We start from the raw sequence: 461,373 nt of genomic DNA on the forward strand, positions 1-461,373 counted from the left end.
GGTTTCATGCCATCGCCTATGTTGGGCAAGGCGCGGTCTAAAATGACGTACATCGAGTAGTCGAGATACGCTTTTTCGGTGTAATCGCGCAAGGACAAGCGTTCGACGTCGCCTTCCGCTACCTGAATATCCATGGGGTATTCATCCTTTCCTGACAAGCAAAGCCGCCCCAACGGGAGCGGCTAATCCTGCTACACATTGATACACAACGTGTTAGTAGTTGCTTATGTCATATTAATTGCTTTACTGAGGCCCCGAGAGTGGTTTCACTTCCGGGGAACGTTCATTATCGCGCTGAAAGTCATCAAGTAAGCTTTTCAAACGCTGTGCCTGAACAGACAGTTCATTGGCCGCCCCCGACGCCTGACTAACCAGCCCTGCATTCTGCTGGGTGACAGTGTCCATTTGCGAGACGGCACGGTTGATTTCATCAATACCGTTCGTTTGTTCGCCAGACGCTTGACTGATTTCTCCTATGCGCTGGGCAATTTCTTCAATCGCTACTACGATTTCCTGCATTGCCCCTTCTGCCTCACGGGCATAGCCACTTCCAGTTTCAATTTGCTTGGACGTGGTTTTAATCAGCTCGTTAATATTACGTGCCGACGTGGCACTTTTGGATGCCAGTTCGCGCACTTCGCTAGCCACAACGGCAAAACCTCGCCCGTGTTCACCAGCCCGCGCGGCTTCTACCGATGCATTCAGCGCTAAAATGTTAGTTTGAAATGCAATATTTTCAATGACACCGACAATCGAAGAGACCTCGCCCGAACTCTCATTAATCGCCTGCATGGACTGCGCCAAGCGAGATACTTGCTCACCTCCCTGCTTCACTTTAACCGTCGACTCGTTGACCCGCTGATTCGCCTCATTAGCGTTATCGGCGTTGCGCTTCACTGTCGCGGCCATCTCTTCCATCGTCGAAGAAGTTTCTTGTAGCGACGCGGCTTGCTGTTCGGTCCGACTAGAAAGCTCAGTGTTACCCGCCGCAATGTCTGTCGCTTCACTGGCAATCGCATCGGATACTTGGCTTACGTCACTGAATAGGTGACGCAACTTTTCAGCGTAACGATTTACCGCACTGCGCAACTCACCAATCTCATCGTTACGGTAAATGGTCAGTTCACGACTTGAGCCGCCTTGACCGAGTTGGTCAATCTGCTCGGTGGTACTGTGGATTTGACGCAGTAATACACGCCCACCCCACCAACCCAGCGCCAGCAGCAGTGCCAAAAGTGGAAGAATTACCACCATCAGATCGCGAGTCAATGTCCGCGCCAGTGCCGTCACTTCTTCTTGAGGGGTCATTAGCCCCAATGTCCAACCTGTATCTTGCATATCAAACAAACGCACCGAGGCGGGTTGATCCAGCACGCCTGCTGTTTCCACCTGGACGTTTTGACTGCCTGATTCGACAGCCTCAACCACAGGGGAAAGCCAGGGCATATCGCTGGTTAGATCAGCCAAACCTTGCATATCATCAGTTGCCAAATCAGCGCCCGGGAAGTGGATGACGTTGCCAGCTCTATCAAGCACGAAGGCATAACCACCTGTCGCATCGCCGTTTTCGGTTAAAAATTCAGCCACGCCGTCCAACTGCATATCGATGGTCGCTACCCCAGCAAATTCATCATCAAGATAATAAGGCACGCTGCAGGTCACCATGGCTACCCCGGTGGTCGCATCACGATACGCTGTTGACCAGACACATTGCCCCGGCTCGGCATCCCGCGCATCTTGATACCAGGCTTCCTCTTGGTAAGGGGCAATATCATCGGCGTTATAATCATCTAAGAACTCAATCTCGCCTTCGGCATTTCTCGCCCAAAAGAAGCTAAATCGCTCAACCCCCTCTTCAAATGCGTTAGGCTCCGGCCAAATACCGCCCCCTGCAATGGCCGTATTGCCGCTGTCATCCACGACCCGCGGGAAGGCTTGACGGAACAACGATTCCTCTCGGGGTAATGACTCTGCAAGTGATGCAAGACTTGCTGTATTACCTTCCACGCGTGCTAGCTGTGCATTCAGAGCGTTGACAATAGAGCCGCCCGTTCGGTCCACAAGAGACTGGCTTGCTTCGATGACTTGCGGTTGGCCGCGCCATGCCATAACGGCGTAAATGCTTGCTGCCATGAGTATCATGAGAGCAAACGCTGCCAGCGTTAACTGCCTCGAAATGGTATTGAACAAGGACATTCCCCTCTAGTGATTAAGTGGTGCTAACTGGCGCACTTTTTTGCGTACGCTCTCTACTCACTATCGGCAACATAATGCCCAACCTTAACCACTTGATACCTATGCCCGATTGACACAGCGCTTATACTTCGACGTCTGCGAGGTTGCCGTAATCTTCCAGCCACTTTTTGCGGTCGCCGGCGCGCTTTTTGGCCAGCAGCATATCCATCATTTCCAGCGTGCCGTCGCCTTCCTCCAGGGTAAGCTGCACCAGGCGGCGTGTTTCCACCGCCATAGTGGTTTCGCGCAGCTGAAGCGGGCTCATTTCGCCCAGACCTTTAAAGCGCTGCACGTTCGGCGTACCACGCTTTTGCGCCAGCTGCTTGAGGATGGCGGCTTTTTCGCTCTCATCCAGGGCGTAGTGGACCTCTTTGCCGAGATCGATACGGTAAAGCGGTGGCATGGCCACATAGACGTGCCCGGCATTCACGAGGCTTGGGAAATGTTTGACGAACAGCGCGCACAACAGCGTGGCGATGTGTAGACCGTCGGAGTCAGCGTCGGCGAGAATACAGATTTTGTGGTAGCGCAGTTTTTCCAAATCAGCGCTGCCAGGGTCGGCCCCTATCGCCACGGCGATGTCGTGGACCTCTTGGGAACCGTAGATATCATGGGAATCCACTTCCCAAGTGTTCAATATCTTTCCGCGCAGCGGCAAAATCGCTTGGCTCTCACGGTTGCGCGCCTGCTTTGCGCTGCCGCCGGCTGAGTCCCCTTCCACCAGGAACAACTCGCTCTGGGCCGGGTCTTGGCCTGAGCAGTCGGCCAGCTTGCCGGGTAGTGCCGGACCTGAGGTCACCTTCTTACGCACAACTTTCTTGGCTTTTTTCTGGCGGTGCTGAGCGGCACTAATCACGAGTTCGGCAAGGGCTTCGCCTTGTTCAACGTGGTGATTGAGCCACAGAGAAAAGGCGTCTTTAAGTACCCCTAATACAAAGCCCGCGATTGTTCGCGAAGAAAGGCGCTCTTTGGTTTGCCCGGCAAACTGCGGGTCGAGCATTTTTACCGAGAGCACAAAGGACGCCCGCTCCCACAAATCATCGGCGGTGAGTTTGATGCCACGCGGCAGTAGACTGCGGTATTCACAAAACTCACGCAGCGCGTCAAGTAAGCCAGAGCGAAACCCGTTAACGTGGGTGCCGCCTTGTGGGGTGGGGATCAAGTTAACATAGCTTTCCAATAGGGCATCGCCGCCTTCTGGCAACCATTGGATAGCCCAGTCGACACCGTTTTCATCATCGCTAAAGTGGCCTACGAAGGGTTCTGTCGGAACTACTTCATAGCCGTCGGTGGCCTCCGCCAGGTAGTCACGCAGACCATCCGCGTAGGCCCATTCGGTTTTGGTACCGTCAGGTTCCACCAGCGTGACGGCAAGCCCCGGGCACAGTACCGCTTTGGCGCGCAGCAGGTGTTTCAGTTTACCCACCGCCAGTTTAGGGCTGTCGAAGTAGCTTTCATCCGGCCAGAAACGCACCAGCGTGCCGCTGGCACGCTTGGCCGCTTTGCCAATTTCGTGCAGTTCTTCAACCTTTTCGCCGAACTCAAACGCCATGGCATGGCGCGCGCCGTTGCGAGTCACTTCAACATCCAGCCGACGTGACAGGGCATTGACCACCGACACGCCTACGCCGTGCAGTCCGCCGGAAAAACGGTAGCTGTCCGACGAGAACTTGCCGCCTGAGTGCAGTTTGGTAAAAATCAGCTCAGCGCCCGACACGCCATACTCGGGGTGCAGATCGATCGGCATGCCGCGCCCGTTATCCTGCACTTCAATCCCGCCGTCACTGTGCAGCACCACGCTGAGGGCGGTGGCATGCCCCGCCAGCGCCTCATCAACGCTATTATCGATGACTTCCTGAACAAGGTGATTGGGTCGCGAGGTGTCGGTATACATACCGGGACGCTTACGTACCGGCTCGAGCCCGGAGAGGACTTCGATGGAGCTCGCGCCGTACTGGGAGGCATCAAACTGGGTCATGTAACGTCGGTTCCTGAAGGGTCATGCAAGTATGAATGCGGGCAAAAGGATACAGGATAGCCGAAAAGCAAAATGCTGTATATCCAGCCATATTTATCGATAGCGAAGCACGAAAGGGCTTCCCCGCGGATAGGTCTACGAGGGGGCGCTGTAAACCCGTCCCTGGGCGCTACATTTGCCATCCATGGCAAATAACCCCCTCTACGACCTATCCCCGGCGCCCTTTCTACGTGCGACATATGCTCACGACACAATTGCCTGATTACTCCTGCTCAGCCGCCCAAAAGGCTTCAATCAATCCACGACTGGAAGCATCCATCCGCGACAGGTCGCCCTGATGGTCGATGATTTTCTGGGTATCGGTGGCAATCTGTTTGCCAAGCTCAACGCCCCACTGGTCAAACGGGTTGATATCCCACACCACTGCCTGAACAAACACCTTATGCTCATACAGCGCAATCAGCGACCCTAGCGTTGCAGGCGTCAGTTTGTCCAATAACACCGTAGTGGAAGGCTGATTGCCGCGATAGCGCTTATGCTCCGGGCGCGGACCATCGTCATCAATAGCGTCGTCACCAAGCATTAGCACCCGCGACTGAGCAAAACAGTTAGCCAGTGCCAAGCGATGCTGGGCTTTCAAATGGCGACGGGTATCCGGACTCTCCACTTCGTCGTAACGCTTGAGCGGAGCAATAAAGTCGCAAACCACCGGCTGGGTGCCCTGATGAAGCAGTTGATAAAAAGCATGCTGGGCGTTGGGGCCTAACTGCCCCCACAGTACCGGGCAGGTAGAATAGTTAACCGCTTGGCCTTGGCGGGTCACTGACTTTCCGTTGGACTCCATCTCCAACTGCTCAAGGTAGGCAGCGAAATACTCCAAACGGCCGTCGTAAGGCAAAATTGAGTGGGCACGAATATCCAAAAAGTTAACGTTCCAAATACCTGCCAGCCCGAGCAGCACCGGCAAGTTATCGGCCATGGGCGCCTCCTGGAAGTGACGATCCATGGCGTGGGCGCCGGCTAATAGCTCACGGAAATTTTCCATACCAACCACCAGCGCAATCGGCAAGCCAATCGTCCCCCACAGCGAGTAGCGCCCGCCGACCCATTCCCAGAACATCAGCTGGTGGTCGGGGGTGATGCCCCACTCACTCATCTTATCGGGGCTGGCGGAAACACCGATAAAATGCTGGCGAATAATCAACTCAGCACTAACCGGCGTGGCACTAGGCACCTCGCCATGCTTCGACAGCCGCCCTATTAACCAGTCACGAGCGGTATTGGCATTAGACAAGGTGTCAATCGTGGTAAACGACTTCGACGACAGCACGAACAGTGTGGTTTCCGGGTTAAAACGCGTCAGGTAATCGGCGAGCTGCGAACCATCCATGGTCGAGGCAAAATGAACCTCCACTGGATGAATATCGGCAGGACGGAAGTCAGCCAATGCATGGGTGACCATCAGCGGCCCCAAGTCCGATCCACCTACCCCCAGGTTCACCACATGGCGAATCGGTTTACCGGTGGCGCCGCGCCACTGACCCGCGTGCAAACGCTCTACCAAGCGTTCCATTTGGGTGAGGCTTTCATGCACCGACGCCGCCACATCTTCACCTTCTACGTCCAAGCTCGCCCCAGGCGGCAAGCGCAAGGCGGTGTGCAAGGCCGGTCGGTTTTCGCTGACGTTGACACGCTTGCCACTCAGCAGCGCGTCGATCGCCCCCGGCACCCCCGCTTCATCCGCCAGCGCCAGCAGGTGCTCTAGGGTATCGTCATCCCAGCGCTGCTTGGAAAGATCCAAGGTGAGGCCTGCAACCTGGCGGGTAAAATGTGTCCAGCGAGCTGGATCATTGCCAAACAGATTTTTCAAATGGACGTGCTCTAGCGCCTGCGCGTGCTGCTTCAGCATTTGCCATGCGGGTAGCGAATCGGGTGTTGTCCGTGATGATGCAGCCATTTGCCCTCTCCTGTGGCGTCGTTCCGTGCAGGGTCTGTTCTGTCTTACCAAGGTCGCGTAAACTACGCAGCCTCATTAATAATCCTGGCTTGACCATGAGTGATGCATCTTACCGTGACGCTATCTTTTCGACACCCCTGGACAAGGTGGCAAGGTTCTCCTTTGACGAAAAGGTCGTCGCGTGCTTCCCCGACATGATTCGCCGCTCGGTGCCTGGCTACGGGCAGATCCTCGGCATGCTGAGCCTGATCGCCCAGCGCCACCTGCGCCACGGTGCCCATGTCTACGACCTGGGCTGTTCGCTTGGCGCCTCGGGGCTGGCGCTTGCCGGTGCGCTGCCCGCCGATGCGTTTCGCTACACGGGTGTCGATCTTTCCCCCGCCATGGTGGCTCAGGCACGGCAAACGTTTGCCGACGAGTGTGCCGAATATGCCATGCAGGTGGAGGAAGCTGATATTCGCACGCTTGAGTATGCACCGTCGGGGATGATCATCCTCAACTTTACGCTGCAGTTTTTGCCGCCCGCCGACCGCGACGCGCTCTTGAAGAGACTATACGCTGCGCTCGAGCCGGGCGGCGTGCTGATTCTCTCTGAGAAAACCGTCGACGCCGACGAGCGCGACAACGCCTGGCGGGTCGAGCGCTACCATGACTTCAAGCGCGCCAATGGCTACAGTGATCTGGAAATCAGCCAAAAGCGTACCGCCCTTGAGAATGTACTGGTACCGGACACCCTTGAAGCCCTTCACGAACGCCTGAAACAAGCCGGTTTTCCGCGCTCGATGACGTGGTTCCAGTACCTCAACTTCGCCTCGCTGATCGCCTTCAAGCCATGAACATATGGGTTGCGCTGACCGCGGGGGCGCTTGCGCTCTACCTGGCCACCGTCTGGTGGCACTCGCGCAAGCCATTGCCGCCCGGCCTTAGCGTCGAAGGCGAGTGGCGCTCGCCTTTTGCGCCCCGTCTGCTGCTCGACGAGACCTTTATCGATACCCAAGGCCACCGCCAATGTCGGCAGCATATTTTCGATGAGATGATACGCCTGATCGGACAGGCCGAAAAACGCGTGGTGCTGGACATGTTCCAGTTCAACGACCCCGCCGACGACCGCCACGACTGCCATCGCCAGGTTTCGGTGGCCCTGCGCGACGCCCTGCTGACCCGCAAGCGCCAGCGCCCCGATATCGAGATGGTGGTGATTACCGACCCGATCAACACGCTCTACGGCGGGCGCGAACTGAGCCTCCACCAGCAGTTGGAAGCGGCCGGCATCCCTGTGGCGATCACCGACCTGACCATCGGGCGCGACCCCAACCCCAGTTGGACGGCGCTGTGGCGGCTGTGCTTGCGTTGGCTGCAATACTTACCTCGCGGCAGGTGGCTGCCCAACCCGCTCGGCCCCGGCAAGGTCGGCCTGCGCCATTACCTGACCCTGCTCAACCTCAACGCCAACCATCGTAAGACCCTGGTGGTCGATGAGGGGCAGCATTGGACCGCCGTGGTCAGCACCGCCAACGCGGATGACGGCAGCAGCGACTACCGGGACATAGCGCTGCGGGTCTCCGGGAGTGTCGCGCTCGATCTGCTCGCCTCTGAACTTGAGATCGCCGCCCGTAGCGGCGTCAATGTCGGCCGCGCCCCGTCGCCGGTCGCCCGCGCTCCCGTTAGCCCCCATACGCCGCGCCTACGGCTGCTCAGCGAAGGTGCCATCAAGCGCGCCCTGCTCTTGATCATCGACGATGCCCGTGCTGGTGAGAAGCTGGATATCGAGGTGCTGTATCTCTCCCACCGCGGCGTGATTGCCGCTCTGGCCAGGGCGGCAAGACGAGGCGTGGAGGTGCGCGTATTACTCGATCCCAACCACCACGCCTTTGGCGTCGCTGGCAGCGGCATCCCCAACCGGCAGGCGGCCAACGACCTGCTGGCAGCGGGCATCCAACTGCGCTGGAGCGACACCCACGGCGAACAGGCTCATAGCAAGCTGCTGCTGCGCCACGCCGGCGAACGCCCTGCCCACCTGCTGCTGGGCTCGGCCAACTACACCCGGCGCAGCCTCGACGATCTCAACTTCGAAGCCAATCTTGAGTGGGTCGCCGACAGCGATGACACAATCATCGAAGAGGCCCGTGCAGCTTTTGAGCGCCACTGGCACAATACCGACACCGAGCATTACAGTACCGGCCCAGAAGCCTACCTCGACGCCTCTCGTCGCCGCTACTGGCAGTATCGGCTGATGGAAGCCAGCGGCTGGTGCACTTTCTAAGACAGCGAGACACCCCATGCCCCCCCCCCACCGCGAGCTTTACCACGCCTTTATCGAACAAGGCCTGGACACTTGGCTAGCACGCCTGCCCGAGCAACTGGCACGCGGCCTCGACCGCAACCGCCACGGCGACCTGCCCGCCTGGGAAAAAGCCGTCGCCAAACTGCCCGCACTACCCACCGAGCGGCACGTAGATTTAAACAGCGACACTATCACTGTTGATATTGACCTTAGCGATAGCCAGCAGCGCCAATGCTTTAACCTGCTGAGAAAGCTCTCGCCTTGGCGCAAAGGCCCTTTTCAGTTGGGCGGTATTCATATCGACACCGAGTGGCGCTCCGACTGGAAGTGGCAAAGAGTGGCCCCCCATCTTGCACCCCTCGAGTACCGAAAAGTGCTTGATGTAGGCGGTGGCAGTGGCTACCACGCTTGGCGGATAGCCGGGGCAGGCGCTGCTTTCGTGCTGGTCATCGACCCTTCACCGCGTTTTTATTGGCAGTTTCAGGCGGTGCGCCATTTCGTGGGTGATGCGGATGGTGGCAGAACGCAGTTTTTACCGGTGGGCATCGAAGACGTGCCGGAGAACCTGGGCTTTTTTGATACGGCCTTTTCCATGGGCGTGCTCTACCACCGCCCCGCGCCGCTGGAACACCTTCAACAGCTAAAGGCCGCCTTGGCGCCCGGCGGCGAGCTGGTGCTGGAGACCCTGGTGGTGGAAGGCGATGAACAGACGGTGTTTATGCCCGGTGAACGCTACGCCGCCATGCCCAACGTTTACTTCCTGCCCTCCTCCAAGGCGCTATGCCACTGGCTTTCGCGCTGCGGCTTCACCAACGTGCGCGTCGTGGATGAAGCGGTCACGACACTTGACGAGCAGCGCTCCACCGAGTGGATGACCTACCAGTCGCTGGCGGATTTTCTGGATCCCGATGATCGCACCCGCACCATCGAAGGCTACCCTGCTCCGCGCCGGGCAGTGATTCTGGCGAATAAGCCGGGGTAACAAGACTTACCTTCGCAAAATCACCAGCCAACGCCCCAAGTTCATTACGCTGGCAAGCGACGCCGCTACGTAGGTAAACGCGCAGGCCGTAAGCACGTGCCGGGCGCCTTTCATATCGCCAGGGGGCACATACTCTTTTAGTAGCGGCAGGGCCCGATTGAAGCTAGCGTCAAACTCGACCGGCAGCGTCACCAGATGCACCATGGCGGCGGTGCCGAAGCTGATCACGGCCATGACGATCACCAGCGCCAGCCCGCCCGGCAGCCGGGTCAGTAGAAACAGGAATGGCGCCGCCATCATCAATATCGCGCCCAGCTTTTCGGCTTTTTGCGCAACCTTCACCAATCGGCTGCGCGCCAGTAGCGGCGCGTAGCCTTCAAAATGCTGAAGCGCGTGCCCTACTTCGTGGGCAGCCACCGTGACGGCCGTCAACGAGCGGCCGTCGTAGTTATCCGGAGAAAGACGCACACAGCGCGTTTCAGGGTCATAATGGTCACCGAACTCGGTGCGCTCAACGCTCGCTCCCTCTATGCCCAGTCGGCGCAGCAGGTGATCAGCAAGTTCGGCGCCGGTGCCGGGATAATCGTCGCGTCCACGGGTATGGCGTTTAAGGACCCATTTTGCCCAGAGGTTGGGTAATACAAAGATCGCCAGGGCAGCGATAATCAGCACAACGAACATGGCGGCTCCCGAGTCGTCGACGTATTGCCATCACCCATTAAACACTGATTTTGGCGGCACGTGTTGACCCGGCGAGATTAATTGGCAGATCGTTCGTTGACAGTTTCTAGATAGCTTGCAGCCACATCGCGCTTGACGGCATGAAGCCCGCGTGCCGAGATATATCCCTGTGCACGCGCATGCTCGGCAATCAGCACGCTGTCAGCGGCAAGCACTAGCTGGCAGTCGGTGTCGGCTAGTTGGTTGCGTAAATTCTGGATGGCTTGTTCCCGCTCTGGGTTGCGGCCGACCCGGCGAATATAAATGGCCTTAATACGCCCCGGGTAGTCACGGACGATATCGCTATATACCTCGGGGTCATGCTGACCACTATCGCCAATTAAGATGCATGGCAATTCATCAAACAGCGCCAGCATGCGATCAATAAGTAGGCGTTTGTGCGCCTCGGCGCGCCTCGGCCAGGGGTGGCGAAGCGAAACCCCCCATTCACGTAGGAACAGAATCGGCCCTACCGGGATACGATTGAGCTGAAAAAACGCTTCCAGCACTTCATAAATAGCCCAAGGGCCACGGGAGACGTACAAAATAGGTCGTTCAGCTTTTTCACTGCCGCCACGATGCAGCGCTTGATAAAGGGAGGCAACGCCCGGAAACGCCGTGCGCCGATGAGGCTTGCGCACGAACAGGCGATAGAGCATCTTGAGCTTTTCGGCCACCCCGGTGAACATCACGGTATCATCGATATCGCTGATCACCAGAAGATCCGCCTCAGGCGGCGGCACATAGATTTCCACCTGAGCATTAACGGTACTTTGCCCATCAGCCTGCACCTTGATGTCGGCGACATGCCAGGACACATCGATAGGGAGTGCATGGCTAATAGGCAAATGAACATCGAAGTAGCCATCTCGGTCGGTGGTCACACACAGCTGATTGCCACCTAACGAAAGCTCTACTTCTGCCCCGGCAAACCCGCGACGAAAAATTCGCCGAGCAACGTCGGCAGTATCACGCAGCATGCCGCGCCTGGGGATCGCGCGCCCCAATGCCGCTTGGCGGAAAACCCGCCCCATAACAAACACTTCATGCTGCGACCCATAGCCACGGTAGGGATGTACCATCATCCCGCCGCGGCCAAGATCGCGTTTCATGGGTTTGGCGATAACGTGGACAAGCCGCTTAACGAAGCTTGCCCACTGGCGAAGCCACGCCATTAAGCGTGCTGGCCTGAATGACGGCCCTCTTGTAACTCCTCCAGGAGTTTGGCGTTAAATGCATCCAGGTCTTTAGGGGTACGACTGGTGACTAGGCCACTATCGACCACCACCGGCTCATCTACCCAGTCAACGCCAGCATTGCGTAAATCCTGGGCGACACTGGCTACCGACGTCATGCGACGACCATCCACTACGCCCGCATTAATCAGAATCCAAGGCGCATGGCAAATAGCCGCTACCGGTTTCCCCGCCTGAAAGAAGGCTCGTACAAAATCGAGCGCATCATCATTGGTACGAAGCGTATCGGGATTGAACAGGCCACCCGGCAGCACCAGCGCGTGGTAATCGGATTCATTGACGTCAGCAAGGGCTTTATCCGCCTCATACGTGTCACCCCAGTCGGTTTCAGCCCAGGCACGAATGCCTTTGCCTTCTGGGGTAACCACATGAACATCGACGCCATTTTTCTGCAGCGCCGCACGGGGTACGCTTAACTCGGATTCCTCGAAGCCGTCGGCCGCTAATATGGCGACGCGTTTACCGTTTAGTGCTTGATTCATCATGCTCTCCATTTCGTGATGAGGTGACATTAACAACGCCTTACCAGTGTGGCACCTGCTGTATAATCGTCAAGCCGTCAACCTTGTATTTACTGAACTAGGCGTTGTACACCACGTCACCTATTTGACGGATATCGTAGCCACCCAATACCTTGGCACGCTCAGCAAACCGCGGCTGGCGGGTGAAGGCCAACAACGCCTGTACGCTCGGTTCAAAGTAGCTGCGGCGATGCATCATTACGTCGAACTGCTCATCGTAAAGCGGGATAAAGCCGAGCTGTTGGCGACGTGCGGCAGCTTCAACGCCCAACCCTACATCGGCCTCGCCTTGCAGCACGCTTAACGCCAAATCGTCCTCGTTTAAACTCGGGTGCGTGACCCAGCGAATCGCCGTTGTCGCAATCCCCGCTTGTGCCAATAGGTACGTTAAAAGCTGGGCAGCGCCAGCACCAGGCTGGCGATGCGCCACGCGCACTTCAGGACGTGCGAGGTCGGCCATGCCGGTAATCCCCAAAGGGTTGCCCTCAGCGATTAATAACCCTTGACGACGCACTGCCCAGCGCAGCACGACCAGGTCCCTCACGCCCCCCAATCCCAGTTGAATGGGCTGATTGTAGCGCCCGCTTGCGGGGTCAAGCAGATGTACTCCAGCGACCATGGCGCGACTTTCCAACAGGCGACGAACGCCGTCACCGCTGCCGTGAAACAAACTGGCCAAATCCGAGTGGCTTTCGCGGATCGCCCACTCCAGCAGTGGATCCTGGCTGCCTGCCACAACTGCGGGCAGCGGCTGACGTTGCGCCTGATCACCTTCCAGATGGTTGAGCACCCACAAATCCACCTGCTGGCGTGGGAATAGCAGTTTGCCCGTGACTCGGCTGCAGGGGATCTGCCCCTGGCGAACCAGATCATAGACCTTGCGCTCTTTGAGACGCAGGTAGGCAGCGACTTCGCTGGTGGTTAAATACATAGCAGTCGACGGCATCCGCCACTCCATTAGGTTTTATTGTGCATTTAACTGCATATATTTCAGCATCAGATGCATTTACGCACCATTAAGTACATGCTGCCAACATCTTACACAACAAACTTCTCTCACCAGGCTGACCACTGACGATGCCCAATAGTGACAATGCCTTTTTGACGGCGCTGCAGCTTATTTTGCAGATGGATAGTGACCTGTTCTCAATTGTGACGCTATCGCTGCAGGTCTCGCTCGCGGCCGTCGTACTGGCGGCGCTAACGGGTTTACCGCTGGGTGCCGCCCTGGCCCTGTGGCGCTTCCCTGGCCGCAATGGGGTGATCATTTCGCTCAATGCCCTGATGGGCTTGCCTCCCGTGGTGGCGGGGCTATGTGTTTATCTGTTGTTATCGCGCGCCGGGCCTTTGGGTGAAATGGGCTTACTGTTTACCCCCACCGCGATGGTGGTGGCCCAATGGGTGCTGGTGTTGCCCATCATCGCCTCATTGACTCGCCAGCAAGTAGAAGCCCTGCACGGCGAATACGCAGAGCAACTGCAATCACTGGGGTTATCCACGGCGAGAATGATGCCCACTCTGCTATGGGATGCGCGCGTGGGGCTGATCACCGTGATGCTCGCTGGCTTTGGGCGCGCCAGTGCTGAAGTGGGGGCCGTCATGATCGTCGGCGGCAACATCGACGGCGTAACGCGCGTGATGACCACCAGCATCGTGCTCGAAACCAGTAAAGGCAATCTACCCATGGCACTGGGGCTGGGGATTATTCTATTGGCATTGGTGACACTGATTAACGCGCTTGCCCACCTGATGGGCGAAACCGCCAAGAGGCGCTTAGGATGAACGCGCCCTTTCCTACACAAACCCCGATTGCCGACCTGCAGCTGGATAACGTCAGCTTCCAGCACCGAGGGCAACCCCTATTGGCCCCGACCTCGCTGACCCTTTCAGGCTGCCAACGTACGGTCATCATGGGGCCTAACGGGGCCGGCAAAAGCCTGCTGATGCGCCTGGCCCACGGGTTACTTGCGCCCACCAGCGGAAGCGTCCGCTGGCAAGGTGCGACGCCGATACAGGCCATGGTGTTCCAACGCCCTGTGCTACTGCGCCGCTCGGCGCTCGACAACCTGACCTACGTGCTGGGCATCCATAAAGTGCCCCGCGCCCAGCGCAAAGCGCGTGCCTTTCAAGCGCTCGCTACCTTTGGATTAACCGCGCTGGCTCACCGCCCGGCCCGCGTGCTGTCAGGCGGTGAACAGCAACGTCTGGCCCTGGCCCGCGCCTGGCTGCTTAACCCGGATGTGTTGTTCCTGGACGAAGCCACCTCGGCGCTGGACCCAGCCGCTATTAAAGCCGTCGAAGATGCCGTGTTGAAATTCCATGCTAGCGGCACCCGCATTGTCATGACCACTCATGATTTACATCAGGCTAAACGCTTGGCCGATGACGTGGTGTTTTTGCACAACGGGCAAATACGGGAGCACAGCCCGGCCGACACTTTTTTCTCTACGCCCCACTCGTCAGAAGGGCGCGCGTTTATTCAGGGTGAGCTGGTTTGGTAGCCCTGGTATTCCTCACCACAAGAAGGGATCGTGATATGAAAAAGACCACAGTAGTAACGAGCATAAGCCTGCTAAGCCTGGCTTGGAACGGCCTTGTGCTGGCCGATAGCGATTACATCACTCTGGCCTCCACCACTTCGACGGAAAACTCGGGGTTGTTTGATGCCATCATTCCCCAGTTTACCGACAAGACCGATATTGATGTGCGTGTCGTCGCAGTGGGCACCGGCCAGGCGTTTGAAACCGCCCGGCGCGGTGATGCCGATAGCCTGCTGGTACACGACACGGAGGGGGAAGAACAGTTTGTCGCCGATGGTTACGCCACCGAGCGACAAAACGTAATGTACAACGATTTCGTGATCGTCGGTCCCCAGGACGATCCCGCTGGCATTGAAGACAGCGACTCAATCGACGACGCCATGCAGCGTATCGCCGAAAGCGAATCACCGTTTGCCTCGCGCGGAGACGACAGTGGCACGCACCGCGCCGAGCAGCGTCTTTGGGAAAGCGCGTCTATTGAGCCAAGCGGCGAATGGTACCGCGAACTGGGCAGCGGCATGGGCCCAACGCTTAACACCGCCGCCGGAATGGGCGCGTATTCCTTTACCGACCGCGCCACCTGGGTCGCCTTTGAAAATCCTCAGGACTTAACGCTGCTTTATGAAGGCGACGAAGCGCTATTCAATCAGTACGGCAGCCTGCTGATGTCGGAAGACAAGCACCCACACTTAAAGCATGATCTCGCCGCCCAGTGGCATGAATGGCTCGTCTCTGAAGAGGGCCAGCAAGCCATCGCCGACTACACAGTCGATGGCCAACAGCTGTTTTTCCCCAACGCCCAATAACCTGCCGAGGCATAAACAGTGAAAAGCCCCAATGGCATGCGCCATTGGGGCTTTTATCTCACCATGGCCTTATCTTGGCCAGTTGATACCGCCTAGACACCTATAGCAACTGGCGAATATCCTTGGCTTCCCAGTGCGGAAAATGCTTACGTACCAGGGCGTTAAGGTCACGCTCAAACGCCGCCCAGTCTGTTTTCCCAGAACCGCCATCTGACGCATTGGCCACGCCACGGATCATCCCGGCGCCGACGGTGACGTTGGTCAGCCGATCAACAATAATAAAACTGCCGGTGCCAGGACTGCTGCGATAATCATCCACCGGAATCGCCGCCGTCAGCTCGACTTCGCAGCGCGCAATCGCATTCAGGCTCAGCGAGTCAGCGGCGTGCTTTTCAAGCGTATTTACATCTATCTGATAATCAATCGCGCTGACCTGCCCTGAGAGGTCCCGCGTAGCGAGCTTAAAGTCATATAGCTTGCCCGGCGCCAGCGCGTCCTCATGCATCCACACGATGTCTGCTGTAAAGGCGTTGGACAAAGGCAGCTCTTCCTTGGCGCTGACCAGCCAGTCCCCACGCGAGATGTCGATCTCATCCTCAAGCGTGACGGTAATCGCCTGGCCGGGGTACGCCGCACTTAAATCGCCGTCGAAGGTAACAATCCGTGCAACCCGCGAGGTTTTACCCGACGGCAACACTTTTACGTCCTGCCCAGGGCGCAACACGCCGGCTGCCAAGGTGCCGCAATAGCCACGAAAGTCCAGATTCGGCCGGTTCACATACTGTATCGGCAAGCGCAGATCATTGAGGTTCTGGTCATAGGTCACCTCGACACTTTCCAGCAGCTCAATCAGCGTTTTGCCTTCGTAACCCGCGGTGAAATACCAAGGCGTCTGCTCGCTGGGATTGACAACGTTATCGCCCTTTAACGCCGACATCGGCACAAAGCGAATATCTGGAGCGTTCAGATTGGTCGCAAAGGCACGGTACTCCTCGACAATTTCGTTAAAGCGCTGCTCGGAGAAGTCGACCAGGTCCATCTTATTGACCGCAATGACCAAGTGCTGGATACCCAGCAAATCGGCAATAAAGCTGTGACGGCGGGTTTGCGTCTGCACGCCATAGCGCGCATCAATCAAAATCACCGCCAAGCTTGCAGTAGACGCTCCGGTGGCCATGTTGCGGGTGTACTGCTCGTGCCCTGGCGTATCGGCAATAATGAACTTGCGCTTGTCGGTGGAGAAAAACCGGTAGGCAACATCAATGGTAATGCCCTGTTCGCGCTCCGACTGCAGGCCATCGACCAGCAGCGCAAGATCGACGGTATCGCCGGTCGTGCCGCTGGTTTTGGAGGCCTGGGTAATCGCCGCCAGCTGATCCTCAAAGATCATTTTGGAGTCATGAAGCATCCGGCCAATCAGCGTGGACTTGCCGTCGTCGACGCTGCCGCAGGTAATAAAGCGCAGCAGGTCCTTGTTTTCGTGTTCGTGAAGGTATTGCTCGATGTTATCGGCAATTAAATTGGATTGGTGAGCCATTAGAAGTACCCCTCACGCTTTTTCTTTTCCATCGAGCCGGCTTGGTCGTGGTCGATGGCGCGGCCGCTGCGTTCGCTGGTTTTGGTCAGCAGCATTTCCTGGATGACCTCGGGCAAGGTGGCGGCTTTGGATTCCACCGCGCCGGTAAGCGGGTAGCAGCCTAAGGTTCTGAAGCGCACCCACTTCTCTTCCGGTACTTCGCCCGGCTCCAGCGGCAGGCGGTCGTCGTCGACCATGATCTGCATGCCGTCACGCTCGACCACGGGGCGCGGGGCTGACAGGTACAAGGGCACAATGGGGATCGATTCCAGGTAGATGTACTGCCAGATATCCAGCTCGGTCCAGTTGGAGAGCGGGAACACGCGGATCGATTCGCCCTTGTTGACCTTGGCGTTGTAGATATTCCACAGCTCCGGGCGCTGTTTTTTCGGGTCCCAGCGGTGGTATTTATCGCGGAAGGAGTAGACACGCTCCTTGGCACGGGAGGCTTCTTCATCGCGCCGGGCACCGCCGAACGCCGCATCAAAGCCGTGCTTGTCCAGCGCTTGCTTGAGCGCCTGGGTTTTCATGATGTCGGTGTACTTGGCGCTGCCGTGGTCGAACGGATTGATGTTCGCCGTACGACCTTCTTCGTTGGTGTGAACGATAAGCTCCATGCCCGCATCGGCTGCCATGCGGTTGCGGAACTCGATCATCTCGCGGAATTTCCAGGTCGTATCGATGTGCATCAGCGGGAACGGCGGCGTACCGGGATAAAACGCCTTGCGCGCCAGATGCAGCATGACCGAAGAATCTTTACCGATGGAGTACATCATCACCGGGTTGGAAAACTCGGCGGCGACTTCGCGGATGATGTGGATCGATTCTGCTTCAAGCTCTTTTAAGTGCGTCATGCGCGCAGCGCTTGGCGCGCCTGGCATCTCAGTCCGCGATGCGGCTGAGAGAGTGGAAAACTGGGACATGGCCAACTACCTCACAAAAACAAACCCTGTGGCACTGCGTAAAAACGCTGAGCGCTAGAATGTGGGTAGGGTAACGTCTCGGCAATAATAACCCAAAAGAATTAATAACTATCTTTTTATGCCTTTCCCGCCTAACAGGTCAAAAAGCCGCCATAGCGGCTATACCGTGACGCGCTCAATCCAGGTATCCCACTGTTGATCCTTGAGATCAACGATGCGATAACCTGGGCGCGAAGCCTCATCAATCATGAAATGTTTGGCACCGGGCATGAATTGATCAGAAATCGCCGGGCAGCCATAAACCGCAACATCATGTTCACCCACCCTGTGATGCTGCGCATAGGCTTGGTGAGCATGGCCAAAAAGGATGACCTTGACCTGGGGATGCGCGCTGAGGATGTCCCAGAACGCATCACGGTCTTGTAAACCGATGGCATCCATCCAGGCGGCGCCGACATCAACTGGGGGATGATGCATTACTATTAAGGTAGGTCTTTCATCCCCCTTCAGCTTTGCGGATAGCGAGGCTAGCGCCTCTTGGCCCAACTCACCGTACGGCCCGCCCTCTACCTGGGTGTGGAGCAGCAGCATGCGCCAAGGCGGCAACGCCACTTCATCATGCAGCGGATGCGTTTCTAGCATAAGCGCAGGCTGGTCGTGATTGCCTGCCAGCCACACCCAAGGGCATGACAGTTGCGACATCGCTTCATAAGCCAGCGTATAAGATGCTGCCGTTTCGTCCTGGCTAATATCACCGCTGAACACCACCAGATCGGGCTGTTCCGTGATGACCGCTTGCAGCACGCGCTGTAAGTGTCGCCATGGAACACCGGCTCGGGAACGCGTTTGTTTATCCGCGTAAAGGTGAGCGTCGGTGATTTGTATCAGCCGCATCAGGGTAGCTCCGGCACATCAACGGTATGCCCATGGGCTAATGCATGGGCCAGCCATTCGCCGAGAAAGCGATTCAATTGAAGCTTTTCATCAGGCTGATGCATCCGGGCATTGGGGTAGCGGTAGCGCCCTTTGAAATGGCGCTCGCGTTGAAAGTCGGTGACTTCCGCCATGCGCACATCATGGTAAAGATGGACACGCATTCGCGGGCCTTCCCACAAGGTGTCCATCGGACTGCTCTGCGTCACTTCCACCATGGTGGTGTAGGGAGCGTGCTGCAAAATCGTCAGGTGTAAATCGCCGAAGTACTGGTCATCGCCGCGCAAGGCAATGTCGCGACGCTGGCCGCTTTCAAGCTCACCTACCAGGCGAACCAAACGCAAGTAGTTGGCGCTGCATTCGGCTTGTAGCGTCTTCAAATCGGTGACATAAGCCATTTTCGCCATGATCACTCCTTGTCAGTTTCGCCCTGCGGGGGGATTGGCTGGAAGGCGGCGCGTAGTGAAGCGCGCTGGCCTGCTAACCAATGCATTCCAATCAAGCACATGGCGTTGTCGAGTCTTCCCGTACCCAGGAGTTCCCAAGCGGTGGGAAAAGACACGACATGAACACGAATATCTTCGTGCTCTTCATCAAGGCCATGAATCCCGCCTAGCCCCTGCGTATTAACTAAGCCGCAAAACAACGTCACGCGTTCATTGCAGGCCCCTGGACTGGGGTAGTAAGTGTGTAATTTGGTGAGCTTTTCCACACGACAACCCGCCTCCTCAATGGCCTCGCGGCGAGCAACGTCTTCAAGTGACTCGTCCTGCTCCACAAGGCCCGCCACGAGTTCTAGCTTCCACGGGGTGTGCGGGTCATCGACGGCGCCTGCGCGAAACTGCTCTACCAGCACTAGGGCATCGTGCTCGGGGTCGTAAAGCAGCACGCCCACGGCATCAAAGCGATGATGGACTTCACGACGCATGACACCGCTCCACCCCCCTTCAAATAAGCGATGGCGAAGCTCAAGTGCTTCTAAACGAAAAAAACCTTGGTGCAAGGTTTCACGTTTGAGCAGTTCAACATCTTGGCGGCCTAGCGGCGTGTCGAGTAAAAGCGTGCTGGCGCTGGATGCCATTGGGCGCTCCCAGTGATAACAATCGTCCTATTATCAATGCTTGTCACTGGGAATGCCAATTTGGCGAAATTACGCTACAACTCGCCGAGCATCGCCTCGGCCTCACGGCGCAACGCTTCATCGGATTGCTGGCGATCTTCTCGGGCGCTGCCGTCCACAGCGCGCTGGGCATGTTCTCGGGCCGCCTGAGTATTGCCTTCTTCCTGCAAAAAAGCCGCGTAGTAATAGTTTACGTCGATTCCATCAGGGCGAATCTCCAGCGCGCGCTGGAACATGTCGTCCGCCGTGTCACTATCGCCAAAACCGATCAAGCCCCCGGGCACACGGTCGTATAGCGCGCCTAATGTCACATAGGCCGAACCGTTATTGCCTTGTGGGTCGATCTCTACGGCACGTTCAAGCGTATCACGGGCGTCCTTGGCAACGCCCAATGCTCCGAGGCCACCGCGCTCACGGGCATAAGCCGCCAATATGACACCTTTCCAAACCAAAACTTCGGCTTCGTCACGGTGTTGCTCGGCAAGCTGGTTGACTTCATCTACTAAGCCGTTCAGCGCTTCCTCGCGCTCGCTTTCAGGCATCTCGGTCACCGTGTGCTCCCAGCGATTTTTAAGCGAGTAAAGATCGCTTTCATAGGCCACAGCGTTAAACGATGCGAGCGCCAATGAACCACTGAGTGCGGTCAATGCGAAATAGCGAATCAGGTTTGAGTGCGCCATTATCTACTCCTTGGATTGTTGTTATCCGATAAATGCATGTGGGAAAGTAAGCCACCCAGACAATGTAACGAACGTTTGAATGAATCGCCAGTCGCAAATCATTTACACGACTTTTGGCCCAGCTATGGCAAATCACGTTAAAGTAGGTGTCGCCTCACCAAAAGGGAGTTGGCAATGAAAGGCCGCAATATGACCCGCTGGCGCGATCCGGCAAAAGACCCGCGCCAGGAACCCAAAAGCAACCTGATTACCGCTGAGGGCGCAGCACGTCTGCGGGGTATTCTAGATCACCTCTCGCGGGTAAAACGCCCGCAAATTTCGGCGAAAGTGGGCGAAGCGGCGGCCCAGGGTGACCGCAGTGAAAACGCGGATTACACCTACAATAAAAAGGAACTCAATCGCGTTATTGCCCGTATCAGTTACCTCACCAAACGCTTGGATGAACTCCAAGTGGTTGACCGTTTACCTGCCAACACCGATAAAATATTTTTCGGTGCCTTTGTCAGCCTGGAAGATGAAGACGGCGAAGTACTGTATATCCGCATTGTTGGCCACGATGAAACCGATACGCAAAAACGCTGGATCAGCATCGATGCACCCATGGCGAAAGCCCTGCTGGGCAAGGAAGTGGGCGATGATATAACGGTGCTCACGCCCAATGGCGAGACGTTCTACACCGTAACAACCATTGAGTACGCCCCTAAACGGTAATTAACGCCGCTGCGCGCGATACACTCTGAAGCGGCGATTATCCGCCAGGGTTTGAAATTGCTGAAAAGCGTTCTGGAGCAGATCGGGGTACGGTAAAAAGGCGTTGGCGACCATCAACAGCTGACCTCCCGAGGTCAAGTGGGCCGGTGCTTGGCTGATTAATCGCTGACTTGGCCCATAGCTGATATCACGCTCTTGATGAAACGGCGGATTACTGACGATGATGTCAAAGGACTCGTCTTGTAAGGCGTTATAGACATCGCTTTGCAATACGCGGCCTTCCAGGCCGTTAATGCTCAGTGTGCGCTTGGTCGATTCAACCGCAAACGCGCTGACATCAACGGCGGTTACCTGATGCCCCTGTTGCGCAAGCCATGCGCTGATAATCCCGTCGCCGCAGCCCATATCCAGCACGCGCTGCGGCGGTCGGGGAAGCTCGTTTTCTAAGCCCTCCAGCAGCAGTTGGGTACCCTCATCTACCTTGCCGTGCCCAAACACGCCGGGGTGGCTCACCAACGTGACGCCTAGCGCATCGAAGCGCTTCCACACATCTTCCGAGGCGGCAGCCTTTACCGTGCGGGTCGCAAACAACGAACAGCGTCGGGCATTATCCAGCTTGTCGCAGCACATCTCGCGTTCGGCGAGCACCTTGGGCACTCGCTTGATGCCGCCATTATGCTCACCGACAATGTCTACCGGCGTATCGGCGGGTAACACTTCGCATAACCACTGCAGCCACCAAATACCCAACTGATGGGCTTTAGGCCAGAACAGCACCACGTCGCCTGTCAAATGCGCGCCGCTCTCATCCGCAAAGGGGGTAAATGCCAGCTTATCGCGAGCGCGCCAAGCGTTGAGCACGGCTAAATCACCACTGATCACGCCATATGACTGCTCAATCAGCCAAGGATCTAGCGGCGGGCCCACCACCCAAAGCGGCGCATGACGCGCTGGCTGTCGTTCTAATAGTTGGCAGGCGGGTGATTGAGCACTCATGCGACAGACTCCGGTTTGCTGAGGGTATAAAGCAGGTAGCGACCCAGCCGCCAATGGGGGTCGTATTGGCAATACTGCTTTTCGAGCGCCAGCAGTTTGTCACGCTCGGCGTCACTGGTCGGCGGGTGTTGAAGATAATCCTGGAAGATACGAATCCCGGCTACGGACTCGATAGTCAGATGGTGACCCGCGCTCCACTGCACTACCTGGTCGTGGGTCACCGGCGAGATTGGCGTCAGGCGCTGGCGCTTGCCCTGCCCCTCCAACCGGTCGCTCAGCGCCTTGTCCACGTTGCCCTTCAGCGCGTTGGAAAAACGCAGCGCATCGCGATTGAAGACCATCAGGCTCAACTGCCCGCCCGGCGCCAAAAGCGCCGCCAATGACGCCAGCGCCGCGCGCGGATCACCCAGCCATTCCAGCACGGCATGGCAGGTGATCAGCGGCCAGGGGCCGGGGTGCTCATCGGCCAATTGCTGCAACGGCGTCTGCCCATAGGTGATCGCCTGCGAGGAAAGTTCGTCGCATGCCGCATGCCACTGCCGGGCATAGGCCAGCATGTCGGCGGATGGCTCGGTCATTGTGACGGCGTGCCCTCGCTTGGCAAACCACGCGGCCTGCTGGCCGAGCCCGCCGCCAACGTCGAGTACCGACTGCTGGTTCAGCTCCAGCATTTGCGGCAATAAATGGTCGAGCATGGCCAGGCGCAGCTCACCCCGCGGCGCCTGGTAGAGCGAGCGGGAAAACTTGTCCACCAGGCCATCGAAGTACCGATCCCCCGCTTCGCTTAATTCTTCAATTCGCTGCATGCCTGAAGCCAGTTGTGGTTTCAAAGTCGGCTAGTTTACCTTGCTTGGACGGTGCTTTCTGCCAAAACTAACATCCTGATGTGGGCAAACCTTTCATCTAGGACCTAAGTATATTTTTCTCCCTGCATGGAAAACTTGGCGTTTGAGGATGGCAGCACTTTGAGCTCGCAGAGGAACGATGTCTCAAGCGGCAACTATAAATTTCATGAATTACACCTACGTGTTGCTCTGCATCAATGCTTTAAAGCCCGCAACGTGTTTACTATCTGGCATCCTCTCACCTCGCTCATGTCGGAGAAACAATGGCTGCTCCCAACCGCATCAAGCAAACTGCCTGGCATGCCCTGGAGGTAGGTGAAGCGCTCAAGCAACTCGACAGCACAGCCGATGGCCTCAGCGTTCAGGCTTCCGAGCGCCGGCTAGCCACTCATGGGCCCAACCAGCTCGAACAAACGAAGGGTCGTCCCTGGTGGCAGCGGCTACTCGCGCAGTTCAATAACATCCTGATGCTGGTACTGATCGTGGCGTCCGTTGCCAGCTTGGGGCTGGGCCACGCCATTGATGCCGTCGTGATTTTTTGTGTGGTGCTGATCATTGCGCTGATCGGCTTCATACAGGAGGGCAAGGCCGAGAAGGCCCTGGATAGCATCCGCCGAATGCTCTCGCCCCAGGCCGCAGTGCTGCGCGACGGAAAGCGTCTGACCATTCCTGCCGAGGAACTCGTGCCGGGTGATGTTGTGCTGGTTGAGAGCGGTGATCGAGTCCCGGCCGACCTGCGCCTGTTGACGGCGCAGCGTTTTCGCACCGAGGAAGCTTCATTGACTGGCGAGTCCACGCCGGTAGATAAGCAGACCCAGGCGGTAGACGATGATGCCGACCTGGGCGACCGCACCTGTATGGCCTATGCCAGCACCATCGTCGTCCAGGGCAATGCACACGGACTGGTCGTCGAGACTGCGGCGCACACCCAGATCGGCCGGATATCGGAGATGCTGCGCGACGTCGAGCAGCTCAAGACACCGCTACTGCGCCAGATTGACCGCGCCGGCCAGATACTTGCCTTGTTTATTCTCGTTGCCGCCATTCTCACGGGCGCTTTCGGCTTGCTGGTGCATGGTCAACCATTAGGCAACATGTTCATGGCCGCCGTGGGGCTGGCGGTAGCGGCCATCCCCGAGGGCATGCCGGCTATCGTCACCATTGGGTTAGCCTTGGGCGTGCAGACCATGGCTCGCCGCAACGCAATTATCCGGCGCCTTCCGGCGGTAGAGACGCTGGGCTCCATTTCGACGATCTTCTCCGACAAGACCGGCACCCTGACCCGCAACGAGATGACCGCCGAGACAGTCTGGCTACCCGAGGGTGCGATACGCATTGAGGGCACCGGCTTTTCCCCGCAAGGTCGTTTCTATTGGATGCAAGAAGACAAGCCGGCGTCCCGATTCATTGACCTGGATAAAGCTCATGAACTGCGCCACTTCCTGAAGGTTGCCGTGCTTTGCAATGATGCCGAGCTCGCCGAGGATGAAGGTCGCTGGCGGATCCATGGCGACCCCACCGAAGGCGCCCTGGTCGTCGCCGCCGCCAAGGCAGGGCTTGAGGCCGGTACGCTGCGAAGCGACCACGCCAGGCATGATGCCATTCCTTTTGAATCCGAACGCCAGTACATGGCAACGCTCCACGAAGCGCACGGCGAACGCCTTTTGCTGGTTAAGGGTGCACCCGACCGCCTACTTGAGATGTGCCATCAGGTGCGCGATGGAAACCAGCATAGCGAACTGGACGTAGCGCTTTGGGAGGAGCGTATCCAAGCGCTATCCTCACGCGGCTTGCGCGTCTTGGCACTGGCGGAGAAGCAGATCCACGACGACCGTGACCTGGAGGATGAACATGCCGAAGAAGGACTGGTGCTGCTGGGCCTTGTGGGGCTGCTCGACCCACCTCGGGAAGAGGCCATCACATCGGTGAAAGAATGCCTTGCCGCTGGCATTCGTCCGGTGATGATCACCGGCGACCACGCCGCGACGGCACTGGCCATCGCCAGACAGCTGGGTTTTGCCCATACCGAGCGGGCTATAAGCGGACGTGAGATAGAGGCCATGTCGGATACCGAACTCGAGGCCATCATTCTCGACGTGGACGTCTTCGCGCGCGCCGCACCAGAGCACAAGCTGCGGCTGGTGAAGGCAATGCAGGCCCGCGGCGGCATCTGCGCCATGACGGGCGACGGGGTCAACGATGGGCCAGCCCTGAAGCGCGCCAACGTGGGCGTGGCAATGGGCATCCAGGGCACTGAGGCTGCCAAGGAGGCCGCCGAGATGGTGCTGGCCGACGACAACTTCGCGACCATCGTCGGGGCCATCCGTGAAGGTCGCAAGGTCTACGACAACATTCGCAAGACGATCACCTTTTTACTGCCAACCAACGGCGGCCAGGGGCTGGCGATCATGCTCGCCGTGCTGGCGGGCACTACCCTGCCGGTCACGCCACTACAGGCGCTTTGGGTCAACATGGTCGTCGCAGTGACGCTGGGCCTTGCGCTGGCCTTCGAAGGGGCCGAAAAAGATATTATGATTCGCCCGCCACGAGACCCCGACGCCTCACTGCTTGATCTGTTCCTTCTCTGGCGGGTGGTTTTTGTCTCTCTGTTACTGCTGCTCGGTGTATTTGGAATGTTCGGCTGGATACTCCTGCACGGCGGCAGTGAAATGCTGGCGCGCACCGGTGCGGTCAATATGCTGGTAATGGGGAGTGCTGCCTATCTGATCAACAGCCGCTACCTGCTGCGTAGCACCCTCAGCCTGGAGGGCCTCTTCGGCAGTCGTCCGGTATGGATTTCCATCGGTACGATTGTAGTGCTCCAGCTCGTCTGGACTTACCTGCCCTTTATGCAGGTCATCTTCGAAAGCGAGGGGCTCCATCTTAGTCATTGGGGCGTTATCCTGATCAGTAGCCTTGCCATTTACCTGATCGTGGAGCTGGAAAAATACGTGCTGCGCGCCCGCGGGTGTAAGTGAGAAAACTTGCAGGCATTGATAGCTGAAGCTTTTGAGCCAGAGCAAAACTTAAAAAGCTATCGACATGCCCGCAGTCCAGTTCTGGCGACATTCTTGAAGCACGTGAAATTCATTTGTCTTTTGATTTACAAAACCTAAAAAAGGTCGATCTAGCTCTGGAGTGGCATTCGTTTCCAGCAACCAACTGAAAAACATGAAGGTCTCTTTCGCGGCTTTTTCGGCCTGCTCGAGAAGCTGAGTCCCCATAAGCTCATCTACAACAAAAAAATGTTGTTTATTGATATTAAATAATGGAGAAGCCCCTGGATACGACGGCTCGGCAACACAGGCGGAAAGATCCATTCGAGTAGCCACTTCTTTCAACCATTCAAGACGGTGGACGCACTCTATACCTATCGCGCTCATCAACCTGTTCACAGGTGGATCAATAGAAAGGAACCTTAGCGCTAGGCAGCGGTAGCGATTTACTTCCATTTTTTCATGCGAATAAGCCAAAACAAGTTGTTCTTGTGGCAAAAAGTTAAGTGCTGTTAGCTTATCCATGACTTTTTAACCTCGCTATAAATTAAGGACAGAGCCTAGCAACGGCCTGGCGACATCCTAAAGCAGAGCTAATAGGCCATTCCATGACTCCCATCAATGTTTATTTTATAAATAATAAAATTTAAAGATGGCGACACTACTTAATATTTAAGGATTAGCTTTAAATAACTTATAGCACATAGATTTTAACTAAAAAATCTCACACTAAAGCATTACCCATGTAATCAATAAAACCCAAAAACTAATTACCCCACATCAAAACCACAAAAAATTCCTTAATGTTAAAAATTTGACCTACATCAAAACAAACAACCCTATAACCTGCCAAAGAAAAAAGGACAACTATAATATTTAAACTAGCACAGGAGTAGAAAACACAATGTCAACACTTACCAAAGCGCATGCCGACCCAAAAGCGATCAGTGACGATACCCTGATTGATTTCTGGTATCAGTCTTGGCTAGAAACCACTAACTCGGTGGTCAAGCTGCAACGCATTTGGCTGGAAACCTTCAACGAAGCATTTCGTCACGAGCTTGACCTTATTTCAACAGTGGCTCCCCTTCATAGCAGACTGACACAGTGCATGCTCGGTTTCGATGGCCCCCCAACACTAACCTCTATGGTGTCCTGCTATCACAAAATCTCTGGAGACATGACTGAAGCTACCTATAACCGAATACGCCAGGTGTCTGAGCTCAGCGACGATTTTAGAGAGCGCATTTGGTCTGAACTATGAGAGCAGCCGGGGGCTTATAGGCAACCATGCAAGACAGAAAAGCACGGCTGGAAGCCCTGAAGGCTGAACTTCTGGCCCGCGTACAGCGCTACGAAGATCATCGCCACCGTATCAACGGCGCTCTGGATAAGGGTCTTGATGAGCAGGCGATTGAAATCCACAACGATGAGGTGATCGCGCGACTGGAGGCTGAAGCCGAGGAGGAACTGGCCCAGATCAAACGCGCCCTGGCACGCATTGATGCTCGGGTAGGCGACTCTTGCGAAGAGTGTGGCAGGAAGATCGCTCCTAATCGTATTGAGGCTTTACCCCATACCACACGTTGTAGAAATTGCTCCGACGTGTAAAAGGAATTTTTTATGCCACAATTCCAAACAGGCGTCCTATAGCCGCTGTTAAGGCCATTGCGAGTGCCCCCCAGAACATCACACGCCATGCACCTTTTACTATCGGCGCCCCACCAACGCATGCAGCTATAGCACCCAAAAAAGCTAGAAAAAGTAACGAGAACAACGCCACCAATATAATCAATTGCTCGTGCGGCGCCCACCAAGCCACCAATAAAGGGAACAGAGCGCCGATGGTGAAGGTAGAGGCCGATGAAAGTGCGGCCTGAAGAGGTTTTGTTTTTCCGCTGCCAGCTAACCCAATGTCATCTCTAGCATGAGCGCCAAGCGCATCGTTTTTCATCAATTGCTGGGCAACCTGGCTTGCTAAATCCGGTGTAAGGCCACGGGCTTCGTAGATGGCGCCGAGCTCTGCTTGCTCGTCTTCGTAATCCTCATCCAATGATTTTCTCTCGATTTCAAGATCAGCATTTTCAGTGTCGGACTGTGAACTGACCGAAACATACTCCCCAGCCGCCATCGACATGGCACCGGCCACCAGCCCTGCAATGCCAGCTAACAATATATCGTTCTGCGTTGTATTGGCCGCCGCGACCCCAAGAATGAGGCTACTAGTTGAGACAATGCCATCATTCGCGCCCAATACGGCAGCTCGCAACCACCCCGTACGATGGGACCGATGGGGCTCTATATGTGTCATAGATTTAGTTTCCTCGCCGACGACCAAAGCACTTGCGGCCCAGTGAATGCTTTATCGCGTGAGCAGAACTAATCATCAACAAGACCTGCAGCCCGCAGCCGCTCCCTTAGGCGCTGGTTCTCCTCAATCAGATCCGTCGCCAGGGCGGCAAGTTCGGGAGCGGCTTCGAAGTCACGCTCTAACTGGCTCATCCGTCGAGCACGGGTCAGGTCTCGGCTTGTAAACCGCCAACTCGCCACATAGGGTGACCCATCGGCCAACAGACCGCTTTCAATGCGCTCGACGACCCAACCAGCTTCTACCGAGCAGGCTCGCGCTAAATCCTCGACGGTTAGAGTCGCCTCATCGATCAGTTCGCCGCTAACGATACGCTGCTGAGCCATCTTCTAGCCTCCCTTTCGTTGGCGTGGATCGAATGCCAGTTCTTGCGCCATGGTTTGGTACAGTTCTCGAGCCTTGTCGGTATCGGCTGGGGGTAGTACCACCTCGAGCTCCACATAAAGGTCGCCCGGCTCCAGCCCTGGAATACCACGCCCCCTCAGGCGCAATCGACGCCCCGTCTGTGACCCAGTTGGCACCTTGAGTTTAATCAACCCTGAAGGAGTCAGGGTTTCGATACTGGCGCCAAGCGCGGCCTCCCAAGGCGTAACCGACACCTTTTGGTATACATCTCTTCCCTCAACTCGATAACGCAAATCCGGTGTAAAGTGTATTTCCAAGTACAGGTCACCTGCCGAACCACCTCCAACTCCGGGACTGCCTTGCCCCGAGAGGCGAATATGCTGGCCCGCTTTAATACCCTTGGGTATCTGTACGTTAAGGGTGTGCTCTCGGGAGACAACGCGGCCTTGGGCATCCACCTGTGGCATTTGCAAGGTAATTGCCCGGTTGGCGCCGTAGAAAGCATCCTTCAGGTCGATGCTGATCTTGGCATGACGGTCCTCACCGCGCATCTGATAACTGCGTTTACCTCGGCCTGTACGGCCCCCTTGCCCAAACAGGTTGGCAAAAAAGTCGCTGAACTCACCTAAATCGGCCTCTTCGAAGCCGCGGCCTCTAAACTCAAAGCCCGAATCCCAGTCAGGAGGTGGCTGGAAGTCCTCCCCAGAATGGTATTGCTCGGCAAGTTGATCATAAGCGAAGCGTTTCTCTGGATCTGTCAACACCGCTTTTGCTTCATTAACCTCTTGCATGCGCTGTTCCGCTTCAGACTCTTTGCTGACATCAGGATGAAACTTACGCGCTAACTTGCGGTAGGCTTTCTTGATTTCCTCGGCCGTCGCGGCCTTTTCTACCCCAAGCACTTGGTAGTAATCCTTGAATTCCACTTATGAAAGCTCCTTCGGTGCTTGACAACCCACAATCGTCTTGACCGTTATGCCACCCCTAAAAGGAATCAGCTGTTTAATTCCAGCTTAGTCGATAATAGGAAGGAGGGGATGATAGGCAGAAGCTGTAGATGGATAAACTAAATGTCACCTACCTCTGCACTTTGCAGACATTAGCCAAATTAATGGACCGGTCGCCGACATGCTTACAACACCAACAGCTCCACTCATCGGGCATTGCCTTTCGTCTGGAAACCGACTAGCCTTGGGAACGTTCCCATTTTTATTATAGCGTACCGACATCTATGCCTTCGCCGCCTACCCGAGCCACCTTGATCGACGTTGCCAAGCTAGCGGGTACCTCCAAGTCCAGCGTTTCACGCTTCTTCGGCCCCGAACGCGACAAGCTTTCCCAATCGCTGCAGCAGCGCGTTGCCGAGGCGGCGGCGGCATTGGGCTACCATCCCAACCAGATGGCGCGAGGGCTCAAAGGCGGCGGCTCCCGCCTGCTGGGGATGATGGTGGCGGATATACGCAACCCTTTTTCGGTGGCCGTGATGCATGGCGTGGAGCTCGCATGCCGCGACTTCGGATACTCCTTGATGGTCTGCAATACCGATAACGACCCGGCACTTGAACAACACCACCTGGCGACGCTTGCGGCCTATCAGGTCGAAGGGCTGGTTATCAATGCCGCCGGGCAACCGGGACAGGCATTGCTGGAAAGCGGCGTCCCCGTGGTCCTGCTCGATCGTGACATCCACCATCTCGACGCCGAGGTGATCGGTCTCGACAATGCCCTCGCGATCGATATGGCCCTGGCGCACCTGGCGCAGCAGGGCTATCGCTCGATTCTGTATGTCAGCGAAACGCCCGAGCACACCAGCACTCGCCAGGCGCGGCTGGATCGCTTTCAGCAGCAGGCAGACGCCATGGGCTTCACCCGCCAGACGCTGATGCTCAGCCCCCGTGACATCGACACGCCCTGCACCGGCTTGGCCGCGTTCTTGGCACCGCATCCGCCCGGCCATTGTGCGGTGCTGTGCGCCAATGGCAATGCCACGCTCGCCATGGCGCGATGCTTCAAGCAGCTCGACGTCGCGATGGGCCCGGTGGGGTTAGTGGGCATTGACGAACTCGAATTGTGCGAGCTGATGACACCGGGTATTACCACGCTGGCCCAGCCCACCGACAGCATCGGCCGTGATGCCGTCGCCTGTCTGGTCAACCAGCTTGAGCGACGCGCAACGCCGCTGGCGTTTCACAGCCGTCATTCACCTCGGTTACTCGTCCGGGGCAGTACCGCTCCATGATCATTACCTATTTCACTAAATAGAGGCTACCTCCATGGAAAACAGGCGCTCTTCTTCCCCTCAGGTGCTTACTTTCGGCGAAGCAATGGCCATGTTCATTGCCGATGCCCCAGGTGACCTATCGGCGATCGAGCACTTCCATCGCCGACTGGCCGGTGCCGACAATAACGTGGCGATTGGACTGTCCCGCCTTGGGTTTCATGTAGGCTGGTTGAGTCGTGTCGGTACCGACAGCCTCGGCCGGTTTATCCAGCATGCCTTGAGCGCTGAAGGTATCGATGACCGTTACATCCATACCGATACGCAGCATCCAACAGGGCTGATGTTCAAGGAGCGCGCCGAGGAAGGCGCCGATCCTCGCGTGGAGTATTTCCGACGCGGCAGTGCCGCAAGTTACCTGTCCGTCGACGATGCCTCGACCATCGACTTCTCGTCGCTCACTCATCTACACGCCACCGGGATTACCCCCGCGCTCTCGGAAAGCGCCTGTAAGTTGACGCGCCATTTAATGCGCCAGGCCCGCGCCCAGGGTGCCAGCGTCTCCTTTGACCCCAACCTGCGCCCCTCACTTTGGCCGAGTGAAGACGCCATGCGCGACACCCTGAATGAGCTTGCAGGTCACGCCGACTGGGTGCTCCCCGGCCTTGCCGAAGGGCGCTTACTGACCCAGCAGGAGACCCCGGATGCCATCGCCGACGCTTACCTGGCGCGCGGCGCTAAGGCGGTGGTGATTAAATTGGGGCCAGAAGGCAGCTACTATCGGGGAATGCTCACCGGCAAACTGGAGAGTTTTACCGTGCCGGGTCAGCCGGTGGCCAGGGTGGTGGATACGGTCGGCGCCGGTGACGGCTTCGCCGTGGGGTTGATCAGCGCGCTACTCGACGGTCTGTCACCCCAGCAAGCACTCAACCGGGGCAACCTGGTGGGTGCCCAGGCCGTTCAAGTGGTCGGCGACATGGAAGGGCTGCCCAATCGCCAGCAACTCCAGGCGCTTGAAGCCGACCACCCCGATGCCTGACGCTTGGCGATACGTTAAAAGGCTTTTACCCAGGAGATAACCGTGAAGAAACGTTTGGTAGTTCAAGGACGACTCAGCGACGCCCAGCTCGACACACTCAACGACTTATTTAAGGTGGACGTACTGCCCAAACCCAACGCGCTGGATGCACCTGAAAATCGCGCGGTACTGGCAGGCACGCAGGGCATCATCGGTTCCGGCCTGGCGATTACCCCGGCGTTATTGGACGCAGCGCCCCAATTAGAAGTCATCGCGACTATCTCCGTAGGCTACGACAACATCCCCGTCGATGAACTTACCAAACGCGGCATTATGCTGTGCAATACGCCCGACGTGCTTACCGAAACCACCGCCGATACAGGCTTTACCCTGATCATGGCCACGGCCAGGCGCGCCGTTGAACTCGCCGAGTGGGTGAAAGCCGGGCAGTGGCAGTCAAGCATTGGCCCCGATCGGTTCGGTAGCGACGTACATGGCAAGACTCTGGGCATGGTGGGTTTCGGCCGGATCGGTCAGGCCGTCGCCCGGCGTGGGGCCCTGGGGTTTGGCATGCAGGTGCTCTATTCCAACGCCTCGCCCAAACCCGCGCTGGAAAAAGAACTGGGCGCCCAGCGCCGCGAACTCAACGAGCTGCTGGCCGAGGCCGATTTCGTGTGCGTTACGGTGCCCCTCACCGCCAACACCGAGCGTTTGATCGGCGCCCGGGAGTTCGCACAGATGAAGCCGTCGGGCATTTTCATCAATATCGCCCGGGGCAAAGTAGTCGATGAAAGCGCCCTGATACACGCGCTGGAAAACGGCGTCATCCACGCGGCAGGGCTCGACGTGTTCGAGCAGGAGCCATTGCCGGCATCGTCGCCGTTGCCGAAGATGCCCAATGTGGTCGCCCTGCCCCATATTGGCTCTGCCACCCATGAAACCCGGGACGCCATGGCCCAACGGGCAGTGGATAATATTCGCCTTGCACTGCAGGGCGAGCGCCCGATTAGCCTAGTTAACGAGGAAACCTATCAGTGAATTCTGCAATGAACACGGCCACCCCCCTCTGCCTGCTGTTCGATTGCGATGGCACCCTGGTGGATAGTGAAATACTGCTTGCCGAGGTAATGGGCGACATTCTGCCCGAATTCAACTTACCCTTCTCCGCCCAGCAATATATGGACGAGTTTCGAGGTGTACGTTTTCAGACTATCGTCGAAACCTTGGAAAACCGTTTTCAAGCGCTTGCTGAAGGTAAATTTACCCAACTTGAGGCAGGCATGCGGGCGCGCATGGAGGCTCGCATGCGTGCCGAGCTTTTAGCCATCCCCGGAATGCCTGCCGCCCTTGAGCAGCTAACGGGCCATCCTAAGGCCGTAGTATCTAACGGCCCTGAACGCAAAATACGCTGCGCATTGGAAAGCACCGATCTTGGCCACTATTTTGAAGACAGACTGTTCAGCGCCTATACCCTTAACGTATGGAAGCCAGACCCAGAACTTTATCGCAAGGCGGCTGCCGCCATGGGTTATTCCCCTCAACACTGTATCGTGGTCGATGATGCCGCCGTGGGTGTGGAAGCGGGGTTGGAAGCAGACATGCACGTTATTCATCTCAATCACTTCCCGAATGAAGAGAGCACGCCCGAAGGCGCCATTGGCATTCAGCATGCCAGCGAGTTACCCGCTGCTATTGCGCGCCTATCAGCTAAAGTGAGTGCTTAGCTTGTGGGTTGAAAATTCTCGGTATGACGATGATAAAGGGGCTATTCAATGAGGTTATTTTCCTTGCAAGGGCAAGTGGCCATGGTTACCGGTTGCAATAAAGGCTTGGGCCAAGGCATTGCCGTGGCGCTAGCCGAGGCGGGCGCTGACATTGTTGGCGTCAGCCGCTCACCCACCGATCAAACGCGCCAGAAAGTCGAAGCGTACGGGCAACGTTTTTACACTATCGAAGCAGAATTAGGTCATCACGCGCCAAGCGATATCGTTAACCAAGCCATCAACCAAGCCGGCAAACTGGATATTCTGGTTAACAATGCGGGGATGATTCGCCGGGCTCCGGCGATTGAGTTCTCTGAACAAGACTGGGACTCGGTGATAGACGTCAACTTAAAGGCGGCGTTTTTTCTGGCTCAGCAGGTTGCCAAGCACTTAATTGAGCGCAAAGCACCCGGTAAGATCGTCAATATTGCCTCCCTGCTTTCGTTTCAAGGCGGCATTCGCGTCCCCTCTTACACCGCGAGTAAAAGTGGCATCCTCGGGTTAACGCGACTACTGGCTAACGAATGGGCACCTTACGATATCAACGTCAATGCCATCGCGCCTGGATACATGGCGACGGATAACACCCAAGCACTGCGCGACGACCCCAACCGCCATGATGAAATACTCGGCCGCATTCCCGCCGGACGCTGGGGTACCCCCGAAGATCTGGCCGGTGCGGCCATCTATCTATGCTCCGACGCCGCCCGCTATGTGCATGGTCACACCCTGGCTGTGGACGGGGGTTGGCTCGCCCGTTAAAAGCCGGGCGTCAGCGCGCTTTTACGCTCAAGTCGGTCGCGACGCGCGCTCGGTCAACTGCCGCACCGCCAGCTCCACACCGCGCAGTTCCGCCAACCCCCGCAGGCGCCCGTAGAGTGGGTAACCCGGCGCCGTGTTGCGCTGTTGATCATCCAGCAGTTGGTGGCCGTGGTCCGGGCGCAGCGGCAAGCGCGCCCCGCCCTCTCGCTCGCGCCGCCGCTCTTCATCCACCAGAGCATGTATCACCTCCACCATATCCACATCACCGGCCAAGTGCGGTGCCTCGTGGAACGAGCGCGAATCCGCTTCACGCTGCGTGGCACGCAGATGGATAAAGTGAATATGCGGGGCAAAGTGGCGGGTCATGGCCACCAAATCATTGTCTTGTCGAACACCGTAAGAGCCGGTGCAAAGGGTCAAACCATTGGCGGGGCTGGGTATGCGATCGACAATCCACTGGGCATCCTCGCGCGTAGAGACCACTCGGGGCAGCCCTAGCAGCGATCGTGGCGGGTCATCAGGATGGATGGCCATACGAATGCCCACTTCTTCCGCTACCGGAATAACCACCTGGAGAAAGTAACCTAGGTTCTCCCGCAGCCGAGCGGCGTCAATATCAGCGTAACCTTCAAGGACCGCGCGAAACTGCTCAAGGGTGTAGTGCTCTTCGGCGCCCGGCAGCCCAGCGATCAGCGTGTTGACTAATTTGTCACGGCCAGCGCTATCTAACCCCTCAAGATAGCGGCTTGCTTGAGTTTGCTCCTCATCGCTGTACGCTTTCTCAGCGCCTGGTCGCTGAAGCAAGTAAAGATCAAAAGCCGCAAACGCGGTTTGATCAAAGCGCAGCGCCAAGGCACCATCGGGTAATTGATAGGTTAGATCCGTACGTGTCCAGTCCAGCACCGGCATAAAGTTGTAGCACACGGTATCGATACCACAGGCCGCCAGGTTGCGTAGCGTCTGGCAGTAGGTGGCGATCAGCGCATCGCGCTCAGGCAGGCCTTTTTTGATCGACTCATGTACCGGTACGCTCTCCACCACCGACCATGTCAGGCCAGCGGCTTCGATCATCTGCTGACGCTCACGGATCGCCTCAACCGACCAAACCTGATCATTGGGCACCTCGTGCAGTGCCGTCACGATACCGGTGGCGCCTGTTTGGCGAATTTCTTCCAGCCGAATCGCATCTTTAGGGCCAAACCAGCGCCAGGTATGCTCCATGGGGATCTCCTTTTATTAGGCTTTGTATGAAAACTGCCTACGCTCGACAATACGGCGTTAAAAATCGCCTCGAAATGCTCATTTACACCCCGTAAACTCCGCTTTCTCGTTGATTTTTGCCTTGTCTAGTCTTCGCTCGCCGACTTTTCGTATAAAGCCTAGTTGCGCTCAAGCGCTGCCAGCGCTTCACTTAGTCCACCTTGGATCAGCGTTTGATACGCGTTTAGTACGCACTGAGCAAACACTTTGTCTGCGGCTAGCTCGCTCGGCACCACATCGTCCATGGCTAAAAAGGCGGCGACCAACGTACTGGCATCGACGCCATGGGCGTGGTGTAAATCGGCAAAGCGCTTGGCTAGCGGGTCGTCAACGGTGTAGCGATTCCCGAGCAGATCTTCGCCCGCGGTGTAGCGAATCCAGGCCGCCATTCCCAACGCCACGCAGGGCGATGTCTCACCAGCGGCACTACGTTTCAGTGCTCCAGAAAGCCAGCGCTGCGGCAGCTTTTGGCTGCCATCCATAGCGATTTGCTGCAGGCGATGGCGCAGGCTGTCATTGGCAAAGCGCGCCAGCAGCGAGTCAGCGTAAGCGTCTAAATCAATCCCTTCCGGCATCTCAAGGGTAGGCGCCGCCTCTTCAAGCATATAGCGGCGTAGCAGCACGCGAAGCGCGACGTGATTGACCCCTTCATAGACCGTTTCAATACCCGCTAATGCACCCAAGTAAGCCAGTAAGGAGTGGCTGCCATTGAGCATGCGTAACTTCATGGTTTCAAACGGCGCTACATCGGCGACCATCTCAACGCCTTCGGTTTCCCAGTTCGGCCGCCCAGTTGGGAAATTGTCTTCCACCACCCACTGGGTGAACGCCTCGCATACCACAGCGTTTGAATCTGTAACCCCCAGCGCCGCTAAACGCTCAAAGTCCGTGTCGGTCATGGCGGGCACGATGCGATCCACCATGCTGCAGGGAAATGCCACCTCGGAGGCTATCCAGCTAGCCAGCGCGGCATCGCGCTGCTCAGCTAACTGCACCACCGCTTGGCGTGTTCGCTTACCGTTATCCGGCATATTGTCGCAAGAGAGCACCGTAAAGGGGGCAATGCCTGCTTCCCGCCGCCGAGCTAACGCTTCAACCAGCAGCCCTGGTGCGGTACGCGGCTGCTGGGGCGAGGCGATATCGCCGATGATCATCGGATCATCGTCTCTTAATTCACCGCTAGCCGGGTTTAAAAAGTAGCCCTTCTCGGTCACCGTTAAAGTAACGATACGGGTGTCCGCAGAGGCCATTCGCGCTAACAGCCTTTCCCGGTCACGCCCCCAATTACCGGCACCATCACGGCCAGAAAACAACGTCTCTTCGATCACGCCTATTTCGCGCAGTGTGACGCTGTCACTATCGGTGTACTCGGCGACATGATAGCGATGCCCAGCCGCGCTCAATCCGTCGACTAAACCAACGCTGGCACGCAGGTTAGCGCTGCAAACACCCCACCCAGTGTCACCACTACGCTGACGATAACGCTCTAAATAGACCGCTTGATGGGCACGGTGAAATGCGCCTAAGCCCAAATGAACAAAACCGATCTGACCGCTTTTGGGCTTCGCTTCAATACGCTGTGGAGCCATAGTTGTTTACTCTCCCATCAACAAGTTAGGCAACCAAAGCGAAATCGCGGGGACATAGGTCACCAACAACAGCACCGCCAAGTTGCATAGCAAAAAGGGCACGATGGCTCTTGCCACCGTCAACATAGGCAGTTTGCCAATACCCGCCACCACAAATAGGCACACCCCTACCGGCGGCGTTGTTAGCCCGATCATCAGGTTCAGCACCGCGATCACCGCAAAATGAACCGGATCGACACCCACGCCAGTGGCTACTCCCACCAAGGCAGGAAAAAGAATAATCAGCGCGGCGATGGTCTCCATAAAAGCGCCGACAAATAGCAGAATCAGGTTAAGAATAAGTAAAACGATCAGCGGGTTGTCGCTAATGGAGAGAATAAGCGCAGCGATCATCTGCGGAATCTGTTCGCTGGTAAGGATCCAGCCAAACAGGTTTGCCAACCCCACCATCAGCAGCAGTGCAGAGGAGGTCAATACAGTGTCTGACAAAATCGCCGGGAGCTTTTTCCACGACAGGCCTTTATACACATACATACCCACCACTAGTGCATAAAGCGAGGCGACAATAGACGCTTCTGTGGGAGTAAAAAACCCGCCAATAATGCCGTAGAGAATAATCACGGTCATCAGCAGCGCCCAGAAGGCCGTTTTCGCTTCGCGCAGCAGCTGCAGAAATGGTACCCGCTGCTCTTTGGGGTATCCGCGACGAACGGCCAGGATATACACCGTGGCCATCATGGCGAGTCCCATCAACAGGCCAGGAATCGCACCCGCCAGGAACATTCGACCAACCGAAATACCGCTTAGTGAACCTACGATAATCATCGGCACGCTGGGCGGAATAATCGGCCCAACGGTTGACGAGGCGGCGGTAACCGCAGCGGCAAAAGGTTTGTCATAACCCGAGCGCGCCATACCGGGGATCATCACCGAACCGATGCTGGCTGAGTCGGCCACCGCCGTGCCGGAGATACCGCCGAAAATCATTGAGCCCGCCACATTGGCCAAGCCAAGCCCGCCGCGAATATGACCTAATAATGCGTTGGAGAAACGCACGATATGTTCCGTGATATTGCCGACGTTCATCAAATTGCCGGCCAGCACAAAACCGGGAATACAGAGCAGCACAAAGGTGTCGATGCCCGCATACATCCGCTGCGGAACAATCGTCAATGAAATGCCTTCAAGCAGCAGATAAGAAAGCGAGGCTAACCCCAGCGCGAACGCAATAGGCATCCCCACCAAGAGCAGAATCAAGAAAACACTGAAGAGAATAATAACTTCCATGCTTACGACTCCTGAAGAGAGGCAGAGGAGCGACACATTGCGATAATTCCCTCAAGGCACCCTAGTACGCTGTACACCAGGAGTAGCGCAAAGGTGACTACCGTTGAGAAAAAGATATACAGCATGGGAACATGCAGCGTTGGCGAGGTCTGCATGGTGCCGTTTTGCGCATACTGCCAAGCGTAAGGCAGCACTAGATATGCAAACAGGCCAATCAGCGAACAAATTAGCACTTGAAAAGCCGCCTGCATGCGCGGCCCCAGCAGGTGGTGGAAAAGTTCAACGCTGATATGTCGGTTCTGGCGCAATACAACACCGACGGATAACGCCACCATATAAATAAACAGATAGCGCGAGAGTTCCTCAGTCCAAGCAATAGAAAACGGCAAAAATAGCCGCGAACAAATTTGCAGCAGTACCGTGACGGCAATCGCAACAAGTGCCACGACCGCCAAGGTTAGAAAACAATTATCCACCCAGCCAATCACGCGCCCAATGGGGCCTTTTAGCTTAGGCACCGCCGACATTGAATCCAGACTTTCCAACGCTTCCTGTTCAAGCGCTTTGTGATCCGAGTTCATAACCGTATCCTCATGGGCAAGCAGCCTTTGCCGTTCGAAAATGGGCCAGCAAGATGCCGGCCCATCGCCATTACCAGTTCACTACCAACGCATTACCGGCGAGCTTACAAATCCTGGATAGCGTCAAAGAGTTCACGCTGCTCGTCGGTTAAGGCCTCAAGGACAGCGGGGCGAGCTTTCTCTGCGAATGCATCGACGTCGACTTCCACAAACTCCATCCCACGCTCTTTAAGCGCTTCTTCAAGACGTTCTTGATCATCAATGAAAAGCTCAGCCTGATGATCCTGCATGGTTTGGGCAGCATCACGAACCACCTGCTGTAACTCATCAGGCATACTTTCTAACTGATTACGTCCGATCACCACATAGATCCAACTGCGCACATGGCCTGTCATGTTGACGTAGTCCTGCACCTCGTTGAAGCTGGCACTTTCGATCAGACTTAGCGGGTTTTCCTGGCTTTCTAAGGTATCTTGCTGCAGCGCAGTAAACACTTCGCTAAACGCCATAGGGGTTGGACGTGCACCCATCGCTTTCCAAGTATCAACAAATAGCGGCACGTTAGGCACGCGTAGACGCAGCCCATCGAGTTCGTCTGGGTCACGGATAGGCCGGTTGGAGGTCAGCTCACGGGGACCGCGCTCAAACCACGCCAATGGGACTAAGTTTGTCTGCTCAGTGATTTGCGCCTCAATTTCAGCGCCGATGTCACCGTTAACCGCCGCATGAAGGTGCTCGGAATCTCGAAAGGCGTAAGGTACCGCCATCATGGCGGCTTTCGGCGCCCAATTCTGTAAGCTTTCACCCGTGATGGTCATATCCGCCGTGCCCAATTGGATACTATTGATCACGTCCATCTCGTTACCGAGCTGCTCACTGGGGTAGAGGCGCACCTCGATCTGCCCATCGGAGTTCGCTTCGACTTCTTCTTTAAATTTCTCGGCGGCCTGGTGCCAAATGTTTTGCTCATTGGCTAAATGGCCGAAACGCAAAGTATAGTCTGCCGCCATCAGGGAGTGACTGCCTAATATGGCGGCCCCAAGAACGGCGCTGGTGATAAATTGTTTAATCATTTTCTCTCTCCTGCACACTGGTGTTGTAGATTGTTAATTACGCGTGGGTTGGCGTGGTTACCCTTAGGCACTGATTTGAATCAGTACCTTGCGGGCCTCTTCAGGTCGGTGATCAAGCATCTCGATGGCATTGGGCATGTCACCTAGCGGTAACCGATGGCTGACGAGCGCCAACGGATCCAACTGCCCACTTGCCATTAGCTCAAGCACCTCCGGAAACTTACGATTGTTCAGGCGCGAGCCAACCAAGGTCAGCTCTTTCTTGATCACCTCTAGCTGCACTAGCTCACTGGGCTGAACGCTAAAGCCCAGCAGACCAATGCGCCCTGCTGGCGACGCTAAACGCAGCATTTGCGGTAGCAGCGCGGGGACACAGGCCGCATCGGCAATTAGCGGCACGCCCTCACCCTGGGTTAAGGCAAGCACCTCTTTTTCCACATCTTGCTCGCGGCTATTAAGTACCTGCGTTGCCCCAAGCTGTTTTGCCGCGGCTAAACGCTCATTAATAACGTCAGTGACGATGATCTCTTCGACGCCCTTGGCCAGGGCCATCTGCAGGATCGTCAGGCCAATAACCCCGGCGCCTAAAATCATTAGCCGGTCACCAGGGTGCGGCTGCATACGATCAAGTACGTTGGCGGCAATGGTGTAAGGCTCTACTAAGGCAGCAGCATCTAGTCCGATATGATCAGGTAGGTGGTGCACATTAGCCGCGGGGACGGCAACAAACTCTTCAAAACCGCCATCGCGATGCACGCCGATCACTTCAAGCGAACTGCACACGTTGGGACGACCAATCCGGCAGGGGTAGCAATCGCCGCAGCTGATAACCGGGTCAATGCAGACGCGATCCCCAGCGGTTACGTCAAGCACCCCTTCCCCCACCGCTTCCACTACCCCGGCAAACTCGTGGCCGGTGATACGCGGAAAGCGCACAAAGGCGTTATCGCCATGGATAATGTGCATATCCGAACCGCAGATACCGGCAAATGCCACGCGCACCAGCACTTCACCAGTGGCCGCCTTGGGCGGTTCAACATCTGCCACCTGATAGTCGTGAGGTGCCTTCACCTGGAATGCTTTCATTGACGTAAATCTCCTTTCCTATGCCACGAATTCACCAATGCCCCTAGCTCACCAATGCCATAGCGTGCCGTCTTCCAACCGGTTAACCGGCAGGCTGGCGCGCTTATAGGGATATTGCTTGGCTAGCTGTTCGTCGATATCAACGCCGTGCCCCGGCGTTTCGCCAACGATGAAGTGGCCGTCTTCGAACCGGTAATCGTGAGGAAAGACCTCATCCGTAGCGCGGGTATGGGGCATATATTCCTGAATGCCAAAATTGGGCACCCAGGTATCAAAATGAATCGCCGACCCCAGGCAAACCGGCGAAAGATCCGTCGGCCCGTGGAATCCGGTACGCACGTGATAAAGCCCCGCCAAATCGGCAATTCGGCGCACATGGGTGATACCACCGGCGTGGGTCAGAGTGGCACGGATATAGTCGATCCACTGGTTTTCGATCAGCGCCTTGGCGTCATATAGGCTGTTAAAGACTTCGCCCACCGCCAAAGGTGTGGTGGTGTGTTGGCGGATGAGGCCAAACGCCTCCTGGTTCTCGGCAGGCACGCAGTCTTCGAGCCAAAACAGATGGTAGGACTCAACCTCTTTGCCTAAACGAGCGGCTTCAATGGGCGTCAAGCGGTGATGAACATCATGTAGCACGTGCAATTCATCGCCGAAGCGTTCTCGCACAGCGGCAAACAGTTTTGGCACATGGTTTAAGTATTTGCTGGTACTCCACACGTGCTCTGCGGGCAACTCGGCATCGGCGGGCTCATAAGGCTCGCCCTCTTTTTTGGCAACACCATAAATGCTGGCAATGCCTGGCACACCCGCCTGAACACGCACGGCTTTGTAGCCCTCATCCACATGTCGAGCGACTTCTTCCAGGCAGGCATCAATATCGCGCCCCGTTGCATGGCCATATACCATCACCCGGTCACGGCTCTTGCCACCTAACAGTTGGTAAAGCGGCATGCCCGCTAGTTTTGCTTTAATGTCCCAAAGCGCCATATCCACAGCGGCGATGGCAGTCATAGTGACAGGCCCACGACGCCAATAAGCGCCGCGGTAGAGGTAGTGCCATATATCTTCTATGCGCTGGGGGTCGCGCCCGATTAACGTCGGGATTACGTGCTCCTCCAGGTACGCCACCACGGCCATTTCACGCCCATTGAGCGTCGCATCACCAATGCCATATTCGCCCTGATCCGTCACAATTTTCAGCGTCACAAAATTGCGCCCCGGCGAGGTCACAATGGTATAGGCCCGCTCGATTTTCATTGGATCGCCTCCTGTAACAAGGTTTGGTTTTCTTGTACTTCGAACAAATCGGGGAAACGACGAACCAAATCGGGCATCGAGACCAAAATCTCGCGTAGATGAAGCGCCATCGCCTGCTCTGCGAGGGAGGCATCCCGCGCCTCAATAGCCGCAACGATATTGGCATGCTGCTCTACAAGCCGCTCCAGCGGGGTGCTATGGGGCACACTGAGGTAGCGCACCCGGTCAAGCTGAGCGCGGACTTCTTCAATGACTTTCCAGGCGGCGTGCTGCTTTACCCCTAGTGAAAGCGTTCGATGAAACGCTTCATCAAGGCGATAAAAACGGTCGTAATCATGGGGCTTTACACAGCGCCGCTGACGCTCCAATAAATCATGTAGCTCGGTCAGTATTGCTGGTTCAATCCCCTTTTCAGCCGCCAACTTGACTACCGCCACTTCGACCGCCTCACGTACAAAGCGAGCCTCAAGTACCGCCCGTTGAGAAATCCTCACCACATAGGTACCGCGCTGAGGCTTGACCTCCACCAGCCCTGCTTCGGAGAGTCTTATAAAAGCTTCTCGCACTGGCTGACGGCTAACCGAGAACGTGTCAGCAAGCTCTTTTTCAGATAATGCCTGGCCCGGTGCCAACACCATCTGAATGATCGATTGCCTTAGCACTTGGAATAACCGTTGGCGAACCGAGTCCGTGTCACGGGTTTCCTGCCATAGCGTTTGTAATGTCGTGTGCATAACACCTGAATCCGAATACTGGGGTCTGTGACGACTGGCGGCCACTTCTGATGTGACTAGTATGGTAGTATGGAGGAAATAGAGAAACCCCTTCGCGCTTATACTTTGGTCGCCCAGTGCCAGATGTTGTGGAGTTAGCTAAAGTGGGCTCAATAAATAATTTGAGTACCCCATGCTGGAATTTCATCAGGTATATAAAAGCTACTCGACACCTCAAGGGCCGCTACAGGTACTGGAAAATGTCTCACTTAACCTGACCGCCGGCCAAAGCTTGGCGCTAATGGGTGAGTCGGGGAGCGGAAAATCCACCCTGCTGCATCTTGCCGCAGGTTTGGACCTGCCCGACCAAGGCCACATCACACTCGCAGGTGAAAACGTTGCGTCTCTATCAGAGATGGAGCGCGCTCGCTTGCGCCGCGAGACGCTGGGCTTGGTGTTTCAGCAATTTCACTTAGTCCCCAGCCTATCGGTCATCGACAACTTGCGCTTACAGGCCCGCTTGGCCAAGCGCGACGATGCCGACTGGTCTGGCCACTTGATAGAGCGGCTAGGCCTTAAAGGGCTGGAAAAACGTTACCCAGAACAGCTCTCGGGCGGTCAACAGCAGCGCTTGGCAATTGGCCGCGCCCTGGCGCCGCGCCCCCCTCTGTTACTCGCCGACGAACCCACGGGCAACTTGGACGAGACGACCGCTAATGAGGTGCTTGAACTACTACTAAGCCTGATTCGAGAAACCCAGTGTGCGCTACTGGTCGTAACCCACAGTCCACAAGTCGCCGCCCCGCTTGACCGATGCCTGCGCCTGCGCCACGGCCAATTGATTAGCGCAATATGATGAGCAAAGGACTGCCCACGGTATTGGCAACCCTGCTTACCCACTATCGACGTCATCCGGGCCAGTTGGCGATGTTACTGCTCGGCCTGTGGGTCGCCAGCGCTTTGTGGAGCGGTATCCAAGCCATCAACGCCACGGCACGCGACAGCTACGCCCGCGCCGATGCGCTGTTTGACACTCAACTCGACCGGCTTGAGCGTCGCGATGGTGCGCCCCTTACCCGCGACGACTATCTTGCCCTTCGTCAGGCGGGCCTGTCGGTATCGCCCATGTTAGAAGGCGAATTGATCACCCAAGACGGCACAAGGCTGACGCTAATCGGCATTGATCCGCTGACCCTGCCAAGCGATAACCCGCTGGCCCAAACAGGCTCTTCTGCATCGCTAACCGATTTCCTAACGCCTCCTTGGCAAACCCGTATCGCCCCGGACGCCCTAACGGCAGTGGGGGTAGCACGTAAATACGCGACAGGCGCCACCCCAGCGCTGGCGGATGGCAAACCGCTCCCCCCACTGGTTTTAACTCCCAGCTTACCGCCCAACACGCTGATCATGGATATTGCTGCGGCGGCGCGATTACTCGAAAGCGGCACAGACATAACGCACCTCGTGGCCGCTCCAGGCGCGCTTGCTAAAGCTCCCCAGGGGTTAACACTCACCCGCGCCAGTAGCCTTGCGTCACCCGGCCAGCTTACCGAGAGCTTTCATCTCAACCTCACCGCGCTGGGGCTGCTCGCTTGGGTGGTTGGACTGTTTATTGTTCAAGCCGCACTGGGGCTTGCCTTGGAGCAGCGTCTCGGCATGCTGCGCACCCTGCGCGTGCTGGGGGTTTCAGGTCGCAGCCTGGTCCTGGCGCTCTGCTTAGAGCTGATCCTGCTTGGCCTGATCGGAGCACTTGCCGGCATTGCCAGCGGCGTATGGCTGGCACGTTTGTTACTCCCGGATGTCGCGGCAACCCTGGGTGCACTCTATGACGCAGGGGTCGGGCAATCGCTTAACTTACCCTGGCATTACTGGGTGGGCGGGCTTGCGGTTAGCCTTGCCGGGCTATTACTAGCGGGCAGCGGCGTGCTATGGCGTGCCGCACGCTTGAACGTATTGGAAATCGGCCAGATGCAGGCCTGGCGTAGCGGTTACCGGCGGCAATTAACACTAATGAGCATTAGCGGCGCACTCGCCGTGGGTCTGGCATTCGCATTTTACGGCTGGCTACATTTTCAGCGCCCTGGCGATGGCTTAGTGGCAGGCTTTGGGCTGATTGCCGCACTGCTGCTGGCCAGCGCTCTGTTGTTACCGCCCTTTTTAGCGCTGGCTCTTAAAGGACTGAGTCACCTTACTAAGCGCCGCCCACTGATTCACTGGGCACTTGCGGATATGCAACTTCAACTGCCCAGGCTGTCGCTGGCCATGATGGCACTACTCATAGCATTGGCGACCAACCTGGGGGTCAGCAGCATGGTGGGTGGTTTTCGGCTCACCTTTTTAGACTGGCTTGACCAGCGCTTGGTCGCGCCTCTGTATGTAAACGCCCCCGCCGAGCAATACGCTGACATTGACGCCTGGCTCGCGGATCGACCCGAAGTGACCGAGCGTTTGCTCACCCGGAGTAGTGACACCACCCTCATGTCGGCTAATACGCCCGAGGGAGAGCGTTCAATAGGCACCCCTATTGAGCTTTTCGGCATTACCCCTGGCGAATCACTCACGCCCCATTGGCCGCTGCTAGCGACGCAATCAGACCGCGCCTCTGCTTGGCAGGCCTTTACTGAAGGTGCGATATTTATCAATGAACAGCTTGCCATCGCCGAGAACCTAACGCCCGGAGATCGGCTAACCCTGAGCGCCCCAGGCGCCAATGAAACGCTAACGATTGCTGCGATCTACCCAGACTACGGCAATCCTAGCAGCCAAGTACTCATGGCCTCTCCCCAGCTTGCCGCAAGGTTTAATGCGCCGCCCAGTTCGATGGGGTTGGTATTGCGTGACGACGCCGATGAGGAGGCGCTGGGTAACGCCCTCCTTGAGCAGTTTAATCTGGGTAGCGATGCGCTCAGCAATCAACGCGAGGTCAAACGCATTGCCACCGAGATTTTTGAACGCACTTTTACCATTACCCGCGCCCTTAATATGTTGACCTTAGCGGTGGCGGCACTGGCGCTATTCGCCAGCCTGTTGGCCCAGGCACGCAACCGACGCCAACAGTTAGCGCCTCTCTGGGCACTGGGGGTGCCCCGGTCCCAGTTGGCCCAGTTGACCCTCGCGCAGTTGGGCGGAGCCGCGCTGGTCACTGGCCTGCTTGCCATTCCACTTGGCATTGCCATTACCTGGGGATTAGTTGCGATCATTAATGTTGCCGCGTTCGGCTGGCGGCTGCCGCTTTATCTGTTTCCCTGGGAAATGGCCGTTACCCTTGCCACTGCGATCGGCGTGGCGCTATTGGCAGCCACCCTACCCGCGCTAAGGTTCTGGCGAGCCTCGCCGCGAGCACTGCTGGCCGAAGAGGTACAGCAATGAACCGCCGACTGCTGCTAATGCTGATCACGTTGAGTCTAAGCGGCTGTGACAATGGTGATAACACTGCAAATAACGCAGGCTTCGCCGGTTTAGGAGAAGACGCCGATGGTTTTCAACACGCCCAACCTAACCAAGCGCTTAACGTTTCAGACGATTTCCCACAAGCACATGCCGCCCACCCGGATTACCGTATTGAATGGTGGTACCTCACTGCCAATTTGGAAGATGACACAGGTAAACCGTTAGGCCTGCAGTGGACGCTCTTCCGGCAGGCCCTCATGCCGCCCAGCGAACGCCCCGAACCCACGCCCTGGGCTGCTGACCAGCTCTGGATGGCCCACATGGCGATTTCCCAAGGCGAGCAGCACCAGGTGGCCGAACGCTTTGGGCGCAGTCACTCTCAAGCGGGCCTTTCTCAAACACACGATGCCCAAGCGGGCGTAACAGCTAGCCCGTTTCAGGCTTGGCTGGATGACTGGCAGCTCAAAGCGAGCGAAGAAGCCGACAACACAGCCTTCAACCACCTAACGCTCACCGCTTACAGCGGAGAAGGCGAGTCGCGATTTGGCTATACCCTGGAACTTACTGCCGAGGGACCGCTCGTGTTGCACGGTAACAAGGGGTTCAGCCAAAAAGCCGCCAACGGCCAAGGATCGATGTATTACAGCCAGCCCTTCTGGCAAATAGAAGGCGACGTCACCCTCAATGGTGAAACCAAAACGGTGAGTGGCCGCGGCTGGTTGGATCGCGAATGGAGCAGCCAACTCCTCGATGCCCGTCAATCCGGCTGGGACTGGTTCTCGATCCACCTTGATGACGGCCATAAGCTGATGGCGTTTCAGCTACGTGGCGGCGGTGACTCCGAAAAAGAGCCAGGCACTGACTATCGCTCTGGCACCTGGATTTCTCCCCAAGGCGACGCCACACCTTTGGCAACAGACGACCTTACGCTAACACCACTGGCAACCTCGGCAGTCGCTGGTCGTGACGTACCTACCCGCTGGCGCTTAGAAGTGCCGTCGGCAGGTCTTGATATGCATATCGAAGCGCCCCACGCCGACCGCTGGATGACCACCAGCGTGCCCTACTGGGAAGGCGAAGTAGTGGTCAACGACCACGCCAGCGGCGAACCGCTTGGCGAGGGGTATCTTGAGATGACGGGGTATTAAAAGAAAAGCCAACATAGCAGCGTATTTTGTATAGCTAATGACGCTTTTCGACAATTTTTTACCGCACACCGCGACACACTAGTACGTGGATAAACGACTTACTAGAGAGCGCGCCATGAATCGCAATGTCATTCTCACCTGTGCCGTTACTGGCGCGGGTGATACCACCGCCAAAAACCCCAACGTTCCCGTTTCGCCCAAGGCTATCGCAGCCTCCTGCATTGACGCTGCACGCGCAGGCGCCAGCATCGCGCATATCCACGTTCGCGACCCGGAAACCGGTGGCATCAGCCACTCGACCGACCATTTCCGCGAAGTGATGGAGCGCGTTCGCGAGGCGGATGTGGATATCGTGATGAACATCACCGCTGGCGGCGGCGGCGACTGGATTCCGGATGCCCAAGACCCGACTCGTGGCGGCCCTGGGACCGATATTCAAACGCCCGCCGAACGCCATGCGCCCGTGGGTGAGCTACTTCCCGAGCTGTGCACTCTGGACTGCGGCAGCCTCAATTTTGGCGATATGGTTTACGTCAACCCGGCTGACTGGCTGCGCGAGCACGCCCGCCTGGTGCAAGCTGCGGGGGTAAAGCCGGAGCTGGAGTGCTTTGACCTAGGTCACGTCTGGTTTGCCCGCCAGCTTCAGCAAGAAGGCTTGATCGACGGCGACCCGCTCTATCAGCTCTGTCTGGGTATCCCCTGGGGGGCCGAAGCCGACACCGAAACCATGCTGGCCATGCGCAACAAATTACCCGCTAATGCTAACTGGGCGGCCTTTGGCATTGGTCGCCATCAAATGCCCATGGTCGCCCAAGCAGTGCTACTGGGGGGACACGCTCGGGTCGGGCTGGAAGATAATCTGTTTTTAGAGAAAGGCGTATTGGCCAATAACGGCCAACTGGTAGAGAAAGCCTCGACGATTATTGAGAACCTCGGCGCCCACGTCATGACACCTGCTGAAACCCGCGCCCATCTCACGCTTCGCGACCCGTCAGGAGGTGACGCATGAGCCGCTTAGCCGTTATTGGCACCGGCGTGATCGGCAACGGCTGGATTGCCCGTGCCCTCGCCCAAGGCTGGGACGTCGTCGCGTTTGACCCAGCGTCTGAAGCGCCAGCGCGCACCCGCGCGTTTATCGACAACGCCTGGCCCTCGTTAACTCAGCTCGGCCTAGCGCCGGAGGCAAGCCCTGAGCGGCTAACGTTTGTGGCAACGATTGAAGAGGCCGTAAGCGACGCCGATCTGATTCAGGAAAACGTTCCCGAACGCCTGGCGCTCAAGCAGGAGATTCTGGCCGCCATTGACGCCGCTGCCGCACCGAAGATCATCATCGGCTCGTCAACTTCTGGCTTTAAACCTAGCGACCTGCAGCAGCAGTGCCAACAAGCGCCCGGGCGCGTGATCGTCGCTCACCCCTTCAACCCGGTATATTTACTGCCGCTGGTGGAGCTTGTGGGAGGCGAGGCCACCCAACCGGCGCAGATTGCCAGTGCGCAGTCGCTTTATCAGACGCTCGCCATGCGCCCGCTGGTGGTACGTCGTGAAATAGAGGGCCACATTGCCGACCGCTTGATGGAAGCGCTGTGGCGCGAAGCCCTGCATTTGGTCAACGATGGCGTGGCGACCACCGAAGAGATCGACGCCGCCGTAGTTTACGGCTGCGGGCTACGCTGGCCGCTAATGGGCACCTTCTTGACCTTCCACTTGGCCGGTGGCGAGCCTGGCATGCGCCATATGCTGGAGCAGTTTGGCCCCGCGTTAAAACTGCCCTGGACCAAGCTGGAAGCCCCAGAACTCACCGACGAGCTGATTGACAAGGTGGTGGAAGGCTGTGAGCACCAGGCGGCAGGCCGTTCAGTCGCTTCGCTGGATCGCCGCCGGGATGACTTTTTAGTCGAGCTGTTGGAAGTAGTGCAAAAGTACTGGCCCGAAGCCGAAGGCCTAAAAGGACGCATCTGATGATCATCTATAAAACCCATGTCGCAGCCGAATGGGTCGACTACAACGGCCATATGAACGACGCGGAGTACGCCCGCGTCTTTTCCCAGGCCTGTGAAGCGCTGATCGATCAAATCGGGCTGGATGAAGCAGGCCGCCAACACTACGGCTATACGATTTACACCTTGGAAACCCATCTTTGTTATCGCCGCGAAGCCCACCAAGGTCAGGCGCTTGATGTGGACCTAACGCTGCTCGATAGCGATACAAAACGCCTGCACGTGTTTTTCGCCATGCTTGATGATGAGGGCAATCTGCTGGCGTCCAGCGAGCAGATGCTGATGGGCATGAAGCAAGCATCAGGGCGGCCAAGTCCGTTTCCAACGAAAATTGCGAACCGCATCGAAGAACTGCCCAAAGCCAATAGTGAGGCGTGGCCCGAGTTGGCAGGCCGCACTATCGGCATCCGACGCTAGGCTATAAAAGATATACAAATGCCATGCACATAGACGCTTTTATTCAACGCTTTAGCGCAGGGCTCACCGTGATGGAGGAGCTCCCCTTGCCCCAGTCGAGGCGCGCCTATGACAAGCTTTGCCGCACGTTCGCCCCACCCGACCCAGACGGTATGCGGGTTGAAAATAGCGTTTTGGATGGTGTGGGCGTGCGCCGATTGATCCCCCAACAGCGAACACCAGGCTGCGTTCTGTTTATCCATGGCGGCGGCTTTACCATTGGCTCTGTAGAAAGCCATCACGGCCCTGCCGCCAGCTTGGTCCAGCGGCTTGAACGTGAAGTGGTCAGCGTGAGCTACCGGCTTGCGCCAGAAGTAGATTACCCCGCCATGCTGGCAGACTGCCAAGCGGTGCTAGAAGCGATTCAACCGATTGCGCTGGTGGGTGACAGCGCCGGTGGGCGGCTTGCGATAGATTTGGCGCATAGCCTCAACACAGCACCGCCATTGGGGTTAATCTATCCACCCGTTGGCGAGCTTTCGCCAGCCTGTCTGGGCGAGGACGCTGCACTTCTCTCACGAAATGACGTGTTAGGCATTTGCCAGCAGTTGCCTGCAATCATCGCTACCCAGCGGGATCACAGCCCTCCTTCCACGAGTATTGAAGTCCTCACGGTGGAGCACGACCCATTAACACGGCCTATAGAAGCCGCAGTGGCCCACTGGCAGGAGGCGGGTGCGTCGGTTGGCTATCGCTGCGCTCTGCAAATGGTCCACGGCACCCTACACGCTCATGCGCTGCTGCCTTCAATGCAAAACGCCTGGCAGGATTTCTGCCAGGCGCTTCGCAAACGTCTTGCCGACTAGACGTTAAGGGTTATGGATAGTCAGCCCGCACTTGCTCAATGGCGGACTCGCCTTCGCGGGTCTCGACGCCGTCTAGCCATTCGGCGACAGTGTCTAAGTTGTTGCCAATCCACTCACGCGCAACCTCATCCGCCGGGCGTTCTTCGTAGCTATACTCGTGCACCCAGTCGTTTTGATCGCCGATCGCCACTTCGTATTGAGAGAGGAAACGATGTAGCTGAGGGTCTTGCTCTGCTAGGCTAGTGGGCACAATCGTCCAAACGGTGCTTTCGATTTGCGCGACACCGGAATCGTCGGCATCCTCAAGATACGCTAAATCAAAGCTCACGTTCATCCAGTGGGGCTCCCAGCCGACAAACGTCACCCACTCTTCATCGGCCATTTTTTGCTCGGCCTGGGCGAGCATGGCGGATGTGGAGCTCTCGCGCAGATCCCAATCACCTAGCCCTGCACTGTCGTTATCTATCGCCTTGAGTATTGCTTCATTAATGCCGGTACCCGCCTCGATACCCTGAATTTCACCATCGAAACGGTCACGATGGGCATCCAGGTCGGCTACCGACGTAACCCCGGCGTCATAGACATACTGAGGCACTACCAATCCTGAATTGGCGCCTTGAATATTGGAAACCAGCTTTTCGACTTTATCATCGGCCACCAACGGCTCCACCATATCGGTTTGAACCGGGTACCAGCCGCCTAAATAGACATCAATGTCGTCACGGGTTAAACCTTCAAGAATGACGCTTACCGCCAACTCGCGCTGGCGTGTTTCATAGCCCATGGCCTCCATGAGTTGCGCCGCCACTTCCGACTTGACGGTAACGCCAGGCCACGGCGGCACCCCAAAACGCACCTCATCAAGCTCCGCCATGGCAGGAGCGGCGGCAAACGTAGAGAATAAGAAACCGGCTTTTAACGATAAAGACTTGGCAGTGGTAGACATAGGGCTAAAACCTCTTATTAATTAGGTATAGCCAGTATGCGCGCCTTGCTGCCAACTAGTAGCCATTAGCCGACACTTACTAGTCATTAAACGCCGCCCAGGCGTTAAGCGTCTTTTTCTTCTGTTGCGCAACGCACTTGCCGTGGTGAGAGGCCATAGTAGGCGCGAAACGCACGCGAAAAGCTGGACGATGAACTGAAACCACACGCCAACCCCACCGCCAGCACCGCCAAATCGGTTTCTGCCAACAGCCGCCGTGCGCGCTTAATGCGCAGCTGCAAATACCATTGACGCGGGGTGGCATTCAATTCTTGTTCGAAGAGACGCTGCAACTGCCGCACCGACACATCCACACGACGAGCCATCTCTTCAAGCGTCAGCGGCTCCTCAAGGTTCTGCTCCATCAGTGCCACTGCCTCCACAACACGGCGGTTGTGAGTGCCCAAGCGTTTCACCAATGCCATGCGCTGCTGGTCGCTGCGGGTTCTAATGCGGTCATGAATAAGCTGCTCAGACACATCGATAGCCAATTTCGCACCATGCCGCCGTGCAATCACTTCCAGCGCCATATCCATCGCCGCCGCTCCACCGGCGCAGGAGAAACGACGCTCGCCCAACTCGTACAACTCATCGGTGGTATCAATACCCGGAAAGCGCTCGCGAAAAGCGGGCAGACTTTCCCAGTGCAGCGCCACCCGCTCGTGCTTTAGCAGCCCGGTAGCGGCAAGCAAAAAAGCGCCGGTATCAATACCGCCCAAACAGCAGCCCGCCTTATCTAACTGATGAAGCCACGCCATTAACGGCCGAGTAAGATGCGCCTCGGGAGTGAAACCACTGCATACCGCCAGCGACGGCAAATGGTGGACCTCTCGAGTAGCCTGATCCGCCATCAGCGTCATGCCATTCGACGCGGTTACCGGCCCGCCGTCAGCACTAATCAATGTCCAATCAAACAGTGGGCGATTGGCAATACGATTCGCAATGCGCAGCGGTTCGACCGCGGCAAAGAAGGCCATCATCGAAAACTGCGGCAGCAGCAAAAAACCGACCATTTCAGGCAACGGGCCCTGATAACTTAGACGCATAAAAAATGCCCACGGTCATTATGTTGGTATCAAAAAGCGTCTATAGCCTAGCGCGTTACGCAGCCAACGTCAGCGAGACATAGTGAACGGAGATAGTGTCAGAGTGGCAAAATATGGGTTAATCACTAAAGGATAGGCAAATAGAATGACGTGGCGTCCCTGGCAGGAGTCGAACCTGCGACCTGCCGCTTAGGAGGCGGCTGCTCTATCCTACTGAGCTACAGGGACTTATGAGGAGCGGCAGTATAACGCTTAGGCCAACGTAGGCCAAGGCAATGCGCTATATCCAGCCGAGCAGCCGCAGCGCGAAAATACCGGCGGTAACCGTCACGCTTGCCATCAGGGTGGTAATGGCAATGATGTTCGCTGCTAACGAGAAATTGCCACCAATCGCCTTGACCATTACAAAGCTTGCGGCTGCTGTGGGGCTAGCAAAGAACAGGAATAGCAAGCCTAGTTCGCGGCCCGAAAAACCTGCAAACCAGGCAGCTCCGGTCGACAATACCGGAAGAATAACCATCTTCATTACGCTGGCACTTAACGCGACCTGCTGGCTTTCTCGCAGGCTTCTCACCGACAGGGTCGCCCCGATGCAAATCAGCGCCAGCGGCAACGTAAGAGAAGCAAAATAATCACCTGATGTCATTAACCAACGGGGCAACTGAACTGACCATGCGGTGAATGGCAAGGCGGCCAACACGGCGATGATCAACGGGTTGGTGCAAATTTTCCAGAGCAGGCTGCGCCAATCCGTTGCCTGACCGGGTTGATACATTGCCAGCACCACCACCGAGAGTACGTTATACGTCACAATGACAACGCCTAATAATAGACTTCCCGCCGAAAGACCATAGTTGCCATACATGCCCGCGGCCAAAGCCAGCCCCACCACGCCACAATTACCGCGAAAGGCTCCCTGAACGTACACACCGCGTTCTTCACGCGGGACCCGGAAGCTCGCCCAGCCCCAACTCAAGGCACATTGGCACAGGGTCGCCAACGCGAAGAACACCAAGAGCGGCACATCCAACGCCACAGCCAAGTCAGCTTTTATCAAGCTTAAAAAAATCAATGTCGGTAAGGTGGCTTTGAAGACTAAGGCAGAAGCGGTCGTCACGAATGCTCTGTCTATCCAGCCAAGCCGCTTTAAACCTAAACCTACAAATACCATGGCAAAAACAGGCAGGGTGACATCAAGCGTGCGGGCAAACAGCTCAAATAGACTCACGGTCAACAATCTCTTTTGCTGAATTCAAATATTAAGGCGCTGCATCTGCTTATACTCTACCGTACCGTTGACGGAGATTTATCGACTGGCTGGACAGCGATGGCAGCATAAGAGAAAGTGTTCCAAAACGCGCATATAACAGACAGGTTACCCATGGTATCACTCCTCGGAAGCCATAATGAAGCGCAGCGTTTGTTTACACTAAAACGCTACACCTTGGGTGATCGCTCTGCGGATCCTGAGCTTGACCGCATCACTCGCTTGGCCGCCACGCTTTGCCAGGCCCCTATGGCGTTAATTACCCTGGTCGACGAGCACCAAACATGGTGCAAAAGCAAGTATGGCAACGCCGTAAGCTTCACCCAACGTGAGCATTCATTCTGCACTCACACTCTCTCGTCAGCCTCGCTTCTCGAAGTTCCTGATACTCAACAAGACCGCCGTTTTCAGCGGCTCCCACTGGTCACTCAGCCCCCAGGCATCCGCTTCTATGCAGGAATGCCCTTAATAACTGAAAACGGCTACGCGATTGGTTCGCTCTGCGTGATGGACACGGTGCCACGCCAGTTAACCACCACCCAGAGCGAGCTCTTAACCCAGCTCGGTACTAGCGTCGTATTAAAGCTTGAGCACCACTTAACGTCTCGCGCCCAGCATGCCACCAGTAAAGCAGGTATCGGCGTTTGGGAGATGGACATTCCTAGCCGCGTCACACATTGGAATGACGTCATTAACCAGCTATATGGCATTGGCGAAGAAGACGATATTGATATATTCCAGCGCTTAAATGTCTACGTCGAGGAGGATAAAGCACGCTTAATTCAGGCGTTGAATGCAGCGGTTGAGCACAAGCGAGCATTTAATGACACCTTTCAGCTGATCACCCCGCAAGGACTTCAGCGCTGGGTTCGTATTACCGGCCATCCCATAATGGTCAACGGCAGCGTTGTTCAGTTAATCGGCACCATGATTGATGTGACGCCACGCAAACGCGTCGAAAGCCAGCTTTTAAAGCAGCAGGCGTTGGAGCGCGCGATTATGCGCGCCCAAGCAAGCTTTATTGATGAAAGAGAAAACACGTCTGCGCTCAATCATCTGCTAGACGATTTGCTGGCGCTGACTGATAGCGAATATGGCTTTATTGGCGAAGTTCTTAAAGATGAGCAACAAGCCCCTTACTTGGTTGCCCATGCCATTACCGACATAACCTGGGATGACGAATCGCGCCGTTTTTATGATCAAAATGCCCCCAATGGCATGATCTTCAGCAATCTGGACACGCTGTTTGGCCATGTGATGCGCCATGAGGAGGTAGTGATTGCCAACCAGCCTGACCAAGACCCGCGGCGGGGTGGGCTACCTCCCGGCCATCCTCAGCTAAAAGCTTTTTTAGGGGTGCCGATCCATTTGCACGGCCACTGTATCGCCATGATTGGCTTGGCGAACCGCCCCAATGACTACGACAGGGCTCTAGTAGATTTTCTAGCCCCGCTGTTGGGTAGTATCGGGCAACTGGTGAACAGTCTTCGCATCAACCGCCAGCAGCGAGACGACCAAACTGCCATTTCCCGTCTCTCGATGGTGGCCAAAAAAACCAGCAACGGCGTGGTCATTACCGATGCCCAAGGCCGTATTGAGTGGGTCAACGAAGGATTTACCCGCTTAAGTGGTTACACACTTGACGAAGCGCTGGGCAAAACACCTGGAGAGCTATTGCAGGGTCCGCAGACTAACCCAGCCACGATTGCGAGGATTACCAAAGCACTCCAGCAGAAACGCGGCTTTGAAGAGGAGGTGCTCAATTATCGCCGGGATGGGTCGCGCTACTGGGTGCATATCAGCTGTAATCCGCTGCCCGATAGCGATAACGGTAACGCAGGCTTTATTGCCATCCAGTCCGATATTAGCGACACCAAAGCCCACGAAGAAGCCCTGTATAAAGCCGCCAATATTGATGAGCTAACCGGGCTCGCCAACCAGCGTTTAGTGAAAGAACAACTGGCTCAATATACCGATGGGGCCACGCACGACAATGCCGTTAGCATTCATGTTTTAAATCTAGATGATTTTAAACGACTCAATGAGTTACTCGGTTATCAAGCGGGAAACGACGTGCTGGCAGGCATCGCCAGACGTTTGGAGGGGCTAACCGGCATCACGGGGTTCTGCGGGCGTTTAAGCGGCGATGAATTCGCTGTAGTGACGCAACCACCTATCACCGCGGCCAGCTTACAGCGCCGCATTCACGACACATTTTACTTAGCAGGCCAGGCTATCAAGATTACCACCTGCGTGGGCACGACTACCTACCCGCAGGACAACGTAGACACCGACACACTTATCCGACATGCGTACCAAGCCCTCTACCAAGCAAAAACCCTCGGGCCCGCACAGAATGCCATTTACAACCCGGATGAAGAACAATCCACGCGCAGCAAACAAAAGCAGCGCAATGCCATACGCTATGGCTTAAAGAATGGAGAGTTTGTGCTTTTTTATCAGCCACAGGTTAACCTTCAATCCCACTGTGTGATTGGGGTCGAAGCGCTAATCCGCTGGCAGCACCCAGAAAAGGGCCTACTCTCACCAGGCGCTTTTCTGCCGTTAGTCGAAGGCACTGATTTGGAATATGACGTCGGCGAGTGGGTCATCGAAACTGCGCTCAAGCAGCAAACGCTTTGGCAACAGCAATCCATTTACATGCCCATCAGCGTGAACATCAGCCCACGGCACTTATTGCACCCCGGCTTCTTGCCGCAGTTGCAGACTTTGCTTGCCGCCTACCCACACATTGAACCACGGCAGTTATCACTGGAAATTTTGGAGTCGGCCACGCTTGATGATATGCAGGCCGCATTGGCGGTGCTATCTGCCTGCAAGGCATTAGGGATTGACGTTGCCCTTGACGACTTTGGTACAGGCTATTCCTCGTTGGCCTATTTTCGCCATTTACCCGTGCAACTGATCAAAGTCGACCGCGACTTTGTCCGCGATATGCTAGACAGCCAGAATGACCGGGCGATAGTGGAAAGCATAGTGTTTCTAGCCAAAAAGTTTTCACGCCCGGTCCTGGCAGAAGGCGTCGAAACAATGGCGCATGCTAGCGCGCTGCTGGCATTAGGCTGCCACTTGGCCCAGGGCTATGGCATTGCCCGCCCCATGCCCGCGTTGGATATCCCCCAATGGTTGCAGCAGTGGAAGTTAACAAGTTGATATCATTCAAAAAGCTGGATAGCGCTTGGGCTATGCTCTTCATGTAGCCTGATCACCACGCCATTACGGCCTTTATCCTTGGCTGCGTAACTCCCGGCATCAGCGCGCGCCAACGCTTCATCAGTGCTTCCATCGTCTTCGTGAAAGGTGGTAACCCCAATACTCAGCGTTACGCTATATTCTTTACCTTCATGAACCACCGAAATTTCCCCCACTGACTGACACAAGGATTCGGCGATCTTTTGCGCTTGGTTCAGAGTACAGCTGGGCAGCAAAACACCAAATTCATCGCCGCCTTGGCGGGCAACATGATCACTACGGCGCACTTCCCAAGCGACCACTTGGGCGATACGCCGCAGCATTTCGTCACCCAGTGCATGCCCACCTTCATCGTTAATCGGTTTGAAATGATCAAGGTCAAACAATAATAGCGCCGAGGGCGTGCTGGTTTTTTGAAATTCGGCAAAAGCATCATCAAGCCGCCGCTCAAAACCACGCCGGTTAAGCAACCCGGTTAGCGGATCATGCTCAGCTTCCCAGCGCTGAATAGCCTCTTGCTCACGCCGCTCGGTAATATCTTTGACGACGCCTACCAAACCCAACGAATGGCCACCCTGGGAGAGCATCACCACCCGAGCATGTACATCCAGCCATAGCGTTTCATTATCGCTACGCACAAAACGAAACTGGCGGACAAAATCACTCCCGGTTTTGAGGCTATGTTTCCACATATCGATAGCTCCGCCCCGATCATCGTGATGAATTTGATGCAGCCAGGCGTTCGTCGGCGCATCCGACTGGATGCCGAGCATGTCGAGAAGCGACGGATTCATATAAGTAATATCGCCGTCAAAATTGGCGACAAACATTCCTTGCGGGGTAGCATTTAGCACAGAGTCGAGAAAAGCTTCACGCTCTTGGAGGTTAGCCATCAATACTTGGCGCTCGTCCTCCACGCGGTTGAAGGTATGCGCAACGCGCTGCAACTCTTGCAAATTAGTGCCTAGCTGCACTCGCTCGCGTTCACCGCGCCCCACTTGGCCAATCTGCTTGGCTAAATGTTTTAACGGCGACAACATACGGCGCAAAATTAACCAGAGCACCGGCAGCATCAGCAACGTCAGTGCGACTCCCAGCCACCATAGTCGCTTTAAAAAGCCGCCTAGCGGCTCTTGGGCTTGCTCACTGGGCAAATACAGGCCTACTACCCAATTCGCTGGCCAAACCTGCCCATAGGACTGAAAACCAAGCTGGCCGTTAAGCAACGCACCAACGGCCTCACCTTCCCAACCATCTAATGCCAAACCCAGCCAAGGATTAAAATCGCTGTCCGGCACCTCGGTCATAATCAGGTCGCGATTAGGGTGATAGAGTATTTTTCCAGAGGCCGTCGCCACCCCCGCGTAGCCTTGTTCGCCTAGCCTAACCCGCGAGAGCCGATCAAAAATCCCACCGGAATCCAGACTGACAACGCCGCCTACAAAGCCGTTGAAGTTCCCCTGCTGATCAATGCGCGGCACGCTAATCAATATCATTGGCATCCCGCTACCACGCCCCACAAACGGCTCACTAACGTAAGGCTTTTGCGAGCCGCGCAGTATTTTAAAATATTCAAGCTGGGCGGTGTCTAACCCTTCACGTCCTTCAACATTCGGCCAATCGGCGATCACCCGCCCTTCTGCATTGGCGACCACCACACCTTCGAACCAAGCCATTAGCGCTTCATTACGCTGTAACGTCGAATCTATCGCGTCGTCACTAGCATCTGCTTCAAGCTGGGTGTTTAGCCGGCTTAACGCATCAATGCGTGCGTCTACTTGCTCAGTGACCTCATCGGCAAGCAACGTCGACTCATAGCGCAAGTGCGCCATATTGGTGGCCTTCACCATGGCACTGCCTAGCTGCCACGCCATCCCCAGCACCAGCATCACGACCAGTAGCCAGGTAACGGCTAGCCCCATCAGCATCCGGTTCTGAAGCGAACCGATACAGGATTTGCGTTTTAACCAGCGAGCCAAACCCACCCACCCCGCTTACCTTGCCGAATATTCAACATTTCACCTTTAAGGTTTTTTTATCGTGTGTGCTTATAGTACCGTTGTATGAGCCTCCACCACAAAATAATTACCTACCGATAATCAACGACCGCTAATGATCAAGCCTCTTCTCATCAGGCACATGGGGCTCGAAATTGTTGCAAACCTCATGCCGATGTTCGCTAGGCGAACACTGTGCGGCACCCTATTATGCATCAGCCCTTCTTCTCACTCCCAGCAGGCATTACCTCACCTGTTCTTCTTAGACCCAAAGAGCAGCCCCCTGAAGATACGCTGAGGTGTAGAAAAGGAGTGCCGTGCTGAAAGCATTTATTCAAAAAAACGCAACTCACGATAAAATAACAATCAATTAACCTTAAAAAAGACTTTTTTATAAGTAAACTTACCAAATAAAAAATTAACAATATCTAATATTTAAAATACTTAAAAAATTATTAGCGTGCTAATACGTTGAATGAAATGGAGAAAGTTCCTCATCCTTTTGTCGTAATCTTATATTCACCCAATTGTAACTTCACTTTAAGCTCGCTATGTTAGCTCCAGATAGCAAACAGCGTTCGCCTCTTGGGCTAGTTGGCTATCTAACTAAACAACAACAAACCACAACGACAGCGCAGTCTCTCGATAGACTGCCTGATATAAATAAAAGGAAATGCAAGTGACTTTTACAAAGCGCTTTAAGCAAACCGCTCTCTTCTCGACTAGTGCATTAGCTCTTGCTGTTGCGTCGGCATCACACGGCTACGATATAGAAGTGGGTGACACTGACATTAGCATTTATGGCTATGCAAAACTGGACCTGATCTACGATGTAGATAGTGATCTTGGTGACAAAAGCGTTGGCTACGGCAATATTGCTCTTGATGGGGATAGCAGCAGCACCGGCCATACCGGCATACATGCGGCAGAAAGCCGTATCGGGTTTTCAACGGCCACCCCGATGGCAGGCAGTGACCTAAAGACCACCATCGAAGGTGATTTTTACGGCGGTGGCGCTGATAGCAATGCAGCGGAATTCCGTTTGCGCCAGGCATTTGGTGAGTGGAACGGTATTCTTGCAGGTCAAACCTGGACCAACTTTGCAAGCTTCATTCCTGGCACACCCACTATCGACTTTACCGGTCCTGGCGGACGCGGCATTCTAGATCGCCAAGCTCAATTACGCTACACCACTGGAGGGTTCTCTGTTGCGGTGGAAGACCCAGACAAGCTGGGCGGCAATGTAAATGCCAACATTAGTTCTGACACCATTACTGGCTTTGAACCAGACGGCACTCCAATCACAACCACTTCATCTTCAAGTGCGGCTAAAAACAAAGTACCTGACCTAACTGCCCGTTATGAAGGCGCTAGCGGCAACTTTAGTTATGCGGCCTCGGGCGTAATGCGCTACCTGGAGTACGATACAAACAATAACGCAGACGCAGATGCTTCCTGGAGCGATGATACCGCTACAGGTTGGGGCATCGCGCTGGCCGGTGCACTTGAGGTCACTGAGGACTTGACCGTTCGTGCAGGCGTTAGCCACGGCGATGGTATTGGCGGTTATGTTGATAGTAACCCCTACCAAGCTCCTGCTTACGTAGACTCTAACGGCAACCTAGAAACCGTTGAAGCAACAGGCGGCACAGTAGGCGCAAGCCTGAAAGCCGGCCCTGGCGCATTTAACCTCGTTTACAGCGTTGCTACAGCGGATCTGGATGATGCAGAAGTTGCCGACAGCACGAATGATACCTTCGAAAGTGTTTGGGCTAACTATATCTGGTCACCGGCATCTACTCAAAACATCGCTTACGGTGTTGAAGTCGGCCAGCACAGCCGCGAAACGGTAGGTGGGGACGACGGTGATGCTATTCGCGTACAGGGCATGGTGAAGTACAGCTTCTAAGCATTAACGGCGGCTTTACAAGTCGCCGCAGGCAGACCTTAACAGTACAAGCAAAAACTCTTCGATCCTTAAGCCCCAACCAAGGTTGGGGCTTTTTTAATGGGCAGTAACAGTGAAATAAGCGTTACCCAGGAATCTCAACACGCCATTGGCAGGTAGCAACTAGGCTTTGTCTGAAAAGTCGGCGAGCGAAGGCCAGACAAGGCAAAAATTGGCGAAAAGACGGAGTTTACGTGGTGTAAATGAGTACTTTGAGCCGATTTTTAACGCCGTATGGTCGAGCGCAGCCAGTTTTCAGACAGGGCCTAGACCCTTAAATAATATGTCGCCTATCTACCTATACATAGTATTAGCCTGACTCCAGGCGCTTACTGATTGCAAAGTTAACTACTCTGGCACTTGCGCGTGCTCTTTGCATGACAACTCCCTTCATTAAGCAGGCCCCTTCTGGACAATAACCTCCCTCATAGCTGACAAGCTTGGACTATCAACGTGTAAGCCACTGACTTGGCCTGACGCAAAGTAAATACCTCATCCTGGCGAGCAATGCACACCGCAGAGGAAACCGTATCAGGCGCAGTAGAAGCGGGCTTATAACGTCACTTACCACATCAGATTCAAAACTTGATGTTGCTAGCTGTCCTTTCCAAGCAATATTGATTCATTGCCAGCAATAAATTCGCGCTGCTGGTGCAACCCCGGCCCTAACAAACACAGAGCGACTTTCGCTAGGTTGTCGAAAATCGCGTACCGATTTCCTCACGAACCCTTTACTAGAACCGCTGTAATACCCATACAAAAAAGCCGGCCCCTAAGGGCCGGCTCTGTCGTCGTTTCCGACGTATCTAGCTAATCAACTGCTTAAGACGAAGCGTCTTAGAAGTCGTAACGTACACCGACGGTGTATTGAACATCGTCGTCAAGGCTACGGAAGTTTTCAGACAGAGAGTCATCGCTGCTGGTAGAGCTATCTTCCTGGTAAGCTTCGGCGAAGACATACATCGGCTCGCTGAAGCGATAGTTAGCGCCCAACACCCAACGGTTTTGATCGTCGACGCGATTATCGATCATTTCAACGTGGTAGTAGTCGCCGTAGATCTCGCCCATGCCGTAGTCATAAGTAGCACCAACACCAACTAGGTTGTCGATCTCGTAGGAAGGTTCAAGAACACCAGCATCAGTAGTAGTCTCGTCTACGATTTCATCCTGAGAAGCTGTGATATCACCAGCTTCTTGATAACTGATACGCGCGCTGAAGTTGTCGGTAAAGCCGTACTGAGCTACCACGCCCCATAGGTCTTCGGAGAACTGTTTAGCGCCTTCACCGTCGTAGCTAGCGGTGTCGTTTTCACCTTCCTGCTTGGCTTGGTTGTAAGCAGCACCCAGGTAGAGGTCTTCCCACTCGTAGCTAACACCAGCGTGCCAGGAGGTGGTAGAGCCAGTATCGTCTCCAGCAGAAACATTTTCGCTGTTACCAGACAGGTGCTTGACTGCAACCTTAGTCTGGAAGCCTTCCATTACCGGAGAAGAGTACTGGATAGAGTCGCCGTGGGCAGCAACGTTACCAAAGTCAATGTTGGTAGCGCCGTCGCTTTCTGGCACGTCCTGAATGACGGTAACGTTCTGGTACATGATGGAGTCGAAGTTACCGACCTGCACCGCACCCCAAGAATCGCTCTTAACACCGACGTAGGTGTTACGGATGGTGTCAAAGCCGCCGAAATCTACATCTCCAGAGTCATCGTCTTGGGCGTTTCCGTTACGGGCATCAGCCTTGCCACGGAATTCCATGCGGGCGAAAGTGCTCAGGTCGCTGGTGACTTCGTGGTTAGCGATAAAGCCAAAACGCGAACCCAGGTCAACGAATTCAGAGCCGTCGGACTTTGTACCCGCTTCACCTTCCGGGCCACCAGTCTGTACAGCGTAAGCCAGACGACCGTAGAGGTCGAGGCTGGTGCCGTCTTGGTCGTAAACGGTTGCGGCCTGGGCGCCAGAGGCGGCCATGGTACCAGCGATAGCAGTCGCTAAAAGTGTCTTTTTCATGGTGTAGGTTCCTTAACTAGCTTACTGTTTCGATCGTTTCTGTTCGACCTTAGGTCGACAGTCGGCTTCGTGGGTACGCTCTTTTTTCATTTACCAAGTATTTAAAACCCGGATAATGCGGCACATCCTCACAAAGACCTTGTTATATTCCAATGCTCGCAAGGCAAACTCTATACTGGGACTGTGAGGAACGCAATAGAAAAAAACACTGTTTTTTTATTATTCGCGTTTTTTTTGCGGAACAAAGCCATTCTGAGCAGGTCTTATCGGCTCTGAAATTTCTTCTGCAGGCCCAACAACTTATCTTCCAGGCTAAGTTGTTTTTGGGGCGCATCAGCGCCAGATGGCGTTTTTTCTGCTTTTTTCTGCGGGTTTGTCGGCGCTTTTTTTGTGGGTTTAGGCGTTTTGGCGTGAGGTTTAGCGCCCTTAGACGCTTGAGGACGCTCATTGGGAGACGCGGACGCCTGCTGGGCACGTTTTTCTGTTGCATGACGCGCAGCTTCCGAATCTACAACCCCCGCTTCATTGCCATCCAAATCAATACGCACTGCCCCCTCGCGCACTGATTTTATATAACGCGGCAAATTGACGTAGTTTGCCAAAGCGCGGCGGATTAGCTTGCCTGACCACGGCTCGCGTTCGGCGAGGTCTTGGTGTATGCCGACTTTTAGCGGCTGAGTATGCCCCTTAAAGAACGCTTTAGGATAGCGCTGATACCACTGCGCCAGAAGCGCGTGGGGCGTAGGCGGCTCGGGGCTGGATTCCTCGCTAGCGGACACATCAACTGGCGGCGAGGATGTTGGTACAGACTCCGCTTTGTTTTGTGTAACGCTTTCTGTCACGTCTTCTGGCACGTCCACTTCCGCGGCGTCGGATGTTGAGGCGTGAAACTGAGCTAACTGTTGTTTTAACTCAGCATTTTCTGCGCGCAGCCGGGTTAGCTCAGCCTGAGTGAGTGCCCAACGCTGCTCAAGGTCGTCTAATAACTGTCTGGGGCTTATTGACCCAGGGTTTACCGACTTAGTGCTAACCGACATCCAAGGCTTCTCCTTCGCGGGGCTTTATATACACACCTAAGCCTGTGGGGCTACGCGTTCGTAAGTCACAAATGCATATTGAGGTTGCTGTTCATTAGGCTGACCGGCCACGCGCTGCGTTTCACGCCATTCGCTTGGGTCTAACGAAGGAAAGTACGCATCACCTTGCACCTCAATGTCAACTTCCGTCACGTAAAGCCTCGACGCATAGGGCATGGCTTGGCGATAAATCTCACCGCCACCCATGACCATAATTTCTTCAGCCGCTTCAATCGTTGCCTGCTGGTCTGCCAGGGCAAGGGCGGCAGGAAGATCGTGGCAGACCCGAATACCCTCATGAGTAAACGCGTCTTGACGGCTAACCACAATATTTAACCGATTAGGCAACGGCTTGCCAATCGACGCAAAGGTTTTACGGCCCATTACCAGCGGCTTGGCCTGGGTCATACGTTTAAAGAACTTTAAATCCTCAGGCAAATACCAGGGTAGCTGCCCTTCTACCCCTATGACACGGTTTTTAGCCATTGCCACGATCATGGCCACGGGTACCAGCGGCTCAAACTGACTCATACCGCCACCTCGGCTTTGATGTGGGGGTGTGGCTGATAATCCGCTATTTCAATGTCATCAAACTGGAAGTCAAAGAGATCATTAACCTTGGGATTCAGGTTTAAACGCGGTGGCGCTTTGGGCGCACGTTCAAGCTGCTGCTCCGCCTGTGCCAGGTGGTTACTGTAAAGATGCGCATCGCCCAAGGTGTGCACAAACTCACCGGGCTTAAGCCCAGTGACCTGCGCCACCATACTCAATAACAAAGCGTAGCTTGCAATATTAAACGGCACACCCAGAAAAATGTCGGCACTGCGTTGGTAGAGCTGGCAAGAGAGCCGCCCGTTCGCTACGTAAAACTGAAACAGGCAGTGGCAAGGGGGAAGCTGCATATCATCTACCTGAGCCGGGTTCCAGGCTGACACCACCAAGCGCCGCGATTGAGGTGACCTGCGAATCTGCTCAAGCACATTGGCGATCTGGTCAACGCTACCGCCTTTGGGATCGGGCCAGCTACGCCATTGATAGCCATATACGGGCCCCAGATCACCGTTCTCGTCTGCCCACTCGTCCCAAATACGCACGCCATTATCTTTCAGGTAGGCGATATTGGTATCGCCTTTTAAGAACCACAAAAGCTCGTGAATAATCGAACGTAAATGCAGCTTCTTAGTGGTTAGCAACGGAAATCCGCGCGACAAATCGAAGCGCATTTGATGGCCGAACACCGAGCGAGTGCCCACCCCTGTGCGGTCATGGCGGTCAGTCCCCTGATCTAATACCAAGCGCATTAAATCCAAGTAGGGCTGTTCAAGCGCAGGTAAGGCGTTCGCATTGACGGAAGCGTTTGGCACGGGCGTAGTTACGGTCACAGCATTTCCAAATTAAAGGGGCAACATAGCGATGTATTCTAGGTGGCCAGACTCAAGCGAGCAATGGCTGCCCGCCTGAGCAGGGGCACTCAGATGAGTTTAGCGTCTACCGGCTGTTGACGAGACCAGGCCATCATTATAGCGCCCAGCGCGATCATGGGTAGCGTCAGCACCATTCCCATGGTGACCCAACCAAAGGCGATAAAACCGATGTGGGCGTCGGGCATGCGGAAAAACTCAACTAGGAAGCGGAACACGCCGTAGAAAAGCAAGAATAAACCTGAAACAAAGCCACGCGCTTTCGGTTTAGCCGATGCCCACCAAAGAATGCAGAACAGTACCAAGCCTTCTAATATGGCTTCGTAAAGGGCTGAGGGATGACGCGGTTCGGGGCCCATACCGGGAAACGGCATCCCCCAGGGCAGTGACGTAACTCGCCCGGGCAGTTCGTGGTTAATAAAATTACCGATACGGCCAGCGCCAAGTCCAATGGGTACCAGTGGGGCAATAAAGTCGGTTAACGTCAATATGGTTAATTGCTTACGCCTTGCAAAAAACCAGGCCGCGAGCAGCACCCCAATTAAGCCTCCATGGAAACTCATTCCTCCATCCCAGACTTTAAACACCCATAGCGGGTCGGCTGCCCATTGGCCCAAGCCATAAAATAGTGCGTAACCCAAACGTCCGCCGGCAACGACCCCTATGGCGCAGTAAAACAGCAAATCACCAATATCGTCTCGGCTTAGCCCAATCCGCGCTGCACGTCGACAGCCGAGCCACCAAGCGGCCACGAACCCCACCACGTACATAAGGCCATACCAATGGATTTGTAGCGGGCCAATGGCGATCGCAACAGGGTCGATTGTGGGATAATTAATCATCTACGCTCTCTACTTAATGGGTCTGTTGATGTGTCTGGATGAGTTAATACAATTAGCTCGACAAACGTTTAGCTCAATAAAAACTTCAGCCCCACGACAGTGAGCAGGGCCGCAAATGCCCAGCGCAACACGTGACTGGGCAGGCGATGCGCTAGGCGGACGCCCACACGGGCAAAAGGAATACTCGTCATAACGATGGTAATAAACGCTGGCCACATCACATAACCGGTGGCCCAAGAAGGCAACTGCGGATGTCCCCAGCCCATCCATATAAAAGTGGCGGCACCAAACAGCGCAATGGGTACGCCGCAGGCGGCTGATGTTGCCACTGCTTGGGTCAAGCTAGCCCCACAGCGCGACAGCCAGGGAACGGCAAGCGTGCCACCACCGATACCGAAGAGCGCCGACACCCCGCCAATCACACTCCCCGCCAGCACCATTGCATAGGCTGGGGTGTTGACAGCCTGATTAGGCGTAGGCGTAAACCCTAGCGCCATTTTGACGGCCATCGACAGCACAAACAGGCCAAACAACATACCCAGCAGCGACCCTGTCAACTGCCCGGCTACCAGCACCCCCATAATAGCGCCGGCCATTAACCCCGGCAGCAAGGCGACAAACCAAGGGAAGTGAATGCTCCCCCGCCGCCAATGCCCCAACGCCGAGGATATGCCTGTTACCACGATTGTGGCCAACGAGGTACCAATCGCGAGGTGCATCACCACGTCAGGCGAAAGCCCTTGGAAAGTAAACACCGCGACCAGGGCGGGTACGATGATCAACCCACCCCCGACGCCGAACAGGCCTGCCATCGTTCCCGCCACGGCACCAAGCAGCCAATACCCGAGTAACGTAACCGCCAATGCACTCATCGGGTAGGCGAAGCCCCATTGGCCTCTGGGAACCATGTGGTAATGATGCCCAGCAAGGTTTCCGGCTGATAAGGCTTGGTCAGTAGGTCGTCAAGGCCGGCGGACAAGCATTCTTGCTGCCCCATGTTGTCAGCATTAGCGGTTAGTGCGACAAGAACGCTCTTACGGCCTCCTTGAGCAGCTTCGACTTCGCGCCAACGGCGGGTGGTTTCCAGCCCATTGAGCGTCGGCATAAAAATATCCATAAAGACCAGGTCAAAAAAGCTTTGCTGCTGACGCTCGAGTGCCTGCTCTCCGCTGCTCACGCCCTCTACATATAAGCCGTGGTTTTCGAGCATCTGACGCGCCAGCATAAGGTTCACCGGACCATCATCGACGACCAGTACCCGCAACGATGATGCCACAGGTGCTTGGTCAGAAGACTCGGCAGGGACGTCACGGTGCTGCACCAAGTTCATTAGCAATGCACGAATATCGGCAATTCGCTCGCGCACCTCAAGCATATTGGCGCGACAATCTTCGCTAACCTGGGTATTTAATTGTTCGCTTAAACGGTCAAATAACGCATCGGTCTCACGCTGCAACAAGCCTAGATACTCCGACTTAAGACGCGACTCTTCTCGCGCGCGGTCACGCCCGGCGAGCAGATGCCTTACCTGTTGCTGTTGATGATGCAGGTCATCAAGCAACGTCTTGGCATCATCGGTTTCATTGGCGACCGCCTCAGCTGACGAAGGCGCGGCTATCGACGCAGCAAGGCTCGATAGCACACTATTAACGTCCGCAAGGCGCGCGATGGGGCGTTCGTCAGAGAGCTCATCCAGCGTAAGCGTTTGGCGAGGTGAGGTTATCGCCACCCGCTTAGTGAGTGTTTTGGTATGTTGCTCAAGCTCAACCAACTGCTGCATAAGGCGCTCTTCTTTATGCTTGGCACGCGACTTCACCAACATCAAAAACGCCGCTACATTCAAGCTGCTACCAATCAACAGCACCAGCATGAGCCACAGTGAAATGCTCCATGATGCGTAGCCGGGCGACACCCACCCGACCAACCAAACCACCAACGCGCAAAGCACCACTAAGGCGGCCTGCACCAGTAGCAATGGCCACAGCACTGGCCATATCAGGGTATTCCAGAAATGTTCCCGCTGGCTGTATTGCATAAAATAGCGCCTTCCTTTCTGGCCAAGCGACACAAGCTGATGCGTATTCCTGATTAACAACGCATTTGTTTCGCAACTTGGGTTAGTGTAGGAAATGACAGGCTACAAGTGTACGTCGACACGCCCGGAGTGTCATGCCCGCGCTATATCAACCCAACCGGACGATGAACCCCCATGTGTTTAATCGCTTTTCGATGGCAGCCACGCTCTGCCACTCCCTTGCAGCTAATTGGCAACCGCGATGAGTTCCATGCGAGACCCACTGCGACCCTAGCGCCCTGGCACGACAGGTCGTTAGTAGGAGGACGCGACCTGGAGGCGGGTGGAAGCTGGCTGGCGGCCAATCGCGAGGGCAGGATCGCAGCGCTTACCAATGTGCGCGACCCCGGGTTAATCCCGGCACCGGGGGCGCCCAGTCGCGGACATTTGGTAAGCCAGGCATTGGAATGCGACAACATAGCGGCGTGGCTAGGCAACCTTGCTGAGGGTGCAGCGGCACAGTACGCGGGCTTCAACTTGCTGGTCGCCACCCCTACCCAGCTTTGGTATTTGCATCGCGGCCGCGAGCAGCTTTCGCTAAACGAAGTCTCTCCTGGCGTTCACGGCTTGTCTAATGCTGTGCTTAACAGCCCGTGGCCGAAGCTGCTATCGGTCAGGGAGGCCCTTGAACAAGTTGACCCCAGGCACTTTCCGGGCAAGGCCCTAAACGCCTTCCAAGACCCTCGCACAGCGCCCATTTCAGCGCTACCGGACACCGGAGTAGGCGATGAGCTGGAACGCCAGCTATCGGCAGCGTTCATTGTGGGCGAGCGCTACGGCACCCGCGCCACCAGTTGGTTATCACTCACTGACAGTGGCGATGTGTCGATAACCGAGCAGCGCTTTGGGCCCTGGGGAGCTTTCGAAGGCGAGACGACACTGAGTGTCCAGTGCGAACAATAAATTAAGTGTCTAATCACGCGGCGGCAGCAAATGTGAAAGCTGCCAGTCGTCCATACGTTTATCCAGGTGCACGTGCACCTGGGCCGGCGTATCCAGCAGCATCACTTCAGACAGCAACTGCTGGGCATCCTTGAATGACACACGTCGAATCGCCGCACGCACTTTAGGCAGGCTGGGGGCATTCATTGACAGGCTGGTAAAGCCCATTGCCATCAGCAGAAGCGCTCCCGCCGGGTCGCCCGCCAACTCGCCGCACAACGAAATAGGCTTATTAAGCCGTCGCGCATCCTGGGAGAGCTCTTGCAACGCGCCTAGCAATGCGGGGTGAAGCGCGTCGTAAAGGCTTGAGACCCGTGGGTTATTGCGGTCTACCGCAAGAAGATACTGGGTCAGGTCATTACTGCCTACCGAGAAAAAATCCACCCGCTTGGCCAATGCATCCATTTGGTAGATAGTGGCCGGCACTTCAATCATTACCCCCACCTTGGGACGCTCTACATCGATGCCCTCCTCACCCAGCTCCAGGATGGCGCGGTCCAACAACCGCAGTGCTTCGTCCACCTCTTCCACATTGGTGATCATGGGGAAAAGCACGTAGAGGTTGTCGAGCTCTCTGGACGCTTTCAACATCGCCCGCAGCTGCACCATCAGGACTTCAGGATGGTCCAAGGTGACTCGCATACCCCGCCAGCCTAAAAACGGGTTGGCTTCTTCAATCGGGAAGTAAGGCAGATCTTTGTCACCGCCAATATCTAGCGTGCGCATGACCACCGGCAGCGGTGCAAAGCTTTCTAACTGATCGCGGTAAAGCCGCGTCTGTTCTTTCTCACCTGGGAAGCGCTCGGTAATCATAAACGGCACTTCGGTACGGTATAGCCCCACACCGCTGATACGGCTTTTGAGCAGTGCGGCGGCATCAACGGCTAGCCCGGTGTTCACCATCAATGGCATGTCGTGGCCATCAGGCGTCTCGCTGGGCAAGTCTTGCTCGTGCGCTAATAGTTCGGTAAGCGCTTCTTCTTCGGCAATCAGGCTTTCATAGCGGGCTTTCAGCTCCGGGGCCGGGCGCACAAACAACCGCCCCCGGTGGCCGTCTAGCACGACAGGCGCGCCTGAAAGCCTTGGCAGCGGTAAATCGACCATGCCAAGCACGGTGGGGATCCCCATGGCGCGGGCAACAATCGCCACGTGGGACGTACTGGAGCCCCGTACCGACACTAACCCTTTCAGCTTATCGCGGGGCACTTCACCCAGCATGGCAACGCTAATCTCATCACCCACTAGAATCGCGTTATCGGGATACGTTTCAGGAGTCGAGGGCGAGCCCTCTTGCAAGTGAGCCAACACACGGCGACCCAGGTCGCGAATATCCGCTGCCCGCTCGCGAAGATAGTTATCATCTACGCGCTCTAGGTATTGAACGTGGCGGCGCACTACGTCAGCCAAAGCGCCAGGCGCCCACTGCCCTTCACGGATACGCTTTACCACTTCCTCTGACAGCGCCGCTTCGCCGAGCATTTGCTGGTAAACATCGAACAGCGCCAGCTCTTGGGTAGAAATGCGGTTAACCAGCCGCTCAGCGGCGGCGCGAATTTCATCGCGGGTTTTGCCAATCGCTTCTTTAAGCCGCGCGATTTCATACTCTTGGTCGTTGGGAACAAGGTCGGGAACGCTGTTGAGGTCTGACGGCGGCGTAATCACCACTGCTTCACCCATCGCCATACCCGGCGACGCCGCCACCCCCTTGAACATGGTTTGCCCGCTGGGAAGCGCACGTCGGTTTAAGTTACCGGTCGCCAATGCATGTGCCAACACACCTGCCAACTGGGCCGCCATAGTGACCAAAAAGGCCTCATCTTCGTCATCGTATTGGCGCTGCTCGGCTTGCTGAACGACCAGCACACCCAGCATTTGACGCTGATGGATAATGGGCACACCCAGAAAACTCGAGTAACGCTCCTCTCCGGTGGCTTCAAAATAGCGGAATTGTGGATGGGATTGGGCATCTTCTAAATTAAGTGGCTCGCTGCGCTTAGCCACCAGGCCCACCAGCCCTTCGCCAACCGGAAGCACCACCTGGCCAACAGCTTGGGTGCGCAAGCCGATGGTTTCCATTAGCACAAGCGACTCAAGCTCTTTATCGTAAAGATAAAAAGAGCACACATCGGTTTGCATCGCTTTGCGAATGCGCCGCACCATGGTGGCTAATGCAGCATCCAGGTTTTTCGCGCCATTCACTTCTTGAATAACGCGTCGCAGCACCTCAAGCATGGACGTTTTACTTTTCACTGTTATTTGCCTCGCTGAGGAATTCCTTGGCAGTCAACCGCGGCCCTGTCCTAGGGCGGCGACTCACTCGTCAATTAGCGCCAGCCGTTGGACTCGGGGCGATAGCTCGCGGAGCGCACGGCGATACACTTCACGCTTAAACGGTACGACTTGGCCGAGAGGATACCAGTAACTTACCCAACGCCACCCATCGAACTCGGGCTTTGGCGTTGCCGTCATGCAGATACGGCTATCCTCGCAGCGAATTTGGAGTAAAAACCACTTCTGCTTTTGACCAATACAAACCGGCCGCGAATGTGTGCGAATCATGCGTCGTGGCAGACGATAGCGCAGCCAGCCCCGGGTGCAGGCGACAATGTCAACATCATTGGCCGTCAGACCAATTTCTTCGTGAAGTTCACGAAAAAGTGCTTGTTGCGGTGTCTCGCTTGCTTTGATGCCTCCCTGGGGAAACTGCCACGCATTTTGTCCTACACGACGCGCCCATAGCAGCTGCCCCTGGCGGTTGGCGATAATGATGCCAACATTGGGGCGAAAGCCGTCAGCGTCGATCACGGACATCACCTTATAAATTTTCAGTTACCGCCATTTTTCCACAAGGACAACAAGCGTATCAATACAATATAACGTCAACTTGCTAACGCACACGATATGCCGGTGTAAAAGCACTGTTGACTCTGCGATAATCCGCGGCTTTGCGTCTGACTACAAACGACCAACATTAACCATAAGGGGAGCGCCGTGAGTTTGGCCATTTTCGATTTGGATAATACCTTGCTATCCATCGATAGCGATCACGCCTGGGGTGAGTTCTTGCTTGAGCAGGGCGCGGTAGATCCGGTCGCGTACCGGGAAGCCAATGACCGTTTTATGGCCGATTACAATGCAGGCACCCTCGATATGGCCGATTTTTTAGCCGTCGCGCTTAAGCCGCTTGCCGACAATACGCCCGAGCAGCTTGCTGCTTGGCATCAACAGTTTATGGCCAGCAAAATCGAGCCACACATTTTGCCCAAAGCCGAGGAATTGCTGGCTCGCCACCGCACACGCGGCGATACGCTACTGATCATTACGGCTACTAACCGCTTTATTACCGGGCCGATTGCCAAGCGCTTGGGCGTTGATCATTTGATTGCCGTAGAACCCGAGCGTATTGACGGCCGCTACACCGGCCAGGTGCAAGGTATTCCCAGCTACCGCGAAGGCAAAGTGACGCGTTTGCAGCAGTGGCTTGAGGAACAGGATTTAACCATGGAGGGCGCTTGGTTCTATAGCGACTCTCACAATGACCTACCGCTGCTTGAAAAGGTCGACCATCCTGTCGCCGTCGACCCCGACGACACCCTGCGCAACGTCGCCGAACAGCGCCAATGGCGCATCATGAGTCTGCGGGACTGATAACCGCTTGAAGAGCGGCGCTTCGCGCCTAGAAGAAGGAAGAAGGAAGAAGGAAGAAGGAAGAAGGAAGCGTCAGGATAGGTGAAGATATCGACCAAGAAAAAACCCCACAGATCACAGTCTATGGGGTTTTCTTACCTCTAATCTCTGGCTTTTCTCCGCTTAGCCGAGCAGATGCTCGACGGCCGCACGCTCTTCACGCAGTTCTGTCTCGGTCGCCTTCATCTTTTCCCGGCTGAATTCGTCAATCTCAAAGCCTTGAACGATTTCATATTTGCCACCCTGGCAACGCACTGGGTAAGAGTAAATGATGCCTTCTTCGATGCCGTAGCTGCCGTCAGACGGAATTGCCATGCTGACGATGCCTTTGGAACCCAGCGCCCAGTCGTGCATGTGGTCGATAGCGGAAGAAGCCGCAGAAGCCGCAGAAGACGCGCCGCGTGCTTTGATGATCGCCGCGCCGCGCTGTTGCACGGTAGGAATAAAGTCGTTTTCGTACCAGTCACGCTCAACCAGATCAAACGCTGCTTTGCCGTCGACTTTGCACTGGGCCAGATCCGGGTACTGGGTGGCACTGTGGTTGCCCCAGATGATCATGTTTTCAACGTCCGTGACGTGCTTGCCGGTTTTCTGAGCCAGCTGGGTCAGCGCACGGTTGTGGTCCAGGCGCGTCATGGCGGTGAACTGGCCTGCGTCCAGATCCGGCGCATTGCAGGAAGCAATCAGCGCGTTGGTGTTGGCGGGGTTACCGACCACCAGCACTTTTACGTCACGGCTGGCGTGGTCGTTCAGCGCCTTACCTTGTACGGAGAAGATCGCTGCGTTAGCTTCCAGCAGGTCTTTACGCTCCATGCCGGGGCCACGCGGACGCGCACCTACCAGCAGAGCGAAGTCGGCGTCTTTGAACGCGACATTCGGATCGTCGGTGGCAACGATGTCTTGCACCAGCGGGAAGGCGCAGTCGTTAACTTCCATTACCACGCCGTTCAGCGCGTCCATCGCCTGGGGAATTTCCAACAGCTGAAGAATGACAGGCTGATCCGGCCCCAGCATGTCGCCAGCGGCGATGCGGAAAATTAAAGAGTAGCTGATCTGACCGGCGCCGCCGGTAATCGCAATACGTACTGGATCTTTCATCATTGCTCCTTGATTGGTTCGCCTAGGGATGGTTCTCGCCTGAGGAATAGCTCAACAAAACTCAAGACGCAAAGATGGTATGCCTCGCTGGGCAAAAACTCAATCAGACATGAGACTAGTATGCATTTAGGCATTTAATACACACTCATGCAGCGGCGTGCTACTCGCTGAACAGGCTGAGTTGCGCTATGGTGTCATCGGCTTGATAACCGCCTTTCTTGTATTGCTAAGGACATGGACGCTCCCATGCGAAGAATCCCGTTTTCTTATGCCTTAGCTAGCCTATTAGTGCTGGCGCTGGTGATATGGCTCGCCTTTGGTAATTTTCAGGGCTTCCAAAGCACGCCCCCGGACACTCCCGCTGACCGCGAGGAGGGCTCGCGTGTCGAGGTAGTGGAGCAATACAGCACCGCCTTTATTCCCGAGCAAATTATCCAGGGCCAACTGACGGCTCACCGCGAAGCCACCTTACGCGCCAACATAGCGGGCTTTGTCGATGAAAAGCCGGTGGATCAGGGAAGTCGCGTTAAGGCAGGCGATAGACTACTCGTGCTGGACAACGATGCCCTACCCGAGCAACTCCAACAGGCCCGGGACGAGCTAGCCGTGGCCGAAGCGGAGTATTCTGGCGCGCGCAACCTGCGCCAGCGTGAGCTCATTTCACAGCCGGAGCTATTGCGTTTGCAGAGCGCGCTTAGCGCCAACGCCGCTCAAGTCGCTCAGTTGCAGAATCAATTAGACGACAGCCGCCCCACCGCGCCTTTTGACGGTGTGCTCAACCGCGTAGAGGTGGAGCTAGGCGACCTGCTACAACCCGGCGAAGAATGGGGCCAACTGGTTGATGATCGGCGCTTGAAAGGTACCGCCTGGGTCTCTCAACAGCAGGTGGGCGATTTAAGCGAGGGCTTACCGGTCACGGCCCGGCTGCTGAACGGCGACTATTTAGAAGGCGAACTCACTTTCGTTAGCCACCGAGCCGATGAAGCCACGCGCAGTTTTTATATTGAAGCGACACTGGATAACCCGGCCGGCAAACGCCTTGCGGGAGGCAGTGCCGAGTTGACGATCACCCTACCGCCTCGCCAGGTGCATACCCTTTCCCCTGCACTGCTCAGCTTAAATAGCGAGGGCCAGTTGGCAGTCAAACACCTGGATGATAGCGACCAGGTGCAGCAGACCACGGTAGAGTTGGTCAGTGCCGATACTCAGCGCGCGCATGTGGCGGGCCTGCCCAATCCAATACGCCTGATTACGCTAGGCGCGGGCATGGTGGAGACAGGCGAAACGGTCACTCCGGTACCTTCCGAACAGGCCACCATTGCGCAACCGTCACCCGGTCAGGATAGCGTTCATGCGCCAGTTGATTAATGCGGCGCTAGCCCACACCCGCACGACAATACTGCTATTGGTGAGCCTGCTGCTGGCAGGCATCACTGCTTGGCAGATGATTCCTAAAGAAGCCAACCCCGACGTCACCATTCCAATGATTTACGTCTCGTTGTCGCTGGAGGGCGTTAGCCCCGAGGATGGTGAGCGGCTACTGATTCGCCCCATGGAGCAGGAGCTGCGTGGCATTGAAGGATTGCGCAAGTTCACCGCCCAATCCAGCGAAGGGCACGGCTCGATTACGCTCGAGTTCGACCCAGGCTTTGACCCAGACACCGCGCTCACCGACGTGCGCGACCGGGTGGATACCGCCCGCAGCGAACTGCCTGATGAGGCCGATGAGCCGCGAGTCATGGAGGTCAACGTTTCGGAGTTTCCAGTCTTGACCATCGGCCTCTACGGGCAGTTGGACACCCGCGAACGCATGACCATTGCCCGGCGCCTGCAAGAGGAGATCGAAGGCATTGCCGATGTGCTGGAAGTCGACATCGCCGGTGAGCGTGAAGATCTGCTGGAAATTGTCGTGGATCCGCTGGTGCTTGAGAGTTACGGCGTCGATTTTGACGCGCTGTTTAACCAGGTATCACGCAATAACCGCCTAGTGGCAGCCGGCAGTTTGGATACCGGCGCGGGGCGCCTGGCGTTGAAAGTCCCCGGCATTATTGCGTCGCTTGACGATGTCATGAATATGCCGGTCAAAGTCGAGGACGATCAAGTCGTCACCTTTGGCGATGTCGCTTGGATTAATCCCACCTACAAAGATCCCGAGGGCTTTGCCCGCATCGATGATCAACCCGCCGTGGTGCTTGAGGTTTCCAAACGCGCTGGGGCTAATATCATCGCCACCATTAATGCAGTGCGTGAGCGCTTGGCCGAAGCAGATGATTTGCTGCCTGAGCAGTTGCGCTTCACCACCATTCTGGATGAGTCGACCACCGTTGAGAATATGCTCTCTGAGCTGCTCAATAACGTGCTGACCGCCGTGGTGCTGGTACTGATTGTAGTGGTCGCCGCAATGGGCTGGCGAATGGCGCTATTGGTGGGTTTGACCATCCCCGGGGCGTTTTTAACCGGCATTCTGCTGGTATGGGCGTTTGGTTTTACGCTCAATATCGTGGTGCTGTTTGCGCTAATTTTGGTGGCGGGTATGTTGGTCGACGGCGCCATCGTGGTCAGCGAGCTTGCCGACCGCCATTTGCGGGATGGCCAAGCGCCCCATCAGGCGTGGCTAAACGCCGCCTCACGCATGAGTTGGCCGGTAATTGCCTCAACCGCCACCACACTTGCAGTATTTATTCCGCTACTGTTCTGGCCCGGTGTGGTCGGTCAGTTTATGAAGTACCTGCCCGCTACCGTTATTTTGTGCCTACTAGCGTCGCTGGCCATGGCGCTGGTGTTTTTACCCACCCTTGGCCGTTTGTTTACCCGCACTGCCGTTCCTGATGCAGATAACAACAATAAAGATGATGCGACGTCGTTCGGGCGCGGCTATCGCCACTTGCTGGCCAGGCTGCTCATGCACCCGGCCTGGGTCCTGCTGGTCACCGTGTTGTTGATGGCACTTTTATATACCGGCTATGCGCGCTTCAACCACGGCGTCGACTTCTTCCCTAACGTGGAACCCGACAGCGCCCAGGTACTGGTGCGCGCCCGAGGTGATTTCTCCGCCGCAGAAACCGATGCCATCGTGAAGCGGGTGGAAGCCAGATTATCCGGCATGAGCGAAGTCAGAGCGCTGTATGCGCGCTCCTTTGCGGTGCCCAACGAGCAGATGGGCAGCGACGTCATTGGCATGCTGCAGTTTCAATTTATCGACTGGCATGAGCGCCGCCCTGCCCAGGCTATTTTGGACGATATGGCCGAGCGCGCAGGGGACCTTCCCGGCATTACGTTGGAATTTCAGGAGCAGGAAATGGGCCCCGGCGGCGGCAAGCCTATTGTGCTAGAGGTCAGCGCCACCAATCCCGACGTCGCTGATGCGGGGGTTAACCAGCTAATACAATTAATGGATGAGTTGGGTGGCTTTGAAGACATACAGGATAACCGCAGTCTGCCGGGCGTAGAGTGGCAGGTAAACGTGGACCGTGAAGCCGCGGCGCATATGGGCACGGATGTGACGACGATTGGTAGCGCCGTCCAGCTGCTTACCACCGGCCTTCAGGTGGCGAGCTACCGGCCACCCGAAGTGAGCGACGAAGTGGATATTCGTGTACGTCTGCCACAAAACTGGCGCTCGCTGGATCAATTAGAGCGATTAACGATCAACACCCAGCGCGGCCAGGTGCCTATTTCACACTTTGTAACCCTGGAGCCAGCGCCTAAAGTCGGCACCCTCAACCGCATTGACGGCCGCCGCGCGATTACCGTTGATGCCGACCTTGCCCCTGACTACCTAGCCGATGAGCGCCTGAACGCCCTATTGGATGCTAGCAGCGACAGCTTGCCCGAGGGCTTGATGGTCAATGTCGCTGGCGAACAACAGGATCAGCAGGAATCAATGCAGTTCCTGGTCAGCGCGTTCTTGATTGCTATTGGCTTGATGGCGCTGATTCTGGTGACTCAGTTCAATAGCTTTTACCAGGCTGGGCTGGTGCTTTCGGCCATTGTCTTCTCTACCGCGGGCGTACTGATGGGCCTGCTGATTACCGGCCAGGCGTTTGGCATTGTGATGGTAGGCATGGGCGTGATTGCCCTAGCGGGTATCGTGGTCAACAACAATATCGTCTTGATCGATACCTATAACGAGCTGCGTGGCAACGGCTTATCGCCCAGTGAGGCCGCGTTGGAAGCGGGTTGTTTGCGGCTGCGCCCGGTACTGTTAACGGCGATCACCACGGTACTGGGATTAATGCCGATGGTGCTGGGCATCAATGTTGATTTGTTTACGCCTGCGTTGGGCTTTAATGCCCCCTCTGCCCAATGGTGGACGCAGATGTCTAGCGCTATCGCAGGTGGGCTCACCTTCGCCACCGTGCTAACGTTGTTGCTCACCCCCTGTATGCTGGTGATCGGCGGCAAACGGCGTTAAAAGCCAGAAGCCCGATACGTCGGGCGATCAGACTGTCTACAGAGGATAATCTTTAGCGAACTGATCTTGCCTAATCGCGCAATAAATTGCGCTCTAACAAAACCGGTGCTCGCACCCAGCTCAGTAAGAGCCCGATTTGTCGGGCGATAGCTGATTGGTTAGGCAGGCGCTTGGGAGGTTTCAGGGTTGTGCGCGGCATGCAGGCGGGCGATGAGCTGGTCTTCCAAGGCAAAACGCTCGGTTAACCCGCGAGCCAAGCGATCAATCCAGGCAGGTAAGCGGGCAACATTCTGCTCGCAACTGGAGGTAGAAGCAAAGTCGGTATCAAACTCAAGCACCATTTCCGTGGACATTTCCAGCCGCTCAAGTAGCTTGCCTGCAATGTTCAGGGCGCTTTCATCGTTAAAGGCGTGCGCTTCCTCGGCCAGTTGGGGGTATATTTCAAAATGCCCCGCGCTAATGTAATCCATTAGCGATTCACTGAAATGGTCAATACGTGATTTGTTGACGCTTTCAAGTTCCGCGTCACAGGCCTCTTTTAGCTCGATAAAACTTACCAGCAAATCGCGCCGTTGTTCCAACCAGCGATCAATAAGGGTGTGTACACCCCCCCAGCGCTCCTGGGCATTTTTACAATCTTCGAGCATGCGGCTCTCCTTGCTTGTCGCCACCGTTAACAACGCTAGACTCGCTTTTCCACTCTGCGCTGTCAATCCTCACCAGGATGGTTTCCTTAATCCTGTGATTAAGGCTATTAGCTGAATAGCATGGCACGCTGTCGGGCGAGCACGATCATACGCAGCGGTATGAGCAATAGCACAGCAAAACCAATCAATGTCCAAGCAGGCAACGATAGTCCCAGTAAGGTAAAGTCGATCTCGGCGCACTCTCCCGAGCCAGTCAGCACCATGGCGACCACATCCTGCATGGGCAAAATATCCATCATGTAATCAAGGCCGGGGCCACACGTAGGCACTTCATCAGCGGGCAGCGATTGAAGCCAAATATGGCGGCCCGCAATAAAGGCCCCCGTACCCGCCGACAGCAAGCCAAGAATGCCGTATATGACCTTACCCACTCGCCCTGGGTTATGCACTGCTGCGATGAGCAACACCACGCCTGTCGCGATCACCGCTACGCGCTGAAACACGCAAAGCGGACACGGCTCGAACCCGCCGATATGCTCAAGTCCGAGCGCGACCGCCATCATAAAGATACAAAAAACGACACCCAATAGCGCCGCTGGACGGATGGACGGTGTTTTCATCATTTCTTCTCCGCTCGCAGTGCCGATAGCGCGCGCGATTCTCGGGCATGAGCAAAGTAATCGCGTAAAAAATCATCGAAGCTTACTTGATCATCGGCTTCGATGTCGCGCTGTTGCTGGTGGGATGTATCAATCAACTGGGCTAGCAGCGCTTCTCGAGAACGCTGCATAGGCTTAGCTTTCAGTTCACTCGCTTGTGCTTGAGCAAGCTGTAACAAGGTATCGCTAAGCGAACCATTGCCCGCTTGTAGCTGCGCCAGTAGCCGCGCCGAGGGGGTCAGCGATGGATCATTTAGGCGCGGCGTTAACGCTTCTAATGCCGCCGCATGGGGAGTGCCCGTTTCTACTGCATCCAACAGCCGTGCGACTTCCGCCATTTCGGTAAAAATCTGTTCACCCCAGCCGCGCACTGAGGTCGATTCGCCGTCGCGAACTAGCGTCAATGCCGGGTCACGCCCACGCTCCACTACAAAACGACGGTTGTCGTCCAGACGATCACACTCTTCGTCTGATATCCATGGACTCTCACTTAGCAAACACCACATCAAGAAGGTATCGACAAAGCGCATTTGCGTTTCATCAATGCCTAGAGGGTCAAAGGGATTCAAATCCAGGCAGCGCACTTCGATGTATTCGACACCCCGAGCCTCAAGCGCCTGACTGGGCGTTTCGTTGTGCTTGGCCACCCGCTTGGGGCGAATATCGCTGTAGTACTCGTTCTCGATTTGCAGAATGTTGGCATTGAGCTGTTGCCACTCGCCATCCACATTCACCCCCAGCTTTTGATAATCCGGCCAGGGCGAGGAAATCGCGTGCCGCAGGGTATTCACATAGTTGGACAGCGAGTTGAAGCAAATTTTCAACTGCGACTGTACCTTGTTTTGATAACCCAGGTCCGACATGCGCAGCGTGGTGGCATAAGGGGCGTAGTAGGTGTCGTCGCTTAACGGCTTAAGCTTCTCGGGCACCTTGCCATCGGGCAGGAAGCTTTTATCTATTGCTGGCGAGGCGCCAAAAAGATACAGCAGCAGCCAGCTGTGGCGCCGGAAATGACGGATCATGCCGAAGTAGCGAGTGGAACGGTAATCGTTGAAAGGCACGTCCGGCGCTTGCTCCAATTCACGCAGCGCATGCCACATATCGTCCGGCAGGGAAACGTTGTAATGCACCCCGGCGATGGCTTGCATAATACGCCCATAGCGCACGTCTAACCCTTTGCGATAAACGTGCTTCATGGTGCCAACATTCGAGTCGCCGTAATCGGCGATGGGCACGCTGTCGTTGCCCGATAGCCGCGACGGCATACTCCCCGGCCAAATCCACTCGTCGGCTAGGTGCTGATAGGTAAAGCTATGCAGGTCCGATAAAAAGCACAATGCCTCGCCCGGGTCGGAGTACACCGGCGTGATGTACTCAAGCAACGCCTCGGAATAGTCGGTGGTAATGTGCGGATGGGTCAACTTTGAGCCCAACGCATAGGGATGCGGGGTTTGCGCAATGTGGCCATTTGCATCGACCCGCAGGCCTTCTTTTTCCAACCCGCGGCGCAGCCGGCCGAGACGGCCCTGCCGGGCGCTGGGTAGCAAGCGATCGACCGTAGCCGTTAGTGAAGGTGGCACAGTGAGTGGTTCAGGCAAGGTGAACACTCCTTGTCAATAAGGCCCGTGCACGCACGGGCCTTGGTGGAATCGGGTGGCATCGCCAGCGGCTACCCATCGAGAATAGACAGCAGGATATGGCGGCAGCCGTTCAACTTTCAAGATGCGCGACTATTTGTCCTGCTTGGCCTTAAGCAACGCCGCCCCCAGCGCACCCACTGCTGCGGGCGGTTCACTGGACTTGGCGGCCTGGCGTCTAGCGTTCTGCCCCTGGCGGCGCGATGGCTTGCGCGGTTCATTCTCGCCTGCCTGGGAAGCACCCTGTTGCTCACGCTCCGGCTCATCGTCCAAGCGCATGGAGAGCCCTACCCGCTTACGCGGAATATCCACGCTCATGACCTTGACGGTGACGATATCGCCGGCCTTGACCACGCTGCGTGGATCATCGATGAAACGATCGGAAAGCGCCGAAATGTGCACCAGGCCATCCTGATGAACGCCGATGTCCACAAAGGCGCCGAAGTGAGTAACATTGGTCACCGTGCCTTCAAGCACCATCGAAAGCTTAAGGTCTTGAAGCGTTTCGACCCCTTCACGAAACTCAGCGGCTTTGAACTCAGGGCGCGGGTCGCGGCCGGGCTTATCCAGCTCGTTAAGAATGTCGCTCACTGTAGGCACACCAAAGCGCTCATCGGCGAAGTCGCCGGGCTTTAGTGTTTTGAGCGTTGCGCTGTCGCCAATCAGCCCTTTGACATCGCGACCGCTTTGCTTGGCCATACGCTCGACCACCACATAGGCTTCGGGGTGGACGGCACTGGCGTCCAGCGGATTGTCGGCGTTGCTGATACGTAAGAAGCCAGCACACTGCTCAAAGGTTTTGGGCCCCAGGCGGCTGACTTCCAAAAGTTCTTTACGACTTTTGAAGGCACCTTGAAGGTTACGCTGAGCGACAACGTTCTCAGCAATGGCAGTACTTAGCCCGGCCACCCGGGACAGTAGCGCGCTTGACGCGGTGTTTAAATCCACCCCTACCCCGTTAACGCAATCCTCAATGACTGCCTCCAGGCTGCGCGATAGCTGCACCTGAGAGACATCATGCTGGTACTGACCCACGCCAATCGATTTGGGTTCGATTTTGACCAGCTCCGCCAACGGGTCCTGCAAACGGCGGGCAATCGACACCGCACCACGTACCGTGACGTCGAGGTCAGGCAGCTCTTTCGACGCGTATTCCGAGGCGGAGTAAACCGAGGCGCCTGCCTCGCTCACCATGACCTTGCTCAGGCGATAGTCGGGCGCAAGCGCTTTCAGTAGCTCCCCGGCCAGCTTGTCGGTTTCCCGGCTGGCGGTGCCATTCCCTACGGCAATCAACTGCACACCGTGCTGCTTCACAAGCTTGGCCAATACGCCGAGCGCGTCATCCCAACGGTTCTGCGGCGCATGGGGATAAATCGTCGCTTGGTCGATAAATTGTCCGGTGGCGTCGACCACGGCCACTTTACAGCCGGTACGCAGGCCGGGGTCGATGGCCAGCGTCACTTTTTGCCCTGCCGGTGCGGCCAGCAGCAAATCTTTTAGATTGGCAGCGAATACTTCAATCGCAGTGAGTTCGGCCTGTTCGCGCAGACGCCCGAGCAGCTCGGTCTCAAGCGCCGTGTAGAGCTTGACGCGCCACGTCCAGCGCACCACTTCGGCCAACCACTTATCCGCCGCGCGGCCTTGATCACTGATACCGAACTGCTTGGCTATGGTTACCTGAGCAGGGTGAACAGGGGCTTCCTCTTCACCGGGCAGGCGAATCGCCAGGCTCAAGACGCCTTCATTGCGACCACGGAACATGGCAAGTGCGCGGTGAGATGGCACCTTGGCAAGTTTTTCATCGTGCTCGAAATAATCGGAAAACTTAGCGCCCTCATGCTGTTTACCGTCCAGCACGCGGGCGCTTAATTCGCCTTCCTGCCACAGCCGCTCGCGAAGCTGGCCGATCAGGTCAGGGTCTTCGGCAAAGCGCTCCATCAAAATCTGCTTGGCGCCATCCAAGGCCGCTTTAGCATCGTCAATGGCGGGAATGTCGCCCTCTGCAGGGCGCAAATAATTGTCAGCCTCGCTTTCGGGATTAAGCGTGGGGTCGGCAAGCAGCGCATCGGCCAGCGGCTCTAGCCCCGCTTCGCGAGCAATTTGTGCTTTGGTGCGACGTTTTTTCTTGAACGGCAGGTACAAATCTTCCAGCCGCTGCTTGGTCTCCGCAGCGTCAATGCTTGCTTTCAGCGGACCATCCAGTTTGCCCTGCTCGTCAATGGCGGCAAGTACTGCGGCACGGCGCTCTTCCAGCTCCCGCAGGTAGCGCAGGCGCTCATCTAGCTGACGCAGTTGAATATCGTCCAGCGCGCCGGTGACTTCTTTACGGTAGCGGGCAATAAACGGCACGGTGGCGCCACCATCCAGCAGTTCCACCGTGGCTGACACTTGCTCGGGGCGAACGCTTAGCTCAGCAGCTAAACGGGCAATAATACGCTGATTGACATCCATAAATGACCAATAAACTCATGCAGCACTGTTAAGTGCCCACAAGGTACCATAATCCCATCACGGCTGGCATGGCTTGCTAGCGTCGCCAGCCTTGGTCATCCCAAAAAAACGGCCCTCTGGCCGTTTCTGCCTGAATCTTCCATTGTGCTAATACGTTCACCGCACTCAACCTCACCTATCGTTGACGGTTTTGAAGAGCATATTATTGAAGGGTTTAGATTGTGACGGCGGCAATAGCCGTCGGCGGTATTTAAGCAGGCACAAACCTTAACGCCACACCATTATTACACCAGCGAAGCCCGGTTGGCTCGGGGCCATCTTCAAACACGTGGCCTTGATGGCCACCACAACGGGCGCAGTGGTATTCAGTGCGCGGCCATACCAGCTTAAAATCGAGCTCGGAGAGTAAGTGTCCTTCCACATGCTCAAAAAAGCTCGGCCAGCCGGTACCTGAATCGAACTTCATCTCGCTGGTAAACAGTAATAAATCACAGCCGGCGCATCGATACTCTCCCTCACCCCACTCTTTGTCTAAAGGGCTTGAAAAGGCAGGCTCCGTGCCATGGTCACGGAGAACATCATAGGCCTCGTCGGACAGTCGTTCACGCCACTCGTCTTCACTGAGCTCAAGCGGTTCGATATCAGGGGCCGCCTCTAGGTCGAGTCTTGGAAAACCAAACGATATACCTGGGATGGCCCCTGCTAGCCCAGTGAATCCAGCAAGGCCAATAAAGTGACGACGTTTCATGAGGTAACTCCCATAACGGCCAGAAGACGGGCTAAAAAAAGGGGCAACGCCGTAGCGATACCCCTTCAGACACCTTAGTGGTGCTAACGTTCTAGACCTTACAGGCTGGTTCCATGATTAAGTCAACTGCGGCCCTGCCTGAATAATCGCTGGATTCACGCCTTCAAATTTCTTGAAGTTATCAACAAACTTGGTCACCAGCTCCTGCAAGTGGTGATCATAAGCAGCGCGGTCTTCCCACGTTTCACGCGGATCAAGCAGGCTTGAATCGACACCAGGTACTGCCACCGGCACCTCTAGGTTCAGCCCATCGATGAGCTTGGTTTGCACATCGCGCAGCACGCCGGACTGAATGGCGCTGATAATCGCGCGGGTCGTCGGGATAGAAAAGCGAGAACCGCCTTCACCAAAGGCACCGCCAGTCCAGCCAGTATTGACCAGATAGACCTGAGCGTCTTTTTTCTCGACGCGCTTGATCAGCAGGTCAGCATATTCACGCGCCGGACGCGGGAAGAACGGAGCACCGAAGCAGGTAGAGAATGTTGCCGCCAGCCCTTCCGAAGAGCCCATTTCAGTGGAGCCGACCTTTGCGGTATAGCCCGATAAGAAGTGGTAGGCGGCGGCTTCCTTTGAGAGCACCGAGACCGGCGGCAATACGCCGGACATATCACAGGTCAAGAAGACGATGGCGTTCGGCTCCCCGGCCAAATTTTCCGGCACGCGCTTTTCGACGTGCTCTAGCGGGTAAGCGGCGCGTGAGTTTTGCGTCAGGCTATCGTCGGCGTAATCCGGCTCGCGACGATCGTCCAGCACCACGTTTTCCAGTACGGTGCCAAACTTGATGGCATTCCAAATCACCGGCTCGTTCTTCTCGGACAGGTCGATACACTTGGCATAGCAACCACCTTCCATGTTGAACACAGTACCGTCGCCCCAGCCGTGCTCGTCGTCACCAATCAAGTAACGGGCCGGATCAGCAGAAAGCGTTGTTTTACCGGTACCGGAGAGACCGAAGAACAGGCAGGTTTCGCCGTCTTCGCCGACGTTGGCGGAGCAGTGCATGGGTAGTACGTCAGCGTCGGGCAAGAGGAAGTTCTGCACCGAGAACATGGCTTTTTTCATTTCACCGGCATAGCGCATACCAGCGATCAGCACTTTTTTCTCGGCGAAGTTAATAATCACACAACCGTCGGAGGGCGTGCCGTCGCGGCTGGGATCACAAACAAAATCGGCCGCGTTGAGAATCGTCCACTCGTCTTTAACAGCAGGATTAAACACCTGAGGACGCACAAACATAGTGCGTCCGAAGAGATTTTGCCATGCGGTTTCGGTGCTTACCCGCACCGGCAGGTAATGCACATCGTCGCTGCCCACGTGCAGCTCAGAAACAAAATGTTCACCCGCACCCAGATAATCTTCAACCCGTGACCACAGGGCCGAGAACTTACCCGCATCAAAAGGCCGGTTAACGCTCCCCCAATCAATGCTGTCACGCGTAGAGGGTTCATCAACGATAAAGCGATCTTTCGGTGAACGGCCGGTACGAACGCCCGTGTTCACTACCAGGGCACCGTTAGCAGACAGGCGGCCTTCGCCACGTGCCACGGCGCGCTCGATCAATTCGGCGCTGCTGAGGTTAACATGGGCTTGATGAGCAGCTTGAGTCGTGGTCATGTCGATTCCTGGGCCTTGCGGCCGATTTTCTCGTTTACCGGGCGTCACCGACGCCTTTCAAAAGTTCATCCCGGCACATGGCTGGGCGCTTAAGTCCGGCGCATTATGGCAAAAAGAAAGCCCCCGGAAAACGGGGGCTGAAAGCAAATATATTGTAGTTAAACTACAACATTGGCACCATATTTTGTGTTGCGCTGCAGTAAATTTTCAAACAGACGTTTGGCAAGATCGCCCAAGTCACTGGTATGGCTAGCGCCCATGAGGGGCGTTTTAAACACAAGCGTTAAGCGCCCCGACTACAAAATCAATGGATAGTCGGTGACGGCGCGTCAGGGTTATCCAATAAACTTTCAATTTCCGCCGCCGTGTAGTGATATTTCGTGTGGCAAAAGTGGCATTGGGTGTTGATTTCGCCTTGTTCGCGCACAATATCACGCAGTTCCGTGTCTCCCAGCGTCAGTAACCCATAGCTCATCCGCTCGCGGGAGCAGGTACAGCCAAAGCGTAGCGCTTTGGGCTCAAACACCCGAACGGTTTCCTCATGGTAGAGGCGATAAAGCACTTCGCGTTGTTCAAGGCCCAGCAGCTCTTCTGTCTTGATGGTGTCAGCAAGGTGTACACTGCGTTCCCAAGCATCTACATCCTGGTGTTGCGAGTCGTCAGGCAGACGTTGCAAGAGTAAGCCCCCTGCCCGCTCACCGTCTGCGGCAAGCCAAAGCCGCGTGGGCAACTGTTCGGACTGGCTAAAATAAGCCTCCAGACAGCCGCTCAGCGTATCGTGATCAAGCGCGACAATCCCCTGGTAGCGATTCCCCTCATTAGGATCGAGGGTAATCAAGATTTGGCCATCGCCGACCAATTCGCGAAAGCTGGCCTGCTCGCTGGGTAAATCGCTACTTTCGGCAATCCGGGCAACCGCCCGCAGCTCACCACCGGGATTGGATTCGGCCATCATCAGCGACAGTACACCCTGGCCGCGCACTTCCATGCTCATGGTGCCATCCAGCTTGACCGTATCGGTAAGCAGCGCCACAGCCGCCAATAATTCACCTAGCAGTCGGTTGACCGCTGGGGGATAGGCGTGGCGGTCCAGTACTTCATGATAGGCGTTGGACAGCGTTACGATTTCGCCGCGCACATTGGTATGGTCAAACAGAAAACGTTGGATTTGATCAGACATAAGAAAACCGTTGGGGAAAATAAAAAGGGATAGCCGAGCGGGAAGCTCACTCCCCCTGCTGGCGCTGAAAACGGTGTATATCGCGACGCTGCTTTTTGTCAGGCCGCTTAAGCGGGTGCTGCATGACTTCGTTGGTTAACCGGCGTGCTTCAGCCTCGCGGGCGCGGCGCTCAACGCTTTCCTGAGTTTCGGCGTAAAGCTTCCGGGCTTCGGGCGCGCCCTTCCGCTGGCCTGACAGGGCAGTAACTTCTACCTCAAGCACGTCCCAGCCTTGAGGCACTTTGATCAGTGCGCCCAGCTCGACGTTTTTGCTGGTTTTGGCGCGGGCGCCATCGTAGTGCACTTTGCCACCTTCAATAGCTTTTTTAGCCAGAGCGCGCGTCTTAAAAAACCGCGCAGCCCACAGCCATTTATCCAAGCGAACACTGTCGCTCATTATCGCTCTCCTTACTGCTCAGGTACGTGGCAGCAGTTGGGCAAACCGGTCCAGGGCGTCAAACTCCTCAAGCGCCTTCTCTGGCCGTTGGCTATCCGGCTGTTTGATGCCGAGCAAATACTGAATGCCAAAGGTGCGAGCACTGGCGAGAACATGAGGATTATCGTCAATAAATAACGTACGGGCTGGATCAAAAGGTTCAAGCGCTTGCAAAGCTGACCAAAACGCTTGCTCTTCCTTTGCCGCACCAACATCTTCTGATGAAATGATGGCATCCAGGTAGTTTTCCAACCCCGTCAGCGGAAGTTTCAGCGCCAGACTGGCGCGGTCGGCATTAGTTGCCAGCACCACACGGGGATGGGCCTGCTTCAGCCAGGTTAGAAAATCCAGCGCGTCGCCGCGCAGGCCGATCAAGTGCTGCACTTCGCGCTTGAGTGCGACAATATCGACGCCGAGCTCGCGGCTCCAATAAGCTAAGCTGTACCAGTTGAGTGTGCCTTGCTCACCGATGATGCGGGCACGCAAGGTCTCTTGAGATGCCTCATCTAACTGATGGAGCTCAGCGTAGCGACGCGGCAAATGCTCCAGCCAAAAATGGCTATCGAAGTGCAAATCCAACAAGGTACCGTCCATGTCTAATAATACGGTATCAATCTCACTCCACTCGATCATTACCGCTCCCATCGCGAATGCTATAAGCGTGCTATTGTAGCCTAACCCCCGTTTACCAGCCATGGAGGCAGCATGTCCCGCTACGATTCAACCAACGACCGCTCCGCATCGGGCTACCCTCAAAAACCCCGTATCCTGGCGCGCAACACCGTAGCGCAGAGCCGTTTGTTTCATGTCGAAGCACTCGACCTGCGTTTTTCCAACGGAGAAGAGCGTCAGTTCGAACGCTTGACCGGCGCGGACAGAGGCGCGGTGATGATTGTCGCCATGCCCGACCCGGAGCATGTGCTGCTAATTCGCGAATACGCGGCGGGGTTTGAAGATTATGTACTCACCCTGCCCAAGGGATTGGTGGACCCCGGCGAAGATATCATCACCGCCGCCAATCGAGAGTTAATGGAAGAATGCGGCGTTGGCGCGCATCACCTTGAGCCGCTAACGGAGCTCTCTCTGGCGCCCAATTATATGCGCCACCGTATGCAGGTGCTCATGGCAACCGACCTCTACCCCAAGCGCCTGCCAGGCGATGAACCCGAGCCCTTGATTGTCGAAACCCATGCGCTAGAAGAGCTACCCGCCTTGTTGCTGCGAGAAGATTTTCATGAGGCACGGGCGATCGCCGCGCTGTATATTGCCCGCGATAAATTACGCGAAGAGAAGCGCAATAACGCGACGGATTTGCTGTAACAGGGACGGCCAGCGGTCATCCCTATCTGTCAGCGTGGCGTTACAGATGATTTTTCAACGATATCCAACGCCGCTGGCGGTGGCTATCAAGCCCCGCCTCCAGCAATGCCATACTGCGTAGCGCATCGTCGATACCCACCGGGAGCGGTGCTCCATCGCGAATTGCACTGGCAATAGCCTGGTAATAAGCCAGGTAATCGCCAGGCTGGGTGGGGAGCTCACGGCGCACCAGTGGGGCGTCTTCCCCCTCGCCTTCCCGCAGTGTCAACACACCGTGCTGACTGTCTTCGCCCCACAGAGGCGTCGGCGACTCACCGGCTTTTAAACGATCTTCCTGAGGGTCTAAGCCATATTTAACGAAGCTGCCCTGGGTGCCATGAATCCGAAAACGCGGCGTCGGCTCAGCGACCAAGGTGCCGGCCGCAAGCGTAACGCGAAATCCGTCGTACTCGAGCAGGGCAAGAAAATCATCGTCTGCCTTAGCGCCCTCACGTAACGCGCCTAGCTCCAGCAAAATGGCATGGGGCATGCCAAACAGCTCGCAGGCCTGGTCCAGCAAATGCGGGCCCAGGTCGTACCAAATACCCCCGCCTGGTGTGGCTTTCTCGCGCCAGCGGTCGCGCACTTCCGGCCGAAAGCGATCAAAATGAGATTCGAACCCGGTCACGCGGCCCAATGTACCCGCCTCAAGCAGCGCTTTGATGGTTAAAAAATCGCTGTCCCAACGACGATTATGAAATACCGAGACCATCCGCTCTTTATCTGTCGCTAAGGCCTTTAGCTGTTTGGCTTCGGAAAGCGTCACGGTAAACGGCTTATCGACCACCACATGCTTGCCAGCGGATAGTGCCGCCTTGGCAAGTGGAAAGTGCGTATCGTTGGGCGTGGGTATCACGACCAGATCGATATCCTTGCGCTCGCACAGCGCAAGCGCCTTGCTTTCAACGTCAACCTCGGGCAAATCGGCATGTACTTTGGCCGCATCACTGGAGGACACGGCCACAAGATCCAGCCCTTGCGTGGCCCGAATAAGCGGCATATGAAACGTCTTGCTGGCAAAACCGTAACCCACCAAGCCCACATTAATAATTGCCTTCATTGCATTCCTTACTGGTCAATCCAAGCGGTTAACGATTGTGGCATGAGCCATGCGCGCAAACTAGATGCTGAAGCGATACCATCAAGGCATAAAATATCTTCATCTACTACCGAAGCGAGCCATGCTGTGAGTATCAATGCGCGTGAATTTTATCGTAATGGACCGTCTCACCGTGAACAGCGTGCCAGCAGTTTTGGGCTAATTCGACGGCAGTTTGATTTTCGCTCTATCGAGATTGGTCGCTGGGTGACAAGCGTCGAACGGGACCGTGCAGCGGAGCTATTTCACGATGCGCTGTGCGATTTAATGTTGATCCTTCAAGGGCCTGAAGCACTGATTTCGCTGCGCGGCTCGCTGGCATTGCAATATGGGTGCGGGGGCAGGCCGGGCGTGTCTGCACACTACGACCCTAACCAGCGCAGTTTTGCACTAGCTAAAAATGCCGGCCCCGGGAGTATCGCCCACGAATGGTTCCATGCCTTCGACCACTACATCACCAGTAAATGTTTTCGTGCGGCACCTAACCGTTCCTTTGCTTCTGTTGCCTGGCTGGCTGATGCTGCGCCTATATCTCACCCGCTTAACGATCGTTTGAGACAATGCTTTCAAGCCATTCTGTTGCAGCCGGAGGGCGACCAGCCAAGCGAACTGTTTAGGTACTCGGCCCAGGTGGATAAACAACTTGGCCAACTCTATTACAGTCAGCCTGAAGAGCTATGCGCGCGGGCGTTTGAGGCCTTTGTTCAAGACGCCACGGTTACTAACCACTTCTTGGTAAAAGGCACTAAAGCCTCGCCTGAAGCTGAGCGCGGACTTTACCCCCAAGGCGAACAACGCCAGCGGATTAACGACCTATTTGGCAAGTATTTTGCCGCGCTGGGCAAGGCACTGGAGAATGAAGGCCAAGCGAATACCCCAATGACTCACGCTTAAAGCCCCTGAGCGCCGCGGCGCAACCAATTATGCACGAAAGCCAGTTTATGGCGGGCATGCTGCGAAAGCACGAACGGGTACACATCCGCTAAGCCCATGGAGCGATTTATATGGTTAACGCCCACGGTGAGCGAGGCCGCAATATGGATCAGTTGGTCGGCATCTGGCTCTGAATAAGGGTCCCACCCAGGGCTGGGTATTTGCGGCGATGACAGACCAGTGGCGACAAAGCTGTCGGCAATATCGGTCAGATGCAGCAGATGGGCTGCCGTTTCCGCCCAGTCTTCATGGGGATGCGCGGATGCGTAACTTGTCAGGTAGTGCTGCTTCCATTCCGGCGGCGGGCCATTTTCGTAGTGGTAACGAAGCGCTGCCTGATAATCAATCCGCTCATCGCCGAACATGGCGCGGAAGGCATCCAGAAAATCTTCACGAAGGCTCAACCGCCACCACAGCATGTGGGCAATTTCATGGCGCATGTGGCCTATCATGGTGCGATACGGTTCTTCTAACGCCTCTCGACGCGTGGCAACCAACACCGGATCCACCTCCGCCACGCTAATCGTCACGATGCCTTCAGCATGCCCCATGGGGACCGGGGTAGGGCCTTCCGCCAGCAGATGAAATACGGGCCGTGCCCCAGGGTCCTCTGGCCGGAACCAATGCCAGCGACCGAGGTTATCTAGCGCCCAGCGCTTGGCCGCTTCAGTCTTCGCCCAGTTGGGGATAGCGTCAGGAATGGAAGGGTCAGGCGCCAGCGCCGTCATGGCACAGGAACGACAAAAAGCACCTTGTTCTGGCGCTATCCAGTTGCATCCAATTCTTTCCCTGTTAGCACAAAAGGGGGGCATTGGCACAAAAGCACGCGCCTGGGGATCGTAAGCGACGGGGGTGCCGTCTGCGGTATTGAGATTGTCGAACCAGAGATTACCCGTGCCGACCGGATTGGCAAAAACACGCATGAGGAGACACCTCCAAAAAAAACGTTAATAACCATCTTGCGCGCCCAGACCGCTCTCCCACAAGTGACAGCATATAAATAGCGACTTAGACACCTAAATGCCGCCAGTTGATACGCTGCTAAGCATCGTTAATGTGAAAACGTTTGCGATCGTAACACCTAGGCTGCAGTCAAACAGTTCATTCAAGCCGGGTCACTGGCTGGCGATCAGGATCGGCATACCACGGCAGGCTAAGGCGTGTGTTGCGCTCTAGTTCGGCAATCACCTGGGCACCCAGTAATAAAATAATGGCGCCAACTTCCAGGCTAAGTAGCACAATAACCAACGTCGCCAGGGAGCCATACACGGCGTTGACAAATGACAGATGGGTAAAATAGTAGACCAGCAGTAGCCGCACACCTTCCCATAGCAGTGCCGCCACGAACCCACCTACTACAGCCCGTCGCAACGCGATTTTCACCACCGGAAGCACTTTGTAGATGGCACTGAACAACAGAAATACCCCGACGAAACTGATCAGGTTAAGTACCGGTTCGGAAAACCGCGCCAGCGGCAGCTCCCGCTCAAAGATGGCCAGCACTAGTGAATTGAGTGAGCTGGCCAGAGTAACGACAAGTGTCAATGCCATTAGTCCCGCTCCCAACACCAACATAAAGGCGTAAGGCAGCATCACGGATACCCAGGCGCTGCGCCTAATATGCGGGGTCTCTGGCGCATGGAAGATAATCGCCAAGGCATCTTCGAGCATACGAAAGGCGAACGAGCTGAAGAGCAACATGACTGGAAAAACAAAGATACCGATCACATCGCGGGAATCCAGCAAGCCTCGGACAGCTTCAAGCAGCACTTCAGCATGCGCTGGCGTCAGGTGGCGCGCTTGTACGGCCAACACATTAAGCAAGTGCTGCTCATCCACTACTTGCGTCAACATAACGACTAGCAAAGCAAAGAGCGGCACGATGGAAAGCAAAATATTGTAGCCCACCCCGCCAGCCAGCAGAATGCCGCGGTTCTTGAGAAAGTTGCATAGCACTCGCCATGCAAAGTGGATCAGCCTGGGCAGCAGAAGGACGATGGCACTGAGGAATACGCGATATCGAACCATGGTTGGCCACTCTCCTTGTAAGCTCAGGCTATGATACGCCTATGACGCTGCCCATTTACAAGAATGACCGATAATTAACGGTTCGAGTGTTAGATGACAACCACGGCAAGGAAAAAAACCAGAACACCAAAAACAAAAAAGCCGCTGAAATCAGCGGCTTAATCTATATTCTTGGCGGAGGGGGAGGGATTCGAACCCTCGAAGCCTTTCGACTTACACACTTTCCAGGCGTGCTCCTTCGACCACTCGGACACCCCTCCGCGTTGTTTGCTCTTTTGAGACCGGCGTGGCCTTTCCCAGCAGAACGGCGCACATTCTATGGGCTAAGCTGCGAAATAGCAAGCCGTTTTCGGATCAGGCCCCAGGGAGGACCGCATAACTGCCAGTAGCATGCAGACACAGCGTGTCGCCGCAATACAGCTTTTGATCTAGCGCAATACGCCCCTTCCCACGCTCCCGTAGCGCTGCGTCGAGCAAGTCCGGCCCCTTGGGATCGCACGGCATGCATATCAAGCGGTAATCACCTGTCACCGGCGCATGAAAACGTTGACTGGCCTCTGCCACCACTACGTCGCGTGCCAGCCCGCGTTCACGCAGCCACAACGTTACCCAGCACCAGCCCTGCAGCGTGGTTTGCGCGGTTAGCGCACCGCCAAAGCCCGTGCCCTTGTCATTAAGGTTCGGCTCAAGCGCCAACTGCCAGGCAAGGGAATCGCTCTGACGAGCCATGTGAGTGATCCCCAGAGTACCAACCATGGGAATTGCCTCGCCCAACCATCGCTGAAAGGCCACCAGATCATCCGGGCCTTCGGGTAACGGTAAGCGCGGGTGCGGCACTCCGGCTTGACGGCTGGCTGCCATGGCTATCCCCAGCGTTCTACAAAATCAGTAACGTGATGCTGCGGTAGCGGCTTGTGTCGACCACCTGGCGTGCCGAGGTAGATAAAGGCAACCACTTCGTCGTCTTCCTCTAGGCTCAGTCCTTTACGCACCACTGGGTCAAAGGCGTACTTACCGCTGCGCCACATAGCACCCAGCCCGAGCGCGTGGGCGGCTAACAGAATGCCGTGGGCCGCACAGCCAGCAGAAATCACCTGCTCCATTTTGGGGACTTTGGCAATATCCGGCGTTACGCTGGCGATAACCGCAATCACCATGGGCGCACGCAGGGGTTTCTTACGCGCCGAATCAAGCGCCGCGTCATCGGCATGGGGGTCTTCTTGAAACTCGGCCTCGGCAAATAGCTCGCCCAAACGCTCGCGACCTTCACCACTAAACTCAATAAACCGCCAGGGACGCAGCTCTTTATGGTCGGGTGCGCGCAGCGCGGCCTGATAGATCGCGCTAAGCTGATCGGCGCTAGGGGCAGGCTCGGTCAACTTGCCCATGGAGCTACGTTCGTGCAGTAGCGTAAGTGCGTCCATGATGACTCCCATCTAATCAATGGTGTGAGCGCTAGGTTAGCGCAATCATTTACTGCCTTGCTAGGCGCTGCGGGCTAGGCGGCGCAAGCCCCGGGGTGGCCCGCCAAGGGCTGATATCCAACCCGCCGCGACGCACATAGCGCGCCAGCACCAACAGTTCACTGGGTTGGGCGTGGTGCATTAAGTCGGTAAAGATATGTTCGACACAATGCTCATGAAAATCCTGATGCTGACGGTAGCCGATCAAATAACGCAACAGCCCCTCGCGCTCCAGCTTAGGGCCTTTATAGCGAATCATCACGCTGCCCCAATCGGGCTGGCCCGTCACTGGACAGTTGGACTTTAATAGATGCGAGTAAAGCGTCTCTTCAACGACCTGCGCGCTAACCGCCAAATGCTCGGCACTGGGGGTGTAATCGTTGACGTCGATATCCAGCGCATCCAGACATTCCCCTGGCAAGCATTTAGGTGCCAGGGCCTCTGCGTCTACGTCGAAAAGCGTAACGCTAACGGGCGCACCTGCCGCACCCGCTAAATCTTGCGCTAACGTATTAATGACCTCATCTCGGTCGGCAAAGCGGGTTTGGTTGAAGCTGTTGAGGTAAAGCTTCCATGATTTTGACTCAATCAAGTTGGGTGAGTCGGCAGGTAAACGAAAGCGAGCCACCGCCACAATGGGTTTGCCGCGCCCATTCAACCAAGAGACCTCAAAAGCGTGCCATTCATCTTCACCGACAAACGGCAGGCTGCCCTCAACAATGCCTAGCGGGGCACGGTTCGCCGTGCGTGAAATGGGATAGAGAAGCCCAGGGTCGTAAGCGTCTGGATAAGCAGATTCACGTCCCAGCGGCGCGTGCGCAAGAGTATCGGGTCGATGCGACATGCTTTAACTCCGTATTCCTTTACCGCGCTCTAGCATACGCAACGCTATCGCGAAGAGGACCACAATAAAGCCCAACACAGCAGCCAGCGCCCAGCCAACGGGAATATCTGATACGCCTAAGAAACCATAACGGAAAACGTTCACCATGTATAAAATGGGGTTGAGCATCGACACGCCCTGCCAAAAATCCGGCAACATGGAAATCGAGTAAAACACCCCGCCCAGATAGGTAAGCGGCGTGAGAATAAAGGTGGGGACAATCGAAATATCGTCAAACTTGTCGGCCAACAGCGCGTTGATAAAACCACCGATGGAAAATAGCGCAGAGGTGAGCACCACCACCAGCACGGTAAGCAACGGATGCTCGACCGTCAGGCGGGTAAAAAACAGCGAAACCACGGTGACAATCAGCCCAACACCTAAACCGCGCGCCATACCCCCAAAAATAAAGCCGGATAAAATCACCCAGTTGGGCATGGGCGATACCATCAACTCCTCAATTGAACGCTGAAACTTGTTGGAGAAGAAGCTTGAGGCCACATTGGAGTAGCTATTGGTAATCACCGACATCATGATCAGGCCAGGGACAATAAAGTCCATGTAGGTGAAGCCGTCCATATCACCAATGCGCGAGCCAATCAGATTGCCGAAAATAATAAAATACATGGCCATGGTGATAGAGGGTGGCAACAACGTTTGTGGCCATATCCGCGTGAAACGCTTGATCTCTTTGAGCACCAGCGTCCACAAGGCGATAAGGGTTTGACTCGCATTCATACCCGCGCCTCCTTTGGTTGTTCGGCACGCTTATCGATCGCGTTTTGACTCCCCTCCACCATCGATACGAACATTTCCTCTAACCGGTTGGCGCGATTACGCATCGACACAACCTGCAAGCCCTGGTCGGTTAATGCACTGAACACATCGTTGAGTCGCTGACCGCGATGAACCACCAGCGACAACTGCGAGGCCTCCACCCGCTGGATATCGAACCCATCCACCACGGGGGCATCGCTGACAGGCGCCGCAAGATCCAGTAGAAAAGTTTCCCTACTCAGTTCGGCGAGCAACTCGCGCACGCTGGTATTACGGACAATTTCACCGTGGTTAATGATCGCAATATTGCGGCATAAACTCTCGGCTTCCTCCAGGTAATGCGTCGTGAGGATGATGGTGGTGCCTTCGTCGCGATTAATCCGCCGCATGTATTCCCACATGCTACGCCGCAGCTCGATATCAACTCCGGCGGTTGGCTCATCGAGAATCAGCAACTTGGGGCGATGCATCAAGGCACGCGCAATCATCAACCGCCGCTTCATGCCACCAGAAAGCATCCGCGCGCTGCCGTTGCGCTTATCCCATAACCCGAGATCAGTCAGTAGCTGCTCGGCGCGAGGCAAGGCCTCACGGCGCGTCATTCCATAATAGCCCGCTTGCGCCAGCACGATATCGAGGACTTTTTCAAACTGGTTAAAGTTAAACTCTTGAGGCACTACGCCCAACTGGTATTTAGCTTTAGCGAAGTCTTTATCGATATCGATGCCAAAGATCGACACCTTTCCCTGGGTTTTCTGCACCAGAGAACAGACCACACCCAACGTGGTGGATTTGCCTGCGCCGTTAGGGCCCAATAGCGCAAAAAAATCGCCCTGCTGGACGTCAAGATCAATACCTTTTAACGCTTGAAAGCCGTTGCCATACTGTTTGGTAAGGCCACGTATCGACAATGCCGGTTCGGCCATGAACATGTCCTGTCAGCAAAATGAGAAGGGTCGCTGCATGCGTAAGCACTAGATATTAGGGCGCAAACTTTTTTTTCAATCGGTTTTGCCGCATTAGGCAGGTACTGAAGAGACGAAAGGAAAGATGGGTGCGCTTGGAGCGGGAAAGGAGATTCGAACTCCCGACCCTCGCCTTGGCAAGGCGATGCTCTACCACTGAGCTATTCCCGCAACGCAAAAGAAAAGTACGAGATGGCGTCCCATAGGGGGTTCGAACCCCTGTTACCGCCGTGAAAGGGCGGTGTCCTGGACCACTAGACGAATGGGACACAGATAGAAGCGTTAGATTGTTTGGAGCGGGAAAGGAGATTCGAACTCCCGACCCTCGCCTTGGCAAGGCGATGCTCTACCACTGAGCTATTCCCGCTCGATAATACGCTTCACTTAACAAGATCTCGCTATCGGATTGGCGTCCCATAGGGGGTTCGAACCCCTGTTACCGCCGTGAAAGGGCGGTGTCCTGGACCACTAGACGAATGGGACACAGCTGGAGCGGGAAAGGAGATTCGACCGGGCTGGCGTTCCAGCTCACGACCCTCACCTACTTTTCCACACAATCCAATTGGAGCGGGAAAGGAGATTCGAACTCCCGACCCTCGCCTTGGCAAGGCGATGCTCTACCACTGAGCTATTCCCGCATTCCGATACCTTGACGATTGAGTTGGCGTCCCATAGGGGGTTCGAACCCCTGTTACCGCCGTGAAAGGGCGGTGTCCTAGACCACTAGACGAATGGGACGTCGCAATGCCTCGTCGAGGTGGCGCGTATGTTACTCAGCCCTTATTAAACTGTCAAGCAGTTCCCTCTCGGCCGCCCCTGCCTATTGAGCCATGCGCCAGCGTGGATATTACCCACTACAACCGCTTCACCGTAGTGCATTTAACGTCATATGACGCTCACTATTAGTGCGTAGTACACAACCACCTCAGATACCAACAACCGACAAACGCAGTAAAAATCTTTTATTTAAAATAAATCGATTTTATGGCATGCCGCTTGCTAACACCTTGTTGGGACACGATTGATTCATTGACCGCCACGAGGTGCCTTATGACCTTTACACGCCGCAAGTTTCTTACCACTGCCGCTGTATCTTCCACTGCTGGGTTGGTGCTCGGCGCCCCCAGCATTGCAAGAGCACAGTCGTCCGACACCTTTAACTGGCGTATGACCAATGCCTACGGGCCTGGGTCGCCATTTTATGTCGAAGGTCCAGGGAGCCCCACCGACGTTATTGACAAGATCAACACCATGTCGGGCGGACGCCTCAACATTCAACACTTTGCAGCGGGAGAGCTCATCCCCGCGCTTGAAGGGTTTGAAGCGGTGCAGAGCGGCACCATCGAAATGAACGCAGCCAACAGTTACTTCTGGTCGGGTACGACCTTTGCCGCCCAGTACTTCACCACCGTGCCCTTCGGCATGAGTTTTATGGGCCATATGGCATGGCTATACCACGGCGGAGGTTTGGAGCTGTGGCACGAGCTATACGAGCCGTATGGCATGGTGGCTTTCCCGTTGAACAACACCGGCGTGCAGATGACCGGCTGGTTCCGCGAACCCATTGAAGACATTGGCCAGCTTGACGGTCTGCGCATGCGCGTACCGGGCCTCGCTGGCAAGGTATACGCCTCCCTTGGAGTGGATGCCCGCGTACTCCCTGGCGGCGAGATATTCCCGGCGCTGGAACGCGGCGTGATTGATGCTGCAGAGTTCGTCGGCCCCTACCAAGACCGCCGCATGGGCCTTCAAGACGCCGCCAAATACTATTACACCACCGGCTGGCACGAACCCTCCACCACGGGTGAACTGCTGATTGCTAAAGATCAATGGGACAGCCTGCCCGAGGATCTGCAAATGATTGTTCGCTCGGCATGTATGGCGGCCTGCCTTGAGAGCCTGACATGGTCGGAGGCTGTCAACGGCGAAGCCCTGACCGACCTGGTCGACAACCATGGTGTGACTGCTAGCCAACTACCAGAACCGATTGTGGATGCACTCCGCGAAGCCACGCTGGATACCCTTGAAACCGAAGCCAATGACGACGCCGAAGTACGCAAGATTCACGATAGCTACATGGCGTTTAAAGCCAAACACGACCGCTGGGCTGGTGCCAGCGAACGCGCTTGGCTAAGCAATATCATCGGAGTGTGATATGCAAGCCGTAGAAAACCTAGTCAAAGGCATTGAGGCACTGGTCCGGCTATTTGGCCGGATCGCCGCCTGGACTTGCGTAGTATTAGTGGCGTTGGTATCCAGCGATGTAATACTTCGTTACCTGTTCGATATCGGGGCCGTTTGGCTGCAAGAGCTTCAGTGGCATCTGATATCGCCCATTGCCCTGTTTGGCATGGCGTACTTACTGCTCAACGACGAACAAGTCAGGGTAGATGTGTTTTACGAGCATTTTCCGGCGCTCGTAAAACGCGTCATCGAAGTAATTGGTGGCCTAGCGCTGCTTGTTATGGGCTTGTATATCGCTTGGCTAACGCTTCCCTGGGTCGCGCAATCGTTTGGCCGCGGTGAAGCCTCACCGAACCCTGGCGGCCTCCCCTGGCGCTGGCTGTTAAAAGCATTCATCCCGTTTGGTTTCACCCTGCTCGCACTGCAAGGGCTTGCTCATGCGCTGCGCAATGCGCTCGCGCTTCCCGCACAAGGTGACTGACCTATGTCTTTAAATGAATGGCTTGCGATCGGCATGATCGGAGCCTTTTTCGTTATGCTGCTGATTGGCATTCCAGTGGCGATTAGCATCGCGACGACCGCATTTGTGTTTGGCTTCATCGGCTTTGGGCCGGTGCTATTTAACCTTCTGCCGTCGCGCATCTATGGCGTGGTGACCAACTACACCTTTATGGCCATCCCTCTGTTCGTGTTTATGGGCGTTATGCTTGAGAAATCCAAGCTTGCCGAAGAGTTGATTGACGTCATCGGCCACGTATTTGGCAATCTCTCCGGCGGCATGGGCGTGGCGATTATCTTTGTCGGCGTACTGCTAGGGGCCGCCACCGGGATTGTGGGGGCCACCATTGTCACACTGGGCCTGCTCACGCTTCCCACCCTGTTGCGCCGTGGCTACCCGAAAACGTTGGCAACCGGAATGATTTGTGCCTCCGGCACCCTCGGGCAAATTATCCCCCCAAGCTTGGTGCTCATCTTATTAGCCGAAATTTTGGGTGAATCCGTTGGCACCATGTTCGCCGCCGCGATGCTGCCAGGGCTAACCCTGGCGGCAGTTTACATCATCGCGATTCTCGCCCTTGCGGCCTGGAAACCCCACTTAATGCCGCCCATCCCCGCAGAAGAACGCGCTCAACTAAGTAAAGCACAGTTGATGCGTAAGGTCGTGCGGGTGGTAGGGCCACCGGTAGGCTTGGTGGTTGCCGTTTTAGGATCGATCATCGGCGGCATTGCCGCACCGACCGAAGCTGCTGCCATGGGAGCGCTGGGTGCAATGGTATTTGTCGCAGGCTCCGGGCGACTGAGTTTTAACCTGCTCAACGAAGTCGCTAAAGCAACGCTTATTATCTCTGCGATGGTATTTTTCATCTTGATCAGCGCGCAGGTATTTGGTTTGGCGTTTCGTGGCCTGGGCGGCGAGCACTTAGTCGCCCGGATGTTCGAGTGGGTGCCCGGCGGCGAAATAGGCGCCCTGCTATTCATGCTGCTGTTGATGTTCATTCTGGGCTTCTTTCTCGAATGGATCGAGATTAGCTATATTGCCTTGCCGTTATTCTTACCTTTTTTTATTCAGCTAGGCGTCGACATGGTATGGCTGGGTATTTTGGTGGGGCTGGTGTTGCAGACCTCGTTTTTAACTCCACCCTTTGGTTGGTCACTGTTCTTCCTGAAAGGCGTCGCCCCCAAAGGCGTCACGACGCTGGATATCTATCTCGGCGTACTACCGTTTATCGCCTTGCAGTTTCTCGCCATTGCCCTGGTGATACTATTTCCCAGTATCGCCACGTGGCTACCTAATGCCATCGGCTGGTAATCGCCGGGCTCAACAGTAAAAGGATAAGATATGCTTCATACGCAACGTAGCTATGGCGGCAGCTGTGTCGCCCCTCACCATCTGGCCGCAAGTGCGGGGCGCGACGTCCTCAAGCAAGGCGGTAACGCCGTAGAAGCGATGGTAGCCGCTGCCGCCACCATCGCCGTGGTCTACCCGCATATGAACGCCCTGGGCGGCGATGGCTTCTGGTTAATCCATGAACCTGGCAAAGCACCGGTGGCCATTGATGCCTGCGGCCCGGCTGCGGGCTTGGCCAATGTAGACTTCTATGCGGGCGACGCTCACATTCCCGAGCGTGGACCTAAAGCGGCCCTCACCATGGGAGGTACGGTAAGCGGTTGGCAGGAGGCGTTATCGGTTGCCGCCGACTGGGGCCAAGCCCTGCCGTTGACGACGCTGCTGGCCGACGCCATTGGCCATGCACAAAATGGCGTAACGGTTTCAAAGAGCCAGGAAACCCTGACCGCCAAGCACCTCGAACGGTTATCGCCCAGCCCTGGCTTTAGCGAGTCGCTGCTAGTGAACGGCAGAGCCCCCCTTGAAGGCGAGCGGCTGCGCCAGCCGCGCCTAGCCGCGACGCTTGAACGTCTGGCCACGGCAGGTCTGGATGATTTTTATCGCGGGGAGCTTGCCGCCAGCATGGCGCGGGACCTGGAAGCGCTGGGCAGTCCATTGCGTTTGGATGATTTTCACGCGTATCGCGCCCAGCGGGTGACACCGCTTGAAGTGACTCTCGCCGACGCTACTCTGTATAACCTGCCAGCCCCCACCCAAGGGGTGGCATCATTGATGATTCTCGCCATTTACGAGCGCATCAAAGCCAAACAACCCAATGGCTTCGCCCACCTGCATGGCCTGATTGAAGCCACCAAGCGTGCCTTTATGCTGCGCGACCAGTACGTGACCGACCCGGACCGTACCCCCACTCCACTTCAGGCGTTACTCAGTGACGAGCGCATTGACGCTGAGGCCGCTCAGATTAATGCCTCACAGGCGCTGCCTTGGCCCTATGAAGCCGCAAAAGGCGACACCATCTGGATGGGCACGGTGGATAACGAGGGCCGGGCGGTTAGCTTTATCCAAAGCATTTATTGGGAATTTGGCAGCGGCGTGGTGTTGCCGGAAAGCGGTGTGCTGTGGCAAAACCGCGGCATAAGCTTCTCGCTCGACCCTGCGGCGTTACGCGGGCTCGCTCCAGGGCGCAAACCCTTCCATACGCTTAATCCGGCGCTTGCCCGGTTTAACGATGGGCGCACCATGGTCTATGGCACTATGGGTGGTGAGGGACAGCCGCAAACTCAAGCGGCGGTCTTCTCGCGCTACGCCTTCCATCAAATGCCATTGCAGCAAGCGATTACCGCACCACGTTGGCTTTTGGGCCGCACTTGGGGCGAATCGAGCATGAACCTAAAACTCGAAGATCGTTTTGATAATGCGCTAGTGACAGCGCTGAACAAGGCTGGCCACGACGTGGAAGTTCTCAACGAGTCCTTCAGTGACACGATGGGGCATGCCGGGGGCATCGTTCACCACCCTAACGGGCTGATTGAAAGCGCCCACGACCCCCGGAGTAACGGCGGTGCGGTTAGCGTTTGACGGTATGGCTGGCGATTTTGTCGAATATTGCGCATCCTGAACTCAGGTAGGCGACCACTGTCATTTACAGGTAGGGTATTAGCCAGCGAGACATAAGCGGGAGAGGAGACCCCCTATGGCGAAAATCGACAAATCCCCAGACCAATGGCGTGAACAACTTACGCCAGAGCAGTACCGCGTCACCCGCGAAAAAGGCACAGAGCGTCCGTTTACGGGCGATTATCAGGTCAGTGATACCCAAGGCATCTACCACTGTGTTTGCTGCCACGCACCGCTGTTTGAGAACGAGCACAAATTTGATGCCGGCTGCGGCTGGCCCAGTTTTGACCGTCCTCTCGGCACTCGCTGCATTGAGGAACACCAGGACACATCCCATGGGATGGCCCGCACCGAAGTGGTGTGCGCCCACTGCGACGCCCACCTGGGTCACGTCTTTCCTGACGGCCCACCCCAAAGCACCGGATTACGCTACTGTATCAACTCGGTATCGTTAGAGTTTCATCCCGACGAATAAAACCAAAAAAGCTTTGCGCCCGCCAGTTCAGGATGGCGGGCGCAGTTAACGCTTAAAACTCATCCCATTGGTCAGCACTGACGCTCTGCGCTTCGCGCTGTTTAGACGATGACGAATGGTTGGGCAGTGCCTTGGCTGTTTTATCTGTCGCTTGATTCATTCTGGACAAATGTTCACGGGCGGTTTTAATGCTTTCTTCCTGAGCCCCTTCCAAGCGGAACGCATCCACCACGTTGGCCAGCTCAAAGGCCTCAAGCGCTAGGTTATCCGCGGACGCGGCAATCGACTGCACCTTCGTGGCATTTTGCTGGGTGACATTATCCATTTCGGCAATTGCCGCGTTGATTTGCCCGATGCCACTACTTTGCTCGCTAGAGGCCGTACTGATCGACTCCATCAGCTCGCTCACGCGGTTGACCTGATGCATAACGGCGTCAATCGCTTTTTCCGCCTGCTCAACGGCGCTGCGGCCACCGGTGACCTCCTGGGTAGTACTATCGATCATGCGGCGAATTTCCTGGGCGGCTTCAGCGCTGCGTCCGGCAAGGTTGCGCACCTCGCTGGCCACCACCGCAAACCCGCGCCCGTGCTCACCGGCCCTTGCCGCCTCGACCGAGGCATTCAAAGCAAGAATATTGGTTTGGAACGCAATACCGTCGATTACGCTGATCATCTCGGTCATTTTTTCAGCACTTTGGGCAATCCGCTGCATACGCTCAACCAGCTGCTGCATCTGTTCGCCGGTTTGCTGAGTGCTGCGCGCATTTTGTACCGCCAATTCGCTCGCCTGACGGGCGTTATCGGTATTTTGCTGCACGGTCGACGTCATTTCTTCCATGCTCGAGGCGGTCTCTTGCAGTGACGATGCCTGCTGTTCGGTGCGCGATGCCAGTTCCTCATTTTCGGCGGCAATTTGCTGAACCGCAGGCGTTACCACCGATACACGGCTTTCAACGTCGCCAACAATACCTGATAGGCTAAAGCGCATCGTATCCAGTGAGTAAAGGAGTTCGCCCAGCTCATCGCCGGTTTGGCGGCGCTCCCGGGCAGCCAAGTTACCGGCGGCAATCTGAAAGGTAATATAACGCGCGCCCGCTAGACTGCGCATAACCGATTTCAAAATCAGCATGCTCAGGCCAATCATGACCAACGCACCCAACCCCATTAGCACCAGCTGGGCAACCACCATTTGCTGTCGACCTTGCTGCGCCTCAGACAACATATCTGCGGCCAGTGCGCGTTCACTTTGCACCAGTTGGCTGACCTGCTCACGCAAGGCCCGCGCGCTTGGCACGGCTACATCGTTTAACGCTTCAAAAGCGCCAAAGCCGTTGCCATCCACAAGCGCCGTGGTCGCTTGATCCACGCCGTTGCTCCAATTGTCCAACGCATTGCCAAAGGACTGTATCACCTCACTGCTTTGGTCTTCGTCAGCCCGGTACTCATCCCAACTAAGCCGGATGCTATCCAGCTCAGCCATCAAGGCCTCTGACATTTCGTCGGCTTCTACACTGCGTGGATTGCGTACGGCAGGCTCTAACTGTTCCATCACCTGTCCAACGGTTTGTTCAATACGTTGCAGGTTGGCGACGTCATCAAGCCCTGAACGGCTCAGGGTATCCAAGCGCTCGCCAGACACCATCAGCCCGTAAATGCCCAGCCCGCCTGCCAAACCAAGCAGCAATAATGCCGCCGCCACCATGCCGATTAACTTGGCACGCAGGCTAGTGACTCTAAAGCGCGAGAGCATTCCCGTGAGCCCCTTACGCCGCAGCGTACCGCGCACCAGCGTGTAGTGCCTGGATTTGCCCTTCTCACGCATCTCGGCGTAGATCTTTTCGGCCTTGGCCACTGCCTTGGGGCTGGCCTTTCGGCGTACTGAGGTGTAACCCACGATACGATCACCGTCGCGCAACGGTGCAAGGGTGGCATGTACCCAGTAATGGTCGCCGTTTTTACGGCGGTTCTTGACCAGGCCCTGCCAGGTGGTGCCTGACTTCAGGGTTTTCCATAAATCCGCAAAGGCCGCTTCCGGCATATCCGGGTGGCGAATAATATTATGCGGTGCGCCAATCAACTCATCGCGGGAGTAGCCGCTCACTTCAACAAAGGTGGGATTCGCGTAGGTGACGTTACCTTTCAAATCTGAGCGCGATATCAGCACGGTTTCTTCTGTTAACGGATATTCTTGCTGCGTGACGGGTTGGTTGTTGCGCATGGTGGTCCCTGGAAAGAATGTTTTTTTTAAAAAAGCTATTACGTTTATCGGCCATTCACGCAAAAACTAAATAGTGATTTACAAAGAAAAAAACGCTACCCGTAGGGATAGCGTTTTAAAGATTATTCAGGATTAAGCGTTAATGACTAGATGACCTACTTTAACGATAAGCATCGATACCAGTGCCATCAATTAAGCGAGTCAATTGTTATTAATTCACTTAATTAGCTATTTGAATACTACCTTGGCCACGTCGCGATAGCGGTTGGCAAAGTGCACTGTCATCCCCTCCTTCAGATAATCGGGCAGCTCTTCATAATCGCGCCGGTTGGCCTCGGGCAATATCACTTCAAAGATATCGCTGCGGCGGGCGGCAATCACTTTTTCGCGGATACCCCCGACGGGCAATACTTGCCCAGTTAAGGTCAGCTCTCCCGTCATGGCGAGAGGACGATCAATGGCCTGGTGCCTTGCAAGCGACATCAGCGCGGTGGTCATGGAAACCCCCGCCGAGGGGCCGTCTTTGGGCGTGGCGCCTTCCGGTACATGCAAGTGCACAAAAGCCGAGTCGAAAAAGTCGCTATCAGCTCCGTATTCCTGCAGGTGGCCAAGCGTATAGCTATAGGCAATATTGGCCGACTCCTGCATCACGTCACCCAGTTTGCCAGTGAGCTTAAAGCCACGGTCCAGCGAATGTACCTTGCCCGCTTCGATGGGCAAGGTAGCCCCGCCCATGGAGGTCCAGGCAAGCCCCGTGACCACGCCCTCACCTGTTAGGACTTTTTCTTTCCGGAAGATCGGCGCGCCTAAAAATTCTTCAAGGTTTTTTACCGACACCTTAACCGTCTCAATGCCTTCTTCAAGCAGCTTGACGGCAGCCTTGCGCACGATGCGATGCAACTGCTTTTCTAACTGACGCACACCCGCCTCACGGGCATAGCCTTCTATCACTTGCTTAAGCGCAGCGTCGGATAGCTGAATACGCTTTTTCGCCAGATTGTCGCGTTTTAGAAGCTTGGGCCACAGGTGATTCTTGGCGATCGCCAGCTTTTCTTCGGCAATGTAGCCCGACAGGCGAATTTGCTCCATACGATCAAGCAGCGGCCCGGGAATCGAATCCAAGGTGTTGGCCGTACACACAAATAACACCTTGGAGAGGTCCATACGGACGTCCAAATAGTGGTCGAGAAAGTCGACGTTTTGCTCTGGGTCCAACACCTCGAGCAGTGCTGATGCCGGGTCGCCCTGAAACGACTGGCCTAGCTTGTCGATTTCATCCAGCATGATCACCGGATTTTCAACTTCTACTTCCTTGAAAGCCTGAACCAATTTACCTGGCATGGCCCCCACATAGGTACGCCGATGCCCTTTGATCTCGGCCTCGTCACGCATACCGCCGACGGAGAAGCGATAAAACTGGCGCCCCAGCGCTTCAGCAATCGAGCGGCCAACGGATGTTTTACCTACCCCGGGCGGACCTACCAGCAGCACAATGGAGCCGCCCACATCGCCCTTGAACGAGCCTTCAGCGAGGAACTCAATAATCCGCTCTTTAACATCTTTCAGCCCGTCGTGGTCGCGGTCCAGCACTTGTCTTGCATGCCCCAGGTCCAACTGGTCCTGGCTGGTGACGCCCCAAGGGAGTGAGGTCAGCCAATCCAGGTAGTTGCGCGTCGTGCCGTATTCGGGCGACCCGGTTTCCAACACGCTGAGCTTATCCAACTCGTCGTCGATACGCGACTGGACGCGCTCGGGCACTACTAGCGACTCTAACCGTGCACGAAAGGTATCAACGTCGTTTTCGCGGTCGTCTTTTGAGATACCCAACTCGCGCTGAATGACTTTCAACTGCTCACGTAGGAAAAACTCGCGCTGACGTTCCTGCATTTGCGCGTTGACCTGCTCACTGATTTCACTTTGCAACTGAGCAACATCAATTTCTTTGCGCAACAGCGGCAGCACTTTTTGCATCCGCTCGGCGACGTCCAGCGTCGATAGCACGTCTTGAAGTTCTGGCCCTTTGGCGGAGGTAATAGCCGCCGCGAAATCAGTCAGCGGGCCTGGCTGGTGGGGGCTGAAGCGATTTAAGTAGTGTTTGAGCTCCTCTCCATACAGCGGGTTAATGGGCAACAATTCCTTAATCCCATTAATAATCGCCATGGCATAAGCGCGGGTCTCTTCGTTTTCCGCATCTACCGGCTCTTTAGGGTAGCTAACTTCAACGAGGTAAGGCGGAGTGGTCGAAAGCCAGCGCTTAATTTTAAACCGCTGAAGCCCCTGGGCAATAAACTGGATTTGCTGATCTTCGCCCTTCATCTTGTGGACTTTCACCGCCGTGCCAATTTCCGGAAAGCCCTCGCTATCCAATGAATCGACACCGTGCTCACCGACATAGGCAACCCCGACGGTATGGTGAGGCGTGTTGCCCACACGACGCATGGTTTCTTCCCAGCGCTCACGGTTGATCACCAGGGGTTGCACTTGAGCGGGAAAGAAAGGCCGATTATGGATCGGCAATAGGTAAATACGCTCGGGGAGCATGTCACTGGCGGGCACCAGCGAGTTTATGCGCTCGCCGTCTGATCGGAACTGATCGCCTTCGCTCTGCGAAGTCGAATCGTTATCGCCCTGAACGTTAAACTGGTCGTCTCGGTCAAATTCCTGGTCGCTCATGCACCCTCCAATCAGCACCTGCCGGTGGCGATTGCCGCTCGGCTTTGTGATGGAAATGCGGGCGCTTCAGGCAAACTTCAACCGTTTAATGATCAGGCCATAGCTCAGGCATGGGGCGACCATTAACTCGCCACTGGCCGCGAACCACATCGAACGCTAGCTCCCGAGTACCTAACGGTAGCCCAAGCCAGAGAGCCGCGACGGTCGGCGCATCGTGCCAGGTAAAATCACCGTCGATACGTTCACGCCAACGGGCTTGCTCCTCGGGCTCACCTAGCAGAGTGGCATCTAGCTCGTCTAGTCGGCGGTTATCAAAAAATAGCGCCCCATCGGCATCCAGACGAATACCCAACAGAGGACTCTCGACGGTCGCGGTGGAAACGTCTAAGCGCGGCGAGTCACTTAACAACTGACGCAAATCTGGCTGAAGACGCGTTAAGGTGCCTTCGGCCATAGGCAAGCGTGCATCACCCCAAGCGGCCTCCTGACGTAACTGGCGAATCGTCTCGCGTAAGGCATCCGCATTAATCCGCGAAAGCTCCATCACCATGTGGCCGTTCTGCAAAAGCGCCGTGTCTGGCGTTTCAGAGGGCACCCTCACCTCACCAATGCTGAGCTCGCCTTTTATGCGCAGTTCCTGCTCGTCGAGTATCATCCGACTGTTCACATCAAGCGGCGCCACGTGGACGTCAAAGGAAGGATAAGACAATGCCAGGTTGTCGATATGCAGATAGTCACGCTGGGTGAAGTGGTAGGCATCTTCAGTGTAGGTATAGCGACTCTCGAGCACCGAGGGGCCTAAGCGCAGCTCAGCCGGGCCGTCGGTAATAGTCAGTTGATCCATTGCCGCCCGCATTCGCCAGTCCCCATAAACACCCTCCAAACGCAGTCGGCCACCACGCACGCCTAGCTCTCTGCCATTTTGCTGAATGATAAAGGGTGCCAGCGCCAAGCGTAGATCACTGTGCCCGCTGAGCGTATGGTAGCTACCTTTCCAGCGAGGTACTGACGGCGCTGAGACCTCCCCAAGCGCCTGTTGCAAGACGGTGTCCAGGCGGGGTAACAGCGTGCCTTCGACATCCGTGCTTAAGATACCGTGGCGGGCGTTATAGTTAAGCTCCAAACGCCAGGGACGCCCAAGCAACGGAGAAAGAATCAGCCGTCCTTGCGAACTTAACCAGCCCTGCTCACTTTCAGTGCGAGTGACACGCCACTCGCCACGCGCGGCTAGGTCGTCCAGCGCCTGGCGCAGGCTTCTCTCGAACAACACGCTGGAAAGCAGTTGCGCGGCCATCCATAGCACGGCAATGACAGCCAACACGGGGACAATCAAACGTTCCTTGCGCATGGCGTCTCCCTTGAGCCAAACGCGCCGACAAGCGGCGTTTTTTTAACGATCAGTGCAACCAAAACCAAAGGTGCATAATGCTCCAAGCGTAAATCCCTGCCATCACATCGTCGATCATAATGCCAAACCCGCCGGCCACTCGCCGATCAGCCCAGCGGATGGGCCATGGTTTGAACACATCGAAAATGCGGAACACTACAAATCCCCATAAAGCAGATTCCCATGAAAACGGCACCGCTGCCATGGTAATCCAATAACCGACAAACTCATCCCAGACGATCCCAGAGTGGTCATGCACCCCCAAATCATGGGACGTTCTATCGCACAGCCAGACGCCAATCACAAAGGCAACAAACACAATACTTAGGTACCAGCCTAGCGATAAATCCGCCATTAACCAATAAAAGGGAATCGCGGCCAGCGTACCAAACGTACCTGGCGCCCAAGGCACGGCACCACTACCAAGCCCGAAGGCAAAAAAGTGCGTGGGCCGACGCCAAACGCTGGCAGGGGCATGGTTCATGGCGTCTCTCCCTTGAAATGCTGCCAGCCGTGGTAGCGCTGAAGGGGAAGTCCATGCACGCCTAGCGTGTCGCTACACTCGCCAATCACGTGGAGCGGAACACCTAGCGCGTCAAGCTGCTGCCGCGCTTGATCAACATTCCCGGCTGGTAACGTCACCAGTAGTTCATAGTCGTCGCCCCCGGTCAATGCGGCTTGGCGCGCAGCCTCTTGACCCAGGGCGTGTTTTAGCCCTTCAGCCAACGGCAGCGCATCCAGGGATAGTGAAGCTCCCACGCCAGACGCCTCGCGCAGGTGGCCCAAATCGGCCAACAGTCCATCCGAAATATCGATCGCCGAACTGGCTAACTCGCGCAGCGCTTCGCCGGCCGCTAAACGCGGCGTCGGCCATAAATAACGCGCCAGCAGTGGGTGCGCCCTATCACGCTCGCCCTTTTGCCACAGCGCTAAGCCGCCCGCACCACCGCCTAGCGCGCCTGTTACGGCAATCACGTCGCCAGGCTGAGCACCGCTACGCGTTAGTGCCTTGGTGTTAGGCACTTCCCCCATAACCGTCACAGCAATGGAAAGCGAGCCCGAGGTTACGTCACCACCCGCAAGTGTGGTTGCGTGTTGCTCAGCCAGTGCGGCAAAGCCACGCGCGTATCCTGCAAGCCAAGCATGGACGGCTTGATCATCGCCAAACTGTGCCTGATCTAGCGTCAAGGCCATGACACACCAACGCGAGGCGGCGCCCATTGCCGCCAAGTCACTCAGCGCCACGGCCAGCGCACGGTGGCCAATAGCATCGGCAGGCGCATCGCTTGGAAAGTGAACATCCGCCACCGAGGTATCCACGCTGACGACTAGCTGGTGCCCCGGCTGAGGCGTCAGCAGGGCAGCATCATCGCCTACACCCAACGCCACGCCATGTTGGCGGGCATTGTCACAAGGCAACGTAAAATAACGTCGGATTACATCAAATTCGGCAAGCACAAAGGCCCCTTAAACGCAGCGTCAGCACGAGCGCGAAATCACCCAGCCCATTGGGCCGGTTAGCGACGACGCGCGCTGACCTCGGCACTCCGCAAGCGAATAGCCAACTTGTCGAGAATACCGTTCACGTATTTATGGCCGTCGGTGGCACCAAACGATTTGGCCAGCTCAACACCTTCGTTAATAACGACGCGATAAGGCACTTCCATTCGCCGGGATAGCTCGTAGGCCCCTAGACGAAGGATAGCCAGTTCAACGGCATCCAGGTCTTGCAACCGGCGATCAAGCAGCGGCGATATTTCCCGGTCCAAATCCGCTTTAAAGCGAGCCGTATTGTGCAGCAGTTCATGAAACAGGGCCTGATCAGCGATTTCCATCACTTTGGACCAATTTTCATAATCTTCCAGGTCGTCATCTGGCACTTGGCTACGGAATTCCGCTTCAATGGCGCTGATTGACTTACCCGTCATATGCCACTGATATAGCCCTTGCACCGCCAGCTCGCGCGCCGCTTGTCGGCCCTGCTGGGCAGCCGAGGGCTTACGCTCACTCATGTGTATCCCCAGGCGCAATAGCGCGCAGCAACGAGACCATTTCCATCGCGGCCATGGCCGCTTCCGTACCTTTGTTACCGGCTTTGGTACCGGCACGTTCGATGGCTTGCTCGATTGTCTCAACGGTCAGCACGCCATTGGCAATCGGCGTATCGAACTCGAGTTGCAGCTGGTTGAGGGCAGTGTTACAGCCGCCCGCCACATACTCAAAATGCGGCGTACCGCCACGAATCACGGCGCCAAGCGCGATGACTGCATCGGGCTTCACCACCTTGAGCACGCGTTTGACGGCCAGCGGCAGTTCCCAGGCACCCGGGACGTGCACGATGTCGATATGCTCCATGTCGACGCCGTGACGCACCAGGCTGTCTACGGCGCCTTCCACCAGACTATCCACCACATGATGGTTGAAACGGCCAACTACGATGACGTACCGGCCATCAACGTCGACGTAGGTGCCTTCAACTTGAGAAAGGGATTGCATCAATTTATACCTGCTAAGAAGTTGGCTCATCGGAAGTATCATTCGGGCCCAATCGTTCAACGACTTCAAGATCAAAGCCGGAAAGCGCCGAAAACTTCCACGGTGAACTAAGTAAGCGCATTTTACCCACGCCAAGATGGCGCAGTATTTGCGAGCCGGTGCCAATGGTTAAGTAGTTGCCGGCTCCGTCAGAATCGCTGGTGCGCGGCTGGCGGACGCGTTCTAAAAAAATATCCAACTGATCTTTAAGGTCTTGATGCGGTCGTCCATCGTCAATGAGCACCAGGACACCTGCCGGGGCCGCGGCGATTTCCATCAGCGCTCGCTGGGCATCCCAACGACACTGCTCGCCTTTGGTAAGCCCCAGCACATCGCGTAGCGTATCGGCCAAATGCACCCTCACCGTGGTGGGCGCCTCAGGCGTGGGCTGCCCCTTGACCAGCGCCAGATGATGCGCACCCTGGATACGGTCACGAAACACGTGCAACGTCATCTCGCCCTGGGTGGTCATGATCGGCGAAGTTTCCAGATGATCGACGGTCTGCTCATTGACGATACGGTAATGGATCAGGTCAGCTATGGTGCCCATCTTGATGCCGTGCTCACGGGCGAAAGCTTCAAGCTCGGAGCGACGCGCCATGCTGCCGTCGTCGTTCATGACTTCACAAATCACACCACTCGGCTCACAACCCGCCAGAGCAGCCAAATCACAGGCTGCCTCGGTATGACCAGCACGACGCAGCACGCCGCCCGGCTCGGCCATCAGGGGGAAAATATGCCCCGGTTGGACGATATCCGTGGGTTTGGCATGCGGGGCGACGGCCGCCTGGACAGTGCGCGCGCGGTCAGCCGCTGAAATCCCAGTGGTTACCCCTTCGGTGGCTTCAATGGAAAGGGTGAACTTGGTCCCAAACCCTGAGCCGTTGTCGCGCACCATCAGCGGTAAGTTAAGCTGCTCGCAGCGAGCCCGCGTCATCGGCAGACAAATTAAGCCGCGGGCAAAACGTGCCATAAAGTTGATATGTTCCGCCTGGACTTTTTCGGCGGCCATGATGATATCACCTTCATTTTCGCGATCCTCATCGTCCATGAGAATCACCATTTTGCCCTGGCGAATATCGTCGACCAGTTCGGCAATGGGGGCTAATTCCCCAGAGGAAGCGTGCGCCATGGAATCTCCAAAAGGTTGTCGCAATGGGTGCGATTTCGCGCGTCAGGGTACCTTGGTATCGTCGCTTGCGCCAGTCACTAACGGTGAGGCGATAATCCGCCAATCCCGACCCACTGCCCGAACATCATGAATGGTGAGGCGCTGCTGATCAGCCATCAGGGTAAGTCCTGGCAGAGCAAAAAGCGGTCGAGCTTCTCCCCCTAACAGCGTAGGTGCAATGAATAGCTGCATTTCATCGATCAAGCCCGCGTTGATCATCGCCCCCGCCAGAGTCGCTCCGGTTTCGACCAGCAGCTCATTGACCTCTTCGTTGACCGTCAGCCATTCGAGCAAAGCGGGCAGGTCCACCCGGCCTTGTGGGTCGGCAGGTAAAGTCTGCACCTCTGCGCCTGCTCCAATCAGCCGCTCACGCTTGTCGGCGTCGTGAGACGGCGTGGTCATGATCAGAGTGCGCCCAGGCGCTCGCAAACAGGCAGCAGCAAGCGGCAGCCGCAGCTGGCTATCAACAATGACCCTAAGCGGCTGACGACCAGCCACTTCCTCGGCGTCGTCCAGACCAAGTTGCTCGGCGCGCACGGTCAGCCGCGAGTCGTCCATAATCACCGACTCAACGCCGCTAAGAATCGCACTGGAACGGGCGCGCAGTCGTTGCACCTGAGCACGCGCCTCGGGACCAGTAATCCACTGTGATTCTCCCGACCCCATGGCGGTGCGGCCATCCAAGCTCATCGCCATTTTCATACGCACGAAGGGACGCTTGGACGCCATACGAGCGATAAAACCTGGATTAAGTGCCCGGGCATCCGAGGCTAGCAAACCCACGGACACCTCGATACCCGCCTCTTCCAGCATGCGAATGCCCCGACCGCTAACCTGGGGGTTAGGATCGACCATTGCCACCACCACCCGCGCCACCTGAGCGGCTTGCAGCGCCCGCGCGCAAGGGCCGGTGCGGCCGGTATGCGAACATGGCTCTAGCGTGACATAAACCGTCGCGCCCTGGGCGCGGTCGCCGACGGCGCTTAACGCATTAATCTCGGCATGGGGCTCACCCGCTCGACGGTGAAACCCTTCGCCTATAATCTCACCGTCACGCACGATCACGCAGCCCACGCGTGGATTTGGGTCGGAGGTATACAAACCGCGCGCTGCCAGCACGAGGGCGCGTGACATGTAGCGATGATCCTCGGCACTAAACGACGTCATACTCACGAGGAAGGCCCAGCGTCCGTGGGCTCTTGGGAAAGGCGATCAATTTCAGCGCGGAACTCGTCCAGATCCTGGAATTTACGATATACCGAGGCAAAGCGAATGTAGGCCACTTGATCGAGAGTATTCAGTGCCTGCATGACCGACTCCCCGATCTCGCGAGCGTTAATTTCTCGATCCCCCCGGGCGCGCAGCGTTTGACGAATCCGCTCAACAGCCGACTCAATCGCTTCTGCACTGACCGGCCGCTTTTCGAGCGCCCGCAGCATACCAGCGCGCAACTTGGTTTCGTTGAAGCTCTCGCGAGAACCGTCAGACTTCACCACGCGGGGCATCACCAACTCGGCGGTTTCGTAGGTGGTAAAACGTTCCTGACAGCTTGCGCATTGGCGACGACGACGCACTTGGTCACCGTCGGCCACCAGCCGCGAATCGGTCACGCGAGTATCGTTAGCACCACAAAAGGGGCAATGCATGGCGTTCAACCTATTGTCAGCCCGTGCTACAACGTGGCACGAGAAAGCAAAAATGACCTGTCAATGCGTTCTTAACCCGTCATTGTAACGTTTTGGCACATAAGCTGCACCGTTTGTGGAAGCCTGTTTATTAGGACGCCTTCATGACTGCCTTCGACACTACCGTTCATGCCCACTTGAGCCACCTTTATGGCCCCCGCGCCGCTGAGGTTCAGCGTCGGCTTAATCTGCACTTGACGCACTTTCTCGCTGCCCGCAAAGCGCCGACCGCCACCGGGAAGCGCGCCCAGCATGCACCATCTTGGAGCGAAAAAGACCAGTGGCTGATCGCCTATGGTGACTCAATTGTCGATGACCAAACGCCACCATTAGCGGTGCTTAACGACTTTTTGCAGGCGCGGCTCGGTGAACGTATCAGCGGCGTCCACGTACTGCCGTTTTTCCCGTGGAGCAGCGACGACGGCTTTTCAGTGATTCACTACCGAGAGGTCAACCCAGACCTGGGCGATTGGCAGCATATTCAAACCCTCGCCCGCCACTACGATTTGATGGCCGACTTGGTACTCAATCATGTGTCGCGGGAATCACTGTGGTTTGTCGATTACCTGAGCGGCAGCCTGCCGGGGCGTGATTACTTTATCGAAGTCGACCCGGACACTGATGTGTCGGCCGTGGTGCGCCCACGCAGCAGCCCACTGCTGGTGCCTATCTCCACCCGCCGGGGCACACGCTATCTATGGGCAACGTTTTCTGAAGACCAACTCGACCTGAACTTTGAAAACCCCGATGTGCTGCTGGAATTTGTTGGCATCCTACTGTTTTACCTAGAACAAGGTACCCGCATCGTGCGGCTGGATGCCGTCGCCTTTCTGTGGAAACGATTGGGAACGCCGTGCATTCACTTACCCGAAACCCATACGGTGGTGCGATTGCTGCGCGCCATCGTCGACCATGTTGCCCCGGGCACCTTACTGATCACTGAAACCAACGTGCCTCACCACGAAAACATCAGCTACTTCGGGCTTGACCTCCAGGCCGACGGACCACCCGACGAAGCCCACATGATTTATCAGTTCACCTTGCCGCCGCTACTACTGCACACGCTAACCCGTGGCGAGACCAGCACTCTGCAAGCCTGGCTGGCGAGCCTGCCTCCGCTGCCGGACCACTGTACCTATCTCAACTTTACTGCCAGTCACGACGGCATTGGCGTGCGCCCGCTGGAAGGCCTGCTACCCGATCACGAACGCGATGCCCTGCTTGAACTGATGCATCGCTTCGGTGGCTTTGTCAGCATGCGCAGTAACCCAGACGGCAGCGACACACCCTACGAAATCAACATCACCTGGTTTGAAGCCATGCAAGGCACGCGCAAAGGCCCCGACCCGTGGCAAATCGCGCGCTTTTTGTGCAGTCAGGCGATCATGCTCAGCCTGCAGGGGATTCCCGCCCTGTACATTCACACACTGACCGGCACCCTCAACGACGTCGAGGGGGTTGAACGTAGCGGCCGTCTGCGCTCAATCAATCGTCGCCGCTGGCAGCGCCGCGAACTGGACTTACTCCTCGACAGCACTGCCACACCTACCCACGACGTCTTCAATGCCCTTAGCCGCTTGTTGGAATATCGCCGCCAAGAGCCGTGCTTTCACCCAAATGCCGCACAGCGGGTGCTTGCCTCAGAGCCATCGCTACTGGCCATCGAGCGTGGCCCGCTAGCTAGCGGCCGCCGCCTGTTGGCGCTGTATAACGTCACCGAAGTGCCGCTGTCGTTCGAACAGCTCGGTGATGACGTTCAGTGCGCTTTATCATCAACGTCATGGCAGCCCTTGAGCGGCGAAACCGACTGGCAGCCGACGGACCCACTGCCCCCATATGCTGTGCGCTGGCTGACTAACAATCCTTAATGTTATAAGGATAGAAACTTTAGCAAGAAAAAGATGCCTATTCAGGTCACGCGCGTTACGCTAGGTCCTCGATTTTGCGATGATTAAGGAGCGTTATGCGCGACTGGTTCTCTATGCCCTTTCCGGTGTCACGAAGTTTTACCCTAATAGCCAGCGCGATGCTCGGTATGCTTATGATGCCGACCGCTCAGGCCGACTCGCTTCCAGCCCCCATCCAAGCCTTGGCAGATCAAGGCCTTGAGATTCACGGCGAGTTTGACGCCCCCGGCGGAATGCGCGGCTTTGGCGCCAGCCGGCAGGGTCAAGAACTGACCATTTACTTAACGCCCGACGGCGAGCATGCCATCAGCGGCTCGCTGACCGACCAAGACGGCGATAACCAGCTTGAGGAGGCAGCCCTGGATAAGCACGTACGGGCACCCCTAGAAGCAGAAACTTGGCAGCTACTGGAAGACAGCCATTGGATTCAAGATGGCCAGCGCGACGCACCTCGCGTGATTTACACCTTTACCGACCCTAACTGCCCCTATTGCCAAACCTTCTGGGAAGCCGCGCGGCCTTGGGTCGACGCTGGCGAGGTGCAACTGCGCCATATCATGGTGGGTATTTTAGATGCCGACAGCCCCGCCAAAGCGGCTGCGCTACTCGCTGCCGAGGACCCCGCCGAAGCACTCGTCAACCACAAGCAAGGCGAACGCATCAGCGCCAGCGCTCAACCTCGCGATATTGAAGAACAGGTCTACGCCAACAACCAGCTGTTCGAAGGCCTGGGGCTCTCCGCCACGCCGACCAGCGCCTTCAAGCGCCAGACCGACGAAGGCGTCACCCGGCTGGACCGCGTTGAAGGCATGCCAAATGACGAGCGCCTGGAAGCGATGATGGGCGGCCCGGCGCCCGAGTAAGCGATAGCCTCGTCAGGCAACGCGCCTGGCGATCAGCCAGCCCACCACCATGGTCGCCAGCATCGCCACCAGCGGTAATGTGGCGCCGCCCAGCGACGCGATGGCGGGCCCCGGGCAATAGCCCGAGAGGCCCCACCCCACGCCGAACAGCGCCGCTCCACCGAGCAGTCTGGCATCAAGCGTCTGCTTGCCGGGCAGCTGAAAGCGCCCGGCAAGCATGGGGGCGGGTTGCTTCAGCACAACGCGGTAGCCGATGAAGGTGGTGATGACCGCCCCGCCGAGTACGAACATCAGCGTCGGGTCCCAGTCACCGGCGACATCCAGGAAGCCGACCACCCTGGCCGGGTCGGTCATGCCAGAGACCGCCAGTCCCAGGCTGAACAGCAGGCCGGCGACATAGCTCGCTACCAGGGTCAGAGACTGTTTTTTCATGCCCCACCTCCCAGGACGTGCCGCACGACATAGACAGTCACCAGCGCGGCGACCAGGAACGTGATCGTTGCCGCCAGCGACCGCGGTGAGAGACGCGCAAGCCCGCACACCCCGTGGCCGCTGGTGCAGCCGCTGCCGAGCCCGGTGCCCAGCCCGACCAGCAGACCGGCCACCAGCATCAGCGGCACGCCGCCCAGGGGCTGGCCGATGACCTCGCCGGGATGATTGACGACGTTGCCCCATCCGATGCCAAGCCCCATCAGCAGCAAAGGCCCGCTGACCAAGCCGACGAGAAAGGCCAATCGCCAGGCGCTATCGCCTTGAGGCCGCTGGGTGATCAAGGTACCGACAATACCGCTGATCCCGGCAATTCGTCCCAGGCTTGCCATCAGCCAGACCGCCGAGATACCAATGAGCACACCGCCTGCGAGCCCCTGCAGGCTTGATGTCAGTTCCATGCTTTTCTCCTTTCTACCTATCGCGCCACAGCGTCGCGACGCAAAAATAGTTTAATTATATATTTATATTATAAATGAATATACGATCAGCATCACGCGCTAACAACCGTTTACTGACCACCTTCTGTTAAGATGCAGCGCATTTGCTATTTGCAGGAGAGACCCATGCTCGGCTGGTTCCCCGGACACATGAACAAGGCCCGCCGCCAGATCAAGGAGGCGCTGCCGGAAATCGACGTGGTCATCGAAGTGCTCGATGCCCGTCTACCCTACTCCAGCGCCAACCCCATGCTGGCCGAGCTAACCCGCCATAAGCCGGTGCTCAAACTTCTTTCCCGGGCGGACCTGGCCGACCCGGACCGCACCGCCGAGTGGGTGGCGTTTTTCGACGCTCAGGACGACATGCGCGCGCTGGCGGTGACCACGACCAACCTCCGCGAGCTTAAAAAAATTCCCAAGCTTTGCCACGAGCTTGCCGGCTCAGTTCGCGCCGACCGAGACGTACGCGTGATGGTGATGGGCATTCCCAACGTGGGTAAGTCGACGCTGATTAACGGCTTGGCGGGGCGCAAAATCGCCAAAACCGGCAATGAGCCGGCAGTCACCAAGCGTCAGCAAAAGGTGCGCATCGACGGACGCGTGGCGCTGGTCGACACCCCAGGGGTGCTGTGGCCCAAGATTGAAGACCAGGCCAGCGCCTACCGGCTGGCCGCCAGCGGGGCGATTCGCGATACCGCTATCGAGTACACCGACGTGGCCATCGTCACCAGTGCTGAGCTTGCCAAGCGCTACCCGGACGCGCTGACCGCCCGCTATAGGCTCAAGGCGTTGCCCGCGTACGCACCGGCCAGCACCGATGAGATTGATGCCGACGGCCCGCAAAAGCCGGACTTCCTGGCAATTGCCGGTTTTGACGGCCACGCGATCCTCAAAGAAATTGCCGGCAAGCGTGGCGGGCTACGCCCCGGCGGCGAAGTCGACCTGCACCGCGGCGCGGAGGTCTTGCTGCACGAGCTGCGCGACGGCAAGCTAGGCAGGCTGACCCTTGAAACGCCTGAGGATATTCCGCCGCCGCCCCTACACGACGAGCAAGACAGCGCCTCCCATTCCGACGCATAATGATGCATCGAGCGGCGATGCCGCGCGGCCACTGGACACTTTTTGGAAATAACGGCTCATGGACACCCCGCACTCACAAGAACCGCCCACGCTCAAGAAATCGCACAAGCTGAGTAACGTCTGCTACGACATTCGTGGCCCGGTACTCGACCACGCCAAGCGCCTGGAAGAGGAAGGCCAGCGGATTCTAAAGCTGAACATCGGCAATCCCGCGCCGTTTGGCTTCGAGGCCCCCGAGGAAATTCTTCAGGACGTGATGCGCAATCTGCCTACCGCCCAGGGCTACTGCGATTCCAAAGGCCTTTATTCAGCGCGCAAGGCGATCATGCAGGAATGCCAGCGCAAGGAGATTCCCGGCGTCGGCATCGAAGACATTTACATCGGCAACGGCGTGTCGGAGCTGATCGTGATGGCCATGCAGGCGCTGCTCAACGACGGCGATGAAGTGCTGATTCCGGCCCCCGATTACCCGCTGTGGACCGCCGCCGCCCACCTGTCCGGCGGCCACGGGGTACATTACCTGTGCGATGAGCAGGCCGACTGGGCACCGGACATGGACGACATCCGCGCCAAGGTCACCAGCCGTACCCGGGCCATCGTGCTGATCAACCCCAACAACCCCACCGGCGCAGTCTATCCGCCCGAGGTGGTACGTGAAGCGCTGGCCATTGCCAGGCAGCACAATCTGGTGGTGTTCTCCGACGAGATCTACGACAAGATCCTTTACGACGGCGTCGAGCACACCGCCACCGGCGCGCTGGCCGACGACGACCAGTTGGTCATCACCATGAACGGGCTGTCGAAAAGCTACCGCTGCGCCGGGTTCCGCTCGGGATGGATGACCATTTCGGGCACCCTGGCCAAGCTCCACGCCCGCGACTTCATCCAGGGCCTGACCATGCTGGCCTCGATGCGCCTGTGCGCCAATGTGCCCGCCCAGCACGCCATCCAGACGGCGCTCGGCGGCTATCAGTCGATCAACGACCTGATCCTGCCCGGCGGACGCCTGCTGGCGCAGCGCGATATCACCGTGGAAAAGCTTAACGCCATTCCCGGCGTTTCCTGCGTGACGCCCAAGGGGGCGCTGTATGCCTTCCCAAGGCTTGATCCCAAGGTGTTTAACATCAAGGACGATCAACAGTTGGTGCTTGATCTACTGCTCCAGGAGAAAATTTTGCTGGTTCAGGGCACGGCGTTCAACTGGCCCGAGCCCGACCACGTGCGCATCGTCACCCTGCCCTGGGCTGACCAACTGGGGGATGCATTGGACCGCTTTGCGAATTTTCTGGGACGCTACCGGCAGTAATCACAGCTAATTCATCAAGATTGCTCAACAGCACTTGAAACCTGGACGTAGCGCACGTATCTAATCAAACCAGTACGGCATACCAGCGACTGTCCAACTCAACTCAACACAGTCACACTTAAGACAGTTATACCTAAGGGAGAACCTGCCACATGATGCGCATTTTGCTGTTTTTAGGCACCAACATTGCAGTGTTGTTGGTTGCCAGCCTGACGCTACGATTGCTTGGGGTCGAAAGTTACCTCAATGCGCAAGGCATCAACTTCACCAGCCTGCTAATTTTCTGCTTTATCTTTGGCATGGCCGGGTCAATGATCTCGCTGTTCATCTCGAAGTGGATGGCCAAGCGTAGCACCGGCACGGTGATCATTGAAAAACCGTCAAACTCAACCGAGCAATGGCTGCTCGACACCGTTGCCGAGCTTGCCCGCGAGGCCGGCATCAAGACGCCGGAAGTGGGCATTTTCCCCGCTCAGCAGTCAAATGCCTTCGCCACGGGCTGGAACAAGGACGATGCCCTGGTCGCGGTGTCAGCCGGCCTTCTGAACCGCATGCGCCCCGAGGAAGTGCGCGCCGTTCTGGCTCACGAAATCGGCCACGTGGCCAACGGTGACATGGTGACTCTGGCGCTGATCCAGGGTGTGGTGAACACCTTCGTGATGTTCTTTGCCCGCGTCGTCGCCCACCTGATCGATGGCTTTTTGAAAAGCCGCAGCGATGGCGAAGGCGGCCTCGGCTTTATGGGCTACTTTGCCGTGGTCATGGTGGCCGAGATTATCTTTGGCATCGCGGCCTCGGCCATCGTCGCCTGGTTCTCGCGCTTTCGCGAATACCGCGCCGACGAAGCAGGCGCACGGCTTGCTGGCACCGGCGCCATGGTCAACGCCCTGGCTCGCCTGAAAGGCGAAACCGAAATGCCTGACCAAATGCCCGACACCCTGCGCGCCATGGCCATTACCAAAGGCCAGACGCGTTCACTGGTGGAACAGCTGTTTGCCAGCCACCCGCCGCTGGATGACCGTATTCGCGCATTGAAAGAAGCCGCTTATCGCCAGTAAGTGTTTACATACCTGGGCCTGTTGACAGTTAACTGCGCAACCCATAAAAGCCGCCCTGCCTTATCACGAGGGCGGCTGAATAGATCCCACAAACTAACCCAGTGATTCAAAAAGTGCGGAGCGAAAACATCCTCTGCCTTCTGATTTGGCTTGATAAAGCAGTTTGTCGGCAGCACGAACCAGTGCTAGTGGGTTGTCTCCCGTCACGTGTTGCGCGGTAGCGACACCAAGACTGATCGTAACAATCGGTGCCACTTTTGATTTACCATTGGGAATGGCCAGTGCTTTGACTGCTAATTCCAGCTCTCCGGCTTTATGGCGGGCTCCGCAAAGATCGGTTTCCGGCAAGAGGCAAGTAAACTCTTCACCGCCATAACGAGCAACCAAATCTCTGGGACGATTCAGCGTCGCTCTTAGGGATGATGCGATACTTTTTAGGCATTCATCTCCACTGACATGGCCGTATAAATCGTTATAGCGCTTGAAAAAATCGATATCGATAAAGATTACAGATAAAGGCAATTGACTCTGCTTACAGCGCTTCCACTCTGCATCCAGTAACTCATCGAAATAACGCCGATTGGCCACTCCGGTAAGACCATCTTTAAGCGCCAAATCATGCAACCGAAGCGTTTCTTGATCACGACGTTTGAGTACAGTGGCTGAAATCTGTAAAGCGGTTGAGCGCAGCAACTCAGCACTCTGATCAGGCATGCCAGGATGAAGTTGAGTCTCCGCATTGGTGCTCTGGGCAATACGAAAAATACTGCCATTGACGCTAAGTTCTTGGACAACCGAGATAGATCGTCGATTATTAATGTATTCGAAAGCGGATGGGGGAGCATCATTTAATGCCCAAGATAAATCCAGCGCTCGTTCTGGAAGCAAACACGCTGCATGAATATCACGCGCACTCAGCCCCTTGACTAATAAAGGAGCAGCATCGGCAAATTCTTCAACAAAATCCGAATTCCAGTCAACCAAGCGTTGCTCAATATCAAAAATGGCAAAGCTTTGAAAAAAAGTGGCCGCGTTAGTCATACCGAGCACTCTGCTGCGATGACAGTTGCTCTGAAGCCATTGTTGTACCCAGCACGCGTGCACGAATTTTAGCAAAAGCGGTTGTACGGGAAGTGTAAATGTCGTCGCAGAAAGGCGAAAAGCCGCAGTCGTCGGTGGTGCCTAACTGCTCCAGCGGTATATGACGTGCCGCTTCCAGCACACGCTTACAGACTTCCTCAGGCGTTTCAATGTAAGGATTATTGACATCGATAACACCGATGAAGGCGCGCTGCCATGGTTTTAAATAGCGGGCAACAATTCTCAATGCCCGATCAGGATCTGTCTCCGCCGCCATCGCAATATAAAAATTGCCAGCCTTGAGCTCGAAGAGGCTGGGTAAAAGCTCGGCGTAGTCCACATCAGCACTATGCGTGGAATTGTGATCGGCGCCGGGACAAGTGTGGATACCGATATATTGACGGTCTTCATCAGTAAACCGTTCCAAGACCCTATTATTTAAATCAATAAACCCATTCAGTACGCTACCACTCGGGTCGAGCTTAATCGCCAATCGCCCCTCGGTGAAATCGATTTGCACTTTTTGTGCGCCAGCGGCAAAGCAGGCACGAATTTCTTTTTCCTGCTCATTGACCAAATCCTCCAGGAACTCTTCGCGGGTATAATCAGGAATACTCTCTGGGGGATAAAACAAACTCAATGCTGAGACTGAGATGATGGCTTGCTTCATTGGGCGCTGGGTATATTGTCTGGCCGAAGCCAATGTCTCTGAAGCGGAAAGAATGAAGCGAAAAGGCCCAGCAGTTAAGCGGGGCAACCGACGCACGTGACCATCCTGGAAGGGAATTTCAAGACCGTCAGGAGCAATATTCTCCCCCCCTTCGACCGAATAGGTAGCAAAGCTATGTGTTTTACGCTGTTCACCATCACTGATGATAGGGGACCCCGTTGCCTCAAGTTCTCTCATCGTTAGTTGAACTGCTTGATCATAAAAGGTGGTCATGGCCTCCGCATCAAGCTCGCCTGACTCAAATTGACGCTGAGCCTGCATCAACTCTTCAGTACGGGGTATGCTGCCAATAGCTTCAGTCGGTAATGTGATCATTTCTTTTGCTCCCAATGCTCAAATGCGCACGCGCACGGTTTAACAGGTAGATATGAAATACCAGAAAACCACGCCGTGCTGATTAATAGCGACTCATTCTACTTTCCAAACCCCCAGGCCAATGCAGACAAGAATTGAATACTAGCCCGCATACACATTAAACCCCGCCCCACGCAGTATGCTTCCTAGCCCTACCGCTTCGCCAGAAAGCTTCACGGTGAGCGTGGCAAACTCACGGCGCACTGGGTAATCGGCTCGGCAGCGGTCAAAACCCTGAGTAATCCCCCACTGGCGTACTTGTCGCGCAAGACTGTCATGGTCGCGGCGCACGTCGTAAACCGCCCGCGTGCAAAGCCTGAGGGCGTCATCCACCGGCAGCGCCTGTTCAAGCGCCAGGCTTGCCAGCGCAGGCGGCGGGCACAGCTCGCCAAACCCAAGGTGACTCGGCTGTCCTAGATGATCCGCCAGCGCCTGGTGAATCATCCAACTACCACGTAACTTGCCATCCAGGCTGTAACCCGCAATATGCGGTGTCGCCAGGGCCGCTAAATCCCGCAAGCTGGGGTCAACGGCCGGCTCTTGCTCCCAGACGTCCAGCACGGCGGTGATATCCCCCGTGCCCGACAGCCGGCTGCGTAACGCCAGGCCGTCCACGCAGTCGCCACGCCCCGCATTGAGCAGTACGCTGCCCGGCGCTAACTCATTGATGCGCTGGGCATCCAGCAAATGTTGGGTGGCGTATGGGCCGGATGCCACCCGTGGCGTATGCAAGCACAGCACGTCGCAGCGGGCGATGAGTTCATCAAGCTCGGAAAATCCCATTGGGCCTTCGCGCTCGGCCCTCGGCGGATCGCAGGCCAATACCGGCACGCCTAGCGCCGTTAGGCGTTCAACCAGCCGGCTACCCACGTTACCCACCCCGATAACGCCCACACATCGCTCGCTGAGCACCCAGCCGTCGCGCTCGGCAAGCGTCAATAAGCTACTAAGCACATAATCCACCACGGCCTCGGCGTTGCAGCCCGGCGCGCTGGCAAACCCGATACCCCGCTCTTCCAGAAAGGCTTGGTCGATGTGGTCGGTACCGATGGTACAGGTGCCGACAAAACCCACGCGACTATCAGCAAGCAGCGACCGATCAACCTGGGTGACCGAGCGCACAATCAAGGCATCGGCGTCTGCTACTTCGGCGGCGCTAATCTCACGCCCGGGCACGCGGGTAAGTGAGCCGAAAGTCCCAAAGCAGGGGTCAAAGGCGGGGATATTGGCATCGACAACAAGTTTCATAGGCGTTTTCTTATCCGAGCTTTACAATACGCCCGCATCGGCTTGTGGTGCAGACACGTTTAAGGGGGCGTTAAAGCGAATGTTAAGGGGAATATTTTGATCGTACGCTGGGAAACCGACCATGACTACGTGTTGGTGCATATTCACCAGGATATGCTGGGTGATTGGATTTTTAGTCGCGCCTGGGGGCAAATTGGCACCCAGTACGGGGGGTTGAAACATCAATTGGCTGACACCCTTGCCCAGGCCCATATGTGGCTGGAAGATGAAACCACCATTCAGGCCTCGCGTGGGTTTCGCAAAGTGCTGGAAGTGGCTGACAACTCTCCCGAAGGTCAGGAGGCCATGCGCCAGCTGTCACTGCTTGACGCCTTCTGAACCTGATCACCCTAAAAAGCGCCGCCCACTGATCTGGTGCGCGCCTTTCGGCGGAGCGCCTTCAACAGAATCGGTGAGCGCCTCCAGGGCCGCTTCATCCAGCCAGCCCCGTTTGTGCAGCCAGTCGCTCAAGCGCTCAAGCTTATGACCACTTTCCAGCTCCTTCCCCTCGTCGTCCGCCAACACGGGGATGCGCTCGCCGTAGCTTGCCAGCAGCGCATCGTCGTCACTCACCTCAACGCGCAGCCACTCAATCGGCTGCCGGGTTAACGCCGCCACCTGTGCCTCCAGCTCGTCGCAAAGATGGCAGCCCTGGGTGGTGTAAATCGTCAGTCGAATCATATCGCGGGCCTGAATTGATAGCGCTATTCGCGCTGGCGTAGCAAGAACACATGGTGCGCGTTGCTACGTCGCTGGAAATCCGGATCAAAGCTGCGCGCGGTTATATCCTCGACCACAAACTGCTCGCTCAGCGAGTCGTCCAGCTTGAAACGCCGCTGGTTATTGGAGAACACCAGGGTGCCGCCCGGCGCAAGTCGCGCCATAGCCAGTGTCACCAGCCGCGGATGGTCGCGCTGCACGTCCAGGGTGTCGCGCATTTTCTTGGAGTTGGAGAACGTCGGCGGGTCCATAAAGATCAGGTCGAACTCGGCATTGGCGGTTTCCAGCCAGCGAAAGCAGTCATCACGCACTACCCGATGCAGCCTGGGGTCCAGCTGGTTGAGGGTAAAGTTATCCCGCGCCCACTCAAGGTAGGTATTGGACATATCCACGCTAACGCTGTCGCTCGCTCCGCCCAATGCCGCCTGCACTGTGGCAGTCGCGGTATAGCAAAACAGATTCAAAAAGCGCTTGCCGCTGGCCATCTCAAAGAGCATGCGGCGCACGGGGCGATGATCAAGAAATAGTCCGGTATCCAGATAATCGCGCAGGTTAACCCATAGCCGAGCACTGCCTTCCCGCACCTCGAAGCGCTCGCCGCTGGCGTCGCGTTTTTGGTACTGGGCGCTACCGGTTTGCCGCTCACGACGCTTGACGTGGATCTTGCTGGGATCGACGTCCAGCACGCTGGGCATTACCTCCAGGGCATCAAATAGCCGCTTTTGCGCCTGGGAAGGGTCCACCGAGCGTGGCGCCGCATACTCTTGCACGTGTACATGATCGCCGTAGCGATCGACCGCCAGAGCATATTCGGGCATATCGGCATCGTAAAGCCGGTAGCAGGTTTCTCCGCTTTGCTTCAGCCATTTTTTTAGCCGCTTTTGGTTTTTGGCCAAGCGGTTGGCAAACATCTGCGCGTTATCCGACACCTTTGGCGCTGTTTTGTCGACGGCCATTGGCGCATCACTATCAGACTCGATCCGAGTTGGGTGATGCTCAATGGTCATCAACAACAGTTTGGCGTCCAGGGCGCCGTTTTTCAGCGCGTACTGTTTGTGCGCTCGCAAGCCAAGCCGGTGCCCCAGATCAGGGTTGCCGGTAAACACCGCAAGCGTCCAACCGGGGAACAGCGCTTTGGATTTATCACCCAGTTGGGCATACAGCTGCACCAATTCGGGCAGTTCCCCCAATCGTTCGCCATAGGGTGGATTAGTGATCAACAGCCCCTGTTCGTCAGTCATGCCTTCGGGGCGAGAAAGCTGAGCAAGGCGTTGCCCGTGCAGGTGAATCAGCGCGGGAATACCAGCACGCATGGCATTGGTCTTGGCGGCCGAGAGCGCCGCTGGGCTTTCATCAAAGCCGGTCAGCGAGGTTTTACAGCGCTTGCGGCCAATTGACGCCCGCGCATCGGCCTCGCGCTTTAACTCACGCCATTGGTCTTCATCGTGACCGGCCCAGCCGTGAAAACCAAAGCGTTCGCGGTGCAGGTTGGGCGCCTGATCGGCGGCCATCAACCCGGCCTCAATGAGCAGCGTCCCCGCCCCACATAGCGGGTCAATCAGCGGCTCCCCTGCTTTGGCACGCTCAGGCCAGCCTGCGCGCACCAGCAAGGCGGCCGCCAGGTTTTCTTTCAACGGCGCGTGGCCCACATCACGGCGATAGCCACGCCGATGCAGACTTTCTCCTGAGAGATCGATGCCAAGGGTCGCATTAGCGCGGTGCAGGTGGGCGTAAAGACGCAGGTGTGGCGTCTTGGTATCAATCGTGGGGCGTTCCTGGCCAGCCAATTGCAACGCATCGACCACGCCATCTTTCACTGTTTGCGCACCGAAGCGGGTATGGCGGATGTGATCACTGCGGCCATGAAAATCTACCGCCATGGTCCGCCCGGGGGCCAAATGTTGGGTCCAATCCAAGCGTGCCACCACGTCACGCAGTTGTTCGGCAGTTTCGATCATTGGCTCGCGCGCCAAGATAAGGATGATGCGGTTAGCTAACCGCGACCATAGGCATATACGATAGGCCGTGGCCTGTTCGGCTGAAAAATAGACACCTGCCACCGTTGTTTTACCTGGGGTAGCGCCTAGCGCTGCCAGTTCGTCGGCTAGCAGGCTTTCGATGCCCTTGGGGCACGTCGCCAAAAGGCTGAGGGGGGCGGTTGAGCTTAACTCTGTCATGGTAATGGCTGCGCGTAACTGCGCGATATTCCTGTATATGGCAAATGTGTTTACGTCTTATGACAATTTGATGGTCGACAAGAGACCCCATCATGGTCTAACAATAAGAGAGTAGCTACTGAAAAACGCATGCGTTGTCTGTCAGGGTCTCAATGACCTATGGCGTTGACGAACCGGCCGCCCGGTGGGTTCAGCACGTGAGTGCTAGACCATTGTGCTGGGACGGCGGTTCACTCTTGAGGTCAGCTCTCGAAATAGTGGCGGCGAGACATAGGGGCGGGTTGCCCTGTATCACGCCCCCCGTTATTTCATCTTAAAGGCTTTCATGAAAAGAGGTTAGCCAATGAAACGACAAAAACGTGATCGCTTCCAGCGAGCTTATGTACACGGCTATAAAGCGGGTATTACGGGTCGCTCCCGTGATGATTGTCCTAGTCAAGAGATTAATTTACGCGAATACTGGATGAGCGGTTGGCGTGAAGGTCGCGGCGACCAGTGGGACGGCATGACCGGTGTATCAGGCATCCATAAAAATCCCATGGTAATGACCTAACCCTTTACCTTTAACGAACATACAGTAAGCCCGCTGACTAAAGCGGGCTTTTTGGTTGTATACGTCCTTTAAAATGGCGCAAGCCAACAGCCTGCACCTCACTAGTTGACCACCATGCCTATTAATTTATTTTTAGAGCGTTGGCGCACTCGCTAACAAGCTTGGGCCCACGATAAATTAGCCCTGAATAGAGCTGTACCAAATCCGCTCCGGCATCGCGTTTGGCCCTGGCCGCCTCACCGCTGTCGATGCCGCCAACGCCAATAATCGGTAACCGAGGCAGTTGCTCGCGCAATAACCGAATCACCCGGTTCGAGGCTTCAAACACTGGCTTGCCCGATAGCCCGCCCGCCTCGTCGGCTTGCGGGTCACCTGCCACCGCTTCCCGGGAAAGCGTAGTATTGGTGGCGATCACTCCATCAAACCCATTGCGCTCGATGCTACCTGCCACTAGCGCCACTTCCTCGTCCGTCATATCCGGCGCAATTTTTACCAGCAGCGGCACATGACGGCTCGATTGCTCGTCCAAGGCTTGGCTACGCGCCCGAATAGGTGCCAACAAGGCGTCTAGCTGAGCGCCAAACTGCAGCGTACGCAGCCCCGGTGTATTGGGCGAGGAAATATTCACGGTGATGTAATCAGCGACCCCATGAACCGCCTCTAAACAGGCCAGATAGTCGTCCAACGCATCGTCTACCGACGTGTTCAGATTTTTGCCGATATTAATGCCCACCACACCGCCATAGTGGCGCTGTTTCACCTGTGCGACTAAATGTGCGACGCCGCGGTTATTAAACCCAAACCGATTAATGATGGCCTCGTGGCCCGCGAGACGGAACAAGCGGGGCTTGGGATTACCCGGCTGGGCCACCGGCGTTACAGTGCCGACTTCAATAAACCCAAAGCCAAGCTCACCCAGCGCGTCGATGTGATCGGCGTTTTTATCCAACCCAGCCGCCAGGCCCACACGGTTGGCAAAATGCAGCCCCATCAGCTCAACAGGATCCTCGACCGGCTTGCCTACCAAGCGCTTAATACCTCCCAGGCGGTGTAGAGAATCCAAGGCTCTGAGCGCCATGCCGTGGGAAGTTTCAGGGTCGATGCGGAATAACAGCGAGCGAGCAAGCATGTACATGGTGGGTCTCTTGGAGCAAGGGCTAAAAAGCGGTCGCTAGTATAACGCAAACGGGCGCTCCCCGGAAAAACCAGAGAACGCCCGCAAGGATGGCAGCGCGGTTTAGCTTTCGCTATCGCTTTCCGCCAAGTCGACCAGTTCACGAATGGCCACTGCAAACAGCGCAAAGCCCACTTCACTGCCGCCGCGTACCTCGTCGATCAGACGACACCAGCGGCGGTGCAAGTCGGCGTGCTGATCCAGCCATTGAGCGACACGCTCCTGGGTGTCACGACTGCCGGCCTCCAGCTTGAGTACGCTAGTGGTTAGCGCCAACTGCTGGCGGTCGATATCATCACGGAAGGTTTCCCGCGCTTGGGCCTGCCAGGCATCGCGCACTTCAAGCTGGGTAACCTGCTGGATCATCCAGGGGAGCTCCAGGCGGCTACCAATCTCGTAGAAGACCTCGGCTACACGCTGGGGTTTTTCATTGGTGGCCCGTGCTGCCTGGATAATGCCCAGACCAGCATACAGGCTGGGAGCCGCCGCTACGGTCGAGGCTAATGCATCGGGAACGCCCGCTTCTTGCAGCTCTTCAAAGCGTTGTTGCCACGCAGCCAGTTCCTCGCCGCTGAGCAGCTCGCCAATGCCTTCCTGTAACTGCGCCAAACGGGGACGGAAGTACTCGATGGTATCCTGGGTCGATAGCCCCATGTGCTGACGCAGGAACCACCGCGTCGCGCGGCGGATCATGCGCATCACGTCGAGCATCATCGCGTATTGCACACGGTTGGGCACCTGGTTATCCAGTGCTTCCAGCTGGGCCCACAGAGTAGCCAGATTAAAGCTGTCCCGGGCAACGACGTAAGCGCGGGCAATATCCGCTCGGCCAGCGCCCGTTGAGTCCATGAGCCGGCGCACAAACACAATGCCCATGTGGTCGACCAAATCGTTGGCCACCTGAGTGGCAACAATCTCGCGCTTCAGACGGTGGTCATACATTTCCGGCTGATAGCGCTCGGTCAATACCGCCGGGAAAAGACGCTCAAGATGCTGGTGAATATACGGGTCGTCTGGCACCTCTGAGGTAATCAAGTCGCCTTTCAGGGTGCTCTTGGCGTAAGAAATCAATACCGAGAGTTCCGGAAGGCGCATGCCCTGTTGCTGGCTCGCACGCTCTTTTAATACGTCATCGGCGGGGAGGAATTCAAGTTCTCGGTCAATCTGACCGGCTGACTCCAACTCGCTGATAAAGCGGCGGTAAGGCCCCATACCCTGCTGGGAGAGAATGGCCGAAAGATCCAATGCCTGAGTTTGGCGGTAGTTATCGAGAATCACCAAATCGGCGACCTCGTCGGTCATCTCGGCCAGCAACTGGTTGCGCTGCTTGTCGGTCATGTCGCCGCGCTTGACCACCTCATCAATCAGGATCTTGATGTTCACTTCATGGTCGGAGCAGTTGACGCCTCCGGCGTTGTCGATAAAGTCGGTGTAAACCCGCACGCCCTTGGCGGCGGCTTCCATGCGGCCCCGCTGGGTCAGGCCCAGGTTACCGCCCTCGCCTATCACCCGGCAGTTCAAATCATTGCCGTTGATGCGCAACGCGTCGTTGGCTTTATCGCCCACATCCGCGTCAGTCTCTTCCGAGCCTTTCACATAGGTGCCGATCCCGCCGTTCCAGATCAAATCGACCTTGGAGACAAGCATTGCGCGGATCAACTCGTTAGGCGAAAGCCGCGTCTCTTCAATGTCAAACGTCGACTGCATTTCGGGGGTAATCGCAATCGATTTAGCACTGCGGCTAAACACACCACCACCTTGGGAGATCAGCGCCTGATCGTAATCTTCCCAACTGGAACGCGGCAGGTCGAACAAGCGCTGACGTTCGGCAAATGAGGCAGCGGCGTCCGGCGTAGGGTCGACAAAAATGTGCAGGTGGTTGAAGGCCCCCACCAGTTGAATCGTCTCCGACAGCAGCATGCCGTTGCCAAACACGTCGCCCGCCATATCACCGATGCCGATCACGCTAAATTCATCGCGCTGGGTATCGACATCCAGGTTTTTAAAGTGACGCTTGACCGATTCCCAGGCACCGCGTGCGGTAATACCCATCTTCTTGTGGTCATAGCCGTTGGCGCCGCCGGACGCAAAGGCATCACCCAGCCAGTGACCATATTCAAGCGAGATTTCGTTAGCAATATCCGAGAAGGTCGCCGTACCCTTATCGGCAGCAACCACTAAATAGGCGTCGTCTTCGTCGTGGCGCACCACGCTCTCTGGCGGCACGACATCGCCCGCGACGAGGTTGTCAGTCACATCCAGCAGCGCGCGGATAAATAGCTGATAGCAGGCAATGCCTTCTTTTTGCTGGGTTTCACGGTCGGCGTTCTCTGGCATCCGCTTACAGACAAAGCCACCTTTCGCGCCCACCGGCACAATCACTGCGTTTTTAACCTGCTGTGCTTTCACCAGTCCCAGCACTTCGGTGCGGAAATCCTCATGACGGTCGGACCAGCGCAGCCCGCCGCGGGCCACCTTGCCGCCGCGCAGGTGCACGCCTTCCACCCTTGGTGAGCAAACGAAAATCTCAAACGCAGGACGCGGCTTGGGCATGCCGGTCACCTTGGAAGGCTCGAGCTTGTAGGCGATGTAGTCCTTGGGACGACCGTTTCCGCTTTGCTGGTAATAGTTGGTGCGTAGCGTCGCCAGGATCAGCTCCATAAAGCGGCGCAACAGCTGGTCGTCGTTAAGGCTGGCGACTGCCTCAAGGTGTTCATTAATGCGCGCCACGCACTCGCTGGTGTCGTGGTCATCCAGACTGGGGTCGAAACGCTGCTGGAATAGCTCCACCAGCGTCTGGGTGATCACCGGGTAGTTGGCAAGCGTGGTGGCGATGTAGTCCTGGGACATGCCAAAGCGAATCTGCTTGAGATAACGGGCATAGCCCCGCAGCATGGCCACTTCGCGCCAGTCCAGGCCTGCGCCGATGATCAAGCGGTTAAAGGCGTCATTATCAGCCTCACCGGCCCAAATGCGCTTGAACGCTTCGCTAAACGTTTCACGCATATCCGAAAGGCTTACCTCAGCGCCGCTATGCTCCAGCTCGAAGTCATGAATCCAGTAGCGCTGTTGGGGGCCGTTGATATCGTAGGGGCGCTCGCCAATCACTCGCAGGCCGAGGTTTTCCATCATCGGCAGCACGTCGGAAAGCGGAATTTGCGTCGCTCGGTGGAACAGCTTGAGGTTGACCCCGCCGCTCTGCTCTTCCAACGGTCGATAGAGCGACAGTGAGAGATCGTCACCGCTGTCCAGGGTCAGCAGGTGCTGCACGTCAAACACTGCCGTTCGCGCGGAAAAGTCTTCGCGATAGCTGGCGGAAAACGCTTCGTGGAACTGCTCCATCAGGTGGTTGGCGCGCTCTTCGCCGAACCCTTCGATCATCGCGGCCTGCAGGTCGTCGCGCCAGCTGCGCGCCAGGCGGGCAACCTTGCTCTCCAGATGCTTAAGGTCGTACTCGCTGGGCGCATCGCCGTTGAAGCGCAGAATCAATTGAATACGTGCCAGCACCGATTCCGACAGGTACGTATTGAAGTCTCCAAAGCGGGCGTCAAGCTCGTCGCAGAGCATGTGCTGGATGCGCTGTCGCAGGTCGGTCGAGAACACGTCACGAGGCACGAAGACCAGGCACGAATAAAACTTACCGCTGACGTCGGCACGAATAAACAGACGTACCTGGCGGCGCTCACGGATATTGAGAATGCCCAGCGCCGTGCTGGCCAGCGCCTCGGTATTCATTTGGAAAAGGTCGTCGCGCGGATAGACCTCCAGCACCTGAAGAAGCTGCTTGCCGTTATGCCCTTGGGGATTGAAACCGGCAATATCCATCACCGCTTTGAGTTTGCGACGCAGCAGAGGAATATTGCGCGGTGATTCGTTGTACACCGTAGCGGTAAACAGCCCAAAGAACCGCCGCTCGCCGATCACATTGCCATGATCATCGTAGCGGTCGACAGTAATGTAATCTGGATAAGTTGGCCGGTGTACCCGAGAATGATGAGCACTTTTGGCAAACGACAGCAGCTGCGGCACCAGCACATAGTCGTTGTGTTCGCCAATGCCTTCTTCGGTACGAATACGCTCGCAGTAGCGTGGCTGATCCAAACGGAAGACACCCAGCACGCTGTCGGGGTCGCGGGTTAACTCGCCGTCTTCAAGCAGGTATTCGTCGTAACCGAGAAAGGTAAAGTTATCTTTAAGTAGCCATTCCAAAAAGGCGATGGCCTCTTCGTGGTCGTCCGGGTCGATTTGCGGCGGGCAATTTTTCTCAAGCTCCTGAATGGATCCGCGAATCTGCTCGCACATGGCATCGAAATCACCCACGGCGGTGCGTACATCGCGTAACACCTCGTGCAGGTTGTGCTCAATTTTCTCCAACAGCTCAGGGTCGGTATGCCGGTCGACCTCAATCACAATCAGCGACTCGCGCGCCTCTGGTGCTTGTGCATCGCGGGGCGAACCTAACGCCTGCAGTTGGTGCTGCGCATCTCGGCCAACCGCCACTACCGCATTCTGAATAGCATGAACCGTTAGGCCGCGACGATTCAGCTCAATGCGTACAGAATCGACCAAAAACGGCATATCCTCGTGAAGTACCGCAACAAAGGTGTGCGTCGACTGCCAGCCATGCTCTTCAAAATCGGGATTGAACACTCGGATTTTGGGGCTTTGCGGGTCGTGGTGCTGCAAGAACTGCCAAATCGAGAGTGTCGCCCCATAGAGGTCATCCAGACGGCGATCAATGAGATCTTCCACCGGTACCGTCGCGTAGAAGTGTCGCGCGAAGGCATCGATAGCCGTAGCGCGGGTCGGCTCCAAGCGATCGTGCAGACGTTCTTGTAGCTGCTTCAACAAATCTTGCCGACTTTCTTCAATCGCAACGTAATGCATCCATCACCTCAGCTACCGGGGCCATCACCTGGCCAAAAAACGAAGGACAATAGGCCTTTAGGCCATTATGCGACTAGCTTACGCTACCCGTTAACGCCGCCCTAGCCATCTGTCTGGTTACTCATAGCGCATACCACTTTTGCATTAGCCGTGTTTTTATCATCCGTGCCGGTCAGCGCCGCGTCAGCCACACCCCACATTCACAATGGTCGGTAAACGGAAACTGGTCAAACAACGCAAAGCGGACGATCTCATGGGTGTGCGTTAATTGGTTTAAGTTCTCTGCCAGCGTCACAGGGTTGCATGAAATATAGACGATCTGGGCGTATTCGCTGAGCTGGCGGCAACTTTGCTCATCAAGCCCTGCCCGCGGCGGGTCCACCAGCACCGTAGAAAAGTCGTAGGATTCAAGCGCCATCTCTGCCACACGGCGACCGGTTTTCTCGCCTTTTAACGCAAGGGCGAACTCCTCTGCCGACATGCGCGCCACTTGGGCGTTGGTCACGCCGTTCGCCGCGAGGTTGACGTTGGCGCTGGCCACCGACGTGCGCGAGATTTCAGTGGCCAATACACGGCGAAAATTCGCCGCCAGAGCGATAGTAAAGTTGCCATTACCGCAGTAAAGCTCGACCAAGTCCTCATGCTCACGCCCCGCCGTCACATCGCTTGCCCAACCCAGCATCGCCTGGCAAATATGTGCGTTGGGTTGGGTAAAACTGTTTTCGACCTGTTGGTAATGCAGCGTGCGACCCTCTAACTCCAGGCGCTCCCAAACATGATCGCGCGTCAGTACCAGACGCTGTTTACGCGAGCGACCGATGATCATAATACCCAGTTCCGCTTCAAGGGCCCGCGCTTCAGCCTCCCAGGCCTCACCCAACGGACGGTGATAGATCAGCGTGACCAGCGCCTCCCCCGAAAGCGTGGTTAAGAACTCGACCTGAAACAGTCGGTGGCGTAACTCATCGCTTTTCAAAAAGGCCGTGCGTAACAGCGGCATCAGACGGTTGATGGATTCACTGGCAACTGGGAACTGATCAAGTCGAATAACGCGCTTGCTCTTAGGATTGCCCGGCGTGACCTCAAACATGGCGTAGAAAAGATCATCGCCTTCATGCCAAATACGAAACTCACAGCGCTGGCGGTAGTGGCTGGGCGGTGACGGAAACATCTCTAAAGCCGGCGGCGCGAAGGGCTCAAAAAGGCGTTCGACATAGGCACGTTTGTCAGCCAATTGCTCGGCGTAGCGTTCGGGGTCAACAACAGGGATAGCCAAAGCGGCTCCTCTTTATGTATGGGTAAACATGATCTTGGTAAATATTAAACAGACCCTTACCACGGCTAATGCGTCAGGCTTAATGGCTGCGCGGGCTGAAATCCATAACGTGCCAAACCTTCGGTTAGGTGGTCGGCCGGGCCGGTGGTAAAACAGCGACTGTCGGGGTTCATCACCATTAGCATCTCTGCCACCTGACCGACACGCCGGGCAATGGCATCGCCAGAATCGACCCATTGAAGCGGTACCGGGGCAAGCTGGGCTAACCAGGGTTGTAAGAGGGGAAAATGGGTGCAGCCGAGCACTATGGTATCAAGTGCAGGGGTATCAATTGCAGGAGTATCCAGCGTGGACACGCCTGGCCTTGGTTGCGCAGCTTGCCACAGCGGCATCAACGCGGTGTGGATACGCGCCTTGTCGAGTGGTTGCCCCGCCAACCATGCCTCGGCTTCGCTGACCAATGCATCGGCAGCCACTTTGGTCACCACGCAGTCGCTGGCAAAGCGGTCGATCAGTTCCTGGGTATATGGGCGGCCGACCGTGGCCCTGGTGGCCAGCAGGCCGATATGACGCGTCTGGCTAAGCGCCGCCGCCGGTTTAATCGCCGGTACGGTGCCCACCACGGGGATCGACAAATGCCAGCGCAGCTTTTCAAGTGCCAAGGTACTGGCAGTGTTGCAGGCCACAACGAGTACGCTAGGTTGGCAAGCCGCAACCGCCGACAAGCAAACAGCCAGGATACGCTCGGCAAGGCTGGCGTCGTCGCGCAGACCATAGGGTAGCCACGCATTGTCACAGGCGTAGCAAAAACTGGCATGGGGATAGTGCTGACGTAACGCCGCTGCTACCGACAGCCCTCCCACACCGGAATCAAATATCAGAACAGGCCCTTGCTTCATCCTGTCACGCCACAGCCATTGCGTTTTACCACCATCGCCCCTGTCTATGCATTTTTATCAAGGCGATTAGTTTAACACGCACGCGGTAGCTGATAAGCCATCTTCAGCCAGGCCCTCATCAAACTTATACGTTGGGAACATCGGCCCCGCGCAGCTCGGCATAAAGCTCTGGATAGGCTAACTGCAAACGCTCAAGGGATTGTTCGGCGCCCACCGGCAGTGACTGGCGCAGAGCCTCCATATCGTCCTCGCTAAAGTGCTTGTCCATCAACGGAAATAGCGCTTCACGTTCCTGACGCAGGTAGGCGCGGTGCGCCTCCAGATACTCTCTCAAGTCGTCAGCGAACTTGTCCATGGGCAGCACGTTGTCCATCAAAATCATATCGATGTCATTGGATAGCTGCTGCAAACGGGGCGTCAATTGACGATAATCTTCAGCCATTTTTTCGGTGAGCGCCGTGTGTTCAGGGGCGTCCGTGCGCAGCCTTTCAACACAAATTCGCTCCAACGGCCCAGCAAAGCTGCCCATGTAGGACAAAATGTAATCCACCACCTCGCGCATTAGGTGAAAATTGGGACGCTCGCCTTGAACCAAGGCTTTTTGCTTCAATTGAAGGACGTGCAGCATCCTGGCCATATTGGCATGATCTAATCGCAGTTGGTTTAACATTGAGCCGTCTCCTTTATCGTCTTACGCCAAAGGTAGTCTGAGCAGACACGCTTTACCATACACCTTATGATGACATACCCAACCGATGGTCAGTGTTAAACGGAGCTTCCATGGATCTTTTCAGCCGCGCAACCCCTGCCGACGACGCCCCTTTAGCCTACCGGATGCGCCCGCGCCAGCTTGAAGACTATGTTGGCCAACAGGCGCTCGTTGGCCCGGATAAACCGCTACGGCGTATGGCGGAGTCGGGCGTTGTACGCTCAATGATTTTATGGGGGCCGCCGGGTGTCGGCAAAACCACCCTGGCGGAACTCCTGGCGCATGCATCCAACGCCCATTTAGAACAGCTCAGCGCGGTGATGGCAGGGGTTAAGGATATTCGCGTGGTCGTCGAACGGGCCCAGCAACTTAGTTCACCGGTTATTCTATTTTTAGATGAGATTCACCGATTGAACAAGAGCCAGCAGGACGCCCTACTCCCTCATGTTGAGTCTGGCCTTTTGACGTTGATTGGCGCCACCACCGAAAATCCGTCGTTTGAGGTCAACTCAGCACTGCTCTCTAGGGCGCGGGTTTATGTGCTGAAATCGCTGACGCAAGACGAATTGATCAGCGTGATGCGCCAGGCCCTGGACGACCCCGAGCGCGGGCTGGGCAAACGTAGCATTGAGGTGGAGCCATCGGTATTAACTGCCTTGGCCAAGGCAAGCGCAGGAGATGCCCGCCGCGCACTGGGCCTACTGGAAACCGCCTGCGATTTCACCACACAACAGGCTGGCCACGAAGTGCTGCCCGAAAGCGTACTGGCCGATGTCATCGGCCATCAGGCCAGCGCCTTCGATAAGCAGGGCGATGCCTACTACGACCTGCTCTCGGCTATTCACAAATCGGTGCGCTCCTCACGGCCCGATGCCGCCTTGCTCTACATGGCCCGCTTTATTCAAGGCGGTGGCGACCCGCTGGATGTGGTGCGCCGACTCAGCGCCATCGCCTCGGAAGACGTGGGTAACGCTGACCCTCGCGCACTACCATTGGTCATCGCCGCCTGGGATGCCTATTTACGGCTAGGCGACTACGAAGGCCAGCGGGCAATCGCCCACGCGGCGATACATCTGGCGGTGGCGCCAAAAAGCAATCGCATTGACCAGGCCTGGAACAAGGCCCAGCAGTTTGTCCGCCAACAGCCCCAGGTTGAAGTACCCACCTATCTGCGCAACGCGCCAACCAAGCTGATGGAGCAACTCGGTCATGGCGAAGGCTACCGCTATGCGCACAACGAACCCGACGGCTACCCTGCAGGGAGTGCCCACGACTGCTGGCCGGAGGAGCTGCCCAGACAAGCGTTTTATCAACCCAGCGCGTTCGGTCAGGAAAAGCGTTTTGCCGAGATCATGGCGTGGCGAAACGCCAGAAACAAAGAAGCCGACCAGGCATCGGATGCCTGATCGGCCTTTATGTAAATGAAATGAGCCTTTCCGCTAATCGCTCATAAAGCCCGGCTAGCGCTCGTCCTCACGAATCACGTCAGCTCCATCGGGGACTTCAAATTCAAAACGCTCGTCGTCAATATCTTCATTGCGCTCGGCATTGCTGAAGATAATCGATGTGCGTTGGCCGGTGCTATCGGTCATCCATAGCTCGGTGAGCATATCACCATCAAAGGTCATGCGAAGCTGCTCAAACAAAGTATCCGCGGACGTGGGCACTAGCGTGAAGATATCATCACCGCCGTCGTCCTCGTACTCGACATCGTAATTTTCGGTCAGCTCGCTAACCCGTCCTGATAGCAACAATGCGGGAGTATGAGTCACCCGCTCGTCCAGCGCCTGGACCGTCACTTGCTCAAGATCCGGATCGTAGAGATACACCTCATCACCGTCCGATACCACGGTTTGCGCATAAGGCGCTTCCACTTCCCAGCGCAACATACCAGGGCGCGACAGCCACATTTCGCCACGCGCTTCCTGCAAGCGGTCACCGCTGCCATCGAGTATTTCTTGCTCAAACGATGCCTGATAGCTTTCCAGCGGATCAAGCCGTTCGGTTAGCCGCTCAGCGGCCTCGTTGGCAATGGCCAGCGGGGCGGTGAAGGTTAATCCTAATGCGCTGGCAGCCAGTAGTAATGATGAAGGACGTCGAGTTTGCGTATCGCTCATGCGATCTCCCTAGGCAACCTTGCCAGTGAACAATGAACTTAGCCGGTCATATGGCTAGTAAAAAAGCGGATAAAGAGTGAACGTGGGGGCTAGCATAACCGTTCGTGTAGCCATTAAGACGCGCGTCCCGCTACCAAGTTTCATCGGCAGCGGGATTTCCACGCTAATTGCACGATTGGCTTAATGGCCAACAGGCGGTGGCGCCAGCACCTCCCGGGCGCCGTTGGTACCCATCGATGACACCACGCCCGCACCTTCCATGGCCTCCACGAGGCGAGCGGCACGGTTATAGCCAATTTTAAAGCGCCGCTGCACTGCGGAAATCGATGCTTTACGCGTTTGCGTGACAAACTGAACGGCTTCATCGTAAAGCGCGTCCTGCTCGGCGTCATCGCCATCGACTCCCTCGGCCTCAAGCCCAGCTAACGCGTCTGCCGAAACACCGCCCGATAAAATCTCTTCGATATATTCCGGCTCACCGCGGCGCTTCCAGTCTTCCACCACACGATGTACCTCATCGTCGTCGACAAAAGCCCCGTGGATACGATTGGGCGGCCCCGACCCGGCGGGCAAGTACAGCATATCGCCATGCCCCAGCAGGCTTTCCGCGCCGCCCTGGTCCAAGATCGTGCGCGAATCAATCCGCGATGACACCTGGAAGGCCATCCGCGAGGGAATATTGGCCTTGATCAAACCAGTGACCACGTCCACCGACGGGCGCTGAGTGGCAAGTATCAGGTGGATCCCTGCCGCACGGGCTTTTTGCGCCAGGCGAGCAATGAGCTCTTCGACCTTTTTGCCCACGATCATGAACATATCGGCGAATTCGTCGATCACCACCACGATGTAAGGCAGCTTCTCAAGTATCGGTGGCGTTTGGTGCATCTCCCAAGGCTGCGGCTCCCATAGCGGGTCAGCCACCTGGGCGCCAGCGCGCTCGGCTTCGTCCAGGCGGGCGTTAAAGCCGGCAATATTACGCACCCCCATAGCGGCCATCAGCTTATAGCGACGCTCCATTTCTGCCACACACCAGCGCAGGCTATTGGCTGCCTCTTTCATATCGGTAACTACCGGAGCCAACAGATGCGGAATACCGTCGTAGACAGATAGCTCCAGCATTTTTGGGTCGACCATGATCAGCTTTAGCTCATCCGGCGTGGCCTTGAGCAGCATCGAAATTAGCATGGCGTTGACGCCCACCGACTTGCCCGACCCCGTGGTACCGGCCACGAGCAAATGCGGCATTTTGCCGAGATTGGCGACTACCGGCCCGCCACCAATGTCCTGCCCCAGGGCCATGGTCAGCGGTGATTTTTCCTGTTGATAGCGTTCGGAATCAATGACTTCGCGTAGCCTGATCATTGCCCGATGGGGATTTGGTATCTCAATACCGACCGTCGGCCGCCCTGGAATCACCTCGACCACGCGTACGCTCTTGACCATCAACGAACGCGCCAAATCTTTGGCTAAGTTGCTGATTTTGGAAACTTTGACGCCCGCTGCGGGCTTAATTTCAAAGCGCGTAATCACTGGCCCGGGCCAGGTGTCGACCACTTCAGCTTTGACGCCATACTCGCGCAGGCGTACTTCAAGCAGCTCGGCCATATCCGCCAACTGCTCATCGGTATAGTTGGGCTGATGTGGCTCAGCCGGGGTCAGCAGGCGCAAGCTCGGCACGTCGCCTTCGGGGTCGGGTATGTGATCGAAGGAGGGACGCTGATTTTGCAGATGTTCCACCGTCCACAGCGTCGGCCCGTTATCGGCCTCCTCTTGCTCGGCGGCAACCTCCGGGCTGAAGGTCGGCTCATGACGCGCAGGCGGAGGCGTCGATGCTTCCGGTACCTCGTCGTCATCGCCCCATATCGGCTCGGGCACTACTTCAGGCACCCGATCCTTGTGCCGCTCGGCGTTCAATGACTCAGCGGCTTGTTCGGACGCTGCCTCATCCGGCACGGGTGCCCACGGCTTGTCCTCAGCGGCGGAGAGCGGTGCTGAAGAAGCCGGCACAGCCTCTGGTTCACGGCGCGAGGCGCGCAGCGGTAATGGCTCGCGGGACGCTTCGTCGGCAGGCGATGCAGGCGTGGCCGTAAAAGGTGACGCAGCCGTCGAATCAGCGCTGTGATCACGTGCCGATGGTTCAATCTCGTGCGTTGCCTGCTGGCTGGCCGGTGGCGCAGTGGTCGGCAACTGTTCAGTGGCTGCGTCTGTTTCAGTAGCGGCTTCTTTGGCTATCTCTGGAGGCGTCGCCTGGGCGCGCGGCGCTGTCTTGAAAGCCGTGGCAGAAGGTGCTCGTGCGGCCGTCCAGGGGATAGACGTGTCCGTGACGTTATCACGGCCTGCTTGGTTGTCTTCCTCCATGTCGGTCGACATCGCAGGTTCGCGGCGTTTATCGCGACTGCTGCTCTCGGCCTTAGGCTCGGGCGCTGCTTTACGTTGCGTGGGCTCTGGGACAGGTCGCGCTGCCGCTCGCTGCTTGGCTCGCTCACGGCGCGCCTGGCGACGCGCCGACCACCAACCACTCAAACGGCACAGGCGGCGGCCCACCTCATCGGCGACCTGCAGCCAGGACATGCCACTAAACAGCGGAAAACCGCTCAAAATCAGCGCAGCGGCAATCAACCCTACGCCGCCGCTGTTGACCAGCGGGCGTAGCGCACCCACCAGCCCTTCACCCAAAATACCTCCAGAGGCATAGGGCAGCAGGCTATCGGGGTTATAAAAATGCAGCGCGCCGAGCATGGTGGTGCCAAACATCAGCAGCATCAGCCCCCCGGCGCGCACCGCTACGGCCACCGGGTCCAGCTCAAAGCGCACCTGGCGGGAGCGAACCAGCCACCAGGCCAAATAGCCGACCATGCCTGGCCACCAGAGCGCACTGGCCCCCAGGAGCGAATAGAGGACGTCAGCAAGCCAGGCACCCACTGGCCCCATCCAGTTGCTGACCGCGGTTTCCGGCCCTTGGGATGACCAGCCGGGATCCGCTGGCGAATAACTAAACAGCGCCAGTAATAAAAATGTACATATCGCCAACAGCGCCACCACCACGCCATCGCGTGCGGCGCCCTGCAGGCGTAACCCAACCCGACGAGCTTTGTCCTTGGCGGCGTTGACCCGACCCGAAGACCCACTTTGGCGCGTGTTACGCTGTGTTCGCTTGTCGACCGCTTTATTCAATTTCAAGCGACTCTCCCTTTTGCACCCGATGGCGTCGTTAATCCACTTGCGAGTTTGTATCATACCGAGCATCCTGCTGCCGTCACAGGGTCGTTGATCCGCACTTGTTATCGCTGCTAATGACCGGAGCACTCCATGCTACCCTGGCTTTCCTCGCCAATGCCTCACTTTCCCCCCGTCACCTCGGCGCTGGGTTCGCCTAACGGCCTGCTCGCAGCGGGCGGCGAATTAACCCCCGATTGGCTGGTGGAAGCGTATCGGCACGGCATCTTTCCATGGTACAGCGATAACGACCCCATTCTATGGTGGAGCCCTGATCCCCGCATGATACTCCTACCTGAACAATTTAAGCAGCGCCGCAGCTTAACAAAAAAGCTGCGCAATGCGGGATTTGAGATCACCGTCGACCAACATTTTGAACAAGTGATCGACGCCTGCGCCGCGCCACGGGACGAAGAACTGGGCACCTGGATTACCGATGACATGTATCACGCCTACTGTGACCTCAAAGCCCAGGGCATTGCCCACAGTATCGAGGTGCACCATCACCAGCGCTTGGTGGGCGGCCTTTATGGTGTCGCTATGGGGCCGGTGTTTTTCGGTGAGTCGATGTTTTCCCGCGTTCCCGACGCCTCAAAAGTGGCTTTAGCGCACCTGGTCCGCGCCATGCGCGACCACGGCGGCAAGCTCATCGACTGCCAAATGCATACACCGCACTTGGCAAGCCTAGGCGCAACAACAGTCGCCCGAGCGACATTCATCAGCTATCTTGAAAAGTGGTTGCCAAGCTCTGCGTTTAGCTTTGCAACACCACCGGAGAACGCGCCCGTTGTGCCGCCTTCTCCGTGGCTATCGGCTATCGCCTGACGCAATTTACCGGTATCTATTTTACAAGCACCTTTTTTACAGGCTAACGGTGCCAACGCTAACGGAACCAGGAGGCAAACTGTGAGCAGCAACGCTCCCCGCCGGCTTGTACGCGATTTGCGCTTCTTTTTGACAGTGCCCCACGCCTGTAGCTATCTGCCCGACAAAGAAGCCACCACGCTGTTCCTGGACCCTCAGGAATCGCCCATGCCCGGTGTCTATGACTCCTTGTCCCTGCTCGGGTTTCGGCGCAGCGGTCGACATTTATACCGTCCCCATTGCGAAGGCTGTAACGCTTGCCGCTCCGTACGCGTGCCGGTCGAACGCTTTAGCCCGAACCGAACGCAGCGGCGAATCACCCGGCGCAATGCGGATATCACCACGCGCATCACCAAAGCATACTTTGATGCGCGCCATTACGCGCTTTACGCTGACTATATTAACCACCGCCATGCCGATGGCGACATGTACCCCCCAAGCCATGAACAGTATCGAACGTTTTTGACCCTGGACGAACCCTATGCTCAATTAATGGAGCTTTATCTTGAGGATCGCCTGATTGGAGTGGCTGCCTTCGACCAGCTTGAGCACGGCCTTTCAGCGATTTATACCTTTTTCAGCGTCGACGAATCCCTGGATAAGCGCTCGCTGGGCACTCTGGCTATATTACGGCTCATCGACTTGGCCCGCGACAAGCAACTGCCCCACCTTTACCTGGGTTACTGGATAGAAGCGTGTCGAAAAATGCGCTATAAGCAGAATTTTACCCCCCTTGAGGTGCTCGACGGCCGCCAGTGGCGAGAATTAATTCGCTAATCAGCCACGCTTTTTTGCCTTGACGCCAGGCTTACGGCACAATATAGCGCTATTCGAGGTGGTGCTGGCTATCAGGCACCGCATGCCCAGTCGTTTTGAGCACACCTATTACGTTGAATTAAGTGAGGAACTGCCTATATGGCACGCGAAGATCATATTGAAATGGAAGGCGTTATTGTCGATACCCTGCCCAACACCATGTTCCGTGTTGAGCTGGAAAACGGTCACGTCGTTACAGCGCATATCTCTGGCAAAATGCGCAAAAACTACATCCGCATCCTGACCGGCGATAAAGTAAAAGTTGAGCTCACGCCTTACGATCTCTCCAAAGGCCGCATCGTTTACCGCTCACGCTAACAGCGCCCAGCACGGCGTGAATCAGCGCCCTGCCCTCTTTTACTCGTCCAGCGCTACCGATGCCTGCCTGCCAAAACGACAACGCCCCGTCAATGACAGGGCGCTGCGTAGAAGTCTGGATAGCTAAGCGCCCATTAGGGCGCATCGGCCATTTCCGACTCGGTTGACAAGCGTAACTCGCCTTCCTCCAAGCTGACGTGCACGATCCCGCCCTGCTCGGCAAGCTCGCCAAACAGAATCATCTCTGCCAGCGGCTTTTTGAGCTTCTCTTGGATCAAGCGCGCCATCGGGCGTGCCCCCATGTCCGGATCGTAGCCTTGATCCGCCAGCCAATCGCGCGCCATATCGTCGACTTCCAACTGAACGCGCTTCTCGTCCAACTGTGCTTGTAGCTCGATCAGGAACTTGTCGACAACGTTGCGGACTACCGAAGTCGGTAGCGAATGGAACTGGATAATGCCGTCCAGGCGGTTGCGGAATTCCGGCGAGAAGGTACGGCGAATGACTTCCATCGCATCGGTCGAATGGTCCTGATGCTGGAAACCGATCGAGCGGCGCGATGCCTGCTCGGCCCCGGCATTGGAGGTCATGATCAGGATAACGTGACGGAAGTCTGCTTCGCGGCCGTTGTTATCGGTCAGGCGGCCGTGGTCCATCACCTGCAGCAGCAGGTTGAAGACTTCCGGGTGCGCTTTCTCGATCTCATCCAACAGCAGCACGCAGTGCGGCTGCTTGGTGACGGCTTCAGTCAGCAGGCCGCCCTGATCGTAGCCAACATAGCCCGGAGGCGCACCGATCAGGCGTGACACGGTATGCCGCTCCATGTACTCCGACATATCGAAACGCACAAGCTCAATACCCATGATATGCGAGAGCTGCTTGGCCACTTCGGTTTTACCTACCCCCGTCGGCCCAGCAAACAGGAAGCTGCCCACCGGCTTGTCGGGCGACTTCAAGCCAGCACGCGACAGTTTAATGGCAGCAGACAGCGTATCGATGGCCTCGTCCTGACCAAATACCAGCATTTTCAAGTCGCGGTCGAGTTTTTCAAGCAGCTTGCGATCCGAACTGGACACGCTCTTCGGCGGAATGCGGGCAATCGATGCCACAACCGCTTCCACCTGCTCCACATCGATGGTCTTGGCGCGCACTTCAGGCGGTAGCAGACGCTGGTGGGCACCGGCTTCATCAATCACGTCGATGGCTTTATCCGGTAGGTAGCGGTCGTTGATATAGCGATCCGCCAGACGCGCCGCGCTTTCAAGCGCCCCATCGGTATATTTAAGTTCGTGGTGTTCTTCAAACCGCGAACGCAGCCCCTGAAGAATCTTGATGGTATCTTCCACCGACGGCGCCATCACATCGACTTTCTGGAAGCGACGCGCCAAGGCACGGTCTTTCTCAAAGATACCGCGGAATTCTTGGAAGGTAGTCGAGCCAATGCAGCGCAGCTCGCCCGAGGAAAGCAGAGGTTTGAGCAGGTTAGAGGCATCCATCACACCGCCAGACGCCGCACCCGCACCAATCACGGTATGTATCTCGTCGATAAACAATACCGCATTGGGCTGCTTACGTAGCTCGCCGAGCAGGCTCTTCAGGCGCTTCTCGAAGTCACCACGGTACTTTGTACCGGCCAGCAGTGCGCCCATATCCAGCGAATACACCACCGCATCGGCGATAACATCAGGGACGTCTTCTTCGACGATGCGCTTGGCTAACCCTTCAGCAACGGCCGTCTTGCCAACACCGGCTTCGCCGACCAGCAGCGGGTTGTTTTTGCGGCGACGGGCAAGAATCTGCACCACGCGCTCAAGCTCGTGATCGCGACCGATCAAGGGGTCGATTTTGCCCAGCCGCGCCTGCTCGTTGAGGTTGGTGGCATAGCCGGTAAGCGGGTGAGCCGCGCCTTCGGCGCTGCCTTCCTCGGCTTCTTCGCCTTCCTGCTGGGAAGGCGATGGTGAAGGGCCATGCCCCGCGACCTTAGAGATGCCATGCGCGATGTAGTTAACCGCGTCTACCCGGGCAACATTCTGCTGCTTGAGGAAATAAACCGCTTGGCTTTCCTGCTCAGAGAAAATCGCCACCAGTACGTTCGCGCCGGTAACTTCACTTTTACCAGACGACTGTACGTGGAAAACGGCGCGCTGGAGCACCCGCTGAAAGCCCAGTGTCGGCTGCGTTTCGCGGTCGCCTTGGCCTTCAGGAATCAGAGGAGTGGTCGAGTTGATGAAGTCCTGCAAATCGGACCGCAGCTTGTCGAGGTTTGCCCCACAGGCTTTCAATACATCCAACGCCGAAGCGTTGTCCAAGAGCGCGAGCAACAGGTGCTCGACGGTCATGAACTCATGACGCTTGGAGCGCGCCACGGTGAAAGCCGTGTTCAGGGTCAGTTCAAGTTCTTTGCTCAGCATGGCAGTCCCCTTTTCGCTACACCCTAGGGCATATCGCCACCTAGGACTTGCGTCGGATCAGTTTAATCGACCGGCACTTTCAAACATCGGGTACAAATCGAACAGTTGCAAGCCCACCTACCGATTTTTTTCAACGCTCTCAATCGGCGGCTTCAATGTCGCTCATTAAAGGATGCTCGCACTCACGGGCGTATTCATTCACTTGGTAACTTTTAGTTTCAGCAATATCGCGGGTAAACACACCACAGGTAGCTTTCCCCTGAGTATGCACCGCTAACATCACCTGGACGGCTTTTTCACTGTCCATGTTAAAGAAGCCTTGCAGCACTTCGATGACAAACTCCATCGGCGTAAAGTCATCGTTGTGAAGCACCACCTTAAATAGCGGCGGCTGAGCCAGCTCAGGCTCGGCAGACTGCACCGTCAGGTCGTCATCGTATTCAGGCATATCGGGGCGCGTCATGCCCGCTTCAAGCGAAGACGCCTCCGGGTATGAACTGTCGGTATGGGGCATAAGCAGCAAGGTTTATCATCTCTCGGCCGACGGGCAACGTCCTAGGTAGCGATGTGCTATATAGTCAGACGTGCGCAATCAGCAAGGGTTCATGGAAAAATCAAAATTATCACATCGTGCCGGACAAAAAACCCCCGCCCGACAAGCGGGCGAGGGCTTAACGCTACGGAATCGAACTGCGTTAGTCGGCAGCGACCATCGCCAATGCGTTGTTGAGCGTTTTACTCGGGCGCATGGCTTGGCTAGCCCGTTCGCCACTTGGACGGAAATAACCTTCAATATCAACTGGCTGCCCTTGAACGCTGTTGAGCTCATCAACAATCGTCGCTTCGTTGGCTTTGAGCGTTTCCGCCAGACGTGCAAACAGCGTCTTCATCTCGGCATCTTCGTCTTGCGCGGCCAGTGCTTCTGCCCAGTATAGCGCCAAGTAGAAGTGACTGCCTCGGTTGTCCAATTCGCCTACCTTACGCGACGGTGACTTATTGCTGTCCAGGAACTGACCGTTGGCTTCATCAAGCGCATTAGCCAACAGCTTAGCGCGGGCATTACCAAAGGTGCTGCCCAAGTGTTCAAGCGACGCCGCCAGGGCCAAGAATTCGCCCAGTGAATCCCAGCGCAGGTGATTCTCTTCCAGGAACTGCTGGACGTGCTTCGGCGCAGAACCGCCCGCACCCGTCTCAAACAGCCCACCGCCATTCATCAGCGGTACAATCGAGAGCATCTTGGCGCTGGTGCCCAGTTCCATAATCGGGAACAGGTCGGTTAGGTAGTCGCGCAGTACGTTACCGGTGACCGAAATGGTGTCTTCGCCCTTGCGAATACGCTCAAGCGATACCTTCATGGCCTCCACCGGCGACAGAATTCGAATATCCAGGCCGTTGGTGTCGTGGTCTTTCAGGTAGGTTTCGACTTTGTTGATCAGTTGCGCATCGTGAGCACGGTTGGCGTCGAGCCAGAAAATCGCCGGCGAGCCGCTTTCCCGCGCCCGGGTCACTGCCAGTTTGACCCAATCCTGGATCGGCGCGTCCTTGGTCTGGCACATGCGCCAGATATCGCCCGCTTCAACGTCGTGGCTAAACAGCGTGTGGCCGTTTTCGTCGGTCACTACCACGGTGCCATCGGCAGGAATCTGGAAGGTCTTGTCGTGGGAGCCGTACTCTTCCGCTTTCTGGGCCATCAAACCAACGTTAGGCACGCTGCCCATGGTGGTCGGGTCGAAAGCACCATTTTTCTTGCAGTCTTCAATCACTGCCTGATAAATGGTCGCATAGCAGCGATCCGGAATTACCGCCTTGGTATCCTGCAGCTCGTCGTTAGCGTTCCACATCTTGCCCGAATCGCGAATCATCGCGGGCATCGAGGCGTCGATAATCACGTCGCTGGGTACGTGCAGGTTGGTAATACCTTTGTGCGAGTTGACCATCGCCATCGGTGGACGCTCTTTGTAGAGCGCCTCGATATCGGCCTTGATGGTTGCCTGCTGTTCAGCGGGCAGCTTTTCAATCGCGCTGTAAAGATCGCCAATACCGCTATTGGGATTGAAGCCCGACAGTTTAAGCGCGTCGGCGTGCTTTTCGAGAACGTCTTTGTAGAATTCCTCTACCACCATGCCAAACATGATCGGGTCGGAAACCTTCATCATGGTGGCTTTCAGGTGCAGGGAAAACAGCACGTTATCTTTCTTGGCGTCTTTGATCTGGCTGTCGATAAAATTGCGCAGGCGGCGGCTGCTCATGCAGGCCGCGTCGATCACCTCTCCTTCCTGCACGGCAAGGCCTTCTTTCAAAACGGTGTGAGTACCGTCTTTCTGGGCCAGATCGATCTTGAGCTTGCTGGCGTTTTTAATCACCGTGGACTGCTCGCTGGCGTAGAAATCGCCTTCGCTCATGTGAGCCACGTGCGACTTCGAATCAGCGCTCCACTCGCCCATACGATGCGGGTATTTACGCGCGTAGTTCTTAACCGACTTCGGCGCACGGCGATCAGAGTTACCCTCGCGCAGTACCGGGTTGACCGCACTGCCCTTGGCCTTGTCGTAACGCGCCTTGATCGAGGTTTCCTCGTCGTTCTTCGGCTCGTCCGGGTAGTCGGGCAGCGGGTAGCCCTGGCTCTGAAGCTCTTTGATGGTCGCCTTCAACTGCGGGCCTGATGCACTGATATTGGGCAGTTTGATGATATTGGCTTCAGGCGTGGTGGCCAATTGGCCAAGCTCGGCCAGGTCATCGCTGACGCGCTGTTCATCGCTGAGCAGATCAGGGAATTGGGAAAGCACGCGGGCAGCGAGAGAAATATCGCGCGTCTCAACGATAATGCCCGCCGAGTCGGTAAAGGCATCAATAATCGGTAACAACGAATAGGTCGCGAGCGCGGGGGCCTCGTCGGTGAGCGTATAAATGATCTTCGGCGTTTTGGACATTTTTGCGTTAACCTCTTTTCTCTGTCGCTGTGATTATAAATTCTTAAGCGTCGCGGCTCATTGAGCAAGAAACCTTATCGCGAAGCGTGCGGAGCTTTTGGTAGCTCCTCCCATCACATGGTGATTAATAAAAGCCACAAGGTGGTTTATCGGTGGTGGTGACGACGACCCCAGCGGTCACGCAGGAGTATACCAGCGCTGCACTTTAACCGCATGAGCGATTGTCGACAAATCAAGGGCAGCCCAAACGAGACAATGAGCAACCTATATTTACTGCATAAACCCTACCGCATGCTGTCCCAGTTCACCGACCCCCAGGGCCGCGCCACCCTGGCGGATGTGATTGACGTGCCAGACGTTTATGCCGCCGGTCGGCTCGACTACGACTCGGAAGGCCTGCTGCTGCTCAGCGATGATGGCAGCCTGATTCACCGCATTGCCCATCCGCGCCATAAACAACCGAAAACCTACTGGGTTCAGCTCGAAGGGCGAATCGACGACGACGCCCTACACGCGCTGAAAAGCGGCGTGGCGCTAAAAGACGGGCCCACGCTGCCTGCCAAGGCGCGGCGTATCGACCCACCCAACATCGCCCCGCGCCACCCGGCCATTGACCCTAAGCGCCACCCATCCACCAGCTGGCTGGAGCTGACAATCAGCGAAGGCCGCAACCGCCAGGTGCGACGCATGACCGCCCACGTCGGCTTCCCCACGCTGCGTCTGATTCGCGCTGCAATCGGCCCTTGGCAGTTGGGCGAACTGGCGCCAGGCGAATGGCGTCACGAAACCCTGCATGCGCCGCGCGCGGCGAAGCCCAATCAGCGCCCAACCCAGCGCAAACGGCCCGCATCAGGGCGCAAGCGGTCATGAAACAGACGATTCACAGCACAGCGGCCTGCGTAATTCAACAGGGCGAACGCTTTCTAATGGTCGAGGAAGCCCGCGGCGGCCCTACCACCGTGTTCAACCAGCCGGCCGGGCATATCGAACCCGGCGAAGGGCCTATCACCGCCATCTTGCGCGAGGTCGCCGAAGAAACCGCTTGGCAGGTCACGCTCACCGGCTACCTGGGGCTTTACATTTTCCATACGCCCCAGGGAAAAACCTTTCACAGCCACGGCTTTATCGCCACGCCCAAGACGTTTCTGGATACCCCGCTGGATCGTGACATTACCGCCACCCACTGGCTGACACTGGATGAAATTCAGGCGCTCAATCACGCTGGGCGATTGCGCAGTCCTCTGGTGGTCACCCGCATTGAAGATGCCATGCAACACCACCATTACCCCCTAGAGGTAATCCGCGAGTGAAGCACTCGAAGCGCCATGGCTGCATCGTGTATAATCACCGCCCAATTGCATACCACTCCAACCGAGGATGGCGATGACATCCACCACTGGCACCTCCACGCCCACGGCGTCTGCGACCGGCAAAGTGATTGTCGGCATGTCCGGCGGCGTTGACTCTTCCGTATCGGCCTTGTTGTTACTACAACAGGGCTACGACGTGGAAGGCCTGTTCATGAAAAACTGGGACGAAGACGACGGCACGGAGTACTGCACGGCGAAGGAAGACCTCGCCGACGCCGAAGCGGTGTGCGCCAAGCTTGGCATTAAGCTGCATACGGCCAATTTTGCCGCCGAATACTGGGATAACGTTTTTGAGCACTTTCTCGCCGAGTACAAAGCGGGCCGTACACCTAATCCGGATATTCTGTGCAACCGCGAAATAAAATTTAAAGTGTTTCTTGAATACGCGGAGATGCTCGGCGCGGAGAAAATCGCCACCGGTCACTATGTTCGTGAAGGCACCCGGGAAGGTCGCCCCCGCCTGTTAAAAGGCCTGGACGGCAACAAGGACCAGAGCTACTTCCTGCATGCCGTGCCCGAAGCTGCCATTGCGCGCACGCTATTTCCGGTGGGTGAGCTGGAAAAGCCTGCGGTGCGCGCGCTGGCCGAGCAGCACGATCTAATCACCGCCAAGAAGAAAGACTCCACCGGCATCTGCTTTATCGGCGAACGCCGCTTTCGCGACTTTCTCAAGCAATACCTGCCCGCCCAGCCCGGCACCATCGAAACCCCCGAGGGCGATGTGATCGGCGAGCATATGGGGCTGATGTATTACACCCTCGGCCAACGCCAGGGGCTCGGCATTGGCGGCTTGGCCAACTATTCCGAAGACCCGTGGTATGTCGCCCAGAAAGATCTGGAACGCAACGTGCTGGTAGCCGTGCAAGGTAAGCATCATTCGCTGCTCTATAGCGATGCGCTGGTCACCGAGCCGATGGACTGGGTCGCCGGTGAGCCACCGGTCACCCAAGGGCGCTTCACGGCTAAAACCCGCTACCGCCAGAGCGATCGAGGCTGCGAGATAATTGCCAAGCCTGATGGCAGCGTCGAGGTACATTTCGACGATCCCCAACGCGCCGTAACCCCAGGTCAGTCGCTCGTTCTCTACGACGGCGATATTTGCCTGGGCGGCGGTGTGATTCACTCCACATGGAAGGCAACCGAGGCAGCCACATGAGCCCTACCACGCCCATTCATCGCGCGCCGGAAACCCCGGCCGCGCGCCAAGCACTGGCGCTAGCAGGGGTCTTTCAGGCCGCAAGCCTGGTGGACGAACTGGCCCGCACGGGCCAAGTAGAGCCGCGCGCCTGGGAAACGCTTATCCAAGCGACTAGCGACCCTAACCCGGAAAGTTTTGAAGCAATCTACGGCGGCCACCCCAACAACCTGCGCCAGGGATTGGATACTCTCGAAATGCTGGTCGGCCGGGAACAGGCCAATCCGGTGGTGCTACGCTATGGCTTTTCGATACTGCTATTGATGAACAAGCTGCGCAACAACCGCAACATGATGGATACCCTGGGGCAGAAGTTGAGCCATATACAAGGTCAGGCGGAACACTTTGGTGCCACCCATGAAAACGTGGTCGCAAGTCTGGGCGAAGCCTACCAGGAGACCATCTCGACGTTTAAAAACCGCATTGTGGTTCAGGGCGACCCCTCGCTGTTGCAAACCCGCATGATGCCCGAGCGTGTGCGCGCCTGTTTGATGGCCGGCATTCGTTTTGCGCTGCTATGGCATCAGCAAGGCGGCCGACGCTGGAAACTGATGTTCCAACGCAAAGCCCTGCGTCGCGCGCTGGATGACTTGAAATAACGTCCCTTTACCCCTAATCGCTTTCAGAACTGGAAACCAAGCCATGCAACTCTCTGCTTTGACCGCTCTTTCCCCCGTTGACGGCCGCTACGCCAGCAAAGCCGCCGCGCTGCGCGAACATTTCAGCGAATTCGGCCTGATCCGCGCTCGGGTCATCGTGGAAGTCCGCTGGCTGCAGCGGCTCGCCGAACACAACCAAATCGTCGAAGTACCGCCGCTTTCCGCCCAGGCGACGGCGTTTCTTGAAGCGTTGATCCGCGACTTTTCCGTGGCCGACGCTGAGCGTATCAAGGACATTGAGCGCACCACCAACCACGACGTCAAAGCGGTGGAGTACTTTCTCAAAGAGAAAATTGCCGACAACAGCGAACTGCATGCGGTGACTGAATTCATCCACTTTGCCTGCACCTCGGAAGACATCAACAACCTGTCCTACGGCGTAATGCTGGCCGATGGCCTCCAAGCATTGCTACCCGTCATGCATAACGTTGCCGACGATATCACCGCACTGGCCATCACCCATGCCGGCCAACCGATGCTGTCGCGCACCCACGGGCAAACCGCCAGCCCCACGACGCTTGGCAAGGAAATGGCCAACGTGGCTTATCGCCTCAAGCGCCAGCTCAAGCAGATCGAGCGCGTCGAGATTCTGGGCAAAATCAACGGCGCCGTGGGCAACTACAACGCTCATCTGGCGACCTATCCCGAAATCGACTGGGAAGCCAATGCGCGAACTTTCGTGGAAGGCCTGGGGCTGAGCTTCAACCCCTACACCACCCAGATCGAACCCCACGACTACATCGCCGAGCTATTCGACGCCATCTGTCGCTTCAACACCATCCTGATCGATTTTGACCGCGACGTCTGGGGCTACATTTCGCTTGGCTACTTCAAGCAGCGCACCGTGGAAGGTGAAATCGGCTCGTCGACCATGCCGCACAAGGTCAACCCCATCGACTTTGAAAACTCGGAAGGCAACCTTGGCTTGGCCAACGCGGTACTCGGCCACCTGGCGCAAAAGCTGCCGATCTCGCGCTGGCAGCGCGATTTGACCGATTCCACCGTGCTGCGCAACCTGGGCGTGGGCCTGGCCTACGGGCTGATTGGCTATCACGCCAGCCTCAAGGGCATCAGCAAGCTGGAAGCCAATCCTGAACGTCTGGACAGCGACCTGGACAACAGTTGGGAAGTGCTCGCCGAGCCGATTCAAACCGTCATGCGCCGCTACGGTATTGAAAAGCCTTACGAAAAGCTCAAAGAGTTGACCCGGGGCAAGCGCATCGACCAGGCTGGCTTTGCCGCCTTTATCGATACCCTGGCGCTACCCGACGACGTCAAAACCGAGCTGAAGGCAATGTCACCGGCAAGTTACATCGGCGACGCCGAAGCCCAGGCAAATGCGCTACGTCAACGATTGGATGCACTATAATCCGGTTTTGGCCCTTACATCGGTTTTAACCAACTGCTTACACTGCGAATCTTCGCGCTAGGATAACGTCATGCACCCTTCCGATAAGCCACTTACCTTGCTAGGCGACTTGACCCCAGCAGAATTCTTGGCGAGCTACTGGCAACAAAAACCGCTGCTGATCCGCGGGGCAATGCCTGACTTTATCAGCCCCATCGAACCCGACGAGCTGGCAGGACTTGCCTGCGAGCCCGGCATAGAGGCGCGTCTGGTGGAAGAAAAAGGCCCCAACGGCGCATGGGAGGTATCCCACGGGCCTTTCGATGAAGCCACCTTTGAGCGCCTGCCCAACGGCCACTGGAGTCTGTTGGTTCAAGCCGTGGATCACTATCTGCCGTCGGTGGCCGCCCTGTTGGATGAATTCGATTTTCTGCCCCGCTGGCGACTAGACGACGTGATGATCAGCTATGCTCCGCCCGGCGGCAGCGTCGGTCCCCATGTCGACCAGTACGATGTGTTCCTGTTTCAGGCCAGTGGCCAACGCCGCTGGCAACTGGGTGGCCAACCCGGTGATGACGCGCCGATTATTCAGGGCATTGACCTGCGTATCCTGGAAACCTTCGCGGTTGAAGAAGACTCCGACTGGGTGTTGGAACCCGGCGACATGCTCTACTTACCGCCAGGCTGGGCCCATCACGGCGTTAGCCAAACGGAAGACTGCATGACCATGTCGGTAGGCTTCCGCGCACCCTCGGCCGACGAAGCGGTCACGTCCTACGCCGATTTCCTGGGCGAACAGCTGCCCGCCTCCCTGCGCTACGCCGACCCCGAACTCACGCCCGCAGAACACAGCGGCGAGCTCGACGATGCCGCAGTAGAGCGTATGCGCCAGCTAATCGTGTCGACGCTGGATAATCCACAGCAAATCGCCCAGTGGTTCGGCCGCGTGATGACTCAACCCAAGTATGTCGACCAAGTCGTACCGCTTGACCCTCCCATGACCGAAGCCAACCTTGTTGCTCAGCTACAAGAAGGCGAGCCGCTATACCACATGCCCGGCTCACGCTTCGCCTGGCGCAGCGAGGGTAACGCCACCACGCTGTTCGCCGACGGTGAAGGCTATGCCTGCTCGGAAGCGCTGGCACAGCGCCTGGCGTCAACCGCACCGCTTCACGAGGATGTGCTGGAATTGCCAGGCGCCAAATCGCTCATTACCCAGTTGGTCAACGCCGGCAGCCTAAGCTGGTTACATGACGACGATGGCGACGACGACGAATAACATGCCCCGCGACGCTCTACCGGTGAATATCCAAGAGGGTGAATGGTCGTTGCTCGGCAACATCGCAAGCCCTATTCGCCGCGTAGTGTTCATCGACGAACAGCAGGTGCCCCAAGACGAAGAATGGGACGGCCAGGACCCAGCCTGCCGTCACTTTGTTGCCTATCTTAACGACCAACCAGTAGGCACCGCGCGGCTACTGCCCGACGGCCATATTGGCCGCGTGGCAGTGCTTGCCGAGGCACGCGGATCAGGCATCGGCGGCCAATTAATGGCCGCCGCCATCGCCTGTGCCCAGCGTCTTGGCCACCCTCAAGTAGCGCTCAGCGCGCAGCTCCATGCGCTGGCGTTCTACGAACGGCTCGGCTTCACCGCCCACGGCGACATCTTCATGGACGCAGGCATTCCCCATCGTGAGATGACCCTTACCCTCAGCCCATCGCCTGCTCGCTAGTTGCGAAATTCCACTACACAATCCCACCGCTTTGTTACCCGGCTGTAGTCGGGCTACAACGCTGCCTGCCCCCAAGTGTCAATTGTTGCCTACCTCGCCTTCGGGGATAGTGGTTTTACTGCAGTGCCACATGGCCTGCCCGAAATCACCGCGCTTACGACGTTCTATTAAGAGACTTATTTCTTAAAGACACGCCAAGCGAATTGAACGATGCTGAAAATGACTTCGCAGGTGCAGCATAAGAAACTGCTAACGTGCGCATCGTTATCACAACCCCGGAGGGATTAGCTCATGACTGGACTACTTGAAGAGATCAAGGCACTGGCCCAACTACGCGAAGCACAAGGCGGCAAATGGGACAACATCAAGCCTGAATACGCCGCGCGTATGCGTGCCCAGAACCGCTTTCACACCGGCCTGGACATCGCCCGCTACACCGCCAAGATCATGCGCGACGACATGGCCGCCTACGATGCCGACACCGCCAACTACACCCAATCACTAGGTTGCTGGCACGGCTTTATCGGCCAGCAGAAGATGATTTCCATCAAGAAGCACTTCGGCACCACCAAACGCAGCTACCTCTACCTCTCCGGCTGGATGGTTGCCGCCCTGCGCTCCGAGTTCGGCCCGCTGCCCGACCAGTCCATGCACGAGAAAACCTCGGTCGCCAATCTGATCGAAGAGCTCTACACCTTCCTCAAGCAGGCCGATTCGTGGGAGCTCAACCACCTCTTCCGCGCGCTGGACGACGCCAAAGAGGCTGGCGTCAAAGCCAAGGAGCAGGAACTGATCAGCCAGATCGACAACCACGAAACCCACATCGTGCCGATCATTGCCGACATCGACGCTGGCTTTGGCAACGCCGAGGCCACCTACCTGCTGGCCAAGAAGTTCATCGAAGCCGGTGCCTGCTGCATCCAGTTGGAAAACCAGGTATCCGACGAGAAGCAGTGCGGCCACCAGGACGGCAAGGTCACCGTGCCCCACGAAGACTTCATCGCCAAGATCAACGCCGTCCGCTACGCCTTCCTCGAGCTGGGCGTCGAAGACGGCGTCATCGTGGCACGTACCGACTCGCTGGGGGCGGGCCTTACCCAGAAGATCGCCGTGACCAACGAACCGGGCGACCTGGGCGACCAGTACAACAGCTTCCTGGATGGCGACGTGATCGAATCGGCCTCCGACATCAACAACGGCGACGTGGTCATCAAGCAGAACGGCAAACTGGTCAAGCCCAAGCGCCTGGCCTCCGGCCTTTACCAGTTCAAGCCCGGTACCGGCGAAAACCGCGTGATACTCGACTGCATCACCAGCCTGCAAAACGGCGCTGACTTGCTATGGATCGAAACCGAAAAACCCCACGTTGGCCAGATCGCGTCGATGGTCAACCGCATCCGCGAAGTCTGCCCAGATGCCAAGCTGGTCTACAACAACTCACCGTCGTTCAACTGGACGTTGAACTTCCGCCAGCAAGTGTTCGATGCCTGGGAAAAAGAAGGCAAGGACGTCTCGGCCTACGAGCGCGACAAGCTGATGAGCGTCGAGTACGACAACACTGAGCTTGGTCAGCTTGCCGACGAGTGGACGCGTAACTTCCAGCGCGACGGCGCGCGGGAAGCGGGCATCTTCCACCACCTGATTACCCTGCCCACCTACCACACCGCGGCGCTGTCTACCGACAATCTGGCTAAGGACTACTTCGGTGACGAAGGCATGCTGGCCTACGTCAAGAAAGTTCAGCGCGAGGAAATCCGCCAGGGCATCGCCACAGTTCGCCACCAGGACATGGCTGGCTCCAACATCGGCGATGATCATAAAGAGTTCTTCCACGGTGACGCCGCGCTGAAAGCAGGCGGCAAAGACAACACCATGAACCAGTTTGGCTAATACTCACCCCGAGCCAATTCGCTAGCCGTACCAACGCCCAGCAGGTTTGACCTTCTGGGCGTTTTTTTCACCTAGTTTTGCACACTATTTTCTTAATCAGCGACTACACTCGCTATCATTACTTTTATTCTCAACAAACTGCTTTGCAACCTGAGCAATATTGAGTATGTTGTTAACGAACACTGTTCTATAATTTAGTCACATGTCCCGTAGCTAACGGGTTGGCTAAGCGACCCTCTCGGAGGTTTCCATGAAGCGTTTACTCCCTATCGCCGCACTCAGCGTTCTCGTTCTCGCTGGTTGCGCCAATACATCGGGCTATTCGGGCGATGTGTACAGCGGTAATCAAGCCAAGACCAGCCAAAGTGTCAGGATTGGCACTATTGCGGCGGTACGTCCGGTAAAAATCCAAGCGGATAGCCGCACGGGCGGCCTGCTAGGCGGTGGCGGCGGCGCGATTATCGGCGGCCTGCTGGGTAACCAAGTAGGCGGCGGCTCTGGTCGGCAACTCGCCACCGTTGCTGGTGCGCTGGGTGGCTCCATTGCCGGTACCGCTGCCGAAGACCGCGCCAACCGTATTGACGCACTGGAAATGGAAATCCGCCTGGAAGACGGCAGCGATGTGGTTGTCGTTCAACGTGCTGACCGCGATTTCCAGCCCGGTCAAAAAGTTCGCCTGATTGGCAACGGCGCCAACGCAAGTGTCGCCCCCTACTAATTAGCGAAGCGTCGGTATAGCAAAGCGCCCCGCCAGCATCGCTGACGGGGCGCTTTTTGTTTCACCAACTTAATCCACGGACTGGCTTAATGAGGCGCTTTACTGGATGCCCAGTTAATCAGTTTAAATACCACCAAACCGATAATGCCCAGCAGAATGGCAACTAGCAGAACATCTACCGGGCGTACCAGCGTGGTCGCGCCCAGCACGGCCAGGGCCGATACCCACAGCCAGCGATTATCACCGTGGGTTTTCAGCGCAGCGGGCAGCATTTTATCCAGCCCAGCGCTCACGGTTTGCCAGCGCTGATTAACAAAATAACCAATCAGCACAAAGGCGATCAGCCAAATCAGTAATAAGGTCATGTCATGCTCCGTAGAAGGTGCGGCGGAAAAAGTGTTCGGCTAGGGTAGCCCTGCACAATCCAGGGCGCAATACCGCCAAAAGATGAGAGACGGAAAATCCCCTTCTACCCCCTGACAAGCCAGCGCTCACGCGTTACCATGTTGGGACATGCACTCACCGAAAGGTTATTTAATGCAAATTGCGCAAAACTCGGTTGTCGCGTTCCACTACACCTTAACCAATGATGAGGGTGAAGTGCTAGACAGTTCCGAAGGCCGTGAGCCACTCACCTACCTCCATGGTTCAGGCAATATTATTCCTGGCCTGGAAAAAGAGCTTGAAGGCCACGGTGCTGGCGAAAAGCTGAACGTTAAAGTGACCCCGGAAGAGGGTTACGGCGAAGTTCAGGAACAGCTCATGCAAGAAGTTCCGCGCGATGCTTTCCAAGGTGTTGAAAGCGTCGAGCCGGGCATGCAGTTCCAGGCGCAGACCCAAGGCGGCCCGCTAATGGTTACCGTTAAGAAAGTCGAAGGCGACACCGTCGTCGTCGACGGCAACCATCCGCTAGCCGGTCAGCACCTCAACTTTGACGTTGAAATCGCCGAAGTACGCGAAGCCAGCGAAGAAGAAGTTGAGCACGGCCATGTTCACGGCGAAGGCGGCGTAGAGCACTAAGCTCTTCCCCTGGGCTGTTCATCAGCCCACGCGTGACATGCGAAAAGGCGACCCAAGCGGTCGCCTTTTTTATGCTTTACTCCTCAGGAATCAATACCAGTTGGCCGTGACGAACGCTGCGCGATGAGGTCACCTCGGCAGCGAACTGTTTGAGCGCTGCACCCTGCCCCTTCAATAGCGCTACCTCCAGGCAGCTGTCGTGATTAATATGCACGTGAAGCGTCGACAGCGTCAGGTCGTGATGGTCATGGGAATGCCGGGTTAAGCGCTTGGAAAGCTCACGCGCGGCGTGGTCATAGACATATACCAGCGCTCCCATACAGGGCGTCTCGGGGGCCGCTTCTTGCTTCACCTGATTGAGTCCACTGCGGGCTAAATCGCGGATCGCTTCCGAGCGATTCTGATAGCCCCGCTCACGCATTAGCGTATCCACTTCTGCCAGCAATTCTTCGTCAAGCGTTACCGTTACTCGCTGCATGCACGCCCCCTTCTAATGAAAATATGTGCGCCTTTCTGCCTCGCCAGTATGATGTTAATCTAAAAACATCATACCCAGTCGCTAATAAGGACACCGCCATGTCTCTCCCCTCCAAGGCTATTCTACTTGGCTTGGCGCTTGGTTGCGTCACCGGGGCGAACGCCGCCGAGGCAAAACAGCAGCTCGTGTTGGCCATTGGCGGAGAGCCGGAACAAGGCTTCGACCCGCTGCTCGGCTGGGGGCAGTATGGCAACCCGCTATTTCAATCGACATTGCTCTCGCGGGGTCGCGACTTATCCCCGCAGCCACAAGTGGCCACCGACTGGTCGCTGTCCGAGGACCGTCTGACCTGGACGCTGACGCTGCGCGATGACATTCGTTTTGCCGATGGTACCCGACTTACCGCCGACGATGTCGCCTTTACCTTTAATGCCGCCGCCGAGGCCGGTGGCCGGGCTGACCTCAGCGCGCTTGAAAGCGCCGAGGCCATCGACTCACAAACCGTCACTCTGACGCTGCGCGAGCCACGCATTACCTTTATCGACCAGCTAATGACCCTAGGCATCGTCCCCAGCGCCGCGCGCGACAACGGCTACGACGATAACTATGGCCGCGACCCGCTAGGTTCCGGGCCGTATCGACTGGTGGAGTGGCAAGAGGGCGAGCAACTGATTGTCGAGCGTAACCCACACTTTTATGGCCCCACGCCGCCGTTTGAGCGGCTGGTGTTTTTGTTCACCGGCGAGGATACCACCCTGAATGCCGTTCGCGCAGGTGAAGTGGACCTGGCCGCCCTGCCGCCTGCACTTGCTAACCGGTTGCCCTCGCACATGCGCCGCGTGGTGATGGAGAGCGTCGATAACCGCGGCATTTTATTTCCCATGCAGCCCGACAACGGCGAAACCGCGGATAACGGCGCGCCCATCGGCAATGATGTCACTGCCGATATTGCCATTCGCCAAGCAATCAACCTGGCGCTCGACCGCGACACCCTGGTGGATGTGGCGCTCGAAGGCTACGGCCGTCCGGCGTTTGGCCCCGCCGACGGCCTGCCGTGGAGCGACTCCGACGAAACGCTGGATGCCCCCGATCTCGAACGTGCAGCGGCGTTACTCGACAACGCCGGCTGGCACCAAAGCGACGACAACCTGCGCGAAAAAGACGGCCAGCCAGCCCGCTTCAAGCTGACCTACCCCGCCGGCGACACCACCCGGCAACGGCTGGCGGAAATTAGCGCGCAAATGGTCCGCCCGCTGGGCATCGAGATGCAACCTACCGCCCGCCACTGGGACGAGATACAGCGCAAAGCCCTCCACCAAGATGCGGTGGTGATGGGATTTGGCAGCCATAGTCCTCAAGAGATTTATTACCTGTACCACAGCCAGCATAGCGGCAACGGCTTTTACAACAGCGGCTTTTACGCCAACCCCAGCGTGGACGACCACCTGGGTGACGCCCAGCAAGCCGCCAGTGCAGAACAGGCCGCGGAGCACTGGCAAGCCGCCCAGTGGGACGGCGACACCGGCTACGGCGTGCGCGGTGAGGCCACCTGGGCGTGGATGGTCAACCTGGAACACGTTTACACCGCCGACCGATGCCTCGACCTTGGCACCCTGGGCGTTGCCCCCCACGGCCACGGCTGGCCGGTTACCGCTAACCTGCTCGACTGGCGCTGGACGTGCGACTAATCGCCTTCGTGGCCGTTCGCCTGCTGCGCCTCGCGCTGGTGCTGGTGTGCGTGGCGGCGGTGTCGTTTGGCTTGATGATGCTGTCACCCATCGACCCGGTGGACGCTTATCTGGGGCCACAAATGGCGCAGGTAAGTCCCGAACAACGGGCGCTGATTGCCGAACGTTGGGGGTTTGACGCGCCCCCCGTGGTTCAGTTTGGCCACTGGATGAGCCAACTTCTGCACGGTGACCTGGGCATCAGCCATATCTATAACCAACCGGTGAGCGAAGTAATCGGCCAGCGCTTTCAACGCTCTATCGCCCTGCTCGGCAGCGCCTGGCTGCTTGCCACGCTGCTAGGGTTCGCCCTGGGGATCATCGCCGGTGCCAAAGAGGGCTCCATGTTAGACCGTGTGATCAGCACCTACGCCTACTTCACCGCCTCGACCCCCGCCTTTTGGCTGGCCATGCTACTGCTGCTGCTATTTTCAGTTTACCTGGGCTGGACGCCGGTGTGCTGCGCTGGCCCCACCGGTACCCGAAGCCAGGACGTCGACCTTGTCACCCGGCTTCACCACCTCATACTGCCGGTGGCAACGCTTGCCTTACTGGGCATTGCCAACATAACCCTACATACCCGCACGCGCATGATCGCGCTAATGCACTCCAGTATTGCCACACATGCCTTTGCCCAAGGCGCCAGCCGGTTAGATATTGCCTGGCGGCACGGCATCCGCCATGCCAGCCTGCCCGCTTTGACCCTTTCGCTGGCCTCGTTGGGTGAACTGTTTGGCGGCTCGGTACTCGTCGAGCAAGTGTTCGCCTACCCAGGCCTGGGGCAAGCAACCGTCGCCGCTGGGCTGCGTAGCGATGTGCCCCTATTGCTGGGCATTGCGATGTTTACCGCGCTGTTCGTAAGCATCGGTAACTTACTCGCCGATACGCTCTACGCGCTCATTGACCCGCGCATGCAAAAGGTACCGCAATGAGCCGCGCGCAACCCCGGCGCGATGTACTGTGGCTCGGCAGTGTCATGGTGCTGATGCTTGTCGCGCTACTCAGCAGCCGCTGGCTGCTCGGCGACATACCCGGTCAGATGCAGTTTGACGCTCGCTTGGCGCCCCCAAGCCTCAACCACTGGCTGGGCACTGATGCTCTGGGCCGCGAACTCTGGGCGCGCACGCTGGCGGGGCTAAGCCTGAGCATTGGCGTTGGCAGCCTGGCGGCGCTGCTGGGCAGCGTGATTGCATTGAGTCTCGCGGTTATCGCCACGCTTAATAGCAAGCTCGACGCCTTGGTGAGTCTGTTGATCGATACGCTGCTCAGTGTGCCGCATTTGATTTTGTTACTGCTGATTGCGTTCGCGTTAGGCGGCGGTACCCACGCGGTGATTATCGCCGTGGCGGTCACCCACTGGCCGCGCCTGGCGCGTCTACTACGCGCCGAGCTACTGCAGCTTCGCCATGCTCCCTATATCGCCATGTCCCGGGCGCTGGGTAAGTCACGACGCTTTATCGTGGTCTATCACTGTCTGCCCCACGTGCTGCCCCAATGCGTGGTAGGGGCGCTACTGCTGTTTCCACACGCTATTTTGCACGAAGCCGCGCTGACCTTTTTAGGCGTGGGGTTGGACCCCAGCCAGCCCGCCATTGGCGTATTGCTGGCCGACGCCATGCGCTATTTAAGCGACGGGGTTTGGTGGCTGGGCGTATTTCCCGGGCTTGGGCTGCTGCTGGTGGTCCTTGGCCTTGAACGGCTTTCCAGCCATCTGCGCCAGGCGCTGTGAGGAGAAAGGGAGGATGACATGCTGTCGATCGAAAACGTAACCCTACAACTGCCCTATTACGCCAACTGGTGGCAGCGCCGCTGGGCCACCTGCCTGGACAGCCTAAGCATGAACGTTACCCGCGGTGAGGTGCACGCGGTGGTGGGCGCCTCGGGAGCCGGCAAAAGCCTGCTAGCCCACGCAGTCATGGGGCTGCTGCCCAAAAACGCCAAACTAACCGGCGAGCTTACCTATCAGCAGGCACCACTGACCGCCCAGCGCCAGCGCCAACTACGCGGGCGCGAGCTGGCATTGATTCCCCAGTCGCTCGACGCCCTCGACCCCTTGGTGCGCAGCCAGCGCCAGGTCAGCTGGGCGGCCCACCGCGCAGGGCACGCCAGGGGCAATGCCTGGCAAGCCGCAGGAAACGCACTCGACCATTACCAGTTAGACGCACACGCCCGGCACGCCTTTCCCCACCAGCTCTCCGGCGGCATGGCCCGGCGTGTGTTAACAGCCATGGCCCACGTGAGCCATGCACAGCTGATCATTGCTGATGAGCCCAGCGTCGGGCTCGACCCTGTGCAGCGCGACCGGGTGTTAAACGCCCTACGCGCGCTGGCCGAACAAGGCAAGGCGGTGATCATCATTACCCACGATTTACGCCACGCGCTGCGCATCGCCGACCAGGTGAGCCTGATGCGCGACGGGCGGGGCATTGAAACCGCGCCTGCCCACGCCTTTGCAGGCGCGGGCCACGCCCTGACAAGCCCCTACGCCCGTGCGCTATGGCAAGCCTTACCCGACAACCAATTCAGCACGCCAGAGCGCGCCCCCCAGGAGAGCCAGGTTGCTTAACGCGCACCATTTGCGAGCAAGCTTTGCCAACCAGCCGCCGATTCTTGATGACGTATCGCTTTCGTTGGCGCCGGGCGAATGGGTTGGGCTTAACGGCGATTCCGGTGCGGGCAAGTCGACCCTGGGCAAACTACTGGCAGGGCATCTTATGCCCCAGGCGGGCTATGTGGAGGTTGATGGCGCCGCATTACCGGCACGCGGCTTACGGCCGGTGCAATGGCTGCCGCAATCACCGGAGCTGACAGTGACCCCCCGCTGGCGGGTCAAGCGCATTTTGGAGGAAGCCTGGACGCCGCCCGACGCATTGCGCGAGGCGTTTGGGATTGAACCCGGCTGGCTGAACCGATACCCCCAGGCACTATCCGGCGGCGAATTGCAGCGGGTAAACGTCCTGCGGGCGCTCGTGCCGGGGGTGCGCTACCTGGTGGCCGACGAGATTTCCAGCATGCTCGACCCGCTCACCCAGCTCGCACTGTGGCAGGCGCTACGCCAAGTGGCCGAAGCCCGAGGGTTGGGCGTGCTGGTCATCAGCCACGACGAAGCACTACTTAAGCGCCTATGCACTCGCCGTCTGCGGCTTAGCGAGGGGCGTCTGCACGGCGCTCAAAGCGCCACAGCGAAAGCGCCACAAGCAACGTCACGCTAAGCAGCAGCCACGAAGCGAGCGCCACGCCTTGCCAGCCCGCCCATTGCCAGAACGGTTCCAGCCAAAAACCACCCAGGCTTGCGCCCACGTAGTAAAACACTAGATACAACGCCGAGGCGCTGCCCCGCGCGCCCTGGGCGTAACGCCCCACCCAACTGGACGCCAGCGAATGGGCCATAAAAAACCCAAAGGCATTAACGGTCAGCCCAACAATAATTAATAGCAGAGAATCGGCCAGCGTTATCGCCGTGCCCAGCATTAAAATCATCACCCCGGCGCTCATACAGGCTGCCGGTGAAAACCGCTTGGCCAGCCGCCCGGAAAGCGTAGAGCCCAGGGTACCGCCCAGGTAGGTCAAAAAAATCAACCCCAGACTGCTCGCGGCCAACTGGTAAGGCGCGTCTGCAAGCCGAAACGTGATATAGCTGTATTGATTGATAAAAATCAGAAAATTGATGCCACCCAGCGCATAAGCGGCGAGCAATACCGGGGTACGCAAATGCCCGGCAAGATCACTCAGCGCAATGCGCAGTTGAAAGCGCTGCGGGCGAAACGCCTGGCTGGTCGGCAGCAGGCGCCAGAACAACGCGCCGCCCAGCAGCGTTAGCACCCCCACGGTGATAAACGCCGCCGTTGGCCCACCAATATCGGCTGCCGCGCCACCCACCACGCGCCCGCTGATGCCGCCCAGCGAATTGGCGCCAATATACAGCCCCACCGCACTTAACAGCGCCGGCTTATCAAACTCATCGCCCATCCAGGCAATCGCCACGGCAGGCAAGCCACCCAGCACAAAGCCCTGCACCAAGCGCAGCGCTAAAAGGCTTTCAAAGGTAGGGGCAAACGCCAGGGCCAGCGAGCAGCCACCGGCCAGCAGCAGGGTAATGCGCATAATGCCTTCGCGGCCAATGGCATCGGAAAGCGGCCCGAATACCAGCAGCGCGAACGCCAGCGACAGTGTCGATACCGACATCAACAAACTAACGCCCAGGGTAGACACGCCATAGGCCTCTTTAAGCCCCGGCAGCAGCGGCTGCGGGGCATAAAGATTGATAAACACCAGAAAGGAGCCCAAACACAGGGCAAACGTAGCGCGCCACCAGGCGCGCGTATGGGCTTCAATCATTCCATTCCTAATCGTACAAAGCTGGGGTGGCTACCACTGCTTACATCGACCGGGAGGCGCTGGTTTGCGGCGTGTCATTCAGCTTTGCCAGGTGCGAGGGCGCTAACGGCCGCCGCGACTGCCAGTAATAGCGGTTCCAGTAGCTATTATCCAGGCTCGAGATAATCACACCCTTGGAGGTAGAGGCATGCAAGAAATGCCCGTCGCCAACATAGATGCCCACATGGTCATACGCCCCCGGTGGGCGGAAGAAGACCAGATCGCCTGCCCGCAATGATTGGCGGTCGATCGAGCGTCCCTCGTGAATTTGCCCACGGGTGGAGCGCGGCAGATCCAATTCAAACGTATCGCGGAAAATATTACGTACCAGTGCCGAGCAATCGATACCACGCTGACTGGTACCACCAAGCCGGTACGGCGTTCCCACCCACTCCTCGTGCTGCGACAACAGCGCCTCACGCACTTGCTCGATGGGAGAACCCTGCCAGTCGCCGAACGCTGCATTGTCTCCATCGTGGGGCGACATCTGCGCTTCCCAGTCGGCAGGCAACCCCGGCAGCGAGCGGGCAAAATAGTCATCGGGCGCGTCGTCTTGAGGTGCGTTACCGGCACAGCCGCTTAGCATCACCACGAGTAGACAACTGCTTGCTGGCACACTAAAGGAACAAACTTTATGACTTTGAGATAACCTATCTCGTAAAACACGGACAGCGGTCACAACCGAGTGTGGCAACGCAACCATGCGCGATCCCTCGTCAATAATTGAGTAAAAACATCAACCTCCCAGCTCTATTCATGAGTGGGTTCTTTTTGATCAACTGACGACTATAAGCGAAACGCACCACTTATGGCGAGTTTCAATGTAACGTGCGCTGGTCGCCGGGCAATGTATCGATATGCAGCGGTGCAAAATGCCGTGGCTTTTTACCGGGAAAATCCAGGCTCGCCCATGGTCCGGCGAGTATCGGGGCCGCACACAGCCAGGCCACCAACGCCTGCCGAAAACTGGCTAAAAAGCTCTCTCGCTCGGGGGTTTCGCCCATAAAAAACGAAAAACCAGCGTACATGCCAGCGGCGTAATCCTGCCAGCCGGCATAGTGATCCGCGGCCAGTTGATAGGCACGCGAAAGTACATCGGCAAAGGCAGCGGATGAAAGCCAGCCAAGCTGACGCCCGGCAATGGCCAGATCAACCAGCTGGGCGATATCCCAGGCCGCCATATCCACTTCGTTGCAGCCGTCTTCATTATCGCGCACGCGGCGCAGCCGCAGCAGGTGGTGGCGATCCTCTTCGCCGCAATCGCCGGACTCCAAAATGGCAATCTCGGCGTCCAACCGCTGGGTATTGAGCGTGTAGGGGGCGTAGTTGATTTGGTATTCCTGACGGTCGCCCGCCTCTAGCATGGAGGTTAAAAACGTCTGCATGTCATCGGCACTGGCAAGGTGGTAATGGCTTTCCACCCACTCACGAATCTCGGCACATTCACGCGCGCTTTCCCGCTGCGGCTCACTCCAAACGGCGCTGTTCAGCGGTCCCACCAACGACATGGCGGTAAATTGGCTAAGCGTTGGCCGCTCACTGGGTTCGCTCCACGCCTCGACCCGCCACTCTAACCAGTGAAACAGGCTGCCGGGGTCTTCCAAATGCCAGGCAATTTCATTGCACAGCGAGGCGTGCTCGCTCTCCGGCAGGCAGTGTTCCCAAGCCAGCCAAGCTTCTAACAAGCGTTTGGCATTAGGGTAAAAGCGGCATAAACAATTGCGTAGCGAGCGCGCATAGTCGAGTAACGGTTCGGGCTCGAGCAATTCGCTGTTAAGTGCCATGTGCAGGTAAAAGGCGAATTTTTCCGCCATATGGATGGTGGCCGCATGACGGCTGACGCTCTTTAACGCCTGGCGTTGGGTATTAATCGGAAAATCCGGCTGGCCAAACAGCGTGGCAGAAGGCGGCATCACGCCGTGGGCGGCATCCGCAGCAAGCTGGTTTAAGTGATGCGCCTGGGCAGGCAGCCAATAGCGGGCCATGGCTGACGCGCCCTCATCGGCATGCATGCCTAAGGTGCCATCCAGGTATTCGCCAGCCTCGGCACGCTGGGCTTCGCTAATCGGTATGCTGGGATTGGCGAGGCGCAGCATGGCGTCTGGCTCGCGAACGCCCGCCAGCGCCAGCAGCCAGTGGTGCGGCGTATCGCGCCATTGGCTAAGCAGGGCCCGCGAGGCCGCTTGCGTCTCGGCGCTCAGCAGGTGGTCCACCGCAACCTGCCAAGGACTAAACATCCCGTTTAGCAGCATGGTTTCACGCTTGGGCGGCGTCATGTCACGGCGGTCCATGCCGTCAAACAAACTGTGGCCCCGGCGGTAAGCGGTGACCACCGCTCGCCAGTCGTGGTAACGGCGCTGAAGTAGCTCGGCCGCATGGGCGGCAAAGGCATCCGCCTCTGTCTGGCTCAGCCAGCCGCTGCACGCCCCGGCCCAGGCCAGTTCGACAAGCCGCATCCAATCCCACGCGGCCCATTCCAACGGCTCGCCTTCATTGACAAAACGGCATAGCACGCCTGCATGACGAGACTCGGCCCGGGCATTACGCTGCCATTCCTGACGTTGGGCGGCATCCATGGCGAGTAAGTCGCGGGCTTCAACGTCCCAACGCTGGCGTTCGCCCTGCGCCCCCAGCCAAAGCAGCCCGGTAAGCAACTCGTCGCGATCGTTAATTTCCCAGGCGGTGTTGAGCCAACTGGCTGCGTCCGGCCAATCCGCCGTGCTTGCCGGGTAATGCAGCACCGGACGGAACAACGCACACAGCCGCCAAGGCTGGGCCACGGGGGCGGTCGGCCATAGCGTCACTTGGCCATATTGGCGCAGCGCCGCTTCAAACATCTCCCAGGTAACCCCCGCCCCCTCGGCTTCTGAATCCGAGAGCACTTGGCAGGCGTCAATAAAACGGTCATCGGCCCCGGTGGCCCAGCCACGGACACCCAGCGAACGGCGAACATCGCCCAACCAGCCACGCAGGTCGCGGTAATCGCGGTTGATACGCTGCATCACGCAGCAGGCCCAATCGCTGGCTTGCGCGGGGCTTATCCAGCCCGCCGCTCCCGCCAACGCCGCCCACTCAAGCGCCGCCAGCAGCTGGTCGGCCTCGCCCGCGGGGGCATGCAGCGCCTCCAGCCATTGCTCGGCCAGCTCACCCCGGTGGGTGATCCCCTGACCCAACAAACGCTGCTCCGCTGCCCCCGCATCCACCGACAAAGGATGCGGCGTAAAATGCCAATCGCAAAGCACCAACTGCTGTGCCCACCAAGCATGTAACGCGTCACCCAAGAGTCACCTCGACAAAAAACACCCGCTGCCCACAGGCAAGCTTAAAGCCGCTTAGTGTAACGGAAACCACCCCAAAGACCGATAGCACGCAGCTTTGATAAACGATCAATTTATCGGAAGGTGCCACACAGGCAGGCTAGAGAGGGTTCTCGTAGGAGCGCAATTCGTTGCGCGATCAGCAATCATCAAGCCACCGAAGCTTATCGCCCGACAAGTCGGGCTCCTACAGAAGCTGGGTGCATAAAGCGGGTCTCGCAGGAGCTCAACTTGTAGAGCGATCAGGAAGCATCGAATCACCAGCCGAACTAGCCAACAGCCACCTGATAAGCATGGGCAACTTTCAGCAAGGTCGATTCATCCCAGCGTCGGCCCACAAGCTGCATGCCAACGGGCAGGCCCTCCGAAAACCCGACCGGTACACTCATGGCCGGGTGCCCGCTGACGTCAAACGGGGCGGTGTTGTGCAGATTGCCAAGCGCACTGGCCAGTGTGCTGGTGAGGTGTTTGTCAGCAGGCCTGCTGACCGCTTTCATGGCGGTGGTGGGCATAATCAGCAGATCATATTCTTGCAGGGCGTTGTCATAATCGCGCGCGAGGCGCCGACCGATATTCTGGGCCTTGCCATAGTAGTGCCGATTATACTGTTCGGACATGTAATGCCCGGCGAGCACCGTCATTTTCACGGTGTCGCTAAAGTCATGCCCGCGCGCACGGCGAGCTCGTCCGTAAAAGTCCATGAGCTGGGTACTGTAATGCCCGCGCCAGTTGGTGCCATAGCCATCACCTCTGACCATCAGTTCGGTCGCCCCCTCAAAGGCGATCGCGCTCCATAGTGCCAGCCCGTCGGTGTGCATCGGCACCGACACCTCCGAAGCACGCGCACCGGCTTTTTCCAACACGCTGACGGCTTCTTTAATGGCGGCGTCCACGTCGGGTTCACTGACGCCGTCAATGCCAAACCCTTCGCGCAGGATGCCAATGCGTAAGCCGGTAAGATCTTCGCTAAGCGATTCGGTGTAGGTTGCCGTGCGCACGTCGTATTGGCGCGGATCTAACCCATCCGAGCCTGCCAAGACTTCTAACATAAGCGCGCAATCTTCCGCGGTGCGCGCCATAGGCCCAACGTGGTCGAGAGTAAGTTCAATGGGGAAAATACCCGTGTAAGGCACCAGACCATGGGTGCCTTTGATGCCGTAACAGCCGCTCCAGGAGGCAGGTAGCCGAATGGAGCCCCCCTGGTCGCCCCCCAGCGCCATATCGACTTCTCCGTTGGTCACCACCACGGCGCTGCCGTTGGAAGAGGCGCCAGCTAGACGCTCACGGTCATGTGGATTGACCGGCTGAGGCTCGGGATAGCCGGTACAGCCGCCACCGTCAAAACAGAACGCAGGCACCGCCGTCTTGCCGATGATATGCGCGCCAGCGTCGAGCAGCCGGGTGACCACGGTGGCGTCTTCGCGGGGCACAAAGCCTTCCATGATCGGAGAGCCATTCATCATGGGAATCCCGGCCAGGGCGATATTGTCCTTTAGCGCGACCGTTCGGCCCGCGAGTGGCCCTTCGTTGGCACCGGGCACCGAACATTTCCACGCCCAGCCGTTGAGCGGGTTGTCGTCACCAACCGGGCGATAGCCCAATTCTGCCCGCGGATAGTTGACCGGCAACGATTCATCCGCCAGTTCATCCAGGCGATCATAAATCGCCATTGAGCCCGCAACGGCGGACTGGAACTCGCCCAGTTCCTCAAAGGAAAGGTCAAAGCCGTAATAATCGGAAATGGCCGCTAACGTATCGATGCCGGGTCGCTTCACACTCATGGTCAACTACTCCTGTACGCGAATGCTTGCCTGAAAAGAAATCCAGTTAGGGGTGTGCTATCTCTCCAGTAATTCAAGGTAGTGGTGTGGCAGGCGCATCGCCACTAGGTCCTTGCGGCGCACTGCGCTATTCGGATAAGCGGAGTCCAGGTTGCTCGTATCGATGGCAAGCTGAACGCAGCCCGTGCCGCTGGTCAGCAGCGCCTCCTGGCGGGGAAAATGAAACGTATCCGGGCCGAATATCCCGCTTAGTCCGGGTAATCCCGCCTCGGGCAAATACGCGTTGGCGAAAGCGAAATAGCAGTTGTTCTCGCCACCTCTGACCCGGTAATGGTGCCAATGATAATCGTCTGCCCCGGTAGGGATTGATACCGGCTGCTTAATCTCAGTGCCGGGGTGGGCACAATGAAATGGGCCCGGTAAGGCGGCAGGGCAAGCGATCACATCACACCCCCGCAGCGCCAGGATGCGCCCCGCCTCGGGAAAATCGGCATCGTGGCCAATCAGCATTCCCACGCGACCTAACGGTAAATCGCAGCTTACCCACCGCTCGCCTGGGGTCGCCCATTCGCGGTCAGCATCGCTTAAGTGAATCTTGCGATAAATCGCTATCACGCCCTGCGAACCCACCAGCGCGGCCGCATTGTAGAGCTTGCCATCCGACGTCTCCGCAAAACCAACCACGTAATACTGCTGCCGCTCCTCTGCAAGCCGACGCAGCGAGTCGAAAACCGGGTGATCCGACGGGATAGGATTGATCGCGCCAGGGTCCAGCCCCGTCAGGGCTAGCTCGGGCAACACCACAAGTTCCACGTGCCCAGCCTGGGCGATCAGTGAAATACATTGGGAAAGGTTATCGTCGAGGTGATTCGAGGGCGCAAATTGCGCAACCGCGATGGTGCTTGCTTTGCCCTTGGGTAAAGGCTGGTGGCCATAAAGCCTGAAAAAGTCCAGCGGGTTCCAGGCGTAAGTTTGGTGGAGCAGTTCATGATAAAGGTCGGGGCGACGCTCAGCGGCCAACGGCCCGGTAACGCGGTCGGTATCAATCTCGCCCAGCACGACCCCATCACCGTCATCGCGGCTCGCCTGGACATGCCCATCCGGGTCAATCACGCAGCTGCCGCCACTGAATTGAACGCCCCGTTCAAGCCCCCAGCGGTTACTCTCGATCAGGTAGCAACCATTTTCTCTGGCGCGACTGATCCAGTAGGGTGCCGGTGCTCGCTCGGCGAGCCAATTACTCAGGTGGCAGATGACATCGGCGCCCTGCAGCGCCACCAGCCGAGCGGTTTCGAGAAAATGAATATCCATGCAGATGAGCAGCGCAAGCCGCCCGAGCGACGTCTCGAAAACCTGATGGCCCGTATCCCCCGAGGCCGCCCACTTTGGCTCGGCAATGTAAGGGTGGCTCTTACGATGCTTGCCCATATAGCCTTCTGGGCCCACTAGCACCGCGGTATTGTAGTAGAGCCCGTTGGTGGGCTCTACTTCGGGAAGCCCGATAACGATATAGCAGTCAAGCTTCGCCGCCAGGGCGGCGAAGGTGTTGGTTGAAGGCCCGGGGACCGGCTCCACATAGGGCGCCACTTCTTCCCTTGCATACCAGCAGTAACCGGTCAGGCCCATTTCCGGCGTGATGATCAGCCGCGCCCCCGACGCAGCCGCCTCTTCCACTAATTGCTTCAGCGCCTCGACATTGCGCTCTTTGGCGAACATCTCAGGCTCAAACTGCACCGTGGCGGCAAGGTATTTCATCGTTACCTCCCCGCTTGCTAGCGTGCTTGCCCGACGATGGACTTGAGAATGGACGCGCCCAACGTATATTTTGGGTCGACCATATTGCCCAGCCGCACCCGGCCTGCCTGGGTAAGCAGCATATAGGCTTCGATCTCATCGAAATCGAACTCTGCCGCCAGCCAGCGGACCAGCTCTCGGTAGGCGATGCGCGTGGCATCTTCCATGGGCCGCGCCGAACCAATGGTCATATAAAACTGCTCGTTTTCCAGGCGCGGCCACTTGAACGTCCAATCCTTAATCAAGTCGACCTGTACGGTGGTCACGGTAGGATGCTCGATAGCCACGCCGCACAACTCACCATCGCCCTGCGCCGCATGGCAGTCGCCCAGATACAGGTAGGCGCCTTTCGTGTGCACCGGCAAATAGATCACCGCCCCCGGCGCCACATCGGGCAAGTCCATATTGCCGCCGTAATAATCGGGGACCAGCGAACTGATCGACTCGATCTCTGGCGATACCCCAATGGTGCCAATAAACGGCTGATACGGCAGGGTAATCTTGTCGGTCCACTTGACGCCGGTGACCGCGTCAACCTCCACCTTCTTTACCCGCTCTGGTAGCGGTGCGTTAAGTAGCGCGGTGTCCCCGGTTGCCACCAGACCACCAAATTCGGTAATCAGCGCCGTTGTGCCACACGGCTGCGGGCCACGGGGTTTCATGTCGTGGATATACACCGCCAGGCAGTCGCCCTTCTCCGCCCCCTCTACATAGATCGGCCCGTTCTGCGGATTGAGGTAAGGCAGATTAAGCAGCTCGCTTGGCTTGTCGCTTTCAGAGCGCAATTTGCCTTCGAAGGCGTCATGGGTTTCCGCACTGACGATATCCCCCGGCTGGATATGCAACACGGGCTTGGGGTTAGGCCCAAGCGTGTAGTGGTACTGACCTTGAACGGCCTCTGTTAGTTGATGGGTCGTACCCGGCTTACCCTTGGCAACGGCGCGACGCGCCATGATGGAATGATCAAACCAGTTCATTGTTCTACTCCTGTTTAGGTGCTTTTTTGCGGCTTCCGGTCATCGCTCCAGCGACTGCGGACCGGAGCTTGCGTCATGGTGAAATGAACCTACGCTTTGCATGCCTACCTTCAGGTCACGCCCTGCCATCACACCGCCAGAATGCGGCGCATGGCGTCACGGTCATTGAGCTGCTCCTTCGCAAGCTCGTGGGTGATTTGCCCCTTGTCCATGACGTAGCAGCGCTGTGCCATGGTCATGATCATGTCCAGGTTTTGCTCGACGAGGAGAATGGTCACGCCCAGCTCGCGATTGAGCTTGAGGATGTTGCGCGAAATGTCCTTGACGATGTTCGGCTGGATACCTTCCGAGGGCTCATCGAGCAGCATCAGCTTAGGCTTGCCCACCATGGCCCGGCCGATCGCCAGCTGTTGCTGCTGCCCGCCGCTGAAGGTGCCCGCCCGCTGATTCGACCGCTCGCGGAGGATAGGAAAGAACTCGTAGACCCGCTCATAGTCGACGCCCTCGCCGGGCTGCTGGAGCATCTCGCCGACCTTGAGGTTTTCCCAGACGGTCATGCGCGAGAAAACCTCTCGCCCTTGAGGGATATAGCCAATGCCCAAGCGCGCGCGTTCGTGGGATTCGAGCGCACTGATATCCTTGCTATCGAAGCGGATAGCGCCTTGGCGATGCTTGAGAAGCCCGATAAGCGTCTTCATGAGCGTCGTCTTGCCGACCCCATTGCGGCCGATGACGGCCACCACCTCGCCGCGGCCAACACTCAGGCTGACCCCTTGAAGAACGGAGGTGGTCCCGTAGCCAGAGGTGACGCCCTCCACGCTCAACAGATGTGTACTATTCGTCGTCATCGGCTGTCCCCAGGTAAATGCGTGCGACCTCTTCGTTCGCCTCGATGTCGTTGATCGTGCCTTCCGCAAAGATCTCACCGAAGTTCAGCACGGTGACCTTATGGGCAATCTGGCGGACGAACTCCATATCGTGCTCGACCGCCAACACGGACATCCCCTCGCGATTGAGCGCCTGGATCATCTCGCCCGTGCGCGCGGTTTCTTCCGGCGTCATGCCCGCCGTTGGCTCGTCGAGCAGAAGCAGGCGCGGCTCGGTACTCACCGCCATGCCAATCTCAAGCCACTGCTGCTCGCCGTGGGAGAGCTCCCCCGCCAACTCGTCGGCCTTGTCGGAAAGCCTTACAAACGCCAGGGCTTTATCGATCGCCGCCGTCATCGAATCGCCATGCAGATGGTTCTGAACCGCGATCTGCATGTTTTGCCAAACGGACAGCTCAGCGAAGATACCCGGCACCTGAAACTTGACCGCAATGCCCTGCTTCACGCGCTCAAAGGAACGCAGCTTGGTGATTTCCTTCTCCGCGAAGTAAATCTTCCCGGCGCTGGGTTGATGCTCTCCAAGCACGAGCTTGAAGAACGTGCTCTTCCCCGCGCCATTTGGGCCAATCAAACAGCGGATTTCACCGGGCTCCATCGAGAAGTTCACGTCCTGGGCCACTTTCACGCCGTCGAAATGCTTATATAAATGTTCGGTTCGCAGTAGGGTCACGACATGCCCTCCTTACGCTTGCGAAAGCGGCCAAAGCGCTTGACCAGCCCTGGGATCAAGCCTTCAGGCAAAAAGACCACGATGATCACCAGCAGCAAGCCCATGATGACGAAGGCGTAGTAGCTACCGAAGATGGTGAGGTTCTGGAAAATGCCGAGCACCACCAAGGTGCCGATCAGCGTCGCGGTGAGGTCTTTACGGCCACCCACCGCCACCCAGATGATGGGCAAGGCGGCGGCCGCCAAATCCATGTTGGACGGGCTGATGTACTGCCCCCAGGCGGTATACAGCACGCCAGACACACCCGCCAATCCACTGCCGATGACAAAGGCAATCAGCTGATAGCGGCGTATGTCGTAACCCAGCATTTCGGCGCGATGCGGGTTCTCGCGAATCGCCACCAGCACATTGCCGAACCGCGAATTGACCAGCACCCGAAGGCTGAGATAGCACAGCACCACCAGGCCCAGAAGCAGGTAATAAAGCGGTACACCCGAATACAGCGCAATATCTCCTCCCGCCCAGGGAATGGTCAGCGGCGGCATCCCGGTCATGCCATTGTCGCCCCCCAGTCGGGCATCGCCGATCGCCCACTTAGAGCCCGCCGTCTGCGCCATGAAAGTGGCAAACACCAGCGTGGTCGAGAGCGTCACAATCCCCAGGAAAACCCCGCTAATGCGTCCATAAAACAGCAGGTAGCCAAGCAAGGCTGCTCCCAGACACGACATCCCGACGCCAAGCAGCACGCCCACCAGGGTCATGCCGTAGGCCGCGCCAAAATTGATCGTGACGACCCCATAGGTGTACCCGGCGAGCCCGAAGAAAGCCGTCTGGCCAAAGCTGAGTGCCCCGGTGTAGCCCCAGATTAGCGACAGCCCAAGCGCCATGAACACCCAGCAAAAGAAGTAGGCCGTATTACCAACGCTCCAGGCATCCGCGAACGCGGGGTAACCGGCAGCGGCACCCACGGTCAAGGCAAAACCGACCCAGAATAGCGGGCCCCGACCCAAGGTTTGCGGGCCGTTAATGAGCCGCATCCAGGCCGGCATCCGGGATGTCGACCGCGTCGGCATCGCGCCATCTCGCTGCAACATACTCATTTATGTACGCCCCTTGAGTAACCAGCCCGACAGGCCTTGTGGGAGAATGCGGATAACCACCATGACGGTGATCAATAGCCCCACCTGGCCAATCAGTTGCCCCTGCCACCCGGTTAAAAAGGCCTTGATCACCGCAAGCGTCGCCGCCGCCGGTGCCGTGCCCAGGAACACATCCGCCCCGCCGACAACCACCGTCACGAAGCTCTCGACCAGGAAATTGGCGCCAAGAGTCGGCACGATGGAGATCGTGGGGGCATAAAGCGCACCGGCCAAACCGGCCAGGGCCGCCCCAAGACCGAAGGTAAGGGAGTACATCCGCCCGGTGTCGATGCCCGTAGCTTTCGCCATGTGCGGGGCTTGAATCGTTGCCCGGGAGTGAATACCAAACGTCGTATGGTGAAACAGCACATACAGGCCAACGAGAAGCAGCACGGCGACCCCAAGCAGCACCATTCGGTAGGTGGAATAGGTGTAGTCACCCATCGAAAAGCTGCCCAGCGGCGTGCTGATGCCCGGCATGCTGGAGCCAAGCACGATCAGCGTGCCTTGGGTAATGATCAGGCTGATCCCCCAGGTGGCCACGATGGAGTCCAGCGGCCGGTGGTAGAGGCGATGAATAATCGTGCGTTCTAGCAAAATGCCCAGCACCCCGGCGGCAAGGCTGCCGCACAGCATCGCAATGGGCAGTGGCACCCCCAGGCGCGCCGTTGCCACCGTGACGTAGGCGCCGCACATGATAAATTCGCCGTGCGCCAGGTTGATGATGCCCATCATCCCGAAGATTACCGCCAGCCCCATGGCCGACAGCACCAGAAAGGCAAACGCATCCCCGAACTGATAGAACGCTGTGAACGCTAAATGTAAGGTTTCCATATCCAGGCTCCTGGTCAGGAAACGCCTGCAGCGTTTCCCACTTAATGCAAACTCACAGGCCAGGCAGGGTGAATCTCACCACCCTGCCGGGACGATGCGTGATATTTACTCGTTGGGAGGGCTAGACGGGGTGTACTGGGCACTCGGGTCGTTCTGGGTCAGGTCACAACCGTTGTCACCCAGCCAGTACGGCTCGATATTTTCCCAGGTTTCAGGGAAGGAGATCTCGTGGTTCTCATCCACTTGGGCCAGAAAGATGTTATGCGACATATGCTGGCTCTTGGGGTCGAGGCACACCGTACCTGAGGGGCCGTCGAAGCAGACATCACCCTCGGCGATCACTTCCCGAAGGTCTTCTTTGTCAGTCGAGCCATCGGCACGCTCAACCATCTGCTTGTACAGGTACATGGCGATATACGAGTTGGCGGCTTCCTGGTTCACATAGGGGGTATCGGGGAAACGCTCGTAGAACTTCTCAACGAACTCGTTTGCCTCGGGGCTATCGACTTCTTCGATGAAGTTCGTGGTCACGAACATGTTCTCAAGGCTTGGCGGTGCAAAGCGCTTATGCTCGTAGCCCTGCCCAACGTTCACCGATGAGGCCATGGGAAGCCCCAGGTCAGCGGATGCCGCCTGCTCGTAATAAGACGCCTGATTGGAGCCGACCAGTAACGTCACGACAAAGTCAGGATCCTCACTTTGAATGTCCTGAATGGTCTGCGAGAACTGGGAGACATCCAGCGGAATGAAATCCTCACCGACGATTTCGCCGCCTTCCTCCTCTACGATCTGGCGCACCCACTCCGCCGAGATCTGGCCAAAGTTATAGTCCGCGGCAATCGTATAAACGTTTGAGCCATACTTCTCCATCATCCAGGGAATCAGGGTCGAGAACTGCTGCTCGGGGACCGCGCCGGTGACGATCATGTTGGCGTCGCACACGCCGCCTTCATACTGGTTGTTGTAGAACGCCAAGCCATCGAACTGGTTGACGATGGGTCGGTACGCTTCCCGTGATGACGATGCAAACCCCGCGAAAACGGTATCGACCTGATCACGCTGCAGGACCCGGCGCATCAACTCCTGATAACGGCGATCATCCGACTGCGTATCGTAAACGACCAGTTCCACTTCGCGACCCGCAATACCGCCCGCCTCGTTGATTTCCTCGGCCGCTAATTCAATAGCATCCACTTTAGCCTGCGTCACCGCCGCAAAGTTGCCGGACTGGTCCTCAAGCACACCGATCTGGATGGGATCATCCGCCGAAGCGCTGCTCACGAACGTACCCGCTAACAACGTTGTTAAAGTTGCCGTTCTCTGAAGTGTTGAGTATTTCATTTGTATACCCCTGATGTAGTTTTACTTTTTCCTTCCTCGCCGTCCTGCAGCAAAACAGCTCCCTAGTCGCCTCTGCTGAAAAGGAGAAACGACGTTTTGCTCTTAAAATCTGATCGCGCTATGCCACTTCGATTGATCGCTACGCATCCGCTACAAATAGCGGTTCAAACGGGTTTCCCTAAGATGATGAATGGCGTCGAAATCCTGCTTCAGTGCCGCCACCGCAATCTCACCCGACACGAGCATGGCCGCCAGATCCTCAAGGGATAGCCGCCGGTTCATGCTCGCCGACCGCAACAGGGCAAAGGCGTCATTGACCGAAATCCCCATGTCCTCCATAAGCTTGATCGCCGCCGTGCAGACGACCTGGCGAGCGCGCACCTGCTGTTCCAGCCGCTCCAGCTTTTGCGCCGTCTCACAGCACTCGTTGAACGTTTGGTAAGCGATGATCAGGCTCGCGAGAATACCGGCCTTGCGTAGCGGCTTGGTGAGATAGCCGCACACGCGGCGTTCGATAAACCAATTCACCGAACCCGGCGCATCCGACCCGATCAAGGCAATCGCCGGCCCCTGGACGCTGTCGATCATGCGCGTGATGCTGCCAAACTGGCGGCCCAACTCATCATCGAAGAACACCAGGTCGAACGGCCTTTCGGCCACCGCCTCGTCGTGGTTGTCATGAGCGACCGGGGTGACACCCAGCTCGACCAGGAATTGCGTCAGCACCGCTCGGTCCTTTTCGGCGGCACACACGATCAACGCACGGTGGCCCCTGAAATTGCGTCGTGTGGTAACCGTCATCGCACAATCCTTAAGCCAAGGGTGTTCTGGGCACTGGGCGTTTGCTGCTTAGCGGAGCCTGCACCGCTTGCCTCAGCCCAGACGAGATAAGGGTCCGGGCGAACGGGGGCGTCCGCTTCTGAAATCACCTCGAACGTGGCGTCTTCGCGGGAGATGCCCAAACGCACGGTCAAGTAACTGTGATTACTCTCGGGATCGACATGCACCCTTCCCTGCGGCGCCTGGAATGACGTTTTATGCAGGGCGTTTTTCACCCTGTCGATATCAACCGAATCGGCGCCAGCCAAGGCAAGGGCAAGCAGGTGAACGGTGTTGTAGGACGCCTCAGCATCGGCGCTGGGCAGCGCATCATCGCCATAGCGTTTCCGGTAACTGCACACGAACCGCTCATTCACCGCCGTCTTGATGGTCGAGAAGTAAACGCTCGAGGCGAGGTGCCCGCCGCACGCCTGAGGCCCGATCTGGGCAAGTTCCGGCTCGCAAAGCGTACAGCTACCCACCACGGTTTTTTGCAAGGCGGCGTTCTCGTCCCGCGCCTTGGCAAACGCGCGGTAGAACGCATAGCTGGATTCACCAATCAGCATGTTCATGATGAAAGCAGGACGCTTTTCGTGAATCTCTTCGATGATACGGGCCACATCCAGATCGCCGACCTGCAGGTAGCGCTCGGCAATCATCTTGCCGCCATGCGCCTTGGTCAGCTCGCGGATGATGCGGCCGTTTTCCCACGCCCAAACGTAGTTGGAGCCCACGAAGTAGACATCACGGGTGATATGGGCGAGCACATGATCCATCAGCGGCAGCACATGCTGGTTCTGAACGGCGCCGGTATAGATAACGTTGTTGTTGGTCTCAAACCCTTCGTAATGCGACGGATACCACAGCAAGCCATCGTATTTCTCGAAAATCGGGATGACTTCCTTGCGGCTGGAAGACGTATAGCAACCAATCACATGCTTCACGCCCTCATGGCGCAGCAGGCTGCGCACGTGGGTGCCGTAGGCAGCGTTGTCACCGGCCGGCTCGCATGCGATGGGTACCAGTTCAAAGGGAAAGCGCGCGTCCTGATTGACCTCTTCAAGCGCCAGCATCGCCCCGTCGCGCATCGAGCGGCCAACGGTGGCGTAGGGGCCTTGGGTGGAGAAAAGTATGCCAACCGGAATACGACTGTTCATTGAACGAGCTTCCTGTTTTCGGACATAAAAAAAGGGCTCACAACGCAACCTGACGGTAACGATGGGAGCCCTATTGCTCTGTGCCCTTTCGGCGTATGCCGACGCACAATATGTCTAGTACAGAATTTAGATTGTGACCCTTTTACGACTTTGTCAATCCAGTCACGCTATTTTTAGTCGAAGATCACTACCTGAACATTTACGCTAAGAAATTATTACGCTAGTTAGCAAAGCAACAAGCGTGCCAACTGATCCACGCCCGCCACAGCGGCTTTTGCGCACGCTTCATGAACAAACGATGCTACTTTTTGATTCAAAAAATTCGTGTTTGCGCCCCATCCAGGTGCATGGAATAGATCTTGTAGGAGCGCAACTTGTTGCGCGATCAGCAATCATCAAGCCACCGAAGGTTATCGCCCGACAAAGTCTGGCTCCTACAGGAGCTGAGTGCATGAAGTGAGTCTCGAAGGAACACAGCTCGTTGAGCGATCAGCAATAACATTAACAGTTTCTGAGGTGATAAAATCAGACCGGCGCTTGATGGATGGTCGAGGGCATCGCCAGGCCTCAAGATGACTTAAAACAATCATTCAGAGAACTAAAGAGAGCCGCAATGGCGTCCAAGACAGAAGCTCCGAGACTGGCAATCATTGCCGATGACCTGACCGGCGCGCTCGACTCCAGCGCGGCGTTTGCACGCTATGGCTTTCGCACCCATGCCGTGACCTCACCAGAGGCCATCCAACGTGTAGTAGCCGAGCGATGCCCTGAAATTCTGGCCATCTCGACACAAACGCGCGATGCCTCCCCAAATGAAGCGAGAAAGCGAGTCGCTCAAGCGATGAGGGCATTGCCTGCCGGCACGCACATCTTCAAGAAGGTCGACTCCCGGCTCAAAGGGCCGATCGCCGCCGAGCTTGACGAAATTCCCTACCGCAGGATCGTCGCCATGCCAGCGATCCCGCAATTTGATCGGATCGTCCTCAACGGCTGCGTCAGCGGCTTTGGCGTGGACTCGCCGATCTCGGTAGCCGACGCCCTCGGCCACCATGCCAGCAATGCATGTATACCCGATACGTTGCATGACAAAGACATGGACCAGTGGATCGGCGCCTACGCCACCGACTCCCTATTTCTCGGCGCACGCGCTCTGGCGGAGCGTTTGGCAATGCACATGGCCGACCACCCCATCCCGCAAGACTCGTCCTTGTCGTACCCGCCAGCGCTGTGTATAACCGCAGGTTCAAGAGATACAATTACGTTGGCTCAGATTGACGCGCTACTAGCAGCCAGACGCGATGCCGCATATGTACCGGCCCCGAATGGCTGCCTAGACATAGAGCCGCTGCCAACAGCACCGTTGACGGTGCTGCAGGCAGTCCCCGGCCCCACAACAATGCCAGCATCAACGGTTGCCACCCATCTTGCCTCATCCCTAAAAAGACTTACCGGCGAGAACGACGTGACCTGGCTTCTCACCGGAGGGGCGACGGCTGAGGCTGTGTTGCATTGCAACGGCATCCTGGAAATGGAAATACTCGGTGAAATTCTTCCCGGACTTCCGGTCTGCCGTACTGGGGATATTGTGTTTATCACGAAATCGGGCGGCTTTGGCGCGGATGATACACTTGTAAGAGTCGCCGAAATGATCTGCACAATTTAGCGAAAAAGCTGCATGACTGATCAACGAGAACCCACATCGGGACGCCGCAGTTTAGGCGAGATGGTCTACGACCAGATGCAACCAACCATCGCCGACATCATGAGTACGCAGATTGTCAGTTTCATTTGGCAATCTAGTCCGGGTTAGAGATGTGCTTTCGATTAAAAACACAACTGCCCCATGCGTTAGCACTTGCACGAGGCAGTAGTGTTATTGGTGGTAGTCACTTAAATAATGCAGAGCTATTCCGCATCGCCAGCAGCTAACCATTCATCAATCAAGTCACGATTCTCATCGATCCAAGTCTTGGCACCTTCCACAGGGTCACCGGTTTGCTCGATTTCGGCCATCAGGCCACCCAGCGTATCGTCGTCCATGTGCCAGTCGTTGAGCACGGACGTAAGCCAGGGATCATCATCACCGAAATCTTTGCGCGACATCCAGTGAATATCATCACTTTCGCCGTAAACGCCTTCAGCGTCTTCTAGATATTTGAGGTCGTACTCGGCAAAGGCCCAGTGCGGACTCCATAGCGTCACAACGATCGGCTCTTCTCGCTCATAAGCGTCACTCAGTGCGGCCATCATGGCGGGTTCAGAGCTGTTAGTTTGATCAAGTGACAATTCGTACGCTTCTATTACTTCGTCGGTAGAGCCTGCAATCGCCGAACCTGAATCAATGCCAAGAATCGTTGGGCTACCTTGATATTCATAATCCTCGGCGTTCTCACCAAGTTCCTGGATAGTGTCGATTTCCACGTAGTCCGGCACGACCAGGCCCAGTTTAGTGCCTTCGTACCAAACATCGTGCACGTCGATCTCATCCTCGTGGGGTTCAAGGAAAGAGGCATCCGTGTTAGGTAACCAGATTTCCAGTGAGAGGTCGAAGTCATCGTTGGCCAGACCACTATAAAGTGCGCTCTTGCTGACGTCGGAGAGCTCAATGTCGTAACCGTGCTTTTCTTCAAGAATGATCTTCCACATATTGGCGACGGCAATGTTCTCGGCCCAGTTGTTGGTCCCGATCACCAATGACTTGTCATTGTCCGCTTGAACGACAGTTGTCGCTGCGAACAATCCTACCAATAAAGCCGATGATGACATTTTATTCATATCAAGCTCCTCTCTTTTGTTTTAGACATTCTAAAAATTCAATCGTAGCAGGTTATTATCGAATGACGATCGACATTACCGCATAGCCATCATGAGAAAAAAGAATGCGATGCCGTTTCCCTAGGTATATCCCAGCAGTCTTGAATCGAAGGGATAATCGGACAGCAGCTCCACTTTTCCGTCGTCGCGGACGTAGAGCTGTTCTTCAAGCTTGACGCCTTCACCCCCCTTCTCGTGGCCGATAAAGCTCTCCACGCACAGCGTCATTCCCGGCTCAATAATGCCGTCGTAGCCCTTGTCGTCGATATCTTCACGATGAACGATGTAGGGATACTCGCCATTCATGCCAACGCCATGGGCCAGGGCGAAGTAACGGCGCGCCTTGTAGGCTTCGGGCAGTTGCCAGGCACGCTCGGCGTACTCCTTGAAACTGATGCCGGGGCTGATGTTTTGCATATTGGTACTTATCTGTTCATACGCCATGGCGTAGAGGTCTTTCTGGGCCCGGCTTGCCTGGCCATCGCCACACAGGAAAGTACGTGAGAAATCAGCATAATAGCCGTAGCGTCCTACCACGTCGGTATCGAGCGCCACCAGCTCGCCCTCCTGGATGATTCGGTCTGAGCACTCCTGGAACCATGGATTGGTGCGCGGTCCCGAGTTCATCAATCGCGTCTCGACAAAGTCAGCATCGGTTTCGATGATGTGCTGATGCAGCCTCGACCACACGGCGTTTTCGCTCATGCCCGGCTGAATGGCCGTTTCAAGCTTGCGCACCCCGTCTTCTACCGCGCGCAGCGACGAACGGACCATCTTGATCTCATTGGGTACCTTGATGGCACGCGCCAACTCCAGCGGTGCCTGGGCATCCAACACCTCGAAGCCACTCGCCTTCAACATGAAGGCCGCTTCCGGCGTGGCGCTTTCGATACCGATACGCTTACCGCCCCCGCATTGCCGAACAAGGTCGATAATCTCGTCCGCCCAGGCGCGGGTCACCGCCTCGGTGTTTTTCTCATTGAAGTAATAAGAAATCGCTTTCGCCGAACGAATCTCATCCACCGTGGGCAGGTGCTTGGCCAGGTGCTCGCAGCCGGAAAACTCGAACAACACCACCGGCCCCTCGGCAGGGACGAACGCATAGCGCGCCGGGTTGCGGGAACTGTAGACCTGCATGTTGCGCGACCCGGTGGCATAACGGACATGTGCCGGATCAAAGAGCACCACCGCGGCCAGGTCACGTTTGACGAGTTCACGCCTAACCCGGCCAAGACGATCAAGTAATACCTGTTCGATCTCGGCGTGCGTCGGCTCGCAATCGCTGGGCGCATGGGTCGGCGGAAGAATGCCGAGGGTATCGAGATCCATCTTCATGGTCTCTCCTCTTCATTAAAAATATAGGGATGCGTACTTAGTCGATCAGCCCGTCAGTACGCTCGGCATCGCGGACTTCCGCCTGGATATGCTGTTCGGCGACACGCCCGTACAGCTGGCGCGTGCGCTCCAGCTTGCCGACCACGCCGGGTTGCTGCGAATAGGCGAAAATGGCCGTCAACCGTGGCGTATCACCTTGCACCTCTGAGACGCGGTGCAGACTGAAGCGCCCTTTGAAAAGTTGTAAGTCCCCCGGACGCAGATCCAGGCGCTTTATAGGTGTTGAGTCATCCTCACGAATCACCGCGCTGACACCGGTATAGTTTTCGTACTGGGGCGTACGAATACCCGGGCAATACTCGAAAACGCCGCCCGCTTCGGGCTGCTGCGTCATCATGGTGACGATGAATTCGTTGGTGTCGTAGTGCCACGGCTGCTGAGTACCATCGGGCAATACGTTGAGCACGAGGCCAGCGAAAGGGTCGGCGTACTCATAAATTTGCTCTTCGCCCAGACAGCGGGCCACCAGCGACTTCATGGCCTTGGAGACATAGAGCCGATGAATCAGGCTGTCGGCCGTGATCATGTCCCGTGTAACGAAACCGCTGGTACGCGTCATGAATATCCGGCGGGGATCATCATCCGGCAGCGAGGGGTCATCAGCCGTAAAATAGGCGTTGACCTGGCGCGTGTTGAAGAAGCTTTTCTCGGCCATGCGCGCGCTCTCCGCCCGCGCCTGTTCAAGAACGGCCGGATGCAGGAAACCTCGCAGTACCGCACAGCCCTCACGGTCAAGATCACGCCGGGCCGACTCAATGACCTCAATAAGCGACGGGCTATCGGGGTCATCGAGTGGATAACGTTGGGTATCGACGAAAGCAGACAGATCCAGGCGCTCGGCATCCGCCAACTGATCAGCGTTCAGCATTGCATTGCCCTCCAGAAGCAAACGGGAACCGGGCTTGGCACCCGGGCTTATCTGAAGGCATAGTGGATAAACAAGCGCTATTGAGGAAACAATTCCTTGTGATGGATTCCATCGACTTTACCGATAGCTCATCCCGCACGCCGTCACTCGACAATGAGCTGTTGAGCGCCTTCGTGGCCGTGGTGGACAACAATGGGTTCACTGCCGCCGCTAATCAGCTGCACAAGACCCAGTCGACGATTAGTCTGCGCATACGCACCCTGGAAGAACGGCTCGGCACGCGTCTATTGCAGCGTACAAGCCGCCAACTGACACTCACCCAAGATGGGGAAACATTCCTGGTCTACGCCCGTCGCCTGTTGCAATTGCAACGTGAAGCGTTAAGCGTGCTTGGTCACGGCGACCACGACGGCGTGATTCGTTTCGGCCTACCCGAAAATTATGCCGAAGCCTGGCTACCGGCACTATTGGGCCGCTTTGCCGAACGCCACCCTCGCATTCGGCCGCATATTCATTGTCGTATGTCGAGTGAGCTCATCGAGTCGCTGGAAGCGGGAGAACTGGATCTCGTGCTGACCATTCAACACAAGAGCCAACGGCACGGGGTATCAATGGGCCACGAGGAAGTGGTGTGGGCAGCGCATCAGGATTATCGTGTCGCCCCCAATGCGCCACTCGCACTGGCGCTCTTCCCCGACCACTGCCCTTATCGAGAGCGCGCCCTGGAAGCCCTTGCGCGCCTGGGCAGGCAGTGGTCGCTGGAATATACCACCCAAAGCCCTACCGGGCTGCGCGTTGCCGTCAACCTGGGCAAGGCCGTCACGGTCATTGATCGACGCGCCATGCCTGAGAATTGGCGCATCCTCGATGAAGCGGACGGGTTTCCAGCGTTGCCGCCTGCCGAGTTGACGGTTCGACAATCGCCAAGTTTCCAGCATCCTGCGGGGGATACGCTCGTCGACTTGCTGCGTGAACAGCTTCTCTCATAACAGCCTCCACGGCGGCGTCTCGAGACGACTATAACCCCGTGGGGGGATCGTCGATCTCCTGCGCCAGCCATTGGCGGAACAACTTGAGGCTCGCCGACTCCACTTGATGCGGCCGGGTGGCCAACCAATAGGAACGATGCCCGGTGACCTCGACATCGAGCCAAGATACAAGCTCCCCTCTATCCAACTCGCGCTCGACCATGTGTCGGTCAGCGATGGTCAACCCGACGGCGTTAACGGCAGCATGAATCGCCGATTCCAGCAGATCAAACGCGATCCCCCCGCTGGTCTTCACACCTTCGATACCGGCCGCTGAAAGCCAGTGATCCCAGGTATGAAAGCGATCCTCCCCCCACAGGACATGGAGCAGCACCTGGTGATTGAGGTCGAGCGCATCACGCCGCATAGACCCCCTGAGCTTGGGTGCGCAGACGGCGATATGACTTTCCTGCATCAAGTGCACCACCTCGGCATCCGACCACTCACCGGTGCCAAAACGAATCGCCGCATCCAGGTTTTCGTCTCCCACAAGGTCATCATCGGCACGCGTTGTCAGGGACAGCTCCAGATCCGGGTGCAATGATTTCAAGCGCCCCAGTCTTGGGATTAACCACCGATTGGCAAAAGTAGGAGGTGCATTCAGGCGCAGGTGGGAGACAGCATCCGGCTCTTGCAGCCCTCTTACGGTCCAGGCGATGCGGTCAAAGGACTGGCGCAGCACTGGCTGCAACCGCCTTCCCGCGTCCGTCAATCGAAGGTGGCCCGAACCGCGTTGGAAAAGCGACACCCCCAACTGCTCCTCCAGCAACTTGACTTGACGACTGACCGCGCTCTGGGTCACGCAGAGCCGCTGTGCCGCCAGGGTAAAACTCGCACACTCGGCGGCGGCCTCGAAGGCCTTGAGAGCATTGAGTGGGGGTAAGGTGCGTGACATGCGCCGAAACCTCATTGGGTGATTTTTTCGCAGTAACTCACCAGATAATGTCAGCAAACACCTCTCCAATACCAGTCTTGCATGAGTTATTGGAATACCCGGGGTTCACTTTCCTCGTTTGTGGGGCCACAGCTGAGCACCTACTATCACCAAAACATGCCAACTCACCGCCGAGGTTATCTGATGACGGACCGTTCCCACACCGACTGGCAGGCTCGCGCAAGCACGCTCCCGCTACCGCAACTGGCCTATATCGACGGACAATTTGTCCCGGCTCGCAGCGGCGCCACCTTTTCCGCAGAGAATCCTGCCACCGGTCAGGTGCTCACCGAGGTGGCCGCTTGCGACAGCGCCGATGTCGACCGCGCCGTCGCCAGTGCGCGCCGCAGCTTCGAGAGTGGCGAGTGGCGCGACCTGCCCCCGACCGAGCGCAAATCGCGCATGCTCGCCTGGGCGGATGCCATCGAGGCACAGCTTGACGACATTGCGCTACTTGAGACCCTGGAAACCGGCAAGCCGATTGGCCAGACCACCACCGTGGATGTGCCCGGCCTGGTCGGAGGGCTGCGCTGGTATGCCGAGTCCCTCGACAAGCTCTACGGTGAAACGGCGCCTAACGGCGCGACCAGCGTCTGCCTGGTGGAGCGCGAACCGGTGGGCGTCGTCGCCGCCGTGGTGCCCTGGAACTACCCGCTGATTATCGCCAGTTGGAAGATCGGTCCGGCACTGGGCGCTGGCAACTCGGTGATCCTCAAGCCCGCTGAGCAGTCCAGCCTGGCAACCCTCAAGGTGGCAGGGCTTGCTATGGAAGCAGGCATCCCCGCCGGGGCTTTCCAGGTGGTCACGGGGCTTGGTCACATAGCGGGCAAGGCATTGGGCCTGCATGCGGGCGTCGATGCCGTGGGCTTTACCGGCTCCACCGAGGTCGGCAAGGCTTTCCTTGAGTATTCCGCGCACTCCAATATGAAGCGTATCGGCCTGGAGTGCGGCGGCAAGAGCCCGCATATCGTCACGCGTGATGTAGAAGACCTGGACACCATCGCCATGTCGGTCGCCTATGGCGTCTGGTACAACCAGGGCGAGACCTGCCACGCGGGTACCCGCCTTATTGTCGATCGAACCGTCAAGCAAGCGCTGCTTGCCAAGCTCCGCGGTTGGGCCGAGGCACTTCAGCCCGGTGACCCGCTCGACCCCGCCGTGCAGATGGGGGCAATGATCGAGCAGTCACACATGGAAAAGGTTCAGGGCTATCTCGAACATGGCCAGCGCGAAGGGGCTCGCCTGCTATTCGGCGGTGAGCAAGTGCGCAGCGAAAGCGGCGGGTACTACCTGACCCCGGCCGTACTCGACGATGTCACCAACGATATGCGGGTGGCCCGCGAAGAGATCTTCGGCCCGGTACTCGTCGTAATCACCGTGGACGACCTGGATGAGGCATTGGCCATCGCCAATGACACCGACTACGGCCTCGGAGCGGCGATCTGGACAGACCGGCTACGCGACGGCCACCGCGCCGCCCGCGCCCTTCGCGCGGGCACCGTTTGGGTCAACTGTTACGACCACACATCGATCAATGCGCCGTTTGGTGGCTACAAGCAATCCGGCCAGGGTCGCGACAAATCGCTCCATGCTTTTGACAAGTACACCGAACTCAAAACCACCTGGATCGAGATTTGAGCCCTATGCCCCTGAACCATTTTCATACCGGACGTCAGACACCGATCATCGCAGGACCTGGCACTCTTGGGCAGCTACCCGAGCTTCGCCGCCGCCTGGGGACCAGCCGTTATATGCTCATCAGTGACCAGGGCCTTGCCGCGACCGGCCTGGTCGATGCCCTGGTCGACGACCTAACGGCTGATGCCGAGGTAGATACCTTCCTGGCACCGGCGGGCGAACCCAGCGTCGCTACCGCCGATGCGGCCGCGACCGTAGTTCGTGCCCTGCCCGGCCGCCCCCTGGTGATTGGGCTGGGTGGCGGCACCGCGCTGGACATCGCCAAGCTGGTCGCTGCCCTGGCAGAAAGCCCGGGCGACATGGCGGATTACCTGCTGGCCAAGACCCCTTGGGCAGGGCGCGTACCCGCCGTGATGGTGCCAACTACCTCGGGTACCGGCTCCGAAGTCACGCGAACCTCAATCCTCACCGACCCAGAGGGACGCAAGCTTTGGGCCTGGGGCGACGAGCTGCTGCCCGACGCCGTCCTGCTCGACCCGGCATTAACGCTTGGCCTGCCCGCTACGCTCACGGCTACCACCGGCCTGGATGCCTTTGTCCACGCCCTGGAGGCCACGACCGGCCAGGGGCAACACACGTTCATAGAAGCTACAGCGCTGCAGGCCATCCGGCTGGTAGGCGCGGCCCTGCCCAATGCAGTGGCCGCCCCGGATGACCTGGTGGCCCGCCAACGCATGCAGGAAGCCGCTTGCCTGGCGGGCCAGGCTATCGATAATGGCGGTACCGGCATCGCCCATAACATTGGCCATGCCCTGGGTAGCTGTTACCACCTTCCCCACGGTATCGCCGTAACACTCGCCCTAGAGGCATCGCTGGCCTGGTCCGTGACAGGTAATGAAGCACGCTTCGCGCCAGCGGCCCATGCCCTGAAGGCAGGTTCCGAAGCCCAAGAATTGCCCAGGCTGTTCCGAGAGCTTGCTGATCAGACCCACTTCAACCAGGCCCTTTCCCCCTTCACCACGCTGACCCTGGACGCTGAGGCGCTAGCTTTGACCATGCAAAAAGACGAGAACGCGCCCATGGCCCGCAACGCGGCTCGCCGTCCAACGGGCGATGATTGGCAATGGCTCGCCGACGCCACGGTGGCCGTGTTCACGCGCCGCGTCGCCGAGCTTGCCACCCAGAACCGGGAGATCAGCGCATGAACGTGATCGAGCGCATCGAGATCAGTCAGCACCAGTGCGAGCTCGACCCACCCTTCCCGGCGGCCTGGGATAGCCAACCCCGGCGCAAGTTTCCGGCCGCCATCGTTCGCGTGATCGACAGCGAAGGCCGTGAGGGGATCGGCTCGGGCGATGCCATGTATGGCTTCGACGACTTCCGGTCGCTATTTATTGGGCAGGACCCCTTAGCCATCGAACGCCACAGCGCCGTTATCGACAACATCGGCTTTCATGCCGGGCGCTGCTGGCCACTGGAAGTCGCTCTATGGGACTTGATCGGCAAGATCAAAGCCCAACCGTTATGGCAATTGTTGGGCGGCACTTCGTCACGCCTGAAGGCATACGCCTCCAGCGGCACCCATCGCCCTACCGAGCAGGTCGTTGCCCTCGCCGAACAGGTTCGCGACGCAGGTATCCCCGCCCTGAAACTACGCTTTGGCCGTCAGCGTCTTGAAGATGACCTCGCGGTGCTCGCCGCCGTACGTCGTGCCGTCGGCAAAGATCTCGACCTGATGGTCGACTGCAACCAGGGCTGGCGGATGCCGTGGGATACCCAGGCCCCCTGGGACCTGGCCAAGGCCAGCGAAGTGGCTGAGGAGTTGATTCACCATGATGTGCTGTGGATGGAAGAGCCGCTCTATCGCGGCGACTACCCCGGCATGAATGCCCTCAACGACCTGACCGGCGAGCGGCTGAAAATCGCCGGAGGCGAGATGACCCGCGAACCCTACGAATTCCGCGAAATGCTGCGGCAGCAGTGCCTTGACGTCTACCAGCCGGACGCCGTGTGCTCAATCGGCCTGCTTGGCTTATCGCGGCTGGCGAAAGAAGTCACCACGGCGGGCAAATGGTTCACGCCGCATACCTGGGGCAATGGCATCGGTCTTGCCGCCAACCTGCATCTCACCGCCGGAGCGGTTGGCCCGGCTGGCTGTCCTTATCTGGAGTACCCTTTCGACCCGCCGGAATGGACACCCGAAGTGCGCGACTTCCCGCTGACCACCGCGATCAAGCCTGATGCCAAAGGCTGGCTGACACTCTCTGACGAACCTGGCCTCGGCATTACACTGGATGAAGCACGTCTCGCGGCCACCCGCGCCAACCAGGCAACTTGGCAATAGCGGCTGTCATAAATGCTTTTTTGCGGCAATACGCGCCAAGCTCTGTTTCTGGCATCGCGGAGGGGTCAATGGCCAAGATTTATTTTTGCGGCACGTAGTTGCTGCAACTTATTTAGTTGAACTCAGGCATTTTAGGTTTTTGTGTTATCAACCCCTTCAGCCATCAAGCAAAGAAGCTCATACATGAGGGTGGCGCCCATCAATGCCGTGATACCGCTGGGATCAAAGGGGGGTGATACTTCTACGACATCAGCACCAATGAGCGGTAAACCGCGGAAACCACGTACGAGCTGAAGTGCTTGCAGGCTGGTAAGGCCACCGACTTCGGGTGTACCGGTACCAGGGGCGAACGCGGGATCGATGCTGTCGATATCGAACGATAAATACACCGGCCCATTGCCGACGACGCGACGGGCTTCCGCGATGACCGCGTCAATACCCAACGCATCCACTTCTTCCATAAACATGACGCGCATGCTGGTGTCATGAGAATAGTCCCAGCCTTGCGTCGTGTTCTGGGCACCACGAATACCGATCTGCACGGTACGCTTGGGATCGACCAGGCCCTGTTCACAGGCGAGGCGAAAGGGTCCGCCATGGTGAAATTTCGATCCTTGAAACTCGTCCCAGGTATCGGTGTGGGCATCAATTTGGATCAATCCTACGGGGTCGTCGGCCGCTAAGCCGCGTAAAATGGGAAACGTAACTGAATGATCGCCACCAGCGCTCAGTGGAATAACGCCTGCGTTTCGAATGGCCGCGTAATAGGCGGCAATATCATCAGAGACTTTTTCAAGGTCGTAGATTGAGGAAAATCGCACATCGCCGATGTCAGCAATGCGTGCCTGGGCAAAGGGGTCCAGTCCGGTGATGTGATGCGCGCTGCGCATCATGCTCGACTGGTTGCGTATTTCACGGGGTCCGTGACGAGTGCCGGGACGATTGCTGACGCCGCCATCAAACGGAATCCCCACCAAGGCAATATCCAGCGCTTCCAAAGTGTCGGCAAGCGGAGCCCGCAGGAAGCTTGCGATCTCTCGGTAACGGGGTTCGTGGCGGGGTAGGTAATGTTCGCCAGTGGCGGCATTGAGGCGAGTGCCGTCTGTGCCTTTGGCCATTTTATGCTCCTTATTGGCTTAAGCGCGCCAAGCTGGCGGCTAACAGTTGCGTGCCAACGACGGCGTCATCGAGCTCGGTATGTTCATCCGGATGATGACTAAGCCCCTTGTGACAAGGCACAAACAGCATGGCCGTTGGGCAGTGGTTGGCGAGATGAATGGCATCATGAAAGGCGCCCGATACCAAGTGAGGCGCAGTGATCCCTAGCTCGCCTGCAGTGGCATCGATTTGTGCCGTCAGGGTGTCAGGAAAAGCCACCGGCTCAATCCGGGATAGCGAGGCAAGCGTTACCCGGCAACCTGCCCAGGTTTGTTGTGTGATGTCGTTGAACGTGGCTTCCAATGCTTTGAGTGTTGCTCCCTCTGGGTGTCGTAAATCGATACTGAAGGTGACGCGGTCGGGAATCGTGTTCACTGAGCCAGGGCTGACATCGAATTTGCCGATGGTAAAGCGCACACGATCTTCGCTATCCCGTGCTGCTTCCCTTAGCGCGGTTGCCACCGCGCAGGCGCCTTCTAATGCATCGCGTCGATGGGCACGCGGTGTGGTGCCCGCGTGGTTGGCGCTACCCTCCACGGTAACTTCAAACCAACTCACTCCCTGAATGCCCTCGACGACCCCCACAGAGGCCCCCTTTCGCTCAAGGATGGGCCCTTGCTCAATGTGCAACTCAATAAAGGCGTGCATAGGCGTCGCCATCGGACGACGAGGCACGTCGGCGGCGTCCATTTCGGCCAAGCACATATCAAGTGCATGCCCCATCGTCATGCCCTCGCTATCTTTAATCAGCCGGGTTGCCTCAAGGCTTCGCACATTGCAGAAAACTGCCGACCCGGAGGTTCCAGGAGAGAAACGCGCCCCTTCTTCGTTTGTCCAGCTCACCAGGGATAAAGGGTGGCGTGGGGTAAAGCCAGCCGCTTTAAGCGCGCGAAGCGCTTCAAGGCCGGCTAATACCCCCAATGCACCATCGTATTTGCCACCTGCCGGTTGGCTGTCGAGATGACTGCCTGTCACGACAGGGGCTAGCTCTGGGTCGCTGCCGGGCAGATCAAGAAATACGTTACCCATCGCGTCGACGCTCGCGTTAGCCCCTAGCTCGCTGGCCTGTTCAACAAGCCATCGCCTTGCACTGATGTCATGGCTGTCCAACGCTAAACGCGCCACACCGCCATCTTCGCGAGCACCGATCATCGCAAGTGTCGCCAGATCCTTGGCTAGACGCCGCGGGTTGACGGCTGCCGCAATAGCAGGGAGATCACAAGCGGTTTGATCGTTGGGCGAGGCAGGGTCGTGGACCATTGGGCTCTCCGTCACTGTGTTGTTTATTCGTGAACCTCGAAATGCACTTCCACCGGCTCGCAGTCCTCCCCATTGATCGGGATGATGTCCTGAGGGCAGGATGACATGGCCACGACACAGTCCATTTCAGCGCGTAGGTCGACGTAATCACCTGGCTTAGAAACAGGCGGACACCAGTCAACGTTCATCTGATCATTAACCGGAATGTTCATCCACAAATTGAACGGTTGGGGAACTTCGGGGGCATCAATGCCAATGGCTTTCATGGCCAGGCGGAGGTTATCAGCGCAATTGTCGTGGTAGTCCTCGACGCCTAACGTCATGTATCGAAACAGGTCGCAGGCGGCCATTAACGTATCGTGAATGCCAGGAGAGGTATCTGCTGTGAGGGTCATGATCGGACGGCGACGGTTGCTTATCAGCGGGTCGCCGACTTTGGGGATTAACCCGCTGAGCCAGGCACGGCCATGCTCCCAGGACATGAATTCATTGAGATTGTGGGTGCTGAACGCCCAGGTATCGCACACCTGGGTTCCGTGCGTATTGATGATGCGGATAGTCTGCCCCGCTTTTAGACGCACTGCTCGGCCACCCCGGGCAGCCACTTCATAACGCTCCCCCAAGACAGGCGTGCCGTCCGGGGAAATTGGCGTGTCCAGCGTGTGGTTATGTCCGCAGGGCTCAGTGTTACTTTTGGGCAGTTGCTCAATACGCGCATGATCAAAGGGTGTCGCAGTATTCATAGGGTTCTCCAAGGATGTTGACCATCGCCTTTACGTTGTAAAAAGTGGATGGCACCGGTTGATAGACGCAGTACGTCCGTTAATCGATATGGCGCTCGCGCCAGGTATTAAGAAATTGTTGAAGGCGTTCGCTTTGGGGTTGGCGGAATAGCTTGTCAGGCGCGCCGCTCTCCACCACGCGGCCTTGATCCATAAAGATCACCCGGTCGGCCACTTTTGCGGCAAAGCCCATTTCGTGAGTGACCACCACCATGGTCATGCCGTCGGCAGCCAGCTTATTCATTACCTCCAGCACTTCCCCAACCAGCTCAGGGTCGAGAGCGGAAGTAGGTTCATCGAAAAACATCACTCTGGGTTTCATGGCAAGGGCCCTTGCAATGGCGACTCGCTGCTTCTGCCCGCCAGAAAGGCTCTCGGGAAAATGCCCGGCACGGTCGGCCAGGCCGACTTGCTCAAGCATGGCCATGCCTTCCTCGTTAGCATCTCGTCGCGAAAGACCGTTGACCAGTCGCAGCGCTTCGGTCACGTTCTCAAGCGCGGTGCGATGGGGCCATAAATGGAAATGCTGAAACACCATGCCGACCTGCGCGCGTACTTCGTCCACGCGCTTCTCGCTTGTGCGAACGCGTTTCCCACCGCTGTCTTCGTAGCCCAACAGTTGGCTGTCGATATAAACGCTGCCGTGATCATAGGGCTCCAAGAAAGCCAGGCAACGCAACAGGGTCGATTTACCTGATCCTGAGGGCCCTATCACACACACCACCTCGGAAGGCAAAAGACTGAAGTCGATATCGGTCAGCACCTCAAGGTCGCCAAATTGCTTGCTTACGCCCTGCGCCTCGACAATCGCTTTTTGTCGGTTAGACGGTGATGTCGCTAACGTGTCAACCATGGGCATGGCGGGTATCTCCTCGTGGTTCGATGGGGCGTGGCTGACGATTGGCTAAGCGCTTCTCCAGTGCATAGCCGCCTCGTGCAATCAGTTCGATGATCAGCCAGTAGAGCAAGGCAACCGCCAGGTAGGGCTCAATGACTTGAAACGTCTGATTGACGATAGACGTGGCATTTTTGGTCAGGTCATCCACCGAGATGATCGATATCAGGGCAGACTCCTTCACCAAAATGATTAGCTGGTTGGTGCTTGGCGGCACTATCAAACGCGCCATTTGAGGAATCTGGATTCGGGTTAACACATGCCATGGGGAGATACCGAGCATGCGCGCCGCTTCCACATGTCCTTTTGGAACTGACTTGAAACCGCCCCGGTAAATTTCTGCGAAATATCCCGCGCCGTATAACCCGATACCGACAACGCCAGCGACGCTCGCGCTTAAGTCTAAACCTATGCTTGGACCACCGTAGTAGAGTAAAAACAGCAGAATTAGCAGCGGAATTCCTCGACATATCTCCACGTAACAAGCCACCGGATAGCCGAATAGCCGGGGGTTCGCGAGCCTAAGGGCGGCAAGCACCAAACCGAGCGAAAGGGCCAGCACGCAGCCCAAAAAGCAGATCCATACCGTGTTCCACAAGCCTTGTAGAATAAGTTCACGTGCTTCCCATAGCATTGCGATATCAAACATGTAGGACGCTCCCTTACTCGGTGGCGAGACCGCCGACCATGCGGCGTTCCAAATAAGCGCTGACGCGTGCCAGCACCAGGTTTACGGCCAGATAAAGCAACGCCGCCGCCAAGTACGTTTCCAGTGGCTGAAACGTACGCGATGCAATTTGCTCGCTAACCCGCATCAACTCCGTCACTGCAATCACCGAGATGAGCGATGAGTTTTTGAGGATAGTGATGATTTCGTTTGTTAATGGTGGCAACGTAAGGCGGAACACCTGAGGCATGATGATGCGCTTCCGGGTTTGCCAATCCGAGATCCCCGCCATACGGGCGGCTTCTATTTGGCCAGCTGGAATGTGGCTGATCCCGCTGCGAAAAATTTCCGATTGAAACGCTGCCGTATTCAACGTGAGTGTGAGTATCGCCGCATAGATAGGGGCTATTTCTATACCCACTTCCGGCAGCAGGTAGTAGACCAACAGCAATTGCAGCAGGATGGGCGTCCCTCGCCAAAAGCTTCGGTAAAGGCCGCATGGCCAGGATAAAAGGCGATATCGGCTCATCAATCCGAAAGCCAGTAAGACACCCAGTACCAAGCCAAATGCGATGGCGGAAAGCGAGACCACCAATGTGGTGGTCAAGCCTTCAACAAGAGCCGGATAGTGGTTGAGCAGAATCTCAAACATATGGCACTCAGAGCGTTAGTGGCGGTTTATTCTGCGGAAGGAAGCTCATCGGGCAGATCCATTGTGGAACCGAACCATTTTTCCTGTAGCTCTTCGAGCGTACCGTCCTCATTGAGCCGTTGGATTTGCTCGTCCATAAAGGCATTTAGCGAAGCACTTTCCTCGTTATCACGGCCCGCCCAAGAGAAGTAAACCGGATCACCAAAGGTGCCGACGACCTCAAAGACCTCTGGGCGCGTACGCTCGGCTTCTAGCAGGTTAGGCAAGCTGTTGATGACCACATCGACTCGTCCGTTTCCCAACTCGGCAAAGGCCTCATCGACGCCTGTGTAGGTGCGGATGTCCTCAACCGGTGTTCCTGCCTCCTCTAGCTCTGCGGCTAACGCTTCCAGGGCTTCTAATTGCGCCGACCCCGACTGCGCTGCCGCGACTTTGCCCGCGATGTCTTCAGGGGAGCTGATGTCGTCTTCACCGGTGCGTTTGAGGATGGCCATGGTCGCGTCGGCGATGGGGGCGCTTAAGTGATAGCGTTCCATGCGTTCCGGGGTGGCGGTCACGGAGGTGACGACATAATCAAACCTCTCGCGCTCCAGACCTGGCAGAATGCCTTGCCAAGGCAGGTCCATACGGATCAATTCCACGTCCTCACCAAGCTCAGGCATGATGTGTTCCATGATGTCAGCTGAGTAGCCGACGATGTCACCGTCTTCAATGTATTCGAAAGGGGCGAAACGCGCTTCAGTGCCGACCGTAAACGTGCCCTCTGAGCGAATATCATCAAGCAAATCGCTATGGGCGGTGGAGGCAAAGCTGACGCTGAGCAGTAAACCAGCGGTAATAGCCGTTGTACGATGCATGGGGATCTCCTCGGACGAGTGATGCTCGGGTCTCAGTGGCGCAAGCCATCTGAGCAACAACACCTTGAGTTAAGCAGGAACCATGCAACAATAAAATTGCTATCTTTCGATGTTCACTCCCGTTTTATTGATGTTAAACGCACTAACGTAGAGCATTCTGATGAAGCTTTCAGCCGCTGATCTTAAAAGCCTTTCCGTCTTTCTGGCCGTCACCGAGCATCGTGGCTTCGCCGGTGCGCAAACGGCGCTCCACATGAGCCAATCCGCGGTCAGCTTCCACATTCGAGCACTTGAAGAACGCGTGGGGTTTACCGTCTGCCGACGGGGACGGCAGGGGTTTGAGCTGACCGAGCGTGGCGCCATTGTCTATGAGCGTGCCAAATTACTGCTGGCTTCGGTCGATGATTTTGACAGCGAGATGAGCGAGTTACGCAGTTCCGTCTATGGCACCCTTCGCTTAGGGGTGGTTGATAACACGATTATGGATGTAGACCTTGATCTACAAGGCGTCATTGGTGAGTTTTTACGCAAAAATCCCAAGGCACGCCTGAATATCAATGTGAGTAGCCCCGACCGTTTAATCGGTGAAATCGCCAACGGAGACGTACAACTTGGGATATTGCCTGAAACGGCCCAAATGGAAGGCTTGCAGCATCGTCAGGTCTATACCGAGGTGCATGGCATGTATTGCGCGAAACGCCATCCACTATTTGAACGCGACAGCCACCAACTCACGGTGGAAGATGTCATTAAGCACCCTTTCGTGGTCAGGCCTTACGCCAATCTTCAAGAGCTTAAGAGCTTTCCCAATGCACAGGTTGGTGCGCATGCCTCCAACATGGAGGCCCAAGCGTTAATGATCTTGAGCGGCCATTTTATTGGCAATTTACCCCATTACTACGCCGCTCATTGGGTTGAGCGTGGTGAGCTCAAAGCGCTACTGCCTGATCAAGTAGAGATCGCGTCGCCCTTTTGCGTCGTTACCCGTGCAGGTCGGCGCCCTTCTCTTATCGTGCGGACCTTTATTCAAGAACTCGTATCCAGGCTTTGGCAAGAATCGCATCTGGCCGATGCTAATAAAGGAGAGGAGTTCACACTTAATGGATATCATTAGACTGGTCCTTGTTGCGGCGGTCGCAATGACCAAGTGCAAGAATCTCGGCTACTTTGACGGCCAAACTCAATTCCTGAAAGTTATAAATAACTAAGATAAGAGCAGCACTTGGGCATCAGCCAGCAGATGCTCAAGCCATAGATACGACTGCTGAAGACCGAAGCCGACAAGCCAAGACTCCAAAATGCTCAATCAGCATCCTCATGAATGAGAAGGGATCAGGGTATCTGGTAGCGACTTCTTTTCCCATGTTATTGGCCCGCCTACTCAGAAAGTGGATGAGATTCTGATGTTGCCTTCGGTATACCTCCCTAACTTCTCGCCACCACGCTAGTCCGCTGCGCTTCTTTACTCCGAATCACCTACATTGCATACAATAATAGACAAAAGTTCAATTTATAGGGGTTTATAACTTAGCTAGATTCAAAACTGCATACAATTTTAGGAAAACAGATGGCGAACGCAGTTCACACAACGCCTTCTCCCGTGGTCCAAACAGCCACGACTAAGGTGCACGAAGTCATCAAGCAGCGGATTCTAGATGGCCACTACCGAGGTCATGAGTACATTCGTGAAGCGAATATCGCCCGTGAACTCGAAGTGAGCAGAACGCCCGTCCGTGAGGCCCTTCGCGAATTGGTATCAGAGGGTTGGCTTGAGATGATTCCCCATCACGGCTCTCGTGTGACGGCCTGGACGGAGAAGGATGCTCGTGAGGTCTTTGAATTGCGACTGGTGTTGGAGCCTATGGCGGTACGCATGGCCTGTGAGCACATGCATAAGGATTGTCTGGTCAGGCTCGAGGCAATGGCTTCAGAAATGGAACAGCTCACTGAGAGGGCCGATACAGAGCCATCGGTACGTAACGTGATCGCCTCACTCAACCACGAGTTTCACCGCGAACTAATTCGCGCGAGTGGAAACCAGCGCCTGAGTGCCGTGTTGGAGAGCGTGGTACGCACCTCGGTAATACGACGTAATTTTGGTAACTACGACCTTGCTAGCCTTCGCCGCAGCATGCGCCATCACCGTGAGATTCTGGAAGCCATCACTGAGGGTAGCCCATTATGGGCCGAACGAGTCATGAGCGCTCACCTACTCGCTGCAAAGTCGCTGCATTTCCGCTTTTCCGATGCTCCTGACTATTAGCGAGCATCCATCCAATAATCCAATAGAGGCGTCACAACAACAATGATTAAACACGAAGACCAACCCTCTACTCCTACTCCACTGAGTGACATTAAGGTCCTGGAACTCGGTCAACTGATTGCAGGCCCTTACTGCGGCCAAGTATTGGCTGACTTCGGTGCCCAGGTAATTAAAGTCGAACCGCCCGGCAAAGGTGACGCCATGCGCCAGTGGGGGGCGGAGGATAGTGATACGGGCGAGCCCCTCTGGTGGAACGTCATCGCCCGCAACAAGCAGTCGCTTACCTTGGATCTTCGCCAAACGCGTGGGCAAGAAGTATTACGCAAATTGGCCAAAGACGCCGATGTCATCATCGAGAACTTTCGTCCCGGCACTATGGAGCGCTGGGGGCTCTCATACGACGTGCTCTCGCAAGACAACCCAGGCTTGGTGATGGTAAGGGTTACCGGCTTCGGTCAGGACGGGCCTTATGCCTCAAGAGCCGGTTTCGCCTCAGTCTGCGAAGCCATGGGAGGGTTACGCTACTTAAGCGGCTACCCGGACCGCCCGCCGGTCCGCGTCGGCATTTCAATCGGTGATACATTGGCGGGCTTGCATGCCGCCCTCGGCACCATGATGGCCCTCCACCAACGCGAACGCACTGGACACGGCCAAGTGGTCGATAGCAGCATTTTTGAATCGGTACTGGCGATGATGGAAAGCCTGATTCCTGAATTCGCACGTGCCGGTAAGGTTCGCGAGCGCAGCGGTAGCTTTTTGAGCGGCATCGCTCCCTCCAATGCCTACCCCGCTCGGGACGGGCGCGACGTCATCATTGGAGCCAACCAAGACACCGTCTTCGCTCGCCTTTGCCAAGCAATGGGCCAGCCAGGCTTGGCCGACCATCCCGATTATGCCACGCACCGGGCGCGCGGCGAGCACCAGCAGGCCATCGATGACCTCGTAGCGGCCTGGACACGCCAGCACGACGCTCAGCACATCGTTGACCTTCTCGCTAAGGCAGGCGTCCCAGCGGGCCTGGTCTATAGCGCTCCCGACATGCTTGATGACCCGCATTTCAAGGCTCGGGAAGCCATCGTCGAAGTCTCCGATCACCACGGCAAACCACTGCCGATGCAGAACGTTTTCCCACGGCTATCCAGAACCCCGGGAAGTGTCCGCCACGTAGGACCCGCGCTCGGCGAGCACACCGAGACTATCCTCGCCGAGTGGCTCGGCCTCGCCCCCGACGCCCTCGACGCCCTGCGCGACGAACGCGTGATCTGACCGGAGCACCCCCATGGAACCTATTATCGTCGTAATCCTATTGGTGGGACTAATCGGCTTCGGCTTCCCCATCTTCCTGGCGCTGGGCCTCTCGGGCCTGCTCGGGCTCTACATGGCCCGCGGCTCAATGGCCTTCTTCTTCGCGCCCTCGTCGCTGTTTGGCCAGCTCAACCTCTTTGAAATGGTCGCCCTGCCGCTGTTCATCCTGATGGGCAGCCTGTTGGGCGCCACGCCGGTGGGCGCCAACCTCTTCCAGGCCGCGGTGCGTTGGCTCAATTGGCTGCGCGGCAGCCTGGCGATCTCCTCGGTGGGCGCCTCGGCCATGTTTGGTGCCGTCTCCGGGGTAAGCCTGGCGGGGGTCGCCGCGGTGGGCTCCATCGCCGTGCCGCAGATGCTCGAGCGTGGCTACAGCCGGACCCTGGCCGCCGGCTCGGTGGTCACCGCTGGCGCCCTGGCGATGCTGATTCCCCCGAGCGTACCCTTCATCATCTACGGCGCGGTCTCCAGCGTCTCGGTAGCGGACCTGTTCATCGGCGGCATCGTGCCCGGCATCGTGCTGGCCCTGTCGCTGTCGCTGTACATCTACATCCGCGTCAGCCTCAACCCGGAGGAAGCCCCGGCCGCCGAGGAGCGCTTCACCTGGAAGGAACGTTTCCAGAGCCTTGCCAACATCTGGCACGCCGCTCTGCTTGTGCTGGTGGTGCTGGGCTCGATCTACACCGGCTTCGCCACGCCCAGCGAGGCAGCAGGCATCGGGGCTCTGGGGGCCTTCCTCATCGCCGCGCTGATCTTTCGCTGCCTGACTTGGTCCAAGTTGTTGCAGATACTCGGTAGCACCGCGCGGATCAGCGGCGTAATCCTGCTGATCATGGGCTGCGCCAAGATCTTCGGCGACTACCTCAACATGGTACGCGTGCCCCAGTTGCTCACCGAGATTCTCACGGCCAGCGGCCTGCCGGCCTGGGCGATCCTGCTGGCGGTCATGGTGCTGCTGATCCTGCTCGGCATGCTGGTCGACGCGGTGTCGCTGATCGTGGTCACTACCCCGGTGCTGCTGCCGCTGATCGAGGCGCTGGGCTACGACCCGCTGTGGTTCGGCATCGTCATGGTGCTCAACCTGGAGATCGCCGTGGTCACGCCGCCGGTCGGGCTCAATCTCTATGCCTTGCGAGGGGTCTGCCCGGAACTCACCATCGAGGAAATCATCCGCAGCGCCTTGCCCTTCGTCGGCGTCCAATTCCTCGTGCTGATGCTGTTCGTGCTCTTCCCCGGCCTCAGCCTGTGGTTGCCGGGGCTGATGTAGCCCCGGCGCAACGCGACTCCACGGGGTCGCAACCGATGCAACCCAAGTGAACCCTCACGTAAAAACACAACAACAAGGAGTCTCACCATGACACTCACCCGTCGCCAAGTACTCAAGTACGGCACCGTCGCCACCACCGGCGCCACCCTGTTCGGCACCCAAAGCCTGTTCGCCCCACGGGCGATGGCCGCCACCGCCCTCACCGGAGTCAACTACATCACGCCGTCCTACAAGGCGCTAAGCTACGGCTCAGACGGTTTCGTGAAGTTCCTAGCCGATAACCACGCTGATGTTATCAACTTCGACTACCACCATTCCGGCCAGCTGCTGACCGCCGACGAGCAGTTGCCCGGCCTGCGTGCCGGCAGCGTGGACTTCATGTTCCACACCCTGTCCTACATCACCCGTTCACTGCCGATCCTCGGCATCACCGGCCTGCCCGGGGTGGTCAACGCGCTCTACGAACACCCTGAGCGGCTCAAGCTGGGCAGCCCGCTGATGGAGCTGATCAACGAGCAGCTCGCCGAGGAGAACCTCTACATGCTCTGCTCTGGCGGCGGCATCCTCGAGCCAGAGTACATCTGGAGCACCGAGGACAACCCGATCCGCTCCCTGGAGGACCTGCGCGGCAAGAAGATCCGCGTAGTGGGCTACGAGGCGACCACCGCACTGGAGGAATTCGACATCGGCGCCACCCGCATCCCCTCGTCGGAGACCTACCAGGCGCTCCAGCGTGGCACCGTGGACGCTGGCATCTTCAACATCTCCACGGTCGTGGGGCGCAGCCTGTTCGAGCAGCTCTCCACCTGCTACAAGCTGCCCACCACCGCCTTCACGGTGGCGCCCTTCATGCTGCGCGACCGCTGGGACAGCCTGGACGGCGACGTCCGTGCGGCCCTCGAGGAGGCCGCCGAGTGGTACGACGACAACTTTGTCACCCACTGTAACGACGACGTTTACCCCAACGAATACTGGCCGATGATGGAGGAAGAAGGCATCGAGGTCATCGAGCCCAGCGAGGAAGACCTCGAGACCTTCAACGCCGCCACCGATGCCGTCTGGGAGCACTGGAAAGAAGAGGTCGGCGAAGAGGTCGGCGAGCGCGCCATCGCCCTGGCCCTGGGCGAGGCCTGAGGAGGAACGCCATGACATCCTACGTCATGCGCGGCTGGGACGGCCTGATGGCCGTCCTGCGCGGCGCCTCGATCCTGGTGCTCGCCTTCATGGCGCTCACCATCTGCTACGACGCCATGATGCGTCACGTCTTTTCCGCCCCGACCAGTTGGAGCCTGGAGATCAACTCCTTCCTGCTGGTCTACCTGGCGGTAATGGGGGCGGCCGAGGCCCAGCGCCACGACGCCCATATCCGCATCGAGTTCTTCGCCGACAAGTTGCCGGTACGCGTCCAGGCCCTGGTCGGCGTGGCCATCGGCCTGCTGGGGGCGACCTTTAGCTTCATCATGGTCTGGCGGGGCGGCATCATGATGAGTCAGGCCTTCGAGTACGGCGAGCGGGTCTCCAGCTCGCTGGGCACCCCCATCGGCATCCCCTATGCCATGCTGCCCCTCGGCTTCGGCCTGCTCGGCCTGCAGTTCCTGCTCGATGCCTGGCGATCGGCTTGTCGCGTCCGGCACCCCGACGCCGCACCACCACCGAAGGGAGAGCCCGGCGATGTCTGATACCCTCAGCCACAAACTGATCAAGGACCACCTGCTGGAGGGCGACATGACGCCGGGCGGCGAGATCGCCCTGCGCATGGACCAAGCGCTGTTGCAGGACATCCTCGGCACCCTGGTCATGCTCGAGCTCGACGCCATGGGCCTCGACCGCGTGCACACCTCACCCAGCGTGCAGTACATCGACCACACCCTGATCCAGCAGGACAACATCAACGCCGACTCCCACCTCTTCCTGAAGAGCGCCTGCGAGCGCCTGGGGGTCTGGTACAGCGGCCCAGGCAACGGCATCAGCCACCCGGTGCACATGGAGCGCTTCGGCGTGCCCGGCCAGAGTCTAGTGGGCTGCGACAGCCACACCACCGCGGCCGGTGCGCTGGGCATGCTGGCCATCGGCGCCGGCGGCATCGAGGTGGCCATGGCCATGGCCGGCCAGCCGCTCTACCTGCCGATGCCGGAGATCGTCGGCGTGCGCCTGGAGGGCGAACTGCCCGACTGGGTCAGCGCCAAGGATATCGTCCTTGAACTGCTGCGCCGTCACGGCGTGGCCGGGGCGAAGAACTGCATCCTCGAGTATTACGGCCCCGGTCTGGCCGGGCTCGACGCCATGGACCGCCACGTGCTGGCCAACATGGGCACCGAGATGGGCGCCACCGGAAGTGTCTTCCCCAGTGACGAGGTGACCCGCGACTTCCTGTGCTCGCGGGGTCGCGAGGCCGACTGGACCCCGCTCGCCGCCGACCCGGGCTGTCGCTACGACCGCGAGGAGCGCATCGATCTATCGAGCCTCGAGCCGTTGATCGCCCTGCCCTCCAGCCCGGACAAGGTGGTGCCGGTGGCCGAGGTTGCCGGACAGCCGCTCTACCAGGCCTACATCGGCTCCTCCGGTAACCCCGGCTACCGCGACATCGCAGTGGTGGCGGAGATCGTCAAGGGCAGGAACGTGGCTGGCAACGTCTCCCTGGACGTCAACCCCGCGACTCGGCGGATTCTTGCCGCGCTGATCGACGAGGGCCACCTGGGCGCGCTGGTCGCCGCCGGTGCCCGCCTGCACCAGCCCGGCTGCAACGGCTGCATCGGCATGGGCCAGGCCCCGGCGGCGGGCCGCAACAGCCTGCGCACCGTGCCACGCAACTTCCCCGGTCGATCCGGCACCCGCGAAGATAGCGTCTTCCTTTGCAGCCCCGAGACCGCCGCCGCCTCGGCGCTCAAGGGCGTGATCACCGACCCCCGTAGCCTCGACATGCCCTACCCGAGGCCTCGCGAGCCCATCGACATGGCGCTGGACAATGCCTGGTTCCAACCGCCCTTGCCCGCCGAGCAGGCTCGGGGCGTAGAGCTTCTGGCCACCGACAACACCCCGCCGCTGCCGTTGATCGACCCGTTGCCCGAGACCCTGGAGGTGCCGGTGATGCTGACGGTGGGCGACAACATCTCCACCGACGACATCATGCCCGCCGGCGCGCGAGTACTGCCGCTGTGGAGCAATGTCCACGCCTCGGCGGAGCACCTCTTTGAGGCCGTCGATCCTGACTACGTCGCCCGCGCCCGCGAGCAGGGGGCGGCCGGCCATGCCATCGTCGGCGGCGCCAACTACGGCCAGGGATCGAGTCGTGAGAACGCCGCCCTGGTGCCGCGCCTGCTGGGCCTGCAGCTGGTGATCGCCGAGAGCATCGCCCGCATCCACTGGCAGAACCTGCCCTGCTTCGGCGTGCTGCCGCTGACCTTCGCCGACCCGGCCGACCGCGCGCGATTGAGCCGGGGTACCCGGGTGCGTATCGAGGGCTGGCGCGCAGCGCTCGCCGCCAGCCGCGAGGTCACGGCAACACTGGATAACGGCGAGACGCTCACCCTGCGCCACGAGCTCAGCGCCCGCCAGCAGGCGATTCTCGCCGCCGGGGGCGTGATCAACTACCTGTCTTCCACACCATGAACGACGAGACCGCTCCCATGACTCTGCTCGCCCCTCCGGCAAACGTGGAAATCGTTGAGGTTGCTCCCCGCGATGGTTTCCAGTCGATCCGCGACCCGCTGCCCACCATCGATAAGCAGCGCTGCATTTCAGCACTCGTCGATGCTGGCATCACCCGCCTCGAAATCGGTTCTTTTGTGAGCCCCAAGGCCATCCCCCAGATGGCCGACACCGGCAAACTCATCGAGGCCTTCGCCGACCAACCAGCACTGCGCCTTTCGGCGCTCGTGCCTAATCTAAAGGGAGCTGAGCTGGCCCTGGCGCACGGCATACGCGAGGTCGTCTACGTGGTCTCGGTCTCAGAGTCCCATAACCGCAGCAATGTACGACGAAGCGTCGATGAGTCTCTGGAGGATTTCGGCCGAGTGGCAGAGCGCCTGCGTCAGACCGAAGGGACCCGGTTACGTCTCGACCTCGGCACCTGCTTTGACTGCCCCTTTGAAGGCACCATCGACTGGCAGCAGGTTGACCGCGTCCTCAGCCAGGCCACTCGCCTGGCAGACGGCTTGCCAATGGAGGTGGCACTATGCGATACCACCGGCCGAGCCAGCCCCTATCAGGTGGCTGAACATTTCACCCAGCTGCGTGAACGCCATGGCGGCAAAGGGCTGGCATGGGCCTTCCACGGCCACGATACCTACGGCATGGGCGTAGCCAACGCACTATTCGCGATACATCATGGCGCCACGGCAGTGGATAGCGCCTGCGCTGGCCTTGGAGGCTGCCCCTTCGCCCCCGGCGCCACCGGCAACACCGCCACCGAAGATCTGCTCTATGCCCTTCAGGGCGGCAAAGTCGCCACGGGGATTGATCTATCAAAACTGCTCGTGGCGGCCGACCTGATCGCCGCCCTGCCCGGGGGCCAGACCGCCAGCCACCTGCGCCAGGTGCCGCGAGAACGGATGCGCTAAACCGTGCCGATCATCGTGCTGCTGTCGACCACGCTGGTGCTGGCCTTCTCCTCGCTGGTGGCGCTGTTCCCGGCCGCCATCGCACCAGAGTTGTCTGGTGTATTGGGCGTCTCCTCGGCCACTATCGGTTTGCAGGTGAGCCTAATCTTCGCCGGCGCCATGCTTACCTCGCTGGTGGGCGGGCCGCTCACCCGACGTTTAGGGCCCTGTCGCACCAGCCAACTCTCCCTGGCGTTGCTCGGCGGTGGCGCCGCCATGATGGCGATGCCGACCTTGCCGACCTTTGCCTTGGCCTCCCTCGTTGCCGGCTTGGGTTACGGGATGACCAATCCCGCCGCCTCAGTGTTGCTGGTGCGCTTCACCCCGCCTGAGCGACGCGGCCTGATCTTCTCAGTGAAACAGTCGGGCGTGCCCCTGGGCGGCGTGATCGCCGGTGCCAGCGCGCCTGTACTGGCCTTGGTGGTGGGTTGGCAGGCCGGGCTGCTCCTGCTCAGCGCCATCGCCCTGCTCGGCATTGTCGCCCTGCAATGGCGGCGGGAGAGCTGGGATGACCAGCGAGACCCAGACACATCGTGGTTGGCAACGCCCTTCTCCGGACTCGACGTGGTATGGCGGCAGCGATCGCTGCGCTACGTCGCGCTGCTTAGCCTGTGCTTCTCGGCGATTCAGCTCTCGGTTTCGGCATTTACAGTGGCACTGCTGGTAGAGGATCTGGACTTCGGCCTGGTAGAGGCGGGATTGGTCATGTCCGGGGTGCAAGTGACCGGCGTGGTGGGGCGCATTGGCTGGGGCGAGATCGGTGACCGGCTGGGCGACCGCTTGATGGCACTTGCTATCATCGCCTGTACCACCGCCGTGGCAGCCCTTTTGGTAGCCACCATGACCCCGGCCTGGCCCAAGTGGCTGGTCATTGTACTACTGGGGCTACTGAGCTTCTCCTCGTTGGGCTGGAACGGCGTCTTCCTGGCCGAAATCACCCAACTGGCCCCACCCCATCGCATCGCCGATGCCGCAGGCGGTTGTCTGGTTTTCACCTATGGCGGCGTTCTGCTCGGCTTGCCTATGGTTACCTTGCTCCACAGCGTGGTTGGTGACTATACAAGCGTCTTCGCTATCCTCGCTGGCATCTCGGTAGCGGGACTCTGGCTCATCCATCAAGCGAGGCGAGCTAGATGCATGGATCGGATTTCGTAGGAGCGCAATTCATTACACGTTCAAGAACCCCATCGCCCGACAAGTCTGGCTCCTACAAGGGCCGGGAGGTGCCACAGAACTATGTGCAGGTGGGCTTCGTAGGAGCGCAACTTGTTGCGCGATCAGCAATCATCCCGCCACCGCTGATATCCGAGTTGACGTTGCAAGCTCCCGACCTGGGCGCTATTCAACCGACGCCAAGCGGCTGAAGGTGAGAGCCTCGTCGCCGTCATAAATTTTTGCGGCACATAACGGCACACCCGCCAACTCATGGTCAACCAGGGCATCAGCGCTGATGAGATCGTCCCGCACAGGCTGCTGCGTGCGTAACTCACCATCAATACTCGCCTGGAAAAGCATGGGAACTGTCGTGACGCCGTCGCTTGGGGGCTCAAGGTTCATCCGCCTAGCGAAATCGAGATACGCAGCAGGGTCCTTGAAGACGAGGGTGCGCCCCAGTCTCTCGACCGGAATGTCGATAGACTGTACCCGCACGACGCCTTGATCCGGGATGCCGACCTGCTCCTCAGTCGCCAGCAGCGCCACCCTTAGATCCTTGCCCGACCCACCCTGTTTGGGCAGATACATGACAAGAGGGTGATCCTGCCTCCTGAACACCAGTTCGGTTTCGGTATAACCGGTAAAAAGGCCCCGCCAGTCTTCGCCGCATACCCTCGAAAGATAGGCACGTGTTTCCGCCGTTCGCCAGAGCACCGCACGCTCTGCGCTATCGGAGTAGTCGACTATAGGCGTTGTGTGGGCCAGCGACACGGCATAGCCCATGGCAGTGAGATAGTCGTCAAGAAGCGTAAAAACAGTGAGTTCCTGATGAAAACTGAGCGGCTTAGGTAAGCCCTCAATAAAAGCGTCGACGGGTGTATTATCCCAATTCAGCCTCAGCACCCACCCAAGCAGCGATTCGTAAAGGTTGGAGTCTTGCAGCGCGATTATCGCGTCGCTTTCCTTCAATAGCGTGGTCGTATCGGGATTCGCGTTCTCTCGCATCCGAACCGTGATCCCCAAACGCATCATGTTCTCTGTCGCCGCTCGCAGGGCGTTGCGTTGTTGAAGGGTTAAAAACGGCCCCGCTATGGAGATATCAAGCTCGACCGGCGCTCCATCTTGCGTGAGAAGCCGTGCTCCGCTACCCAGCGTGTAACCGGCCTCGGTAAGCCGCCGAAAACCTTGCCGCAACACCGCCCGCCCGTTCCCCACCCCCGCCATGGCCGCAGGATCAAGGCCGCTCAGCACTGGGACGTCGTTTCCAGAAATCATGCCAGAAGATTCCGCAAGTGCTTCGATTGAGGCGTCCGGGCCGGCGAAGTCCACAAGGGCCTTGTGGTATTCCATGATCGGCCCCGTGAAGGCCGGTGCAGAGAGTTCAAGGTCCGTTGATCCCGCGGTGCGCGGGAAAATCGCCTCGTCCGCGATACCCAACAGCATGACGGCCGCGACGACATCCCGAATCGCCGGGTCCGCAACCGCATCAGACCCCGGATTGAAGCGAAGGACAAGTTCGGCTGCACTCTCCTCGAAGAAAGGAATATCCAGGTTTGCCTGTATCGCTGGGGACGGCAGGCTGAAGCCGATAAAGAAGGCAGCCGCAGGGACTGGAGCCATAGCCAGGCCGATAGCAAGGATAGGGAGAAGCGATCGTGAAGCGAGCATGGCAAACCTCCCCGTCTACCGTCGACTGGTGCATCGCAAGAGATTGTCGTCGACTCGACAATTGTCCCATGATTCCACAAGTTGCCAGGTCTGCCCGTCTTGACGAAACGAGGCCCAGGTCCATTGGTTAAAAGCGCTTGCCGCATTCACGAGCGACGCGACCTGCCCCAACATGCCTGACCCCGTCATCGACATGTCGGCTCGATATCGGCAATAGGCCGACACGTCAGGGTCTTCCATCCGCACGCAATGATCCAGGCTCACGGAGGTGATGCGCATGTTGCCGGTGCTTGAGTTCATCGCACCGCCTCCGGAGAACAGACACATCATTGCTGCCACAGGATTGTTGTCGCGGCGATAGGTGTTGCATTGGTCGCCCATCGCATCCAGCCTTTGGAAAGCGACATCCACATTTGCCTGAATAGCGTTCTGGATATCTTGGGCGTTCGGTGTGAAAGGACCTGCCAGCGACGGCGCACGCGAATCGACCGCCGGTGCAGGCCGTTCAGGCGTAAGCGCGGGCTCGGGCGTAGGCGCACCATCGGGGTTTCGAGCTAGCGCGATATCGATCGGTTGTGACAGCCACAGGTCGAACTGCCGCCCCCCAAAATCTACAACGACATCACGGCCTCCGTCGCTGTAATCGTACCAAGGAAGGTCTTCGCGAATATTCTGCCGGAGCCTGTCGAACACGACTCCCGAGCATCCGTGATGGGTGAAAACGCGCATAAAGCCTTCCTGTTGCCTCTGAAGAAGTTCATCGAACCGCTGAGACAAAACGCTGAACGAAAAATCGTTGCGCAGCTCGCTGTCATATATTTCTCTGCTGACGTCCTCATAGGTGGAAGCCGTCAGGACAAACGGAGCAAAATCGTCCTCAAGGATACTCACTGTCTGAACCTCTGTGAGAGGCGTCGTCTTGTAGGAAAACATCGGCTCGTCAGTGGCCGACGCACAGCCCTCCCCATAAGCAAGGTGGAATGCGAGATAGTTGAGCATCCGTGGACGGAGCGACGATTCCAAAGGAGACCGGCGGCCCTCATAAATCCGCTGAAAGGTTCGCGCCTGGCTCTGGTCGAGGAATGACAGATCAATCTCGGTGGGCGCCTCATCCGGCCTTGAATTATTCTCTGCGATCACGATCTCGTCGAGATCGATGCTTTCCAGTGGATTCGGCTTGCCAGCGCGACAATATTCCAAGAGCGGACCCACATCCGCACGAAACGTGCTGAAATCCAGGCCGCCGCTCATCGGCAAGAACGCGCCGTTTCTTTTCAGTTGATAGGCAAAATTGGTCGTGCCCTTCAAGCGGGTAAAGAAAGAGGCATCAGCGCGCGCCGATCCGGACACGCGAACGACATGCCGATCACTGGAAAAGCGCTCCCCCAGCGCCACCGGCATGGAAAATTCAAGGGTCTGGCCGTAGGGACGAATGTTGAGCGAATACTCGTCATCAGGGTTCAGTTCCAGGGGGTCATCCATCAACTGAGAGACGACGCTGGTCAAGTCAATGATGCCGTCGCCGCGGCAACGCATCACGAATTCCGGCTCCCCCTCAGGCACATCGTAATTAGCGCCACGCGTGTAGACAAAAGCCGGATCACCTTGGATGGATACTAAAACCGGCGGGGTGGCAGTCGTGCGATTCTCGTCTCGCCCACTTTGATCAGCAAGGCTCGCCGTTATGCGAGGGTCGCTACCCGCTCGCGCGATGTCAGCGATGCGTTCGATTTCCTCAATATCCAGTACGTCTGCCGCACTGGCCGATTCCTGAGAAAAGGCAGTGGTTGCAGAGCAGAGCAAAAGAGGTAAGGAGATAAACCGAAAGGTATTATTTAAAATCCAATGCATGGTTTTCCTACCCTCGTAAGCTCGGATCGCTAGAGCAGTGGTCACCCGTTAGATTTAAAAAAAACTAGGCGCCTTTAGTGAGGTGGTCAACGCTCAATTCTCTAATACTTGTAATGACGCCGCCTCACCTTCCGAGGCTGCGAACGAGCCACCGCATAGCCCGACGAAGCCTTGCGCCTACAAGGATTGGAGGCGCCACAAAACTAATTACAGGAGGGGTTCGTAGGAGCGCAATTCAGTGCGCGATCAGCAATGATCAAGCCACCAAACGTTACTCATACAACGCAGGCAAAACGACTTCGATCTGCCGCCCAGCTTTTTGGGCCATGGCCTCAATGGCCGCTTTCAACGCTTGGCGCGCATCGTCATCGCCATGCACCAAACGCACTTCACGCGGCCAGCGGCGCATGCGTTTGATGAAATTAAGCAAATCGCGTTGCCCGGCGTGGGCCGAGTACCCGCTGATGGTGGTAATGCCAGCACGAATATCCACCCGCTCGCCATCCAGCTCCACCCAGCCGCCCTCGGGCCCGTAACACTGAATGTCCCGCCCTGGGGTACCCGCCCCTTGATAACCCACAAACAGCACCTGATGACGCGGATCGCCCAGCATCGCCTTTAAATAATTCACCACGCGCCCGCCCGCGCACATGCCGCTAGCGGCAATCACCACCGCCGGCCGGCCGCTTTCGGCCAGGTAGCGCACGGTTTGTTCATGGGTGTCGTGTTCATCCACCGTGTACACATTGTCAAAACTCAGCGGATGCCTGCCTGAACGCAAACGGCGTTGAGCCTCCGCATCCCAGAACGGTTTTAATTGGCGATACACCTGGGTAAAGCGGGCCGCCAGCGGCGAATCGACAATCACCTCCAGCGAGCGCCAATCAGACGATGGCGGCGCGGCATGCACGATGGTTTCCAGCTCGTAGAGCAGCTCTTGCGTGCGGCCAATACTAAACGCAGGGATAATCACCGTTCCCCGGTTAGTCAGCGCTTGCTCTATAGCGTTTTTCAGCGCCTGGCCGCGCTCGCGGCGGCCTTCATGGTTGCGGTCACCGTAGGTGGACTCAAGCACCAGCACATCCGCCTGATACGGCGATTTAGGCGCAGGCAGCAACGGCGTATAGGGCGCGCCCAAATCACCGGAGAACACTACCCGATGTTTGGCACCTTTTGCCTTATCATTTAGCGCCGCCTCAACGTAGCTGGAACCCAGAATATGCCCAGCCCGCTTGAGCTTCACCCGCATGCTAAGCGCCTTATCATCCACCACCGTGTGCCACTTGCCATAAGCTAACGGCACCAACTGCTTTTGAAGCTGGGCCTGAAACTGAGTGATCAACCGCGCATTGCGGGTAAAGCCAATTTTTAACGCATCCTCAATCACCAGCGGCAAAAGCACGGCGGAAGGCTCGGAACACAGAATCGGTCCTTTAAAGCCCGCCGCCAGCAAATACGGCAAACGGCCCACGTGATCGATATGCACATGGGTAATCACCAGCGCTTTCAGCGTGCTTATATCAAAGCCCACTTCAAGCTGGGCCAGGCTATCCTCAGCGGCGTCTTCCCCCTGGAACAACCCGCAATCCACCAGTAGCGAGTGCTCACTGCTTCCCATCAGTTGATGACAGCTACCCGTTACCCCGCCTGCCCCACCGTGATGACGTATCTCCGGCCACGTTCCCTGCGCTTGCATCTTCATGTCCTTATCTATCGATTCCTAAATAAAAATTTATCACATTGAATAAAAAAGCGCCTGACTGAGCCAGACGCTTTTAGAAGCCGCATAGAGGTTTTCATAAGAGCTCAATTTATTGAGCGATCAGCAATTATCCCGCCACCGCTAATCATCACCTATACCCAACCCCATCGCCCGACAAGTCTGGCTCCTACAACGGCTAGATGCATCCATGAGACTACCTACATGGGTTTTCGTAAGAGCTCAATTCATTGAGCGATCAGCAATCATCGCGCCACAGAAACAAACACCCAGCTAAAAAGCTGGGTGTCAGTGGGTTTTGTAGGAGCGAAACTTGTTGCGCGATCAGCGATGAGGGTATCTCGTAGACTAAGAACACATGATAAGCTTTGCCCATCGAGACAGGAGCGTCCATGGTTAGCCATCCTCACCACCGCCACGACCACAGCTATAAGCTACTTTTCTCACATCCTGAGATGGTTAGGGATTTACTCACCGGCTTTGTAAAAGAAGACTGGGTAGAACAGCTCGATTTTTCGACGCTGGAAAAAGTGAGCGGCTCATACATTACCGATGAACTACGCGACCGTGAAGATGACATCATCTGGCGTGTACGCTGGGGTGATAACTGGCTCTATGTTTACCTACTGCTAGAATTCCAGTCTAGCGAAGACAAACACATGGCCGTTCGGATCATGAGCTACCTGGGGCTGCTTTATCAGGACTTGATACGCCAAAATGCCTTTGCGCCCAGCGGCAAGTTACCTCCCGTTTTGCCCGTAGTACTCTACAATGGAGAACAACGCTGGACAGCGGCACAAAACGTAGCGGATTTGGTCGAAGGAGTACCAGGCGGATTAGAGCGCTACCGCCCAAACCTTGAATACCTGTTGCTGGACGAGGGGGCCATTGTTAATGACCCTGATTGGTCAGACAGAGTGCGCAATGTGGCAGCGGCACTCTTTCGGTTAGAGCACAATCGCGATGAGCAGGACATGCTGGAGGTGTTAGGCTCCCTGGTAGAGTGGCTTAAAGCCTCTGAGCAGACAGCACTTCGCCGAGCTTTTGTGGTTTGGATACGCCGGGTGCTGCTACCTAACCGGGCACCTGAAATGGAATTGCCCGAGTTTAATGACTTACACGAGCTACATGAGGTACATCACATGTTGGCAGAACGTATCAAGCAATGGCCCGAACGCTGGGAAGAAAAAGGCCGTTTGGAAGGCCAGATCGAAACACAAAGGACTACAGCGCGTAACTTGCTAGCGCTTGGTGTGCTCAGCGCTGAGCAAATTGCCGAAGCCACAGGGCTACCAATAGAAGTCGTCGCCCAATTACAGAAAGAAAGTAAAGACTAACAGTTACGCTGGTTCCGCCTCTGAAACGGCTGGAGCCAGCCACAAAACTACATGCAGGCTTGAACTCGTATTAGCGAAACTTATTGAGCGATCACCAACCATCGCGCCACAGAAACAAACACCCAGCTAAAAAGCTGGGTGTCAGTGGGTTTTCGTAGGAGCGAAACTTGTTGCGCGATCAGCAACGATCCCGCCACTAAATCAGCGGCACGAACGGCACCCCACCACAGCCGGTTAACAGCATCGCGGCGGCGCCGAGAAACATCATCTTTAGCATTGTTTTCAGTTTAATCATCGAAATCAAAGTTCAACTCCAGGTCATCAAAGGTGCAGGTAGCTTTCGTAGGGAAGCATTTCATTGAGCAACCAGCAAGCACCCGGCCACCAAAATCACCTGCAACAACCCCTTTGCCCAAAAAGACGGGCTCCCACAAGTGCATCATCCCTATACCCTGCCCCGTATGTTACCAGCGATACGCGGCGGCTAACCGAGCGCCGTGTTCGGTTTCATGGCCGGAGAACGAGCCTTCATACTCACCGCTAATGGCCAAGCTGCTGTTGCCAGATATCTCACGTTCCCAACTGAGCCCTGTAGAAACGTCGGCGCTATGTACCGTGCGGTTGTCTGGAGAAATGACAAAACCATCATTGCCTGTGTTGCCGCCAAGCGCCGTTTGCACGGCCCCGCCAGACTGAGAGCGCATGCCCCAGGCCAACCCCGCCGTCAAATGCACAGCGGTATCGTCCGTACGACGCATCAAAAGGCCGCTGTCTACACCTACGCTGGTATTCCAGACATCTTGCCGTTGCGAGCCGTATTCCATGGCCAGCGCAGAATCACCCTGCTCTGAATAAGCAGTTTGATGTAGCCAGCTATGCATCAGTTGCGCGTTGGGCACCAGTTCCCAGTTAGCGTCCATTTCGATAACGTAACTGGCCCCCAGGGCGAGTGTCACATTTTCGCTACGGTTGTCGCCTTCCACTATGCCAGTGGTGACACCGGCAATCTCACGGCGATGCTCGTTATCGGCAAACCCCGCTAACAAGGTGGCATCCAGAATCACCGCGTCGCGTCGCCAAGCGGTATAGGCACCGACGCTTGTGCTATCGATATCCGTGCTTGCCTGGGCGGCATCATCGCCATTTACCCGGCCCTGGCCCACGCCCAGGAACAACCCTGCCAGCCACTCATCACTCAGCCAACGGTCCATACCCAGCAACATGCCATACTGACGGAAGTCATAATCACTGCCGCTACCTCTGCTCACATAACCTTCCGCCCAACTGCTGAACTGGCCAGGCGAACTTTCGCCTTGATGTGATAGCTTCGAGGCCACACCGATTAAACCATCAACAGACTCATGGTCTCCATAGCGCAGAACGCTGGCATCGTCCTGATGACCGCCCAACGCTTGCCAACCTTCCATCTGTTGATGAGCGGTTTGGCTCGCGAGAGTATTAGTAAGGTTCAGGTTGGCCCCCATCTGCCCGCCCATGCCGGTACTGGCGAAGCGCTTATTTAAGGTGTTGAGTGTGCTGCGGTTGGCACTCAGGCTGGCATCGCGCACGCCATTCCGCGAAACGTTAGAGCTCATGCTTTCCACGAAACGAGCGCGCTGTGTTTCATTTAGACTTGCTTGTGTCGCCAGCGCATTCAGCACCGGGCTATTGGGGTCGTTCAAGCCCAGATCACGGACGACGCGGTCGAAGTAAGCACCAGAAGGCTGGTTACGGCTGCCCTCAACGGGTACTTCGAAGACGGCATTGTCTACCACGGGGTCTTCATCGTCTACGATGACCTCAAGGTTGCCATCTTCACCAACCACCACCACAAAACCAGGGCCATATACGAAGAAAGATTGCGGGTAGCCAAGCGGATCATCTTGGCTGTAAGTGGAAATCACAACCGTGTAGCGTTCGCCATCGTCCAGTTCCACGCTCAATCCCGGGCAAAAATCTGGATTTGGCTCCGCATCAGAGCAACTGACTGGCACAAGGCCGAGCTCTTCTAAATCAACCTCAATAGATGCATTATCGATTAATGTGCCATAGTCATCATTACCCGTAATGTACCCGGTGCCTGGCTGCTCGGGGTCAAAAATGCCCCGGTACACCAGCATCACGGTATCGACCGGTGCCTCACTTTGGCCCATCAAATAGCTACCCGTGGCCTGAACATCCAACTCCTGAGCAATAAAATTAAAGCTATTGTCTCCTGAGCCAATGTCGCCCTCCCCCATATTTGATGAATTAAAATTAAACCAGTTAAGTGACATGGAGCCTTCAAAGGTGTGGTCGTCTTCCAGCGTAAACTCGGTCAATTCATCGGCATGGGCGCTAAAGGCCGCGGCGGCACAGGCGGAAGCCAGGAGGGTCGGGCGGAATCGAGAGAAGAATATTTGCATGAGGATAGCCAGTGTTATTAATTGTGCGTAGTTAATAACGTATCGGCAGTGAATACGGGGAATAAAGAAGAAAAGATCATTAAGTTTCAACGCTCAGCAAACCTGGCTCTTTCATTGGCAGGACCCATAGGAGCGAAATTCGTTGCGCGACCAGCAATAACCCCGCCACATAAACAAACACCCGGCTAAAAAGCCAGGCGCAGCTGGGGTTCGTAGGAGCTCAATTCATTGAGCGATTACCAATCATCCCGCCACAAAACAAAACACCCGGCTAAAAAGCCAGGTGTCAGTGGGGTTCGTAGGAGCACAACTTGTTGAGCGATCAGCAATTATCCCGCCACAGACAATCAACTCTTGCACCCAGCCCCTTCACCCGACAAAGCTGTTCCTTTACATGGCATGGGGCTGCTCCTTTCTCTGGCGGCTATACACACCCCACAACACCGCCAGCAAAAACGCGAACATCATCACCCCACTGTTATGGGCTAAAAAGCTCTGGGTCAGGCCGAAATCAATATAGGTAACGGAGAGTAACGTTCCGCCAGTGGCTATAGCGCGTAGCGATAAATCTTTCGCGCCCAGCTGCTGGATAAAAAAACGCATGGGGATCAGGTAAACAGCCAGCAGCACCGCCAAACCAATCAACCCACGCTTGGCAAAGCTGTCGATAAATTCATTGTGCGCATGGCCATAGCGGTAGGCTGTTTTTTTATTAATGATCCCCTCATCACCCAACTGGCGCATCGCCTCGCGGTAGCCGTTACTTCCCCAGCCTACGACTGGCTTTTCAGCAATCAAATGCCCTGCGCCGCGCCACATCTCAAACCGCGCACCGACGGATGTATGGCTTCTATCGCCCGCTACGTAGTTCTGCACCTGCTCGACGGCCTCATGGACCCTCGCCTGCACGCCAATTTGCGGCACGGCATAGACACCCACACCCCCGACAATCACCACCATGGCCATCGCCGCGACCAGCGGTTTGGACATCAAAGGGCCATAAGCACGAAATAACACCAGCAGCACGAATGGAATGCCTACCCAGCCACCCCGGCTACCGGAAAATAGCGACCCGAGCACCCCGAACAGCGCACACACGATAAAAAACGCTACCCACCTGCGCCGATGCGGCTGCGTGAATGCCCACCCCAACGCCGCCAGGCAAAGCACACCCAGCAGCATGCTCAGGTTGCCAAACTGGATGGTATGCGTATGCCCCGTTGCGCGAACCACGCCCATACCGAACTTCTGCCATATCGCCCAACTACCGGCACCCAAGGCCCCCAAGGCAATACCGCTCCATAACCAGGCCAAACGCGGAGGGTAAGCGATCACTAACAGCAACGCGGGAATCGCCAGCCAAAAGCGTATCGGCTTATCCGCCCCACTGCTGCCCTGGCCATCCCACCAGGCCTCCAGCACGCCCACCAGCGCAAACGCCGCCATCGCGATCATCACCAACACATTCTGGCGAGAAAGCCCCAGCGACGGGCGTTTAACCAGCAACACACCGCTACCCAGAAACAGCATTAACGCGCCCAGCGAATAACCGGTAGGCGCAATTAACGCGATAGCGCAAAGCAGAAAAACAGCCAGTGACGTGTACAGCGAAAGCGGAGAAGAAACAGGGAGGGAATTCAAACGGGGGGAGTGGTTCACGGACATTCCAAAACAAGCGTTATTTGAACGCGGAATGTTACCACAGGTAAAATTTGAGTAAGAGCTCAATTCATTGAGCGATTACCAATCATCCCGCCACAAAACAAAACACCCGGCAAAAGCCAGGTGCAGGCGGGTTTCGTAGGAGCTCAATTCATTGAGCGATCAGCAACCATCGAACCACCGTAGGCTATCGCTTGCAACCAACCCATCGCCCGAAGTCTGACACCTATAGGGCCCTCGTCTGCTCCTTCCTCTGACGGCTATACACCCCCCACAACACCGCCAGCAAAAACGCGAACATCATCACCCCACTGTTATGGGCTAAAAAGCTCTGGGTCAGGCCGAAATCAATATAGGTAACGGAGAGTAACGTTCCGCCAGTGGCTATAGCGCGTAGCGATAAATCTTTCGCGCCCAGCTGCTGGATAAAAAAACGCATGGGGATCAGGTAAACAGCCAGCAGCACCGCCAAACCAATCAACCCACGCTTGGCAAAGCTGTCGATAAATTCATTGTGCGCATGGCCATAGCGGTAGGCTGTTTTTTTATTAATGATCCCCTCATCACCCAACTGGCGCATCGCCTCGCGGTAGCCGTTACTTCCCCAGCCTACGACTGGCTTTTCAGCAATCAAATGCCCTGCGCCGCGCCACATCTCAAACCGCGCACCGACGGATGTATGGCTTCTATCGCCCGCTACGTAGTTCTGCACCTGCTCGACGGCCTCATGGACCCTCGCCTGCACGCCAATTTGCGGCACGGCATAGACACCCACACCCCCGACAATCACCACCATGGCCATCGCCGCGACCAGCGGTTTGGACATCAAAGGGCCATAAGCACGAAATAACACCAGCAGCACGAATGGAATGCCTACCCAGCCACCCCGGCTACCGGAAAATAGCGACCCGAGCACCCCGAACAGCGCACACACGATAAAAAACGCTACCCACCTGCGCCGATGCGGCTGCGTGAATGCCCACCCCAACGCCGCCAGGCAAAGCACACCCAGCAGCATGCTCAGGTTGCCAAACTGGATGGTATGCGTATGCCCCGTTGCGCGAACCACGCCCATACCGAACTTCTGCCATATCGCCCAACTACCGGCACCCAAGGCCCCCAAGGCAATACCGCTCCATAACCAGGCCAAACGCGGAGGGTAAGCGATCACTAACAGCAACGCGGGAATCGCCAACCAAAAGCGTATCGGCTTATCCGCCCCACTGCTGCCCTGGCCATCCCACCAGGCCTCCAGCACGCCCACCAGCGCAAACGCCGCCATCGCGATCATCACCAACACATCCTGGCGAGAAAGCCCCAGCGACGGGCGTTTAACCAGCAACACACCGCTACCCAGAAACAGCATTAACGCGCCCAGCGAATAACCGGTAGGCGCAATTAACGCGATAGCGCAAAGCAGAAAAACAGCCAGTGACGTGTACAGCGAAAGCGGAGAAGAAACAGGGAGGGAATTCAAACGGGGGGAGTGGTTCACGGACATTCCAAAACAAGCGTTATTTGAACGCGGAATGTTACCACAAGTAGGATTTAGGAAGAGATCAATTCATTGTGCGATCAGCAAACATCGAACCAATGCTGCTATCGCCTACAGACAACCCATCGCCCGACAAGCCTAGCGCCTACCAAGCTGGCAGCTTCCACAAAACCAAGTGCAAGCGGGGTTCGTAGGAGCACAACTTGTTGAGCGATCAGCAATCATCCCGCCACATAAACAAACACCCGGCTAAAAAGCCACGGGTCAGTGGGGTTCGTAGGAGCACAACTTGTTGCGCGATCAGCAAATATCTCGCCACCAGAAATCATCCAGCCACAAAACGCAAACCTAACGCGCCCCAAAGCCGGTAAACAAAATCCGTACGGTTTTAAGAATGATCAACACATCCAACCACAACGAAAAATGCTTGATGTAATAAAAATCGTATTGCAGCTTGCGCGTCATGCCGTTCACTTCCGCCGCGTAGCCCTGCTCTACCTGCGCCCAGCCAGTGATGCCCGGCCTTACCACATGGCGGTAACTGAAAAACGGCACATCCTCTTCGTACCACTCGGAAAGCGAGGCCGACTCCGGCCGTGGGCCGATAAAGCTCATCTCGCCTTTCAGCACGTTAAACAGTTGGGGCAGTTCATCCAGCCGGTAACGCCGCAGCACACGCCCCAAGGGGGTAATACGCGGATCGTCTCCCGAAATGGTGAAATCTTCACCACTCATATCGTGGTACATGCTGCGGAACTTGAACATGTTGAATGGGCGGCCGCGGTAGCCCACCCGTGGCTGCATAAAAAACACCGGCCCTGGGCTATCGCGCTTAATTAACAAAGCAATCACCAGCAGCACGGGCAGCAATACAGGGAGCAATAGCACGGCAATAATAAAATCCATCACCCGTTTGAAGCCCACATAAAATAGCGGTGGCAGCAGGCTACCGAACTCATTTTCCGAGAGACGGTCGATCTGCACTCGGCCCGAGATGGTCTCTGATATCTGCCGGGAGTGGTAAACGGGTATATGGCATAACGTGCAGGTAGCCAGAAACTTCTGCCATTCCGGCGGCAAATCCTGAGCGCGCAAATCTGCCATCACACCATCCACCCGCAGCCCTGTCAGACTGGGGGAATCCAGCAAGCGAAGATCCACCTTGGTGTTACCGCGCAAGCGATGAGTATCTCCAAACGGGACCACGGCAAACTTTAAATTACGAAAGCGTCGACCTAAAAAATAACCGACATAAAACCATGCCAAGCTAACTAAATAGCCGCTCAGCATTACCTGACGGGTGTACCCCTCGCGGGTAAAAAACAAAATAGCCACCACCACTAAAAACGCGACTGAAACCGTAGGCATGATGTTGGCGCCCAACTGGGCCCTGGGAAAGCGTGACATACGCCGCAAGGTTAATGCTGATGCAATAAACGCAAGCCCGATAGCCACTAGCGTATTACGACGTACATCAGGCAAATACTCCCAAAACCCCCAGCCCCAGCGCTCCAAACCTGGTAATAACAGCGCTAATGACATCCCCACCACCAGGTGGAACGTCAAACTAAACAGCAGTAGCTCATACCAACGTGAATGGCGACGTTGATATTCACGCTTCATGATTCACCAAAATCTTCATCTCATTCACCATGGCATCCATAATCTTATCCCTGCGCCATTGGGCGACAAACCGCGGGCGAGGTGTAATCTCTATTGTTAATGACTCTAACGCCTTAACGGCACTCTCCACCGAGCCAGGCTCAAACACCACCGCATTCTTGATTTCACGCTGTACAAAGCGCGCAGAATACCCCGGCAAACCCGCCCATATCGGTTTACCCGTAGCCGCATATTCGAACAGTTTAGATGGCAGCACGCTATTCAAAGAAGGTAGCGTATTCAAATGCAGAAAAAGCACATCGGCTGCTTGATAAGCGCCAATTAACGCCTCGCGGGAAACTAGCGGCTCCACAACTACGTTATCAAGCCCCATTGCCGCAACCCGCTCGCGCAGTGCATCTGCCCCCGCACCGCCGCCGATAATGCGGAACCTGACCCGGGCGCCCAAGCGTTGGGCCAACGATGGCACAATATCTTCAATGGCTTGACCAACACCCAAGTTACCAGCATACAGTACCTGCAGCGGCTTTTGTGAGGGTGAAGGAATCGTTTGGTTTGGGGCAAACGCGCCCTGCTCTACTGCTTCGACAAACGGCAGATCAATACCGTTGGTATGCCAAGAGAGGAGAGCGCAACGTTAATGCAGTGCAAATAAAAGCAAGCCCAATGGCCACCAGCGTATTACGGCGCACATCCGGCAGGCATTCCCAAAACCCCCAGCCCCAGCGCTCCAATCCCGGTAGCAGCACCGCTAATGACATCCCCACCATCAGGTGGAATGTCAAGCTAAACAACAGTAGCTCGTACCAACGCGAATGGCGACGTTGATATTCATGTCTCATGGCTTACCAACATTGTCATCTCACCTACCATGGCATCCATAATTTTATCTCTACACAACTGAGCAATAATCCACCGTTGAAAGATATCCTTCAACCTTAACTTCTAAAACGCTTTAATATTCACACTTACTAGTCGTGCGTGAATATTCATGTGTTATCAATTTCATGGAGCACATCAGACGAAGCTGTTTTACCAAAACATAAAAAGCAAATTACTTAGACTAAGCTTAAAAATATACAATAAATCAACAACAAACCATATCACAAAAAATCATATATGAAAAAATTGACATCTAGGCGCAATATGCAAAACTATAAGAAGCATGCTATTAATTAAGATTAAAAATCATGACCAACCATTAGAACTAAGGAATAATTATGCGGCCAACAAACGAAACCAGAAGCGATTCGCTAGAAATTGCCAAAAAACTAATTGAAAAAGGTGACACTGAAAAGTCTCTTTTTTATATAGAAAAATGTGCATCAGACTCAAAAAATGATGCAAAAACTTTAATTAAATGTGCTGAATTAGCTGAAGAAACAAATAGCTTTCATGAAGCAACAAAACATTACCAATCAGCAATTAATCTCAAAGGCAATAACATCCCTCTTTCATGGCAAGTACGCCTAATAACATCTTATATAAGCCTAGCTGAACAATGCATAGGAAAAGGAGAAAATGAAAAGACAAAAAAAATATTAAAAATAATTGAAAATAAAATACCCGACAATACAACAACACTAGTACGTTATGCAAAACTACTGGAACAGATTGGTAATTTTGAAGAAGTTTGCAAAGCATTAATTAAAGCTATCAATTTAAAAGAATGTGCACCTGCATGGTGGCATGTCCGCCTTGCGCATTCATATCTTCGTCTTGGAGATCTAAACGCTGCAATTGAGCAATATAAGAAAGCAATTTCATTAAACCCTAGTCAAGAAAACTGGAAGACAGCACTCAATGAGCTAACAAAAAAGTCTAAAGCTGATGGAAACCCCTTACAAGCGTCAAAAAGTTATTACGATGAAATCTACGAAAAATCAGAAAAGTACAATTCAAGTGATGAAAATAATATTTATGTAGAAATGTGGCTTAATATCATCTCACACTTGAAAAAAGAAAATTCAAAATCAATCTTAGATGTAGGTTGTGGGCCAGGACAATTTGCCGAATTTTTATTAAAGCGTTATAAAGTTAACTATACAGGGCTGGACTTCAGTGAAACTGCAATACGCAAAGCGCGCAAAAGAAACCCAGAAGCTCTTTTCTATCAAGAAGATATACTACAGTCCAATATAATGGGAAAGTTAAACATAGACACAATAATTTGCACCGAAGTATTGGAGCACATTGAAGAAGATATACAAGTAGTAGAGAAATTCCCACAGGGTAAATTTACAATTTGTTCCGTGCCCAGCTTTGATGCGTTTGGACACGTTAGAACGTTTCCCAATACTGAGTCAGTAAATAATAGATATGAGAAATTTTTTAATAATTTTAGAATAGAAAAGTTTTTACTACCAACAAAACAGTATATGTATTTATTTACAGGCATCGTGAAATAACCGACACCACTCCATCCTCAGTAGTGAGAAGACTAGAGATGGAGTGGCTTAGTCATATTTTACAATAATCTCTTTAAAATAGACTGAAATGATATCACGCATAGTTATACTGCGTTTCTTCTACTGACTTCCCCGTCACTACTTCCCTGTGGTAATTTTAGCTTTCTTACAACTATTAGGCTAATACTTATTCCAACATACACCTAGAAATAGCCCGTTGCACGTTACAATGTGGATGTCTTGATTTTTCTATCTTCATCCAACTATGCAACACTACACTAGCAAAAAAGACTACTCAAGAAAAAAGCGTGAACCTAGCGGTATGGCAAAGTAGATAGCAGACAGCTAAATCTAACGAAATGATAAACTGTAATTAGAAAAATCCCGCTATCTCAGCCCGTTGGCACATCAATATACTATACATTGAAGAAGTAGATAAAAACATATGTCTCACTATGTCCGAATTATTCTAGCCTGCTACACACCTCCTGAGGATCAATCAGTTGTTCGCCAACAGCTTTGTAGTCTCGAGCCTTATAATCATCATAAAGCTTCATGCCGGCCCAGCGACAAATATAGCCCTCCCATAAATCAGCCCAATCTCTAAGCTCTTCTGTGCCAGAAGCGTCTGCAAGCTGCCTAAGACGCATTACGTGAATAGAATGGTAAACATTTACTTGCTCACCACTTATTTGCTTAACAAAATTAGTCGGATATGCAACCTTATCTAGAAATTCAACAGGAATATCAATACTTACTCTTTCGCCTGGTGTAGCTGTTAGCTTGGCCAGTTGAACCCATTCAGCATCCACGGGGGCAGACGATAGTGGATCATAAGAACCAACGTAGATGTCAACAGTAATTTCCATCGTTGTGCTTGCATTAAAATCAAATTCTAATCGGTTGGATTCTGGTGCCGAAGCCATAGAAAGAACAGCATTCAGGCGAGCTGAGGAGCCAGTAATCTCAACTCCATTTTCCATTGGTGTCGTATCTCCCTCAAAGAAATAGGACTGCCAGCGCGATCCCTCTGTAGATTCAACGGGAACAGACGGTTCTCCAGGTATCTCGATGGCTGTATTTTTAAGCGACACTCCTGAACCAGCTGGGTTAATTCGAAGATATACAAATCCCGTAAGTCCATACCTGCTGTTAGCTAAATCCGCTACATCATAAAGATGCAGCATAGCAGCCATGGCTTCTGTGCTTTCTTCAAACAACTCCTGCGCTTTGTCTGAATCTGATATTTCAGCATAGCGATGAACCGACTCGAGGGCGGACTGCCAGCCGTTCAGAATCCAACTATTCGGCTCCTGAGGAACCTCGGCGATCACCGGCCCATGAGCAGAATTATGGAGCACACCGCCTTCCTCGACAGGGATAGTAAGACTTTCAAAGACTCTGTCTGCTGCATCAATCAATGTAGGATCGTTGAGGCGTTCACCAACACGATATAAAATTTCTGCATAGTAACTTTGGGTTAGACCCGAATAGTGTTTATGGTACAAACGGCCTCCTCTCTCAGGTGCAGCATCATACCAAAATACTAGAGCCCCTTTATAATCTTCCATTCTATTTATTGTAGCGTAGGCAACAGTCTTTAACGCTTCTTCAAGTTTTTCATTTGGAGCAGTATCATGCTGCCGAAGGTAATCCCGGAGAACGTATACTCCGTAGATTGGATGAGCCCAGCCATCGTCTCTACCGGGATACCCATCAGACATAAATTCGAATCTATAGAAGTCCTACATTGACTGGAGATTATCACTCAAAGGCGGCATATCAGCTGTTAAACTGCTTGCTTCTGCAGGGTATTCTATAAGCGCACACATAACAAATAGAATGAAGGCATAACCTGCCTTAGTGCGCTGCGCCGGGAAAACTAGCTTAAATATGGAAGGCATGTTAATAAAATCCTTACTATATTATGTGTATTTTAATAAGACTATAGATAGAAATCTTAGTCTTTCAGTATGACCTAAATCTTCATACTCAACAAGACAAGCAACATTTTTCATCTTACCGGTTTTACTCGAGAATCAGCAACAACTCATTTAATAAGCACTCTGTCTGAAAATCTTGCTGTTTTCAGAGGTATTTTATACAAAGAATTTAACTTCTCTAGCATTACCAATCTTAAAGGCCAAAAAATTATTTTCCAAACAATACAACTTTTTTCTTCGCCCTTTTAAAAATAATAGCAAATGCAGAAATAAAACCATATCTTCTAAAAAAAGATATGACTGTCTTTATTTTCGTAGTAAGCGTGCTTTTTTTATTCATTTTTTTGACCAAAACTTCTAATCGAGATATTTTATTTTTATTGACCTCTATTTTTTTAAGGATGCTATCCTCGAATCCAGATAGTTTTTTTTGCGCTTCGTTATGCTTTCTAACTATAAGAGTTTCCAAAGCATTCACTCTGTTAAAATCAGCTATGGACAGAGATTGAGAATAGCTAGTTTCAAAAAGAAGCGTATCTAATTTATCATTCACAAGGGCAGTGTCTATATCTCTAAGATTAGTAATCTTCTTTTCTTCTAATAGTAAATCCTCATAAATACTGTGTATTTTTTTAGTTTGGTCTTCCCAGGAAAACATCTCCTTTAGGTCGCGGGTAATATTATCAGCAAATTTAGCTCGCATACTCAGTACACGTTGAACTGCATCAGCACAAGATGCTGGATTACCTGCTGAAAAAACACTGCCAATATTATGGCTTTCTACAAACTCTTTCATGCTAGCCACATCACTAACAACCATAGGTAATCCCGCTTGCAGGTACTCAAACATCTTGTTTGGCATAGCTACTTCAGCATTTGGATAATGTACAAGTCCGTGAATGCCAACATCTGCAGTTCTTATAAAGGAAGTTACTTGATCACTAGACACATACGGATGTACATGAAAGCGTTCACTTATATTCATATTTTCTGCAAGTTGAATAAGTTCCTCTACATATTTTCCCTGACTAACAAACGCTAAATGCACCCCATCGAGATATGATAGTGATTTTAATATTGTATCACATCCTCGCAAGGGCGTTGCTCCTCCAACAAATACAACAAGCGGGACATCAGTTGGAAGTCCTAGATGGGACCTTATATCATTCGCTGTTTTTGAATAGCTTTCCCTAGGTGGTGCATTGTAAATTACTGTAGGTTTATTAGGCAAAAAATAACGACTTTGGACTTCGTCTGCTAAAGTTTCGCTTACGGTTATTAATTGATCCGCAGTACGTAGGTATTCACGCTCCCAGGCCAAACAAATAGGCATATAAAGTTCAGCAAGTTCTCCCTTTAAGCCAGCTACAAACTCATGTATGTCATGAACCCAAGGAACATCATGGCCACCTATGAGAAGAGCTCTAGAAGCAGCAGCCCCTATTTTCAAACCTACCATATCATGTGAATGAATAATGTCAGGCCTCAGAGAAACTATTTCTGGTATTGTTGTCCTAAGTTGGCCACCAATTAAAAGTCGCAAGTCCCTATTATCTGGTCCCCACAATTTATACCGCTTCAACTGTTGTGAAAAATTCGGCACTAAAACAACCGGGACGCCTTCAACTTCTTTTCTAAGAATTTCAGAACCACTACAAACACCAACAATAGTAGCATCATAGCCTGCAGAAATTGCTGCTTGAGCAGTTTTGATGACTCTACTATCATTTTCAACGGAATTAAAAACCGTTGAAACTATATGTTTTTTACTCATAATACAGTCCTAATAGATACTCATTCATTGACGGCGGTCTCAAGTTCCAATTGCCACACTCTTGGAGAACCCTTGTGTCGCAACAGATTTATTAAGTACTTCGGAGTAAACTTCTACCAGCATTCTCCAGTCCAAAGCTTTACCCACTGTGTATAGAGTAAGCCGGCGGTCTTATCGAGTTCTTCTAGACTGAAGACCGACAGGTCCGTGTCATTTGGTGATACTGCCTCAACTCGCGTTGGTGTTCATAGTGGAATGCTGCCATTGACTATGCAGGTCGGCAAGGTAGATTAATGACCCACCTTCTGAATGATCTCGGTATGCTACGCTATTTCTGTATCAGGCCAAATGTCATGGAACGGCGGAGGAGCGTGGCAGCTCATTGAGCTTGTCGCTGAATCCAACCGGTGATTTTCAACCCAGCTGTCGAAATATTAGTTCTTAATCGGCCTGCTTGTTATTCTTAATTCCTGCACTTTGCTTGGGTTAACCGATAGTCTGAGTTCAGCTCGGACGGCTGATGCCAACAACTTTCTAGCAGCGGTCGCGTTCAAGTAGCTGCGTAGCCAGCTCTTCCGTTTTAGTGTCATGAACTTCTCAGGCAGTGATTCTGCGGCTATCTATGATCATGTAAAGATACCAGTGCTGATCTCATACAATGGAGGCACAATAAATAATATCCCAGTTCCAGACCTAGTTAGGCCCTATAGCCATAACTGGTCGGATCAAGGATTTCGAACGGCCAAGATAGTGCTGCTCAAGATGTTTTCATAACCAAATATATCGACGACTTGGGTGCCGGATAGACACTTTTATCTGCCGGGAAAAGCACAGTTTGAGACCGGATAAAGCTCTAGATACTCGGGACAATGCCAAGTGTTCAAAATCACCGGATCAGTTATTCTGGCTATCTGCCTTGCATCGCCTCTGCAATCAGATCCCCAAAACAGTACCAGCATCAGTCCGCCAACATTCCGCATGCTTTCAATAACGTGATAATAAGGACAGTTTGATAGGGGGACGCACCTCCAAATACGCTTCTCAAAATAGTGAGATGGTTCGTCGATAGGCGTTATTAGTCCTCGTCGCGGTTGAGTTCTTCGCTACATATGAAAGGAGCAACGTTAGACCTCGCAGTTATATTCGGGATGATATAGTCACTCAACCTAGCATAGTGTTGGCTGCAGTATAAGAAACATACTTTCAAGCTCTGGGAAAAATTCTGAGAGAAATTTTTTGAATAGCTTTTATAAAGAATAGTTATCTTGCCAAGTTAATTTTATCGATTATTGTATTTGCATGTGACTTAATATCCATATTGTTCATTAGCCAGCTCATACCATTTTCACCCATTTTTTTTCTATTATAAAAAGGCATTTCTCTAAAGAAAACCATCGCATCAATCAATTCTTCTTTTGAACTTGGAGAGCATCGCACCATACAGTTTTCATCTTCAAAAGGTGCACCTCCATCATTAACAGCGTAAATAACAGGACAGCAAGCTAAGAAATAATCATTAATTTTTGTAGGGCTCACGCCCCATTTGAAAACTTCAGAATCTTTCAGCCCGATATAAGCAACGTCCATTTTACTTAAAAAGTCCCTGACTTGATATCTGTTGACGGGAGTGAGAAAACACACTCTATCGGAAATGCCTAACGAATTAGCTTTTTCCATCAAATTTTCTTTTTCGGGTCCGTCACCCAATATAAAAAGATGTACTCCGAAGCATTTAGGAGAGCCTAGCGCTTCTAAGAGAAGCCCTATATTCGTAGCCTGACCTAAAGCGCCACAATACCCGATGAACATCTTTTTATTATGATCTACACCCAGAATTGCAGAATCATGTGTTTGTGGTAGTTTCTCTATTATTGCTATATCTTCGAATTTAATACCGTTTGGGACATGGAGGAATTTTTCACTCTTCATACCCCTTCTATTTAAATAATTCTTAGCTTTCGAGGGGACTGACAATACAATATCAGAATTACGACAAGCAAAGTCTTCGGCCTTTTGCATCAAATATATAAGAGGGTTATTCTTTGACACATTCATTAAACCAAGAAGGGTAAGAGGCCACAAGTCACGAATATCAAATACTAAAACAGATTTTTTAATCTTAGAAATTAAATAACCTGGATAAATGCAGAAAGGATTGGGCGATGATGCTATCACTACATCCCAATTGTCTTTCCTAACAAATGGTACTCCTATATTGAAAATAAACATATTCAGTATTCGTACGAATTTACTTCCTTTTTTATTTCTAATCACTGGAATCCAAAGAAAATTCACTCCATCAATATTCTCTTTTTTCACATCAGGTTGTTTAAGCCTAGAATGTGAAAAGGAGGCAGAAACAATTGTGACCGAATGCCCCATCTCAACAAACTCTCTCGCAAGGTTATAATTCCTATAAACCATACCATAACCAGGAGAACCTGCATCTTGAGAAATAATCAATATTTTCATCTCAAGTGCTTTTCAAGTACTTTAACAATATTATTTGAAGCAAGACCATTTCCATACAAATTCTTTGAGTAATCTAATTCAGATTTTAAAACCTCTGATGCTAGGCTTGTTATTTTAATTCTATCAGCCCCAGTTAAGATATTGACTCCAGCTTCAACTAATTCAGTCCATTCTGTTTCATCTCGCATTGTGATACACGGTTTATGGAAAAAATATGCTTCTTTCTGTAAACCACCGCTATCAGTAATGACACATCTAGAGTTTTTAATAAGCCAGACCATTTCCAAGTAACCTACTGGATCAATCACAGAAAAATTAACTGAAATCCCCTGCTTTTCAATAATCTGACGTGTTCTCGGATGAAGTGGCACTACAACAGGTGAGACTGAATAATGAATATCGTTAAGTGCTAAGATAATCTCAGATAACCGTACAGGATCGTCGGTATTTTCAGCTCGATGGAGGGTTGCTAAAATAAAATCATCTGGATCTGATTTGTAAGAGGAAGGAACTCTAGACATTGGGGAAAAAAGATGTGCGGCATCTTCCATCACATCACCAACGTTTTCTACATAAACATTTTTTTTTGAAGTGAAACCTTCATTTTTAAGGTTAGCGACCGCTGTGTCCGTGGGGCAAAATAAAATAGAGCTTACTTGATCCGTTAAAATACGATTAATTTCTTCTGGCATTTTCATATTAAAGCTTCTCAAACCTGCTTCAACATGTGCAATCGGAATATGCAGTTTAGACGCAGCAAGTGCACCCGCTAACGTAGAATTAGTATCCCCATACACCAATACATAGTCAGGTTTAGATTCCAGCATTGCTTTTTCTATCTCGATAAGCATTTTACCAGTCATTTCACCATGGTTGCCTCCATGTATATTGAGTTGAAAATGCGGTCTAGGAATTTTCAATTCATCAAAAAATATATCCGACATATTACTGTCGAAATGCTGTCCAGTATGAAGTACTGTTTCTTTCAACAATTCACTTTTTTTAATTTCTTTAGACACGGCTGCAGCTTTAATAAACTGAGGACGTGCACCTACAATAGAGAATATATTCATTAAAAAAATCCTTTATAGAGAAATTTTAGTTTTTGCGAGTAGGTTTCCCAATTGTCGTTTTCAATAAATATTGTGCAATTTATACTTTTTCTATCTCTAGAGGTTTGATCTATAGAATTTATAATTTTGGCTATATGACTAGCCTGTAGAGACGAATCCAACAACCAACCTATCTGCCATTCATCTACTATCTTTTTCATTTCAACCATTGGTGTGCATAGAAGAGGAACACCAGCATTGGGGTACTCCCACAGTTTATTTGGGGTACAATATAAATGATTTAGCCCATGATTCTCATAAGGAATTAAGCCCAAGAAAGCACCCATAGTCCAATGTGCGAGTTCACTTTGAGGTGCTGGAGGTATAATTACACACTTTGGGTAAAAGCAATTCCTTTGCGAGTTAATCCTATCAGCCATTGAGCTTAACTCATTATGTATCCCTCCCCACCCCATTAAAACAAGGGTAGTGTCATCCGAATAAAACTCGGAAGAGTTTACTATGCTTTCGATACCTCTTTTCCTTGCAAAACCACCTTGATATAAAATTATTTTTTGATTTTCTGGAAGCATAGCTTTTTTATGCAACCTGTAATCGTACTCAATTGGTATATTTTTTAAAGTCGCATTTTTAATTATCAATGCTTTAGGAAGGTTTGGATATTTGTCAGCATAAAATTTGGCAATACTTTCATTGATTGTTATAAAGTGGTCAACTAGCGCTTGGAATGAAGAAATTTTCTTTGATATATTTTCCTTACTGTCAGCTTTAATTTGCGCTGTTTCTTCATATATTTCATGCGCATCCCAAATCAACAAACAACCAAGCTTATTTTTAAGCTTTATAGCTGCATCCATTGTTCTTAAGTCATGCGCATGGATAATATCTGGTTCAAACTTTACTACTTTATCATACATAGCTTTAGTTCGGTGCTCATCGTAAACTTTTTTTCTTGTGATTTTGATTAAAAAATTAATTACTTTCAAATAATAAAAATAGAGCTTATTTCTGTAAAAATAAGAGAATAAAAAAAACAGAGGTAAAGCCAAGAGGCCAGTAAAGACAACAAAAATGGGCAAATAAAAGGCTGAAAATAAAAGTACGGCAGCAAACAAGAATAAAGTAAAAAGGAAAATTATTTTGAAATTTTTCCTAAGATATGATGAGACATCATTGTACAGAAAAGCTAAAACACCTACTGTAAATTGCTTAGGTATTAGATCTAGCGTAACCCCTGATTCACGTTTTTTACAATAGCCATTTCTAGTATGATTATCTTCGAATCCAAATATTTTGACCTCGAAGCCAGGTTCCGAAACTGAATCCGCACTTTTAAGTATCCTTCCATCGTTTACTACCGAGTTAAAGCTTAAAACTGCCACTTTTTTTTTCATTTCAACCCCAATTTTCTTTGGAACTCAGAATTGGCACTAACAATCAAAAAGCTCTTTTTTGTCTTAGTTAAAAACTCTAAAAGTTCAGCCTTTTTATAATTGTTTAGCATCACATCCTTGATAACAACTCTTTTATGGCATGTTAAGCAAAAATGCTTTTTCTCACCTATTACAACACTAGTTATCTTGGCACTAGAACTGTCATTGGAAAGCGTATTTTTTACGTCTTTTATAAGGCTCGAAAAGTCGGCTGGACTTATTACAGCATGCTTTGCGTTCATTATTAACGGTATGTATCTTCGACCATTACCTTCAAAAGTTTTCTCACTTTCCAAATTGTAACTGATTCTATAATATGCAAACATAACTAAGCGCGTAAAAGAAAACACATACCTGAGTAAAAATACTAAAAGTACTATGAGTGCTGGGTCATAAATATCGTGGTTAACTTGGTATGCAAGGGAAACTGCAGGCATTATTAACGTAGCTGAAGCTAGACCACTTATAAGCAAGCCTAGCTTAAAAGGCACCACTTCTTCAGATACGGCTTTATTAAAATAGCTTAATAAGAAAGCTAGTATTGAAACAGATATCACGACGCTTAATAATGCCACACCCGCCAAAAGCATAGAAAAAAAAGACATCAGCATAACTGAAATACAAACCACAACGCTTGGTGGTATAAAAAGCAGGAAGAAGGTCCTAACAGCTGAAAAACTGTGCTGCTTATAACTATTTACAATAGAGTTTATCTCTTTTTTAACTCTAGTATTTCGATAACACAAATTTATAGTTCTTTTAAGATTATAATTTGTATTTTTTATCAATGAATACATCATAGATGAACAGATAAGGAAGAGTACCGATAAGAAAAGATATACATTAGGATTTATGTCAAACCAGCGCTCTAAAAACCCATTACCACCATTAATGAATGAAACTACACAAACAAAAGAAAAGGCATTCAATATGCTAGTTGCTGAATTTGTTAGGCCTAAGAAAAACGAAACTTTTAATGCTGGGAGATAATTTAAACCTAGCGACTTTATTAATGTTAGCATTTTATCTTCTTATCTTTTCTAAAATTTTTAAGGTCGTAGCCTTCAAGCCATCCCGTTGAATACTAGCTATAACTTTATTGACTGATTTTTTTACCGCCCTATTATTCTTGTTATTTTGTTTGTACTTTACTTTTCCACTATTTAAATAACTAAATATCTTCACATAATCTCTATTAGTTTTTATATGTTTGTATGCATATATAAGGGATGGCAAGACTTTTCTTGGATGATGGTGGTTAAGATAATATTTCCTTCCCTCGGCAGATAACCTCTGTCGATAAGATGGGTTATTTATTAAATATTCAAGTACAGTTTGTATGTTTTTAGGATCGGCAACCATCACAGGCTTTTCTAAAGGCAAATAATGACGTAAATCGCTTCTCACATAAGAAACTACAGGTTTTCCTAATGCCATCGCTTCTACCGCTAAAACCCCAAACCAGCCAATCCTCAATTGATCTACAATTATATCTGCCTTCTTATATATTTCAATTGCTTCTTTATTGTTCAACTTTTCAACTAAAATGAATTCTATACTATACCCTTTGCTTTTCAAGGCTGTAATAGCTGACTCAATATAATCGGTGCCTTTAATTGCTCTATTTGAAGGAGCGTGGACTATCTTAATATGTGCTTGAGCAGCAGACGGATTTATGTCGGCCAAACTCAAGCTATCTTCATTTAAGTCTTTAATAACTCTAGGTACAATTATGGAGTGTGGCGCGTATGTTTGTAATTCTGGATCTACAACAAAAATTCTATCCGCGATGGCGTTAACAACCTCATAGAATTTTTTCTGCGACAATACATTATATTTTCCGAAAACGTTGTTCGGATTTTCTTGAATATAATTAAACTCATTATACTGAAAAACATTTTTTCGCCGGGCTTCTCCGCCACGATAGTGAAAAAACACTCTTTTATTCTCTAAACTTGCTACAAATAAATCTATCGCACTTGGGTAACTAAGCGCTTGATTATAAAAGAAAGTACGGCTGTGATAATGCAATACATCGTAATTTTTTATCACCTTTAAAAAATTATCAACACTTTCTTTGCCATATTTTTGTTCAGATTCGACTATATCATACTCATAGCCATAATCATGCTCCGAGATTACTAAGCTTTTGCTAAAAAGATTATAGTTTGATAACTCACTTGAGAGCGTGTTAGGTTGTCCAGCAGATATAGTGGGGAGTTGAAGCACTGATTTAACATCATGATTGCTAAATTTGTTTTTTTTGAAGTGCTCATAAATATCGATTATTTTAATTTCTTCTTTTTCCCAACAATAAGACTCAGATATGGCTTTTAATTTATTAGATAGTTGCGAGTGATTCGATATACATAGGTTAATAGCTTCACATAATGACTTTGGGTCACCATCTTTAAAAACAACTCCACATTGTTTTTCTTCCACAAAAGCTTCCATTGCCTCATTGTTACTAACGACAACAGGCACACCAGCACTTATATACTCAAACAGCTTGTTAGGCAGTGCTATTTCTGCATTTGGATATTTTCTTATCGGATGAATTCCAAAATCCGCAGTGCGTAAATATGATATGAGATTGTCATATTTAACGTAAGGTAAAAAATGCACTCTGTTGGTAATTTTTAATTCAAGAACTCTATTTTTAATTTTTTCTACATAGCTATTATTAGAATTAGTAATTATAGCAACATGTAAGCCTTTCAATTGATCCAAAGCTTCGATTATTAAATCAACGCCTCTGACCTCTTTTACATTGCCACAATAGACCCCAAGCCTTTCATCCTGTTTTAAACAGAGGTCACTTCTTACATCTTTATAAAACAATGGGTCAAAGGAAGATATCCGCGGAGAATTATGAATCACAATGGGTTTTTTATTGAGATCAAGGTCATGCTTAAGTTTACTAGACAAGGCTTCAGAAACGCAGGTTAAAGCATTGGGCCTTTTGATATATTTTTTTTCTTGTTCATAAAAAAAATTACGGGTGCTTATATCTAAATCGGTTAATCCAGACACATACTCATGGATATCATGAATCCATGACCACTTATAATCTGGCAACATATCAGTAATTTTTCCGCCTACTGATATACCAACCATATCATGTGTATGTAAGAAGTCGATTTTTTCATCTTCTATAAATTTTATAACAGACTGGCTAACTATATCGGTATATACACTATAATCAACTACTCCTTTTGGCTTCCACTCTATACCTTGCTCTATTAACTCGTGCTTCGGGTGTGGTAACAAGTATACAGGATAAGTATATCCTTCTATAACTTCTACTTTCTTTTTGGGGCCAATGCCTATTAAAAATAAATCAAAACCTTTCTTTTTTAGCGTATCTGCTGTTTTAATAACTCGTGAATCGCCAACTATTCCATTCGCAACAAACATACAAATCTTATGATTACTATTATCAATATAGCTTTCGTCAAACAAAAATTCCATAAACTACTTCCTCGAAAACTTTGGCTTAAAACTAATACTTAAAACTTAGTTTCTATAAATTTGCTAATTTTATCTGTCACAAAGTCAATATCATCTGCTTTAACATAAGGCCCAAAAGGCAAGGAAAGAACTTTATTTGCCGCCCGATCACCTATTTCTAAACAAGCTTTCTCATCAAATACTGGCTGTTTATTAAGCGGTATCGGATAGTGTACTGCCGTAGGTATATTATTTTCTTTTAGAAAGGATGCCAAACCATCTCTATCGTCAACTTTTATTGTATATTGGGCCCATGCACTTATATTATACTCATGCTTAAAGGGTGTTCCAATTTGTTCACTTTTAGCTAATCTCGAATTATACATATCAGCTGCTTTGTTTCTCGCAGCTATTTCATCAGGCAAGATCTCTAATTTCGGCAACAAAATTGATGCTTGTAATGTATCTAATCGACTATTTACACCGATGCGAATATGGTGATAACGCTTATCTTGACCATGCCGGGCAATCTGTCGCATCACCTTGGCAAGCTCATCGTCATTGGTGAAAATGGCTCCGCCATCACCATAACAACCTAAGGGCTTGCTTGGAAAAAAACTCGTTGTTGCAATAGTGCTTAAATTACAGGACTTCTTACCCTTATAAGATGCCCCAAAGCTTTGGGCTGCATCTTCAATAACAGGTATGCCGTACTTTTCTGCTATCGCATTAATTCTATCAAAATCAGCGCACTGCCCGTATAGGGATACAGGTATAATAGCTTTCGTTTTAGGTGTAATAGCTTCTTCAAGCTTATCAGGGTCTAAATTATATGTTTTCTCGTCAATATCAACATAAACAGGTTTAGCCCCAAGCAAGGCGACTGTTTCAGCTGTTGCTATATAGGTAAACCCTGGAGTAATAACCTCATCACCAGGACCAATGCCTAACGCCATTTGAGCTATCTGAAGCGCATCAGTACCGTTAGCAACGGTTATACAGTATTTTGACCCGGTAAATTCGGCAAGTTTTTGTTCAAGCTCGTCTACTTCCGGACCCAGAATGTACTTACCATGTGCCAACACTTTCTGGATGTTAGCGTCGATCTTGTCTTTGATTCGGGCTTGTTGGGCGGCCAGGTCGATGAACTGCATGTCTGATTAACCTTCGAATAAAGTGTTTTGCTAGGGCTATCTACTACTCAAGCTTTGGAGAGCTGCCCGCTTTTTAGCTGATACTTGGTACCTGTATGAGAGCAAACCGTTTCACCCTCCCCTCTAACAGGCAAATCCAACTGCTCACCAAACTCACTCATCCAGCCAATCTGCTTGGCTGGCACGCCTACCACCAGAGCATAGTCAGGTACGTCTTTATTAACGACTGCCCCTGCGCCGATGAAGGCATAGCGGCCAATAGTTACGCCACATACGATTGTACAATTGGCTCCCAGGCTAGCCCCTCGTCGGACGATGGTATCGAGGTACTCATCCTTCCGCTCAATCAGCGAGCGGGGGTTGTAGACGTTGGTGAACACCATGCTGGGACCACAAAATACGCCTTCTTCCAGGTGGACGTTGTCATATACCGAGACATTGTTCTGGATTTTGCAGTTGTCACCAATAGTGACTTTATTACCCACGAACACGCCTTGTCCCATTGAGACGTTTTGGCCTATTTTGGCGCCGCCGCATACGTGCACAAAGTGCCATACACGTGAGCCTTCACCAATTTGGGCACCTTCGTCGACAATAGCACTAGGATGAATGTTTACAGCCATTTTGAATCCTGCTCCATTGTTATTTTATGAGCTTATTTAAAAACGGGTGGCCCTCGTTGGGTTCTGGCTTCTCCGGCATGGCATTACGGATGACATTGACGGTTTCTACACAATGGCGGGCGTCTTCTATCCCGTAACCGCGGCCTGCCAGTATTTCCTGGTAGCTGATGGTATGCAGATCCGTAAAGCCACCGGAAAACTCGATCTGATCACCCTGACAGGTAATAGAACGGTAGGTAGGCTGCTTGCCTTTTACGCTGTCGGGTAAATCATTTGCATCAATTGAGAGGAACCAGGGCACCCGGGCTTTTTCGTATTCCAGGTAACCAGCGGCCTTATAGTCATTGGCATAGTGAAGCACGTTCTTCTGCAACTTACCGAAGATAAAGTGCAGCATATCGAAGAAGTGAACGCCGATATTGGTGGCTACACCGAATGACTTGCGCGGATCGCCTTTCCAGCTTTCCATGTACCACTTACCGCGAGAGGTGATATAGGTTAACTCCACCTCATACTTTTCCTGGCGGTTTTCGCTGGCTACCTTGTCTTTCAGGTCCAGAATTGCTTGGTGATGACGCAACTGCAGGATGTTGTAAACCCGCTTGCCCGTTTCCTTTTCAATCTGCGCCAGTTCGTCCAGCAGCTCCGGTGTCGGCACCAGCGGTTTTTCACAAATCACGTCACAACCCAAACGCAAGCCTGCTGCGATGTGGGCATGGTGAAGGTAATTCGGGGAGCAAACGGCCACATAATTCAGCGCGGTTTCAGGATTGCGCTTGAGCTGCCATGCGTGTTCCTGGAAGCGCTCGAATTCGGTAAAGAACTCACTGGCCGGAGAAATACTATCGATGATACCCACGGAGTCATTGGTGTCGTACGCAATGCTCAGGTGGTTATCGGTTTCTTTAATGGCTTTCATGTGGCGTGGGGCGATGTAGCCCGCTGCGCCGATAAGAGCAAAGTTCTTCATGGTTAACTTCCGTTTCAGATCAGGCTTTGATGACGTTGGCAGCTGGTTCACGGTATCTACCGCGACTATCGATAATCAGTTGAGCTTTGGACTTAATCAGGTCGTAGTCAAAATCAGTATGATCAGTGGCCAGCACGACGGCATCGTACTCTGCAAGTGACTCCGCCGTTAGCTCTACACTTGAGAGATCAAAGTGGTGCTCGCGCATTTTCGGGAAGACGGCCACGTGGGGGTCGCTGTAAGCTACCAGTGCGCCTTTAGCCTGCAAAAGCTCCATAATAGTGACGGAAGGTGATTCCCTCATGTCATCCACATTCTTTTTATAGGCAATGCCAAGCACCAGCACTTTGCTGTTCTTCAGTGGCTTGCCAGCGTCGTTAAGCCCATCCATCAGCTTATTGACGACGTATTCCGGCATAGCCTGATTGACCTCACCTGAAAGCTCGATAAAGCGAGTATGCAGGCCATATTCACGCGCTTTCCAGGTCAGGTAAAACGGATCAATGGGAATGCAGTGACCGCCTAGGCCCGGCCCCGGATAATAAGCGGTAAAACCGAACGGCTTGGTGGCCGCGGCGTCAATGACTTCGAATAAGTCGATGCCCATTCGGTCTGCTACGACTTTCATCTCGTTGACCAAGCCGATGTTGACTGCACGATGAATATTTTCCAGCAGCTTGGTCATTTCTGCCGCTTTAGTGGTGCTTACAGGAACAACCTGGTCAATGGCTTGTTCGTATAGCGCCATTCCGGCCTCAAGACAATGAGGCGTATGCCCACCCAACACCTTGGGTATTGTACGAGTCTCAAAATCTGGATTGCCGGGGTCTTCTCGCTCAGGTGAATAGACCAGGAAGATATTTTCCCCAACGGTGAGGGTTGCGTTCTGAACACGTGGGAGCAGTTCTTCTTCGGTAGTACCTGGATAGGTAGTACTCTCGAGCGAAATAACCTGACCTTCGCGGAAGTAAGGTTGGAGCGCTTCTGTCGTATCAACCACAAAGCTGATATCGGGCTCGCGGTACTTATTCAAAGGTGTAGGTACGCAGAGGATGAGAGCATCACACTCACTAGCACGGCCGAAATCCGTTGTGGCTTCAAAACCTGAGGTTGTTGCTTTTTTAATTTTATCTGAGTTTATATGTTCTATATAACTTTTACCTGAATTTAATGCATCGACTTTATCTTTATCTATATCGATGCCTAGAACGTTAAAGCCTATATCGTTATAGCGTAACATTAGTGGCAACCCGACATAGCCCAGGCCCACAATTCCAATGACTGCTTTCTTGTCGCCAAACAGTTCAATCAGTTTTTCTTTGTGACTCATGAAACTTCCTTTTAATTTCAAGATTTGCAATTCGCGATTTTTAGGCACGCTACCGCCCAGGGATATTCCGGACGCATTCCCATGCCCTAATGTAGATATATGCCACGTGTTGCGTCCCGCTATGCGGTCAGTAATCACTCACACACAAGGCAATTGAAAATTGATCGGCATGATACATTTTCTTAATGGCAGGCACCACGTAAACAAGCGCTGGGCTCTGTACCGCCAGAGGTGAACGATTGTAGCTGGCCTGATCGCTCGATAAGTCTGGCTCCTGCAACCACCTTTGGACTTTCATTCAGCTTCTAGCTTCCAGCCGCGAAGCGGCGCTCTTCCAGCTTCAAGCTTGCCCTGAAAGGGCGGCCCGGAGGGCTTCTTCCCACCGGCTATCACGCTGGCCACAGACGATAAAGAACGGGTTGAGCACGCTTTCCTGCTGGTTGCAGCGTAGCGGCTCTAGGGTCTCAGCATTGAGCACCTCGCCACCGGCAGCGGTGACCACGGCCTGGGCGGCGGCGGTGTCCCATTCAGAGGTGGGAGCAAGCCTCGGATAAAGGTCGGCGTTGCCTTCGGCTACCAGGCACAGCTTGATGGAGCTGCCCATCGAGACGCACTCATGGGCAGGCAAGCCGCTGCAGAAGGCTTCAAAAACTTCAGCGCCGTGGCGGCGGCTACCCACCACCTTCCAGGGGGCCGTTTCGGGGTCAGGCAGTTCACGCACTTGAATATTGATGTAGATGCCCTGGGCGATCTTGAACACCTCACCGCCTACCTGCCCTACCCAGGTGGTTTGCAGCACCGGCGCGTAGACGATGCCGAATACCGGCACGCCATTTTCGATAAGCGCTACATTCAGGGTAAATTCGCCATTCTTGCTAACGAACTCCTTAGTGCCGTCCAACGGGTCGACCAGCCAATAGCGCTGCCAGGTTTGGCGAGTAGCAAACGGTATCTCGGCGGACTCTTCAGAGAGCACCGGCACACCAGGAGTGACCTCTTCTAGCAGTGCGATCAGCGCATGGTGTGCGGCCATATCGGCCTCAGTGAGCGGGCTGTGGTCGGCCTTGGTCTCGACCGAGAAATCCTGCTCATAAATCGCCATTACCTCACGCCCGGCGGCGTGTACGCCCTCAATCAGTCGGGCGCGTCGTTCATTCGTGATAAAAGCAGTCACAGAAGATCCTTAGGTAAAAGAAATAAGAAGGAAGAAGGAAGTATCTCTTACCTCTTACCTCTTACCTCTTACCTCTTACCTCTTACCTCTTACCTCTTACCTCTTACCTCTTACCTCTTACCTCTTACCTCTTACTTCTGACTTCTTACCTCTTCAGCCGCGCAGCGGCGTCTTCCTTCTTAGAACGGCCATATCAGCGGTACCAGGGCAATCACCGTGATAGCGACAATCGCGCTGAGCGGGGCGCCCAGGCGTAGGTAGTCGCTGAAACGATAGCCGCCGGGGCCGAGCACCATCAGGTTGGTTTGGTAGCCCAGCGGAGTCATAAAGCTGGCCGAGGCGGCAAACATAATGGCGATGGCAAAGGGTAGAAAATTCACGCCCAACTGGTCGGCCACCGAGACGGCAATCGGGAACATCAGCACGGCGGCGGCGTTGTTGGTGATCAGCTCGGTAAATACCACCGTCATGAGGTAGACCAGCGCCAGCGCGGCCCAGGGGGCAAGTGCTTCGGTCAGTAATAACCATTGGGCCACCTGGGTGGCGGCGCCGGTTTCGGTCATGCCTGCGCCTAAAGCAAACGAGGCGGCAATCACGATTAATACAGAAAGATCAACATAGCGCCGCGCTTTGCTCATGGGTACGCAGCGGGTTGCCAGCATGCCGCCCCCGGCCAGCAACGCGGCTTCTAAAATCGACAGTAGCCCGGTCGCGCTTAGCGCCACCATGCCTCCTAGTATGCAGAGGGCCATGGGGGCTTTGCGAAAATCCGGCGGCGTGGAGTCGTTCAAGCTACTCACGAGCAGAAAGTCTTTGCGATAACGGTACTGGTCGACGAAGTCGTGAGTGGTTTCCAGTAACAGGGTGTCGCCAACCTGTAGCGTTGCGGTGCCGAGCTTGCCGGGTAGGCTTTTGCCGTGCCGTGAGATGGACAGAATCACGGCTTGGTAGCGGGAGCGAAACCGCGAGTCTTTAACGCTTTGCCCAAGCCCGCCAAAATCCGGGCCGATGACCGCTTCCACCAGGCAGCGCCGGTGGTGGGCAATATCCAGCTTGTGAATATCGCCACTGGCGGGTTTTAGGCCATGAATGCGGCGTAGCTCTCGGGCGCATTCCGGCGCGCCAATAAACATGAGGACATCGCCCGGCTGCAGCACGGTCTCTTGCGGTACGTTGTTGAGCAATTCACCGTTGCGCTCAATATCCGCCAGGTAGCCGTTCGCCAAGCTGCGCAGGCCTGCCTCCGCGATGGTTTTACCCACCAGCGGCCCTTTGGCTTCTACCTCAACGTCAACCACGTATTCGCGGGCCTGCTCAAGCTGTTCTAAAACGCCTTGGCGATCCGGCAGTAGGCGATTGGTGAAAAAATACAGAAAAGTGCCGCCTACCAACACCAGTGGTACGCCCACCCACGCCAGTGAAAACATCGAGAGGCTGACGCCGCGCTCGCTTTGCAGCAGGCCATCCACCACCAGGTTGGTGCTGGTGCCAATCAAGGTGCAGGTGCCGCCGATAATCGCCGCGTAACTGAGCGGTAGCAACAGCTTGCCCGGTGGCAGTTTTAGCCGTGCCGCCCACTCTTGAATGGCGGGGATGAACATGGCCACCACGGTGGTGTTGTTCATAAACGCGCTTAGCCCGGCAGCGGGTAGCAATACGCGTAACTGTGCGTGACGAAGCTTTGAGGGTTGGCCTAACAATCGGTGGGCCAGCCATTGAATCGCCCCGGTTTCTTTTAGCCCTGCTGCTACCACGTAGAGCGTGGCAATGGTGATCACCCCTGGGTTGGAGAACCCTTGTAGCGCTTGCGCGGGGGTTAACGTACCGCTGATGACGAGGCATCCGAGGGCGGCCATCAAAATCGCATCTGGGGCAATTCGGGTAAGCGCGAGGGCGGCTAAGGTGGCAACCACCACCAAGAGGGTTAATATCGCCGCTACTTCCATGATGCTCCGTTTCTAAACCAGACTGTCTTATAAAGCGTCCAGGCACGCTACCGCCCGGGGATTGTTCCGGGCGCTTTCCCTTGCCCTCATCCTAATTAGCTTTTCGCCGACCATTACTGCGTTGGGTCACTGCGTTTTTGTTACAATGCGCGTTGGCCCCGAGTTAACTAACCCCGTGGGTTAACTCATTTGAACGCAAGGAGCGACATGAGCCTCAGTGATAGCCAACCTACTGCGCAATGCGCCCAATGGTACCTTATCCAATGTAAGGGGGGCGAGTCTTTCCGCGCTGCCGAACAGCTGGAAAATCAGGGCTATCATATCTTCCACCCGGTGCTGGGCGTTCAGCGAAAGCGGCGCAGCAAACTGGTGTGGGTCACCGAGCCGCTCTTCCCTCATTACCTCTTTATTAAGTTAGACCAAGTGGCGAGCAATTGGCGGCCGATTCGTTCTACGCGGGGGGTTTTAAAGCTGGTGACGTTTGGCGACCAGCCCGCCGTGGTGCCTGAGCACATTGTGGATACGCTGTGCCAGCATCTGATGGATAAAGATGCCACGCAGGAGGCGTATTTCTGTGTAGGCGATGCCGTGGAAGTCACCGAGGGGGCATTCAAAGGTCAGCTTGCCCAGCTTACCGAGTTAAAAGGCCAAGACCGCGCCCTGCTGCTGCTGACGTTATTAAACCGCCCCCAGCAGGTGGAAGTACCCATCGCGCATTTGCAGAAGCAGTGATGCCGTTAGATGGTCTGATCGCCCGACAAGTCGGGCTCCTACGGGGTTTGGGTGCGTGCACCGGGGTTCGTAGGAGCGCAATTCATTGCGCGATCAGCAGTGATCAAGGCGCCGAAGGTAATTCCTAGCAGATGGCCTTATCGCCCGACAAGTCGGGCTCTTACGGGGTTGGGTGCGTGTAGCGGGGTTCGTAGGAGCGCAATTCATTGCGCGATCAGAAATGATCAAGCCACCGCTGACTATCGCTTGTAGATGGCCTGATCGCCCGACAAGTCGGGCTCCTACAGGGGGTGGGTGCAGGCACCCACGTATGCGCATGGGGCTTCGTAGGAGCCCAATTCATTGGGCGATCAGCAGGGATCAAGGCGCCGAGGGTGAACGCTTGTAGACAGCCTGATCGCCCGACAAGCCGGGCTCCTACGGGGGTTGGGTGCAGGCACCCACGTATGCGCATGGGGCTTCGTAGGAGCCCAATTCATTGGGCGATCAGCAGGAATCAAGGCGCCGAGGGTGAACGCTTGTAGACAGCCTGATCGCCCGACAAGTCGGGCTCCTACGGGGGTTGGGTGCAGGCACCGGGGTTCGTAGGAGCGCAATTCATTGCGCGATCAGCAGGGATCAAGGCGCCGAGGGTGAACGCTTGTAGATAGCCTGATCGCCCGACAAGTCGGGCTCCTACGGGGTTGGGTGCGTGCACTGGGGTTCGTAGGAGCGCAATTCATTGCGCGATCAGCAGTGATCAAGGCGCCGAAGGTTATCGCTTGTAGATGGCCTGATCGCCCGACAAGTCGGGCTCCTACGGGGGCTGGGTGCACTCGTCATGCCGCGTCACTGCGTAACAACGGCCAAGCTCCTTGCTTCGATGCTTCCAATATAACAATTTCAATGATGGAGCCATCTTCTGCGTAGCTAATGTGCGTATTCCAATCTTGCGAAACTTCTTTTGCGATTGGCTTATCGGAGAGATGCACAACTAAAATATCATCCGCTTCATCATAGGTGGTTCGCATGTTTAGCCCTCCCACTGAAAATGGTGCATAACAGTTTTAACAATGAGCTTACCTTCTAGCACAACGGCAGCGCAGACCAAGTTGTCATTCCGCGACGAGAACATTTTGGCTATCCAGAGACGGCTATCATCTTTATATCGAATATGCCCTGTTTCGAGCAGCTCTCTCAATTGTGCTTCACTAATAGCGCGCTGCGCCATACGCTCTCGTGCATGTCGAGTTACATGAACATCCATGTCGAATCGCTGGCAATGCATCCAACAGCCCCCACAAAAATACTTCTTTAGGCTAGCACGAAAGTACCGCCATGAATTATACCTGTAGACAATCTGATCGCTCCTATAGGGGCTGGGTGCGTGTATTGGGTTTTGTTGTAAATTATAGGTGGGAATCCAGGGATGGAGGTGGGTTATGCCGCGTGGTCATGCGTTGCGCCTGGGTCGGCGTTGTATACCGGGGCATTATTATGTGGTGACGATAGTGACGGATAATCGCCGGTCTGTTTTCCGTGATTTTTCGATGGGGTGCGCAGCGTCCCGTGCGTTTTATCATCCAAGCGTTCAGCGGCATGGGGTGACGTGGGCGTTTGTGGTGATGCCTGACCATGTGCATTGGTTAATGGCGTTAGAGGGTGACCTTTCGCAGGCGGTTAAGTTGTATAAATCGTACGTTTCGCTGGCGGCGGGTAGCCCGGTTTGGCAGCGAGGATTTCACGACCGGTTGATACGAGAGGAGGAAGGCGTGCGTGATAGCGCACGTTATATTGTGGCTAACCCGTTAAGGGCCGGGCTGGTTAACCAGATTGGCGATTACAGTTTTTGGGATGCCCGTTGGTTAACGCCGGATGCGGGAGACCAGGTGCTTGTGTGAGGGCTTATTAAGAGCCGAAGGTAATTAGCTGATAGATAGTCTGATCGCCCGACAAGTCGGGCTCCTACGGGGTTGAGTGCAGGCACGGGCAATCAGTGTGAAGCCAGCTCGTTAAAGAACGAGGGGTTTTCTTGAATGGTCGCGAGCACCTTCGCTGCCAGCCCTGTTGGGTTGCGACGCTTGGTCTCCCAACTTTTTATGGTGTCGACACTGGTGCCCATTGCGTCGGCGAACTCAGCTTGGGATACATGCAGTTTCGCCCGAATTGCTCTGACATCCGCCACTTCGTGGCGGGTCACTCGGCTGGCTTGAGTCTTACCCTTCTTGATCTCGACAGCTTCTTGCAGCGATGTGTTGAGTTCATCAAAAATACTCATCAAGAAACCTCCTCTTTTAACTGCTGGGTAAGTGTTTTGAGCGCGGCCTTTTCGGAAGTCGTCAAAGTGTCTTTTACATTTTTGGGATAAGCCAGTATCAGGTAAATGACCTCAGCGGTAGCCAAAAAGTAAATCACTCGCGCACCACCTCGTTTACCCTTATGCCCCAATGCCATACGAACCTTGCGCAGTCCCCCTGTACCTTGAATCAGGTCACCTTTGTCCGGCTGCGCAATGAGCGCTAATTGAAGCTCCTTTAACTCGTCGTCAGAGGCAATAGTGACGATTTGCCTAGTGAACGTAGACGTTTCAATAAACTCTATGGCGTGAGTCACCTTTATGGCTTTCCTCTGACTAGTATGCCTTATGGTGTACAAAGTACACGGCCAAAATCGAAATGTCGATATAATTAATATCTGCCAACAGAGTCATCGCCCTAATAAAGGCAGATGATGGCACTGTAGTTTATTGCTCGTAGATAGCCTGATCGCCCGACAAGTCGGGCTCCTACGGGTTTAGGTGCGTGCACCGGGGTTCGTAGGAGCGCAATTCATTGCGCGATCAGGTGGAGGCTTACTTATAAACGGGGAACTTGTTGCATACCGCGGCGGCTTTATCCAGCACCTCGGCTTCAATGGCGCTGGTGTCTTCGCCACTGGCGAGTACATCGAGGATGTCGCAGATCCAGCCTGCCAGGTCGCTGCACTCTTTTTCACCGAAGCCGCGTGTGGTCACGGCGGGTGTGCCGATGCGCAGGCCGGAGGTGACGAACGGGCTTTGCGGGTCGTTGGGCACCGCGTTTTTGTTGACGGTGATGTGCGCACGGCCAAGGGCGGCGTCGGCGTCTTTACCGGTCACGCCCTGCTTGATCAACGATAGCAGGAAGAGGTGGTCTTCGGTGCCGCCGGAGACGATGTCGTAGCCGCGCTCGATAAACACGCTGGCCATCGCCTGGGCGTTCTTGACCACTTGCTGCTGGTAGGTCTTGAACTCCGGCGCCATGGCTTCCTTGAAGCAGATGGCCTTGGCGGCGATGACGTGCATCAGCGGGCCGCCCTGGCCGCCTGGGAACACGGCAGACTGAAGCTTTTTCTCAATATCCGCGTCGTTTTCGGCGGAGAGAATCACGCCACTACGCGGGCCACGAAGAGTTTTGTGCGTGGTGGAGGTGACCACGTGGGCGTGGGGCAGCGGGCTTGGGTAAACGCCCGCCGCCACTAGGCCGGAAACATGCGCCATATCGACCAACAAGTAAGCACCGACTTCGTCGGCGATCTCGCGGAACTTGGCCCAGTCGACAATTTGCGAGTAAGCCGAGAAGCCCGCAATGATCATTTTAGGCTTGTGTTCACTCGCAAGCTGAGCGACTTGATCGTAGTCAATCAGGCCTTGCTCGTTGAGGCCGTACTGAATGGCGTTGTAGTGCTTGCCAGAGAAGTTGGGTTTGGCACCGTGGGTCAGGTGGCCGCCAGCGTCGAGGCTCATACCCAGGATGGTGTCGCCCGGCTTGACCAGCGCTTGGAACACGGCGCTGTTGGCCTGTGAGCCGGAGTGCGGCTGCACGTTGACGTAGGTGGCGCCGAACAGTTCTTTGGCGTAATCGATAGCAAGGTTTTCGGCGATGTCGACGAATTCGCAGCCGCCGTAGTAGCGCTTGCCGGGGTAGCCTTCGGCGTATTTGTTGGTCAGCTGGCTGCCTTGGGCTTCCAGTACGCGGGGGCTGGCGTAGTTTTCGGAGGCAATGAGTTCAATGTGGGCTTCCTGGCGTGCCACTTCTTTTTGCATGGCATCAAAAAGCACATCATCGAATCCGGCAATTGTCATATCGCGGCTGAACATCGGCGGGGAACCTCGTACGAAGGGTCGGTCATGAAAGAGTAGGCGGCTATGATACCTCAGCCGAGCGCGGGTTTCATCGCAACCGCATCAGGATGCAGATGAATCGCGCTCATGTGCCGCAGAGTAAGAGGCTGGGTGCTAGGCCTCGCCTAATAAACCCAAACTTGCCGCGGGTGCTTGGCGGCGTAGGCTGCGGGAGAGGCCGTGGCCGATCACGCCGATGAGCAGCGCGCCGCCGATGGGTAGCGCAAGCCATAGCTCGGGGTGCGGGCGTGGCGGTAAATCCAGCAGGTAGAGATACAGCGCAGCGGTGGCGATTTCAGCCAGGGCCGCGCCCAGTAGCCCGCTGGCAAAGCCGAGTAGTGCGAACTCTGCGCCTTGGACTCGCGAGATCATCGTCTGCCCTGCCCCGAACACGCGCAGCAGGCCGCTTTCGTGGGCGCGCACTGGCCGGCTGGCGGTCAGTGCGGCGTAGAGCACACTCACCCCGGCCAGCAGCACGAGTATCAATACCAGCTCGACCGCTCGGGTGACTTGGGTGAGCACATCGCGTACTTGGCCTAAAATCGCCTCCACGTTGAGCAGCGAAACGCCGGGGAAGTCTTGCACCAGCTGATTGACCAGGCTTTGTTCTTCCTCTGGTAGATAGAACGCGGTGATATAGCTATGGCCGAATGACTCCAACACTTCCGGCGGGAAGATCACGAAGAAGTTGGGCCGGAAGGAGTCCCAGTTGAGGCTGCGCAAGCTGGTGATCTCGGTGGTGATTTCGTCGCTGCCCACGGCAAAGGTGAGCTGGTCGCCAAGCGTCAGCCCTAGCCGCTCGGCCAGGCCGTCCTCCATAGAAATTGGCACCGGTGCGGCTTGGGCGGTGGCGTCTACCTCATTCATCCAATCCTGCTGTTGGTCAGCGCCCTCTTCATTATTTGCAAACCATTCACCGGCGACGATCTCGTTACCTTCCGGCACCTCGGCCTGCCAGGTCAGATTAAGCTCGCGACGCAGGGAGTTATCACCCCGCGCGTCGGGGCGTACCGCCTCACGCGGGTCCTGGTCATTGATCGAGACCACCCGCCCGCGCACCATGGGGTACAGCTCGCTTTGCGCTTCGGCACGCGGGCTGACCACGTCTTCAAAGGCGTCGCGCTCACCGGGTTGAATGTTGATGGCAAAATAGTTGGGCGTGTCGTCAGGCAGTTGGTCCTGCCAGGTGCTGAGCAGGTCGCCACGCACCAGGACGATCATCGCCATGGCAAAGAAGGTCACCGAAAACGCCATCATTTGGCCGAGGCCCGCCTGCCGACGGCGCCCTAGCTGACGGCCGCCCAGGCGCAGCGCTTGCGACCAGGGGCCTTTGCCCGACAGCGCCTGCACGCCGCGCAAGACACCACTCAGTAGCAGCGCGCTTACGCCCCACAGCACGCCGAGCATGGCGGCACCGCCAACCAGCAGGGCCAATGCCAGCGGCAGGCTGCCGGAATACAGCCATAGCAGGCCGCCGAACACCAGGCTTGCCACGCTGACCACCAGCCACGCAGACGGCGGTAGCGGGTCCAGCTCGCGGCGCAGTACTTTGAGGGCGCTCACGCGCTTGATGCGTAACAGCGTGGGCCCGGCAAAGCCAACCAACACCGCCAGCGCGGTGAGCACGCCCAGGCCCAGGGGCATAATGCCCGGGGGCGGTAAGGTCATGGGCAGGAAGCTGGCCAGCAGCCACAGCAGTAGCGCTTGGCCTACGAGCCCCAACACGGCCCCGATCAACGAAGCGACTAGCGCCAAGCAGAGCAGTTGGATGGAGAAAATCACCACCAGCTGGTGTTGGCTGGCCCCAAAACAGCGCAGCAGCGCGGCGGTGTCCAGGTGACGCTCAACGTAACGCCGGGTCGACATGGCCACGGCCACGCCCGCCAGCAATACCGCAGCCAGCCCGGCAAGGCCGAGATAGCTTTCAGCGCGCTCCAGAGCGTTGCCCAGTTGGGGCTGGTCGACGCGTACGTCGCTGACTTCCACGCCGTCGCGACGCAGTTCATTCAACAGGCCCTGCACCTCATCCATCGCCTGGGGCGGCCCGGCGGCGAGGATTTCAAATTCGACCCGCGAGCCCTCTTGCACCAGCCCGGTGGCGTCCAGGTCGGCGGTATTGAGCATCAGCCGTGGATTAAAGTTGCCGAATCCGCCGGACTGGTCGGCTTCGCGTTCGATAATGCCGCTGATGGTCAGCTCGGTCTGGCCGACCTGAACACTGTCGCCTATCTCAATATCGATTAACTGCGCCAAGCGCGGGTCGGCCCAGGCCTCGCCGGGGGACGGGCCAGAGGCGATTTGCTCGCTGCCTTCGCCTCGGTCGACCCGCGAGCTGCCGTAGTGCGGATAAACGTCATCGACTGCCTTGAGGCTGGCGGGCTGGAAGCGGTCGTCGCGGCTGATCATCGAGACAAGATCAACCTGGTCGCTCAGGGTGAAACCGGCATCTTCCAGTTGAGTGCGTAGCTCATCGCTGAACGGGTCGCGCTGTTCCAGCACCACGTCGCCGCCGAGCATCTGGCTGGCTTGCCGCTCCAAGCCGCGGTCCAGCCGGTCGAGGAAAAACGCGATCATGGTCGACGCGGCTACGGCGAGCGTCAGCGCTACAAACAGCGCGCGAACATCGGCGGCGCGTAGGTCGCGCTTTAGACTTCGCAGGGCCAGGCGAGCGTTAAGGTTGCTCATGCATGGCCCTCTTGGTTTACCTGGTTGTCGTTGGCGAGCGTATCGCTTGCGAGTGTGTGGGGGTCGAACGCCTCAAGATGGCCATCGATGAGCCGCAGGCAGCGGTCGCAGCGGCGCGCCAGGGCGTGGTCGTGGGTGACCAGAATCAGCGTGGTGCCCGCCTGGTGGTTGAGGGTGAATAACAGATCAATAATTTGCGCGCCGGTGTCTGGGTCCAGGTTGCCGGTGGGCTCGTCGGCGAAAACCAGTTCAGGGTCGGTGACAAACGCCCGGGCAATCGCTACGCGCTGTTGCTCGCCGCCGGAGAGTTGTTTGGGCAGGTGGCCCTGGCGTTCGCCGAGCCCTACGCGGCCAAGCCACTGGGCGGCGGTGTCGGTTTCGCCCGCGCGGGGCGAAAGCTCCAATGGCAGTAGCACGTTTTCCAGCGCACTCAGCGTCGGCAACAGCTGAAAGTTTTGGAACACAAAGCCGACGCGGCCTGCCCGCAGCGAGGCGCGGCCGTCTTCATCCAACCGGCTGAGCGGATGGCCGAACAGGCTCAGCTCACCGTCGGTGGGCGTATCCAGCCCTGCCAGCAGGCCGAGCAAGGTGGATTTACCCGCCCCGCTTTTGCCCAAAATAGCCACACTCTCACCCGCTGCCACGCTCATCGAAAGGTCGTGTAAGATAGTTAACGTGCGCTCGCCGCTGGTAACACTTTTGGTTAAGCGTTCTGCATGAAGCACGCGCTGGCCGCCCTTGTTGGCGGTAGGTTCAGGTGAGTCAAATGAGGAGTAAGACATGAAGCGTGGCATCCTTGTAGCTTGGCGAGAACATTACCGCATACTAACCCTGTGGCTAGGGGTGCTGATAGCCACCTTTACCGCATCGCCAGTCAACGCTGAGACCGTCAACCCAGACGCAGACACGGGATCTACCGTGCTGGTCATGGGCGATAGCCTAAGCGCGGCGTATAACATTGAGCGCGATGAAAGTTGGGTGGCCCTGCTTGAAGAACGTTTGCAGGGGGATGCCAACGTCGTCAATGCCAGCATCAGCGGTGAGACCACCTCGGGCGGTGTGCAGCGTTTTGATGAACTGCTAGGACAGCATGAACCTGATATTATTCTGCTCGAGCTGGGTGGCAACGATGGGCTGCGCGGGCTTGCGCCACAGCAAATGCAGGCCAATCTAGCGGCGATGATTGAGGCTAGCCAGGAGGCGGATGCGGACGTGTTATTGTTAGGCATCGATATCCCGCCTAACTACGGCGATGCCTATCGCGAGGCGTTTACCACCGTGTATCACAATCTCGCCGATGAGTACGACGTCGCGTTAGTGCCGTTTTTGCTGGAAGGTGTGGCCACCGATGATGCCTTGATGCAGAACGATGGCATTCACCCTACCGCCGAGGCCCAGCCGATTATTTTGGAAAATGTGTGGGAAACGTTGGAAGAGATGGTGGCCCAGTAAATGAGAGTCACGCGGCGGCAACTACTCGCCGGGCTGGGTGCCGGTATGCTGTGCCTGTTCATTGGCGCGCCCTCGCCTGCGTCGGCGTTTAACCCTGAGCGGGTGCGGGAAAAGATGCGGCAGGCCCATGGCGACAGTGGCGTAGCGCTGATTGACGACTGGCTTGCCATGATCGAACGGCTGAGAGATGCCCGCCTGGGCGACCAGTTGAGAGAAGTAAATGACTTCTTCAACCGCAAAGTGCGGTGGCGTGACGACATCGACATTTGGGGCCAGGAAGATTACTGGGCTACCCCACTGGAGATGCTCGGCAAGCGAGAAGGCGACTGCGAAGATTACTCAATTGCCAAGTACATCACGCTCAAAGAACTGGGCGTGCCCGGCAATAAATTGCGCATGATATATGTCCGCGCGCGCATCGGCCGTTCGCAGCGCACCCAGGCCCACATGGTGCTGGGGTATTACCAAACGTCAGCCTCTGAGCCCTTACTGCTGGATAACATTATTCCTTCTATCCGGCCGGCTTCAGAACGGGATGACTTGGATCCTGTATTCAGTTTCAACAGTAGTGGTTTATGGGCCGGGGGCTCGCGGGAGTCTCGGGCTGACCCCTTAGCGCGGCTTTCACGCTGGCAAAGCGTGGTGGACCGTATGCGCGATCAAGGATTTATATAAGGAGATAGGATATGTCTCTCATCAAGCAGCTATGGTTGGCGGTCATCCTGATACTGCTCATGGCGTTTGTAGGCAGCTTGGCGGTGAGTATCACCTCAAGCCGCCACTACATTGAGCAGGAAGTGCAAATTAAAAATGCTGACAACGCTAATGCGCTGGCGCTTTCCATGAGTCAAATGGAGAAAGAGGACGTTAGCATTGAGCTTTTACTGTCGGCCCAGTTTGATACTGGCCACTATCGCTTGATTGAGCTTCGCTCACCGGAAGGCGAGGTGATGGAAAGCCGTGAAACTGAGGCGCTAGACGATGGCGTGCCTGCCTGGTTTGTTGATTTGGTGCGCCTGGACGTCTCTCCAGGCGAAGCGGTGGTGCAAGATGGCTGGAGCCAATACGGCACCTTAACCTTGGCGAGCCAACACGACTACGCCTACCGTTCGCTATGGCAAAGCACGCTGGAAATGGCCGCCTGGTTTGCGTTAGTGGGAGTTATCAGCCTGTTGCTGGCGTGGTGGATTGTCCGCTCCATTCGCCGACCCTTGATTGAAGTGGTCAGCCAGGCACGCAGCATCAGCGCTCGCCGCTTTACCACATCCCAAGAGCCACGCACCCTGGAACTGCGCGAAGTCGTGCAAGCAATGAATACCCTCTCCGGGGCGGTGCATACCATGCTTAGCGAAGAAACCGGCAAGCTCGACCAGTTGCGCCGCCGTTTGCAGGAAGACCCCACCACCGGCGCGTCTAACCGCACTACCCTGCTGGACCATTTGCAGCGCAACCTGGATAGCGATTCCCAGCGCGCCAGTGGTGTCTTGATTATGGTGCGCGTGGATGACCTGCCCGCGGTGAACGAACGTCTCGGCCACCAGGCCACCGACGCTGCATTAAAGGCGCTGGTTGGGCATTTATACCAATTGGCGAACGAGCTCGGCGGCGGTGAAGTAGGCCGTTTGAACGGCAGTGACTTTTTGCTGGTGGTCTACGGTGCGCAGGATATCGAACATGTCAGCGAGGCCCTTAAGCATCAATTGACCCTGCTGCGCGATGCCGTGGGCGAACCGCTGCGGCTGCCTGCGGCACTGAGCGAATACACCCAGGGTGATACCCCCTCTCAACGCCTGGCGGCGCTGGATGGCGCACTGGCGGATGCCGAAGGCCGTGGTGATCTGGCACTGGTAGTCGCCGCCGGGGAGTCTCGCTCTTCGCTTTACAACACCCATGATGCGTGGCGCTCGGCGCTGATCCAGGCGATGGACGCCGGTGTGGCGCTAGCGCGCTTCCCGGTGGTCAATGTCCGCCAGGGGGTGGTGCATTTTGAGGCGCCTTCGCGCCTTGAGCTTGACGGCGAGTGGCGTAGCGCTGGCTTGTTCATGCCTTGGGTGGCGAGGCTTCAGCTGGAAGACCGACTGGATATGGCGGTCGCCGAGCGTGCTCTGGCAATTATCGAGAGCGACCGGATTCCGCTGGGCATCAATCTTTCTGGGCGCGCTGTGGGCGATATGGCCTTTATCAAAACGCTGCGTCATCGGCTTGAGCGCGCGCCTGAGGCGGCACGTATGCTGTGGATTGAGCTACCTGAAAGTATTGCGCTGCACGATTTGGCAAGCTTCCGGCTATTATGCCGCGAGCTACAGCCCACCGGCGTGCGGATTGGTTTGGAACACGTGGGTAGCGAATTTACTCGCCTTGCCGACCTGCACGACCTGGGGCTTGCCTTCCTCAAGTTTGACGCCAGCCTGGTCAGCGGCGTCGACCAGGCCTTTGATCAACAAACCATACTGCGCGGCATGGCCACCTTGGCGCACTCGCTGGGTATTTTGGCCATTGCCGAAGGTGTTAAAACCGAGGAAGAAGCTGACACCTTGTTTGATCTGGGGTTGGATGCCATTACCGGGCCTGGGGTTAAGGCGGGGTAAGAAGGAAGAAGGAAGAAGGAAGAAGGAAGAAGGAAGAAGGAAGTTTAACGGTAGATCAGCGGCAGGGAAGCCGCTGATTAACATCTAGATGACGTCGCTGTCATCGTCGCTTATCAACCCCACATCATTTACGCGCTTACGCAGCGACTGCCTGTCCAGGAGTTTTTCCTGGGCTTTTTCGGGTAGGTCAGTGAAGCGGATAATGCCTTTATCCATCAGCAGGGTGATGACGTCTTCCAGCACCCGCACGAACTCAAGGTCCGACTGGCGAAGGCGCTCCGCCTCCTGGTCCTCGACGTTTAGAAAACGCAGTAGCTCGGCCGAGTCCGCCGAGACAAACTCCTGGCAGTGTTCATTGGCAGTTCGGCTTACCTGGGCAATCTCGCCTTGGCTGTCGCGGTTAACGTACATGGTGGTAGCGCTCCCAGTGGCAGCCAAGCTGCCGTGATCGTTGAATATGGTTAGCCTAACAAAAGGCCCCGCTTGGCGGTACCAAGCGGGGCCACTGAGGACCGTTCAGGCTTACTCGATGTCGAGCTTGCCATCCTGGATCAAGTGGGTTAGATCGCCATTGGGGCCTGCGCCCAGATCTTCTGCGGAGACATCCTTCAGGGTCACGCTCTTGCTGTCGCCCTGGCCGTTCTTCTGGGTAATCGCGATATTTACATCATTGCTGCCTTCATTGCTGGCGGTCACGAAGTAATCATCCAATGACTGGCCCTCGTCATCATTCAGCAGATCGGAGAGATCCAGCACATCGTTGGCTACATCAAAACGCTCGATAGTGACGTCGTCTGAGCTGTCGTCCAGCACGAACTGTTCGGCACTGTCGTCATCGCCGACAAGGATGTTGCCGACTGACGAGCCACTGGTCAGTTCTACGTTGTCGATGTAGAGATTTTCACCCCATGAAGAACTGTTATTATCAATTTTTAGCTCAATATTGCCCTCGTCATTGGCGATAGCCTCAAGCTTAATCTTGTCGTCAAAACCACCCCTGTGCTGGATTTTTTCGTCGCCGTTAGCTTCGACGGTAAATTCATCTCCCCAACGGCCATTATTATCCTCCCAGCTATTCAAACCAGTTGACGTCCATGCATCAAAGCTGATCTCTACCGTATCGCCTGGATTAAAGCCTGAATAGGTTTTCATCACTGAACTATGAGACTGAATTTCAACGTTGCCTCCATCAGTTAACGTGGCCCCTACTCCTTCGTATGTCCAACCTTCGCCACCTGAATTGAAATCGTCCGTTTCAGTCTTGGTGTTATCACCCGCGCTGGTGATGTCGAAGTCGAAAGCAACCTCGTCACCGTCGGCATCTTCGGCCAGGACTTGCAGCGTGGTGGACCCAAGCGCCGCTCCGCTCAACGTGTACTCACCGGTGGTGAGGTTGGCGTTAAGCGTGCCACCCAGTACGTTGTTCACCGTCACTTGGCCGTTCTCGTCAGGCGTGTAACTCACATCTCCGACCTTCAGAGACTTGAGACCACCACTTGTACCTTGACCATCCGAGCCAAAGTCGACGTTATCCAGCAGGTTGCCTTCCAGACTGCCATCCGCGGTCAGCGCTTGTTCGTCGCTGGCGGTGGGCTGGGTGTCAACGTTGATATCAAAGATGACATCAAAGTTAGCCGTATCGCCATCCGCATCGGAGGCTGTAACGGTAAACTGCTTCTGGGTATCCGCCAGGAACTCACTAGCGGTAGCCGTGTAGATGTAGGTGCCAGCTGCAAAATCTACCGCCAGCTGGCCATCGCCTTGTAGCGCTATGGTGGAGCCGTCAGCAAAGTCAGCCGCAGTGTAGGTAGTACCATCGACCGTAATCGAATCAAAGCTGATCGTACCGTCACCGCCGGTAACGTTGTCGTTCAAATCACCGTTAAGCGTGAGGCGAACCGGATCAATCGCCTCATCAAGGCCATTTTCATCCTCGACCACCAGCGTTTCGGAAACGTTATTGCCTGCTTCAGCCAGTTGATCCAGATAGTAGGTGTTGTTAATTCCGCTACCAAGCGCTACCACATTGAGCGAATCGATATGGTTGGAAACAAAATCGTTCCAATCATCCTGATAGATACCATCCAATAAGCCAGGCTCTTCGCCGCCCCAATCATAGTTTTCAGTGGTCGGCTCACCATCCGAGATAAAGTATGCTGCGGTTTGGTCGGCTGCAGGAGCGTCGTTGGCATCGTCAACCGTTTTGGCAACCGCGTCTTCGTAGTTGGTGTTACCACCAGCTTGAAGTTGCTCGATCAGCGCAATGGCATCTTCTGCGTTCTTCCAGCCATGGTCAGTGGCCGAGGCGTTAAAGGTCGTCAGTTTAACCTGTACGCTCCCCATTCCCTCGTAGCTGTTAATCATGTTGACTAATGCTTCTTTAGCTAGCTCGAAGCGCGTGGTTTCTTGGCCGTTAGATTGCTGGATCTTGTCGTTCATGCTGCCGGAGGTGTCCAGCGTCAGGTAGATGTTGCTGCTTACCGGATCAGCCGTGGCGGCCGCAAAATCCATGCTGCGCGTTTCACCCGACGCGGTGGGCACCGCATCCGCATTCACCGTTAGCGAGTAGCTATCCTCAGACCAGGCGAGGCCGTCCGATACGCTAAAGTCGAAAGCGGTATCTTCAGCAGCGTCGTTGGTTTGGGTGTAGACCAGTTCGCCATTTGCGATGGCGTCTGTGCTGATGACGTCACCTGCTTCTACGGCTTCACCATTAAGCGTCAATGCACCTGCATTCGCATCAGGAAGCGAGTCGATACGTACGGCTTCCAGTTGGTCATCGCTATCTGGGTCGCTGAACTCACCGAAGTCAGCCGTGGTCAACACCAGCCCTTCACCGGCGTTGGCGTCCACCTCATCATCGGTGGATTCCGGTGCGCTGTTGGCCATCGCCTCAAGTGCAAAGCTTCCATCAACGCTGTCGCCATCAGCATCGGTGACTTGGTAATCAAACGCTATGTCACTGCTTGCCAATTGCTGGTACTGGAAGAATTCCCACTGCCCGGTTGCTGGTGTTAGCTGAAGCTGGAAGACCATTTCGCCATCACCGTCACGCGCCACAATGGCGTTGTCGCTGGTGTCGATATCGGTAACCGGGGAGCCGTCTTTCAGGGCAACGTTACCGGCCAGGCCGGTTAATGCAAGGCTGCCGGGGCCATCGGCACCGTAATTGACGTCAAGCGAGCTTTTCGCGTAGCCAATCGGCGCGCCGGTAGAGCCGGTGAACTCGATGGACGAGACAGTGAAGTCGCTATTGTCGTTGTGGTTGGGGCCTTTGCCGTTGTCATCGGCTTTTAGCACGATGGTATCGAAGCCACCATCTTCCACCTGGAAGTTATCCGCATAGTTACCACTGTTGGCATCGGAGCTAAACGACTGTGTAGAAATCAGTTCACCGTCGCGGTAGAACTCAGCTACCCCGGTTTCCAGCTCGCCGCCGAACATTTTGGCGAATTCGATATTGGCACCGTAAGCAACTTGGCCATTTTGCAGCGCGATAGTTAGCGTTTCAGAGGCTTCATCGTCTGCTGTTTTGCGGAAGTCGATCTCATTGTCCAGGTTGTGGTAAGGCGACGCATCGCTATCCACGCCAAGGCCATCGCTAGATTGATTTACATCTGCGTCGACCAAATCAAGATCGTATTTACCTTCAAACCCTTGTGCCGTTACCACCACATTGCCGTCGGCAAAGCTGAACTGCGACTGACTACCGTTGTTGCCGGTGAAGTCGACATTGCCCACGTAGATGTTGGGAATACCCTCATTGGTGACGGTGACCGTATCGGCTTCGTCTACGGTCGGGGTGTCATCGTTGAAGTCGAGCGTGAGTGTGCCGCTCTGGGTTTCGCCATCGGCGTTTTGGGCGGTGTACTCAAGCGCTACACTGGCATCGTTTTCAGTGTTGTCGCCGTCCTCACCATCGAGGGTTTCGTGGAGGACGTTTTCCAGCAACGTGACGGTGTAGTTGCCTTCGTCATCAAGCTCAACAGTAAACAGCGCTTCGCCTTCGCGGCCTTCTGCAGGGCTCTCTGAGATAGTGGCGGTTAACACGCCATTCGCCCAGCCGTAGTTGACCTGCTCCTGACCCACCGTGGCGGTTTGGCCATTCATGCCTGCAAAGTCGAGCGACTCAGCCCCTGCTACGCCAATTTTGCCGGTGAAGGTGCTCTCATCGCTGCCTTGGCCTTCGCGATCGCCAGGACCACCCGCAATACCATTTTCCAGGCCATCTTCGTCAACCAACGCTTCTTGACTCGCTTCGAGAGTCAATGGTGCTTCGTAGCCTGCTAGATTGCTGGTGGAATCCACGGTTAGCGTGGCGCTGTCGGTGCCGCCTTGACCATCCGTGATGGTGTAGTCGAAGCTTTCCTGCAGCGTGATATCGGTGAGGAAGTAGTCGCCACCGTCAGTGTCCACATCGCTGTTCTCGTAAGCGAGACCTTCAAAGGCGATGTAACGGAAGTCACCTGCGTCGTCTGCAGAGACATTGACCCGGCCAACGTTATTGCTTCCATTCTGGTAAGCAACATCATCAGGTCCAAAGGTACCGCTACCGACCAATTCACCGGCTTCGTTGTAGGTGTACCAGGCGCCGCTTTCACCGCCATTTTCGTTATTGAACAGATTGGTAACGCCGAAGGAGAAGCCGGCGCCTTCGATGCTGTCGCCCATATCGGCGACCATGACTTCGCCGTTATCGTTGATCTGCTCGGGCACATCGCGACCGTCACTACCTGCGACGCCAACACCTTTGCCGTCAGTCACCTCTATTCGCTGCATGGCTGCAGTATCAAGCGTGAAGTTATTCAGCAGGTTGTTCTGAAGCTGATCGTCACCCTCCACAAACCCGTAAAGCACTGGTTGAGGCTGATTTGAGACATAGTCGTAGCTGCCGTCGCCGTTGAGCGTCAGCGTGCCAAACTGTCCCTGGATAGGTTCGCCAACGTTTGCGGCGCTCCCTTCGACAGCGCTAACGGTTAGCGGGTCGTCATCGGGGTCAGTATCGTTGGACAACACGCCGTTATCTTCGCCAACGGTAAGGGTTTCATCGAAGGCGACTTCGTTGGTGTCGTCTTGGGCGTCGGGGGCCACGTTGTAGTCGCGGCTAGCATCAGCGCTAAAGTCGTTGCCGGCGTCGTCAGTGCCGGTGACGTTAGCTTCGATGGTGTCGTTTTCGGCGAGTACATTGCCGTCCACATCGATGCTGTAGGTGAGGTCTTCACCCACGGTGCCTTCGTAGCTTTGATCGCCCACGGTCAGGGTGACGGTGTCGCCTTCGGCGGCATCGCCGGTGACGCTACCGGTGATCGCAATGGTCTGGCCGGCTTCGGTTTCGTTGATGGTGTTGTCGTCGGTGACCGGATCAATGCTGATCGTGGCGCTGGCTTCGGTATCGACGTTGTAGTCGCGGCTATTGTCCGCGCTAAATTCGTTACCGGCGTCATCGGTACCGCTGACATTGGCTTCGATGGTGTCGTTTTCGGCGAGTACATTGCCGTCTACATCGATGCTGTAGGTGAGGTCTTCACCCACGGTGCCTTCGTAGCTTTGATCGCCCACGGTCAGGGTGACGGTGTCGCCTTCGGCGGCATCGCCGGTGACGCTACCGGTGATCGCAATGGTCTGGCCGGCTTCGGTTTCATTGACGGTGTTGTCGTCGGTGACCGGATCAATGCTGATCGTGGCGCTGGCTTCGGTATCGACGTTGTAGTCGCGGCTATTGTCCGCGCTAAATTCGTTACCGGCGTCATCGGTACCGCTGACATTGGCTTCGATGGTGTCGTTTTCGGCGAGTACATTGCCGTCTACATCGATGCTGTAGGTCAGATCTTCACCCACGGTGCCTTCGTAGCTTTGATCGCCCACGGTCAGGGTGACGGTGTCGCCTTCGGCGGCATCGCCGGTAACACTACCGGTGATCGCAATGGTCTGGCCGGCTTCGGTTTCGTTGACGGTGTTGTCGTCGGTGACCGGATCAATGGTTATGCCCGCTTCAGCGGTGGTATCGACCATATACTCGCGGGCGTTGTCCGCGCTGAATTCATTACCCGCTTCGTCAGTGCCAGAAACGTTGGCTCGAATGTTGTCATTCGATGCCAGAACATCCCCATCCACTTCAATCGCGTAGTTGCCTTCAGCGTCTACTTGGCCTGTGTATTCATTCTCACCAACGTTCAGCGTAACGGTGTCGCCTTCGGCGGCGTCGCCAGTGACGCTACCGGTGATGGTGATCTGGTTGCCTTCTTCCGCTTCTTCACCGTTGATCACGTCGTCACCGGTGATAGCGTCAATGCTAATCGTGGCGCTGGCTTCGGTATCAACGTTGTAGTCGCGGCTATTGTCGGCGCTAAATTCGTTACCGGCGTCATCGGTACCGCTGACATTGGCTTCGATGGTGTCGTTTTCGGCAAGCACATTGCCGTCTACATCAATGGAGTAGTTGCCATCGGCATCCACCTGGCCGGTGTATTCGTTCTCGCCAATCGTCAGGGTGACGGTGTCGCCTTCGGCGGCATCGCCGGTGACGCTACCGGTGATCGCAATGGTCTGGCCGGCTTCGGTTTCGTTGACGGTGTTGTCATCGGTGACCGGATCGATAGTGATACCGGCTTCGGCAGTGGTGTCTACCTCATAATCACGACTGGCATCCGCGCTAAATTCGTTACCGGCGTCGTCACTACCGCTGACATTGGCTTCGATGGTGTCGTTTTCGGCAAGCACATTGCCGTCTACATCAATGGAGTAGTTGCCATCGGCATCCACCTGGCCGGTGTATTCGTTCTCGCCAATCGTCAGGGTGACGGTGTCGCCTTCGGCGGCATCGCCGGAAACGCTACCGGTAATCGCAATGGTCTGGCCGGCTTCGGTTTCGTTGATGGTGTTGTCGTCGGTGACCGGATCGATAGTGATACCGGCTTCGGCAGTGGTGTCTACCTCATAATCACGACTGGCATCCGCGCTAAATTCGTTACCGGCGTCGTCACTACCGCTGACATTGGCTTCGATGGTGTTGTTTTCGGCAAGCACATTGCCGTCTACATCGATGCTGTAGGTGAGGTCTTCACCCACGGTGCCTTCGTAGCTTTGATCGCCCACGGTCAAGGTGACGGTGTCGCCTTCGGCGGCATCGCCGGTAACGCTACCGGTAATCGCAATGGTCTGGCCGGCTTCGGTTTCGTTGACGGTGTTGTCATCGGTGACCGGATCAATGCTGATCGTGGCGCTGGCTTCGGTATCAACGTTGTAGTCGCGGCTATTGTCCGCGCTGAATTCGTTACCGGCGTCATCGGTACCGCTAACATTGGCTTCGATGGTGTCGTTTTCGGCAAGCACATTGCCGTCTACATCAATGGAGTAGTTGCCATCGGCATCCACCTGGCCGGTGTATTCGTTCTCGCCAATCGTCAGGGTGACGGTGTCGCCTTCGGCGGCATCGCCGGTGACGCTACCGGTGATCGCAATGGTCTGGCCGGCTTCGGTTTCGTTGACGGTGTTGTCATCGGTGACCGGATCGATAGTGATACCGGCTTCGGCAGTGGTGTCTACCTCATAATCACGACTGGCATCCGCGCTAAATTCGTTACCGGCGTCGTCACTACCGCTGACATTGGCTTCGATGGTGTTGTTTTCGGCAAGCACATTGCCGTCCACGTCGATGCTGTAGGTCAGATCTTCACCCACGGTGCCTTCGTAACTTTGGTCGCCCACGGTCAGGGTGACGGTGTCGCCTTCGGCGGCATCGCCGGTAACGCTACCGGTGATCGCAATGGTCTGGCCGGCTTCGGTTTCGTTGACGGTGTTGTCATCGGTGACCGGATCAATGCTGATCGTGGCGCTGGCTTCGGTATCAACGTTGTAGTCGCGGCTATTGTCGGCGCTAAATTCGTTACCGGCGTCATCGGTACCGCTAACATTGGCTTCGATGGTGTCGTTTTCGGCGAGTACATTGCCGTCCACGTCGATGCTGTAGGTCAGATCTTCACCCACGGTGCCTTCGTAACTTTGGTCGCCCACGGTCAGGGTGACGGTGTCGCCTTCGGCGGCATCGCCGGTGACGCTACCGGTGATCGCAATGGTCTGGCCGGCTTCGGTTTCATTGACGGTGTTGTCGTCGGTGACCGGATCAATGCTGATCGTGGCGCTGGCTTCGGTATCAACGTTGTAGTCGCGGCTATTGTCGGCGCTAAATTCGTTACCGGCGTCATCGGTACCGCTGACATTGGCTTCGATGGTGTCGTTTTCGGCAAGCACATTGCCGTCTACATCAATGGAGTAGTTGCCATCGGCATCCACCTGGCCGGTGTATTCGTTCTCGCCAATCGTCAGGGTGACGGTGTCGCCTTCGGCGGCATCGCCGGTAACGCTACCGGTGATCGCAATGGTCTGGCCGGCTTCGGTTTCGTTGATGGTGTTGTCGTCGGTGACCGGATCGATAGTGATACCGGCTTCGGCAGTGGTGTCTACCTCATAATCACGACTGGCATCCGCGCTAAATTCGTTACCGGCGTCGTCACTACCGCTGACATTGGCTTCGATGGTGTCGTTTTCGGCGAGTACATCGCCGTCCACGTCGATGCTGTAGGTCAGATCTTCACCCACGGTGCCTTCGTAACTTTGGTCGCCCACGGTCAGGGTGACGGTGTCGCCTTCGGCGGCATCGCCGGTGACGCTACCGGTGATCGCAATGGTCTGGCCGGCTTCGGTTTCATTGACGGTGTTGTCGTCGGTGACCGGATCAATGCTGATCGTGGCGCTGGCTTCGGTATCGACGTTGTAGTCGCGGCTATTGTCGGCGCTGAATTCGTTACCGGCGTCATCGGTACCGCTGACATTGGCTTCGATGGTGTCGTTTTCGGCGAGTACATTGCCGTCCACGTCGATGCTGTAGGTCAGATCTTCACCCACGGTGCCTTCGTAACTTTGGTCGCCCACGGTCAGGGTGACGGTGTCGCCTTCGGCGGCATCGCCGGTAACACTACCGGTGATCGCAATGGTCTGGCCGGCTTCGGTTTCGTTGACGGTGTTGTCATCGGTGACCGGATCAATGGTTATGCCCGCTTCAGCGGTGGTATCGACCATATACTCGCGGGCGTTGTCCGCGCTGAATTCATTACCCGCTTCGTCAGTGCCAGAAACGTTGGCTCGAATGTTGTCATTCGATGCCAGAACATCCCCATCCACTTCAATCGCGTAGTTGCCTTCAGCGTCTACTTGGCCTGTGTATTCATTCTCACCAACGTTCAGCGTAACGGTGTCGCCTTCGGCGGCGTCGCCAGTGACGCTACCGGTGATGGTGATCTGGTTGCCTTCTTCCGCTTCTTCACCGTTGATCACGTCGTCACCGGTGATAGCGTCAATGCTGATCGTGGCGCTGGCTTCGGTATCAACGTTGTAGTCACGGCTATTGTCCGCGCTGAATTCGTTACCGGCGTCATCGGTACCGCTGACATTGGCTTCGATGGTGTCGTTTTCGGCGAGCACATCGCCGTCTACATCAATGGAGTAGTTGCCGTCGGCATCCACCTGGCCGGTGTATTCGTTCTCGCCGATGATCAGCGTAACGGTGTCGCCTTCGGCGGCATCGCCGGTGACGCTACCGGTGATCGCAATGGTCTGGCCGGCTTCGGTTTCGTTGATGGTGTTGTCGTCGGTGACCGGATCAATGCTGATCGTGGCGCTGGCTTCGGTATCAACGTTGTAGTCGCGGCTATTGTCGGCGCTGAATTCGTTACCGGCGTCATCGGTACCGCTGACATTGGCTTCGATGGCGTCGTTTTCGGCGAGTACATTGCCGTCCACATCGATGCTGTAGGTGAGGTCTTCACCCACGGTGCCTTCGTAGCTTTGATCGCCCACGGTCAGGGTGACGGTGTCGCCTTCGGCGGCATCGCCGGAAACGCTACCGGTGATCGCAATGGTCTGGCCGGCTTCGGTTTCGTTGATGGTGTTGTCGTCGGTGACCGGATCAATGCTGATCGTGGCGCTGGCTTCGGTATCAACGTTGTAGTCGCGGCTATTGTCGGCGCTGAATTCGTTACCGGCGTCATCGGTACCGCTGACATTGGCTTCGATGGTGTCGTTTTCGGCAAGCACATTGCCGTCTACATCAATGGAGTAGTTGCCGTCGGCATCCACCTGGCCGGTGTATTCGTTCTCGCCAATCGTCAGGGTGACGGTGTCGCCTTCGGCGGCATCGCCGGTGACGCTACCGGTGATCGCAATGGTCTGGCCGGCTTCGGTTTCGTTGATGGTGTTGTCGTCGGTGACCGGGTCGATGGTAATTCCGGCTTCGGCAGTGGTGTCCACCTCATAATCACGAGTAGTATCCGCGCTGAACTCGTTACCTGCGTCGTCGCTACCAGAAACATTGGCATCAACGGTATCGTTGGCGGCAAGTACGTCACCATCAACGTCGATGGCAAAATTACCATCCGCGTCAACCAAACCGCTGTAGGTCTGGTCGCCAATACTCAGGGTAACCGTGTCGCCTTCACCCGCATCGCCGGTCACACTACCGGTGAGCGTAATGATCTGACCGGCTTCGGTTTCGTTGATCGTGTCATCGCCCGTGATGGGGTCAAGAATAATGCCTGCCACCGCAACGGTATCGTCAGCTCCGCCTTCTTCGTCAGCAGTCGGCACCTCTGCAAACTCGACTGTGTCAGGACCACCCTCGACGCCACTTGCATAGTCATACTGCAAACCCTGAACAGATTCTTCGATACGTGCGAGCTGGACGAAGTCGGAGCCTCCGCCACCACCACCGGCAGCACCACCTCCTGCAGCGGTCGCTTCAAGCAGTTCGAGCAGGTCCCCATCTTCATCTTCGAGTGCGGAGAGCAGCGCTTCTACTTCGCTGTCCTGGGCGACCGTTTCGTCTTGGTCAGGGGCATTTTCGGCATCCACGTCATTGGACATTGCCACTTCTTCGTCAGCGCCAATCGTGGTTGCTGGCAAGCCGTCGTCAAAATCAAGCTGAACACTGCCGTTGCTAGAGGTGACAAGCGTTTCGCCCTCTTCAAGGGCGTCACCGATAGCAAGCTCACGCAGATTGCCATCAGGGTCTCGTGCCCATGCCTGACCAGAAATCGCGACAACGGTTGCAATGCTCATAGGAGTCATCCTCTAACGACAAAAATAGGGTTTTGTATTGATAACTAGATTAGGCGAGGTTGGAGAGGCTTAGTATTGGACCGTGGTACAGGGAGGAGGACTATTTTGGTAAGCACGTCATACATGCTGCGGTGGCGTTAAGCACACGCCAGGGGCAAATAATGAACGAATGGATGAGGCGGGAGTGCTATATCGCTATCAAAGATGACAATATCGCCGCCTGATACTGGCTACTTGGAAGAGGAGAAACTGGGGATGTCACTGACCCCTGCCGATGAACCTTTCCCCGTTAGCTTAATGATCAACTGAAGTCGATCATGAATGTCCAGCTTGCTGAAAATGGCGGTCAAGTGGGCTTTTACCGTTCTTTCAGTAATATCGAGTTCCCGGGCCACGACTTTATTGCTGGCCCCTTTCGCCACCGCCAAAGCCACTTCACGCTCGCGTTGGGTCAGCGCTTCAAGTACCGATGATTGAAGCTGCTGGTCACCATTGAGAAGCCGCCAGGTACTACCCATGACTTGCGCCATCACATCAGGCGGCACCCAGATTCCCTGGTTCATGACCACCATGGCGATCTGCTTCAGGATTTCGGTCGGGCTAAGAGCGTGGGCATACCCTCGGGCACCTTGCTGTAGCGCATCGATGGCGGCGGTGTTGTCGGGCATCATCGAGAGCACCACAACGGTGGATTGCTTGGCAATACGTCGCACCAGGGAAGGCCCGTCGGTTTCTTGCTCCTCTTTCAACACCCACACCAGCGTGTCAGCATCGCCCAGACGTTCGGCCTGTTCAGGGGAAACGCATTTGGCCTCAGCAAAAGCGGCCTGCCAGCGAGGCATCAGCGTTTTATCTTGAGCGACAAAAAGGTGTTTCATCAGCGTTCCCCTAATGAATTATTCCATGCTCGCAGGACGGGCTTCAGGAGGAATTCCATCACTGTGCGCTTGCCGGTCATGATATCGACCTGGGCCGTCATGCCGGGAATGATGTCCATTTCTTCGTTATTGATCTCACCCTGCTCGGTACGCACCCGCACGCGGTAAAAGGTGTTGTCATCATCATCGGTAATTGTGTCGGCACTGATGTTTTCGAGCTCGGCTTTCAAACCGCCATACTGGGAATAGTCGTAAGCCGTTAGTTTGACGGTGGCGTCCTGCCCAGGGCTCAGGAAGGCAATATCTTGGGGGGCAATGCGCGCCTCAACCAATAGCCGGTCATCGGTGGGAATAATGTCGACCACTTCCTGCCCGGCCTGGGCAACGCCACCAATGGTCGTGATGTGCAGTGTCTGAACAATCCCTTTCACTGGCGCGCGAATGTCGGCTAACTGAACGCGATTCTCCAGCCCTGAACTGCCCTCATTGAGCGCCGAAATTTCACTGAGCGTGTCGGCCAGGTCGTTGCGCCATTGGCCACGGCGTTCAGCACCCAACTCGCGCAACTGTGATTCGCTTTCTTCGACAGCCGCTTCCAGCCGCTCGATGGCTGCATTGGCCTGATCGCGCTCGCCTCGATTACGGGACACTTCGCGTTCCAAACGCAGCACTTCCACTTCGGATACCGCCCCCGACGATAACAGAGGACGGGTGAGCTGGAGTTCCTCATTGGCCATTTGCAACTCGCGGTTCGCCGTATCGCGCTTCAGCTGTGCTTCAAGCAGCTCGGCATCACGCTGACGAATCCGGTCACGGATGACGGTTTCCTGCTCGCGCAATTCATTGAGTCGGCTTGCGTAGACTTCACGCTCTTGAGAAACCGCTAACGGCGCCTCAGCCAGCAAATCGTCGTCGGGAGAAAAGGCGGTATCCGTCACCAGGGCACGAAGACGCTCGGCACGGGCTCTTAGCGATTGAGCTTGAACCCGGTTTTCACGGAAATCGGAGACGAAGCGCGTGGGGTCGACGCGCATAATAATTTCGCCTGCCTCGACCATTTGCCCTTCTTCGACGAGGATTTCCTCTACGACACCGCCATCAAATGACTGAACGCGCTGCAGCTGTTGCGCGGGAATCACACGCCCCTGACCGCGGGTGACTTCGTCAATTTCAGCAAAGAAAGCCCAGATAAGCAGCGCGATCAAGGCAAGGACAATGCCATAAAGGAACCCGCGTGCGCGGAGCGGGTCTTGCTGCATGCGCGCCCAATCGGCATCGCTTGCCCAGTCTCGGTTTAAGTGGGCCGACGTGACGCGCTTTGAAAACAGTCGATCCATAAACGGGCGAAAAGGCTTTCCACCTTTTTCACTAAACCGGCCCAGCGCTTCAAAGCCCTGCTGTTCGGCAGATTTACGCTTTTTCGCCATTAATTCGCCCTCCCGACTTGGCCCTTACGCAAGGCTTCGACGACTTGCTCGCGCGGACCGTCCGCGACGATTTTACCCGCGTCCATGACGATGATGCGATCAACGAGCGAGAGTAGCGACGTACGGTGAGTGACGATCACCATGGTCTTTTGTTGACTAAAATGCGTGAGGTTTTTCTTTAATACTTCCTCACTGGCGTGGTCCATCGCACTGGTGGGCTCATCCAACAGCAGCACGCTAGGGTTGCTCACCAGCGCTCGCGCTATCGCGACTGATTGGCGTTGCCCCCCAGAGAGCATGTTGCCACCCTCACCAACCGGTAGATCAAGCCCGTGAGGATGTGATTTTACCAACGACTCAAGGCCACTCAACCTGACGGCTTCCAGAAGCGCGTCATCATCAACGCCTTCACTGCCTGCCCCTGCCAGGATATTGTCGCGCAGACTGCCAAAAAATAACGCTATATCTTGTGGTACGTAGCCAATGTGTCGTCGCAGTTGCGTGGGGTCGTACTGGCGTATATCAACGTCATCCAGCAATACGGCACCGGCCGTGGGCTGATAAAGCGCCAGCAACAGTTTGCTGAGGGTTGATTTACCTGAGCCGATACGGCCAATCAACGCGACTTTTTCGCCCGCTTTTAAGCGAAAGCTAACATTGTTCAGGGCGTTGCTTTCCGCCTCGGGGTAGCTGAGGCTCACGCCGTCGAATTGAACCGCGCCCCTTACGACAGGGCGACTAATGTAGGCTTTTCCCTCGATACGTTCGGTGGGCTTTTCCATCACGCCATTGAGCGACTGCAGTGCGGTGGAGGATTGATGGTACTGAGCCATCAACCCCGCGGCTTGGCTAATGGGTGCCATAGCCCGAGAAGACAGCAAGTAAGCAGCAATCAATCCCCCTTGGGTTAAGTCACCTTCAATGATCAAATACACCCCAATGACGATAATCGCCACCGCCACCGTATGCTGCGTCCATAGCGCTACGCTGGTGACCGACGAGCTAACCAGACGAAGCTGCGCTGCCGTGCGCGATAGAAAAGCCGACGCGCGCTCCCAGTTGCCTTGCAACCGGCTTTCACTACGCAATGTTTTGACGGTTTCCAAGTTCGCGACGGCCTCGACCAGCGTGGAATTGCGCTGTGCACCAATACGCCATGTGGTTTCGGAGAGTTCGTGCAATTTACTCTGGGCGGCCAACGCATAGAGAAAGACAAATACCGCACCGACGACGATCGGAATTACCAAAGGCACCCCGATCAAGGCAATAATCGCGGCAAAGAGAATCACAAAAGGCAGATCCACCAGCGCCACGACAGTGGCCGAGCCAATAAACGCCCGCACGGATTCAAATGACTGCAGGGTCGACGTGAACGAGCCGGTCGATGCTGGTTTAGCCTCCATGCGCATGCCCAATACGCGTGACATGATGCTGGAGGTAAGCTTTACATCCGCCCGACTGGCCGCCAAATCAACAAAGGCGTTGCGCATCAAGCGCAGTGCCAAGTCAAAACACAATACAATGAAAATACCAACGGCAAGCACCCACAAGGTCTCGGTGGCCGCGTTGGGCACAACGCGGTCATAGACGTTCATGACGAACAGTGGCATCGCGATGGCGAACAGGTTGATCACCAGCGACCCTATCAAAACGTCTCGATAAAGCTTGCGGTTCTCGCTTATCACGCCCCAAAACCAGTGTCGAGAGCGCTGCTGCTTAACTTCGGGGCCACGCGCATCAAAGCGGTATTTAGGCCTTACATATGCCGCTTGACCGCTGTAAGCCTCTTGCAAGCCTGAGAGGCTCACAATAGAGCTGGCTTCACCCAGTTCAGGAAAAATGACTTCTGCCTGAGCATTTTTAAGATCCACACTAAGCAGCACACAGGCTCTTCCGGCCTCAAGCAGTAAAATGGCCGGAAACAGGGCGGGGTTTAGCTGCGAAAGACGTGACTTGACTATCCGAGCGGTTAGGTCTGCGCGAGCTGCCGCACGCCCCAGCACGCCAGGGGTGAGTTTGCCCTCCTCAAGCGGAAGACCGGCGACCAACGCTTCCCGTGTAGCATCGTGGTGGTGAATGGCCGCCACAGCGATCAAACACTCTAGAAGCTCATCCAAGCCCGTTTCTTGCGGCGACTCAGGTACGGAGTTGTCATTTTCTTGCGTCACATACGCCTCATAACAGCCAGAAGATAGTCGACACTGCGACATCATCGCATGCTTGACCGTCCAGCAGCATTAACCGCCACTGGACGTCTGAGTCTCAATCGGTTTACTGGACTAAGAATGACTCAGGTCGTTACTGCCAGTAGATCAACTGCCAACCAAGTCCTCAAGGGTATAATTGGCAGGTGCTTGAGTCGGGCAGATAGAGTCGGCATCCAGTTCAACACCATCGCTACCCAGGTCTGACAGACTCGGCATGTCGGCGCGTGATACGTCCAGCGTTTGCATCAACTGCCCCATTGAGGCTAGCGTCTCAGCATCGGCAATGGCGACGTCATACTGGGCATTGACGTAGGCGCGGCTGGCTTCAAAGAACTCATTCTCGCTGTCCAGCACGTCGAGCAAGGTTCGCTCGCCGATGTCGAACTGCTGCTGGTAGGCGCCACGTACACGATCAATCGACTGGCGATGCTGATTCAGGTACTGCATCTGCTCACGCAGTCGCTGAGTATCCGCATAAGCGATTTGGGCGGTTTGACGAACGTTGTGACAGGCCAGCTCGCGATTATCGACGGCTTCCTCGATGCGCTCGCTTGCTGCACGAAATGAAGCCAAGTCCGAGCCGCCACGGTATAAGTTCATGCTGGCAACAAGCTCAATGCTGCTTTGATCACGACGACCTATCGCCGCCGAGTCATCGTTATTACTGCCGGTACGTCCAACGATATCGACCCGCGGATGGAAGCCTGCCTGCGCGATATCCTGCTCTGCGCGAGACGCGGCAATATCTTCAATAGCGGCATGGAAGTCAGGATTACCTTCAAAGGCAAGATTGACTGCCTCTTGCACCGAACTGGGTAATTCATCAGAAAACTCGGGCGTCGCCGCCAGGTTTTCAACCGGCAAATCGCCAACAATGCGGTTATAGCGTGCAGAAACATCGTGCAAATTTGAGGCTTCTGTCAGCAAATTGGATTCAGCCAGTGCAACACGGCCGCTAATTTGCTCCAGATCAACACCACGCCCAGCGCCTGAGCGAGCGCGCTCTTCAATTTGGTCATATACGCGCATGTGCTGGCGGTAATTATCCTGGGCTAAGCGAACCAGCTCACGGTAGCGAAGCACATCCGCATAGGCAGTGGTCGCTTCAAGGGCGACTGTTTCACTGGCGCCTAGCAGTTCGTAGTAACGCACTAATTCCGCCCGGTCTAGCTGCTCCACTTGGCCGGCTGTCGCAAAACCATCGTAAACCATTTGGGTTAATTCGAGCTGCACGAAGTCAGTGTCATAGCTGCCACGCCCATCCCCTTCGACAGACTCTCGCCCTACGCCCGCGGTAGCGTCCACACTGGGCAAATAACCGCCCTGGGCTTCAGCTTTGTCGTAACCCGACGCATTGAACGCGCGGAACGCCGAATTGACTTCGGGATTCTGGGTGATCGCCTGCTGAACCGTTTCCTGCAGATTGGATGAGCCGGGTATGGACATATCGGAGGGTAGCGACTGCGCCACCACTTGACTGAGTGGTAGCAGCGTCATGCTGGTGCCGATAGCGGCTGCCTGGATAAGGCGTGTTAAACCGAAACGCTGGTAAAACACGTTAGTACAGCTGAATTTTTTCATCTGTGGTCCCCTCATGGATTATGAGACGGTAACTGCAACAAACCACCGCAATCACCGATAGCAATTGATACGTTATTTGTTGTCGCGGGACTCACCTAACACTCGATATGTACAGGCGGCGCATCCATTCCCGGCTTCCTTACCTTGGTGGTGCTTGGCTCTTGAGCCTTGCGTATGAAAGATTCTCATCAAAAGAGCTTAAGCACCCTAATGACGTGTTCCCTATTTATAGTCTACATCTTACTAGGCTACGTCAGAATACTTAATGTAAGTAATCGTAATCCAAAATTACAAAATGTACAAAATAATAATTATGCTGACCTAGGATTTCCCCATTTGTTGCCAGGCAAGGCCTGCCAAAATAAGCGCTAAGCCTATTAAAGTTGAGGGGTAAATCGACTCGCCGACGACGATAAAAAGCAACAAAAGTGACACTGGTGGGGAAAGAAAAATGAGATTGGAGACCTTAGCGGTGCGCGACACCTTGTGAACGGCGAGCTGCCACAAAATAAATGCGATTCCCATTTCAAAAAGCCCCACGTAAATACCGGCGCCTAGTGCTGAGAGGCTATGCCACTGAAACCCTGGCCCCCATAACAGCAGCATCGTTAATACCGGCAGCCCCACCGTGAAGTTCTGCCACTGCCCAACCAATGGTGGGCGCTTGTCGCGGGCGTTAAGCAACCAGTAAAACGCCCAGAGTAGCGTAGACGCTAACGCGAAAATAACGCCCAGGGGGTCGGCAAAATGAACGTTAAATACATCGCCGCGGGTGGCGATCACCCAAACGCCCGCATAGGCGACGAACCCGGCGGCCACATCGACGCGCGTTAAGCGGTGTCCTAACAGCGGTACGGCAAGAAACGCCATGGCCAGGGCCCAGGTATAGTTCAGCGCCATGGCTTCCTGGCCGGGCAAGCGGTCGTAGGCGGCAAACAGCGCGAGGTAATAGGCGACTGGGTTCATCAGCCCAGCCCAGGCAGCCGTTCGCCAGCCGTGCTTCAGTGCCGTTGTGGTTTTACCCTGGTAGACCACCAAAGCGCCCATCAGGGCCCATGAAACCAACGCTGCCAGCCACATCAGCTCAAGGGGCGACATCCAAACCAAGGCAACTTTGAAGGCAGTGGCCACGGTGGACCACAACGCCACCGCACCCAAGCCATAGAGGATCGCTTGGCGGTCTTGATTCATCGGTCGGTATGCCCTAGGTCGCGGGCAGGCTCGACATGGTCGCGCACGCGCTGCTTGAGCGTTTTGATATCAGGAAAGCCGCCATCGCGCTCGCGTTCCCAAAGCAACGTGTCGTCGCACCAAACTTCAAAGGTACCGCCATGGCTGGGGCAAAGCGCCACTTCATCCAGCGTTTCGCCAAAGGTGGAGAGCAACTCCTGCGCATACCAGGCACTACGTAGCAGCCACTGGCATTGCGTGCAATAGCGAATTTGAATCCGCGACATCCTTGAGCTCCTTGGCGACACTCGCCATTATCCTTAAGGGCTTTGTCCTAACGACTATATTGCCAAAAGGCACGTATTTTAAAGCCTCCTCTATAAGAACACGGTCATTAAGCATGATGGTAATTAGAAAAACACTCAACAAATCAAACGGTTTACCCAGGATCGCATCGCCAAGGAGCGCGCATGGCCAGTCATGATCTTTCAGAGTCACGAATTTACGAGTGGCTGACCGGGGACGAAGATAGCCGGATGTGTGACGACATCCCCGATAGCGCCTGCCATGAACAACCGCGTAACTTTTTGCTGCACTTATCGGCCGCGTTGGGCAACAAGCTGGCGGATGAGCTCTCCAGCGCACGGTTGGTATTGCCGTGGCTGATGGGCATTATCGGCGCGCCGGTGTGGATGGTGGGTGTTTTAGTGCCGATTCGTGAGTCTGGTTCGCTTCTACCGCAGATTTTTGTGGCTGGCTTTATCCGCCTTAAGCCACAACGGAAATGGGTATGGGTCGCCGGGGCAGGTCTGCAGGCCTTAGCGGCGCTAGCGCTGGCGGGCCTTGCATTATGGAGCAGTGGCGGCCTGGGAGGCAGCTTAGTATTGCTGGTACTGGTGATGCTGTCGCTTGCCCGTGGACTTTCTTCCATCGCCACCAAAGACGTGATGGGAAAAACCATCGCTAAGCGCCGCCGCGGTACATTGATGGGCTGGAGCGGCAGCATTGCCGGGGCGGCCACCCTCGCGGCGGGGGCTATATTGATACTGTTAGACGACTCGCCAGACCGCACCACACTCGCCGGTTTACTCGCGGTTGCGGCTTTAGGTTGGGCGCTCAATGGCGCCTGTGCTGCGCGCATCAAGGAGACGCCCGGCGCCGTTGAAGGCGGTGAAAACGCCTGGGACAGCATCAAGCTGGGAATGTCATTACTCAGGCAAGACCGCACGTTTCTGCACTTCAACCTGTCCAGGGCATTACTGCTTTCCAGTGCATTAGCACTGCCCTACTTAACGCTGTTGGGCCAACAACAAAGCGGCACCGAACTCAGCAGCCTGGGCCTGCTTGTTGTGGTATCGGGGGTGGCCGCGATGGTGGCAAGCCCCGTGTGGGGCAAGCGTGCAGATCAATCCAGCCGTCGCGTGATGCGTGATGCAGCCATAGGCACAACCTTATGCTGTTTGCTGGGTGCTGGCATCACGTGGCTTCCGGCTGCCTTTTCCGAACGCATATGGCCCTATGCGCTGGTCTATGCGCTGCTGGTGATTGTTCACCATGGCGTACGTTTAGGGCGCAAAACCTATCTCGTCGATATGGCGAGTCAGGACGACCGCGCTCTGTATGTCGCGCTTTCTAACACGCTGACAGGCGGGCTGATGTTGGCGGTAGGCGGGGTAATCGGCCTTCTTGCCCAATGGTTAGGCAGTGCCGCCTTGCTGCTTGTTTTATCCGCCACCGCTCTGGCGGCAATGGCTAGCGCCCAGCGATTACCGGAAGTAGAGTAACGTTCAAGATTGCAATGCTCGGCAACGCTCGCCATGATGGGTGGCAGGTGGCAACTATGAAACGATCATTTGCTATCATAATAATTTATATCGTTCGGGGCGCACTGCATCGTGACAATCAACATGATAATGTCCCGCGATAGGTTTGGAGCTGCAACAGGACCCCTTGATGAAACGATCTCCCTTGATTAGCCCGGCGTTGCTCGAACGCATGGTTGACGCTTCCGAAGACGGCATTGTCGTTGCTGAACAGGAAGGCGATGAAAATATCCTGATTTATGTCAACAAAGGCTTTGAGCGTCTAACGGGCTACAGCGCCGATGAAATTTTATATCGGGACTGCCGCTTTTTGCAGAATGAAGATCGCGACCAAGCCCCGCTGGGAGCAATTCGTGAGGCGCTGGGCGAAGGTAAACCCTCGCGGCAAGTGCTGCGCAACTACCGTAAAGACGGCACGATGTTCTGGAACGAGCTGTCGATCACGCCGGTTTTCGACGAAGCCGATAACTTGATGTACTTCATCGGCGTACAGAAAGATGTCACTGAACGGGTTGAAGCACAGCAGGCATTAGCCGCGCTGCAATCTCAACAAGAAAAAGCGGAAAAATAAACCGCAATACTTGATCTTCAACCTAAGCGGGGTTATATAGCGGCAAGGCGCTGATAAAGCGCTAGGCGCTTCCTGTCAGCTTGTTTACCGGGAAGCCATTGTGACGCCGGTGCGCCGGCTTGGGTTGGAGGGCATGTCATGAGCCGTGACCCCTTGAGTCGTGAATCTTTCTCTCGCGAAGACGCCGAATCGGATGACTTCGACACCTTAGACGCTGTTAATGACGAGCATTACGGTCGTTCTCGCCCCACTAGCAAAGCCGATAGCCTGCGCGCCCGACGCCAGGTGGAAGCTTGGCTTGAAGAACGCCGCTTGAAGCGTGCGATCGAGGACGACTGGGACGAAGAAGAGTAAGGCCTCGGATTGGCCTTTCCCCCATCACTGGCCTTTCATCACGCAGGGCTCTATCATCTGCGTATCGTTCAGCGACGACGCTGGCATTTTGTTCATCAACTTTACGGATATCCATGGCGCAATACGTTTTCACCATGAACAGGGTTGGCAAAATCGTGCCGCCCAAAAAACAAATTCTCAAAGATATTTCGCTATCGTTTTTTCCAGGCGCCAAAATCGGTGTACTGGGTTTAAACGGTGCGGGTAAATCCACACTGCTGCGCATCATGGCCGGTGTCGATAAGGAGTTTGAAGGTGAAGCCCGCCCCATGCCGGGAATCAATGTCGGCTACCTTCCCCAGGAACCGGAACTAGACGACAGCAAGAACGTCCGCGAAACCGTTGAAGAAGCCCTTGGCGCCATCAAGGAAGCCCAGGAAAAACTCGACGGCGTTTACGCGGCCTACGCCGAGCCAGATGCCGATTTTGACGCTCTGGCAAGCGAGCAGGCGCGCCTGGAAAACATTATCGAAGCCGCCGATGCACATAACCTTGAGCGCAAGCTGGACGTTGCCGCCGAGGCACTTCGCCTGCCCCCCTGGGAAGCTCAGGTAGGCAACCTTTCCGGTGGCGAGCGACGCCGCGTAGCACTCTGCCGACTGCTGCTCTCAAGCCCCGACATGCTGCTGCTCGACGAGCCTACCAACCACTTGGATGCCGAGTCAGTTGCTTGGCTTGAGCGCTTCTTGCACGACTACAACGGCACGGTGGTCGCGATTACCCACGATCGCTACTTCCTGGACAATGTCGCAGGCTGGATTCTCGAGCTGGATCGTGGTCAGGGCATTCCGTTTGAAGGCAACTATTCACAGTGGCTTGAGCAGAAAGATCAGCGCCTGGGGCAGGAAGCCAAACAGGAAGCCTCGCGTCAGAAAGCCATCAAGCAGGAGCTTGAGTGGGTGCGCTCCAATTCGAAAGGCCGCCAGGCGAAAAGCAAGGCGCGTCTTAATCGCTTCGAGGAAATGCAGTCCGGTGATTTCCAGAAGCGTAACGAAACCAACGAGATCTATATCCCACCCGGCCCGCGCCTTGGGGATAAAGTCATCGAGTTTCATAATGTGGCGAAACGCTTCGACGACAAACTGCTTTACCAAGATCTTTCATTCTCGATTCCGCCGGGCGCGATTGTCGGCATTGTTGGCGGCAACGGCGCCGGTAAGTCGACCCTGTTCAAGCTGATTACCGGTCAAGAGCAGCCCGATGCCGGCGAAGTCGTGCTTGGTGAGACCGTCGATATCGCTTACGTTGAGCAGCTGCGCGATGCTCTAGATGACAAGCAAACCGTTTGGCAGGCCGTGTCCGATGGACAGGACATCCTCAACATCAACGGTTACGAAGTTTCTTCACGCGCCTACGTGGGCCGCTTTAACTTCAAAGGCAATGACCAACAAAAGCGCCTTGATGAGTTATCCGGTGGTGAGCGCGGTCGCTTGCAGCTAGCACAGACGCTCAAGCAAGGCGCCAACGTGCTGCTACTTGATGAACCGTCAAATGACCTGGACATCGAGACGTTACGCGCGTTGGAGGAAGCCTTACTGGCCTTCCCAGGCTGCGCGATGGTGATATCCCACGACCGCTGGTTCCTTGACCGCATCGCCACGCACATTCTGGCCTTTGAAGGCGACTCCGAAGTAGTCTTCTTCGACGGTAACTACACCGACTACGAAGAAGATCATAAAAAGCGCGTTGGCAACGACACGCCCAAGCGTATGAAGTACAAGCGTATTGATGCTTAAAACATTTAATACGCAAGCAAAAGCCCCGCCAAGCGGGGCTTTTTTGTGGGCTTCCAGCTTGTGAAAATCTACGCTTAGCCGTGGTAGGTCGTTTTGCTGACGGCTTTGAAGGCACCACGCATCAGCCACTGAACCGGTGCAGGCAGGCGAAGGCCGCCGGCTTCCAGGGCTAACTGAGCGTGATGGTTTTTAGCTACCTTCATTTTGTTCAGCATGGTTTGGGAAGTGTGATCGGCCGTTGGCAACTGCTCAAGCTGCTCGCTGAGCCGTTTGGCGGCTTGCGTCTCGCTGGCGGCTAGCACGCCCAGGCCAAGCCGCTCGCTTAGCGCGCCTGTGGCTGCGCCGATACTTAGCGAGGCGATATAGAAACATGGCGCGAGTAAGCTTGTTCGACTATCTAATTGCCGCAACCGCTCACCACAGAAGGCGAGATGTTGGAGATCATTGGACGCTGAGTGTTCCATTTGGGCGCTGGCGTCGGGCCGCTGGGCAAACAGTCGCTGCCCCTGGTAAAGCCCTTGCAGGCAAACTTCGCCACTGTGATTAACACGCATCACGCCCGCGACATGATGCGCCTCAAAGGCCGTGAGCGCCTCATCGCTTGGCGGTACAGGCATAGGCGATTGAGCACCCGTCGATGGTGGTGCCAGCGTACGTAGCGCACGGTCAAACTGGTAAATCCATTGGTCAGAACGGGTACGTCGACGCATCATGGCTCGCTCCTTGGCCGTGGGGCGTAAAAGTGGCGGCTACCGTTACCCAGCGGGCCAGGTAAACTGACGCCCGCCGAGCAAGTGCATGTGGATATGGTAGACCGTTTGACCGCCCATTTCGTTACAGTTCATCACCACCCGGTAGCCATCTTCGGCAAAACCTTGCTCTTTGGCGAGGTGTGCCGCGGTATATTGCAATCGCCCCACGGTACTTAGATCATCGGTTTGGATGTCGTTGAGCGTGGCAATATGCTTCTTGGGAATGATCAACTGATGCGTCGGTGCCTGGGGATTAATATCGTTAAAGGCCAGCACATGCTCGTCTTCATAGACAATATCCGCAGGGATTTCACGGTTAATGATGCGACAAAACAGACAGTCCATAAAAGGCTCCTTAGTGAGCATGACCTGACAACACAGGCAACGAGTTACCTGCGAGCCTAACGAAAACGACGCTGTGACAACAAGTGGCGCACCAAAGGCGCCAGAATAAGCTCCATGGCTAGCGACATCCGCGCACCCGGCACCACAAGCGTGTGGGGCCGGGTCATAAAGGAATCTTTGATCATCGCCAGCAGCCAGGGAAAGTCCACGGTGGAGGGGTCACGGAAACGAATAACCACAAACGATTCCGCATCGGTGGGGATATCCTGCACTTCAAAGGGGTTGGAGGTATCCACCGTGGGCACGCGCTGAAAATTGATGTGCGTGCGTGAAAACTGGGGCTGGATATAACGCACGTAGTCATCCATGCGACCGAGAATGGTGTCGATGACCGCTTCCTGCGAGTAGCCACGCATCTTGGTGTCGCGATCAATTTTCTGAATCCATTCCAGGTTCATCGTCGGGGCAACACCGACGAGCAGGTCAACGTGGCGGGCGATATCATACTCTTCTGTCACCAGGCCGCCATGCAGGCCCTCGTAAAACAACAAGTCGGTCCCACATGGCAGTGACTGCCACTCGGTAAAGGTACCGACCTGATAGCCCGCTTCGATTTTCTGCTTGTCCTCGGCGTGAATATAGTGGCGGAACGTCCCCGTGCCGTGCTCACCGTATTCAATAAACATGCCCTCAAGACGGTCCAGCAAATTGGCCTCAACCGCAAAATGCGACAGTTCGTGCTTACGCTCAGGTTCTTCGCGGAACATGCGATGCAGTTCTTCGCGGGTGTAGCGATGAAAGGCATCGCCATCGACTATGGCGGCATGCACATCTTCGCGCAGGAACATACGCTCAAAGCTACGCCGAACGGTTGTAGTACCCGCCCCAGAGGAGCCGGTGACAGCAATAATTGGATATTCACGGGACATCAGTCAGGTGCCTCTGGCTTGCGCTAATGCTTGCGCGACCGCCTCAGGAACCGCTACGGGTCGACCCGAGGCCTTATCAATCAGCAGCTGATTAACACGCGCGGTCGCCACCGGCTTGCCACTTTCAGCATGCGCTAGACGCTGGTAGGTGGTTAACGCCTTACCTTCTGGCGTCGGCACGGCGGTGTCAACCACCAAGGCATCGGGCCAGCGTGCTTCGCTTTGGTACTGCACCGCCAGGTCGACGACCACACTCGGGTAGCCACCCATGTCCCACTCGGGAAGATCGAGGGCGGCAAATGCCTGAATACGCGCCTCGTGGAGCAGCGATACCAGTGCATCGTGGCCGAGATGACGGCCGTAGTTCATATCTGTAACGCGGACGCTTAGCGAATGTCGATGAATAATCGCCTCATCCGGAAAGTCGAGCTGAACCCGTTCCATCCAATTATCCTTGTTGTGATCGGCAATGGCGGCAGGATGACCGAGCGTCGTCGCTACCCTTCCCGTGCAATCGCGCGGTAAGCGATATCACGGCGACAGATAACGCCTTCCCAGTGAATTTCATCAACGCCTTTATATGCCGCCTGCTGAGCCTGGGAGACACTCTCACCTAGTGCGGTGACACATAGCACGCGACCACCTGCCGTTAGGATATCGCCCTGGTCGTTTTGTTGAGTACCGGCATGAAAAACCTTACAACCATGGCGCTCGGCATTGGCAATGCCGTGAATCACATCGCCCTTGTGATAGCTGCCTGGGTAACCGCCAGCGGCCAGCACCACTCCCACCGCCGAGCGGGAGTCCCATTCACAGCGCTGTCCGGCAAGCTTGCCCTGTGCACCAGCAAGGCACAGCGCGGCAAAGTCAGACGTTAAACGCAGCATAATGGGCTGAGTTTCCGGGTCGCCAAAGCGACAGTTGTACTCAATGACCTTAGGGTTGCCCTGGGCATCAATCATCAATCCGGCGTAGAGGAAACCATTATAGGCATGCCCTTCGTCTGCCATGCCTTTAACGGTGGGTAGAATCACCTGCTGCATGATGCGCTCATCGACATCGGGCGTAACCACCGGCGCCGGTGAGTATGCCCCCATGCCGCCGGTGTTAGGCCCATTATCGCCGTCGAAAGCACGTTTGTGATCTTGGCTGGTGGCCATGGGCACCACGTTTTCGCCATCGACCATGACGATAAAACTGGCTTCTTCACCTTCAAGAAACTCTTCAATCACGACGCGCGCGCCGGCGTCTCCAAAGGCATTGGCTTCCAGCATGTCACGAATAGCGGCTTCGGCGTCAGCCTCATTCATTGCCACGATGACGCCTTTACCGGCGGCCAAACCATCAGCCTTGATGACAATCGGCGCACCGACCTCCGCCAGATAGGCAAGCGCCGGCTCAACCGCCGTAAAGGTTTGATAGGCGGCGCTGGGGATCGCATGGCGCGCCAGAAAATCCTTGGTGAACGACTTTGAACCCTCTAACTGAGCAGCCGCCTGGGTTGGCCCGAAGATGGTCAGACCCGCTGCCTTGAAGCGATCTACCACGCCATCAACCAGCGGCGCTTCCGGCCCCACGACCGTAAGTGCGACGTCTTCTTGACGAGCAAACGCTACTAACGCGGCAATATCGGTCGCCGGAATGGCAATATTCGTCAGCTTATTTTCAGTGGCGGTGCCCGCATTACCTGGCGCCACAAACACCTGCGAAACGCGCGGCGACTGAGCTAGTTTCCATGCCAGCGCGTGCTCACGACCACCGCCACCTATCATCAAAACCTTCATGGATTTCCTTCTTAAACGGATGAGCAGATTCGTCGCGGCATTATGCCACAGCTTACCCGGCGCGGCGCAGGCGCTTAAGACGACTTGTCGTTGTGGCTCTTATCGCTGTCGTTGTCATCCTCACCGGTGGGCGGATGATTGATGGTTTTCTGCCAAAAGCGCATGTTCTCTTCGGCCAGCTCACGCATAAACTCCATAGGCGTGTGGCGAATGGCCTGCTGCCACTGACTTTGCATGCGCTTTTGCTGCTCCATCATAATCTGAGTGCCTTGCTCTAGATAACGCGCCAGCGGCAGCGGTGACGACATATCATAGACGCGGATCAGTTGCGCGAGCAGATCATTGGAGAATACTTCCGCTTCGCTATCAGCTTGTTCTTGTTCGATAATAATTGACAGTAAAATGGTGCGCGTGAGGTCTTCACCGCTTTTGGCATCCTCCACCCGAAACGGCTCTTCCTCAAGAATCAAACGGCGCAGATCCTCCAGCGTCACATAACGGCTTTGTTGGGTATCATACAACCTGCGATTGGCATATTTGCGAATGACGCGCACGGCGACTCTCCTTAAACGCGATAGGGCTTTGCTGCCCGTTGCTGTTATTGTGCCTGCACCACGCGTCCATGCAAGCCATGTATCGATATTCAATAGACGTAGATGTAGCTAGACGTTTTGCTCAACGACTCACAGACCAACCACCTTCATGAACCTGATTTTACTCGAACCTCACGATGTGCCCCAAGATGGCCAGGCGCTGCTTCACGATCAACGCCGTTTGGCACACCTGCGCGAAGTACACCGCGCCCAACTCGGCGATTCGTTCACCGTTGGCTGCACCAACGGGCTGATCGGCAAAGCTGAGCTGACAGCGCTTGAGCCAGATCACGCACGGCTGAACTGGACAAACCTCAGCGAGCCGCCGCCGCCCCCCCTGCCTGTTCACTTGGTGTTGGCGTTACCGCGCCCGCGCATGCTGGCACGCACCCTTGAACACGTGACCGCACTGGGCGTAAAGCGCATTACCCTCCTGCACACCAAGCGCGTCGAGAAAAGTTATTGGCAATCGCCCGAGCTGCGCCCTGACAAGATACACCAACATTTGGTACTGGGCCTTGAACAAGCACGCGACACCATGCTGCCGGACGTGACGTTGGTCAAAGGCTTTCGAGCCTTTCTCAACGAGCACTTGCCCGTGCTATTGGGGCAAGGGCGTGGTCTCGTCGCTCACCCAGGCATGGCGTCCCCTTGCCCAAGAGGCATAAGCGAGGAAACGGTGTTGTTTATAGGCCCGGAGGGCGGTTTTATCGACTGGGAAGTGGATCAACTGCTAGACGCGGGCTGCGAAGGTATGCACCTTGGCCCGCGTATTTTGCGCGTTGAGACCGCCGTTACCGCCCTGCTGTCTCGGCTTTTTTAGCCGTCACGTTTTATCGCTGGCGTCATCATCGTCGGGGTCATGGGCGACGACGTCTGCATCATCATCGCAGTTGGGCTCTTGCATGAAGGATTCGCGCACATCAAGCAGGCCGAGATGGCTGATAGTACGCCGCCCTAACAACAGCGGATAGTTCATATCTTCACGGTTGCGCAGGCTGAACTGCTCTTCGTATATTGTATCGCCCATGCAGACTTCCAACAGCACCACGGGGCGTTCATCCTTGCCGCCCGCCCCGCGGACTCTTAATTCGCGGTAAAGCGGACGCTCTATCTCGTCGCTAAACACCTCGCCACTTTCTTCGTCTTCAAGCTTGAGGCGAAAGCGAACCCAGTCTTCGCCGTCCTTTTCGAACATTTCGATTTCTCGGGCGTCCAGCGACGAGGTTAACGCACCACTATCGAGCTTGGCTTTGACTTCGGTCCCCCAAGGCTGGAGCGTCGCCTTTTCTACCCAGCCAAACACGTTATCGTCACTGGCGGACGCTTGGCTGCTTGCCAGTGCCCCGACAAGGGCAAAACTGCTTAGCAACGTCGTTACCACGTTGGACATAATCTATTCCTGTACGATTGGTTCTGAAGCGGTGTATTTGGATGCCACAGCGCTCAATTTTAAAAAGCCTATTTCATGAACAATTTCAACAACTAACTCAAGAACTAACTCAAGAACTAATCAACGCGCTGGCGTAACCGTTCAAGCAATGATTGCGTCGCGAAGCCGTCGGGGGTTAACCCCTCATCACGCTGGAACGCACGCAACCCCTGGCGGGTGTTGGGACCCATAACGCCGTCGGCGCCGCCAACATCGTACCCGGCTCGATTGAGGTATTGCTGCAACGCTTCGACATCGTCACGCGTTAAAGGTGCCTCTTCACGGGGCCAACCTTGCTGAACACCATCGCGCCCGGCAATGGCATCACTAAGCGTTGCCACCGCCAGCGCATAGCTGGTGGCGTTGTTATAGCGCAAAATAGCCCGGAAATTAGGCCCTACCAAAAAGGCCGGACCTTTGGCCCCAGCGGGCACAATCACCTCGGCGCTGTCAAAGCGGGGAAGTTCCCCACTGACAGCTTCCACGCCCTGCTGTTCCCAGGCTTGACTGTCACGGCGGCCGGTTTGGGCATAGTCGAAATTATCCGGCAGGTTGACCTCCACGCCCCAGGGTTGGCCAGGCTGCCAACCGGCACGCGCCAGATAATTGGCTGTAGAGGCCATAACGTCCGGAATGCTGTCCCAAATGTCGCGTCGATCATCATCGTCACCATCGACCGCATAAGCTTCAAAGCTGGTCGGAATGAACTGGGTGTGCCCCATAGCCCCCGCCCATGAGCCGCGCATTTGATCGGCGGCGATATCGCCCTGCTCGATAATTCTTAGGGCGGCTAGCAGTTCCTCACGGGCGAACTGTTGGCGGCGGCCATCGTAGGCAAGCGTCGCCAACGCTTCAAGAGTGGAGAAGTCGCCAAAATTGCTGCCATAGTTACTCTCAATGCCCCAAATCGCGACGATAATTTCAGCGGGTACACCGTAGCGCTGCTCCATTTGCTCTGCAGTGCGACGATGTTCGTCGAGGCGTTCCTGGCCATTATTGACACGCGTGCTGGAAACGGCCGTATCAAGGTATTCCCAGATGGGGCGAACAAACTCGGGCTGATAACGATCCAGCTCGAGAATACGGGGGCGATAGCGTATCTCGTCAAAAGCTTCGCGCAACGTTGTTTCACTGATGCCCTGCTGCTCGGCATAACGTCGAAAGTCGTCTCGCCATTGATTAAAGTTGGCGTGCTGTACCTCTTGAGCGACCTTAGCATCCACCTCGGTCATCAGTTTTTGATTAGCCAGCACCGGTGAGCTCAAAAGCAACACCGAGACCATCCCGAACACGGCGCGGGTCGAGCGAATTGTCACCTTTTTATCCAACATCATTCCTTCCTTAGGGCAGTCCTTAGCTGCCCCCGATGATGGCCCAGAACGGCGCAGGTTACTAGTCCAGTCGACAGCAGGATGGTCAGCCGCTTTCATAGACCTGCGCACCGTCTAGTCGTCGCTTTCCTGGAGTTCACTCTGGGCAATAAGCCAGCGATCCCAAGTGGCTGGTTGAACCCTGGGCGGCCTAAACTGTGAGGCAGTCGTCCGCCAAGGTTGGTGCCGCTCGAGCCCAACGGGCAAAGCTTCCAGTCTTGGAAGCCAATGAGCCACATATAACCCCTTGGGGTCGTAGTGCCCCGCCTGCTTCAACACGTTGAAATAGCGGTCCTGGCGCGGATCACGTCCGACACCGGCGATATAGCGCCAGTTGCCCCAATTACTCGCCACATCATAGTCGAGCAGGCAGTGCTCGAACCAGGCAGCGCCCAGCCGCCAATCCACGCCCAAGTCCTTGACCAGAAAACTGGCAACGTTCTGGCGAACACGGTTGGATATCCACCCCGTGCTGCTTAGCTCCAGCATCGCCGCATCGATAAACGGCACGCCCGTATTGGCATTACGCCAGGCATCGAAGTCTTCATTCACGGGTGGCAGTTGCGCCTGGCCGAACAGCGCCTCACCTTCTAGCTGCGCCGCGCGTAAAAAAAATTCCCGCCAAAGCAGTTCAAAGCCAATCCAGTAGCTGGACTCATTGCTACCATGCTGTGATTCCCAGGCTTTGACCTCATCCTGCACTTGGCGCGGCGATAAACAGCCATGCGCTAGCCAAGGTGAAAAACGGGTTGAAAAGTTAGCGCCCAGAAGCCCATTGCGGGTTTTTTTGTACGTCGCAGGGCCGTGCTGATGCCAAATGTAGTGATTTAATCGCTCCTGGCCCGCTGCCTCTCCGCCTAAATAGTCAAAACCTTGCCGTTCATCGGGTTGCCAACGAGCGCTGATCTCACAGACTTGGCTCAGGGGAGGAAAGCCGCGGGGTGCGTCTGGCCAAGCGGGCAAGGTAATCGGCGCGGTTAGACTCGGTGGGATATCGCAGTACTTCTCGACCTGACGACGAAAAGCCGAGAAGCTCTCGGGTAACTGAGATAGTTCGAATGGCAAGGCATGCTCGTCGATCAGGCGACCGGATTCATGACGCTCAACGGCAACGGTGGACGAAAGCCGCTCTCTCACCGCCTCGATATGCTGCTTTTCTTCAACGCCGACGTGTTCGGCTACCCGTATGCTGCGCGCCTGCAGCCGCTCTGCCAGCGACACGACTTCCTCGACAGGGTCGCCAATTCTTACCAGCAGATCGCTTCCTCGCTGCAATAGCTCCCCGCGAAGCTCCATCAGGCATTGCCATAAAAACCTCAGCCTCGCGGGACCAACGCGCAATAGATCGGAATCGTCAAATAAAGGTTCTAGCCACGCCTCATCAAGTACGTATAGGCAGACCAAATGATCCGGCAGGTCGTCCAGGCGCAGCAGCGGATTATCCGTCACTCTGAGGTCGTCGTGCAGCCAGACGATATCGATCGTGCTGTTCATGCTCTGGTCTCCTCAGCGCGTTTTGCTATGCGGGCATCGCACTGGCAGCGTTTGCTGCAGTAGCGGACCTCATCCCAGCATCGCGCCCATTTCTTTCGCCAAGTAAATGGGCGCTGACATTGAACGCAGTTTTTTTGCGGTAAGTGATGTTGATGTGCCATGGAGGCTCGCTTAGATTGACGTGCGGCACTGAATAAACATTGGCACTATAACTTATACAGTACAACTATTGTACATATAATGGTTTCAAACTTTGTTTTAATTTACTTTGCCCCTCTGACACGAAAAAGCCACCCGTAGGTGGCTGATGGAATCTAGGATTGGTTATAGAAAAACGACTGCGAGGAATATGAATTTAACGACGCGGCAGCCAGCCCGACAGCTCGTTGTTGACCACGGCGAGCAGCGCATCGATATGGTCATCGCGGTCGTTCAGGCAGGGAATATAACTGAAGGTTTCTCCGCCGGCTTCCATGAAGCTGTCGTGAATCTCTTCCTTGATTTCTTCCAGGGTTTCTACACAGTCTGACGAGAACGCAGGCGACAGAATGGCTATGTGCTTGTGCCCCTGCTTGGCCAGTTCCGCCACGTGGTCAACGGTCTGAGGTCCGACCCACTTTTCGGGGCCAAACTGCGACTGGAAGGCGGTATCAACTTCTTCCTTACTGAACCCCAGCTTTTCACGCAGCAGACGCGTGGTTTTCTGGCACTGGCAATGGTAGGGGTCGCCTTCCAGCAAATAGCGCTCGGGTACGCCGTGGTAGCTTGCCACCAGCTTGGTCGGCCGCGTCGTGAAGCCTTCATAGGCCTCTCGCACCGAGTTGGCCAGCGCATCCGTATAGGCAGGATGGTCGAAATAAGCCGGCACGGTGCGAATGGACGGCTGCCACTTCATTTTCATCAGAGTACGAAACGCCTGATCGTTGGCGGTCGCCGTAGTGGGCGAGCCGTACTGCGGATAGAGCGGGAAGAAGACGATTTTCTCGCAGCCTTTTTCCTTCATCCGCGTCAGCACGCTTTCCGTGGAGGGGTTGCCGTAGCGCATGCAGAAGTCGACTTCCACATCATCGCCGTAAAGCGCCTTCAGGCGCTCGGTCATCTTCTCGGTTTGCGCCCGAGTAGTAGTCAACAGCGGGCTTTCATTCAGCTCGTTGTTCCAGATGCTTTTATAGGCGTTACCCGATGAGAATGGCCGCTTGGTCAGGATGATCAGTTGCAAAAGCGGTTGCCACTTCCAACCGGCATAGTCCACCACGCGCTTGTCAGAGAGAAACTCGCTCAAGTAGCGACGCATCGACCAATAGTCCGTGGCGTCGGGGGTGCCCAAATTGGCCAGTACCACTCCGACCTTCGCTCGGGGCACAGGGGGGTGGTCGCTGGGGGCATGCGTTAGACGACCTTCGCCCGGCTGGTCCTTTGCGACTTGCTCGGTCATGACATTCACTCCTGCTGACAACGCCTGTTGAAAAATAAATCTTACCACTTTTCGGCACAGCGGCGGCATAAAGTTATACTATCAGCATTATTTGTACATAGTTGAGATAACTTATGTCTAAGCCTTTGCTGCTGATATTGGGTGACCAACTGTCGCCATCGCTGGCCACCCTTCGCCAAGCACCTGACAATGCCGTGGTCGCCCTTTGCGAAGTGGCCGAAGAAGCTCGCTACGTTCCTCACCACAGCCATAAGCTTGGACTGTTCTTTGCCGCCATGCGGCACTTTGCCTACCAACTGCGCGAAAAAGGCTTCCAGGTGCATTACAGCCATCTGGACGATGCTGACAACTGCCACTCGCTTATTGATGAAGCAGAACGCTTGGCGGCGCTTTACGGCTGCGATGAAATACGCGTAACTCGACCCGGTGAGTGGCGGCTTTATGCAGCCATGCAAGACCGCCAAACCGCCGAGCTACCTTGGCAGCTATTTGAGGATGACCGCTTCTTCACCACGCCCGATGATTTCAGCCAGTGGGCTCAGGGACGCAAGCAACTGCGCCTGGAATATTTCTATCGCGAGCAGCGCAAGCGCACCGGGCTGTTAATGGAAAACGGCGAGCCGGTGGGCGGCCAATGGAATTTTGATCATGATAACCGCGAGCCCATCAAGCGTGACATAGACTTTCCGGCGCCACCCAAGCATCACTACGAAAAGCTGACCCACGCTGCTTTCGATGCCGTAAGGCGTCACTTTCCCGATCACATGGGGGACTTAGCGACGTTTAATTGGCCAGTCACGCGTCGCCAAGCACTCGTCGATTTGCGTCATTTCCTTGATCACTGTCTGGCCGACTTTGGCCGTTACCAGGATGCGATCAGTGATCGCTCGGCGTTTTTGTTTCATTCCCGCCTGTCGGCGGCGCTCAATATCGGGCTGCTATCGCCTCACGAAGTCTGTCAGGCGGCGGAAGAGCGCTATACCCAGAATGAAGCACCCATTAACGCGGTCGAGGGCTTTATCCGCCAGATACTCGGCTGGCGGGAGTACGTACGAGGTCTTTATTGGACGCAAATGCCTGATTACAAGCGCCTTAATCAGTTAGGTTTCGAGCGTGATCTGCCCGACTTTTACTGGCACGGCAACACCGATATGCACTGTTTGAAGCGGGCCGTTGAAATGACCATGGATAACGGTTACGCGCACCATATTCAACGGCTAATGATCACCGGCAATTTCGCGCTACTGTGCGGGGTCAAGCCCGAGGCGCTGTGCGATTGGTATCTGGCGGTGTATATCGATGCCTGCGAGTGGGTGGAGCTACCTAACACCCTGGGCATGGTACTTCACGCCGACGGTGGCCTGATGGGCTCTAAACCCTACTGCGCGTCAGGCAAATATATCAATAAAATGTCGGACCACTGCCAGCACTGCCGCTATTCACCCAACCAAGTGACGGGCGAAAACGCCTGCCCGTTCAATAGCCTGTACTGGCATTTCTTGGAGCGCCAGCGGGACCAGTTGAAGCATAACCCGCGCATGAAATTGATTTATGGCTCGCTTGATCGTATGGCACCTGACAAGCGCTCAGCGATCCACCAACAGGCACAGCAGTTTCTGGACCAGCTTGAAACCTCACCGGGTTATGGCCAACCCGGCCATACCGCCGGTTATACCAAGGAGACCACTTCATGAGCCGTTTTGCCTCGCTTAGCGCCAATGCGCCCGTTACGCTTTACCACGATGGTCACTGCCCTTTTTGTCGCGTGGAGGTTAACTGGCTTTCCAAGCATCGCTATCAAGACCGCATCAAGCTGGTGGATATTCAAAGCGCTGAATTTAACGCCACTCACAGTGACCGAGAGTTCGACGCCATGATGGGGCAGTTACACCTGAAGGATAAACAAGGCCGTTGGTATATCGGTATGGAAGCGAGCCGCGCCTTGTATGCCGTGCTGGGATACCGGCGGCTTGTTTGGCTGTCGTGCCTACCGGGATTAAAAGGGGGGCTTAATATAGGCTATCGGTGGTTTGCCCGTCGCCGGGTGCGACTGGGTCAATGGTGGGAAAAACGTGCCAGCCAATCATCGAGACATTCGTGAGCAGGGATTAAAAAACAAGCGGCACGCGCGAGCTTAACGGGGCGCTATAGTGGGCGGCACGTCCAATCATCTCATCGTGGGCGACGTGTTGGACCAGGTAAGCGCGATGAATATTGGCGCGTTTGAGCTCCAGGTAGATATCGTCTAGAGCGCGAAACATCATCGGCTTTCCACGCTGGGTCAGCATGTGGCGTTCGCCTTCTACGTCTTCCAACTCGACTTGATAATAACGACTGCCCGCATGACTAATCACGCGTATTTCAAAGTTATCGTGGTGGGCAACAAACGCCTTAAGCGACGTCATTTCCATGGCTCCCTCCTGGGTCATCAGATACTCAATCACACAGCATGCCGAAAGGTGATGGCATTTTTATTGCATTACCGTGTCGTGACTATGACGGTGATACCCCAGGAGAGTTCCTTCCGGGCCTATTTACTGATATTCAGAGGGGTCGATCGCTTTACCGAGTGAATTGCGGTCGATCCAGTTGCCTGCCTTGGTCTGCTTGTAGCGGAATACCACCTTATCGCCTACCTGAACCGGCAGCTCGGAGTCTTCCGTCTGGTAGCTGTATTTTTCGCCATCGACTTCAATGTAGTAGCGGTACAGATCCGGCATGCCCAGCCACTCTTTGAACGGCCCTTCACGCTCAAGCGACTGTAACTCGCCGCGCGCTTCTAACTTGGGTAGACGCTGACGATTACCGCGCCGAAAACCACCTGCCATGTTGTGCTCCCGTTCTCTTTGCTGATGCGCTGGGCATTATACGAGCCTGACCTCCAGGCTCAAGTGAGGACTAGTCGCCGAAGGCTTCACCGTAGCTATCCGGCGCCAAATCTTCAAAGCGCGTGTAGCGGCCGATAAAGGCCATATGCACGGTGCCGATAGGCCCATTACGCTGTTTACCGATAATTAACTCAGCAATACCCTGATTGTCCGGGTTATCTGGATTATAGACTTCATCGCGGTAAACAAAGGCGATAACGTCGGCATCCTGTTCAATCGCACCAGATTCCCTCAGATCCGACATCACCGGACGCTTGTTGGGGCGCTGCTCAAGCGAGCGGTTTAGCTGGGAAAGCGCCACCACCGGGCAGTTGAATTCTTTCGCCAAGCCCTTCAACGAGCGAGAAATTTCAGAAATCTCGCCGGTGCGGTTTTCAGAAAAGCCGGTAATCTGCATCAGCTGAAGATAGTCGATCATAACCAACGCCATATTGCCGTGCTCTCGCACTACGCGGCGGAGGCGAGAGCGCATTTCATTGGGCGACAGCGCCGCTGTGTCATCAATGAATAACTGCTTGTCTTTTAGTAGATTCACCGCCGATGTCAGGCGCGGCCAATCTTCGTCCTCTAGCTGGCCGGTCCGCACCCGGGTTTGATCAATGCGCCCCAGGGAGGACAGCATCCGCAGCATTAATGATTCCGCGGGCATCTCCATGGAAAACACCATTACAGGCTTGTCGCTGGAAATGACCGCATGCTCCACCAAGTTCATGGCGAACGTGGTTTTACCCATTGAGGGTCGTCCGGCAATAATCACCAGATCGGACGGCTGTAGCCCCGATGTCATGCTATCCAGGTCACGAAAGCCCGACGATAGCCCGGTCATTTCGCCTTTGAGGTTGAACAACTCGTCGATGCGGTCAACGGCTTTGGTCAGCAAGTCACTCATGCCAATAGGACCGCCGGTTTTAGGACGCTCTTCGGCAATCTGAAAGACCAGGCGCTCGGCTTCGTTGAGTAACTCATCGGCGGGCCGCCCCTGGGGAGCAAACGCGCCCTCGGCGATCTGGTTCGCGGCACGGATCAGCTTACGCAACGTCGCCCGCTCGCGGACGATATCGGCATAGGCACGTATGTTACTCGCTGAGGGAGTGTTTCTGGCCAATTCCGCCAGAAAGGCCAGCCCGCCAACAGTCCCCAATTGATCTCGCGCTTCTAATGCTTCGGAGAGTGTCACCACATCCATCGGCTGCCCCGACTCAGCAAGATGGATCATCACGTTGAACACCAGGCGGTGTTCGTAGCGGTAAAAATCGTCTGCCACCAGGCGATCGGAAATATTATCCCAGGCCTGGTTGTCCAGCATTAGCCCGCCCAGTACCGACTGCTCTGCCTCTAGCGAGTGGGGCGGCAGCTTAAGCGCTGCCGTTTCCTGGTCAGCGGGTGGCTGGTCCTGCATAGCAAGCTCCTTTCATTAGGCCGATAGCCAATAAACGCCTTATCTTAGCCGCCAACACTTATAATCACTACTGCAAGCATCGTCCAGGCCAACCTGAGAATAAATAGTAAAGAGCGTAAATAATAAAGGGCGCGAGGAAATCCCCGCGCCCTTTAGGACGTTGATAGACGCGCAGCGATTATTCTGCGACGACTACCACGCGTACAGCGGCATCCACTTCAGCATGCAAGTGAAGGGCGATGTCGTATTCGCCGGTCTGGCGAATCGGGCCTAGCGGCATACGTACTTCGCTCTTGGCAACCTCAATACCCGCAGACGAAATAGCGTCTGCCAGATCGCGAGGACCAATTGAGCCAAACAGCTTGCCTTCATCGCCCGCTTTGGAGACCAACGACAGTTCGATGTCGTTGAGCTGCTCAGCGCGCGCCTGGGCTTCTGCCTTGCGCTCGGCCGCTTGGGCTTCGAGCTCAGCACGTTGGGCCTCAAACGCCGCAACGTTATCTTTAGTCGCCGGAACCGCTAAGCCGTAAGGCACTAGGTAGTTACGACCATAACCAGGCTTAACAGTGACCTTGTCACCTAGGCCGCCCAGCTTACCAATCTTGTCGAGCAGAATGACTTCCATCTCGTAAACCTCTAGTCAATTGCTGCGGGCAAGGCGTGCGCGAATGTTCGCGAATGTATCTATCAGCCCCAACAGCAGCACAATGAGAATCGTGGGCCAGGTCGTGATTAGCAGCACATAGAAAGCCACCAGCCACAGCCCGTTCATCCCCTTTAATCCAACAATACCATGCACTAATGCAATGCCAGCCACTAGCAGCGGGATCCATGCCAGCATCGCCAACGCGGAGATACCCAGCACCATGCTGATAACACTCAAGACAATCAGCACAATCAGTTCCTTGGGTGCTAAGCGCAGCCCATGAAACTCTTCACGGAAACCACCCGGGTTATAAAGCCCTGCTTGCCAGCTACGTGCCAGTGCCAGACAGGCAATTGCAGCAAGCAACACCACAAACCCCGTGACACCACCGACGACAAGCCCCGCTAATTGCTGGGTGTCGTAGCCTTGATCGGCAAAGTTGTTGAGCATCTGATCAACTTCTTGCGATCCTTGGCGTAACTGTTCGAGCATTTGCTCGGTACCCGCCGGCGGGCTAAAAATGCCGAGTTGCACCATCACAGCGGCGGCAATCGCGCCGAGAATGAGCGACTCACCCCAGCGCATTCGCTCGCGCAGAACAACGGCCATCAACGTCACCAGCAAAATACTGGCCAGTGGAATCACATCGCCCTGCACCCACCACATTCCAGCGGGCAGCGCCGCTGCAATAATCACGGGTAACGCTTGCGCAAATCCGCGGCGTAGCGTTACCAATGCGCTGATAGCAGCACCCAGCCAAAATAGCCAGGGCACGAAGGTGGCTAACGCTGCCCCGCCTGCGGCGTAGGGCGTACCACGCATTAGCCATCGCGCCAGTGCTAGCATCACGTTAAGCGCTTACTGATGGCTGTCGGAATAGGGCAGCAGCGCCAGGTAGCGCGAACGCTTGATAGCCGTTGCCAGCTGACGCTGGTAGCGTGCTTTGGTGCCGGTGATACGGCTCGGAACAATTTTACCGGTTTCGGTGATGTAAGCCTTCAGCGTGTCGAGATCTTTATAGTCGATCTGCTTGACGCCTTCGGCAGTGAAGCGGCAAAACTTACGGCGACGGAAAAAACGTGCCATGGATTAAGCTCCTTGAGTTACGTGCTGTGAATAAAATCAGGCAGATTCAGATTCGGATTCAGATTCTTCGGCTTCAGCGCGCGGTTTTTCTTCGCGACGCGGACGCTTTTCTTCTGCCGGCTTCATCATCGGCGACGCTTCGGTCACAGCTTCTTTACAGCGCAAAACCAAGCTGCGGATGATGGCATCGTTGAAGCGGAAGATGTTCTCGATTTCGTCGAGCGTCTCTCCGGTGCATTCAACGTTCATCAGCACGTAATGAGCTTTATGGATCTTGTTGATCGGGTAAGCCAAATGACGACGGCCCCAATCTTCCAGGCGATGCACAGTGCCGCCGCTTTCAGTGACGAGGCTGGTGTAGCGCTCGACCATCGCGGGGACTTGCTCGCTTTGATCCGGGTGGACCATAAACACGATTTCGTAATGACGCATGGGATCTCCTTGCGGTTTGACAGCTTCTTATGCGCTCGCACTGGGCAACACGACATAGAAGCAAGGAGTTAACTGAAGTGCCGTTGCGCATTGTTAATTCAAAGGCATTGGCATCAAACAGAACAACGGATTAATAACCGTACGTAGCAACCGTTCATAAGAACGAGCGCCCGTTTGCCAAGCAAACGGGCGCATGCATTTTAGTGGCGGCCGGGTTAACTTGCAAGCTGCCGCTGGCGTACCGCTTCAAATAAGCAGATACCTGCCGCGACAGAGACGTTCAAACTAGACACCTGCCCAGCCATGGGTAGCTTGGCGAGGTTATCGCACGCTTCGCGGGTTAAACGACGCATCCCTTTGCCTTCAGCCCCCATCACCAGCGCAGTGGGACCCGACATGTCGATATCGTAAACGCTGGCATCGGCTTCACCGGCAGTACCGGTAATCCATACGCCCGCGTCTTTAAGCTTCGCCATCGCACGGGCCAGATTGGTGACCTGATAAACAGGCACTACCTCTGCGGCCCCGCAGGCCACTTTGCGAACGGTAGCATTTAATGGCGCGGCTTTATCTTTCGCCACGATGACGCCATGGGCACCGGCGGCATCCGCGCTACGCAGACAGGCACCAAAATTATGCACATCGGTCACTCCATCCAGCACCAGCAGCAACGGTGGCGTGTTCGACGGCCAGGCGCGCAGCTTGAGCCACAGCGACTCTTCGCTTTCAGGCGTTAACGGCGGACAAAATGCCACAACGCCTTGATGCGCCGCACCTTGCGTTAACTGGTCCAGAAGCGCCCGGGGATGTTCTTGAATCTTCGCCCCCTGACCACCGGCCTGGGTCAGCAGCTCGCTTAGCCGATTACCCGCGCCTTGCTGCACCCATATTTCTTTGGGTGCTTCTCCCCTTTCGAGCAGGCTTTGCAAAGCGTGTACGCCATACACTTGATCCAACCCATCGGGCGTGCGCGGACGCTGTCGAGACCCAGCCGATTTCATGTTCAGCCCTTATTCGTTGATGGCTTACGCGGGCCTTGACGCGTGCGCCGAGGACCTCGGCGTGTATCGGGCTTGTCTTTACCACCACTGTTGGCCTTATTGCCCTCGGCCGATGGTTTCTTGCGCGGCTGGCGACGTGGGCGTGGCTTCTCGTCGGCAAGGCCGAAATCGATTTTGCGGTCGTCCATATCCACGCGCGCCACCTGGACGCTCAACCCATCGCCTAAGCGGTAGGTAGTACCGGTGCGCTCGCCTTTAAGACGATGCTTTTCAGCTTCGTAGTGGTAATAGTCCGAGGGCAGCGATGTGACGTGCACTAACCCTTCGACATAAAACGCATCCAGGCGGACGAACAAGCCAAACTGTGTCACCGATGCAATGGTGCCATCGAAAGTTTCGCCCAGCTTGTCGGACATGAACTCGCACTTGAGCCAGCTCTCTACATCGCGCGTGGCGTCATCCGCGCGGCGCTCGGTCATGGAGCAATGTTCACCCAGCTCAAGCATCTGCTCGAAGGTGTACGGACACCATTTGCTCGGCGGTTCAACCGGCGCACCTTCGACCCGCAGCACGGTATTGGTTTGGCGCGGCCCGCGAATAACCGAGCGAATGGCCCGGTGCACCAGCAAATCAGGATAGCGACGAATCGGCGACGTAAAGTGCGCGTAGGCCTGATAGGCCAAGCCAAAGTGGCCTTCGTTTTGCGGCGAATAAACCGCCTGATTCATCGAGCGCAGCATGACCGTCTGGATGATATCGAAGTCTGAACGGCCCGTAATCGTCTCGCGCAGCGCCTGGTAGTCCTGGGGTGTTGGCATATCGCCACCGCCCACCGAGAGGCCTAGCTCGTTCAGGAAAAGACGTAGCTTATCGAGCCGTTCAGGCGTCGGCCGCTCGTGGATACGATAGAGCGCGGGCAGATCATGCTTATCCAGGAAACGCGCGGTCGCGACGTTGGCCGCCAGCATGCACTCTTCGATGATCTTGTGCGCATCGTTACGACTGCGCGGGACAATTTTTTCGATTTTGCGCTCATCGTTGAAGATGATCGCCGTTTCGGTGGTATCAAAGTCAATCGCCCCGCGTTCTTCCCTGGCTTCGCGCAGCAACTGGTATAGCTCATGAAGGCTTTCCAGCGGCTTGACTAGCCCCGCGTGTTCTTCGCGTAATGCCTGGCCCTCTTCGCTTTCCTTGTCGAGCATCGCCGCCACCTTGTTGTAAGTGAGGCGTGCGTGCGAGTTCATTACCGCTTCGTAAAAACGGTAGCGGCTGATGGCACCGGTCTTCGAGATATTCATCTCGCAGACCATGACCAGGCGATCGACATGCGGATTTAGCGAACAGAGTCCATTAGAAAGCAACTCAGGCAGCATGGGCACCACTTGGCCCGGGAAATATACCGAGTTACCCCGCGTGCGCGCTTCGTCATCCAGTGGCGTGCCGGGACGCACATAGTGCGAAACGTCAGCAATGGCCACCAGCAGCTTCCAACTGCCCGACTTGGTCTTCCAGGCACAGACCGCATCATCGAAATCCTTGGCGGATTCGTCATCAATGGTGACCAGCGGCGTGTCGCGCAGATCTACCCGGTGCTGCTTATCGTCTTCGAGCACCTCAGCCGATATACCGCTCGTTTGGTCCAGGACTTCGGGCGGGAACTCAGCGGGGATCTCATAACTGCGAATGGCAATATCGATTTCCATGCCGGGATCCATACGTTCGCCAAGTACTTCAATGACTTCGCCTACCGGCTGCACGCGAGTTTCGGGCTGCTTAACGATCTTGGCCGAGATCACCTGCCCGTCTTTAGCACCGCCGCAGGCACTATGTGGAATAATCACTTCCTGAGTAACACGCGGATTTTCCGGTATCAGGATGCCAAACTCGGGGGTATTGCTGCGGTAAACACCAACAATGGTCTGCGTATTGCGCGAGATAACATCGGCAATCGTCGCTTCATCCCGGCCGCGGCGGTCACGCCCGCTAATACGTACCAGCACGTGGTCTCCATGGAACACGCGGCGCATTTGCCGGGGCGGCAATACCAGGTCAGGCTTTTTACCATCGTCACGCAATAGAAAACCGAAACCATCACGGTGGCCAAGCACCTTGCCTTTAATAAGGTCGAGCTTGTTGATCAGCGCATAGGCACCACGACGATCGCGCAGCACCTGCCCGTCGCGTTCCATGGCGGCCAAGCGACGGCGCACGGCTTCGTGGTGGTCCTCGTCTTCCAGGCCCAGCAGCTGGCTCATGTCTTCGTGGGTAACCGGCTTACCGTACTGCTCTAGCGCCGCCAGCAAATATTCGCGGCTCGGTGCGGGGTTGTCGTATTTATGCGCCTCGCGCTCGGCGTGCGGATCATCACTTAATGTCCAATACTTCATGCGATCAACATCCTTGATAGCGTTGGCGGGAGGCGTAAAAGCGCGGACGCAGTATGTCGCGCGTGGGGGTTTTCAGCATTCGCCCGGCTGAAAAAAGTCATATTTTGTTTGGTCATAGCGCTAGTATAGCGCCGTGGCGTCCATCACCCAACCACCTAGGCTATGATTCTCGTATCAACGCGTTAAAAACCCATGTTTAACGCTTGCATTTAACCATTACACGGGTATCATACGCGCCACTTGCCCAGATGGCGGAATTGGTAGACGCGCTAGCTTCAGGTGCTAGTGTCCGTATGGACGTGGAGGTTCAAGTCCTCTTCTGGGCACCAATCAACTTTGTGTTATCCCCTTTTCACACGTTGATTGGTATTATCAAGTTGTTGTTCGCCCAGGTGGCGGAATTGGTAGACGCGCTAGCTTCAGGTGCTAGTGTCCGTATGGACGTGGAGGTTCAAGTCCTCTCCTGGGCACCAATCGAACACAACTCGCAAGACCAAAAATGATGCGCCCAGGTGGCGGAATTGGTAGACGCGCTAGCTTCAGGTGCTAGTGTCCGTACGGACGTGGAGGTTCAAGTCCTCTCCTGGGCACCATAGAACTGTGCCTTGCATCATTCAGTCGCTTAAATTACTCACTTATTGATAGCGCCCAGGTTTTTTAGCTACTTCCTCCAGCGCCCAGCCGTCGGTGCTGACCTCGCTTTCCAAGACACTCTCTACTTCGTCATTCAGCTCGGGAAAGAAGTCCAAACCGGTTTGTGCTTCTACGTCGTCAATGCTGACCAGATAGTCGTCCAGCGGTTCATTGCCGCGTACGTCCTGGGGCATGATAAACGCCAGCGCCAGCGGTGCTTCATCGTGGGGCGCCACGATGATTTTGTAGAACGCTTCCGGCACTTCGACCAAGCCCACCCGATTAAACACGTTATCCATAAAGTTCTCTGGGAAAACTGGGCCGGTAATAATTTGCAAGCGATCATACCGCGGCGCGAAATGATCCATCACGGCTTCTTCTAAACGCTGCCAGAGCTGGCGGTTTAGATTGGGCCGCTGGGGCGTCATATTACTCATGTAAAACGTATCAAACTGGGCGCTACGTCCGTGAACGGCGGCAATGGCATAGTTGGGGGCAAGATGACCGCGATCATAGCCGCTGCCCGAATAGCTGTCGGTGCCCACCGGCCATATTGTTCGCCAATCGGGCCGAAAGTCGGGTCGTGAGCCAATACGCGTATCGTCAACGGCAGCGACCTGATAGCTGACCCAAAGCGGATTGACGCGAACGTCCGACCAACCGACCAGATAACCGTCATTGCGCAGCACGCGGTGGAACGAGGTCAGGCTAAGCGCTTCCCAGGTGGGCACGCCTTGCCAGGTGTAGGCGTCCTTGTGCTGGCGTTCCTGGTACTGCCATAGCACGGTCCCCAGCACCACAAACAGCACGAGAATCGCTATTCGTCTGGCCTGCCGACGCCAACCTAAGCGCAATCTAGTCACTACCACAACTCCACATCAGCGACGGTCAAGCGACGCATGGTCAAGGGCACGTTACCAGCCGAGTGAAAACATGGTTTCCAGATCGTGGCGAGAATGCACCTGCATGGCGTTGAGCGTTTCGGTATCGCTGATACCTTCTACGGCATTGAGTCGTTCGGTGACAAGGTCGGCCAGGCTTTCAAAATCACGAGTCCGTGCGATAGCGACTAAATCGTAGCGGCCGCAGGTCGAGTACACTTCGCTGATGCCGTCGACATCCGCCAAGCGCTCCGCGACGGCCTTGACTTGGCCTTTCTCGGTATTGATTAGGATGACTGCGTTTTGCATCGCGCCCTCATGAACTGTCGGTGTTGGATATGGTCCTATAAGGGCAAGAGTATAACAGGGCCCTGGCAGCGGGCGTAATAGCGATAAGATAGCGGCGCTAAAATAGTGACACCAAAATAGTCACTCTCTCGGCGCGACCGATTGTCGCTAACGCGTTCAGGGTATTCGCACTCCGCGAGGAGTTCCGCTAGCATGCAATTGTGCGCTTATTACATGCAGCGCTGTATAATAAATAATAGACACCGTGACACTACGTCAGCAAATGACGACAAGGAGTAACCATGGCTAACCAAAGCCGACGTGCCTTCATGCGTTCCAGCATGCTAAGCCTTGCTGCCCTGCCGCTTGGCGCGGGTATCTTGTCTAAAACAGCCTTTGCGCAAGAGTTGCCGCGGCTGGATCCTTCCGCGAGTAATGCCCAAGCGTTGAACTATGTGGAAGACGCAGCGGATGCCAGCGATCATCCTGCCTATGAAGAGGGTCAGCGCTGCGATAACTGCATGTTCTACTCCGCCGATAACGAGGGATGCCAGCTTTTCCCGGAAAATAGCGTAGAACCCGCCGGTTGGTGCCAGTCCTGGGTCGAACAGGGCTAGGCCAACTCCTCGACACCGGCAGAGACGCCATGCGCCTCTGCCCTAATGTTTTCTTCTGCCTTACCTCATTCTTCGCCTTGAGGAATTTCCTCGACAGGCCACCGGTAACGCCGCGTAACGCGCCCCTCTTCCATCGAGACCAAGTGAACGGGGAAGCCCCACAGCTTTTGCAAATGCCGAATGACAGGGTACACGCTACGTGCCAGCGGGCGGCGGCTATCTTGGACATGATGCAGTGTGAGCGAGCGATCACCACGAATCGCGGCTTCAACGACTTGGATATTAGGCTCACGCACCGATAACGCATATTGGGTTGCCAGTGCATCGCGCACCTGCCGGTAGCCCTGTTCATTGTGAATGGCCGCCACCTCCAACATTTCCTCCTGATCATCATCGACCACCAGAAACAGTTTGTGATCACGCATCACCTTGGGTGACAGAAACTGCTGAATAAACGACTCGTCCTTAAAATTACGCATCGCAAACTCAATCGTGTCGCGCCAGGGCGAGCCGGCGATATCAGGAAACCATTCGCGGTCCTCTTCGGTGGGCGTCTCGCAGATACGCTTGATGTCCATAAAAATGGCGAAGCCCAGCGCGTAGGGGTTAATGCCGCTGTAGTAGGGGCTATCAAAGGCTGGCTGGTTAATCACCGCCGCATGGGACTGTAAAAACTCAAGCATCAGACCCTCATCGACATTGCCGTCATCGTAGAGCCGGTTCATTAACGTGTAGTGCCAGAAACATGCCCAGCCTTCGTTCATTACCTGGGTTTGCCGTTGAGGATAAAAATACTGCGCCAGTTTACGCACGATCCGCACGATTTCCCGCTGCCAGGGGGCCAGCAACGGCGCATTTTTCTCAATAAAATAGAGCAGGTTTTCCTGGGGTTCGGGCGGGTAGCGCCCGCCGCTATGCAGCCCAAGCGGATCATCTTCTTCAGGCGACAAACTACCGGGCAACGATTCGCTACCTTCCGGGCTGTCGGGAATCGTACGCCACAGCAGGTTCACCTGCGTTTGCAGATAGGCCTCGCGTTCCTCCTGGCGCTTGGCTTCTTCTTCCGCCGAAATAGGCGACGGCCGCTTGTAACGATCTACTCCATAGTTTTGTAGCGCATGGCAGGCATCCAGCAACTGCTCGACGGCCTGAACGCCGTGGCGCTCCTCGCACCGGGCAATGTACTGGCGGGCAAAGACCAGATAATCAACGATGGACTCTGCATCCGTCCAGGTGCGGAACAGGTAATTGCCTTTAAAAAAGGAGTTGTGGCCGTAGCAGGCGTGGGCCATCACCAGCACCTGCATCATCAGAGTGTTCTCCTCCATCAGGTAGGCGATGCAGGGATTGGAATTGATAACCAACTCGTAGGCCAGCCCCATTTGGCCGCGCTTGTAAGCCTGCTCTACCGCTAAAAACTGCTTACCGAATGACCAGTGGTGGTAGCCCACCGGCATGCCGACGCTGGCGTAGGCGTCCATCATTTGCTCGGTAGTGATCAATTCAATCTGGTTCGGGTAGGTATCCAACCGGTATTCGTCAGCCAGGCGCGCAAGCTCCGCATCAAAACGCTCAAGCACGCTGAAGTTCCAATCGGAACCGGTCGCAATCGGCTTACGGGTGGCATTCATAGCGCACTCCTCAACTCAACGGGCGGTCAGCGCTGCTGGCTTAAGCGGCGCTTAAACAGTTCACGGAAGACGGGGTAGATATCCCCGGCATCGACAATTTGACGCATGGCAAATTGCTCGGGAAAGTGAGACGCCACCGTTTCATACTCCTGCCAAAGCGACTGATGATCATGCGGGGTGATTTCCACATAGGCGTAATACTGAAGCTGGGGCATCAGCTGCTTGACCAGCAGGTCACGGCACACGTTTGAATCATCATCCCAGTTGTCGCCATCGGAGGCCTGGGCGACATACAGGTTCCATTGCCCCACCGGGTAACGCTTTTCAATAATGCTGTTCACCAAAGTGAGTGCGCTGGAGACAATCGTCCCGCCGGTTTCTCGTGAGTAGAAAAACTCTTCCTCGCTGACCTCCCGAGCAGCCGTGTGGTGGCGAACAAACACAAGCTCGACTTTCTCGTAATGCTTCTCCAAAAACAGATACAGCAGTAGAAAAAAACGCTTGGCGATGTCTTTGTGGTTTTGTGTCATGGACCCTGAGACGTCCATGACACAGAACATTACCGCTTGGCTTGAGGGTTGCGGCTGCGCGGCCAATTGGTGATAACGCAGGTCGTAGGTGTCAATAAACGGCACCGCTTCAATGCGTTTTTCCAAACGCTCAATTTCTGCCTTTAGCTCGGCGATTCGGGCCGGATTGCGCAGCACGGAGTCTTTGCGCTCTTCAGCCTCGAGCGCTTGCTGGGCTTCTTTCAGGGCTCGCTTAATCGGGGCACGCATGGCGATCCGGCGCGCATACGCCTCGCGCATCGAACGGGTAATACTGATGCGCGAAGGTACCCCGTCACGCGCCAGCCCCGCTCTAACCATTTTGATTTCCTGCAGTGACTTGAGCGGTTTACGCTGCAAGTGAGGAAGTTCCAGCCCATCAAAGACGAACTCCAAGAACTCCTCGCGGCTCAGAGTGAAAGCGAATTCGTCGGTGCCCTCTCCTTGATTGGAAGCACCGCCTTCGCCCGACCCACCACTTCCTCCCTGGCCAGGCGGGCGGCGGATCTTATCCCCCGCCAGGAACTCTTTGTTGCCAGGCGATACGATTTCGCGTGCGCCCCCCGGCCCATGTTGAAACACCGGTTCGGAGATATCCTTGGTAGGGATCGAAATCTTCTCGCCCCGCTCCATATCGGTGATCGAGCGGCGGTTAACCGCCTCCTCTACCGAACGCTTGATGTGTTTACGATAGCGCTCCAGAAAGCGCTGTCGGTTGACCGCGCTCTTGTGCTTGGCGTTGGGCCTGCGATCGATGAAGTAGGTCATAAGACCTCCTTAGCTCTTGTCTAAAGCGCCAGCCACTACTGAGACTTGCGCACGCGCAGGTACCATTCTGACAATAGCCGCACCTGTTTTTCGGTGTAGCCACGATCCACCATCCGCGCGACGAAATCTTCGTGCTTTTTCTGGTCCGATTTGGACGCTTTGGCATTGAAAGAGATCACCGGCAACAGCTCTTCGGTATTGGCGAACATCTTATGCTCGATGACGCCTTTGAGCTTTTCGTAGGACTGCCAACTGGGGTTCATGCCGTTATTTTGCGCACGCGCGCGCAGCACAAAGTTGACCACTTCGTGGCGGAAGTCTTTGGGGTTGGAGATACCCGCCGGCTTCTCGATTTTTTCCAGATCTTCGTTGAGTGCCTGGCGGTCGAGCAGTTCACCAGTCTCGGGGTCGCGGTATTCCTGATCCTGAATCCAGAAGTCCGCATAGGTGACGTAACGGTCAAAAATATTTTGCCCGTAGTCGCTGTAGGACTCGAGATAGGCGGTCTGGATCTCCTTGCCGATAAACTCGACATAGCGCGGTGCCAGAAACTCCTTGATAAAGCCGATGTAGCGTTCAAAGGCTTCAGAGGGTAGCTGCTCACGTTCCAACGCCTGTTCCAGCACGTACAGCAAATGCACTGGGTTAGCCGCCGTTTCCGTGCCATCAAAGTTGAACACCTTGGAGAGAATCTTAAACGCAAAGCGGGTTGATAGCCCCTGCATACCTTCATCCACCCCGGCGGCGTCGCGGTATTCCTGAATCGACTTGGCACGCGGGTCGGTATCCTTGAGATTTTCGCCGTCGTAGACGCGCATCTTCGAATAGATACTCGAGTTTTCGGGCACTTTCAGCCGCGAAAGCACCGAAAATTGCGCCAGCATGCGTAGCGTATCCGGCGCGCAGGGCGCGGCATTAAGCGACGAGTCTTCAAGCAGCTTCTGGTAAATCTTGATTTCTTCGGTGACCCGCAGGCAATAAGGCACCTTGACGATATACACCCGGTCAAGAAACGCCTCATTGTTGCGGTTATTGCGGAACGCCTGCCACTCGGATTCGTTGGAGTGGGCAAGAATGACACCGTCAAAGGGAATCGCCCCCATGCCTTCGGTGGGGTTGTAGTTGCCCTCCTGGGTGGCCGTTAACAGCGGATGCAGCACCTTGATGGGTGCCTTGAACATCTCGACGAACTCCATCAACCCCTGGTTGGCGCGGCATAGCCCGCCGGAGAAGCTGTAGGCATCGGGGTCATCCTGGGAGTAGAGCTCTAACTGACGGATATCGACCTTGCCGACCAGGGACGAGATATCCTGGTTATTCTCATCCCCCGGCTCGGTTTTGGAGATCGCAATCTGATTCAACCGCGAGGGATATAAGCGCACTACCCGAAACTGGGAAATATCGCCGCCGTACTCCTTCAACCGCTTGGCCGCCCAGGGCGACATGACACTTTTGAGGTAACGCGGGGCAATGCCGTACTCTTTTTCGAGCAGCTCACCGTCTTCTTCGGGAGAAAATAATCCCAATGGTGATTCGTATACCGGCGAGTCTTTAATGGCATAGAACGGGATACGTTCCATTAACAGTTTGAGACGCTCCGCCAGGGACGATTTGCCGCCCCCCACCGGACCCAGCAGGTAGAGTATCTGCTTGCGCTCCTCAAGCCCCTGCGCCGCATGGCGGAAGTAGGACACAATCTGCTCGATGGCTTCTTCCATGCCGTGAAACTCGGCAAACGCCGGGTAGCGCCGAATCACCTTATTGGAAAAAATGCGCGAGAGACGCGAATCTTTAGCGGTGTCGATGACCTCAGGCTCACCAATCGCCTCCAGCATGCGCTCGGCAGCGCTGGCATAAACCTTAGGGTCACGACGGCATAGCGCCAAATATTCCTCAAGGCTCATGTCTTCTTGCTGAACGCGGGCAAAACGGTCTTGAACGTGATCAAAGATGCTCATGGAACTCTCCTGTAGCCCAACCCCAGACAGTCACCGTCAAGCAGCCAATGTCAAAACGGTGTGCCCAACAGAGGTGTCGCTTATCAGCATAGTCAGCATTAGCAAAATGTGATGGCTCAAACTTCAACGCTAACGCATTAATTCTATGAGCGTACAGAAGGTAGATTAGTTGCGTTGACAGACCCAACGCACAGCGCCGCCGGGACGGCGGCACTAGAGACTCCAAACGGCCCGATAACCCTTTGCGGGGCGCTGCGAAACCAGCCATGGCGAATAGCCCCCGCTATGGGTTAGTTCAGAGCTAATTCAACATAAAGTGCTTTAATACGTGCTATTCAAGCACTTTCTGGATATCCGCCAGCAGTTGGTCGAGCAATTCAACGGTGGTGTTCCAGGCGCAGACAAACCGCGCGCCTCCGGCGCCAATAAAGGTATAGAAGGTCCAGTCTTTGGCTTTCAACGCTTCAATGGCATGGGGCGGCAATTCCACGAAGACGCTGTTGGCTTGCGTCGGAAACATGAGCGAGATGCCGGGTAACGACTGCAGGCCCTCGGAAAGATAACGCGCCATCGCATTGGCGTGTTGCGCGTTGGTTAACCAGGCGCCGCTTTCCAGCAGGCCTAGCCAGGGTGCCGAAATAAACCGCATTTTAGAGGCCAATTGCCCCGCCTGCTTGCAGCGGTACGAAAAGTCTTCGGCCAGCTCGCGGTTGAAAAACAGGATGGCCTCACCAAACGCTAAGCCATTTTTGGTACCCGAGAAGCACAGCGCGTCAACGCCGACCTGCCAGGTCAACTCAGCCGGGGTGGCGTCCAAACTGGCACAGGCGTTAGCAAACCGCGCGCCGTCCATGTGCAGACGCAGATCGTACTTATCCGCCATGGCGCGGATGGCCAGCAGCTCCTCTCGGGAATAGACCGTGCCGACTTCAGTCGCCTGGGTTAGCGAAATGACCTTGGGCTTGGGGTAGTGAATATCGCTGCGCTTAGTGACCAGCGCTTCAATGCCTTCTGGCGTCAGCTTGCCGTTGGCGCCCGGGGAGGTTAGCAATTTTGCGCCGTTGGAGAAAAACTCGGGGCCACCGCACTCATCGGTTTCAATGTGTGCCAACTCGTGGCAGATCACACTGTGGTAGCTACGCCCCATCGCGGACAGTGCCAGTGAGTTGGCAGCAGTACCGTTGAACACAAAAAACACGTCGCAATCGTAGTCGAACATATCGCGAAAGCGATCGGCGGCTCGCGCCGTCCAACGGTCGTTGCCGTAGGCCAAGTCATCGGCTTGATTGGCTTCCAGCAGATACTGCATGGCCTCCGGGCAGATACCGGAGGTGTTATCACTGGCTAAAAATCGGGGGGTACACTCCGAGGTCATGGCGATAATCCTTGTGGGTAATCCTCTTTATCTGACGGTCTTGCAGCGTGGGCTGGGTGCCACCCACGACGTTAGCGACTCGTTAGACTTAATAACTAGGTCGCTCATCAGTCTATCGCCATTTCAACGTTATAAGGAAGCCGCCAACCGAGTTCCCTGATCAATAGCGCGCTTAGCATCCAGCTCAGCGGCTTCATCAGCGCCACCAATCACGTGCACGCGGCCGCCAGCCTGTTCCAGCGGCGGGATCAGATCGCGCACTGACTCCTGGCCCGCGCAGACCACGATGGATGCCACGGCGAGCACCTGCTCTTCGCCATCACGGCGGATATGCAGGCCTTCATCGTCGATTTTGAGATATTCACAGCCGGTGAGCGTTTTGACGCCACGTTGCTTGAGCGAGGCGCGATGCACCCAGCCGGTTGTTTTGCCCAGGTATTTACCCGGCTTGGAGGTTTTACGCTGCAGCATGACAATTTCCCTTGGAGAGGCTGGCGGCGCAGGTACTTTCAAACCGCCCCGCTCGCCCACCGCCAGGTCTACGCCCCACTCATCGCACCAGGCGGCAAGGTCAAGCGTAGGATGCCCCTGGTGGGCCAAAAGCTCAGATACATCAAAGCCGATTCCACCCGCGCCAATCACCGCGACCGTCGGGCCGACACGCTCAGGCTGCTCAATGGCCTCGGCGTAGCTCAGCACACTTGGATGGTCAGCGCCGGGTAACGTCAGCTCGCGGGGCATCACGCCGGTGGCGATCACCACCTCGTCAAACTCGGCCAGCGCGTCGATCGTGGCGGTGGTGTTCAAACGCACCTCCACGGCGTGTTTGTCGAGCATTACGCGAAAGTAACGCAGCGTTTCGTTAAATTCTTCCTTGCCGGGGATTTTGCGGGCGTAGTTGAACTGCCCGCCAAGCTCGCCACGGCGCTCAAACAACACCACTTTGTGACCACGGCTGGCGGCGGCCACGGCTGTGGCAAGGCCAGCAGGTCCGCCGCCGACGACCGCTACGCACTTCGCTTTCTGAGCAGGCGTAAGCGTAACTTCTGTTTCATGGCAGGCTCTGGGGTTCACTAAACAAGACGTCAGTTTGCCCGCAAAGGTGTGATCCAAACACGCTTGGTTACAGGCGATACAGGTGTTGATCTCGTCGGCCAGGCCTTGCTCGGCTTTAAGAATCCATTCCGGGTCGGCAAGAAACGGACGCGCCATCGACACCATATCGGCATGCCCCTCGGCGAGCACCCGCTCAGCCACGTCGGGCATGTTGATGCGGTTAGTGGTGATGAGCGGAATCGCAAGCGACGCTTTCATTCGCTTGGTCACTTCGCTGAACGCCGCTCGTGGCACGCTGGTCACGATGGTCGGTACTCGCGCTTCATGCCAGCCAATGCCAGTGTTAATAACATCGGCCCCTGCCGCTTCGATCGCTTTACCTAGCGCAACGACTTCCTCCCAAGAGCTGCCTTCTTCTACCAAATCAATCATTGATAGACGGAAGATAACCAAAAACGCATCGCCCACGGCGGCACGAATTCGCTTGACGATTTCGATGGGAAAGCGAACCCGCCGCTCGAAATCACCGCCCCATTGATCATCGCGCTGATTGGTGCGCTGGCAGATAAACTGATTGATCAAATAGCCTTCGGAGCCCATGACTTCAACGCCGTCATAGCCCGCCTGCTGAGCAAGCCTCGCGCAGCGCACGTAGTCGACGATTTGCTGCTCGACCTCATCACTGGTCAGCGCGCGGGGCGTGAAGGGATTAATAGGTGCCTGAATCGCCGAGGGCGCCACTAACTCAGGGGAGTAGGCATAGCGGCCTGCGTGGAGAACCTGCATACATAAATGCCCGCCCTCTGCATGGACAGCATCCACCACCTGACGATGTTCCGCTAGCTGCGACGTATCAGTTAGCGCATTAGCCCCCTGAAACACCGCCCCCTCGGTATTGGGGGCAATCCCCCCGGTGACGATCAGGCTGACCCCGGCGCGTGCTCGTTCAGCATAAAACGTCGCTAGCCGCTCGAAGCCATTGGGCGCCTCTTCCAAATTGGTGTGCATGGAGCCCATCAAGACCCGATTCGGCAGCGTTAAATGCCCCACTGTTATCGGACGGAATAGATGCGGATAAGCAGGCGCACGAGTCATCACGGTTCTCCAGGGTATTATTCGAACATTATTCAAACAAGCGTATGACATCCCGGCCGTCACGTATACCCCCTGTTTTGATGACAGGTTATCGTGACTGGTTCTGGTGTCAGGTTCTTGTGAAAGGGTCTTGCCCACCATGCGAAAGGGCGTCACATTACCCGGCTAACGATAAGGAACCGCTGCTATGCGCTTGATGTATTTTTTGCCGCCGCTCGCCACCGTGCTTATCTGGTCGGGGAACATGACTATTAATCAGTTAACCGTGGGCGCCATCGCCCCCAGCAGCATTGCGTTTTTACGCTGGCTGCTGGCGTTAGTGGTTATGACACCATTTGTACTGCCCGCGGCGCTGCGTCACCGTGAGGAAATCCGCCGCCACTGGCCAAAGCTTGCCCTATTGGGTTTATTGGGCATGGGCCTATGGCAGGGTCTGGCTTACGTGGCCGCCGAAACCACCACCGCGACGAATATGGGCATATTGGCGGCGATGGTCCCACTACTGACCGTGCTGTTGAGCGCTTTGATTCTGCGCGAGCCGCCGACCCGCGGTGGCGTGCTAGGTGGCGTATTAGCGTTTATCGGTGTCACCGTTCTGCTGGGTCGAGGCAACCCGCTTTCGCTATTACAGCTTGAGGTTGCCTATGGCGACGCGCTGATGGTAATGGCCGCCACCTGCTATGCGCTGTACGGCGTAATGCTAAAGCGCTGGTCGATGAATTTACCGCCCTGGGTAATGCTCTACGCGCAGGTCTGCTTTGCCGTGCTGTTGCTGCTGCCGCCTTATTTGATGGGGCCCATGACGCCTGTGGATAGCCAAAATATTGGACTGATCCTGTATGCGGGCATTCCAGCATCGATTATTACCACCTTTCTGTGGATGCGTGCTGTTCGTCAAATTGGCGCTAGCCAAGCGAGTATTTTCATCAACCTAATGCCATTGTTTAGCGCGCTGATTGCCATGGCCTTTTTGGGTGAACGAGTGGCGGGATTCCACTTTATCGGCGGGCTATTAATTTTGGCTGGCGTCATCATGGCGCAAACGCTGACCCAGCCCTTAGCACCTCGCAAGGTATCGCAGAGTAAAACGAGCAGTGCCAAGCAATGATACAATGACGCGACTTATTTCTACTGCCGGGAATCCTTAAACATGTCCCTAGAAGAACTGCACCTTAACCTGCGTAACTTATCGAGCGATGATTACGAGCAGCTCAAGACGTTAATGGATGCGGTGTATCACGATATTGGGGGTGCCTGGCCCAAGCTCACCATCGACAAACTGATTCAAGAGTTTCCCGATGGCCAAATCGCTATCGAGGACGATGGGATATTGGTAGGCGTAGCGCTAACCGTTCAGGTGGATTACGACGAGTTCTCAAACCCGCACAAGTACGACGACCTGATCGGCCATCGTGAGATCATCCGTAACGACCAAGACGGCGATGCCATGTACGGGCTGGATGTACTGATTCATCCCGACTACCGTGGCTACCGCTTGGGACGCCGCCTTTACGAGGCGCGTAAAGAGCTATGCCGCTCGCATAACCTGCGCGCTATTCTGGCGGGTGGCCGCATTCCCGAATATCACCAGCATGCCGATGAGCTTTCACCGGCCCAATACATCGACAAAGTCTCACGTAAAGAGATTTACGACCCGATTTTGTCGTTCCAGCTGGCTAACGATTTTCAGGTAAAGCGCCTGTTACGTAAGTACCTGCCGGAAGACGAGCAGTCGCGTGGCTACGCGACGCTGCTGGAATGGAACAACATTCTGTTTGAGCCTGCCGAGAGCGTCCTGGATACCCGTCCCACCCAAGTGCGAGTTGGTGCGGTGCAGTGGCAAATGCGCGAATTTTCGTCTGTAGAAGCCGCGCTTCAGCAGATCGAATACTTCGTGGATGCCCTCTCGGACTACCAAAGTGACTTTGCCGTGTTCCCGGAGTTGTTCAATGCGCCGCTAATGGGGCTGCAAGACCGCGAGGCTCAGCAGGACCAAATGGGTGCCATTCGCTTTTTGGCAGGCTTTACCGAGCGCTTTACTACCGAGCTTGCGCGAATGGCGGTCTCCTACAACATTAACATTGTCGGCGGCTCCATGATTGAAGTTCGCGATGATGACCGGCTTTATAACGTTGCCTACCTGTTCCATCGCGACGGCAGCGTCGAGAAGCAATCTAAACTGCATATCACTCCCCAGGAACGCCGTGACTGGGTCATAGAAGGCGGCGACGACCTTCAGGTATTCGATACCGACGCTGGCCGCGTGGGTATTTTGATTTGCTACGACGTGGAATTCCCGGAGCTGGGCCGCCTACTTGCCGACCAGGACATGGACATTCTGTTTGTGCCGTTCTGGACCGACACCAAAAATGGCTACCTGCGGGTGCGCCACTGTGCCCAAGCACGGGCCATCGAAAACGAGTGTTATGTCGTCCTATGTGGCAGCGTGGGTAACCTGCCGTCGATCGAGAACCTGGATATCCAGTACGCGCAATCGGCGGTATTTTCACCCTCTGATTTTGCCTTCCCTCACGACGCAGTGCTGGCGGAAACAACGCCTAATACTGAGATGATCTTCTTCTCGGACTTAGACCTAACCCGCCTAACGGTGGTACGTGCCGAAGGCTCGGTAACCAATCTGAAAGACCGCCGCAAGGATCTCTTCGACCTGCGCTGGCGCGACTGGTCGTGGAAGTCAGGTGCCAACCTCGACGACTAAGCAATTAATCAGGCCAGACAAGGTGCCTGGGCACCCGCCCCTTGGCATCAAACGCTACGCCTTCATCGCGCAACTTTTGATGCTGGCGGGCTGCCCCGCCGTGGTCGGCGAGCTTTAGCGAAGCGGCAATGACCCGGTGCCAGGGCAACTGATGGCCATCGGGCAAATGACGCATGGCAGATCCCACCATGCGTGGTGTCGCGCCTTCCGTCATTGCGGCAATGCGCCCATACGTCGTGACCCGCCCCGCCGGTATTTGATCGACAATGGTGTAGATCTGTTCGAGCAGTTCTGGCCGGGGCATGGTAGGACCTCCTTCTGGGCAGGAATTATGGCTCGTCGTTACGAGCGGGCCACGCTTTAAGATACATAGTTTTCGCCATATATGACGGTGTTAGTTAGTCAGAAGAACTGACTAAATCGCCTTTTGCAACCACTGCCATACGACCTCGGCGTCTTCACTCACCTGCCGACGGCTAGGCCTTACCAGCCAGAAACGCTCCTCGCTTGGAACGCTGATCGAAAACGGCGCCACGAGATCATCGCGCTGTTCAAGCAAGCGCCGATGCGTCAGGGCAACGCCCCCACTCTGACTAGCTAGCGCCAGCGTTATGACCTGGTTATCACAGGTCAACGCATGGCAATGCGACTCCAAATGCGCCACGCCTGCGGTTTGCAACCACCCCGGCCACCCAACTCCAAAGCCCACCGCATGTAACAGCGTGTGCCCAGCCAGATCGCTGGGGGAAGTCAGCGTTCTCGCGATATCGGGCGAACATACCGGCAATAGCTGCTCATTCCCAAGCGGCCACATCTCGACGCCGCTCCACTCACCTCGCCCGTAACGAATTTCGATATCCGCCCCCTCCGGGCCAAAATCATCGGGCCAAATAGCACTCACTAGGCGCAGCGATATGTGAGGGCACTGACGATGCAATTGAATCAACCTCGGCGCTAGCCACGACTGCTGAATCACGGGCGTTGAACGCAGCGTTACCGGCTGTTCACTGGTCACGCCGAAAACCTCCGATGTGCCCTCGCTGATGCGTGCAAAAGCATCGTGAATACTGGGTAACCACGCCTGACCGGCAGGGGTTAGCGTCAGACTGCGGGCATGCCTGACGAACAGCTTCTGCCCCACGCGATCCTCCAACAGACGGATACGCTGGCTGATCGCCGCCTGCGTCACCCCCAGCTCGTTACCCGCGGCGGTAAAGCTGAGTGTTCGCGCGGCGGATTCAAAGGCTTGTAACCATAATAGCGGTGGCAACTGGCTCATGAAAAAGCAACCTATAAGCTGAGTGAGGTCTTAGGGGTCAGATTAATCGTTTGTCACTGCCAATGCGACTGCCCATCCTAGCAAGACGTAATTGAGTCAATGCCGGGAGAAAATCATGAACAGTGCCGTTTTCGCTGAAGAGCAACGTCAGGCGCCCCAAATGGGTGAATTAGCCCCCTATCAGGACGGCCCATCGCTGACTGAGGCGGTGCCCACCGATGAGGGTGTTCATCTGACATGGCAGGACGGCCAGCACACCATCCTACCGCTGCTGTGGCTTCGTGATCATTGCGCCTGTCCTGCCTGCCGGCACACGCAAACCCGCGAACGTCTGTACCTGCCGCTTGATGATATCAGCGAAGCACCGGCGATCGAGCTCGCAGGGGGGCATCTCTACCTGACGTGGCAGGATGGCCACGTGAGCGCTTATCATGGCGGCTGGCTTTACCAGCGTCGCCCGGAAGCCGAGATCCCCACGGCCGTTCCATCGCCTGCCCCCTGGCGCGACCAGTTCACTCCCGAGCGCATCCGCCATGCCGACTTCTTGACGCCCGAGGGCGAAAAAGCCTGGCTGACCGCCATGCTGCGCGATGGCCTGGCGTTAATCACTGAGGGCCCGCTGGTTGAGGAAGAAGTCAGCCGTCTGGCGGAGCGTATCGGCCCGCAACGGGCGACCAACTTTGGTTCACGCTTCGATGTGCGCTCGAAGCCCAACCCCAACAATGCCGCCTACACGGCCGTCGGCCTGCCGCTGCACATCGATCTGCCTAACTGGCGCCAGCCACCCGATATTCAACTGCTCTACTGCCTGCAGAACGAAGCCAGCGGCGGCGAATCGCTGTTTGCCGATGGCGCCCGCGTGGTCAATGCCTTGCGCCAACAGGATCCAGAAGCCCTGAAAGTGCTAAGCGAAACCACCATCGATTTTCGCTTTCAGGATGACACCCACGATATTTCCGTGCGGGCACCCGTCATCAAACTCGACGATGACGGCCAGCTCGTTGAAATACGCCTTAACAACTGGATTCGCGACACGCTGCACCTTCCCGCGCCCAAAATGGCGGCCTGGTACCGCGCCTACCGCGTTTTGTGGCAGCTGTTTCACAGCGAAGCGCACCAGCTCGAATTTACCTTATTACCTGGCCAAATGGTGGCGTTCGATAACCGCCGAGTTCTGCACGGGCGTCGTGAGTTCGACCCCAACAGCGGCGCACGCCATTTACAGGGCACCTATCTAGACCGAGACATGCTTGCCTCTAAGCTGCGCGTCCTCGCGCGCAGTGCCTAGGGTTCGTCTGAAAAATTAACGAGCATGCATTGATAATAAACCCAGCAAGGAGATCCTATGACACACCTAAAACCTCTCGCCTCGAGCATCGCACTGGCCAGTGCTGCGCTGTTGGCTTCATCGGTCCATGCCGATGAGCAGACGCTCGACTTTGGGGTGCCCGCCTGGCCCGGCATTACCGTCAAATCTGAAATCGCCGAACAGTTGCTTAACCCATTGGGTTACGAGACGAGCACCCAGGAAATCGGCTTACAGGTGATTTATCAGGGGATCGAAAGTGGCGATATCGACGCCTTTCTAGGCGCCTGGCTGCCTGCCCAGCGGGACATGTTTAACCCGCGTAAAGAGTCAGGCGTATTGGTCGATGTCGCCAATAACGTTGATGGCGCCCAGATGACCCTGGCGGTTCCCGAGTACCTCTATGAGGATGGCCTGCAAAGCTTTGCCGACCTTGATGACTATCGTGATCAGTTGGATGGCAAAATTCACGGCTTTGGTGCTGGCTCAGCAGCCAGCGAAATCCTTAACGACGCCATTGATAACGACACCTGGAAGCTTGGCGACTGGCAACTGGTAGACACCAGCGAAGTCGCCATGCTGTCCGCCGCCCGCGATGCGATCTCCCGTGAAGAGCCTATTGTGTGGGTTGGCTGGACGCCGCACTGGATGAACCTTGAGCTGCCGATGCGCTATCTCGACGACGAGGAAAACCTGTTCGGCGAGAACAATGGCGAAAGCGAAGTGCTCACACTATTACGTGCGGACTACGCGGACGCCACACCAAACGCCGTCACGTTCTTTGAGCAGTTTACGTTCACCGCCGAAGAGCAAAGCTGGATGATTCAGCAGTTCGGCCTGGAAGAGCGCGAATTGGAAGACGTTGCCGAGCAGTGGATCAACGAAAATCCTGAACGCGTAGAGGCGATGCTTGCCGATGTAACCACCACCGACGGTGACCCTGCTTGGCCTGTTATTGAGGCCCAGATTAACGACTGAGGGTTTTCGCCATTAGCCATCAGCGGCTTGGCTCGCTGGTGGCTGCCCAATTAATCGAACGACTGTCCGTTGAGAGTGGCCAATACGCGACGCGTACCGCCCTGCTCGCGATGCTCGCCCAGCCAAATCCCTTGCCACGTTCCCAGCGCCAGACGGCCATTGCGCACTGCCAGCGACAGTTGTGTCCCCATTAGGGACGCAACCACATGCGCGGGCATGTCATCAGGCCCTTCCAAGGTGTGCCGAAAATAGTCCAACCCCTCCGGCACCAGCCGTCGCATAAAGGCATCTAAATCGTGGCGAACATCCGGGTCGCTATTTTCATTGAGAGTCAGCGAAGCCGAGGTATGCAGCAACTGCAAGTGTAAAAGCCCTATCTGACATTCCGCCAGCCAAGGCAACGCCTCGTCCACCTCGTGGGTGATAAGATGAAATCCTCGTGGCCGCTCGGATAAATGAATCTCCTCTTGGTGCCACATAACTCCCACCCTATAGTCAGGTATACGTCTATCTATGCATTGTTATGGGCAATAGACGAATTAGCAAACCTCAGCCACTCAAGGAGTAAGCGATGTTAAAACCATGGAAAGTGGTGCTAAGTAGTGTCGTGTTGGCGGGTTGTATGGGTATTCCTGAGGGCACCCAACCGGTTACAGGCTTTGAGCTTGATCGCTATTTAGGCCAGTGGTATGAAATCGCCAGGCTGGATCATTCCTTCGAAGAAGGACTTCAATGTGTCACGGCAAATTACAGCCTTCGCAAGGACGGCGGCGTCAAGGTGATTAATCGCGGCTACAACCCTGAGGAACAAGCCTGGGATGAAGCCGATGGGCGCGCTTATTTCATCGACGATGACGATGTAGGCCGACTAAAGGTCAGCTTCTTTGGCCCCTTCTACGGTGGCTACAATATTCTGGAGTTGGATGACGATTACCAATGGGCACTGGTATCAGGCCCCAACCGTGATTACCTGTGGATTCTGTCTCGCACCCCGGACATGGACGGCGAGTTAGAAAAACGCTTGCGCAAGCGGGCTGCCGAACTTAACTTTCCTACCGAGGAGCTGATTGATGTCGACCACGGTGACGCATGCCCGGAGCTCTAGCAGGCCCGTCAAACACCTCATGTCAGTGGCAACGGCGGCACCCTATCGGCCATTTCCTGCTGTAAGTAGTCGATAAAGGCACTGATGCGTAGCGGAAGATGGCGGCGGTGTTCGAAGACCGCGTAGAAATCCGCGCGTACCCCTTGCCAGCCGGGGAGCAGGGGGAGAAGCGCGCCGCTGGCAAGGTGCTCATTGACATCCCACCAGGAACGCAGCATCACACCATGGCCTTCAAGCGCCAGGCGGGTAATCACTTCACCATCGTTGCTCGCGAGGCGTCCACTGACCTTCACCGATTGCCCACTGCCAGGGGCGTTACAACGCTCAAACCGCCACAGCGGAAAGTCGCTGTCGTTTTCGCGGATGACCAGGCAGCGATGTTGGGTCAGGTCGGCAGGCGTGGTCAATGGTGGCATGCCCTTCACATACACTGGCGACGCACATAGCACCCGGCGATTGGCCAGAAGACGCCGTGCCACCAGGCGCGAGTCCGGCGGCTCGCCAATGCGAATTCCCACGTCAAAGCCATGGTCGCTCAAATTGAGCGGAAAGTTGGTCAGCTCCAGCCAGCTTTCTATCGCCGGGTGCTCAGCACAAAACGCTGACAACAAGGGCGCCACATGGCGCCGGCCAAAGCCAAAGGTGGCGTTGACTCGCAATCGTCCGCTCAGCGCCTGGCTTGCGGTCTCACCTAGGTCGTTCTCCAGTTCATTCAACTCATCAAGAATCAGCGCCCCACGGGAAAGATAGCGCTCGCCCTCGGCGGTCAGGGTCAACCGCCGCGTGGTTCGCGCCGCCAGCACGACGCCCAGCCGCGACTCCATGTGTTTCAACCGCTTGCTGACAGCAGAGAGTGACAGCCCCAGATCGCGGGCCGTGGCGGTCAGGCTGCCCGCCCGGGCAAGCTGCTGAAAGAACGCCAGGTCATCGAGTGGGGACATTAATTCTTCACTTTTAGGCAACAATAGCTTGAATAATAGCCTGATTATCTCCCAGCTAATAGAGGCTACACTCATCAAACAACGCGTCTAAATCCAACGAAAACACCGCTCAGATAAGGAGTCCCCATGGCCCATCGTATTGCCGTGATCGCCGGCGACGGCATTGGTACCGAAGTCATGCCCGAGGGTATTCGTGCCCTGGAAGCCACCGCCAAGCACTTTAATATTGATCTTGAATTCACCACTTTTGAGTTTGGCAGCTGCGACTATTATCTCGAGCACGGCAGCATGCTACCCGAGGACTGGTTCGATCAGCTAAAAGGCTTTGATGCGCTGTTTTACGGGGCGGTGGGCTGGCCTGACAAGGTACCAGACCATATTTCGCTGTGGGGCTCGCTGCTCCAGTTCCGCCGCCGCTTTGATCAGTACATCAACCTGCGGCCGTGTAAGTTAATGCCTGGTATCAAAAGCCCGCTGGCTGGCCGCGAACCCGGCGATATCGATTTTTACGTGGTGCGTGAGAATACCGAGGGCGAGTACTCAAGCGTTGGCGGCAAGATGTTTGAAGGCACCGACCGTGAAGTGGTCATTCAAGATACGGTGATGACGCGCACCGGCGTCGACCGCGTCCTCAAATACGCCTTTGATTTGGCCCAGACACGCCCGCGCAAAAAGCTTACCTCGGCCACCAAATCCAACGGTATTTCCATCACCATGCCTTACTGGGACGAGCGCGTGGTTGAAATGGCAAAAAGCTACCCGGAAATTGCCGTGGATAAATTTCATATCGACATCTTAACGGCCAATTTTGTGCTGCATCCGGACTGGTTCGATGTGGTGGTGGGCAGCAACCTGTTCGGCGATATTCTCTCCGACTTAGGCCCTGCCTGTACCGGCACCATCGGTATTGCGCCTTCGGCCAACATCAACCCGGAAGGTCACTTCCCCAGCCTGTTTGAGCCGGTTCACGGCAGCGCGCCGGATATTGCCGGCAAAGGCCTCGCCAACCCCATCGGTCAAATCTGGTCCGGCGCGATGATGCTCGAGCACCTGGGCTATAAAGAAGCCAGCGACGCCATGGTCACGGCCATAGAAGCGGTACTCAGCGCAGGCGATAGCCAAGTGCTCACCCGCGATGTTGGCGGGCAAGGCTCCACGACAAGTCTCGGTAAGGCCATTGCCAACGCTATTGGGTCGCGCTGACGGTATTGCACTAACCAATACACATAGGCATTCGCTTCGTATTTTGGCTGCCCGGTTGAAGCTAACCAGGCAGCCAATGTATGTTTTTTGACTTCTTATGTTCTACATTTTCCTGAGAGTGACTGAAACATCGGTTTCACGTCACTCATAACAACGCTCTCAAACAATAATCAGGATAATGCTATGAAACTTGGACGCCGTCAGTTTCTTTCGGCAACGGCTACTCTCGCCGCTGTCGGCACATCACCTCAGCTTTTTGCCTTACAGACCTCACAAAGCGCCACCCCTGACCGTTACCCGATTGATGCCTGGAAGGTCGAGGACAAACGCTTCAGTGACTACATGATTTTTAATAGCCCTTTGGAGCGTCATTGGAGCGAAGGGCTATGGACAGAAGGACCCGCTTGGAACGCTGTAGGGCGTTACGTCGTATTCAGCGATATACCTCGTGCCAAACAGATGCGCTGGGACGAAGCCACCGGCCAAGTCAGCGTTCTGAGAAATAATGTCGGCCACTCTAACGGCAATACCTTCGATCACCAGGGCAGGCTAATCTCATGCGAACACTACCCAGCACGTGTTTTACGCTACGAATGGGACGGCAGCACAACAGTGCTTGCCGAGCGCTATCAGGGAAAACCACTCAATGCGCCCAATGATGTGGTGGCTTTGCCTTCCGGTGGCGTGATCTTTACCGATCCAGGCTATGGCGCCCACTTCGACTATGAGGGCAAGAAACGTGACCTAGAGCTTGAGACAGCGATCTATTACGTCGATGATAATCTCGATGAACCCATCATGCTGACCGATGATATTCACAAGCCAAATGGCATTGTATTGACACCAGATGGCGAAGGATTCTACGCAAGTGATAGTGCCCCCACCCATTTCGATGAGCCAGCTCGAATCATTCGCTGGACCCTTGGCGAGGATGGTCGCAGCGCCAGTGATCGAAAAGTGATCGTTACTAGCGAAGATACGATTTTCGACGGTATGACCTGCGATATGGATGGCAATATTTGGTCAAGTGCCAACGGCGGCGAGGGCATCGACGGGGTGGTGGTCTTCTCATCCGAAGGTGACCTGCTGGGGCGGGTCTTGTTGCCGGAGGTCTGTTCTAACGTATGTTTCGTTGGCCAGGATCGTAACCGACTCTTCATGACTGCCAGCCAATCCGTCTACACCATCTATACGGCAGCTCGTGGTGCGTAGCCAATAGTTATAACGCTAGCGCAAACTGAAAAAGCCTCGCCGGACGACGCCGGCGAGGCTTTTTAATCACTGGTTAAAACAGATTAACTAGCCAGTTTGGCCGCAATGCCAGCGACATGCTTGCCCTGGAAGCGGGCGATTTTCAGCTCGCGTTCATCCGGCTGGCGAGAGCCGTCGCCACCGGCGAGCGTCGCAGCGCCGTAGGGCGTGCCGCCGCTTACCTTGGAAATATCGAACTGCTCTTCAAGCCCGTAACCAATCGGCACGATCACCATGCCGTGATGGGCCAGCGTGGTCCAGGTAGACGTGATGGTCATTTCATCGCCACCGCCGGTGCCGGTAGAGGTAAACACGCTCGCCACCTTACCTCGCAACGCGCCCTTGGCCCATAGGCCGCCGGTTTGGTCGAGGAAGGTACGCATTTGGCCCGCCATGTTGCCAAAGCGCGTGGGGGTACCGAAGATAATTGCGTCGTAGTCGGCAAGCTCCTGAGGCGAGGCTTCAGGAGTGGTGAAATCCTGCTTGCCACCGGCATTTTTGAAAGCCTCTTCCGGCATGGTTTCGGGCACACGCTTGACGGTGACTTCTACGCCGTCAACACGCTTTGCGCCCTCGGCAACAGCGGCGGCCAGCGTATCGATATGGCCATACATGGAATAGTAAAGTACCAGTACTTTCGTCATTGCTCACTCCTTTGCGCCTTGATCAGCACGTTGACATGAATAGCCATACCATAGCGCAGTGGCGAGTAGAGAAAAGCGAATGTTTTCGACCGCGAGGATCGATTTCATCGACGCTCAAGTAGTTGCGCTTTGGCGAGACGCTGACTAGCTTTTATTGCACCCCCGCATCCATGGAGCCAGGAATGACAATTTTTGAAGCCCTACGCAAAGACCACGATATTCAGCGCGACTTACTAGCACGCCTGGTGGAAACCCACGGCGATAGCGACGAAAGAGAACAGCTCTATCAGCAAGTACGTGCAGAATTGAAATACCATGCCAACGCCGAAGAACGTGCGCTTTATATTCCTATGATGGAGATTGACCTAACCCAGGAAAAAGCCCGCCACAGCGTGGCGGAACACCACGAAATTGACGAAATGCTTGAGCTTCTGGACGACACCGATTTCAGCGCGACCAGCTGGCTTACCCACGCAAAAAAACTCCAGCACCTAGTGACTCATCACCTGGACGAAGAAGAACAAGAGGTGTTTCAGCTTGCTGGACGAGGCCTTAAGGACCAGCAGAAAACATCGCTGGCAGATGAATACAACGACGAGATGCAGCGCCACCGCTCAGCCTAATCGTTGCCACAATAAAGGGCGCCCGGCACACACAATGCGCAAGTCCCGGGCGTTTTTTGTTGGTACTTTTTCAACATGCCACCGCGCTTTTTCACTCGAACGACGCCGAGGGTTGCCGGTTAAGCCGAAGATGGTAAAGGTGGGGCACGCTTATCACCTTGTTGTATTCCCAATGACACGACGCACCGTTACCTCGCGATTTTTTCTCGTTGACGCCGTTATTCGTCACGAGGAGCCAGCATGCTAAACGAGTGGCTGGACTGGACACTTGATGACCAGTGCGATACCCCACGGCAGGGTACCTTTGCCAGCGGTCACTTTGAGGTTAGCGCCCCCGGCGTTTTACGCCTGACGCCACATCGCCAACGCCCTGATGCCCACGCCTGCATTTTCTCAGCGGCCATTCATGGCAACGAAACCGCCCCTGTCGAGCTGATCGGCGCTTGGCTCAGCGCTCTAGAAGCCGGAACGCGGTCATTGGGCGCGCCCGTACTGGTGATTCTCGGCAATATCCCCGCCCTTAAGGCCCAGCAGCGCTTTATGCATACCAACCTCAACCGGCTTTTTCAGCGTGAGCTGAAAGGCAACGGCGATGAGCCCACGCGCGCGCGCCAACTTATGGCCGAGGTGGATGATTTTTTCTCACTGCATGCCGAGCTACCCAAGCTACACTATGACCTGCACACAGCTATCCGGGGAAGTCTCTACCCACGGTTTGTGGTGGCGCCCTATGCGGATACCGCCACCCAACCGGCCCAGTGGCGGTGGATCGCCGCTGCTGGTATGCAAGCCGTGTTACACCAGCATCAGCACAGCTGGACGTTTTCTCACTACAGTAAGCACTACCACGGTGCGCAATCGTTTACCTTTGAGCTAGGTCGTGTCGCGCCTTTTGGGCAAAACGATATGGCTTCACTCACGCCGATGCTTGCATTGCTGGGTAGCCTCAGCGAAGGGGTTATGCCGGCGGAGCAGGCCATTGACTCGTTACCCTATTTCCGCGTGCAGCATGAGTTAATTCGCCACGGCGACCAATTCACGCTGTGCTTTGCCGATGACACGCCCAATTTCACCCGATTTGAAGCCGGAACGTGCTTAGCAAACGACAGCCAGAACGGGGAGTATCGGGTGGGTGACACCCCATTACACGTGGTGTTTCCCAACGCCCACGTTGAAATAGGCGCGCGCGCCGCGCTACTGGTGACTCCCTGCGCGGCGCCACCTACTCATGAATAAGATTTGACAACAATAATGCTGTGGCGATGATAATTCGTTTGGCGTTGACTACGACTAACGTCGCGCTATCAAAAACACCGGGAAAGCGCGCATACGCCGTTTAGCCTGATAGAATCGCCCCTTTTTCGCGCCAGCCGCCATCAACACTCATTGTTGCTGCGGCAACCTAGTATTGGAGCCAATCACATGGCCGCTACGCCTATTCCTCTTGAAGTGCGCAATATAAAAAAGCGCTTCGGCGATACGGAAGTTCTGAAAGGTCTTTCTCTCCAGGCCCATAAAGGAGATGTCATTACCCTCATTGGGGCGTCTGGTTCAGGCAAAAGCACCTTCTTGCGCTGCATGAATCTGCTTGAGCAACCTGACGAGGGCGAACTTTACGTGCACGGAGAAGAAATCCGCTTCAAGAACACCCCGCGGGGACGCGAACCCGCCGACTGGAAACAAGTGGTGCAAATGCGCGCCAAACTTTCGATGGTGTTTCAAAGTTTTAATTTATGGGCGCACATGACGCTGCTCGAAAACATTATTGAAGCGCCGATCCATGTGCTGGGGCAGTCCAAAAAGGAAGCCACCGAACACGCCCACGCGCTGCTCGACAAGGTCGGCTTGACGGCCCGCGCCGATGCCTACCCAGCGCAAATGTCAGGCGGTCAGCAGCAACGCGGCGCAATTGCCCGGGCGTTGGCGATGGATCCGGAGGTCATGCTGTTCGACGAACCCACCTCGGCGCTTGACCCCGAACTGGTGGGCGATGTACTAAAAGTCATGCGTGATCTCGCCGAAGAGGGGCGCACCATGGTCGTGGTCACCCACGAGATGAGTTTTGCCAGGGACGTATCCAGCCAGGTGATCTATCTCCACCAAGGAATGGTGGAAGAAGCTGGCCGCCCCGAAGAAATGATCGGCAATCCCCAATCTCCGCGCCTGCAGCAGTTCCTGGCGCCTAAATACTAATCGCGAGGCTCACGATGCTTGATCTTCATGGTTACGGCCCGCGCTTGCTTGAAGGCGCAGGCGTAACGATTCAGCTAGCGCTGTTATCGTTATTGCTCGCCGTGGTGCTAGGGCTCATCACCGCCAGCGCGAAGATGTCGCGCAACTGGCTTGCCCACCGTATCGCGACGCTTTACACCACCGTTATCCGTGGCGTTCCAGACCTGGTGCTGATGATGCTGCTGTTCTTCGGCGGGCAAATCGGCGTCAACATGATAACCGACTGGCTCTACTATCAGTTTGAAATCGATATTTTCATCAATATCAACGAGTTTGTCGCGGGCGTGGTCACCATCGGGCTAATCTTCGGCGCCTACATGGGCGAAACCTTCCGCGGCGCCTTTATGGCGGTGGATCACGGCCAGATTGAGGCAGGTAAAGCCTACGGTATGAGTAACTCGTTGGTGTTTCGCCGCATCCGTTTCCCCCAGATGATGCGTCACGCCCTGCCGGGGCTTTCGAACAACTGGATGGTACTGCTTAAAACCACCGCGCTGGTCTCGGTGATCGGACTTTCCGACATGGTGCGCGTGGCGTCCGAAGCCTCCAAGGCCACCCGCGAACCGTTCACCTTCATGATTGTGGTGGCGCTGATTTATTTATTAATCGCCAGTGTGTCGGAGTGGGTATTCGCGCGCCTGCAAAAGCGCTATAGCATTGGGTATGGGGAGGCAGACTAATGGAACCCCTATTAACCTGGCTGGAAAATCAGCTCGCCGATAACAGCATTTTTACCCTGCAGACGCTTTCGCACTATGGCGCTGGCTTGACGACCACCGTGCAGTTGGTTTTCCTCTCGCTGATTATCGGACTGATCGCCGCGGTGCCGCTCGCCATTGGTCGCGGCTCACGGCATGCCTGGATCAAATGGCCTATTTTCGCTTACACCTACGTCTTTCGCGGTACGCCGCTACTCATCCAGCTCTACTTGATTTACTACGGTGTGGTGTTTGTTGAGGGCATTCAGGAGTCATGGCTATGGGTCATTCTGGAAGACCCCTTTGTACCAGCATTGATCGCCTTCACCCTGAACACTGCGGCCTACACGACTGAAATTTTCCGAGGGGCCATCAAGTCCACCTCGAAAGGCGAGATCGAAGCGGCACGGGCCTACGGCATGTCCCCCAGCCTTACCATGCGTCGGATCATTATCCCCAGTGCTTTCCGGCGCGCCCTGCCCGCTTATGGCAACGAAGTGATTTTCATGCTCCACGCCAGCGCGATCGCAAGCGTGGTCACCATCATGGATTTAACCGGCGCGGCACGCTTTGTCTATGCCCGTTACTACGCACCTTTCGATGCCTTTTTATTCGTCGCGGCCATTTATCTGTGCCTAACCTTTGCCATTCTGTATTTCTTCCGCCATCTGGAGAAAAAACTGCTGGCCCACCTACAACCCCAAACCGGCTAGCGTGAAACAAACGTTAGTTTATGCGTCGACAAAACATTGTTGTCGGCGCTAAGCTGGCAAAAGTTATGTTCCTCACCACTTGGTGAATTACATCCATCAGGAGAACCCATAATGAAAAAAGTCCTAACACTTTCGCTACTTGGCTTGGCGATTGCCGCAACCAGTGCCCAGGCACAGGAATATGACGAAGTCCGCATTGGCGTGGACGTTCCCTACGAGCCTATGGAATACCGCACCTCTGACGGCGAACTTACTGGCTTCGATATTGATCTGGGCAACGCTATGTGCGAAGAAATCGGCGTTAGCTGCGAATGGATTGTTCAAGGTTGGGACGGCATCATTCCGGGCCTCCTGTCACGTAAATACGATGCCATCATGTCATCCATGACCATCAACGACGACCGTCGTGAGCAGGTACTGTTCTCTGACCCCTACATCACGCCTCCGTCCGCCTGGTTTGCGCCTGAAGGTACCGAGCTGGAAGAAATCAGCGAAGAAACGCTTACCGACATGACCATCGGCGTTCAGCGCGGCACCCTGCAGGACAACTACGTCACCGACATGTACGGCGATGTGGCCGACATCAATCGCTACGCGACCGCCGATGACATGGTCCTGGACATGGAATCCGAGCGCCTGGACATCCTGTTCCTCGACTTCCCGGTAGGCAAGTCCACCCTGCTGGATAGCGAAGAAGGCGATTACGTGGTTGTTGGCGATATGCTGACCGAGCCGAAAGAATACTTCGGCGATGGTTTTGGCATCGCCTTCCGCCAGCGAGATGAAGCGCTCGCCGAGCAATTCAACGAAGCCCTTGAAACCCTTCGTGAAGACGGCACCTACGACGAAATCTACGCGCGTTACTTCGAAACAGAGTAAGCAACTGCTCCTCCCCAGCCCGCTGGGGAGGAGCCCCTCCTTTTTCTCTCCCCCTAAACTTGAACCGTTTTGTTATGCTTTGTTGCGTCGATGACGCATACGGAGTGGCGTGCGTCACTTTCAAGTGCATAAAAGACCGGTGAACCTGAACGATATCCACGAGTCTTTGAGCATAACGTTAACCTATGCAGGCATTCACACGGAGGTTCTATGGCGGCATCGGCAACAAAACCCTCGTCACACTGGACGGGCTGGGCTCAATGGCTCGCCCTGTTCACCATGACGGTGGACCATGTGACGCGCTTTGTAATACCCGATGGCTGGGAGCTAGATTGGGTGGGATCATCCGTTGGCCGCATTGCTTTCCCACTGTTTGCCGCCATGGTCGCTTGGCACGGCCTGTTCAATACGCGTAATCCGATGCGTTACGCTCGGCGTATGCTGATTATCGGGATAATCGCGCAACTGCCTTATATGCTGATGCCACGTGCATCTGATGCGTTCATACTCAACATCTGCTTTACCTTGGCCACCGGCCTCGCGCTAGGCTCGCTTGTGCGGTTGGGTTGGCAGCATTATCAGCAGGAAAGCATCCACTTTGGCTGGCTGCTTGCTGGCGCGGCGGCAGGTGTCACCCTGTGGTATCTGCTCGGCTTTTGGGTTGAGTATCACCACTACGGGTTGCTCTTGATTCCGTTGCTGATGTTTGCCATGCAGGCGCTGAGCGATGCCGACGGTGATTTTTCTGCGCGGCTATGGGCTGGTTTGGCGGCGTTCCCGGCCTTATGGATGGCAGGCCAAATGAATGCTTCCGATATGGCCAAGTCGTTTACGGTGGGCACCTGTATTGTGGTACTGGTGATAGCAGCAGGTGCCGCAAAGCGCATCCCCGCCATTCAGTGGGTCATGCCCAGGCGCTTATGGCTGGCCTGGTATCCTGGTCATTTCGCTTTGATCGCGCTATGGCTATTGCTCAGCGGTCAGATTGGCTAGTCGAATCATCAGCGGGCGCTCGAGGCTGGGCCAGTTGTTTCGCTTCATCCAGCATCCACGGCTGATAGCGTCGACGCTGTGCGCGACCTCCCATTTTAGCCTGATACATGGCCAAGTCGGCTTCTTTCAATAACTCGTCATGATGACAGCCGCCAGCTTGAAAACAGGTGAAACCAATACTTGGCGTCACGTCTACCCAGTGGTTTTCTAGTCTATAGGCGTCGGAAAGCGCATGCTGAATACCCTGCATATAAACTTCAGCCCAGTCGTCCAGCGCCTTGGCCGTGGCGGTATTGGTCAACGCCAATAGCACAAACTCATCACCGCTAAGCCTGGCCGCCATATCGCCTTCGTGTAGACAGCCCTCCAAGCGACGCGCCACTTGTATCAGCAAATCGTCACCGGCAGCGTGACCCAACGTATCATTGATCAGTTTAAAACGGTCCAGATCCATAAACAGCAGCAGTCCGCTGGCGTGCTGATCTCCGGCGCAAAGCGTTTCCAGACGCTCGATAAACATCCGCCGATTGGGCAGGTCGGTCAATGCATCATAGTAGGCCTGGTGATAAATAGTTGCTTCGCGGGCAGCCATACTGACGCGTAGCGAAATATTGTCGTGTATCACCAGTCCCATGCGCCGACTGGTGATAATCAGCAGTCCTAAAAACACCATCATGACGATGCCGATCATGGTGTGGGTAGGGATGTCAGATGTCACAAACATCCATTGAAGGGGCAGGCCAATCGGCAATATAAAAAAAATCACTATCCACCAAATGGCAGACAGCATGGTAACGCAGCCCGCCGCAACGCCCGACAAGACAATCGCCAGTGCCGCGACATATTCAGGATGCTCTGGAGCAAACATAAGCACACCGGCAGTCCCCCAGACGCACCCCGCCACAAAAACGGTCAGCGCAAACGAAAATAGCCATTTCGGTTGCGCCTGTGAGGTTTCGTCGGACTGCAGAAACAAGGAAGCCAGCCGCAAGCGAATCAGAGAGATGGCGATAATGGCGACTAGCCAGCTGATTAAAACGGAGGGAGCAACGACCTCCCACATAATGCTGACTAACAAAACCGCCCCTAGAATACCGGCGTAAACGGGCTGCCATAAATTACTATAGAGGATGCGCACCTTTTCGCTGGTCAGGCTCTGGGCTTTATTAGGATCTTCACGCGCAAACCGGCGACGCAGACCCGATAGAATCGCCGCACTAAAAAACTGTGGCATTCAAAAATGTCCCTTACGTTGTCGGCTCAGCTCGTCGATTCGTCGGCAGGCGCCCGGGGCTGTGCGAGCTGTTGCGCTTCATCCAGCATCCACGGCTGATAGCGTCGACGCTGCGCGCGACCCTCCATTTTGGCTTGATACATAGCCAGATCGGCTTCTTTGAGTAACTCGCCATAGTCACAACCGCTGGCTTGAAAACAGGTGTAGCCCATGCTCGGAGTCACCTCTACCGAGTGAGCTTCTAACCGGTAAGGTGATGCAAGTGTGTGCTGGACCGCCTGCATATAGTCCTCAGCCCATTCGTCCATCGCCCTAGGCGTCGTGGTACTGGTTAACGCCAATAGCACGAACTCATCGCCGCTCAGCCGTGCGACCATATCGCCTTGATGTAAACATCCTTCCAAGCGGCGCGCCACTTGCACCAGCAAATCGTCACCGGCGGCATGGCCCAGCGTATCGTTGATCAGTTTAAAGCGATCCAAATCCATAAACAGCAACAGCCCACTTGCCTGTTGGTCATCCGCGCAAAGCATCTCCAGGCGCTCAATAAACATACGCCGATTGGGCAAGTCGGTGAGCGCATCGTAGTAGGCTTGACGGTAAATAATCGCTTCGTGTCGCTTGCGCTCGGTGAAGTCCTCAATCATCGCCACCCCACCCACCATTTCCTGACTAGCGCTATGCACTCCGTTAAAAAAAGCGCGCAGCGGCGTGCCTTCAGAAGCTCTGGGGAGGTAATACGTACCCTCGTAATAACCCGTGCCTTGCCCTAAGGCATTTTTCACGGCCTTAGCGACGGCTTTATCGGCACTGCGTGCCAGCATGCAATAACCAATTAACTGCGCGCGCTCCACGCCCAGAATATCCAGCAGCTTGTTGTTGCAGTCGGTGATCGTGCCCTGCTCGTCAAAATGCAGCACGCCTAGAGGCGATTGGTGAAAAATCGACCGGTAGCGGTCCTCGCTTTCCTGCAGCTGCGCTTCCCGCGCCGCCATGCTGACCCGCAGTGAGATATTGTCGTGAATGATCCGGCTCAGCCGGCGGCTCGTGGCTACCACCAGCCCCAGAAACAGCACTAGCATCGAGCCAATCAGTACCGAGAGCGACGACCCCAGCAGAAAAAACTGCAGCATCAGCGGCAGCATAATCGGAAGCACAAAGCCCATTGCCACCCACCAGACGGCGGAAAGCGTTGTCACGCCGCCAGCAGAGATGCCGGCCACTACAATGGAAAGCGCCGCCACCTGACCAGGATGGTCGCCGGTAAACAGTGCAAAGCTACCAATGCCCCATACACATCCCGCCGCGATAGCTCCTGCGCTAAATCGATAAAGCCAGCGTTGACGCTGCTGCTGCAAGGCCGGTAAGCGATGAAAATGATAGGCCAGACCCAGGCGTAGTGCGGAAACCAACAGCAGAGCTGCCAGCCAACTCAGCAACTTCCAGTGCGCCACAACCGGCCAAAGCGCGGCGACCAAAAGAATCGCTGCGAGTACGCTGGCAAGCACGGGTGACCATAAACTGTCGTACAGCAGACGCACTTTTTCGCTGCGTAGGCTTTTCACCGTGGCATTATGTTCACTCTGGAAACGACTGCGCAGACCCGAGGCGATCGCCGTGCTAAATGGCTGTGGCATACACTCAATGTCCCTTTATGTTGCCAAGTCGGCTTGCAAGCCGATCTTATTGATTAATCAGTCTGCTCCTTTTTAGCCGATTTTCTCATGCTTGGCGACTGAAGTTCGTCATTGGCTCGTTGGCGCACAAAAAAGCCGCCTCAATCGGCGGCGATTAGACTTAAAGAGTTGACTCAAAGCTCCACGACACGGGAGGCGCCTCGGGCAATAGCGTTTGGCAGGCACGCACTTTTTCAAGCAGCTCGGCGTGGGTATTCGCCACCACATTCACATGGGCCAGTTTGCGCCCGGCCCGCTCGGCTTTGTCGTAGCGGTGCAGGTGGGTATTGGCAAGCGCCAGCAAAGAAGCGTTATCGCCTTCTCGGCCAATCACGTTGACCATGCAGGTAGGCGCAATCGCCTGGGGGCTGCCCAGGGGGAGTCCCTGAATCGCGCGGAGGTGGTTTTCAAACTGGCTGGTCACCGCGCCATCCATGGTCCAGTGGCCCGAGTTATGGACCCGGGGGGCCATTTCATTGGCCAGCAGGCTACCGTCGCGGGTTTGAAACAGCTCCAGCGCCAGTACGCCCACATAGTCCAGTTCATCCAACAGCGCGCGAATATAGCGGTCAGCGGTGTGTTGAACGCTGGCGTCCAGGTCCGGTAGTGGCGCGACCGAATAGCGCAAGATGCCATCGACGTGCTGGTTTTCCGCCATGGGGTAGAACACCACCTCGCCATCGCGGCCGCGCACGGCAATCATCGACACTTCGCGCACGAAGTCGACAAAGGCTTCGACGATCAATTGTCGATGGCCGATATCTCGCCACGCGTCACCCGCCTGTTCAGGCTGCTTAAGTACCGCCTGGCCTTTACCGTCGTAGCCTTCCGTGACGGATTTGGCCACCACCGGGCAGCCAAGCTCGCGGGCGGCTGCCTCAAGCTGCTCGGCACTTTCGACGACGCGGTAAGCGGGTGTGGGAATGCCCAAACGGTCAAACAGTGCCTTCTCTTCCACGCGGTTTTGGCATACTTCAATGGCGCGGCTGCTGGGATACACCGGCTTGTGCTGCTCAATTTCACGCACAAGCTGAACCGGCAGGTGTTCAAATTCGTAGGTCACCACGTCGACCTTTTCAAGAAACGCCGCCAGGTGCTGGTTGTCAGGGTCGACGATCACCTCGCCGATGCCCGCGCTGGGGTTGCCCGTGGTATCCAGAAACGTGAAGCGATTGCCCAGCGGGTAGCCCGCCAGCGCTAACATACGGCCTAGCTGGCCTGCGCCCAATACGCCGATATTACTTGGAATGGTAGACGTCATCGCAGGCCTCCTTATTCGGCTTCCGGCTCGGGGCGCGGGTCCGGGTTATCGAGCACTTTTTGAGTCTGTTCGGCGCGGAAGGCCTCTACCGCATTGCGTACCTCGGTGTCTTGCAGGCCAACAATTTGCGCGGCCAACAAGCCTGCGTTAGTGGCTCCTGCTTTGCCAATCGCCAACGTGCCGACTGCAATGCCGCCGGGCATCTGTGCAATTGAGAGCAGCGAATCCAGCCCTTTCAACGCCTTGGACTCCACCGGCACACCTAGCACCGGCAGGGGTGTCTGTGAAGCCACCATGCCCGGCAGATGCGCAGCGCCACCGGCACCGGCCACAATCACCTGAAGGCCACGCACGGCGGCGTTTTTGGCGTAGTCGAACAGCAGGTCCGGCGTACGGTGGGCGGAGACCACACGGGTTTCATAGGGGACGCCTAGCCGCTCGAGCATTGCCACCGAGTGCTCCATGACCGGCCAATCCGATTTTGACCCCATGATCACGCCCACTTTGGGTGCGCTGTTCGACGACATGCCATCTCTCCTCGGCCCGTGGCCTTATCAAAACGCTCAATATGCCGTGCCTCATGGTAGAGGACAGGCGAAAAATTAAGGGGTTAGTTTACCAGAGCCAAGGCGTTTACGGGGTGTCTTACATGCCATGAAATTTTCATCAAAAAAGGCATTGAAATACGACCCGGTTGGCGGCATTGTGTCTTTGTCATTTCAGACTGATGGAGCCTCATGAGTACGGCACGCTCAACTGCCCACGCGGATCTGCTCGATCCTCCGCGAAGCAGCCCTGACCTCGATGTCAGGGAACTCGAAAAACGTACGCGCTTAATGCGTATTATCACGCGTCTGATTGCGGTATCAGATATGGGAAGCCGTGAAATCGCCCGCAGAGCGGGGTTACCCGTTCAGAAGGTCAGCGACCTGCTCGCTGGAAAGCTTGAGCACCTTAACGTGGATGAACTTCACGTTTTGCGTCGCACGTTGGAAGTGGAGGTGCCATAGCGGTTTTTTATCCTCGCCACCTCAGGATTATCGTTCTCCGCTAATGCCGGCCGCTTATACAGCGGCCGTTTTCATATCCGATTTAGGCAACGACCTCAGGTCGCAATCAGCACGCCGCCCAGCGCCACCACGATGACCACCATCCAAGCGGGCAGCTTCCATACGGTTAGCAGCAGAAAACCCGTGAGTGCCAACGCGAACTCCTCAGCGCCAATGATCGCACTCGTCCACACCGGATCGTAAAGCGCCGCGCCTAAAATGCCGACCACTGCCGCATTGGCACCGCGCATCAGCGCCTGTGCCCACTGCCACTGGCGGAAGTGGTTCCAGAACGGCAGTACGCCCACCAACAGCAAGAAACCCGGCAGGAAAATCGCCAGCAGCGCAAGCGTCGCTGTCAGCAAGCTACCACCTGACGGTATCAGCGCGCCCAAATAGGCCGAAAAGGTAAACAGCGGCCCCGGAATCGCCTGAGCGGCACCATAACCGGTCAAGAATTCGTCGGCTGACACCCAGCCTGACTGCACCACCTCGGCTTCCAGCAGCGGCAGCACCACGTGCCCACCGCCAAACACCAGGGCACCTGAGCGGTAAAAAGCATCGGTAATATCCAGCCAGGCCGCCATACCGGCCAGTAGCGGCAGCAATACCAGCAGCCCGCCAAACAGCACAAGCGCGATGATGCCGACCTGGCGCGAGACCGGAAAATGCAGCGCCTCGCTCTCCGCGGTCGCCGCCATGCCACGGCAAAGCACTAACCCGGCGATGCCACCCAATACAATCGCGCCCACCTGGCCCAGCGGCCCGCTAATGGCCACGACGGCAAAGACGGCAGCCAGCGCAATACCCGCACGGGTACTATCCGGGCAGAGATTACGCGCCATGCCCCACAAGGCATGAGCGACAATTGCCACCGCCACGACCTTCAAACCGTGGATGATGCCACTGGCAATCGGCCCCTCCAGCACTGCGGCGCCAAACGCGAACAGCACCAACACAATGGCCGACGGCAGGGTGAACGCCAGCCACGCCATGGCCGCGCCCCAGGGGCCGGCGCGCATCAAGCCAAGCGCAAAGCCCACCTGGCTGCTGGCAGGCCCCGGCAGAAACTGGCACAGCGCGACGAGGTCGGCGTAGGCGGTTTCGCTCAGCCACTTCCGGCGGGCGACAAACTCGGTGCGAAAATAGCCCAGGTGTGCCACCGGCCCGCCAAAGGAGGTCAGCCCCAGCAGCAAAAACGCCCTAAAAACTTCACTCACTCGCGACGTTTGTGTCATTTCACATCCTTATCGCGCACATAAAAACGCCAGGTTAACCCTGGCGTTTTACATACACATGACAACACTACTCTTCGTTATCGGTCACTGCCCCGGTGCTGGCAGAGCTGACCAGTCGCGCGTATTTGGCCAATACGCCGCGACGATAACGTGGCGTCGGCTGCCGCCAGGCCGCACGGCGGCGAATCAACTCGTCATCGGACACATCGACATCGATGGTATCAGCCACCGCGTCGATGGTGATGGTGTCACCGTTTTCCACCAGCGCCAGCGGGCCACCCTCGAAGGCCTCGGGCGATACATGACCCACCACAAAGCCGTGGCTACCGCCGGAGAAACGGCCATCGGTAATTAACGCCACGTCGCTGCCCAGCCCACGGCCCATGATGGCCGAGGTGGGCGTGAGCATTTCGCGCATGCCCGGGCCCCCTTTGGGACCTTCGTAGCGAATCACCACCACGTCGCCGGCCACTACCGTGCCGTCGTTGATGCGCGCCTGGGCTTCTTCTTCAGAGCCAAACACCCGCGCCGAGCCACTGAACCGCGTGCCTTCCTTGCCGGTAATCTTGGCCACCGCACCTTCCGGCGCCAGGTTGCCATGGAGAATACGCAGATGGCTTTCGGCTTTAAGTGGGTTACCCAGCGGCGCGATAATCTGCTGATCGATTGGGTAGGGCTCTACATCGGCCAGGTTTTCCGCCAGCGTCTTGCCCGTGACGGTCAGGCAGTCGCCGTGCAGCAGGCCTGCATCCAGCAGGATTTTCATCAGCGGCTGAATACCGCCAATCGCCACCAGCTCGCTCATCATGTAATGGCCGCTGGGGCGCAAATCGGCTACCACCGGCACACGCTTGCCAATCTCGGTGAAATCGTTGATCGACAGCTCAACCCCGATAGTGCGCGCCATGGCCACCAGGTGAAGCACGGCATTGGTGGAGCCACCCAGCGCAATCACCACAGTCACGGCGTTTTCAAACGCCTCGCGGGTCATGATATCGGAGGGTTTGATGTCGTTGGCCAGCAGCGCCAATACCGCCTCACCCGCCGCCTCGCAGTCATCACGCTTATCGCGGGAAATGGCGTTTTGCGCCGAGCTACCTGGCAGGCTCATGCCCAGGGCCTCAATCGCCGAGGCCATGGTATTGGCGGTGTACATGCCACCGCAGGAACCGGGGCCGGGAATCGCGGTTTCTTCAATGTTCTTGAGTTCGATCAGGTCGATATCGCCGCGGGAATGCGCGCCCATGGCCTCGAACACTGAAACGATATCGGTATGGCCCTCGCCAGGCATGATGGTACCGCCGTAAACAAACACGCTGGGGCGATTGAGCCGCGCCAGGCCCATCACGCAGCCGGGCATGTTCTTGTCGCAGCCACCAATCGCCACCAGACCATCAAAGCCTTCGCAGCCCGCTACGGTTTCGATGGAGTCGGCGATCACCTCCCGTGACACCAGCGAGTACTTCATGCCCTCGGTGCCGTTGGCGATGCCATCGGAAATGGTGATGGTGTTAAAAATCACGCCCTTGCCACCGGCGGCGTCGGCGCCGTCGCGGGCATGCTCAGCCAGCTCGCCAATGTGGCTGTTGCAGGGCGTCACCATGCTCCAGGTTGACGCAACGCCGACCTGGGGCTTTTTGAAATCGTCGTCGTTAAAACCCACGGCGCGCAGCATCGCGCGGCTGGCGGCTTTGCCTGGGCCGTCGACCACGGCAGAAGAATGACGGCGGGAATTGTTAGAAGACTCAGTCATGGGGAAATATCTCTCAGCATTGTTCACGGTATCGGCATAGCTTGGCGATATATCGCGCATCCCGCAAGATGTTCATTTAAAGCGCCTTAACAGTATGCTGTTTATTGCTTTTTCTTATCATCAGGTGTAAACCAAAGTTGACACTTTCAGCACTGCCAACTAGGGCTATCAGCCAGCCCCGCGACATCGAATAGGCCAAAGCCATTGCCGCGCAATGGAAGGAGTAATTCTATGACCGTTTCTAACGTCACTTTCAGCCACTACGATACTGCCGATTACCTTCAAACTGAGGAAGATATTGCGGCTTATCTTGACGCAGTAATGGAAGAAAATGATCCAGCACTTCTCGCAGCCGCACTCGGTGACATCGCCCGTGCGCGCAACATGAGTCAACTTGCCAAAGACGTGGGCATGAGCCGCGAAGGACTCTACAAAGCCCTGTCTGGGGAAGGTAATCCGGCATTTTCAACCATCAGCAAGGTCGCCAACTCCCTAGGGTTGCGCCTATCCATCGAACCGCTTTCACGGCCGAAAGCACATAGCTAACGCGCTTATCGCGCATCCAGCAAGACGTAAACTTATGGCGACGGAACGCTATGCTCCCGCGGACATCTCATTTCGCTAGTTTGCTAGACGGCCGTGTTGTGTCTCTGAGCCTGCACTGATAACTCAAAACCGCAGGCTTTCGCATAACGCTGAAGCGTTTTCCAACCGGGGTTACTGTCACCACGCTCTAGCCGACTGATATTACTTTTTTGGGTATGCAGGCGCTTTGCCAATTCGTCTTGAGTCAGGCCTGCTTGCTGTCGCATGGTGATTAGCGTGTTGGCCAATTCAAACTCAGGTGCCAAGCGCTCATATTCCGCTTTGACCTCGGGATTTTGGAGCGCCCTATCCTTTAGTGCTTGTAAGCTCATGACCGTTGTACCTCACGTTGTCGTATACGAGCCAGTTCCAATACCTGGCGGGGCGTTTTTTGGCTTTTCTTCACAAATGCATGAAGAATGATGATTCTCTGCCCATTCACATAGCAAAATAAGGAGCGACCGATTCCCTCTTTGGCTTTTGCTCTTATTTCGAAAAGCCCATCTCCTAATGATTCAGTGTGTGGCGGCCCCAAGTTAGCACCATGCTGTTCAACCATTTCCAATAACCGCAGCATTCGGGCCTGTATTTTTGGCGGCATACCGAGAATTTCACCATCGACTCCCGGATAAAAATCAACTTTCCATTGCATTACCCAGCTCCCTGAAGGTTATCTTTTATGATAACTCATTTGTCGTAAAAGTTCCTCTTTCCAATCCGCACCCCGCAAGACGTTAACTTATGGCACCATACCCTTAGCCACCACCACCGCCGTGAAGGAACCTCGCGCATGCCCGCCAATTCGCTGCTTTCGCCAACATCGCTAACGCCAGGTTTCATGGTGGTGCATGGCAACCGCCTGGAAGATTTGCGCGGATTGGCGGTGGAGTGGATGCGCCTGCACCCGCTGGGGCCGCTGGAGAATGAAACCATCCTGGTGCAGAGCAACGGCATCGGGCAGTGGCTGAAATTGGCGCTGGCGGAAGACCCTGACAACGGCGGCGCGGGGATTGCGGCGGCGCTGGACGTGATGCTGCCCGCGCGGTTCCTGTGGCAGGCCTACCGCACGGTGCTGACTCACGTATCGCACAACGAAGACGCCGTGCCGGAAACCTCGCCGTTTGATAAATCGCGCCTAGTCTGGCGGCTTTTGCGCCTGCTGCCGACGCTTGCCGGGCAGGAGGTCTTCGCCCCGCTGGCGCAGTTCCTGGAAATCGATCGCGACCAGCGCAAGCACTACCAGTTGGCCGAGCGGCTGGCTGACCTCTTCGACCAGTATCAGGTGTATCGTGCCGACTGGCTGGACGCCTGGGCCAACGGTGAAGACGTGCTGATCACCGCCCGCGGCGAGGCCCGCCCGTTGGAAGACCACCAGCGCTGGCAGCCCGCGCTGTGGCGCATTCTGCGTGACGACGTGGCCGCCACCCAGGGCGATGCGGGCCTCGACAGCAGCCGTGCCCAGGTGCATCGGCGCTTTTTGAAGGCCACCGAAAAGCTTGAGGGCCAAGCCTGCCCGCCAGGGCTGCCCCGGCGGCTGATCATTTTCGGCATTTCATCGCTGCCCCAGCAAACCCTGGAAGCCCTGGCGGCGCTGTCGCGCTGCTGCCAGGTGGTGCTCTGCGTGCACAACCCCTGCCAGTACTACTGGGCGGATATCATCGAGCACAAGGACCTGCTCCGCGCCAGCCGCTACCGCCAGCGGCGCAAAACCGGCATGCCGGAAGCGCTGGACGTGCTGGGAACCGGCGACGCTGACGATGCCCTGCACCTCCACGCCCAGCCGCTGCTCGCCGCCTGGGGCAAACAGGGCCGCGACTACCTGCGCCTGCTGGACGAGCACGACGATACCGGCGACTACCAGACCCTGTTCGAACAGCAGGCGCTGCGCATCGACATGTTCGAGCCGTTCTCCGGCGAACGCGGCTGCCTGCTCAGCCAGCTGCAGGACGATATCCGTGAGCTGCGCCCGGTGGCCGAAACCCAAACCTACTGGCCTGCCCTCGACCCGGCGGACGACTCCCTGGTGTTTCATATCGCCCACGGCCCCCAGCGGGAGGTCGAGATTCTTCACGACCAGCTGCTGGCCGCCTTCAGCGACGACCCCGAGCTGCGCCCGCGGGACATCATCGTCATGGTGCCGGATATCGACCGCTACGCGCCGCACATCGACGCGGTATTCGGCCAGCTTCAAAGCGACGACCCACGCTTCATTCCCTACACGCTATCCGACCAGGCCAGCCGTCACCGCCTGCCGATGATGATCGCGCTGGAAAAGCTGCTGCGCCTGCCGGAGCTGCGCCTGTCCGTCAGCGACCTGCTGGATCTGCTCGACGTCCCCGCCCTGCGCCAGCGCTTCGGGCTTGAAGAGCGCGACCTGCCGGTGCTCGAGCGCTGGATGGAAGGCGCGGGGATTCGCTGGGGGCTCAACGCCAAACAGCGCCAAACTCTGGAGCTGCCCGGCGGACTCAGCCAGAACACCTGGGCCTTTGGCCTGCGCCGCCTGTTGCTGGGTTACACCGTAGGCGATGGCGACGCCTGGCAGGGCATCGAACCGTTCGACGACATCGGCGGGCTGGAAGCGGGCCTTGCCGGGCCCCTGGCGACGCTGCTGGAAAAACTCGAAGCCACCTGGGAGACCTTTCGCCAGCCCACCGACGCCGCCAGCTGGGTCGAGCGGCTGCGCACCCTGCTGGAAACTTTCTTCCTGACCGACGACGCCCAGGAAAGCGTGATGCTCACTAAGCTGGAAAATGGCCTGCAGCAAATCCTCGAAAGCAGCCGCGAAGCCCAGTTGGCCGATCCGCTGCCGCTTTCCATGGTGCGCGAACACTGGCTCGCGCAGATCGATGAGCATAGCCTCTCCCAGCGCTTTCTGGCCGGGGCGGTCAACTTCGCCACGCTGATGCCCATGCGCGCCATTCCCTTCAAGCGGGTGTGCCTGCTGGGCATGAACGACGGCGAATACCCCCGCTCCCAGCCGCCGCTGGACTTCGACCTGATGGGCAGCGACTACCGCCCCGGCGACCGTTCCCGCCGGGAAGACGACCGCTACCTGTTTCTCGAAGCGCTGCTCTCTGCCCGCGACCAGCTCTACATCAGTTGGGTCGGCCGCAGCCAGATCGACAACACGACGCTTCCGCCCTCGGTACTGGTCGGCCAACTGCGCGACCACCTGGCCGCCGGTTGGCACTTTGAACATGACGCCCCGCTGCTTGACACCCTAACCACCGAGCACCCACTGCAGCCGTTCAGCCGCCGCTATTTCGAAGACAGCACCGAGTCCGCGCAGCTATTCACCTATATCCATGAGTGGCGTGGAGTCCATGAATGGCGCGACGACCAAGCCCCGAGAGCGCCACGGTCTCAGCTCGAAAAGCTCCCCCCGCCGGAAAACGCTCCTGCCAGCCTGTCCCTCGGCCAGCTGGGCGGCTTTCTGCGTGAACCGGTGCGGACCTTCTTCAATACCCGGCTGGGGGTGTATTTCGAGCAGGAAGCCATCGCCGAGCTGGACGCCGAACCCTTCGCGCTGGACGGCCTGCAGAACTGGCAGCTACAGGACCGATTAATCGCCGCCCAGCGACACGCAGTCGACAACGGCGAGCCGCGCCTGGAAGCCCTCGACGCGCAGCTGGAACGCTTCCAGCGCCAGGGAGTGCTCGCCATGGGGGCCTTTGGCGAGCGCATGCGCGAGTCGCTGGCCGAGCCCATGGACGACCTGTTCAGCGCCTACGAAGACGCGCTGGCCCAGTGGCCCATCGTCTTACCCGCGCCAGAGCCGGTTTACGTAGAAAGCGCCGACGGCATCGTGCTGGAAGACTGGCTGAACGAACTGCGCCAGAACGAGGCTGGCGACCGCTGCCGGTTGTTACTCCTCAGCAGCAGCCTGATCAGCCAGGGCAGCGGGCGCGGCCAGTACCGCTGGACCCACCTGCTGCGCCCCTGGGTCGCGCACCTGGCGGGCAACCTCAACGGCCCGATGACCACCCAGCTACTTTCCAAGGCAGGCAACATCACGCTGGCCCCCATCGCCGCCGACACCGCCCGCGCTCACCTGGACACCCAGATGACCGTCTGGCAAGCAGGCCTCCAAGCCCCGCTGCCGCTGGCTCCCCAGGCCGCCTTCGCCTGGCTGACCAAGCTAGGCACGCCGGAGATCGCTGAAGAAAAAGGCCGGGAAAGCGACGCCTACGCCGCCGCCGAAGGCGCCTATGACGGCGGCCGCTTCCAGACCGGCGAAGTCGCCCAAAGCGCGTACCTGGCCCACCAGTGGCCACGCTTCGAGCGACTGTTCAATGACCACCGCGAACAGGCACACAGCTTCGCCGCGCTGACCGAGGCGCTCTACGCCCCGCTGTTCAACGCGGTCAAAAACCCCGCTGGCAAAGACCAAGAACGTAGTGGAGACAGCAAGAAGAAAGGAGCGGCCCAATGAACCAGGATGCCAACCGCGTAACGCCGCTCAACGCGCTCACCCTACCCCTCCACGGCAGCCGCCTTATCGAGGCCAGCGCGGGCACCGGCAAGACCTTCACCATCGCACTGCTTTACGTGCGCTTGGTGCTGGGCGGCCAGCACAGCGAAGACGACACCGCCTTTGTGCGACCGCTGACGCCACCGGAAATCCTGGTCGTCACCTTCACCAACGCCGCCACCCAGGAACTGCGCGAACGCATCCGCAACCGTCTGGTAGAAGCTGCTGGGGTGTTTCGAAAAGAGCCTGACCAGGCGAAGGGAGCAGGCCAAAGCGAGGGTCTTTTGCCAGGGATGGCAAAAGTAGCCCCCACGGACGGGTTCACGGCGCCCTCGCGTCGGCCTGCTGCCGAGCCGCCTGCTGATGACCCGCTGCTCCTCCAGCTCCGCGACCAATACGATGAAGCCACCTGGCCCGCCTGCGCTCGCCGCCTGGAACTGGCCGCCGAATGGATGGACGAAGCTGCGGTTTCCACCATCCACAGCTGGTGCTACCGCATGCTGCGCGAGCACGCCTTCGACAGCGGCAGCCTGTTCTCCCTCGACCTGGAAAACGACCAGCACGAACTGGAACAGGAAGTGGTGCGCGACTACTGGCGCACCTTCTACTACCCGCTGGACGCCGAGGCGCTGGGCCACATAACCCGCTACTGGAAATCCCCCGACGAGCTGCACGCCCAGGTCGCCCGGCTGCTTGCCGAAAGCGACGCCCTCGGCAGCCAGCGCCCTAACCCGGCGGAGACCCTGAGCGCCGCCGAGGCCGAACGCCAGGCAACGCTCAGCACCCTAAAAGCACCCTGGCCCGCCTGGCTGGACGAACTGGTGCCCGCGCTGGAAGACGCCGCCAAGCGCAAGGCCTTCAAAGGCCAAAGCTTCAACGCCAAAAACCGCGCCAACTGGCTGGGGGCGCTGCGCGAATGGAGCGAAAGCGACCTGGAACGCCCCGCGCTGACGCCCGCCGCCTGGAAACGCCTCACCCCGGAGGGCATGGCCGAGATATGGAAAGACGGCGCGCCGCCCTGCCCGGCGGCCTTTGAAGCGCTGGCCGAGCTGCCCGAGGCACTCAAGGCCCTGCCCGAACCGCGCAACGACCTGCTGATTCACGCCGTGCAATGGTGCAAGGTGCGCCTGGAACGCGAACAGGAACGCCGCGCCGAAATGGGCCCCAACGACCTGCTCAGCCACCTGGACCGCGCCCTGCAAGGCCCCAACCGTGAAGCCCTGGCCGCGCAGATTCTGCGCCAGTTCCCCGTCGCGCTGATCGACGAGTTCCAGGACACCGACCCCATCCAGTACCGCATCTTCAACGCGGTATTCGAGGTCGCCAAGCCCCGCCGCGACGCCGCCATTCTGCTGATCGGCGACCCCAAGCAGGCCATCTACGCTTTCCGCGGCGCGGATATCTTCACCTACCTGCAGGCCCGCCAGGACACCGCCGGCCGCCACGTCACACTGGGCACCAACTTCCGCTCAAGCCGCGCCATGGTCGAGGCCGTCAACCACTGCTTCACCTACGCCGACCGGCAACCCGCCGGGGCCTTTCTGTTCCGCGAAGAAGGCGGCGACAACCCGCTGCCCTTCCAACCCGTGACCGCCAAAGGCCGCGACGAACAACTGGTGCACCAGGACCAACCACTGCCCGCCATGACGCTCTGGGCGCTGCCAAGCGACGAGGCGCTTTCCAAAACCGCCTACCAGACCGAAATGGCCGAGCGCTGCGCCTCGCACATGACCGAACTGCTCAGCGCCGGGCAACAGGCAGAAAGTGGCTTCCAGAAAGACGACCAGCTCACAGCGCTGAAGCCTTCCGACATGGCGGTGCTGGTCAACGGCCTGCAGGAAGCCCGCGCCATTCGTCTGGCGCTGGCCAGCCGCGGGGTCAAAAGCGTTTACCTCTCCGACCACGACAAGGTATTCAGCTCGCCCATGGCCGGGCAGGTGGAGCGCTGGCTGCGCGCCTGCGCCGAGCCGCTGGCCAGCTCCCGCCAGGCCGAAGCCCACCTGCGCGCCGCCCTGGCCACGCCGGTGCTGGGCCTCACCCTGGCCGACCTGGACCACCTGCAACAAAGCGAGCTGGCCTGGGAAGCGCGGGTCGAACAGTTCAGCCACTACCATCGCCTGTGGCAGCGCCAGGGCGTGCTGCCGCTGGTCCGCCGCTTGATGGTCGACTTCGACATTCCCGCCCGCCTGCTGGCCGAGTTCGAAGACGGTGAGCGCTTGCTAACCGACCTGCTGCACCTGGGCGAACTGCTCCAGCAGGCAAGCGCAGAACTGGACGGCGAACACGCGCTGATTCGCTTTCTTTACGACGCCATCGCCGACCCGGAAAGCCACGGCGACAGCCACAAACTGCGCCTGGAAAGCGACGCCGACCTGGTCAAGGTGGTCACCATCCACAAGTCCAAGGGGCTCGAGTACCCGCTGGTGTTTCTGCCATTTATCGCCAACCACCGCCCGGTCAGCGACAAGGACCTGCCGCTGCGCTGGCACGACGCCCACGGCAACCTGCAACTCAGCCTGAGCGCCGATGAAGACACCCTGGCCACCGCCGACCGCGAGCGCCTGGGCGAAGACCTGCGCAAGCTCTACGTAGCGCTCACCCGCGCCCGCCACGCCACCTGGCTGGGGTTGGCGCCGCTCAAGGAGCTGGAAAACAGCGCCATCGGCCACCTGATTAACGGCGGCAAGCCCCTCGACCCGGAGGCACTCACCGCCAAGCTGGATGAATTAACTGAAGGCAGCGATATTCGCGTTGATGCGCCCCCCGAGCCCACGGCGCTGCGCCTTGCGCCGCCCCAGCAAACCACCACCCTGGAGCACGCCCGCACCCCCAAACGCCCGGCCAAGGAACACTGGTGGATTGCCAGCTACTCGGCGCTGCGCCTTTCCGGCACGCTCACCGCCCCCGTGCTCACGCCCCTGGAACCCACCACCGCCCAGGAAGCCACGGCGTTCGAGGTGCTGGATGAACCGCAGGATCTCTCCGAGCCGGACGCGTTTCACCTGCACAAGTTTCCGCGTGGCCCCGGTCCCGGCACCTTCCTGCACGGCTTGCTGGAATGGGCAGGTAGGGAAGGCTTTGCCACCGCCGCGACCGACAGCGCTGCCCTTGATGATATGCTCTGGCGGCGGGTGCAACTGCGCGGCTGGCAGGCATGGCAAGAACCGCTGGCCGGTTGGCTCACCACACTGCTAACCACGCCCTTGCCACTGAACCAAAGCGACAGCGTGCCGCTCACCGAGCTTGGCAGCTATCAGGTCGAGCTGGAGTTCTGGTTCGCCGCCAAACAGGTCAACACCCAGGCCATCGACACCCTTGTTAGCAAGCACTTACTGCCTGGGATGGAACGGCCCGCACTGGACGCCGACACCCTGAACGGCATGCTGAAAGGCTTTATCGACCTGGCCTTCGAGCACCAAGGGCGCTTCTACGTGCTTGACTGGAAATCCAACTATTTGGGGCCGGACGACAGCGCCTACGAACCCGAAGCCCTGCGCCAGGCGCTGCTGACCAAACGCTACGACCTGCAGGCCGCGCTTTACCTGCTGGCCATGCACCGGCTTTTAAAAGCGCGCCTGCCCGACTACGACCCGCACCAGCACCTGGGCGGCTCGATGACGGTCTTTCTGCGCGGCAGCCGCAGCCCAGGGCGCGGCGTCTTTGCCGAGCCCGCCCCGGTTGAACTTATTGAAGCTCTGGACGCCCTGTTTGCCGGTGAGCCGGTTTCCACCACGTCGCAAGAGGCCACGCTATGAGCCGCAAACGCACCAACGGCCACCCAGGCGACACCCAAACGTTTGACCTGTTTGACGACACCAACGCCGAGACGAGCGAGCCAACGCCCACGGCGGCTACCACGCAAGTAAGCGCTCACCTTGCGCTAAGCGACACGACCGAACTACTAGCGCTGTGCGAGCGCTGGGTGGCTCGCGGCTGGCTGCGGGATCTAGACCGCGCCCTGGTGCGCTTCCTCGCCATGGAAGCACCGGACGCCCCACCGCTGCTGCTACTCGGCGCCGCGCTTGCCAGCCACCAGCTAGGCCGCGGCCATGTGTGCCTGGATCTAAACGCCACGCTCAGCGCACCGGACTTTGCGCTCTCGCTACCGCCGGAAGGCGACGATCTTACCGACCCGCCGCCGCTACCCAGCCAGGTGCTCGCCACGCTAACGCTCGCCGAATGGCAAGCCGCGCTCAACCACCCATTGCTTGCCAGCGCCGGCCCCGGCAATACCCCCCTGGTGGTCAGCCACAACGGCAACACCACCAAGCTCTACCTACGCCGCTACTGGCAATACGAACAAACCCTGCACCAGGAAATCGCCAACCGCCTCACCGGCGAAGAAGGCACCTGTAGGAGCCCAATTCATTGGGCGATGGGTGACGAACGTCACCCCGAATTACTCGCCAACGCGCTAAACGTTCTATTTAAAAAAACCACAACCCTAGACTGGCAAAAAACCGCCTGCGCCCTCGCCGCCCGCAACCGCTTCGGCATTATTACCGGCGGCCCCGGCACCGGCAAAACCACCACCGTGGTGCGCCTGCTCGCCCTACTGCAAACCCTGCAACTGGCTGAGCCCAATGCCCAACCGCTGCGCATCCGCCTGGCCGCCCCCACAGGCAAAGCCGCCGCCCGGCTGAATGAATCCATCGCCGGGCAGGTAAGCCTCTTGCCATTCGAGTCATTAAGCACTTTGTTGGAGCCCGATTCACTGGTGGTCCGACATATCGGCGATGAAGCGGGCTCGGGCCAACTACAGGCAGCAATACCAACCGAGGTCACGACACTTCACCGCTTACTAGGCGCCCGCCCCGATACCCGCCACTTCCGCCACAACGCCGCCAACCCGCTGGCGCTGGACGTGCTGGTGATCGACGAAGCCTCGATGGTGGATATCGAAATGATGACCGCCGTGCTGCGCGCCCTGCCCGCCCAGGCGCAGTTGGTACTGTTGGGGGATAAAGACCAGCTCGCCTCGGTGGAAGCCGGTGCCGTACTGGGCGATCTGTGCCTCCGCGCCGAAGCCGCCCACTACACACCGGAGACCGCTCAGTGGCTGGAAAGCGCCACCGGCCAGCCGCTACCGCAGGACTACATCGACGCCCAGGGCCAGCCCCTCGACCAGGCGATTACCATGCTGCGGGTCAGCCACCGCTTCAACGAGCACAGCGGCATCGGCCAGCTGGCCCAGGCGATCAACCAGCCAAGCCACGCCCAAAGCGACCAGGAAAAACACCAGGCGGTGAACCAGGTACTGCGCCACGGCTACCCGGACCTGCACCACCTGACGCTGACCGACGACGCCGCGCTAGATAAGCTGGTCATTCACGGCAGCCCCGACAAGTTTATCAACGACGGCGAAGGCCGCACCAACCACAACGGCGCCCCCATCGCCCCACCCACCGGCTACCGCCACTACCTGAACGTACTGAACGCCCAGCGCCCGCGCGGGGCATCGTTTGAGGAAGATGCGAAAGCCTATGACAACTGGGCAAGCGCCGTACTCAGCGCCTACAGCCACTTCCAGCTGCTCTGCGCACTGCGCAAAGGCCCGTGGGGGGTAGAAGGCCTGAACCTGCGTATCGCCAAGACGTTGCGCCATGAAAAGCTGCTGTACGGGAGTGACTTCACGCTGGAAAAAGGCTGGTATGAAGGCCGCCCGGTGCTCGTTACCCAAAACGACTACGGCCTGAAACTGATGAACGGCGATATCGGCATCACGCTAGCGGTACCCGACCCAAGAACGCCCGGCAAATCGCTACTTAGAGTCGCCTTTCCCACCAGCGACCCGGAAAAGCCCATCCGCTGGGTACTCCCTTCTCGCCTGCACGCGGTGGAAACCGTGTTCGCGATGACGGTACACAAATCCCAAGGCTCGGAGTTCTTGCACACCGCCCTACTGCTACCGCCCACCCTCAACCCAATCCTCACCCGCGAGCTGGTCTACACCGGCATCACCCGCGCCCGCGAATGGCTTACGGTGGTTGAAGCCAAGCGTGGGATTTTGAATGAGGCGGTGATTAGGGAGGTTATGAGGGTTAGTGGGTTGGATGAGATTTAACGCCTCACTTCACCGGCAGCAATAAGCAGAGCGACAAAGGAGCGGCGCTTATTGCTATCCGAGTGCATGTGATTGTTATAAATTACTTTCCGGCAAGCTTTGCTGCTTCTTCTATCCACTTAGAAAGATCTTCTGAATTTGTATACTTATATGCCTTAAAGCCATTTTTTTCGATCTGACTCGGTATCGCACCTGGAGAACCAGCCTCGCCGCCTTTATCTTTCAAGTGATGAATTTGGACAGCTACGAGACCATTCCCCCTAGCCAAAGATTGCTCTATTTCATAATCAATATATTTACGGTCTTTAGTACCATAAGTAACAAAGACGACAGTCACTGAGGTGCGTTCGAGCGCTCCGTCGATCATTTTTTTAATTTCTTTATCACCCTTTTTCTTTGCCTCCTCCCACAAAGAGGCGTCTTGGAACCCCGCTGCTGCAGTCCCGGTTACATTAGGAATACTACGTATTTGATTGACCTTCCAGACATACTTGTAGTGAAAACTGAAAAATACACGACGTGCCATGATTTACTCCTTGCAGATTAATTCTAAAGTTTCGATTATCCTAGACAAGAGCTGATCTGGATCATCAACGTCTTCACCTAGCTTTTGAAATGATTTTTTTAATTCCTCTGTTGATCCAGGGAAATAACCTTCCCAGTTCGCTACAACCCTATCCCAAAGCTCTTGTGCCATCCAGCCGCTTGCGCCAATTGGCAAAACTGACAAATTCATTTCCTCGGCGAGCTTAAACTCTTCTTCAACGCCACCAGCCAGAGCTGTTGTGCCTTCTAGATCTTTATTTCCCATAAAAAAGATGGCAACCCCAGCGCGACCGATAAGGTCTTTCCTATACTCGGACCACGTTTCGGCTCGCTCATCGGCGTCTTCAATATATTGGGGAAATGGCCTCAAGATAGCATAATCAGCGATTCGGAGGCCCGGTTTTTGATAGACTTTTCTAATAACTCCAGTAATAAAGGCATTGCCTATACCTAAGCCGACACCTGAAGCAACCTTGAATCCCTTATCGACGAGAATCTCACCTAGAGAACATAGAAATCGCTCAACGCTCTCTCTATCCCATGGTGCGAACTCGTGAGCGCTACCAGATAAGAAAACTGTATTCCTTCTATATCGATGCTCTAGTGTCTTGAGCATATCAGTGATTTCTGAGTAGTCGTTTACCAATATTGTTTTAATATTAAATCTTTGTAGATCCTTTATTAACAGCCCTTGCCTAATGGATTCATGCTGAAAAATTTCATCACTCGGGCAATCCTTTCGCTCGACCACCTTGAATATGCAATAATGTTGCCTCTGGTGCTCTTTAAAACTTATTCTAATTCTACTGAGCACATAATCGAGATTCGGATCAGAAAGACCGAACCCTATAAAAAGAAATGTTTTAGAAACCAGATCGCCAGAAAGCGCGTTAACATAAGGGCCTTTATCAAGGAAGTATCGCTCGTAGTCATCTTTGGTGATTACGGCAGAATCGGCGTGATCTACATCGCCATGCATCTTATAGACTACCGCATCCCTTCCTTTTCGAGTCGTTGCCAGTTGATTAACTGTATATTTTACATCAGGTAGCTTTCCTGCTTGCTCAAGAGACCTCTCAATTAGCTTATCGTAATTTGTTGTCCAAAAGGTTTCTATGGGCAACCTCGCTAAAATTTTATGGTTCTCGGTGGGAGCAGAACTCTTGCCAAGCTGATCCAATATTTCTTGGTTAAGCCGATGCCGACCATTATCATTAACGTGAAACTGTGCTAAGGTGATGAGATCTGTTTCGGCTTCTATATCAATTCCTAGCTCATCAGCCAGCGGCTTGAGTAAAGACTTCCAATTTACATAACCTGCGGGAATTGATAGGCCAGCTCCGGCGAATATTCCGGCGTTATGCTCAAGTAATTCGCCAAGAAACCTATCAAGAAATACTTGTTTCTCTCGTTCACTAGACATCATGCCTCCGATACTACGTTATAACGCCAAGGCTAAGTGCAAACCGGCCAGTTTGACCCCCTTGTTAACTTCTGATTTCTAGTAGCTCGTAAAAAATAGAAGATTCATTAGTTAATGGATTTTCAGTTTCAGTGACTTGGCAATAAAGTGTCACTTCCTGCTCAAGGTGAAGTTCACTGACGGTCGGAAGTAAGCGTTTAGGATAAAGTATTTTTATGAGGTTACCTTCCGCTGACCTTAAGTCTATCCGTTCACGCTTGCTTAGCAGCTCTACTTTTCCGTAAAGAACCACCCGTTCTTCTTCCATCACTTCAGTAACCTCAAGTGCAGCTGTTACTGAATCAAGAACATCTTTACTTCCTTTCCAATGTCGAACCCTCTCTCCCGAGAATGTCCATGTAAATTCAGCTTCAGCATCATGGGTTCGAATAATTTTTAGAAAATTACGCAGACTTTTGGCGCCTAATGGCCCTAAGTCGTTAACTGAATTAAGAAATTCTTCCCCTCTTCCCCCAGAATCAAGAACGGAAAATACGCGCTCGATAGCTCCTTTACTTAATCCATCATCTAATAGATCCCTCTCAGCCGCTGCTGAAACTATAAACCTCGAAGATCCGGGCAAGAGCCCTTCAAGCCTTAAATCTAAATCCCCGTATAAATGCTGTGGAACTCTTTTCCTATCTATACCACCTTGGGTTAGACGGAGCGCCGCGTAGCCAAGTGTTTTTCGTACTTCTTCAGTCAACTTTGATACAAATGCAAGAGGAGCACTACCAGTTTTAAGATCTGGAGCGTTTATTCGGAAATCCAACATTTCGAATGCCGGACTTACCTTCGAAGTAAGTTCGATCTTGTCTAATTCATCAATATGGTTTTCAAGCGAAGCAGCGGTCAACTGATAGGCGAAATTTCCTTCTTCAGCCTTTTTATTGGCCTCTTCGAGGAGCCTTCTTGCCTCATTCTTTTGTTGGCTAATTTTTTCACTCATGTCGCCACCATTATCCGCGCGATACCTTTCGGCTGCTCGTTTCTGTCGAAGCCAAACCAGCCACGCCAATAACTCCTCAATTGTTGATTTTCAGCTGCACAAAAATAAACGTCTAAGCCGAATCTCTTTTTGACTGTTGGCTTATCTAATAATGCTTTGAGCAAGTCTTTTTCCTGAGGCGGTAATGCATTTACTTCCGTTTCAGATGAAAATATAACCAAGTCGATATCATTCGGGTTTAACTTATTCGTCGTGAAAGAGCCATCTAGCCACAACTCGGCCGAAGCGCCCAAATCCGAAAAAAGCTTTGCGTAAGCTTCAAGATTAGCTATCAATTGCGCCCTTGTCCTCGAATCTGCAAAGTCTTTGAGAAAATGATTTCCAATCTCATCCAGCTCAAAGTCGTGCAGTCCGGGCTCCAGTATTGGTTCTTCTTCCATGTCAGACTCTTATGTTTAATTAACGCTTGGCTTTGCGGCGCACCGAAGCGCCAGCTAGGTGCGTCCGACAACAGCCGCTGGTTATGTGCTGCTACGGCGCTGCACCACGGTTTTGTAGATGATGCGTCGATTTATCTTCTGCTTCCAAGCGGTTTGCTTGGGTGACAACTTCCGCTTCCTGCGAGTATCCATTAAAAACTTGTACTCTTGATCGAAGATGTAACCAAGCTTGAAAGCATGATAGATCAAATCTTCGTTTGCATTGGCAGTATCATCGACCGCTATTCGACGCAGTCCAGCGAAAAGGTTTCCGGTCTCGATACCGATAAACCGGTTAATACAGACATTACCGACATACGTTGTGTTGCCATTTATCTGATTGCGGATGTAGCAATGCTCTTTGATATCCTGGCCGCAGGGACAGCTATCAAATTCCTCACTGACTTCAACACCAATGAGCGCCCATTCAGTTCTCGCGGTATCGAAGTCGGTTGCCACTGAAAGGGGGAGAATATGGGCAGCCAACCGCTCTCTATTGTGATCCACACTCACCTCCCCATGAGCACATAACAGTGATTCTTATACGCCCCGCTGCATAACCTCAATGAACGTGACGGCACATTGATTGATGTTATGCAGCCAACCTAATCAACATAACCGTTTGACTTTATTAAAACCACAGCAACCCACAGCTATATATAAGAATTCGCGTGCTGTCGCGTTTTGCTATTTTAAATAATACTAGCGGTTGCTCTGTGCATAGATCACACAACTTGCACCGCTAGCCTTTCCCCACCAAACGCCACCCTACCCGCTACCGCTTCCATCCCTTCAATCGGCTGCTCGTAACTCCAGGCAATATCTTTTTTGTCGCCCAGCGAGAAATACACTGTATTGCCTTTAAACGGGCAATAGGTGGTCGTTTCTGAGGGGGTAAGCAAATCCATCCGCACGTCTTTACGAGGGAAGTAGTGGCGTGGCGGGTAGCTGGTTTCGCAGAGTTCGAGGGCTTGGGTGGAGTCGGCAAGTAGCTTGCCATCCACATGCACCTGCACGCGCGGGTTAACGGGGTGAAGCTCGATGCGTGGGGCATGTGGCATTACGTTGTTCCCTGCGGCGATTTTCGCTCTAGTAAAATTAGCCTAGCAGTTAACTTATGTTAAACACACCCTCGCATCTTAGCTTTTAGTCGGTAGCGGATGGATTGGAGGGAGGATTCAGGCCTTCTTTACAAACTGGGCGGTCAGCATCATGTCGCCAGCGCCGTCGACCTTGCAGTCTAGCTGGTGGTCCTTGCCTTCCTTAAGCCGTTTGATCACGGCTTTGGTGCCAATCTTGAGCACGATAGAGCTGTTTTTCACTTTAAGGTCTTTTACCAGCGTTACTTTATCGCCTTCTGCCAGCAGGGTGCCGTTGGCATCTTTGACGGTGACCTCGTCTTCAGCGGCGGCCTCAGCGGGGTTCCATTCATGGGCGCACTCAGGGCAGATGAACAGGCTTTGGTCCTGGTAAACAAATTCAGACTGGCAACGGGGGCAAGGCGGGCACGACATAGTAATGGCTTCTGTGGTTTGATTAGCGGCCTATGATACTGCGCCTTGGCGGCCTTGGCGAATGGAGTCACACCAATCAAGGTTGCCCGCCCTGCCTATTGATCCGGAGGGGACAGATGGGCATCGGTCAAGGTGCGTGGTCGGTAATCACAGGTTGTATCGCCCCAGCGCGTCCAGACGCTGTCATCGATTGAAATATTGACCGCCGGTTTTCCCTGCATCCCTTTTGAATATTGTCGGTAAAATCGACCGTCTTCTGTCTTTCCAATGCGTTTGAATTTGGCGTACATCCCCCTCAGAAACTCGGCGAAAGAATCTCTTGGCGCTGTCTTCCAGGCATCCTCAACAACGTCGTATTGAGCCACTTTCAGGCCAGCTTTTTCCGCCTTGCCTAACATCCACTTCAGCGAAATATCGGCCAGTGTGTCGTCAGCGCCATACCCGCCGCCTACATTGGCGTGGGCACCGATAAACCAGCGCTGCTCTACGTCGCGGTTACCCGGTTTTTGCTTGCCATCCTGGCTGGTCCAGAGCGATACGTTGTAGGTCGCTCTGTGCTCGTCCAGCGCTACTGCCTGATAGGCATGATCGACAATGCTGGAAAGCTCCGTATCGTGCCAATCGTATTTGCTTTTAAACAGGGTGGTGCCGGGCACACCCAGCGCGCCAACGGTATCCCATATGCCGATGAAATGAATCCTCGGCTGGCGGCTGAAGCTTTTCTTGAAATCGGTGCAAACGTCAGCGTCTGGGTGCAGCGCCTTGTCCCGATAAATGCTTTCGGCCTTATCGAGCAACCCTGGCGTGACCACATGCATTAACCCGCATTTTCGTATCAACCCCACCAGGCTTCTGGCCGTGTAGGCACCGCGGCTGAACCCGAATATCCAGATCTCATCGCCTTCTTTATAGCGCCTGGCAAGCCAGTCATAGCCTTTCAGTAAATGTTTGCTAAGCCCGACACCGAAGGCACCGCCGCTAATGCGCTGAAACCTGGAGGTACCCACACCGGGATCGTAATAGAACCGTTGTTTAACACCACCATCGTAATCATGGATAAGCCGTGTAATACGATAAACATTCGTCTGGTCTTCAGGGTCGTTCCACGTTCCATCAAATAGCAGAATCAATTTTTGTTTTGTCATTGTGTTCCCCATGATGATGCGCACCCTTGAACCGTGCCCATTACCGCTGACGGAGGGACAGCGGATGCGCTATGTATCCTTGGGCATAGCACCACCGGCGGCCTCAGCACTATGTAACTAAATGTAGTCGAAAATTAACCCCCATGCTCGTTTATGTCCAAGCCGCTAGGAGAGTGCAGGGATATAGTGGAGTATCGAGTGTGAGTGAGCGGGAAGGGTGAAGAAATTTGATGACATCCGCTCACTCTTAATCAAGTCCGTTTAAACGAGGCGAACTATCAAGGATGCATAACCACCCGACCAAACGGCTTTCCGCGTTCAGCATACGCATGGGCATCGACCGCTTTCTCCAAGGGAAAGCGCCGGTCTATCAGCACTTTGAGCTTGGCGTTAGCGACATCGTCGAGCATGCGATCCACCGTGGCCGCGACGCTTGGGTACCCGAATTGCGTGCCCATAAAGACCCCAAAAAGAGACTGATTGGCCTGTAGCGCTGGCCAGAGATCCACGGTGAGCTCGCCGCCTCCAGCATTGCCGACGAAAACCAATCGCCCTTCAGCGGCCAGCAACTGAAGCGAGGTCTGCAACGTCGATCCGACAGGATCAACAGCGAGATCAACTCCCCTGCCCTGTGTGTACTCAAACACGGCCTTAACAACGTCTTCTCGTTGATGGTCGACGACATGATCAGCGCCCAGTGATTTGAGTTTCGCAAGCCTTTCCGAGCCGCTTGAAACGGTGATGACAATAGCGCCCATCCGTTTCGCAAGTTGAATAGCGGCAATACCGACACCACCCGCACCGGCCTGTATTAAAACGGTCTCTCCACTCTGGAGTGCGCCGCGCGCGAATAGGCAGTGATGTGCGGTGCCAAAGGATATGGGCAGCACCGCGGCCTCAGCAATATCAACGCCATCTGGAACGAGCCACGTCTGGCTTTCGGGAATAGCGCGTAGTGTTGCATGCGACCCATCCAATCCGAAGCTCGTTACTCTGTCGCCAACCTTGCGCGTACTCACCGCACTACCCAATGCAACGACAACGCCTGCCGCTGCATATCCCACGATGTAATTTTCTCGGGGAGGGGGCGTCATCTGGCGGTTGATTACATCACCACCCTCTATCGAGATCGCCTGAACTTCAATGAGGACGTCAAATGCTCCGAGCTCTGGATCAGGAACATCTGCATAGCGCAGAACCGTTGGATCTCCGCATTTGTCATAGACTGACGCTTTCATCTTAATCTCCATATATCAGGTGCGTCATGGGTTCGATGGTGGAGAGTTCCCCAACCTGTGGACGCAACTCGGCGAACGGATAGTGTGAAACATAAGCTCTCGCGCAGGGCATTAAGCAATGTCATACGGCTATCGAGATCGGCCTAGCTAAACGTTCGGGTTATCTCCATTCACAAACGAATACAGCTGAATATCGGACCGGCACATCCAGCCCTGGCTAGCCCAGAACTGTTTGGCCGCTTCGTTCTCGGGAAGAATCATCAGGTGTGATTTCAGAATGCCTTCGTTTTTAAGCGCTTCCAGGCAAAGGCTTACCAGCTGTGTTGCGATGCCTTTGCGGCGCTGGGAATCCGCCACCGATAAGTGCTGCACGTAACCACGCTTGCCGTCGTGGCCTGCCATGATCGTCCCCACCAGTTGCCCTTCTACCTCTGCCACAAAGCTCAGGCCGGGGTTCCTCCGCAGGTACTTCTCGATGCCAGCTCGGGAATCCGCATCGCGCAGCCGCACGCCCTCGCTTTCGCTCCATAGCGCGATGGTGGCGTCATAGTCGTCGATGGTCATGGGGCGGTAGTGCATGTATGAGGCTCTCCCGGGTGGCGGTTAGTTTCGGGCGTTAATGTGCACGCCCACGCATAGCGCGGATATCATCGAGATCAACGGGCCTTGCGAGCATCGACTTATAGCGAATCAAGTCTTCCTTCAACATCAGGGGAAGCGCCAGGCCTAGTAAATTGACGGTTTCATAGCGGGCAAAGTCTATATTTAGCGGCACCCATGCTTGGCTGGCCGCATCAAAAATGTGAGCGCCTTCGGCGTTGCCGACTTCCACCTTAATGCCTTCATACTTGAACTGAACATAGGTTAAATCCCAGCCCTCCTCGCAGCGTTGCGCCGCGGGTTTGGATATGTACGCCTGCCCTGCCTGCACCACCGTCATAAAATGCTCATCGGGGACAAACAGGTCAATATCATTCAGCGCTCGGCCAGCACCATAGCCCTTTGCGGCGAGCCCTCCGCAGATCTGAAACGGGATATTTCTATCTCTGAGTAGTCCCACTATCCATTGGGCTGCTAACGGGTGCATGACTGTTCCATCTTGTTGGCTAATACCGGCTTACCGTTGTAGCAGGCCTCAAACTCCCCGGTCACTCTAAAGCCATATTGCTGATAAAGCGCTTTTGCCGTCACGTTGCTTTTTGCGACGCAGAGCGTAGCGGGGCTACCGATCCAGGCAATCATATGGTCAAGCAGTTGACTGCCAATGCCTTGGCGGCGAAAGCGCGGGTGAACAAGTAACGTACGAATCTCATTTCCATAGACCGCTCCATACCCGCGAATGCCTTTATCGTCATGAACAAATATCGTTGATTCCATCAGCTCCCGTAGGCGTGTCTCGTCTTGCCTCAGAGGTATGAGTACAAATTGGCCTTGCTCAAACCGAAGCTCATCCAGTTTGGCGAGTGAGTAAATTTCCTCTATGGCTTCAAAATCCTGGTCTTCGAATGCTCGTATCATCGTTTTGGCTAACAATCCGGGAGTGGCCTCTTCTTGGACACTCTAAATGGCTAGTGTCCTTTTAGCTGCTCACTCAACGCGACGAGGTCTTCAGCTACAAAATCCCATGCTTGCTCTGCCTCTAAATCCTTGCGCTGTTGCGGGCCATACTCTGTGCGACGGGGTATAAACGCCGTTTTCATTCCCAATGCACGAGCAGCCCCCAGGTCGTAATTGTGCGCTGCGCATAGCATCACCTCTGCTGGCGGCAGGCGAAGCAGGCGGCAAGCCCCTAAATAGACCTCAGGGTCAGGCTTATAGTGCTGGAATAGCTCGGCGCAAAACACCATATCCCATGGCAGTTTGGCATAACGGGCAACGTCCACCATTAACGACAAATTGCCGTTGGTCAGGGTGGCGATGATGGTTTGCTCTTTCAAGCGCTGAAGGCCACGTTGCACGTCCGGCCATGGGTCTAACTGGTGCCAAAAGTGATTGACGCGATTAATGGTCGCCTCGTCTAGCATCACCCCATGTTGATTGAGGAGTTTAACCAGGCTTTCCCGATGCAGATCATCCAACCCCGTCCACGGAATTTCGCCTTTACGCACCCGATCCATCGAAGGCGCATAATGCTGACGCCATTGATCCGTCAGCGCTTCACTAGGTAGCTCAATTCCCAACTCCTGCTCTAACGCCCGGAACTGGTTAATCAAACTGGAGCGCCAATCGACAATAGTGCCAAATACATCAAACACGATGGCTTTCATTCACGTCTCCTTGACGCTGTATGGTCATTAGTAACCCCAATAGTGTCATGCCGATCAGCAGGCTCCAGCCGAGCATAAAGCTGTCGCTTATATCCAGCATCCACCCGAGCAGTGGCGGCACCGATACTATCGCCAGTTGGTTAATCGCCATGGCCAGCCCCAGCACAAAGCCGGTTTTATCGGCAGGTGCCGACTCCGCCACATAAGCCACCCAAGGGCCGTACCAGCCGAAACCAAAAAACCCTAACCAAGCCATCAAGCAGCCCAGCATGAACGTTGAGTGTAACGGCAACCAGACTAATACCAGTAGCCCGACGATTACCGCTACCATGCACACCATGACCGGGAAATAGCGCGAGAGGCAGCGATCACTCCAGGCTGCCAGCAAAATGCGCCCGGCAACCCCGGCTCCTTGGGCCACGAATAGCAACGTCGCGGCTTGCAGCACGTCCATCTGCAAACGGCTGTGCAGATAGAGCACGGTAAAAATCAAAATGCCGTACTGAACCGAGATCAGACTAATACCGGACGCCATGATCTGTTTCATGGCCGGTTCGCGAATCATCGCCAGCCGCGACAAGACGACGTTTGTCACGCTGCCTTCAGAGGCCCTTGCGACCGGCACCACGCCAGCAGGGGCACGGTAAAAGAGTATAAAGGCCAGCGCCCCGAAGATCGCAATCAGCCCGCCCACGAGAAAAGAGCCGCGCCACCCCCAGGTGATAGCGACGGTTGGCAGTATGATCGCCGCCAGCGCCCCGCCCAGGGGCAAGCCTGCCTGACGAATGCCCATGGCAAAGCCGCGCTGGGATTTATCAAACCAAGCGGCTACCGATTTGCTACCGCCAGGCTGGGCGGTACTGTAGCCCGCCCCTACGATGACCAAAAACAGCAGCATGGCCCAGTAGCTTTCAGCCAGTACGGCAGCGCTAAGCGCGATGCCCACGACGAGGGTGCCGGCACCCACCACCCATCGCTCACTGAATCTATCCAGCAACTCCCCGGCGACTAACAGCCCGACCACAGGCACCAGCTGAGAAGCCGAGACCAGCGCCCCAATCTGAAATGCAGAAAGGCCCATATCTGCCTGTATATAGACGCTGATGGCCCCAATACCCTGCACGAAAAAACACGCCGCTGCTTGAGCCAGGGTGGCTATCAGCAGAATGACCCAGCGGTAGTTTTGAGCAGAAGCCATAGGCAGCATCGTCGTCATAGAGGTTCTCAGCACATTGAGCCTTCCCCTAGCATTAGCCATTTATGGGCGTTAAGCCACGACGATATCGCAACGCCTGTTGCCAAATCAGCAAGCACTGTGTTTCGCCTATTTAGGTTGCGCTATAGGCTCATCAAAAGGGGCGAAACAGTTGCTAACGCTGCAACGTGAGCTGGGAGTACCGATCAAACAACCTCAGAAAACGCTCTCACGTCCTTCATTTCCAGGAGACCATCCCATAGCCGCTTAGCTTCTGCGGTTAAGGGCGCTGTTCGTCGCAGCAGGGTAATGTTTAGTGGCACATCAAAGGCTGTACTTCCCGCTCGAACAAGCTGCTTAGCGCTGAGATCCTCTCGCACTAGCGAACAGGGAAGCCATGCAACACCCAGTTTTGATAACGTCATATGACGCAAACTGTCAGCTAGGCCAGCATCATGATGTTGCTGAAGGTTTAAGCCTTGCTGCGCGAGCATGGCACTCAGCGACCACTCCAAGTGGCACTCTTGTGAGTAATTCAAAAAAGAGAGGGGGGAGCCGTCAGCCACATGTAAATTAAACAGTGGCTGACCGGCAGCATTTGGCGCGCTAACAGGGATGAGGTACTCGGTATCCAGCTCAATTGAAGCGTAGCTATCACTCACTACTCCCAAGCGCCTTGCGATAAGGTGTTCACAATCGAATAGCGCCGTGACGAAGTCGGTTTCTCCCTGATTGAGCGCGGCCAGGCACTCCGGCAAGGTATCCGACTCAATACTAAATTTAGCCTGTGGGAACTGCTCCTGTATGCGCGGTAACCACTTGGGAAAGAGTATCGTCGCCATAATATGGGGTGAGCAAAAGCGTATCCGCCGCCGCTGGTCATTAAGATCATCAACCACGGAGCGTCGAAAACGATCAAAGGAGCTAAGTGCTTGCTCAGCTACCGTTTGCAGGCTGAGGCCTGCCTCCGTCAGCACTAACGCGCCTTTACGCCGCTCAAACAGCGCGGTACCTGCCCACTCTTCAAGCCCTTGAATACGGCGACTCAGCCCTGACACCGATACATGGCGACGCTCAGCCGTGCGGCTAAAACTCTTGGTCTCACAAAGAACCAGGAAATCTCGCAAGATGATTAAATCAGTCATTGAAGGCCTTCGGGCAGGTACGCAGTAATCTTACTTTAGCTAAAATCATCCCTGGGGAAATATGTTATTAGAGAACAGGCTTGCCGAGATGCGACTGAGTTCACTCAAGCGCTACGTTGAAGCTCTCAGCGGCCGAGTGCGTATCGATATAGAGCTTCCCGATGGAAGCCATCATGGCTTCCTCCTGCTGTAACGCTTCAGGACTACGCCATCTTCTGCCAGTGCTGGATACTAGAGAGATCCTCGTGTTCTAGCTGCTCTGCTTTGAAGAGATCCCAACGCATTTGTAAATTCAGCCAAAAATCTGCTGAGACATCAAAAAATCGTGCCAACCTTAGTGCCGTGCTGGGCGTAACACCCCGCTTTTTATTCACCAGTTCATTGATCCGCTGGTAAGGAACGTGGATAGCAGATGCCAGCTCGCGCTGGGTAATTTCCATGGGCTGCAAAAATTCTTCCAGCAACATCTCGCCTGGGTGCGTCGGTTCACGATACTTCGGTATACGTATCATTTATCTATCCTCTTAGTGGTAGTCCATCGGCTCCAAATGCCACCCTTGTTCGGTTGCCAGCAGGCGGTCTGTCAGGGCGAGGTTTTCCAGAAAGGCATCGTCATGGGATACCACCACTAACGCACCTTGGTAACTGCGCAGCAGGGTTTCCAGTGCCTGTGCCGATGGCAGGTCGAGGTGGTTATTGGGCTCGTCGAGCAGCAACAATTGCGGGGGCGAATCGGCGTAGAGGATGCAGGCCAGTGCTCCTTTCAGGCGTTCACCCCCGCTTAGTAGCCCGCTGGGTGTGGTGATCTTCTGCGCGTCCAGGCCTAATTGGGCCAGTAGCATGCGCAGCTCACCCTCCGTTGTGGAGCGGTTAGCCAGTTGCAGCTGTTCGAGCACGGTTTTTTCCGGCTCAAGATTCTCCAGCCGCTGATCGAGATAAGCCCTTTCAGGGGTCACCTTGCAGGTTCCAGATAATGGCTCAATCTGGCCCGCAATTACTCGGAGCAGCGTTGACTTACCACAGCCGTTGGGGCCAACGATACCGATGCGCTGCGGCCCTCTTAGCAGTAGGCTAATGTGACGAGTGGCTCCCATGACGAACGGTAGCTCTACCCTCTCCAATTCTGCCAAACAGCGCTTGGCAACCTGATTGACGGGGATCTCATGCAGGGTGATGTGCGCCTGGTCTTCAACCTGCTTTGCGGCTTCCAGCACACGCTGGTTAAGCTGATCACGGCTGGCCGCCTGCTTTTGTCGCAATGCACCGGCGGAGTTCTCGCTGCGCTCTTTCTGACCATCCAGTATCGACTTGGCCTGATTGGCTTCCTTGCCCTGCCGTTTACCACGGGCGTGCCGTTTCTCCTGGCGTTCACGCTGCTTGCGCATCGCCCGCTCCTGGCGTTGGCGCTCCAGCTTATGTTGATTGAGTTGGTCAATCGCAGTTTGCTGCTCGTGGGCTTTCGCTTCCGCATAGAAGGTGTAGTTGCCCCCATAGCTATGTAGCCCAAAGGGGGAAAGCTCCACAATGCGCGCCATGGATTCCAGTAGTTGCCGGTCATGACTGACCACGATCAGTCCACGCGGCCAGCGTTGCAGCTGTTCGATGAGCGCTTGTCGGTTTGGCCGGTCGAGATGGTTGCTTGGCTCATCAAGAACAAGGAAATCGGCATTCGAGAGCATGGCGCCCATTAAGGCAACCCGCATGGCTTCCCCACCGCTCAGTGTGCTGGCCGGTGTGGCGGCCTCAAGATAGCTCAAGCCATTACGATCAAGCTCATGGCGGAACCGCTGAGGCAAATCCCAACGGTCATCGACTGCCTCAAAATCCTCTGACGCCGTACTGCCAGCCTCGATGCGTGCCAGCGCATCCAGCGTCGTGCGCACACCCGCGAGGTCAGCGACTGAGGAACCCTCCGGCTGGGCCACTTGCTGGGCAAGGTAGTGAACTTTGTTTGGGCGCTGACAGTGCCCGGTGGTCGGTGTCACCAGCCCCGCGAGGATTTGGGCCAAGACTGTTTTGCCGATACCATTGCGCCCAACCAGCCCCGTGGGCCGCGTATCGAACTGCTCATAAAGGTCGGTAAAAAGCGTTCTGCCATCCGGCAAAACGTAGGAGACACCCTTTAAGGTGAGAGGGGTAGTGGTCATAGTTGATTCCAGCGATGCCGAGTTCTCCCCCTGGGTCAGGGGCTAATGGAGACTGGCCGTCATTGCAACGGCGGGCATCAATGGCTCATTGGACAACTACCTCTTCGTGGAAAGGCTTTCAATGATACAAATAACGATAGGGAGTCGGCAAGATCATCGCGCGGTAGCTTTCACCAAGTTCCAGGCCAAGTAAATTGACAGTTTCATAGCGAGCCAACTGTCTGTTTAACGGCACCCACTTAACGAAAGCTCATCAATAACAGTTTCCACTCTTCTCCGAGCCTCACCTTGCAGGGTTTGTAGCGGCTGGGGCAAACAGGGCTGGCTGACCTTCCCGGTGAGTTCCGCAATGGTGGCAGCGACCCGCAGGCTGCCGCCGTAATCACGGTAGAGCGCCCATAGCGGCTCGAGTGCTCGAGAGCGGGCCATCGCTTGCTCGGTATCGCCTGCCTGGGCGGCGCGGGTGAGCGCCAGCGCCATGTCCGGGTATAGCCCGCCGATCACCGAGTACCAGGCATCGCACCCGGCGAGTAACCCGGTGGCGGCGGCGGAGTCGCCGCTGATGCCGATGGTCACGTCGCTGGGGATTAACGCCCGCAGCCCTGCCACGCGTGCCTTGGCAGCGGCAAGGTCGTTCTGCACTGGCGGAATTTTGATCGAGCGCACCTGGGGCAGCTCGGCAATGCGCCCGTGCAGCTCGTCGCTGAAATTAAAATGCGTGGTGCCGGGGTTGTCGTACACGCAGAGCGGCACGCTCAGCGAGCGGCAGACCGTCTGGTACAGGCTAAACACTTCTTCATCGGTGAGCGTTTGATACGACACCGGCGCCAGCAGTACGCCGCTTGCGCCCGCTTGCTGGGCGTTTTCGGCGTTGACCAGCACATCGCGGGTGCGTAGCGCGCCAATACCGGCGATGACGGGCACCTTGGCGGCGCTTTCCACACCCAGCTTGACCATCCGGGCGCGCTCGTCACTGCTTAGATAAGCATAATTGCCCGTCGAGCCCAGCACGCCGATGGAGTCCACGCCTGCTTCCGCCAGGCGCGCCACTAAGCGAGCAAACTCATGCTCGTTAATGCCCTGTTCGTTCATGGGGGTTAGCGGAAATGCGCTTAGGCCGGTAAACATGAGGAATGATCCTTTTGAAGTGGCTGGCGGTTGTTGCCCTACTGCCCGAAGCTGATACCCAGACGCAGCGCCTGTAGGCCGTCAAACTCGACACTGACTTCGTCAGAGAACACCGGGTGGCCCTGCACGGCCATATCCACGGTCGCTTGAGCGCCGCGGTAGGTGACGGTGATGGCGATATTGGCTGAGGTACTGATCGGCGTCGTCAGCCCGTACGTCACATCATCGACACTGATAGACGATAGCCCGCGATCCTCCAGTTGCTGCTCAACTTCCTGCTGTACGGCAACGCCGTAATAAAAGTAAATGCCAGCGTAACCAAGCGCTACCAGTACAATCAGTGCAAAGAGCTTTCCCATGCAAAATCCTCAAGAGTATGCGTTTGGCATCACGCTGGGCGTCAGGGCTTTCAGCGCCCGCCCACCTCATCCGAGAGGTCGGGGCCGGGATGCAGGCGGCCCGGCCAGCGTAACACCATGATCGCCAGAACGTTGCGGTGTTCTCCACCCGCCAGCCCGACTCCCCCCGAGGACGAGGGGATGATGCCGCTGGCAGGGTCTATCGCCGCCACCAGCGCCTCGCGCACCTGGCCCACCAGTGGGTGGTCCTCGCGGCCGGCCAGCAGGAAGACCAACGCCACCTCGGCTTGGATGTCGGCCGTGGCCCGGGCCAGGATGTTATCCGCCTCCCGCGCCAGCGCTTCCAGCACCCAAGCGTGCGCTTCCGGGTCTACCTTCCGCTGGTAGTAGCGGCTGTCAGCGATGACGAAGTGGGTCAGGCCATAGAGCCAGTTATGGTACTCGGCGTCGTCGAGCTCGGCGACTCGCTCGGGCGGGTAGTGACGTCGGAAGGCCGCTTCCACCTCCCGGCGCAGGTCCATCACGCCGAGCTGGTGCAGGAAGTACGCATAGTTGGCCACTTGAGCAGCGTAAATCCCGATCACCGAAGGGTCGGTCAGGAAGGCGGCCCATTCGACCTCTGCCTGGTAGTCCAGCGCCCGCTCGTGGTCTTCAATGGTCGGTAGCAGGCCGTGGTATTCGGCCTGGACGAGGCGGAACAGCAGCCCCCGTGCGAAGGGAATCTCACCCCACTCACCTAGCATGGCGCGTCGGGCGCGCTGCTTGGCCGAGCTCTGCGAGTAGTCGGCAACGATCGCCCGGCTGCGGGCGGCCGCGTACCGGGGCTCGGCCAGGCCGACGATGTCCTCCTCAAGTCGCGCCAGTAGACGCTCGCCGTAGGCGCGATTGAGGGCCCGCCAGCGCTGCTCGCCCGTCAGACGGTAGAGACGCTGGGCAAAGTGGCGCTGCTTGTCCTCGGACAGCGTCGGCAACGCCCCCTCGTAAACTTCTTGGATGGCCAGACCAGCATCGCGCTGGACGTCACGTTCATCATACGGCTGGATGGCGGCGCAGCCGGCCAGCACCAGCGCAATCATTAGTGAAAAGAGCTTTCCCATACCGAATCCTTGGTGGTGTTCACTAACAATAGGCCATCAACGCACAGTCGATGAGCAATTATGTACAAGCATCGGCGACATTGTCGGCATAAGCTAAGGCTGTACTTCATCAAGTAAGGTTTCATCAGGGGAGTCGGCATGAGTAACGCCAGCCGGTTTGAGTTCTTCAAAAGTCATCATGTGCCTACGCTCACGGTGCTGAAGGCGGGCATTGAGGATTTCAGTTACGACCCGCATGCCCATGAGGAGTATGCCTTTGGCGTTACGCTGGCCGGGCGTCAGGATTTTTTCAGCGGCGGGCAATTTCACCGTAGCCCCCCAGGCAATGTGATTTTGTTTAACCCGGAGGAAGTCCACGACGGCCATTCGGGCGGCGCACAAGCGCTCGATTACCTGATGGTGTATGCCCACCCGGAACAGGTGAGGCCGCTGTTTGCAGAGGTGCTTGGCCGCGAAAGCGCGGGTGCCTTCCGTTCCAATCAAACGCTGATTCAGGATGCTCGCCTGCGCCATGCCATTTTGGAACTGGCGCGTTTGGTGTCCACGCAGTCCGGTAGCTGTATCGACCAGGAGAATGCGCTTTACCAAGTGATTGAGCGCACCGTTCAGCTAGGCGGCCACGTTCAGGAGCGCCGCGTAACCCATCGCCCTGATGCCCTGCTGGACCTTGCTAAGGCGTATATCCACGCGCATCTGGAAACGGATATGTCGCTGGACGACATCAGCCAGGCCGCGCATTTATCCAAGTACCATTTTTTGCGGCTGTTTCGGCAACACTACGGCATGACGCCTCACCAGTACGTGATTAACTGCCGGATCAATGCGGCCCGCGCGGCGCTGGATCAGGGGGCGCCGCTGAATGAGGTGGCGTTGCGGTTTGGGTTTGCCGACTTTAGCCATTTTAATCGCCGCTTCAAGCGTATCTATGGCATGACGCCCCACCAATACCAGCGCGATATCACGCGTTAGCCCTACCCAACTTTGAGGTTCCAACATGTTAGCAATCGTCGCCTATGCCCTGGGCGTCATGTACACCCCTGGGCCTGTGAATCTGCTCGGCCTGAATGTCGGCATCAATGGCCAGGCTAAACAGTCGGTCGGGTTTTGCCTGGGCGTGGGAATGGCAATGCTTGTTTACCTGCTGGTGTTGGGCTGGGCGGGAGCTGCCTGGATCAGCGGTAGCGCGCTCATCATAGTGAGTGCGCTGGGCTGTAGCTACATTGTGTACTTGGCCTTCAAAGTCGCCCGCGCCAACGCGGATTTGGGCGAGCCTGACCATGCACCGCGCCTGCTGAACTTTCGCGATGGGCTGGTGATGCAGTTGCTCAACCCGAAGGCCATCGTCGCGACCCTGCCCATTGCCACCCTTCAGTTCCCGCCGGCGGATATTCAGGGCGCAAGCCTAGTGGTCTGGGCGCTGGGGCTGTCCGCCATGGCGGCGGGCGCCCCCGGCAGCTATGTGGTCATCGGTAGCCTGGTGGGTGAGCGCATTAAAAGCACACGGGTGGTGAAGGGCTTTAACTGGCTGATGGCGGGCTTGCTGGTTGCCGTCTCCGTGTCGATCGGCTACGAGCATGTGTGGCGGCCGTTGGTGCCCTAAGCCGATACCTAAGTACAAGACTTGCATGCCAAATTCTGTACTTTCAGCTAGTTCTGCTTCCGCCGGTGTTACTGGTCTTTGTACTCTTCAAGCACCTCCTGTGCTTCTGCCTCGATAGCGTCCAGCACCTCTTCAGGCACTTGGTAGCGGAACTGCTTACGCCGGTTGTTTGAGAGGCGCCCCTCGTTACTTAGGCACATCATCACTAGACGGGCTAAATCACTTCCACGTATATCGAAATTCGCATCCACTGCTGCATATACTCGGTCAAAACAAGCAAGGTAGCGTGTTTCTGCTTTCAATTCCTCTTCCAGCGCTACTTTTGCCATTTTCAATGTAAAAGCCACGGCGTTTGTGGCATCCCAATAGCGATAGAGCGCATCGAGCCCCAGATACTCAAAATTATACTGATCGGCATCTATCCAACTTACTCGCCAATGCTCACGAGCTGGCCTTGAAAACGCTTCTAGTGCTGCTAAGTAATCAGCTTCATAACGCCTCATGGCAACCGAAATAGGCAGCAGATTATCGTGGGGGAGGCCATCCATTCGGCAGAGTGTATGGTGAATCAGAAAACGTGATATGCGCCCGTTGCCATCCATGAAGGGATGCAAAAAAACAAAACCAAAGGACAGTATCGCTGAAGCTACCAGCGCTGGCACAGCCTCAGACGAATCGCTGTCTGGGAGTTGGTTCGCCCAGGTCATCAATGCGCCCATTAATTGATTACAAAGATCCGGCGGTGGCGGTAAATAGCTGACGCCTAATGCGCCGGGCAACCCGTTATGTAGATAGTTTTGCTCATGGCGAAATGCCATTGCTTTGTCGAAAGGATTACTGATGGTGCTATTCTGCAATTCAACAAAGTATTCTTCAGTCAGCAGCTTGCGCTCGTGTGCCTGACGGAGTAGCTGCATGAAGCGCTGCTGCTTATCTTGCGACGGCGATTCTCGCTCAATGGCAAACGAAGATTGGGTTTCACTGAGATAGGCCCACTGAATTGCGCGGTCCAGCATACCGGGGGGCAACGAGGCCATGAAGGTAGCGGCTTGGGTGAGAATATCTTCTTCAAGTAGTGCAGCAATTTCTGGCGTACGCCTCACGGTTGCACAATAATCAAGTGTTCCTAGCCCGTTAAAGTCAATCCGCCAACGGCTGTCACGTACTGCAGGGCCGGTAATATAGCGTTCTGGGTCGAACAAAGGCACTGCTCGGCCACTGACGGCTATATCGAACGGCAAGCGCTTTACGAAGGCTTCATACAAAAAGCCTAATTTTCTTAAATAGATGCCGTTTGGCGAGGCTTGCAAGGCGTTTTGAAGCGCTTCTATGGGCAAATGTGGCAATGCGCCCGCCAGAATGGCGAGATCGATACCTTCGTGTTTAAGTGCGAAAAGAAGATGGTCGAGCAATGACGTTTCTGGCGCACGCCCGGCAGGTACTGCTATTTCCTTCTCCATAGACATAATGCGTGTGACTGGGCGCACCCGTGCAGGGTAAACGGGTGGACATACCCCCAGCGCCAAATGCTCGTGCAGGTACGCATAACCTACTGGCTTCATCACAAAACGCCTCAAATCAAAACATTTTATTCACTTCAACAAAGAAATGTTCAGTAATCAATAAAAATACGATTTTTTATTAACCTACTGCAACGCAAATAGAGAGCAGGCAGCTTCATGTCGCAGCTTGGAAGCTGATCAGATAAAAAAGAGCAGGCGTTCATCACCTGCTCTTTTGCACTTATTCCATCTCCACTTTTAACTGCTCACCGTCTCTTCAACCTCCCTGCACCCTCTGACGCTTTCCGCCAGATCACTGACCAAACCGTGTACTCGCTCAACGGCTTCATCAGGCGTGCTGGCCTTTTCGATACAATCAACAAGCGCAGAACCCACTACTACCGCATCGCTGTATCTACCAATGATGGCGGCCTGTTCGGCGGTGCGGATGCCGAAGCCAACGGCGATGGGCAGCTCGGTATCTTTCCGCAGTCGCGAAACCGAGCTTTCCAGCCGTTCCGGCGTGGGGGCGTTGCCGCCGGTGACGCCCGCCACGGAGACGTAGTAGATAAACCCGGAGGCGTTCGCCAGCACCCTGGGCAGGCGCTTGGCATCGGTAGTCGGGGTGGCCAGGCGTATAAAGTCGATGCCGTGTCGAAACGCGGGCTGGCAGAGTTCTTCGTCGTGTTCGGGGGGCAGATCCACCACGATCAGGCCGTCTACCCCGGCACGGGCGGCATCGGTCAAGAAGCGCTCAACGCCGTAGCGGTAAATGGGATTGTAGTAACCCATGAGCACAATCGGCGTGGTGCTGTCCTGTTCGCGGAAAGTGCGCACCATGTCCAGCGTTTTGGCCTGGGTCTGGCCGTTGTTCAGGGCGCGCTGGGCCGCCTTTTGAATGGCGGGGCCATCGGCCATGGGGTCGCTGAACGGCATGCCCAGCTCGATGATATCCACCCCGGCGGCGGGCAGTCCGTGGAGCAGGCGGCGCGAGGTGTCGGCATCCGGGTCGCCGGCGGTCAGGTAGCTGATCAGTGCCGGGCGGTTTTGCTGCTTGAGTGTGCTAAAGCAGTGTTCGAGACGCGTGGGGTTGTGCATGGTTTGATTCACGATAGTGTTCATCGCGTTGTCCTGGATCGCACTCATACGTTTTTCACTCCGAATTTATCGCCAAGGTGATGGGCGACGCTCGTCATGTCCTTGTCGCCACGGCCACTCAGGTTGACCACCATCAAGTGCTCACGGGGCAGACTGGGGGCGCGTTTAGCGACTTCTGCCAACGCATGGGCGGTTTCCAGGGCAGGAATGATGCCTTCCTTGCGGCAGCAAATCTGGAAGGCCTCCAGCGCCTCGTCATCGGTGGCCGAGACGTACTCGACCCGCTTCTGCTCATGCAACCAGGCGTGCTCGGGCCCGATGCCGGGGTAATCCAGCCCGGCGGAGATCGAGTGAGCGTCGGTAATCTGGCCGTCTTCGTTTTGCAGCAGGTAAGTGCGATTGCCGTGCAGCACACCCGGCGTGCCACCGTTCAGGCTGGCGGCGTGCAGGCCGCTTTTGACACCCTTGCCGCCCGCTTCCACACCGATCATGTGAACGTCCGGGTCATCCAGGAACGGGTAGAACAGCCCAATGGCGTTCGAGCCGCCGCCCACGCAGGCCACCAGCGAATCCGGCAGGCGGCCGTGCTTTTCCAGCATCTGGGCGCGGGTTTCGTGGCCGATTACTGCCTGGAAGTCACGCACCATAGCCGGGTACGGGTGCGGCCCGGCCACGGTGCCGATGATGTAGAAGGTGTCGTCGACGTTGGTGACCCAGTCACGCAGCGCTTCGTTCATGGCATCCTTGAGCGTGCCGGTGCCGGAGGTGACAGGGACGATCTCCGCGCCCAGCAGCTTCATGCGGAACACGTTGGTCTGCTGGCGCTCGATGTCCGTCGTGCCCATGTAGATCACACACGGCAAACCAAACCGCGCTGCTACAGTGGCGGTGGCCACGCCGTGCATCCCCGCGCCGGTTTCGGCGATGATGCGCTTTTTGCCCATCTGCTTGGCCAGCAGCACCTGGCCGATGCAGTTGTTGATCTTGTGCGCGCCGGTGTGATTAAGCTCTTCGCGCTTGAGATAAATGCTCGCTCCGCCAAAGTGCTCGGTCAGCCGTTCGGCGAAGTAAAGCGGGCTGGGCCGCCCGACGTAGTCCCCTTGAAAATAGGCCAGTTGGCGCTGAAATTCTGGGTCGTTCTTGGCGGTGGTGTATTCGTCTTGTAGCTCCAGAATCAGCGGCATCAGGGTTTCGGCGACGAAGCGGCCGCCAAAGTTGCCAAATAACCCGTTGGCATCGGGCAGGCTCTGGGATACGTCTATAGGTTGATTCATCACGACCTCTGAATGCGTTATCGAACAATGCAGTCAAAGTAGCGCAAGCAGGCGAGGAGAAAAATCGATAAGATGTCATCAACCTGTGAGCTGGAGTCACATATCAATGCACAATAGCCTGCCACCGCTTAGCGCCTTACGCGCCTTCGAGGCCACTGCCCGGCTGGGCAGCGTGACCGCCGCGGCCGAGGAGCTGAGCGTTACACACGGCGCCGTTAGCCGCCAATTAAGAAGCCTGGACGAGCATTTTGGCGTGGCGCTGTTTACCAAAGCGGGCCGTGGCATTGTGCTGACGCCCCACGGCGAGAAGCTGCAAAGCGGCCTGAGCGACGCCTTTGCCCAACTGCGTGATAGTTGCGCCGCGCTCAAACGTGATGTGGAGGAAGCGCCCTTCACCCTCGCCTGCCCCGGCAGCCTGCTGGCCCGCTGGTTAATTCCCAGGCTGGACCGCCTTCACCGTGACCTGCCTGACCTAAAGCTGAAAGTGGTGGTGAGTGACACCGAGCAGCCCGGCCAACAGACGGACGCCAGTGCCACCCTAGCGTTTTCCGAGCCGCCCTGGCCCGCAGGTGTTGAGGTATTCGAGCTGATGGAGGAGCAGATATGTGCGGTGGCAAGCCCGCCGCTGGCGGCCCAGTGCGATGCAACCAAGCCCGGCTCTCTACTTTCCAATAAGCTCTTGTATACATCTTCCCGCCCCCAGGCGTGGCCACAGTGGGCCGCTGCCAAAGGGCTGGCGCTGGAACAGCTTGAGTCGGCGCTAAGCAAAGGCCAGAGGTTCGATCACCTTTACTACTTGATGGAAGCGGCAGTGGCGGGTCTGGGTATCGCCATTGCGCCACGGCTATTGGTGGAAGACGACCTGAGAAGTGGCAGGTTGGTGGCCCCCTGGGGAAGTATCCAAACCCCTGCGCGCCTCTGCCTGTGGTTGCCCAGCCAAGCCGATAGCCGCCGCAGCGAGCCACTGGCAGAGTGGCTCAAGCAGGAGTTGGAGACTGACTGCTGCTAATATGACTGCTTGATCAACGTTTATTTCGCGCAAAGGATGCGTGCTATTTGCTCACGCACCCAACGATGTGCACTGTGACCATGATTACGCTCATGCCACACCATACCGACTTTGAATCCCAGTGATTTAATGGGGGATTCAACAATTTTAAGGTCGGAACGTTGGGCAACTAAACGCCATGGCACCAGTGCCACAAAACGCGAGTGAGCAACAATCTCAGGGATGAACAGGAATGAAGATGTCGACAGAACAACATTGCGCCTATAACCCAATGTTTTTAAGACCTGATCCACCTGAGTGGAAAAATCGCCCCCGCTGAGCGAAACGATTACGTGCTCAAGCTGGACATACTCTTCAATCGTCATTTCCTCACTTAACTGTGAATGATTCCAGCATCCAACCAGCACATAGTTCTCATCATACAGCGGCCTGGTTCGTAAAACCTGGGGCGCCTCTTCAGGTGTCATGAGCGCAAGATCCACTTCACCCCGTGCCATTTGAGCTTCCAGCCTGGGTGGCTCCAGACTACGTAGGGCGATTCTAATGCCAGGTGCTTGTCGCCTAAACTCTTTCATGACCGCCAATCCCATGACCGCTTGAAGGTAATCGGTGCATGCAATCGTAATGGTCAGCGACGCTTGGGCAGGTTCAAAGTGCTGGTGCGTTATCAGTGTCTCTCGCACCTGATCCAGTGCAATACGTAGTGGGCTAAGTAACTCCAACGCTTTAGCGGTAGGCATCATCCCGCGGTGCGCCGGAATGAGCAGCGGGTCGTTGAACATATCCCTAAGGCGGCTCAGCTGAGCGCTGACGGCAGGCTGACTAAGATGCAAGCGTGCGGCGGCTCTCGTGACATTTTGCTCTTCAAGCAAAGCCTCTAAGGTCACCAACAAATTAAGATCCAGCCTTTTAGTATCCATATTTTATATAGTAGATCATAAAACTATTAATTTCATTGATAGCTTATTCTTGCCCACAATCTCTAGCGTATCCACTAAGTAAATTCGCCTGTAGGAGCATTAGAGTGTCCAAAACCATATTAATTGTGTATGCGCACCCAGAGCCCACATCATTGACCCGTCGGTTCGTAACTGAAACGGTACAAATACTGGAGCAACAAGGCCAAACCGTGCTGCAATCAGACCTATATGGCATGGGCTGGAAAGCGACGTTTGATGAGCACGATTTCCCCAACCGTATAAACATTGACCGGCTAGGCTTTATTCAAGAGTCGCAGCACGCCTATGCCACTCACCAGCAGACGCAGGATGTCGCCGCAGAGCAGGACAAGCTGCTTGCCGCCGATGCCGTCATATTCCACTTTCCTTTGTGGTGGTTTGGTATGCCCGCCATTCTCAAAGGCTGGATAGACCGGGTGTACGCCTATGGATTTGCTTACGGATACAAAGGTGAAGGCAATCGTTATCGCTATGGAGACGGTATTCTCAAAGGCAAACGAGCGTTACTGTCGGTAATGGTGGGTGGCCCAGCAGAGGACTATTCACCCAGAGGTATTAATGGCCCCTTGGAGGAATTGCTATTTCCCATCACCCACGGCGCCCTGTTTTTTCCGGGTATGGATGTACTGCCGACCCATGCCGTGTATGGCACTGGGAAACTATCTAAAGCCAGCGTAGCGAAGGAGCTAGCTGCTTGGCATCTACGCCTCGAAAATCTTTTTAATGAACCCCCTATTCCATTCAGGCGGCAAAATGGTGGGGAGTACCAGCAAAATATACTCGCTGACCATATTGCTGTGGGGAAAGAGGGACTAACCGTCCACATCGACCATTAGCCATTTTTTTAGACAGCAACACCATAAAGACAAAGCATTCATAGCTGTACGATGTTGCCAACACGTGCAGCTTTGGAATCGAGGCGAAGCCGCAGCGATAAAGCTATCGCTGTGCTTAACCTTTATAGGGGCATTTCGGTATAGTTAAAGTGAAGACTTAGTGACTATATCACCCACTCAAGCGATCGCGGTTACTGGCCACCAGCTCAGTCAGAAAATCCGCCACGGCACGGGTACGGGCTGATTGGGTGAGATCCGTCTGGATGACGAGATAGATGGGCTGATCCACGCCGATATCGGACTCGATGCAGACGAGCTCAGCCTCCAGCGCCAGAAAGTGCGGCAGCACCGCGATCCCCAGCCCCGCTTTGGCCGCTGCTAGCTGGGTCGCCAATGATGTGGTGGTCAGTGCTGGTTCACGACCTCGTAGAACCCGTTCAACCCACTGGGCGGCAGGTAAGTGCGCTTGCGTATCGCCCCAGGTGATAAAGGCATCCGTGTCGTAATCGCCTGCGTCACGATGAGCCTTGCGCTGCGCTACATAGTCGGGGCTCGCGTAAAGCCCGAAACCCAGCATACCCAAGCGTCGAAGGGTGACATTGCCCCGCTCGGGCTTAACCATTCTAAGTGCCAAATCGGCGTCGCGACGGTGCAGATTGACGGTCGTGATATCGGTCACTAGTTCAAGCGTGATGCCGGGGTACCGCGCATGAAATTGCGGCAATGCGGACAGAATCAGCGCCGTGGCCAGGTTTTCAGCGGTCGCTAAACGCACTCTGCCGCTCAGTTGCGCAGCATTGGAAACCCCGCTGGAAAAGGCCGCCGCTGCAGCCTCCAAGGCTTCGGCTTTCTCGATTAGCCCCGCTCCCTCCTCGGTAAGCTGATAGCCCGATTGCTGGCGTACAAACAGCGGCAGCTTTAAAGCGTTTTCCAGCCGTTCGATACGCCGGGAGAGCGTGGCGATGCCCAGGTTCAGCTCGGCGGCGGCACCACTCAGCGTGCCGTGACGGGCCACTGCCAGAAAGGTGCGCGTGTCGTCCCATACCCAGCCACGCGGCATGTGTTTTTCATGATCGGAAATTGGCTTACCTAATTCGTTAATTTTTTTCATTACCGGATAATGCCACGCTGTGACGGCGCCACTCAAGATCGCGTCATTACTGGAGAAACATCATGCAAAAACGAACGCTAGGCAACGATCTAACCGTTTCCGCTATCGGCTTAGGCTGCATGGGGATGAGCGAGTTTTACGGCCCTCGGGACGACAGCGAGTCGCTGCGGGTATTAGCCCGGGCGGTAGAGCTGGGTCTCGACTTTTTCGACACGGCGGATATGTACGGACCGCACCATAACGAGGAGTTGATTGGCCGCTTTCTCGCCAGTCACAAGCCTAAGGTGCGTATTGCCACCAAGTTTGGCATTGTACGCAACCCTGGAGAATATCAACGTAGCCTGGACAGTAGCGCCCACTATGCCCAACAAGCCTGCGAGGCATCGCTGCGGCGGCTGGGCATCGAGCAAATCGATCTCTACTACGTCCACCGCGTTAACCCGGACAACCCCATTGAAGAAACGATGGAAGGACTCGCCCAACTGGTGAAAGAGGGAAAAATTGCCCATATCGGCCTCTGCGAGGTCAGTGCAGAGACCCTTCGTAGAGCCCACGCTGTGCACCCGGTAACCGCGGTGCAAACCGAGTATTCGCTCTGGACGCGGGATGTCGAGCAAGATGTGCTGCCCACCTGTAAGGAACTCGGCATCGGCTTCGTGCCCTACTCGCCGCTGGGCCGTGGCTTTTTGACGGGAAAACTTCAAGAGAATGCCGACTTTGGCGAAGGTGATTTTCGCCCTAACCTGCCGCGCTTTTCTGAACAGGCCATGCATGCCAACCGCCAAATCGCCGACGTGATTGGTGACATGGCTACTCAAAAAGGCTGCACCCCAGCGCAGCTGTCGCTGGCCTGGCTGCTATCCAAAGGCGATAACATTGTGCCGATTCCAGGCACCAAGCGTCTGCGCTATCTTGAAGAAAATGTGGCAGCAGCGTCCATCACCCTAACCGCCGACGAGCAGCAACAGCTTGAAGCGGCCACCGAGCGCCTTCCGGTGACCGGTGAGCGTTATACGCCGGAAGGCATGAAGGGGGTTAACGCCTGAGCGGCTGTGGCTCATTGAGAACGCACTACTTGATAATCTCTTCAATCGACCGCTTTCCATCCAGCAAGGCGAACTCTTTGTTGGTAACACTGGATTGCAGTGCGTAGTGGAGCGCATGGGCGACATTGGCGCGGGAGATTTGATTGTCGCCTGCCTCGTCGATTGAGCTTGCGAACTGCTGGCTGGCGGCGTCATCCGTCAAACGCCCTGGCTTGAGAATCACGTAGGGCACGCCGCTGCTGCGCAGGTGGGCATCGGCGGCGAATTTTGCGGCCATGTAGGGGCGCAATTTTTCGGGCGCTTCCATGGGGTTCTCGGCGCGTATCGCGCTGATCATCAGGTAGCGGGAGAGCCCTTTATGCTTGGCGATATCGGCAGCACGAATGGCTCCATAAAGGTCGATCAACAGGGTTTTATCTGGCCCGGTGTGGGGCCCTGAACCGGCGGTGAATACTACCTGGTCACAGCCTTCAAAGGCGTGTGAGAAATCGTCTTCCAGGTCGGCAATCACGGTGTCGATGCCGCGCTCGTTAAACCACGGCACCTGCTTTTCGCTGCGAATCATTGCCTTGATGGGCGTACCTGCCTGCTGGGCCAACTCGCAAAACTGCTTGCCAATCTGTCCGTTCGCGCCAATCACTAGCGTGGTCATAACGTCTCCTTGTGAGTTGCTTCTACAGACTAGGTGCTGGCAAAAAGACGACATTCAACCCGGGGTGAATCATTCATTACCCGCCTCGGTTGCATGGGCGGGAGTCACCCGCAACAGCCTACCCTCGGGGCTGTCGGTGAGCAGGTAAATAGCGCCTTCCGGGCCTTCGCGCACGTCGCGGATGCGCTCATCCAGCTCGCCGAACAGCCCCTCTACGTCTTCGGCGCTGGTACCGTTGTCGGATACACGTACGCGACGCACTTCTTTATTCACCAATGCGCCGACCAGTAAGTCGCCTTGCCACTCGGGGAACATCTCCCCGGTGTAGCGCACCATGCCGGAAGGCGCGATGGAAGGTGTCCATTCCAGAACTGGAGACACGGTGCCTGGGTACTCTGTGAAAGGCGAAATCCGTGCGCCGGTGTAATCCAATCCACCGGTCGCCAATGGCCAACCGTAGTTGCTACCTGCTTTGATAATATTGATTTCATCGCCACCGCGCGGGCCGTGCTCGTGGGCGAGCAGCCGCTGGTTATCGTCGTCAAACACCACCCCCTGCACATTGCGGTGGCCATAGCTGTAAATTTCCGGTCGGGCGCCGTCATGGGCTAACGCAAAGGGATTGTCACCGGGCGGGCTGCCATCCGGATTAAGACGCACAGTGCTGCCGATGTGGCTTCCCAGATTCTGTGCCTGCTCGCGGTAATCAAAGCCATCGCCTAGCGTCAGAATCAGCGTGCCATCCGCCAGCCAAGCCATGCGTCCGCCAAAGTGGGCAGCGCCCTGCTTGGCTGGTTGAGTGCGGAAGATTTCGCTGACGTCTTCCAGGCCGTTTTCCGCCAGCGTGCCCTTCGCGAGGCAGGTGTGGTTGGCATCAGTGTTGCCGCAGGCATAGCTAAGATACACTTGCTGGTCGTCTTCAAACTGCGGTGACACCCGCACATCGAATAAGCCCGCCTGGCCAGAAACAAATACGTCTGGCACACCGCTTAGCGATTCCACCACTGTTTCTCCTTTACCGCTTAACAGCCTAAGCCGCCCTGGGCGCTCGGTGACCAGCATGCGCCCATCGGGCAGAAAGGCGAGCGACCAGGGATGTTCAAGCCCATCGGCAAGCGTTTCAATGTAATACGACCGGTCTTCCTGGGCCTCAACCGGTTGGCTCACACCGGGCAGTGCGGCGGCCAAGCTGCCAACCCCAAGAACCAGCGCCATACCGGAAAAGCCGCGCGGGCGCTTGGCGTATCCAGCCCGCCGGCGCAGCAGGGCAAACAGCCAACCCGCCACCCCTGCGGTTGCCAGCATGGCGATAAGCCCCGCGGTGCCGCGCGTGGCGGCAATCAAGGTGGGCGGCGGCGCCAGGGTGTTGACCAGCCATAGCGTCGCCCAAAGCCCAACGGCCGCACCGCCAGCGCATAACAGCGCCAGAAACCTGCCGCCCAGCCATCGGGAAAGCAGCACAGCCGCGGTTTGGGAAAAAACAAACCCCAATCCAAACAGCAGTGCATAAAGCGGCGCAAAGCTGGCGAGATCCTGAAGCGTAGTGGCCACACTTTGCTCCAGCGGAATCCTAACGCCCATCGTTCGAAGCGCGGCGAGATTAAACTGTGTTTGTACCACGCTACCCAGCACCACGCCCGTCAGCAGGGCAGCAATGAAATGGATAACGATGGGTACCACGCCTGTTGGTTTGGCCATTTTAAATATCAACTTGCTTAAAAAGCGGTGCAGTTTAAGAACATTTCAAGATTAGCAGTTTCTGGGTAAACCCGTGAGATCAGCGACTTTTCTCTTCAGTTCAACACTCACTATGTTACATGCTGGCAATTTGGAATAGCCACTGAAAACGGGTAGGGTTATTAAATGAACATTCAATAAAGGGAACTCCTATGCAACGTCTTCCGCTTGCTACCGCTGTATCGCTGGGTCTTTTCGCTGGTGCTGCCACCACTGCGGCGATAGCAGACACATCGCCTCTGGAGCAGCAGCTAAAAGATCTGGAAGCGTTTCAAGTCATCGCCCACCGTGGTGCCAGCGGCCACGCGCCGGAAAGCACCATGGCGGCCTTCGAACAGGCTCATGAGTGGGGCGTCGATTACTTGGAGCTAGACGCTCAGATTACCTCGGACGGTGAGTTAGTGGTGTTTCACGATGACACCATTGACCGCACCAGTGACGGTGAAGGCGAAATTAATGATTACACCTTAGAAGAACTCAAAGCGCTGGATACCGGCACCTGGTTTAACGACGAGAACCCCGATAGCGCCGACTCGGCCTTTGAAGGCGCGCAAATTCTCACATTGGATGAGCTCTTCGAGCGCTTTGGTCACGATGCCCGCTACTACATCGAGACCAAATCGCCCCAATTAAACCCAGGCCTGGAAGAAGCCCTGGTAGAAACGCTGGAAGAGTACGATATGGTCGAGAATGGCCGCGTGCTGGTGCAGTCCTTCGAGCAGGACAGCCTGTTAAAAGTGCAGGAATTAAATGACGATGTACCGCTGATCCAACTGGTGTGGTACTACCCAAGCGAAGAAGACGACTCACGCCTGGTGGAATGGACAGACGTGACCCCGGGGCCCGCCGAGATTACCGATGAAGACTTCCAGGAAGTGGCCGATTACGCAGTGGGTATTGGCACTAACGTCATCTACGAAGGCGAAGAGGTCATTGATGCCGACTTTGTTAAGCAAGCCCAGGACAACGGCCTGCCGGTGCATGTGTATACCGTCAATGAAACCGAAGAAATGGAGCGCCTGATGGAATGGGGGGTAAACGGCCTGTTCACCAACTACCCCGACCGCCTGCTTGATCTGGTCGAGTAGCCCCCCATTGGCGGCGCCCCGCTTTAGCCGGGCGTCGCCGGCCGCTGAAAGTCTTTGATCGTAATGCTGGCGAACTTTTCCAGAAAGAACACTAACGATTCAGGATGGCGGAAGCGTTCGCTAAAGGCTTCCTGACCTTCCGGTGAGTGGCGGGTAATATTGGCCTCGTATTCATTACCCACTTTAAATACGTTGGCGTGGTTTTCGCGTTCGCCTTCGCGGTGAATCGCGGTGAGCGCGGTTTGCTGCTGCAGCATGACACGCAGGCGGCTAGCGTCGCTTCGCTCGGCTGCCGTTGCCCATAGCGGTTGGTCGCGGTTACCGTAGTGGTAGAGCATCACGGCTAGCAGGATGGCAAAGATGCTGCTGGTTAATACCCATGTCAGCGTGGTTCCTGACACCGACATTTGCAGCATTACCACAAATTGCACGAGCCCACCGACAGCGAGGGCAACCGCCAGCGGGCGCCACATACGCGGATTCATCACGCTGCACTCAAGGCTTGCCCCCCACAGCCCCAGCACGGCAAAAAAGCCAACGACCAGATACACCGCCGCGAGCGGCGTGCCGCCGCCCATCAATACGGCGATAATGCCGATCATCAGTAACACGCTATAAAACGCTGCCAGCAGGCAGTAGGCACGCTTTAGAGTCATGAAAAGTTCTCCTTAGATGCTGGCCGGAAGTATTACTCACACCGGCCGTTATTGTTATGGTTCCTGTGAGTATAGGCGAAGAAAACAAATCCACCTCGTACCTGAAAACGCAGGCGCATGGATTTTTCTCTGGGGCAAACAAAACATACGGGAGGCCCCGTTGTGTGTATGCTGACGTACATCCACTTGCCTTAGTGGAGACCTCTCGTTGACGTCGGCACTCTTCCGCCGGTACCTACCTGTTGCCTCCTCTGAGTCCAAACCTGAGGTTTGTGATTCATGCTTCCTAGTTCCTTAAAAGCTATATTCGGCTCGCACACATCTACCAATGATACTCGCCAAACGGCTATCGTTTATTGCGAGGGCAACTTCACCCGAATTGATGGCAAAACGGCCAACGGTCTGGTGCGCAGCAGTGAGAAATACCGCATCCTTTGCGTTATCGACAGCACCATGGCCGGCACAGACGCGGGCCTCGCGCTGGGTATGCCTTCAGCGGGCATTCCAATAGTGGCCGATTTAACCACAGCGCTTGCCGATTTCGGCTCCCTGCCCGATGTGCTTATATTTGGGCTGGCACCTTTATCTGGATTGATGTCTGAGGCTGACCGCGCAGTCGTGTTGGCGGCATTGACGGCGGGCGTCAGCGTGGTCTCTGGTCTACACGAGTTTCTCGCCGACGACCCGGAAATGTCAGCGACAGCAAACGCTGCCGGCGCGACGCTTTACGATATCCGCCGACCACGCCCGACGAAGCACCTGCGTATGTTCGATGGTGCCATTGCTAACGTTGACTGCATACGCATCGCTGTATTGGGCACCGATGGCGCGATTGGTAAACGCACCACGTCTACCCTGCTTACCAAGGCGCTTAACGAAGCGGGCATTCACACAGTCATGGTCGGAACGGGCCAAACTGGCCTGATGCAGGGCGCCGCCTATGGCGTGGCACTGGATGCCATTCCTGCCCAATTTGGCGTGGGCGAACTCGAAGGCGCGGTGATGGCCGCTTATGAAGGCGAGCACCCCGACGTTATTGTTATAGAAGGCCAAGGCGCGTTGAGCCATCCCGCCTACCTGAGTTCGACGGTGGTATTGCGCGCCAGCCGCCCGCAAGCAGTCATTATGCAGCATGCCCCAGCGCGCAAAATGCTCAGCGACTACCCTGATGTCCGCATGCCGACTCCCGAATCAGAGATTCAGCTTATCGAGCTGTTCGGCCAGACCAAGGTCATTGGCCTAGCGATCAACCATGAGGACATGTCCTCCACAGAGGTTTTAGACGCGGCTAAGCGGTATCAGGCCGAGCTTGGCATTCCCGCCACCGATGCGCTGTGGCATTCGCCTTGCGAACTTGTCGCTATGGTCACAGCGGCCTTCCCCACACTGAAAGCACGGCAGCCGCTGGAAGTCGTATGACCTCGCCGCGTATCGAGATCGATCTGATCAAGATCGAGGAGAACACGCGCACCCTGGTGACGTTGTTAGCCACTAAGGGCATCCAGGTCACCGGCGTTACTAAGGCAGCATTAGGCTTACCAGAAGTAGCCAGCGCAATGATGGCCGGTGGTGCCGAGCGTTTGGGGGACTCACGGATCGAAAACCTTGAAGCGCTTCGCAAAGCGGGCATTGAGATACCTTTAACGCTACTGCGTTCTCCCACGCCTGAACAAGCCGAACGTGCGGTCGCATGTGCCAATATCAGCCAGGTGAGTGAACTTGAAGTAGCCGAAGCGCTCGCCTCAGCGGCGGCTAAACACGGCCTGGTGCATGGCGTGATATTGATGGTAGAGCTTGGCGACCTGCGCGAAGGTGTGCTGCCAAGCGGTGTTCTCGACGCTGCCCAGCACATCGTGCGTCTTAGCAATGTCACGCTATTGGGCCTGGGTACCAATCTCGCATGCCGAGCCGGGGTGGTGCCCAGCGTGGAGAATATGGGCGAGCTAACCTCACTTGCTAGTGGTCTTGAAAATGCGTTAGCGCAAGCGCTGCCGATCGTGTCGGGAGGCAATTCAGCCAATCTCGCCTGGGCCATGCAGTCTTCCACTGGCCGCGTTAACGACCTGCGTTTGGGTGAATCCATTTTGCTTGGTTGCGACCCCCTCACACGACGGCCCTTGAAAGGCCTGTACACCAATGCGTTCAGTTTGGTGGTATCGGTGATTGAATCGTTAGCCAAACCGACCTCACCGCGCGGCATCACGGCAGAGGCCGCGTTCGGCTCGCCGGTCGAAATGCGTGAACGCGGCACCATTATTCAGACCATCGCGTCAATAGGGCGACAAGATATTGACCCCGAAGGCCTAACACCCCCAGAAGGCGTCCGCATTCTGGCGGCCAGCAGCGACCACCTAGTACTTGAGACACCGCACCGCCTACCACCCGGTACGGAAATCCGCTTTGGCCTCAACTACTCAGCGCTGCTGCGGGGAATGACATCACCGTTTGTAGCGACTACTTTCTCAACCGCACCAGACCTACTTGCGCATGAGCGAAATGTCTTTATCGCCGCAGATTTATGCGTGCCTGATACGCACGTACATAAAGCAAATAAGGTGCTGCCTGCCTAGCGGCACCCGCTGTGCCGACCTCGCTGCATCTGCGCCCGTTCAGATACAAAAACCAACCCTTATGTTGCAGTAAACAGCCTGTTGCACCACGCACTTAACCGCATGTCGCGCTATACTTAGCCTATGGTTTAACGGAACCCTACGCTAGGAAGCATTTATGACGGATTCATCACGCGAGTCGACTCGGCAATCCTGGAACCCAGAGGGATATGCCCAGCATGCGCGCTTTGTGCCCGAGATGGGCGACGAAGTGTTAGCGCTGCTTGCCCCAAAACCAGGTGAACGGATTTTAGACTTGGGTTGCGGCGATGGTTTGCTAACCGAGAAAATTGCCCAACGTGGAGCCGAGGTAGTGGGCATTGATGCGTCGCAAGAGATGGTCAGCGCTGCTCAAGAAAGAGGGCTCAACGCCAGAGTGATGGATGCCTACCAGATGCCGTTTGACCAGGAATTTGACGCCGTGTTTAGCAACGCGACGCTGCATTGGATGCTCGACCCCCAATCGGTATTGGCCAGCATCAAGCGCGCGCTAAAACCGGGCGGGCGATTTGTCGCCGAGTTTGGCGGGCATGGCAACGTAGCGGCGATTTGTACCGCACTCATCGGCGCGCTGCAGTTTCGTGGTATCAGCGCCCGGGGCCGCTACCCGTGGTACTTCCCCACTGCGGATGACTATCGCCATTTGCTGGAAACAGTCGGTTTTAAGGTTGAGTCGATTGAGCTCTTACCCCGCCCAACGCCACTGCCCACCGGCATCATCGGCTGGCTCGATACCTTCGCGAGTCCTTTTTTACATGGGCTGGAAGACGACTTGCGCGAATCAGTGATCGACAATACCCAGATGCTGTTAGCCCACAGCCTTCGCGACGCCCAGGGTAACTGGACCGCTGATTACGTCCGCCTACGCGTGTGCGCCCACCTTTGATTATTGCCCCCGCCCATGAGGCGGGGGCGTTTTTCAGGCTTGCTAGAACTCGTCCCACTCGTCGTTATCTTGCTGAGCGTGCGCTGGCTGTTTTTTGCTTTGTGGGCTTGCTTTGCTAGGCGTCGCCAGGGTAGCGATAGGCTGCTTAGCATCCATATCATGGGCATCCGCACTTGACTGCGCGTCTACTTCCCCCTGTTCCAACCGGAAGGTCGCCATCAAGGCGGCAAGCTGCTTCGCTTGCCCCTCTAGCGAGGCGGCGGCAACGTTGGTTTGTTGAACCAACGACGCGTTTTGCTGGGTCACCGAGTCCATTTCAGTCAGCGCGGCGTTGATTTGTTCGATGCCGCTATTCTGCTCCCGCGTGGCGGTGGAGATTTCACTGACCAGCGTGGTGACCTGGCGGATAGAATCTACGGTGTCGTTGATCGTTTCACCGCTTCTCTCGGCCTGTTGCGCGCCCTGATGAATTTGGCCGGTGGTTGCCTCGATCAACTGGCGGATCTCTTTAGCCGAGTCGGCGCTGCGGCTTGCCAGAAGGCGCACTTCGCTGGCCACCACGGCAAAACCACGCCCCTGCTCCCCGGCCCGCGCTGCCTCAACCGAGGCGTTCAAAGCGAGAATATTGGTCTGGAAGGCAATCGAATCAATCACCCCGATAATATCGTTGACGCGTTCGGCGCTTGAGGCAATATCGCGCATCAGTTGAACCGTATGAGCCACCTCCTTGCCCCCACTTTCGGCCGACTGTGAGGCTGCGACTGACAATTGATCAGCCTCTTGGGCGGTTTCGGTATTACGGCTAACCGTGGTGGCCATTTGCTCCATGCTGGAGGCGGTTTGTTGAAGCGCGGCGGCCTGCTGTTCGGTGCGCGCGGAAAGATCCTGACTACCCGCTGAAATATCACCGGTTCCGCTAAACACGCTGTCGCTACTTTCGCGTAGCGAAACCACCAGCGACTTAAGCTTGGCCTGCATGTCGGCCAACCCTTGGTAGAGTTGCCCTACCTCATTACGCCCACGGTCTTCAATGCGAGCGGTTAAATCACCACTGGCGATGCGTTCAAAGTGCACCACCGCCTCGCGCAGCGGCGTGACCAGGCCACGCACAATGCCCATGCGCATGATGACCGTGGCCAGCACGGCAATGACCAGCAGAACAATAGCGATGGTGCCGACAATTTGGTTCAGCGACGCAACGTCGACCAGCATGGCATCGCTGCGCTGGTTAGCGTAATCCGTAAACGCCTGCATGGCATCGTCAAAGGCAATGCCCAATTCGCTTAGCTCTTCCTGGCTTCGCTGGACTTGAAACGGGGCCGCATCAAGCAAAGGCGTAATACCTTCGGTCACAAAGGCATCGTAAGCGTCCACCATAGCGCTGACGTATTCAGTGCGTGGGTCATCTTCAGCGAGTTCAACCTGGCGAAACTGCTCGAACCGCTCATCGGCGGCATTAACCGCCGCCTGGGCCATTGCTTGGCTTTCTTCCCCTTTGTCTGGATTTCCCTGAGTACTGAAACTAGCGTAGCGATCCAAAAACGTCTGGGCGCGAAGCGCGTTGACCTGGGTGCGGTTGGCGGCGTTGGCGAGCTCCCCGTTATTAATCGCCAATTCTTGGAGGGCATTTTCACTGGTGGTGCTCGAATAGAAACCCAGCCCGCTAATCAAGCCAATCATTAACAGCAATATGACCAGCGCGGCGGTTAGGCTCCATTTAATCGAGAGGTGCTTCATCCTGTTGATCCCTTTGCTTTTTTAAGTGTGGGTATCAACGACTATCGGCCAACATCGCACAACATGAAGGAAATTGACAAAAATATAGACCTTGGTCTAACAAAAAACCGGTGACGAGCAGGCCGCTCGCCACCGGGCAACGTAAACAGACTAGTTAAGACGCACCGTTAACGGTGTTAAATGGTCGCCATATCGATGACAAAGCGGTAGCGAACGTCACCTTTCTCCATTCGCTCGAAGCCTTCGTTGATGTTGTGAATATCCAACATTTCAACGTCGCAGGTAATGCCTTGGTCGGCACATAGCTGCAATACTTCTTCGGTTTCAGCGATACCGCCGATCAGTGAGCCCGCTACGACGCGACGCTTGAAGACCAGATTGAAGGCTTCAATCGCCGGCTCGATGGGCTCCATCAGCCCGACCAGAATGTGCGTTCCATCATACTTCAAGGACGCCAGGTAGGGATTGAGATCGTGTTGAACCGGCACGGTGTCGAGCATGAAGTCGAAGGTTTCGGCCACGGCGTCCATCTGCGCTTGGTCACTAGACACCACAACGTGGTCGGCACCGTTACGCTTGGCTTCTTCAACCTTGGCATCCGAGCGGGTAAACACGGTGACTTCAGCACCTAGCGCTTTAGCCAGTTTAACGCCCATATGACCCAAGCCGCCCATACCGATCACGCCCACTTTGTGGCCTTTACCTACGCCGTGATGCTTGAGCGGCGAGTAGGTCGTAATGCCGGCACACAAGATCGGCGCGGCAGAGGCAAGATCGATACCATCGGGCATTTTCAACACGAAGTGATCGCTGACCACAATCTTATTGGAGTAACCGCCCTGGGTCATGGTGCCATCCTGGCGGTCCTCGCTACCGTAGGTCATGGTGAAGCCTTCCAAACAGTACTGCTCCACGCCATCTTTACAGGCCGAGCAGGTGCGGCAGGAATCAACCATGCAACCAACGCCGACAATATCGCCTTCTTTAAAGCGACTCACCTTGTCGCCCACGGCGGTCACGCGACCGACGATTTCATGACCTGGCACGATAGGGAACTGCGTCATGCCCCAGTCATTGCGAGCAAAGTGCAGATCACTATGGCAAACGCCGCAGTACAAGATGTCGATGGCGACGTCGTCCGGGCGAGGCTCGCGACGGTCAAAAGTGAACGGGGCTAGGGGTTTATCTGCAGACAATGCCGCGTAGGCTTTGGCTTGACTCATCGAATGAAGCTCCTTTTTCAGCGATCCCCCTCAACGACGGGGATGAACACCTATTATTGACCTAATAGGCCGAGATAGCGATGAATGAAGCTACGAAACTTTTGCACGATCCTCCATACAATCGCTATAAAATAACAAAATATGCCGAAAAACGTGACATAATCGTCTTTATTAATGGAAGCTTGATTATGGAGCTATTATGCCGAGTGAAGTCGCCAACCCTGGCCTTAATGCGGCCCAAGCAGGCAGTGAACTGGCGGAACTGATGACGCCGCTGGTCAACCAACAAGGCATGACGCCTACCGCGCTGAGCGGCGTGTCGCTGTTGAGGCTTGCTCGCCACCAGGCCCGCACGCCACTGCTTTACCAGCCTAGCCTAATTATCATCGCCCAGGGGCGTAAGATCGGCTATCTGGGCGATAGGGAAATTCACTACGACCCCGGCCACTACTTGGTACAAACCTTACCGCTGCCGTTTGAATGCGAAACCCACGGCTCGCCTGAGGCACCTTTGCTAGGCGTATCCATTCAGTTGGAGCCTGCGCTGCTTAGCGAAATGGTGGCCACCATGGGCGAGGTACTCGGTCACAACCAGGCCACGCTGCCCATGGCATCGGTGGCGATGAATGCGGGCATGCAAGCCGCAGTGCTGCGATTGGTGCGTGCACTGCATGAGCCCGCTGAACTCAACACGATGGGCAAGGCACGTATACGCGATGTGGTATTTGAGGCATTAAAAGGCGAGCAGGGCCCGGCGCTTAAGGCGCTGGTGCGCGGACATGGTCATTACGCGCGCATCGTTCAGGTACTATCGTCGCTGCATCGCGACTTCGCCGACCATTACAGCGTCGAGCAGCTAGCTCGTCAGGCCAATATGAGCCCCTCGACGTTTCACCAGCACTTTAAACAAATCACCCGCGCATCGCCGGCGCAATACATCAAGCAACTTCGGCTAATCAAAGCCCAGCAATTATTGCTTCAGGATGATCATAACGTCAGCCAGGCGGCACAAGCGGTGGGCTACCGCAGCGTGCCGCAATTCAGCCGCGACTATAAGCGCTATTTTGGCGACGCGCCATTGCAGCATCGTCGCCAAGAGCAGGCCATGCGGTCATAACGCAGCAACTATTTGGCAAATAGCTGGCCCATGTCCTTGAAGGCTTTGAATTCCAACGCGTTACCGCAGGGGTCAAGCAGGAACATGGTGGCCTGCTCACCCACTTCGCCTTTGAAGCGCACGTAAGGCTCAATCACGAAGTCGGTGTCGCGGGCCTTAAGACGCTCCGCCAGGGCTTCCCACTCATCCCAGCCGAGCACCACACCAAAATGGGGCACCGGCACATTGTGGCCATCGACTGGGTTGGTGTGAACGTCTTCCTGGCCCGGCGTTTTGGGGTGCTCGTGAATGACGAGCTGATGCCCGAAAAAGTTGAAATCAACCCAGTGATCGCTTGAGCGCCCTTCACTTAAGCCGAACACGTCATTATAAAACGCACGCGCAGCACTCAAATCGTAGACGGGAATTGCCAGGTGAAAAGGGGAAAGGCTCATGGTTATCTCCTGTAGCGAGAGTCATATTAATGGCATTGCTTCGTTTGGCTAGCGTACCGCACCATCCTGATTGCTCTATCCTAGAGCGCGCTATGCGAAAATAAAATCCATTACGCGTTGATGATAGCGTTTTAAAAATATAAAAGGTGCTTAAATTAAGCATAAAAGGAATCTACAGGTGAACCCAGAAGACCTTGAGAAGCTGGTAAACCGCAAGATGCCCTTCGGCAAATATGAAGGCTGGATTATCGCCGACTTACCCGGACCATACTTAAACTGGTTTGCACGCGAGGGATTCCCAACAGGCGAAATCGGACAACTGCTACATTTAATGCATGAGATCGACCATAACGGTCTGAGTGGCCTGCTCGATCCACTGCGGAAAAGGTAGTGAAGGGGCCTTAGGCCTTAGTTTCGAGACTCAAGCGCCTTTTCACGTTCAGCCATATATAGCGCTTCATGCTGGCTCGGGTCGGCAGGAAAACGGCCCAGCGCTACTGCCTGTTGAAAAAAGCCTGGGGCGGGCAAGCCATCACCTCGGCGGCTAACCACCAGCGCCGCGATCATTGGCCGCCCTGCTGCCACATCCTCTTTCATGAGCTGCTCTAGCGCTTGTGCAACGCGCTGAATGGTGCGCGGGGGCATAAGCCCTAAGGCACTTGCCAGTTGCTGGTAAGTGATGGGCAATGCTGCGCTTGGCATGCTGGCTAGCAGTGTGCGCACCTGGGTGGCAATCGGAGCCTCTGGGTCAGTCTGGGGCATCGTGGTTGACGTTCTCATTGCAGGAAGACAAGCATAACGTGAAATAGCTGGTTATGCTGACGTCGGAGTGAGTCGCTTAACACGTTATTCATCAGGGGAAAAGCATGACAAAACCACCCAGTACTCGGCAAGCCAACGGCGGCCGGTGGCCTAATGCTTTGGCATGGCTAAGCGTTTTAGCGCTGCTGGCTGCTTTGCTACTGATGGGCGGAGCTGGCCCGGCCTACCGCGGGGAGCTAATTGAACTGGGCGATGCCTTCAGCCTACTGCGCTATGGCGTCTATCTTGCCGGGGCCGCAGCAGCGCTGGGGTTGCTTGTGCTGGTGGTCAGCGCTTTGACACGCCGTCCCGGCGCTGGCGTGGTCGCAGTGATCGTGCTGGTGGGCACCGTCGCCATGCTGTATATGCCCTGGCAACACTGGCAGCGTGCCCAGCAGGCACCGGTTATTCACGACATCACCACCGACACCCAGAACCCGCCGACCTTTGATGCCCTACGCGATGCCCGGGAAGCCGCGCCCAACGGCGTTGACTACCCAGGCGAGGAAACGGCGCGTCAGCAGCGGGACGCCTATCCCGAGGTGCAGCCGCTCATGGTAGCAGCACCGCGTTCGCGTGTGCTCAGCGCCGCCCAGTCAGAAGTTGAAGCCGCAGGCTGGGAGATTGCAGCGATTACCGACAACACCATCGAAGCCACGGCTGTCACCCGCTGGTTTGGTTTTAAAGATGATGTCGTCATCCGACTCACCGAGCAAGAAAACGACATTCAGGTAGATATGCGTTCGGCATCACGCTTAGGTGCCAGTGATGTAGGCACCAACGCGCTACGTATTGAAAGCTTTCTTAATCGCCTGCGAGAGCGGCTGGAATAGCCTGTTTAGTGCACCTGTTTCGCCCGCGTGGTGATTTCGCGACAACGAATGTGCTCGGCATCCAGTGAACCAATCGGCACGTCTACGCTGTGCGGTATATCACCGCTTAGCTGCAATGCCTGATAGCGCAGCGCGCATACGCGTAAAAACGACGTAAAGTTTCCCGCATCATGCCCCGCGGCTACCGATTCGTGGTAAAGCCGCGTGATCATTTGAGCGGTGTTCATACCGTCGCGCTGGGCAATTTCCTCAAGAATCTGCCAAAAGTAATTTTCCAGGCGCACGCTAGTCACCATGCCGTCAATACGCAGCGAATGGCTCGCGCTTTGCCAGAGCGAAGGGTCCGCATCGATAAACAGTTTGCACATCACGCCGCCTCTTCGAAGTGAGTCATGCTATCAGCATAGCGCCCATCTGGTTCTGCGCCCAGGCGTCTTGGGCGCAGAACCAGATGGGCGCTAATACGCGGCTCACTTAGCGATTCATTAACGCCATAAACTGGGCTAGCCAGGCAGGATGGGCGGGCCAAGCAGGGGCGGTTACCAGGTTGCCATCGGTGACCGCTTCCGTCACATCGATTGAACGAAAACGTCCGCCGCCCAGCTCTACTTCGGGCTGACACGCCGGATATGCTGAACACTCGCGACCTTTCAAGACGCCCGCTGCGGCCAACAGCTGAGCGCCGTGACAGATCGCCGCCACCGGTTTTTGGGCGTCAAAAAAGTGCTGCACCATGCTGAGTACCGCTTTGTTGAGGCGTAAATACTCCGGCGCACGCCCACCAGGGACCACCAGCGCATCGTAGTCCGCCGGATTGATGTCGGCGAAGGTCGCGTTGAGGGCAAATCGGTGGCCAGGTTTCTCGGTATAGGTCTGGTCGCCTTCAAAATCATGGATGGCCGTAGCCACGGTATCGCCCGCTTGCTTGTCGGGGCATACCGCATCCACTTGATGCCCCACCGCCATCAGTGCCTGGAAAGGCACCATGGTTTCGTAATCTTCGGTAAAGTCGCCGGTAATCATTAAAATGCGCTTGCTGGTCATATCACGTCTCCTTGTTATCAGCTTATTAGCAACAACGTTATTAAAAAGCCATCAACAACGACGTTGCCAACGATCGTGTTACCACGCGGGATCGCGTGTGGACTGAGCGTAGCAAGCGCGAAGAAATGAGGGGTAGTAGGCCGTTACTACACCCGCCGCCATGCTTTGCACAATGGCGGCGGGTGCCCTGTCAGACTAGCTTAGGCGGGGAGCGGCTTTCTGTTCCGGCAGCGAAAGATGACGCTGTCCAGCGCCTTCACCGACCTTGAAACGACTGACCAGTGAGTTCATGTCGCTGGCACGCTCGTCGAGGGTCTGGCTTTCGGTGGAGGCTTCCTGCACCAAGTGAGCATTTTGGTGGGTCACCTGATCCAACTGGGCGATCGCTTGGTTGATCTGCTCAATACCGGAGGACTGTTCGTGGGTTGCCTGGGCGATTTCCGTCACGTAACGCGTCACTTCGGTTAAGCTCTCGACGATTTCGTTCAGATGAGAGCTTGATGCATTGACCAGGTGCTCGCCTTCGCTAACCTTGGCCACGCTATCGTCGACCAAGTGGCGAATTTGTGCGGCTTCTTCAGCGCTTCTACCCGCCAGCTTACGCACTTCTTGAGCGACTACGGCAAAGCCGCGTCCTTGCTCACCGGCCCGCGCCGCTTCTACCGACGCATTGAGCGCCAGCAAATTGGTTTGGAAGGCAATGTCATCAATCGCTTTGATGATGCTGGTGATTTTTTCGCTGGATTCACGAATATTACCCATCGCCTCTGTGGTGCGTTTAGCGACATCACCAGCCGAGCGCGCGCGCTGGTCAACGCTAGTGCTCGCACCTTTGGCATGGTCAGCGTAGTCAGCGGTTTGCTTGACCGTGGCGGTGATCTGCTCAAGGCTCGACGCTGTTTCGGCAAGCGAGGCGGCCTGTTGATCGGTACGCTGGGAAAGGTTTTCATTACCGGAGGCAATCTGGCGACTGCTGGCGGCAATCGCCTCAGCGCTTTGGCGAATTTGCGCCACCATGCCTTCAAACGTATCCATCATGCGGTTGAAAGCCTGCGCGGTTTGCCCCACTTCGTCGTTGCGCTGTAGATCAAGGCGCATTGAAAGGTCGGCATTTTCGCCAGCGGCCCCGCTGATATTTTCCATTTGACGACGCATGGTCAAAAGCGGCCCGAGCACGCGCACCATCGTGCGCCAGCCAAAGATCGCCAGCAGCGCAATCACCACCAGCGTTACCACGATTAATAGCGTACGACCCGCATTGGCCAGCATTTCGGCCTGCTCAGCGGCAGTGTCGGCCTGCTCGACCGCGTAGGCTTCCACATCGGTTAATGCGTCGCCCATCTGGTCCATCGCCTGGCTGACGCTATCAAGCTCGCTCTGGACTTGTGCACGGCGATCCAACTGCTGTTGGCGCAGCGCATATACCGAGCTGTCATCGGCGATCATTAAGCTTTCCAGCTCAACGATAATATCGTCCAGCCCGTTAACCAGCTCTACTTGCTCAGTATCAGTGCTTGGCGAGCGAGTAATGCCCGCCAGCGACTGGCGAGCCAAGCCAATTTGCTGGGCGATCTCGTTGTGACGCAGATTAACCAGCGCATCTTCGCTTTCGACCTGCATTAAGCGTCGGCCTTGGTCGGCCAACATCGCGACGGCGATGCGTACGTCGCTGCTGAGACGGCTTATCTCAGCATCATTGCTAAACAAGTTATCCAGCAACCCGGTGGGCAAGGTGGTCATACCGTCTTCCCGCCAGGCGTTTAAACGCTCCTCGAGTTCACGCTGCTCACGCACTTGAACCAGCGCAGTTCGCCCGGCGATATCCCCGGCACTGCTCATTACCTCGCTGATTAACGCTTGCATCTCAGCCAGCTGTTCCGCCATGCGCGCTTGCAAGGCGAGCTCTTCCTGGCGGACGCTTTCCAGCGAGGTGTCGCTTTCGAGGAGGGCCTGGTAGTACTCATCCAATGCAGCCAACCGGCCTGATTGGGTTTCGGTATCGTCTGCCGCCAAGTCACTACGGGCCTCGCTGAAGCGCTCGTCCAGCGTTTCCCGGGGCGTAATGTTCGCCAACTCGTCGTCGTTCTCTGCCGCCAGCAGGTCGGCATGGCGCTGGCCAAAAGCCCCCATGGTCGACACCATTTCACGGCTGGCGTTTTGCAGCGGCATCACGTCACCGGTGATGTAGCGTTGCGAGTCGATCAAACGCTGATTGGTTGCCCAGCCGGTGACTGCCAGCACCACGGCACCGATAACGGCGGCCAGAAACAAGCCAATCAACATGGCACGTAAACTGAGTGTTTTTTTCATTAGCTAACTTCGCTTGTATCAGGGGTAAATGACGCAATAGCAGCGGATGAACGCCTTAGCGCAGCAGCGTTGACCACTCGACTAATTCAAATTTGCCGTCGGCAATAATGGTCGGCCAGACGCTATCGCTGGCCTGATGGTCGTCACGCCCCAGCTGAAGCGGCTCTTCCAAGCCAATATCTACCTCGCCGAGCCCTAGCATCCCATCGACAATGGCGTCTCGATCCGGTGAATCGCCCGCGGCTTTTACGCCTTCCACAAATAACTTGGCCGCCAGGTAGCCTTCCAGTGAGACGAAGTCGGGTTCACTGTCATCGGCATATTCCGCGAGCGCCTGGCGATACGCTTCAACCGCCGGCAGGTCGGCATCTAATGGCGGCACTACCTGGGTAACAATGACCCCTTCGGCCTGATCACCCAGCTCGTTTAGCAGCGCTTGGCTTCCCACGAACGAGACGTTGAGGAACACCGCATCGGGCATGTCCTGGCGAGCTTCGCGGATAAAGTCAGCGGCAGGGCCGTATGTGCCGACGATAATTACCGCTTTGGGGGTTTCGGCGGCTTGCAGAATGGTCGCTAGCCCCTGGTGGATATTGCGAGTGCCACGTGAAAAGCGGCCATGGGCAAGATTTTCGATGCCGGTGAAGCCTTGCGCTTCAAGGGCTTGCCTCGCTCCGTTGTAGCCCGCGTCGCCAAAACTATCGTTTTGGGTGAAAAAAGCAATTTCTTCCGGCTCAATACCAGCTTCCATCAGGCCATCCACCATTGCGGCGGTTTCCTGCACGTAGCTTGCACGGTAGTTGATGACATAGCGATCAGGCGGCGATTGTCGCAACACGCCTGCTCCGGTGAAGGCGCCGTAAAGCAGCGTTTCCGCTTCATTATGGATCGGTATGGTGACCGTTGCGGTGGGCGTGCCCACATTGCCGATCGCCGCTAGGATGTCATCATCTTGGACCACTTCACGGGTATGGCGGGCAGCTTGGATGGGGTCATACTGATCGTCAAAGGCGGTCAGTGACAGCGTCTCGCCATTGACGCCACCGTCCGCATTAATTTCGGCAAAATAAGTCTCAATCCCTTTCTGCATGCCCTGCCCCAGCGAAGCTGCCGGCCCTGTGTCCGGTGCTACGATGGCAAATTCAAGTTCCGCCTGAGCCATCGGCACTAACGCCACACTCAGTAACGCTATCCCTAATCGTCGCATTGCCCCTCCTTAATCTGCTTGCCCGCTTTATTGCCGAATACGGCTTATGTAAAACCTTTAAAATCAGCACAATGGCGTCTTTTTTTCACCACGCGATACATCAGCGTGGAATGCGCCTAACAGTACTATCGGCCGCAGAATATAGGACTAAAGGACAATTATCCTTAATTACTAAGTAAACATTGTAGCGAAGTATGTAACCAGACGGTTGGTCTACTGCTGAGTAGGTTAGCTGGGGCGCTGCAAAGCGAACCGGTCAGTTGTGCGAATATAGTCGCTGCCCGCCAGTCGGCCGATGGGAGTAAGCACGTCCAGATTAACGTGGCGGCCATCCCAGATGGCATCATCAAGATGCAGGGAAATCACGTTAGCGAGCACGAGGTTGCCCGCCATGGGCTGGTCGCCAAAGCGAATGATGTCGCGCAACCGGCAGCCGAAGGCCACCGGCGCACTGGCAATACGTGGCACCGACACCCCCGCCATGGTGGCTTTTTCGAGCCCGGCAAGCATGAACTCGTCCTCACCGGGCGACAGGCTCGCGCTGGTCGTATTGAGGGCATCGACCAACGCTTCACTGCTGATGTGCACCACGCATTCGGGGTTTTCTTCCAGGTTACGCACGGTGTCTTTACTGCGCCCTTGGCCGTTCTGAAGCGGCGAGAACCCCAATACCGGCGGGTCAACGCTGACCACATTGAAGAACGAAAATGGGGCGAGATTGGCGTTGCCTTGACGGTCCTGGGTAGCCACCCAGGCGATCGGGCGCGGACAAATCGTGCCGGATAACAGGCGATACAAGATGCCCGCTTCCAGCGGTGATTCATTGAGCAAACAGTGCATAGCCTTTCCTCATCAACGCATGAACGAAGCCATTACGCTATCACACCCTCTGGTGGGCGGGGCATGTTACGCTAGGCGTTTAGAAGCTTATCCCGCTCCCTTTTCTACTGCTTGCTTGTGCCTGAGAGTGACGATGCCTGTAACTTCACCCCCTATTCAGCGTCCGCTATCACCCTGCCGTCAGGTGTGCCGTATCGAGCGCTCCCGGTCGCTATGTGAGGGCTGCGGACGCACTCTGGATGAAATCGCCCACTGGGGTCAGATGACCGAGGCCGACAAGGCCCCGGTGTGGGAGCGTATAGAGGCTGAGGGCTATGTTGTTTCAGCCGGTAATTCAGTTCGCGGGGGATGATGGCGGTCGCTTAGGATGTGATGCAGCTCGCCGCAGTTAACCAGCGGGTCGTCACAGTTAATCACGATATTCGAATGCGCCAGCACGTAGCTGCGCCCAGTAATCGTATTTTCCACTACCTGATACGCGCCTTCCTGGTGGGTATCAATGAAAGTGCCGATAAAACCGGTGTTGCGCAGCGACACGGTTTCCAGCTTGTCGCCCTGGTTCAGCCGTCCTTCGTAATGCATCAGCGCCAGACGCGCGGAAGTGCCGGTACCCGTGGTACTGCGGCAAATGACGCCGGGATGCACATAGGTGGTGGAACGCGAACGCACGTAGCCTTCAGCAACCTGTTCTTCCGGCCCCATGAAATGCAAAAACGGTAACGGCCCGACATCGCCCAGAGTGTAGTGGGAAAAACCGCGCTCCGCTTTAATCGCTTCAACGATTTTATGCGCGCAAAGCGCTAGTGCTGTCTCCTCTTCCAGCGTCAGCTTAAAGCCTAATTCAGCGGCATCCACCAGCGCATAAAAGCCACCGCTGTAAGCGACCGAATAGGTCACGGGGCCAATACCCGGCACCTGGATCTGCTCGCGGTAGGTGTCGATGTAACTGGGCAGCCCGCCGCAAGTCACCGATTCCACCACGCCGTTATGCACCCTGGCCTCAACCTGCACCAGGCCGGCGGGCGCTTCGAGTTTGAAACGCTGAATGCCCTCCTGCTTGGGCACAATACCGCTTTCCAATACGGCCGTGGCGGTACACAAGGTGTTGGAGCCAGAGTAAATCGGGTAGCCCATGACCTCCATAATGATGTAGCCAGCGACCGCTTCCGGATCGCAGGGCGGCACCAGTAAATCCACCGACATTTCGGGAATGCCGTACGGCTCTTCGAGCAAGAGCCGACGCAGGCCATCGGCATCGTCGCGCAGGTATTCCATTTGCTCGCGGACGCTATCACCGGGGAGGTGGTCAATACCTCCGGTCACAATGCGGCTAACATCGCCGCCCGCGTGGGTATCCATTAATTGAATGGTGTGCTGAGTATTCATTCACCGGTCTCTTTGCGATTAAGGTGCGTTAAGGGCAAACGGCACACCGTGGGTTTGCCACTGGCTGTCCGGAACAATGACAATTTTACCTAGGTAGTTGCTATCGCGATTAACAAAATAGCGTTCGGCGTCATGTAATTCGGACAGCTTGAACGCAGCGTGTAAAACAGGCTTCAAATCGCCGTTGCGAATCCAGGCGATCAGTTGCTCGGCCTCTTCCCGTGTGCCGTGGGACACGCCAAAGATCTGCACCTGATAAAGGTAAATGCGCGTCCACATCATTTCGCTGAGATTGCCGCCGCTGGCGCCAGCAATGGAGAGCCGCGGATAGCTTTTACGGTGCTGCATATCGACAATCATGGTGTCGATAAACAAATTAGTCATGTCGCCGCCGACCAGGTCCATCACTGCATCGATGGGCTGGCCACCGGTCGTTGCCAGGACGCGATCCACAAAGGTCGGCAGATCACCCCGGTCAATCACCGCCTCGGCACCCAAAGCGAGTAGCGCATCGACTTTATCGGGCTGGCTGACGGCATAGGGAATCGCCCCCACAACGCGGCACAGCTGAATCAGCGCGGTGCCAACACCGCCGCTGGCACCGCTGACTAGCACGCGCTCACCAGCTGCTATGCTAGCGGACGTCATCATGTGGTAAGCCGTTTGGTAAGAGCACATCCCCATGGCGGCAAGCTCAGCATCGTGTAGATCCGGGTTGGGTACGTGATGAAACTGATCCGAGGGCACGGCGATGTACTCGGCATAGCCGCCATCTGCCCCATGGCCGTAGTAATCGGGTGTCAGGTTGATATCGCGGCGATCATCGGCATACAGATTAAAATCCAAAAGCCCCCGCTCACCAATCCGCGAGGCGTCAACCCCCTCGCCTACCGCCACGATGTGGCCAGCCACATCGGCTCCTTGAATACGCGGGAACGTCAGCGTCGGCTCGCCGCCCATCGCAAATGAGGTCACATCGCCTTTATCTTTGGTGGGGTACAACCCTTCACGGGCTTTGCGATCGGTATTGTTTTTTGCCGTCGCGGTAACCTGCACCAACACCTGGCCCGCCTGGGGTTTAGGGGTCGCCACGTCCTGGCGGTACTCAAGCTTCTCGACACCACCGTGCCCGGTTAACAGCATGGCCGCCATGGTCGGCGGCGTTACGCTAGCAACTGAGTCAGCCATTTGCGGACTCCTTTAGTAATGAAAGAAAGGCATGATGAACATACTACGACCATATCAAACTTTCGCGCCGTCTCAAGCAGGCTACGCTGAGTATAAATAAAAGACGTCCAAGGATGGTGCATGCTGCGTTTTTCATCGCCCTACCATCGCGACCTCACTTGGCGCTACTTTGCACTTTTTGTGGCGATTGGCTTAATGGGTGGCTTGCTTGGTCCTGCGCTACCTCATTTCGCCGCCATGACCGAGTCCAGCATGAGCCAGATTGCCGTGCTGTTTACCGCTCGCGCCCTGGGAAACATGGCCGGAGCCTTGATCACCGGTGTACTCATCGACCACGCTAGCGGCCATCGTGTGCTATTCGGTATGGCGTTAGTCGGTGTACTAGGGCTGTTACTGACACCTTTTAGCCCATCGCTTGCGCTGTTGACCGCCATGTTGGGGGTGCTGGGTTTTGCTGAGGTGTCGCTCAACGCGGGGGGCAATACGCTGCTGTTGTGGCTACATAAAGAATCGTCGGGGCCAAACGTTAGCGCACTGCATTTCTGCTTTGGGGTGGGCAATATGCTTACCCCGTTGGTCATCATGGTCGCACTAGCGATAACGGGACAGTTTCAGTGGGCGTTTTGGGTCGTCGCGAGCTGTTTATTGATGGTGATTGTCCCTATTACTCGATACGCGAGTCCTGTGAAACCACACGCTCATAATGAACCCGGCACATCGCGCGTCATCAAACACCGTGACCCGCTGTTGCTGGGGCTACTCATGCTGCTGTTTGCGCTGTATGTGGGTCTCGAAATCACCTTTGCGGGATGGATTACCGCCTACGGCATACTATCGGGGTCACCGACTGCGCAGGCCGCCTTGCTGGCTACGCTATTCTGGCTTGCCCTCTCGGCGGGCCGACTTCTGGCTATTCCCCTATTGCGCTGGTCTTCGCCCTGGGCGGTTCTGGTCGGCGGTTTACTGTTAGGTATGGCGACCGCCGGCGCTTTGCATGCACTATGGCTACCGCTGGGTGTCGGCGCGCTATTGTTCGGCCTAGCCGCTTCAGCGTTTTTCCCCACCTTATTTACGCTGAGCAACCATGTAATGGAGATACGCGGGCGCACTACGGGGGCCATTTTCATGGCGGCCAGTCTCGGCGCACTGATTATCCCCTCAATCACGGGCCCGCTGCTGGATCGATTTGGCGCACAGGCCTTTCCACCGCTACTAGGCGGGCTTCTTTTACTATTGAGTATTGGCCTGTTGGCGTTAGCCCTGCGCTTGCGCTGGCTAGCCTCAAAACCAGTGCTTGCGCTTGAATAGCCAGATCAGCATGCCGCCGATACCCAGCATTACCCCCCAAACAAAGAAATAGCCGTAGCGATAGCCAAGCTCCGGAATATATTCGAAATTCATGCCGTAGACACCGACAATAAACGTGAGCGGCACAAAGATGGCGGTAATCACCGTGAGCACCCGCATGGTGATATTGAGCTGGTGTGATGAAATTGAAATGTAGCCATTCACCAAGTCGCCGCAAATGTCATAGTACATTTGCGTTAGGGTATAAAGCCGCTCAAAGCGTTCTTCTACATCAGTAATCGCGTGTCGGGTTTCGCTCTCTTCGCGGGGTAGATGAGCGTAGTCGTAGGCGGTTAGCTCTTGGGTGATGCCTTTGTGATAGCTGAAGATTCGGCGCATTTTTACCAACCGCGACCGGTAGGCGATGATTTTACGCATCAGCACATCGTTACCGTTGTCGAGCAACTCGTCTTCCAGGTCGCTGAGTTCAACTTCAAATTCCAGCAGGCTGTCGATATAAAACCCGGCCGACAAGTACATCACCCTGAGCGCCACATGCTCGGGCGAATGCGCCAGCAGTGCGCGCCCTTGTTCGTTAAACAAGCGCTCAATGCTTAATGCCTCCCCTGGATGCAGGGTCAACAGGAAGCGTTCACCGATAAAAAAACACACTTGCTGGGGGACGAAGTTCAACTGGGCATCAAACGACGAGATGCCGCGATAAATGATCAGCGTGTGGTGCTCGAATTCTTCGATTTTCGGTGGATGGCGCTCTTTGTGAGCATCTTGGATGGCCATTGGATGGCATTCGAAGCCTTCTAAAAGGCGCCGCTCACTGGCTTGACTTTCACCTTGCATGTCCACCCAAATATGGCTACCCGGCGTTTGCCGCCATAGCTCGATAAGCGGTTCACCACCTTCGTGTATATCCCCCTCGGGAGTGGTTAACAGTGTACGAATCATGTCCGTCCTTGGCATTTGAATAGGGTTACGCGGGCGCGTCGGCCATGCAGACCTGTGCTTTGCCATTATGCTTGGCGTTATACATCGCCACATCAGCGCGCTTGAGCAGTTCCTGTGCCGTTTCATCTACACCGGGCTTGTAGAGCGCGACACCAATACTGGCGCTAACGTCCACCTCGACATCCGCCAGTCGAATGGGCTTTTCTATTGTTTCGACGAGCTGCCGGGCAATCCGTTCGGCCGCCTCGGACGCGACACTTTCCAGCAATACAACAAATTCATCCCCTGCCCAGCGAGCCACATAGTCGGTCTCACGCACACCCGCGGTGAGGCGCTTGGCAACCTCACGTAGCAGCCCGTCACCAGCGCTATGGCCGTGGAGGTCATTAACGGCTTTAAAACCATCCAAATCCATAAACAACACGGCAAGCGCGGTTTGCTGGCGTCGGGTACGCGCCATGGCCTCTGGCAACCGCTCATCCAGCGCGCGCCGATTGGGCAGCAGGGTTAAGACATCTTCGCGAGCCTGCTGATCGCGCAAGCGCTCCAATTGAAGGCGTTCGGTGACATCGTGCAGAAACAAGCTGCGAAGACTTTTCCCATCAATATCGAGTGCCTTGATGCGTATTTCTACCGGTAATGGGCTTCCGTCACGACAGGCGGCGTAATAGGTAACGGGCGTTTTATGATCGCCTTCAGGCACCCCGTCAGGAAAGACCAGCTGCTGAATAGGCCGCGCCAACGCTTCTTTACGCGACCAACCAAACATCGTCGCTGCGGCGCGATTCCAATCTAAAACAATATCGTTGTCATCAATACTGACGTAGGCATCATAGGCCGACTCGATCACCAGATTCAGCTCTCGAGTGCGTCGTTCAATCTGGTTTTCGAGATCAAGGTGCAGTGCTTCAAGCGAGGCCTGCGACGCCTCCCGGCGGTGCTTTTCAAATAAGAACCGTTCGCGCAGGTGGATTTCGTCGGTAACAATCGCCCCCAGGTCTTTCAAGGCGTCGAGCTGGGCTTCGCTAAGTCGTCGCGGCCGGGTATCCACGGCACACAGCGACCCTAGTGCCAGACCCTTTGACGTACGTAGCGGGATGCCCGCGTAAAAACGTACGCCATCGGCTTGCGTCACCAGCGGATTATCAGCAAAGCGCGGGTCTTCACGGGTATCTTCAACCACCAGCGGTACGGTTTCCGCAATCGTGTAAGCGCAAAATGCCACGTCGCGGGAGGTTTCACTAAGTTCTGTTCCTACCCGCGATTTAATCCATTGGCGTTTCGCGTCAATCAGCGTGACGGTCGAGGTAGGCACATTCAGTAACTGGGTAACCAGCCGCGTCACCCGATCAAACGCGGGTTCTTCCGGCGTATCCAGCAGCGCCAATTCGTAAAGGGCTGCCAGACGAGCCTCTTCATCGGGCAGAATAGGGAAGTTCATTGACTGTCACCCATGATGGTAGACGGTAGCCTACCATCATAACGTGATCAGCCATGCTTTGCCCAAGGCGCACGGTTACCGGCCACCTTTGCCCAACTGACGCTTACCAATGAGGAAGCCAATAGCGCCCCCAAAAAAGGCCCAAGCGTAGGAATGCCATTGGGGAAAGTGGCAGCTAGCAGCCCTGCTTCCAAGCTACTGGTCGTGACCCAGCCGGGTAAAACGGCGCCTAATAATCCAGCGATGCCGCCGCCGATAGCGGCGGCAGTTGTCATACGCTGCCATAGCCCCAGCAGTACCGGCACGACAATCGCGGCGCACAGTAGGTCGGCGACTAAAAACAGCCGCAGTACCGAGAGCCCTTGTAGTGCGATGATAACCACCGGCACCATCAAGGCAACGGTCAGCCAACGGGCGGTGGTTAGTGATCTGCCCTGCTGCTGATGCTGAGACACCATCAACGAGGCAATCGCATTTTGCAGCGTATCCACGCTCGATGCCACCAGCGTCACCGCTAGCACGAGAGCCAATAGTGCAAGCCAAGAGGGTGCGTTACCCAGTAAAGCAAAAAACGGCATCGGCGGATCACCCAACTCAACCCCGCTGATCGAGGCAAGCATCCCCAAGCCGCCAATCACCATCACTACGGCGATGGTCATACCGCCACCCAACCACGCACCACGACCAAGACTTTGTGAATCCTGCGCGGCCCATACCCGTTGCCAGTAACCTTGGTGAAACAGATTGGCTGCGGTGACGGCGATCACCAACGTTATCGCCACGCTCAGCGCGTCGCTTAACGGCACCTTTGGCATCGACGACATCGTGGGCATATCGGGCAGGTGTGTGTACGCCACGCTGCTGACGATGAGCAACAAAGCGACCAGCAGCCAAGCTTGCCAGCGATCGGTGGCAAGGCTTGCCCGCAGTCCTCCGAGCACGGTATAGGCAAGCGTACTCAAGGCAACGCCAAGTACCACCAGGGCGGGCGGCACATCGGAAAGCAAAGCGGTAATCGCGCCAATGGCCGTCAGCTCTGCGGCTAAAAAGCAGGCCATATAGGCCACTGAGACCAGCGAAACCCAGCGCCGCACGTTTGTACCAAAGCATGCCTGGGCGAACTCAGCGATGCTTCTGCCTTCCGGCAACGCCCGGCGAATAGCGGGTCCATAAAGGCCTAATACGATAAACGGCAGCGCCGAACCGAGGGCATAACCGGTCAGCGCCACAGGCCCCACAAACGCACCGATTTCCGGCGGCGCAAACAGAATCCACGCCCCCATGCCGGACGCGAGAAACGACAGCCCAAGAGATGCCCCGGACTGTGAATTACGTGCCGTGATATAGTCATCGACCGTGCCATCGGCCCAGCGCGCGCGCAGACCAAGCAGGATAAAACCACCGAGTGCCGCGGCTAGCACGGCTGATGTTAGGTAAGACATGTCGCACTTCCTCCGCCGGTATGATCCGGATCAGGTTCCAGGGTAAACGCTAAGCGCACTCTCAGCCCTTGGGGGCTCCCCTGGCGACAATGAGTGAAAGAATTATCTAAACGGACGCTATCCTCAACGATAAACGCGTCAGCGTAAAGCACCATGAGTATGCCATAACGCGCAGGCAAACGGCGTTTCACGTCACAAGGTCTTTCAATCTTGACAACCGCTCGCCATACTCAGTAAGTAACCCAATAACATGATAAAGACCGTGCGCCAATCGCGAAACGGTTCGCTAGAGAAGGGAAACGTTTATGCGCTACACAGAAGCCAAGGAACATACGCCGGGCAGGCTACACGAACTGTTTGCAGACCCTTACAAGGCGTTTGAAAACGATACCGACGAACGACAGCTACACCTTCACATTATGCTGTATTTGCTGTTGGCACGCCCCATGGCGCGCGGCTTGATGACGCTACGCGTCATTCATGGCTGGGAAAACGGCAGCTTCGAGCCGGAGGATTTACAGCATGTGGACTATGCCATTCATAACGTCGCCGACTTCAAACGCGTGGTAAACGACTTTCAGCAAGCCTCCAAAACTAACGCTGCATTTCCCACCGATAACGACGCCCTGCTGGCGTCCCCGCTTAGCGATGCGATCGCCAATGCTGAGGCGGATGGCCAAACATTAAACGAAGAGACGCGCACGATTCCAGCGCGCTGGCCCGCCTTCGAAGGCGGTTTAGCACTCTATACGCTGTTTAAAATGTACCACCGTTTAGTATACGGCGAGGACGAAGCGTATCGCTGCGCGCAATGCTACACACCTTACGGACTGCGCGAGATTCACGAGTTTCATCTTGAAGAGGGAGAATTTGCGCTATTGGTGCCGACTGGCAAGCACTTTATCGAAGAGCCGTCATTACTGGTTCTGCACGAAAGTCAGCTTGATCCCATTGAGCAACTGCTGGAAGAAAGCCTGCCGTTGTTTCACGATTTCTAGCCGTTGCCTGAGGTTTAAGACTCACACTGCCTCCTTCCCCTCAGCTAAAGCAGAGGGGAAGGAGGCAAGTGACGTTAGCTAAGTGAAATCGTGCTGTTAATACCGCTGGAGACATTCTCCGGTTCGAACCAGCGTGCGGTCACGGTTTTAGTTTGTGTCCAGAAGGCAATCGCCTGCTTGCCGTTCGGCCCCAGGTCACCCAACTTCGACCCACGCGAGCCGGTAAAGCTGAAATAGGCGACCGGCACGGGAATCGGCACGTTAATACCAATTTGTCCTACGTCGATATCGGTTTCAAAGCGCCGCGCGACCCAGCCGGAGTTGGTAAAGATTGAGGTACCGTTGCCGTTGGGGTTGCCGTTGATGAACGCGATGGCGTCGTCCAGGGTTTCCACGCTCACCACGCAGAGCACTGGCCCAAAGATTTCCTCGCGGTAGACGGTCATCTCTGCGGTCACGTCGGCAAACAGTGTCGGCCCTACGAAATTACCCTCCGGATAGCCGTCCACAGAACAGCCTCGACCGTCGACCATTAACTTGGCGCCTTCTTTTTCTCCTGCGGTAATTAACCGCTCGACCCGCTCTTTGGCTTGGGGAGATACCAGCGGCCCCAAATCCGCATCGCGCTGGGTACCGGGGCCAACTTTCATACTGCGGGCACCATCGACAATGTCATTCAGCCATTCGCGGGCTTCACCCACCAATACCACCACTGAGTTGGCCATACAGCGCTGCCCGGCGGCACCAAAAGCAGAGCCCAGCAGGCTATCAATCGCCTGGCTGCGGTTGGCATCAGGCATCACCACGCAATGGTTCTTAGCGCCCATCATCGCCTGCATGCGTTTACCCGCCGCGGCAGCGCGGTTGTAAAGCAGCGAGCCTACATGGGTCGAACCGATGAACGACAACGCCTTGATATCCTGGTGATCGGCAATCTGATTGGCCACCTCAGGGCCACCATGGACCACGTTTAATACGCCTGCTGGAATGCCCGCTTCATGAGCAAGCTCAACCAGGCGCATGGTCGAGCTTGGGTCCTGCTCAGAGGGCTTCAGTACAAAGGTATTGCCGGTAGCAATCGCCAGTGGGAACATAAAGCAGGGCAGCATAATCGGGAAGTTAAACGCAGTAATGCCCGCCCCGACGCCCAGCGGCTGGTGCATGGTATACACATCGACTTCGTTAGCAGCGTTTTCAGCCAACTCACCAAGCTGTAGCGACGTGATTGAGCAGGCGTGTTCAACCACCTCTAGCCCGCGCCCAACCTCGCCTTCGGCGTCCGGCAGGGTTTTGCCGTGCTCCTCGGTAATCAGCGCCGCCAGTTCGGGCGTGTGCTCGCGAATCAGCGCCTGTAGCTTGAGCATGATGCGCATGCGTTTGCCCAGCGGCACTTTACGCCATTCTTTGAACGCCGTTTTGGCGCTGGCAACTGCACGCTCGACTTCCTCGGCAGTGCAGAAAGGCACACGGGCCACGACTTCCTGGGTGGCCGGATTCACCACATCGCGCCACTCCTGGCTTTGAGAGGTGACCGGCTGACCATCGATATACATGGGGATTTCGCGAACGGACATAGCATAGCTCCTGTTATCATTGTGTTGGCAAGTTAACGTAAACGTCAATTTCACATGCCTTGAGTAAACAGAAACTATCGCGCGGCGTCAATTAGCCTTTCCACCTTGCCATGCCAATGGCCATACTGCGCGGACATCCACCTGCGTAATAGCGTGTGGCCACACCTTTCATTGCCGAAGATTAACGGTTAATTAACCCGTTGGTTAGCCACGGCAGCCACGCCAACAGCACCAGCGTTACTAATGTCGCCAGCAAAAACGGCAGCAGTGCGCGGAAGATTTTTAGTGGCGGCGCGCCAGTCATCGAAGAGGCAATAAACAGCCCCGCCCCAACGGGCGGGGTTAACAGCCCCATCACCAGCGTTAAGCAGACCACAACGCCAAATTGATAAGGGCTGATAGCGAACTGGTTTTCTGCAATGGGCATTAGAATGGGCACCACTAGAATCAACGCGGCGATACCGTCAATCACCATTCCCACCAACAGCAGTGCACCGATAACTAATAGCAAAAAGACAAACGGGTCGTGGGTTAGGGCCGCAATCCATGCAGCGGCCATCTGCGGCAGTCGTTCATAAACCACCACCCAGCCAAACACCCCCGCCGCTGCAATCAGTATAATCACCAGTCCCGCGTTAATCGCCGTACGCTTTAGCACCTGGGGCATTTGGTCAAGAGCCAGGCCGCCGTACACGAAACGCCCCATGATTAACGCCGCCAAGGAGGCCAGCGCCGCTGACTCGGTGGGGGTAGCAATCCCCCATAAAATACCGCCGATGATAATCACCGGAATCAACAGCGCGGGCAGCCCCCAAAGTGCGTCGTGTAAGGCCTGTTGGCGACTGGGCCACTGCCCTTTGGGGTATTGCTGCACAAGCCCTACCAGCGCAATCACAATAAAGAAACTCGCGCCCAGCAATAACCCAGGAAGCAATCCGGCAATAAACATCTCGGCGATGGGCACCTGGGCCATCACGCCGAACAGCACAAATAGCATTGAGGGCGGGATAATCGGCGACAGCAAACCGCCCGCCGCGGTAATCGCGGCACTGTAAGGGGTGTCGTAGCCTTCTTCCTCCATGGCGGGCACCATGGCGCGGGACATAATGGCGATTTGCGAAGCGGCAGAACCAATAATCGCCGCCATCATCATGTTGGCTACTAGGTTAATGTAAGCAAGACCGCCCCGGAAGCCGCCCACCAAGATACGCGCCAGGGCAATCAAGCGTTTGGTGAGTCCGCCTTCGTTCATCAACTCCCCTGCCAACATAAACAGCGGGATCGCCAGCAGACCGTAGCTGTCGATGGCGCTAAATAATTGCTGCGGATAGGAGTCGAACAGCACCGTGTTGCCCGACACATAGATATACACCATGGCCGTCAGCGCCAGCACCAAGGCAATCGGCACGGCGCCGAGGAGTAACAGTAAAAACACTCCAAGCGTCATAGCAATGTCTCGGCGGAAGGTTCTTCGGCAGGGTTACGCCACTGGGTAATCGACTGGGCAAGATTAGCCAATCCATGCAGGCTAAGCGACAGCGCAAACCACGGCACAATCAGCCATGCCCAGAATTTTTTCACGCCTAGCGTCGACGTATTTTCGGCATAGATGAAGTTGAACGTTTGCCCCTGAAACGCACCGATATCAAACCCCGCTTGGGCAAGCGCCAAGGGCTGGTACCAGCGCCAGCATAGCCAAACCAGCAGCACGGCAAACACCAGCACCATCACATCCACCCAGAGGCCGACCAGTTTACGCCCATTGCGCGGCAACAAGTCGCTTAATAGCGTTACCGCAACTCCCTGGCGGCGCTTAAACACCGCCCCTGCAATCAAGAAGGTCATCCAGATCATCGCATAAATGGATAACTCGCTTATCCAATAAAGCGGGTTACCCAGCACACGAAAGGCGATATTGACCAGGATTAAACACGTTACCGCCGCGGCTAGGGCGGCGGCGGCGGTCTCTTCACAGCGGGCAAGCCCCGAGGAAAGGCGTTGCAGCATGATGATTGATGACTCTTGTCGGTGATCGAGTTGTTAGCTTAGCAGCGGTTTACTCACGCAGGCGGTCGGCTTCTTCGCGCAGGGTTTCAAGCATCGGTGCTTTGGGCGCCCAGATATCTTCCCATTCAGCAATCGCGTCGGAGAAAAACTCAGCGTCCGCCTCAACAATATTGATATCCAGCTCGCGAATCTCTTCTTCCTGAGCGGCATCCTTCTCTTCAAACCCCACCAGCACATTTTCCAAGTGCTCGGCCATGGCGGTATCGATCAACTCACGATCTTCTTCGGATAGCTCCCGCCATACGCGCCCGGATACCACACCCACCATGGGGAACATCATGTGGTTGGAAATCAACAGGTTTTCGGCCTGCTCGTAGAATTTGAGAATCAGGATGGAGTCGAAGTCCATATCGATGGCATCCACCTGACCGTTGGCCAGGGCATCGTAGACTTCGAGCAGCGGCATCGGCGCCGGCGCCGCTCCGGTGGCGGTATAGAAATCACGAATTGGCTCAAACGGCGTAATCCGCAAACGCTGGCCTTCCAGATCGTCAACGCTCTCGATGGGATCGCGGCTGAGCACCTGACGCATGCCGACCATACCGTAGCCCACGCCCACCAAGCCGACACCTTCCGGCATTAGGTCAAGCAATTCCCCGGCGGTGTCTGAACGCAACAACCGAGCGGCATGATTGACATCATCGACCAGGTAAGGCGCATAAAGCGCGCCGAAATCGGGAATCCGGTTGGAGATTTCGGCGATGGTCAGAAAGGCCATGTCCAACGCGCCGCTTTGCAACTGCTGGACCATCTGCGCTTCATTACCCAACTGCTGGGCAGGAAAAACCGACACGCTATGCTCGCCGTCGGAGCGTTCATTAAGTGTTTCGGCAAAGGCTTCTGCTTCGGTCGACCACAGGTGCTGGGCGGGGGTAATCAGCCCTAAACGAAAATCACGCGCCTGGGCATTGAACGATGTTACCGCCAGCGCGGTGGCGGTAATCGCAAGGGTCAACCGTTTGCAGTGATTCATAAATCGCCTCTTATAATTCGCGCGGCCTCTTTCGCAGGACCGCATTATGATGAATGAGGCTAAGAATACCCTACACTAAGCGTTGAGGGCAGCTATCGCCACCAACGTCGCATCTCGGTTTGCAAGCTTAGTTAACAGACGCCAGATAGGCAGCTTTAAGTCGATAAAACTCATCCACAATCGCCGCCATCTCATCTGCGTCGTAGGAGCATAGCCCGCTGACCACCAGTTTTTTAGAGCCTGTCCCGACTGGCTCACCCGCTGACTCAATGGCAAATTCAAGTAGCGCATCGGCGCGTTTGCCTTGTACATCCAATGACGAGTGGCTAAGCGTTAACCCCGGCGATACAGCGTCTAGTCGCTCAAGCGAGAATCCCATACTGTCGTAAATGACCAGCGGGCGCTTAGGGTTGAACATCACCCCGTGCTCTTCCATCAGCGGCTTGAGGTAGTGAGGAAAGTTCTTGCCCGAAAACGCCACATAACAGCGGGCAAAGGCTTCTATCACCGAGGCATCGTAGGTCCACTCACCCCGCCGCGTAACCTGCAAATAGCATTTACCACCTTCATCGCATACCTGTAGCTCGCCATTATCCGCTTCGCTAAACACCAGTGGCGTATCGGCGCCCACCATGTTGGTGAAACGAAACTCCATATGCCGGGAAAGACCAAATTTTGCCAACACCAGTGCAAAGAGGAGATCTCCTGGCACACAAAAACGCCGCGCATCAGGGTTATGAATCGGGTTGTAGTCACCCGCGACGCCTTTGGCGAAGCGGCTGGCCTGTTCGGCGGAGATAACCACATACTCTCCGCGCTGCGTGTAAAATTCCTTAAACATGGCGTTGGTTGTCTGCTTAGCGTTGAAATCAAAAGTCAATTGCGGGCTTACGTCGCGCATAATGCCATAAAACATCGACCAGCAGGAGTCATCTGCAAGGAAGCCGTATGCCGAACCAGCGTCATAGATCAAAGCGTTTACTCCGGGTCCTGCTTATCACTCTGTTAAGCGCTTTGACTGTGGCCCTCATATGGATACTCGGGAGCGCATGGCTGCTTAATAGCCAGTGGCTGCCGCAGCAGCTTTCAAAGATCGAAGGCGTCGAGGTGCGTTGGTCGAATGCCACAAGCCTGCACCCTGGGCGCTGGGAGGTCGAGAACCTCTACCTTGCGCGTGAAGACGATAAGCTGCCGGTAGCGATTGAGGCCCAGCGAGCCACCCTATCGCTGTCATTATTAGACCTGCTGCGCGGCGAGTTGCATATAAAAGCGCTAGACGCGCACGGCCTTCGCCGCCTGACCGTAGGCGATATTGCGCTGGAAGCCGAAGGCCAGTTGCAGGTAATGGATACCCAACTCAGCCGCGATACATTAGCGGTGCCTCATTTTTCGCTGGATATTCGCCAGGGGCGCCTGGTACGTCTAGCCGACCAGGCCACCTTGGCGCGCGATATCCAGTTAGGTGCTGACGCCACGTTGGAAAGCGTGAACACCGCGCACTTCTCACGCGATGCGCTTATCTCCCAGCTGCTTAGCGGCCTTTCAGCACAGTTGACGATCGATGCCCAGGCCGACGCCTGGGACGTCTTCATGCCCTACTTAACAGCATTACCCTGGCTCACACTCGAGGGCAACGGCGCGTTAACGGGCGAGCTTTCGCTTAACGCAGGCAAGCTAAAACACGGCAGTCTGCTAACACTGACGGCTCCGGCGCTACGTTTATCAGTGGATGAACAACGCCTCAACCCCCTTGGAAGCGACTCCCCGCGTTGGATACTCCCTCACGCACCTCCACCACTCCACTCAGCCGTCGGTGAAGGGCGCGTGAGACTGGCAGCAGACGATGATGAGCTTACCTTTGCCACCCAGTTAAACGATGTGGTGCTAGCCGACACTCACCCTTACGCCAAGGACACCCAACTGCGCCTAGCGACCCACATGCCCAATCGGCGCTTAGACCAGTTAGACCTACCCACGGGCGCCACACTTGAAATAGAGGGCGAGGTAACCCGCCTGGATATGCTCGACCGTTACCTGGCAGACACCTTGGACGGTCAGGGCGTTCGCCTTTCCGGGAACGGGAAAATTGCCGCCAGCGTGACGCTGCGCGACGCCCAGCCTCACCGTGCCTCACTGGCCATTAAAGCCCCCGAACTGGCCGCAGAGCTGCTTGATTTTACCGCCCAAGGTAGCGGCTCGCTGACGGCACAGCTATCCCCGGAGGACACCATCGACGCCACGCTAGCGTTGACAGAGGCGACCCTTCACCATTATCAGAACACACTGCTGGCAGATGCCGCGATAACCCTCCTTGCGCGCAGCCCGCTTGACCCCGCGCAAGCGCGAGAAAATGCTACCGGTCGGCTAGCGTGGCAATCCGCTCGCCTGCCCAACATCAGCGTACTACAACCTTATTTAGGCGCGGCATTACCCGCCCCCGCTCCACTACAACTGCTCAATGGCCAAGCCACCAGCACCGGCCAGCTTGATTTCACCACGCAACAGATGCGCGGCGAGATCTATTTAGCGGGGGAGCAGCTAACCACTCGCTGGCAGCACAGCAACCAGCATGGCACGCTTAAAAGCGATGCTCAGCTTTCCTTGGCGATCCGTCAGGCGGCGCTCGACGGCACCGCGCTGGATATCAGCGGGTCCCGCTTACGTTGGCAAGTGGCCGACACTGGCGCCCCCACCGAACAGCTACAGAGCATCCTGGTACTCAATGAAGGGCGTTTTGAGCGTGACGAAAGCAATGACGCAAATCGCGTCAGCGGTGAGTTTTCCATGGAGGGCAGCGTACAGCAGCTGGGCTTTTTGAATGCTTTCCTGCCCGACGCCCACGGGTTAAGGCTTTCGGGCAACGGCCAGCTATTCGCTCAAGGTGCATTCCATGATGATCGCCTGCTGGCACCGACCCGCCTTCGGGTCAACGCCAACCAGCTGGAAGTCGGTTTTTTAGACTATCTCGCCACGGGGCGCGGCGAGCTGACGGCTCAACTGGATATTGCTGATCACGCCCAGCTTTCGTTGGGTATTCCACACTTTACACTGATGCGCCAGGACGACGATCAGCCACATCTAGAAGGTCGTCACTTTGCCCTTACGACTCAAACTGATCGGTTTAGCAAGGTACTGGAATCGCCGGTGCCTGCCTACTTCACCACCCGTATCGCGCTGCCCATTACAGAAATTCCTGACTTTACCCGTTATAACCGCTACCTACCTGAAGAAGCAGGTATTCGTCTGCTAGGGGGCAAAGCAAGCCTGACCAGCGAGTGGCTGCTGGAGGGACTGACCGCTCAAGGCGAGGTCAACCTGCGCGCTTTTGGCGCCGAGTTAGCGCTGCTTGACCAGCGCCTCAAGGGAGATGTTGAACTGCATCTTCATCTCACCGAGGGTGACTTGGACACGCGGCGCTTTAATGCCAACGACTCCTTTCTGCGTCTTGAAAATGTGTTTCGACAGAGCGAAGAAGGCGCTCAGGATGCAGGCTGGTGGGTACAACTAGACTTGGATGAGGCGCAGCTTGAGTGGCGCAACCCTATCAACCTCACCAGCCAACTACGCCTTGGTATGCGCGATACCGGCTTACTGGCTCGGCTGTTTCTAGCCCGTGCCCGAGATAGCAGCTGGCTGGGTAGGCTATTGAACGTGCACGACATCAACGGTAACGCCCAGTTGCACATCGACGGCGAGCGGATTCGCCTCCACGACCTAACGCTTACCGGAGGGCCGCTTCTGCTGCTTGCCGATGTCACCCTGGCCCAGAAACGTGCCAATGGCGCGCTATATACCCACCTTGGCGCGATGGGCTTAGGCGTTGAGCTCATCGACAGCGAACCCGATCTGAAAGTCTTACAACCCAGACGATGGTTCGATCGCTGGCGAGAAGCCCATCGTTAGCGCCGCTTGCGCTCATGGCGAATCATCCTGACCCGCTCTTTGGCTTTTTGCGGCGTCGAAAGTGGCGCGGCCGCATCATCGGAGGTTTTCGGGGGTAGCGTCACCCAGGCAAACACCGGCAACGCAAGCTGCCAATGAATCGCCGCAATTCGCAACCCTAGCGTCACCGTTAACGAGGCGGCAATCGCCAAGGTGAGCGGCGCTTGCAAGGCATGTAGCGCCACGTAGACGATCCCCCCGGCCATGGCCGCCGTGGCGTAAATTTCTTCGCGCAGCACCATGGGAACTCGCTGGGCCAGTACATCGCGGATCATGCCACCAGCTACACCGGTGATCATGCCCATTAGCACCGCCACAACGCCGGATGTGCCCAAAAGCAGCGCTTTATGGGCGCCAATCACGGTAAATAACGCCAAGCCAAACGCATCGGCAATCGGCAAAAAGCCCCGTGAAAGCCTGTGGATATAGTGAAATCCCACCAGCGCGACACCCACGGTGGCAAAAATCACCCACAGGTACGTTGGGTCGGCCACCCAAAATACCGGCCGAACCCCCAACACCAAATCGCGCAGCGTGCCTCCACCAATCCCTGTAACGGCAGCCAACACCAGCATGCCAAACGGGTCCATACGCGAACGGCATGCCAAGATAACCCCCGACAGCGCAAAGACGATCACTCCCGTCATATCCAACCAGTACACAATACCCGACACGCGTCTCCCCCCTTCCACCATCAATGGTTTATTGACCCTTCCCCGACGTCGAGTAGCGTACCATTACCGCCCCTCTCCCCCGCGCAAACTGATCATTTTTTAATCAGCTAACACCCATTTTGTAAGAGATTGCCGACACGGTTTGTAAGATATTAACTCTTTGTGCAGTGAAGGGGTTGCCCTGCCACCGCGTCTCGCTACTCTGATCGCTTTTATTATCAGTTGACGATCCAGGGAGCGGGATTATGTCTGACAGGATGGGGTCGTATAAGACAGGCCTGCAATTCACCCTGAGGCTACGAGGATATCGCGGTGATCGACTTCGCCCACCGCGAAGCGCTCTCCCAACCCTTTGAACTGACGCTGAACCTGGCCAGCCGCAACGGCAGCCTCAATCGCGATTGGCAGGCGATTGAAGTGAACCACGTCGGCGAGCAGCCCCAGGCGCCCCCTTTAACAACCTCATTTTCGAGCATTTTGCTCAACAAAAGATAAATAGCAGGCAATCATGAATAACAGTCAAACGAATATAATAGTTGAACTAATACGTGCTTATCATTTTATGAAACGCGAACGCCCGAATATCGAGCAAGCCCATTCGACCAACGACTTGGTTGCTATTGTCGAGCGCGCTCGCTACCAAAGCGTCCAGTTACAATTTAATACTAACGGTGCAGCCATGGTCATGTTTACCATCGCTGCGATTTGTTTTGGATTAAGCTTCAAGCTTGGAGAAGATCACCCCTATACTGCTATTACCCTTCTAACAACTTTTATTTCGATCTTTATAGGTGGCGGATTTATTTTATTAGCCGCTCTACTCAGGCATTTCCGCTACTGCCTTTTTGCAAAGGATTGCGATATCGACAGCGGCTTTACCCCCTATCTTGGTGATACAGGCGAATTACTGCAGCAACTCAAGCTTGATGTATCGGATTTCTCGCGAACGAGCAAGAAGAATGGTCGACTGTCTTACTGCAAGCAAGGCAGGAGCGAGGTTGGCAGCTTCGATTACCACATCTATCGCTTCAATTGGTCCACGGGCAACGAGGATAATCGTCGCCACTTCGCTCGCAACGGTGTCTGGTGCAACCTATTCACTCATGGACCACTGGACATTTGGAATGCCCGGGAGAGCAAGAATTGGCAACACCCCATGGAGTATGCCGTTTCGCCAGAGTTCGCACACCAACTAACAATACGTGAGGGGGATGACATGGCGCTGGCACGCTTTCTTAAACCCCGTGTCATGGAAGTGCTGGTGGAGATGGCCAAGCAGTACAAAGACATGAATGTGCAAGTTACTGCCGACCACGATCTGTTCATTACCTGGACAGGACCGGACCTGTTTGATTTAGCACTGGAGAATACAGGGGAGTCCAACCAAGTTACTGGACAAAACGGACACGTCACGCACAGAGTTAACACCGATTTCAGTTATATTGTTGGAGGAGAAAACCCGCCTGCCTGGTCACCTGAGATGTATGACCAAATAATATCAAAATTGAAAGCCCCCCAAATTACCAAGGGACCTGAAGCCCTGCTTGCGGGCATCGCTGAAATTCGCCGTTATCTCGACGACAACTTCAGTGGCCACCACACCCAAAACGTGAATAGAGCAGATGTCGCTGCAACAACTACTGGCCAATAAGGCTGACTTTAATTTCTTAGGAGCATTTAAGTGGAAGTAATAATTGTCATCGCGGCCGCGCTACTCTTCGGCGCTATCATAAGTTACAACCGTATTATGTATGCCTTCAATCGCGTCGAGCAAGGGTGGGCAGGTGTACTGGTTCAAGAGCGCCAGATCCTCCGCACCCTGCCCGCTTTACTTGAACAGGTCAAAGACTACCAAGAGTACGAGCAAGAGACTCAGGAGCGCTTGACTCGCATGCGCGAGAACCTTGACGGACTCTTCAACCGGAGTGTACCGAATGAAATTGATAGTGCTGCACTTCAGGATGCACAACGCGAAGGAGCGGAGTTGATGCGTGGGCTGCGTTTTACCGTGGAGAACTATCCCGAGCTCCAAGCCAGCGAAGTCGTTCGCGGCTATATGCGCGAACTCTCTGAACTAGAAGATAATCTAGCAGCAGCTTTGCGTATCTTTAACGCTCAAGTAGCCTCTTTCAATTCGCGAATAGACGCCTTTCCAAACAATATGGTCAATACCATTGCTCCGCGTAAACAACGCATTCAGGTATTTTTTGATAACGAGGCTTCCGCTTCCTTTGAGTACCGCCCCAACCTATAAAAAAAGGGCTGCAACAGACATGGTACGAACCACTTCAGCCCCCACCTATCTAACCAGCATGGACAAATGGCCAGCAATATTGTTAAAGCCGGATCATTAATCCGCCAACAGTAGATATATTCGGCTCCAACCTATCGACTAGTCTGCTGAATTTTAAGACAGGGGTTTAGGTAGCTCCTATATCAATCCTTTTTTCTGGCCAACCATTCTTTCAAGAAGGCGATTTCATCCTCCTGGGCGGCAATAATCTCTTCTGCTAATTGACGAATTTCGTCGTCTTCGCCGTACTCCAGTACAATTTCAGCCATGGCAATCGCGCCTTCGTGATGGGGAATCATGCCTTGTGCAAAATCCACATCAGGATTGCCAGTCAGCGCCATTGCCATATCTTCATGCATACGATCACTGGCGGCTTGGTAGGCGGCTACGGCAGGGTTATCACCGTGCTGTTCAGCAGCACTGTGCTCGCCGTGGCGGCCATGGTGATCATTTTCCTGGGCAATGACATACGGCGCTACCAGCACTCCTGCCACAGCACACACGTTTACAGCCATTTTCAATGTGAGGAGTGACCGGAAAGCAGGTGCTTGTTTGTTGATACCATAAAACGGCATAACAATGATCCTATTAGCAATACAGGAAATTAAAGTTTAAAACCTACTGGCAGCCCACAGGTCAAGACGCGCCAAGTGAGTTACCCTAAGCGCATCATCACTTACGTACTGCAGAGGAGTACCCATGGATTGGAATCCGGCGTATAGCTGGCTAGTCATTGCCCTACTGCTGAGTTTGGCGGAGTTAACCTCTGGGGCGATGTTGCTGCTTGCCTTGGGGGTTGCCGCCGCGTTCACGGCAGCGGTAACGGCGCTTGGCCTGACACTACCCTGGCAGTTGGTCAGCATGGGGGTATTTTCCGGTGTGCTGGTCCCCTTGGGGGTAATGGTCATTCGCCCGCACTTTTCACCCAAGGGCGTGGCCTACGGCACCACCGGCACCGGCGTTGAGAAAGGCAACCACTACACCACATTGAAACGCGACTTCGATAACGCTACCGGTATCAAGGTCAACGGTGATTTTTATCGGTTGCGAGTATTAGAAAGCGGTGACACCAACCTACCGCAAGGCACCTCCGTGCTGTTTAAACGCTTTGACGGCACAACAGCCCTCGTCAGTCTCGCACCCACCGACACCGCTCGTCAGGATGATGTTTCCCAACGCAAGGAGTTATGAAAATGGATTTACCCATTAGCCCAGGCTTACTGATAAGCCTGATTATTGTCGTCATCGGCATATTAATCATTTCGAAAGGTCTGGTGATCGTTCGTCAATCAGAGGTCATGGTGATTGAACGCCTTGGCTCGTTTCATCGCGTGCTGGAAAGCGGCATCAATATAATCATTCCGTTTATCGAACAACCACGCGCCATCACCATGCTGCGTTACCGCAAGATGGGCGAGGACTATACTGCGATCACCACCGACGAAATCCGTATCGACCGCCGTGAAACGGTGATGGACTTCCCCGGTCAGCCGGTGGTGACTACCGATAACGTCACGGTGCGCATCAATGGCGCGCTCTACTATCAAATCATCGATCCCAAGCGCGCGGTGTATGAAGTCGAGAACATGAGCCAAGCCGTGGAAGTATTGGCCAAGACCACGCTACGTTCGGTGGTCGGCAAGATGGAGCTGGATAAGCTGTTTGAGTCCCGCGCGGAAGTCAACAATGAGATCCAAGCGGCCATGGAAGAGCCTGCCTCCAAGTGGGGCGTCAAAATCTCCCGCGTTGAAGTACAGGATATCGCCATGCCGGATGAGGTCGAGTCCGCCATGCGCCTACAAATGGCCGCCGAGCGTAAGCGGCGTGCCACTGTTACCGAGGCGGAAGGCGAGAAATCCGCCGCTATCGCTATGGCCCAGGGCCAGCGGGAATCATCTATCCTGAACGCCGAAGGCGATAAAGAGTCGGCGATTCTGCGTGCCCAGGGCGAACAGGAATCTATCAAGCTGGTGCTCAGCGCGATTGGCGACAGCGAAGAGAACAAGCGCACCGTGGTGGGTTATCTGCTCGGCCAAAGCTACATCAAAGGCCTGCCCAATATGGCGAAAGATGGAGAGCGGGTTTTCGTGCCCTACGAATCGTCTGCGCTGCTTGGCTCCATGGGCATGTTCCGCGAAATGGCAGGCTCGCCGGAAGATACCGTGGCCAACCACCTTAAAAACCGCAACGGCAGTCGCGAAAGCGGCTTCCAAAGCGGGATCGTTGGCGGTGCCGCCAGCTAACAGTAAGCATGGTGAGCGTAGGCGCAAAGTTACGCGCTAAATGCTTAAAAAACCGCACCACTTAATTAAGCCGGGCCCCAGTTGGTCCGGTTTTTTCGCTTGCGACCTAGCACAGTCAATCAAACCGTTGAACAAAACGCATCGCCTTAGTCATATTTTTAGTTAGACTGAGGACCAACATGCCGACTCGACTGTATCTCGCTGCACCAACCCTTGGTAGTGAATACGGTTGTTGCCCTTAATCAGTAGAATGACCGTTAATAAGAAACGAGGACGTTCACCATGCCGCCACGTGGGTTCGCCATACGCCATTGCGTTCTGCTGATCGTCTCATTAGTTATGCTGGCGACGTTCTCTAACGGTCTTAAAGCGGATACCCCACCTCAACCACTAACAGACTGGGAATACCGCTGGGGCGACTCTCCCCTGGATGCTAACGGCGCGCCTCGGTGGCTGCATAGTGACCCCGTCGATTGGCAGCCGTCGATCTCTCCCTCTAACCCACCAGGCCGCGAGGGACATCAACACCTTTGGTTGCGCACGACGTTGCCAGAAGGCGAATGGAACGACCCCGTCCTTTATATCACCAGCATTAATTTAATTGGCCAAGCCTACCTCGGCGATGAAATGGTTTATCAGTACGGGGAATTTGACGACCAGGGGCGGGGCGATTTTGCAGGCTGGCCCTGGCATATGATTGACCTGCCCAAAGACGCTGCCGGTCAGGCACTCACTTTCCGGCTATATTCCTACTACACCAGTATTGGCCTTTGGGGCGAAGTGCAGGTCATGGAGCGTATTGATGTACTCAAGCACGTTATCCATGACTCGGCCCAGGATCTTGGCGTCAGTGCGCTGGTGTTGGTGCTTGCGATTCTGGCGACTATTTTTGCCCTCATTGGCCCTGAACGGCGTGGTTTTATGGCTATCGCGCTGTTCGCCTACGCCTCAGGGCTGATGCTGCTTGCCGAGGCGCCTGCTCGACAACTGATCGCCGATGGTCCCTTGGCTTGGGATACGCTGAGGGCGGGCAGCTATTATACCCTGCCGATCGCGCTTGGGATGTTGCTCAGCCACTGGCTTGAAGGCACAGCTAAACGCTGGATAACAAGGCTCTGGGCCTTGCATGTGGCTTACTTGGTGATTGCCATTGGCTTGGTTCAGATGGGCATTATTAGCCTATCGTTAACCTTCCCCATTTTTGATGTTCTGCTGGCCGTGACCATGCCGTTCATGCTGCTGCTCGCGCTATTTCGCTTTCGCAAGCTCAACCTTGAACAGCGCTTGCTGGTGCTCAGTTTCACTTTTTTCGCCCCACTACTGCTGGCTGACATGGTCGTCGCCCATGGTTTTGTGGCTTGGCGCATGGTGCCGTTAAGCTACGGCAGTTTGGCCTTTGCGTTGGCCATAGCAGCCATTTTTTTGTGGCACTACCGGCGCACTCAACAGCAACTGGCAACGGCCAACGAAACCCTCGAAATGCAAGTAGCATCGCGTACCGCTGAGCTTGACCAACTGGTTCGGGAGTTAGAGGGCCTGTCGTTTGAGGACCCCCTCACTGGCCTCCACAACCGACGCCATTTCAATACGGTATTTGACCATGAGTGTCGCCGCGCGCAGCAGCATGGTACTTACCTCTCGCTGTTAATGCTGGATCTGGACCATTTCAAAGATATCAACGACCACTTTGGCCACGATGCAGGTGATGCCGTGCTGGTCAAAATGGCGGCGTTACTCAGCCAGCATTTCATGGATTTGGGCGTCGTCTGCCGAATCGGGGGCGAAGAGTTTGTCGCTTTGCTCCCGGACGCCTCTGCCAAAACGGCAGAGGCCAGCGCCAACGCACTATTAACTTCGGTCGCCCAAACCGTCTGTACTCACCAGGGTATGCCACTCAGGCGAATTACCCTGTCTTGCGGCATTGCCACCTTTCCGAACCATACCCGGGACCCGCATAAACTCCTACGACACGCCGATGAAGCGCTCTATCACGCCAAACGCAGCGGCCGGAACCGCTGCGTCGTTTGGTCGGAGTCGTTCGAGGAACATGGCTTTATGCTTGGCAGGCACCAAACACAGTAACTTCAGCCGCTACGTAGCCGCTACGGTGAATCAGTCGCCAGAAAATGGCCGATAAACACAGCGTAATCCTGCTCGACGCAGTCGGCATAAGCCACCGCCAGGGTCGACACCACGTCAACAAACTGCGCTTCACGTGCTTTCAGTCGCTGGCAAACGGCCATAGCGAACGGCCGATGATCCCCTTTATTTAAGGCTTGCGCACCGCGCAGGTGCTCGCGCGCCAAAATCTGCCCCCACTGCTGCGCGAGCTTACGATAAGGCTTTCCACCGGAAAGCTTATGGGTGGGAAAGTCTTTCTTGAACGGCGAGCATTCGCGCACCGAAAACACCTTGTCGTTCATGGTGAGCCAGCCCAGATAGGCGTCCGGGTGTTCCGCGATAGCGTGAAAAGCCGCCGCATGGCGGATGCCTTCATTGGGAAATAACTTACGCCACGCCTGCTGTTGGGCCTTGTTCATAAAGCGAAACGCTTCCGGCGTCACCTGCTCTTTAACATCCAAAATGATGTCGTCGTGCTCTCGGTCAACGCCTCCTTCAATCAACACATAGTAGCGTTCTAACCCGAGCAAACCGGTACCCGCGTCTAAACGGCGCGCGGTGTCTTTGACGCGAAAATGGTGGGGATCACTGTCTTTTATGGGGGTCTGGAGGGTTTGCTGGTACTCCTGCTCAATGAGGCGGCGTAGCTGGCTGGCCACATCTGCTGGCAGATTGGCCAGCTTACCTGGGCGCTCGGCAAACTGGCGGCCTTGTTGCGCATCCAGGGTGGTCCACTTTTCCAGCATACGCGCGCGGCTTTGTTTATCCACCACCTTGGTCATAAAGGGTTTTAATTGGCCTTTGGCGTTATCCCGGGTCACCGCCTCAATCGGTTTGTCATCAGTATAGTCCGCAAGCGTTTGGTAGTAGCCCTCCAGCAAATTTTTCAATGCTTTATCAATGGCTTTAGGGCTAAGCTCAACGTTTTCGCGGCCGTCCAATACCACGCTAATGGCCAGCCGCCAAACGTCATATTGATAGTCGCCGATCAGCGCATCGTCAAAATCGTCCATGCCGTAACGCACTTGGTCATCATGATGACCGTATGCCCCAAAATTGTAGATATGGGCGTCGCCTTGCAGCCAGGTTTGGGTATTCGGCCAGCCACCAAACAGCGCGAAGCGCCAGTCGTGCCAAACATCTTGCCAGTACACATGGGAGGTGCCACGGAAGAAACGATACGGCGACGCCGCCATTTTGGCGTATTTGGCTTGGCGGGTCGCCACGGCCAGCGGCGCATTGACTTGCTGGATAGCCCCAATCACTTGCTGAGGGCGATTGTGCCCCGTTAGTGCATGACTCATCGCGATGCCTTTGTCGGTGCATAAAAGCGGTCTGCTTCAAGCATAGGCGACAAACGTTAAGAGATTAAGTCACAGAATTTAACGCCTTGCCTTTCGAGCGGGTAAAGCCTCGCGGGGCTGAAATACGAAAGAAGCGCTCGACCACCTCGGCGTGGGTAGCAGGCGTCATCAAAGAGACGGCGACAAATATCGGCAGATTGAGCATCAGCCCCCAAAATCCGGCGTGAATGCCCATGGGATGTGGCCAAAAGACAGTAAATGCCGTGGTGATCAAAAAACCTACCACGATGCCCGCCATGACACCCAAGCGAGAGGCTCTCGGCCAAAAGAACATGCCGATAAAGGCAGGCAGTACCTGGGAAGCAAACCCCAACCCTACCAACAGAATCATTACCAAACTGCCGGGCTCGGCAATCGCAAGCGGTGCTATCAATAAGAACATAATGGGCAGAATCAGCAGCCGGGCGAGTTTTCCGGTAACGCCATCGGAAAGCTTCAAAACCGGCTGCAGCACATCTTTACTTAGCGACAGTGAAACCGAGTGGATAAAAGGTTCGCTTGAGGACATTGAGGCCGCAAGCGTGCCTGCACCGAGCAACCCGACCAACACAATCGGTAAGTGCTGCATGGCGTATTCAAGTACGACGGTATCCGCCCTCTCCAGCTCCGGCAGTGAGTAAATGCCGATAAAACCTACGACCACCATAGGCAGGATGACGATGTAATAGGTAGGCAGCCACGTCGCGCTGCGGCGAATAGTGCGCGCGGAAGAGGCACTCATCCACTGGGTCCATACCGGCGGCATAAACGAGAACATGGAAACGATGATCGAGGTCGTCCAGAAGCTAAAGCTCATATCGCCGCCTGCGCCTGGCAGGGTGAGGAACTCGCTATGCTCGCTCTGAATACGCTCGAACACCCCGGCAAAACTCAGCCCGCCGGTAGCGTTATGCACGGCCCAGAGGCCAACGGCCCAGGCGACGATCAACATCAACACACCCTGAAAGGCATTGGTACGACCAATCGCCCGCTGACCGCTGGCGTAGAGATAGACAGCGATGCAAGCCAGTACCAGCACGACACCCAGCCAAATAGGAATCAAACCGCCGCTCATCACAAACAAAATATAGGCTGAGCCAATGGTTTGCAGTACCGCATAGGCAATAGAGCCAATCGCCATCACGAGCGCTGCAATCGCACCTAGTGCGGGACTCTGATAGCGGTCTGAAATAGCGCTTGCCTGAGTCACATGACCAAACTGTTCACCGAACTGCCACACCTTGGGACCAAAGTACCACGCCACCAATGCCAGATAGGCGAGATAGATCGCCACATAAAATACCGCGACACCTTTGGAGTAAGCCCAGCCGGGGGCGCCCATAAAGGTGTAAGCACTTACACTACCGGCGGCGATCAACAGGTAGAGCGTCACCGGCCCCATACTGCGCCCCGCCACCCCCCACTCCTCCAGGCTATTCATGGAGCGGCCTGCCCTGGCGCGTAGGCCAATCACCATGGCGATAGCGACATAGGTCGCGGTAATCAGCAGTGGCCAGGGGCTATTCATGGTCGTCTCGCTCTACAATGCGGTTGCCGATCAGCATGACCACTACACAGGCAAAAATCACCAAGTAGCTCCATACCACCATCAGCGGCAGCCCCATCACCAGTACCGCCTTGTTCATTAAACCAATCACCGGCCAAGTGCCTGCCAGCACCAATGCCACAAACGCAATGAGCAGTCCCCAGCCCGCTCGAGAAGTAGGCAGCACGATCAAATTTCGCATCGATGTTTCCCCTTGGTTAATTAACGAGTGGCTTTTTAAACGACAGTTTTGTCGAATGGCGGCGTTGGCCAGCGCATTGGTAGCGCCAAACGCCCCTCCAACTGCCGCGCCAGCTTCAGCACAAAGTGATCGGCAAAGCGCGGGCCAATCAATTGCACCCCGATAGGCATATCGCCACGGCTAAACCCTGCATTGAGCGAGATCGCAGGCTGCTCGCCCATATTCCAAGGCACGGTGTAAGCAATATGCTCAAAGGGTTGGCGCGGATCATTGGTAGGCGATGGCCACTCGGCCGGAAAGGCGATATTGGGCGTCGTGGGTGACATCACCGCATCGACCTTATCAAATACGGCTTCAGTGGCGCGACGCATCGCCATGGTCTGCTGAAAACCTTGCACTACGTCTACACCACTCAAGCGTGCGCCACCGTCGGCCCAGGCTAAAATGGCAGGCAGTACCTGCTCACGCTCTTCTGATGAGAGCTTTAACAACTCGCTCCACTGTCGGGCCTGCCAGAAGTGATCCAGCCCATCCAGCATTTCGCGAGTCAGCACTGGCGCCAGGGGCACTAGCGTTGCCCCGGCGGCTTCTAACTGCTTTGCGGCCTGTTCCACGTAGTGGCGAATCTCATCATCCAAAGGTAACCCGCAACCCGCCTCCATCATCACACCCACTCGCAAACCTTTAACGGCGAGCTCCAGATCCATCCAGTCAATCGTTTCCGGCGGCAGGCGCGTCGCATCGCGCCGATCCGTGCGGGCAAGCGCCGTCATCATTAACGCGGCATCCTCGACGCTACGAGTCATTGGCCCGGCACAACGGCCTACGTAATAAGGGTCTATCGGTACCCGGCCCAGCGTGGGCTTAAAACCGACAACGCCGCACCACGCCGCTGGGAGGCGAACCGAACCACCAATATCGGTGCCCACATGCAGTGGCCCTAGCCCCGCGGCAGCCGCAGCACCCGCCCCCGCACTTGAACCGCCGGTATTACAGGCTAAGTTCCAGGGGTTACGGGTTAAGCCATGAAACGACGAAAGGCCAGATGAGAGCATGCCAAAGTCAGGGCAGGTAGTTTTTGCCAACAGCAGGGCGTTGTCTTCTGATAGGCGCGCGGCTGGGGGAGCATCCTCAGTGGCAGCCGTCTGCTCACCCAGCCCGGTGCCTACCGGCACCGGCATTCCTTTCGTTGCAATCAACTCTTTAAGGGTGACCGGGACACCATCCAAAGCGCCGCTTGGCTCGCCTTTTGCCCAGCGTTGGGTAGACGCTTCTGCTGCTTGAATGAAGCCATCGGGCTGATAGGCATACAGCGCGTTAATGTGCGGCTCCCACCGGGCTACATGCTTAACCAAGGCATCCGCCACCTCATAAGGGGAAAACGTTTTAGCGCGGTAGCCATCGATTAATTGGGTGGCGGTGAGTTGGTGTAATTCAGGCATCACATTACCTTTTTGCTGTTGTTATCAGACTGTCGCTATCAATAACCTCAGCATGAACCCACATAGCGCACTCTGCTATTTCAATCTTGACTGCAACGTGTCCACTTTTTGTGTGCACTCTAGGCTTTCAAAATATTTCAGGAGGGCGAAATTGACAGTGTTTGTAGGGCACTTGCCAGTAATGAAAGGCACGCCTCGGTGGCAAAACTTCGCTGGCGATGACGATAAACGCAGAGATCAATTCGGGCGGCTTCCAGCTCCGATGGACGTAGAGGAACACTCACCAGCATGCCTAATTGGCACTCCCGAGCGACCGCCATCGGCGGCAATACCAGAACGCCTGCGCCGTTAAGGGCGAGTGCTTTTTGAGTTTCCAGCGAAGCGGTCTTGAAGGTAGGGATTAGGGTAATTCCTGCCCTGTGTGCTGCACGCTCCAGCGCCTGGCGAGCGCCATAGGATTCATCAGGCAGGATCAGCCGCTGCTCCGCCAAGGAGCGTAGACTCACCTCAGAAGTCGCGGCCAATGGATGACCTGGGGCCATGACGGCATGGTGGTCCAACTCGGCGCTGGCAAAAGGCACAATGTCATCATGGCGGGGCATAAAGAACGACAGGCCAATATCCGCATCGCCTCGGCGCAGTGCCTCCACCATTTGGCTGGCGCTAGCGATTCCGATATCAAAATTCAAATGAGGATAGCGCTGCCCCATCTTGGCTAACGCTGGGGCTAACAGGCCAGCCACAACGCCTTCCGCCACCTGCAAACTGACCCGGCCAGTACGTAACCCTTTAAGGTCGGCAATATGCTCCTGCACCCGTTCCAGGTCACGCAGGGTGCGCTGGGCCTGGGCGGCCAGCAGTTCCCCCGCTGCCGTTAGGCTAATGCCGTTGGGGCCGCGCTCGATGAGCGGTGCACCAAGCTGATGTTCCAGTAAATCGATCTGGCGGCTAATCGCCGTGGGGGCGATATGCAGCTGGGCAGCGGCTTGGCGCAGCGAACGACACCGGGCCACAGTATCGAAATAGCGTAATGCACGGCCACTAATCATAAAAGTCTCTTAATTGTGTGGCTTATCTAGTTGCCGCGCCATCACCGTAACGTGCTCTTTTCGATACTCAACGTCTTCCTCATCCTGCCAACCCAGCCGTCTATAAAGCGCCTGTTGATCAGGGGTGTAGAGATAGAAGCGCTCAAAGCCATGCGCAGCTGCTTCGGCTTCTACCCGGCGCACCAACGCAGAGGCAATACCCTGCCCCCGCCATTCAGGCACGACGAATACGGAGGCCAGCCAGGGGGTAAATTCGCGGCGAATACTCATATCATCCGCAATGAGGCTGGCGGTTCCCACAGGGGTTTCGCCTTGCATCGCCACAAAGATTGAAGGCACACCGCCCTGGCCACATTCGGCCTTCAAACGTTCAGTAGCCTGCTCTTGGGTAAGCCCTGGGTGTAAATGGCCCCAGGCTGAAAATGTCCAGCCCGCCACTAACGCAACATTTGGATCGTCAGCGCTGAGCCGCTGGAGGGTTATATCGCTTTGCATAAATAGCTTCCAGCCTTGTTTAGCACAAGCGAATACAGTAGCGATAAACAACGGGTAACGCTACGGTTCGTCAAACCAACGGCTGCCCCCACTTATCGCCATGCACCAGTTGACTTAATGGCAGACGGGCGCGCCAGCCCTTGGCTTCAAGCTCCGGCTGGTCTAAAAACTCGCTGACATAGCCAAGGCAGAGATACGCCAGCGGATAAACGTGTTCAGGCAGATTCAAGACAGCGCTTAGCTGCTCTTGGTCGAGAATACTCACCCAGCCCACCCCAATACCTTCGGCTCGTGCCGCCAGCCAGAGGTTTTGTACAGCAAGGCAGGTGCTAAACAGGTCGGTTTCTACAATGCTATTACGCCCCAGCACATGGGGACCTCCACGGCTGCGGTCGCAGGTAATGCAGAGATTGAGGGGACTATCCAGAATGCCCTGAAGCTTCAAACTACGGTAGTTCTCTTTACGCTCCCCTTCAAAACGCTCAGCGGCTTTTTGGTTTTCCTGCTCGAATATCCCAAGCACCGACGCCCTCACCTCGCGGCTTTCAATCACGATAAAGTCCCAGGGCTGCATAAAGCCAACCGATGGCGCATGGTGGGCCGCCTCAATCAGGCGCGCCAGCACCTCAGGTGCAATAGGATCGGGCAAGAACTGCGAGCGCACATCGCGCCGTTCGTGTATCGCGCGGTAAAGTCCGCGCCGCTCGGCATCGGAAAAGCGGTGATTCGTTGTGGTCATCGTTACGGCTAGGCCTATTGTACAGCGTGAATGTCGATGTGCCCTCACCCAGAGACTTGTGCATTTCCAAGTTGAGCGGCAGTAGCAAAGTAGTCCCGGAACTGTGGCGTGTTAAGTGATGATGAATGCCAAGTGGCATCTGCTTTATATGCTTTAAAGCCCCAGCTCACAAATGGTTCAAGCCAGGGCGGCAACATAGACAAACACTCAGTTGGACACAGGCTGCATTTGCTTGGCCAACTCATCGTCCAGTTCATTGGCGCGTTTGGCCGCTGGTCTGCTTTCCATACGCGCTATGTATTGCTTGAATACCTCATTTGGCGGGATATTCTTTTGCATCGTTTCCCACCAGAGATAACTACTGACCAGCACATCCGCTGCCGTGAAGTGATCACCGCAAATATAGCTTCCCCGGGTCAATTCCTTTTCTAGCGTGTTAAGGACGTCTTCCAAACGGCCACAGCCAACAGCCTGTGCATTGCTGCTATCAATTTTCCAGTCATAAGCCTGTGCACTGGTAGCCATTTCAAAAGGCCCTGCCATGAAAAACAGCCATCGAAAGTAAACACCCCGTTCGGGGGATTTCGGCGGTGGCGACAGCTCTTTATCTGGAAACTGATCCGCCAAGTAGGCACAGATAGCCGCCACTTCGGTCACGATGGTATTGCCATGTTTGATGGCGGGGACCTTGCCCATGGGGTTAATGGCCAGGTAATCCGGCGTTTTCATCTCTGGGCCAAATTCTCGGCTTTCTACCGAGTAGGGAATGCCAACCTCTTCCAACATCCAACGAACCACGCGTCCACGGGACATGGGGTGAGTGTAAAACGTAAGTTCCGACATACTGCCCTCCTTTTTTCCGTCTACTCTCAAGTTATGTGAAGTACTACGAAATTAGCTTAGTTTGTAAATAGGTAAGAATCCGTCCTAAATAAACATAACAATGCTCTTTTTCTTTAAAACCTCACATACGGGGCCGGGAGGATGGATATGACAGGTTCGAAACATGCGTAGTTGCTCTATTCGAGCTGCAGCAGGTTTCTGGCCAGTTGGGTGGCGCCGAACTGGCCGAGTTAAGGATGCTCTACGAAAGCACGCCGACCAATTTACTAGCAAGTTGCGAGTATTCATCCCCATGTACAACACACAACTCATAACACTGTATTGTCGATAGGATGGAGTGAATCCATGACAGGGTTTAGATCTCTCAGGTGCTAGGCTGTGGAGCAAACAAGCATGAACACACTGATACCCATATGCAATCTTCACTAAAACGGCCTCATCGCCTTGCAAGAGCAACGCTGGCCCCGCGTGCTTTCGCTTTTTGCCATACCTTCGGTCTCACCGTATGGATTGCCGTGGTAGAAGGAAGCGGTTGGATGCTTATTTTGCCGGGTCTATTGCTGCTGCTATGGCCTGGTTTGGCATATCTCCACACGGCAAGTGTTCAAAACTCGAAACGCGCCGAGTTCAGAAACCTACTCTTCGACAGCCTCCTGTTTGGCACCTGGTGCAGCGTGCTGGACTTTTACGTACTGGCGACCATCACTATTGGGCTTGCCTGCTTAATGAACAACATGATGGTAGGTGGGCCTCGCCGGGTGGTACTGTCCTTTGCCTTATTCGCTAGTGCTGCTATGGGTTGGAGCGCCTTGACGGGGTTCCATTTTCGCCCCTATGTGAGCATGAACCTTGATATCTACCAAGGGGCTGGCGCAGTGGTTTATTTTCTGACGATCGGTCGCGTGATGTACAGCCAGAACCGCCAGATTGGGCGCAATATTGGCGACATCAAGTTTCAGAACCGCGCCTTTCATTGCCTGCTTGAGCTGGGAGTAATCGCCAATCGCGCCAACAATATTCACACGCTTCTGGATGATTCATTAAATCACCTGCATGCCAATTTCCCCGAGTATGGCTTTGCCGTTTTTCTACAGGAGCAGCAACGCCCTGAAGTAACACGCTACACCGCTGTAGCGGGTCTTAGCCTACACGATGAGCGCCACCTCAGCAGTCTATTGACCAGCCTACCTGAGCAAGATGGAAACACCATCAAGCTACGCGAAAAAAGTGAAGGTGAGCAGCTGTACGCCACCTCCATGGGTGGCCGGCTAAGTCTATACGAAGGTTGGCTGGTCGTGCGGGCGCCAAAGCTAGATGCCGCTCTGGAGCAAATGTTGACCCTATTCGTTGACCAATTAGCAGCGGCCACCGAAAACAAGCTCCTGCATCTGGCGTTGAAGGAAACGGCGGAACGCGACGGGCTAACCGGCCTTTACAATCGAGGCTTCTTCGAATCGACACTTCAACTGAGTATTCAAGGCAAAACGCAGACGCCGAGCCTGGACTTTGCCTTGCTAATGATGGATGTCGACGGACTTAAGGAAGTGAATGACCGCCATGGGCATGTTGCGGGCGATCAGCTCATCACCTCGGTTGCTGAGCGCTTGCAAACTCACTGCCGATCTGGCGATATTCTAGCGCGCTACGGCGGCGACGAGTTCGTCGTCTTGTTTCCTTTTGCAGACCTGTCGGCAGCTAAGCGCCTAGTCGACTTGATCAGGACACACCTTGAAGGTCAACAATGCAGTATTACCACCGCGACTGGCGAACGTAAAAAGCTAGCGCTTCATTTGAGTTTAGGCTGCGCCAGCTCCACCGAAGTGGCCGCTCAGGAAGTGTTCACCCTGGCAGACGAGCGCATGTACGATGACAAGAGCCAACGCCGTAGGGAAACTGATCTATAAACATGCTTGTACAGCTCGATAAAGGCCACCTTGCTCAGCATCAAACATCGGCTCAGCCTAATCGCCATCGCAGCGGGTTTATCTGGCTTAGCACGCCTTCGCTGTCCCAGTCATTCCACCCCGCAAAGGGGATCGGATACTCGGCATCCAAGCCCACCAAGCGAGACACCCAGGCCTCTTTGCATGCTTCCAGATGCCCAATCATCGCAGCATCATCTTGATAGCGAATGCCGCCGCCCTGAATGCCGTAGCTTACCTGAGGCGCCAGCACGTTAAAGCCAACGTAGTACAATGATGCGTGCATGGGCCATAGCCAGTGCACCATATTGCCAGCGCGGCCAAAGGGCTGAAAGGTCGTCTCCGGTGACCCAGTGGTTACCGACAATATGGCGCGCTTGCCGCGATAATAACCTTGATCGTAACGCATCCGACTTGTGTAGCGCCCGCCATACACCAATACCCGATCAAACCACCCCTTCAAAATAGCGGGCTGGGCGTGCCACCATAAAGGAAACTGAAAGATCACCAAGTCAGCCCACTCCAGCCGCGCCAACTCCCGCTGAACATCCTGCGGTAATGCGTTTTGCTGGTAGTGAGCACGCTGTTCATTAAGGGGGTAAAAGTAGTCCGCATCAACGGCTCTATGCTGATAAAGCTCGGCGCGCTCCACCGGATCAAACTGCTCAACATAGAGATCATCCACCTCGACTTTATGGCCCCCGTCCTCTAACTGTTTTACCGCCACATCCACCAAGCCGCCATTAAACGACTTGCGTTCAGGATGAGCCAAAACGATCAATATATTCATACTGCGCCTCCCCTGTTGATTGGTTCGACGACAGACTAACCTGTTCATTTACGCACAAACATTGGCAATCTATGAAAGCCATGCTTGCATATATGAACAGTAGATAAGATGGGATGATATACAAATTGTGCTAGCGATTGCCGAGGTGGGTTTGCTATTCAGCGCCACCAGAGCGCTGCATATCAGCCATGCGACTGTCTTTAGATGTTTAAACGAGATGGAGCGATGGCTGGGGGTGACGCTTTTAAATAGTGGCTGGCTTGCCAGCTACGTCGCACCTCACTACTGCTCCAGGCCCGCCAGGAACTGCCTAAGCAAATCATCAAGTTGCTCCCGCTGCTCTTTACTCAGACCACTTACCAACTGCGTCTGGGTTTTCACGTGGGCAGCCACGGCTTCCTCGATTAACGCGAATCCACGTTGGGAAAGAGAAATCAGAAAACCACGCCCATCATCGGGATTTTTGACCCGTTCAATCAACCCCGCCTTTTCTAGTTGATTGATACGGTGAGTCATAGTGCCCGAGGTCACCATGGTGGATGCCATCAAGTTACCCGGCGATAGCGCATAGGGTTCTCCCTCTCTACGCAGGGTGGCCAGAACGTCAAAGCTGCTGTCCGTGAGGCCGTATTCCGCCCAGGTCTTCTCCATTGAGCGCATTAAGGTGTGGTTCAGCCGTTTGACCCGCCCGATGGTGCCCATCGGCGCAACGTCAAGGTCGGGCCTCTCCTGCTGCCACTGTTTGAGAATATTGGCTACATGATCCATAGCACTATTTTGCGCCTAATTAGTTTGACGTCAAGATTAATCGCGCATATCTTGATGTCAAGATACCTTCAGAAACGGTACGAATGAGAACTTCGCCAATGACGTTATCAAGCACTGCCCGCACAACGTACTCACGCAAAAGAGCCTGGCTTGCCCCACTGGTGTACCTACTAGCCGGTGGCGCCTTGCTGGGTCTATCGACTAATTTGGCGAAACTTGCCGGTGATATTCAGCTATCAGCGCTCGCTTTTCTGTTCTGGTCGATTTCAGGGGCGGCGCTTATTTTGTTGGCTATCTCGGCCTTGCGCCACAATCTACCGCCAGTTAACGGTCGCACCATTGAGTATTACGCTGTTTCCGGGCTGCTTGGCGTCGCGGGTGCCAACCTACTGTTTTTCTCAGCCGTTCCCCATGTGGGAGCTGGGTTCGTTGCATTAATCATTACCCTGCCACCGCTCCTCACCTACGTTGGCGCACTAGCGTTAAAAATGGAGCGGTTTCAGGTATTGCGTGCAACGGGGGTAATATCAGCCCTGGCAGGAGCTGTCACCCTAGCCTTCCATAAGCTTTCCGCGCCGGATGCCAATTATCTCTGGATTTTCCTTGCCTTAATCGGCCCCGTTCTGCTGGCCATCGGTAATCTTTACAGAACCTTGCGCTGGCCAGAAGGCGTCTCCAGCGATGCGCTGGCGCCAGGCATGCTCATCGCCGCTGCCGTTATTCTACTCAGCGTGGGCTTCCTGCCGGGCTTCTCTTTGAGCGTTCCGGCAGACCACTACCTGCCGTTCTTGTTGATTGGCCTTCAAGCGGTGGTCTTCGCTGGCCAGTTTTTACTGCTCTTCCTGCTACAGAAAAGCGGCGGCCCGGTGTTTCTCAGCCTACTGGGTTCCGTCGGCGCAGTGGTAGGCGTTCCTGTCGCCATACTGTTGCAAGGAGAAGCCGCTCCCGAGGGCTTACTACTTGGCACCCTGTTAATTGGTGCCGGTATTACCCTGCTCAATATTGGCAAAGCCAAACCGTTTTCCAGGAAACCAATCAAAGCGATGGAGTAAAGCCCGTGGCATTTAACGCAACTAGCCGAGTTAGCAAAAGCAGTATTGGCCTACTAATGGGCTAGCGTAAAGGAGCTCTATAGCAGCATTAATCGGTGTCATTTTTATCACTAAAAATGCGCCGCTCCATATAGTGAGTTCCGCCTTCGGTTTTACGAACGCGAAAACCCATACGCTCATATAGCGCTGTTGCAGGGTTGATACAAAACACACGTAGCCGAAGCAAGTGAATGCCGGCATGCTGGGCGATTTCCTCTGCGTAGCGGATTGCCGCTGTACCTAAGCCATGCCGCTGCCACTTATGATCAATTTGTAGCTCACGAATATAGCAGGCATTTTCATCGTGGTTGATGCATAGCAGCCCCACTCGTGACGCGTTTATGACCAACTCGTAGCTGTCTAACTCACCCCACTGTTTATCAAACAAAGCTGTATCCCAGCGCATATCCAGTTGCTTGTAGTAGGCTGACATATTTTGAATAATGATATTTTCCGCGAACGCCTTGTCGTTAGTGGGCCGAATGATAGGCGTCATATTTCGATTCCTAGTGCCGCTTTCACGAGCCTGTAGCAAGAAGTACGTTGTTGGCTCGGGCTATTTCATACTGATTAAATACTTGCACACCATGTTCGCGGAGCAGTGCGGCTGTCACTCCCATACCGGGTACTTTTTCACCAGAGAAACTGCCGTCATAAATAGTGGAGCTTCCACATGAAGGACTGAACTCAGCAAGCACTGCGATATTGATATCAAATTTATGACACAGATCCAAAGCGATAGAGGCACCCGCTAAAAAATCATTGGTTACCTTGGCTCCGCCTTTTTCGATAACATCGACCTCTCCATTTAATACGCTCTCACCGCTGCCATTGAAAATCTCTGCGGGTAGTCTGGGAATGCTCATCCCTGCCTCAACTTCAGGGCAGACAGAAACAATTCGACCTTCCGAACGCCACCGCTCAACGATCTGATCGACCACAGTAAGGGCGCCACCATCATAGCGAACCTTTTTACCCAAGAGGCAGGCGCTGATTAATACTTTTCTCAAATCACCAATATCCAAACGGTGGTAAAACCAAGACTTAGACTTCAACTGAAACGATCTGGGTAGGAGAGATCGTCTTGTCAGCCATTTAACTTTAGCGGCTTTCGGAAATACACTCAATTAAACCCCACTTAGCACTACAGCTAATCTTTATTTACCGCAATAATTTGGCTTGCAACGTCAGCATGCATCGGTGCGGGCTCACAGCCGATACGCTGGATGTACTTTGCAAAGGCCAACTGCGCGCAGGACTGAATATCTGTCAAATCGGTTGCGAGTGCTGGGTGGATATCGACTGAAGCCATACTTAAAAGACCCGATGACAATTAATGGTGATGGCGGAATTAAAGCGTCTCACCGTCATAGTTCAAAGATATGTTTCAGCGGCTCCATCTGCTGATGGAGTATCCTAATAATGAAAATATCTTGCTCGCGTTGCCGGTAAAAAATGACATGTCGTTGGTGATCATGGCGGCGTATCCCATCGGCGATTTCTGGGCACTCATAACCCATTAGCGGAGAACCAGACAGAAGACGAAAGGCGCTCTCAAGGTTATCAGTGTAAGCATCGGCTTGAAGTGCGCCGAAGTTAAGCAAGGTATATTCGTAGATGGAGGCAAAATCTTCTGCCGCAAGGTTGGACAGCTTATACATCGTGTTTCTGTTTTATCTGGGCGGCTATATCGTGCAAAGACAAATCGCTCTCCCCGCTCCGTTCACCGGCTTCAACAGCACTTCTCAACGCGGCCGTTTGGTTTTCCTGGCGTTCAAGCAGCCTCAAGGCTGAACGCACGACTTCACTGGTTGAACCGTAACGACCAGACGCAATCAATTTCCCAACAAAGTCGTCTAGTGGTGCACCGATAGTAACGCTCGTTGTTCTGGATGATGATCTGGGCATGATCTGAACCTTGTGTTAATAGTTAACACAAAGCATAGCATCCTTGGTTACTCCTGCAAGGGGCCACGACCTGGATACGGCAAGCCTACGGCTTCTCATTATAACCAACTTGAGGGAGCCCCTACCCCAACTGAAACGGATAAACAGACCCGATCTTTAACAGCTGGGTGAGTTCATCCAGTGCTGTCAGCGACTCTTCTGCGAGCTGTGGATCTTTGAGGTCGTCCACAGCAAGGCGGTCACGATAGTGGCGCTCCACCCATGCGGTCAGCTCATCATAAAGCGCATCGGTGAGCAGCACACGGCCGGTTAGCGCTGCTCGCTCTGTCTCGGAAAGAACCACGCGCAGTCGCAGGCAGGCGGGGCCGCCGCCGTTACGCATGCTCTGCTTGACGTCCTTGACGATCACCTCACTGATCGGATTATTACCCGCCAGCAGCGAATCCTGGATGGTGCGCCATACCGCTTCACGCTCCTGGCATTCGCCGGGCACCACCAGGGTCATGGTGCCATCCGGGTTGGAGAGCAGCTGCGAGTTGAACAGATACGACGCCACGGCGTCTTCCATGCTGACTGCCTCAACCGGCACCCGCACGGGAATCAACGGTGTGGCCATTTTGGCGCGTAGCTCGTCCAGGGTGCGTTCTTCGTCCAGGAAGGCCATTTCGTGGTAAAGCAGCACGGGGCCGTTGCCCACGGCGATGACGTCGTTGTGGAAAACGCCAGCGTCGATGGCATCCGGATGCTGCTGGGCAAACACCGTTTGCGCCTCCGTCAGCCCATGCTGGCGCGCGACCGCCTGGCTGGCTTCCAGGGTCTGGCGGGCGGGATAGCGCTTGGGTTCGCGCTCGCCGCTACGCACGTCGCCGAACGCCTGGCGGCCATACACGAACAGATGGACGCCGGGTTCGCCGTGCTCGCCGCATAGGCGGGTATGGTTGGCCGCGCCTTCGTCAGCAAAGGCGGGAGTGGCGGGCAGTACCGGGTGGTGCGCGAAGTGCTTTTCGTCGCAGAAAATCGCCTGGAGCACGCGGCCGGTGGTTTGCGGTTCTAAATAGCGGTGAAAGCTGGACTGAAGATTGGCTGGCGTAAAATGCACCCGGCCGTCCGTCGCGTCCAGGCTGGGCGTCATCGTACCCGCGTTAGCCGTCCACATGCTGGACGCCGAGCAGACCGCGCGCAGCAGTTGCGGCGCCTCTTTGGCAGCACGGGCCAGCACCTCACGGTTGCTGCCGCTAAAGCCCAGATCACGTAGCGCGCCAATGTCCGGCCGCTGCTGGGGAGGCAGTACGCCCTGGGCGTAGCCTGCGTCCATCAGCGACTTCATTTTTAAAAGCCCCTGAAGCGCGCCTTCCTTGGGATTGGACACCAGGCCGCCGTGGCTCATCGAGGCCACGTTACCCACGGCCAGGCCCGAATAGTTATGGGTCGGGCCGACCAGACCGTCGAAATTGACTTCCTGGACGTTGCGGATGGCCGCCGTGTTCATAGGTTGACCCCCGGTGGCAGAGTGTCGGGCATTTCCAGGCTGTCGGCTTCCATGGAGGCCACCGGGTAGGCGCAGTAATCCGCCGCGTAGTAGGCGCTGGGGCGATGGTTGCCACTGTCGCCCACGCCGCCGAAGGGCGCATCGCCGGACGCGCCGGTGGTCTGGCGGTTCCAGTTGACGATCCCGGCGCGAATGCGCAGCAGGAAGTCGTCCCAATCGGCCTGCTCGCCACCGATCAGCCCGGCGGAAAGCCCGTAGCGGGTGTCGTTGGCAAGCCGTAGCGCTTCGTCCCAATCGCCGTAGCGGTGGATCTTGAGCAGCGGGCCAAAGTGCTCCTCGTCGGGCACGTCCAGTCCCGTCACGTCGATCAGCGCGGGGCTCAGCAGGCTGGTATTGTCTTGCAGGCGCCGCATGCGATTGATCACCGTGCCACCCATGGTTTCCAATGCCTCCTGTGCCTTGAGCAGCCCATCCGCCGCCGCCACGCTGACCAGCCCGCCATAGAAAGGCGCGGGGGCTTCCTCGAACTGACCGGCCACGTGCAGCTTGGCAATGGCGTCGGACAGCGCGTCGATCAAACGATCGCCGACCTCGCCCTGGGGCACCATCAAACGCCGTGCGCAGGTGCAGCGCTGGCCGCCGGAGAGAAAGGCCGACTGCAGAATGGCCAACACCGCGGCGCGCTCGTCATCGACATCTTTGACCACCAACGGGTTGTTGCCGCCCAGCTCCAGCGCCAGAATTTTGTCCAACTGCCCGGCAAACTGCTGGTGGAGCATGCCGCCCACCTTGGCGCTGCCGGTAAACAGCAGACCATCGATATCCGGATTACCCGCCAGCGCCTGCCCCACCGCGACGCCGCCCTGCACAAGGTTGATCACCCCGGCAGGCAGCCCGGCTTCGAGCCAGCACTGCAGGGTTAGATCGGCAGTCAGCGGCGTCTGGTCACTGGGTTTGAAGACCACGGTGTTCCCCGCCAGCAGTGCCGGCACCATGTGGCCGTTGGGCAGGTGGCCGGGGAAGTTGTAGGGGCCAAACACCGCCATCACGCCGTGGGGACGGTGACGCAGCACGGCCTTTGCACTGCCTACCTCTTTTTCGCGCTCGCCGGTGCGCTCGTGATAGGCCTTCAAGGAAAGCGCCACTTTACCGATCATCGCCCCCGCTTCGGTGCGTGCTTCCCAGAGCGGCTTGCCGGTCTCGGAGGCAATCGCCACGGCCAGATCTTCGCGGCGGGCGGTCAGCACCTCGACAAACCGCTCGACCAGCGCCTGGCGTTCGGCAAACGGCGTGCGCGCCCAGCCGGGGAAGGCGCCGCGGGCCGCGTTCACCGCGGCGGCGACCTGCTCGCTCGAAGCCTCGGCGCCCTGCCATAGCAGCGACGCGGAAACCGGGTCGCGCTTGGTCAGCGTATCGGCTTCGCCCGCTACCCAGGCGCCGTTGATCAGTTGCTGCTGTTGGGCGTGCATGGTTGTCTCCTGGACATTACCGAACAAATGCGGTGCTTAGGTTTCCAGCAAGCGGATCTGGTCACCGGTGGTGACCCCGAGGCGTCTGGCTTCCTGCTGGCTAAGCACAATGGTGTTGTCGGGGGTGGGCGCGCGGCCTATCCAACTGGCTGTAAAGGTGAGCATCTCGGTGGTCGCGGCAAGCCAGCGGCTGACGCTTTCTTGCGGCGCGCTATTGGCCACTTCCACCTGGCAGAGCCTTGAGTTGCGGATGGCGCGCACGTCGTCGATGTAGGCTTCCACCGTCGGGCCACCGTCGAAGATATCGATGTAGCCTTCCCAGCGCAGCCCTTCTTTCTTGAGCATTTCCAGCGCCGGGCGGGTATGGCGATGCACCTGGCCAATGCAGGCCCGCGCCTCTTCCGACATGAAGGTGGTATAGATCGGGAATTTGGGCATCAGCTCGCCGATAAAACTCTTCTGCCCCAGGCCGGTCAGGCGGTCGGCCTCGTTGAAGTCCATGGGAAAAAAGTGCTTGCCCAAGCTTTCCCAGAAGGGGCTGGTGTTGTGCTCGTCGAATACGCCGCGCATTTCCGCCAGCACCTTGTCGGGGAAGCGGTCGCGGAACTGGGCGATAAACAGCCAGCGCGCCTTGGAGAGCAGCGCGCCGTTGCGCAAATGCTTGTTGGCTTCGCCGCGGTATTCCGGGCGCAGAAACAGCGAGCACACCTCGGCATCGCCGGTATGGTCGGAGCTTAAAAACAGCGTATCGATGGTGCGGTGCAAGTCCAGCTGTATGGAGGAATGCGCCAGCGTGCCCAGCCGATAGTTGTAAAACGGCACTTCGCGACCGACCTGACCTTCAATGGCGCAGCAGCCGGCGAGCTCGCCGCTGTCTTCGTCTTCAAGCACGAAGAAGTAGAGCCGGTCGTCGACCGGGGTGCGCTCTTCAAAGGCGCGGGCAGCGGCTTCAATCTTGCCGGCCAGGAACTCACGGTTATCCGGCAGCGAGGTAAACCCCACTCCGGCCTGCTGCGCAAGCGCCTGAAGCCCATCCAGATCGTCCCGGGCAATGGGTCGAATGCGCATTACATTTCTCCTTCATCGAGGGCGTCCACCGCGCTCGGCAGGGTTAACGGCGCGGCGAGTACCGCGCGGCCCTCTTCCACGCCCAGGCGCTCGGCATGCTCGGGCGACAGCATCAACTGACCGGTGGGCGACAGCGCATAGCGCGCCACGATGCAGCGAAAACCGCCCAGCTTCTGATTGGCAATCATCGCCGGCTCCGCATCGGGCAAGGCGTGCTCGGGGCGGATACGCACCGGGTGCCACGCCGCCTGGCGAAATGTTTCCAGCCGCTCGCGTTCGGTTTTGACAATCGGCCCGGCATCGAAAATATCCACGTGGCGGGAGCGGACAAAGCCTTCCGCCAGCATTTCTTCCAGAGCCTCTTCGTGGGCGGGGTGCTCCCGGCCAATCGCCGCCCGCGCCTGGGGCGTCAACAGCGGCAAGTAGAGCGGGAACTGCGGCATGACCTCGGCGATAAAGCTTTTCGAGCGGACCCCGGCAATATGATTCATCTCCTGAAAGCTGCGCGCAAAAAAGTGCCGGCCGACGCTTTCCCAGAACGGTGATTCGCTGCGCGTGTCCAGATAGCCGGGAAACGCCACCGCCAGAATGCGCGAAAAGCGCTCTGGATATTGGGCAATAAACATCAACCGCGCGCGACGCAGCAGGCTTTCCGCGCTGGTGCCCTTGTAACGTGGGTTAAGCGAAAAAGCGCACAGTAGCGTGGCATCCGAGACTTCGTGGGATAGCGCCAGGGTTTGCACCTCGCGGCGCACATTGAGCTGCTGCGACGCATGAATCAGCGTTTCCTGGCGGTAGGTGTAATACGCCTCGTTGGCGCCCGCCTGGGCACGAATGGTGGCTGTGCCCAGCACTTCATCGCGGGCATCGTCGGCCAGCACAAACGTATAATGCTCGTTGCCGGGGAACTCCACCTCGTCGTTGAAGGCGGCTTCGGAACGAGCGATACGCTCCTCGAGCCGTTCGCGGTTGGCGGGTAGATTGGTGAGCCTGGGCACCGCGTGCTCCGCCAGCTGCTCAAGCGCGGGCAAGTCCGCCATTTTCACCGGTCGAATTACCAGCATCCTCAACGCCCCCTGTGGTGTGGCTGCGTACGGCTCGCTCATTCGGTCGCAACCAACCGTTCGATGGCACGCTCCAGACGGGCCATGCCTTCCACAATATCCGCTTCGGGAATCACCAGCGACGGCGCCATACGCAGCACGTTGGGTCCGGCAATCAGCGCCATCAAGCCTTCTTCGATGGCCAGCGGCAGAATGTCCTTGGCGCAACCCTCGAAGGCATCGGCCATTTGCGCCCCCATCAGCAGGCCCATACCGCGAATCTCCTTGAATACGCCGTGCTTGCGGTTAATGGTTTCCAGGTGCTCGCAGAACAGGTCATGACGCTTTTTGACACCTTCAAGCACCTCGGGTGTATCGATAAACTCGACCGCCGCCAAGGCCACCGCCGAGGCCAGCGCGTTGCCGCCGTAGGTGGAACCGTGGGTACCGATGACCAACGATTTTGCAACCGCATCGGTCGCCAGCATCGCCCCCACCGGGAAACCACCGCCAAGGGACTTGGCGCTGGTGAGAATATCCGGGGTAATACCGTAATTCTTGTACGCATAGAGCTCGCCGCTGCGGCCGACGCCGGTTTGCACCTCGTCAAAGATCAGCAGCGCCTGGTGTTCGTCGCACAGGTCGCGCAGCCCCTGGAGGAAGTCCTGCGTGCCGGGCACGATGCCGCCCTCGCCCTGCATGGGCTCGACCATGATCGCGCAGGTGTCGTCGCCGACCAGCTTGCGCACGCTTTCCAGGTCGTTGTAGGTGGCATGCAGAATGCCGCCCGGCACCGGGCCAAAGCCCTGGGAGTACTTGGGCTGGCCGCCCACGCTCACGGTAAAGAAAGTGCGGCCATGGAAAGACTGGTAAAACGAAATAATCTTATCTTTGTGTTCACCGTGGTTATCCACTGCCCAACGGCGCGCCAGCTTCAGTGCCGCTTCGTTGGCTTCACCGCCGGAGGAACATAAAAACACCTTGTCGGCGAAGGTGCGCTCGACCAGCGCCTTGGCCAGCTTGAGCGCGGGCTCGTTGGTAAACACATTGGAGAGATGCCACAGCTTTTCGCCCTGAGTCTTGAGGGCGTCGACCAGCACCGGGTGGCAATGGCCCAGGGAGTTGACCGCGATGCCCCCGGCGAAATCGATATATTCACGCCCCTCCTGGTCCCACAAGCGGCTGCCTTCACCACGCACCGGAATGACCTGCTGCGGCGAGTAGTTTGGCGCCATGTAGTGATCGAAATCCTGACGGCTTGGGGTGTGGCTCATGGGACGCTACCTCCAGTGGAGTAAGGGAATGAAAACAGTATAAGGGGCCGAATAGGGTAACTGCTTTCAGCAATGGGACGGCAAATTATGAAAAGCAGCATTTAACTGGCGCCCTCCTTTTTTGTAACACTCTATTATCCATCCTTGCTCACCTCACGGTATCAGTGACCCTGCATACCCAAGCCCCCCTGCACTTCAACGCTGTTCGCGCTAGGCTTGAGTAAATCCCCCGAGGAGCACGCCGCATGCTCGACGTAACCCACCTGCGTGGTAGCCGCCATGCCATTGGCGTGGCCCATGGCCAGCGCCACGCCGCACAGATTCAGCGCAGCATTGAGGTCTATGACCGGCTGTTTCAAGACTTTGTAGGCCTCGACTGGGCCGCCGCCCGGCAAGAGGCGCGGCGCTTTATACCGGCTATCGAACGCGGCTTTCCGGCGATTCTGGATGAGCTCGAGGGCATTGCCGAGGGCGCCGACCTGCAGCGCGACGACATCCTCACCCTCAACTGCCGCAGCGAGATCTCGCTAACCCAAGCCAGCGGCGGCTGTTCCGCCTTCTCGCTCTACCAGCAGGGTCGCCAATGGCTGGCCCAGAACTGGGACTGGCGCCTCGACCAGCTCGATAACGTGGTGATACTGCGTATAGAGGGCGACGACGCCCCGCCGCTGGTCAGCGTCGGCGAGGCCGGGATGCTGGCCAAGATCGGCCTCAACGCCCACGGCCTCGGCGTGTGTCTCAACGCCATCCGCTCGCAGACCTGCGGCGACGGCCTGCCGATCCACGTCGCCCTGCGCAAACTTCTCGAGAGCGACGGTTTCACCAGCGCCCAGCGCATCGTCGAAAAGGACCGCGTCGCTTCACCGGCGCACTTTCTGGTCGCGAGCGCTAAAGGCCAGGCCGCCGGCTTCGAGGTCCAGCCCGGGCCACCGGGGGTACTCGAGCCCAGCGACGGGCGGGTGACCCACACCAACCACCTCTACGCCGCGGCCGCCACCGCCTGTGTCGCCGATTTCCCCAAGCCCGACTCCCATGTGCGCCTGCGCCGCCTCGATGAGCTGCTCGACCCACCGCCCGAAGCGAGCGTCAGCGCGCTGTTCGACGTACTGAGCGACCACCACAATGCGCCCATGTCGATCTGCAAGCACACCGACATCGACCTGCCCGAGGCCGAGCGCATGGAGACCTTGTTCGCAGTGGTGATGGCCCTCGACGAGCGCACCCTTCACCTGCGCCACGGCTACCCCTGCAAGACCCGGCAGACGCTGAGCATCGCGCTCGACTAACGGCGCGAGAACAGCGGCCGCTGTATCAGGATGGTGGGCGGGATACACTGGCCCAGGATCGAAAGCTTCAGCAGCAGCAACAGGGAGAAGCGCCATGAAATATATCTTCGAAGTGCATATCCGCGACGGCTACCGCGCCGAGGACTACGCCGACGCCTGGGTCCGCGCCAGCCAACTCATCCAGCAGGCACCAGGGGCACGCGGCACCGAGCTGCATCGCAAGATCGGCGACCCCAACACCCTGATCGCCATCGCCCATTGGGACAGCAAGGCCAGCCGCGACGCCATGGAAGCCCAGCCCAACCCGGAAATAAAGGAGATCATCCGTCGTGCGGCCCCCTGCTGCGAGATCCGCCTGATCGGCGAATTCGAGGAGCCGGAGTGGGTGGTGATGCCGTCGAATGCCGAGTCATAACCGGGCGTGGAGCTAGCGATCACATTTGGCATGAATGAGCCTGGTATGGAAGAACGCTGCCCTTGAAGAGCGCCATAAGAGCCCCATATTCCTTAGCAAGCTATAAAGTTATTCGTTGTGTAGTGAGGTACTGATACTCAGGACGAGAGGAGCACTCCATGCAGATTGATCTCAACGGCAAGCACGCGATTATCACCGGCTCGACAGCAGGTATCGGCTTTGCGATTGCCCAGGGCTTGGCCAATGCAGGTGCCGAGGTAGTTATCACCGGGCGCACCCAGGCGCGAATTGACGAGGCCATCGCGGCCATCAAGAAAGACGTTCCCAACGCCAAAGCGACGGGCGTGGCCGCCGACTTGGGCACCGCCGAGGGCTGCCAGACGCTGATCGATCAGCAGCCGGAGACCGACATCCTGATCAATAACGTGGGCATCTTTGGTCCGCAGGACTTTTTTGAGGTCGACGACGCTACCTGGCAGCAGTTTTTCGACGTTAACATCATGAGCGCCGTGCGCCTGTCGCGCCACTACGCCCAGGGTATGCGCGACCGGGACTGGGGGCGCATCCAGTTCCTGTCCAGCGAATCAGGCATCAACATTCCCAGCGAAATGGTCCACTACGGCATGACCAAATCGGCGCTGCTGTCGGTCTCGCGGGGCCTTGCGAAAGTATTGAGCGGCACCCAGGTGACCGTCAACGCCATTTTACCGGGGCCGACCCGCTCCGAGGGCGTGCTCAACATGATCCAGGAAATGGCCGAAAAAGAAGGCGTTTCGCAAGAGGACGTGGAAGCACGCTTCGTGCAGGAGAACCGCCCCTCGTCGATCATTCAGCGCCTGGCAACCCCCGAGGAAGTGGCTAGCATGAGCGTCTACGCGGCCTCGCCCCAGGCCAGCGCCACCACCGGCGCCGCCCTGCGCGTGGAAGGCGGGATCGTGGATACGCTTACCTGAATGAACCCTTAACCCAGGCGTTCTTCCCTCGGCGTCATGCCGAAATGGTGACGGTAGGCGGTTGAAAAGTGCGCCCCCGAGGAAAACCCGGTGGCAAACGCAATATCGCCTACCGCCCGGTCGCTTTCCCGCAGCTGTTTGCGGGCTTCCTGCAAGCGCAGATCCAAGTAATAGCGACTGGGCACCGCCTGCAGGTACTTCTTAAATAGCCGCTCTAACTGACGCCGGGAAATCCCCAAGTGCTCGGCCAGCTCCAAGGTTGAGAGCGGCTCCTCGATATTGGCTTCCATCAGCGTAACGGCATCCACCAAGCTCTGCGGAGCGTGGCCCAAACGGCTGCGCAAGGGTACGTGCTGGCGTTCATCGGCCATGCGAATACGGTCACATAAAAACTGCTCCGACACCTGCTCGGCCAAACGTGCGCCGTGATGCTGGCTGATCAACGTCAGCATCATGTCCATCGCCGCCGTACCGCCCGCGCAGGTGAGCCTATCGCGGTCGATCTCAAATAGCTGCTGGGAAAGCGTCACCTGGGGATATGCCTGGGCAAAGGCGTCAAACCGCTGCCACGGCAGTGTGGCACGATAGCCCTCTAACAGTCCGCAACGCGCCAGCACTTCGGTGCCGCCCGCCAGCCCGCCCAGCATCACACCACGCCCCATATGTCCCCGTAGCCACTCATTCAGCTTGGCGGGCAGCGCGTAGGGCAACGGCGTAGGCGCGCAGATCAGTAGCCAGTCGAGAGGGCCAAGTGGCGAGTCCAGGGCATGCTCAGCCAGCAATGATAGCTGCGCGCCGCTGCGCACCGGCTCGCTATCCATGCTTAGCGTGACGGTATGGTAAAGCATCTGCCCACTGAGCTGATTAGCCATTTGCAAGGGTTCCAGCGCGCTGGCATGGGCCAGCAGCGAAAACCCGGGCAGCAGCACAAACGCTACCCGCCGTCGCGAGGCAGCATTCGGAGAGATATCTGCGTTATGCTGCATGGTAAACCGCCGTGACGAAAACAAACCGCCATCTTAACCAATTGCTTGGGTAAAGGCAGCGACGGCGTCGCGAGGAAAAAAATACCCCGTGCAAATGCAAAAACGCCGGGCCATAGGCCCGACGAATGACGCAATGAATGCGTGGCGGCAAGGCCATGCGCTTATAGGTTGACCACATCAAACTCGACCAGCGTGTCGACGTCAGCATCGTAATCGACATCGTCACGCTCAAAGCCAAACAGCTTCAGAAACTCGTGCTTGTAGCCAGCGTAGTCGGTGATCTCGAACAGGTTGTCGGTGGTGACTTCCGGCCACAGGTCCTGGCAGGCTTTCTGGATATCGTCGCGCAGCTCCCAGTCATCCAGGCGCAAGCGGCCCACTTCATCGGTGGCCATTTCGCCGCCTTGAGGCGCGTAGAGGCGCTCGCCAAACAAGCGATTGAGCTGATCAATGGTACCTTCGTGAACGCCTTGCTCTTTCATGATGCGATAGACCATGGCGATGTATAGCGGCATCACCGGGATCGCCGCGCTGGCTTGGGTCACCACTGACTTGAGTACCGCCACGTTGGCGCCGCCCCCCGTCTCTTTCAGCTTGGCATCGATAGCCGCCGCTGCGCGGTCTAAATCTTCCTTGGCTTTACCCAGCGCGCCGTGCCAATAAATCGGCCAGGTGATCTCGGTGCCGATATAGCTAAACGCCACGCTGCGCGCGCCCTTCGCCAGCACGCCAGCCTGGTCGAGCGCATCCATCCAAAGTTCCCAGTCTTCGCCGCCCATCACGGTGATGGTGTCGTCGATCTCTTGCTGGGTGGCAGGCTCTACCTCGGCTTCGATAATGGCGTCTTTGTTGGTGTCGATCGCCGTGGCGCGGTAGGTTTCACCAATCGGCTTCAAACTAGAGCGCTTGAGCTCGCCACTATCCGGCAACTTACGCACCGGTGAGGCTAGCGAATACACCACCAGGTCGACTTCGCCCATGTCCTGCTTGATCAGTTCGATGGCTTTTTGACGCGCTTCGTGGGAGAAGGCGTCGCCGTTGATCGACTTGCTGTAAAGGCCTTCCTGCTTGGCGAACTTATCGAACGCCGCACTGTTGTACCAGCCTGCGGTACCGGGTTTGCTCTCGGTGGCAGGTTTTTCAAAGAACACGCCCAGGGTATCGGCACCGTAGCCAAACGCGGCGGTGATCCGCGCCGCCAAGCCGTACCCGCTGGAAGCCCCGATCACCAGCACCTTTTTGGGCCCGGCGCTTTTGTCCAGATTGCGTGCGCGAGTGGCCTCGATCTGCTCGCGAACGTTCTGCTCGCAGCCAACCGGGTGGGTGGTCGTGCAAATAAAGCCGCGTACTTTGGGTTTAATAATCACAGTGAACCTCGTCTTCGAAATAACTTGTTCGGCGTCGCACCGTCCATTAGTGCCGCTATTCTAGCGGTCTCAAGCGGCGCTGTCCGCTATTGAGCTTATGGACCTTTCACGTCAGGATATCGTTTCACCTATAACCGCCCAAGGGGCTTAGCAAATGAACGCACAGCAGCTAGTCGATGAACGCGGCGATTTATGGTTGGCAATAGCCCCGTTATGGCTAGACCGCGAACCCAGCGAACGCGATTACGCCCAGATGGTGGAAGTTGTAGAGCGCTATCAGATGTCGTTTCACGAGTTGGAGTGGATGTTTCGCTTAGAAATGGCACCGGTGATGGCCCGATACCAACTGTCTATTGCCAGTGAATGGCGGCAGTTCAATGACCGTAAACTGATGCAACAACTGGTCAGCCATAACCTGCGTTTAAAGGGTTGGCGGCGTAAAAGCTGGGCGCTGTTTTCGGGTATGACCACGATGATGGTGCGCCACCGCTGGAATGAGTTAATGAGCCGGGTGATGATCGCCCGCAGCGAGGCCTAAGCCTCATCCAAGGCGCGCTCCAACTGAAGTCGCAGTGGACGGCCTTTATCACGGGGACCAAAGCGGGCAACCACCTTGCCATCTCGCCCAATTAAAAACTTAGTAAAATTCCATTTGATCATTTGCGTACCCAATACACCGGGCGCCTCACGTTTGAGAAGCACAAACAACGGATGCGCCTGACTACCGTTAACGCGCACTTTTTCCATTAATGGAAACGTCACGCCATAGTTCTGTTCACCAAACCTACAAAAGGCCTCAGCGCTTTCCGGCGACTGCTTGCCAAACTGATCACAAGGAAATCCCAGCACGGTGAAGCCACGGTCGCGATAGCGTTGGTAGAGCATTTCCAGCTCTTTAAGCTGCGGGGTAAAACCGCAGCGGCTGGCGACATTCACCACCAATAAGACCTGACCCTGCAATGCGCGCAGATTGAACGGCTGCCCCAAGTGGGTATAACAATCCTGATCGTAAAGTGTCATCTGTCGCCTTCCCCCCCTGGAACGCCTCACCTAACCGCCTACCATGCCATGTCTGCGCCCCATGCACCAGTTCGCCGGGCCAGGCATGAGCCGTCTAGCCCAGTGGGCCCGCCACGACGCGCAGCGCCAGTGCCAACAGCAAGACGCCGGTAATCCGGTTGATCCAGTGGGCGCGCTGCTGAAGCCAGGGCAACACCCGCGAATGGGACAGCGCAACGGCCACCAGCACGTACCATCCGCCGTCGATGACCATCGCCGTCACCACGATCAATACTTTGCCGAGCAGGCTCATGTCAGGCGTCACAAACTGGCTCAGCAGGGCAATGAAGAAAATGATCAGCTTGGGATTGCCAAGCGCCACCAGCAAGCCTTCTTTGGCAGCGCGAGCGTTGGAAGTGACCGCCCCCTGTTGCTGCATGGCCCCCGCGCCACCCGCGCGCAACGCCTGGATACCCAACCACGCCAGGTAGGCGGCCCCCGCCCAGGTAATCAGTTGAAAGAGCGCAGGCGACTTGGCGATCAAGGCGCCCAAGCCCAACACGGTGAGCAGCGCATAGGCCCCCACCCCGCCGGCATGACATAGCGCGGCCGTCATGCCGACCAGCCTGCCGCCGCCCAGCGTATGGCGCAGCACCAGTGCCAGACTCGGCCCCGGCGACATGGCACCCATGGCGCATACCGCCGCCAACGATAGCCAAAGTGAGAATGGCATGTGGTTCTCCTTGCTCGCTTATTATTCCTTTTACCACCGACAGAGGGTGACGCGCACAGTGTACCTCACGTCCAGCGAGGCGACCCCTGCGCGTGCGCAAATAACGCTGTTAGCATGATACGCTGTTGGGTAAACTTTGGCCTTTTGATAATGCCTCTGACCTGCAGAGGTGATTACTGATTACAGGACGTCAACATGGGTAGGGCTTTTCAGAACCGTAAAGAATCCATGGCCAAAACGGCCGATGCGAAGACAAAAGTCTACAGCAAGTATGGTCGCGAGATTTATGTTTGCGCCAAAGCGGGAGGCACTGATCCCAATGCCAACCTGGCGCTGCGGGGCTTGATGGAGCGCGCCAAGAAAGACCAAGTGCCGTCTCACGTGATTGATAAGGCATTGGACAAGGCCAGCGGCGCCGGCGGCGAGGATTTCTCACCCGCACGCTACGAAGGCTTTGGCCCCGGTAACGCCATGGTGATTGTCGAATGCTTGACCGACAATCCCAACCGCACCTTTGGGGATGTGCGCGGTTGTTTCACTAAAACCAAAAGCAAAATCGGCACCCCTGGCAGCGTCAGCCACATGTTTGACCACTGCGCGATTTTCGCGTTTGCCGGTAGCGACGAAGAAGCCGTGCTGGAAGCGCTGATGGAGGCGGATGTCGACGTCACCGACATCGAACTGGAAGACGGTCGGATCACCGTGTTTGCCCCGCATACCGACTACGCCAAAGCCAAGCAGGCGCTGCTTGACACCTTCGGCGAGGTAGACTTCGAAGTCGATGAAATTCAGTTTCTACCGCAAACCACCACGCCGGTAGAGGGCGACGATGTCGCCATGTTTGAAAAATTATTGAACACGCTTAACGATCTGGACGACGTACAAAACGTCTACCACAGCGCTGAGTTGCCCTCAGACAGCGAGTAAATGGCCAACACACCAACGCCGCCCGTTAGGCGGCGTTGGTGGGCCCCGTCACCATCACATGGAAGCAAAGTCATGACGGCAACCTATTCACTCGGCTAGAACGTCAGACAAATTTTCCCAAAGTGCTTACCGGCCTCTTGGTGACGAAACGCATCGGCAATGTCGGTCAGCGCGAATTCGCGGTCGATGATTGGCCGCATACCATTGGCTTCGATAGCGCGGATCATTTCAATCTGGTCGCGGCGGCTGCCGACAATCAAGCCTTTGAGGGTGGCCTGCTTAGCCATCAGCTTGGCAGTGGGGATTTCACCTTCGCGTCCAGTTAGCACACCAATCAGCGCAATATGCCCACCGATCTTAACCGCATCAATTGACTGCGGCAGCGTACCGGGGCCACCGACTTCTACCACGTGATCAACGCCTTCGCCCTCGGTCAATGCCTTGACGGCTTTGCCCCACTCGGGCGTTTCTTGGTAGTTGATGGTGTGTTCCGCCCCCAACTCACGCAGGCGAGCCAGCTTTTCGTTGGAAGACGAGGTGGCAATCACCCGCGCGCCCATCATCTTGGCAAACTGCAGCGCAAAAATTGATACACCGCCGGTGCCCAGCACCAGCACCGTATCGCCAGCCTTCAGGCCTCCGTCAACGACCAGCGCGCGCCAGGCGGTGAGACCGGCGGTGGTCAAAGTGGCGGATTCGGCGTGGCTGTACTCAGCCGGCTGATAGGTGAACGACGTGGCAGGCGCGATAACCTGCTCGCGTGCATAGCCATCGATGCCATCGCCGGGGGTGGTACGGAAATCGCCAACCCGTGCCGGGCCTTCAACCCAGCCTGGAAAGAAGGTCGAGACCACCGGGTCGCCCACGGAGAACTCGCTTACGCCTTCACCCACGGCGTCGACAACCCCGGCGCCATCTGACATGGGAATGCGGCCATCGTCGGTGGGTATCATCCCTGCCACCACAGCGTAGTCGTGAAAGTTCAGCGAGCTGGCGTGCAAGCGCACACGAATTTCGCCTTTCCCCGGCTCGCCAGGTGCGGCCTGATCTACCACCGTCAGGTGGTCGAGACCGCCTGGTGCTTTCAGTTGAATCGCTTGCATGAAAACCTCTTTGGACAGAATGGTCGGTACATTAATCGTTGGGGCGACCGGCACCTACATCAAGGCCGATAAAGCCACCCGACTGACGACGCCAAAGACGTGCGTAGATACCTTCCTGTGCCAATAGCTCGGTATGTGTGCCGCTCTCAACAATCTGCCCTTCATCCACCACGATCAGCCGGTCGAGCATGGCAATGGTCGACAGCCGGTGAGCAATGGCAATGACGGTTTTGCCCTCCATTAGCGTATCGAGTTGCTCCTGGATCGCGGCTTCCACCTCGGAATCCAGCGCCGAGGTGGCTTCATCCAGCACCAGAATCGGTGCGTTTTTGAGCAACACGCGAGCAATGGCGATGCGCTGACGCTGACCGCCGGACAGTTTAACGCCCCGCTCACCGACGTGAGCATCCAGGCCTCGCCGCCCTTTGGGATCGACTAAATCATTAATGAAGGTATCGGCGTGGGCGCGGCATACCGCTTCCCAGACATCATCATCGTTGGCATGAGGGCTGCCGTAGCGGATGTTATCGCGCAGCGAGCGGTGGAGTAACGAGGTATCCTGAGTCACCATGCCAATCTGGTGGCGCAGCGAGGTTTGAGTGACCTCGGCAATGTTCTGACCGTCGATGAGAATGCGCCCACCCTGGATGTCGTAAAAGCGCAACAGCAGATTCGCCAGGGTCGATTTGCCCGCCCCGGAGCGGCCGATCAGGCCGATCTTCTCGCCCGGCGCAATATTTAAACTTAAGCCGTTGAACACGGTTTTATTTTCGCCCCTGGCTTGTTCATAGCCAAAGCGCAACGCTTCAAAGGCAATCCCCCCGTGGGGGACACGTAATGCTTTCGCGTTGGGCGCATCGCGTACTGCCGGCTCCCGGGCGATGGTGTTCATGCCATCCTGAACCGTGCCGATGTTTTCGAATAGCCCGGCGACTTCCCATAAAATCCAGTCGGACATAAAGCGAATACGCATCACCAGCGCAATGGCAATGGCAAGCACGCCCAACGAAATGGCATCCACGTACCAGGCGCTAATTGCCATGCCTGCCGTGCCGACCAGCAGCGCGGTGTTGAGCAACGTCAGGCACACGCTCATGATAGTCACCAACCGCATTTGGCGATGCACGGTGCCCATAAAGCCTTCCATGGCATCGCGGGCGTAGCCCTGCTCACGCTGAGTATCGGCAAACAGTTTGATGGTTTGGATATTGCTGTAGCTGTCCACCACGCGGCCGGTCATCTGGGCGCGGGCATCTGCCTGGGCCATCGACACATCGCGCAGGCGCGGCACAAAAAACCGCATGATCGCCAAATAGCCCGCAAGCCAAAGGCCCAGCGGCAGTAGCAGCCAGGGGTCGGCGCGCCCCAATAAAATCGCCGCACCGGTGAAATACACCACGGCGTAGACCAGCAGGTCCATCACCTTGGTGACGGTTTCGCGAATCGCAAGCGCCGTCTGCATGACTTTCTGCGACACGCGTCCGGCAAACTCGTCCTGATAGAACGCCAGGCTCTGGCTGAGCATGTGACGGTGCGATAGCCAGCGGCCAATCATCGGGTAGTTGCCGAAAATGCTTTGGTGGGTCACCAGCGACTGCAGCAGCACCAAAAGAGGCAGGCCTACCATCACCAAAATGCCGACCCCGGAAAGCCAAAGACCATTGTCCGACCAGAAATTCTCCCGCTCCACGTTGCCGAGCCAGTCTACCAGCTCGCCCATATAGCTAAAAAAAACGACCTCAGCTGCGGAGACCAAGGCGGTGAACAGCGACATCAGCAGCAACAGCGGCCAAACAGGACGCGAAAAGTGCCAGATAAACGCCGCAAGCCCCCTGGGTGGCGTAGCCACCTCGCCTTCAGGGTAAGGGTTAACGCGCGTTTCAAAGTAACGAAATAGCGGCGTGAGCATACGCAAAAGCATGGAGAGTCCTTACGTTACTTGTCGTTTGATGACAGAGAGGAAGGCTGGCGGCGAAGCAGCCAGCGGGCCCAAAAAGGGGCAACGATCATCAGCGTCACCATGCGCAATAAATGATGGAAGGCAACAAAAACGGGATCGATATCAAGCGCCACGGCCAGGATCGCCATCTCGCCGATCCCACCTGGCGCCAGCGCCAGAAGCGCCACGTCGCGCCCGACACCTAGCAATTGGTGAATCATTTCGGCAAACAGTGCCAGTACTACAAGCGCCAGCAACGTGGCTACGCCGGACTGCCATAAATAGCGCCCCAACAGCCGCCGCGTCATACCTTTAAAGCGTGAGCCTATTGCGCTGCCTAGTACCCATAGCATCAGGTTCATACCCCAATCGGGTAGCGTGAGGCTCGCTATATCAAAACCCGATAACAGCGCCGCAGCTATCAGAGGGGCCAGTAAGGCCGCGCTAGGCAGGCGCAGCCAACGCCCTAGCGGCAACAGCAGCGGAATGGTTAGCAGCATCCAGCCGTGCGCCAGGGTTGCGTGCTCAGAGCTCGCCGCCCCAGCATCGCCCTCAAAGGCCCAAAACAGCGGCGGCAAGAAAAGGATCACCAGGATAATACGCAGCGACTGGGCCACTGCGATCCGTTGGGCGTCACCGCCGCACTTGTCCCCCAGCATAATCATCGCAGTCATGGCACCAGGCGAAGCGCCAAACCAGGCGCTGACCGGATCGAACCCACAACGGCGGTACCAGGCGGCGGCCACCGCCGTCGAAGCGGCCACGCCTAACAGCAATAACGCGGCTGAAACCGGCCAGTCCAGCATTCGATGGACCAATTGCGGGGTGACTTGACTGCCCAGCACCAAGCCCATGACCGCGAGAAAAGCCTGCCGTAGTGACTCTGGCACGGCCACATTCATGCCCCGGGAAGACGCCAGCAAGTTGGCAATCATCGGGCCAAGCATCCAGGCAAGCGGTAAGCCGCTCAGTTGAAAAAGCACGCCACCCAATGCACCAACGGCTAGCGACGTCACCAGCCATTTAGCGCTCCTTGCCTTCTTAGCCCTCACCCCGATGCCCGTCACCTTGACTCCTTACCGATCATCCCTTGATGCCACCGACACAATCATTACCCTGCTAAGCAGGCAATTAGCTTACCACTGATAGCGCCGGTTTGGGGCGTGAAGACAACCTAACCATTTCGTCGTTAATTCCTATTAAAGCGCCAATATTTTGGTCAGAGGTCGTAAACCAAATTATTTCACGGCGGTATCTGCATCTTCTGGACAGCAAGCGTATAATGTTTGGCCGCCATAAGTGGCGAACTTTCTCAGGGCGGGGTGAAAGTCCCCACCGGTGGTAATGCCGCGCCAATAACATGCGGACAAGCCCACGAGCGCTCAACCGTCAGGTGTTATCTGTCGCTTGAGGTCAGCAGATTCGGTGAGATTCCGGAGCCGACGGTGATAGTCCGGATAAAAGAGAAGGTTTCCTAGTGATATGACCCGTAGCGTTCTAACGCATTCGGGTGCTGTGCTATTGGATACCTCATGCCCTGGTTCTGGTAAACAATCCCTATAGGATGACCATGAATCAGACCCAACACTCCTCATCAGTGCGCGTTGCCTTTATCGAAGCATCTTGGCATCACGATATTGTCACCCAAGCCAGAGAGGCATTCATTGCTCAACTTGCCAGCGAGCATGGTTTTTCTGCCGATCAAGTAGAGATATTCCAAGTTGCAGGAGCTTACGAAATCCCGCTTCAGGCGAAACTACTCGCCAAGACTGGCCGTTACAGCGCCATTGTGGGGGCAGGCTTTGTCATTGATGGCGGTATCTATCGGCATGAATTCGTTGCTCAAGCGGTCATTGAAGGCATGATGCAAGCGCAACTGGAAACCGAAATACCCATTCTTTCGGTTGTGCTGACGCCTCATCATTTTCATGAACACAGCACGCACCATGCTTTTTTCCATGACCATTTCCGCGCCAAAGGCAAGGAAGCTGCGGAAGCTTTAGTGGTGACCCTGCACAATCATCGCAAAATTCGTGAGCTAAGTTAGCCACGAAATAAGATGCCGAGCGGTCTCATGGCCGCTCACTTTTAAAAAGTAACGATAAAATTCACTCAAATTGCTCCAACGCCGCTTGTAATATCAACCTGTCGACCTCTTCCGCCATCGGAATGCTACTGGCAGCACCGCACTTTTGAACCGCCAGGGCAGCCGCCGCCGTTGCCCTTTGCAAGCACTGTGAGGGGTTCATGCCAGCTTGCCTGGCGGCAAGAAAGTAACCCACAAAGGTATCGCCTGCGGCCGTTGTATCTATCGCCTTTACCTTTAACGCCGCTTGATAAAGCGTCTCATCGTTGCGCTGATACCAAGCCCCTTCACTACCCAGGGTAAGAACCACTTCGGTATCGCCAAGCATTTCTTTACAACGTCTTAGCAAATCGGAAGCACACGACCCTAACGGCATTTCCAATAAGGTGGCGGCCTCTGTACGGTTAAAGAAAAGCAACTCACATTGGTCCAGAGGCAACAACGATACCCCCGACGTCATTGGCGCAGGGTTAAATATCACTTTGCAACCATGGCTCACTGCTAATGGAATAAGCTGATCAAGCCCATTACACTCGTTCTGGATAAGTATTATGTCGCCAGGCGTGGTTTGCGCAACAAGCACCTTCATGCGCTCTTGCGTAAAACCATGATTAGCACCTGAAAATAGCAGAATAGCGTTTTCACCACGTTCATCAATTTGAATAATCGCATGCCCACTCGGCTCAGCGGCCAATTCGATATCCTGCACACCAACACCCGCAGACTCCAACTCAGGTACCACCCAGGCGTCTACTGATGAAACGCGCCCCCAGTGACTTACCGCTCCCTTGGCGCGCGCTATCGCCAATGATTGATTGACTCCCTTGCCACCCAAACCAACACTGTATTCATTGCTTTCCAACGTTTCACCAGGACGAACGAAATAGGCGACACGATAGGCATGATCGATATTTATGGAACCAAAATTAAAAATCATTGGCACTTTCCCAATCAAAAAGTCAGCCAGCACCAGGGCTGACTGACTCAATAAACGGCGTACTTACTCTTCTAGAACAAAGGGCGAAGTGTAGTCATCGACATTGTCCGCGGTAATAAGAATGCAGTCATAAAGTTTCTTCTCACTATCGAGCCCCGTTTCCCCTGTATTAATATATTGGTCTGCAATATCAACAGCATCTTCGGCAAAAATGGCCACCGGCTGCAATACGGTATAGGCCATCTCACCCGAGCGAACAGCATCTACAGCATCGGGAGAACCATCAAACCCACCCACAATCACGTCATCCAACATATCTTCCTGCTTAAGTGCCGAAATGGCACCTAATGCCATTTCATCATTACCACTGATCACACCGTTGATATCCGAATTATCACGCAGCATGCTTTGCATTTTATTTCGGCCCTCTGTGCGGTCCCAGTTGGCTACGTCAGAGGCTTCACGCCGTATATCCGGATACTGGCTAAGCACGGTTTCATAACCGTTGGAGCGCGTCGCGGCATTATTATCGGAAGGCGGGCCTTGAAGTTCGATATAGCGCCCTTCACCACCTAACTGCTCTGCCCATTCCTGAGCGCCAAGTGCCGCCCCCTGGGCGTTGTTTGAGACAAGCTGTGCTTTAGCCAATCCTTTTTCATTTATTTCTGAATTAATAATAAATACTGGAATATCAGCTTCGACTGCTTTCTGAACAGCACCAACAGAGCCATCCGCATTTGCTGGGTCCAAAATTATGGCTTTCGCATTATTCGTAATAGCAGTATCAATTTGGTTACTCTCGGTATTTGTATCGCCCACATGCGAACTCAAACTGACCGAGTACCCAAGCTCTTCTGCCGTACTTTCCGCTATACCCCCTTCAGTTTTCCAATATGGGTTTGACATATCATTGACTATGATTGATATCAATCCTTTATCTTCAGCAGACAAAGAGCCACTAAAGACAAGAGAAAGCCCGGAGAGAGCTAAAAACGCGATTTTTTTTCGATTTAACTGCATGTGAAACACCTCTTAGTTATGCTTGTTTTCTTTTAAGAACCGCGCCCACTGAGGGCACATCTCTACACAAATATACTGTCAAACAGCATTTGCGTTAGAAATACCTTTATTACTGTCAGTCGCTTTTCCATCCTGTTTTGAAACTCTTTTTTTCTTATTTTTGTATTGAACGTTATTGAGCATTACCGCCAGAACAATAACGCTGCCGGTGAAGACCATCTGCCAATAAGCTGATACCCCAATAATCACCAGCCCATCCGAAAGAAAGCCAATCACAAATGCACCCAATAAGGTATTACGTATAGACCCACGCCCACCCATCAAGGAGGCTCCACCAATCACAACTGCAGCAATTGCAGTCAGTTCGTATGTCGTCCCTGCAGTGGGGCCGGCTGAGGTTAGTTGTGACGCCAACACCACTCCAGCCAAGGCAGCGCATATTCCGGAAATAATATATACCGATAGCTTAACCCGATTGACAGGCACACCCGACAACTCTGCGGCACGCGCATTACCACCTGTTGAATAGATCCAGCGCCCATAGGGCGTTCGGCTAAGTGCTATGATACAAACGAGCGCCACCACAAAAAGGATGATGACGCCCACAGGGATACCCATAAGCTTATTAAAGCCTAGCCACTCAAACCCGGTATTACCTAGCTCGGGCTCTCCATCAAGGTCATTAAATGTTAAACCATCGGTAAGTAATAAAGCAGCGCCCCGTGCCACATAAAGCATTCCTAAAGTGGCGACAAAAGCAGGGACTTTAAAATAAGCGACCAAGACGCCATTAATAGCACCTACAAAGGCTCCCAAGAGACAAGTAAGCACTACCACCACCCATACTGAGGGGAAGACAGCTAAATTCAAAAACTCAATCTCAACGCCCTCAAGCAACATTCCTGCAAACACGCCGCAAAATGCCATCGTTGAACCTACTGATAAGTCTATCCCTCCAGTAAGAATTACGAACAGCATACCAATGCCTAATAATCCGAAAACAGCGACATGCGAGGACATTGTTAAAAAATTGCCTACGGTAAAATAATTTGCAGACAACATAGAGAATACTGCAATTATGACTAATAGGGCTAAAAACGCTCTGCCTTCTAACAACAGATTAGCAACATCAATGCCCTTATTATTATGATTAGACATATAAATCACCTGTATTAATTAAATTAAGCAGCTACTGATTCACCAGAAGCAGCCATGATTTCGTCTTTGGTAACACCAGGGCCAAATTCAGCCGATACTCGCCCTTTTCGCATCACCAACACCCTATGAGGAATACTCAAACATTCACTCACTTCAGATGTCGAAAAAATAACGGCCAAACCTTGGCGGGCACCTTCACTTAGCAATTTGAAAACTTCTGCTTTGGCTCCCACATCAATACCACGGCTTGGCTCATCCAGTATAAAAACGTCCGGGTTGGTCGCTAGCATTTTACCAATAACGACTTTCTGCTGATTACCGCCCGATAATGAGCCGATATCCGCCTCTCCACCGTCTGTTTTGATATGCACTTTATCGATAGCGGAGGCAATCATTCCTTTCTCTAAACCGGAGGAAGTTATCCCTTTGCGGGTGAATGTATTGATGCTCGCTAGCGATAAATTTCGTCCTACTGACAATGTGGGCACCAACCCATCTCGCTGGCGGTCTTCGGGTACCAGTACTAGCCCTCTCTGGATTCGCTGCGCAATAGTGAAGTGCGATACATCCTTTGACTGAAGCAGGATCTCTCCCCCAGCCTGACGCACCCGCCCGGCGACACACTCCAATAGCTCCGTTCTTCCAGCGCCCATCAGTCCATAAATGCAGACGATCTCACCGGCACGCACATCAAGTGAAAAGTCGTCAACGACATAGCGACCCGCGACGTTGTCGTCACTCACGTAAAGATGTTGAATAGATAGCGCTATATCACCCTGCTCATACCCCATTGGCGGTGAGCCAAGGTCGAAGCTATCCCCCACCATATGCCTTACGATCCACTGAAGATCGACGTCCCTGCGTGGGGCATAAGCGGTCATGGCTCCATCGCGCAGCACCACGGCGTGATCCGTGATCTGAAGTGCTTCTTCCAAATGGTGAGAAATATAAACAATCGAGACCCCTCTGCTCTTGAGATCCCTGACCACCTTGAATAGCGTCTCGACTTCTGAGGCGCTCAATGCCGATGTCGGCTCGTCCATAATCAGAATACGAGAGTTTTTGGATAGCGCTCTGGCGATTTCAACGATTTGCTGTTGACCCACTCGGAGATCTTCGACGGGCGTCAGCGGGTTGATCGGTTCGCCCAACTCTTCCATCAACCGTTCAGTCTGACGCGCCTCCTCGTTATAGTCGACGCTACCTTTTCCGTTAGTAAGTTCACGCCCCATGAAAATGTTGTCGCGCACATTCAGGTTGGGTGCCAGGCTCAACTCCTGATGAATGATAGTAATACCCAGCGCTTCCGCATCTGACGGTGAGGAAAAGCGTACGCTTTCGCCTTCCAAAATAATCTCGCCTGCGGTCTGAGGAATGACGCCAGACAAAATTTTCATCAGCGTGGATTTTCCCGCCCCATTTTCACCAAAGAGTGTCGTCACTTGTCCTCGATGTATATCGAAGTTGACTTCTTTGAGGGCTTGTACGGCACCGAAACGTTTTTCGATATTGCGTGCTGAAAGAATCACTTCAAGTGAAATCGTCTCCACGCTCGGTCGTTGGTCATTGTGCATCGCCATTCCTCATTCGCTGATCGCTATACTCACGGGAGTAATTAGCCAGTTTTCAGGATTGATCATGTTAAAGGAGCCAACTACTTCCAACGTCTTGCCTGTTAAATCCTGACCATCAATCTCCGAAAGTACTTGACGCTTCATTTCTTTATTTAATGCGGCGCCTGCATCTTGATATTCAATTTGATTGGTGAAATCACTAAATTCAATTTCGCCGGTTGTATCCCGGAGTGTCGTGCCGTTAACCGCCGAACCTGCCTGGAATCGCACAACCACATCATCAGGCATATCAGCAATATCCACGGTGTAGATGCCCGATGCTTCTTCTACGACCTCTCCTGTAAATTTGACTGGTATAATATGACCGACGCCAGAAGAAACACCATATTTCTCACCTGCCTCACTTGCACTTTGAAGGGCGTCGGGAGCCAGTGTTGATGCATCGACGGCGTTAGTCTCGACATATTCTTTAATACCTGGAAAGTTATCTTTCGCAAATTGCTCTGGCGAAAAACCTATTTCACTCTCGAGTTCATCCAGGCTCAGCACCTTGGTGTCAAATGCCATTAATAAAACAAGTGCGATGGCAAAAGCAGCCGGCACGAAGACTCTTATACGTTTATTACTGGGCACCGAATTTAATGTCATCGACATAAACACTCCGGTTATCATTGTATTTATAAATAAATAGCTTTCTTCGCCTACTGATCGCCAGGTATAAGCACAACCTTTAACGCGTCAGGGTCATTGCGCATTAGATCCAGCCCTTGATGAAATTTATCCAATGGAAGCTTATGCGTAACAACGTGGTCCGTTGGAAAATCACCATTACCAATACCTTCGATCACAAGCGGATAGCAATAAGGGCCTAGATGCGCACCCAATATATCCAGCTCCTTGCGATCACTGATAATGCTCCAATCAACCGTCACAGGTTCTTTGAATACGCTGAACTCGACAAAACGGCCAAGTTTACGAATCATATAAAGACCTTGCTCTACCGACTGAACAGCGCCAGTGGCCTCAATATAGATATCGCAGCCATAGCCCTCCGTAATACTTTTCACGTAGTCAACAACATCAACTTCAGCAGGATTCAGAACGATATCAGCACCAAACTCTTTAGCAAGTTCCAACCGCTTATTGTTGAGGTCCAGGACCACTAATTTGGAAGGCCCGGACTTCTTGATTGCACCGATCATTCCTAACCCAAGAGTTCCTGCACCGGATAGCACAACGACATCGCCAAGTTCCACCTGCGCACGCTTAACGGCATGTAGTGAACAAGCATAGGGCTCAACAAGCACCGCTTTTTCCATCGGAATTTCATCAGGCAGCTTGTGGTTTATAGCCTCTTTGGGAAAGACCATATATTCAGCCATGCCTCCATTCACATTGTGCTGGAAGCCATATACATCGTGTTTCTCACACATCCAGTACTGACCACGATTGCAAAATCGGCATTCCCAGCAAGGCACAATCTGCTCAGAAATGACACGATCACCAATTTCAATACCTTTTACACCCTCTCCCAGCGCCATCACATGACCTATAAATTCATGCCCGGGAATCATTGGCGCCTTGATATACGCAGGCTGGGTCTCATCTCCCCAAAAGCTAGGCGCACCCTCGTATGCCTTTAAATCACCTGCACAGATGCCACATGCTTCGACCTTAATCAGCACTTCACCCTTTTCAGCCTTGGGCACAGCCACCTCTTCAAGGCGATAATCACCAGAAGCGTAGGCTACGACGGCTTGCATGGTCATGGGTAATTCGGTGTGATTGTTGTTATCGGCGTTACGCATTGCTCACTCCTAATGTCTCTCGTGTTGTCTTCCTATCCACGCTCGCGTTACAAAAGATCTCATAGTGTACATATGAATTAAGTACTTTCAGGATAGCTTAGTCAATCCACAATGTAAGCTTTCATTCTTATACTTTAGGCTAAAAAAATAAGTGCATGATTTTTATTTAAAAAAACTTACAATGGAAAAACCTCTCATTTTTTCAGGGGAAATAAAGATAAAATAAAATATTTTATCTGGTCACGTGACGATCAAATGTTCATTCGCTGGCAGCAACGATAAGTTGCCCGCACAATAAACTTGGCATGCCAAAGAATGGGCATGCCTGAGGAAATGATAGGTGAATCAGAGGAGTGAAAGCTGTGCTCTAGTGGCCTAGTAAGTGTTCAGCGCCCCACCACCCTGTGTGGCCTCATCAAGACGCAGGATGGTGTGCGCATTGGTCACGCTCGTCGCCAATGTATCGATAACCCCCGTCCGAAGCGCCCCCAGTATGCCGACAGCTTTAGTGTTCTCACTGGCGATAGCGATAACATCAGGAATACGCGTGAGATCCTGAATATTGAGCCCTACCACGCGCCCCTGCATCTGCGTAGCCGAGGGCTGCCCATGAATATCGATAAAGTCATAGCCCATCATGTCGCCCACTGTTCCAGAGAGCCGTGCTTCAGCAATCTCCTGGGCTGAAAACCACCCCATACGCACCATATTGCTATCTTCACTGACGTCACCGACACCAATCAATGCCGTATCCGCGCGACGGGCACGGTCTAACGTCTGCCTGACGGTGGAGTTTTCATACAGTGCGTCCCTTACCTCTCCGTTCTGCACCAGCGCAGGGGCATAGAGGGTCTCACTATCACCACCAAATCGACTCGCCAAGCGCCGACAAATATGATCGGGGTTCATATGCTCACCCGCACGTAGCGACCCCCCAATCGCGCATACAAAAGAAACCTTCAATGACTCTGCCTGAAAAACGTTATCCGCCACAGCGGCAACATTACGCCCCATGCCAACGGCGACGATCTGGCCGTCCGTCAGACTACGCGAAAGATGGTCAGCTACCAGACTCGCGACGCCCGAGCGCTGTATATCAGGGTCAGAATTATCCAGAGCAATCAGCGCTCGTTTCAGGCCAAAGCGTCGTTTTAGCTCCTGCTCAATCTCGACACTAACAGCGGGATGTAGGCGCACCCGAACATCCACAATACCTTCTGCCTGCGCTCGTTTGAGCAGTCGCCCTACTCGGACACGCGAATGGCCAAGCCGGTTAGCAATCGCTTCTTGCGTCTCCCCCTGCACATAGTAGAGAGTTGAAATCTCTGTCATTAAGTCAATATCTGCAGCGTCTTGACCATTCATCCTCAGCATCCAGGCGTTGTTGAAGAGCATCTAGGAAGGCTCAAAAACGAGACTCTAAAAACCCAAGATTGGGTCTCGCATGTGCGCGTATAATGTCAGCTTGTTTCACACTTTTTCAACACGGGGATCAAAGCCTGAATAATCAGCGCGAGCGAAACGGAGCCTGCATCAGGTGTGCCTAGACTTTTTTCAGCCAATGGGCGCGCACGCCCCACCTTCGGGAGCAGCTTTGCCGTCGCTTCAGCCGCCTCGTTGGCAGCTTGTGCCGCGGCCTCCCAGCAATCCCCCACACCCTTGCCCTTCTCAACTTCCCTGGATAAAGCATCGGCAACAGGGACCAGCACATCGACTAACGTTTTGTCACCCAGCTCAGCTTTGCCGAATGCCATCACCTGCTGACGCGCCCCCACCACGCCAGCAGCAATACGCTGACTTGAAAGCGGCCTCTCATTGCCAAGTGACTCACCAATCGCTTTTAAGATAACCCGCCAGATTGCACCGGAGGTGCCGCCCGCTTTGTCCGACCACCGCTGACCAGCCCACTGCAGCACCGTCTCAGCACCCGCTCCTCCATCAAGCGCTTGGTTAGCAGCCTCAAGCGCAGCCCTGCTGCCGCGCTGCATGCCAATACCATGATCACCATCACCCGCGACAGCATCAATTTGGCCCAACAAATCGCAATTTTCATCGACCGTCTTGTAAAGCATGGCTAGCGCTTCGACGACGCCCCGCGCTAATTTTCGCGATGCATCGCTTGCTTCAGGAATCTCATCTTGAACAACCACCTCTACCTCAGCCGGATCCAGCGCTTGCGCAGGCTCAATGCTGCCTTTTCGATAGCCTGCCGCATCCGCAGCAGCGGTCCATAGTGGCTCCATGTCTTTATCAAGCCAGAACAGCGTCAGCGACACCCCGGCCATATCAAG

General features: G+C 56.0%; 412 protein-coding genes, 11 tRNA genes, 1 pseudogene and 2 riboswitches (2 of these 426 running past the window's edge). Of the genes and pseudogenes, 143 read left to right on the plus strand and 281 right to left on the minus strand.

Translation table 11 applies throughout. The features are described 5' to 3' along the window. The 4 genes from parC to pgi all read right to left on the minus strand — a co-directional run. A protein-coding gene (gene parC / locus GA0071314_RS11710; RefSeq protein WP_074396809.1) for a DNA topoisomerase IV subunit A crosses the window boundary here: on the minus strand, positions 1–134 show its 5' end (the start). The gene continues 2,113 nt to the left of window position 1, outside the view; only the first 134 of its 2,247 coding nucleotides appear in the window; its start codon is at positions 132–134; the stop codon falls past the left edge of the window. Between the two features lie 109 nt (positions 135–243). Continuing rightward, complete coding sequence (locus GA0071314_RS11715; RefSeq protein ID WP_231896448.1) at positions 244–2,133, minus strand: methyl-accepting chemotaxis protein; 1,890 nt, start codon at positions 2,131–2,133, stop codon at positions 244–246. 184 nt (positions 2,134–2,317) lie between these two features. Next, complete coding sequence (gene parE, locus GA0071314_RS11720; protein WP_074396811.1) at positions 2,318–4,213, minus strand: DNA topoisomerase IV subunit B; 1,896 nt, start codon at positions 4,211–4,213, stop codon at positions 2,318–2,320. Positions 4,214–4,475: 262 nt separating this feature from the next. After that, positions 4,476–6,170, minus strand: coding sequence for a glucose-6-phosphate isomerase (gene pgi, locus GA0071314_RS11725; RefSeq protein WP_074396812.1), 1,695 nt, complete (start codon positions 6,168–6,170; stop codon positions 4,476–4,478). Between the two features lie 95 nt (positions 6,171–6,265). On the opposite strand from pgi, the gene cmoA reads away from it, so the two are divergent. From cmoA to cmoB, 3 genes are read left to right on the plus strand one after another with little or no spacing between them, the layout of a single operon-like run. Continuing rightward, positions 6,266–7,006 carry a carboxy-S-adenosyl-L-methionine synthase CmoA gene (gene cmoA, locus GA0071314_RS11730; RefSeq protein ID WP_074396813.1) on the plus strand — a complete coding sequence of 247 codons (741 nt, stop codon included), beginning with the start codon at positions 6,266–6,268 and terminating at the stop codon, positions 7,004–7,006. Beyond that, positions 7,003–8,433: a phospholipase D-like domain-containing protein gene (locus GA0071314_RS11735; protein WP_074396814.1), complete on the plus strand. Its 1,431-nt coding sequence runs from the start codon at positions 7,003–7,005 to the stop codon at positions 8,431–8,433. Before cmoA ends, GA0071314_RS11735 begins: the two co-directional genes overlap by 4 nt. A gap of 16 nt (positions 8,434–8,449) precedes the next feature. Then, complete coding sequence (cmoB, locus tag GA0071314_RS11740; RefSeq protein WP_074396815.1) at positions 8,450–9,436, plus strand: tRNA 5-methoxyuridine(34)/uridine 5-oxyacetic acid(34) synthase CmoB; 987 nt, start codon at positions 8,450–8,452, stop codon at positions 9,434–9,436. A gap of 6 nt (positions 9,437–9,442) precedes the next feature. Here cmoB and GA0071314_RS11745 read toward each other — a convergent pair whose 3' ends face one another. The 4 genes from GA0071314_RS11745 to GA0071314_RS11760 all read right to left on the minus strand — a co-directional run bounded on the left by GA0071314_RS11745 (position 9,443) and on the right by GA0071314_RS11760 (position 12,879). Next, a complete protein-coding gene (locus tag GA0071314_RS11745; RefSeq protein ID WP_074396816.1) occupies positions 9,443–10,117 on the minus strand; it encodes a zinc metallopeptidase in 675 nt (224 codons plus the stop codon). A gap of 77 nt (positions 10,118–10,194) precedes the next feature. After that, positions 10,195–11,331, minus strand: a complete 1,137-nt coding sequence (locus GA0071314_RS11750; protein WP_074396817.1) for an App1 family protein — start codon at positions 11,329–11,331, stop codon at positions 10,195–10,197. Next, the gene (locus GA0071314_RS11755) at positions 11,331–11,894 is read right to left on the minus strand and encodes a type 1 glutamine amidotransferase domain-containing protein (protein WP_074398518.1); all 564 of its coding nucleotides are present in this window, start codon (positions 11,892–11,894) and stop codon (positions 11,331–11,333) included. Before GA0071314_RS11755 ends, GA0071314_RS11750 begins: the two co-directional genes overlap by 1 nt. A 97-nt stretch (positions 11,895–11,991) precedes the next feature. Next, positions 11,992–12,879 carry a helix-turn-helix transcriptional regulator gene (locus GA0071314_RS11760; protein ID WP_074396818.1) on the minus strand — a complete coding sequence of 296 codons (888 nt, stop codon included), beginning with the start codon at positions 12,877–12,879 and terminating at the stop codon, positions 11,992–11,994. A gap of 131 nt (positions 12,880–13,010) precedes the next feature. Between GA0071314_RS11760 and GA0071314_RS11765 the strand changes: the two genes are divergently transcribed. Genes GA0071314_RS11765 through GA0071314_RS11775 form a run of 3 tightly spaced genes read left to right on the plus strand, consistent with a single transcriptional unit; the run spans position 13,011 to position 15,279 of the window. After that, a complete protein-coding gene (locus tag GA0071314_RS11765) occupies positions 13,011–13,715 on the plus strand; it encodes an ABC transporter permease (RefSeq protein WP_074396819.1) in 705 nt (234 codons plus the stop codon). Continuing rightward, on the plus strand, positions 13,712–14,434 hold the full coding sequence (locus tag GA0071314_RS11770; protein WP_074396820.1) for an ATP-binding cassette domain-containing protein: 723 nt from the start codon (positions 13,712–13,714) through the stop codon (positions 14,432–14,434). The genes GA0071314_RS11765 and GA0071314_RS11770 overlap by 4 nt, the downstream gene beginning before the upstream one ends. A 35-nt stretch (positions 14,435–14,469) precedes the next feature. After that, positions 14,470–15,279, plus strand: coding sequence for a substrate-binding domain-containing protein (locus GA0071314_RS11775; RefSeq protein WP_074396821.1), 810 nt, complete (start codon positions 14,470–14,472; stop codon positions 15,277–15,279). Positions 15,280–15,379: 100 nt separating this feature from the next. On the opposite strand, the gene cysN is transcribed toward GA0071314_RS11775, so the two are convergent. The 6 genes from cysN to GA0071314_RS11805 all read right to left on the minus strand — a co-directional run bounded on the left by cysN (position 15,380) and on the right by GA0071314_RS11805 (position 20,511). After that, positions 15,380–16,816 carry a sulfate adenylyltransferase subunit CysN gene (cysN, locus tag GA0071314_RS11780; RefSeq protein ID WP_074396822.1) on the minus strand — a complete coding sequence of 479 codons (1,437 nt, stop codon included), beginning with the start codon at positions 16,814–16,816 and terminating at the stop codon, positions 15,380–15,382. Continuing rightward, positions 16,816–17,778 (minus strand): sulfate adenylyltransferase subunit CysD, encoded by a 963-nt coding sequence (cysD, locus tag GA0071314_RS11785; protein ID WP_442905888.1) that lies wholly within the window; start codon positions 17,776–17,778, stop codon positions 16,816–16,818. Before cysD ends, cysN begins: the two co-directional genes overlap by 1 nt. A 159-nt stretch (positions 17,779–17,937) precedes the next feature. Beyond that, positions 17,938–18,672 (minus strand): metallophosphoesterase, encoded by a 735-nt coding sequence (locus GA0071314_RS11790; RefSeq protein WP_074396824.1) that lies wholly within the window; start codon positions 18,670–18,672, stop codon positions 17,938–17,940. Next, complete coding sequence (locus tag GA0071314_RS11795) at positions 18,672–19,118, minus strand: DUF1249 domain-containing protein (RefSeq protein ID WP_074396825.1); 447 nt, start codon at positions 19,116–19,118, stop codon at positions 18,672–18,674. The genes GA0071314_RS11790 and GA0071314_RS11795 overlap by 1 nt, the downstream gene beginning before the upstream one ends. 2 nt (positions 19,119–19,120) lie before the next feature. Next, positions 19,121–19,792: an NUDIX domain-containing protein gene (locus GA0071314_RS11800; RefSeq protein ID WP_074396826.1), complete on the minus strand. Its 672-nt coding sequence runs from the start codon at positions 19,790–19,792 to the stop codon at positions 19,121–19,123. Positions 19,793–19,866: 74 nt separating this feature from the next. Further along, positions 19,867–20,511 (minus strand): hypothetical protein, encoded by a 645-nt coding sequence (locus tag GA0071314_RS11805; protein ID WP_074396827.1) that lies wholly within the window; start codon positions 20,509–20,511, stop codon positions 19,867–19,869. Between the two features lie 174 nt (positions 20,512–20,685). Between GA0071314_RS11805 and greB the strand changes: the two genes are divergently transcribed. Further along, positions 20,686–21,222, plus strand: a complete 537-nt coding sequence (greB, locus tag GA0071314_RS11810) for a transcription elongation factor GreB (protein WP_074396828.1) — start codon at positions 20,686–20,688, stop codon at positions 21,220–21,222. On the opposite strand, the gene GA0071314_RS11815 is transcribed toward greB, so the two are convergent. Both GA0071314_RS11815 and GA0071314_RS11820 read right to left on the minus strand, forming a co-directional pair. Continuing rightward, positions 21,223–22,218 carry a methyltransferase gene (locus tag GA0071314_RS11815; RefSeq protein WP_074396829.1) on the minus strand — a complete coding sequence of 332 codons (996 nt, stop codon included), beginning with the start codon at positions 22,216–22,218 and terminating at the stop codon, positions 21,223–21,225. Further along, a complete protein-coding gene (locus GA0071314_RS11820; protein WP_074396830.1) occupies positions 22,215–23,024 on the minus strand; it encodes a methyltransferase domain-containing protein in 810 nt (269 codons plus the stop codon). The genes GA0071314_RS11815 and GA0071314_RS11820 overlap by 4 nt, the downstream gene beginning before the upstream one ends. Before the next feature lie 302 nt (positions 23,025–23,326). Here GA0071314_RS11820 and GA0071314_RS11825 point away from each other — a divergent pair, with 302 nt between their 5' ends. Next, on the plus strand, positions 23,327–26,041 hold the full coding sequence (locus GA0071314_RS11825; RefSeq protein ID WP_074396831.1) for a cation-translocating P-type ATPase: 2,715 nt from the start codon (positions 23,327–23,329) through the stop codon (positions 26,039–26,041). A gap of 48 nt (positions 26,042–26,089) precedes the next feature. Here GA0071314_RS11825 and GA0071314_RS11830 read toward each other — a convergent pair whose 3' ends face one another. After that, positions 26,090–26,584, minus strand: coding sequence for a hypothetical protein (locus tag GA0071314_RS11830; RefSeq protein WP_074396832.1), 495 nt, complete (start codon positions 26,582–26,584; stop codon positions 26,090–26,092). A 379-nt stretch (positions 26,585–26,963) separates the two neighbouring features. Here GA0071314_RS11830 and GA0071314_RS11835 point away from each other — a divergent pair, with 379 nt between their 5' ends. Next, positions 26,964–27,323 carry a hypothetical protein gene (locus GA0071314_RS11835; protein WP_074396833.1) on the plus strand — a complete coding sequence of 120 codons (360 nt, stop codon included), beginning with the start codon at positions 26,964–26,966 and terminating at the stop codon, positions 27,321–27,323. A gap of 26 nt (positions 27,324–27,349) precedes the next feature. Continuing rightward, entirely contained in the window at positions 27,350–27,670 is a 321-nt protein-coding gene (locus GA0071314_RS11840) for a TraR/DksA family transcriptional regulator (protein WP_074396834.1), read from the plus strand. 10 nt (positions 27,671–27,680) lie between these two features. Here GA0071314_RS11840 and GA0071314_RS11845 read toward each other — a convergent pair whose 3' ends face one another. From GA0071314_RS11845 to GA0071314_RS11855, 3 genes are all read right to left on the minus strand, one after another. Then, entirely contained in the window at positions 27,681–28,370 is a 690-nt protein-coding gene (locus GA0071314_RS11845; RefSeq protein ID WP_074396835.1) for a VIT1/CCC1 transporter family protein, read from the minus strand. A gap of 68 nt (positions 28,371–28,438) precedes the next feature. Then, positions 28,439–28,753, minus strand: coding sequence for a chaperone modulator CbpM (locus GA0071314_RS11850; RefSeq protein ID WP_074396836.1), 315 nt, complete (start codon positions 28,751–28,753; stop codon positions 28,439–28,441). A 3-nt stretch (positions 28,754–28,756) separates the two neighbouring features. Next, positions 28,757–29,698: a DnaJ C-terminal domain-containing protein gene (locus GA0071314_RS11855; RefSeq protein ID WP_074396837.1), complete on the minus strand. Its 942-nt coding sequence runs from the start codon at positions 29,696–29,698 to the stop codon at positions 28,757–28,759. A 305-nt stretch (positions 29,699–30,003) separates the two neighbouring features. Here GA0071314_RS11855 and GA0071314_RS11860 point away from each other — a divergent pair, with 305 nt between their 5' ends. Genes GA0071314_RS11860 through kduD form a run of 5 tightly spaced genes read left to right on the plus strand, consistent with a single transcriptional unit; the run spans position 30,004 to position 34,533 of the window. Further along, on the plus strand, positions 30,004–31,011 hold the full coding sequence (locus GA0071314_RS11860) for a LacI family DNA-binding transcriptional regulator (RefSeq protein ID WP_074396838.1): 1,008 nt from the start codon (positions 30,004–30,006) through the stop codon (positions 31,009–31,011). A 34-nt stretch (positions 31,012–31,045) separates the two neighbouring features. Continuing rightward, positions 31,046–32,029, plus strand: coding sequence for a sugar kinase (locus GA0071314_RS11865; RefSeq protein ID WP_074396839.1), 984 nt, complete (start codon positions 31,046–31,048; stop codon positions 32,027–32,029). Between the two features lie 42 nt (positions 32,030–32,071). After that, positions 32,072–33,046, plus strand: coding sequence for a 2-hydroxyacid dehydrogenase (locus GA0071314_RS11870; RefSeq protein ID WP_074396840.1), 975 nt, complete (start codon positions 32,072–32,074; stop codon positions 33,044–33,046). An 8-nt stretch (positions 33,047–33,054) separates the two neighbouring features. Further along, complete coding sequence (locus GA0071314_RS11875) at positions 33,055–33,732, plus strand: HAD family hydrolase (RefSeq protein WP_074396841.1); 678 nt, start codon at positions 33,055–33,057, stop codon at positions 33,730–33,732. Between the two features lie 48 nt (positions 33,733–33,780). Continuing rightward, entirely contained in the window at positions 33,781–34,533 is a 753-nt protein-coding gene (gene kduD, locus GA0071314_RS11880) for a 2-dehydro-3-deoxy-D-gluconate 5-dehydrogenase KduD (RefSeq protein WP_074396842.1), read from the plus strand. A gap of 27 nt (positions 34,534–34,560) precedes the next feature. Here kduD and uxuA read toward each other — a convergent pair whose 3' ends face one another. The 8 genes from uxuA to GA0071314_RS11920 form a co-directional block, all read right to left on the minus strand. Beyond that, a complete protein-coding gene (uxuA, locus tag GA0071314_RS11885) occupies positions 34,561–35,754 on the minus strand; it encodes a mannonate dehydratase (RefSeq protein WP_074396843.1) in 1,194 nt (397 codons plus the stop codon). A gap of 158 nt (positions 35,755–35,912) precedes the next feature. After that, positions 35,913–37,382: a mannitol dehydrogenase family protein gene (locus GA0071314_RS11890; RefSeq protein WP_074396844.1), complete on the minus strand. Its 1,470-nt coding sequence runs from the start codon at positions 37,380–37,382 to the stop codon at positions 35,913–35,915. Between the two features lie 6 nt (positions 37,383–37,388). Further along, on the minus strand, positions 37,389–38,669 hold the full coding sequence (locus GA0071314_RS11895) for a TRAP transporter large permease (RefSeq protein ID WP_074396845.1): 1,281 nt from the start codon (positions 38,667–38,669) through the stop codon (positions 37,389–37,391). 2 nt (positions 38,670–38,671) lie between these two features. Continuing rightward, positions 38,672–39,250 (minus strand): TRAP transporter small permease, encoded by a 579-nt coding sequence (locus GA0071314_RS11900; protein WP_074396846.1) that lies wholly within the window; start codon positions 39,248–39,250, stop codon positions 38,672–38,674. A gap of 104 nt (positions 39,251–39,354) precedes the next feature. Next, complete coding sequence (locus GA0071314_RS11905; protein ID WP_074396847.1) at positions 39,355–40,323, minus strand: TRAP transporter substrate-binding protein; 969 nt, start codon at positions 40,321–40,323, stop codon at positions 39,355–39,357. A gap of 63 nt (positions 40,324–40,386) precedes the next feature. Then, on the minus strand, positions 40,387–41,409 hold the full coding sequence (locus tag GA0071314_RS11910; protein ID WP_074396848.1) for a Zn-dependent oxidoreductase: 1,023 nt from the start codon (positions 41,407–41,409) through the stop codon (positions 40,387–40,389). A gap of 48 nt (positions 41,410–41,457) precedes the next feature. After that, a complete protein-coding gene (gene manD / locus GA0071314_RS11915) occupies positions 41,458–42,669 on the minus strand; it encodes a D-mannonate dehydratase ManD (RefSeq protein WP_074396849.1) in 1,212 nt (403 codons plus the stop codon). After that, positions 42,666–43,403, minus strand: a complete 738-nt coding sequence (locus tag GA0071314_RS11920) for a GntR family transcriptional regulator (RefSeq protein WP_074396850.1) — start codon at positions 43,401–43,403, stop codon at positions 42,666–42,668. The genes manD and GA0071314_RS11920 overlap by 4 nt, the downstream gene beginning before the upstream one ends. 172 nt (positions 43,404–43,575) lie before the next feature. Here GA0071314_RS11920 and GA0071314_RS11925 point away from each other — a divergent pair, with 172 nt between their 5' ends. The 7 genes from GA0071314_RS11925 to GA0071314_RS11955 all read left to right on the plus strand — a co-directional run bounded on the left by GA0071314_RS11925 (position 43,576) and on the right by GA0071314_RS11955 (position 51,179). Beyond that, on the plus strand, positions 43,576–44,238 hold the full coding sequence (locus GA0071314_RS11925; RefSeq protein ID WP_074396851.1) for an ABC transporter ATP-binding protein: 663 nt from the start codon (positions 43,576–43,578) through the stop codon (positions 44,236–44,238). Beyond that, positions 44,235–46,751: an ABC transporter permease gene (locus GA0071314_RS11930; RefSeq protein ID WP_231896449.1), complete on the plus strand. Its 2,517-nt coding sequence runs from the start codon at positions 44,235–44,237 to the stop codon at positions 46,749–46,751. The genes GA0071314_RS11925 and GA0071314_RS11930 overlap by 4 nt, the downstream gene beginning before the upstream one ends. Further along, on the plus strand, positions 46,748–47,920 hold the full coding sequence (locus tag GA0071314_RS11935; RefSeq protein ID WP_074396852.1) for a lipocalin-like domain-containing protein: 1,173 nt from the start codon (positions 46,748–46,750) through the stop codon (positions 47,918–47,920). The genes GA0071314_RS11930 and GA0071314_RS11935 overlap by 4 nt, the downstream gene beginning before the upstream one ends. A 115-nt stretch (positions 47,921–48,035) precedes the next feature. Next, positions 48,036–48,929 carry a 3-keto-5-aminohexanoate cleavage protein gene (locus GA0071314_RS11940; protein ID WP_074396853.1) on the plus strand — a complete coding sequence of 298 codons (894 nt, stop codon included), beginning with the start codon at positions 48,036–48,038 and terminating at the stop codon, positions 48,927–48,929. Continuing rightward, positions 48,926–49,879 carry an L-carnitine dehydrogenase gene (locus GA0071314_RS11945; RefSeq protein WP_074396854.1) on the plus strand — a complete coding sequence of 318 codons (954 nt, stop codon included), beginning with the start codon at positions 48,926–48,928 and terminating at the stop codon, positions 49,877–49,879. The genes GA0071314_RS11940 and GA0071314_RS11945 overlap by 4 nt, the downstream gene beginning before the upstream one ends. Next, positions 49,879–50,334, plus strand: coding sequence for a thioesterase family protein (locus GA0071314_RS11950; RefSeq protein ID WP_074396855.1), 456 nt, complete (start codon positions 49,879–49,881; stop codon positions 50,332–50,334). The genes GA0071314_RS11945 and GA0071314_RS11950 overlap by 1 nt, the downstream gene beginning before the upstream one ends. Positions 50,335–50,357: 23 nt before the next feature. Then, positions 50,358–51,179, plus strand: coding sequence for an alpha/beta hydrolase (locus GA0071314_RS11955; RefSeq protein ID WP_074396856.1), 822 nt, complete (start codon positions 50,358–50,360; stop codon positions 51,177–51,179). Positions 51,180–51,189: 10 nt separating this feature from the next. Here GA0071314_RS11955 and GA0071314_RS11960 read toward each other — a convergent pair whose 3' ends face one another. The 4 genes from GA0071314_RS11960 to GA0071314_RS11975 all read right to left on the minus strand — a co-directional run bounded on the left by GA0071314_RS11960 (position 51,190) and on the right by GA0071314_RS11975 (position 54,438). Then, on the minus strand, positions 51,190–52,125 hold the full coding sequence (locus tag GA0071314_RS11960) for an ABC transporter substrate-binding protein (protein ID WP_074396857.1): 936 nt from the start codon (positions 52,123–52,125) through the stop codon (positions 51,190–51,192). Positions 52,126–52,229: 104 nt separating this feature from the next. After that, complete coding sequence (locus GA0071314_RS11965; RefSeq protein ID WP_074396858.1) at positions 52,230–53,210, minus strand: GlxA family transcriptional regulator; 981 nt, start codon at positions 53,208–53,210, stop codon at positions 52,230–52,232. Between the two features lie 151 nt (positions 53,211–53,361). After that, positions 53,362–53,438: transfer RNA gene (locus GA0071314_RS11970), tRNA-Arg, on the minus strand. A gap of 52 nt (positions 53,439–53,490) precedes the next feature. After that, positions 53,491–54,438: an AEC family transporter gene (locus GA0071314_RS11975; RefSeq protein ID WP_074396859.1), complete on the minus strand. Its 948-nt coding sequence runs from the start codon at positions 54,436–54,438 to the stop codon at positions 53,491–53,493. Positions 54,439–54,591: 153 nt separating this feature from the next. Between GA0071314_RS11975 and GA0071314_RS11980 the strand changes: the two genes are divergently transcribed. Beyond that, complete coding sequence (locus GA0071314_RS11980; protein ID WP_074396860.1) at positions 54,592–57,651, plus strand: sensor domain-containing phosphodiesterase; 3,060 nt, start codon at positions 54,592–54,594, stop codon at positions 57,649–57,651. A 2-nt stretch (positions 57,652–57,653) separates the two neighbouring features. Here GA0071314_RS11980 and GA0071314_RS11985 read toward each other — a convergent pair whose 3' ends face one another. Continuing rightward, complete coding sequence (locus GA0071314_RS11985; protein WP_074398520.1) at positions 57,654–59,618, minus strand: diguanylate cyclase; 1,965 nt, start codon at positions 59,616–59,618, stop codon at positions 57,654–57,656. A gap of 748 nt (positions 59,619–60,366) precedes the next feature. Here GA0071314_RS11985 and GA0071314_RS11990 point away from each other — a divergent pair. After that, positions 60,367–61,596: a DcaP family trimeric outer membrane transporter gene (locus tag GA0071314_RS11990; protein WP_156524116.1), complete on the plus strand. Its 1,230-nt coding sequence runs from the start codon at positions 60,367–60,369 to the stop codon at positions 61,594–61,596. 876 nt (positions 61,597–62,472) lie between these two features. On the opposite strand, the gene GA0071314_RS11995 is transcribed toward GA0071314_RS11990, so the two are convergent. From GA0071314_RS11995 to GA0071314_RS12025, 7 genes are all read right to left on the minus strand, one after another. Continuing rightward, the gene (locus tag GA0071314_RS11995; protein WP_074396861.1) at positions 62,473–63,639 is read right to left on the minus strand and encodes a porin; all 1,167 of its coding nucleotides are present in this window, start codon (positions 63,637–63,639) and stop codon (positions 62,473–62,475) included. A gap of 263 nt (positions 63,640–63,902) precedes the next feature. Then, on the minus strand, positions 63,903–64,676 hold the full coding sequence (locus tag GA0071314_RS12000; RefSeq protein ID WP_074396862.1) for a ProQ/FINO family protein: 774 nt from the start codon (positions 64,674–64,676) through the stop codon (positions 63,903–63,905). Between the two features lie 36 nt (positions 64,677–64,712). Beyond that, a complete protein-coding gene (locus tag GA0071314_RS12005) occupies positions 64,713–65,246 on the minus strand; it encodes a dihydrofolate reductase (protein ID WP_074396863.1) in 534 nt (177 codons plus the stop codon). Further along, a complete protein-coding gene (locus tag GA0071314_RS12010) occupies positions 65,243–66,016 on the minus strand; it encodes a thymidylate synthase (RefSeq protein WP_231896556.1) in 774 nt (257 codons plus the stop codon). The genes GA0071314_RS12005 and GA0071314_RS12010 overlap by 4 nt, the downstream gene beginning before the upstream one ends. A 170-nt stretch (positions 66,017–66,186) precedes the next feature. Further along, a complete protein-coding gene (lgt, locus tag GA0071314_RS12015; protein WP_074396865.1) occupies positions 66,187–66,978 on the minus strand; it encodes a prolipoprotein diacylglyceryl transferase in 792 nt (263 codons plus the stop codon). A 68-nt stretch (positions 66,979–67,046) separates the two neighbouring features. Further along, complete coding sequence (locus GA0071314_RS12020) at positions 67,047–67,850, minus strand: sulfite exporter TauE/SafE family protein (RefSeq protein ID WP_074396866.1); 804 nt, start codon at positions 67,848–67,850, stop codon at positions 67,047–67,049. Next, on the minus strand, positions 67,847–69,013 hold the full coding sequence (locus GA0071314_RS12025) for a response regulator (RefSeq protein WP_074396867.1): 1,167 nt from the start codon (positions 69,011–69,013) through the stop codon (positions 67,847–67,849). The genes GA0071314_RS12020 and GA0071314_RS12025 overlap by 4 nt, the downstream gene beginning before the upstream one ends. Positions 69,014–69,187: 174 nt before the next feature. On the opposite strand from GA0071314_RS12025, the gene GA0071314_RS12030 reads away from it, so the two are divergent. Continuing rightward, positions 69,188–69,955, plus strand: a complete 768-nt coding sequence (locus tag GA0071314_RS12030) for an NRDE family protein (RefSeq protein ID WP_074396868.1) — start codon at positions 69,188–69,190, stop codon at positions 69,953–69,955. 9 nt (positions 69,956–69,964) lie between these two features. Here GA0071314_RS12030 and ptsP read toward each other — a convergent pair whose 3' ends face one another. Beyond that, positions 69,965–72,226: a phosphoenolpyruvate--protein phosphotransferase gene (gene ptsP, locus GA0071314_RS12035; protein ID WP_074396869.1), complete on the minus strand. Its 2,262-nt coding sequence runs from the start codon at positions 72,224–72,226 to the stop codon at positions 69,965–69,967. A gap of 81 nt (positions 72,227–72,307) precedes the next feature. Next, positions 72,308–72,799 carry an RNA pyrophosphohydrolase gene (locus GA0071314_RS12040; protein ID WP_074396870.1) on the minus strand — a complete coding sequence of 164 codons (492 nt, stop codon included), beginning with the start codon at positions 72,797–72,799 and terminating at the stop codon, positions 72,308–72,310. A gap of 186 nt (positions 72,800–72,985) precedes the next feature. Between GA0071314_RS12040 and GA0071314_RS12045 the strand changes: the two genes are divergently transcribed. Beyond that, positions 72,986–73,642 carry an HAD family hydrolase gene (locus tag GA0071314_RS12045; protein WP_074396871.1) on the plus strand — a complete coding sequence of 219 codons (657 nt, stop codon included), beginning with the start codon at positions 72,986–72,988 and terminating at the stop codon, positions 73,640–73,642. A 162-nt stretch (positions 73,643–73,804) separates the two neighbouring features. On the opposite strand, the gene GA0071314_RS12050 is transcribed toward GA0071314_RS12045, so the two are convergent. Then, positions 73,805–74,779, minus strand: a complete 975-nt coding sequence (locus GA0071314_RS12050; RefSeq protein WP_074396872.1) for a malate dehydrogenase — start codon at positions 74,777–74,779, stop codon at positions 73,805–73,807. 246 nt (positions 74,780–75,025) lie between these two features. Between GA0071314_RS12050 and GA0071314_RS12055 the strand changes: the two genes are divergently transcribed. Then, positions 75,026–76,147 carry an efflux RND transporter periplasmic adaptor subunit gene (locus tag GA0071314_RS12055; RefSeq protein ID WP_074396873.1) on the plus strand — a complete coding sequence of 374 codons (1,122 nt, stop codon included), beginning with the start codon at positions 75,026–75,028 and terminating at the stop codon, positions 76,145–76,147. Next, complete coding sequence (locus tag GA0071314_RS12060; protein WP_074396874.1) at positions 76,131–79,193, plus strand: efflux RND transporter permease subunit; 3,063 nt, start codon at positions 76,131–76,133, stop codon at positions 79,191–79,193. The genes GA0071314_RS12055 and GA0071314_RS12060 overlap by 17 nt, the downstream gene beginning before the upstream one ends. A gap of 158 nt (positions 79,194–79,351) precedes the next feature. Here the strand turns inward: GA0071314_RS12060 and GA0071314_RS12065 are convergent, their stop codons facing one another. From GA0071314_RS12065 to yrfG, 9 genes are all read right to left on the minus strand, one after another. Then, positions 79,352–79,840 carry an Rsd/AlgQ family anti-sigma factor gene (locus GA0071314_RS12065; RefSeq protein WP_074396875.1) on the minus strand — a complete coding sequence of 163 codons (489 nt, stop codon included), beginning with the start codon at positions 79,838–79,840 and terminating at the stop codon, positions 79,352–79,354. 107 nt (positions 79,841–79,947) lie between these two features. Beyond that, positions 79,948–80,460 carry a disulfide bond formation protein B gene (locus tag GA0071314_RS12070; RefSeq protein WP_074396876.1) on the minus strand — a complete coding sequence of 171 codons (513 nt, stop codon included), beginning with the start codon at positions 80,458–80,460 and terminating at the stop codon, positions 79,948–79,950. Then, positions 80,460–82,097 (minus strand): glutamate--cysteine ligase, encoded by a 1,638-nt coding sequence (gene gshA, locus GA0071314_RS12075; RefSeq protein WP_074396877.1) that lies wholly within the window; start codon positions 82,095–82,097, stop codon positions 80,460–80,462. The genes GA0071314_RS12070 and gshA overlap by 1 nt, the downstream gene beginning before the upstream one ends. A gap of 132 nt (positions 82,098–82,229) precedes the next feature. Further along, the gene (locus GA0071314_RS12080; RefSeq protein WP_074396878.1) at positions 82,230–84,587 is read right to left on the minus strand and encodes a Tex family protein; all 2,358 of its coding nucleotides are present in this window, start codon (positions 84,585–84,587) and stop codon (positions 82,230–82,232) included. A gap of 250 nt (positions 84,588–84,837) precedes the next feature. After that, entirely contained in the window at positions 84,838–85,335 is a 498-nt protein-coding gene (gene msrB, locus GA0071314_RS12085; RefSeq protein WP_074396879.1) for a peptide-methionine (R)-S-oxide reductase MsrB, read from the minus strand. A gap of 117 nt (positions 85,336–85,452) precedes the next feature. Next, positions 85,453–87,009 (minus strand): phosphoenolpyruvate carboxykinase, encoded by a 1,557-nt coding sequence (locus GA0071314_RS12090; RefSeq protein ID WP_074396880.1) that lies wholly within the window; start codon positions 87,007–87,009, stop codon positions 85,453–85,455. A gap of 304 nt (positions 87,010–87,313) precedes the next feature. Continuing rightward, the gene (gene hslO, locus GA0071314_RS12095; protein WP_074396881.1) at positions 87,314–88,189 is read right to left on the minus strand and encodes an Hsp33 family molecular chaperone HslO; all 876 of its coding nucleotides are present in this window, start codon (positions 88,187–88,189) and stop codon (positions 87,314–87,316) included. Positions 88,190–88,235: 46 nt separating this feature from the next. Further along, a complete protein-coding gene (hslR, locus tag GA0071314_RS12100) occupies positions 88,236–88,625 on the minus strand; it encodes a ribosome-associated heat shock protein Hsp15 (protein WP_074396882.1) in 390 nt (129 codons plus the stop codon). A gap of 18 nt (positions 88,626–88,643) precedes the next feature. Continuing rightward, complete coding sequence (gene yrfG, locus GA0071314_RS12105) at positions 88,644–89,297, minus strand: GMP/IMP nucleotidase (RefSeq protein WP_074396883.1); 654 nt, start codon at positions 89,295–89,297, stop codon at positions 88,644–88,646. Between the two features lie 72 nt (positions 89,298–89,369). Between yrfG and nudE the strand changes: the two genes are divergently transcribed. Beyond that, complete coding sequence (gene nudE, locus GA0071314_RS12110) at positions 89,370–89,984, plus strand: ADP compounds hydrolase NudE (RefSeq protein ID WP_074396884.1); 615 nt, start codon at positions 89,370–89,372, stop codon at positions 89,982–89,984. Positions 89,985–90,024: 40 nt separating this feature from the next. On the opposite strand, the gene GA0071314_RS12115 is transcribed toward nudE, so the two are convergent. Continuing rightward, positions 90,025–91,083: an oxidoreductase gene (locus tag GA0071314_RS12115; RefSeq protein ID WP_074396885.1), complete on the minus strand. Its 1,059-nt coding sequence runs from the start codon at positions 91,081–91,083 to the stop codon at positions 90,025–90,027. A gap of 126 nt (positions 91,084–91,209) precedes the next feature. On the opposite strand from GA0071314_RS12115, the gene GA0071314_RS12120 reads away from it, so the two are divergent. Then, entirely contained in the window at positions 91,210–92,016 is an 807-nt protein-coding gene (locus tag GA0071314_RS12120) for a CLCA_X family protein (RefSeq protein WP_074396886.1), read from the plus strand. On the opposite strand, the gene GA0071314_RS12125 is transcribed toward GA0071314_RS12120, so the two are convergent. The 14 genes from GA0071314_RS12125 to GA0071314_RS12190 all read right to left on the minus strand — a co-directional run bounded on the left by GA0071314_RS12125 (position 92,013) and on the right by GA0071314_RS12190 (position 98,909). Beyond that, the gene (locus GA0071314_RS12125) at positions 92,013–92,978 is read right to left on the minus strand and encodes a zinc-binding metallopeptidase family protein (RefSeq protein WP_074396887.1); all 966 of its coding nucleotides are present in this window, start codon (positions 92,976–92,978) and stop codon (positions 92,013–92,015) included. The genes GA0071314_RS12120 and GA0071314_RS12125 overlap by 4 nt on opposite strands. Before the next feature lie 178 nt (positions 92,979–93,156). Further along, complete coding sequence (locus tag GA0071314_RS12130) at positions 93,157–94,083, minus strand: YihY/virulence factor BrkB family protein (RefSeq protein ID WP_074396888.1); 927 nt, start codon at positions 94,081–94,083, stop codon at positions 93,157–93,159. Between the two features lie 172 nt (positions 94,084–94,255). After that, positions 94,256–94,343 (minus strand) — tRNA-Ser (locus GA0071314_RS12135). Positions 94,344–94,437: 94 nt separating this feature from the next. Next, the gene (locus tag GA0071314_RS12140; RefSeq protein ID WP_074396889.1) at positions 94,438–94,944 is read right to left on the minus strand and encodes a YiiD C-terminal domain-containing protein; all 507 of its coding nucleotides are present in this window, start codon (positions 94,942–94,944) and stop codon (positions 94,438–94,440) included. Between the two features lie 2 nt (positions 94,945–94,946). After that, positions 94,947–95,507, minus strand: coding sequence for a nitroreductase family protein (locus GA0071314_RS12145; protein WP_074396890.1), 561 nt, complete (start codon positions 95,505–95,507; stop codon positions 94,947–94,949). Between the two features lie 49 nt (positions 95,508–95,556). Beyond that, the gene (queF, locus tag GA0071314_RS12150) at positions 95,557–96,390 is read right to left on the minus strand and encodes an NADPH-dependent 7-cyano-7-deazaguanine reductase QueF (protein WP_074396891.1); all 834 of its coding nucleotides are present in this window, start codon (positions 96,388–96,390) and stop codon (positions 95,557–95,559) included. Between the two features lie 3 nt (positions 96,391–96,393). Then, positions 96,394–97,167 carry an ABC transporter permease gene (locus tag GA0071314_RS12155; RefSeq protein ID WP_074396892.1) on the minus strand — a complete coding sequence of 258 codons (774 nt, stop codon included), beginning with the start codon at positions 97,165–97,167 and terminating at the stop codon, positions 96,394–96,396. Further along, entirely contained in the window at positions 97,164–98,132 is a 969-nt protein-coding gene (locus tag GA0071314_RS12160) for an ABC transporter ATP-binding protein (RefSeq protein WP_074396893.1), read from the minus strand. The genes GA0071314_RS12155 and GA0071314_RS12160 overlap by 4 nt, the downstream gene beginning before the upstream one ends. Positions 98,133–98,267: 135 nt before the next feature. Further along, positions 98,268–98,342, minus strand: a tRNA-Gly gene (locus tag GA0071314_RS12165). A gap of 22 nt (positions 98,343–98,364) precedes the next feature. After that, positions 98,365–98,440 (minus strand) — tRNA-Glu (locus tag GA0071314_RS12170). A 23-nt stretch (positions 98,441–98,463) separates the two neighbouring features. After that, positions 98,464–98,538: transfer RNA gene (locus tag GA0071314_RS12175), tRNA-Gly, on the minus strand. Positions 98,539–98,578: 40 nt separating this feature from the next. Beyond that, a tRNA-Glu gene (locus GA0071314_RS12180) sits at positions 98,579–98,654 on the minus strand. Positions 98,655–98,734: 80 nt separating this feature from the next. Next, positions 98,735–98,809: transfer RNA gene (locus GA0071314_RS12185), tRNA-Gly, on the minus strand. A gap of 24 nt (positions 98,810–98,833) precedes the next feature. Continuing rightward, a tRNA-Glu gene (locus GA0071314_RS12190) sits at positions 98,834–98,909 on the minus strand. A gap of 312 nt (positions 98,910–99,221) precedes the next feature. On the opposite strand from GA0071314_RS12190, the gene GA0071314_RS12195 reads away from it, so the two are divergent. From GA0071314_RS12195 to msrB (GA0071314_RS12215), 5 genes are all read left to right on the plus strand, one after another. Continuing rightward, positions 99,222–100,325 carry a TRAP transporter substrate-binding protein gene (locus GA0071314_RS12195; RefSeq protein WP_074396894.1) on the plus strand — a complete coding sequence of 368 codons (1,104 nt, stop codon included), beginning with the start codon at positions 99,222–99,224 and terminating at the stop codon, positions 100,323–100,325. Between the two features lies 1 nt (position 100,326). Further along, the gene (locus GA0071314_RS12200; protein ID WP_074396895.1) at positions 100,327–100,836 is read left to right on the plus strand and encodes a TRAP transporter small permease subunit; all 510 of its coding nucleotides are present in this window, start codon (positions 100,327–100,329) and stop codon (positions 100,834–100,836) included. 3 nt (positions 100,837–100,839) lie between these two features. Continuing rightward, positions 100,840–102,165 (plus strand): TRAP transporter large permease, encoded by a 1,326-nt coding sequence (locus tag GA0071314_RS12205; protein WP_074396896.1) that lies wholly within the window; start codon positions 100,840–100,842, stop codon positions 102,163–102,165. 30 nt (positions 102,166–102,195) lie between these two features. After that, positions 102,196–103,782, plus strand: coding sequence for a gamma-glutamyltransferase family protein (locus GA0071314_RS12210; RefSeq protein WP_074396897.1), 1,587 nt, complete (start codon positions 102,196–102,198; stop codon positions 103,780–103,782). Positions 103,783–103,897: 115 nt separating this feature from the next. Continuing rightward, positions 103,898–104,296 (plus strand): peptide-methionine (R)-S-oxide reductase MsrB, encoded by a 399-nt coding sequence (msrB, locus tag GA0071314_RS12215; RefSeq protein WP_074396898.1) that lies wholly within the window; start codon positions 103,898–103,900, stop codon positions 104,294–104,296. A gap of 52 nt (positions 104,297–104,348) precedes the next feature. On the opposite strand, the gene GA0071314_RS12220 is transcribed toward msrB (GA0071314_RS12215), so the two are convergent. From GA0071314_RS12220 to nrdR, 10 genes are all read right to left on the minus strand, one after another. After that, the gene (locus tag GA0071314_RS12220) at positions 104,349–106,514 is read right to left on the minus strand and encodes a methyl-accepting chemotaxis protein (protein ID WP_074396899.1); all 2,166 of its coding nucleotides are present in this window, start codon (positions 106,512–106,514) and stop codon (positions 104,349–104,351) included. 228 nt (positions 106,515–106,742) lie between these two features. Further along, the gene (gene lon / locus GA0071314_RS12225; RefSeq protein WP_074396900.1) at positions 106,743–109,187 is read right to left on the minus strand and encodes an endopeptidase La; all 2,445 of its coding nucleotides are present in this window, start codon (positions 109,185–109,187) and stop codon (positions 106,743–106,745) included. Positions 109,188–109,272: 85 nt separating this feature from the next. Further along, positions 109,273–110,535 carry a DUF945 family protein gene (locus tag GA0071314_RS12230; protein WP_074396901.1) on the minus strand — a complete coding sequence of 421 codons (1,263 nt, stop codon included), beginning with the start codon at positions 110,533–110,535 and terminating at the stop codon, positions 109,273–109,275. Between the two features lie 49 nt (positions 110,536–110,584). Continuing rightward, the gene (locus tag GA0071314_RS12235) at positions 110,585–111,058 is read right to left on the minus strand and encodes a phosphatidylglycerophosphatase A family protein (protein ID WP_074396902.1); all 474 of its coding nucleotides are present in this window, start codon (positions 111,056–111,058) and stop codon (positions 110,585–110,587) included. Beyond that, positions 111,055–112,032: a thiamine-phosphate kinase gene (gene thiL, locus GA0071314_RS12240; protein ID WP_074396903.1), complete on the minus strand. Its 978-nt coding sequence runs from the start codon at positions 112,030–112,032 to the stop codon at positions 111,055–111,057. Before thiL ends, GA0071314_RS12235 begins: the two co-directional genes overlap by 4 nt. Positions 112,033–112,091: 59 nt before the next feature. Next, the gene (gene nusB, locus GA0071314_RS12245; RefSeq protein WP_074396904.1) at positions 112,092–112,586 is read right to left on the minus strand and encodes a transcription antitermination factor NusB; all 495 of its coding nucleotides are present in this window, start codon (positions 112,584–112,586) and stop codon (positions 112,092–112,094) included. Then, on the minus strand, positions 112,579–113,070 hold the full coding sequence (gene ribH / locus GA0071314_RS12250) for a 6,7-dimethyl-8-ribityllumazine synthase (RefSeq protein ID WP_074396905.1): 492 nt from the start codon (positions 113,068–113,070) through the stop codon (positions 112,579–112,581). The genes nusB and ribH overlap by 8 nt, the downstream gene beginning before the upstream one ends. A 13-nt stretch (positions 113,071–113,083) precedes the next feature. Then, the gene (gene ribBA, locus GA0071314_RS12255; protein ID WP_074396906.1) at positions 113,084–114,241 is read right to left on the minus strand and encodes a bifunctional 3,4-dihydroxy-2-butanone-4-phosphate synthase/GTP cyclohydrolase II; all 1,158 of its coding nucleotides are present in this window, start codon (positions 114,239–114,241) and stop codon (positions 113,084–113,086) included. 42 nt (positions 114,242–114,283) lie between these two features. Further along, on the minus strand, positions 114,284–115,447 hold the full coding sequence (gene ribD / locus GA0071314_RS12260; RefSeq protein ID WP_074396907.1) for a bifunctional diaminohydroxyphosphoribosylaminopyrimidine deaminase/5-amino-6-(5-phosphoribosylamino)uracil reductase RibD: 1,164 nt from the start codon (positions 115,445–115,447) through the stop codon (positions 114,284–114,286). A gap of 2 nt (positions 115,448–115,449) precedes the next feature. After that, positions 115,450–115,926: a transcriptional regulator NrdR gene (gene nrdR, locus GA0071314_RS12265; protein WP_074396908.1), complete on the minus strand. Its 477-nt coding sequence runs from the start codon at positions 115,924–115,926 to the stop codon at positions 115,450–115,452. Positions 115,927–116,069: 143 nt separating this feature from the next. On the opposite strand from nrdR, the gene GA0071314_RS12270 reads away from it, so the two are divergent. Together GA0071314_RS12270 and dsbG are read left to right on the plus strand one after the other, a co-directional pair. Continuing rightward, entirely contained in the window at positions 116,070–117,833 is a 1,764-nt protein-coding gene (locus tag GA0071314_RS12270; protein WP_074396909.1) for a sugar phosphorylase, read from the plus strand. Between the two features lie 158 nt (positions 117,834–117,991). Continuing rightward, positions 117,992–118,735 (plus strand): thiol:disulfide interchange protein DsbG, encoded by a 744-nt coding sequence (gene dsbG, locus GA0071314_RS12275; RefSeq protein ID WP_442905975.1) that lies wholly within the window; start codon positions 117,992–117,994, stop codon positions 118,733–118,735. A gap of 12 nt (positions 118,736–118,747) precedes the next feature. On the opposite strand, the gene GA0071314_RS12280 is transcribed toward dsbG, so the two are convergent. Together GA0071314_RS12280 and GA0071314_RS12285 are read right to left on the minus strand one after the other, a co-directional pair. Then, entirely contained in the window at positions 118,748–119,167 is a 420-nt protein-coding gene (locus GA0071314_RS12280; RefSeq protein WP_074396910.1) for a DUF6691 family protein, read from the minus strand. Continuing rightward, positions 119,164–119,625: a YeeE/YedE family protein gene (locus GA0071314_RS12285; RefSeq protein ID WP_074396911.1), complete on the minus strand. Its 462-nt coding sequence runs from the start codon at positions 119,623–119,625 to the stop codon at positions 119,164–119,166. Before GA0071314_RS12285 ends, GA0071314_RS12280 begins: the two co-directional genes overlap by 4 nt. 165 nt (positions 119,626–119,790) lie before the next feature. Here GA0071314_RS12285 and ylqF point away from each other — a divergent pair, with 165 nt between their 5' ends. The 3 genes from ylqF to htpX all read left to right on the plus strand — a co-directional run bounded on the left by ylqF (position 119,791) and on the right by htpX (position 123,108). Continuing rightward, positions 119,791–120,744, plus strand: a complete 954-nt coding sequence (gene ylqF / locus GA0071314_RS12290) for a ribosome biogenesis GTPase YlqF (protein WP_074396912.1) — start codon at positions 119,791–119,793, stop codon at positions 120,742–120,744. Between the two features lie 58 nt (positions 120,745–120,802). Beyond that, entirely contained in the window at positions 120,803–122,050 is a 1,248-nt protein-coding gene (locus tag GA0071314_RS12295; protein WP_074396913.1) for a pyridoxal phosphate-dependent aminotransferase, read from the plus strand. A gap of 152 nt (positions 122,051–122,202) precedes the next feature. Beyond that, positions 122,203–123,108, plus strand: a complete 906-nt coding sequence (gene htpX, locus GA0071314_RS12300; protein WP_074396914.1) for a protease HtpX — start codon at positions 122,203–122,205, stop codon at positions 123,106–123,108. Positions 123,109–123,201: 93 nt separating this feature from the next. On the opposite strand, the gene GA0071314_RS12305 is transcribed toward htpX, so the two are convergent. The 3 genes from GA0071314_RS12305 to pdxB form a co-directional block, all read right to left on the minus strand. Then, the gene (locus GA0071314_RS12305) at positions 123,202–124,149 is read right to left on the minus strand and encodes a diguanylate cyclase (RefSeq protein WP_074396915.1); all 948 of its coding nucleotides are present in this window, start codon (positions 124,147–124,149) and stop codon (positions 123,202–123,204) included. Next, the gene (locus tag GA0071314_RS12310; protein WP_197668811.1) at positions 124,142–125,233 is read right to left on the minus strand and encodes a cobalamin-independent methionine synthase II family protein; all 1,092 of its coding nucleotides are present in this window, start codon (positions 125,231–125,233) and stop codon (positions 124,142–124,144) included. Before GA0071314_RS12310 ends, GA0071314_RS12305 begins: the two co-directional genes overlap by 8 nt. 141 nt (positions 125,234–125,374) lie before the next feature. Beyond that, positions 125,375–126,520, minus strand: coding sequence for a 4-phosphoerythronate dehydrogenase PdxB (gene pdxB / locus GA0071314_RS12315; protein WP_074396916.1), 1,146 nt, complete (start codon positions 126,518–126,520; stop codon positions 125,375–125,377). A gap of 96 nt (positions 126,521–126,616) precedes the next feature. On the opposite strand from pdxB, the gene GA0071314_RS12320 reads away from it, so the two are divergent. Continuing rightward, the gene (locus tag GA0071314_RS12320) at positions 126,617–126,898 is read left to right on the plus strand and encodes a hypothetical protein (RefSeq protein WP_074396917.1); all 282 of its coding nucleotides are present in this window, start codon (positions 126,617–126,619) and stop codon (positions 126,896–126,898) included. A gap of 6 nt (positions 126,899–126,904) precedes the next feature. On the opposite strand, the gene GA0071314_RS12325 is transcribed toward GA0071314_RS12320, so the two are convergent. Further along, complete coding sequence (locus GA0071314_RS12325) at positions 126,905–127,240, minus strand: glutaredoxin family protein (protein WP_074396918.1); 336 nt, start codon at positions 127,238–127,240, stop codon at positions 126,905–126,907. Positions 127,241–127,263: 23 nt separating this feature from the next. After that, the gene (gene rlmKL, locus GA0071314_RS12330) at positions 127,264–129,456 is read right to left on the minus strand and encodes a bifunctional 23S rRNA (guanine(2069)-N(7))-methyltransferase RlmK/23S rRNA (guanine(2445)-N(2))-methyltransferase RlmL (protein ID WP_074396919.1); all 2,193 of its coding nucleotides are present in this window, start codon (positions 129,454–129,456) and stop codon (positions 127,264–127,266) included. Between the two features lie 343 nt (positions 129,457–129,799). Between rlmKL and rmf the strand changes: the two genes are divergently transcribed. Beyond that, positions 129,800–130,009: a ribosome modulation factor gene (rmf, locus tag GA0071314_RS12335; protein WP_074396920.1), complete on the plus strand. Its 210-nt coding sequence runs from the start codon at positions 129,800–129,802 to the stop codon at positions 130,007–130,009. A 121-nt stretch (positions 130,010–130,130) separates the two neighbouring features. Here the strand turns inward: rmf and GA0071314_RS12340 are convergent, their stop codons facing one another. From GA0071314_RS12340 to GA0071314_RS12360, 5 genes are all read right to left on the minus strand, one after another. After that, on the minus strand, positions 130,131–131,144 hold the full coding sequence (locus tag GA0071314_RS12340; RefSeq protein ID WP_074396921.1) for a quinone-dependent dihydroorotate dehydrogenase: 1,014 nt from the start codon (positions 131,142–131,144) through the stop codon (positions 130,131–130,133). 102 nt (positions 131,145–131,246) lie between these two features. After that, positions 131,247–136,070, minus strand: a complete 4,824-nt coding sequence (locus GA0071314_RS12345; protein WP_074396922.1) for an NAD-glutamate dehydrogenase — start codon at positions 136,068–136,070, stop codon at positions 131,247–131,249. A 172-nt stretch (positions 136,071–136,242) separates the two neighbouring features. Continuing rightward, positions 136,243–137,346, minus strand: a complete 1,104-nt coding sequence (gene trmA / locus GA0071314_RS12350; RefSeq protein ID WP_074396923.1) for a tRNA (uridine(54)-C5)-methyltransferase TrmA — start codon at positions 137,344–137,346, stop codon at positions 136,243–136,245. A 65-nt stretch (positions 137,347–137,411) separates the two neighbouring features. Further along, positions 137,412–138,245: a glutamate racemase gene (locus tag GA0071314_RS12355; RefSeq protein ID WP_074396924.1), complete on the minus strand. Its 834-nt coding sequence runs from the start codon at positions 138,243–138,245 to the stop codon at positions 137,412–137,414. A gap of 124 nt (positions 138,246–138,369) precedes the next feature. Then, positions 138,370–138,915, minus strand: coding sequence for a hemerythrin domain-containing protein (locus GA0071314_RS12360; RefSeq protein ID WP_074396925.1), 546 nt, complete (start codon positions 138,913–138,915; stop codon positions 138,370–138,372). Between the two features lie 110 nt (positions 138,916–139,025). On the opposite strand from GA0071314_RS12360, the gene GA0071314_RS12365 reads away from it, so the two are divergent. After that, positions 139,026–140,360, plus strand: a complete 1,335-nt coding sequence (locus GA0071314_RS12365) for a replication-associated recombination protein A (protein WP_074396926.1) — start codon at positions 139,026–139,028, stop codon at positions 140,358–140,360. Between the two features lie 54 nt (positions 140,361–140,414). Here the strand turns inward: GA0071314_RS12365 and lolA are convergent, their stop codons facing one another. Next, entirely contained in the window at positions 140,415–141,071 is a 657-nt protein-coding gene (gene lolA, locus GA0071314_RS12370; RefSeq protein WP_074396927.1) for an outer membrane lipoprotein chaperone LolA, read from the minus strand. 180 nt (positions 141,072–141,251) lie between these two features. After that, the gene (locus GA0071314_RS12375; RefSeq protein WP_074396928.1) at positions 141,252–144,251 is read right to left on the minus strand and encodes a DNA translocase FtsK; all 3,000 of its coding nucleotides are present in this window, start codon (positions 144,249–144,251) and stop codon (positions 141,252–141,254) included. A 129-nt stretch (positions 144,252–144,380) separates the two neighbouring features. Here GA0071314_RS12375 and aat point away from each other — a divergent pair, with 129 nt between their 5' ends. The 3 genes from aat (at position 144,381) to infA (ending at position 146,285) form a co-directional block, all read left to right on the plus strand. Then, positions 144,381–145,112 carry a leucyl/phenylalanyl-tRNA--protein transferase gene (gene aat / locus GA0071314_RS12380; protein ID WP_074396929.1) on the plus strand — a complete coding sequence of 244 codons (732 nt, stop codon included), beginning with the start codon at positions 144,381–144,383 and terminating at the stop codon, positions 145,110–145,112. 81 nt (positions 145,113–145,193) lie between these two features. Continuing rightward, the gene (locus tag GA0071314_RS12385; RefSeq protein ID WP_074396930.1) at positions 145,194–145,928 is read left to right on the plus strand and encodes an arginyltransferase; all 735 of its coding nucleotides are present in this window, start codon (positions 145,194–145,196) and stop codon (positions 145,926–145,928) included. 138 nt (positions 145,929–146,066) lie between these two features. After that, positions 146,067–146,285: a translation initiation factor IF-1 gene (gene infA / locus GA0071314_RS12390; RefSeq protein WP_007111068.1), complete on the plus strand. Its 219-nt coding sequence runs from the start codon at positions 146,067–146,069 to the stop codon at positions 146,283–146,285. Positions 146,286–146,419: 134 nt separating this feature from the next. Here infA and clpA read toward each other — a convergent pair whose 3' ends face one another. The 3 genes from clpA to GA0071314_RS12405 all read right to left on the minus strand — a co-directional run bounded on the left by clpA (position 146,420) and on the right by GA0071314_RS12405 (position 151,626). Continuing rightward, a complete protein-coding gene (gene clpA, locus GA0071314_RS12395) occupies positions 146,420–148,696 on the minus strand; it encodes an ATP-dependent Clp protease ATP-binding subunit ClpA (RefSeq protein ID WP_074396931.1) in 2,277 nt (758 codons plus the stop codon). Positions 148,697–148,835: 139 nt separating this feature from the next. After that, positions 148,836–149,159 carry an ATP-dependent Clp protease adapter ClpS gene (gene clpS / locus GA0071314_RS12400; protein WP_441316770.1) on the minus strand — a complete coding sequence of 108 codons (324 nt, stop codon included), beginning with the start codon at positions 149,157–149,159 and terminating at the stop codon, positions 148,836–148,838. Between the two features lie 232 nt (positions 149,160–149,391). Then, positions 149,392–151,626, minus strand: coding sequence for an NADP-dependent isocitrate dehydrogenase (locus tag GA0071314_RS12405; RefSeq protein ID WP_074396932.1), 2,235 nt, complete (start codon positions 151,624–151,626; stop codon positions 149,392–149,394). 255 nt (positions 151,627–151,881) lie between these two features. Between GA0071314_RS12405 and GA0071314_RS12410 the strand changes: the two genes are divergently transcribed. The 9 genes from GA0071314_RS12410 to GA0071314_RS12450 all read left to right on the plus strand — a co-directional run bounded on the left by GA0071314_RS12410 (position 151,882) and on the right by GA0071314_RS12450 (position 160,539). Continuing rightward, positions 151,882–152,496, plus strand: coding sequence for a pseudouridine synthase (locus GA0071314_RS12410; RefSeq protein ID WP_074396933.1), 615 nt, complete (start codon positions 151,882–151,884; stop codon positions 152,494–152,496). Beyond that, a complete protein-coding gene (locus tag GA0071314_RS12415; RefSeq protein ID WP_074396934.1) occupies positions 152,493–152,936 on the plus strand; it encodes an NUDIX domain-containing protein in 444 nt (147 codons plus the stop codon). Before GA0071314_RS12410 ends, GA0071314_RS12415 begins: the two co-directional genes overlap by 4 nt. 73 nt (positions 152,937–153,009) lie before the next feature. Then, positions 153,010–154,152, plus strand: a complete 1,143-nt coding sequence (gene mnmA / locus GA0071314_RS12420) for a tRNA 2-thiouridine(34) synthase MnmA (RefSeq protein ID WP_074396935.1) — start codon at positions 153,010–153,012, stop codon at positions 154,150–154,152. Next, complete coding sequence (hflD, locus tag GA0071314_RS12425) at positions 154,149–154,790, plus strand: high frequency lysogenization protein HflD (RefSeq protein ID WP_074396936.1); 642 nt, start codon at positions 154,149–154,151, stop codon at positions 154,788–154,790. Before mnmA ends, hflD begins: the two co-directional genes overlap by 4 nt. 43 nt (positions 154,791–154,833) lie before the next feature. Then, positions 154,834–156,219, plus strand: a complete 1,386-nt coding sequence (gene purB, locus GA0071314_RS12430; RefSeq protein WP_074396937.1) for an adenylosuccinate lyase — start codon at positions 154,834–154,836, stop codon at positions 156,217–156,219. 70 nt (positions 156,220–156,289) lie between these two features. Next, positions 156,290–157,477 (plus strand): cupin domain-containing protein, encoded by a 1,188-nt coding sequence (locus tag GA0071314_RS12435; protein WP_074396938.1) that lies wholly within the window; start codon positions 156,290–156,292, stop codon positions 157,475–157,477. 1 nt (position 157,478) lies between these two features. Continuing rightward, positions 157,479–157,931, plus strand: a complete 453-nt coding sequence (locus GA0071314_RS12440) for a GNAT family N-acetyltransferase (RefSeq protein WP_096298605.1) — start codon at positions 157,479–157,481, stop codon at positions 157,929–157,931. 291 nt (positions 157,932–158,222) lie between these two features. After that, positions 158,223–159,821, plus strand: coding sequence for an isocitrate lyase (locus GA0071314_RS12445; RefSeq protein WP_074396940.1), 1,599 nt, complete (start codon positions 158,223–158,225; stop codon positions 159,819–159,821). 250 nt (positions 159,822–160,071) lie between these two features. After that, on the plus strand, positions 160,072–160,539 hold the full coding sequence (locus GA0071314_RS12450; RefSeq protein WP_074396941.1) for a glycine zipper 2TM domain-containing protein: 468 nt from the start codon (positions 160,072–160,074) through the stop codon (positions 160,537–160,539). Between the two features lie 86 nt (positions 160,540–160,625). Here the strand turns inward: GA0071314_RS12450 and GA0071314_RS12455 are convergent, their stop codons facing one another. Further along, positions 160,626–160,904 (minus strand): hypothetical protein, encoded by a 279-nt coding sequence (locus tag GA0071314_RS12455; RefSeq protein ID WP_074396942.1) that lies wholly within the window; start codon positions 160,902–160,904, stop codon positions 160,626–160,628. A gap of 172 nt (positions 160,905–161,076) precedes the next feature. Here GA0071314_RS12455 and GA0071314_RS12460 point away from each other — a divergent pair, with 172 nt between their 5' ends. Further along, the gene (locus GA0071314_RS12460; RefSeq protein WP_074396943.1) at positions 161,077–161,559 is read left to right on the plus strand and encodes an FKBP-type peptidyl-prolyl cis-trans isomerase; all 483 of its coding nucleotides are present in this window, start codon (positions 161,077–161,079) and stop codon (positions 161,557–161,559) included. 76 nt (positions 161,560–161,635) lie between these two features. Here the strand turns inward: GA0071314_RS12460 and nikR are convergent, their stop codons facing one another. Further along, complete coding sequence (gene nikR, locus GA0071314_RS12465) at positions 161,636–162,037, minus strand: nickel-responsive transcriptional regulator NikR (RefSeq protein WP_074396944.1); 402 nt, start codon at positions 162,035–162,037, stop codon at positions 161,636–161,638. 98 nt (positions 162,038–162,135) lie between these two features. On the opposite strand from nikR, the gene GA0071314_RS12470 reads away from it, so the two are divergent. From GA0071314_RS12470 to GA0071314_RS12490, 5 genes are read left to right on the plus strand one after another with little or no spacing between them, the layout of a single operon-like run. After that, positions 162,136–163,725, plus strand: a complete 1,590-nt coding sequence (locus GA0071314_RS12470) for an ABC transporter substrate-binding protein (protein ID WP_074396945.1) — start codon at positions 162,136–162,138, stop codon at positions 163,723–163,725. After that, positions 163,716–164,696, plus strand: a complete 981-nt coding sequence (locus GA0071314_RS12475) for an ABC transporter permease (protein ID WP_074396946.1) — start codon at positions 163,716–163,718, stop codon at positions 164,694–164,696. Before GA0071314_RS12470 ends, GA0071314_RS12475 begins: the two co-directional genes overlap by 10 nt. After that, entirely contained in the window at positions 164,693–165,493 is an 801-nt protein-coding gene (locus tag GA0071314_RS12480) for an ABC transporter permease (protein WP_074396947.1), read from the plus strand. Before GA0071314_RS12475 ends, GA0071314_RS12480 begins: the two co-directional genes overlap by 4 nt. Before the next feature lie 18 nt (positions 165,494–165,511). Continuing rightward, entirely contained in the window at positions 165,512–166,330 is an 819-nt protein-coding gene (locus tag GA0071314_RS12485) for an ATP-binding cassette domain-containing protein (RefSeq protein ID WP_074396948.1), read from the plus strand. Continuing rightward, on the plus strand, positions 166,323–166,976 hold the full coding sequence (locus GA0071314_RS12490; protein WP_074396949.1) for an ABC transporter ATP-binding protein: 654 nt from the start codon (positions 166,323–166,325) through the stop codon (positions 166,974–166,976). The genes GA0071314_RS12485 and GA0071314_RS12490 overlap by 8 nt, the downstream gene beginning before the upstream one ends. On the opposite strand, the gene GA0071314_RS12495 is transcribed toward GA0071314_RS12490, so the two are convergent. The 13 genes from GA0071314_RS12495 to GA0071314_RS12555 all read right to left on the minus strand — a co-directional run bounded on the left by GA0071314_RS12495 (position 166,909) and on the right by GA0071314_RS12555 (position 182,857). After that, complete coding sequence (locus tag GA0071314_RS12495; protein ID WP_074396950.1) at positions 166,909–168,102, minus strand: MFS transporter; 1,194 nt, start codon at positions 168,100–168,102, stop codon at positions 166,909–166,911. The two genes, GA0071314_RS12490 and GA0071314_RS12495, sit on opposite strands and share 68 nt — an antisense overlap. 40 nt (positions 168,103–168,142) lie before the next feature. After that, on the minus strand, positions 168,143–168,727 hold the full coding sequence (locus GA0071314_RS12500; RefSeq protein ID WP_074398524.1) for an NlpC/P60 family protein: 585 nt from the start codon (positions 168,725–168,727) through the stop codon (positions 168,143–168,145). Positions 168,728–168,959: 232 nt separating this feature from the next. Next, positions 168,960–171,422 (minus strand): DUF1266 domain-containing protein, encoded by a 2,463-nt coding sequence (locus GA0071314_RS12505; RefSeq protein ID WP_074396951.1) that lies wholly within the window; start codon positions 171,420–171,422, stop codon positions 168,960–168,962. A 305-nt stretch (positions 171,423–171,727) separates the two neighbouring features. After that, positions 171,728–173,239, minus strand: coding sequence for an amidase (locus GA0071314_RS12510; protein ID WP_074396952.1), 1,512 nt, complete (start codon positions 173,237–173,239; stop codon positions 171,728–171,730). 57 nt (positions 173,240–173,296) lie between these two features. Then, a complete protein-coding gene (locus GA0071314_RS12515; protein WP_074396953.1) occupies positions 173,297–174,994 on the minus strand; it encodes a nitrilase-related carbon-nitrogen hydrolase in 1,698 nt (565 codons plus the stop codon). A gap of 17 nt (positions 174,995–175,011) precedes the next feature. Beyond that, on the minus strand, positions 175,012–176,010 hold the full coding sequence (locus tag GA0071314_RS12520) for an acetamidase/formamidase family protein (RefSeq protein WP_074396954.1): 999 nt from the start codon (positions 176,008–176,010) through the stop codon (positions 175,012–175,014). 128 nt (positions 176,011–176,138) lie between these two features. Further along, positions 176,139–176,858 (minus strand): urea ABC transporter ATP-binding subunit UrtE, encoded by a 720-nt coding sequence (gene urtE / locus GA0071314_RS12525; protein ID WP_074396955.1) that lies wholly within the window; start codon positions 176,856–176,858, stop codon positions 176,139–176,141. Then, positions 176,845–177,567, minus strand: coding sequence for an ABC transporter ATP-binding protein (locus tag GA0071314_RS12530; RefSeq protein ID WP_074396956.1), 723 nt, complete (start codon positions 177,565–177,567; stop codon positions 176,845–176,847). Before GA0071314_RS12530 ends, urtE begins: the two co-directional genes overlap by 14 nt. After that, positions 177,564–178,667: an ABC transporter permease subunit gene (locus GA0071314_RS12535; RefSeq protein WP_197668812.1), complete on the minus strand. Its 1,104-nt coding sequence runs from the start codon at positions 178,665–178,667 to the stop codon at positions 177,564–177,566. The genes GA0071314_RS12530 and GA0071314_RS12535 overlap by 4 nt, the downstream gene beginning before the upstream one ends. Continuing rightward, on the minus strand, positions 178,668–179,540 hold the full coding sequence (locus GA0071314_RS12540) for an ABC transporter permease subunit (protein WP_074396957.1): 873 nt from the start codon (positions 179,538–179,540) through the stop codon (positions 178,668–178,670). It abuts the gene before it with no gap. A 105-nt stretch (positions 179,541–179,645) separates the two neighbouring features. Next, entirely contained in the window at positions 179,646–180,881 is a 1,236-nt protein-coding gene (locus GA0071314_RS12545) for an urea ABC transporter substrate-binding protein (protein ID WP_074396958.1), read from the minus strand. A 150-nt stretch (positions 180,882–181,031) separates the two neighbouring features. After that, on the minus strand, positions 181,032–181,682 hold the full coding sequence (locus tag GA0071314_RS12550; RefSeq protein ID WP_074396959.1) for an ANTAR domain-containing response regulator: 651 nt from the start codon (positions 181,680–181,682) through the stop codon (positions 181,032–181,034). After that, complete coding sequence (locus GA0071314_RS12555) at positions 181,679–182,857, minus strand: transporter substrate-binding domain-containing protein (protein ID WP_074396960.1); 1,179 nt, start codon at positions 182,855–182,857, stop codon at positions 181,679–181,681. The genes GA0071314_RS12550 and GA0071314_RS12555 overlap by 4 nt, the downstream gene beginning before the upstream one ends. 613 nt (positions 182,858–183,470) lie before the next feature. Here GA0071314_RS12555 and GA0071314_RS12560 point away from each other — a divergent pair. Further along, positions 183,471–184,520, plus strand: a complete 1,050-nt coding sequence (locus tag GA0071314_RS12560; protein ID WP_074396961.1) for a four-carbon acid sugar kinase family protein — start codon at positions 183,471–183,473, stop codon at positions 184,518–184,520. Between the two features lie 242 nt (positions 184,521–184,762). Here the strand turns inward: GA0071314_RS12560 and GA0071314_RS12565 are convergent, their stop codons facing one another. The 3 genes from GA0071314_RS12565 to GA0071314_RS12575 all read right to left on the minus strand — a co-directional run bounded on the left by GA0071314_RS12565 (position 184,763) and on the right by GA0071314_RS12575 (position 187,934). Next, a complete protein-coding gene (locus GA0071314_RS12565; protein ID WP_074396962.1) occupies positions 184,763–185,632 on the minus strand; it encodes a glycine betaine ABC transporter substrate-binding protein in 870 nt (289 codons plus the stop codon). 120 nt (positions 185,633–185,752) lie between these two features. Next, entirely contained in the window at positions 185,753–187,006 is a 1,254-nt protein-coding gene (locus GA0071314_RS12570; RefSeq protein ID WP_074396963.1) for a M24 family metallopeptidase, read from the minus strand. Positions 187,007–187,043: 37 nt separating this feature from the next. Then, entirely contained in the window at positions 187,044–187,934 is an 891-nt protein-coding gene (locus tag GA0071314_RS12575) for a HalD/BesD family halogenase (RefSeq protein ID WP_074396964.1), read from the minus strand. Between the two features lie 101 nt (positions 187,935–188,035). Here GA0071314_RS12575 and GA0071314_RS12580 point away from each other — a divergent pair, with 101 nt between their 5' ends. Next, entirely contained in the window at positions 188,036–188,923 is an 888-nt protein-coding gene (locus tag GA0071314_RS12580; protein ID WP_074396965.1) for a LysR substrate-binding domain-containing protein, read from the plus strand. Positions 188,924–188,951: 28 nt separating this feature from the next. Here GA0071314_RS12580 and GA0071314_RS12585 read toward each other — a convergent pair whose 3' ends face one another. Continuing rightward, positions 188,952–189,857, minus strand: a complete 906-nt coding sequence (locus GA0071314_RS12585) for a LysR substrate-binding domain-containing protein (RefSeq protein WP_074396966.1) — start codon at positions 189,855–189,857, stop codon at positions 188,952–188,954. Positions 189,858–190,040: 183 nt separating this feature from the next. Here GA0071314_RS12585 and GA0071314_RS12590 point away from each other — a divergent pair, with 183 nt between their 5' ends. Genes GA0071314_RS12590 through GA0071314_RS12600 form a run of 3 tightly spaced genes read left to right on the plus strand, consistent with a single transcriptional unit; the run spans position 190,041 to position 193,878 of the window. After that, positions 190,041–191,534 (plus strand): aldehyde dehydrogenase, encoded by a 1,494-nt coding sequence (locus GA0071314_RS12590; protein ID WP_074396967.1) that lies wholly within the window; start codon positions 190,041–190,043, stop codon positions 191,532–191,534. Between the two features lie 5 nt (positions 191,535–191,539). Beyond that, entirely contained in the window at positions 191,540–192,739 is a 1,200-nt protein-coding gene (locus GA0071314_RS12595) for an iron-containing alcohol dehydrogenase (protein WP_074396968.1), read from the plus strand. Further along, complete coding sequence (locus GA0071314_RS12600; RefSeq protein ID WP_074396969.1) at positions 192,736–193,878, plus strand: mandelate racemase/muconate lactonizing enzyme family protein; 1,143 nt, start codon at positions 192,736–192,738, stop codon at positions 193,876–193,878. The genes GA0071314_RS12595 and GA0071314_RS12600 overlap by 4 nt, the downstream gene beginning before the upstream one ends. Positions 193,879–194,009: 131 nt before the next feature. Here GA0071314_RS12600 and speB read toward each other — a convergent pair whose 3' ends face one another. The 7 genes from speB to GA0071314_RS12635 all read right to left on the minus strand — a co-directional run bounded on the left by speB (position 194,010) and on the right by GA0071314_RS12635 (position 200,149). Next, positions 194,010–194,996, minus strand: coding sequence for an agmatinase (gene speB / locus GA0071314_RS12605; RefSeq protein ID WP_074396970.1), 987 nt, complete (start codon positions 194,994–194,996; stop codon positions 194,010–194,012). Between the two features lie 10 nt (positions 194,997–195,006). Beyond that, positions 195,007–196,296: a M20 family metallo-hydrolase gene (locus tag GA0071314_RS12610; RefSeq protein ID WP_074396971.1), complete on the minus strand. Its 1,290-nt coding sequence runs from the start codon at positions 196,294–196,296 to the stop codon at positions 195,007–195,009. 23 nt (positions 196,297–196,319) lie between these two features. Continuing rightward, positions 196,320–197,039: a DUF1989 domain-containing protein gene (locus GA0071314_RS12615; protein WP_074396972.1), complete on the minus strand. Its 720-nt coding sequence runs from the start codon at positions 197,037–197,039 to the stop codon at positions 196,320–196,322. 79 nt (positions 197,040–197,118) lie between these two features. Beyond that, positions 197,119–197,937, minus strand: a complete 819-nt coding sequence (locus GA0071314_RS12620; protein WP_074396973.1) for an amino acid ABC transporter ATP-binding protein — start codon at positions 197,935–197,937, stop codon at positions 197,119–197,121. Continuing rightward, on the minus strand, positions 197,924–198,622 hold the full coding sequence (locus GA0071314_RS12625) for an amino acid ABC transporter permease (RefSeq protein WP_082934251.1): 699 nt from the start codon (positions 198,620–198,622) through the stop codon (positions 197,924–197,926). The genes GA0071314_RS12620 and GA0071314_RS12625 overlap by 14 nt, the downstream gene beginning before the upstream one ends. A gap of 13 nt (positions 198,623–198,635) precedes the next feature. Further along, positions 198,636–199,292: an amino acid ABC transporter permease gene (locus GA0071314_RS12630; protein WP_074396974.1), complete on the minus strand. Its 657-nt coding sequence runs from the start codon at positions 199,290–199,292 to the stop codon at positions 198,636–198,638. Between the two features lie 26 nt (positions 199,293–199,318). Next, the gene (locus tag GA0071314_RS12635) at positions 199,319–200,149 is read right to left on the minus strand and encodes a transporter substrate-binding domain-containing protein (protein WP_074396975.1); all 831 of its coding nucleotides are present in this window, start codon (positions 200,147–200,149) and stop codon (positions 199,319–199,321) included. A gap of 160 nt (positions 200,150–200,309) precedes the next feature. Between GA0071314_RS12635 and GA0071314_RS12640 the strand changes: the two genes are divergently transcribed. From GA0071314_RS12640 to GA0071314_RS12680, 9 genes are all read left to right on the plus strand, one after another. Next, positions 200,310–201,263 (plus strand): LysR family transcriptional regulator, encoded by a 954-nt coding sequence (locus tag GA0071314_RS12640; RefSeq protein ID WP_074396976.1) that lies wholly within the window; start codon positions 200,310–200,312, stop codon positions 201,261–201,263. Between the two features lie 453 nt (positions 201,264–201,716). Continuing rightward, a complete protein-coding gene (locus GA0071314_RS12645) occupies positions 201,717–202,412 on the plus strand; it encodes a GntR family transcriptional regulator (protein ID WP_027336189.1) in 696 nt (231 codons plus the stop codon). A gap of 42 nt (positions 202,413–202,454) precedes the next feature. After that, positions 202,455–203,678 (plus strand): CaiB/BaiF CoA transferase family protein, encoded by a 1,224-nt coding sequence (locus tag GA0071314_RS12650; RefSeq protein WP_074396977.1) that lies wholly within the window; start codon positions 202,455–202,457, stop codon positions 203,676–203,678. A 13-nt stretch (positions 203,679–203,691) separates the two neighbouring features. After that, on the plus strand, positions 203,692–204,981 hold the full coding sequence (locus GA0071314_RS12655) for a TRAP transporter large permease (RefSeq protein ID WP_074396978.1): 1,290 nt from the start codon (positions 203,692–203,694) through the stop codon (positions 204,979–204,981). Positions 204,982–205,068: 87 nt separating this feature from the next. Beyond that, entirely contained in the window at positions 205,069–206,115 is a 1,047-nt protein-coding gene (locus GA0071314_RS12660; RefSeq protein WP_074396979.1) for a TRAP transporter substrate-binding protein, read from the plus strand. 11 nt (positions 206,116–206,126) lie between these two features. Beyond that, positions 206,127–206,660, plus strand: coding sequence for a TRAP transporter small permease (locus GA0071314_RS12665; RefSeq protein WP_074396980.1), 534 nt, complete (start codon positions 206,127–206,129; stop codon positions 206,658–206,660). Next, entirely contained in the window at positions 206,653–208,590 is a 1,938-nt protein-coding gene (locus GA0071314_RS12670) for an aconitate hydratase (protein WP_074396981.1), read from the plus strand. Before GA0071314_RS12665 ends, GA0071314_RS12670 begins: the two co-directional genes overlap by 8 nt. A gap of 17 nt (positions 208,591–208,607) precedes the next feature. Next, positions 208,608–209,540, plus strand: coding sequence for a hydroxymethylglutaryl-CoA lyase (locus GA0071314_RS12675; protein ID WP_074396982.1), 933 nt, complete (start codon positions 208,608–208,610; stop codon positions 209,538–209,540). 3 nt (positions 209,541–209,543) lie between these two features. Then, positions 209,544–210,734: an MFS transporter gene (locus GA0071314_RS12680; protein ID WP_082934252.1), complete on the plus strand. Its 1,191-nt coding sequence runs from the start codon at positions 209,544–209,546 to the stop codon at positions 210,732–210,734. Between the two features lie 183 nt (positions 210,735–210,917). On the opposite strand, the gene GA0071314_RS12685 is transcribed toward GA0071314_RS12680, so the two are convergent. The 3 genes from GA0071314_RS12685 to GA0071314_RS12695 form a co-directional block, all read right to left on the minus strand. Beyond that, positions 210,918–212,402 carry a hypothetical protein gene (locus GA0071314_RS12685; RefSeq protein ID WP_074396983.1) on the minus strand — a complete coding sequence of 495 codons (1,485 nt, stop codon included), beginning with the start codon at positions 212,400–212,402 and terminating at the stop codon, positions 210,918–210,920. Positions 212,403–212,417: 15 nt separating this feature from the next. Then, positions 212,418–214,253 carry a hypothetical protein gene (locus tag GA0071314_RS12690; protein ID WP_074396984.1) on the minus strand — a complete coding sequence of 612 codons (1,836 nt, stop codon included), beginning with the start codon at positions 214,251–214,253 and terminating at the stop codon, positions 212,418–212,420. A gap of 271 nt (positions 214,254–214,524) precedes the next feature. Continuing rightward, complete coding sequence (locus GA0071314_RS12695; RefSeq protein ID WP_197668847.1) at positions 214,525–215,949, minus strand: MBL fold metallo-hydrolase RNA specificity domain-containing protein; 1,425 nt, start codon at positions 215,947–215,949, stop codon at positions 214,525–214,527. Between the two features lie 416 nt (positions 215,950–216,365). Between GA0071314_RS12695 and GA0071314_RS12700 the strand changes: the two genes are divergently transcribed. Then, entirely contained in the window at positions 216,366–217,310 is a 945-nt protein-coding gene (locus GA0071314_RS12700) for an Rpn family recombination-promoting nuclease/putative transposase (RefSeq protein ID WP_074396986.1), read from the plus strand. A 464-nt stretch (positions 217,311–217,774) separates the two neighbouring features. Here GA0071314_RS12700 and GA0071314_RS12705 read toward each other — a convergent pair whose 3' ends face one another. The 6 genes from GA0071314_RS12705 to GA0071314_RS19510 all read right to left on the minus strand — a co-directional run bounded on the left by GA0071314_RS12705 (position 217,775) and on the right by GA0071314_RS19510 (position 225,337). Next, the gene (locus GA0071314_RS12705) at positions 217,775–219,715 is read right to left on the minus strand and encodes an autotransporter outer membrane beta-barrel domain-containing protein (RefSeq protein ID WP_074396987.1); all 1,941 of its coding nucleotides are present in this window, start codon (positions 219,713–219,715) and stop codon (positions 217,775–217,777) included. 390 nt (positions 219,716–220,105) lie between these two features. Further along, entirely contained in the window at positions 220,106–221,380 is a 1,275-nt protein-coding gene (locus tag GA0071314_RS12710) for an O-antigen ligase family protein (RefSeq protein ID WP_074396988.1), read from the minus strand. 223 nt (positions 221,381–221,603) lie between these two features. Then, entirely contained in the window at positions 221,604–222,878 is a 1,275-nt protein-coding gene (locus GA0071314_RS12715; RefSeq protein ID WP_074396989.1) for an O-antigen ligase family protein, read from the minus strand. A 342-nt stretch (positions 222,879–223,220) separates the two neighbouring features. Continuing rightward, the gene (locus GA0071314_RS19785; protein WP_074396990.1) at positions 223,221–224,495 is read right to left on the minus strand and encodes an exopolysaccharide biosynthesis polyprenyl glycosylphosphotransferase; all 1,275 of its coding nucleotides are present in this window, start codon (positions 224,493–224,495) and stop codon (positions 223,221–223,223) included. Next, on the minus strand, positions 224,485–225,099 hold the full coding sequence (locus GA0071314_RS12725; RefSeq protein ID WP_082934254.1) for a glycosyltransferase: 615 nt from the start codon (positions 225,097–225,099) through the stop codon (positions 224,485–224,487). The genes GA0071314_RS19785 and GA0071314_RS12725 overlap by 11 nt, the downstream gene beginning before the upstream one ends. Continuing rightward, positions 225,095–225,337 carry a hypothetical protein gene (locus GA0071314_RS19510; protein WP_156524117.1) on the minus strand — a complete coding sequence of 81 codons (243 nt, stop codon included), beginning with the start codon at positions 225,335–225,337 and terminating at the stop codon, positions 225,095–225,097. The genes GA0071314_RS12725 and GA0071314_RS19510 overlap by 5 nt, the downstream gene beginning before the upstream one ends. Positions 225,338–225,715: 378 nt before the next feature. Between GA0071314_RS19510 and GA0071314_RS12730 the strand changes: the two genes are divergently transcribed. Beyond that, positions 225,716–226,903 carry a class I SAM-dependent methyltransferase gene (locus GA0071314_RS12730; protein WP_074396992.1) on the plus strand — a complete coding sequence of 396 codons (1,188 nt, stop codon included), beginning with the start codon at positions 225,716–225,718 and terminating at the stop codon, positions 226,901–226,903. Positions 226,904–227,367: 464 nt separating this feature from the next. Here the strand turns inward: GA0071314_RS12730 and GA0071314_RS12735 are convergent, their stop codons facing one another. The 13 genes from GA0071314_RS12735 to GA0071314_RS12795 form a co-directional block, all read right to left on the minus strand. Next, a complete protein-coding gene (locus GA0071314_RS12735) occupies positions 227,368–228,627 on the minus strand; it encodes a D-glucuronyl C5-epimerase family protein (RefSeq protein WP_074396993.1) in 1,260 nt (419 codons plus the stop codon). Between the two features lie 427 nt (positions 228,628–229,054). Beyond that, positions 229,055–230,620, minus strand: a complete 1,566-nt coding sequence (locus GA0071314_RS12740) for a glycosyltransferase family 4 protein (protein ID WP_074396994.1) — start codon at positions 230,618–230,620, stop codon at positions 229,055–229,057. A 1,260-nt stretch (positions 230,621–231,880) separates the two neighbouring features. Continuing rightward, positions 231,881–233,092: a glycosyltransferase family 4 protein gene (locus GA0071314_RS12745; protein ID WP_074396995.1), complete on the minus strand. Its 1,212-nt coding sequence runs from the start codon at positions 233,090–233,092 to the stop codon at positions 231,881–231,883. Then, positions 233,089–234,165 (minus strand): non-hydrolyzing UDP-N-acetylglucosamine 2-epimerase, encoded by a 1,077-nt coding sequence (gene wecB / locus GA0071314_RS12750; RefSeq protein ID WP_074396996.1) that lies wholly within the window; start codon positions 234,163–234,165, stop codon positions 233,089–233,091. Before wecB ends, GA0071314_RS12745 begins: the two co-directional genes overlap by 4 nt. After that, positions 234,165–235,559 (minus strand): hypothetical protein, encoded by a 1,395-nt coding sequence (locus tag GA0071314_RS12755; protein WP_074396997.1) that lies wholly within the window; start codon positions 235,557–235,559, stop codon positions 234,165–234,167. The genes wecB and GA0071314_RS12755 overlap by 1 nt, the downstream gene beginning before the upstream one ends. Further along, positions 235,556–236,620, minus strand: coding sequence for a hypothetical protein (locus GA0071314_RS19515; protein ID WP_156524118.1), 1,065 nt, complete (start codon positions 236,618–236,620; stop codon positions 235,556–235,558). The genes GA0071314_RS12755 and GA0071314_RS19515 overlap by 4 nt, the downstream gene beginning before the upstream one ends. 1 nt (position 236,621) lies before the next feature. Beyond that, a complete protein-coding gene (locus tag GA0071314_RS12765; RefSeq protein ID WP_074396999.1) occupies positions 236,622–239,069 on the minus strand; it encodes a glycosyltransferase family 4 protein in 2,448 nt (815 codons plus the stop codon). A 38-nt stretch (positions 239,070–239,107) separates the two neighbouring features. Then, entirely contained in the window at positions 239,108–240,202 is a 1,095-nt protein-coding gene (locus tag GA0071314_RS12770; RefSeq protein ID WP_074397000.1) for a DegT/DnrJ/EryC1/StrS family aminotransferase, read from the minus strand. Between the two features lie 47 nt (positions 240,203–240,249). Continuing rightward, positions 240,250–240,825 (minus strand): acyltransferase, encoded by a 576-nt coding sequence (locus tag GA0071314_RS12775; protein WP_074397001.1) that lies wholly within the window; start codon positions 240,823–240,825, stop codon positions 240,250–240,252. Positions 240,826–240,844: 19 nt separating this feature from the next. After that, entirely contained in the window at positions 240,845–241,795 is a 951-nt protein-coding gene (locus GA0071314_RS12780) for a Gfo/Idh/MocA family oxidoreductase (protein WP_074397002.1), read from the minus strand. Positions 241,796–241,814: 19 nt separating this feature from the next. Beyond that, the gene (wbpA, locus tag GA0071314_RS12785; protein ID WP_074397003.1) at positions 241,815–243,125 is read right to left on the minus strand and encodes a UDP-N-acetyl-D-glucosamine 6-dehydrogenase; all 1,311 of its coding nucleotides are present in this window, start codon (positions 243,123–243,125) and stop codon (positions 241,815–241,817) included. A 340-nt stretch (positions 243,126–243,465) separates the two neighbouring features. Continuing rightward, entirely contained in the window at positions 243,466–244,299 is an 834-nt protein-coding gene (gene cysQ, locus GA0071314_RS12790) for a 3'(2'),5'-bisphosphate nucleotidase CysQ (RefSeq protein ID WP_074397004.1), read from the minus strand. Between the two features lie 179 nt (positions 244,300–244,478). Further along, positions 244,479–246,245, minus strand: coding sequence for an SLC13 family permease (locus GA0071314_RS12795; protein ID WP_074397005.1), 1,767 nt, complete (start codon positions 246,243–246,245; stop codon positions 244,479–244,481). Between the two features lie 207 nt (positions 246,246–246,452). Here GA0071314_RS12795 and rfaH point away from each other — a divergent pair, with 207 nt between their 5' ends. Continuing rightward, positions 246,453–246,977, plus strand: coding sequence for a transcription/translation regulatory transformer protein RfaH (gene rfaH / locus GA0071314_RS12800; RefSeq protein WP_074397006.1), 525 nt, complete (start codon positions 246,453–246,455; stop codon positions 246,975–246,977). A gap of 818 nt (positions 246,978–247,795) precedes the next feature. Here rfaH and GA0071314_RS12805 read toward each other — a convergent pair. Together GA0071314_RS12805 and GA0071314_RS12810 are read right to left on the minus strand one after the other, a co-directional pair. Continuing rightward, complete coding sequence (locus GA0071314_RS12805) at positions 247,796–247,987, minus strand: DUF2283 domain-containing protein (protein ID WP_074397007.1); 192 nt, start codon at positions 247,985–247,987, stop codon at positions 247,796–247,798. A 2-nt stretch (positions 247,988–247,989) separates the two neighbouring features. Next, positions 247,990–248,244: a DUF4258 domain-containing protein gene (locus GA0071314_RS12810; RefSeq protein WP_082934255.1), complete on the minus strand. Its 255-nt coding sequence runs from the start codon at positions 248,242–248,244 to the stop codon at positions 247,990–247,992. A 154-nt stretch (positions 248,245–248,398) separates the two neighbouring features. On the opposite strand from GA0071314_RS12810, the gene GA0071314_RS12815 reads away from it, so the two are divergent. Next, positions 248,399–248,857, plus strand: a complete 459-nt coding sequence (locus GA0071314_RS12815) for an REP-associated tyrosine transposase (RefSeq protein WP_074397008.1) — start codon at positions 248,399–248,401, stop codon at positions 248,855–248,857. Between the two features lie 92 nt (positions 248,858–248,949). On the opposite strand, the gene nadS is transcribed toward GA0071314_RS12815, so the two are convergent. The 5 genes from nadS to GA0071314_RS12840 form a co-directional block, all read right to left on the minus strand. Beyond that, positions 248,950–249,234, minus strand: coding sequence for a NadS family protein (gene nadS / locus GA0071314_RS12820; protein WP_074397009.1), 285 nt, complete (start codon positions 249,232–249,234; stop codon positions 248,950–248,952). Further along, positions 249,234–249,569, minus strand: coding sequence for a type II toxin-antitoxin system RelE/ParE family toxin (locus GA0071314_RS12825; protein ID WP_074397010.1), 336 nt, complete (start codon positions 249,567–249,569; stop codon positions 249,234–249,236). Before GA0071314_RS12825 ends, nadS begins: the two co-directional genes overlap by 1 nt. A gap of 238 nt (positions 249,570–249,807) precedes the next feature. Continuing rightward, the gene (gene glyA, locus GA0071314_RS12830; RefSeq protein ID WP_074397011.1) at positions 249,808–251,073 is read right to left on the minus strand and encodes a serine hydroxymethyltransferase; all 1,266 of its coding nucleotides are present in this window, start codon (positions 251,071–251,073) and stop codon (positions 249,808–249,810) included. 138 nt (positions 251,074–251,211) lie between these two features. Further along, complete coding sequence (locus GA0071314_RS12835) at positions 251,212–253,782, minus strand: ABC transporter permease (protein WP_074397012.1); 2,571 nt, start codon at positions 253,780–253,782, stop codon at positions 251,212–251,214. Next, complete coding sequence (locus GA0071314_RS12840; RefSeq protein WP_074397013.1) at positions 253,779–254,564, minus strand: ABC transporter ATP-binding protein; 786 nt, start codon at positions 254,562–254,564, stop codon at positions 253,779–253,781. The genes GA0071314_RS12835 and GA0071314_RS12840 overlap by 4 nt, the downstream gene beginning before the upstream one ends. On the opposite strand from GA0071314_RS12840, the gene GA0071314_RS12845 reads away from it, so the two are divergent. From GA0071314_RS12845 to GA0071314_RS12855, 3 genes are read left to right on the plus strand one after another with little or no spacing between them, the layout of a single operon-like run. Then, positions 254,563–255,234, plus strand: a complete 672-nt coding sequence (locus GA0071314_RS12845) for an arylesterase (RefSeq protein WP_074397014.1) — start codon at positions 254,563–254,565, stop codon at positions 255,232–255,234. The genes GA0071314_RS12840 and GA0071314_RS12845 overlap by 2 nt on opposite strands. Next, positions 255,235–255,909, plus strand: coding sequence for a transglutaminase-like cysteine peptidase (locus GA0071314_RS12850; protein ID WP_074397015.1), 675 nt, complete (start codon positions 255,235–255,237; stop codon positions 255,907–255,909). An 11-nt stretch (positions 255,910–255,920) separates the two neighbouring features. Continuing rightward, a complete protein-coding gene (locus tag GA0071314_RS12855; protein ID WP_074397016.1) occupies positions 255,921–257,822 on the plus strand; it encodes an EAL domain-containing protein in 1,902 nt (633 codons plus the stop codon). A gap of 84 nt (positions 257,823–257,906) precedes the next feature. On the opposite strand, the gene GA0071314_RS12860 is transcribed toward GA0071314_RS12855, so the two are convergent. The 8 genes from GA0071314_RS12860 to GA0071314_RS12895 all read right to left on the minus strand — a co-directional run bounded on the left by GA0071314_RS12860 (position 257,907) and on the right by GA0071314_RS12895 (position 276,484). Next, complete coding sequence (locus tag GA0071314_RS12860) at positions 257,907–258,233, minus strand: tryptophan synthase subunit beta like protein (protein WP_074397017.1); 327 nt, start codon at positions 258,231–258,233, stop codon at positions 257,907–257,909. A gap of 111 nt (positions 258,234–258,344) precedes the next feature. After that, entirely contained in the window at positions 258,345–268,934 is a 10,590-nt protein-coding gene (locus GA0071314_RS12865; protein WP_074397018.1) for an Ig-like domain-containing protein, read from the minus strand. A 230-nt stretch (positions 268,935–269,164) separates the two neighbouring features. Beyond that, the gene (locus GA0071314_RS12870; RefSeq protein WP_074397019.1) at positions 269,165–269,812 is read right to left on the minus strand and encodes a response regulator transcription factor; all 648 of its coding nucleotides are present in this window, start codon (positions 269,810–269,812) and stop codon (positions 269,165–269,167) included. Beyond that, entirely contained in the window at positions 269,812–271,239 is a 1,428-nt protein-coding gene (locus GA0071314_RS12875; protein WP_074397020.1) for an HlyD family type I secretion periplasmic adaptor subunit, read from the minus strand. Before GA0071314_RS12875 ends, GA0071314_RS12870 begins: the two co-directional genes overlap by 1 nt. After that, on the minus strand, positions 271,239–273,407 hold the full coding sequence (locus GA0071314_RS12880) for a type I secretion system permease/ATPase (protein WP_074397021.1): 2,169 nt from the start codon (positions 273,405–273,407) through the stop codon (positions 271,239–271,241). The genes GA0071314_RS12875 and GA0071314_RS12880 overlap by 1 nt, the downstream gene beginning before the upstream one ends. Before the next feature lie 144 nt (positions 273,408–273,551). Beyond that, positions 273,552–275,027, minus strand: coding sequence for a TolC family outer membrane protein (locus tag GA0071314_RS12885; protein ID WP_074397022.1), 1,476 nt, complete (start codon positions 275,025–275,027; stop codon positions 273,552–273,554). 321 nt (positions 275,028–275,348) lie between these two features. Further along, a complete protein-coding gene (locus GA0071314_RS12890) occupies positions 275,349–276,218 on the minus strand; it encodes a DMT family transporter (RefSeq protein ID WP_074397023.1) in 870 nt (289 codons plus the stop codon). Next, positions 276,215–276,484, minus strand: a complete 270-nt coding sequence (locus tag GA0071314_RS12895) for a SelT/SelW/SelH family protein (protein ID WP_074397024.1) — start codon at positions 276,482–276,484, stop codon at positions 276,215–276,217. Before GA0071314_RS12895 ends, GA0071314_RS12890 begins: the two co-directional genes overlap by 4 nt. A gap of 183 nt (positions 276,485–276,667) precedes the next feature. On the opposite strand from GA0071314_RS12895, the gene GA0071314_RS12900 reads away from it, so the two are divergent. The 4 genes from GA0071314_RS12900 to ettA all read left to right on the plus strand — a co-directional run bounded on the left by GA0071314_RS12900 (position 276,668) and on the right by ettA (position 280,720). Then, positions 276,668–277,981 (plus strand): MFS transporter, encoded by a 1,314-nt coding sequence (locus tag GA0071314_RS12900; RefSeq protein WP_074397025.1) that lies wholly within the window; start codon positions 276,668–276,670, stop codon positions 277,979–277,981. 169 nt (positions 277,982–278,150) lie between these two features. After that, complete coding sequence (locus GA0071314_RS12905) at positions 278,151–278,591, plus strand: PAS domain S-box protein (RefSeq protein WP_074397026.1); 441 nt, start codon at positions 278,151–278,153, stop codon at positions 278,589–278,591. Positions 278,592–278,729: 138 nt separating this feature from the next. Further along, positions 278,730–278,945 carry a PA3496 family putative envelope integrity protein gene (locus GA0071314_RS12910; protein ID WP_074397027.1) on the plus strand — a complete coding sequence of 72 codons (216 nt, stop codon included), beginning with the start codon at positions 278,730–278,732 and terminating at the stop codon, positions 278,943–278,945. Between the two features lie 113 nt (positions 278,946–279,058). Further along, complete coding sequence (gene ettA, locus GA0071314_RS12915; protein ID WP_074397028.1) at positions 279,059–280,720, plus strand: energy-dependent translational throttle protein EttA; 1,662 nt, start codon at positions 279,059–279,061, stop codon at positions 280,718–280,720. Positions 280,721–280,794: 74 nt separating this feature from the next. Here ettA and coq7 read toward each other — a convergent pair whose 3' ends face one another. From coq7 to phaR, 6 genes are all read right to left on the minus strand, one after another. Then, entirely contained in the window at positions 280,795–281,433 is a 639-nt protein-coding gene (gene coq7 / locus GA0071314_RS12920) for a 2-polyprenyl-3-methyl-6-methoxy-1,4-benzoquinone monooxygenase (RefSeq protein WP_074397029.1), read from the minus strand. 42 nt (positions 281,434–281,475) lie between these two features. Beyond that, complete coding sequence (locus tag GA0071314_RS12925) at positions 281,476–281,817, minus strand: histidine triad nucleotide-binding protein (RefSeq protein WP_074397030.1); 342 nt, start codon at positions 281,815–281,817, stop codon at positions 281,476–281,478. A 56-nt stretch (positions 281,818–281,873) separates the two neighbouring features. After that, positions 281,874–282,746, minus strand: coding sequence for a phosphoribulokinase (locus GA0071314_RS12930; protein ID WP_074397031.1), 873 nt, complete (start codon positions 282,744–282,746; stop codon positions 281,874–281,876). Between the two features lie 3 nt (positions 282,747–282,749). Then, entirely contained in the window at positions 282,750–283,190 is a 441-nt protein-coding gene (locus GA0071314_RS12935) for an acyl-CoA thioesterase (protein ID WP_074397032.1), read from the minus strand. A 53-nt stretch (positions 283,191–283,243) separates the two neighbouring features. Beyond that, entirely contained in the window at positions 283,244–284,530 is a 1,287-nt protein-coding gene (gene purD / locus GA0071314_RS12940) for a phosphoribosylamine--glycine ligase (protein WP_074397033.1), read from the minus strand. 74 nt (positions 284,531–284,604) lie between these two features. Further along, a complete protein-coding gene (gene phaR, locus GA0071314_RS12945; protein WP_074397034.1) occupies positions 284,605–285,084 on the minus strand; it encodes a polyhydroxyalkanoate synthesis repressor PhaR in 480 nt (159 codons plus the stop codon). Between the two features lie 148 nt (positions 285,085–285,232). On the opposite strand from phaR, the gene GA0071314_RS12950 reads away from it, so the two are divergent. Beyond that, a complete protein-coding gene (locus GA0071314_RS12950) occupies positions 285,233–285,946 on the plus strand; it encodes a 16S rRNA (uracil(1498)-N(3))-methyltransferase (RefSeq protein ID WP_074397035.1) in 714 nt (237 codons plus the stop codon). Positions 285,947–285,949: 3 nt separating this feature from the next. Here GA0071314_RS12950 and rloA3 read toward each other — a convergent pair whose 3' ends face one another. The 5 genes from rloA3 to hemH all read right to left on the minus strand — a co-directional run bounded on the left by rloA3 (position 285,950) and on the right by hemH (position 290,854). Continuing rightward, entirely contained in the window at positions 285,950–286,516 is a 567-nt protein-coding gene (gene rloA3, locus GA0071314_RS12955; protein ID WP_074397036.1) for a retropepsin-like aspartic peptidase RloA3, read from the minus strand. 116 nt (positions 286,517–286,632) lie between these two features. Then, on the minus strand, positions 286,633–287,838 hold the full coding sequence (locus GA0071314_RS12960) for a lytic murein transglycosylase (protein WP_231896557.1): 1,206 nt from the start codon (positions 287,836–287,838) through the stop codon (positions 286,633–286,635). Positions 287,839–288,000: 162 nt separating this feature from the next. After that, the gene (locus GA0071314_RS12965; protein WP_074397037.1) at positions 288,001–289,419 is read right to left on the minus strand and encodes a DASH family cryptochrome; all 1,419 of its coding nucleotides are present in this window, start codon (positions 289,417–289,419) and stop codon (positions 288,001–288,003) included. Next, complete coding sequence (locus GA0071314_RS19985) at positions 289,416–289,580, minus strand: DUF2256 domain-containing protein (RefSeq protein ID WP_074397038.1); 165 nt, start codon at positions 289,578–289,580, stop codon at positions 289,416–289,418. The genes GA0071314_RS12965 and GA0071314_RS19985 overlap by 4 nt, the downstream gene beginning before the upstream one ends. A gap of 194 nt (positions 289,581–289,774) precedes the next feature. Beyond that, positions 289,775–290,854, minus strand: coding sequence for a ferrochelatase (hemH, locus tag GA0071314_RS12975; RefSeq protein WP_074397039.1), 1,080 nt, complete (start codon positions 290,852–290,854; stop codon positions 289,775–289,777). Between the two features lie 113 nt (positions 290,855–290,967). Between hemH and GA0071314_RS12980 the strand changes: the two genes are divergently transcribed. Further along, positions 290,968–292,548, plus strand: coding sequence for a cryptochrome/photolyase family protein (locus GA0071314_RS12980; RefSeq protein WP_074397040.1), 1,581 nt, complete (start codon positions 290,968–290,970; stop codon positions 292,546–292,548). After that, positions 292,545–292,955, plus strand: a complete 411-nt coding sequence (locus tag GA0071314_RS12985; protein WP_074397041.1) for a thiol-disulfide oxidoreductase DCC family protein — start codon at positions 292,545–292,547, stop codon at positions 292,953–292,955. The genes GA0071314_RS12980 and GA0071314_RS12985 overlap by 4 nt, the downstream gene beginning before the upstream one ends. 7 nt (positions 292,956–292,962) lie before the next feature. On the opposite strand, the gene GA0071314_RS12990 is transcribed toward GA0071314_RS12985, so the two are convergent. The 9 genes from GA0071314_RS12990 to rnr form a co-directional block, all read right to left on the minus strand. Beyond that, positions 292,963–293,265, minus strand: coding sequence for a DUF6482 family protein (locus GA0071314_RS12990; RefSeq protein ID WP_074397042.1), 303 nt, complete (start codon positions 293,263–293,265; stop codon positions 292,963–292,965). Positions 293,266–293,388: 123 nt separating this feature from the next. Further along, the gene (locus GA0071314_RS12995) at positions 293,389–293,682 is read right to left on the minus strand and encodes a hypothetical protein (RefSeq protein ID WP_074397043.1); all 294 of its coding nucleotides are present in this window, start codon (positions 293,680–293,682) and stop codon (positions 293,389–293,391) included. Positions 293,683–293,752: 70 nt separating this feature from the next. Then, positions 293,753–295,141 (minus strand): replicative DNA helicase, encoded by a 1,389-nt coding sequence (dnaB, locus tag GA0071314_RS13000; RefSeq protein ID WP_074397044.1) that lies wholly within the window; start codon positions 295,139–295,141, stop codon positions 293,753–293,755. A gap of 178 nt (positions 295,142–295,319) precedes the next feature. Next, positions 295,320–295,766: a 50S ribosomal protein L9 gene (rplI, locus tag GA0071314_RS13005; protein ID WP_074397045.1), complete on the minus strand. Its 447-nt coding sequence runs from the start codon at positions 295,764–295,766 to the stop codon at positions 295,320–295,322. Positions 295,767–295,781: 15 nt separating this feature from the next. After that, complete coding sequence (locus GA0071314_RS13010) at positions 295,782–296,633, minus strand: hypothetical protein (protein WP_074397046.1); 852 nt, start codon at positions 296,631–296,633, stop codon at positions 295,782–295,784. A 12-nt stretch (positions 296,634–296,645) separates the two neighbouring features. Further along, complete coding sequence (rpsR, locus tag GA0071314_RS13015; RefSeq protein ID WP_009097135.1) at positions 296,646–296,873, minus strand: 30S ribosomal protein S18; 228 nt, start codon at positions 296,871–296,873, stop codon at positions 296,646–296,648. A 36-nt stretch (positions 296,874–296,909) separates the two neighbouring features. Continuing rightward, on the minus strand, positions 296,910–297,305 hold the full coding sequence (gene rpsF, locus GA0071314_RS13020; RefSeq protein ID WP_074397047.1) for a 30S ribosomal protein S6: 396 nt from the start codon (positions 297,303–297,305) through the stop codon (positions 296,910–296,912). 215 nt (positions 297,306–297,520) lie between these two features. Beyond that, the gene (gene rlmB / locus GA0071314_RS13025) at positions 297,521–298,306 is read right to left on the minus strand and encodes a 23S rRNA (guanosine(2251)-2'-O)-methyltransferase RlmB (protein ID WP_074397048.1); all 786 of its coding nucleotides are present in this window, start codon (positions 298,304–298,306) and stop codon (positions 297,521–297,523) included. A gap of 2 nt (positions 298,307–298,308) precedes the next feature. Continuing rightward, complete coding sequence (gene rnr, locus GA0071314_RS13030) at positions 298,309–300,693, minus strand: ribonuclease R (RefSeq protein ID WP_074397049.1); 2,385 nt, start codon at positions 300,691–300,693, stop codon at positions 298,309–298,311. 242 nt (positions 300,694–300,935) lie between these two features. Between rnr and GA0071314_RS13035 the strand changes: the two genes are divergently transcribed. The 3 genes from GA0071314_RS13035 to GA0071314_RS13045 all read left to right on the plus strand — a co-directional run bounded on the left by GA0071314_RS13035 (position 300,936) and on the right by GA0071314_RS13045 (position 301,286). Beyond that, positions 300,936–301,022, plus strand: a tRNA-Leu gene (locus tag GA0071314_RS13035). 57 nt (positions 301,023–301,079) lie between these two features. Then, positions 301,080–301,166 (plus strand) — tRNA-Leu (locus GA0071314_RS13040). Positions 301,167–301,199: 33 nt separating this feature from the next. After that, positions 301,200–301,286: transfer RNA gene (locus tag GA0071314_RS13045), tRNA-Leu, on the plus strand. Positions 301,287–301,328: 42 nt separating this feature from the next. Here GA0071314_RS13045 and GA0071314_RS13050 read toward each other — a convergent pair. After that, positions 301,329–302,189 carry a DNA/RNA non-specific endonuclease gene (locus GA0071314_RS13050; RefSeq protein ID WP_231896452.1) on the minus strand — a complete coding sequence of 287 codons (861 nt, stop codon included), beginning with the start codon at positions 302,187–302,189 and terminating at the stop codon, positions 301,329–301,331. A 51-nt stretch (positions 302,190–302,240) separates the two neighbouring features. Beyond that, a complete protein-coding gene (locus tag GA0071314_RS13055; protein WP_027338179.1) occupies positions 302,241–302,516 on the minus strand; it encodes an Lrp/AsnC family transcriptional regulator in 276 nt (91 codons plus the stop codon). Positions 302,517–302,797: 281 nt separating this feature from the next. Here GA0071314_RS13055 and GA0071314_RS13060 point away from each other — a divergent pair, with 281 nt between their 5' ends. Continuing rightward, positions 302,798–303,112: a high-potential iron-sulfur protein gene (locus GA0071314_RS13060; RefSeq protein WP_074397050.1), complete on the plus strand. Its 315-nt coding sequence runs from the start codon at positions 302,798–302,800 to the stop codon at positions 303,110–303,112. A gap of 65 nt (positions 303,113–303,177) precedes the next feature. On the opposite strand, the gene GA0071314_RS13065 is transcribed toward GA0071314_RS13060, so the two are convergent. From GA0071314_RS13065 to GA0071314_RS13085, 5 genes are all read right to left on the minus strand, one after another. Then, on the minus strand, positions 303,178–304,743 hold the full coding sequence (locus GA0071314_RS13065) for a SpoVR family protein (protein ID WP_074397051.1): 1,566 nt from the start codon (positions 304,741–304,743) through the stop codon (positions 303,178–303,180). A gap of 26 nt (positions 304,744–304,769) precedes the next feature. Continuing rightward, on the minus strand, positions 304,770–306,059 hold the full coding sequence (locus tag GA0071314_RS13070) for a YeaH/YhbH family protein (protein ID WP_074397052.1): 1,290 nt from the start codon (positions 306,057–306,059) through the stop codon (positions 304,770–304,772). A 35-nt stretch (positions 306,060–306,094) separates the two neighbouring features. Further along, positions 306,095–308,017 (minus strand): PrkA family serine protein kinase, encoded by a 1,923-nt coding sequence (locus GA0071314_RS13075; protein ID WP_074397053.1) that lies wholly within the window; start codon positions 308,015–308,017, stop codon positions 306,095–306,097. A 331-nt stretch (positions 308,018–308,348) separates the two neighbouring features. After that, positions 308,349–309,392: a threonine aldolase family protein gene (locus GA0071314_RS13080; RefSeq protein ID WP_074397054.1), complete on the minus strand. Its 1,044-nt coding sequence runs from the start codon at positions 309,390–309,392 to the stop codon at positions 308,349–308,351. 129 nt (positions 309,393–309,521) lie between these two features. After that, positions 309,522–311,543 (minus strand): NADPH-dependent 2,4-dienoyl-CoA reductase, encoded by a 2,022-nt coding sequence (locus GA0071314_RS13085; RefSeq protein WP_074397055.1) that lies wholly within the window; start codon positions 311,541–311,543, stop codon positions 309,522–309,524. 187 nt (positions 311,544–311,730) lie between these two features. Here GA0071314_RS13085 and GA0071314_RS13090 point away from each other — a divergent pair, with 187 nt between their 5' ends. After that, positions 311,731–312,651, plus strand: a complete 921-nt coding sequence (locus GA0071314_RS13090) for a DMT family transporter (protein WP_074397056.1) — start codon at positions 311,731–311,733, stop codon at positions 312,649–312,651. A gap of 42 nt (positions 312,652–312,693) precedes the next feature. Next, complete coding sequence (locus GA0071314_RS13095; protein WP_074397057.1) at positions 312,694–314,262, plus strand: bifunctional GNAT family N-acetyltransferase/carbon-nitrogen hydrolase family protein; 1,569 nt, start codon at positions 312,694–312,696, stop codon at positions 314,260–314,262. A gap of 4 nt (positions 314,263–314,266) precedes the next feature. On the opposite strand, the gene GA0071314_RS13100 is transcribed toward GA0071314_RS13095, so the two are convergent. Further along, positions 314,267–314,566 (minus strand): MGMT family protein, encoded by a 300-nt coding sequence (locus GA0071314_RS13100; protein ID WP_074397058.1) that lies wholly within the window; start codon positions 314,564–314,566, stop codon positions 314,267–314,269. A gap of 111 nt (positions 314,567–314,677) precedes the next feature. Continuing rightward, positions 314,678–315,541, minus strand: a complete 864-nt coding sequence (locus GA0071314_RS13105; RefSeq protein ID WP_074397059.1) for a LysR substrate-binding domain-containing protein — start codon at positions 315,539–315,541, stop codon at positions 314,678–314,680. 115 nt (positions 315,542–315,656) lie between these two features. Between GA0071314_RS13105 and GA0071314_RS13110 the strand changes: the two genes are divergently transcribed. Next, positions 315,657–316,829 carry a TauD/TfdA family dioxygenase gene (locus tag GA0071314_RS13110; RefSeq protein WP_074397060.1) on the plus strand — a complete coding sequence of 391 codons (1,173 nt, stop codon included), beginning with the start codon at positions 315,657–315,659 and terminating at the stop codon, positions 316,827–316,829. Positions 316,830–316,886: 57 nt separating this feature from the next. Next, positions 316,887–317,825: an ABC transporter substrate-binding protein gene (locus GA0071314_RS13115; RefSeq protein WP_074397061.1), complete on the plus strand. Its 939-nt coding sequence runs from the start codon at positions 316,887–316,889 to the stop codon at positions 317,823–317,825. A gap of 50 nt (positions 317,826–317,875) precedes the next feature. Here GA0071314_RS13115 and GA0071314_RS13120 read toward each other — a convergent pair whose 3' ends face one another. Beyond that, positions 317,876–318,304, minus strand: a complete 429-nt coding sequence (locus GA0071314_RS13120; protein ID WP_074397062.1) for a secondary thiamine-phosphate synthase enzyme YjbQ — start codon at positions 318,302–318,304, stop codon at positions 317,876–317,878. Positions 318,305–318,396: 92 nt separating this feature from the next. On the opposite strand from GA0071314_RS13120, the gene GA0071314_RS13125 reads away from it, so the two are divergent. Continuing rightward, complete coding sequence (locus GA0071314_RS13125) at positions 318,397–318,930, plus strand: lipocalin family protein (RefSeq protein WP_074397063.1); 534 nt, start codon at positions 318,397–318,399, stop codon at positions 318,928–318,930. A gap of 17 nt (positions 318,931–318,947) precedes the next feature. On the opposite strand, the gene GA0071314_RS13130 is transcribed toward GA0071314_RS13125, so the two are convergent. Then, positions 318,948–319,871 (minus strand): LysR family transcriptional regulator, encoded by a 924-nt coding sequence (locus GA0071314_RS13130; protein ID WP_074397064.1) that lies wholly within the window; start codon positions 319,869–319,871, stop codon positions 318,948–318,950. A 126-nt stretch (positions 319,872–319,997) separates the two neighbouring features. Between GA0071314_RS13130 and GA0071314_RS13135 the strand changes: the two genes are divergently transcribed. Together GA0071314_RS13135 and GA0071314_RS13140 are read left to right on the plus strand one after the other, a co-directional pair. Further along, positions 319,998–321,074, plus strand: a complete 1,077-nt coding sequence (locus tag GA0071314_RS13135) for a tartrate dehydrogenase (protein WP_074397065.1) — start codon at positions 319,998–320,000, stop codon at positions 321,072–321,074. Between the two features lie 183 nt (positions 321,075–321,257). Continuing rightward, entirely contained in the window at positions 321,258–322,286 is a 1,029-nt protein-coding gene (locus GA0071314_RS13140; RefSeq protein ID WP_074397066.1) for an SMP-30/gluconolactonase/LRE family protein, read from the plus strand. Positions 322,287–322,369: 83 nt separating this feature from the next. On the opposite strand, the gene wrbA is transcribed toward GA0071314_RS13140, so the two are convergent. Further along, positions 322,370–322,969, minus strand: coding sequence for an NAD(P)H:quinone oxidoreductase (gene wrbA / locus GA0071314_RS13145; protein WP_074397067.1), 600 nt, complete (start codon positions 322,967–322,969; stop codon positions 322,370–322,372). Between the two features lie 182 nt (positions 322,970–323,151). Between wrbA and GA0071314_RS13150 the strand changes: the two genes are divergently transcribed. The 7 genes from GA0071314_RS13150 to GA0071314_RS13180 all read left to right on the plus strand — a co-directional run bounded on the left by GA0071314_RS13150 (position 323,152) and on the right by GA0071314_RS13180 (position 329,107). Beyond that, complete coding sequence (locus GA0071314_RS13150; protein ID WP_074397068.1) at positions 323,152–323,592, plus strand: hemerythrin domain-containing protein; 441 nt, start codon at positions 323,152–323,154, stop codon at positions 323,590–323,592. 240 nt (positions 323,593–323,832) lie between these two features. Beyond that, positions 323,833–324,828: a succinylglutamate desuccinylase gene (locus tag GA0071314_RS13155; RefSeq protein WP_074397069.1), complete on the plus strand. Its 996-nt coding sequence runs from the start codon at positions 323,833–323,835 to the stop codon at positions 324,826–324,828. A 186-nt stretch (positions 324,829–325,014) separates the two neighbouring features. Next, complete coding sequence (locus GA0071314_RS13160) at positions 325,015–325,785, plus strand: ABC transporter ATP-binding protein (RefSeq protein ID WP_074397070.1); 771 nt, start codon at positions 325,015–325,017, stop codon at positions 325,783–325,785. Between the two features lie 14 nt (positions 325,786–325,799). Next, positions 325,800–326,504 (plus strand): ABC transporter permease, encoded by a 705-nt coding sequence (locus GA0071314_RS13165; protein ID WP_074397071.1) that lies wholly within the window; start codon positions 325,800–325,802, stop codon positions 326,502–326,504. Continuing rightward, positions 326,504–327,235, plus strand: a complete 732-nt coding sequence (locus GA0071314_RS13170; protein WP_074397072.1) for an ABC transporter permease — start codon at positions 326,504–326,506, stop codon at positions 327,233–327,235. The genes GA0071314_RS13165 and GA0071314_RS13170 overlap by 1 nt, the downstream gene beginning before the upstream one ends. A gap of 111 nt (positions 327,236–327,346) precedes the next feature. Beyond that, the gene (locus tag GA0071314_RS13175; protein ID WP_074397073.1) at positions 327,347–328,114 is read left to right on the plus strand and encodes a transporter substrate-binding domain-containing protein; all 768 of its coding nucleotides are present in this window, start codon (positions 327,347–327,349) and stop codon (positions 328,112–328,114) included. A 210-nt stretch (positions 328,115–328,324) separates the two neighbouring features. Next, positions 328,325–329,107, plus strand: coding sequence for a TraX family protein (locus tag GA0071314_RS13180; protein ID WP_074397074.1), 783 nt, complete (start codon positions 328,325–328,327; stop codon positions 329,105–329,107). On the opposite strand, the gene GA0071314_RS13185 is transcribed toward GA0071314_RS13180, so the two are convergent. From GA0071314_RS13185 to purE, 4 genes are all read right to left on the minus strand, one after another. After that, the gene (locus tag GA0071314_RS13185; RefSeq protein WP_074397075.1) at positions 329,088–330,341 is read right to left on the minus strand and encodes a GGDEF domain-containing protein; all 1,254 of its coding nucleotides are present in this window, start codon (positions 330,339–330,341) and stop codon (positions 329,088–329,090) included. The two genes, GA0071314_RS13180 and GA0071314_RS13185, sit on opposite strands and share 20 nt — an antisense overlap. 26 nt (positions 330,342–330,367) lie before the next feature. Next, entirely contained in the window at positions 330,368–331,978 is a 1,611-nt protein-coding gene (locus GA0071314_RS13190) for a sensor domain-containing diguanylate cyclase (RefSeq protein ID WP_074397076.1), read from the minus strand. 160 nt (positions 331,979–332,138) lie between these two features. After that, positions 332,139–333,278, minus strand: a complete 1,140-nt coding sequence (locus tag GA0071314_RS13195; RefSeq protein WP_074397077.1) for a 5-(carboxyamino)imidazole ribonucleotide synthase — start codon at positions 333,276–333,278, stop codon at positions 332,139–332,141. Between the two features lie 11 nt (positions 333,279–333,289). Further along, a complete protein-coding gene (gene purE, locus GA0071314_RS13200; RefSeq protein ID WP_074397078.1) occupies positions 333,290–333,805 on the minus strand; it encodes a 5-(carboxyamino)imidazole ribonucleotide mutase in 516 nt (171 codons plus the stop codon). 210 nt (positions 333,806–334,015) lie between these two features. Between purE and GA0071314_RS13205 the strand changes: the two genes are divergently transcribed. Next, positions 334,016–334,288 (plus strand): XRE family transcriptional regulator, encoded by a 273-nt coding sequence (locus GA0071314_RS13205; RefSeq protein WP_074397079.1) that lies wholly within the window; start codon positions 334,016–334,018, stop codon positions 334,286–334,288. Positions 334,289–334,383: 95 nt separating this feature from the next. On the opposite strand, the gene chrA is transcribed toward GA0071314_RS13205, so the two are convergent. Beyond that, positions 334,384–335,565, minus strand: a complete 1,182-nt coding sequence (gene chrA / locus GA0071314_RS13210) for a chromate efflux transporter (protein ID WP_074397080.1) — start codon at positions 335,563–335,565, stop codon at positions 334,384–334,386. Between the two features lie 67 nt (positions 335,566–335,632). After that, a complete protein-coding gene (ilvD, locus tag GA0071314_RS13215; RefSeq protein WP_074398531.1) occupies positions 335,633–337,318 on the minus strand; it encodes a dihydroxy-acid dehydratase in 1,686 nt (561 codons plus the stop codon). 231 nt (positions 337,319–337,549) lie between these two features. Between ilvD and GA0071314_RS13220 the strand changes: the two genes are divergently transcribed. Next, positions 337,550–337,864 carry an addiction module antidote protein gene (locus tag GA0071314_RS13220; RefSeq protein ID WP_074397081.1) on the plus strand — a complete coding sequence of 105 codons (315 nt, stop codon included), beginning with the start codon at positions 337,550–337,552 and terminating at the stop codon, positions 337,862–337,864. A gap of 83 nt (positions 337,865–337,947) precedes the next feature. Here GA0071314_RS13220 and GA0071314_RS13225 read toward each other — a convergent pair whose 3' ends face one another. Both GA0071314_RS13225 and GA0071314_RS13230 read right to left on the minus strand, forming a co-directional pair. Further along, the gene (locus GA0071314_RS13225) at positions 337,948–338,235 is read right to left on the minus strand and encodes a helix-turn-helix domain-containing protein (RefSeq protein WP_074397082.1); all 288 of its coding nucleotides are present in this window, start codon (positions 338,233–338,235) and stop codon (positions 337,948–337,950) included. Next, positions 338,232–338,555: a type II toxin-antitoxin system RelE/ParE family toxin gene (locus GA0071314_RS13230; protein WP_074397083.1), complete on the minus strand. Its 324-nt coding sequence runs from the start codon at positions 338,553–338,555 to the stop codon at positions 338,232–338,234. The genes GA0071314_RS13225 and GA0071314_RS13230 overlap by 4 nt, the downstream gene beginning before the upstream one ends. A 138-nt stretch (positions 338,556–338,693) precedes the next feature. Here GA0071314_RS13230 and recC point away from each other — a divergent pair, with 138 nt between their 5' ends. The 3 genes from recC to recD are packed head-to-tail and all read left to right on the plus strand — an operon-like array spanning position 338,694 to position 348,438. After that, positions 338,694–342,335, plus strand: a complete 3,642-nt coding sequence (gene recC, locus GA0071314_RS13235; protein ID WP_074397084.1) for an exodeoxyribonuclease V subunit gamma — start codon at positions 338,694–338,696, stop codon at positions 342,333–342,335. Then, positions 342,332–346,129: an exodeoxyribonuclease V subunit beta gene (gene recB, locus GA0071314_RS13240; protein ID WP_074397085.1), complete on the plus strand. Its 3,798-nt coding sequence runs from the start codon at positions 342,332–342,334 to the stop codon at positions 346,127–346,129. Before recC ends, recB begins: the two co-directional genes overlap by 4 nt. Then, positions 346,126–348,438: an exodeoxyribonuclease V subunit alpha gene (gene recD / locus GA0071314_RS13245; protein ID WP_074397086.1), complete on the plus strand. Its 2,313-nt coding sequence runs from the start codon at positions 346,126–346,128 to the stop codon at positions 348,436–348,438. The genes recB and recD overlap by 4 nt, the downstream gene beginning before the upstream one ends. Before the next feature lie 82 nt (positions 348,439–348,520). Here the strand turns inward: recD and GA0071314_RS13250 are convergent, their stop codons facing one another. The 20 genes from GA0071314_RS13250 to GA0071314_RS13350 form a co-directional block, all read right to left on the minus strand. Continuing rightward, positions 348,521–348,964 carry a TIR domain-containing protein gene (locus tag GA0071314_RS13250; RefSeq protein ID WP_074397087.1) on the minus strand — a complete coding sequence of 148 codons (444 nt, stop codon included), beginning with the start codon at positions 348,962–348,964 and terminating at the stop codon, positions 348,521–348,523. A gap of 3 nt (positions 348,965–348,967) precedes the next feature. After that, complete coding sequence (locus GA0071314_RS13255; RefSeq protein WP_074397088.1) at positions 348,968–350,407, minus strand: SIR2 family protein; 1,440 nt, start codon at positions 350,405–350,407, stop codon at positions 348,968–348,970. A 64-nt stretch (positions 350,408–350,471) separates the two neighbouring features. Continuing rightward, positions 350,472–351,395, minus strand: a complete 924-nt coding sequence (locus GA0071314_RS13260) for a hypothetical protein (protein ID WP_074397089.1) — start codon at positions 351,393–351,395, stop codon at positions 350,472–350,474. Continuing rightward, positions 351,392–351,835, minus strand: a complete 444-nt coding sequence (locus GA0071314_RS13265; RefSeq protein WP_156524119.1) for a DUF6932 family protein — start codon at positions 351,833–351,835, stop codon at positions 351,392–351,394. The genes GA0071314_RS13260 and GA0071314_RS13265 overlap by 4 nt, the downstream gene beginning before the upstream one ends. Positions 351,836–351,916: 81 nt before the next feature. Beyond that, positions 351,917–352,381, minus strand: a complete 465-nt coding sequence (locus GA0071314_RS13270) for a hypothetical protein (RefSeq protein WP_074397090.1) — start codon at positions 352,379–352,381, stop codon at positions 351,917–351,919. 218 nt (positions 352,382–352,599) lie between these two features. Then, positions 352,600–352,935 (minus strand): DUF427 domain-containing protein, encoded by a 336-nt coding sequence (locus tag GA0071314_RS13275; protein ID WP_074397091.1) that lies wholly within the window; start codon positions 352,933–352,935, stop codon positions 352,600–352,602. A 117-nt stretch (positions 352,936–353,052) separates the two neighbouring features. After that, positions 353,053–353,388, minus strand: coding sequence for a zinc ribbon domain-containing protein YjdM (locus tag GA0071314_RS13280; RefSeq protein ID WP_074397092.1), 336 nt, complete (start codon positions 353,386–353,388; stop codon positions 353,053–353,055). 95 nt (positions 353,389–353,483) lie between these two features. After that, on the minus strand, positions 353,484–354,533 hold the full coding sequence (locus tag GA0071314_RS13285) for a DUF2235 domain-containing protein (RefSeq protein ID WP_082934260.1): 1,050 nt from the start codon (positions 354,531–354,533) through the stop codon (positions 353,484–353,486). Between the two features lie 278 nt (positions 354,534–354,811). Further along, complete coding sequence (locus tag GA0071314_RS13290) at positions 354,812–355,771, minus strand: quinone oxidoreductase family protein (protein WP_074397094.1); 960 nt, start codon at positions 355,769–355,771, stop codon at positions 354,812–354,814. A 147-nt stretch (positions 355,772–355,918) separates the two neighbouring features. Next, entirely contained in the window at positions 355,919–356,350 is a 432-nt protein-coding gene (locus GA0071314_RS13295; RefSeq protein ID WP_074397095.1) for a GNAT family N-acetyltransferase, read from the minus strand. A gap of 37 nt (positions 356,351–356,387) precedes the next feature. Next, on the minus strand, positions 356,388–356,858 hold the full coding sequence (locus GA0071314_RS13300; protein ID WP_074397096.1) for a hypothetical protein: 471 nt from the start codon (positions 356,856–356,858) through the stop codon (positions 356,388–356,390). Further along, complete coding sequence (locus tag GA0071314_RS13305; RefSeq protein WP_197668813.1) at positions 356,846–357,148, minus strand: GNAT family N-acetyltransferase; 303 nt, start codon at positions 357,146–357,148, stop codon at positions 356,846–356,848. The genes GA0071314_RS13300 and GA0071314_RS13305 overlap by 13 nt, the downstream gene beginning before the upstream one ends. 191 nt (positions 357,149–357,339) lie before the next feature. Then, on the minus strand, positions 357,340–358,038 hold the full coding sequence (locus GA0071314_RS13310) for a haloacid dehalogenase type II (RefSeq protein WP_074397098.1): 699 nt from the start codon (positions 358,036–358,038) through the stop codon (positions 357,340–357,342). Then, positions 358,019–359,236 (minus strand): MFS transporter, encoded by a 1,218-nt coding sequence (locus GA0071314_RS13315; protein ID WP_231896453.1) that lies wholly within the window; start codon positions 359,234–359,236, stop codon positions 358,019–358,021. Before GA0071314_RS13315 ends, GA0071314_RS13310 begins: the two co-directional genes overlap by 20 nt. Before the next feature lie 203 nt (positions 359,237–359,439). Further along, the gene (locus GA0071314_RS13320) at positions 359,440–360,378 is read right to left on the minus strand and encodes a LysR family transcriptional regulator (protein ID WP_074397100.1); all 939 of its coding nucleotides are present in this window, start codon (positions 360,376–360,378) and stop codon (positions 359,440–359,442) included. Between the two features lie 203 nt (positions 360,379–360,581). Then, positions 360,582–360,890: a HigA family addiction module antitoxin gene (locus GA0071314_RS13330; protein WP_074397101.1), complete on the minus strand. Its 309-nt coding sequence runs from the start codon at positions 360,888–360,890 to the stop codon at positions 360,582–360,584. Positions 360,891–360,902: 12 nt separating this feature from the next. Beyond that, positions 360,903–362,525, minus strand: coding sequence for an ABC-F family ATP-binding cassette domain-containing protein (locus GA0071314_RS13335; RefSeq protein WP_074397102.1), 1,623 nt, complete (start codon positions 362,523–362,525; stop codon positions 360,903–360,905). Between the two features lie 225 nt (positions 362,526–362,750). Beyond that, a complete protein-coding gene (locus GA0071314_RS13340; RefSeq protein WP_074397103.1) occupies positions 362,751–363,653 on the minus strand; it encodes a dihydrodipicolinate synthase family protein in 903 nt (300 codons plus the stop codon). Positions 363,654–363,691: 38 nt separating this feature from the next. Further along, positions 363,692–364,012, minus strand: coding sequence for a hypothetical protein (locus GA0071314_RS13345; RefSeq protein ID WP_074397104.1), 321 nt, complete (start codon positions 364,010–364,012; stop codon positions 363,692–363,694). Between the two features lie 50 nt (positions 364,013–364,062). Beyond that, positions 364,063–365,109 (minus strand): DUF3541 domain-containing protein, encoded by a 1,047-nt coding sequence (locus tag GA0071314_RS13350; protein ID WP_074397105.1) that lies wholly within the window; start codon positions 365,107–365,109, stop codon positions 364,063–364,065. A 138-nt stretch (positions 365,110–365,247) separates the two neighbouring features. Here GA0071314_RS13350 and GA0071314_RS13355 point away from each other — a divergent pair, with 138 nt between their 5' ends. Continuing rightward, complete coding sequence (locus GA0071314_RS13355) at positions 365,248–366,078, plus strand: helix-turn-helix transcriptional regulator (protein ID WP_074397106.1); 831 nt, start codon at positions 365,248–365,250, stop codon at positions 366,076–366,078. A gap of 25 nt (positions 366,079–366,103) precedes the next feature. Next, the gene (locus GA0071314_RS13360) at positions 366,104–366,709 is read left to right on the plus strand and encodes a LysE family translocator (protein WP_074397107.1); all 606 of its coding nucleotides are present in this window, start codon (positions 366,104–366,106) and stop codon (positions 366,707–366,709) included. A 68-nt stretch (positions 366,710–366,777) separates the two neighbouring features. On the opposite strand, the gene GA0071314_RS13365 is transcribed toward GA0071314_RS13360, so the two are convergent. From GA0071314_RS13365 to trpB, 3 genes are all read right to left on the minus strand, one after another. Further along, complete coding sequence (locus GA0071314_RS13365; RefSeq protein WP_074397108.1) at positions 366,778–368,271, minus strand: Fic family protein; 1,494 nt, start codon at positions 368,269–368,271, stop codon at positions 366,778–366,780. Positions 368,272–368,469: 198 nt separating this feature from the next. Further along, positions 368,470–369,309 (minus strand): tryptophan synthase subunit alpha, encoded by an 840-nt coding sequence (trpA, locus tag GA0071314_RS13370; RefSeq protein ID WP_074398533.1) that lies wholly within the window; start codon positions 369,307–369,309, stop codon positions 368,470–368,472. 44 nt (positions 369,310–369,353) lie between these two features. Then, positions 369,354–370,583, minus strand: a complete 1,230-nt coding sequence (trpB, locus tag GA0071314_RS13375; protein WP_074397109.1) for a tryptophan synthase subunit beta — start codon at positions 370,581–370,583, stop codon at positions 369,354–369,356. A gap of 106 nt (positions 370,584–370,689) precedes the next feature. Here trpB and GA0071314_RS13380 point away from each other — a divergent pair, with 106 nt between their 5' ends. Beyond that, complete coding sequence (locus tag GA0071314_RS13380; protein WP_074397110.1) at positions 370,690–371,592, plus strand: LysR family transcriptional regulator; 903 nt, start codon at positions 370,690–370,692, stop codon at positions 371,590–371,592. Between the two features lie 20 nt (positions 371,593–371,612). Here GA0071314_RS13380 and GA0071314_RS13385 read toward each other — a convergent pair whose 3' ends face one another. Beyond that, on the minus strand, positions 371,613–372,512 hold the full coding sequence (locus tag GA0071314_RS13385) for a LysR family transcriptional regulator (RefSeq protein WP_074397111.1): 900 nt from the start codon (positions 372,510–372,512) through the stop codon (positions 371,613–371,615). A gap of 104 nt (positions 372,513–372,616) precedes the next feature. On the opposite strand from GA0071314_RS13385, the gene GA0071314_RS13390 reads away from it, so the two are divergent. Next, positions 372,617–373,387 carry an NAD(P)H-dependent oxidoreductase gene (locus tag GA0071314_RS13390; protein ID WP_074397112.1) on the plus strand — a complete coding sequence of 257 codons (771 nt, stop codon included), beginning with the start codon at positions 372,617–372,619 and terminating at the stop codon, positions 373,385–373,387. A gap of 169 nt (positions 373,388–373,556) precedes the next feature. On the opposite strand, the gene GA0071314_RS13395 is transcribed toward GA0071314_RS13390, so the two are convergent. After that, entirely contained in the window at positions 373,557–374,498 is a 942-nt protein-coding gene (locus GA0071314_RS13395; RefSeq protein WP_074397113.1) for a LysR family transcriptional regulator, read from the minus strand. Between the two features lie 62 nt (positions 374,499–374,560). Here GA0071314_RS13395 and GA0071314_RS13400 point away from each other — a divergent pair, with 62 nt between their 5' ends. Continuing rightward, positions 374,561–375,544 (plus strand): aldo/keto reductase, encoded by a 984-nt coding sequence (locus tag GA0071314_RS13400; RefSeq protein WP_074397114.1) that lies wholly within the window; start codon positions 374,561–374,563, stop codon positions 375,542–375,544. A gap of 25 nt (positions 375,545–375,569) precedes the next feature. On the opposite strand, the gene GA0071314_RS13405 is transcribed toward GA0071314_RS13400, so the two are convergent. Both GA0071314_RS13405 and GA0071314_RS13410 read right to left on the minus strand, forming a co-directional pair. Then, positions 375,570–376,196: an SDR family oxidoreductase gene (locus GA0071314_RS13405; protein WP_074397115.1), complete on the minus strand. Its 627-nt coding sequence runs from the start codon at positions 376,194–376,196 to the stop codon at positions 375,570–375,572. A gap of 69 nt (positions 376,197–376,265) precedes the next feature. Continuing rightward, complete coding sequence (locus GA0071314_RS13410; protein WP_082934261.1) at positions 376,266–377,894, minus strand: PQQ-dependent sugar dehydrogenase; 1,629 nt, start codon at positions 377,892–377,894, stop codon at positions 376,266–376,268. A 191-nt stretch (positions 377,895–378,085) separates the two neighbouring features. Here GA0071314_RS13410 and GA0071314_RS13415 point away from each other — a divergent pair, with 191 nt between their 5' ends. After that, positions 378,086–379,021 (plus strand): glycerophosphodiester phosphodiesterase, encoded by a 936-nt coding sequence (locus GA0071314_RS13415; protein ID WP_074397116.1) that lies wholly within the window; start codon positions 378,086–378,088, stop codon positions 379,019–379,021. 23 nt (positions 379,022–379,044) lie between these two features. On the opposite strand, the gene GA0071314_RS13420 is transcribed toward GA0071314_RS13415, so the two are convergent. Continuing rightward, positions 379,045–379,677 (minus strand): hypothetical protein, encoded by a 633-nt coding sequence (locus tag GA0071314_RS13420; protein ID WP_074397117.1) that lies wholly within the window; start codon positions 379,675–379,677, stop codon positions 379,045–379,047. 279 nt (positions 379,678–379,956) lie between these two features. Here GA0071314_RS13420 and GA0071314_RS13425 point away from each other — a divergent pair, with 279 nt between their 5' ends. The 3 genes from GA0071314_RS13425 to GA0071314_RS13435 all read left to right on the plus strand — a co-directional run bounded on the left by GA0071314_RS13425 (position 379,957) and on the right by GA0071314_RS13435 (position 383,172). Continuing rightward, positions 379,957–381,096, plus strand: coding sequence for a DUF1611 domain-containing protein (locus GA0071314_RS13425; protein WP_074397118.1), 1,140 nt, complete (start codon positions 379,957–379,959; stop codon positions 381,094–381,096). Beyond that, positions 381,093–382,247 carry an alanine/ornithine racemase family PLP-dependent enzyme gene (locus GA0071314_RS13430; RefSeq protein WP_074397119.1) on the plus strand — a complete coding sequence of 385 codons (1,155 nt, stop codon included), beginning with the start codon at positions 381,093–381,095 and terminating at the stop codon, positions 382,245–382,247. The genes GA0071314_RS13425 and GA0071314_RS13430 overlap by 4 nt, the downstream gene beginning before the upstream one ends. A 157-nt stretch (positions 382,248–382,404) precedes the next feature. Continuing rightward, on the plus strand, positions 382,405–383,172 hold the full coding sequence (locus GA0071314_RS13435) for a class I SAM-dependent methyltransferase (RefSeq protein ID WP_074397120.1): 768 nt from the start codon (positions 382,405–382,407) through the stop codon (positions 383,170–383,172). Positions 383,173–383,214: 42 nt separating this feature from the next. On the opposite strand, the gene GA0071314_RS13440 is transcribed toward GA0071314_RS13435, so the two are convergent. Together GA0071314_RS13440 and GA0071314_RS13445 are read right to left on the minus strand one after the other, a co-directional pair. Continuing rightward, on the minus strand, positions 383,215–384,909 hold the full coding sequence (locus GA0071314_RS13440) for a methyl-accepting chemotaxis protein (RefSeq protein ID WP_074397121.1): 1,695 nt from the start codon (positions 384,907–384,909) through the stop codon (positions 383,215–383,217). A gap of 176 nt (positions 384,910–385,085) precedes the next feature. Beyond that, entirely contained in the window at positions 385,086–386,132 is a 1,047-nt protein-coding gene (locus GA0071314_RS13445) for an NAD(P)-dependent alcohol dehydrogenase (protein ID WP_074397122.1), read from the minus strand. A 199-nt stretch (positions 386,133–386,331) separates the two neighbouring features. Here GA0071314_RS13445 and GA0071314_RS13450 point away from each other — a divergent pair, with 199 nt between their 5' ends. Further along, a complete protein-coding gene (locus tag GA0071314_RS13450; RefSeq protein ID WP_074397123.1) occupies positions 386,332–387,249 on the plus strand; it encodes an AraC family transcriptional regulator in 918 nt (305 codons plus the stop codon). Positions 387,250–387,257: 8 nt separating this feature from the next. Here the strand turns inward: GA0071314_RS13450 and GA0071314_RS13455 are convergent, their stop codons facing one another. Then, a complete protein-coding gene (locus tag GA0071314_RS13455) occupies positions 387,258–387,683 on the minus strand; it encodes a VOC family protein (protein WP_074397124.1) in 426 nt (141 codons plus the stop codon). Between the two features lie 178 nt (positions 387,684–387,861). Between GA0071314_RS13455 and GA0071314_RS13460 the strand changes: the two genes are divergently transcribed. Next, the gene (locus GA0071314_RS13460; protein WP_074397125.1) at positions 387,862–388,074 is read left to right on the plus strand and encodes a DUF3820 family protein; all 213 of its coding nucleotides are present in this window, start codon (positions 387,862–387,864) and stop codon (positions 388,072–388,074) included. 17 nt (positions 388,075–388,091) lie between these two features. Here the strand turns inward: GA0071314_RS13460 and GA0071314_RS13465 are convergent, their stop codons facing one another. Then, positions 388,092–388,445 (minus strand): hypothetical protein, encoded by a 354-nt coding sequence (locus GA0071314_RS13465; protein WP_074397126.1) that lies wholly within the window; start codon positions 388,443–388,445, stop codon positions 388,092–388,094. 104 nt (positions 388,446–388,549) lie between these two features. Between GA0071314_RS13465 and GA0071314_RS13470 the strand changes: the two genes are divergently transcribed. Further along, positions 388,550–389,317 carry a DUF1499 domain-containing protein gene (locus GA0071314_RS13470; RefSeq protein ID WP_074397127.1) on the plus strand — a complete coding sequence of 256 codons (768 nt, stop codon included), beginning with the start codon at positions 388,550–388,552 and terminating at the stop codon, positions 389,315–389,317. A gap of 5 nt (positions 389,318–389,322) precedes the next feature. Here the strand turns inward: GA0071314_RS13470 and GA0071314_RS13475 are convergent, their stop codons facing one another. From GA0071314_RS13475 to GA0071314_RS13495, 5 genes are all read right to left on the minus strand, one after another. Continuing rightward, complete coding sequence (locus GA0071314_RS13475; RefSeq protein ID WP_074397128.1) at positions 389,323–389,685, minus strand: ribbon-helix-helix domain-containing protein; 363 nt, start codon at positions 389,683–389,685, stop codon at positions 389,323–389,325. Positions 389,686–389,791: 106 nt separating this feature from the next. Beyond that, entirely contained in the window at positions 389,792–390,361 is a 570-nt protein-coding gene (locus GA0071314_RS13480; RefSeq protein ID WP_074397129.1) for a DJ-1/PfpI family protein, read from the minus strand. Between the two features lie 195 nt (positions 390,362–390,556). After that, positions 390,557–392,671, minus strand: coding sequence for a methyl-accepting chemotaxis protein (locus GA0071314_RS13485; protein WP_074397130.1), 2,115 nt, complete (start codon positions 392,669–392,671; stop codon positions 390,557–390,559). Between the two features lie 55 nt (positions 392,672–392,726). Beyond that, positions 392,727–393,878, minus strand: a complete 1,152-nt coding sequence (locus GA0071314_RS13490; protein ID WP_074397131.1) for an ABC transporter substrate-binding protein — start codon at positions 393,876–393,878, stop codon at positions 392,727–392,729. A gap of 228 nt (positions 393,879–394,106) precedes the next feature. Beyond that, complete coding sequence (locus GA0071314_RS13495) at positions 394,107–394,718, minus strand: flavin reductase family protein (protein ID WP_074397132.1); 612 nt, start codon at positions 394,716–394,718, stop codon at positions 394,107–394,109. 133 nt (positions 394,719–394,851) lie between these two features. Between GA0071314_RS13495 and GA0071314_RS13500 the strand changes: the two genes are divergently transcribed. Next, positions 394,852–395,070: a DUF1289 domain-containing protein gene (locus tag GA0071314_RS13500; RefSeq protein WP_074397133.1), complete on the plus strand. Its 219-nt coding sequence runs from the start codon at positions 394,852–394,854 to the stop codon at positions 395,068–395,070. Here the strand turns inward: GA0071314_RS13500 and GA0071314_RS13505 are convergent. Then, entirely contained in the window at positions 395,031–396,104 is a 1,074-nt protein-coding gene (locus GA0071314_RS13505; RefSeq protein ID WP_074397134.1) for a proline racemase family protein, read from the minus strand. The two genes, GA0071314_RS13500 and GA0071314_RS13505, sit on opposite strands and share 40 nt — an antisense overlap. An 18-nt stretch (positions 396,105–396,122) precedes the next feature. Next, entirely contained in the window at positions 396,123–397,292 is a 1,170-nt protein-coding gene (locus GA0071314_RS13510; RefSeq protein ID WP_074397135.1) for a zinc-binding dehydrogenase, read from the minus strand. A 120-nt stretch (positions 397,293–397,412) separates the two neighbouring features. Between GA0071314_RS13510 and GA0071314_RS13515 the strand changes: the two genes are divergently transcribed. Beyond that, the gene (locus GA0071314_RS13515; RefSeq protein WP_074397136.1) at positions 397,413–398,600 is read left to right on the plus strand and encodes an MFS transporter; all 1,188 of its coding nucleotides are present in this window, start codon (positions 397,413–397,415) and stop codon (positions 398,598–398,600) included. Here GA0071314_RS13515 and GA0071314_RS13520 read toward each other — a convergent pair. The 3 genes from GA0071314_RS13520 to GA0071314_RS13530 all read right to left on the minus strand — a co-directional run bounded on the left by GA0071314_RS13520 (position 398,574) and on the right by GA0071314_RS13530 (position 402,425). Beyond that, the gene (locus GA0071314_RS13520; RefSeq protein ID WP_074397137.1) at positions 398,574–399,542 is read right to left on the minus strand and encodes a magnesium transporter CorA family protein; all 969 of its coding nucleotides are present in this window, start codon (positions 399,540–399,542) and stop codon (positions 398,574–398,576) included. The genes GA0071314_RS13515 and GA0071314_RS13520 overlap by 27 nt on opposite strands. 25 nt (positions 399,543–399,567) lie before the next feature. Next, on the minus strand, positions 399,568–400,983 hold the full coding sequence (locus tag GA0071314_RS13525; protein WP_074397138.1) for a diguanylate cyclase domain-containing protein: 1,416 nt from the start codon (positions 400,981–400,983) through the stop codon (positions 399,568–399,570). A gap of 47 nt (positions 400,984–401,030) precedes the next feature. Then, entirely contained in the window at positions 401,031–402,425 is a 1,395-nt protein-coding gene (locus GA0071314_RS13530) for a sodium:solute symporter family transporter (protein ID WP_074397139.1), read from the minus strand. Further along, positions 402,415–402,517: riboswitch (TPP riboswitch) on the minus strand. Its footprint overlaps the gene before it by 11 nt. Positions 402,518–402,730: 213 nt before the next feature. On the opposite strand from GA0071314_RS13530, the gene GA0071314_RS13535 reads away from it, so the two are divergent. Further along, positions 402,731–403,423 carry a hypothetical protein gene (locus GA0071314_RS13535; RefSeq protein WP_074397140.1) on the plus strand — a complete coding sequence of 231 codons (693 nt, stop codon included), beginning with the start codon at positions 402,731–402,733 and terminating at the stop codon, positions 403,421–403,423. A 74-nt stretch (positions 403,424–403,497) separates the two neighbouring features. On the opposite strand, the gene GA0071314_RS13540 is transcribed toward GA0071314_RS13535, so the two are convergent. The 5 genes from GA0071314_RS13540 to GA0071314_RS13560 all read right to left on the minus strand — a co-directional run bounded on the left by GA0071314_RS13540 (position 403,498) and on the right by GA0071314_RS13560 (position 408,878). After that, on the minus strand, positions 403,498–404,997 hold the full coding sequence (locus GA0071314_RS13540; RefSeq protein WP_074397141.1) for a CoA-acylating methylmalonate-semialdehyde dehydrogenase: 1,500 nt from the start codon (positions 404,995–404,997) through the stop codon (positions 403,498–403,500). A 181-nt stretch (positions 404,998–405,178) separates the two neighbouring features. Next, positions 405,179–406,444, minus strand: a complete 1,266-nt coding sequence (locus tag GA0071314_RS13545) for a TRAP transporter large permease (RefSeq protein ID WP_074397142.1) — start codon at positions 406,442–406,444, stop codon at positions 405,179–405,181. Next, positions 406,441–407,004 carry a TRAP transporter small permease gene (locus GA0071314_RS13550; RefSeq protein ID WP_074397143.1) on the minus strand — a complete coding sequence of 188 codons (564 nt, stop codon included), beginning with the start codon at positions 407,002–407,004 and terminating at the stop codon, positions 406,441–406,443. Before GA0071314_RS13550 ends, GA0071314_RS13545 begins: the two co-directional genes overlap by 4 nt. A gap of 49 nt (positions 407,005–407,053) precedes the next feature. Then, complete coding sequence (locus GA0071314_RS13555) at positions 407,054–408,037, minus strand: TRAP transporter substrate-binding protein (RefSeq protein WP_074397144.1); 984 nt, start codon at positions 408,035–408,037, stop codon at positions 407,054–407,056. Between the two features lie 127 nt (positions 408,038–408,164). After that, a complete protein-coding gene (locus GA0071314_RS13560) occupies positions 408,165–408,878 on the minus strand; it encodes a DUF3581 family protein (protein WP_074398535.1) in 714 nt (237 codons plus the stop codon). Positions 408,879–408,985: 107 nt separating this feature from the next. Here GA0071314_RS13560 and GA0071314_RS13565 point away from each other — a divergent pair, with 107 nt between their 5' ends. Further along, positions 408,986–411,940: a hypothetical protein gene (locus GA0071314_RS13565; RefSeq protein WP_074397145.1), complete on the plus strand. Its 2,955-nt coding sequence runs from the start codon at positions 408,986–408,988 to the stop codon at positions 411,938–411,940. Here GA0071314_RS13565 and GA0071314_RS13570 read toward each other — a convergent pair. Continuing rightward, positions 411,937–412,653 (minus strand): trimeric intracellular cation channel family protein, encoded by a 717-nt coding sequence (locus GA0071314_RS13570; RefSeq protein ID WP_074397146.1) that lies wholly within the window; start codon positions 412,651–412,653, stop codon positions 411,937–411,939. The genes GA0071314_RS13565 and GA0071314_RS13570 overlap by 4 nt on opposite strands. Positions 412,654–412,965: 312 nt before the next feature. On the opposite strand from GA0071314_RS13570, the gene GA0071314_RS13575 reads away from it, so the two are divergent. Genes GA0071314_RS13575 through GA0071314_RS13585 form a run of 3 tightly spaced genes read left to right on the plus strand, consistent with a single transcriptional unit; the run spans position 412,966 to position 414,907 of the window. Further along, complete coding sequence (locus GA0071314_RS13575; protein ID WP_074397147.1) at positions 412,966–413,148, plus strand: hypothetical protein; 183 nt, start codon at positions 412,966–412,968, stop codon at positions 413,146–413,148. Positions 413,149–413,161: 13 nt separating this feature from the next. After that, positions 413,162–414,304: a hypothetical protein gene (locus GA0071314_RS13580; RefSeq protein ID WP_074397148.1), complete on the plus strand. Its 1,143-nt coding sequence runs from the start codon at positions 413,162–413,164 to the stop codon at positions 414,302–414,304. A 30-nt stretch (positions 414,305–414,334) separates the two neighbouring features. After that, the gene (locus GA0071314_RS13585) at positions 414,335–414,907 is read left to right on the plus strand and encodes a LemA family protein (protein WP_074397149.1); all 573 of its coding nucleotides are present in this window, start codon (positions 414,335–414,337) and stop codon (positions 414,905–414,907) included. A 182-nt stretch (positions 414,908–415,089) separates the two neighbouring features. Here the strand turns inward: GA0071314_RS13585 and copM are convergent, their stop codons facing one another. Next, complete coding sequence (gene copM, locus GA0071314_RS13590) at positions 415,090–415,521, minus strand: CopM family metallochaperone (protein WP_197668815.1); 432 nt, start codon at positions 415,519–415,521, stop codon at positions 415,090–415,092. A gap of 124 nt (positions 415,522–415,645) precedes the next feature. On the opposite strand from copM, the gene GA0071314_RS13595 reads away from it, so the two are divergent. The 3 genes from GA0071314_RS13595 (at position 415,646) to GA0071314_RS13605 (ending at position 419,271) form a co-directional block, all read left to right on the plus strand. After that, the gene (locus GA0071314_RS13595; protein ID WP_074397150.1) at positions 415,646–416,137 is read left to right on the plus strand and encodes an NfeD family protein; all 492 of its coding nucleotides are present in this window, start codon (positions 415,646–415,648) and stop codon (positions 416,135–416,137) included. A 2-nt stretch (positions 416,138–416,139) separates the two neighbouring features. Then, the gene (locus GA0071314_RS13600) at positions 416,140–417,189 is read left to right on the plus strand and encodes an SPFH domain-containing protein (RefSeq protein WP_074397151.1); all 1,050 of its coding nucleotides are present in this window, start codon (positions 416,140–416,142) and stop codon (positions 417,187–417,189) included. 282 nt (positions 417,190–417,471) lie between these two features. Further along, positions 417,472–419,271, plus strand: coding sequence for a GGDEF domain-containing protein (locus tag GA0071314_RS13605; protein WP_074397152.1), 1,800 nt, complete (start codon positions 417,472–417,474; stop codon positions 419,269–419,271). A 20-nt stretch (positions 419,272–419,291) separates the two neighbouring features. On the opposite strand, the gene GA0071314_RS13610 is transcribed toward GA0071314_RS13605, so the two are convergent. The 8 genes from GA0071314_RS13610 to GA0071314_RS13645 form a co-directional block, all read right to left on the minus strand. Then, entirely contained in the window at positions 419,292–420,614 is a 1,323-nt protein-coding gene (locus GA0071314_RS13610; RefSeq protein ID WP_074397153.1) for a DUF2252 domain-containing protein, read from the minus strand. 64 nt (positions 420,615–420,678) lie between these two features. Continuing rightward, a complete protein-coding gene (locus tag GA0071314_RS13615; protein ID WP_074397154.1) occupies positions 420,679–422,181 on the minus strand; it encodes a sodium:solute symporter family protein in 1,503 nt (500 codons plus the stop codon). Further along, the gene (locus GA0071314_RS13620; protein ID WP_074397155.1) at positions 422,174–422,401 is read right to left on the minus strand and encodes a hypothetical protein; all 228 of its coding nucleotides are present in this window, start codon (positions 422,399–422,401) and stop codon (positions 422,174–422,176) included. Before GA0071314_RS13620 ends, GA0071314_RS13615 begins: the two co-directional genes overlap by 8 nt. A gap of 35 nt (positions 422,402–422,436) precedes the next feature. Continuing rightward, a complete protein-coding gene (locus tag GA0071314_RS13625; RefSeq protein WP_074397156.1) occupies positions 422,437–423,843 on the minus strand; it encodes an amidase in 1,407 nt (468 codons plus the stop codon). A 137-nt stretch (positions 423,844–423,980) separates the two neighbouring features. Next, positions 423,981–424,892: a LysR family transcriptional regulator gene (locus tag GA0071314_RS13630; protein WP_074397157.1), complete on the minus strand. Its 912-nt coding sequence runs from the start codon at positions 424,890–424,892 to the stop codon at positions 423,981–423,983. Positions 424,893–424,901: 9 nt separating this feature from the next. Further along, positions 424,902–425,387 carry a GNAT family N-acetyltransferase gene (locus GA0071314_RS13635; protein WP_074397158.1) on the minus strand — a complete coding sequence of 162 codons (486 nt, stop codon included), beginning with the start codon at positions 425,385–425,387 and terminating at the stop codon, positions 424,902–424,904. A 70-nt stretch (positions 425,388–425,457) separates the two neighbouring features. Then, positions 425,458–426,126, minus strand: a complete 669-nt coding sequence (gene bluB / locus GA0071314_RS13640; RefSeq protein WP_074397159.1) for a 5,6-dimethylbenzimidazole synthase — start codon at positions 426,124–426,126, stop codon at positions 425,458–425,460. Positions 426,127–426,333: 207 nt separating this feature from the next. Next, entirely contained in the window at positions 426,334–426,969 is a 636-nt protein-coding gene (locus tag GA0071314_RS13645; RefSeq protein ID WP_074397160.1) for a glutathione S-transferase family protein, read from the minus strand. A gap of 413 nt (positions 426,970–427,382) precedes the next feature. Between GA0071314_RS13645 and GA0071314_RS13650 the strand changes: the two genes are divergently transcribed. After that, entirely contained in the window at positions 427,383–428,873 is a 1,491-nt protein-coding gene (locus tag GA0071314_RS13650) for a sensor domain-containing diguanylate cyclase (RefSeq protein ID WP_074397161.1), read from the plus strand. A gap of 52 nt (positions 428,874–428,925) precedes the next feature. Here GA0071314_RS13650 and GA0071314_RS13655 read toward each other — a convergent pair whose 3' ends face one another. After that, complete coding sequence (locus tag GA0071314_RS13655) at positions 428,926–429,729, minus strand: NAD(P)H-dependent oxidoreductase (RefSeq protein WP_442905892.1); 804 nt, start codon at positions 429,727–429,729, stop codon at positions 428,926–428,928. A 70-nt stretch (positions 429,730–429,799) separates the two neighbouring features. Here GA0071314_RS13655 and GA0071314_RS19900 point away from each other — a divergent pair. After that, positions 429,800–429,919: pseudogene (locus GA0071314_RS19900) on the plus strand (helix-turn-helix domain-containing protein); the annotation flags it as partial. A gap of 44 nt (positions 429,920–429,963) precedes the next feature. On the opposite strand, the gene GA0071314_RS13665 reads toward GA0071314_RS19900, so the two are convergent. After that, positions 429,964–430,449 carry a MarR family winged helix-turn-helix transcriptional regulator gene (locus GA0071314_RS13665; protein WP_074397163.1) on the minus strand — a complete coding sequence of 162 codons (486 nt, stop codon included), beginning with the start codon at positions 430,447–430,449 and terminating at the stop codon, positions 429,964–429,966. Positions 430,450–430,547: 98 nt separating this feature from the next. Between GA0071314_RS13665 and GA0071314_RS13670 the strand changes: the two genes are divergently transcribed. After that, on the plus strand, positions 430,548–431,501 hold the full coding sequence (locus GA0071314_RS13670) for a DMT family transporter (RefSeq protein WP_074397164.1): 954 nt from the start codon (positions 430,548–430,550) through the stop codon (positions 431,499–431,501). Between the two features lie 88 nt (positions 431,502–431,589). Here the strand turns inward: GA0071314_RS13670 and GA0071314_RS13675 are convergent, their stop codons facing one another. The 10 genes from GA0071314_RS13675 to GA0071314_RS13715 all read right to left on the minus strand — a co-directional run bounded on the left by GA0071314_RS13675 (position 431,590) and on the right by GA0071314_RS13715 (position 439,791). After that, positions 431,590–432,036, minus strand: a complete 447-nt coding sequence (locus tag GA0071314_RS13675) for a GNAT family N-acetyltransferase (protein ID WP_074397165.1) — start codon at positions 432,034–432,036, stop codon at positions 431,590–431,592. A 22-nt stretch (positions 432,037–432,058) separates the two neighbouring features. Continuing rightward, positions 432,059–432,565: a DUF523 domain-containing protein gene (locus GA0071314_RS13680; protein ID WP_074397166.1), complete on the minus strand. Its 507-nt coding sequence runs from the start codon at positions 432,563–432,565 to the stop codon at positions 432,059–432,061. 125 nt (positions 432,566–432,690) lie between these two features. Continuing rightward, positions 432,691–432,852 carry a hypothetical protein gene (locus tag GA0071314_RS19525; protein ID WP_156524120.1) on the minus strand — a complete coding sequence of 54 codons (162 nt, stop codon included), beginning with the start codon at positions 432,850–432,852 and terminating at the stop codon, positions 432,691–432,693. 55 nt (positions 432,853–432,907) lie between these two features. Then, positions 432,908–433,201 carry a type II toxin-antitoxin system RelE/ParE family toxin gene (locus GA0071314_RS13685; RefSeq protein ID WP_074397167.1) on the minus strand — a complete coding sequence of 98 codons (294 nt, stop codon included), beginning with the start codon at positions 433,199–433,201 and terminating at the stop codon, positions 432,908–432,910. After that, positions 433,194–433,448 carry a type II toxin-antitoxin system ParD family antitoxin gene (locus GA0071314_RS13690; protein WP_074397168.1) on the minus strand — a complete coding sequence of 85 codons (255 nt, stop codon included), beginning with the start codon at positions 433,446–433,448 and terminating at the stop codon, positions 433,194–433,196. The genes GA0071314_RS13685 and GA0071314_RS13690 overlap by 8 nt, the downstream gene beginning before the upstream one ends. A gap of 121 nt (positions 433,449–433,569) precedes the next feature. After that, entirely contained in the window at positions 433,570–434,937 is a 1,368-nt protein-coding gene (gene astB, locus GA0071314_RS13695; protein WP_074397169.1) for an N-succinylarginine dihydrolase, read from the minus strand. Next, the gene (gene astD, locus GA0071314_RS13700; protein WP_074397170.1) at positions 434,934–436,406 is read right to left on the minus strand and encodes a succinylglutamate-semialdehyde dehydrogenase; all 1,473 of its coding nucleotides are present in this window, start codon (positions 436,404–436,406) and stop codon (positions 434,934–434,936) included. The genes astB and astD overlap by 4 nt, the downstream gene beginning before the upstream one ends. A 36-nt stretch (positions 436,407–436,442) precedes the next feature. Continuing rightward, entirely contained in the window at positions 436,443–437,474 is a 1,032-nt protein-coding gene (astA, locus tag GA0071314_RS13705; protein ID WP_074397171.1) for an arginine N-succinyltransferase, read from the minus strand. Next, positions 437,474–438,538: an arginine N-succinyltransferase gene (locus GA0071314_RS13710; protein ID WP_074397172.1), complete on the minus strand. Its 1,065-nt coding sequence runs from the start codon at positions 438,536–438,538 to the stop codon at positions 437,474–437,476. Before GA0071314_RS13710 ends, astA begins: the two co-directional genes overlap by 1 nt. Positions 438,539–438,576: 38 nt before the next feature. After that, positions 438,577–439,791 (minus strand): aspartate aminotransferase family protein, encoded by a 1,215-nt coding sequence (locus tag GA0071314_RS13715; protein WP_074397173.1) that lies wholly within the window; start codon positions 439,789–439,791, stop codon positions 438,577–438,579. Positions 439,792–440,036: 245 nt separating this feature from the next. Between GA0071314_RS13715 and GA0071314_RS13720 the strand changes: the two genes are divergently transcribed. The 3 genes from GA0071314_RS13720 to GA0071314_RS13730 all read left to right on the plus strand — a co-directional run bounded on the left by GA0071314_RS13720 (position 440,037) and on the right by GA0071314_RS13730 (position 442,445). After that, positions 440,037–441,077 carry a C45 family autoproteolytic acyltransferase/hydolase gene (locus tag GA0071314_RS13720; RefSeq protein ID WP_074397174.1) on the plus strand — a complete coding sequence of 347 codons (1,041 nt, stop codon included), beginning with the start codon at positions 440,037–440,039 and terminating at the stop codon, positions 441,075–441,077. 94 nt (positions 441,078–441,171) lie between these two features. Then, positions 441,172–441,492, plus strand: a complete 321-nt coding sequence (locus GA0071314_RS13725; protein WP_074397175.1) for an antibiotic biosynthesis monooxygenase family protein — start codon at positions 441,172–441,174, stop codon at positions 441,490–441,492. Positions 441,493–441,650: 158 nt separating this feature from the next. Further along, positions 441,651–442,445 carry an SDR family NAD(P)-dependent oxidoreductase gene (locus tag GA0071314_RS13730; RefSeq protein ID WP_074397176.1) on the plus strand — a complete coding sequence of 265 codons (795 nt, stop codon included), beginning with the start codon at positions 441,651–441,653 and terminating at the stop codon, positions 442,443–442,445. A gap of 8 nt (positions 442,446–442,453) precedes the next feature. On the opposite strand, the gene GA0071314_RS13735 is transcribed toward GA0071314_RS13730, so the two are convergent. Both GA0071314_RS13735 and fabV read right to left on the minus strand, forming a co-directional pair. Continuing rightward, on the minus strand, positions 442,454–443,431 hold the full coding sequence (locus GA0071314_RS13735; RefSeq protein WP_231896454.1) for a GlxA family transcriptional regulator: 978 nt from the start codon (positions 443,429–443,431) through the stop codon (positions 442,454–442,456). A gap of 161 nt (positions 443,432–443,592) precedes the next feature. Further along, the gene (gene fabV, locus GA0071314_RS13740; RefSeq protein WP_074397177.1) at positions 443,593–444,798 is read right to left on the minus strand and encodes an enoyl-ACP reductase FabV; all 1,206 of its coding nucleotides are present in this window, start codon (positions 444,796–444,798) and stop codon (positions 443,593–443,595) included. Positions 444,799–444,952: 154 nt separating this feature from the next. Between fabV and GA0071314_RS13745 the strand changes: the two genes are divergently transcribed. Further along, complete coding sequence (locus GA0071314_RS13745; protein ID WP_074397178.1) at positions 444,953–445,336, plus strand: DUF7079 family protein; 384 nt, start codon at positions 444,953–444,955, stop codon at positions 445,334–445,336. Here the strand turns inward: GA0071314_RS13745 and GA0071314_RS13750 are convergent. Together GA0071314_RS13750 and GA0071314_RS13755 are read right to left on the minus strand one after the other, a co-directional pair. Beyond that, on the minus strand, positions 445,333–445,818 hold the full coding sequence (locus GA0071314_RS13750; protein ID WP_074397179.1) for a glutathione peroxidase: 486 nt from the start codon (positions 445,816–445,818) through the stop codon (positions 445,333–445,335). The two genes, GA0071314_RS13745 and GA0071314_RS13750, sit on opposite strands and share 4 nt — an antisense overlap. A gap of 94 nt (positions 445,819–445,912) precedes the next feature. Beyond that, entirely contained in the window at positions 445,913–446,530 is a 618-nt protein-coding gene (locus GA0071314_RS13755) for a LysE family translocator (RefSeq protein WP_074397180.1), read from the minus strand. A 195-nt stretch (positions 446,531–446,725) separates the two neighbouring features. Here GA0071314_RS13755 and GA0071314_RS13760 point away from each other — a divergent pair, with 195 nt between their 5' ends. Further along, positions 446,726–447,457 carry a YebC/PmpR family DNA-binding transcriptional regulator gene (locus GA0071314_RS13760; protein WP_074397181.1) on the plus strand — a complete coding sequence of 244 codons (732 nt, stop codon included), beginning with the start codon at positions 446,726–446,728 and terminating at the stop codon, positions 447,455–447,457. 95 nt (positions 447,458–447,552) lie between these two features. Here the strand turns inward: GA0071314_RS13760 and GA0071314_RS13765 are convergent, their stop codons facing one another. The 3 genes from GA0071314_RS13765 to GA0071314_RS13775 are packed head-to-tail and all read right to left on the minus strand — an operon-like array spanning position 447,553 to position 451,518. Further along, positions 447,553–448,560: a zinc-dependent alcohol dehydrogenase family protein gene (locus GA0071314_RS13765; protein ID WP_074397182.1), complete on the minus strand. Its 1,008-nt coding sequence runs from the start codon at positions 448,558–448,560 to the stop codon at positions 447,553–447,555. Between the two features lie 31 nt (positions 448,561–448,591). Beyond that, entirely contained in the window at positions 448,592–450,481 is a 1,890-nt protein-coding gene (locus GA0071314_RS13770) for an ABC transporter ATP-binding protein (RefSeq protein ID WP_074397183.1), read from the minus strand. Positions 450,482–450,495: 14 nt separating this feature from the next. Continuing rightward, on the minus strand, positions 450,496–451,518 hold the full coding sequence (locus GA0071314_RS13775; RefSeq protein ID WP_442905976.1) for an AbrB family transcriptional regulator: 1,023 nt from the start codon (positions 451,516–451,518) through the stop codon (positions 450,496–450,498). Between the two features lie 285 nt (positions 451,519–451,803). Continuing rightward, positions 451,804–451,972, plus strand: a riboswitch (FMN riboswitch). A 97-nt stretch (positions 451,973–452,069) separates the two neighbouring features. Between GA0071314_RS13775 and GA0071314_RS13780 the strand changes: the two genes are divergently transcribed. Then, a complete protein-coding gene (locus tag GA0071314_RS13780) occupies positions 452,070–452,546 on the plus strand; it encodes a 6,7-dimethyl-8-ribityllumazine synthase (protein ID WP_074397185.1) in 477 nt (158 codons plus the stop codon). Between the two features lie 61 nt (positions 452,547–452,607). Here GA0071314_RS13780 and GA0071314_RS13785 read toward each other — a convergent pair whose 3' ends face one another. The 8 genes from GA0071314_RS13785 to GA0071314_RS13820 form a co-directional block, all read right to left on the minus strand. Next, a complete protein-coding gene (locus GA0071314_RS13785; protein WP_074397186.1) occupies positions 452,608–453,522 on the minus strand; it encodes a ribokinase in 915 nt (304 codons plus the stop codon). 63 nt (positions 453,523–453,585) lie between these two features. Beyond that, positions 453,586–454,542, minus strand: a complete 957-nt coding sequence (locus tag GA0071314_RS13790; RefSeq protein ID WP_074397187.1) for a D-ribose ABC transporter substrate-binding protein — start codon at positions 454,540–454,542, stop codon at positions 453,586–453,588. Positions 454,543–454,620: 78 nt separating this feature from the next. Further along, the gene (locus GA0071314_RS13795; protein WP_074397188.1) at positions 454,621–455,700 is read right to left on the minus strand and encodes an ABC transporter permease; all 1,080 of its coding nucleotides are present in this window, start codon (positions 455,698–455,700) and stop codon (positions 454,621–454,623) included. Between the two features lie 23 nt (positions 455,701–455,723). Beyond that, the gene (locus GA0071314_RS13800) at positions 455,724–457,274 is read right to left on the minus strand and encodes a sugar ABC transporter ATP-binding protein (protein ID WP_074397189.1); all 1,551 of its coding nucleotides are present in this window, start codon (positions 457,272–457,274) and stop codon (positions 455,724–455,726) included. Between the two features lie 9 nt (positions 457,275–457,283). Next, positions 457,284–457,928, minus strand: a complete 645-nt coding sequence (locus GA0071314_RS13805) for a DUF2291 family protein (RefSeq protein WP_231896456.1) — start codon at positions 457,926–457,928, stop codon at positions 457,284–457,286. Positions 457,929–457,975: 47 nt separating this feature from the next. After that, a complete protein-coding gene (locus GA0071314_RS13810; RefSeq protein WP_074397191.1) occupies positions 457,976–459,082 on the minus strand; it encodes an MDR/zinc-dependent alcohol dehydrogenase-like family protein in 1,107 nt (368 codons plus the stop codon). 375 nt (positions 459,083–459,457) lie between these two features. Beyond that, positions 459,458–460,447 (minus strand): sugar-binding transcriptional regulator, encoded by a 990-nt coding sequence (locus GA0071314_RS13815; RefSeq protein WP_231896457.1) that lies wholly within the window; start codon positions 460,445–460,447, stop codon positions 459,458–459,460. A 95-nt stretch (positions 460,448–460,542) separates the two neighbouring features. Continuing rightward, on the minus strand, positions 460,543–461,373 hold the 3' portion of the coding sequence (locus GA0071314_RS13820; RefSeq protein WP_074397192.1) for a dihydroxyacetone kinase family protein. Its footprint extends 900 nt past the window's final position; the window shows 831 of its 1,731 coding nt (coding positions 901–1,731); its start codon lies off the right edge, out of view — the gene reads right to left on this strand; it ends in the stop codon at positions 460,543–460,545.

The organism is Halomonas sp. HL-93, assembly GCF_900086985.1.
Lineage (GTDB): Bacteria > Pseudomonadota > Gammaproteobacteria > Pseudomonadales > Halomonadaceae > Vreelandella.

Coding starts and splice junctions, on each gene's coding strand:
- GA0071314_RS11715 (WP_231896448.1), bottom strand. CDS start 2,133: ATGGCAGCAAGCATTTACGCCGTTATGGCATGGCGCGGCCAACCGCAA.
- parE (WP_074396811.1), bottom strand. CDS start 4,213: ATGACCCAGTTTGATGCCTCCCAGTACGGCGCGAGCTCCATCGAAGTC.
- pgi (WP_074396812.1), bottom strand. CDS start 6,170: ATGGCTGCATCATCACGGACAACACCCGATTCGCTACCCGCATGGCAA.
- cmoA (WP_074396813.1), top strand. CDS start 6,266: ATGAGTGATGCATCTTACCGTGACGCTATCTTTTCGACACCCCTGGAC.
- GA0071314_RS11735 (WP_074396814.1), top strand. CDS start 7,003: ATGAACATATGGGTTGCGCTGACCGCGGGGGCGCTTGCGCTCTACCTG.
- cmoB (WP_074396815.1), top strand. CDS start 8,450: ATGCCCCCCCCCCACCGCGAGCTTTACCACGCCTTTATCGAACAAGGC.
- GA0071314_RS11745 (WP_074396816.1), bottom strand. CDS start 10,117: ATGTTCGTTGTGCTGATTATCGCTGCCCTGGCGATCTTTGTATTACCC.
- GA0071314_RS11750 (WP_074396817.1), bottom strand. CDS start 11,331: ATGGCGTGGCTTCGCCAGTGGGCAAGCTTCGTTAAGCGGCTTGTCCAC.
- GA0071314_RS11755 (WP_074398518.1), bottom strand. CDS start 11,894: ATGAATCAAGCACTAAACGGTAAACGCGTCGCCATATTAGCGGCCGAC.
- GA0071314_RS11760 (WP_074396818.1), bottom strand. CDS start 12,879: ATGCCGTCGACTGCTATGTATTTAACCACCAGCGAAGTCGCTGCCTAC.
- GA0071314_RS11765 (WP_074396819.1), top strand. CDS start 13,011: ATGCCCAATAGTGACAATGCCTTTTTGACGGCGCTGCAGCTTATTTTG.
- GA0071314_RS11770 (WP_074396820.1), top strand. CDS start 13,712: ATGAACGCGCCCTTTCCTACACAAACCCCGATTGCCGACCTGCAGCTG.
- GA0071314_RS11775 (WP_074396821.1), top strand. CDS start 14,470: ATGAAAAAGACCACAGTAGTAACGAGCATAAGCCTGCTAAGCCTGGCT.
- cysN (WP_074396822.1), bottom strand. CDS start 16,816: ATGGCTCACCAATCCAATTTAATTGCCGATAACATCGAGCAATACCTT.
- cysD (WP_442905888.1), bottom strand. CDS start 17,778: ATGTCCCAGTTTTCCACTCTCTCAGCCGCATCGCGGACTGAGATGCCA.
- GA0071314_RS11790 (WP_074396824.1), bottom strand. CDS start 18,672: ATGCGGCTGATACAAATCACCGACGCTCACCTTTACGCGGATAAACAA.
- GA0071314_RS11795 (WP_074396825.1), bottom strand. CDS start 19,118: ATGGCGAAAATGGCTTATGTCACCGATTTGAAGACGCTACAAGCCGAA.
- GA0071314_RS11800 (WP_074396826.1), bottom strand. CDS start 19,792: ATGGCATCCAGCGCCAGCACGCTTTTACTCGACACGCCGCTAGGCCGC.
- GA0071314_RS11805 (WP_074396827.1), bottom strand. CDS start 20,511: ATGGCGCACTCAAACCTGATTCGCTATTTCGCATTGACCGCACTCAGT.
- greB (WP_074396828.1), top strand. CDS start 20,686: ATGAAAGGCCGCAATATGACCCGCTGGCGCGATCCGGCAAAAGACCCG.
- GA0071314_RS11815 (WP_074396829.1), bottom strand. CDS start 22,218: ATGAGTGCTCAATCACCCGCCTGCCAACTATTAGAACGACAGCCAGCG.
- GA0071314_RS11820 (WP_074396830.1), bottom strand. CDS start 23,024: ATGCAGCGAATTGAAGAATTAAGCGAAGCGGGGGATCGGTACTTCGAT.
- GA0071314_RS11825 (WP_074396831.1), top strand. CDS start 23,327: ATGGCTGCTCCCAACCGCATCAAGCAAACTGCCTGGCATGCCCTGGAG.
- GA0071314_RS11830 (WP_074396832.1), bottom strand. CDS start 26,584: ATGGATAAGCTAACAGCACTTAACTTTTTGCCACAAGAACAACTTGTT.
- GA0071314_RS11835 (WP_074396833.1), top strand. CDS start 26,964: ATGTCAACACTTACCAAAGCGCATGCCGACCCAAAAGCGATCAGTGAC.
- GA0071314_RS11840 (WP_074396834.1), top strand. CDS start 27,350: ATGCAAGACAGAAAAGCACGGCTGGAAGCCCTGAAGGCTGAACTTCTG.
- GA0071314_RS11845 (WP_074396835.1), bottom strand. CDS start 28,370: ATGACACATATAGAGCCCCATCGGTCCCATCGTACGGGGTGGTTGCGA.
- GA0071314_RS11850 (WP_074396836.1), bottom strand. CDS start 28,753: ATGGCTCAGCAGCGTATCGTTAGCGGCGAACTGATCGATGAGGCGACT.
- GA0071314_RS11860 (WP_074396838.1), top strand. CDS start 30,004: ATGCCTTCGCCGCCTACCCGAGCCACCTTGATCGACGTTGCCAAGCTA.
- GA0071314_RS11865 (WP_074396839.1), top strand. CDS start 31,046: ATGGAAAACAGGCGCTCTTCTTCCCCTCAGGTGCTTACTTTCGGCGAA.
- GA0071314_RS11875 (WP_074396841.1), top strand. CDS start 33,055: ATGAACACGGCCACCCCCCTCTGCCTGCTGTTCGATTGCGATGGCACC.
- kduD (WP_074396842.1), top strand. CDS start 33,781: ATGAGGTTATTTTCCTTGCAAGGGCAAGTGGCCATGGTTACCGGTTGC.
- uxuA (WP_074396843.1), bottom strand. CDS start 35,754: ATGGAGCATACCTGGCGCTGGTTTGGCCCTAAAGATGCGATTCGGCTG.
- GA0071314_RS11890 (WP_074396844.1), bottom strand. CDS start 37,382: ATGGCTCCACAGCGTATTGAAGCGAAGCCCAAAAGCGGTCAGATCGGT.
- GA0071314_RS11895 (WP_074396845.1), bottom strand. CDS start 38,669: ATGGAAGTTATTATTCTCTTCAGTGTTTTCTTGATTCTGCTCTTGGTG.
- GA0071314_RS11900 (WP_074396846.1), bottom strand. CDS start 39,250: ATGAACTCGGATCACAAAGCGCTTGAACAGGAAGCGTTGGAAAGTCTG.
- GA0071314_RS11905 (WP_074396847.1), bottom strand. CDS start 40,323: ATGATTAAACAATTTATCACCAGCGCCGTTCTTGGGGCCGCCATATTA.
- GA0071314_RS11910 (WP_074396848.1), bottom strand. CDS start 41,409: ATGAAAGCATTCCAGGTGAAGGCACCTCACGACTATCAGGTGGCAGAT.
- manD (WP_074396849.1), bottom strand. CDS start 42,669: ATGAAAATCGAGCGGGCCTATACCATTGTGACCTCGCCGGGGCGCAAT.
- GA0071314_RS11920 (WP_074396850.1), bottom strand. CDS start 43,403: ATGCACACGACATTACAAACGCTATGGCAGGAAACCCGTGACACGGAC.
- GA0071314_RS11925 (WP_074396851.1), top strand. CDS start 43,576: ATGCTGGAATTTCATCAGGTATATAAAAGCTACTCGACACCTCAAGGG.
- GA0071314_RS11930 (WP_231896449.1), top strand. CDS start 44,235: ATGATGAGCAAAGGACTGCCCACGGTATTGGCAACCCTGCTTACCCAC.
- GA0071314_RS11935 (WP_074396852.1), top strand. CDS start 46,748: ATGAACCGCCGACTGCTGCTAATGCTGATCACGTTGAGTCTAAGCGGC.
- GA0071314_RS11940 (WP_074396853.1), top strand. CDS start 48,036: ATGAATCGCAATGTCATTCTCACCTGTGCCGTTACTGGCGCGGGTGAT.
- GA0071314_RS11945 (WP_074396854.1), top strand. CDS start 48,926: ATGAGCCGCTTAGCCGTTATTGGCACCGGCGTGATCGGCAACGGCTGG.
- GA0071314_RS11950 (WP_074396855.1), top strand. CDS start 49,879: ATGATCATCTATAAAACCCATGTCGCAGCCGAATGGGTCGACTACAAC.
- GA0071314_RS11955 (WP_074396856.1), top strand. CDS start 50,358: ATGCACATAGACGCTTTTATTCAACGCTTTAGCGCAGGGCTCACCGTG.
- GA0071314_RS11960 (WP_074396857.1), bottom strand. CDS start 52,125: ATGTCTACCACTGCCAAGTCTTTATCGTTAAAAGCCGGTTTCTTATTC.
- GA0071314_RS11965 (WP_074396858.1), bottom strand. CDS start 53,210: ATGCGTCTAAGTTATCAGGGCCCGTTGCCTGAAATGGTCGGTTTTTTG.
- GA0071314_RS11980 (WP_074396860.1), top strand. CDS start 54,592: ATGGTATCACTCCTCGGAAGCCATAATGAAGCGCAGCGTTTGTTTACA.
- GA0071314_RS11985 (WP_074398520.1), bottom strand. CDS start 59,618: ATGCTGATGGGGCTAGCCGTTACCTGGCTACTGGTCGTGATGCTGGTG.
- GA0071314_RS11995 (WP_074396861.1), bottom strand. CDS start 63,639: ATGAAAAAGACACTTTTAGCGACTGCTATCGCTGGTACCATGGCCGCC.
- GA0071314_RS12000 (WP_074396862.1), bottom strand. CDS start 64,676: ATGTCGGTTAGCACTAAGTCGGTAAACCCTGGGTCAATAAGCCCCAGA.
- GA0071314_RS12005 (WP_074396863.1), bottom strand. CDS start 65,246: ATGAGTCAGTTTGAGCCGCTGGTACCCGTGGCCATGATCGTGGCAATG.
- GA0071314_RS12010 (WP_231896556.1), bottom strand. CDS start 66,016: ATGCGCTTGGTATTAGATCAGGGGACTGACCGCCATGACCGCACAGGG.
- lgt (WP_074396865.1), bottom strand. CDS start 66,978: ATGATTAATTATCCCACAATCGACCCTGTTGCGATCGCCATTGGCCCG.
- GA0071314_RS12020 (WP_074396866.1), bottom strand. CDS start 67,850: ATGAGTGCATTGGCGGTTACGTTACTCGGGTATTGGCTGCTTGGTGCC.
- GA0071314_RS12025 (WP_074396867.1), bottom strand. CDS start 69,013: ATGCAATACAGCCAGCGGGAACATTTCTGGAATACCCTGATATGGCCA.
- GA0071314_RS12030 (WP_074396868.1), top strand. CDS start 69,188: ATGTGTTTAATCGCTTTTCGATGGCAGCCACGCTCTGCCACTCCCTTG.
- ptsP (WP_074396869.1), bottom strand. CDS start 72,226: ATGCTTGAGGTGCTGCGACGCGTTATTCAAGAAGTGAATGGCGCGAAA.
- GA0071314_RS12050 (WP_074396872.1), bottom strand. CDS start 74,779: ATGAAAGATCCAGTACGTATTGCGATTACCGGCGGCGCCGGTCAGATC.
- GA0071314_RS12055 (WP_074396873.1), top strand. CDS start 75,026: ATGCGAAGAATCCCGTTTTCTTATGCCTTAGCTAGCCTATTAGTGCTG.
- GA0071314_RS12060 (WP_074396874.1), top strand. CDS start 76,131: ATGCGCCAGTTGATTAATGCGGCGCTAGCCCACACCCGCACGACAATA.
- GA0071314_RS12065 (WP_074396875.1), bottom strand. CDS start 79,840: ATGCTCGAAGATTGTAAAAATGCCCAGGAGCGCTGGGGGGGTGTACAC.
- GA0071314_RS12070 (WP_074396876.1), bottom strand. CDS start 80,460: ATGAAAACACCGTCCATCCGTCCAGCGGCGCTATTGGGTGTCGTTTTT.
- GA0071314_RS12080 (WP_074396878.1), bottom strand. CDS start 84,587: ATGGATGTCAATCAGCGTATTATTGCCCGTTTAGCTGCTGAGCTAAGC.
- msrB (WP_074396879.1), bottom strand. CDS start 85,335: ATGAAACGTCGTCACTTTATTGGCCTTGCTGGATTCACTGGGCTAGCA.
- GA0071314_RS12090 (WP_074396880.1), bottom strand. CDS start 87,009: ATGACCACGACTCAAGCTGCTCATCAAGCCCATGTTAACCTCAGCAGC.
- hslO (WP_074396881.1), bottom strand. CDS start 88,189: ATGTCTGATCAAATCCAACGTTTTCTGTTTGACCATACCAATGTGCGC.
- hslR (WP_074396882.1), bottom strand. CDS start 88,625: ATGAGCGACAGTGTTCGCTTGGATAAATGGCTGTGGGCTGCGCGGTTT.
- yrfG (WP_074396883.1), bottom strand. CDS start 89,297: ATGATCGAGTGGAGTGAGATTGATACCGTATTATTAGACATGGACGGT.
- nudE (WP_074396884.1), top strand. CDS start 89,370: ATGTCCCGCTACGATTCAACCAACGACCGCTCCGCATCGGGCTACCCT.
- GA0071314_RS12115 (WP_074396885.1), bottom strand. CDS start 91,083: ATGAAGGCAATTATTAATGTGGGCTTGGTGGGTTACGGTTTTGCCAGC.
- GA0071314_RS12125 (WP_074396887.1), bottom strand. CDS start 92,978: ATGCGTGTTTTTGCCAATCCGGTCGGCACGGGTAATCTCTGGTTCGAC.
- GA0071314_RS12130 (WP_074396888.1), bottom strand. CDS start 94,083: ATGGTTCGATATCGCGTATTCCTCAGTGCCATCGTCCTTCTGCTGCCC.
- GA0071314_RS12140 (WP_074396889.1), bottom strand. CDS start 94,944: ATGGCAGCCAGCCGTCAAGCCGGAGTGCCGCACCCGCGCTTACCGTTA.
- GA0071314_RS12145 (WP_074396890.1), bottom strand. CDS start 95,507: ATGGACGCACTTACGCTACTGCACGAACGTAGCTCCATGGGCAAGTTG.
- queF (WP_074396891.1), bottom strand. CDS start 96,390: ATGTCGCATCGACCCGATACTCTTGCGCACGCGCCGCTGGGACGTGAA.
- GA0071314_RS12155 (WP_074396892.1), bottom strand. CDS start 97,167: ATGAATGCGAGTCAAACCCTTATCGCCTTGTGGACGCTGGTGCTCAAA.
- GA0071314_RS12160 (WP_074396893.1), bottom strand. CDS start 98,132: ATGGCCGAACCGGCATTGTCGATACGTGGCCTTACCAAACAGTATGGC.
- GA0071314_RS12195 (WP_074396894.1), top strand. CDS start 99,222: ATGACCTTTACACGCCGCAAGTTTCTTACCACTGCCGCTGTATCTTCC.
- GA0071314_RS12200 (WP_074396895.1), top strand. CDS start 100,327: ATGCAAGCCGTAGAAAACCTAGTCAAAGGCATTGAGGCACTGGTCCGG.
- GA0071314_RS12205 (WP_074396896.1), top strand. CDS start 100,840: ATGTCTTTAAATGAATGGCTTGCGATCGGCATGATCGGAGCCTTTTTC.
- GA0071314_RS12210 (WP_074396897.1), top strand. CDS start 102,196: ATGCTTCATACGCAACGTAGCTATGGCGGCAGCTGTGTCGCCCCTCAC.
- msrB (WP_074396898.1), top strand. CDS start 103,898: ATGGCGAAAATCGACAAATCCCCAGACCAATGGCGTGAACAACTTACG.
- GA0071314_RS12220 (WP_074396899.1), bottom strand. CDS start 106,514: ATGCGCAACAACCAACCCGTCACGCAGCAAGAATATCCGTTAACAGAA.
- lon (WP_074396900.1), bottom strand. CDS start 109,187: ATGAGCGACCAGGAATTTGACCGAGACGACCAGTTTAACGTTCAGGGC.
- GA0071314_RS12230 (WP_074396901.1), bottom strand. CDS start 110,535: ATGCGCAAGGAACGTTTGATTGTCCCCGTGTTGGCTGTCATTGCCGTG.
- GA0071314_RS12235 (WP_074396902.1), bottom strand. CDS start 111,058: ATGAACCATGCCCCTGCCAGCGTTTGGCGTCGGCCCACGCACTTTTTT.
- nusB (WP_074396904.1), bottom strand. CDS start 112,586: ATGAGTGAGCGTAAGCCCTCGGCTGCCCAGCAGGGCCGACAAGCGGCG.
- ribH (WP_074396905.1), bottom strand. CDS start 113,070: ATGCAATCCCTTTCTCAAGTTGAAGGCACCTACGTCGACGTTGATGGC.
- ribBA (WP_074396906.1), bottom strand. CDS start 114,241: ATGGCGCACGCTTCCTCTGGGGAATTAGCCCCCATTGCCGAACTGGTC.
- ribD (WP_074396907.1), bottom strand. CDS start 115,447: ATGACGTCGTTTAGTGCCGAGGATCATCGCTACATGTCACGCGCCCTC.
- nrdR (WP_074396908.1), bottom strand. CDS start 115,926: ATGCATTGCCCCTTTTGTGGTGCTAACGATACTCGCGTGACCGATTCG.
- GA0071314_RS12270 (WP_074396909.1), top strand. CDS start 116,070: ATGACTGCCTTCGACACTACCGTTCATGCCCACTTGAGCCACCTTTAT.
- dsbG (WP_442905975.1), top strand. CDS start 117,992: ATGCTCGGTATGCTTATGATGCCGACCGCTCAGGCCGACTCGCTTCCA.
- GA0071314_RS12280 (WP_074396910.1), bottom strand. CDS start 119,167: ATGAAAAAACAGTCTCTGACCCTGGTAGCGAGCTATGTCGCCGGCCTG.
- GA0071314_RS12285 (WP_074396911.1), bottom strand. CDS start 119,625: ATGGAACTGACATCAAGCCTGCAGGGGCTCGCAGGCGGTGTGCTCATT.
- ylqF (WP_074396912.1), top strand. CDS start 119,791: ATGCTCGGCTGGTTCCCCGGACACATGAACAAGGCCCGCCGCCAGATC.
- GA0071314_RS12295 (WP_074396913.1), top strand. CDS start 120,803: ATGGACACCCCGCACTCACAAGAACCGCCCACGCTCAAGAAATCGCAC.
- htpX (WP_074396914.1), top strand. CDS start 122,203: ATGATGCGCATTTTGCTGTTTTTAGGCACCAACATTGCAGTGTTGTTG.
- GA0071314_RS12305 (WP_074396915.1), bottom strand. CDS start 124,149: ATGACTAACGCGGCCACTTTTTTTCAAAGCTTTGCCATTTTTGATATT.
- GA0071314_RS12310 (WP_197668811.1), bottom strand. CDS start 125,233: ATGATCACATTACCGACTGAAGCTATTGGCAGCATACCCCGTACTGAA.
- pdxB (WP_074396916.1), bottom strand. CDS start 126,520: ATGAAACTTGTTGTCGATGCCAATATCCCCGCCTTTGACCCCTGCTTT.
- GA0071314_RS12325 (WP_074396918.1), bottom strand. CDS start 127,240: ATGATTCGACTGACGATTTACACCACCCAGGGCTGCCATCTTTGCGAC.
- rlmKL (WP_074396919.1), bottom strand. CDS start 129,456: ATGACAGAGTTAAGCTCAACCGCCCCCCTCAGCCTTTTGGCGACGTGC.
- rmf (WP_074396920.1), top strand. CDS start 129,800: ATGAAACGACAAAAACGTGATCGCTTCCAGCGAGCTTATGTACACGGC.
- GA0071314_RS12340 (WP_074396921.1), bottom strand. CDS start 131,144: ATGTACATGCTTGCTCGCTCGCTGTTATTCCGCATCGACCCTGAAACT.
- GA0071314_RS12345 (WP_074396922.1), bottom strand. CDS start 136,070: ATGCATTACGTTGCGATTGAAGAAAGTCGGCAAGATTTGTTGAAGCAG.
- GA0071314_RS12355 (WP_074396924.1), bottom strand. CDS start 138,245: ATGAAGCAAGGGCCTGTTCTGATATTTGATTCCGGTGTGGGAGGGCTG.
- GA0071314_RS12360 (WP_074396925.1), bottom strand. CDS start 138,915: ATGTTAAACCAACTGCGATTAGATCATGCCAATATGGCCAGGATGCTG.
- GA0071314_RS12365 (WP_074396926.1), top strand. CDS start 139,026: ATGGATCTTTTCAGCCGCGCAACCCCTGCCGACGACGCCCCTTTAGCC.
- lolA (WP_074396927.1), bottom strand. CDS start 141,071: ATGAGCGATACGCAAACTCGACGTCCTTCATCATTACTACTGGCTGCC.
- aat (WP_074396929.1), top strand. CDS start 144,381: ATGCTACCCTGGCTTTCCTCGCCAATGCCTCACTTTCCCCCCGTCACC.
- infA (WP_007111068.1), top strand. CDS start 146,067: ATGGCACGCGAAGATCATATTGAAATGGAAGGCGTTATTGTCGATACC.
- clpA (WP_074396931.1), bottom strand. CDS start 148,696: ATGCTGAGCAAAGAACTTGAACTGACCCTGAACACGGCTTTCACCGTG.
- clpS (WP_441316770.1), bottom strand. CDS start 149,159: ATGACGCGCCCCGATATGCCTGAATACGATGACGACCTGACGGTGCAG.
- GA0071314_RS12405 (WP_074396932.1), bottom strand. CDS start 151,626: ATGTCCAAAACGCCGAAGATCATTTATACGCTCACCGACGAGGCCCCC.
- GA0071314_RS12410 (WP_074396933.1), top strand. CDS start 151,882: ATGAGCAACCTATATTTACTGCATAAACCCTACCGCATGCTGTCCCAG.
- GA0071314_RS12415 (WP_074396934.1), top strand. CDS start 152,493: ATGAAACAGACGATTCACAGCACAGCGGCCTGCGTAATTCAACAGGGC.
- mnmA (WP_074396935.1), top strand. CDS start 153,010: ATGACATCCACCACTGGCACCTCCACGCCCACGGCGTCTGCGACCGGC.
- hflD (WP_074396936.1), top strand. CDS start 154,149: ATGAGCCCTACCACGCCCATTCATCGCGCGCCGGAAACCCCGGCCGCG.
- purB (WP_074396937.1), top strand. CDS start 154,834: ATGCAACTCTCTGCTTTGACCGCTCTTTCCCCCGTTGACGGCCGCTAC.
- GA0071314_RS12435 (WP_074396938.1), top strand. CDS start 156,290: ATGCACCCTTCCGATAAGCCACTTACCTTGCTAGGCGACTTGACCCCA.
- GA0071314_RS12440 (WP_096298605.1), top strand. CDS start 157,479: ATGCCCCGCGACGCTCTACCGGTGAATATCCAAGAGGGTGAATGGTCG.
- GA0071314_RS12445 (WP_074396940.1), top strand. CDS start 158,223: ATGACTGGACTACTTGAAGAGATCAAGGCACTGGCCCAACTACGCGAA.
- GA0071314_RS12450 (WP_074396941.1), top strand. CDS start 160,072: ATGAAGCGTTTACTCCCTATCGCCGCACTCAGCGTTCTCGTTCTCGCT.
- GA0071314_RS12455 (WP_074396942.1), bottom strand. CDS start 160,904: ATGACCTTATTACTGATTTGGCTGATCGCCTTTGTGCTGATTGGTTAT.
- GA0071314_RS12460 (WP_074396943.1), top strand. CDS start 161,077: ATGCAAATTGCGCAAAACTCGGTTGTCGCGTTCCACTACACCTTAACC.
- nikR (WP_074396944.1), bottom strand. CDS start 162,037: ATGCAGCGAGTAACGGTAACGCTTGACGAAGAATTGCTGGCAGAAGTG.
- GA0071314_RS12470 (WP_074396945.1), top strand. CDS start 162,136: ATGTCTCTCCCCTCCAAGGCTATTCTACTTGGCTTGGCGCTTGGTTGC.
- GA0071314_RS12480 (WP_074396947.1), top strand. CDS start 164,693: ATGAGCCGCGCGCAACCCCGGCGCGATGTACTGTGGCTCGGCAGTGTC.
- GA0071314_RS12485 (WP_074396948.1), top strand. CDS start 165,512: ATGCTGTCGATCGAAAACGTAACCCTACAACTGCCCTATTACGCCAAC.
- GA0071314_RS12495 (WP_074396950.1), bottom strand. CDS start 168,102: ATGATTGAAGCCCATACGCGCGCCTGGTGGCGCGCTACGTTTGCCCTG.
- GA0071314_RS12500 (WP_074398524.1), bottom strand. CDS start 168,727: ATGCTAAGCGGCTGTGCCGGTAACGCACCTCAAGACGACGCGCCCGAT.
- GA0071314_RS12510 (WP_074396952.1), bottom strand. CDS start 173,239: ATGAGTGTGAAGCGACCCGGCATCGATACGTTAGCGGCCATTTCCGAT.
- GA0071314_RS12515 (WP_074396953.1), bottom strand. CDS start 174,994: ATGAAATACCTTGCCGCCACGGTGCAGTTTGAGCCTGAGATGTTCGCC.
- GA0071314_RS12520 (WP_074396954.1), bottom strand. CDS start 176,010: ATGAACTGGTTTGATCATTCCATCATGGCGCGTCGCGCCGTTGCCAAG.
- urtE (WP_074396955.1), bottom strand. CDS start 176,858: ATGACGACGAATAGTACACATCTGTTGAGCGTGGAGGGCGTCACCTCT.
- GA0071314_RS12535 (WP_197668812.1), bottom strand. CDS start 178,667: ATGAGTATGTTGCAGCGAGATGGCGCGATGCCGACGCGGTCGACATCC.
- GA0071314_RS12540 (WP_074396957.1), bottom strand. CDS start 179,540: ATGGAAACCTTACATTTAGCGTTCACAGCGTTCTATCAGTTCGGGGAT.
- GA0071314_RS12545 (WP_074396958.1), bottom strand. CDS start 180,881: ATGAAATACTCAACACTTCAGAGAACGGCAACTTTAACAACGTTGTTA.
- GA0071314_RS12550 (WP_074396959.1), bottom strand. CDS start 181,682: ATGACGGTTACCACACGACGCAATTTCAGGGGCCACCGTGCGTTGATC.
- GA0071314_RS12555 (WP_074396960.1), bottom strand. CDS start 182,857: ATGAACAGTCGTATTCCGGTTGGCATACTTTTCTCCACCCAAGGCCCC.
- GA0071314_RS12560 (WP_074396961.1), top strand. CDS start 183,471: ATGGCGTCCAAGACAGAAGCTCCGAGACTGGCAATCATTGCCGATGAC.
- GA0071314_RS12565 (WP_074396962.1), bottom strand. CDS start 185,632: ATGAATAAAATGTCATCATCGGCTTTATTGGTAGGATTGTTCGCAGCG.
- GA0071314_RS12570 (WP_074396963.1), bottom strand. CDS start 187,006: ATGAAGATGGATCTCGATACCCTCGGCATTCTTCCGCCGACCCATGCG.
- GA0071314_RS12575 (WP_074396964.1), bottom strand. CDS start 187,934: ATGCTGAACGCTGATCAGTTGGCGGATGCCGAGCGCCTGGATCTGTCT.
- GA0071314_RS12580 (WP_074396965.1), top strand. CDS start 188,036: ATGGATTCCATCGACTTTACCGATAGCTCATCCCGCACGCCGTCACTC.
- GA0071314_RS12585 (WP_074396966.1), bottom strand. CDS start 189,857: ATGTCACGCACCTTACCCCCACTCAATGCTCTCAAGGCCTTCGAGGCC.
- GA0071314_RS12590 (WP_074396967.1), top strand. CDS start 190,041: ATGACGGACCGTTCCCACACCGACTGGCAGGCTCGCGCAAGCACGCTC.
- GA0071314_RS12595 (WP_074396968.1), top strand. CDS start 191,540: ATGCCCCTGAACCATTTTCATACCGGACGTCAGACACCGATCATCGCA.
- GA0071314_RS12600 (WP_074396969.1), top strand. CDS start 192,736: ATGAACGTGATCGAGCGCATCGAGATCAGTCAGCACCAGTGCGAGCTC.
- speB (WP_074396970.1), bottom strand. CDS start 194,996: ATGGCCAAAGGCACAGACGGCACTCGCCTCAATGCCGCCACTGGCGAA.
- GA0071314_RS12610 (WP_074396971.1), bottom strand. CDS start 196,296: ATGGTCCACGACCCTGCCTCGCCCAACGATCAAACCGCTTGTGATCTC.
- GA0071314_RS12615 (WP_074396972.1), bottom strand. CDS start 197,039: ATGAATACTGCGACACCCTTTGATCATGCGCGTATTGAGCAACTGCCC.
- GA0071314_RS12620 (WP_074396973.1), bottom strand. CDS start 197,937: ATGCCCATGGTTGACACGTTAGCGACATCACCGTCTAACCGACAAAAA.
- GA0071314_RS12625 (WP_082934251.1), bottom strand. CDS start 198,622: ATGTTTGATATCGCAATGCTATGGGAAGCACGTGAACTTATTCTACAA.
- GA0071314_RS12630 (WP_074396974.1), bottom strand. CDS start 199,292: ATGTTTGAGATTCTGCTCAACCACTATCCGGCTCTTGTTGAAGGCTTG.
- GA0071314_RS12635 (WP_074396975.1), bottom strand. CDS start 200,149: ATGCATCGTACAACGGCTATTACCGCTGGTTTACTGCTCAGCGTCAGC.
- GA0071314_RS12640 (WP_074396976.1), top strand. CDS start 200,310: ATGAAGCTTTCAGCCGCTGATCTTAAAAGCCTTTCCGTCTTTCTGGCC.
- GA0071314_RS12645 (WP_027336189.1), top strand. CDS start 201,717: ATGGCGAACGCAGTTCACACAACGCCTTCTCCCGTGGTCCAAACAGCC.
- GA0071314_RS12650 (WP_074396977.1), top strand. CDS start 202,455: ATGATTAAACACGAAGACCAACCCTCTACTCCTACTCCACTGAGTGAC.
- GA0071314_RS12655 (WP_074396978.1), top strand. CDS start 203,692: ATGGAACCTATTATCGTCGTAATCCTATTGGTGGGACTAATCGGCTTC.
- GA0071314_RS12660 (WP_074396979.1), top strand. CDS start 205,069: ATGACACTCACCCGTCGCCAAGTACTCAAGTACGGCACCGTCGCCACC.
- GA0071314_RS12665 (WP_074396980.1), top strand. CDS start 206,127: ATGACATCCTACGTCATGCGCGGCTGGGACGGCCTGATGGCCGTCCTG.
- GA0071314_RS12670 (WP_074396981.1), top strand. CDS start 206,653: ATGTCTGATACCCTCAGCCACAAACTGATCAAGGACCACCTGCTGGAG.
- GA0071314_RS12675 (WP_074396982.1), top strand. CDS start 208,608: ATGACTCTGCTCGCCCCTCCGGCAAACGTGGAAATCGTTGAGGTTGCT.
- GA0071314_RS12685 (WP_074396983.1), bottom strand. CDS start 212,402: ATGCTCGCTTCACGATCGCTTCTCCCTATCCTTGCTATCGGCCTGGCT.
- GA0071314_RS12690 (WP_074396984.1), bottom strand. CDS start 214,253: ATGCATTGGATTTTAAATAATACCTTTCGGTTTATCTCCTTACCTCTT.
- GA0071314_RS12695 (WP_197668847.1), bottom strand. CDS start 215,949: ATGCAAGCGCAGGGAACGTGGCCGGAGATACGTCATCACGGTGGGGCA.
- GA0071314_RS12700 (WP_074396986.1), top strand. CDS start 216,366: ATGGTTAGCCATCCTCACCACCGCCACGACCACAGCTATAAGCTACTT.
- GA0071314_RS12705 (WP_074396987.1), bottom strand. CDS start 219,715: ATGCAAATATTCTTCTCTCGATTCCGCCCGACCCTCCTGGCTTCCGCC.
- GA0071314_RS12710 (WP_074396988.1), bottom strand. CDS start 221,380: ATGTCCGTGAACCACTCCCCCCGTTTGAATTCCCTCCCTGTTTCTTCT.
- GA0071314_RS12715 (WP_074396989.1), bottom strand. CDS start 222,878: ATGTCCGTGAACCACTCCCCCCGTTTGAATTCCCTCCCTGTTTCTTCT.
- GA0071314_RS19785 (WP_074396990.1), bottom strand. CDS start 224,495: ATGAAGCGTGAATATCAACGTCGCCATTCACGTTGGTATGAGCTACTG.
- GA0071314_RS19510 (WP_156524117.1), bottom strand. CDS start 225,337: ATGAGACATGAATATCAACGTCGCCATTCGCGTTGGTACGAGCTACTG.
- GA0071314_RS12730 (WP_074396992.1), top strand. CDS start 225,716: ATGCGGCCAACAAACGAAACCAGAAGCGATTCGCTAGAAATTGCCAAA.
- GA0071314_RS12735 (WP_074396993.1), bottom strand. CDS start 228,627: ATGTCTGATGGGTATCCCGGTAGAGACGATGGCTGGGCTCATCCAATC.
- GA0071314_RS12740 (WP_074396994.1), bottom strand. CDS start 230,620: ATGAGTAAAAAACATATAGTTTCAACGGTTTTTAATTCCGTTGAAAAT.
- GA0071314_RS12745 (WP_074396995.1), bottom strand. CDS start 233,092: ATGAAAATATTGATTATTTCTCAAGATGCAGGTTCTCCTGGTTATGGT.
- wecB (WP_074396996.1), bottom strand. CDS start 234,165: ATGAATATATTCTCTATTGTAGGTGCACGTCCTCAGTTTATTAAAGCT.
- GA0071314_RS12755 (WP_074396997.1), bottom strand. CDS start 235,559: ATGAAAAAAAAAGTGGCAGTTTTAAGCTTTAACTCGGTAGTAAACGAT.
- GA0071314_RS19515 (WP_156524118.1), bottom strand. CDS start 236,620: ATGCTAACATTAATAAAGTCGCTAGGTTTAAATTATCTCCCAGCATTA.
- GA0071314_RS12765 (WP_074396999.1), bottom strand. CDS start 239,069: ATGGAATTTTTGTTTGACGAAAGCTATATTGATAATAGTAATCATAAG.
- GA0071314_RS12770 (WP_074397000.1), bottom strand. CDS start 240,202: ATGCAGTTCATCGACCTGGCCGCCCAACAAGCCCGAATCAAAGACAAG.
- GA0071314_RS12775 (WP_074397001.1), bottom strand. CDS start 240,825: ATGGCTGTAAACATTCATCCTAGTGCTATTGTCGACGAAGGTGCCCAA.
- GA0071314_RS12780 (WP_074397002.1), bottom strand. CDS start 241,795: ATGAAGAACTTTGCTCTTATCGGCGCAGCGGGCTACATCGCCCCACGC.
- wbpA (WP_074397003.1), bottom strand. CDS start 243,125: ATGAGTCACAAAGAAAAACTGATTGAACTGTTTGGCGACAAGAAAGCA.
- GA0071314_RS12795 (WP_074397005.1), bottom strand. CDS start 246,245: ATGGAAGTAGCGGCGATATTAACCCTCTTGGTGGTGGTTGCCACCTTA.
- rfaH (WP_074397006.1), top strand. CDS start 246,453: ATGAGCCTCAGTGATAGCCAACCTACTGCGCAATGCGCCCAATGGTAC.
- GA0071314_RS12805 (WP_074397007.1), bottom strand. CDS start 247,987: ATGCGAACCACCTATGATGAAGCGGATGATATTTTAGTTGTGCATCTC.
- GA0071314_RS12810 (WP_082934255.1), bottom strand. CDS start 248,244: ATGCATTGCCAGCGATTCGACATGGATGTTCATGTAACTCGACATGCA.
- GA0071314_RS12815 (WP_074397008.1), top strand. CDS start 248,399: ATGCCGCGTGGTCATGCGTTGCGCCTGGGTCGGCGTTGTATACCGGGG.
- nadS (WP_074397009.1), bottom strand. CDS start 249,234: ATGAGTATTTTTGATGAACTCAACACATCGCTGCAAGAAGCTGTCGAG.
- glyA (WP_074397011.1), bottom strand. CDS start 251,073: ATGTTCAGCCGCGATATGACAATTGCCGGATTCGATGATGTGCTTTTT.
- GA0071314_RS12835 (WP_074397012.1), bottom strand. CDS start 253,782: ATGAGCAACCTTAACGCTCGCCTGGCCCTGCGAAGTCTAAAGCGCGAC.
- GA0071314_RS12845 (WP_074397014.1), top strand. CDS start 254,563: ATGAAGCGTGGCATCCTTGTAGCTTGGCGAGAACATTACCGCATACTA.
- GA0071314_RS12840 (WP_074397013.1), bottom strand. CDS start 254,564: ATGTCTTACTCCTCATTTGACTCACCTGAACCTACCGCCAACAAGGGC.
- GA0071314_RS12850 (WP_074397015.1), top strand. CDS start 255,235: ATGAGAGTCACGCGGCGGCAACTACTCGCCGGGCTGGGTGCCGGTATG.
- GA0071314_RS12855 (WP_074397016.1), top strand. CDS start 255,921: ATGTCTCTCATCAAGCAGCTATGGTTGGCGGTCATCCTGATACTGCTC.
- GA0071314_RS12860 (WP_074397017.1), bottom strand. CDS start 258,233: ATGTACGTTAACCGCGACAGCCAAGGCGAGATTGCCCAGGTAAGCCGA.
- GA0071314_RS12865 (WP_074397018.1), bottom strand. CDS start 268,934: ATGAGCATTGCAACCGTTGTCGCGATTTCTGGTCAGGCATGGGCACGA.
- GA0071314_RS12870 (WP_074397019.1), bottom strand. CDS start 269,812: ATGAAACACCTTTTTGTCGCTCAAGATAAAACGCTGATGCCTCGCTGG.
- GA0071314_RS12875 (WP_074397020.1), bottom strand. CDS start 271,239: ATGGCGAAAAAGCGTAAATCTGCCGAACAGCAGGGCTTTGAAGCGCTG.
- GA0071314_RS12885 (WP_074397022.1), bottom strand. CDS start 275,027: ATGAAAAAATTCAGCTGTACTAACGTGTTTTACCAGCGTTTCGGTTTA.
- GA0071314_RS12890 (WP_074397023.1), bottom strand. CDS start 276,218: ATGAATCAAGACCGCCAAGCGATCCTCTATGGCTTGGGTGCGGTGGCG.
- GA0071314_RS12895 (WP_074397024.1), bottom strand. CDS start 276,484: ATGTCGCGGATTCAAATTCGCTATTGCACGCAATGCCAGTGGCTGCTA.
- GA0071314_RS12900 (WP_074397025.1), top strand. CDS start 276,668: ATGGCCAGTCATGATCTTTCAGAGTCACGAATTTACGAGTGGCTGACC.
- GA0071314_RS12905 (WP_074397026.1), top strand. CDS start 278,151: ATGAAACGATCTCCCTTGATTAGCCCGGCGTTGCTCGAACGCATGGTT.
- GA0071314_RS12910 (WP_074397027.1), top strand. CDS start 278,730: ATGAGCCGTGACCCCTTGAGTCGTGAATCTTTCTCTCGCGAAGACGCC.
- ettA (WP_074397028.1), top strand. CDS start 279,059: ATGGCGCAATACGTTTTCACCATGAACAGGGTTGGCAAAATCGTGCCG.
- coq7 (WP_074397029.1), bottom strand. CDS start 281,433: ATGATGCGTCGACGTACCCGTTCTGACCAATGGATTTACCAGTTTGAC.
- GA0071314_RS12925 (WP_074397030.1), bottom strand. CDS start 281,817: ATGGACTGTCTGTTTTGTCGCATCATTAACCGTGAAATCCCTGCGGAT.
- GA0071314_RS12930 (WP_074397031.1), bottom strand. CDS start 282,746: ATGTCCCGTGAATATCCAATTATTGCTGTCACCGGCTCCTCTGGGGCG.
- GA0071314_RS12935 (WP_074397032.1), bottom strand. CDS start 283,190: ATGGAACGGGTTCAGCTCGACTTTCCGGATGAGGCGATTATTCATCGA.
- purD (WP_074397033.1), bottom strand. CDS start 284,530: ATGAAGGTTTTGATGATAGGTGGCGGTGGTCGTGAGCACGCGCTGGCA.
- GA0071314_RS12950 (WP_074397035.1), top strand. CDS start 285,233: ATGAACCTGATTTTACTCGAACCTCACGATGTGCCCCAAGATGGCCAG.
- rloA3 (WP_074397036.1), bottom strand. CDS start 286,516: ATGTCCAACGTGGTAACGACGTTGCTAAGCAGTTTTGCCCTTGTCGGG.
- GA0071314_RS12960 (WP_231896557.1), bottom strand. CDS start 287,838: ATGGTCTCGGTGTTGCTTTTGAGCTCACCGGTGCTGGCTAATCAAAAA.
- GA0071314_RS12965 (WP_074397037.1), bottom strand. CDS start 289,419: ATGAACAGCACGATCGATATCGTCTGGCTGCACGACGACCTCAGAGTG.
- GA0071314_RS19985 (WP_074397038.1), bottom strand. CDS start 289,580: ATGGCACATCAACATCACTTACCGCAAAAAAACTGCGTTCAATGTCAG.
- hemH (WP_074397039.1), bottom strand. CDS start 290,854: ATGACCGAGCAAGTCGCAAAGGACCAGCCGGGCGAAGGTCGTCTAACG.
- GA0071314_RS12980 (WP_074397040.1), top strand. CDS start 290,968: ATGTCTAAGCCTTTGCTGCTGATATTGGGTGACCAACTGTCGCCATCG.
- GA0071314_RS12985 (WP_074397041.1), top strand. CDS start 292,545: ATGAGCCGTTTTGCCTCGCTTAGCGCCAATGCGCCCGTTACGCTTTAC.
- GA0071314_RS12990 (WP_074397042.1), bottom strand. CDS start 293,265: ATGGAAATGACGTCGCTTAAGGCGTTTGTTGCCCACCACGATAACTTT.
- GA0071314_RS12995 (WP_074397043.1), bottom strand. CDS start 293,682: ATGGCAGGTGGTTTTCGGCGCGGTAATCGTCAGCGTCTACCCAAGTTA.
- dnaB (WP_074397044.1), bottom strand. CDS start 295,141: ATGCAGGACCAGCCACCCGCTGACCAGGAAACGGCAGCGCTTAAGCTG.
- rplI (WP_074397045.1), bottom strand. CDS start 295,766: ATGGAAGTCATTCTGCTCGACAAGATTGGTAAGCTGGGCGGCCTAGGT.
- GA0071314_RS13010 (WP_074397046.1), bottom strand. CDS start 296,633: ATGCTAGCACTGGCGCGATGGCTAATGCGTGGTACGCCCTACGCCGCA.
- rpsR (WP_009097135.1), bottom strand. CDS start 296,873: ATGGCACGTTTTTTCCGTCGCCGTAAGTTTTGCCGCTTCACTGCCGAA.
- rpsF (WP_074397047.1), bottom strand. CDS start 297,305: ATGCGTCATTACGAAATCGTGTTTATGGTCCACCCGGATCAAAGCGAG.
- rlmB (WP_074397048.1), bottom strand. CDS start 298,306: ATGAAATCGGCTGGGTCTCGACAGCGTCCGCGCACGCCCGATGGGTTG.
- rnr (WP_074397049.1), bottom strand. CDS start 300,693: ATGAAGTATTGGACATTAAGTGATGATCCGCACGCCGAGCGCGAGGCG.
- GA0071314_RS13055 (WP_027338179.1), bottom strand. CDS start 302,516: ATGCAAAACGCAGTCATCCTAATCAATACCGAGAAAGGCCAAGTCAAG.
- GA0071314_RS13060 (WP_074397050.1), top strand. CDS start 302,798: ATGGCTAACCAAAGCCGACGTGCCTTCATGCGTTCCAGCATGCTAAGC.
- GA0071314_RS13065 (WP_074397051.1), bottom strand. CDS start 304,743: ATGAATGCCACCCGTAAGCCGATTGCGACCGGTTCCGATTGGAACTTC.
- GA0071314_RS13070 (WP_074397052.1), bottom strand. CDS start 306,059: ATGACCTACTTCATCGATCGCAGGCCCAACGCCAAGCACAAGAGCGCG.
- GA0071314_RS13075 (WP_074397053.1), bottom strand. CDS start 308,017: ATGAGCATCTTTGATCACGTTCAAGACCGTTTTGCCCGCGTTCAGCAA.
- GA0071314_RS13080 (WP_074397054.1), bottom strand. CDS start 309,392: ATGACCTCGGAGTGTACCCCCCGATTTTTAGCCAGTGATAACACCTCC.
- GA0071314_RS13085 (WP_074397055.1), bottom strand. CDS start 311,543: ATGACTCGTGCGCCTGCTTATCCGCATCTATTCCGTCCGATAACAGTG.
- GA0071314_RS13090 (WP_074397056.1), top strand. CDS start 311,731: ATGCGCTTGATGTATTTTTTGCCGCCGCTCGCCACCGTGCTTATCTGG.
- GA0071314_RS13095 (WP_074397057.1), top strand. CDS start 312,694: ATGTCCCTAGAAGAACTGCACCTTAACCTGCGTAACTTATCGAGCGAT.
- GA0071314_RS13100 (WP_074397058.1), bottom strand. CDS start 314,566: ATGCCCCGGCCAGAACTGCTCGAACAGATCTACACCATTGTCGATCAA.
- GA0071314_RS13105 (WP_074397059.1), bottom strand. CDS start 315,541: ATGAGCCAGTTGCCACCGCTATTATGGTTACAAGCCTTTGAATCCGCC.
- GA0071314_RS13110 (WP_074397060.1), top strand. CDS start 315,657: ATGAACAGTGCCGTTTTCGCTGAAGAGCAACGTCAGGCGCCCCAAATG.
- GA0071314_RS13115 (WP_074397061.1), top strand. CDS start 316,887: ATGACACACCTAAAACCTCTCGCCTCGAGCATCGCACTGGCCAGTGCT.
- GA0071314_RS13120 (WP_074397062.1), bottom strand. CDS start 318,304: ATGTGGCACCAAGAGGAGATTCATTTATCCGAGCGGCCACGAGGATTT.
- GA0071314_RS13125 (WP_074397063.1), top strand. CDS start 318,397: ATGTTAAAACCATGGAAAGTGGTGCTAAGTAGTGTCGTGTTGGCGGGT.
- GA0071314_RS13130 (WP_074397064.1), bottom strand. CDS start 319,871: ATGTCCCCACTCGATGACCTGGCGTTCTTTCAGCAGCTTGCCCGGGCG.
- GA0071314_RS13135 (WP_074397065.1), top strand. CDS start 319,998: ATGGCCCATCGTATTGCCGTGATCGCCGGCGACGGCATTGGTACCGAA.
- GA0071314_RS13140 (WP_074397066.1), top strand. CDS start 321,258: ATGAAACTTGGACGCCGTCAGTTTCTTTCGGCAACGGCTACTCTCGCC.
- wrbA (WP_074397067.1), bottom strand. CDS start 322,969: ATGACGAAAGTACTGGTACTTTACTATTCCATGTATGGCCATATCGAT.
- GA0071314_RS13150 (WP_074397068.1), top strand. CDS start 323,152: ATGACAATTTTTGAAGCCCTACGCAAAGACCACGATATTCAGCGCGAC.
- GA0071314_RS13155 (WP_074397069.1), top strand. CDS start 323,833: ATGCTAAACGAGTGGCTGGACTGGACACTTGATGACCAGTGCGATACC.
- GA0071314_RS13160 (WP_074397070.1), top strand. CDS start 325,015: ATGGCCGCTACGCCTATTCCTCTTGAAGTGCGCAATATAAAAAAGCGC.
- GA0071314_RS13165 (WP_074397071.1), top strand. CDS start 325,800: ATGCTTGATCTTCATGGTTACGGCCCGCGCTTGCTTGAAGGCGCAGGC.
- GA0071314_RS13170 (WP_074397072.1), top strand. CDS start 326,504: ATGGAACCCCTATTAACCTGGCTGGAAAATCAGCTCGCCGATAACAGC.
- GA0071314_RS13175 (WP_074397073.1), top strand. CDS start 327,347: ATGAAAAAAGTCCTAACACTTTCGCTACTTGGCTTGGCGATTGCCGCA.
- GA0071314_RS13180 (WP_074397074.1), top strand. CDS start 328,325: ATGGCGGCATCGGCAACAAAACCCTCGTCACACTGGACGGGCTGGGCT.
- GA0071314_RS13185 (WP_074397075.1), bottom strand. CDS start 330,341: ATGCCACAGTTTTTTAGTGCGGCGATTCTATCGGGTCTGCGTCGCCGG.
- GA0071314_RS13190 (WP_074397076.1), bottom strand. CDS start 331,978: ATGCCACAGCCATTTAGCACGGCGATCGCCTCGGGTCTGCGCAGTCGT.
- GA0071314_RS13195 (WP_074397077.1), bottom strand. CDS start 333,278: ATGACGTCTACCATTCCAAGTAATATCGGCGTATTGGGCGCAGGCCAG.
- purE (WP_074397078.1), bottom strand. CDS start 333,805: ATGTCGTCGAACAGCGCACCCAAAGTGGGCGTGATCATGGGGTCAAAA.
- GA0071314_RS13205 (WP_074397079.1), top strand. CDS start 334,016: ATGAGTACGGCACGCTCAACTGCCCACGCGGATCTGCTCGATCCTCCG.
- chrA (WP_074397080.1), bottom strand. CDS start 335,565: ATGACACAAACGTCGCGAGTGAGTGAAGTTTTTAGGGCGTTTTTGCTG.
- ilvD (WP_074398531.1), bottom strand. CDS start 337,318: ATGACTGAGTCTTCTAACAATTCCCGCCGTCATTCTTCTGCCGTGGTC.
- GA0071314_RS13220 (WP_074397081.1), top strand. CDS start 337,550: ATGACCGTTTCTAACGTCACTTTCAGCCACTACGATACTGCCGATTAC.
- GA0071314_RS13225 (WP_074397082.1), bottom strand. CDS start 338,235: ATGAGCTTACAAGCACTAAAGGATAGGGCGCTCCAAAATCCCGAGGTC.
- GA0071314_RS13230 (WP_074397083.1), bottom strand. CDS start 338,555: ATGCAATGGAAAGTTGATTTTTATCCGGGAGTCGATGGTGAAATTCTC.
- recC (WP_074397084.1), top strand. CDS start 338,694: ATGCCCGCCAATTCGCTGCTTTCGCCAACATCGCTAACGCCAGGTTTC.
- recB (WP_074397085.1), top strand. CDS start 342,332: ATGAACCAGGATGCCAACCGCGTAACGCCGCTCAACGCGCTCACCCTA.
- recD (WP_074397086.1), top strand. CDS start 346,126: ATGAGCCGCAAACGCACCAACGGCCACCCAGGCGACACCCAAACGTTT.
- GA0071314_RS13250 (WP_074397087.1), bottom strand. CDS start 348,964: ATGGCACGTCGTGTATTTTTCAGTTTTCACTACAAGTATGTCTGGAAG.
- GA0071314_RS13255 (WP_074397088.1), bottom strand. CDS start 350,407: ATGTCTAGTGAACGAGAGAAACAAGTATTTCTTGATAGGTTTCTTGGC.
- GA0071314_RS13260 (WP_074397089.1), bottom strand. CDS start 351,395: ATGAGTGAAAAAATTAGCCAACAAAAGAATGAGGCAAGAAGGCTCCTC.
- GA0071314_RS13265 (WP_156524119.1), bottom strand. CDS start 351,835: ATGGAAGAAGAACCAATACTGGAGCCCGGACTGCACGACTTTGAGCTG.
- GA0071314_RS13275 (WP_074397091.1), bottom strand. CDS start 352,935: ATGCCACATGCCCCACGCATCGAGCTTCACCCCGTTAACCCGCGCGTG.
- GA0071314_RS13280 (WP_074397092.1), bottom strand. CDS start 353,388: ATGTCGTGCCCGCCTTGCCCCCGTTGCCAGTCTGAATTTGTTTACCAG.
- GA0071314_RS13285 (WP_082934260.1), bottom strand. CDS start 354,533: ATGACAAAACAAAAATTGATTCTGCTATTTGATGGAACGTGGAACGAC.
- GA0071314_RS13290 (WP_074397094.1), bottom strand. CDS start 355,771: ATGAAAGCGTCAGTCTATGACAAATGCGGAGATCCAACGGTTCTGCGC.
- GA0071314_RS13295 (WP_074397095.1), bottom strand. CDS start 356,350: ATGCACTACCGCCCCATGACCATCGACGACTATGACGCCACCATCGCG.
- GA0071314_RS13300 (WP_074397096.1), bottom strand. CDS start 356,858: ATGCACCCGTTAGCAGCCCAATGGATAGTGGGACTACTCAGAGATAGA.
- GA0071314_RS13305 (WP_197668813.1), bottom strand. CDS start 357,148: ATGGAATCAACGATATTTGTTCATGACGATAAAGGCATTCGCGGGTAT.
- GA0071314_RS13310 (WP_074397098.1), bottom strand. CDS start 358,038: ATGAAAGCCATCGTGTTTGATGTATTTGGCACTATTGTCGATTGGCGC.
- GA0071314_RS13315 (WP_231896453.1), bottom strand. CDS start 359,236: ATGGCTTCTGCTCAAAACTACCGCTGGGTCATTCTGCTGATAGCCACC.
- GA0071314_RS13320 (WP_074397100.1), bottom strand. CDS start 360,378: ATGACTGATTTAATCATCTTGCGAGATTTCCTGGTTCTTTGTGAGACC.
- GA0071314_RS13330 (WP_074397101.1), bottom strand. CDS start 360,890: ATGATACGTATACCGAAGTATCGTGAACCGACGCACCCAGGCGAGATG.
- GA0071314_RS13335 (WP_074397102.1), bottom strand. CDS start 362,525: ATGACCACTACCCCTCTCACCTTAAAGGGTGTCTCCTACGTTTTGCCG.
- GA0071314_RS13340 (WP_074397103.1), bottom strand. CDS start 363,653: ATGTTTACCGGCCTAAGCGCATTTCCGCTAACCCCCATGAACGAACAG.
- GA0071314_RS13345 (WP_074397104.1), bottom strand. CDS start 364,012: ATGGGAAAGCTCTTTGCACTGATTGTACTGGTAGCGCTTGGTTACGCT.
- GA0071314_RS13350 (WP_074397105.1), bottom strand. CDS start 365,109: ATGGGAAAGCTCTTTTCACTAATGATTGCGCTGGTGCTGGCCGGCTGC.
- GA0071314_RS13355 (WP_074397106.1), top strand. CDS start 365,248: ATGAGTAACGCCAGCCGGTTTGAGTTCTTCAAAAGTCATCATGTGCCT.
- GA0071314_RS13360 (WP_074397107.1), top strand. CDS start 366,104: ATGTTAGCAATCGTCGCCTATGCCCTGGGCGTCATGTACACCCCTGGG.
- GA0071314_RS13365 (WP_074397108.1), bottom strand. CDS start 368,271: ATGAAGCCAGTAGGTTATGCGTACCTGCACGAGCATTTGGCGCTGGGG.
- trpA (WP_074398533.1), bottom strand. CDS start 369,309: ATGCACAACCCCACGCGTCTCGAACACTGCTTTAGCACACTCAAGCAG.
- trpB (WP_074397109.1), bottom strand. CDS start 370,583: ATGAATCAACCTATAGACGTATCCCAGAGCCTGCCCGATGCCAACGGG.
- GA0071314_RS13380 (WP_074397110.1), top strand. CDS start 370,690: ATGCACAATAGCCTGCCACCGCTTAGCGCCTTACGCGCCTTCGAGGCC.
- GA0071314_RS13385 (WP_074397111.1), bottom strand. CDS start 372,512: ATGGATACTAAAAGGCTGGATCTTAATTTGTTGGTGACCTTAGAGGCT.
- GA0071314_RS13395 (WP_074397113.1), bottom strand. CDS start 374,498: ATGAAAAAAATTAACGAATTAGGTAAGCCAATTTCCGATCATGAAAAA.
- GA0071314_RS13400 (WP_074397114.1), top strand. CDS start 374,561: ATGCAAAAACGAACGCTAGGCAACGATCTAACCGTTTCCGCTATCGGC.
- GA0071314_RS13405 (WP_074397115.1), bottom strand. CDS start 376,196: ATGACCACGCTAGTGATTGGCGCGAACGGACAGATTGGCAAGCAGTTT.
- GA0071314_RS13410 (WP_082934261.1), bottom strand. CDS start 377,894: ATGGCCAAACCAACAGGCGTGGTACCCATCGTTATCCATTTCATTGCT.
- GA0071314_RS13415 (WP_074397116.1), top strand. CDS start 378,086: ATGCAACGTCTTCCGCTTGCTACCGCTGTATCGCTGGGTCTTTTCGCT.
- GA0071314_RS13420 (WP_074397117.1), bottom strand. CDS start 379,677: ATGACTCTAAAGCGTGCCTACTGCCTGCTGGCAGCGTTTTATAGCGTG.
- GA0071314_RS13425 (WP_074397118.1), top strand. CDS start 379,957: ATGCTTCCTAGTTCCTTAAAAGCTATATTCGGCTCGCACACATCTACC.
- GA0071314_RS13430 (WP_074397119.1), top strand. CDS start 381,093: ATGACCTCGCCGCGTATCGAGATCGATCTGATCAAGATCGAGGAGAAC.
- GA0071314_RS13435 (WP_074397120.1), top strand. CDS start 382,405: ATGACGGATTCATCACGCGAGTCGACTCGGCAATCCTGGAACCCAGAG.
- GA0071314_RS13440 (WP_074397121.1), bottom strand. CDS start 384,909: ATGAAGCACCTCTCGATTAAATGGAGCCTAACCGCCGCGCTGGTCATA.
- GA0071314_RS13445 (WP_074397122.1), bottom strand. CDS start 386,132: ATGAGTCAAGCCAAAGCCTACGCGGCATTGTCTGCAGATAAACCCCTA.
- GA0071314_RS13450 (WP_074397123.1), top strand. CDS start 386,332: ATGCCGAGTGAAGTCGCCAACCCTGGCCTTAATGCGGCCCAAGCAGGC.
- GA0071314_RS13455 (WP_074397124.1), bottom strand. CDS start 387,683: ATGAGCCTTTCCCCTTTTCACCTGGCAATTCCCGTCTACGATTTGAGT.
- GA0071314_RS13465 (WP_074397126.1), bottom strand. CDS start 388,445: ATGCCCCAGACTGACCCAGAGGCTCCGATTGCCACCCAGGTGCGCACA.
- GA0071314_RS13470 (WP_074397127.1), top strand. CDS start 388,550: ATGACAAAACCACCCAGTACTCGGCAAGCCAACGGCGGCCGGTGGCCT.
- GA0071314_RS13475 (WP_074397128.1), bottom strand. CDS start 389,685: ATGTGCAAACTGTTTATCGATGCGGACCCTTCGCTCTGGCAAAGCGCG.
- GA0071314_RS13480 (WP_074397129.1), bottom strand. CDS start 390,361: ATGACCAGCAAGCGCATTTTAATGATTACCGGCGACTTTACCGAAGAT.
- GA0071314_RS13485 (WP_074397130.1), bottom strand. CDS start 392,671: ATGAAAAAAACACTCAGTTTACGTGCCATGTTGATTGGCTTGTTTCTG.
- GA0071314_RS13490 (WP_074397131.1), bottom strand. CDS start 393,878: ATGCGACGATTAGGGATAGCGTTACTGAGTGTGGCGTTAGTGCCGATG.
- GA0071314_RS13495 (WP_074397132.1), bottom strand. CDS start 394,718: ATGCACTGTTTGCTCAATGAATCACCGCTGGAAGCGGGCATCTTGTAT.
- GA0071314_RS13500 (WP_074397133.1), top strand. CDS start 394,852: ATGCCTGTAACTTCACCCCCTATTCAGCGTCCGCTATCACCCTGCCGT.
- GA0071314_RS13505 (WP_074397134.1), bottom strand. CDS start 396,104: ATGAATACTCAGCACACCATTCAATTAATGGATACCCACGCGGGCGGC.
- GA0071314_RS13510 (WP_074397135.1), bottom strand. CDS start 397,292: ATGGCTGACTCAGTTGCTAGCGTAACGCCGCCGACCATGGCGGCCATG.
- GA0071314_RS13515 (WP_074397136.1), top strand. CDS start 397,413: ATGCTGCGTTTTTCATCGCCCTACCATCGCGACCTCACTTGGCGCTAC.
- GA0071314_RS13520 (WP_074397137.1), bottom strand. CDS start 399,542: ATGATTCGTACACTGTTAACCACTCCCGAGGGGGATATACACGAAGGT.
- GA0071314_RS13525 (WP_074397138.1), bottom strand. CDS start 400,983: ATGAACTTCCCTATTCTGCCCGATGAAGAGGCTCGTCTGGCAGCCCTT.
- GA0071314_RS13530 (WP_074397139.1), bottom strand. CDS start 402,425: ATGTCTTACCTAACATCAGCCGTGCTAGCCGCGGCACTCGGTGGTTTT.
- GA0071314_RS13535 (WP_074397140.1), top strand. CDS start 402,731: ATGCGCTACACAGAAGCCAAGGAACATACGCCGGGCAGGCTACACGAA.
- GA0071314_RS13540 (WP_074397141.1), bottom strand. CDS start 404,997: ATGTCCGTTCGCGAAATCCCCATGTATATCGATGGTCAGCCGGTCACC.
- GA0071314_RS13545 (WP_074397142.1), bottom strand. CDS start 406,444: ATGACGCTTGGAGTGTTTTTACTGTTACTCCTCGGCGCCGTGCCGATT.
- GA0071314_RS13550 (WP_074397143.1), bottom strand. CDS start 407,004: ATGCTGCAACGCCTTTCCTCGGGGCTTGCCCGCTGTGAAGAGACCGCC.
- GA0071314_RS13555 (WP_074397144.1), bottom strand. CDS start 408,037: ATGAATCACTGCAAACGGTTGACCCTTGCGATTACCGCCACCGCGCTG.
- GA0071314_RS13560 (WP_074398535.1), bottom strand. CDS start 408,878: ATGTTTAAGGAATTTTACACGCAGCGCGGAGAGTATGTGGTTATCTCC.
- GA0071314_RS13565 (WP_074397145.1), top strand. CDS start 408,986: ATGCCGAACCAGCGTCATAGATCAAAGCGTTTACTCCGGGTCCTGCTT.
- GA0071314_RS13580 (WP_074397148.1), top strand. CDS start 413,162: ATGAATAACAGTCAAACGAATATAATAGTTGAACTAATACGTGCTTAT.
- copM (WP_197668815.1), bottom strand. CDS start 415,521: ATGCCGTTTTATGGTATCAACAAACAAGCACCTGCTTTCCGGTCACTC.
- GA0071314_RS13595 (WP_074397150.1), top strand. CDS start 415,646: ATGGATTGGAATCCGGCGTATAGCTGGCTAGTCATTGCCCTACTGCTG.
- GA0071314_RS13600 (WP_074397151.1), top strand. CDS start 416,140: ATGGATTTACCCATTAGCCCAGGCTTACTGATAAGCCTGATTATTGTC.
- GA0071314_RS13605 (WP_074397152.1), top strand. CDS start 417,472: ATGCCGCCACGTGGGTTCGCCATACGCCATTGCGTTCTGCTGATCGTC.
- GA0071314_RS13610 (WP_074397153.1), bottom strand. CDS start 420,614: ATGAGTCATGCACTAACGGGGCACAATCGCCCTCAGCAAGTGATTGGG.
- GA0071314_RS13615 (WP_074397154.1), bottom strand. CDS start 422,181: ATGAATAGCCCCTGGCCACTGCTGATTACCGCGACCTATGTCGCTATC.
- GA0071314_RS13620 (WP_074397155.1), bottom strand. CDS start 422,401: ATGCGAAATTTGATCGTGCTGCCTACTTCTCGAGCGGGCTGGGGACTG.
- GA0071314_RS13625 (WP_074397156.1), bottom strand. CDS start 423,843: ATGCCTGAATTACACCAACTCACCGCCACCCAATTAATCGATGGCTAC.
- GA0071314_RS13630 (WP_074397157.1), bottom strand. CDS start 424,892: ATGATTAGTGGCCGTGCATTACGCTATTTCGATACTGTGGCCCGGTGT.
- GA0071314_RS13635 (WP_074397158.1), bottom strand. CDS start 425,387: ATGCAAAGCGATATAACCCTCCAGCGGCTCAGCGCTGACGATCCAAAT.
- bluB (WP_074397159.1), bottom strand. CDS start 426,126: ATGACCACAACGAATCACCGCTTTTCCGATGCCGAGCGGCGCGGACTT.
- GA0071314_RS13645 (WP_074397160.1), bottom strand. CDS start 426,969: ATGTCGGAACTTACGTTTTACACTCACCCCATGTCCCGTGGACGCGTG.
- GA0071314_RS13650 (WP_074397161.1), top strand. CDS start 427,383: ATGCAATCTTCACTAAAACGGCCTCATCGCCTTGCAAGAGCAACGCTG.
- GA0071314_RS13655 (WP_442905892.1), bottom strand. CDS start 429,729: ATGAACAGGTTAGTCTGTCGTCGAACCAATCAACAGGGGAGGCGCAGT.
- GA0071314_RS13665 (WP_074397163.1), bottom strand. CDS start 430,449: ATGGATCATGTAGCCAATATTCTCAAACAGTGGCAGCAGGAGAGGCCC.
- GA0071314_RS13670 (WP_074397164.1), top strand. CDS start 430,548: ATGACGTTATCAAGCACTGCCCGCACAACGTACTCACGCAAAAGAGCC.
- GA0071314_RS13675 (WP_074397165.1), bottom strand. CDS start 432,036: ATGACGCCTATCATTCGGCCCACTAACGACAAGGCGTTCGCGGAAAAT.
- GA0071314_RS19525 (WP_156524120.1), bottom strand. CDS start 432,852: ATGGCTTCAGTCGATATCCACCCAGCACTCGCAACCGATTTGACAGAT.
- GA0071314_RS13685 (WP_074397167.1), bottom strand. CDS start 433,201: ATGTATAAGCTGTCCAACCTTGCGGCAGAAGATTTTGCCTCCATCTAC.
- GA0071314_RS13690 (WP_074397168.1), bottom strand. CDS start 433,448: ATGCCCAGATCATCATCCAGAACAACGAGCGTTACTATCGGTGCACCA.
- astB (WP_074397169.1), bottom strand. CDS start 434,937: ATGAACACGGCGGCCATCCGCAACGTCCAGGAAGTCAATTTCGACGGT.
- astD (WP_074397170.1), bottom strand. CDS start 436,406: ATGCACGCCCAACAGCAGCAACTGATCAACGGCGCCTGGGTAGCGGGC.
- astA (WP_074397171.1), bottom strand. CDS start 437,474: ATGCGCATTCGACCCATTGCCCGGGACGATCTGGATGGGCTTCAGGCG.
- GA0071314_RS13710 (WP_074397172.1), bottom strand. CDS start 438,538: ATGCTGGTAATTCGACCGGTGAAAATGGCGGACTTGCCCGCGCTTGAG.
- GA0071314_RS13715 (WP_074397173.1), bottom strand. CDS start 439,791: ATGAGCCACACCCCAAGCCGTCAGGATTTCGATCACTACATGGCGCCA.
- GA0071314_RS13720 (WP_074397174.1), top strand. CDS start 440,037: ATGCTCGACGTAACCCACCTGCGTGGTAGCCGCCATGCCATTGGCGTG.
- GA0071314_RS13725 (WP_074397175.1), top strand. CDS start 441,172: ATGAAATATATCTTCGAAGTGCATATCCGCGACGGCTACCGCGCCGAG.
- GA0071314_RS13730 (WP_074397176.1), top strand. CDS start 441,651: ATGCAGATTGATCTCAACGGCAAGCACGCGATTATCACCGGCTCGACA.
- GA0071314_RS13735 (WP_231896454.1), bottom strand. CDS start 443,431: ATGCAGCATAACGCAGATATCTCTCCGAATGCTGCCTCGCGACGGCGG.
- GA0071314_RS13745 (WP_074397178.1), top strand. CDS start 444,953: ATGAACGCACAGCAGCTAGTCGATGAACGCGGCGATTTATGGTTGGCA.
- GA0071314_RS13750 (WP_074397179.1), bottom strand. CDS start 445,818: ATGACACTTTACGATCAGGATTGTTATACCCACTTGGGGCAGCCGTTC.
- GA0071314_RS13755 (WP_074397180.1), bottom strand. CDS start 446,530: ATGCCATTCTCACTTTGGCTATCGTTGGCGGCGGTATGCGCCATGGGT.
- GA0071314_RS13760 (WP_074397181.1), top strand. CDS start 446,726: ATGGGTAGGGCTTTTCAGAACCGTAAAGAATCCATGGCCAAAACGGCC.
- GA0071314_RS13765 (WP_074397182.1), bottom strand. CDS start 448,560: ATGCAAGCGATTCAACTGAAAGCACCAGGCGGTCTCGACCACCTGACG.
- GA0071314_RS13770 (WP_074397183.1), bottom strand. CDS start 450,481: ATGCTTTTGCGTATGCTCACGCCGCTATTTCGTTACTTTGAAACGCGC.
- GA0071314_RS13780 (WP_074397185.1), top strand. CDS start 452,070: ATGAATCAGACCCAACACTCCTCATCAGTGCGCGTTGCCTTTATCGAA.
- GA0071314_RS13785 (WP_074397186.1), bottom strand. CDS start 453,522: ATGATTTTTAATTTTGGTTCCATAAATATCGATCATGCCTATCGTGTC.
- GA0071314_RS13790 (WP_074397187.1), bottom strand. CDS start 454,542: ATGCAGTTAAATCGAAAAAAAATCGCGTTTTTAGCTCTCTCCGGGCTT.
- GA0071314_RS13795 (WP_074397188.1), bottom strand. CDS start 455,700: ATGTCTAATCATAATAATAAGGGCATTGATGTTGCTAATCTGTTGTTA.
- GA0071314_RS13800 (WP_074397189.1), bottom strand. CDS start 457,274: ATGCACAATGACCAACGACCGAGCGTGGAGACGATTTCACTTGAAGTG.
- GA0071314_RS13805 (WP_231896456.1), bottom strand. CDS start 457,928: ATGTCGATGACATTAAATTCGGTGCCCAGTAATAAACGTATAAGAGTC.
- GA0071314_RS13810 (WP_074397191.1), bottom strand. CDS start 459,082: ATGCGTAACGCCGATAACAACAATCACACCGAATTACCCATGACCATG.
- GA0071314_RS13815 (WP_231896457.1), bottom strand. CDS start 460,447: ATGAATGGTCAAGACGCTGCAGATATTGACTTAATGACAGAGATTTCA.